Genomic DNA, 351,418 nt, shown 5'->3' on the forward strand with positions numbered 1-351,418 from the left:
CCTGAAACAGATGTTCCTGGACCTGAAAGAGCTGGGATATGAGGGGTCGTATGACCGCGTAGCTGCCTTCGGAAGGCAGTGGAAAGTGGGTCAGATGGCGAGGGTCAATTCTGCGAGCAAATCAACACGAATATAGACAGATTTCAACATATGGACGCCTGAGGCCCGGGAAGCAAAAGATTGACGGGAATAGTATCAACCGCTCCGTTAATACGCCAGAAGCAACAGCGCGGCAGGTTTCATAATGGCAACATTATGACAAGATTGACTCTGAAACCTGCCTTGGAACGCTTTTGTGAGGATATTCAATTCCCCCTCCTCGCACCAGAATCACGCAGCGCCACCATCGGCCCGACAAGACAGGATAACCATCCCGTCAGGCAGGCCGATCGTGTCCCCAACACCCCCGCAAGCAGATAGCGCAGCCCCGCTGCCGCATCACTTCACCGCACTGTTTCCCCCATCCGCAAATAGCGCCGCGCCCGTCACGAAACTGGACATCGGACTGACCAGAAACAGTGCCGCTGCAGCGATCTCTTCCGGTTGCGCGATCCGCTTCATCGCATGCAGGCCGGCAGCCCACTGCTTCTGCTCCGGGCTGCCGCCCATGTCGGTATCGACGCCACCAGGCAGCAAGGCATTGGCCCGTATCCCCTGCACCGCATAGTCCGCCGCAATGCCCTTGACCAGCCCCATCAGCCCGGCCTTTGCCGAGCCATAGGCCGCCATGCCGGCAATGCCTGCGCTGGTCCCCACAAAGCTTGAGGTGAACACGATGGCGCCACCACCACGCGCCAGCATGGCCGGGATCTGGCTGCGCGCGCCGAGATAGGCAGCGGTGAGATTGGCATGCAGGGTATGTTGCCACTCATCCGGGGTGATCTCCGCAAGCGGCTTGAGCGCTCCCAGTGCCCCGGCATTGTTGACGGCGATGTCCAGCCCGCCGAACTCCTTCATGGCAAGCTCCACGCACTGCTGGTGGGTCGTGGGCTGCCCGACGTCTCCTGCCAGCACGCCTGCCTTGCCGCCACTACTGCTGATGGTGGCCGCAAGCTGCTCCAGGCTTTCCCGGTTCCTCGCATTCAGGATCACCGACGCGCCCTGCGCGGCCAATAGCAAGGCAGTCGCCCTGCCGATCCCGGCTGACGCTCCAGTGACGAGCGCGACCTTTCCTGCCAGTAGAGCCATGGTGTTTCTCCTTCTGTTGTCATCGGAGACCGCACTCTATGGGGCTTGCCGCTCGGCGCCACTCGATTTCTTGCTATCGAAATCGACCGCCCGACCGGCCGCCCGGCAACGCCACATCACCCCCATAGCTGCTACAATCCGCGCCTTTGCGGGGCACACGTCCGTTTGAGACCGCCCACCGTCCAGCCCCAACCTCCGAGAACCTCCCATGCCCACCCAGGAAGAATTCGACGCCCTCAAGCAAAGCCACAATGCGCTGCTGAACAAGTTCATCGAAAACAACACCGCCGACCAGATCCTGTTCTCCACCCTCTTCACGGCCGCGGCCGTGTTGTCCAAGGATGGCAAGCAGTTCACCGAAGGCGCCATGGGCATCGCCCGCTCGCTTGCCGCGCAACTCAATGCCGGCGGCACCATGCCCAAGGCCCTGCTGGAGACCGTGGAAACCCGCATCGCCACCATTGAGGCGCTGCTCAAGGACAAGTTCGACTGAGTCCGCCACTCTGAGCGCCCCCCATGGCCGTCGACCATTACGAGAACTTCCCCGTGGCCTCGCTGCTGCTGCCGGCGCGCCTGCGCCCGGCGGTGGGCGCGATCTATGCCTTCGCCCGCAGCGCCGACGATATCGCCGATGAAGGCGACGCCGAACCGGCGCAGCGGCTGGCGGCCCTGCAGGCCTACGAAGCACAACTGGACCTGATCGCCGCCGGCACCCCCTGCACCACGCCGATCTTCCAGCGCCTGCAGCAGACCATCGCCGACCATGCGCTGCCGCTGCAGCCGTTCCGCGATCTGCTCTCGGCCTTCCGCCAGGATGTAGTGACCACCCGCTATGCCCGCTACGAGGACTTGCTGGATTACTGCCGCCGCTCTGCCAATCCGGTCGGCACGCTGATGCTTCACCTCTACGGCGCAGCAACTGACGAGAACCTGCGCGATTCGGATGCCATCTGCAGTGCCCTGCAATTGATCAATTTCTGGCAAGACGTGGCCATCGACTGGGAAAAGGAACGCATCTACCTCCCCCTGGAAGACCTGGCGCGCTTCGGCGTGAGTCCGCAAGACATCGCCGAAGCCTCTGACGCAGCGCGTTGGCAACAGCTCATGCATTTCGAGCTCAAGCGTGCGCGCGAACTGATGCTCTCCGGTGCACCACTGGCGCGCCGACTGCCGGGGCGCATCGGACTAGAGCTGCGTATGGTGGTGCAAGGCGGCCTGCGCATCCTCGAGCGCATCGAACGCGTGCAGGGGGATGTCTTCAGGCAGCGTCCCAAGCTGGGCAAGCGCGACTGGCTGATCGTCGGCTGGCGCGGGCTGATCAGGTAGCTGCGGCCGGACATGAAAAAGTCCCACAGGGCGGGACTTGTGGGGCTCGGCATCCACACCCGCAAAGGGTGTGCAACAACGACAATCGATTCAGACCAGCAGCGCCGCCGTCAAGGTACGGATCTGCTCTTCCGAATCGTCCAGCATCTCACGCAGCGATTGATCACCGATGTAGTCATCCACCAGGTTCTCGCCGCCGATGCCGGCTTCGGCCACAGCCGCGCGCTGCAGGGGTGATGGCACCGGCGAGAGCTCCTTGGCCAGCAACAGCACGTCGCCGATGGTCTGCGGCGGCAGTACCCGTACGCCGTGCCACAGCGATTCGATGGCATCCACCACCGGCTGCGGCACGCCCAGCTTCTTGAGCACGGCGCGGCCGATCATCTTTTCGCCGTATTCCATCCAGTCCTCGGTACCGCCGTCGAGCAGGCCCGGGTAATCATCGGTACGCGACAACAGGTAGAAGCCCCCCACCTCGTGCACGATGCCGGCAAACATCGCCGTCTCCGGGTCAGCCTTGGTCAGCTTGGAGGTCAGCACATAGGCCGTGGCCGCCACATGGGCGCAGTGCTCCCACAGCTGCGCGGACTTGATGCGCATGCCCGGGTTATTGATGGTGCGGCCCAGCTGGCGCACGATCACCGAGGTGGTGATGGTATTGAGGGTACGGAACCCCAGGCGCATCACCGCGGCCCGCACATTGTTGATTTCCCCGCCGGAACGGTTGTAGGCCGCCGAATTGGCGATGGCGACCGTCCGCGCCGACACCAGCGGCTCGGCCATCACCAGCTTGGCCGCCAGCTCCAGGTGGCAATCGGGGTCGGCCAGGGCCTTCTGCAGCTTGATCGACGCGCTGACGTTGGCCGGGAACACCAGCTCCCCACGTCCGGCCTGCGAGGCGATATTACGAAAGATTTCCAGTCTGTCCATGATGTCTCCAGCCTCCTGTACGTCGTCCAGTCCCGCTCGGGGTGACTTTTTGCTGCGCCGCAGCTTTAATGCCGTTGCGGTGGGCGGTGCGTCCTCTCCATTATCGGCAAAATTCATCCGGATTTGATGTTATGTGAATTTATTTTCCGGATGACATCAGCTTGAGCTTAAAGGACAACGTCAGGCGCCGCAATACATGCCCAATGCGGAAAGCCCGATTTGCCCTGCCGGGCGCACTCGGCTAGCATAGCGCCTTTGCCGCAACAGGCCTCAATGGCGCGTTTGCGGCCCGCATCAACCGCAGCCACGCATCCATGTCTCCAGACGAATACTGCCAGCAGAAGGCCGCCGCCAGCGGTTCCAGTTTCTATTACAGCTTCCTGTTCCTGCCACCGCAACGCCGGCTGGCGATCACGGCGCTGTATGCCTTTTGCCGCGAAGTCGACGATACCGTCGATGAAATCGAAGATCCCATGGTGGCGCGCACCAAGCTGATGTGGTGGCGCAAGGAAATCGCCGCCATGCTGGAAGGCCAGCCCACCCACCCGGTGACCAAGGCCCTGCATCCCCATGTGGCCACCTACCAGCTCAAGGGCGAGCACCTGCAGGCCATCATCGATGGCATGGAAATGGACCTCGACCAGAGCCGCTACCTCGATTATCCCGGTCTGCAGCGCTATTGCTGGCACGTGGCCGGCGTGGTCGGTGTGCTCTCGGCCAGCATCTTCGGCCACACCCAGCCCGGCACCCTGCTCTTCGCCGAAAAACTGGGACTGGCCTTCCAGCTCACCAATATCATCCGCGACGTCGGCGAGGATGGTCGCAAGGGCCGCATCTACCTGCCGGTCAACGAACTGCAGCAATTCAACGTCACCGCCGCCGACATCCTCAATGCCCGCCACAGCGAGCGTTTCGAGGCGCTCATGAAATTCCAGGTGGAACGCGCCCAGACGGTCTACGACGAAGCCTTCGCCCTGCTGCCCAAAGAAGACCGGCGCGCCCAACGCCCCGGCCTGATGATGGCCGCCATCTACCGCACCCTGCTCGACGAGATCACCCGCGATGGCTATCACGTGCTCAACCAGCGCATCTCGCTCACGCCCATCCGCAAGCTGTGGCTGGCCTGGAAGACCTATGTCTTCGGCTGATCCGCGATCGACACCGGCATGAGCGACGCCCCGCGTCACTACGCCGTGATCGGTGCCGGCTGGGCCGGCTGCGCCGCTGCCGTGGCGCTGGCCGCCGGCGGACATCGGGTCAGCCTGTTTGAAGCCGCCCGCACCCTGGGCGGCCGGGCGCGCCGCCTCGAACTCGATGGCCGCACGCTGGACAATGGCCAGCACATCCTGCTGGGCGCCTACCGCGCCACCCTGGCCCTCATGAAACAGGTCGGCGTCGATCCCGCCGCAGCCCTGCTGCGACTCCCCCTGCAGATGCGCTACCCGCTGGCCAACCAGGCCGACGGCATGGACTTCGTTGCGCCACGCCTGCCCGCGCCCTGGCATGTGGCCGTGGCCCTGCTGCGCGCCAAGGGACTGGCGCGCGAGGACAAGATGGCCTTGGCCCGCTTTTCCACCACGGCTCGCTGGATGGGCTGGCAATTGCACGAGGATTGCAGCGTGGCCGACCTGCTCCAGCGCTTCGACCAGACTGACCGCGTCACCCGCCTGATGTGGCGCCCGCTGTGCATCGCCGCCCTGAACACGCCACCCGAACGGGCTTCGGCGCGAGTATTCCTGAACGTGCTGCGCGACAGTCTGGGCGCACGCCGGGCCGCTTCCGACATGCTGATCCCGCGCCTGGACCTGGGCGCCCTGCTGCCCGATGCCACCGAAGCCTACCTGGCCCGCCATGGCGGGCTGGTCCGACCGGGCGTGGCGGTCATGCGCCTGCTGACAGGCAGCGAGCCGAGTACCTGGCGCCTGGAAGACCGCCAGGGCGAAAGCCTGGGCGAATTCTCCGGCGTGGTACTGGCCACCGGCCCCGAGGCTGCCGCGCAACTGCTGGACGGCCTGCACGACACCCACCTGCTGCAAGCCCTGGAACATGAGCCCATCACCACCTGCTATCTGCAGTATGGCCAGCAGATGCGCCTGCCGGCCCCCTTCCTGGCCTTGCTGGACGCACCGGAACGCCAGGCCTGGGGCCAGTTCGTCTTCGACCGCGGGCAACTGGGCGGCGAGCAGGGCCTGCTGGCGGTGGTGGTCAGCGCCGCCGGGCAGGCCATCGCCGACGGTCATGCCACCCTGACGGCGGGCATCACCCGCCAGCTCGCACAAGACTTCGGCCAGCCGGCCCTGGCCACACCCCACTGGAGCAAGGTCATCACCGAAAAGCGCGCCACCTTCGCCTGCACACCCGGCCTGCAGCGACCCGATAACACGGCCATGCCAGACGGACTGGCGCTGGCCGGCGACTACGTGGCCGGCGACTATCCCGCCACGCTGGAAGGCGCGGTGCGCAGCGGCACTGCAGCGGCCAGGCTGCTGGCGGGCTAGACCTCCCGCACCGGCTGGCCTGCCCTAAAATTTTCATGGATGGTGGCAAAGGGATTCACCCCATCCATGCCGGCGATGCACTACGATAGCGGTCCATCAGCATTACGCATCAGCAGTCCCGATTCCGGTTCGTGTCTGCACCACCATCGCCCGGCGGCGCCAAGCCGCGTTGAATAATTACGGAGAAAACAATATGCCGGTCATGACCTGTATCGAAGACTTTCGCCTGCTGGCCAAGAAACGTGTCCCCAAGGCCTTCTACGACTACGCCGACAGCGGCTCCTACACCGAGAGCACCTATCGCGCCAACACCAAGGACCTGGCCTCGCTCAAGCTGCGCCAGCGCGTGGCCATCAATGTCGACGAACGCAGCACCCGCACCACCATGATCGGCCACGATGTCAGCATGCCAGTGGCCATCGCCCCCACCGGCCTGACCGGCATGCAGTGGGCCAACGGCGAGATGCTGGGCGCGATCGCGGCCGAGAAGTTCGGCATCCCCTTCACCCTGTCCACCATGAGCATCTGCTCCATCGAGGACGTCGCCAGCGTGACCACCAAGCCGTTCTGGTTCCAGCTCTATGTGATGCGTGACCGTGGCTTCGTGAAGTCGCTGATCGACCGCGCCAAGGCCGCCAAGTGTTCGGCACTGGTGCTCACACTGGACCTGCAGATCCTCGGCCAGCGCCACAAGGACCTCAAGAACGGCATGTCGGTCCCGCCCAAGCTGACCCTGGACACCCTGCTCGACCTGGCCAGCAAGCCCGGCTGGGCGCTGCGTGCCCTGGGCGGCCGCAAGACCTTCGGCAACCTGGCCGGCCACATCAAGGGCGGTGAAGGCGCCGGCGGCGTGCAGACACTGTCGAAGTGGACTGCCAGCCAGTTCGACCCCACCCTGAACTGGGACGACGTGGCCTGGATCAAGCAGCAATGGGGTGGCAAACTGATCCTCAAGGGCATTCTCGACGTGGAAGATGCCAAGCTGGCCGTGCAGACCGGCGCTGACGCCATCGTCGTCTCCAACCACGGCGGCCGCCAGCTGGATGGCGCAATGTCCTCCATCGAAGCCCTGCCGGCCATTGCCGAAGCCGTGGGTGACCAGATCGAAGTCTGGTTCGACGGCGGCATCCGTTCCGGCCAGGACGTGCTCAAGGCGGTGGCCCTGGGCGCGCGCGGCACCATGATCGGCCGTGCCTTCCTCTACAGCCTGGGCGCCATGGGCGGCGACGGCGTCTCGCAGATGCTGGAAATCATGCGCAAGGAGCTCGATGTCAGCATGGCCCTCACCGGCACCAAGGACATCAAGGATGTCGGCCCGCAGATCCTGATCCGCTAAGCCACCCATCCCATAAGGAAAACGTCCCGGTCCACCGCAAGGTGGCCGGGACGTTTTTTTGACTCTGCGGGATCAGCCTACTGCTACTGGCGCGGCTTTTCGTTCAGGGCATCGATCACGCCCTCCTGGCCGTAACGGCGGGCCAGGTCCATGGCGGTGAGACCGTCCTTGTTCTTCAGCGTCAGGTCAGCGCCATTGTCACGCAGCACCTCGACCGCCGCCACCCGCCCGCGCATGGCGGCGAGCATCACCGGCGTCATCTTGTCGTCGGGCGATTCGGCATCCACGTAGGCCGAGGCATCCAGCAAGAGCTTGACGATCTCCGAGCTGCCATTGATGGCCGCATAGTGCAGTGCGGTCCAGCCCGGGCGATTGACTTCTACCTCGCGCGCGAGCAACAGCTTGACCACCGGTATGTTGCCGTAGAAGGAGGCCAGCATCAGCGGCGTGTCGCCATTGGTGGCCTGGGCCTCCAGGTTGACGTCCGGCGCATTGACCAGCACTTCGAAGGCCTTCATCGAGTCTTCGCGGATGGACAGCATCAGGCCGGTGTAGCCGCGCTTGGGCTCGATCAGGTTGGGCCCCATGCCCCGCTGCATCAATTGCTTGAGGAAGTACACGTTATCCATGCGGATGGCCTGGAAATACTCTTCATAGGCGCCAGCGCGGGCGGCACCTGGCAACAGCAGCGAGGTGTAGAGCACGATGCGGCCGATACGGCCCATACCACCGATAGCGCCCAGCCCGCGCCAGCGGGAACGCAGCTTTTCCAGCAGGGTCATGGTGTGATTCCGAACAGCTTGAAGAAATTGTCAGAGGTCTGGCGTGCCACCTCGGCCACCGGGATGCCGCGCAGGTCGGCGATGAATTCACCCACATGGCGTACATAGCCCGGCTCGTTGGTCTTGCCGCGAAATGGCACCGGTGCCAGGTAGGGCGAATCGGTCTCGATGAGCATGCGCTCCAGCGGGATGGTGCGCGCCACCTGCTGCAGGTCCTTGGCAGACTTGAAGGTGACGATGCCCGAAAACGAGATGTAGAAACCCAGTTCGATGGCCGCATCGGCCACTTCCTGCGATTCCGTGAAGCAATGCATGACCCCCGCCGCGCCACCGGCCGCCGGACTGGCCCCCTCTTCGCGCAGGATGCGGATGGTGTCCTCGGAGGCCGAGCGGGTATGGATGATCAGCGGCTTGCCGGTGGCCCGCGACGCGCGGATATGGGTGCGGAAGCGCTCGCGCTGCCATTCCAGGTCACCCTGCAGGCGGTAGTAATCCAGCCCGGTCTCGCCGATGGCGACGATGCGCGGATGGTCGGCCAGCGCCACCAGCTGCTCCACCGAGGGCTCAGGCGTATCTTCGTAGTCAGGATGCACGCCCACCGAGGCATAGACGTTGGGATACTGCTCGGCCAGGGCCAATACCTGCGGAAAATCGGGCAGGTCGACCGACACGCACAGGGCGTGGCTGACCTGGTTTTCGGCCATCTTGCCGAAGATCTCCGGCAAACGCGCCGCCAGGTCGGGAAAATTGATGTGGCAATGGGAATCGATATACATGGCCGCTATTGTAAAGCGATGCCGACAGCCTGTCGCCCCTGAGCGCGGCCCGCTTACCTTTGGTTACAGCCGCGCCGGCATGCCCGGCGCCCGCCCTCAGCGCGCCACCGGCCGCTTGGCCAGCTTGCGCTGCAGGGTGCGGCGATGCATGTTCAGCGCCCGCGCCGTGGAAGAGACATTGCCCTCATGCTCAGCCAGCACGCGCTGGATGTGTTCCCACTCCAGTCTTTCCAGCGACAGCGGCGACGCATCTTCCATCGCCGACACTGGCTCGGCAGTACTCTCGCCGCCACTGGCATGGTTCAGGGCCGAGAGGATGGAATCGACATTGGCCGGCTTGGCCAGGTAGTTGTCGGCCCCCGACTTGATCGCCTGCACCGTGGTGGCAATGCTGGCGTAGCCGGTCAGCACCAGCAGGCGGGCCTCAGGCAAGGCCTGGCGCAGGGGCGACACCCACTGCAGGCCGGAATCCTTTTCCAGCTGCAGGTCGATGGTGGCGTAGTCGAAGCGTTCACGACGCGCCGCCTCCAGCGCTTCCTCGCCACTGTGCGCCACGGTCGGGCGGAAACCCCGGCGCGCCAGCGACCTGGCCAGGGTACTGGCAAAGACATCGTTATCGTCGAGGATCAGGAAAGCTGCACTCATCAAAAAGCCTGCAATAAAAGAAACATCACATCAGTCGATCAAAACAGGAAACAAAAACATTCAGCGCAAGGGGAAGCGCAACTGTGCCACGGTGCCCTCACCCGGCACGGAACGCAAGCGTAGCTTGCCACCCAGATGCCTGGCACTGGCAAACGCCAGCATCAGACCAATCCCCGAACCGCCGGAACTGCTGACGACCGGCCCATGACCCAGGCGCTGGAGCAGCTCCGGCGCGATACCACTGCCATTGTCGGAGACCTCGATGATAGCCGTCTTCTTGCCCGACCTGGATGACGCCCCGCCAAGCGGCGATGGCGCTTCGGTAAGCTTGGTGGCATCGGCCGCATCAGCGGAGAGCAGCCGCAGCCGGATCTCCCCCTGATGACCCCGCCCGCGCACCGCATGGGCGGCATTGTCCAGCAGGGTCAAGAGGATCTGCGACAGGTCCTGCAACTGGCTGGCGACCCACCCCGGCTGATGTACCTCGGCCACTAGCAGCACGGCGGGGTGACGCAGGCGCCAGCCCTCCAGCAGGCTGGTCAGCCAGGGCGTGATGGCCGCGCTGTCCTCGTTGCGCAACTGGGCATCGGCGTCCAGGCGCATGCTGTCCAGCGCTGCCTTGCAGACCGCGATCTGTTCCTCGACGATGCGCAGGTCTTCGTCATAGACACTCAGCGCAGGGTTGTCGGCCATCTCGCGTCGCAACTCCCCGGCGATCACCGCCACCGTTGACAATGGCGTATTGAGTGCGTGGGCGGCACCTGCAGCCTGGGTACCCAGCGCCAGGATGCGATGGCTCTGCAGCTGGCGTTCGCGGGCCTGGCCAAGTTGCCGGTCACGCGAGCGCACCGCAGCGGCGATACGACTGACGAACCAGGTGATCAACAGCGCCGAGATCGTGAAATTGATCCACATCCCCGCCAGGTGATAGGCCATTGCCTGGCCATGGTCGTGGATATGCAGGGGCTGGTAGAAATACACCAGCCCGGAATAGCCACCCAGCGCGCACAGCGCCAGCAGCAAGGCATAGGGCCAGTTGAGGGTGGCCGCGCCGGCCGCCAGCGCCGGCAGGTAGAAGGACACGAAGGGATTGGTCGAGCCGCCCGAGAAATACAGCAAGGCCGTCAATACCGCCACGTCCAGCCACAACTGCATGAACAGTTCGCCCTGCTCCGCCGGCCGCGCCCAGCGCATGCGCAGCCAGGTTCCCGCATTGATGAGCAGCTGCAGCAGGATCAACCCCAGCAAGGGCGACATCGGCAAGGCGATATGCAGCCAGGCGTGGGCACCGGCCAGCACCAGCAGTTCGCCGGCCACCATCGCCCAGCGCAGCCAGAACAGGCGCGACAGCAGCAGATGCTGCGGCGGTTCGACTGGTAGCGACGCCGCCGCCAGGAAGGAGCTCGGGGAATTCATGGCCGGAATTATACGGGCTTGAGTACGGGCTTGAGACGGGCCGGACGCGAATACCTGGCCTCCCGCCTCGGTTCAGCACGTCCCGTCCACCACCCAGCCACCTCCCCGTCTCTCTCATTGAGCCAGCGGTGACCACCGTTTCATCGCACTTTCCCAACACGTCACATCCATTCATTAAAAAATGAATGCAAATGATAACGATTTTTAATTATACTTTGCGCCGTTTTGCTCTACTTCTTCATTCCCACAGGAAATTCTAGAAAGAATCTTCATGTCCATGCCCTTCACTGCGCGTCTTAATCCGCTGGCCGCCGCCCTCGCGCTGGCTTTCCTGGCTCCCCTGCCGGCGCTGGCCCAGACCACCGCCACCACTGCCACCACTGACTCCAAGGACCAGGCTGCCCTGCCCACGGTCACCGTCAATGCCTCCGCCGACGCCTCGGCCGAGGGCTTGCCGGCCGAATTCGCCGGCGGCCAGGTGGCGCGCGGCAGCCGCCTGGGCGTGCTGGGCAATGTCGACAACCTGGACAGCCCGGTGCGTTCGGTGGCCTACACCCGCCAGTTGATCGCCGACCAGCAGGCCCACGGCGTGGGCGACGTGCTCAAGAACGATCCGGTGGTGCGCACCACCCGCGGCTTCGGCAACTTCCAGGAGTCGTACATGATCCGCGGCTTCATCGCCAACTCGGACGACCTGATGTACAACGGCCTGTTCGGCATCCTGCCGCGCCAGTACGTCGCCTCGGAAATGATCGAGCGCGTCGAGGTGCTGTACGGCGCCAGCGCCTTCCTCAATGGCGCCACTCCCGGCGATGCGGGCCTGGGCGGCACCATCAACATCCTGCCCAAGCGCGCCTCCAGCGAAGCCCTGACCGAAGTGACCCTGGGCTACGAGTCGGGCAACAGCAAGTCCGCCGCCATCGACGTCTCGCGCCGCCTGGGCGCCGATGAACGCCTGGGCGTGCGCGTCAATGCCGCCCGTCATGCAGGTGGCACGGGCGTGTCCAACGAAAAGCGCGAGACCAATGTCTTCTCCCTGGGCGTAGACTATCGCGGCAATGACTTCCGTCTCTCGGCCGACCTCGGCGTGCAGGAAAACAACCTCAGCAACATGCGTCCCAGCGTCACCATCGGCAGCGGCGTGACGGCAGTACCGACCGCTCCCAGCGGCTCGTCCAACTACGCGCAGCCCTGGTCGTATTCCAATGCCCGCGACATCTTCGGCACCGTACGCGGCGAGTGGGACCTGTCGGCCAGCACCACTGCCTGGGCCGCCTTCGGCGCACGCCAGGGCACCGAGAACAACTCGCTGTCGGGCGTACGCGTGAACAACGCCAGCACCGGCGCCGCCGCCACCTATCGCTTCGACAATGCCCGCCAGGATGACGTCGCCACCGGCGAAATCGGCGTGCGCACCCAGTTCCACACCGGCACCGTCTCGCACAAGCTGGTGGCCGCCGCCTCGGCGTATTCGCTGGATTCGCGCAATGCCTACGGCACGTCCACCTCCTACGCCCTGGCCACCAACCTGTACAACCCGAGCACCTACGCACGCCCGGCCCTGGTCTCGCTGGGCAACGATCTGTCCGATCCGCAGACCACCATCAAGACCCAGCTGATGAGCGCCGTGGTCTCCGACACCCTGGGCTTCTACGACAACCGCCTGCTGGTGACGCTGGGCGTACGCCAGCAGCAGTTGAAGTCGGATGGCTACGCCTACAACACCCACGTCAACAACAGCCACTATGACCAGAGCGCCACCTCGCCCATGGCTGGCGTGGTGTTCAAGGTGCTCAAGAACCTGTCCCTGTACGGCAACTACATCGAAGGTCTGCAGCAGGGCAAGCAGATCACCGATACCACCGCCGCCAACTACGGCCAGATCCTGGCGCCCTACAAGTCCAAGCAGAAGGAAGTCGGCGTGAAGTACGAACTGGGCGGACTGGGCCTGGGCGCAGCCTTCTTCACCACCGATCGTCCGCTGTCGTACAAGGACGTGTCCACCGGCATCGAATCCACCAACGGCAAGCAACGCAACCGTGGCGTCGAACTGACCGCCTACGGCGAAGTGACCAGGGGCGTGCGCCTGCTGTCGGGCATTACCTTCCTCGATGCCAAGCAGCTGCAGACCAATGGCGGCACCAACAATGGCAAGTACGCCATCGGTGTGCCCAAGATGCAGGCCAATGCCGGCGTCGAATATGACATCCCCGGCGTACGCGGCCTGACCGTCAATGGCCGCGCCACCTACACCGCGACCCAGTACGTGGATGCCGCCAACAAGCTGGAAGTACCGTCCTGGGTGCGCTACGACCTGGGTGCGCGCTACCTGACCGACATCGGCGGTCGCGCCGTCACCTTCCGCGCCGCCATCGAGAACCTGGCCAACCGCAATTACTGGCAGTCGGCGGGTGGTGCCTCCAACTCGGGCTACCTGGTACTGGGCAATCCGCGTACCTTCAGCACCTCGGTATCGGTGGCCTTCTGATCTGAACGCAAGCGTTTGCCGCAATGAGAATCGCCCGGCCCCACAGCGTGGGGACCGGGCGATTTTTCATGCGCCTGGGCGCAAGCGGAGCGCGTCGCAGCAGCTCTGTCTCAGTCGAACAACCGCGCGTAATCGATCAGCATTTCCTCGATGAACAGCTTGGCCGACAAGGGATGATCGGCGATGGCGCGACGGTCACCCATGCCACGCAGCGCCTTGGACAGGGCCAGCGCATCGACCCGTTCGGCCAGCCGCCCCAGTTCCTTGCCGTAGCGCGGGTAATAGCGCACCACCCCGGCCGATTTCAGCGACAGCAGATCATAGAGCCAGCGCTGCACCCAGCCCACCAGCTCGGCGGCGGGCGTCTTCTGCAACTTGTCGGCGGCACGCAGGGCGCCATCCACGCCAGGCTGGGCCAGTTGCCGCAGCAGCTCGTCGAGCGCCTCGCGCCCTTCGCCCTGTGCCGCCTCCAGCGCCGCCAGCGGCGCACCACCCTGCTCGGCCAGCCAGGCATCGGCATCCTTGACGCCCTGCTGTTTGAGCCAGGCCAGCGCCTCGTCGTGGCCCGGCGCGGTCAGGGCAAACTTGCGGCAACGCGAGAGAATGGTCGGCAGCAACCGGTCCAGACGATTGGACAGCAGCAGGAACATGGTCCCCGGCGGCGGCTCTTCCAGCGTCTTGAGCAAGGCATTGGCTGCGGCCGTATTGAGCGCCTCGGCCGGATACAGCATCACCACCCGCAGGCCGGAACGGTGGGTGGAAACGTTCATGAAATCGGCCAGCGCACGGATCTGGTCGATCTTGATGTCCTTGGAGGGCGCCTTGCTGGCCTTGGCGGTCTTCTTTTCCTCGCCACTTTCGTCCTCGCCGGGCTCATCCTCCAACATCTCGGGACGCACCCGGCGATAGTCCGGATGATTGGATTGCGAAAACCAGTTGCAGGACGGGCAGACGCCGCAGGCATGCGCCTCGGGCGTAGGCGACTCGCACAGCAGCGACTTGGCGAAGGCCTCCACGAAGCGGGTCTTGCCGGTGCCGGCCGCGCCATAGAACAGCAGCGCATGCGGCAGGCGCTCGCGCAACTGCTGCAGCTGACGCCAGCTCTCGCCCTGCCAGGGCAGCAAGGGATCGGTCGAAGTCACGGACATGCGGCGCCCCTCACAGTGCGGCCACGATGGCGCGCAATTCGTCCTGGATCACCGGGATCGGACGGGTGGAATCGACAATGCGGAAACGCTGCGGGAATTGCGCGGCGCGGCGCAGGTATTCGGCGCGGGTGTTGGCGAAGAAGTCCGCCTTTTCCTGCTCGAACTTGTCCAGCGTACGTTCCGCATCCAGGCGCGCGCGTGCCACTTCCAGCGGCACGTCGAAGAGCAGCGTCAGGTCCGGTTGCAGATGCGGATGCACCCACTGCTCCAGGCGCTCCAGCTTGTCCAGCGCCAGCTTGCGGCCACCGCCCTGATAGGCGAAGGTGGCATCGGTGAAGCGGTCGGAAATCACCCACTCGCCGCGTTCCAGCGCCGGGGCAATCACCTGCGCCAGGTGTTCGCGCCGCGAGGCAAACATCAGCAGGGCCTCGGTTTCCAGGTGCATGGGATGATGCAGGACCAGTTCGCGCAGGCGCTCACCCAGTTCGGTGCCACCCGGCTCGCGGGTGGCCACCACCGTCAGGCCGCGCGCGCGCAGCAGCTCGGTGACGAAGGGAATATGGGTCGACTTGCCGGCGCCGTCGATGCCTTCGAAGGTAATGAATTTGCCTGATGCCATGAAGGTATCGCTACAGAATGAATCGGTGAAAAGAAAGGCGCATCAACGCTGGTAGCGGTTGACGGCCTGGTTGTGCTCGTTCAGGTTGCTGGAGAAATGGCTGGTGCCATCCCCCCGCGCCACGAAGTATAAGGCCTCGGTCTTGTCCGGGTTCAGCGCGGCCGCCAGCGAGGCTGCGCCCGGCAAGGCAATGGGCGTGGGCGGCAGGCCGGCACGGGTATAGGTGTTATAGGGCGTATCGGTCAGCAGGTCGACCTTGCGGATCTTGCCCTGGTAACGTTCGCCCATGCCATAGATCACGGTCGGATCGGTCTGCAGCAGCATGCCGGTACGCAAGCGGTTGACGAACACCCCGGCCACCATGCCGCGCTCGGATTTCTGCCCGGTCTCCTTTTCCACGATGGACGCCATCACCAGCGCCTCATAGGGCGTGCGATACGGCAGCGACAGATCGCGCCGCGCCCAGGCTTCGTTGAGCTTCTTGCTCATCAGCGCGAAGGCCTGCTTGTAGACCTGCATATCGCTGGCGCCCTTGGCGAAGAGATAGGTATCAGGGAAGAACAGGCCTTCCGGATAGGTGTATTCGTTGGTCAGCTTGGCCAGGATCTGCTGGTCGGTCCAGCCGGCGGTATCGTGCTTCAGCGCGGGCTGGTCGGCGATGGCACGGCGCATCTGCTTGAAAGTCCAGCCCTCGATGACGGTCAGCGCCTCCTGCGCGAACTCGCCGCGCACCAGTTGCAGCAGCAGCCGCTGCGGGGTGTAACCGGGCTTGATCTCGTAGCTGCCGGCCTTGATGCGGCCGCCCTCGCCGGACAGGCGCGCATAGAGCGTGAACAGGTCAGGATTGAGCGGCACCCCGGCCGCCGCAATCTGCTGGGCAGCCCCCGATACGCCCGCCCCCGGCGTGATGGTGAAGGCGATCAACTGACCATTGGCCGCCACGATGGGCTGCTTGGTCCAGTAGAGGCCGGCACCGGCCACCAGCGCGGCCAGCACGAACAATGTTGCCAATAACTTCTTCATACCTGATGCGAAATCCCTGTAGTTCCGACGCGATTTTTCGGAGATCACTATAATCGAGGCATCAATGATAATCGCTGGCACGACAGTTGCCTAATTTGCCGGGGACTTCACCCCGGCAAGACGTAATCCGACGTAATCCGTAAAAGATTTCCTATGACAGACATCACCGCATCGCCTACCGCCTGGCGCGACTTCCTCGCGCAGCAAGGCGCCCAGTTTGACGATCAGGGCCAGGACGTCCTCGGCTTCGGCCCTGCTGCCGCCGCGCCGCAGAGCCTGGAAAGTTTCGTGGCCCCTCTGACCGACCTGGGCCTGATCGCGGCCACCGGCGAAGAAGCCGCCGCCTTCCTGCACGGCCAGCTCACCAATGATGTGCAGCACCTCACCGCCGATGCCGCCCGCCTGGCCGGCTATTGCTCGCCCAAGGGCCGACTGCTGGCCACCCTGCTGATGTGGCGCGATGAAGCCGGCATCTTCCTGCAGCTGCCGCGCACGCTGCAGCCGGCCATCCAGAAGCGCCTGCAGATGTTCATCCTGCGCGCCAAGGCCAAGCTGGCCGACGTCAGCGCCGAGCGCGCCGTGCTGGGCCTGGTCGGACCGGCCAGCGCCAACGCCCTGGCCGAGTGGTTCCCGGTCTTGCCGGCCGCCCCCTATGACAAGCTCGACAACAGCCATGGCACCCTGATCCGCATGGCCGATGCCGGCGGCAGCCCGCGCTATCAATGGATTGCCGCCGTTGACACCCTGAGCACCGCCTGGCCGAAGCTGGTGCAGCACCTTAAGCCCACCGCCACCCTGGCCTGGCGCCTGTCCGACATCCGCGCCGGTGTACCCGGCATCCTCGCCGCCACGCAGGAGCAGTTCGTACCGCAGATGATCAATTTCGAACTGATCGGCGGCGTCAATTTCAAGAAAGGCTGCTACCCCGGTCAGGAAATCGTGGCCCGCAGCCAGTACCTGGGCAAGCTCAAGCGCCGCACCATGCTGGCCACCATCGCCAGCGCCAGCGCCCGAGCCGGCGACGAGGTCTTTGCCGCCGCCGATCCTGGCCAGCCCTGCGGCATGGTGGTCAATGCCGAACCGCTGGACCAGGATCACGCGCTGGCCCTGGTGGAAATGAAACTGACCGCCGCCGCGGATGCCGTCCATCTGGGCGCAGCCGAAGGCCCGGCCCTGCATTTCCACGACCTGCCCTATGTGCTGGCCGATCCGCAATAAGCGGCGCCAAGCGTTCAAGCCATAGGGACTCACCATGGACCTCTACATCTACTACCGGGTCGCCAGCGCCCATGCGCCCGCGCTGCTGGGCAAGATCCAGAGCGTGCAGACCACCCTGCAGACACGCCAGCAAGTGGCCGGCGCACTCAAGCGCCGCCCTGGCGAACAAGACGGCCTGCAGACCTGGATGGAAATCTACCCGGGCATCGCCGACACCGATGCCGAGGGATTCACCCACGCCCTGGAGCAGGCCCTGACCGAGGCTGGTGCGCTGCCCCTCATCAGCGGTGCGCGTCACGTAGAACAGTTCGAGGATATCGCCCCATGTGCCTGATCATCTTCGCCTGGAAAGTCATCCCCGGCATGCCGCTGATCCTGGCCGCCAATCGCGACGAATTCTACGCCCGTCCGGCGGCCGACGCCGCCTGGTGGAACGATCATCCCCAGGTCTATGCCGGCCGTGACCTGCAAGGCGGCGGCACCTGGCTGGGCGTGACCCGCGATGGCCGTTTTGCCGCCCTGACCAACGTGCGCGCCCCCTCCGAGCGACGAACGGATGCCCCCACCCGGGGCCAACTGGTGGCCGACTACCTGGCCGGCGACATGACGCCGCAGGACTACCTGCGCCAGATCGAGCCCCGCGCCCAGCAATACAACGGCTTCAACCTCCTCTTGGGCAACCCCGAGACCATGCTGTGGTATTCCAATCGCGGCAGCGAAGATCCCCGCAATGGCCAGCCGCTGGAATACGGCGTCTATGGTGTCTCCAATGCCCTGCTCGACACCCCCTGGCCCAAGCTCACCCGCGCCAAGGCGCAATTCGCCAGCCTGCTGTGCCAGGGCGCGCCGGAAGAGACCTTCTTCGAGATGCTCACCGACGGCACCCGCGCCAACGACTGCCGCCTGCCCGACACCGGCATCGGCCTGGAAAAGGAGCGCATGCTCTCGCCCATCTTCATCCGTTCGCCCGACTATGGCACCCGCTGCTCCACGGTCCTGCGCGTACCCATCGTCGGCGAACCGGTCCTGACCGAACACGTGGTCGATCCTATGGCGATGCAATATAGCGGCGAGGCCGCTACCGACAAGGCCTGCCGTATCCCCTGCAAGCCCAAGGTGCAAGATGCTTCACCCGGCGGCGACCAGCCTGGCGCAAAGCCGCACAGCGCCTGACCCAGGGCCCTCATTCCTTGCCCACGTGAAATAACCAAAGTGTATATCTGATATTTGGAAGATAAATTGGCCTGATTTGATGCGGAGCAGTAAAGTTACACCTGTCTCCTCCAATTTCCTCCTAAAGAATTGGATTCAAGCCCACACCGCAAGGTCGTGGGCTTTTTTTTCGCCTGTACCCGGCCTGCCCGTAGCAAGAGGTACAAACCTCCCCAAGACGGTGGACTGCATCCACTGTTCCCGCCGATCCCGGACCTAACCCGATTCCGCCATTTCCGCCACCCAAAAACACATCGGCCCCACCACCACGCCAGGCAAGGCGCGGGGATGGGGCCGATCAGGCCAGCCTGGCGGGAGCGACTCCCGCTGTGGTGACTTAGTGATGCATCTTGGCTTCGTTGCGGTCCAGCACCGCTTCCGGTGCCTGCGCCTCTTCCACGGTCTCGTTGTTCAAGACCTTGGTCAGGCGCTCGCTATCGAGCTCGCCACTCCACTTGGCCACCACCAGGGTCGCCACGCCGTTGCCGATGGTGTTGGTCAGGGCACGCGCTTCGGACATGAAGCGGTCGATACCCAGGATCAGCGCCAGGCCGGCCACCGGCACGTGGCCCACCGCCGACAGCGTCGCCGCCAGCACGATGAAGCCGGAACCGGTGATACCCGCCGCGCCCTTGGAGGTCAGCAGCAGCACGCCCAGCAGCGTCAGTTCCTGCACGAAGGTCATGGGCGTGTTGGTGGCCTGGGCGATGAACACGGCCGCCATGGTCAGGTAGATCGCGGTGCCGTCCAGGTTGAAGGAGTAACCGGTCGGGATCACCAGACCCACCACGGTCTTCTTGGCGCCGGCATTTTCCATCTTGGCCAGCATGCGCGGCAGCACCGATTCCGAGGAAGAGGTGCCCAGCACGATCAGCAGTTCTTCCTTGATGTACTTGACGAACTTCCAGATCGAGAAGCCGTGCAGGCGGGTAATGATCCCCAGCACCACGAAGATGAACAGCAGGCAGGTCAGGTAGAAGGTACCCATCAGCTTGGCCAGCGAGAACAGCGAACCCACGCCGTACTTGCCGATGGTGAAGGACATCGCACCGAAGGCACCGATCGGGGCTACCTTCATGATCGCGCCCACCACCGAGAACAGCACGTGCGAGATCTTCTCGATGAAGTCGAACACCAGCGTGCCGCGGCCGCCGAACTTGTGCAGGGCGAAGCCGAACAGCACCGCCACCAGCAACACCTGCAGCACGTCACCCTTGGCAAAGGCATCCACCATGCTGGTGGGGATGATGCCCAGGACGAACTCGGTCACCGAACCCATCTTGCCCGGCGCGGTATAGGCCGCAATGCTCTTGGTATCAAGCGCCGCCGGATCGACGTTCATGCCCACGCCAGGCTGCAGGAAGTTCACCAGCAGCAGGCCGATGATCAGCGCCACCGTGCTGACGACTTCGAAATACAGCAGTGCCAGGCCGCCGGTCTTGCCGACCTTCTTCATGTCTTCCATGCCGGCAATGCCGATGACGACGGTACAGAAGATCACCGGTGCGATGATCATCTTGATCAGTTTGACGAAGCCGTCGCCGAGCGGCTTCATGGCTTCACCCGTGGATGGGTAGAAATGGCCCAGCAGGACGCCAATCACAATGGCGACCAGAACCTGGAAATAAAGCGACTTGTAAAGGGGCGGTTTTTGCGCCGTCATTATGATTTCTCCAAGAAACATCGAATATCAGCCGGTCCATAGGGACCCGCCGCCTGCCGTTGCCGGATCGTCGTCCGTTCGGGCTTTTGCTTGTTTTATCTATCCGGGAGAACTCCCCCTCCCCGGTTCGGCCGCAAGTATCTCGCAGTCGCTCCGGGGCTGGTATTGTGGGAAACCACATAACTTCAGTAAACAGCTGTTCAAACTGCTCTTTTCTTCATTCTGTATTGCAACAGTATTCGCTATAGTCTGCCCTGAACTGAAAGAAAGCTCACGGGCACTCACAAGGAAAATATCGTGCGACGAAAATTGACGGTCACCGCCCGCCTCGGGATTCTGGTAGCGGTACTGTGCGGAAGCGTGGTCCTCCTGGCCTGGCGCGACATGCTGGGGATGGCCTCCAGCAACGACAAGCTGCGTTATGTCTATGAAGACCGGACCATGGCGCTGATCCACATCGCCCGGGTGCGCGATGCCTTGTACATGAATCGCGACGTCATGGGACGCGCCCTGATGATGGCCAACGTGCCGACCGAACCGGGGCCCGACGGCGTCAGCGGCAACGAACAGATCAAGCAGTGGCTGGGCCGCCTGGCCGGCCTGGACGCCAGTTTCGACCAGGGCTGGCAGGCCTACCGCGCCACCCGCCTGACCCCTGAGGAAATCACCGAGGCCGCCCGCTTCGAGCAAAGCTGGAAAATCTATCTGCAGGAACGCAACCAGGTCATCGAACTGATCGCCAGCACCCAGGTATTGCAGGCCAACCGCAGCTGGACCCAGCTCACACCGCGCCTGGCGGCCCTGGCCACGCAACTGGCCACCCTCGGTCGCCTGCAGGAAACCATGACCCGCGGCGCCTATGACAATGCCCTGCGGGAATACAGCGAACTGCGCCGCCACAACCTGGAAATCGCCTGCATGGCCCTGATCGTGGGCATTGCCCTGGCGCTGTGGATCATCATCAGCCTGCGCCGCCAGCTCGGGGGCGAACCGGATTACGCCGCCGACATCGTGCGCCAGATCGCCGACGGCAACCTCGGCGTGGCGGTGCGCCTGCGCCGCAACGACCGTGGCAGCCTGCTCTACGCCATGCACACCATGCGCGAACGGCTCACCGAGATCATGCGCAGCGTCACCCTATCGACCCAGTCGCTGGGCGACTCGTCACGCCAGCTCAACGCCACCGCGCACGCCCTGGCGGGCGCCTCCAGCGAACAGGCGGCAGCGGTGGAAGAAGTCCACAGTGCCATCGCCAGCATGAGCCTGGCCATCCAGCAGACCGGCGAACACGCCCGCCGCACCGACCAGATCGCGCTGGCCGCCGCGGCCGACGCCGACAAGAGCGGCGCAGCGGTACAGACCACGGTGGCTGCCATGCGCGGCATCGCGCGCCAGGTCGGGGTGATCGACGACATCGCCTACCAGACCAACCTGCTGGCCCTGAATGCGGCCATCGAAGCCGCCCGTGCCGGCGAGCACGGGCGCGGCTTCTCGGTGGTGGCCGCAGAAATCCGCAAGCTGGCCGAGCGCAGCCAGGGCAGCGCCCACGAAATCAGCGTGATTGCACAGGAAAGCGTGGACATGGCCGAGGAAACCAGCCAGCGCCTGGCCCAAGGCACCCTGCAGGGAATCCGCGAAGCCTCGCAGCAGATCAACCAGATCACGCTGTCCTCGCGCATGCAGGAAGAAGGGGTACAGGAAATCGGCGCCGCCGTCGCGCAGCTCAACGACACCACGCAGCGCAATGCGGCCGCCTCGGAAGAACTGGCCTCCACCGCCGAAGTGGTGGCCGAACGGGCGCGCGAACTGGGCGCCCAGCTGTGTTATTTCAGACTGGAAGACGGCAAGCCGCCGGCCCGCGTGCGGCCGGCCTGAAACGTCGGCCCTGACGGCTAGGCCTGCTGGCGCAGGCTGGCCCGCATGGTGATGTGGGGGATGCCGGCTTCCATGAACGCATCACCCTCACGGGCAAAGCCGTGGGCATTGTAGAAGCCCTCGGCATGGATCTGCGCATTGAGGATCACCTCGCCGTCACCGCGCTCGCGCGCTGCCTGGATCAACGCCTGCAACACCGCTCCGCCCACGCCCTGGCCGCGCCCGCCCTTGCGCACCGCCATGCGGCCGATGTGGCCGTCCGGCAGCAGGCGACCGGTGGCCAGCGGCTGGCCGGCCTCGTCATAGGCCACCGCATGCACGCACAGCGGGTCCATCTCGTCCAGCTCGATCTCGGCTGGCACCTTCTGTTCATCGACAAAGACTTCGAAGCGGATAGGCTGGGCGTGTGCGCGCAGCGCTTCCCAACTGCCTACGGTGATTTTCATGCGGGAATTCCTGCTGAGGGTTGAAACGGAAACGCCATGAGGCCCTACGGGTGAATGACGGCTCACTCGTGATCCAGCTTCCTGGAAATATCCAGGCGGCGGATCAGCTTGAAGGTGCCCATGGCCTTGGCCACCAGGCGCTCGCCATTCCACAGTTCGGCCTGGCAGAAGCACATGGTGGTGGAGCGATGGTAGGTATGGCCGCGCGCCACGATGGTCTCGCCGGCATGACCGGCCGGCTGCAGGAAGCTGGTGCTCATCTCGACGGTCGCCGAGGACTTGGCGTCCGGTACGCCGGCTCTCGCCGACAGGCCCATGGCCACGTCCAGCAGGGTCATCGAGATGCCGCCCTGCGCCACCTGCCAGCTGTTCATGAATTCCGGCTTGAGAAGCAGCGACATCACGGCGCGGTCGTCGCCATATTCCAGCACCTCCACGCCCAGTGCATGCAGGTAGGGATTACCTTGCGGGAAGACCTCGGTCAACGGCAGACTCATTGCAGCGGCCTCAGATCTCGTAATCCATGCACTGGCGCGCCTCGCGCACGGCACCGATGAAGGGCTTGATGGCGATATGGTCGGGATGGTCCTGGTAGGCATCCAGCGCCGCCTTGGATTCGAACTCCGAATACAGCACCACGTCATAGCTGGCTTCCAGACCCGGTTGCGCCAATACCGCTTCGAACTTCAGGATACCCGGTACGACGTCGGCACAGCTGTCCAGCAATTGCTTCATCTTCAGCAGGTTGGTGGCTTTGTCAGCGCCTTCTGCGTGGTCCTTCAGTTTCCACATCACGATATGCTTGATCACGGTCGGTCTTCCTTGGTCGAAAATGGGATAAATCGCAATGATAAGCGAAAGCGCCGACCACGACCGGCACCCCGTCAGCCACGCGCGGCGATCTTCATGAAGGACCCGACCAGCCGCCCTTCCCGGCGCTCGGCCAGGCAATAGACATAGGTGTGGGTGCTCACCGGGTCGCCCGCGATGCGCACCATGCGGAAACGCTCGTCGGGAATGAACTCCGCCTCCGACACCGCCGCCAACCCCAGGCCGCGTGCCACCGCCTCGCGCAGGGCCTCGCGGCTGCCGATCTCCATCACCACGCGGGGCTTCACGCCGGCCTGCTGCAACACCTTTTCCAGCGCCAGCCGGGTGGTCGAGCCCCGTTCGCGCATGAGCATCGGCTGCTGCTCCAGCTCGGCCAGCGCGACCGTCTCGCGCTGGTAGAAGGGATGATTCTGATGGGCAAACAGCACTACAGCGTGATCGGCATAGGGCAGAGCATGGAATCGCGCATCGTCGGTCACGCTGGCCAGCACCGCGACATCGGTCACGTAGTTCTCCAGATCGGCCAGTGACTGTGCCGAGTTGCCCAGCTTGATCGACAGTTCGACCTGCGGATAACGGGCGCGGTAGGCGTCCACCATCTCGATCACGTGGAACGGCCCGACCGCGCCAATGCGCAGATGCCCCACATGCAGCGCCCCGGAATTGACCAGCAGGTTCAGCGCGTCCAGCTCCAGCTCGGCAATGTTCTGCGCGATCGGCAACAGGCGCTGCGCCGTTTCCGACAGGTCGACCCGCCGGCCTCGCCGGAAGAACAGTTCCACATTGTGTTCGCGCTCCAGCGATTGCACCTGGGTGGTCAGGGTCGGCTGGCTCACGCCCAAGGCCCGGGCCGCCGCCGAAAAACCGCGATGGCGGGCCACGGCGAGGAAGGCGCGCAGTTGTGAAGGAGTCATCTATAGCCTCAATCAATAGCTTCGTCGAATTTTAACGATTATATCGATAATAGGGCCGTCATAAAGCCCCCGTAAGCTCCCTTCCTGTCAGTACCGGCCCGACCAACTCGCCCGACACTGCGCCGCCGATCACCCACTGCGTCCACCGTCGGACGCCCACGACAAGGATCCACCATGCAACGACGTTCCCTGCTCGCCCTGTGCCTGGGCGCCCTGACCTCCCTCCTGCTGAGCCAGCCGGTGCGCGCCGCCCAGCCCCTGACCGTGGGCCTGATCCCGGCCGAAGACGCGCAGGCCATGCTGGAAAACAGCAAGACCGTCATCGACAGCCTGCAGCAGCAGCTGGGCATGCCGGTCAAGCCCTTCATCGCCACCGACTACAACGGCATCATCGAGGCGCTGCGCTCGCGCAAGCTGGACGTGGCCTACCTCGGACCCTTCTCCTACGTGCTGGCCAGCTCGGTGGCCAATGTCGAAGCCTTCGCCGTGGCCGAGACCAAGAAGAGCGGCCGCAGCTTCTACAAGAGCCTGATCATCACCCGCAAGGACAGCGGCCTGCAGAGCGTGGAACAGCTGAAGGGCCGCACCATGGCCTTCGTTGACCCGTCCTCGGCCTCCGGCCACCTGTTTCCCAGCGCCGGCCTGCAAAAACTCAATATCGATCCCAACAAGTATTTTTCCCGGGTGATCTTCTCCGGCTCGCATGACGCCAGCATCCTGGCCGTGGCCAACAAGAAGGTCGATGCCGCCGCCGTGGCCGACCGCATCCTGGCGGCCGCCGTGGCCAAGGGCGTGGTCCAGCAATCGGACCTGAATGTGGTCTGGACCTCGCCCGACATCCCCGAGTCGCCCATGGTCTGGCGCCGCGACCTGGACCCGGCCCTGAAACAGAAGATCGCCGCCGCCTTCGCCAACATCAAGGACGTGAAATGGGGTGACCAGGGCGTCCTGAACGGCTTCGTCCCCACCACCGACGGCGCCTACGACGTGGTGCGCGAGACCGCCAAGATCCTCAACCTGGACCTGAAGGCCATGAAATGATCCAGCTCCGCGCCCTCGCCAAGCACTACGGCAGCCATGCCGTGCTGCGCGGGATCGACCTGGACGTGCCGGCCGGCCAGTTCCTGGTGGTGCTGGGCCCGTCCGGGGCCGGCAAGTCCACCCTGCTGCGCTGCATGAACGGTCTGGTCCAGCCCAGTTCGGGTGAACTCCGGATCGCCGGCTTCGACGCCACCGATCCGCGCGCCCGCCAGGTCCGCCAGTTGCGCCGCCAGGTGGCGATGATCTTCCAGCATCACAATGTGGTGCCGCGCCTGTCGGTACTGAAGAACACCCTGACCGGCCGCCTCGGCCAGGTCCCGAGCTGGTCTTCGATCCTGCAACTGTTCAGCCGCCAGGACGTGGCCCTGGCCATGGACTGCCTGCGCCGCGTGGAACTGGAACACAAGGCCCACCAGCGTACCGATGCCCTCTCCGGCGGCCAGCGCCAGCGGGTCGGCATCGCTCGTGCCCTGGCCCAGCAGCCGCAGGTGATCCTGGCCGATGAACCGGTGGCCAGCCTGGACCCAAAAACCTCGCGCCTGGTGCTGCACTATCTGCGTGCCGCCTCGCGCGAGCTGGGTATCACCGTGGTCTGCAACCTGCACCAGGTGGACTACGCCCGCGAATTCGGCGACCGCATCATCGGCCTGTCCGGTGGCGAGCTGGTCTTCGACGGCCCCGGCACGGCGCTGGACCAGCATCACCTGGACCGCATCTATGCCAGCCCCGGTCACGTGCCGCACCCGGCTTCCCACGCCACCGCCACCGCTGCCACCAGCCTTGCACCGGCGATCCAAGGAACCTGACATGAACAGTCCCTCCTCCTCTCCCTCCGCCTCCCCTTCTTCGGCCGCCCCCGGCTATCTCTGGACCGGCCCCCGTCCGCAGACGCTGCGCGCCTGGCTGGGCTACGCCGCCCTGGTGGCGCTGATCGCCTGGCTGCTCGGCTGGAGCGCCCAGGGCACGCAACTGTCGTGGAGCGAACTGGCCAATGGCCTGCCGCAGATCGGCGACTTCCTGGCCCGCTCCTTCCCGCCCAACTGGTCCTTGCTGCCGGCGCTGCTGGCTCCGGCCATCGAGACCCTGCAGATCGCGCTGTGGGGAACCTTGCTGGGCGTGCTCGGCGCCGTGCCGGTGGCCCTGCTGGCAGCGCGCAACCTCAATCCGAACCGTACCCTGCATGCCCTGGTGCGCCAGGGCCTCAACGTCACCCGCAGCATCAATGAACTGATCCTGGCGCTGGTGTTCGTCTCGGCGGTGGGGCTGGGCCCCTTCCCGGGCGTGCTGGCACTGGCCGTACACGGCGTGGGCATGGTCGGCAAATTCTTCGCCGAAAGCATCGAGGAAATCGACCAGGGTCCGCTGGAAGCACTGCGCGCCACCGGGGCCAGGCCGCTGCAGGTGATCATCTTCGGCGTACTGCCGCAGGTCGCCACGGCCTGGATCGCCACCGTGCTCTACCGCTTCGAGGTCAACCTGCGCCAGGCCACCGTGCTGGGCATGGTCGGAGCCGGCGGCCTCGGCTTCGAACTGGTCAACAGCCTCAAGCTGTTCAAGTACCAGGACACCGCCACCTGCATCGTCGTGGTGACCCTGATGGTGGTGGCCGCCGATGCGCTCTCCAGCCACCTGCGGCGCCTGATCCAGGATGGCAGCACGCATTAAGCCCTGAGCCCTGAGCTCCCCATCGAACACCGAGAACCCCGAGAACAGACTCATGTGGAATTTCCATAACCCGGTCGCCATCCATGCCGGCGCCGGCAGCCTCGCCACCCTGCCGCAATTGCTGGCTGGCCGGCGCGCCGTCCTGATCACCTTCCCCGAAGCCGCCGCGCTGGGACTGGAGCAGGCCATCGCCGGGCTGCTCGGCCCGCAACTGGTGGCCATCGAAAACAACGTCCAACCCAATCCCGACGTCGCCTGGCTGGGCGCCATGCACGAGCGCCTGTGGCAACAGCACCCTGACGTCCCCTGCCTGATCGCGCTGGGCGGTGGCAGCGTCATCGACTGCGCCAAGGCCATGCTGGCGCCCACGCCCTCGGGCCGCTTCGCGGAACTGCTCACCCATCTGCGCCAGGACAGCGCCTTCCGGCCCGACCCCGCCCGCATCAAGACGCTCATCGCCATTCCCACCACCGCCGGTACCGGCAGCGAAGTCACGCCCTGGGCCACCCTCTGGGATGCCGCCGGCGGCCACAAGTATTCGCTGCATCGTCCCTGGACTTGGCCCGAGGCCGCCCTCATCGATGCCGAACTGATGCGCAGCCTGCCCCCGGCCGCCACGCTGGCCAGCGCCCTGGACGCGCTGTCGCACGCCCTGGAGGCGATCTGGAACCGGCACCGCAATCCGGTCTCCTCGACCCTGGCGGCCAGTGCCGCGCGCAGCATCCTCGCCACATTGCCGGCCCTCATGCGCCAGCCCGACGCACTGGCCCTGCGCGAGCAGATGGCGCTGGCGGCGCTGCAGGCCGGCCTGGCCTTTTCCAATACCCGCACCGCCCTGGCGCACTCGCTGTCCTATGACATCACGCTGCGGCAAGGGGTGGTCCACGGCATCGCCTGCTCGTTCTCGCTGCCGCACATCCTGCGCCTGGCGCTGGGCCGCGATCCGGCCGTGGATGCGCTGCTGCTGGAGATCTTCGACGCCGGCGACGCCCACCAGGCCGTGGCCCGGCTCACCGCCTTCCTGGAAGCGCTGGGCGTGTCCACCGACCCGGCCCGCTATGGCCTGGGTGAAGGCGAGCGCTGGGACGCCGCCCTGCAGCAGGCCCTGCAAGGTCCACGCGGGCGCAACTTCATCGCGGCCGCGCCCTGATCAGCACGATAGCCCACCCAACACTGCACACCGCCATCCGACAAGGAGAATATTCATGCACACCACCCCACAGCCCGGCCGCAACCTGCAAGCCGTCATCTTCGACTGGGCCGGCACGCTGGTCGACTTCGGCTCCCTGGCGCCGACCCAGATCTTCGTGGACGCCTTCAAGAGCTTCGACATCGACATCACCCTGCAACAGGCACGCGGCCCGATGGGCTTGTCCAAGTGGCAGCACATCCGGGTGCTGCTGGACGACGCCGACATCGCCGCCCAATGGCAGCGCCACGCCGGCCGGCCCGCCAGCGATGCCGATGTCGACGCCATCTATGCCCATTTCATGCCCATGCAGATCGCCAAGGTCGGCCAGTATTCGCAGCCCATCGAGGGCGCGGCGCAGGTGCTGGCCTGGTTGCGTGGTCAGGGACTCAAGATCGGCTCCTGTTCCGGCTATCCACGTCAGGTGCTGGACGTGCTGCTGCCGCTGGCAGCCGAACAGGGTATCCGCCCGAACCACGTGGTGGCCGGCGACGAACTGCAGGCCGGTGGCCGCCCCGGCCCTTACATGGCGCTGGCCAACATGCTGGCGCTGAAGATCGATGACGTCGCCGGCTGCATCAAGGTAGACGACACCGTACCCGGTATCGAGGAAGGTCTGCGCGCCGGCATGTGGAGCGTGGGAGTCTCGCTGTCAGGCAATGAAGTGGGACTCACCCAGGCAGAACTGCTCGCCCGGCCGGCGGAGGAAGTGACGCGTTTGAAGCAACAGGCCGAAGCGCGCCTGCGCGCAGCCGGCGCCCACTATGTGATCGATTCGGTGGCGACGCTGCCGGAGGTGGTGGCCCACATCCGCGCCCGCCTGGCCAGCGGCGAGCGCCCCTGAAGCCCGCGAAGCCCCTGGTTCAGCTGCGCGGCTTGCGCGACCGGGGGCTGGCGGCGGCAGCCTTCTTCGGCGCTGCGCTGCGCTTGGGAGCAGTGGTCTTGGCCGCTGGCTTGGCGGCCTGGGCAGCGGTCGCCGTCTTGGCCGTCTTTGCCGTCCTGGCTGCCGTAGTCGGCGTGGTTGCCTGAACAGTACGGTTGCTCTTGCGCGGCGCCCTGGCGGCCTTGCGTGGCGGCGCAATGGCCCCGGCATCCGCATCGGCATCCACCGTGATCTCATCACCGGTCTCGCCGAGGGCCGTTGTCAGCTTGCGCGCCAGCGCGATCACCTTGCCGGGATCGACATCAAGGGTGCCGATCAGCAGCTCGATGATTTCCGAACGCGGGTTGGCCAGCGTCGGCTCGATCATCATCACCGCCGCCGACAAGGCCAACGCCCGTTCGCGGCTGGCGCGGTCGGGCAGCATCTGCTGCAGGGCATTCAGGGCTTCCACCGGCGCCACGGCGGTCACGCGTGCCTGCTCCTTCAGCAGCTGCACCCAGTTGGTCTGCGGCGACACGCTGGCATGCATGCCCGGCAATTGTGCCAGCAGGCGCGCCAGGCGCAGACTGCGCCGCTCGAACACGCCCACCGAGATCATTCCCGAGATGACGATGCGGCACACCGCCTCGGCAAAGCCACCGTTGGCGATGTCCTCGATGACGGCAGTACGGTAGCGTCCCAGTTCTTCCTGCGCCCAGCGCTGCGCCACCTCGGCATCGGCCTCGCGTGGCGGCAATACGGCGCCCAGTCCATTGGGACCGAACACCTGGCGCGTCATGCGTACCGTGCGGGCGTCCCGCTGGTCGCGCCAGGCATTGAGTTCATCGGTGATCTTCTGCGCCATGCGCTGCTCGTAGCGCTTCAGCGGATGCTGGGCATCCAGCTGCACCCGCCGGGCCCGCGCCTGCGCCGCCTGCTGGCGGATGAACGACGCCGCCGGATGCGCATCCGAAAACAGTTGGCGCTGCATGCGCAACGGGTTCAGGCGCATCAACGTATTGGCGCTTTCGCGGGTGGCCGTCATGCGCACCCAGGGGCGTACCCAGGTCTTGTAGAACTGCGCATTGATCTGAGACCACTGGCTCACCGTCGAGAAGACGGATTCCTCCTCGCGCCCCTCGGGATTGAGCCGGCGCAGATCGTCCATGGTGCGGTGCTGGTATTGCACGGTATAGTCGCCCGGCTCCAGCGCGTCCCAGCGCTGGGCCTGCTGGCCGTCCTTGCGCTCCAGCTTCATCTCGTAGAGGCCCGGCGGCAGGCTTTCGATCACGTCCAGTGAGCTCACCAGCTGGTCGTGTTCCTTGAGCGCCACCGATCCGCCCACGAAGATGCCCAGGTGCCCCACGCTCTCGTGCAGCACGTAGATGATGGTGCGCCCGGCGGCGGCGATGGCGCGCTCGTCGCCCCAGGTATCGATGATCCAGTTCAGGGCCTGCGGCGGCGGCGTGATGTTGTCGCCCCAGGAGGCGAAGACCACGATGGGCGCCACGATATCGCGCAGGCTGACCGCCTTGCCGCGCACCTCCAGCTCACCCCGCGCCAGCTTGTTGCCGACGAACAGGTTTTCGGTGATGGCCTCGATCTCGGCCCCGGTCATGCGGAAGAAGCCGCCCCACCAGCGTTCGAACTCCAGGAAGCGCGGCGCCTCCTGATCGACCCCGGCCCACAGGTTGTAATACTTGTTCCAGAAGGTATTGGCCGGGTTGAGCTTCTCAAAATTCTCCACCAGGCTGGCGCCATCGAAGCGGTCCGCCCCGAGATCGGCCGCCAGCGAGGCCAGCCAGGTACCGCCCAGCGTGGCGCCGCTGTAGCGCATGGGATTCAAGGTGGAACTGCCGGCCCAGTAGGAAGCGGGCGCGCCCACCATCATCAGCGGGCCGAACAGTTCCGGCCGTACCGCGTCCAGCGTCATCATGGCCCAACCGGCCTGGCAATTGCCGATCACCACCGGCTTGGCGGCACATTGCGGATGACGGCGGATCACCTCCTCCAGGAAGCGCGCCTCGGCCTCCATCACAGTGACCAGGGTCTGGCCATCCTCCGGCTCCGGCCGGAAGGTCACGAAATAGACCGGATGCCCGGCCTTCATCGCCATGCCCACCTCGGAATCGAACTTGAAGCCGCCAATCCCAGGGCCATGCCCGGCCCGGGGATCGACCACCACCACCGGTCGCGCCGCAGGATCGACCGGCAGCTCCGGCGGCGGTTGCAGCAATAGCAAGGCGTAGTTGCAGGGTGCCGGCAGGTCCTTTCCGTCCAGCACCAGGGTATGGTCGAACTTCAGCAGCGGCGGCGTGCCCTGCTCCAGGTGTTCCAGGTAATCGTTGCCCCGGTCCAGCAGGGTATCGAGGAAGAGGAAACTGCGCTGCACGCAATCCTCCACATACGCCTGCACATCGCCCCAGGCCAGGGCTGGCGCGGCGGCAGGGCCGGCTGCAGCACCGGTGGCGGCATCAGGGTGGAGGGATTCAGCGTTCTTGCGACTTGCCATGGACTCGCTCCCAGCGGGGGTCAGGGGAATGAAACGGAGCTAACCAGTCCATGATACGGAGAAAGGTGAAAGCAAATCGTCCGATCTCTGAGACAATAAAACCGCTTTTCCCTGCTTTGGCCCAGCCGGCACAACAAAATCATTGCGTGGAGGAATTCTCATGGAGCTCAAGAGCCTGGTGGACCAGCCCGGCAAGTTGCCGACCATTCCCAAGGTGGTGCAGCAACTGATGGCCAGTTTCAATGCCGAGGATGTCTCGGCTCAGGACATCGCCCAGCAGATCGCCGCCGATCCGGCGCTCACCGCCAAGGTGCTGCGGCTGGCCAATTCGGCCTTCTTCCACGCCTCGCGCACCATCGGCACGGTCGACGACGCGCTGCGTATGCTGGGTTTCATCATGGTGCGCAATCTGGTGCTGGGCAACGGCATGGTGGCCGCCTTCAAGAACACGCGCGGCATGGACCTGCACCAGTTCTGGCTGCATACCCTCTATACCGCCGTCGCCTCCCGCTGGCTGGCCATGCACGCCGGCCATGCCGGTGAAGACAATGGCGACGCCGTCTTCACGGTCGCCATGATGCATGGCATCGGCCAGTTGCAACTGCATGCCGTGGCCGCAGCAGCGGTAGCGCCCCTGGACAAGCAATGCAATGTGCTCGACGACGACCGCGCCGAGCGTGAGAAAGCCGCCTGGGGCTTCCACTACGCCGATGTCTCGGCCGAACTGGCCACCCTCTGGCACTTCCCCGACGCCATGACCAATGCCCTGCGCAGCACTCCCGATCCCCTGGCTGCCGGCCGCCTGGAGCGCGCCGCCGCCTGGGTCCACCTGGGTGCCTGGGCGGCCCGCGTCGAGGTACTTGCGCTGGAGGATGCGGCGGCCCTGGCCAGCTATCCCGCTGCGCTGGCCAAAAAACTGGGCGTGGACGCGGCGTGGCGCCCGGTGCTGGTGAAACATGCTCCCGATCAGGCCGAGCGCGCCATGCCCTCCTTCAGCGAGCTGTCGGCCGGGCTGGATGCCATGCTGGAATAAGGCCGTCACCATGGAGACCTTCATCGGCCTGGTGCTGGGCCTGCTACGCCATCTGGCCTTCAATGCCGTCTTCTACGCCATCGGCTGCGGCCTGCTCAAGCTGGTCACGCTGGGCCGCTACCCGCGCCTGATGCCGCTGCGCGGCGAACACTGGCGCCACCAGGTGCAGGACGTCGACCTGGTCACCCTGCTGGGCTTGCTGGCCACGGTAGCGCTGCTGATCCTGATGGCGCATTGGCTCGGCTGACCCGCTTCGGGCGGCAGCCTGCAGCGACATCAGGTCGCACAGATGCTGCAGCTATGTCCCTTGCAGTTGTGCAGCACGCTGCTGCGCCCCGCCCCGGCATGGGTACCGGGGCCGGTGGCCCCCTGACCGGCCAGTTGTTCGGCCCCGTTGCGCGGTTGCCAGCGCTGTTTGACCTGCAAGCCCACATGGCCGCCGGTGAGCATGGGTGCCGCCGCCGTCGCTTGCTTGCAATAGGGACAGCTGGTGTCGCCATGCAAGGCCTGCAGGGGAATCAGTCGTTCGAAGATGCCGTCGCAATGGCTGCAACGAATGTCGTACAAGGGCATGTCCCCTCCTGAAGAATCCCGACCCGAAAAGACCCGACCGGAAAGACAACCGGCCGGGAACACACTACACACCACGCACAACAAACAAGCTCAGCCTTCAGCCCTTGCGCCCCCAATAGGACTTGTCGTTCAACATGCCCTTGGGCGTGATGTCCTGATCGAAGATCGAGGTCGGCAAGGCCACCGTGCAGGCGCAGTTGGGAATATCGACGATACCGCCGATGCGCCCTTCCACCGGTGCGGCCGTGAGCAGCATGTAGGCCTGGCTGCCGGTGTAGCCGAAGTGGGTCAGGTAGTCGATGGCCTTGAGGCAGGCCTGGCGATAGGCCACGGTGGCGTCGAGGTAGTAGTTCACGCCGTTTTCCACGCTGATGCCCTCGAAGGTCAGCCACTGCTCGTAATGCGGCTTGACGATGCTGGGCATGAAGATGGGCGACGTGATGTTGTACTTCGCCATGCCGCCCTTGATGAGGTCGAAGCCGACGTGGCTCACGCCATCCATCTCGATGGCGCCGCAGAAGCCGATCTCGCCATCGCCCTGCGAGAAGTGCAGGTCACCCATCGAGAAGCCCGCACCCTTCACATACACAGGGAAGAAGATGCGCGTACCGGCCGACAGGTCCTTGATATCGGTATTGCCGCCATGCTCGCGCGGCGGCACGGTGCGCGCGGCGACCTTGGCCATCTCGTCGAACTTGGCGCCGGTCAGGCCGCGCAGCACGGCGGTGCTCGGATCGGGCGGCTTGGCCAGGCCCTTGGCGGCCAGCGGCGCTTCGCGGCGGTTCCATTCGGCCAGCAACTCATGCGACGGCAGGCAACCCATCAGGCCCGGGTGGGTCAGGCCGGCGATGCGCACGCCCGGGATATGGCGCGAGGTGGCATACAGCCCCTTCAGGTCCCAGATGGCCTTGTCGGCCTCGGGGAAGTAATCGGCCAGGAAGCCGCCGCCATTTTCCTTGGAGAACACGCCCGAAAAACCGACCGGGGTCACCGGCTTGATGTCCAGCAGGTCGATCACCAGCAGGTCGCCCGGTTCGGCGCCTTCGACGTGGAAGGGACCGGTCAGCGGGTGGGCGCGGGTCAGGTCGACATTCTTGACGTCGGAGACGTCATCGGTGTCCTTGATCTGGGCATCCAGGAAGTCCAGTGATTCGATCAGGATGGATTCACCGGGCTTGACCGAGGCCAGGAAAGGCAGGTCCGGGTGCCAGCGGTTGTGGCCCAGTTCAGGCTGCTCTGCCAGCGGGACGCCGGGCTTGATCTTGAAGTGTTGCATGCGATCTCCTTGGTGGTAGGTGCGTGATGAGCGTGAAGCATTGGCCAGCGAGGCAGTGCTCAGGGCGCCGGCTCGGTGGGAATCCCCGGCATCGGACATTCAGGCGTGCCGGCGCTGTTGCGGGTGAGCGCCTCGACCTGGGCGCGGGCGGCCTGCGGGTCATTGACCCAGGTGCGATAGAAATCGAAGGGACACTCGGCCACACCGGCCGGAGATTCGCCCGAATTGATCTTGCCGGTATAGCCCCGGTGCAGCAGCTTGTAGAGATGGTTCTGGGATTGCCAGTTGCGCCGTGCATCGCGGATGGCGCCGATGGACAGCTCGGCATACTGGATGCCCATTTCCTCGGTGCCGCATTCGCCCAGCGTGCGGCCGTCGAAACCGACGATGGCCGAGTGGCCGAAGTAGGAATACACGCCGTCGAAGCCGGCCGCATTGGCCACCGCCACATAGAGGTTGTTCATCCAGGCCATGGCCTTGGAGACCATGATCTGCTGTTCCTTGGCCGGGTACATGTAACCCTGGCAACGCACCACCAGTTCCGCGCCCTTCATGGCGCAGTCACGCCAGATTTCGGGATAGTTGCCGTCGTCGCAGATGATCAGGCTCACCTTCAGGCCCTTGGGACCATCGCAGACATAGGTGGTGTCCCCCGGATACCAGCCCTCGATGGGCGTCCAGGGCATGATCTTGCGGTACTTCTGCACGATCTCGCCCTGGTCGTTGATGAGGATCAGGGTGTTGTAGGGGACCTTGCGCGGATGCTCTTCATGGCGTTCGCCGGTCAGCGAAAACACGCCCCACACACCGGCGATGCGGCAGGCCTCCGCGAAGATGGCGGTCTCCTCGCCGGGGATGGTGGCGGCGGTCTCGAACATCTCCTCACGGTCGTACATGATGCCGTGGGTGGAATACTCCGGGAACACCACCAGGTCCAGCCCCGGCAGGCCCTGCTTCATGCCCACCAGCATGGCGGCGATCTTCCTGGCGTTCTCCAGCACCTCGGCCCGCGTATGCAGGCGCGGCATCTTGTAGTTGACTACCGCTACGCCGACGGCGTCCTTGCTGCTTGAAATGTCTCCGTGTCTCATGGACTGGCTCCTTCTGCAAAACGGGTTAATTCAGATTGACGATCAGACCGACAGGTACTTGCTGATGGTGGGTGCATCGACATTGGCCCGCGTGTCTTCGTAGACGAAGCGCCCCTTGTCGATCACCAGGAAACGGTCAGCAATCTCCAGCGTGAAGCTCAACACCTGCTCCGAGACCACGATGGTGAGGGCGCGGATCTTGCGGATTTCCTTCAGGCTCCGGGCGATGTCCTTGATGATGGAAGGCTGGATGCCCTCGGTCGGCTCATCCAGCAACAGCACCCGGGGATTGGTGGCCAGCGCCCGCGCAATGGCCAGTTGCTGCTGCTGGCCGCCGGAGAGGTTGCCGCCCTTGCGGGTGCGCATGTCGTAGAGCACGGGGAAGAGCGAATACAGCTCGTCCGGCACCTTGCCCCGGGCCGAAGCCGGCAAGCCGGTCTGGATGTTTTCCAGCACCGTCATGTGCGAAAAGATCATCCGCCCCTGCGGCACGTAGGCCACGCCGCGCTCCACGCGCTGGTGGCTTTCCAGGGCGCCCAATTCGACGCCATCGATGCTGATGCTGCCGCCGCGCAGCGGCAGGATGCCCATCAGGGTCTTGAACAGCGTGGTCTTGCCCATGCCGTTGCGGCCCATGACGGCGACGATTTCTTCCTTGGCCACCGACAGGTTGACGTCGTGGATGACCTTGCTCTGGCCGTAGCCGGAGGCGAGTTGCGAGACTTTGAACATGGCAGGCTCCGGGTTGGGTAGGCGTTCAGTGGCCGAGATAGACATCGATCACCTTGGGATCGGATTGCACCTTCTCCATGCTGCCCTCGGCCAGGATCTTGCCCTGGTGCAGCACGGTCACCTTGTGGGCGATGCTCTTGACGAAATCCATGTCGTGCTCGATCACCACCACCGAGCGACCCTGGCTGATGCGGCCCAGCAGTTCGGCGGTCTTTTCGCGCTCGGACACGCTCATGCCGGCCACCGGCTCGTCCAGCATCAGCAGTTCGGGCTCCTGCATCAGCAGCATGCCGATCTCCAGCCACTGCTTCTGCCCGTGCGAGAGCAGGTCGGCCTGGGTGTGCAACTGCTGGTCGAGGAAGATATCGGCGGCCACCGCCTCCACCCGTGCCACCACGTCCGGCGAGCGCTGGAAGGTCAGCGCACCGAACACCTTGCGGCCACGCGGGAAGGACATTTCCAGGTTCTCGAAGACGGAAAGGTTTTCGTAGATGGACGGCGTCTGGAACTTGCGCCCCACCCCTGCCCGCACGATGGCGTGCTCGCTCATCCTGGTCAGCTCATGGCTGTTGAACTTGATGCTGCCGGAGGTGGCGCGGGTCTTGCCGCAGATCAGGTCCAGTACGGTGGTCTTGCCGGCACCGTTGGGGCCGATCACCACGCGCACCTCGTTGCGCTGCACGTAGAGATTGAGGCCGTCCACCGCCTTGAAACCGTCGAAGGACACGGTCAGCTCTTCGATGGCCAGGACCGGATGGGCATCCGATTCGAAACCGATGGGGTTCTCGCTCATTTGCTGGCCTCCAGGGTAGCGCCGGGCTCGATGCCGTCGCGCTTGGGTTCAGGGGTGGATGGACGGGCCGCTGCGGCAGCAGCTGGTACAACAGTTGGCGCAACCACGACCGCCGCCGGCTTGACCTCACCACGCAGCCGCGCCATCAGCCGCTTGCCCTGGGTCTGCCAGAGACCGGCCAAGCCATTGGGGAAGTACATCACCACCGCGATGAAGAGGCCGCCCATCAGGAACAGCCACAGCTCGGGGAAGGTCTCGGAAAAATAGGTCTTGCCGAAGTTCACCAGCAACGTGCCGTACACCGCGCCCAGCAGCGACATGCGACCACCGACGGCGGCATAGATCACCATCTCGATGGACGGCACGATGCCCACGAAGGAGGGCGACATGAAGCCCACCTGCAGCGTGAACATGGCCCCGCCGATGGCCGAGAACATGGCCGCCGCGCAGAACACGAAGACCTTGAAGCTGGCCACGTCATAGCCCGAGAAGCGCACGCGCTCCTCCTTGTCGCGCATGGCCACCAGCAGGCGCCCCAGCTTGGAGCCGAGCACATAGCGGCCGAACAGGATGCAAGCGAACAGCAGGCCCGCATTGACGAAGTACAGCACCAGCTTGGCATGGTCGGTGCGGATGTCCCAACCCATCAGGGTCTTCAGGTCGGTGATGCCGTTGACGCCGCCGGTCAGGCCCTGCTGGCCGATGATCAGGATGGACAGGATGGCGGCGATGGCCTGCGTGACGATGGAGAAATACACATCCCCCACCCGGCGCTTGAACATGGCCAGCCCGATCAGCATGGCCAGCAGGGTGGGCACCACCAGCACTGCCAGCACCGTGAAGCCGAAGCTATGGAAGGGCTCCCACATGGCCGGCAAGGCGGTGATCTGGTTCCAGTCCATGAAGTCGGGAATCCCCGGCGTGGACTGGATCTTGGTGCTGATGGGGTCGGAGGCTTCGAGCTTGAGGAACATGGCCATGCAATATCCGCCCAGGCCGAAGAACACCCCCTGTCCCAGGCTGAGGATGCCGCCATAGCCCCAGCACAGCACCAGGCCCACCGCCACGAAGGCGTAGGACAGGTACTTGCCCACCAGGTTGAGACGGAACATGTCCAGCGTCAGCGGAAACACCAGCAGCAACAGCACCGCCATCACCAGCAGGCCCACCGCCCCGGAGCGCCCGCCCAACAGTTTTTCATAGGCTGCATGCATCATCGGACCTCGCACGGGTTGTTGGAGAAAGAGAAGCCGGCCATCACTTGCGCACCTTGGCCGAGAACAGGCCCTGCGGACGCAGCATCAGGATCAGGATCACTGCCGACAGCGTGAGCACCTTGGCCATGGAACCGGTCAGGAAGAACTCCGCCGTGGACTGCGTCTGCGCAATCGAGAAGGCCGAGGCGATGGTGCCGATCAGGCTTTGCGCGCCGCCGAAGACCACCACCAGGAAGGTATCGACGATGTAGAGCGAACCGCTGGTGGGACCGGTGGAACCGATGGTGGTGAAGGCCGCCCCGGCCACCCCGGCCACGCCGCAACCGAGCGCGAAGGTGGTGCGATCGACCTTGCGGGTATTGATGCCCACCGCCCCGCTCATGACCCGGTTCTGCATCGTGGCGCGCACCTGCAGGCCCCAGCGCGAGCGGAACAGCAGCACGAAGATGGAGCCCGTCAGCAGCGCCGTGATGCCCATCATGAACAGGCCATTGATGGGAATGTCGATGGCATCGGTCGGCTTGAAGGACCCCATCAACCAGTCCGGCAAGGTGGCGCTGACTTCCTTGGCACCGAAGATGGAACGGAAGGTCTGCTGCATCGCCAGCGACAGGCCCCAGGTGGCCAGGAGCGTATCGAGCGGGCGCTTGTAGAGGCGGCTGATCAGCAGCAGCTCGGTCAGGTAGCCCACGCCATAGGCCACCGCGAAGGACAGCACGATGGCCACGAAGAAATAGAACGGCTGAAAGGCCGGCGCATAGGTGGTGGTCAGGTGCGAGAGCAGATAGGTGATGTAGGCGCCGATGGTGAGGAATTCACCGTGGGCCATGTTGATCACGCCCATCTGCCCGAAGATGATGGCCAGGCCCAGCGCCATGAGCAGCAGGACGCAGAACACCGAGAGGCCATTGAAGCCCTGCATGGCGAAGATGGCGCCGAATTCGGATAGAGAAACCATGTTGACTCCCGATGGGCAAGGATGAATTGACCGATGAGGGGCGGCAGCGCCCGCATGTCACTACAGACGCCGCCGCTTTGCTACGCAGTGAACAGACGCTTACTGCTTACTGGTAACCCTTGGGGAAGGGATTCGGTTCGATCAGATCGGACTCGTAGACCACCTTGAACTGGCCATCCTTCTGGGCTTCGCCGATGCGGGTCTTGCTCCACAGGTGATGGTTCTCGTGGACCTTGACGTAGCCTTCCGGGGCGGTCTTGAGTTCGATGCCGGGGGAGGCCGCCACCACCTTGTCGACGTCGAAGCTGCCGGCCTTTTCCACCGCCGCCTTCCACAACCAGGGACCGAGATAGGCGGCCTGGGTGACGTCGCCGATGACCGAATTGGCACCGAACTTGGCCTTGAACTCGGCCACGAATTTCTTGTTGTTGGCGTTGTCCAGGCTCTGGAAATACTTCATGGAAGCAAAGAAGCCCTCCACGTTCTCGCCGCCGATGCCCAGCATTTCATCTTCGGTGACCGAGATGGTCAGCAGGTTCTGGGTCTTGGCGGTGACGCCGGCCGCCTTCAGCTGCTTGTAGAAGGCGACGTTGGAGCCGCCCACCACGTCGGCGAAGATGACGTCCGGTTTCTTGAGCTTGATCTTGTTGATCAGCGAGCCGAACTGGGTATTGCCCAGCGGATAGTATTCCTCGCCCACCACCGAGCCCTTGAGCACGTTCTCGATGTGCTTGCGGGCGATCTTGTTGGAAGTGCGCGGCCAGATGTAGTCCGAGCCGACCAGGAAGAAGGTCTTGGCCTTCTTTTCCTTGGCCACCCAGTTCAGGCCTGCCAGCACCTGTTGCGTCGCCTCCTGCCCGGTATAGAAGACGTTCTTGGACTGCTCCAGGCCTTCGTAGAAGGTCGGGTAGTAGAGCAGGCCGTTATCCTTCTCGAACACCGGCAGCACCGCCTTGCGCGAGGCCGAGGTCCAGCAGCCGAAGACGGCCGCCACGCGGTCGTTCTCCAGCAGCTTCTTGGCCTTTTCGGCGAAGGTCGGCCAGTCGCTGGCGCCGTCTTCCTGGATGATCTTGATCTTGCGACCGAGGATGCCGCCCATGGCATTGATCTGGTCGATGGCCAGGCGCTCGGCCTGGATCGACCCGGTCTCGCTGATGGCCATGGTGCCGGTGGCCGAGTGCAGCTGGCCCACGGTGACTTCGGTATCGGTGATGGCCAGCTTGGTGGTATTGACCTTGGCGGTCGGATACTGCTGGGCCGAGGCCATGCCCGGCAGGGCAGCAGCGGCGGCACCAGCGGCCAGGCCCATGAGGACCTTGCGGCGCGGCAGCGAGGGCGGGTTGGAAGACGAGGAATGCGACATGCGGTACTCCTTTCGGTCGTTGTTGTTGGATGCCGGCCGGACAAACGTGGCGTCGTGCAGAAAAAAAGCCGGTCAAAAAACGGAAAAGTGAACAAACGAGGGAAAGGCCCGCCACTGGCATGGCGTTCAGGAAAACCGCTCCTGCCACATATGAATATTCCTTCAAGCCCGCCTCTAGCTGTGCTGGCCCTGCCCTTCGTTCTGGGAGGCAGAATAGGATCGGCGGTGCGGCGCAACAATACGTTGTTTGACGTAAGCCCCCGACCGCTGCAGCCCGGCCGCCTGCACAGCTTTTGCCCGCCCGCCGCCTGCTGTTGGTGCAGGCCCATGACGGGGTGCGCGGCGATGCTCTTGCCGGGCCGGCAAGTCCTGCTGCGTTTTGGTGAATTCCCGTGGGATGCGGCAACGCCTATACGTCATTTGACGTATGCCCGTGCTGCGCGAATGGTTTGAAAATTGCTTGCACATGAACGCGAGCGGTCCTGCCAGCCGGCGTGCTGACAAGGACCTGACGAGATGCCCCGACCTTACCCAGAGCCAACGTGACCCATCCCGCCACACAACGCATCGTCAAGGTCCGCCGCGACTACAACACCTGGGTCGCCAACGAGACCCTGGAAGATTACGCGCTGCGCTACACGCCGCTGTCGTTTCGCCGCTGGTCCGAATTCCGGCTGGCCAACACGGCCCTGGGCGCGACCTCCTTCCTGGCCCTGGAAGCCATCAGCGGCGCCATCACCCTGAGCTACGGCTTTACCAATGCCTTCTGGGCCATCGTCTGCGTGGTGGTGCTGTTCTTCCTGACCGGCCTGCCGATCAGCTACTACGCTGCCCGCTACGGGGTGGACATGGACCTGCTCACGCGCGGCGCCGGCTTCGGCTACATCGGCTCGACCATCACCTCGCTGATCTATGCCAGCTTCACCTTCATCTTCTTCGCGCTGGAAGCGGCCATCATGGCCCAGGCCATCGAGATCTACTTCGGCCTGCCACTGGTGTATGGCTACGTGCTCTGTTCGCTGATCATCATCCCCATGGTGGCCTACGGCATCACCCTCATCAACCGCCTGCAGATGTGGACCCAGCCGCTGTGGCTGGTGCTGCTGGTACTGCCCTACCTGTGCGTGCTGTACAAGGAGCCCGACGCCCTGCGCAACCTGATGAGCTTTGCCGGCCGTGCCGAGGAAGGCAGCTCCTTCAACCTGCTGCTGTTCGGCGCGGCCGCGACGGTGGCCTTTTCGCTGATCGCCCAGATCGGCGAGCAGGTCGACTTCCTGCGCTTCCTGCCGGAGAAGACCGCCGCCAATCGCGGCCGCTGGTGGAGCGCCCTGCTGCTGGCCGGCCCCGGCTGGATTCTGCTGGGCGGCGCCAAGATGCTGGGCGGCGCGCTGCTGGCCTTCCTGGCCATCCAGCACGAGGTGCCGATGGCGCGCGCCGTGGAACCGACCCAGATGTACCTGATCGGTTACCAGTACGTGTTCGGCAATCCGGCCCTGGCGCTGGGGGCGGTGGTGCTGTTCGTGGTGGTGTCGCAGATCAAGATCAATGTCACCAATGCCTATGCCGGTTCGCTGGCCTGGTCCAATTTCTTTGCGCGCCTGACCCACAGTCACCCCGGCCGCGTGGTGTGGCTGGTGTTCAATGTCCTGATCGCAGTGCTGCTGATGGAGCTGGGCGTCTTCAATGCCCTGGAACACGTGCTGGCGCTCTACAGCCTGGTGGCGATCTCCTGGATCGGCGCGGTGGTGGCCGATCTGGTGATCAACAAGCCGCTGCGCCTGAGCCCGGCGCATATCGAGTTCAAGCGCGCCCATCTGTATGACGTCAACCCGGTCGGCGTGGGCTCGATGGTGATCGCCACCCTGCTCTCCACGCTGGCCATGTCCGGCGTGCTGGGCAAGACGGTGGCAGCACTCTCCCCCTTCATCGCCCTGGGGACAGCCCTGGTGAGCGCGCCGTTGATCGCGGTGGCCACCGGCAGCCGCTACTACATCGCCCGCCGCGATACGCTGTCCGAACAGAGCTACCGCCCCTATACGCCCGGCCACAGCCCCTCGGTGCTGGACTGCGTCATCTGCGGCAATGCCTTCGAAACCCCGGACATGGCGCACTGCCCGGCCTACCAGGGCGCCATCTGCTCGCTGTGCTGTTCGCTCGATGCACGTTGCAAGGACCGCTGCAAGACCCCGCGCGCGCGGCTGCCCAACCAGATCCTGCACACCCTGCGCCAGTTGATCCCGGCGCGCTTCGCGCTCAAGCTCAATACCCGTATCGGTCATTACCTGAGCGTCTTCGGTCTCTTGGCCGGTGGCCTGGCCATCGTGCTGTGGATGCTGTACTTCCAGCAGATGGCCGACCTCTCCGGCCTCACCCTGGCCGCGCCCGACTCGCTGCGGGGCGTCTTCATCAAGCTGTTCTGTCTGTTGCTGGTGGTGGTCGGCGTGGGCGCATGGTGGCTGGTGCTGACCAATGAAAGCCGCGCCGTCGCGCAGGAAGAATCGGAACGCCAGACCAACCTGCTGCTGCAGGAAATCGAGGCCCACAAGCAGACCGACGCCGAACTGCAGCGCGCCAAGGAGGCCGCCGAATCGGCCAACCTGGCCAAGAGCCGCTTCGTGGCCGGCATGAGCCATGAACTGCGCACACCCTTGAACAGCATCCTCGGCTATGCGCAGATCCTGCACGTGGACGCCACCATTCCGCCGGCCCGCAAGGAAGCCATCGCCATCATCCGCCGCAGCGGCGAACACCTGCTGAGCCTGATCGACGGCCTGCTCGACATCGCCAAGATCGAAGCCGGCAAGATGCGCCTGGCCTCCGACGAACTGGCGCTGGAAGCCTTCCTGGAACAGATCGTGGGCATGTTCGCGCCGCAGGCAGAACAGAAGGGCCTGCAGTTCCGCTTCGAAAAAACCGGCCGCCTGCCGCACATCGTGCATGCCGACCAGAAGCGGCTGCGGCAGATCCTCATCAACCTGCTGGGCAATGCCGTCAAGTTCACCGACCGTGGCGGGGTCACCCTGAAGGTGCGCTACGCGCGCGAGATTGCCTGGTTCGACGTGGTCGACACCGGCATCGGCATCGCCGACGACGACCTGGAACGCATCTTCCTGCCCTTCGAACGCAGCAACGCGGCCAGCCTGCGCGAGGACATCGGCACCGGGCTGGGGCTGGCCATCAGCCGCATGCTGGTCCACATCATGGGCGGTGAGCTGAGCGTGCAGAGCACGGTCGGCGCCGGCAGCAGCTTCCACCTCAAGCTCTACCTGCCGGAGGTGCATGTGCCGCGCCCCAGACTACAACTGGAAGACCAGATGTCCGGCTACGCCGGCCCCTCGCGCCACATCCTGGTGGTGGACGACCAGGCCTCGCAGCGCCGCCTCCTGAAGGACATGCTGGCCCCGCTGGGCTTTGCGGTCAGCGAGGCCGACAGCGGCCTGGCCTGCATGGAAAGACTGGCGCACGAGGTGCCGGACCTGATCCTGCTCGACATCGCCATGCCGCAGATGGACGGCTGGAGCGTGGCCCGCGCCATCCGCGCGCGGGGTCTGACGCAGTTGCCCATCCTGCTGGTCTCGGCCAATGCCTTCGAGAACCTGCACGAGCGCAACGGCGCGCCGCTGGTCAACGATTTCCTGGTCAAGCCGGTGTCGTACAACGAGCTGCTGGGCAAGATCAGGCAGCACCTGCAACTGGACTGGGTGGCGCCGGGCACAAGCGCCTCGGCGCCCGCTGCCACACCGCCCACCGCCACCACCATCACGGCCAAGCCGCTGATGCTGGTGCCGGGCCAGGACAGGCTGGCCGCCCTGCTGCAACTGGGCAGCATCGGCTATGCCAAGGAAATTCTGCGCCAGCTGGACGCCATGGACCGCCAGAACCCGGCCTACCTGCCCTTCACCACGGAGCTGCGGCAACTGGTCAGGCAATTCCGACTCAATGAATATGTCACCCGCATCAAGGAGCTGATCCGCCATGATCTCAACGACGTTCGATAGGCAAGTCGTGCTGATCGTCGATGACATGCCCGACAACCTGGCCATGTTGTCCGACGCCCTCGACGAGAGCGGCCACATCGTGCTGGTCGCCACAGACGGTCTCTCGGCGCTGCAGCGGCTGGACCACATCACGCCCGACCTGATCCTGCTGGACGCCATGATGCCCGGCATCGATGGCTTCGAGACCTGCCGCCGCATCAAGCAGTTGCGGCAGGTGAGTCACGTGCCGGTAGTCTTCATGACCGGCCTGTCGGAGACCGAGCACGTGGTGCGCGGCTTCGAGGTCGGCGGCATCGACTACGTCACCAAGCCGATCCGTCCGCAGGAAGTGGTGGCCCGCATCGGCGCCCACATCCGCACCGGGCGCATGATGTCGCAGGCACGTGGGGTCCTGGAACAGGCCGCGCACGCGGTGATCGTCCTGGGCGGTAATGGCTTGCCGACCTGGCAGACCAGCAAGGCCTCGCAATGGCTGGAGAAGTATTTCGGCGCCCCCGCACCGGGCAGCCAGCGGCTGCCGGCGGCACTGCAGGTGTGGCTGAACGAACAACTGGTGCGCCAGCGCCAGGGCGAGAACCTGGACCAGTTGCCCCCGCTGGTGGTACGCCTGGACCAGGGCGAACTGCACATCACCCTGTGCGGCCCCGGCCAGGGGCATGGTGCCAGCCTGCTGCTGGAAGAAAAGACCGGCGCCGCCGCGCTGGCACGGCCGGAGGACGGCCCGGCGCTACCGGCCTCGCTGGAAGCCTGCCGGCTCACCCCGCGCGAGAGCGACGTCCTGCTGTGGCTGGGCAAGGGCAAGACCAACCGCGACATTGCCGACATCCTCGGCATGAGCCCGCGCACGGTGAACAAGCATCTGGAACATATCTTCGTGAAACTGGGCGTGGAAACGCGCTCGGCGGCGGCGGTGCTGGCCAGTAGCGTGGCGGCGGGAAGTGGGGGGCAGTTGCTGCAATGACCCCGTCAGCATAAACCCGGGCAGACCGGGCCGCTTTGCCCTATCCTTGCACAGGGCACTTACGCCCATCATCACCGAAGCAAGGAGTCATCATGCCCAAGAAAGAGAAACTGGACCCGGAAACCGAAGCCCTGATCCAATGGTGTACCGAAGTCGAGCAATTCCTGGTCAAGGGCGGCGCCACGCTGGACCAGGCGCAGGAGCACATCGAAGAACAGGTGGAATGGTTCACCGACCTGTACTACGACGGCCTGACCCCGGAAGAAGCCGCCAAGGAAGCCCTGGCCTGAAGCAGGTTCCGCCAACCTCCCCCTACCACCAGCATCCCGGCCCGCAAGGCCGGGATTTTCTTTTCATGGTTCAGTCGCGGCCAAAGCGCGTGGAGAGTCCGCGCAAGGCGTCGTAGAGAGGCCGGGTGGCCTCGGCCAAGCGCTCAAGGCTGGCTTCGCGCAGGGCGTCCAGGTCCAGCGCGGCGGCGTCCTTGAGCCCGGCCCAGGCCAGCAAGGCGGCCAGCGCCTCGGGGGTATCGAACATGCCGTGCAGGTAACTGCCCAGCAGTTGGCCATCGGCCGATTGCGCGCCTTCGTCCCGCCCTTCGATGACGAAGGCCGGGCGTTCCAGCGCGGCGCCGTGCGAGACGCCCATGTGGATCTCGTAGCCACGCACGCTGGCATTGCCCTGACCAAGATTGCCGAAATTACCGAAGTTACCGAAGTTACAGTGGCCGCTGACCTGCAGCAGGCGCTTTTCCTGCGTCAGTTCGGTCTGCATGGCGAGCAGGCCGAGGCCGGTGCTGCTGCCGGGTGCTCCTTCCACGCCGTGGGGGTCGTCGATGCGCTCACCCATCATCTGGAAACCGCCGCAGATGCCGATGAGCTTGCCGCCATAGCGCAGGTGGCGGGTGATGGCTTCCGTCCAGCCATGCTGACGCAACCATTGCAGGTCGCCCCGGGTGTTCTTGCTGCCCGGCAGGATGATGAGGTCGGCCGGGGGAATCGGCTGGCCCGGGCCGACGAAGCGCAGGTCGAGATCGGGATGGGCGCGCAGCGCGTCGAAGTCGGTGTGGTTGCTGATGCGCGGGAAGACCGGGACCACCACGCGGAAATCCCCCTTGTGCTCCTGCGTGGCGGCGACCGCATCTTCGGCATCCAGTTGCAGGCCATGCAGGTAGGGCAGCACCGCCAGGACCGGCTTGCCGGTGCGTTGTTCCAGCCAGTCCAGCCCGCCTTGCAGGAGGCTGATGTCGCCCCGGAAACGGTTGATGACGAAGCCGACCACGCGCTCGCGCTCGCTCTCGGAGAGGCAATCGAGGGTGCCGGTCAGGTGTGCGAAGACGCCGCCACGGTCGATGTCGGCCACGATGATGACCGGGCAATCGACCGCTTCGGCAAAGCCCATGTTGGCGATGTCGCGGGCGCGCAGGTTGATCTCGGCCGGGCTGCCGGCGCCTTCGACGATGACGCAGGCATATTGCGCGTGCAGACGGGCATAGGATTGCAGCACGGCCTGCATGGCCTCGGTCTTGTAGCGGTGGTAGTCGCGGGCGTTCATGTCGGCGCGCACCTTGCCATGCACGATGACCTGCGCGCCGGTATCGCTGGAGGGCTTGAGCAGGACCGGGTTCATGTCGGTATGCGGGGCGATGCCGGCGGCCTGGGCCTGCAGGGCCTGGGCGCGGCCGATCTCGCCGCCGTCGGCGGTGACGGCACTGTTCAGGGCCATGTTCTGCGGCTTGAACGGGGCCACGGCGATGCCATCCTTCTTCAGCAGCCGGCACAGTGCGGCGGCCAGGGTGCTCTTGCCGGCGTCCGAGGTGGTGCCCTGGATCATCAGGGTATGGAAGGGGAAATCAGCCACGTCGGCTCCATGTATCCAGGGCTTGTTGCAGGCGCTCCCAGCCGGCTTCGTCAGGCGGCAGGCCAAGGCGGATGCCACCGGCGCCACGGGTGAAGAGGCGTATCCAGATGCCCTCTTGCGCCATGGCCTGGTGAAACGCCACGGCCTGCGGTTCGGGCCACCACTGGAACAGCGCCGTGCCATGGGCGGCGATGCCGTGGGTGGCCAGCAGGGCCTGCAGGCGTTCGCCCGCGGCCAGCAGTTGCTGCAGAGTGACCTGCTGCCACTTCCGGTCGCCGAGGGCCGCGCAGCCGATCTGCTGGGCCGGGCCGCTGATGGCCCAGGGTCCCAGCCAGTCGGCCAGCGCATCCAATAACGGCGGCGCGGCGGCGACGAAGCCCAGCCGCAGGCCGGCCAGGCCGAAGAACTTGCCCACTGAGCGCAATACGATCAGGCCGGCATCGGCCGTGTGGGCGGCCACGCTCTGCCCGGATAACGTATCGCCGAAGGCTTCGTCCACCACCAGCCAGCCACCGCGTGCGGCCAGTTGCGCGGCCCATTGCATGAGCTGGCCCGGGGCCACCCGCGCACCGGTGGGATTGTTGGGATTGCAGAGCACCAGCACGTCGCAGGCGCCACCTTGCACTGCTTCCTCCAGCGCGGTGTAAGGGACTTCGCGTACCGCATGGCCGGCACGCTGCCAGCAGTGCGCATGTTCGGCGTAGATGGGCGCGGCCACCACCACCTGGGCCGGACGTCCATCCTGCCGCAGGCGCAGTTGCGGCAGGGCCTGGATGGCGGCCTGGGTGCCGGCCACGGCCAGCATGCGGGGCGCACCGTAGTAGGTGCAGGCGGCCTGCTCCAGCGCCGGCGAGGCTTCGGGCAGGCGATGCCAGGCGTCGGCGGCGATGGCGGGCGCCGGATAGGGCCGCGGATTGATGCCGGTGGACAGGTCCAGCCATTGGCTGCGGGGGCGGCCGTAGTGGCGCGCCGCGTCGTTGAGGTTGCCGCCGTGTTCAAGCATGCAGGCCTCCCAGGCAGAGCAGCGCCACGGCGCTGATGACGGCCAGCCACAGGGCGGTGCTCATGGCCACCAGTCGCCAGGCGCGCACGATGTCCGGTCCTTGCGGCAAGGGGCCGCGCCCCAGTGGCGGGCGCTGTTCCAGTTCGCCGTCATAGATCGCTGGTCCGCCCAGGGCCAGGCCCAGGGCGCCGGCACCGGAGGCCATCACCGGCCCGGCATTGGGGCTGCTCCAGGTCGGGGCCTGTTCCTTCCAGCAGGCCATGGCCTGGCGCCGCTGGCCCAGCCAGGCGTAGGACAAGGCGGTCAGGCGCGCCGGCAGCCAGTTCAGCGCATCGTCGATGCGCGCCGCGGCCCAGCCGAAGTGCAGGAAGCGCGCCGTGCGGTAGCCCCACATCGCATCCAGGGTATTGGCCAGACGGAACAGCAAGGCCCCGGGGCCGCCGGCCACCAGGAACCAGAACAGCGTGCCGAAGACGGCGTCGTTGCCATTCTCCAGCAGCGATTCGACGCCGGCCTTGGCCAGGTCCTGCTCGCTGGATTGACGCGTGTCGCGACTGACGATGTAGGAGGTCAGGCGGCGCGCCAGCGGCAGGTCGCCACTCGCCAGTGCCTGGGCGATGGGCAGGGTATGTTCGCGCAGGCTGCGCAGGCCGATGCAGAAGTACAGCAGCGCCGCATGCAGCAAGGCGGCCAGCCACCAGGGCGCGGCCGCCAGCAGACACGCGGCCACCAACACCGGCGGCAGCACCGCCAGGCTCCAGGCCAGCACGCCGCGCAGGCGCAATGCCGGTCGCTGGTTGAGCACGCGCTCGATGGTCTTGGCCAGGTTGCCGAAACCGACCAGCGGATGCCAGCGGCGCGCCTCGCCCAGAGCCAGGTCCAGCGCCACGCCGAGCGCCATCAACACGGCCAGCCAGGGCCAGGACAGGCCGCTCAGCATGCGCTGTCCTTCAGGTTCAGGGGCAGCCCGGCGGCGACCCATTGCACCCGTTCGCAGAGGGCGGCCACGGCCTGGTTCAGACGGCCGGCCTCGTCCACGAACCAGCGCGAGATGGCGCCCTGCGGGATGATGCCCATGCCCACTTCATTGGAGACGATGATCACCGGCCCGGCGGCCTCCTGCAAGGCGCGCAGGAAATCCACCCGCTGCAGCGTGAATGCCGCTGGCGGGTCGATCGGCCCCAGTTCAGGAAATGCGATGCCGTCGGCAAACAGCAGGTTGGCCAGCCACACGGTCAGGCAATCGACCAGCACCACGCGATCGGGGCGGCTGTGATCGCGCAGGGCCTGGCCCAGGGCCAGCGGTTCTTCCACCGTGCGCCATGGGCCACCCAGGGCCAGGCGGCGTTGCTGGTGGTGGTCGATGCGGGCCCGCATCTCGGCATCGTCACTGCTGGCGCGACGGCTGGCGGTGGCGAGATAGACGATCTCGCTGGCGCCGGCCTGCCAGGCGGCCAGTGCCAGTTTCTCGGCATGCGCGCTCTTGCCGGAGCGGGCGCCACCGAATACCAGGGTGCGCTGCGGTGGGCGGGAAGCGGGCTTCATGCTTGCGGTTCTCCCTGGGCGGGCCAACGGTCCTGATAGACCAGATCGGCCAGTGACTGGCGTGTGGCCCAGTGCTCCTGTTCCAGCATGGGCCGTTCGTAGAAGGCGGGGACGTGGCCCAGGCACAGCACCGCCACCGGCTCGGCACCGGCGGGCATCTGCAGCAGCCGGGCCAGGGCCAGCGGATCGAACAACGACACCCAGCCCATGCCCAGGCCTTCGGCACGGGCGGCCAGCCACATGTTCTGCAGCGCGCAGGAAAGCGAGGCCAGGTCCATCTGCGGCAGCGTGCGGCGGCCGAAGACGTGGGCGTCGCGGCGGTCCATCAGGGCGGCGACCAGCACTTCGCCGCAGTCCAGGATGCCTTCCACCTTCAGGCGCATGAACTCGTCCTCGCGCTGGCCCAGCGCCTGCGCGGTGGCCACGCGTTCCTGCTCGACCAGTGCGTGGATGGCCTGGCGCACGCCGCGATCAGCGATGCGGATGAAGCGCCAGGGCTGCATGAAACCCACGCTGGGCGCATGGTGCGCAGCCTGTAGCAGACGTTCCAGCAGAGTTGGCTCGACCGGGTCGGGCAGGAAGTGGCGCATGTCACGCCGCTCGCGGATGACGCGATAGAGGGCGTCGATCTGCTCCTGCGGATAGCGATGGGCCGGCTGGGGCGAGGCCGGCTGAGGCGAGGCCGTCGGGTTCATGCGACCGCGCCTCCCAGCAGGGCCGCCACGGTGCGTGGAGCGGAACGGAAATAGGCGTGCAGGTAGCTGGCGGTGACCTGCTGCTGGCGATAGACCACCTCGCCCTCGGAAGAATCGAACAGGCGCTCGCCCCGTGCCATGAATTGCGCGCCCACCACCGCCCGCGAATAGTGGAAGGTGTGGCAGCGCAGATGCTCGCCCACGGCGCCCGGCAGGTTCAATTTCAGGGTCTGGTAACCCAGTCCCTGCAGGCGTGGCTGTACCGTGGCCTGGCCGGGCAGCACGCCGCACATCTGCCCGCTGCTGCCATCCTGGCCGACGATGCCCTCCAGCAGGAACAGCATGCCGCCGCACTCGGCATAGAGCGGCTTGCCGGCGGCCGCATGCGCGCGCAGGCTGGACTGGGTGACTTGCGCGGCCTGCAGCGTGGCGAGGTAGAGCTCGGGATAGCCACCCGGCAGCCACACCGCATCGCAGGGCGGCAGGGCTTCGTCGGCCAGCGGCGAAAAGAAGGCCAGGCTGGCGCCCATCTGTTGCAGCAATTCCAGGTTGGCGGTGTAGATGAAGGAAAACGCCAGGTCGCGCGCCACGGCGATGGTCTTGCCTGCCAGCAGGCGCGGGAAGTCCCGTTCCGGCGGTGGTGTGCCGAAGTCCACCGGGTCCGGCGGCGTGGCCAGGGAGGTGCTGGACATGCGCTCAGCCACCGCGTCCAGTCGCGCATCGAGGTCGGCGATCTCGGGTGCGGCCACCAGGCCGAGGTGGCGCTCCGGCAGGGCGAACTGCATGTCGCGCTGCAAGCCGGTCAGCAGCGGCACCGATGGCCGGGCGTTGCGCAGGCCCTGGCGCAGCATCTGCGCATGGCGCGGACTGGCCACGCCATTGGCCAGCACGCCGGCAAACTTCAGTTCGGGACGGTAGGCCAGCAGCCCCTGCGCCAGCGCGCCGATGGTCTGGCCCATGCCACGCGCATTGATCACCGCCACCACCGGGATGCCCAGCAACTGGGCCAGGTCGGCACTGCTGGGCTCGCCATCGTAGAGGCCCATGACGCCCTCCACCAGTAGCACGTCAGCCTCGGCCGCAGCCAGCGCCACCTGGCGCCGGCAGTGGTCTTCGCCGCCCAGCCACAGGTCGAGATTGACCACCGGCTGGCCGCTGGCCTGCTCCAGCACCATGGGATCGAGGAAATCGGGGCCGGTCTTGAACACCCGCACGCGCTTGCCCTGGTTGCGATAGAGACGCGCCAGCGCGGCCGTGATGGTGGTCTTGCCGTGGCCGGAGGCCGGGGCCGAGATGAACAGGGCCGGACAGCTGTGATGAAGTTCGGACATCAGAATTCCACGCCTTTCTGCGCCTTCACGCCCTGCTCCTTGTAGGGGTGCTTCACGGGGCGCATCTCGCTGACCAGGTCGGCCTGCTCGATCAGCGCCTCGGGCGCGTGACGGCCGGTGACGACGATGTGCAGCATCTCGCGACGGGTGGCGAAGACGCGCAGCACGTCCTCCAGATCGAGGTATTGGTATTTCAGGACGATGTTGAGTTCGTCCAGGATCACCATGTCGTAGGACGGGTCGTTGATCATGCGCACCGCCTCGGTCCAGCCGCGTGCAGCCGTGCGCATGTCGGCCTCGCGGTCCTGGGTATCCCAGGTATAGCCCGCGCCGACGACGTGGAAGTCGCAATTCGCATGGCTGCCCAGGAAGTCGCGTTCGGCGCTGTAGAGCGCGCCCTTGATGAACTGCACCACGCCCAGTTTCATGCCATGGCCGAGGATGCGCATGCCCATGCCGAAGGCGGCGCTGGACTTGCCCTTGCCAGTGCCGGTGTTGACGATCAGCAGACCCTTTTCCAGTTGGGCGGCGGCCTTCTTCTTTTCAAAGCCTTCCTTGTGGCGCTGGGTCATGCGCTTGTGGGAGTCGGGATCGGTTTTCACGGTCGGGTTCTTTCCAAAGTGTCGTTCAGGTCCAGTCCGCACCGGTGCGCTCGGCAAGAATGCGGGCGACCTTGCTGCGACTGGGATGGTAGCCGATGAAGACCAGTTCGCTGTGATTGCCGCGACCGACGGCACTGCCCTGCCCGCTTGCGGCCGCCACCACGCGGGCACGCACGGCCTGCAGCAGCAGCGGTCCGTCGGCACCGTGCACGAAGCCCTTGGTGCGCAGGATGGGCTCGGCCAGGGCCGCGGCGGCCACGGCCTGGCGCAGACGCTCCGGGTCTTGCGGCACCGTGCTGCGCAGCGTGAAGGATTGCCAGCCGGGGTCTTGCTCGTGGAAATGCTTGTGGGTGGACAGCCCGTGGCTGTGCACGCCCAGGCCGGAGTGGGCATGGCCATTGAAGCGGCGCTGGTTGGCGGCCACCGTGGCGCGCTCGCCCGGCATGCCCACCGGGGTGTAGTGGTGATGCACCGTCGCGCCCGCCTGGTGCAGGCGCAGGCCCAGTGCCAGGCGGATATCCAGCCGGGCGCCATAGGCCAGTTCCAGGAAGCGCACATTGGGCGCCAGTGCGCGCACGACCGCTTCGGCCTGCAGCAGCGGGGCTTCGTCCATGCCGTCGATCTTGTTGAGCACCACCACGTCGGCGCATTCGAGTTGCTGGCGGAACAGGCTGGCGGTGGCATCGCGTACCACGTTGCCACTGGCGAAGGCCTCTTCCAGCAGCAACGGGGTATCGACCACGGCCAGGGTGGCATCCAGCACGAAGTGCGGCGCCAGCTCGGGCGACTGCAGCACCTCCATCACGGCGCTGGGCAGGGCCAGACCGGAGGTTTCGATCAGCACATGGTCGATCTGCGCACGGCGGGCGGCCAGCGCCAGCATGGCCGGCACGAACTGCTCGTCGTCACCATAGGCGATCAGGCCATGGGCAAAGTCCTGGATCTGCACCTGGCCCTGGCCATCGCCCTCGGCGCGCAGCAGGTCGCCATCGATGGCGACCTCACCGAATTCATTGATCAGCAGCGCCAGCCGGCGCGACTGGCGGCGCTGCACCAGGGCACGCAGCAGCGTGGTCTTGCCGGCCCCGAGGAAGCCGGTGACCACGGTCACCGGGATGGGCGGCGTGGCGTTGGCCAGTGCCGGAGCCGATGCGGCGCTCATCGTCAGGCTCCCGCCAGTGCCGCCAATGCCGCCAGGCGGGCATGGACTTCAGCGAAATCATGGGCCACCTGGGGGTAGTCCAGGCGTGGACGGCGCACCGTCAGCAGGGGGATGCCCAGGGCGCGCGCCGCCTCGACCTTGGCCCGATAGCCGCCGGCCTCGCCGGAGTCCTTGGTGACCACGCAGTCGATACCCCAGTCGCGCCACAGCGCTTCGTTGAAGGTTTGCGAGAACGGCCCCTGCATGGCGCACAGCTGCGCGCGCGGCAGGCCCAGTTCCAGGGCGCGACGCAGGAAGTCGGGATCGGCCGTGACACGGGCGAACCATTGGCGCTCCTGCGCGCCGGGCGCCTGCAGGAAAGTCGCCAGGTCCTTGGAGCCGGTGGCCAGGAAGATGCGGCGCCCCATGGCGACCGCCCGGGCGGCGGCCTCCTGCATGTCGGCGCAGGCGTGGGGATCATCGGCGGCGATCTCGCTGGGGCGCTCATAGCGCAGATAGGGAATGCCCAGCTCCTGCGCCAGCGTCATCAGTTGCTGCGACATCTGTACGGCAAAGGGATGGGTGGCATCCACCAGCACCCGGGCCTGGCTATCGCGCAGGGCCTGGCGGCGCGCCTCCACGCCCTGGCGGCCGGACCAGACGAACGCGCCCGGGCAATCGCCGCGCGCCAGCTGGCCGCCATAGTCGGTGGCGGTGGAGACCACGACGCTGCGGCCCTGGCCGGCCAGCTCGCCGGCCAGCGCATTGCCGTCGCTGGTGCCGGCGAACACCCATACCGCCTGCGGCGGCAATTGCGCGGCCGCCTGGGCCTGGGATTCTTCGCTCCAGTCGTTGTAGCCACGCGGGGTGAAAATCCAGTCGCGCTTGCGCTGGGTGAAGCGGTTGCCGATGACGATCGAGGTCAGCATGTCGAACTGCAGGCCCGGCAATTCATCCAGGCGATGGATGGAGACCTGCTGGCCCGGGCGGTAGGCATTGCGCACCACGCCGCACAGGGTATGCGGCGCCTTGTGCTGCAGCATCAGTTGCAGGATGCGATAGACGCCCTCCTGCCGGCCGGCGCTCTGCACGTTGTAGAGCACGCAGGCCAGGTCGGCCTGGGCGATGTGGCTGGCGCGCTGTTCGATCCACGACCACGGGCATAGCAGATTGGACAGCGACAGCGTGGCGAAGTCGTGCGATAGCGGCGAGCCCAGGAGCGATGCACAGGCATTGGCCGAGGTCACGCCGGGGATGACATTGACCTCGTAGGTGTCGTCCTCGCGCATGTCGTCGAAGGCCAGCGCCGCCATGGCGTAGATGCCGATGTCACCGCTGGAGATGAGCGCCACCCGGCGCCCGGCGCGGGCCTGTTCGATGGCCAGCAGGGCGCGCTCGCGCTCTTGCGTCAGCGGCGGGGTATGGATTTCCTTGCCCTCGATGTGCGCGGCGATCCAGCGCAGGTACAACTCGTAGGCGACGATGACCTCGCTCTCGCGCAAGGCCTCGATGGCGCGCGGGATGATCATCTCTTCGAAACCGGGACCGACCGAGACCAGGTTCAATACGCCTTTTTTCTTGACTGCTTCCATCCTGTATTCCTGCAAAAAATTGAGCGACGACTACCAAAACTTCTCATGCCCGTTATTTCTCATGCCCGTTCGGACTGAGTAGCGGCGAAGCCGCGTATCGAAGACGCGCCTTCGATACGGCCCTGCAGGGCCTACTCAGTCCGAACGGTATTGAATTCATCCCTAAGCTGGGTCATGCAAATTTTCAATGAAACTGCGCCAGCCCTCGCCATCATCCACGATGGCCACCGTCACCCCATCCAGCGCCGTCTTGCCCAGCAGCAGGCGGCCACGCGGGCTGGCAATGAGCGCCGCCGGTTCGCACACGCCGTCCACGCCGATGTTCTGCCGCACCCACTCCGAGGGCTGGCCGACCCAGGCGCGCTGGGCGATCTGCTCGCGGGCGATCACCCGCAGCGGCAAGCCATGGGTGGCGCAGAAGGCCAGCAGGCCGGGCTCCTCGGCCTTGAGGTCGATGGTGGCGACTTCGCGCACCTGGGCCAGTGTGGCGCCGGGGCATTGCTGCAGCGCCTGCGCGACGGCCGCACCGATCTGTTCGACCGAGGCCAGCTTGCGGCAGCCTATTCCCAGCACCAGCGGCTTGAGGGCTTCGGTGGCGGTGGTCACGACCGGCTGCGCGCCCGTCAACTGCGCCACCCGATAGGCCAGGCTGTTGGCCCCGCCCTCATGGCCAGCCAGCAGGGAGATGGCGAAACGGGCCGCTTCATCCACCACCACCACGGCCGGGTCGCTGTGCTTGTCCTGCGGCAGGCCGTCGAGGAAACGCACGGCGATGCCGGTGGCGCCGATCATGATCCACTGGCGATGGCGGCGATAGGCCAGCGCGAACTGCTGGCGCTGCGACTGCGATGTGCCTGCCTCGCTGTTGAGCCAGGGCTGGTACAACTGGCAGGACTGGGCCAACTGGCCGCCCAGCCTGTCCTGCAGGTACATGGCCAGCGGCGCGGCTTCGGCGCGCACCGGCCACAGGCCGAGTTCAGGCAGGGCGACCGGCGGGTTCATGCGGCGTCCTTGTTCTTCTTCACCACGCGGAACAGATGCGTGAAGTCCTTGGAATAGAGGCTGGACTCGGCCACCTGTGCCTTGTCCAGCGCCGCACCGACCAACATCATGGTGGTCAGGTTCCATTCGCCGCGCTTGTTCTCTTCCAATACCTTGTCCAGCTGTCCCTGGTAGACGCGCTGCTCGGGCCAGGTGGCGCGATAGACCAGGGTCACCGGGGTCTCGGGCGGATAGTGCAGCAGCAGGTCGGTGACGATCTTCTTCAGGTGCGGGCCGGAGAGGAAGATGCACATCGTGGCGCGGTGTGCTGCCAGGGAGGCGATGGATTCCGATTCCGGCACGGCCGAGGCACGGCCGGAGACGCGGGTCAGGATCACGCTCTGCGACACTTCCGGCTTGGTCAGCTCGGCCGAGACCGCAGCGGCAGCGGCCGTGAAGGAGGATACGCCCGGCACCACCTCATAGGCGATGCCCAGCGTGTCGAGGCGGCGCATCTGTTCGGCGGTGGCGCCATAGATGGCGGGGTCGCCGGAGTGCAGGCGCACGACGTCGATGCCCTGCTCCCGGGCGCGCTCATAGCAGGCCTGTTGCTGCTCCAGATCCAGCGCGGCGGTATCGATGATCTCGGCATCGGCGCGGCAATGTTCCAGCAAGGCGGTGGGTACCAGCGAACCGGCATACAGCACCATCTGCACCTGGCCCAGCAAGCGCGCACCGCGCAGGGTGATGAGGTCGGCCGCACCGGGGCCGGCACCGACGAAATAGACTTTCATGCACTTCCTTTCAATGATGCTGGCGGGCGATGGCGCTGCACCTGCGCGGTCTTGCGGATCAGCAGCACGGCCAGATAGCCGCTGGCCTCGGCGGCATCGAGCGAACTCAGGTCGCTCGCCAGTACCTCGCCTTCCAGGCCGATGCGGCGGGCAAAGCAGCAGTGTCGGGCGATGTCCATCTCGCGCAGCAGATCCAGTACCCAGGGCAGGCGCGCCCCAACCTTCATCAGCACGACGATGTCATGGCTCTCGATCTCGGTGCGCAGGGTGGCGGCGTCTTCCGGGCAGGGCAGGATCAGGGTGCGTTCCTTGCCCACGCCCAGCGGCCATTCCAGCGCCGCGGCAGCGGCCGCGTAGCTGGTGATGCCGGGCAAGGTGACGCAATCGCATTGCGGATAGAGGTCGCGCACGGCCGCCAACACGTAGCCATAGGTCGAGTAGGTCAGCGCGTCGCCGATGGTGAGGTACACCAGTTGCTGGCCGGCGCGCAGTTGCGCCGCCAGCTGCTGGCCCAGTTGGGCGTAGTGCTCCTGCAGGACCTGGCGGTCGGGGTCCATGTTGAACTCGATCTCGCGCAGGCGGCTGCGGTCGAACTCCACGCCTTCCAGGCATTGCAGGGCGACCGACAGGTCGGCGCCACGCGCCCGGGGAATGTAGATCAGGTCGGCGCTGCGCAATGCGGCCAGCGCCGCCAGCGGCAGGTAGCCCGCCGGGCCGGGGCCGACGCCGATGCCGGTGAGGCGGCCGCTGATGGGGTCGGTCATGCCAGTGCTCCCAGGTGACGGCCGTCGAGGTCGAACAGGCGCACTTCGATGCGCGAGACTGCCGGTACGCGGACCTGCGCCAGCGCGGCGATGCGGGTTTCGATCCCGCTCCAGAGGCGACGCGAGAGCGCGGCATCCTGCTGGCGGACCAGGTCTATGATTGCTTCCACCGTATTGGCTTCCTTCATCTGCTGCAACAGCGCGGGAGTGAACAGCTCGCCCTCGCCTGTCGCGTTCATGTCTTGCGCCACGCGGGCCACACCCTGCATGGCCATGTTGCTCTTGCTGGAGTGGGTGTCCCACACGCCATCCAGTACCTTGGCCAGCTTGCCCGGATGGCCGGCCAGCCACAGCAGCGGCAGCCTGCGGCCTTCTTCGCTCAGGGCCTGCTGCGTGAAGTCCAGCGCATCGCCGAGGAAATTGGCGATCTGCACGCTGCGCTTGTCCGGCAGGCCCAGGGTCTGCGCCACGAACACGCGACCGATCTTGCCCGGCAGGTAGGCCACGGCATCAGCCTCATCGTCACCTGGCGTGCAGGCCGCCAGCGCCACGCGGATATAGACCTCGATGGAGGCGATCCAGGAGGCCATCGACATCGGCTCGACGATGCCCGAAGTCCCCAGGATCGAGATACCGCCCACGATGCCCAGCTTGGGGTTGAAGGTCTTGGGCGCGATGGCCCTGCCCTCGCGGCAGCCGATGTGCAGGTCGAAGCCGGGTACGTCAGCCTGACCGGGCTGCAGTTCCTCCCATATCTCCGCGACGGCAGCGCGCATCATGGCACGCGGCACCGGGTTGATGGCAGGCTCGCCGACGGCCACGCGCAGGCCGGGCATGGTGGCCGTCCCTACGCCTTCACCGGCGAAGAAGCGGACTTCGCCGAGCGCATTGCGCCGCACCCGGGCGACGATGGTGGCGCCATGGGTGTTGTCGGGATCGTCGCCGCCGTCCTTCAGGACTTCGGCCTCGGCCATGCCCTCTTCCACCATGCGCACCGCCTTGATCGGCACGCACAGGTAATGCCGGCCGTCAGGCAGGCTGACGTCGGTCTGTTGCAGCGTCACGCCGCCCAGCAGGCGATAGAGCGCGGCGCGTGCCGCCGCCGTGGCGCAACTGCCGGTGCTGCGACCACGCCGCAGACCATTGGGCGCGAGCACGGCCAGGTCATATTCGGCGCGTTGCAGTTCGCCCGGGTGCTCCATCACTGCACGCCTTCGGCTTGTGCTTCCTGCTGCACCAGCCAGGCGATGGCGTCGATCATCAGGGCATTGACCACGCTGGCGGCCCAGGGCGAGCCGCCCCGGGTGCCGCTGTTGGTGATGCGCGGCACCTGCAGGCAGCGGCGCAGTTCGTCCTTGCTCTCGCGGGTGCCGACAAAGCCGACCGGCAGGCCGATCACCAGTTGCGGCCGCCAGCCGTGTTCGCGGATCAGGCGCACGGCTTCGGTGATGGCGGTGGGCGCGTCGCCGATGGCCAGCACGATGTCGTTGCCGAACTTCTGCCAGGCGCGCCGGATGCCGGCGGCCGAGCGGGTCATGCCCAGGTTCTGGGCCATCAGGTGCGACTCGGGATCATGCACGCCGCACCAGGTCTCCACGCCCAGCTGTTCCAGCACGGCGCGCTTGAGGCCGGTCTGCACCATGGTCACATCGGTGACCACGCGCTTGCAGCGCAGCAGGGCCTTCATGCCGGCCTGGGCGGCACCGGCGGAGAAATAGATTTCATCGGCCACGGCGAAGTCACCGCTGGTATGCACCAGGCGCTGCAGCACGGTCAGGTGGTCCGGCGGGAAACTGCTCCACTCGCGCCCGGCCTGGATGATCTCCATGCTCTCGGCCTCGATGGGATGCGGTACATAGGGCGCGGTGCGCGCCGGCAAGGCCGCCGACTGGGCACGGGCAGTCAGATCACGCACCTGCAGATGATGGGCGCGCTGCGGCTCGCCGACCTGCTGCTCGAAGCCGACGATCTGCACGCGGTACTTGCACAGAGTGCAGTTCATCGCGGCGCGGCCTTCGACGGCCTCGCGGGCGCGCTCCAGCATGACATCGGCGACATGGGCATGCACGCCCAGGTAGGCGGCCTTGAGCACTTCCACGCCGGGCTCGCGCGCGGCCTGTTCGTCGGCGACGGCATAGATGCGCTTGACCAGCACGCCATCGAAGAGGAAGAACGGCAGCACCACCAGGCGCTGCCAGCCCTGGCCGGCGGCCAGCGACAGGCCTTCGCGCACCAGCGGCGTGGCCGTGCCCGAGAAGCAGACCTTGACGCCGCCGAAGCCCATGCCTTCCTGCACCATGCGGGCCAGCTTGGCGATCTCGCCATTGGCGTCGGGGTCCGTGGTGCCACGGCCGACCAGCACCAGGCAACTGTCGTTGCGGTGGATGATTTCCTCCGAGCTGGCCTCGGCCTCGACCACACGCTGCTGCACCAGTTGCAGCAGCAGCGGATGCAGGTCCATCGGCGCGCCGAAGTGGAAATCCACCTGCGGGTAATCCTGCGCCAGGGCCAGCAGTTCGGCCGGCATGTCGTTCTTGGCATGGCGCGCGCCCAGCAGCACGCCGGGCACCACGGCCACCTCGGTGGCGCCTTCGGCCACGCAGGCGGCGGCGGCCTCGGCAATGGTGGGAGCGGCGAACTCCAGGTAGCCATGACGCACGATGCGCCCCTGGGCGCGCTGGCGCACCAGCTCCACCAGCGCCTCGAACTCGCGCAGGGAATCGGGATCACGGCTGCCATGGCCGGCGATGACGACCGCCGACATGGCCCGCTGCGGGGTGAGCTCCCTCATGCCGCTGCTCCTGTCGCTGCTACTGCCGCCACTCCCGCTACTGCGGCCGCGGCTGCAGGCGGCGGTTCGATCTGGCTGGCCATGGGGGTCAGGGTGCGGATGAGCATGATGCTCATGTCGCTGAATTCGACATCGACGCAATCGGCCAGCTTGCCGTGCCATTCGGCGTCGCCCCGGGTCAGGTTTTCCCAGACCTCGGTGGGGTGATCGGGACTGACGCCCTGCTGCAGCAGATAGCCGGCGATGTGGCGCGGCATGAAGGAGCGCGCCGCATCCCAGGGGCAAGGGATGACGATGGCATTGCGACCGTCATTGAGGACATGCACCAGATGGCGCTTGAAGGGCTCCAGGTCGCCACGGCGGTGGAAGGTGATGAAGGTGGTCTCGTCGAAGCAGACGCGGGCGCGGGAGGCCAGGATCTGGGCCGAGGAAATGCCGGGCAGGGTTTCCACCCGGTGGCTGCAGGCGCGTTCCACGCGTTCCAGGTACTGGAAGCCGCTGAAGTGGATGTCCCCCATGAAGACCACCACGCAGCGCTTGCCGGCGTGATGCAGGGCCGCCACTTCGTCGAGCTTGGCGACCTGGTCGCGGTAGCCCATCAGCACCACCTGGGCGCTGGCGGGGATCAGTTCCTTGACTACGTCCACCACGGCGTTGAAGCCGGCCACCACGTCGGCGTTGCGGATCAGTTCGGCGCCGCGCAGGGTGAGATAGGAGTGGTCGCCGGGGCCGGCACCGATACAGATGATCATGGTCTTTCCTTTCAGCGCTTGCCCAGTTGGGCGCGCACGGTCAACGCCAGGGCGTCGCCGGTCAATTGTTCCAGGGTCAGGCAGGGCGCACCCAGCGCCTCGGCCAGTTGGGCCGCACGGCCCAGGCGCAGGTAGCCCGATTCGGTATCGAGCACCAGCGCTGGTATGGCTTGCGCGGCCAGGTTGGCGGCCGCTTCCAGGGTCTGCGTCCAGGCGTCGCCCTGGCTGCCGGGCAGGCTGACGTTGGCCTTGCCATCGGACAGGATCACCAGCAGCGGCGGCAGCTCATCGCTGGCCTGGCTGGTCTGCTGCAGCAGTTGCGCCGCCAGTTGCAGCGCGTGCGGCAGTGGCGTGCGTCCACCGGTGGGCAGTTCGCGCAGGCCCTGTTCGGCCAGGTCGGCACTGCGGGTCGGCGCCAGCAGCAGTTGCGCCTGTTCGCCACGAAAGCCGATCACGGCCAGCTGGTCGCGACGCTGGTAGGCGTCGGTCAGCAGCGCCAGCACGGCGCCCTTGACCGCTTCCATACGGCGCTGCGCGGCCATGGAGCCGGAGGCATCGACCACGAAGATGATCAGGTTGGCGCCCCGGCCGCTACGCACCTGGCGATGCAGGTCTTCGCGGGTGACCTGCAGGCGCTCGCCGGCCTCGCCTGCGAGGGCGCCCCGCACGGCGGCGCTGCGCAGTGTAGCACCGACGGCCAGGCGGTCCGGATTGGCGTCCGGCACGGCGCGCAGGGCGCTGCCCCGGCTGGCGTCGGCCACCGCGCTGCGGCGACCGCTGGCCGAGGAGGTCGAAAAGCTCGTGGTGGGCGTGACCACGCTGATCTTGCGGGCCGGACCGGCGGTGCCGATGGCGAAGGTCTGCTGGGCGCCCTCGCCTTCGTTGTTCTGTTGCTCTTGCTGGTCTTGCTGCTCCTTCTGCTCCTGCTGATCCTGCGGTTCTAGCCCTTCCTGTTCATCCGGGGAGGCATCGGGTGGTGCGCCTTCGCTGCCCTGTCCGCCCTGCCCCTGGCTTTCTCCCTGCGCTTGCCGCGCCTGATCGACCAGCTCATCGAGCTTGTCCTGATCCATGCCGCTCTGTTCGAAAGGCTTGCGGCGACGGCGATGCGGCAGCACCAGGAGCGCGGCGGCGCGCACATCGTCGGGCGTGACGCGCGCGCGGGCCTGCAAGGCGGCAATGGCGCGGGCGGTCTTGTGCATGACGATGTCGGCGCGCAGGCTGGCCACCTCGAACTCGCAGCAGAGATGGCTGATCAGCTCCAGCATGGTGTCGTCCAGCGCCACGCCGGGCAGCAGGCGCTGGGCCTGGGCCACCTGGGCGCGCAGGGCATCCTGCTGGGCCTGCCACTGGATGGTGAAGGCCTGCGGGTCGGCTTCGTAGGCGATGCGTCGGCGCACCACCTCGGCCCGTACCGATTTGTCGGTGGGTGCGGTCACCTCCACCATCAGGCCGAAGCGGTCCAGCAGTTGCGGGCGCAGGTCGCCCTCTTCCAGGTTCATGGTGCCGATCAGGGTGAAACGGGCCGGATGGCTGACCGAGAGTCCTTCTCTCTGCACCGCATTGACGCCCATGGCAGCCACGTCCAGCAGCACATCGACGAGGTGATCGGCCAGCAGGTTGACTTCATCGATGTAGAGGATGCCGCGATGGGCCGCCGCCAGCAGCCCCGGCTGGAAGGCGCGCTGGCCGCCCTGCAGGGCTAGCTGCAGGTCCAGCGAGCCCAGCACGCGGTCTTCGGTGGCGCCCAGGGGCAAGGTGATGAAGGGAACCTCGGCCAGCGTGGCGGTGGGTGGCTCCTGCGCGCTGCAGACCGCACAGGCCGCAGTGGGCTGGTCGGGCGCGCAGTTGAAGGCGCAACCAGGCTTGCGCAGGATGGCCGGCAGCACCTGGGTCAGGCCGCGTGCGGCGGTGCTCTTGGCGCTGCCCTTGTCGCCGCGCACCAGCACGCCGCCGAGGCCGGGATCCACCGCGCACAGCAGCAGCGCCTCTTTCAGCAGGGGCTGGCCGACGATGGCTGAAAAGGGATAACCGGGGTGGGCGTAAGTCGGGGCCGCGCTCATTGCAGGTCCTTGGTGTGTTCACTGCCGCGCACGGTTTCGCCACGGGCTTCGAGCAGGGTTTCGCTGTGCAGGTAGAGGGCCCGCAATTGTTCCAGCGTCTGCGCGTCGGGCTCATGCCACATGCCGCGGCTGGCCGCTTCCAGCAGGCGCTCGGCGATGGCGTTCTGGGCCCAGGGGTTGGCCTGTTCCAGGAATTCACGCATGGTCGGGTCGAAGCCATAGGTCTCGGCCAGTTGCTGGTACATCCAGTCGTCCAGCACCTGGGCGGTGGCGTCGTAGCCGAACAGGTAATCGACGGTGGCCGTCAGTTCCAGGCCACCCTTGTAGCCATGGCGACGGATGCTGGCCAGCCACTTGGGATTGACCACCCGGGCGCGGAAGACGCGCAGGGTTTCTTCCTTCAGGTCGCGCACGGCGGCGCGTTGCGGGTCGTGGCTGTCGCCGAAGTAATGGCGTGGCTGCTGGCCCGACAGGGCGCGGATGGTGGCGATCATGCCACCGTGGTATTGCAGGTAGTCGTCGCTGTCGAAGATGTCGTGCTCGTGGTTATCCTGGTTGTGCAGGGCCACCTGCACCCCGGCCAGGCGCTGGCGGAAGGCCTCGCGCTGGTCGGCGCCCTGCACCTTGCGGCCATAGGCGAAGCCGCCCCAGTTGATGTAGGCCTCGGCGAAGTCGGCCTGGTCCTGCCAGTTCTTTTCCTGGATCAGGGGCAGGATGCCGGCGCCATAGCTGCCGGGCTTGGCGCCGAAGATGCGATAGGCCGCCTGGGTGGCGGCCTCGGCCTGGCCCAGCCCGGCTTGCAGGCCCTGCTGCAGGTCGCGCAGGTAGTGCTTGCGCACGAAGTTCATGTGCTCCGGTTCGTCGGCGGCGATGGCCAGTTGCACGGCATCGTCGATGAGTTCGATCAACTGCGGGAAGGCGTCGCGGAAGAAGCCGCTGATACGGGTGGTGACGTCGATGCGCGGGCGCTGCAACTGCTCCAGCGGGACCAGCTCGACGCCTGCGACCTGGCGATTGCCGGCGCGCCAGAGGGGGCGCGCACCCATCAGGGAAAGAATCTGGGCGACGTCGTCGCCGTGGGTGCGCATGGCGCTGGTGCCCCAGATGCTGATGGCTACGCTCTCGGGGTAGTCGCCGCTTTCGCGGTGGTGACGCGCCAGCACTTCACGCGCCAGTTGCTGGCCCACGCGCCAGGCCGATTGCGAAGGCAGACTGCGCGGATCGACCGAATAGAAATTACGCCCGGTAGGCAGGATGTGCGCCATGCCCCGCGTGGGCGAACCGCTGGGGCCGGCCGGGATGTAACCGCCGCGCAGGCCGCTGAGCAGGTTGCCGATCTCTTCGCTGGTCCGGTGCAGGCGCGGCACCAGTTGCTCGCAGGCGAAGGCCAGCACGCGGCGCAGCCCGCTGGCCTGGTCGAGCGTGGTGTGCGAGACCGGGGCCGTGGTCCGCTTCGCCGGCGCGGCCGACGGACGGGCCAGGGCACGCATGCCGCCCAGCACGCTACCGGCGCTCTTGCCCATGGCGGGTTGCAGGCGCGGTCGCTGCTCGGGACTGGCCTGCTCCAGCGCCGCGAAGACGGTCTTGAGCGCGCCGTCGATGGACGCGACGGCGAAGTTCTGCTCCTGCAGGGCCTGCATCAGCGCCAGGCACAGGGCGTCGATGGCTTCCAGCGCATCGGCGCGGGTAACGATGGCGCGACCGGCGCAACGGGCCAGGGCATCGTCGATGTTGAGGCGGCGCCCCTTGTGTTCCAGCAGCAGGTCCAGCGACAGGCCGAACAGCCGCGCCACCTCTTCCTGCAGGCCGGGCAGGTCCTGGTTGGGCAGGCGGACCAGGGCCACCAGCATGTCGGGCATCTGCGCCTGATCGGGCATACGGCCGAGGATGTGCAGGCCGTCGCGGATCTGCGCCGCCCCCAGTTCGCACAGGTAGCCGTCCAGGTCCTCGATCAGGTGGGCCACGCCGGCGCCGTCCAGTTCGGTCAGGGCGTGCGGGAGTTCGCCGTCTTCGTGCGGGTGGTCGTGATGATCATGATCGTGGTGGTCGTGATCATGATCGCCATGGGCATGATGGTGATGATGGTGGTGAGCATGTCCATGGCCGTGGTCATGGCCGTGGTCATGGTCATGATCATGGTCGTGATGCAGCAGCTTGTACTGCAGGTCGGTATCCAGGTTGGTCTGTCGCACCAGCTCCCAGATCTGCTGTTGCAGCAGCGGCAGCTTGGCCGGGTCCAGCACCTCCACCTGGTAATACTCGTCCACCAGTTGCGTCAGCTGGGCCAGCGCGCCATAGCTGTCGGCGGTGGTCATCGGCGGCGTCAGGTGGTCTACCACCACGGCGTGGGCGCGGCGCTTGGCCTGCGAACCCTCGCCCGGATCGTTGATGATGAAGGGATAGAACAGCGGCAGGTCGCCCAGCAGCGCATCGGGGAAGCACTCTTCGGACAGGCCCACGCCCTTGCCGGGCAGCCATTCCAGCGTGCCGTGCTTGCCGACGTGGACGATGGCGTCGGCGCCCCACTCTTCGTCCAGCCAGCGGTACAGCGCGTAGTAGTGATGGGTGGGCGGCAGGTCCGGTTGATGGTAGATGGCGTCCGGGTCCATACCGTAGCCACGGGGAGGTTGCAGGGCGACGAAGGCATTGCCCAGATCGAGGCCGGCGATGGCCAAGTGCTGCTCATGCACATAGGCCTGGCCGGGCGCGGCGCCCCACTGGCGCTCCATCCTGGCCTGCAGGGCCGGGGGCAAGGCGGCGAACCACTGCGCGTAACGGGCGGCGGGAATGCGGGCGGCGGCACGGCGCAACTGGTCTTCGGTGAGCAGGATGTCGTCGTAGGAACAGCGGTCCACCAGTTCATGGATCAGGGCGGTGCCGGTGGCTGGCAGGTCGGCGATGGCGTAGCCGTCGGCACCCAATGCGCGCAGCACGGCCATCAACGACTCCGGGGCATCCAGACCGACGGCGTTGCCGATCTGCGCGGCCTTGCTGCTGGAATTGGTGAAGATGAAGGCGATGCGCTTGTGCGCATTGGGCGTGGTGCGCAGGCGCACCAGCCGCTGCGCCAGGCCGGCGATGCGATGCACGCGGTCCGGCAGCGCCCGGTACTGCACGGCGCCGTTGTCGTTGACTTCCTTGAAGGACAGCGGCACGCCGATGATGCGGCCGTCGAACTCCGGCAGCACCACGTTCATGGCGGCATCCAGCGGGTTCATGCCGCGCGTGGAATGCAGCCACTGGTCGTGCGTCATGCCGCTGGTGATGGCTTGCAGCACCGGCAGGTCCAGTTGTTCCAGCACCGAGACCGACCAGCCGGCCGGGGTCACGCCACCGGCGGTGATCTCGCCCATGGCGAAGGAGGTGGTGTTGATGATCAGGTCCACCTGGCCGGCGCCGAAGTATTGCAGCGCGGGCGGCAAGGCGGCGCCGCTGGCAGCCGACACCCGCAGCGAAGAGGTGAATACCGGCAGCACGTCCAGGCCTCGTGCTTCCAGCGCAGCGACCAGCGCGTCGATGAAACCGGTATTGCCCGAGAGCCAGTGCGCCCGGTAGAAGATGATGCCCACCGCCGACTTGCCAGCGGGTGCGCGGGCGCGCAGGGCCAGCCAGTCGGCGATGCCGGCGTCCTGCTCCAGGTCGGGATGATAGAGGCCGTGTTCGGGCAGCGCCTGCGCCGGTGCATAGCCGTAGCCGCTCAGCAGCAGGCGGTCGGACAGGCAGCGCAACATCTGCGCCAGGTTGACGCTGCCGCCGCCGTTGAAATAGGCCAGCGCCTGCTGCTGCGCATCGACCGGCGCGGTGGAGGCGGCAGCCAGTTCGGCATCGGGCTCGCCGGTGCCGGACAGCAGGATCAGTTGCCGCCCTTCGGCACGCGCCACCCGTAGCAGCTCGGGCAAGCCGGCCACCGCGCCCAGGCGGCCCAGTACGCGCAGCACGATCACCTGTGCCGCCGCCAGCTCGGCGCGCAGCATGGTGGCCAGGGTGCGGCGGGGCTGCCCATGTTCATCGGTATCGGCGTGCAAGCCTTGCAGGTCGTAGCCCGCTACCGGGGGAAAGTCCTCCGGCAGCTGGCTGCGGGCGGCCGCCAGCATGGCCAGGTCGGTCGGGGCGTGGGTGAGCAGGACGATCTGCGCAAGCGCCTGTGACTCAGACATCGCTGCGCTCCGGTTCGGGATGGACGTCACCGCTGCCCAGGCGGTGGAAGACCAGGTCGCTGACCTCGCGCCCGCCTTCGAGGTGTTCGACCACCACGCGTTCGATGGCGCTGGCGTCTTCGCAGCGGTACCAGACGCCTTCGGGATAGACCACCACCACCGGCGCCTGGGCCTTGCAGGCCACCATGCAATGGGTGCGGGTGCGCTTGACGCGCAAGTCGGGACGGGCGTCGATCTGCTCGCCCAGGACGCCGAACATGGCTTCGGCCAGGGCACCGTTCTCGGTACAGCGCGGGCCGACGCACATGAGCACGTGGCGGTGATGAGTTCTCATTGCTTCACTTTCAGAGGCGCCGCGACGCGGGGCGTCGACCCGCAGGGCTGACGCCAGGCGGTTCAGCCGAACCGGCGGTAGAAAAATCCGGTCAGGCCGCCCAGGGCCAGCCAGAACACGGCATTGGCCATGGCGGTGGCGCGGATGAAGGCCTGGGCCAGCTCTTCCGGGGCGGCGCTGCCATGCAGCTCGGGTTGTGGCGCGCCGACCAGGTGCGGCAGCACCAGCAGCAGCACGGCGAGAAGCTTCCACCACCAGCCGCGGCCGAAGACGAACAACCCCAGGCTGGCAGCCGTCATGACCGCCGTCATCACCCACCACAACTGGCGTGCATGCAAGGGGGCAGCCAGAGTGCCCGGCACTTCCGGCGGCAGGCCCAGCGAGGGCGCGACGAAGAACACGCCATAGCCGGCCAGGCCCCACAGCAGGCCACTGCGCCAGCTGACGCGGCGACCGCTGATGGCAAAAGCGGCCACCAGCATCAGCGCGAAGCCGACCGCCATGCTGACATTGGCCAGCACGGTGTAGCCGGTGCGCTCGGCGCCGTCGGCCGGTTCCCAGGCGTTGGGGTCGTGTTCATGTTCATCGCCATGACTGTGGGCCGGGGTGCCGGCCGCGTGCTCATGCGCCGGAGTGGCGTCATGGTCATGGGTGGCGGAGGCGGAGGCGGAGGCGGAGGCGGAGGCAGAGGCGGAGGCGGAGGAAGCAGTCTCTTCGGCCGCTTTTTCATACTGCTCGGCCTGGAGGATGATCTTTTCGACCTGGAATTGCTGCACGCCCGACAGCAGTATGCCCGACAAGGCGCCTGCCACTACCACGGCCGACGCCATGCGCCGGAAAACGGTCCAGTTCATTGCAGGCTCCTCAATGGCAGGGGAAGCCGGCCGAATGGCGGCCGTCGTGGGCGGCATTGTGCAACTCGACCTTGGAGGCGAAACCGGCGCCGTAGATCAGTGCCACGCCCAGCACGAGGGCCAGCAACGACGGGGCGATGCGGTCGCGCCAGGCATGGCTGCCGGTATGGGTGGAGTCGACGGTACTGCTGGCATTGAGACCGGAGGTGGAGGACATGCGCTTTCCTTGGTTGGATGGATCAAACGGGGAAAGCGACACGTCGAGCGCCCATGCACGATCCGGTCGCCCATGGACGACGATGGCCAGAGCCTGATCGGAAAATGATGGAAGCTGTCCGCATGATCGCCCTCCGCGATGCATTCAAGAATTTGCCACTGGCCGGTCTCCGGGCTGGCGGGATGAAGTCTCAAGATCTGAGGCTTCGCGGACAGGCGCCTTCCCATGCTCAGGCACAGTGGCGTAGTGCGTGTCCTTCCTCGCTTACCGTTGCGGGGGCAGCGCCGGCATGGGCCGCACGTGGTCGCGTGGGCCGCACCGGCTTCCCGTTTGAATCCCTGGCGCGGCTGCGCGCGGGATACCAGAAGCAATGCTAAGGGGCGAAGTATAAAGGCGGGGGCCCGGTTGGGCAACACGGCGCTCAACGGACCGGTTCGGCCGCCGGGTCCGGCAAGGCGGCCAGTTTGTAGTAGAGATGGAGGTCGCCTCCCATTCCGGAAGGAATGCGCGCCACGTAGACCGACCTGAGCTGCTTGCCGCCTCGTTCGCCGTGCACTTCCATCAGGCAGAGGTAGCGCTGACTGAGATAGGTCAACAGGGCGAAGAAAGCTTCATGCGGCCGTTGCAGGGTGGTCGGGACCTCTGCACCCAGGGCAATGGCGCGGCCGATGTAGCCGCGATGAGAATTGACAAACAGATAATCACCGGCGCCCGGGTTGCCGCTGGCATAGCCGATGCGCCAGCGCTGATTGTCGCCATCGGGAAGATACAGCCGATAGGGCGACAGCGGGCCTTGCTCCAGCACCTGTACCCGCCCGGCCACCGGCTCGATACCGACCTGGCTGTGGCCAACGCGGTCGGCAAGCAGGCAGGCGTCCAGCACCACGGCGGGCAAGGGTTGGGCCGCCGGACAAGCCGCCAGACAGATCAGCAGCAAGGCCAGTGGCACGGAACGCCGCAGCGGTACGCACCAGTAACAGACAGTGGTAAGGCAGCGGGTCAAGAACTGGCTCCAAGATCGTACAACAGGACGGCACTGGCACAACCAGCCCCGGACTCGCCTCCATCGTTGCAGAAGTGAATTTTCTTTCATATCAGAAAATTCTGAATGAACATGAAGAAAGCTTGGCGGCGCCAGAAAAACCGCACCTAACGCCCCGGCCCCGATTCCTGGACGATGGTCTCAAATAGCTTGAGGGCCACGAAATGCCATTGCGCCGACTCGACGTCATAGAGCGCGACCTGATTGACAGGCAGCCCTGGCCGGGCCGTGCCGGGGATGCGCTGGATGGCCTGCAGCGCCTGCCGATGGCGCTCGGCATCACTGGCGGCCAGCATGCGTGCATGAGATTCGGCATGGGCGTACAGCCCGGCCTGCTCCCACAGTCGCTCATGGCTTTCCAGAACCGGGAGCTCGATGCGCAGATGGATGGCGTCGATCAGCCGCGAGATCGGGGCGCTATGGGCCGACGACAGGCGCAGCAGGCCGCCGTCGCGGCGCACCACCAACTGACCGTCGTGGGCGCCCCAGGCAACGTGCAGACAGTAGGGCAAGCGCTCGGGCTGGTAGATGAGAAGCTCGTCAGGCGTGAAGGCAGAGGCCGCCAGGACATCGTAGCGCTCGGGGGCCAGCGCGTGCCAGGCGGCGTCAAGGCAGGCCTCGAAGGGGGAAAGGTAGACCACCATGGCGTTGGTGCCGGGGCCACTTTCACTGTCGCGGGTTCGTTCACACATCACCTGGCACAGGCCGTCGGCACTGACGAGGCCGGTTGCGCGCACCAGCACGTAAAGCGGCGTGAGCGTCTGCAGCATGTGCCGACGCGCAATGCGGCGACGGCCGGGGTGGCCCGGATAACCGGGGGCGGTGGGAATCTGGTAGTCATCGGACACTGGCGTGCACTCCTCTGTGGAAACGCGGGAATGGTCAGCCTGAAACTCCTGATGGAGACAGGTGGCAGGTGCCACCCCGGGACCCTGACCCGCTCTGCCCCATCCGTCCGAACCTGCTGCCAAAACGGCATGTTTTCACAGTTGTAAAGCGCTTGACATGGGAATTGTCTGAATGAAGCAAGGTTTCGATGCAAGTCGGCCGAGCCGGCTGATTCAAAAATGACCATCGCAAACTGCATGAGCATGCAAGTCGTGATATTTCGTTTCAGTTTGAAATGAACATAACTGCACTTCCATGCTGCTTCGGACGAAAAAAAAGCAGGCGCCACCCATCGGTGGCACCTGCATTGCATTGCGGTCAGTGTTGCCGGTCCCGGCTTTACATCCGTATCGGCTGATCGGACGGGCGCGGGTTCAGCGGGGGATCTTCCACCGGAACCGGATCGTCATCCGGCAGCTCCGGCGGCGGCAGGTGCGGGTCATGCGCGGGCGGGGTTTCCTGGGGCGTGTGCAGGGCTATAGTCAAACGGGCCTCCTGGTCGATGTCGATTCCTCGCGGCTCAGGGCTGCGAAGAGGTAGTGGGATTCTGGTGGGGAATCGGGTCTTGCGGCGGGGTCGGGTCCAGTGGCGGTACTTCCACGGGTGGGGTGTCCTGGGGCTTGTGCATGTGACTCTCCTTGGGAAAAGCGGGGGACGGTGCAGCGGTGGGCGCGGGATGTTCCGGCACGACGCCATCATCGGCATTGGCCCACGGATCCTCGGTACCGTCGGGTTCGACCTCCCCCGACCTATCGGGGACAGGCTGCACCTTCGTGGTTTCAGGATCGGCGCTGACCACGCTGCCGGGCTGCCGGCGATAAGACTGTTCCATGTGATCCTCCTTGCCAGGCTGGACTGGAATGCTTCATCTTACGAAGCCCACGACCCGCCCTCAACCAGACATCGGCCGATTTGACTGTAGGAAGGAAGGAAAGCCCCCCGACAAAAAGAAAGGCCACCGCCTCCGGAGAGGACGGTGGCCCTGGCTTGTCGCCACAGCGCTGTCGCTACGCAGCCCGCTCAAGCTCCCTTGAGCGCTCGGCTGACGATTTCCTGGGCTTCGGCAAAGATCTTGTCCAGGTGAGCCTGGTCGCGGAAGCTTTCGCCGTAGATCTTGTAGATGTTCTCGGTGCCGGATGGACGGGCGGCAAACCAGCCATTGTCGGTGACGATCTTCAAGCCACCGAAGGCCTTGCCGTTGGCCGGGGCGGTCGTCATCACTTCTCTGATCGGTTCGCCAGCCAGCTCGGTGGAGCTGACATCGGCGGGCGACAGGCGTGACAGGCGCGCCTTTTGCTCGGGCGTGGCGGCGGCCTCCTTGCGACCGTTCAGTGGCGCGCCCAACCGACGGGTCAGGTCAGCGTAGATCTGGCCCGGATCGTTGCCGGTGCGGGCCGTCATCTCGGCGGCCAGCAAGGCGGCGGTCATGCCGTCCTTGTCGGTGCTCCAGGGCTGGCCGTCGAAGCGCACGAAGGAGGCACCGGCGCTTTCCTCGCAGCCGAAGGCCAGGCTGCCGTCATACAGCCCGTCCACGAACCACTTGAAGCCCACCGGCATTTCCAGCAGCTTGCGTCCCAGGTGAGCGGCCACGCGGTTGATCATCTGGCTGGACACCAGGGTCTTGCCGACGGCAGCATCGGCGCGCCATGCCGGGCGGTGGCGGAACAGGTAGTACACCGCCACCGAGAGGTAGTCGTTGGCCGGTAGCAGGCCCGTACTTTTGGCGACGATGCCATGACGGTCATGGTCGGTATCGCAGGCCATGGCGACGTCGAAGCGATCCTTCAAGGCAATCAGTTCGCTCATGGCGTAGGGCGAGGACGGATCCATGCGGATTTGCGCATCCCAGTCCAGCGGCACGAAGCGGAAACTGGCATCGACATCGGTGTTGACCACTTCCAGGTTGAGCTTGTAGCGGTCGGCGATGGCCGACCAGTAATGCAGGCCGGCGCCGCCCAGCGGATCGACGCCGATCTTGACGTTGGCGCCGGCAATGGCGGCCAGGTCGATGATGTTGGGCAAGTCGCTGACGTAGTGGTCGAGGTAGTCGTAGCGGCGCGTGGTGTCGGCCTTCAGGGCCTTTTCGAAGCTGACGCGCTGCACGCCCTTGAGCTGCTGTTCCAGATAGGCATTGGCACGCTTTTCAATCCAGCCGGTGACATCGGAGTCGGACGGGCCACCGTTGGGCATGTTGTACTTGAAGCCGCCATTGTCGGGTGGATTGTGGGACGGCGTGACCACGATGCCGTCGGCCAGCTTGTCGCGATGCACGCGGTTGTGCGTGAGGATGGCATGCGAGACCGCCGGGGTGGGCGCGTAGGGGCTGCCTTCGGCCAGCATGGTCACCACCTCATTGGCGGCCAGCACCTCCAGGGCGCTGTGCCAGGCCGGTTCGGACAGGGCATGGGTATCGATGCCGAGGAACAGCGGCCCCTTGAAGCCCTGCTCCTTGCGGTAGTCGCAGATGGCCTGGGTGATGGCCAGCACGTGCCACTCGTTGAAGCTGTGGGCATTGGCGTTGCCACGGTGGCCGGAAGTGCCGAAGGCAACCCGGTGGGTCGGCACGGACACGTCCGGGCGCAGGCTGTAATAGTTCGACAGCAGCACCGGCAGGTTGACCAGGGTAGAAGGAGCGGCACGTTTGCCGGCGAGGGGATTGACGCTACTCATGGTGTCTTTTATGGATGGATAGCAGTAGAAACAGGGGAACGCGGGAGGAACGCAAGACCGCAGTGCCAGTCCGCGAAACTTATTCTTTTTTCAACATCACGAGCATTGTAACGCTTCGCTGCCGCATTGCAGCATTTCCGCGCACGTCGCTGCGACGATTTGATCAATGCACCGACTGATACAGGATCATTCCAGAATGATGCCCGGAAACAACGCAAAATGCGCCCGGGCGGAGCCACGGACGCATTCGCTGACGGCGTAAGGCCGGCGAGCTGAAGGCAGACATCACATCCGCCCTGCCCGCCCACCCCGTCAGGCTCGCCGGAAGGCGCGTACGATCACCAGCAATACGATCGCACCCAGGGTCGCGGTGATGATCGAAGCCAGGATGCCACCGCCCACGGCGATGCCCAGCAGACCGGCCAACCAGCCACCGATGACGGCGCCGACGATGCCGATCAGGATGTCAGCCAGCAGACCGAAGCCACCTCCCTTGACCAGCACACCGGCCAGCCAGCCAGCCACAGCACCAATGATCAGCCATGCGATGAGTCCGTGTTCCATGATGTTCCCTTTCCTAGCGTTCTGTCTTTCTTGGGTTGGTTGCGGAGTGCGCCGGCCCGCAGGCCCTTGGCAACGCTCCCTCCTCTTCTCTGCAGGCGCTCGGCGCAACAGATGAGGTCATCTTAGGAACATCGATTGCCGCCAGGTATCGGACAGCGGCCCATTTCCTTGTAGGACAAGTCCGGCCAGGGCAGGCTGTCCGCAGTCCTGCCGACGGATCCTCGGCGTGGCTCCTCCTGTTTTCCTACATGGCAAAAGGCGGCACTCCTATAGAGAGGAAGCGCGAGTTTTTTTAAGCTTGCCTCGCAAGGGAGCAGTGCAACATGCGACCCGCTGCCAGCCCCCGACCTTTTACGTTGAACAACGATGACAAGAGCCGCCATCATGCCGACCCAAGAGCCCAGCGCACCCCAGCCCACCGCCTTCGCCAACCCGTACGCCCTCAGTGCTTTTGGCGCAGCGCCGCGGCGCGATGCCGATTTCGCTGACCACTATGCCAGCTACGCCCGCGAATCGGCCCAGCTGATGCAGCAGATCTCGCTGAAGGCGCCGCAACTGGCGGCCGTGCTGGAGCAACTCAACGAGGGCAGCGTGCAGCGTCGCATCGAACTCGACTCGGCATCGGCATCGACAGCGGAACCGGCGCTGCCATCGCAGGTTCGCTCGCGCCGCCCGCATGGCAGTCTGCTCGATACCACCGCAAGTCTGCTCAGTCATGCCTTTCCCGGCGTGGCGCCGCTGTTTCACGGCTGCCGCGCCTTCCTGCAAATGAAGATGATCAAGAACAATCGACAGGCTTAACGCGTATCCGCGCCAATTGGCCTGCAGCGTGTCGTTGAGGGTGCCACGCCCTCCCACTCAATCAACCTGGACCTATCATGAAAAAAGTCACAAAAGCCGTCTTTCCCGTCGCCGGTCTGGGTAGCCGTTTCCTGCCTGCCACCAAGGCGCAGCCCAAGGAAATGCTGCCCATCGTCGATAAGCCCCTGATCCAGTACGCCGTCGAGGAAGCGGTCGAAGCCGGCATCACCGAGATGATCTTCATCACCGGCCGCAACAAGCGCGCCATCGAAGATCACTTCGACAAGGCCTATGAACTGGAGAGCGAGCTGGAAGCGGCCGGCAAGGTCAAGCTGCTGGAAACCATCCGCAACGTCATTCCCAAGCACATCAACTGCGTCTATGTGCGCCAGGCCGAGCCGCTGGGCTTGGGCCATGCCGTGCTGCTGGCCAAGCCGCTGGTGGGCGACGAGCCCTTCGCGGTGTTGCTGGCCGACGACTTCATGGACGCCGCGCCCGGTCAGAAGAACGTGATGGCACAGATGACCGCCCTCTACGAACGCGAAGGCAAGAGCCTGCTGGCCGTGCAGGACGTGCCGCGCCCGGAAACCCGCCAGTACGGCATCGTCAGCGGCACGACCCATGGCGAACGCACCGAACTGCTGACCGGCATCGTGGAAAAGCCGGCGCCGGAAGAGGCGCCCTCCACGCTGGCCGTGGTCGGCCGCTATGTGCTGACCCCCGCCATCTTCGAACGCCTGGAAAACATCGGCACCGGTGCCGGTGGCGAAATCCAGCTGACCGATGCCATCTCGGCCCTGCTGCAAGAGGAACAGATCCTGGCCTATCGCTACGAGGGCCAGCGCTTCGACTGCGGCTCCAAGCTGGGCTACCTGAAGGCCGCCGTGGCCATGGGCTTCAAGCACAAGGAAGTGGGCAGCGGCTTTGCCCAGTACCTGCAGGAGTTTGCCGCCCAGCACGATCTGGCGCAGGCGGCCCAGCCCAAGGGACCAGCCACCGTCACCCCATTGAAGCCGGCCGCGGGCAGTGCGTCAGCCCTTGCCTCGGCCAGTACCGAAAAGCAGCCAGCCGTAGCCCGTAGTGTCATGTAAGTCCCCGGTAGAGACCGTTGTTGATTGCAGTCCAGCCTCTGGCCGGACTGCTTTTTTTTCGTCCCTACGCTTCCCCTACGCTTCGTATAAATTGTTTTGACCTTTGTCACAGAGTTTTAACCTGGACTTGTTAGCATCGCCGCCATGCATCTGCACAGTCATCTCGCCAGGGGCGACATGAAATGCCGCATCCGGGTCCAGGCAGCGTATGCTGTGGCCTCCGCACACCACTTGTAAACGTTTGCAGACTGATAATGCAGCATGAAATCGTTGCCAGGAGCCTGGAGCGATTGCGGCAAAGGCGCAAAAAATATATATTGTTTATATCAATTTATCACAGGAGCGTTCATGGCCACCCGAGTTCAAGCCGCAGCAGCATCGACCGAAAAGAAGAAACCTGTCGCCAAGGCGGCAGCCCCCAAGCCCCCAGTCAGGAAGCCTGCAGTGCGCCCGGCTGCGCGTCCCGCGCCCAAGGCAGCCGCGGTCGCCAAGCCGGCCCCGGAAGCCGTGAAGACTGAAAAGAAGGCAGAGAAGGTCGTCAAGCCGGTGAAGGTGGAGAAGGTCGCCAAGCCCAAGAAGGTCAAGCAGGTGCGTGACAGCTTCACCATGCCCGAGAACGAATACGCGGTCCTGGCCCAGGTCAAGAAGTCCTGCCTGAAGGCGGGCGTCGAGATCAAGAAGAGCGACCTGCTGCGCATCGGTGTGTCCCTGATCAAGAACCTCAAGATCGCCGAACTGAAGGACATCCTCAGCAGCCTGACCCCGTTGAAGGTTGGCCGCCCCAAGAAGTAAATTCTCCCGGGCAAGCCTGCCCTGCCGGCTTGCCCAGCGGTTCGCGCAAAAATGATGCCGCCCGGTTCCGATCGGGCGGCATTGTTTTTTGCGCCAGGCTGCCGGACTAAGGCCTGTCGCCCATGCTGCGGATCACCCGCCAGCGGCCCTGATGGACCTGATACAGCGTAAATACCGGGTCCCGCAGATTGCCCTCTGCATCGAAGGCGATCTGACCGGTGATGCCCCGGTAGCGAATGCGGTGCAGTTCCGCCGTGACCTTGGCCGGCGCGACCGAATCGGCCTCGCGCATGGCGGCGGCGATCACCCGCACGGCGTCATAGGCAAAGGGCGCGTAAAGGTAGATGTCATCCTTGTAGCGGGCTTTCCACGCGTTGTCGAAATGGCTCCATTGCGGCCCTTTGTAGGAGGGTAGACCGGGCTCCACCACGCTGACCTCCTCCCCCGCCGCCCCGGCCAGACGCAGGAAGGTCGGTCCCACCAGGCCGCCGATGCCCACCAGGCGCGCGCGTATCTGCAGCCGGCGCAGGTCCTGCGCCAGTTGCGCGGCCTGCGCATCCAGGCCGGCGAAGAAGACCACGTCGGGATCGCTGGCGCGGATGCTGCGCAGGATGCTGTTGAAGTCCGAGGTCTTGCTGCTGACCTGATAGCGGCCCGTCACCCGCCCCTGCTGGGCGCTCACGGCGTTGACGAATTCCTGGGCATAGGTCGCACCGAAGAGCGTGCTGTCATCGATGACGGCGATGCTGCGCGCCTTCAGGTCGTGCATGACGTACTGGGCCGTGTGGCGCGCGCCGTCGCCATCATGCGGCACGATGCGAAAGGCCGTGACGTAACCCTGCCGGGTGTAGTCCGGTGCCGTCACGGCGGGCGCTACGTGGGGAATACCGGCGGCGGCATAGATGCGCGAGGCCGGAATGCCCACGCCGCTGTTCCAGTGCCCCACCACCGCCGCCACGCCGGTCTTGACGAAATACTGGGCCACCAGCTCGCCAGTGCGCGGATCGGCGCGGTCGTCCTGCGGCAGCAACTTGAACAGCACCGGCTCGCCGCCGATGACGGGCTTGCCGTTGTTGATGTCTTCCACCGCCAGCTGCGCGGCCCGCTCCAGACTCATCCCGGTACTGCCGGAGGGGCCGGACATGGGCGCCGCCAGGCCGATCAGTACGGTGCGCGGGGTGGCTGCTGCCGCGCCGGATTGCATCGCCCAACCGGCGCCCAGAAGGACGGCGGCGAGCAGAATTGTTCTACGCATTACCTTGTTCATCCCTGTTGCTTGCTTTTGTTCTGCTTGTGACTTGCCTGTGTCTTCCCTGTCTCTTGCCTATATCTTGCCTGCTACCCTGGCTAGCAGGTTTCGCGCCACCTCAGAAATTGAACTCCCAGTGGCAGACCTGCCCGACTTCAATGCGGCCGCCGATCCCGCCGATGACGATGGCGTTCTGGCCGAAGGTGAGGCCGCCATCCACGCGGGGATTGGCGCGGTAGCCGGCCAGGGTGTCCAGCGGCTCATCGGGCCATTGCGCGTCGCGCAGGCCGGTGTGCTGGTCGATACCGGGGATCGGACAACGGGCGCAGGGCTTGACCAGCTTCAGTTGCACCGCCTGCTCGCCCTCGCCAAAGCGCAGCGTATCGATGAAATCTTCCTCGTAAGGCTCCAACCCGCTGATCACCAGGTTCGGCCGGAAGCGGTCCATCGGCAGGCTCGGCGCGCCCTTGGCAGCCAGCCTGGCATTGAGGTCGTCCAGCGAGGCCTGGCCGATCACCAGCAGCGGATAGCCGTCCGAGAACTGCGTCGTGGCCTGGTACGCGCCAGTCCAGCGCTGGCTGCAGGCGCGCGTGACGGCCGGGTCGAAACGCACCAGGCGCACCTCATCCCCGAGATAATGGGAGCACCAGGCGCGGGCCTGCTCGCCCTGATCCAGGGCATCCAGATGGCTGTTCCAGACCTGTACCGCCACGGTGGCCCCGTCCTCGCCGGCAGCGGCCAGCCGCAAGGGCGGCATGCCGGGGGCGCGCAGCACCAGCGCATCGCCCTCGAAGGCCGGCATGATGCAGGCCATGCGCGGATGGCTGCGCTGGCTCAGGAAGCGGCCCTCACGGTCCACCAGCATCCAGTGGCGATCCAGGGCCAGGCCCAGGGCGCCGATATCGGCACACGTGACCGACAGGCCACCGCAGGATTTGACGGGATAGAAGCTGATGGCGCTGAGGGTGCTGATGGCGCTGGATGTCGACATGGTGATACTGGCCCCGGGTGTGGCGTCTTGCAGGCGCCGACAAAGAATGCAGATGAAGTTTCGGCAAGACATTACCACAAGCTCGGCATTGGCTTGTGACGCGGGCAACACTTCACCCCTGCTCATGCGACAATGCACGGATGTTCATGAAGGTTTTCCTGACGGGAGTGCCATGCTGGTTGCCAAATTCTTCCATCTGCTGGGACTGACCATCTGGGTCGGCGGCATGTTCTTCGCCCACATGGCGCTGCGCCCCGCGCTGCCGGTGCTGCACGCGGAGCAGCGCCTGACGCTGATGTCGGCGGTGCTGGGCAGTTTCTTCATCTGGGTATGGGTGGCCATCGCGCTGGTGCTGGGCAGCGGCCTGCACATGATGGCGGTGATGGGTGGCGCTCACTTGCCGCCGTATGTCCATGCCATGAGCGGCATCGGCGTGGTGATGATGCTGATCTTCGGCCATATCTTCTTCGCGCCCTTCCGGCGCCTGAAACTGTCCGCCGCGCAGCAGGACTGGGACCGCGCCTCGCGCGCACTGCGCCAGATACGCATGCTGGTAGGCATCAACCTGTGCCTGGGCCTGCTGACCATCGCCATCGGTTCACTGGGGCCGCTGGCTGCCTGACGCGGCAGGACCATTGCCACCCGAATTCGAGCAAGTTCGGGCAAGATCACAATCCGAGAGGGGGAGACACCCGTGCTGAACGAATCGCAACGCCAGCAAGCCGCCGACCTGCTGTGGGACTGCTGGGCGCACAACCGCCGCATCCCGCACCTGCCGCCCGAGCTGCAACCGGTTGATCGGCAGGAAGCCTACGATATCCAGCGCCGCCTGGAAGCCCGCAGCTTCGCGCCCCTGGCCGGCTGGAAGATCGCCGCCACCGGCCCGGGCGGCCAGCAACTGCTCCAGGTCGACGCACCGCTGGCGGGCCGTCTGCTGGCAGAGCGCCTGCATCGCAGCGGCGCGCGCATCACCCTGGGCGACAACCTGATGAGCGTGCTGGAAGTGGAAGTGGCCTTCCGCATGCGCGCAAGCCTGCCGCCGCGCCCCACGCCCTATACGCAGGACGAAGTGCTGGATGCGGTGGGCTCGATCCACCCCGCCATCGAAATCCCCGATACCCGCTATGAACACTTCCGCCAGGTCGGCGCGGCGCAACTGATCGCTGACAACAGTTGCGGCGATCATTTCGTGCTGGGCGCACCGGCCGATGTGGACTGGCGCACCCTGGACCTGGCCGCCCTGGCCACCGCGGCCACCGTCGAAGGTGGCGGGCAGCAGAGCAGCGGCAGCGGTGCCCAGGTGCTGGGCGATCCACGCATCGCACTCACCTGGCTGGCCAATGAACTGCGCGAGCATGGCCTGACGCTGGGCGCCGGTCACGTGGTGGCCAGCGGCTCCACCATCGTCCCCATGGCGGTGCGGGCCGGGCAGACGGTACGCGCCGAGCTGGGCGTACTGGGCTCGGTAGTGGTGCATCTGGGCTGAATCCGCTGCGTGCCAATGCAAAAGGGATGAGCCCGGGCTCATCCCTTTTTTCATTCCTGCACGGCATCAAGCTGGCTTAGTTGGCTTAGTTGGCCTTCTCGACGCCCGGCTTGACTTCCTCGTAGCGGCGCGCCAGCTCCTGGCGCAGCGACTTGCGGATCACGGCGGCGTCGAAACGACGCTTTTCTTCCTGCGAGAACGGGCGCAGCGGTGGCACCGGGATCGGCTTGCGCTGGTCGTCCACTGCCACCATGGTGAAGAAGCAGCTGTTGACGTGACGCGTTTCCTGGGTGCGAATGTTCTCGGCCACCACCTTGACGCCGATTTCCATGGAGGACTTGCCGGTGTGGTTGACGCTGGCCAGGAAGGTCACCAGTTCGCCCACGTGGATGGGCTGGCGGAACATCACCTGATCCACCGACAGGGTCACCACGTACTGCGCGGCGTAGCGGCTGCCGCAGGCATAGGCGACCTGGTCGAGCAGCTTGAGGATGGTTCCCCCGTGCACGTTGCCGGCGAAATTGGCCATGTCCGGGGTCATCAGGACCGTCATGGTGAGTTGGTGAGATGGCAGATCCATGGTGCGAGGCTCTCTCTGTAGTGGTGGCGATGGGTTGATCATGGGATGGCGCGGCGTCCCGCCACGGGCACTCCCCCGAGTGCACAGGCGACCGGCGCAGTCGGCTTTCGTGGAGGAAAGCCGACTGCGGCCGACATTATCGGCCAGCCAGCCCTGCCATGGCAAAAAAACTCGCGTCCACGGTCAGGGCCGGGCCCGTTCAGGCCCGCACCACCGGCTCGGCCGCGGCGAAATGCTCCTCGCAATTGCGCAGGAACTGGCGGACCGAGGCACTGATGGCCTCCGGCGACCAGCCGGCCACGTGCGGCGTCAACACCACATTGGACAGGCCGATCAGGGCTGCCGGCAGCTTCGGTTCACCTTCGTAGACATCCAACCCGGCACCGGCCACGCGGCCGGCGGCCAGCGCTGCGGCCAGGGCTTCGGTATCGACCACGCTGCCGCGACCGATATTGACCAGGTAACCGTGGGGGCCGAGTTCTTCCAGCACCCTCGCATTGATCAGGTGCCGGGTCTGGGCGCCGCCGGGGGCAGCCACGATCAGGCAGTCGGCCCAGCCTGCCAGTTGGGCGACATCGGGGAAGTAGTGGTAGTCGACATCATCGCGCTTCTTGCGGTTGCAATAGGCGATGTCGGCGTCGAAGGCGGCGGCGCGGCGGGCGATCTTCTTGCCGATATGGCCCATGCCGACGATGCCCACGCGCTTGCCGGCCAGTTGCGGCTGCAGCGGAATGGTTTCGCGCCAGCCGCCGTCGCGGGTGTAGCGATCCAGCACCGGGATGTTGCGCACGATGGCCAGCAGCAGTCCCATGGCGTGATCGGCCACGCAATCCTCGTTGGTACCGGCACCGGAAGCAATCTCGATGCCATGGGCCTGGGCGTGCGTGGCGTCGATGTTCTCCACCCCGGCGCCCAATGCGCAGACCAGTTGCAGATGCGGCAAGGCGCGCATTTCATCGGCGGTCAGGCCGGTGGAGCCATTGGTGAGCACCACGGCGACCTTGCGGGCCGGGCCTGCAATCATCTCGTCACGGCGCTGGCGGTCCGGCGCGTAGAGGATGTCGTAGTGGGCTGCGATGGTGGCGGTGCTTTCTTCGGAAAGATGGATCAGGACGAGTAAGGGCGGTTTCATGAGGGGCCTGGCGATGCGGATGAAGGAAAATGCAGTGCCCGCCATTCTATTGCGAATTGCGCAATCAGTCCGGCAGAGCTCAAACCGCCTTCATGCGAATTCCATGCCACCGGCGCAAACAGGCCCGGCGCGCCATACGGCGCCCGGGCCTGTCGGGGATGCGGCGGCGCAGGGCCGGCGCGTGGTCTTGCTCAGTGCGACGTACTCAATGCCGGGCCTGTTCTTTTTCCAGCATCTCGTGCGCCACCTGGCGCGCACCCTGCTCGGCCGCCTTCTCGTCGGCGAACGTCTGGTCAGGCAGCACGCGCTGGACCGGAAACACCGGATTGCGGTGCATGGGGTTGATGGAATGGCCGAAGATGGCGACCTGCGCCACCCATTCGTCGCCGCCGATCACGCGTACACCTGCGTACTCGACTTCGTAGTCGCCCACTTGTTCGGTTGGCATGATGTGTCTCCTCTTGTCCGCTTGCGTCAGATTGTGTCCGCTTGTGTCCGCTTGTGTCCGGTCCTCAGGCCGCACCGTCGCCGGCACGCTGGTCCAGATGGGTGATGGCATAGCCCTTTTCGCCGATCTGCATGAAAGCGTCTTCCGCCTCCAGGGTGAAATGCCGCTTGCCGTCGCGTTCAAAGTCCACGTTCTGCTCGTGGATCTGCCAATCGGTATTGGTGACTTCTTCCGGTAGGGCTTTTTCGTGCGGCAGGACGAGGTAGGAAAACAGACCTTCGCCGTCCGGGCGCTTGTAGACATCGACTTTCATCGGGGGGCCTCCTGGTCGGGTTGAACAAGGGCGCTGCACGGTGGGTACCGGGTGCGCCTGCTGGGTGCGACTGGACGGCAGCACATTGGTTCGATGGATCGGCCATGCGATGACCACAAAGCGTGTTGCGCTGTCAGCCTGATCCCACAGGCCGGACCGCCCTGCGCAGAGGTGCTGCATCGTGATTCATTCAAGATAGCACCGCCCCTGTGACGATGCCAGGAAGAAATCGCGCCCCTGCCCGCTCAGTCGAGCTGGCGCCGCAACCACGCCAGCGCACCCGCAAGGCTGCGGAAATCGGCCAGGGAGCGACACTGCAGTTGCGGATGACGCTCGCGCAGCATGCGCGACAGCGCTGCGCCCGGCCCCAGTTCCAGGGCTACGGTGACGCCACGTTCGACGCAGGCGTCCATGCAGGCCGCCCACTGGATGGGCTCGGTCAGCTGACGCAGCAGCAGCTCCCGTGCCTGTCGGGCATCGGCGACAGCCTGCCCGGTGACGCCGGCCAGCAAGGTGAATTCAGGGTCGTGCCTGACCATGGAGGCCAGGCTTGCTGCCAGGGGCGCCACCGCTGCCTGCATCAACGGCGTATGCGAGGCCAGCCCGACCGGCAGGGCCGAGCTGCGTGCCCCCATTGCGGCAAGCTCGACAGCCGCTGCCTGCAGCGCCGTGTCGCTCCCCCCGGCAATGAGCGTGTCGTCACCGGTAATGATGGCCACGTGCGCGCCATGCCGTTCCAGCGTGCTCTGCGCCGAGGCCAGCGCGATACCGCCCACCGCCATCAGACCCTGCGCCGGTTGTGCGCTGGCAGCCTGCGTCATGCACGCGGCCCGCTGTGCCGCCAGCGCGACCGTGGCCGAGGCCGGGATCACGCCGGCAATCGCCTGGGCCGATAGCTCGCCCACGCTGTAGCCGGCCACCACCGCCGGAGTCCCGGCCAATGCCGCCAGCGGTTCGCGCAAGGCTTGCCAGGCCGCCAGCTGGGCGGCGACGATCAGGGGCTGGGCATTACGGTTGGCGTAGAGCTGGGCCGGGTCCGCCAGCACCTGTTGCAGCGGCGCCTGCAACAGGCCGGCGAGATCGCATTGGGCCAGGAATTGCGCGGCCTGCGCATCCTCATTCAGCAGATCGAACATGGCGGCATGCTGCGCGCCCTGCCCCGGACAGAGAATCGCCAGCCGCATGCTCATCCGCGCTCGCTGTCCAGCAGACCGACCTGATGCAGCAGACAGGCCGCCGCCAGCAGATCGGCGGCACCGCCCGGTGACAGACGCTGCGCCACGAAGGCGCGGTGGCAATCCAGCGCTTCCTGCTGCCATCCATCACGGGCAGATCCACCGGCGGCCAGGAAAGCGGCGCTGCGCGCACGCACCAGTGCCGCGCCGGCCGCGCCGCCACGGTGATAGACGTTGGTATCGCTGAGCTGGGCCATCAGGGCGAACAGGGCATCGATGCTGGCGCAGGTCCAGTCGCGCCCCTGCGCCAGGGTGGCCTGCAACTGCGGCAGGGCCACTTCGAAGACCGACGGAAAGCCCAGCGCCCCCTCTTCCCGCGCCCCGCCCACCGCATGCTGTGCGGCGACCCGCTGACCATGGCTGGGCGACCGGGTAGGCAGCACGCCCGCACCGGGGACGCTATGGCGCGCCAGCGCATCGCCCCACTGGATCAGCAGGGTGGCACGGATGACTTGCGGCTGCAGCGGCATCCTGCGTGCCCGACAGCAGGCGGTGGCTGCGCACAGCATGCCCAGCGCAAAGATCGCGCCGCGATGGGTATTGATGCCGCCCGTGGCGTGCAGCATGCGTTGCTCGGCGCTGATGGCCAGCGTCTGCAGGCGGTGGAAAGGTGCGGCCTCCAGGCCGGCGACCGCGATCTGGTAGAAGTAATGACGCAGCGAAAACAGGCTGCGCAGGAAGGTCAGCGCACTCATGTCGGTGTGGCTGCCATTGTCCACCCGCGAGACCAGGCCGGGCTTGGGATAGAGCACCAGTTCGTGGTGCAGGCTGCGCACCGCCAGCCGCGCCAGCACGCGGCAGAAGACCAGGTTGTCGCGCTCGGTGCGGCGCTTCTGCAGATGATGGACGGCCACATCCAGGGTGGCCGGATGCTCCATCAGGCGGCGCATGGCTGCTCCTCCAGCGGCAGGCTGGTCGTCAAGGTCCCTACCCGCTCCAGCGCCACGCCGGCAGCGCGCTTGACCAGGACTTGTCCGATTTCTCCGGCGCCCAATACGGCAACCTGGCGCCACTCCTTCCACGACACCGCCGCGCCATCGGGGAAGACGATCTCACCATCCAGCGGCAGGAACATCGCCTGCCAGGCCAGCAGGCGCACACCGCCCTCCAGCTGGCTGCGGCTGCGCGGGCAGAACAGCAGGTCGATATCGGAACTGGCGCGCAGGTAGGGCTCGGCCGTCACCGCCTGCCAGGCCAGCGAACCGAACACGGAAAGGGCGATGCCGGCGCGCTCCATGTGTTGCTGCAATTCGGCCAGCCCCGCCGGCCAGGACGACGGCAGGCCGACCAGGCGTGCGGCCACGATATCGCGCAACAGGAACGGGGCGCGACTGGCCGCCACTTCCTGCGGCACTACGCGCAGCGCGATGCGGGGCTTGTTGCCCTGCGCATCCGGCGGCAGCGCGATGCCGACGCAGAGCTCATCGGCGCGCGCATCGACATCGGTGCGGCGCACCACCAGCGGCCAGCGCATGCGCTGCCAGTGCGCCAGGCTGGCGCGCTGGCGTTCGTCCACGCTGTCTTGCTGCAGGCGCTGCCAGGCGGCGTCGTGCAGCCAGAGCAGATGGTGCCGCCCGGGATGTTGCAGCGGTCTCATCCGTTCAGCGGCACATCGTTGGCCACGGCCTGGATGACGCGCTGCGCCCACTTGCGTCCGCCGCGCTCCAACCCCACGGCGGCACGGTTGTCGGCGCTGTCATCGGTTGCCAGCGCGGTGCTCAGAGCCTGGGCCAGGTCGTCGTGCCAGATCTCGGCCACGCCACCCATGCGCAGGTAGTTTTCCGGTCCCGGGGCAAACACCGGGTTGCTCCTGGCCAGTTCGGTCAGGCGCTCCTCCGGGACCTTGGTGATGCGCGCCATGGCCGGCAAGCCCATGACGCGGATGGTGGCATCCGGCAGGGCATAGCAGGCGTCGGCAATCAGGCCGCTGGTGATGAAGCCGCCCGACAGCGCCTGGTCATAGACCAGGCCGATCACGCGATGGCCCTGGCGGCGCGCCAGTTCCACGCACTTGCCCAGGTGCGCCATGTAGCTGTTGATGCCCAGCATTTCGTCGCGGTGACGCAGGCGCTGGCCCTGGGTATCGACCAGGATCACGATGGGCCGACCGGGATGCTCGCGCACCGTCTGCAGGATGACGCTGGCCTGGGCCAGCGCGATCTCGATGCCGATGGGCGTGTGAGCGGTGGTGCCGACCACGGTGACGGTGCGACCCTCGACCTGGGCGGTGCCGGAGAGGAAGTGGTCCTTCTCGCTGATCTGCTGGCCCTGCGGGAACAGGGTCTGCGCCAGCGCGCGCCAGTCGACCTGGCTCGGAGTGGATGTTTGACTCATGGCTCTCTCTCAGGCTTTGAAGGGAATGCGCAGGCCCTGGGCCATGGCGGTGAAGGCAGCCGCTTCCAGCATCGGCACCGTCTCAGGGCGCTCCACGCCCAGCTCGGCCCAGATATCCATCGGGTCCTCGGCATGGCCGAAGGTAGCGATGCGACGACGCAGCATTTCCTGCTCGGCTTCCAGCGCGGCCAATGTCAGTTCGGGCGCGCCGGACTGGGCCAGCGCAGTCAGGGCATCCATGGCCGCCTGGCGGAAGGCCTCGGTATCGTCACCCACCAGTTGCTGGCAATCGCCGATCAGGTAGCGATGCTTGCCGCCAGTGGTGCGCCAGACCAGGGCGCGATCGCGCGAATCGAATTCCTCCACGCCATTGGCGGTCTCGATCACTTCCGGCCCGGACATGGCCAGCCTTCCCTCTTCGGACATGATGACCGTGTTGGCGCAGCGGGCGACGATGCCCATGCCACCGAAGCAGCCATTGGCGCCGCCCACCAGCACGATCACGGGGACGCCGGCAGCGCGGGCCTCCAGCACGGCGCGCATGACCTCGGAGACGGCGATCAGGCCGGCATTGGCTTCGTGCAGGCGCACACCGCCGGTCTCCAGCAACAGGATCACGCCAGTTGCCTGCTTGCGGATGGCGCGCTTGAGCAGGCCGACCAGCTTGGCACCGTGCACCTCGCCCACCGCCCCGCCCATGAAGCCGCCTTCCTGCGCGGCGGCCATCACCGGGCGACCGCCCAGCAGACCTTCACCGATGATGACGCCGTCATCGAAGGATACCGGTGCGTCCAGTTGCCCCAGATGCGGGCTCACCACGCGCTGCGCGGGCGGCAAGAGTTCATTGAAACTGCCGGCATCGAGCAGCGCCAGGATACGTTCCCGGGCCGTGGCCTCCAGATAGCTCGCGCTCATGCGCCCTCCTCGACCATGGCTTCCACCGCCTGATCCAGGCGCAGGCTGACCACGGCAGGCGTGGCGCCCATGTCGTTGATGGAGATGCGGGCATCGGCCAGTTGCCAGCGCTGCTGGAAGTCGCCCACCACCGCCTCCCAGATGGCGCCGAAACCACGGGCGGCGGTCTTGATCTCGATGGCGCAGGCGCCCTTGAGATCGACATTCTCGATCAGCACTTCCAGGTTGCCGGAGCTGACCACGCCGACCAGTTCGGGCGCGGCCTTCAGGCGGCGGCGCCCTTCTTCAAAGCGAAAATTCAGAGTTTCCATCGTCTTGTTCCGATTGCTTGCCAGTGACTTGTCTTTGCTTACCAGTTCCGGAAGCGCTTGGGCGGGTTGTACAGCCCGCCGGATGCGCGCACCAGGTCTTTCATGTTCTTGGCCGCCAGCAGGTCACGCGTGGCCAGGCGCTTGTCCACGCCCAGGTCTTCGGCGCGCCGGATGATGCCACGGTCGCGCAGGTTTTCCACCATCCGCTTGTCGCGTCCCATGCCCACCGCGGTATAGCCGGCCACGCCACGGATGGCCTGTTCGCGCTCTTCGTCGGTGCGGCATAGCAGCAGGTTGGCGATGCCCTCTTCGGTGAGGATGTGGGTGACGTCATCGCCGTAGATCATCACCGGCGGGATGGGCATCCTGGCCTGTTCACCCAGCTGCCAGGCGTCGAGTTTTTCGACGAAGGCAGGCTGCATGTGTTCGCGGAAGGTTTCCACCGTCTGCACCACCAGCTTCTGGCCACGGGGGATGGTATTGCGCCCGGCGCGGGCCTGCTGGCCGGCCTTGAGCCAGGCCTCGCTGGCGTGGCGACGGCCACGCGCATCGGCCCCCATGTTGGGCGCGCCGCCGAAGCCGGCAATGCGCCCCAGGGTGGCCGTGGAGGAATTGCCCTGCAAGTCGATCTGCAGAGTGGAGCCGATGAACATGTCGCAGCCGTAATGCCCGGCCGTCTGCGAAAAGGCGCGGTTGCTGCGCATGGAGCCATCGGGGCCGACGAAGAACACATCGGGCCGGGCGCGGATGTAGTCTTCCATCCCCAGTTCGGAACCGAAGGAATGGATCGATTCCACAAACCCGGCTTCGATGGCGGGGATCAGCGCCGGGTGTGGGTTCAGCGCCCAGTGCTTGCAGATCTTGCCGCGCAGGCCCAGCGATTCGGCATAGGTCGGCAGGATCAGTTCGATGGCGGCGGTATCGAAGCCGATGCCGTGGTTCAGGCGCTGCACGCCGTATTCGGCATAGATGCCCTTGATGGCCATCATCGCCATCAGGACCTGGATCTCGGAAATCTGCGCCGGATCACGGGTGAACAGTGGTTCGATGTAATGCGGCGTGGGCGCCTGGATGGCGAAACCGACCCAGTCGGCGGGGATGTCCACGCGCGGCAGCACATCGACGATCTCGTTGACCTGGGCGATGACGATGCCGCTGGAAAACGCCGTGGCCTCGGCAATGGCCGGCGTGTCCTCGGTATTGGGGCCGGTATAGAGATTGCCGTGGCGGTCGGCCGCCTGCGCGGCCACCAGCGCCACGCGCGGCGTCAGGTCGGTGAAATAGCGGCCAAACAGTTCCAGGTAGGTATGGATGGCGCCGATGTTGAGCTTGCCGGCCGAGGCCAGCTTGGCCAGGCGGCCGGCCTGCGGGCCGGAGAAGGAAAAGTCCAGGCGGTCGGCGATGCCCCGTTCGAACACGTCCAGATGTTCCGGCAAGGCCAGCACCGAGAACAGCATGTGCAAGCCGTTCACCCGTGCCGGGTCGAGTGCGGCCAGACCCTTGGCGAGGAAGTCCGCCTGCTTCTGGTTGTTGCCCTCGACACAGACACGGTCACCGTTTTCCAGCACCGCATACAGCAGGTCGGCCAGTTTTGCGGCAGGCGCGATCTTGCCCTGCAACTGGCTTCCCAATGCGGCGGTGGCGCGTGCCAGCCGCTGTTCACGGTTCTTCTGGCGCGCATTCCACACGCGTTCGCTACTACTCATTTACTTGGCTCCCATCAACAGATCAGGCAATAAGGTCGCGATGCCCGGGAACATGCACAAGAGCAGGACCGCAAGGAACATCAGCGCCAGGAAAGGAATCGTACCCTTGATCACATCACCCAGCGGGATGTCGGGTGCGATGTTCTTGATCACGAACAGGTTCAGGCCCACCGGCGGGTGGATCAAGCCCATCTCCATGACCACCGTCATGACGATGCCGAACCAGATCAGGTCGAAGCCGGCGGCCTTCAGCGGCGGCAGGATGATGGGGGCGGTCATCAGGATGATCGACACCGGCGGCAGGAAGAAGCCCAGCACGATCACCATCCCCAGGATCACCGCCAGCAGCAGCCACTTGGACAGATGCAGATCGACCACCCACTGCGCCGCCGACTGGCTGATGTGCAGGTAGCTCATCACGTAGGAATACAGCAGCGACATGCCGATGATCAACAACAGCATGCCCGATTCCTTGATGGTGGAACTGAGGAAGGGCGCAATGTCGCGCGGCTTGTAGATGCGATAGACGATGGCGATCAGCACCAGCGCCAGCAGCGCGCCCAGGCCGGCGGTTTCGGAGGGCGTAGCCAGGCCGCCATAGAGCGCCACCATCACACCGATCAGCAGGACCAGGAAGGGCAGCACGCGCGGCAGCATCTCCACCTTCTGTGCCAGCGTGAAATGCTCGTCATCCAGGTAGGCCGACTTGGCCCCGCCGGCCGTGTAGACCGCGTGGGCCAGCTTGTACTCCTTGCGCGCCCGATAGACGGCGTAACCGGCAAACAGGATCACCAGCAGTACGCCCGGGCCGATGCCGGCCAGGAACAGCCGGCCCAGCGACTGCTCGGCCGCCACCGCATACAGGATCATGGTGATCGAGGGCGGCAGCAGGATGCCCAGCGTACCGCCGGCGGCAATGATGCCGGCTGCAAACCCGGGCGAATAACCACGGCGACGCATCTCCGGGATACCGGCCGAACCGATGGCCGAGCAGGTCGCCGGCGAGGAACCGGCCATGGCCGCAAACAGCGCGCAGGCAAAGACGTTGGCGATGCCCAGGCCGCCCGGCACCTTGTTCAACCACGCATGGATGGCCGAATACAGGTCCTTGCCCGCCGGGGATTTGCCGATGGCCGCCCCCTTCAGGATGAACAGCGGAATGGACAGCAACGTGATGGAAGCGATTTCCTCGTAGACGTTCTGCGTGATGGTATCGAGCGAGGATGCCGGCATGAAGAAATACATGAAACCGGTCGCCACCACGCCCAGCGCAAAGGCGATCGGCATGCCCGAGCACATCACCAGAATGGTGACCACGCCATAGAGCACACCCAGGGTCAGCGGACTCATTGCGCACCTCCGGCCTGCGGGGCGGGAACGGTACCGGTAATGCGCACCAGCACCTGCACCAGCAGTTGCAGGGTCAGCATGCTCATGCCCAGTGCCATGAGCGAATACGGAATCCAAAGCGGCGGAGCAAAGGTGGACGAGGTGGTCTGCCCCTCCACCCAGGCTTCATGGAACAGCGCCCACGACTTCCAGGTGAAGAAGGCACAGAAGGCCAGCGACACCACATCCACGATGAACATGCGCACCTTGTTGGCCAAGGGCGAGAGCATGCCGGCCAGCGCCTCGATACCGATATGCCCGCGCAGCGACTGCACATAGGCCGAGCACAGGAAGATCACCCCCACCAGCATGAACACCGATGCCTCGTCCTGCCAGTCGGTGGGCTGGTGGAAGAAATAGCGCACCACCACCGAATAGGTGAGGATGCAGGACGTCACCAGCAGCGCAATCATGCCCAGGAACACGGCCACCCGGTGGTAGCCCCGCAGGAAGGCCGCCAGCCAGGCCACCGGGGCGCTGGCAGGGACGACCGGGCGCGCCGCGGCGGCGCCGGGCATCTCGAAACCATGGCTCATACTGTTTTCTCCGCCAGGGCCAGCAGCTTGGCGCAGCTGGCATTGCGGCCGGCGAAGTCCTTCCAGGCGGTATTGCGGGCGATGTCCTGCCACTTCTTGACCACCTCGGCGTTCAGGTCCACCACCTTGGCGCCGGCCTTCTGGTAGACCTGGGCCACGGCGATATCGTCGGCCTGGGCGGCCTTGGTGGCGAACTGTTCCATCTCGGCGCCCACCGCCATGATGACCGCCTGCTGATCCTTGGGCAGCTTTTCAAAGACGGCCTTGGACATCATCAGCGGTTCGAACATGTACCAATAGGCTTTGTCACGGCCGGTAGTGAGGGCCTTGGCGACCTCTTCCAGACGGAACGACATGAAGGACGTCGACGAGGTCATCGCCGCATCCATGGCCCCGGTCTGCATGGCGGCATAGATTTCGTTGGAGGGCAGCGTGACCACGGCCGCGCCAGCTTCCTTCAGGATCAGGTCCATCTCGCGGGAGCCGCCGCGCACCTTCATGCCCTTGGCATCGGCCGGATCGACGATGGGCTTGCCGCGGGAGGCCACGCCCCCGGCCTGCCAGATCCAGCTGACGATGACCACGCCCTTCTCACCCAGCACCCGGGCCAGCTCCTTGCCGACTTCGGCATTCTTCCAGGAGGCCCCCTGCTGGTAGGAAGTCACCAGGCCGGGCATGAGACCGATATTGGTTTCTGGCACTTCGCCCCCGGCGTAGTTCAGCGGCACCAGCGACATGTCCAGTGCGCCCTTGCGCATGGCCGAGAACTGCGCGTTGGTCTTCATCAGCGACGAACCGGGATAGATCTCGAACTTCAACGCACCCTTGGTGCGCTCGCTGACCTGCTGGGCAAACATACGCACCAGGCGATCGCGGAAATCGCCCTCGGTGAGGGTGCCACCGGGAAACTGGTGTGAAATCTTCAGGCTGGCCGATTGTGCCCAGGCGGACGGGATGGTGCTGGCAAGCGGTGCGGCGGCGAGTGCGCCAAGGAATTGGCGGCGGGTGAATGCGCTCATGCGGGTGTCTCCTCCAGGATTGATGGAACTACGTGTGTTTTTATGCTCTCATCGTGTATACAATTTCGTTTCAAACGCATACATTGTCAAGCATTAATCCTGTGGATCGCATTCCCTTTACAATGCTTGCTTTAAAGGCAACTTGATCATGGACACCCCCAAGACCCGCTCCGAAACCCTGCGCGAATCGATAGAAGAGATGATTGCCGTAGGCAAGCTGGCGCCCGGCCAGCATCTCGATGAAACCTCGCTGGCCGAGGAATTCGGGGTCTCGCGCACGCCCATCCGCGAGGCGCTGATCCAGCTGGCCTCGATGGGCATCGTCGAGATGCGTCCGCGCCGGGGCGCTATCGTCGCCGAGATCGGCCCGCAGCAATTGATCGAGATGTTCGAGGTGATGGCCGAATTCGAGGCCATGTGCGGCCGCCTGGCGGCGCGCCGGATGACGCCGACCGAGCACGTCGAACTGCTGGCGGCACATCAGGCCTGCCAGGCCGCCCGCGACGCCAGCGATCCGGACGCCTACTTCTACCTCAACGAGGCCTTCCACGACCACATCTACGCCGGCAGCCACAACGGCTTCCTGGCCGACCAGGCGCGCGCCCTGCACCGCCGCCTGCGGCCCTATCGGCGCCTGCAGCTGCGGGTGCGGGACCGTTTGAAGATGTCCTTCGACGAACACCAGGCCGCGGTCGATGCCATCATCGCCGGCGATGCCGAGAAGACGGTGGAAGTCCTGCGCCACCACATCATGATCCAGGGCCAGCGCTTTGCCGATCTGGTGGCGTCGCTGCACCAGTTGAAGTCGGCGGCCTGACAGCTTTCCAGCGTTCCTGAGATGACAAAACGGCGCCCGTGGGCGCCGTTTTTGCTGATGTTGCCGCCAGCCTGGCAGGTGCTTTACTTCACTTCTTCACCTTGTCCTGTGCAATATCCATGATGAGTCGGGACGACAGGTACAGGCGCGGCACGATGGTATCGAGCAGCACGTATTCGGCATCATTGGAGTGGGCGCCAAAGCCGCTCAGCCCCATGCCCTCGATCACCGCGCCCTTGGTCTTCAAAGCGGCAAAGGCGGCGTCGGTGCCGCCACCGGTGGCCACCTCCGCCACCTTCAACGGCATGTCGATTTCCTGGTAGATGGTGCGGGCGTAGTGGGCCAACTGACGCGACACCGGCGTGGCTTCCAGCGGCGGACGACGCAGTTCGAACTTCACGCTCACCTTGGCCTCCGGAATCAACTGCTTTTTCACCCCTTCGGCCAGGGCCTGCTGCAACTGCTCGAAGTCGCTCACCTTCAGCGCCCGCGCATCGGCCTGGGCGCTGGCCTGGGCCGGGATCACGTTGCGGTTGCTACCGGCCTGGGCGACGGTCCAGTTCAGTTTCAGGCCACGCTCAGGCTGGGAAAGCTGGTTCAACTGCAGCAACTGGTGCGAAAGTTCATATAAGGCGTTGACACCCTTCTCAGGTGCTGCACCGGCATGCGAGGACTTGCCCTTCACCTCCAGGTAGGCCGCGCCGATACCGCTGGTGGCCAGGCGCAACTGGCCGTCGGCACCGCCGCCCTCGTACGACAACACCACATCCTGCTCCGCGCCCAGCCGGGTATGCAGGGAGCGTCCGCCGGGCGAACTGATTTCCTCGTCACCGTTGATCAGCACGGTCAGGGTATCGTAGTCCTTGAAACCCGCCTTCTGCAGGATGGCCACCGTATGCAGGATGGTGGCGATGCCCTGCTTGTCGTCGGCAATGCCCAGCCCGTAGGCCTTGTTGCCATCGACGCGGAAGGGCTGGTCCTTGAGCATGCCGCGCAGGTAGACCGTATCCATGTGGGCGATCAGCATGATCTTGCGCTTGCCGTTGCCCTTGAATTCGGCATGGACGATCTGGCCCAGCTTCTCGGGCGTATCGTCCATGCGATAGACCTCGGGCGCGTCCAGCAACTGCACCTTGCCGCCCAGCGCCTCCAGCTTCTGCTTGATCAGGCCGGCCAGCTGCGCCAGGCCTTCCAGGTCCTTGCTGCCGGATTCGATGCTCACCAGTTCGCGCAGGGTGTCCAGCAGGCCGGCCTGTTCCTGGCGGGCCATGCCATAGACCGGCTCCACGGGAGCGGCCTGGGCCAGCACGGGCAGGCACAGGGCGGCGACGAGGGCCGTGCAACGCAGTTGGGTGAAAGGTTTCATGCAGGGATTCTCCTTGGGTGGATGGGCGGGATTGTGATCATCCCTGTTGGTGAGCTTGGTTATTGGTAAGGCTGGTTGTGGGTGAGGCTGATTCACAGAGCGCGTTCGCTGGTGAAGTGGCGTTCACTGCCATCGAGCGGATCGATGAAGAAAAGGGAACGGGCCAGCAGCTTCAGGGGACGATCCAGATCATCGGCCACGCCCACCGGCACCGCGTCCGGGTAGAACAGGTCATTGACGATGGGGATGCCCAGCGAGGCCATGTGTACCCGCAACTGATGGCGCCGGCCGGTGACCGGTTCCAGCCGGTACAGGCCCAGATCGCCACGCTGTTCGATCAGGGACATATGGGTTTCCGAATTGGGTGGCCCCTCGGCTTCATGCATCTTGAAGAACTGCTCCGGGATTTCCTCCACCCGGCTGCGATGCACGCGCGGCAGCTCCAGGTCGGGCCGCAAGGGGGCAAGGGCTTCATAGACCTTGAACATGGCGCGTTGCTGGAACATCGACTGGTACTTGCCCCGGCTGGCCGGCTGGTGCGAAAAGACGATCACGCCTGCGGTCTCGCGGTCCAGCCGGTGGATGGGGACCAGGTCCTGCAGACCGGTGGCTTGCTTGAGCCGGACCAGCAGCGTCTCCTGCACGAAGCGCCCGGTCGGGATCACCGGCAGGAAATGCGGCTTGTCGGCCACCAGCAGGTGCTCGTCCAGGTGCAGGATCTTTTCCTCGACCGCGATGCGTGGCTCGCCCTGCGGCAGTTCGCGGTAATAGAAAATGCAGTCGCCGCTACGATAAGCTGAATCAGGACGCAGGTCTTCGCCGTGCTGGTTGCGCACCTCGCCGCGCAACAGGCGCTCGCGCCAAATAGTGGCCGGCACGGCCGGAAAGCGTTCCGCCAGGAAGGACAGCATGTCGCGCCACGGCCCCGGCTGCAGCCACAGGTAGCTGGGCGAGAGGCCGTCGCGCATGGGCAGGGTCGGCGTCGGCCTCATGCGCCCTCCCCGCTGGGCGCGGCCTTCTTGCGGGCGGCGCGACGGCGCCAGGCGACGACGCTGGCATTGGCCTCCAGATGGGCCAGCAACCTGGCACGCTGGGCCTCGGTCAAGGGCAGGCTGGCGATCAGGGCTGGCCAGTGCGTCATGGCGCGGTCCACCGTCTCCACCAGCACCGCCTGCAACCTGGCTTCCGGCAGGCGCCACAGGTTGGCCAGCTGGCGCAGGATGGCGGGGGTGAGCAACTGCTTGCCCGTCTGCCCTGGCAGGAAGGCCAGTGCATGCCCATCGCCGCCGACATAGGCGGCATAGGCCACGATGTCATAGGCCGGCGACAGGGAGGCTGCCTGGGGCGTGTGGTACAGCAGGCTGAAGTTCTTCAGGTGGGCGTCGAAATTGCCCAGCAGTTCGTTGACCTTGATCCGCCGCAGCAATTCGTAGACATCCTCCACCCCGCGCGTGCTGCGCTCGGCCAGCACCACGCCGAGGGCGGCATAGGTCCCGACGTACTTGGCGCCCGGCGCGGTGCCGGTGATCTGGGCGAAATCCTCCATGTGCAGACGCCCGGTGGGAGTGGGCGCATCGCGGTCGAAGCGCTGTACCAGCAGGAAGCGGCTGGCATCGTTGCGCAGCCCGAACGGCAGATGATCGGCGATGGCCGACAAGGGCTCCAGGCTGAAGCTGCACGTATTCACGCCCGCGGCGGCGGCCAGCGTCAGGGACGAGAACTCCACCTGCGGCATGTTGGGATAGTCGGTGGCCGGCAGCTTGGCGATGAAATGGCTGCCGTGGCTGTCGCGCGAACGCATCACGTAGCGCCCGCCCGCCTCCTTCACCAGGGCCAGCTTGGGTTGCACGCCGGAGAGCGATTCCCCGCCCGGCACCGGCAACTGGCCCGAACTCATTTCGTAGCTGTCATGCCCCTGCCCCAGCAGCCGGCCCATTCCCCGCTCGTCCAGTTCTTCGGCCAGGGCCGAGACGTCGCCGGGCAAGTCCCGACCGCAATAGGCCAGCAGGCCGAATTCGTCGTCCGGCGCCAGGCCGGCGCGCTGGATCAGGTGCTTGCGCAACTGGCCTTCGGGCAAGAGGTTCTGAAAGAACGGCGGCAATCCGCCGCGTCCGTCCCCCCGATTCACGGCCAGGGTGGGGTCGAGCAACTGTGCCAGGGTACGTTCCTCGGTGGAGGCCAGGTAGAGCTGGGAGAGCACCGGCCGCTGCGGCCCTTGCAGGGCGTAGGCATCGTCGAAGCGGAAATAGCAGCGACCGTCATCCAGCGCGAACAGCGAGCCCACTTCGGTCTGGCCCAGGCGGATGCGCAGGGAGCGCAACATGCTCATGCCTCGCCTCCCCTGCCCATCAGTGCCTGCAGGCGCTGGCCCAGTTCGGTCTGGCTACCCGCCCCCTGGCTCTCGGCGGCCCGCTGGCTGGCCGCCTGCCGGGGCAAGAGCAACAGGTCCAGGTCCAGTTCGTCGCACAGGGCCAGCAACTTGACCAGCTCGATGTTGCCGCGCCCGGTTTCCAGCGCCAGCAAGGTGTTGCGATGCATGCCGGTGCGCGCCGCCAGTTCGATGGCCGTCAGCCCCTGCTCCTTGCGGGCGGTGCGGATGCGCTGGCCGATGTCTTGCAGGTTGGTCATCGTCTGATCCAATGAAATGGGCTTTTTTCCTGAAGTCCATTATATTGGTCATACCGCGATTTACAAGACCATTTAATTGGACTTTTTATTATTTGCCCAATTTATTATTATTTTTTGATGATATGAAGTTGCCTTCAGGGCTGACCACTCCAAACGGGCTCGGAGCGTGGAAGGCTTTGCGCCGCACATAGGTCAAGTGAAGCGTCGGGCGAGGAGGCCAAAAAAAAATCGCAGTCCGGAGACTGCGATTTTAAAAGTCTGTGCAAGCACTCAGGCGGTCGTGTTGACGTTGCGGCCAATATTGGGATTGGCCGGCAACTGCGGCAATGCCTGAAGCATACCGACAGCCGCAGCGGCCTGGCTATCCAGCGCCTTCTTCAGGACCAGCATGTTGACTGAGTCCGAAGTCTGCGCCGAGGCCAGGCTGGTGGCGACCGATGCGATTTGGTTGATATCCATGGATCTCTCCTTTTGGGGGAAACCGAACCAGAAGATGCCCAGCCCGGTGCTTCAATTACGGCATTGAATCGCGTTTCTTTACGTCAATCAAGAAATTTTTCCCGGTATTGTCCTCTCTGCCACGCAAAAAAATCGCACCCCGAGGGGTGCGATCAAGTGATGCCATTCACTGAGCGCCATCCTGCGCGCCCTGTCTGCCTAGACGATGGTGTTGATGATGCGGCCAATATTGATATTGGCCGGCAGGCGCGCCACGGTCGTGGCCGCGCCGATCACATCATCCACCGCCGTCTTGGCGACCTTGCCCAGATCAATGCCGACGGACTTCGCCGCCTTGTCGGCCAGCCAGGCCGTTGCCGCGCCGCTGGCGAGCGTTGCTAGCTCCATATGAAACTCCTTGTGTGAACTGCAACGGGGCCATGACGCTGCCTGCCCGTCCGTGTTTCCGGATTCCCCCCTACACGGTGGTACTGGCTTTACGTCATGGTTGAATGTGTTAGCGGCAGCCAAGTGGCGCGCCTTGACGGTGATTACCTCTTCCTTACCCGCTTTTGCACTTGTAAACCCTGCCGGGCTCAGTTGGCCGGGGTCACTGCCGGAGGTGGCGTGAGCCCCACAGGGGCCAGTTGTTCGTAGACCGAACTGGCGATGCGCGAGAGTTCCGGGCGGGCAAGGCTGCCGGAGAGGGCGTAACCGAACTGGCCGTCGATCCAGTAGAAGACGTTGACGCGGCCTTCCTGGGCGAAACGAAAGCCGGTTTCGCGGTTCTGCACCTGATCATGCGAGACATACAGGGTGAGCCGCTGGCCGGCTGCATCCTGGTACATGAATTGCGCCACCGGCCCACTCTGGCCGGGTAGCAGGCGACCGCCGATCAGGTCATAACCCAGCGGAGCCAGCTTGGGGGCACGTACATTGGCGCCCAGCCGACGCGACAGCCAGGTCACCAGGGCCTGCTCCTGGTCAGCGCCGACTTCCACCGGGCGCCGCAGGTCGGCGCTGAAGACGGTGTGGGCCACCGCCGCCTGGCGTGCCAGCATCACCGGGGCCGAGGCCACCTGGGTGCGCAGGTTGCTGCCGGCGGCGAAGTCTCGCAGGTACCAGCCACCCAGACCACCTGCCAGGGTCAACAGGAGCATGGCGGCGTAGCGCCACCAGAGCGGGCTATCGGCAGCACTGGCGACGGCACCCTCATCGCGGCGGCGATATTCCTCGCCGCCCCCTGCCAGCACCGCAGCAGCCAGGCGGGGAGGCAGCGCTTCTTCCAGCACCGGATCGTAATGCGCGTGCAATGCGCGATTCTGGGCGCGCCAGGCGCGCACCTGCTGCAACTCTGCAGCGTGCGCCGGGTCCTGCTCCAGCCAGGCGGCGATTTCGCCGGCACGCGATGCCGGCAACTGGCCGTCGGCATAGGCATGCAGCTCTTCTTCGGAAATTGCCGGGGTCTTCATTTCACCACCTTCAAGGTCGAACCGGCGCTACCCAGGCCTCCCGGCCCGTCCATCGCGTTGCGCAGGCGCTCACGGGCGCGTGACAGGCGCGACATGACAGTACCGGTCGGTATGCCCAGGGTCACCGCGACATCCTCGTAACGCATTTCTTCCAGCACCACCAGCAACAGGACTTCACGCTGTTCGGCCGGCAGCGCCTGCAGGGCCACTTCCAGGTCCAGCGCCAGCCCCTGGTCGGTGGCCGGTGCGGGGGGCGCGATGGTCTCCGCTTGCTCCAATTCCAGTTCCACCGTATTGAGCACCGGCTTGCGGCGCTGATCGGCATGCAGGTTGTGCATGATGGCGAACAGCCAGGGGCGCATGTCGGTGCCGCGCTTCCAGCTATCGCGCTTTTGCCAGGCGCGTTCCAGCGTGTCCTGCACCAGATCGTCGGCGCCCTCGCGTTCGCCGGTCAAGGCACGGGCGTAACGACGCAGGCGCGGCAGGCAGGCGAGCATGGCTTGCTCGTCGGCCTGTCGTTCCCGCTGTTGCCGTTCCAGCCTGGCCTTGCGTCCGAACATGGAGGCGCTCCCGATGCCTGATGCCTCAGATCAGGGCTTGACCACGTGCCAGATGTCCTTGAAGTTGTCACCGCTGCGCTCGCCAGGCTTCTTGTCGGCTTCGTACAGGTACAGCGGCTTGCCCTGATAGGCCAGCTGGGCACTGCCATCATCGCGGGTCACGGTGGAATACGGGGCGGCGGGCATGCCCATGGGTGCCACCGGCGGCCACAGCTTGGCGCAAGGGCCATTGCAGACGCTCTTGCCGCTGTTGGCGGTGTCCTTGTCGAAGGTATAGACGGTCATGCCGTGGGCATCGACCAGGATGCCGTCCATGGTCTTGACGCCGGCGCTCTGGGCCGAGGCGGTCAGGGATGCCGAGGCGCAGGCCAGGGCCAGCAGGGAAGTTGCGAGCAGTCTCATGTCATTTCCTTTTCGTGGTCGGGTTGCGCGTTGTGCCATACCCATGCCGACGTATACGAGGCCGGCCCCTGCATTATTCCCGTCCCTGCAAAAATATTTTTACCTGAGCCGTGCCGCGCCGCACCATCAGCGGCTGACGGTCTCGCGTTGCATCGGTGCCAGCAGGGCCAGCAGCCGGTTCTGGGTGTGCGAGGGGATGCCGTTGGCGTCCATGGCCAGTTGCAGGTCCTCCACCAGGGCATTGAAGTCGGCATTGCTGAGCTTGAGGCCCTGGTGCACTTCCCGCATGGGGTCTCCAGTGTAGACGCAAGCACCGCCGCTCAACTGGCAGAACTGTTCCACCAGCTTCTGCTTGACGCGCTCAATATTGGACTCGGCAAACGTATGCTTGATGCGTCGATCGGCCAGCATGTTGGCCATGAAGTCATCCACCACCTTCTGCAGCACCGGCAAGCCACCCAGGGCACGGTAGAGGCTGTCGTCCGGCGGCGTCTGCGCCTGGGCCGCGCCCAGTGTGCCGGCCAGGGCCAGGGCGGCGGCGGCGCGCGCTATCTGCTGTCTCATCATGGCTGCTCCTCGCGCTCAGAATCCGGCCTGCAGCGACAGATAGACGCCGCGCTGCCGCTTGGGGTTGTAGACGGTGATGTCGCCCAGCGCCACGTAGGCCAAGGTCATCGACAGGTTCTTGCTGGGGAACCAGGCCAGGAAGGCGTCGTAGTAATCCTTCTCGTGGTCGGCCGCGAGGTTGCGCGGCTTCATGCGGTACTCCACGCCCAGCGCCAGCTTGCGGTTGATCAGGTAGGCCGCCGAGAACTCGCCCATGGGCTGGTAGCGATCGCGCTGGTCGCCGCCAAACCCAAGCAGGCCCATCTGGTTGGCCTTGGTCAGGCGCAGCGTACCGTTGAGCAGGAGACTCTGTTCCAGCAGGATCTTGGTGGCCGACAAGTAATAGTCGATGCCGGCATCGCTGGCCGCGCCGAGTTGCTTGACGCTGGTGACCGCCCCCAGGCCGCCGATGCCATTGTTATGCTTGAACATGACCCCGGCTGCGATCTGTGGCAGCCAGCGGTCCTGGTCGTAGACGGCGTCGCCTGCCAGCTTGATCTTGATGCCGACGATGTCCTGGCTGATCTTGAGGTCGGCCAGCGGCACCAGGCTGCCATAGAGCTCCTGCTTGTTCAGCGAGAGTTCGACACGGTCCAGGATGCCCACGGCCACGCCGTAGGACTTCAAGGTGTAATCCTGGGTCGACAGGTAGGTATAGTGGGCATTGGCACCATAGCTGTCGCGGGTGCCGTAACCGGTGATCAGGGCCCAGGGCGTCAAGCCACCGCCACCGGCGCCTTCCACCTGAATCACGCCGCCGGTGGCGGTGAGCTTGCCCAGGTCGGGCATCCAGCGGCGATCGTCGGACGCTGTGGGCGCAGTGGCCTCGCTGGTCGCCGCGGGCGTCGCTGCTGCGGCTGCGCTCGCGGCGCGCATGGCACGGGCCGCCTTCTGCTGCTGGGCCAGCGCCCAGGCGTCGCGTTCGGCATCGCTCATCTGCGCCAGCACAGGCGCCGAGAGCGTTGCCAGCAGCGCCAGAGCGCCGCCCTTGATGGTGTTCTTCATCCCACTCCCCCTGCCCCACTTATCTGGTCCGTCATTGATGCGGTCGGCCCCTGGCCGACGCTCATACCGCCATGTTCTCGGACTGGTCCAGTACCTCCGGCGCACGCCAATGCTGCCGCCATTCCAGGAAACGCTCGACCGGCATGGGCTTGCCCATGAAATAGCCTTGTCCCTGATCGCAGCCCATCTGCCGCAGCAGGAACCAGACCTCTTCGCTCTCCACGCCTTCGGCCACCACCCGCAGGCCCAGGTTATGGCCCAGGTCGATGGTGGAACGCACGATCTTGGCGTCGTCCTGATCCTGTGCCATCTTCATGACGAAGGACTTGTCGATCTTCAGCTCCCGCACCGGCAGCCGCTTCAGGTAGGCCAGCGAGGAATAACCAGTACCGAAGTCGTCGATGCTCAAGGCGAACCCCATGGCGGCCAGCCGGTCCAGCGTGTTCTGGGCGCGCGCCGGGTCGTCCATGATGGAACTCTCGGTGATCTCCAGGCAGAGCGCGGCGGGTGTCAGTCCGTGGCGCTGGACGATGGCGGCGAAGGCAGCCGGCAACTCCTGGTCCAGCAGGTCGCGGGTAGACAGGTTGACCGAGAATTTCAGGGCGATGCCATTGCGACGCAGTTCGGCCGACAGACCGGCGACCTTTTCCATCATCCAGATGGTCAGCATACGAATGAAACCGGTGGTCTCCGCGAAGGGGATGAAATTGTCCGGGCCGATGAAACCCTTGTCCGGATGCAGCCAGCGCACCAGCGCCTCGGCCCCGAACACTTCGCCGGAGGCCAGGTCCAGCTTGGGCTGTAGATAGAGCATGAATTCGTCGCGCTCCAGTGCGCGGCGCAGCTCGGAAAGGAGCGACAGGCTTTCCTGGCTGCTGCGGTCGATGGCGGGGTCGTAGACCACCACCCCGCTGCCCTTGCGCTTGGCGGTGTACATCGCCACCTCGACCCGGCTGAGCAGGACATCACTGCTGCGCCCATGGGCCGGATAGCCGGCGATGCCGATGCCGGCGCCCAGATCCACCGTCTGTTCCTGCAGCGACAAGGGTTGCTCCAGCGCCCGCAGGATATGGGACGCCTGCGCCAGCGCGCCTTCCAGGTTCACGCCGGGCAGCAGGATGGCAAATTCGTCGCCGCCCAGTCGCGCCACCTTGGCCCCCGGATACAACAACTGAGCCGTCAAGCGCGACGCCACCTGGCGCAGCAGGTCGTCGCCGAAGCGGTGACCCAGCACATCGTTGACCTGCTGGAAGCGGTCCAGATCCATCATCAGAATGTGGCAGGTACCGCCCACCGAGTCCCCGCTGTCGATGATGGCGTCCCGTAGCAGATCGGCGAACTGCACCCGGTTGGGCAGGCCGGTCAAGTGGTCCTGATAGGCCAGCCGGCTGATCTTCAGTTCACGTTTGGCGATCTCGCCACGCATGGTTTCGAAGGCTGCGCCCAGGCGGCCGATCTCGTCCTGGCGCCGGATGTACAGGCCCTCGCTGTAGTCGCCCGCCCCCAGGCGCTTGGCCACGCTGGCCAGCTCACGCAGAGGGCTGGTGATACGCCGCGCCATCACGGCGCTGGCCACTGCCGCACCCAGCACGCCCAATACCGTAATGCTCAGCAGGATCAGCTGCAACCGCTGATAGGGTGCCACCGCTTCGCTGACCGAACGCTGCAAGACCGCCACCGCCTGCTGGCCGTTGCTGGCCTGCGCCAGCGGCAGGATGCGGGCGCGATACTGGTTACCGTCGATCTGCAGGTCGGCCGGGCCGGCAGCGCGCACGTCGCCGACTTCGCGCAGCAGCATCTGCGCCTCGGGTTTGGCCAGGGTCGATACATCCGACACCCAGTCGGGGCGCCCGCGCTGGCGAACCAGGATGGACACCTGCAGCTGCGACAGGGCGCGCATGTCATTGACCAGATCGCGATCCACCGGGAAACCCATGACCACCCAGGCGATGGTCACCGGCGCCTTGATCGGTACGGCCACGATCTGGAACAGGTTCTCCCCCACCACCACACTCTCGGCGGCACCGTTGGCATTGTCCTTGTCGGCCTTGCGCACCAGTTCCAGGCTGCTGCGCTGGAGGTCGGTGTCGGGGTACTCCAAGGTCGAGGCGCGAATCGTGCCGTCGGTGGCGATCAGCATGCCCATGGAAGCGCCGATGCGCGCCCCATGGTTGGCCAGCACCGAGCCGATGGTGTCACGGTCGTCGGTGCCAATGGCCTGGCGGAAGCCGAAGTCGGACGCCAGCAGCCTTGCGCCCTGGGTCAGTTTCTGGGCGTTCTGGTCCAGCAGGCGCGTGAAGACGCGCTCACCGATCACCAGCTCGTCACTGATGGCGCTGCGCGCGTTGCGGTCGATGGCGGTACGGATCGCCACGAAGCCGGCCAGTTGCACCACCACGATGAGGATGATGAACAGCGCAACGATCTTGCTTTCCAGACGGTAGAGACGCACCCTTGCCCCGTTTCCCTTGCTTGCCCTGGACGGTGCCGCCCTACAGCGGTACTGCCTTGACGTTGAGTTTGATGGCGGCCTTGCCGTCGCCCTGGACCTCCAGGGCCTGCTGCACTGCGGCCTGGTTCGGGCCCATGGTGAAATACCAGGCCTTGAGCGTGTAGCGGCCATTGCCCAGGCCATCCAGCCGGACCGTGCCGCTGCGATCGGTCACGCCGAAATAGGGCGTATTGACCACCTGCACATAGGCCACCATCTCGTCATGGATATTGCAGCCCAGGACCACGGTTCCGGCCTTGTCGAAGACCACCGGGCTGCCGGGTACGCCGGAATAAAGCTTCAGTTCGAAGGTCTTGGCCGGGGAGAACGAATAGACGTGGTGCCGGATATTGTCGTGGTTTGGGAACAGGATGGGCGTGCCGGTCTGTACCACCGTCACCAGCGGGATGAAGGTCTTGTTCTTCTGCTCGATCTCGACCTGTCGCGGCGGCTTGGCGGGTGCGGCGGCACCGCCCGCCGGTTCGGCGTAGACCACGGCATTGGGAACCACCTGACCGGCGCTATCGAGGACCTGCACCGAGACCGCGGCCTGCGCCGCGCAGGCGCCAGCAGCGGCCCAGATACATGCCATGACCTTGACGAGCAGCCCTGCCCTGCGGCGCATGTTCTTGTTGTGCATATCGCTTGATGGAAAATGGGTAACGGCGGGAAGCACCCGGCGCACCACCTCCATGGCGCATCCGGCAAGCTTTTCCCTTCACCCTGCACTATACGGAAGCCCTTCGCGCTGCATATAGGGGAGTTTCTGAATTACCCCGGAGCAACCCCACCCTCCTTTACGGCAGCCCTGCCGGTGAACAGTCCCCTCATGGACCTTCACCAAACTTCTCGATTATGCCTGCGAATCTTCTCTTGGAGCAGTCAGATAGCCGATCACTGCCGGCAGAATTTCCGGACGCACGCTCCCTGCGGAGAGTCCACCCGGCCCCGTCAGGACCACGGCATTGATCAGCGCCTTCAACATGCGCTGCAGGACGAAGGTGGCCACATCCAGGTCGGGTGTGGTGATGCTGCTGCGGTGCTTTTCCAGCACGCGGCGGATGGCCTCGAAGAAGCGCTGGCGGATCTCGCTGGACACCGGCAGGTTGTAGGCCGGGAATTCCTCTTCCAGGATGCGGTTCAGTTCCGGTTCCAGCAGATGGGCCGCCACCAGGGCGCCGATCAGCTTGTCGAAGTCTTCGCGCAAGGAACCGGCGGCATCGATATGGGCCACCACATCCTCGAACAGCCCCAGCATGCGCGAGACGTGGCGCTCACGCAGGGCAAAGATCAGGGCGTCCTTGTTGGGAAAATACTGGTACAGCGAGCCCACGCTGATACCGGCCGATTCGGCCACGAGATTGGTGTTGGTCTTGGCATAGCCGCGCTCGACGAGCACGCGTGACATGGCATCAAGGATGGTATCGACCATCGCCCGCGAACGCGCCTGGCGTGGTTCTTTTCTGGGTTGCAGTTTCATTGGCAGCTTTGGTAAGGAATTCGCCCGCCCCCGACGCGAATTCACAACATGAGTGATTGTTCGTATATCCAAGTATAATACGGAAAATGAGTTTTTACTCGCCCCGCCCCCGGATGGTACTCGTAAATCCAGGTGAGCGCTTGGCGTCGGGTCGAACCGGCGCCGCCAGCTTCCCATGCGTGTGGCCTGCTGCGCAGGCGTCAGCGGGTCGCAAAACTCACAAAAGAACTCGTATCGCCAAATACCTCTTCGTGGAGAATTCTATGAAACGCATCACGTCGCCCGGCCTCCGGCCACGGGCGATCGCCACCCATGTCGTGGCGACCGCCCTGCTCGGCGCACTTGGTTTGTCAGGTTGTGCCAGCTTCGAGGGCATCGGCAGTGACAAGCAGCTCGCCCAGGCCCGCGATTTCGCGACCCAGCGCAGTCTCTCGGACCCCAATCCCGGCGCGGCCGACGGCCAGTGGCCGGGCACTGATTGGGTAAGCCAGTTCGGCGACGCCCAGTTGACCGCCCTGATCGAGGAAGCCCTGGCCGCCAGCCCCAGCCTGCAGCAGGCGCGTGCCCGCATCGGTGCTGCCACCGCCCTGGCCGAATCGCGCGGTGCGCCGCTGCTGCCCAACGTGGATGCGCAGGCATCGTTCACGCGCAACCAGTTCTCCAGCACCTCGATCTACCCGGCGCCGTATGGCGGCAACTGGTACAACGAAAAGAAGGCCGGCCTCAACGTCGGCTATGAGCTCGACCTGTGGAACAAGAACCAGGCCGCCCTGGAACAGGCCATCTCCAGCGAGAAAGCTGCCCAGGCCAGTGAGCAGGAAGCACGCCTGGCCCTGACCGCCTCCATCGTCTCGGTCTACAGCCAGCTGGCGGCGCAGTATGCGCTGCACGATATCCTGCAGCGCACGGTCGATCAGCGTACCTCCCTGGAAAAGATCACCGCCGAGCGCGTGCGCACCGGCCTGGATAGCCAGATCGAGCGCAACCAGTCGCGCAGCAGCAGCGCCGAGGCACGTGCCCAGCTGGAGCAGAGCGAAGGCCAGATCATCCTGCTGCGCCAGCAACTGGGCGCCTTGAGCGGCAAGGGGCCGGATCGCGGCCTGCAACTGGCACCGCCCTCCCTGCAGCACCTGGCCACGCCCGGCCTGCCGGCGGACCTGCCGCTGAACCTCATGGGTCGCCGTCCCGACATCGTGGCCGCACGCTGGCAGGTGGAAGCCGCCAGCCAGGGCATCACCGTGGCCAAGGCGCGCTTCTACCCGGACATCAACCTCTCGGCCATGATCGGCTTTGACAGCCTGATCGACAGCAATCCCTTCACCGCTGCCAGCAAGAGCATCGCCTTCGGACCGGCGATCACCCTGCCGATCTTCGAGGGCGGCGCGCTACGGGCCGGACTCAAGGGCGAGTACGCCAACTACGAGCTGGCCGTGGCGACCTACAACAAGGCGCTCAACGATGCCTATGCCGACGTGGCACGCCAGATCGCGGCGATCCACTCGACCGAGCGCCAGCTACCGATTCGCGACGAAGCCTTGCAAGCGGCCGAACGCGCCTACCAGCTGGCACGCGAGCGTTATCGCCTGGGCCTGGTGTCGCAACTGACGCTGCTGTCGGCCGAGACCGCCGTACTGAGTCAACGCCAGTCCATGGTGGCGCTGCAGGCGCAGCGCCGCGAACAGCAGGTGGCGCTGTACAAGGCGCTGGGTGGCGGTTTCGAGGCCCAGCAAGCCGGGCTGGCCTATGGTCAGCCGCTGCCGCAGCAACAACAGCGGCAACAGCGCTGAAGCTGGCCCGACACAGGTCTGCATGACATCCCGACATTGAATCCAGCCTGGTGGCCGGTCTCTCCACTGATCCGCCGACCACCAGGACGGCGCGCCGTAACAGCGACGCGCCGATTGACCGCCTACAAAAAGATAGAACGGAGTCCTCCATGAGTGACAGCACCACCCCAAACAATGCGCCAGCCAACGGCAATGCAAATGGAAACGGCAATGGCAATGGCAAGCGCAAACGCCAGTTGATCCTGCTGACCCTGCTGCTGCTGGTGATCGCCGCAGCCTGCTTCCTGTACTGGTTCCTGCACGCACGCTTCTTCGAAGAAACCGACGACGCCTATGTTGGCGGCAATGTGGTACAGATTTCCGCCCAGGTGGGCGGCACCGTAGTGGCCGTCAAGGCTGACGATACCCAGATCGTCAAGGCCGGCCAGCCGCTGGTGGCGCTGGACGCCGCCGACACCAGGCTGGCCCTGGACCAGGCGCAGGCCGCACTGGCCCAGGCAGTGCGCCAGACGCGCCAGCTGTTCCTGAACAACGACACCCTGGCCGCCAACGTCGCCGCCGCCGACGCCAACCTGGCCCGGGCACGCGAAGACCTGCAACGCCGCCAGGCCGGCCTGTCCTCGGGCGCGGTCTCGCAGGAAGACGTCTCGCACGCCCGCGATGCGCTCAAGAGTGCCAGTGCCGCCCTGGACCAGGCACGTGCCGCCGCCGCCGCCAACCGCGCCCTGACCGATCACACCAGCGTCACCGAGCACCCCAATGTGCTGCAGGCCGCCACTGCCGTGCGCAATGCCTATCTGAACTACGCCCGCGTCAATATCGTGGCGCCGGTCTCGGGCTTCGTCTCCAAGCGGTCGGTGCAGGTCGGCCAGCGCATCGCCGCCGGCAATCCGCTGATGGCCATCGTGCCGCTGGAGCAGATCTGGATCGATGCCAACTTCAAGGAAGGCCAGCTGCAACACATCCGCATCGGCCAGCCGGTGGAAGTGATTGCCGACGTCTATGGCTCCAGCGTCAAGTACAAGGGCACCGTGATCGGCTTCTCGGCCGGCACCGGCGGCGCCTTCTCGCTGCTGCCGGCGCAGAATGCCACCGGCAACTGGATCAAGGTGGTGCAGCGCGTGCCGGTGCGCATCGCGCTGGACCCGGAACAGGTGCGCGCCCACCCGCTGCGCATCGGCCTGTCCACCACGGCCACCGTCGACATCCACGGCGACGGTCGGGCATTGGAAGCGGTGCCGACCAATTACCAGACCAACGTCTATGACGACCTGGGCAAGCAGGCCGACGCCATCGTCGAACGCATCATCAGCGACAACGCCAGCGGCCTGCCGCAAGCCCGCAAGAGCAAGGCTGCGGCCACGCCGGCTGCCGTCCCGCATACCTGAGACCATGCCGCTGCAATCACTGGACAATGACGGAGCCCCATGGCCAACAGCCCTACTCCCCCCAAGCCTTATACGCCACCGCCGCCGCTGACCGGCGCCAACCTGGTACTGGGCACCCTGTCGGTGTCGCTGGCGGTGTTCATGAACGTGCTGGACTCGTCCATCGCCAACGTCGCCATCCCCACCATCTCGGGCAACCTGGGGGTGTCGATCGATGAAGGTACCTGGGTCATCACCTCGTTCGCGGCCGCCAACGCCATCTCGATCCCCTTGACCGGCTGGCTCACCCAGCGCCTGGGTGCGGTGCGCCTGTTCGTCACCTCGGTGCTGCTGTTCGTCATGGCCTCGTGGCTGTGCGGGCTGGCGCCGACGCTACCCATCCTGCTGGCCGCACGCGTGCTGCAGGGCCTGGTCGCCGGCCCCATGGTGCCGCTGTCGCAATCGCTGCTGCTGGGGGCCTACCCCAAATCGAAATCCTCATTCGCCCTGGCGCTATGGGGCATGACCGCCGTGGTGGCGCCGGTGGCAGGCCCGGCGCTGGGCGGCTGGATCACCGACAGCTACACCTGGCCGTGGATTTTCTACATCAACATCCCGGTGGGCCTGATCGCCGCCGGCATCACGCTGGCCATCTACCGCTCGCGCGAAACGCCCATCCACAGGCTGCCCATCGACAAGATCGGGCTGGCATTGCTGGTGACCTGGGTGGCGGCCTTCCAGATCATGCTCGACAAGGGCAAGGACCTGGACTGGTTCGCCTCGCCCACCATCATCACGCTGGGCATCATCGCGCTGGTGGCCTTTGCCTACTTCGTGGTGTGGGAACTCAACAATGACCACCCGGTGGTGGACCTGCGCCTGTTCGGCCGGCGCAATTTCGCCGGCGGCACCATCGCCATTTCCATCGGCTATGGCGTGTTCTTCGGCAACCTGGTGATCCTGCCGCAGTGGCTGCAGCAATACCTCGGTTACCGCTCCATCGACTCGGGCCTGTCGACTGCGCCGATCGGGATTTTCGCGGTGATCCTGATGCCGCTGATCGGACGCTTCCTGCCGCTGGTGGATGCGCGCAAGGTGGCGACGGTGTCCTTCATCGGCTTTGCCATCGTGTTCTGGCTGCGCTCGCGCTACAACCTGCAGGTGGACCAGATGACGGTGATCCTGCCCACGCTGCTGCAGGGCATCCCGACGGCCATGTTCTTCGTGCCGCTGACGGTGTTGCTGCTGTCGGGCCTGCCGCCCGAACGCATTCCGGCGGCGGCTGGGCTGTCGTCCTTCGTACGGGTGTTCTGTGGCGCGGTCGGCACCTCGATCTCCACCACCGCCTGGAACAACCGCACCATCATGCACCACGCGCAGCTGACCGAGCATGCCACGCCCTATAGTCCCTGGCTGCAGGAAACGCTCAACAACATCAGCAGCACCCTGGGCCTGAATGCCGAGCAGAGCGCCGCCATGCTGGAGCGGACCATCACCTTCCAGGCCGCCATGCTGGGCATCAACGACATCTTCTTTGTGTCGGCAGTGATTTTCCTGGTGATCATCCCGCTGATCTGGATCATCAAGCCCTCCAAGGGCGGTGCCGGCGCGGCCGAAGCCTCGGCGGCGCACTAGGGCCTAGGGCCTGTTCACACTCAATCTGCGAGATTGAGTGTGAACAGGCCCTAATCTGGCCCGGCTAACGCAGCCGGGCCAGCCCATGCTGCAGGCGGATGATGTCGATCAGCTTGCGCAAGGCCGGATGGGCGTGGCGCCGGCTGCTGTAGTACATGTGAAACGGCTCGCTGGGTGCCGCCCATTCGGGCAGTAGCACCTCCAGCGCGCCCTCTTCGATTTCCCTCCTGATCCTGGCCTCCAGCAGGTAGGCAATACCGACACCGGCCCGGGCGGCGGCGATGGTGGCCGCCGTGTTGTTGATCGTCACCAGACCCGGCACGCGGATGCGCTGCTGGTGCTTGCCACGGCCGAACTCCCACTTGTAGCTGGAATTGTCGCCCAGCAGCAGTTGCAGGCAATTATGCTGCGCCAGGTCCTCCAGCGTCAGCGGACGACCGCAGCGCTGCAGATAGTCGGGCGAGGCGGCCGCCACCCAGCGCTGGGCGCGCGTCAGAGGCGCTGTCACCATGCCTTCCGGCACGTAGTGTCCATAGCGGATGCCGGCGTCATAGCCTTCGCTGACGATGTCGATGGGCCGATCATCGACCACCACGGTCAGCTTGACCTGGGGACACTGCCGGACAAACTCGGGAATGGCCGGCTCGATCAGCAGATGCGCGGCATCGGCAAAGACATTGATGCGCAACTCTCCCAGGCTGCCCGCCGCCGCGCTTTCCAGCACCCCCAGCGCGGCACCGATCTTCTCGAAACCCTCCTCCAGGCGCAGCGCCAGTTCGCTGCCGGCCGCCGTCGGCGAGACCGCCCGGCTGGAGCGGTACAGCAGGCGGGTGGACAGCCGCTCCTCCAGCCGCTTCATGGCATGGCTGGTGGCCGAGGGGGTCAGGCCCAGCTGGATGGCAGCCGCCTTGAAGCTACCGGTACGCAATATCGTGACAAACACCCGCAAATCCGAAAAATCCACATGATCCAGCAAGGACATGAATGAACTCCATTCACTTCATGAATTAATGAAGTGCATGTTAAACCATCTGCCCGCTGCCATGACGCAGGGTATAAATACGGTTTGACCGCCCGCAGGCGCCCCCACGGGCCAGCCCGGGCCAGACAGCACCCATGCAAAGGATGAGCAACATGAAATCAAGAACGTTTGGCCGCACCGGCGCGGAAGTATCGGAGATCGGATTCGGCGCCTGGGCCATCGGCGGCTCCTGGGGCGACGTCTCCAGCCAGGACGCCAAGGCGGCCCTGCATGCGGCGCTGGACGGCGGCGTCACGTTCATCGATACCGCCGACGTCTATGGCGATGGCCGCTCCGAGCAACTGATCGCCCAGGTCCTCAAGGAGCGCGGTGGCCAGCGCCCCTTCGTCGCCACCAAGGCCGGCCGCCGGCTGTCGCCGCATGTCGCCAGCGGCTACACGCGCGAGAACCTGACCGCCTTCGTCGAGCGTTCGCTCACCAATCTGGAAGTGGATTGCCTGGACCTGGTGCAACTGCACTGCCCGCCGCCGGAAGTCTATTACCAGCAGGAAGTCTTCGGCTATCTGGATGACCTGGTCAGTGCCGGCAAGATCGCCCACTATGGCGTTTCGGTAGAGAAGGTGGAAGAAGGCCTGAAGGCCATCGAATACCCGAACGTGAAATCGATCCAGATCATCTTCAACATCTTCCGCCAGCGTCCGCTGTCGCTGTTCCTGGATGAGGCGCAACGTCGCGACATCGCCGTCATCGCCCGGGTACCGCTGGCCTCAGGCCTGCTGACCGGCAAGATGTCGGCGCAGACCCGCTTTGCCGCCGATGACCATCGCCACTTCAATCGCCACGGCGAAGCCTTCGATGTCGGCGAGACCTTCTCCGGCGTGCCGTACGAGGTTGCACTGGCGGCCGTCGAGAAGATTCGCGCGCTGGTGCCGGAGGGGGTATCGATGGCGCAGTTTGCGCTGCGCTGGATTCTCATGGAAAGCGGTATCAGCACCGTCATCCCTGGCGCACGCAATGTGCAACAGGCGCAGTCCAACAGCGCCGCCAGCGGACTGCCGCCGATCCCGGCCGACCTGATGCAGGCGCTGTGGCAGCTTTATCTGGATGACATCGCGCCCTACGTGCATCAACGCTGGTAAGCTTTGGCCCCTGCCCGCCCCCCCTACAAGAACATAAGGACAACATGACACCCATCAAACTCGCCATCGCCGGCGTCGGCAAGATCGTCTATGACCAGCACGCCCCGGCCATCGCCGGTAATCCGGATTTCCAGCTGGTGGCCACGGCCAGCCGCAACCACAGCATCGATGGCGTGACCGCCTTCAAGACCATGGCCGAGATGCTGGACTCCGGCACGCAGATCGATGCCATCTCGCTGTGCATGCCACCGCAGTATCGCTATGAAGCGGCACGCCAGGCACTACTCGCCGGCAAGCACGTGTTCCTGGAAAAGCCGCCCGGCGCCACGCTGTCGGAAGTCGAATCGCTCAAGGCGCTGGCGGCCGAACAGGGCGTGACGCTGTTCGCCAGTTGGCACTCGCGCCATGCGCCGGCGGTGCAGGTGGTCAAGCGCCATCTTCAGCAGCACGCGCCGCGCCGGGTCGAAGTGATCTGGCGCGAAGACGTCCGTCACTGGCACCCCGACCAGGAATGGATCTGGCAACCGGGCGGCCTGGGCGTGTTCGATCCGGGCATCAATGCCTTGTCGATCGTCACCGAGATCCTGCCGCAGGCCATGTTCCTCAAGCAGGCCACGCTGGAAGTGCCGTCCAACCGCCAGACCCCGATCGCCGCACGACTGGCCTTCACCGATGCCCTGGGTACCGATGTGCAAGCCGACTTCGACTGGCGCCAGACCGGCGAGCAGACCTGGGATATCGTCATCGACACCGCGAGCACGCATCTGCATCTCAAGAAGGGTGGGCATGAATTGTGGATCGACCAGGCGCCGTGCGAGCTGCAGGTGGAAGGAGAATATCCTTCGCTGTACGCCCACTTCTGCCAACTGATCCGGAGCAAGGCCTCCGATGTGGATGTGGCGCCACTGCGCCATGTGGCGGATGCCTTCATGCTGGGGGAGCATGTGGTGACGGATGCCTTTGTCTAGGGCCTGTTCACCGGACAAGCAGCTTGGCCGGTGAACAGGGCAGACCGACGGCCTAGGCCGTCAGGATGCGATGATGGAAGCGCAGATGATCTTCCACAAAACTCTGGATGAAGTAATACCCATGGTCGTAGCCCTCATGCCGGCGCAGTGTCAGCGGCTGTGAGGCGTCCCGGCAGGCGGCCTCGAAGCGTTCCGGCAGCAGTTGCTCCAGCAGGAATTTGTCGGCCAGGCCCTGGTCGATCAGGATGCCCTGCGGGAAGGGGGCGTGCAACTTGCGCATCAGTTCACTGGCGTCATGCTGCTGCCAGCGCTCCTGATCCGGGCCGAGGTAGTTGCCGAAAGCATTCTGGCCCCATGGGCAGTGCAGCGGCGCCGCAATTGGCGCAAAGGCCGAGACCGAGCGGTACAGCGCGCGGTGACGCAGGGCGAGCGTGAGCGCACCGTGCCCGCCCATGGAATGGCCGAAGATGCCCATGCGCTGCGGGTCGGCCGGGAAATTCCCCAGCACGGTCTGGCGCAGGTCATCCACCACATAGCTCTCCATGCGGTAATGGCGGTCCCACGGCGCCTGGGTGGCGTCGAGGTAGAAACCCGCCCCTACGCCGAAATCCCAGCTATCGCTCTCACCGGCAACGCCTGCTCCACGCGGGCTGGTGTCCGAGGTCACCAGGATCATGCCCAGCTCGGCCGCCACGCGCTGCGCGCCGGCCTTGATCATGAAGGTTTCTTCGGTACAGGTCAGTCCGGCCAGGTAGAACAGCACCGGCAGCTTGCCGCCGGCGCTGGCCTGTGGTGGCACGAAGACCGAGAAGCGCATGTCCAGGCCGATGGCCGGCGAGGCGTGGCGGTAGTAGCCCTGCACGCCGCCGACACAGCCGTGCTCGGAGAGTTTCTCCAGCATCGCGCGCTCCTCAGAACTCGACCACGGAACGGATCGATTCACCGCTCTTCATCAGGTCGAAGCCTTCGTTGATGCGTTCCAGCGGCAGCTTGTGGGTGATCAGGTCGTCGATGTTGAGCTTGCCTTCCATGTACCAGTCCACGATCTTGGGCACGTCGGTACGGCCACGGGCGCCGCCAAAGGCCGAGCCCTTCCAGACACGACCGGTCACCAGCTGGAACGGACGGGTGGAGATTTCCTGGCCGGCGGCTGCCACGCCGATGATGATGGACTGGCCCCAGCCCTTGTGGCAGCACTCCAGCGACTGGCGCATGGTGGTGGTGTTGCCGATGCACTCGAAGCTATAGTCGGCGCCGCCATCGGTCAGGCCAATGATGGCATCGACCACGTTGGGGACGTCCTTGGGATTGATGAAGTCGGTCATGCCGAACTTGCGGGCCATGGCTTCACGCGCCGGGTTGAGGTCGACGCCGATGATCTTGTTGGCACCGACCATCTTGGCCGCCTGGATCACGTTCAAGCCAATGCCGCCCAGGCCGAAGACGACCACGTTGGCACCCGCTTCCACCTTGGCAGTGAACAGTACGGCGCCCACGCCGGTGGTGACGCCGCAGCCGATGTAGCAGACCTTGTCGAAGGGGGCGTCGGAACGGATCTTGGCCAGGGCGATTTCCGGGACGACGATGTAGTTGGAGAAGGTCGAGGTGCCCATGTAGTGGAACAGGGGCTTGCCGTCCAGCGAGAAACGGCTGGTGGCGTCGGGCATCAGGCCGCGACCCTGGGTGGCGCGGATGGCCTGGCACAGGTTGGTCTTCTGCGAGAGGCAGAACTTGCACTCGCGGCATTCCGGGGTGTACAGGGGGATGACGTGATCATCTTTCTTGAGCGACTTCACGCCCGGGCCGACGTCGACCACCACGCCGGCGCCTTCATGGCCGAGGATGGCGGGGAAGATGCCCTCGGGGTCGGCACCCGAGAGTGTGTAGTAGTCGGTATGGCAGATGCCGGTGGCCTTGATCTCGACCAGGACTTCGCCAGCCTTGGGGCCGCCAAGTTCGACTTCCTCGATGGTCAAGGGCTTGCCTGCCTGCCATGCTACCGCTGCTCTTGTCTTCATTGGAATGGTCCTTTACGTGGTAATGGGGAATGTGTGGAAGTAACCTGGGAATCGTGCATCCAGCTCAGCCCCAAACGGGTCGGCGATCACGGATGCACTCAGGTACTGAGGTACTGGAATACTGAGATACTGTCGTCCTGGGCGCCGTATTATCGCATTGCAAACGAAAATGCAGTTGTCGCATTGCGGAAGTGACTTCTTGCGGATCATATTGATGTCAGAACAAGTGAAAATTTCCGTCTGACATGAAAAAGCGGCCGTCACGTTGCCGCACCGCCGCCACGATAATGACAAAGCCTTTGGCTTGGGGTAAGGTTGCTACAAAACAAACGACAGATGTGCACGGCCAACGCGCCGCTGCGCCACAAGCAAGGCCGGGGACAAAGCAAGGGACAAGGCGGGGCAAGGCAGGAACAACAACGACTCCAGGATAGCGAGCGCAGCGCGCCCTGTTCCAACAACGAGCAACTGCCGGCAACGATCTGGTTGCATGCAATACGACAAGGCAAGACAAGATACGACAAGGCGCATTGAGCGCAGCAGTAGACGGGATGGCATACTGTCATCTTTCGTATCAGTAACTGGGGGCATCCACGTAATTCTGGCGTAAGCAACAGTCACTATGGTGACCGCCTGCGACGATGTGTTGTGCCAGCGGCTTGGCGCAAGACCGGCAAGAGCAGGAAGCGCGCGCATTGCGTGAGAGAGCTGTCGAACGGTCGTCCGGCAGACGTCGGACGAATGGATGAGCAGCGCTAAGCTGCCTAACGACAGGTGATGTGATAGTTGGTCACATGGGAAAACAGAACAAATCACCGGGACGCACGGGTTATACCCTGAAGACCTTGCTGCTGTTCGTCGGCTTCGTCGGGTCGTTCATCGTGGTACAGACATGGTGGGAAATCCGCCAGGACCGGCAGTTGACCATCGATTCCGAACGCGCCAGTTCGATGGCCGCCGTGCGCAGCGTGCAGGAACATGCCGAGCGCGTCTTCGGCGACCTGGACCAGATGCTGTGGAGCACCGCCGAGCACATCCACGGCGCCGGCCCCGATCTGCTGGACGACGACCAGGCCCTGTACCACCTGCTCTCGGAGATGCAGCAGCGCCTGCCCACGGTGATGGTGCTGCGTTATGTGGATCGCAACGGCAATACCCGCGCCAGTTCGCTGCGCGCCTTCGATACCACCAGCATTCCCGACGACCGCAAGCTGACCTACGTGGATGGCAATCCGGCACGCCCTACCCTGTTCGTCGGCCAGCTCATGCGCAGCCGCTACAACCGCGAACTGGTGGTGCCGGTGGCCATGAACCTCTTCGATGGCAGCGCGCGACCGATCGGCTTGCTGGTGGCCGAACTGCGGGCCGCCACCTTCTTCGATTTCTACAAACGCATCACCAACTTCGAGGCCATCGTCTCGCTGCGCTCGGAGAGCGGCTCGATGATGCTGCGCTCACCCTATGAGGAACGCTGGCTGAACGTGAGCCTGGCCGACGCCAAGAGCATGGGGCGCATCCGGGCCGGCGCCGAGGAAGGCGCCTTCGAGGAAATCTCCCACCTGACCGGTGAATCGCTGCTGTTCTCCTACAAGCGGCTGGAAAAGTGGTCGCTGGTGGCGGTCTATGCGCGCCGCATGGAAGACGTGCTGGCGCCCTGGCGCAGCCGTACCGAGAACCGCATCCTGCTGACCACCGGCATTCTCGGCTTCATCCTGATCGCGCTGATCTCCTTCCTGGTCTATTACCGCTATCAGCGACGCCTGGACCACGCACTGTCGGCCAGTGAATACCGCTATCGCAAGCTCTACGAGGAAGGCAGCGATCCCATCGTGCTGATTTCGTCGGAGCTGCGCTACCTGGATTGCAATGCGGCGGCGCTGCGCTTTTTCGGCGTGCCGGACAAGGAGCGCATCATCGGCCGCAAGGTCGGCCTGTTCTCGCGCCAGAAGACCAGAACGGCAGATCAGCCGGACATCGATGAACTGGTCGGCCGCGTACTCTCGGGCCAGCCACAGCAGTTCGAGTGGGTGACGGTACGCCGCAACAAGATCATCCACACCGATGTCACGCTGAACCGGGCCGAGTTCGAGCGCGGTTATGCGATCTTTGCCATCCTGCGCGACATCAGTGCCCGCAAGCGCGCCGAACTGCTGCAAAGCGAGCAGAACCGGGTGTTGCACATGGTCATGGCCGATGAAGACCTGGACGGCATCCTCAACGAGATCGTCGGTTTTGCCGATGCCCAGATTCCCTATGGCGCCAGCTGCGTGATGCTGGTCAACGAGCAGGCCTCGCACTTCACCACGGTATTGAGCAGGCGCTATCCGCCACGCCTGCTGCGGGCACTGCAGGGCATGCCGATCCGGCACGGCTGCGGCGTGGGCGCAGAAGCAGCCCTGCGACGCGGCCCCTGCATCGTCACCGATATCGCGCGCGATCCGGTGAGCGAACACCTGCGGGTGCTGATCGACGTGGAAGTCTATCCCTCCTGCGGGGCCTGGCCCATCATCGGCAAGGAAGGGCAATTGCTGGGGGTGTTCGCCGCCTTGCTCAAGGAGAACCAGGCCCCCAGCAATGAATACCTGCAACTGGCCAATATCGCGGCCGACCTGGCCAGCGTGGCCATCGAGAGCCGGCGCGCCGATGAGCGCATACGCCACCTGGCGCACTACGACGAACTGACCGGCCTGCCCAACCGCTTCCTGTGCACCCAGCACGTGTCCAACGCCATCACCCACGCCGAACACCGCAACGGCATGGTGGCGGTGCTGCTGATGGACCTGGACCGCTTCAAGAACATCAACGATACCTTCGGCCACGAGGCCGGCGAAGCGGTGCTGCAGGAAATCGCCCAGCGCTTCCGCAACAGCCTGCGCGAACTGGACATCCTGGCCCGCGTGGGCGGGGACGAGTTCATCGTGCTGGTGGACGACTTCGACGATCCGCTGCAACTGGGAGAGATCGCACAGAAGTTGCTCTCCGAGGCGCGCAAACCCTTCATCATCGATGGTCAGGAAGCGATGCTTTCTGCCAGTATCGGTATCGCCACCTATCCCGGCGATGGCGACAATGCGCAGACCCTGATCAAGAACGCGGATATCGCCATGTACCGCGCCAAGCACCACGGCAAGGATGACTATCGCTTCTTCTCCGACGAGGTCAACACCAACACGGTGGAGCGCATCGCCCTGGAAACCGAGCTGCGCCGCGCCATCGAGCGCGCCGAATTCGTGGTGCACTACCAGCCCAAGATCAACCTGGCCAGCGGCAGCATCGTCGGCGCCGAAGCGCTGGTGCGCTGGCAACATCCGGTACGGGGCCTGCTGCCGCCGTTGGAATTCATTCCGCTGGCCGAAGAAACGCGCCTGATCGACCAGATCGGGCTGGTGGTGCTGGATGTGGCATGCCGCGATATCGGGCTGATGCTGGAGCGTGGTCTGGAATGCGGGCGCATCTCCATCAACCTCACCGGCAGCCAGTTCGGCGACGAACACCTGCTCGACGACATCAAGTCGGTGGTGGCGCGCCATGGCACGCCGCCGGCCTGCCTGGAATTCGAGATCACCGAAAGCATGGTGATGCACAACCGCGACCAGGCCATTGCCATCATGGATGGCATCCGCGCCGAGGGCTTTACCATCTCCATCGACGACTTCGGCACCGGCTACTCGTCACTGGCCTATCTGAAGCGCTTCCCGGTCAATACCCTGAAGATCGACAAGTCCTTCATCAACGACATCCCCGACGACGCCAACAGCAGCGCCATCGTGCAGGCCATCATCGCCATGAGCCATGCCCTGAACCTGAAGGTGGTGACCGAAGGGGTGGAAACCGAAAAACAGTTGCAGGCACTGCGCGAGTTCGGTTCGGATGAATATCAGGGCTATTACTTCAGCAAGCCGGTTCCCTATGTGCAGTTCCTGCAGATGCTGCTGATGCAGCATCAAGCGCTGCGGCAGGCGGCGCAAGCCCTGGTCGCCGAGGGCAGTCCGCCCTGAACGACGCAGGCGCACCCTGCCCTACCCTCAGCGCGATGGGCGCGAACTGAGCCGGTCGACCTGGTACAGCGAGGGGAACAGGCGAATCCACAGCAGCACGATCACCACCGTGCCGATACCGCCGATCAGCACCGCTGGCACTGCGCCAAACCAGGCGGCGGTGAGCCCCGACTCGAACTCGCCCAACTGGTTGGAGGTGCCGATGAAGACCGAGTTGACCGCCGACACCCGGCCGCGCATGGCATCCGGCGTCTCCAGCTGGACGAAGGACGAGCGCACCACCACGCTGATCATGTCAGCCGCGCCCAGCACCGCCAGCGCGGCCAGCGACAGCGGGAACCAGCGGGACAGGCCAAAGACGATGGTCGCCAGACCAAATACCGCAACGGCAATGAACATGGTGCGGCCCACGCGGCCACCCAGGGGCCGCCGCGCCAGCCACAGGGCCACCACCAGCGCACCGGCCGCAGGCGCCGAGCGCAACAGGCCCAGGCCGACCGCACCGGTATGCAGGATGTCATTGGCATAGACCGGCAGCAAGGCAGTGGCGCCGCCCAGCAGCACGGCGAACATGTCCAGCGAAATGGCACCGAAGATGGCCGGCTTGCTGCGGATGAAGGCGAGCCCGGCGAATACCGACGACAGGCTGGCACCGGTCGGCTTGGCGGTGGCTGCCGCAGAAGCGCTCGCCGATGCGGGTCGCCGGATCAGCGACAACAGCAGGCTGCACAGCGCGAACAAGGCGCAACTGCTGGCATACACCACCGCCGGTCCGGCCACGTAGAGCAGACCACCGAGTGCCGGACCGATGATGATGGCGAACTGGGTAGCCGACGCTGAGCCGGCCACCGCCCCCGGCAAGGCCCTGGGCGACATCAGGCTGGGCAGCAGGGCCGACATGGTCGGCTTGGAGAATGCGCGGCCGGCACCGATGACGGCGACGATGGCAAAGATCATCTCGCGATTGAGCCAGCCACCGATGCTGCCCAATGCCAGCGTGGCCGCGGCCAAGGCCTCCACCAGCGCACTGATGCGGGCCACGTTGCGGCGGTCATGACGATCGGCCACATGGCCGACCACGAACACCAGGAACAGCGAGGGAATGAACTGCACCAGCCCGACGATGCCCAGGTCGAAGGCACTGTGCGTGAGTTGATACACCTGCCAGCCCACTGCCACGATCTGCATCTGCATCTGCAGCGCGATGGTGGAGGCCACGCTGGCGCACCAGAACAATTTGAAGGGAGTGTGGTGGCGCAGGGGACGCTGGTCGTCGTCGGCCTGGTCGGACTGCTCGGTGGTACTGGTGGATGACATGTCTGGATGTGGAGATTGGGCGATGTGGAACCGGTGCAGCAAGCTGCGGCCGGCATAACGCATGCGGTCTTGGCGCCGCTGCGGCCCTGCCCTGCAAGGCAGGTCGGGCGCAGATATACTACCCGATCCCGCGCCCGCCGGCTGGAGCAGGCCCCGACCTGCGATCGACGCTGCAGTCGGCGCCGCAGTCGGCCAATTACAAGGAGAACCAATATGCAGTATCGCCAACTCGGCCGCACCGACATCAAGGTCAGCCAGATCACCCTGGGGACCATGACCTGGGGTGAACAGAACTCCGAAGCCGAGGCCCACTCGCAACTCGATCTGGCCGTCGAACGCGGCATCAACCTGATCGATGCAGCCGAGATGTATCCGGTACCGCCCAAGCCGGAAACGCAAGGCCTGACCGAGCGCTATCTCGGTACCTGGCTCAAGAAGTCCGGCCAGCGCGACCGTCTGCTCATCGCCACCAAATGCACCGGCCCGGCACGCAAGCCGCATAACCCGCGCCATGTCCGCGGCGGCATCAACAACCTCGACCGCAAGGGCTTGACCGAGGCCTTGCATGGCAGCCTGGAGCGCCTGCAACTGGACCACGTCGACCTGTACCAGTTGCACTGGCCGGACCGCAGCGTGAACAGCTTCGGCCAGCTCGGCTACCAGCACGTGGACGATGAGAGCACAGTGCCCGTCGAGGAAACGCTCAAGGTCCTGAGCGAATTCGTCAAGGCTGGCAAGATCCGCACCATCGGCCTGTCCAACGAAACCGCCTGGGGCGTGGCGCAATTCCTGCGCGCGGCCGAACAGCATGGACTGGAGCGCATCGTCACGATCCAGAATCCGTATAACCTGCTCAACCGCAGCTTCGAGATCAACCTGGCCGAGTTCGCCCATCGCGAGCAGGTCGGCCTGCTGGCCTATTCACCGCTGGCCTTCGGTATGTTGAGCGGCAAGTATCTTGACGGCGCGCGCCCGGCCGGGGGCCGCTTGACGCTGTTCGAACGCTTTGTGCGCTATACCAATCCGCAAGCCGAACACGCCACGGCAGAGTATGTCACCCTGGCCCGCAAGCACGGGCTGAACCCGGCGCAGATGGCCCTGGCCTACGTCAACAGCCGCTCCTTCCTGACCTCCAACATCATTGGCGCCACCACGCTGGAACAGCTGCGCAGCAATATCGATAGCGCTCAGGTGCAGTTGAGTGATGAGGTGCTGGCGGGGATCGAGGCAATCCATCGCGCGCAGCCGAATCCGGCACCCTGACGCGTGCCTGGCGCGAGCAACAAAAAACCGGCTTCGCGCCGGTTTTTTGTTGCCATCATCGGGTTCAAATGAGACAGGTCACTTTCAGTCGCCACTGCTTTCGGTAGCCACTGCCGCCTGGACCTGCTCCTCGCGGGCACCGTAGCGTGCCGCCATCACCGCACACACCATCAGCTGGATCTGGTGGAACAGCATCACCGGCAGCAGCACCATGCCGATGGCGCCGCTGGAGAACAGCACCTTGGCCATCGGCACGCCCGAGGCCAGGCTTTTCTTGGAACCGCAGAAGACGATGGTGATCTCGTCTTCCTTGTTGAAGCCAAGGCGGCGGCTGCCGAAGGTGGTGATACCCATGATGATGGCCAGCAAGACGGCATTGATCACCAGCAGCGCCACCAGCATGGAGACCGGCACCTGATGCCACAGCCCCTGCACCACCGCCTCGCTGAAGGCCACGTAGACCACCAGCAGGATCGAGCTCTGGTCAACGAACTTGAGCCAGGACTTGTTGCGCTCGATCCAGCGTCCGATCCAGGGACGGGCGATCTGGCCGGCCACGAAAGGCAGCAATAATTGATAAACGATTTTCAGGATCGAATCGAGCGAGGAATGTCCGCCGCCGTCATGCGCCACCACCAGCACGCCCACCAATAGCGGGGTCAGGAAAATGCCCAGCAGGTTGGAGGCCGAAGCGGCGCAGATGGCGGCTGGCACATTGCCGCGTGCCACCGAGGTGAAAGCGATCGAAGACTGCACGGTGGAAGGCAGCACGCACAGGAACAGCAGGCCCAGGTACAGCTCGGGCGTGATGAACTGCAGCAGCACGGGTTTCAACAACAGGCCGATCAGCGGAAACAGTGCGAAGGTGCAGAGCAATACCGTCACATGCAGCTTCCAGTGGGTGAAGCCGGCTACCACCGCCTCACGCGAGAGCTTGGCGCCATGCATGAAGAACAGCAGGCCGATCATGAAGGTGGTCAGGCCATCGAAGGCCTCGGCCACCTGGCCGGTACAGGGGAGGAAGGATGCTGTGAGCACGACGGCCAGCAGCATCAGGGTCATGTTGTCGGGCAGGAAGCGGGGACGGGCCATGGCGATATCGATTCTGTTGTAATGGTATGGCCCGCGCCGGGGCGCGGGCAAACCGCCATTTTACGTGAGAGGCGCCGTCCCTTGCAGGCCCGCGACCGGCCGGCGCGAGGCAAAGGGAGATGCGACTCAGACCTTGCGCACGAATTCGGTCTTCAGACCCATGGAGCCGAAGCCGTCGATCTTGCAGTCGATATCGTGGTCACCCTCGACCAGGCGGATGTTCTTGACCTTGGTACCCATCTTGACCACGCCACCGCCGCCCTTCAGTTTCAGGTCCTTGATGACGGTGACGGTATCGCCATCCTGTAGCACGTTGCCGGACGCATCGCGCCAGACGCGGGCCTGTTCAGCGGCGGGCGCGGCCTGGGCGCTCCATTCATGGCCGCACTCCGGACAGACCAGCTGGTTGCCGTCCTCGTAGGTGAATTCGGACTGGCATTGGGGACAGGCGGGCAAGGTACTCATGGAAAACTCCGGCAATTAGCGTGAAAAGGCAGCGATTGTACTGCTTCCACCGCGAACTGCGCCATGATCCTGCTCATCTTTCGCCATCGATACGGCAAAAAAACGGCAGGTCCGCGTGAGCAGACCTGCCGTTTTGAATATTCACGCTGTTGCGTCGTTCCGGCTTACCAGCCCCAGAACATCAGCCACCAGGCGGTATTGACCAGCGCCAGGCCACCTATCAAGGGCAGCATCGCCAGCCATTGCCGACCCCAGCCACCGGCGTGGCGCGCGACCACCTTCCAGCACAGCCACAGGCTCCACAGCGTCATGGCAGCCAGCAAGGCAGCCCGCACGTCGTTGGCCCAGTACACCGGCCAGTGCTCGGCCCGCAGCAGGCTGATGGTGGTGGCCGACAGGCCGACGAAGACGCCACAACCGGCCAGCGGGATCAGGGCCTGTACCAGATGATTGAAACGACTCCACTCCCACTTGCCCAGCAGGCGGGTAGCCAGGGCGAACATGAGCGCCACTCCGCTGCCCAGTACCAGCCCGGTGGCGAGGATGTAGCCCACCACCATGGCGCCGTCCAGCCAGGTGAAGACATCGCTTTGCTGCGGATAGTTGGTCAGCAGCCACCACGGCGCCTGGGTACCGAAGGGCCACATGATGTCGCGGTCGATCAGCCAGGTGGCGATGTCCTGCTTGATGGCGATGAACCAGGGGCTGACGGTCCAGTGGAAGGCACCGATGGCAATGCCCAGCAGGCCGTAGAGCACCAGCGCGCTTTCCCACAGATTGTTGTGGGTCTTGCCGAACTGCACCACTTCCACGGCCGGCGGACGGAAGGTCAGCGCAATGGCGTCGCGGTGACCGCTGCAGCGACCGCACATGTGGCAGTCGGAAGCACCCTTCATGTTGCGCAAGGGGACCAGCGGCGCGCAGTTGATGGGGATGATCTTGTGTTCGGGATGGTAGGAGGCGCGCCAGGCCGCTTCATCGACCTTGTAATGCAGCGGCGCCAGCTTGGCCAGCAGGCCGAAGACGCCGTTGACCGGGCACAGGTACTTGCACCAGACGCGCTTGTCGCGGCCGTAGAGGTAGCCGACGATCATGGCCCCCACGGTAGAGCCACCCAGCACCAGCAATACCGCCTTGGGATACTGGTAGACGCTGACCATCTGGCCATAGACCGTGGTCAGGGCGAACGCCACGAAGGGCCAGCCACCCCAGCGTATCCATTTGGGAATGGCCTTGCCGCGTCCATGCTTGCTGGCGAATTCGGTCAGCGCCCCTTCAGGACAGAGCACGCCGCACCACACCCGACCCATCAGCACCATGCTTACCAGCACAAAGGGCCACCAGATGCCCCAGAAAGCGAACTGGGCGATCAGGGTCAGGTTGGACCACAGGTGGGCGGTTTCGTCAGGCAGAGGGAGGAACACCGGGACCAGGATCAGCAGCGCATACACGGCCACCACGATCCATTGCAGGCCTCGGATGAATGCGCCGTTGCGGCGCATCCATTCTCCGGTACGCGTGAGCAGAGTCGGCGATTGCGTACAGGTCGTCATCAGGCTTCAGACTGCTTCTTGCCTCTTGCTCTTGGGCTGAGGCTGGGGTTTTCGATAGAGGGCCGAGCATACCACAGCCCAGTAAACCACATAGACGATCACCGACAGCAGCGCCGGACGGGCGCGGTAGCCGGTCAGGGTGGACACCAGGCTGCCCAGGGTGGTCGAATCGTCCAGCAGCATGGAGGTGTCCCACACCGGCGCGGTCAGGGTCATGGTCCAGTTGGCCGAGGCCAGCATGTCCGAGCTTTCCAGGATCACGTCGAAGAGTTTTTCCACGCCGGTGACCAGCAGCCCGGCTGCCAGCAGCAGCAGGATGACTTCGGTAACCTGGAAGAAACGGCGCCAGGAAAAGATCTTGCCACCCAGTTGCAGCAGATAGAAGGTCAGGAAGGCCAGGCCGAAACCGATCACGCCGGCCAGCACCAGCGAGGCCGTGCTGGCGTCCTGCTGGCCGAGGCCGATGCCGTACAGGAACACCGCGGTCTCGCTACCTTCGCGGGCAATGGCCAGCATCACCAGCACGAACACGCCCCACCAGTTGCCGCTCTGGTAGCTCGATTGCATGGAGTTTTCCATGTCCTTCTTGAGCGTACGGCCGTGCTTGCGCATCCAGAACACCATCTGCACGATCAACACCGCCGCGATGAGCACGATGGCGATCTGGAACCAGGTCTGGGCGTCGCCCGAGAGCAGTTCCGAGAACCCCAGCAGCGCCGCGCCCAGACCGGCGGCCAGCAGCACGCCGGCGGCCACGCCCCCCCACAGATAGGGGATGCCGCGGCGTGCGCCAACGTCACCGTTCTTCAGCCAGGCATACAGAATACCGACCACCAGAAGCGCCTCGACGCTCTCGCGCCAGACGATGAACATGACCTGTCCCATGAACTACCCTTCCCTAAAACCTGGACTTCCCTGCCACACAAATCACTGCTTACTTGGCGACGATCACGCCTTGCGGCATGTTGAGGTGGAAGTCATCAAAAAACTTGTATTCGCCCGGACGCAAGGGCGCGATCACCACGAAGGACTGCGCGCCCGGTGCCAGCACCTTTTCCTTGCGCAGTTCCACGCTCTCGAACTCGGCGGCGGACTTGCCGATGTTGTGCACCTCGATCTTGATGCGCTGGCCGGCCGGCACTTCGATGCGCGGCGGGATCAGCTTGCCGTCCTGCATCTCCAGCTTGAAGGTCAGCAGATCCGATGCGTGAGCCTGCACGGCTGCGCCCAGCAGGGCAAGTGCCATCAGGGATGAACGGACTATTCTTGCAATCATCGAGACTCCGGAAATCCTGAAAACGATAAAACCGGCGCGCCGCCATGGCAGCAGGCCGGAGTCGAATCACGGGAGCCGGGCCAGCGGCCCGCGCTCCACGAGGGCTTAGTAGCCGCCCTTCTTGCCGATGCCGGCGAAGGTGAAGTCATAGGTCAGTTCGAAGGTCTTGAACCACGGGCCGACGCCGGTTTCCTTGTCGACGTGGCGACCAAAGTGCGCATGTTCGTTGGCCTGCGGGGAGGAAATGGTCAGCTTGAGCTTGTACTTGCCCGGACCTTCCAGCTTGACGTTGTCGCCGTAGTGCGGACCGTCGTTGGCGACCATGGGCATCATGTCGCCCTTGATCGATTTGGTGGAACCGGCCTTGGTCAGTTCGTACTTGATGACCATGTAGGGCATCCAGTCACCTTCGGCAAAACCGTTCGGGTTCTTGGCCACGGCGCGGATGTCGGCTTCCAGGTGGATATCGGATTCCTCGGCCTTGCGCATCATGCCGTCCGGTTCCATCTTCACGGGCTGCAGGTAGACCGCGTTGACTTCAAAGCCGTTCTGGATCTGCGGCTTGCCGATGGGGTATTCGGCTGCCGAGGCTGCTCCGGCGAAGGACATGCTCAGCACAGCGGCGACGGCAAGTTTCTTGAAACCGATCATTGCGTATTCTCCTGGTGGTCAAATGATAATGATTAGCATTAAGTATATCATTATTTGAGCCACTCTTGCTTGCCCACCTCTGCAATCTTGTAATGCCATGCTGACCAGGGCCGATGGAAAGACAAATAAAAACGCCGTCCGGGATGAACCGGACGGCGTCTGGCGCAGGCAAGCGGCCCGTTGCTCAGGGCCGGCAGGCTGGATCGGGGCTCAGAATTCTTCCAGCTCCGGTTCCATCTTCCGGCCTGCGACAGGGGATGGCGCCACTGGCAGGCGTGCCGCCTTGGGCGTCACATCCATGGAACGCGTTGGCGCACTCGCCCCCTGGCCGGCGGAAACCCGTTGTTCCAGCTTGAACACCGCCACCACGCTCTCCAGCTTCTCGGCCTGCCCCTGCAGAGCCTGAGCGGCCGCGGCAGCTTCTTCCACCAGGGCGGCATTCTGCTGGGTGCCCTGGTCCATCTGCGAGATGGCCTGGTTGACCTGGGAGATGCCGGTGCTCTGCTCCTCGCTGGCATCGGCAATATTGCCCACGATCTGGGTGACGCGCTGCACGCTGTCGACGATCTCGCTCATGGTCGTGCCGGCCTGTTCGACCAGCTTGCTGCCGCTGCCGACCTTGTCCACGGAGTCATCGATCAGTTCCTTGATCTCCTTGGCGGCGGCGGCCGAGCGCTGGGCCAGCGAGCGCACTTCCGATGCCACCACGGCAAAGCCGCGCCCCTGCTCGCCGGCGCGGGCGGCTTCCACCGCCGCGTTGAGCGCCAGGATGTTGGTCTGGAAGGCAATGCCATCGATGACGGCAATGATGTCCACGATCTTGCGCGAGGAGTCATTGATGGAATTCATCGTGTCGACCACCTGGCGCACGACATTGCCGCCCTGGGAAGCGATGTGCGACGCCGATTGCGCCAGCTCATTGGCCTGGCGCGCGTTCTGGGTGTTCTGCAACACCACCGAAGTCAATTGTTCCAGGCTGGAAGCGCTTTCTTCCAGTGCTGCGGCCTGCTGTTCGGTGCGCGCCGACAGGTCGGCATTGCCGGCGGCGATCTGGCGTGCCGCCACCGTGACCGAGTCGGTCGAGCTACGGGTGGTCGCCACCACGTCGACGATGCGCGCCAGCAGCTTGTTGAAGGCCGCGGCGGTACGGCCGATCTCATCCATGCGTTCCACCGGCACCGGACGCGACAGATCCAGGGTCTGGCTGACATGCTCGAAAGTCTGCTGGATCTTGCCCAGGCTGCGGATCACGCTGCGCAGCATCTGGATGCCCAGCAAGCCCGTGAGCAGTACCGCCACCACGATCACCGCGATCATGCTGCGCAGCGCGAAGGCATAGGCCTCGTCGCTCTCCTGCTTGACGGCATCGATCATCTTGCGACCGATCAGGATGTGATCGTCGAAGCCCTTCTTGGCGGCCGCTGCCGAGATCGCCAGCGGGGTACCAGCCTGCAGGGTGGCGCGTACGCCGTCCATGTCATTGGCATAGGCGGCGGCGAAGAACGGCACCAGCGCCTTGCGATAGGCCTCGATATTGGCCTTGTCGGCCTGGATCAGGGCGCGGTCCTTGTCATCGAAGATGAGGTCGCGCTCGTAGTGGGCGAACTCTTCATCCAGCGCCTTGTTGGAGGCATCCACCGCTTTTTGCAAGGCGCTCTTGTCGGGCAGGTTGGCAAACACCGACAGCCGATAGCCGGCCAGGCGCGAATCGGCCAGGTAGCCCTTGAGCAGGTTCAGGCTGTCCATGCCCGGGATGATGTGGTTCTGGATCAGCTCCAGCCGCTGCTGGGCGCGCTGCAATTGCCACAGGCCGCCGGCACCGACGAACAGCAGCGCCAGCAGGGCCGTCGAGAGAGTGATGATGAGGCGCTTGGTAATGGTCATGATTGAAAATCCATCGATGGAAATGAAAGGTGCGGACGCACGGTGGTACGTCAACTACGGAAGCGGAAGCCGATGATGCCGGGCGGATCAGGCCGCCAGCGATGCTTCCGCTGCATCGAGCAGGTCGTGGTGCTCTTGGCAGAAATCCAGGCCGGCGCGATAGCCGACATCGAACAGCAACTGCATGTTGGAACTGGACCAGTCCAGCACCTGCGGCCAGTGCTGTTGCGGCACGCCGCCCATCAGGTCGACCTTGAGCACCTGACGACGCTGGGCGCCGGTCTGCGGATCACGGTTGTGCTCCAGTTCGAACAGGCGCTGCTCGGCCTTGGAAATCTTGACCAGCGGCGTGATGATGGAGCGCACCCAGGCATCGTAGAGATTGCGCGGCTTGCGGATGAGGCGGTCTTCGCCCAGGATGTCCAGCACCACCAGGGTATCGACCTCGCCAGCCGGCGCCACGCCGGTCTCCGGGTCGGTGATGAAGGGGGTGAAATTGAGCGTATCCAGTGCCGCGCCCTCGATGTAGTTCTCACCATCGATTTCGGTGGGCGCATAGAGGAAGGGGAAGGACAACGAGGCCCGCACGTGCGCCGGCGTGATCTGGTCCTTGTTCCAGATCTGCATATGGTGGCGATCGATGTTGTAGGCGTTGATGAAGAATTCCGGGCGCATGCCCGGCACAGCGCCGAAATCGATGGACTGTTCCAGGAAGGGCAGATGGGCGCACAGGCCCAGGCTGCCCGAATGCAGGTCGGAGGGGGACATGGCCGACATCAGCAGATGCATCCAGTCATTCCATTTGGCCGACGCATCAGCGAAGTGACGGGTCAGGAGCTCCGCAAACGGACTGCCGGCCAGCCCCGGTATCTGCGGCAACTGGCCCAGCATCGATTCACGATAGGTTTCGGCTTGCACACCCGGCTTCTTGAATACCTTGTAGTTGACCGGGAACAGCTTGTAGATGCTGTCGGCCACCCCGACCTCGGCCCACTGCAGCAGCGCTTCGCGCGGCGGGGCATCCCGTGGCGCCGTCGCCAGCAGACCCATCAGTACCCCCGCGCCCGAGGCGGAGATCACGTCGAATTCCACTCCCTGGTCGAGAAACGCCGCCAGCGCGCCGGCAATCAATGTCGAATTGGGCGCCCCGCCCCCGATGACCAGCGCTTTCCTGCTTCGTCCTGGCGAAACTTTCATCGCACCCCCTGTTGGATTGGCGTCTTGACGCTTTTTTGTGCGATGCACCGGAGGCATCGCAATGCCACATTCCCTTACCGTGGCAACGTAACTTTTACGCACGGTGGAAATATAGCCCAGGAGCAACGTCAAAATGCTGCAGTGCGAGATTTTATTACTGCATATCTGGCATTCAGAAATTTAATGAGCCAGACCTGCGCTGGGGAGGCGGGACACGGCACGATCGACGGCGGCAAAAAAACCTGATCTGTCATCCTGGCGTAAGCAAACTAGGCTAATCAGAGAGGAGCTTGCGCCGGACCGCGTCGATGCCGCTCCCGCGCACACGCCTACCCACGGCCCTGGCCGGCCGACCGTGAGCAAACAGCAATGGATTTATGTAACTCCCTATGTCAAACTTGGCAGGCAAAAAAGTGCCATATCTAAAAAAACAGGTCCAGCTCCTTTCATACGCATGTCCCGCCCCAGCATATTGATGGTCGATCCCAGTCCGGAGTCGGTGGAACTGGCACGTTTCAGCCTCTGGCGCAGCAAGCTCGATTGCGCCTTCGGCTGGTTCGAGGATGCCGAGCACACCCTGGAGTCACTGCTGAGCCCGCAGGCGCAAAGCCAGCCGGAAACCCTTCCCGTCATGATCCTGATCGAACCGCGCCTGCCGCGCATGGAAGGACTGGAACTGCTGCACCTGCTGCGTTCCCACCCGCATACACAGGCGCTGCCAGTGATCATGTTCGCCACGTCCTACGATGAAACCGACGCGACCCGCGCGCACGCGGCAGGCGTAAGCGATTACATCGTCAAACCGGTGGACGCCCGTGAATTCATGCAGGTGGTCAGTGAGACCGTCGCGCGCTGGCTACCGGCCGGCAGCCAGAAAACGGAATAGGGGAAAAGAAAGACAGCAGGGACGGCCGGAAGAAAGCCGTGAGGAAGCGCAAGGGCGGGAGCAGAAAGACAAAAGGGCCCATCTTGCGATGGACCCTTCATATCTGGTGCGGCTGGCAGGAATCGAACCCACGACCCCTTGGTTCGTAGCCAAGTACTCTATCCAGCTGAGCTACAGCCGCGAAAAACAAAATTATAGCAGCAAGTTTTTGCGTTTGGGAAGCCCTCATGGCGAAATTTCCTGTATTTACGGAAAATGCTCAGGAATTTGTCCGGCTCTGGCCCAACCCGGCTGCACCGATCCGCCCACGATCACCATGCCGGAGATGACCCCGCCCCGGCCGACGGATATGATGACGACTCAACCCACCCCGCCCTGCCTCATGCCCGACCCAGCCATCTCAGACCTGACACAAGAGCAACGCATTCGCGAGGAAGAACGCGCCCGCATTGCCCGCGACCTGCACGACGAACTGGGGGCCCAACTGGTCGGCATCGGCATGGCGCTGGGACAGTTGCAAGAGCAACTGAAAGCCGAGGGCAATACCGGCCCCGCGCTGGGCCAAGCCAACTATGCGGGACAATTGCTAAAGCAGGCGCACCAGAGCATGGACCAGATCATCGATGACCTGCGCCCGCCCATTGTCGAGTTCGGGCTGGTCGATGCCCTCGCCTGGCAGTGTCGGCAGGTGACCCGGCAGAGCGGACTGCGCTGCACGCTGGAGAGTCCGTCCGCGCTACCCTTGCAGGACGAGTTCGTGGTCGTGAGCCTGCTGCGCATTGCGCGTGAGGCGCTCAACAACGCCGTGCGCCATGCCCAGGCCGGCCAGATCGTGGTGAAGATCGAACTGGCCGATAGCCGGCTGACGATGACGATCGCTGACGATGGAACCGGCTTCGACCCGCAGGCCGCACCCGCGGGTCGCCACGGCCTGCTCAACATGCGCCAGCGCGCGCGGGCACTGGGGGCCACCCTGACTCTGGAGCGCCCGGCCGAGGGCGGCAGCACGATCGCCCTCAGGATGCCTGTCGCTCCCTGAGCGAACGCTATAGAATACGGCCTCGCACAGCCACAGCCGACCGGGCTGGCGTTGCCAGCAGCAAGTCCAGAGAGAATCAAGCGTCCCGCCCATGAGCAAGAAAGTCACCGCCGCCATCAAGGTCCTGATCGCCGACGACCACGCCATCGTGCGTGAGGGTCTGCGCCAGATCTGCGCCGGCACCAAGGATATCCTCGTGACCGGGCATGCCGCCAACGGACTGGAAGCCATCAAGCTGGCCCGTGAAGGAAATGGCGACGTCATGCTGCTGGACATCGTGCTGCCAGACCGCAATGGCATCGACATCCTCAAGCAGATCCGCAAGGAGCAGCCTGAACTGCCGGTGCTGATCCTGTCCGTACACCGCGAGGACCAGTACGCCATCCGCGCCCTCAAGGCCGGTGCGGCGGGCTTTCTCAACAAGCAGGCGGCGCCCGCCGAGCTGCTGGCGGCCATCCGCCAGGCCGCCTCCGGCCGCAAGTACGTCAGCCCCTCCCTGGCCCAGGAACTGGCCACCCAGATCGGCTTCGATCATGACACCCCACTGCACGAGACCCTGTCCGACCGCGAATACCAGACCATGGTCATGATCGCCTCCGGCAAGACTGTCAGCGATATCGCCGTCGAGCTCCTGCTCTCGGTCAAGACCATCAGCATGTACCGCTCACGGGTGCTGGCGAAGATGAAGATGCGTCACAACGCCGAACTGACCCACTACGCGCTCAAGAACAATCTGGTGGAATAAAAGAGACAGCCGCAGCTGCTTTGGCTGATGCGGCCCTTTTCTCCCCCTATTAAATGCATGCAGTGAAAAAACGCTGACGTACAATTAGTTGTCATTTTGTACCTCCGAGTCAGGAGGCTGACAACGGGCTGTCGACAACCGGGGGAGCTGTCGACGTCTGCCAGGTAGTGGTCGGCCGCAGTGCTCAAGCAATGCACGCGTGCGCCGATACCGTAAGGAACTCCCTGTCGCAAACCGACATACACACCAACAATATAGTCAGCCGGCATGACCAAGAAACCGACCACGCTCACGCCTGTCGAGATCGCCCGAGAAGCTTTCCAGAGGCTCGGATCCAGGCGCATCGCGCCCACTCCCGACGCATACCGCGTCGCCTATGAGGAAATCCAGGGGGACGCCCCGGGCCTCACGCCAGAGGCCGTGCTGGGCGCCTTCGCCACCAAACTGTCGCGCCAGCCGGGCGAGAATGGCCTGCTCGGCACCCGCCTGGTACGCGCCCGCGACAGCGGCGAGTGGGCCGAATTCGAACGCCAATTGAACGAATTTGCCGATTCCAACTGGCAGAGCCGCCCCATCGTCCTGGCCACTCCGATGGTGCAGCATGGCGAACTGGTACCGATCGACCTGGAACGGGAGTTCATCCGCGACAGCAAGAAGGAGAAGATGCTGCGCGAAATGCTGGCACGGGTGCTGGTGTTCAACCTGCCCTCGCTGCTGTCGACCGCACCGGAGCTGGCCAATGAAGCACGTGACAGCGGCCAGAATCTGAAGACCGCGTTCTCCGAACAGGCGATGAATGACATCATCGGCCGCGTCAAGCAACTGAGTTTCCAGATCGAACTCAAGACCGACGACATGGCGCAACAGCAGGACCTGTTGATGCGCCTGTTCCAGTTGCTGCTGGAAAACATCAACGGCCTGCTGGAACAGGGCTCCTGGCTGTCCAGCCAGATCGAGACCGTACAAAGCCTGATCGCCGGTCCGCTGAGCAGCACCTCCCTGGCCGACGCCACCAAGAACCTCAAGGAAGTGATCTACAAGCAGGGTCTGCTGAAGAACACCCTGTCCGAGGAAAAGGTGGTGGTCAAGAACATGATGCTGACCTTCGTCGACCGGCTCTCGGCCATGGTCTCCACGACCGACAACTACCAGCGCACCATTCGTGGCTTCTCGCAGCAGATCAGCCAGTCGGGCAACATCGCCGACCTCAACAGCGTGCTCAGCGAGATCATGAGCGAGACCCAGAAGGCGCAGGAAGAAGCGACCCGTTCGCGCGACGCCATGGAAGATGCGCGCCAGGAAGTGGAAAAAGCCGAAGAGCGCATCACCACCCTGGAACAGCAGCTGCAACAGATGGGAGAACTGGTCCGCGAGGACCAGTTGACCGGCAGCCTGAACCGGCGCGGCATGGATGAATCGCTGGACCGCGAGATCGCCAACGCACTGCGGCGCGAGACGCCGCTCTGCGTGGCCCTGCTCGACCTGGACGATTTCAAGCGCATCAACGATACCCACGGCCATGCCACCGGTGACGAGGTATTGGTACATATGGTGCAGGTGATCCGCGAAACGCTGCGCAAGCTGGACGTGATCGCCCGCTTCGGCGGTGAGGAGTTCCTGGTGCTGATGCCCGAGACCAGCCCCCAGGACGCGGTACAGATCATCACGCGGGTGCAGAGGGAACTGACCAAACGTATCTTCATGCATGAGAGCCAGCGTCTGCTGATTACCTTCAGCGCTGGTGTGGCCGTCTATCAGCCGGAAGAAAGCCAGGCCGAGCTGCTCAAGCGCGCCGACGTCGCCCTGTACAAGGCCAAGAACGCAGGCAAGAACCGCATCGTCTTTGCCGACCCGCCTTCGGGTGCCGCTCCGTCGGCCTGAGCGGACTGCAGCCGGCCGCATGGCGCCGTACGGGGCGCAAGCTCAATGCCGAAGGCCGGCCCCAGCGTGCTTCCAGCGGCGCCAGCCGGCGGCGGCCATCACCACGAACAGCGCGTAGAGCATGGCCGTCAAGCTCAGGTGCTTGTACAGGTACAGGCCGACATAGAGCAGGTCCACCGCGATCCACACCAGCCAGTTCTCCAGCTTCTTGCGCGACAGCAGGAATTGGCCGACCAGGCTGCCCGCCGTCAGGAAGCCATCCATATGCGGCACGTCGGTGTCGGTATAGCGCTGCAGGAACCAGGACAGCAGCCACCAGCCGGCCAGCCAGACAGCGGCCATCATGACCCAGCCCGACGGCGCCAGCCTGGACACCTGCAACGGCCGGTGCTGGTCACCGCCACGCAGCCATTGATACCAGCCCCACACCGACACGGCCACGAACACGAACTGCAGGCCGGCATCGCCATACAGGCGGGCGTCCGCGAACACGGCGGCGTACAGCAGCGACGAAAGAATGGAAAACAGCCAGGCCCAGTGGTTCTGGCCGATGTTGAGCCAGACCGTCAGCACGGCCAGGGCGAAGGACACCAGCTCCAGCGGCGTGGTGGTGAGGCCGAACCAGGTCAGCGGCGTATCAGGACTCATGCGGCAGGAAGCGGGCTCAGGGCCGTGTCACGCCATCAGCGCGTGACGACGCGACCGCTGGACGCTGGTGCAGTCACGGGGACGGAAACGCTGTTGGGTTGCCCGGAACCAGGCATGTAGGGATTCGGATTGACGGCGTTGGCAGGCTTGCCGGAACTGCCATCAAGCAGCTGGACGAAGATTTCGTTCTGCTTGATCATGCCCAGCTCGAAACGTGCACGCTCTTCGACGGCGCCCTTGGATTGCTTCAGGTCATCCACTTCGGAGGCAAGTTTGGCGTTGCGCTCCTTGAGTTCATCGTTTTTCTTGTGCGCCAGCTGGACCTGACGATCGAGCTCCCAGACCTTGAACCAGCCACCCTTGCCCAGCCAGAGCGGGTACTGGATCAACACCAGCAGGAAGGACAGGCAGAGGATGATCAGGCGCATAGCCGGGAGCTCTCTTTGCGGCGCCTGCCTTCAGGGTGGGCGCCGCAAATGTGTTACTTCAGGTTGTAGAACGCAGCGCGGCCCGGGTAGCTGGCGATATCGCCCAGGTCTTCCTCGATACGCAGCAGCTGGTTGTACTTGGCCATGCGATCCGAACGCGACATGGAGCCGGTCTTGATCTGCAGTGCATTCATGCCCACGGCGATATCGGCAATGGTCGAGTCTTCGGTTTCGCCCGAACGGTGCGAGATCACGGCGGTGTAGCCGGCGCGCTTGGCCATTTCGATGGCGGCGAAGGTCTCGGTCAGGGTGCCGATCTGGTTGATCTTGATCAGGATCGAGTTGGCGATGTCCTTGTCGATGCCTTCCTTCAGGATCTTGGTGTTGGTGACGAACAGGTCGTCGCCCACCAGTTGCACCTTCTTGCCCAGGGTTTCGGTCAGCAGCTTCCAGCCAGCCCAGTCGTTCTCGGCCATGCCGTCTTCGATGCTGATGATGGGGTACTTGTCGCACCAGGAGGCCAGCAGACCGGTCTTCTGGGCCGGGGTCAGCACCATGTTTTCACCGGCCAGGTGGTAGTTGCCGTCCTTGTAGTACTCGGAAGCGGCGCAGTCCAGGCCCAGGGCGATCTGGGTACCCGGCTCGTAGCCAGCCTTCTCGATGGCTTCGATGATCAGCTTGATGGCTTCTTCGTGGCTGGAGACGTTGGGTGCGAAGCCGCCTTCGTCGCCCACCGAGGTGGCCAGGCCGCGGTCGTGCAGGATCTTCTTCAGGGTGTGGAACACCTCGGCGCCGTAGCGCAGGGCTTCACGGAAGCTCGGTGCGCCCACCGGGATGATCATGAATTCCTGGATGTCCAGGTTGTTGTCGGCATGTGCACCGCCGTTGATGACGTTCATCATCGGCACCGGCATCTGCATGGAACCGCTGCCACCGAAGTAGCGATACAGCGGCAGGCCCGACTCTTCGGCAGCGGCCTTGGCCACGGCCATGGACACGGCCAGCATGGCGTTGGCGCCCAGGCGGCTCTTGTTCTCGGTACCGTCCAGGTCGATCAGGGTGCGATCCAGGAAGGCCTGCTCATTGGCGTCCAGGCCCATGATGGCTTCCGAGATTTCGGTGTTGATGTTTTCGCAGGCTTGCAGCACGCCCTTGCCGAAGTAGCGGCTCTTGTCGCCATCGCGCAGTTCGATCGCTTCGCGCGAACCGGTGGATGCGCCCGAGGGCACGGCAGCGCGGCCCAGTACGCCGGACTCCAGCAGCACATCGCATTCCACGGTGGGATTGCCACGGGAGTCGATCACTTCGCGGCCGATAATATCAACGATTGCACTCATTCAGATCTCCATCAAGGTTTTAAAAATTGTTGGCGGGTGCAGGCCCGGTGGCCGGGGCGCCCATGTTGAAACGGCCGCCCGACGGCAGCCGTTTCACGCACACGATCAGGTCATTACACCTGGCCTTTGATAGCCGCGTGATGCGCCAGCGCCGCACGGATGTACGAGATGAACAGCGGATGCCCGTCACGCGGAGTGGACTTGAACTCCGGGTGGTACTGCACGCCGATATAGAACGGGTGGGCGTTCTCGCCGGTGCGCGGCAATTCCATGATCTCGCACAGATCCTCGGACGGGGTACGGGCCGAGACGACCATGCCAGCCTCTTCCACGCGACCGAGATAGAAGTTGTTGGCTTCATAGCGATGGCGGTGACGCTCGGTCACGCTGTCGCCGTAGATCTCCGCGGCCAGCGTGCCCGGCTTGACCGCGCAGGTCTGCGCGCCCAGGCGCATGGTACCGCCCAGGTCGGAGTTGGCATCGCGGCGCTCGACCTTGCCGTCATGGTTCTGCCATTCGTCGATCAGGGCCACGACCGGCTGCTCGGTGTCCGGATCGAACTCGGTCGAATTGGCCTTGGCCAGGCCGGCCTTGTTGCGGGCGTATTCCAGCAGCGCCACCTGCATGCCCAGGCAGATGCCCAGATAAGGCACCTTGTGTTCGCGGGCATAGCGGGCCGCGGCAATCTTGCCTTCCACGCCGCGCTTGCCGAAGCCACCTGGCACCAGGATGGCATCGTACTTGCCCAGGGTGTCGGTGCCGTTGGCTTCGATCTCTTCCGAATCCAGGTACTCGATGTTGACGCGGCTGCCGGTATGGATACCGGCGTGGCGCAGCGCTTCGGTCAGCGACTTGTAGGACTCGGTCAGGTCGACATACTTGCCGACCATGCCGATGGTGACTTCGTGCGAAGGATTGTTCTGCGCATCGATCAGCTTGTCCCACATCGACAGGTCGGCCGCCTTGGGCGACAGGCCCAGCTTTTCGCAGATGATGGTATCCAGACCCTGGTCGTGCAGCATCTGCGGAATCTTATAGATGGTATCGGCATCCCAGACCGAAATGACGGCATCGGCCGGGACGTTGGAGAACAGCGAGATCTTGTCGCGTTCGTCATCCGGGATGCGGCGGTCGGCCCGGCACAGCAGCGCATCGGGCAGGATACCGATCTCGCGCAGCTTCTGCACGCTGTGCTGGGTGGGCTTGGTCTTGAGTTCGCCGGCCGAGGCCAGGAAGGGTACCAGGGTCAGGTGCACGAAGGCGGTGGCGTTGCGGCCCGAGCGCAGGCTCAGCTGGCGCGCAGCTTCCAGGAAGGGCAGCGACTCGATGTCGCCGACGGTGCCGCCGATTTCCACCAGCGCCACATCAAAGCCTTCGGCGCCACGGTGGATGAATTCCTGGATCTCGTTGGTGATGTGCGGAATCACCTGGACGGTCTTGCCCAGGTACTCGCCACGGCGCTCCTTGCGGATCACCGACTCATACACCTGGCCAGTCGTGAAGTTGTTCACCTTCTTCATCTTCGCCGAGATGAAGCGCTCGTAGTGACCCAGGTCGAGGTCGGTCTCGGCGCCGTCGTCGGTGACGAACACTTCACCGTGCTGCAACGGACTCATGGTGCCGGGGTCGACGTTGATGTAGGGATCGAGCTTGAGGAGGGTGACTTTGAGGCCACGCGATTCGAGGATCGCAGCCAGGGACGCGGCGGCAATCCCTTTACCCAGGGAAGACACGACGCCGCCAGTGACAAATACAAACTTGGTCATTACAGATGAGTGCCGAACGGCACATGCGGGAAATTCAAATTATACCCCAAAATGCGCTCGTTTTTTAAGACAGGCTGCGATAAGTATCGCCGATGTCGCGCCTTCGCCAAACTTGCAGCAGGAAAACATGCTTCCCGGAGCAGGCCGCTTATCGGCTTCAGCAAGGGTGCAGCTTCTTGACTCTAGATGTGCAGTTTGGTTCAGCCCGGCCCGCCCTGCAACAGCTCGCCTATCATCGCGTGCGTCGCCTGGGCCGCCGGTACGGGCGACTCCATCGGAAACAGGTGGCCGCCAGGAATCTGGCGGAAATGCGGCCCCACCAGACGGCGCGTGGCGTCCAGCCCGGCCAGCCGGCATTCCACCGAATCAACGCCGCCGACGAAACCGATCGGCACCGGATAAGGCTGGCGCAGCAACCGACCCAGGTGATGCGGGATGGTGCGGTAGACCGCCGTCTCGGTCTCGCGCGAGAAACGCAGGCGCACTCCCCCGCCGGCCTGTGGCTCCAGGCCATGTTCCACATAGTCGCGCAGCACCTGCTGCGGCCAGGCGGCGAACAGCGACTTGGCGGCATAGTGCTGGTAGGCGGCCTCGATATCCGGCCAGTGCTCGCGTCGCCGCGCCGACGCCACCGAAGGCGAATGGCGGCTCTCATACTTGAACAGCTTGGACAGCCGCAGCACCTGCGCCCGCCAGCCCGCCACGACGGGCGAATCCAGCAGCACCACGCAACGCACCAGTTGCGGGCGCTTGCGTGCCGCCATCAGCGACAAAATGCCACCCATGGAATGACCGACCAGGATCACCGGCTCACGGTAGCTGCGCTCCAGCTCCTCGCGCAACTCTCGCGCCAGCGTGCGCCAGCCGTCATCGACCGGAAAGCGCGGATCATGGGCGTGGATAGCCAGGGCGCGCACATCGTAATGGGCGCGCAACTGGTCGAAGAACATGCCGTAGGTACCCGCCGGGTAGCTGTTGGCATGGGCGAAATGCAGGATGGGAAGACGCATGGAGACCGGGATGCAAGGCAATGGCGGCAGCATAGCAAAACGGCCAGGGCCGCGAGCGTGCTATTTTCCCGCATCGCGAAATGCGCACCCGGGCCCGGCCTAGCGGCCGTACCAGTAGCGCGCGTGCTGCTTGCGATATTGCTCCACTTGCAACTGGTCGCCCAGGGTCATGGTCAACGCGCCGGATTCGTCGGTCCGCAGGCGGCGTATGCCCAGTCGGCCGTAACGTTCGTAGACATCCGCCCTGGGATGGTTGAAGCGGTTGCGATACCCGACCTGGAACACTGCCAGCTCCGGCCGTACGGCCCGCAGGAAGGGCTCGGTGGACGAGGTCCCGCTGCCATGATGCGGCGCCAGCAGCACCGTCGACGGCAGGCGCTCGGCCATGCGACCGTTGAGCAGTTCGTCTTCCTGCGCCGCCTCGATATCCCCTGCCAGCAATACCGACTGCCGGCCGATCTGCACCTTCAGCACGCAACTGCGGGCGTTCGGACGCCATTTGTCGCTCTCATAGCTGGCCGGCGTCGGATGCAGCATGGTGAAGCCGATGCCGTCCCAGTTCCAGGACTGACCGGCCTCGCAACGCGTGGCCAGCGGCGCTACGCGCAGGATGGGGCTGTCCACGGCCAGCGACGAATAGACACTGTCCACGGCCATGTTCTTGAACAGCGAGACGGCACCGCCCGAGTGATCATTGTCGTTATGCGAGATCACCACCCGGTCCAGGTGATCGATGCCACGCGCACGCAGATACGGCAGGATCACCCGGGTGGCACCGTCCGATTCGGCGGTGTAATACGGACCGGTGTCATACAGCAGGCGATGGCCCGGGGTTTCCACCAGCACCGCCATGCCCTGCCCGATATCGAAGGCGGTCACCCGCATGGTGCCTTCGGCCGGTGCCACGGGGGCATTGAGCAGCAGCGGCAGCCAGCCGAACAGACCCAGCCAGCGCACCGGCCAGCCACGCGGCGCCAGCACCAGCAAGGTACCGCCCAGGGCCAGGGCGAACATCCAGCCATTGGGCAAGGGCGTCTGCCAGACCGCCCAGGGCATGGCACTGAGCGCCTGCAGGACATCGGCCAGCCAGGCCAGCAACAGGTGCGGCACCTGCAGTACGAATTGCGCCAGCACGGTCGGCAGCACACTGCCGATCAGCGCCAGCGGCGTGATCACCAGCGACACCAGCGGAATGGCGATGGCATTGGCAATGGGGCTGACCAGCGAATACTGCCCGAACAGCAGCATCGTCAGCGGCACCAGGCCCAGCGTCACCACGTATTGCGCATGGCTGGCTTCCTTGATCCGCTGCAGCAGTGCCGCACCCCAGTGCTTGTTGGCCGCTGCGGCAGCCATGGCCTGCGGCGGCTGCATGCGCCCCACCGTGCCATACAGCAGCAGGGCCACCGCCCCGAACGACAACCAGAACCCCGGCCACATCAGCGACCACGGGTCCAGCAGCACTACCAGCGCCAGCGCCAGGCACAGCACAACCGAGACCCGCACGATGCGCCCGCGCCAGAAGGCGATGCCGACCACCACCAGCATGTAGAGCGTACGCTGGGCCGGCACGCCGAAACCGGCCAGCAGCACATACAGCAAGGCCACCAGCATGCCCACGATCACCGCCGCCTTCTGGGCCGGCAGGCGCAGCGGCAACTGCGCGCCGGTAAAGAAGGAGCGCCGCCACAGCCAGCTCGCCAGCCCGCCGCACAAGGCTGCCAGCATGGTGATGTGCAATCCGGAGATCGCCATCAGGTGGCCGATGCCGGTGCGGTTGAAGACATTCCAGTCAGACTGGCTGATGCCGCGCTGGTCGCCCATGACCAGCGCCGCGATCACGCCCGCATAGGGCGCATCCGGCAAGGCCTGGTAGACGCGGTCGCGCAGCCAGCCGCGTGCCGTATCGATCACATGCGAGGGCGTCCATACGAAGGTATCGAGACGGCGATTCGGCGCCGACGCCGGTGCCGAAGCGGCTGCCGGCCGTCCAACCACATAGCCGGCCGCCCGCACGTCATCCTGCAGCAGCCACAATTCATAGTCGAAGCCATCCGGGTTGGCGTTGCCATGCGGACGCTTGAGGCGCACCTGCAGGCGCCAGCGCTCGCCCGGCTGCAGGTCGGGCAACGCCAGGCGCGCCGGCGCCGCCTGCTCGCCATCCTCGGTGGGCGCCAGGTAGCGCTGGTTGCCGTACCAGCTCAAGGCCAACCGTGGCGGCACGGGTGGCTTGACCCCGCCCTGCAGCACCACCTGCTCGACATCGAAACGGAAGCGCAGGCCCTGCCCGGTCGGCGAAGGCAGATCGGCCACGGTGCCGATGACGGTGATGTCATGCCCTTCCCAGGCCGCCGGCAGCTCCTGGTCCAGGTAATAGAACGCGAACGAAGCCGCCCACAGGAAACCCAGCCAGGCCCCACAGGTCAGCAGCAAAGGCACGCGCAGGAAGGGTTGCCAGAACCGCCGGGCGGTAAAGGCCAGCAAGGCCGCCAGCACCAGCCCGATCGCATACCACTCGATACCGGGCAACTGCGACTGCAATTGCAGCAAACCCGCGCCCAGGGCGAAGCCGATGATCAGTGCGCGCATCAGAGATCCAGCCCTGCGTGCGCCAGCCGTGGCAGTGCGGCCTGGGCATTGGCGGTGGTGGCGGCGGCGATCTCGTGCAGCGGCATCTGCCGCAGCTCGGCCAGGACCTCGCCGATACGCGGTATCTGGTCGGGGGTGTTGATGTCGGGATGGCGCCAGGCCGGCGAGATATCGGGTGCGTCGGTCTCCAGCACGATGGACGACAGCGGCAGTTCGGCCGCCAGCCGGCGGATCTGCAGCGAACGCGGGAAGGTCATGGCGCCGCCAAAGCCCAGGTGCAGCCCCAGTTCGACAAAGGTACGCGCCTGCTGGTCGCTGCCGTTGAAGGCGTGGGCGATACCGCCGGGAACGCGGATGCGGCGCAGATGCTTGAGGATGATGTCCTGCGAGCGGCGCACATGCAGCAGCACCGGCAACGCGAACTCACGCGCCAGCTTCAGCTGTTCGGCGAAGAAGAACTCTTGCTTCTCCCGCAGCGGCGCTTCCTTCAGGACCGGCACGAAGAAATCCAGGCCGATCTCGCCGATGCCCACGAACAGCGGGTCCTCCAGCGCCCCGACAATGGCTGCGCGCAGCACCTGCAGGTCTGATTCCTGGGCCGTGGGCACATACAGCGGATGGATGCCCAGCGCATAGACGGCATTGCCGACTTCCCGCGCCAGACGCCCGACTTCGTCGAAATTGACGCGCGCGATGGCGGGGATGACGATGGCCCGTACCCCCGCCTGCGCGGCCTCGGCGGCCACGGCTGGGGAACGGGCGCCGAATTCTCCGGCGTCGAGATGACAGTGCGTATCAACCCACATGTGCTGGCTGGCCTGGCGAAAAATCGGAAACGACACCCATTGGACATCACTTCCGGATGACGACACACGCCACGGGGATCGCACCCTTGCCTGTCCGGCTTGCTTCCCCCGAAGCGCATTATTATTTTTACGGCAACTCCGGGAAGCCCGGAGCCAGAGACGGCAGTTTACCGTCTAAGCCGCCCTTGCAGACATTAACAATCGTAAAGAATGACCGGCTATTCTCTGGATGCAGGGCGAAAAAAAAGACATAAAAAAGGACGCGACCACGCGCGTCCCCTTGCACCTCGATGGCCTGAGATGCTGGATCAGGGCCGATCAGGCCGGCTGCAGCGACTTGCCCAGCTTGCGCAGGAACTGCTCGCAGCGTTCCATCTGCGCCAGCGTCACAAACTCGTTGGGCTTGTGGGCATTGCCGATGTCGCCAGGACCGCAGACGATGGTGGGGATGCCGATCTGCTGGAACAGCCCGGCTTCGGTGCCATAGGCCACCTTGCGGGTCTCGCGATCCCCTGTGAGGGCGCGCACCAGCTCGGTGATGGCCGCCTGCTCCACCGCTTCCAGCGCCGGGCTGCCGGCGAAATTGTCGATCTCGATGCGGGCCTCCGGGAATTCGCTGCGCATCTTCGGCAGCAGCACCTCGGCGACATACTTGTCGATCTGGGCCTGGATGTCGGCCACGCTCATGCCCGGCAGGTTGCGGAATTCATAGGTGAACTCGCATAGCTCGGGGATGGTGTTGACCGCAATGCCGCCACGGATCTGGTTGGTGGTCATGGTGCTGAAAGGCACGTCGAAAAACTGGTCGTAGGGACCATTGGCCTTGTAGCCATCGGCGAAGTCGCGGATGGCGCAGATCAGGCGCGCTGCGTGCTCGATGGCATTGCAGCCCTGCGGCGTGAGCGAAGAGTGGGCCGACTTGCCGTGCACCTTGCAGGCGAACACGTTGATGCCCTTGTGCGCCACCACCACGTTCATGCTGGTGGGTTCACCCACCACGCAGCCGTCCACCTTGATACCGCGCTTGACGATCTCTTCCAGCATCACCGGCGCGCCGATGCAGCCGATTTCCTCGTCATAGGAAAAGGCCAGGTGGATCGGCTTGGTACGCGGCATGGTCAGGAATTCCGGCACCAGCGCCAGCGAGGTGGCGATGAAACCCTTCATGTCGCAGGTGCCGCGACCGAACAGGCTGCCATCCTTCTCGGTGATCTTGAAGGGGTCGGTATCCCATTTCTGGCCGTCCACCGGCACCACGTCGGTGTGACCGGAGAGCACGATACCGCCTTCGGTGCTGCCGGCATTGGGACCGGCCGTGGCCGGCAGGGTCGCGAACAGGTTGGCCTTGGTCTGCTCCTTGTTGTGGGCCAGCCAGGAGGAAATGCCCTGCTTTTCCAGGCTGTCACGCACGGTCGTGATCAGCTCCAGGTTGGAATTGCGGCTGGTGGTATCGAAGGCGACCAGGGTCTCTAGCCATTGGCGGGTGTTCATGTTCACTGACTCCATGTTCCATCTGTTCAAAAGCACACCGCCGTCTTTCATGGAGACGGCGGCGTAAAACTGCAAGCTTACCCGGATTGCGTCAGGCCTGCTGCGTCGCCGCACGCAGGCCCAGCTCCGACAGGCGCAGTACGCGCCCGCAACGACCGGCCAGTTCTCCATCGTGGGTGACGATGACGAAGGCCGTGCCCAGCGTACGCGAAAGCTCGATCATCAGCTCGAAGGTGCGATCCGCCGTGGCCCGGTCCAGGTTGCCGGTCGGCTCATCGGCCAGCACGCAGGCCGGTCGCGTCACCAGCGCACGCGCCAGCGCCACCCGCTGGCGCTCGCCACCGGAGAGCTCGCCCGGCACGTGGGTCACGCGCTGCGCCAGGCCGACCTTGTCCAGCATCTCGCGCGCCTGCTCCTGCGCCTGGGCGCGCTTGACCCGGCGGATCATCAGCGGCATGGCCACGTTGTCCAGCGCCGAGAATTCCGGCAAGAGGTGGTGGAACTGGTAGACAAAGCCCAGCGACTGGTTGCGCAGCGCGCCGCGCTCGCGCTCGCCCAGGCTGGCAAAGTCCTTGCCCTGCAAGCTCACGGTACCGGCGCTGGGGGTATCCAGCCCGCCCAGCAGGTGCAGCAGGGTCGACTTGCCGGAGCCGGAAGCGCCGACGATGGCGACCTGCTCGCCGTGGTAGACATCGATATCCACATTGCCCAGCACCTTCACCGAATATTTTCCCTGGGTGAAGGTCTTGCCCAGGCCGCGTGCGCTCAGCACGGCCTGGCGGTTCAGGATGGAATCATTCATAGCGCAGCGCCTCCGCCGGTTTGACGCGGGCTGCCGACCAGCTCGGGTACAGCGTGGCCAGGAAAGCCAGTACCACGGCCACGCCGCCGATGATATAGACGTCCGACCAGATGAGGTCGGAGGGCAATTCGGAAATCACATAAATACTCTTGGGCAGGAACTGCACATGGAAGGCGTGCTCGATGGCCGGCACCAGCACATCGATGTTCAGTGCCACCGCCACGCCCAGGGCGATACCGGCGGCAGTACCGATCAGGCCCACCAGCGCCCCCTGGATCACGAAGATCTTCATGATGGAACCGGGCGACGCCCCCAGCGTGCGCAGGATGGCGATGTCGGCCTGCTTGTCGGTGACCGTCATCACCAGCGTGGAGACCAGGTTGAAGGCCGCCACCGCGATGATCAGGGTGAGGATGATGAACATCATGCGTTTCTCGGTCTTGACAGCGGCGAACCAGTTGCTGTTCTGCTGCGACCAGTCGCGCAGGTAGAGGTCGCCGCTGAGGGTGCGCGCCAGCTCCTGGGTCACCTCCGGCGCCTGCAACATGTCGCGGATGCGCAGGCGCACCCCGGTGGGCGCATCCATGCGGAACAGGGTCTCGGCGTCCTGCAGGTGGATGAAGGCCAGCGAGGAATCGAACTCGTAATGCCCGGCCTCGAAGATGCCGGTCACGGTGAACTGCTTCAGGCGTGGCAGCACCCCGGCCGGGGTCACCTGGCCTTGCGGCACGATCACGGTGATCTTGTCACCCAGGCCGACGCGCATGCCACGCGCCAGCTCGCTACCGAGGACGATGTCGAATGCGCCGGGCTTCAGGGAATCGAAACTGCCCTGCTTGATCTGGCGTGCCACATCCGAGACCTTGGGCTCCTCTTCCGGCAGCACGCCGCGCACCAGCACCCCGCGCAGATTGTCGTCGCGGGTCATCATGGCCTGGCCGGAGACATAGGGCGCCGCGCCCAGCACTTCCTTGTTCTGGAAGGTCTGCTTGGCCACGCTCTGCCAGTCCTTCATGGAACCGGAGGCGTCAAACACCTCGATATGCGCCAGCACCGAGAGCATGCGGTCACGGACTTCCTTCTGGAAACCGTTCATCACCGACAGCACCACGATCAGCGCGGCCACGCCCAGGCCGATGCCGGCCATGGAAATGAGGGAAATAAAGGAAATGAAACTGTTGCGACCGCTGCGCTTGCCGGCCCGCGTGTAGCGGATACCGACCAGCCATTCGAACGGCAGGTTTTTAATCAGACTCAAAATTGCTCCGGGAGAGGGCCTGCAAAATGTGCCGGCGAAATCCCGTCGAAACCGGACCCGCCGCACGCCAACACGGGCGAAGACAAAGCGCGAAGTTTGCCACAGAATGGACAGCCGGCCCATCCCTGGCCCCTGCCCTTCACTTGCGCACGTTCCCGCGTGCAGCCTATAGATTCACTTCCATGGCAGAGGTTCGCGGCTTGCTGCGCAAACTGTTTCATCTCCGCCGCACGCCAGCTGTTGCATCATGAACTGGTTATATATACAGTACCCACCTGTGCCCGCCCCTCAAAGGCCGCCCTGCACGGTCTCCACCTGAACTGCCCCTCACCCATGCTGCCAGACCTCACCCGGGAAGCGCCGGCGTCCTCGCCTACCCGCTCCCAGACCGCCCACCCGAGCGCCGCTGCCGACGACGCTGCGCGGGAGCGCGATCCCTTCGCCCGCCTCAATGCCGAACAGCGCGCCGCCGTCGAGCACGGCAGCGGCCTGCCGCCGGCGCAGCAGACGCCGCTGTTGATCGTGGCCGGCGCCGGTTCGGGCAAGACCAATACCCTGGCGCACCGGGTGGCGCGGCTGGTGCTGGAGGGCGCCGAACCGCAACGCATCCTGCTGCTGACCTTTTCGCGCCGCGCCGCCGGCGACATGGGCCGCCGCGTGGGCCAGGTGATCCGCCAGGTACTGGGCCTGGCCGCTGGCGATGCCCCGCCGCAACTGCCCTGGTCCGGCACCTTCCACGCCATCGGCGCGCGCCTGCTGCGCGACTACGCCAGCGTGATCGGGCTGGAAGACGACTTCACCATCCAGGATCGCGGTGATTCGGAAGACCTGATGGGCCTGCTGCGCCACGAGATGGGTCTGTCCTCTACCGACAAGCGCTTTCCGCTCAAGGCCACCTGCCTGGCGATCTATTCGCGGGCCGTCAATACCCGCCAGGACCTGGCGCAGGTGCTGCAGGTCCATTTCCCCTGGTGCCGTGAGTGGGAGCGGCCACTGGGCGAACTCTTCGCCCGCTATGTGGACGCCAAGGAAGCCCAGCACGTACTGGATTACGACGATCTGCTGCTGTTCTGGGCCGATATGCTGTCCGATCCGGAGATCGCGCAGTCCGTCAGCGCCCGCTTCGACCACGTGCTGGTCGATGAGTACCAGGACACCAACCGCCTGCAGGCCGAGATCCTGCAGCGCATGAAGCCCGATGGCGCGGGTGTGACCGCCGTCGGCGACGACGCCCAATCGATCTATTCCTTCCGCGGCGCCACGGTGCGCAACATCCTCGACCTGCCCGCGCTGTTCACCCAGCCGGCGCGGCTGCTGACGCTGGAACAGAACTACCGCTCCACGCAGCCTATCCTGCAGGCGTCCAATGCGGTCATCGCCGATGCCCCGGAACGTCACTTCAAGAACCTGTGGAGTGACAAACCCTCCTCGCAGAAACCGCAGCTGGTGGTCATCCCCGACGAAGCCGAACAGGCGCGCTGGGTCGCCAACCGCATCCTGGCGCATCGCGAAGAAGGGCTGACGCTCAAGTCCCAGGCCGTGCTGTTCCGCACTGCCACCCACAGCGCCGCGCTGGAGCTGGAACTGGTCCGCCGCAACATCCCCTTCGTGAAGTTCGGCGGGCTCAAGTTCCTGGAGAGCACCCACATCAAGGACCTGCTGTCCCTGCTGCGACTGGCCCACAACCCCAGCGGCCGCATGGCCGGCCTGCGTGCCCTGCAACTGATTCCCGGGGTCGGCCCGGCCACCGCCCGCAAGGTGCTGGACCTGATGGCCGGCGCCGCCGACCCGGCCGATGTCCTGCTCCACTTCGGCGCCCCGGCCAACATCGCCCTGCAGTGGCAGGCCTTTGCCGATACCTATGCCCTGATGCGGCGCGCCAGCGCGGCCTGGCCGACCGACATCAACGCCGCCCGCGACTGGTATCTGCCGCAGCTGGAGCAGCGTTACGAGGACGCCGACGCCCGCGCCGCCGACATCGAGCAACTGGCTGCCCTGGCCCGGGGCTATGCCTCGCGCGAGAAATTCCTCACCGAGCTGACGCTGGACCCGCCCGAATCCAGCAGCGACTTTTCGGCCCCGCCCTATCGGGATGAGGATTACCTGACACTCTCCACCATCCACTCCGCCAAGGGCCAGGAATGGCGCTCGGTGCATGTCCTGAACGTGGTGGACGGCTGCATCCCCTCCGACCTGGCCACCGGCAGCGAGGCCGAGATCGCCGAAGAGCGTCGGCTGCTGTATGTGGCCATGACGCGGGCCAAGGAATATCTGCACCTGATCGTGCCGCAGCGCTTCTACATCACCCAGCAGACGGCCCAGGGCGACCGCCATGTGAACGCCATCCGCAGCCGCTTCATCACCCCGCGCATGCTGCCCCATTTCGAGGACAGCCTGTGGCTGTCGGCCGAGACCAACGGCGCCCGCACACCCATGCCCGAGAGCGTGCGCATGCTGGTGCGCCAGCGCGCCAAACAGGCCTGGAACAAGTCTTGAGCGGTTTTTTAAAGGCCTTAAGTCACATAAGTGAAGCTTTGTGCAGGGGGCGCCCAGGCCAAGCGGCCCGCCAGCCGCTAAAATAGCGCCCCATGAATCATCTCGACATCCTCGTTCCCTTCGCCCTGCCCCCGGCCGAGCTGGCGCGCGACCTGCTGCGCCAGAGCAAGGCACCCTCCCTGGCCATGCTGCTGGGTCGTGGCAAGGCGGCACCACTGCAGTCACACGATCCGTTTTCGCGCGCCCTGCCGCATGAACACTGGCTGGCCCGCCGCTTCGGCCTGCCGCCTGCTCCGCAGGATTCCAGTCCCTCAGCCGCCGCCGCGCTGATGCAAGGCCTGGGCCTCGCACCCGCCGCCGGTCACTGGTTCGTGCTGCACCCGGCACATATCCACGTGGCCCGCGACCACCTGGTGCTGACCGATATCGGCCAGTTGCAGCTGGAAGAGGAAGAATCGCAGCGCCTGTTCGCCGCCGCCCTGCCGCTGTTTACCGAGATCGGCCACGAGCTGGTGTATGGCGACGCCCGCACCTGGTTCATCCGCGCCGACGCCTGGGCCGGCCTGCGCACCTCCACGCCGAGCGCCGCCAGCGGCCGCAATGTCGACATCTGGATGCCGGAAGGCCCGGGCGAGCTGGCCTGGCGCAAGCTGCAGAACGAGGTGCAGATGCAGTGGTTTGCCGAAGCGCTCAACGAACAGCGCGAAATGCGGGGCCAGAAGGCGGTCAATTCGATCTGGATCTGGGGCGGGGCCGATGCCGGTGCCGCCGTGAAGGACAACTATGTTGCCCGCTTTGGCCTGCGCGGCTGGATGCGCGCCTTCGGCGCTGGCCAGCAGGGGGACCAGGCTGCTGCCAATGCGAACCAGGTGAACGAAGTCGTGCGCGGTGACGGACATCGCCTGCTGGTACTGGATGCACTGGCCGAGGCCGCGCTGGCCGAGGAATGGGGCCTGTGGCTGCAGCACCTGGAACACCTGGACCGTGAGTGGCTGGCGCCATTGCTGGTCTCGCTGCAGGCCGATACGCTGGCGTCGCTGAATCTGATCCTGACCGGTTCCGACCGCCTGGTCGAAGTCGCCGTTACCCGTGGTGCCTTGCGCCGCTTCTGGCGCAAGCCCTCGCTGGCGCTGCTGGCGGAGCGTTCGGTATGATCCGCGTCGCCACCCGCCCCTATCATCCCGGCCAGGCCGACCAATTGATCGCCGAAGGCGTCCACCCGGTACTGGCACGGGTGTACGCGGCGCGCGGCCTGTCCACCGCGCGCGAGCTGGCCAGCGAGCTCAATGCCCTGTACGCACCCGCCGGCCTGTTGCACATCGACGCTGCCGCCAGCTACCTGGCCGACGCCATTGCCGCCGGCAAGAAGCTGGTCATCGTGGCCGACTATGACTGCGACGGCGCCACCGCCTGCGCAGTCGGCCTGCGCGGGCTGCGCCTGCTGGGCGCGCAGGTCGACTACATCGTACCCAACCGCTTCGAATACGGTTACGGGCTCACCCCCGAGATCGTCGAACTGACGGTGCGCGAAAAGAATCCCGACATCATCGTCACTGTCGACAACGGCATCGCCAGCATTGACGGCGTGGCCGAAGCCAAGCGACGCGGCATCGACGTGGTCGTCACCGATCACCACCTGCCCGGCGATGCCCTGCCGGACGCCCGGGTGATCGTCAATCCGAACCAGCCGCAATGCGGCTTCCCCAGCAAGAACCTGGCTGGCGTGGGCGTGATGTTCTACGTGCTGCTGGCGCTGCGCGCCGAGATGCGCAAGCGTGGGCTCTTCGATGCCCAGACCCAGCCGCGCCTGGACTCCCTGCTGGACCTGGTGGCGCTGGGCACCGTGGCTGACGTGGTCAAGCTGGACGCCAACAACCGCATCCTGGTGGCGCAGGGCTTGAAGCGCATGCGCAGCGGCAAGATGCATCCGGGCATCGCCGCCCTGTTCCGCGCCGCCGGGCGCGAAGCCCGCCGCGCCACGCCCTTCGACCTGGGCTTTGCCGTGGGGCCGCGCCTGAATGCCGCCGGCCGCCTGGCCGACATGGCGCTGGGCATCGAATGCCTGACCACCGACGACGAAGGCCGGGCCTGGGCGATTGCCCAGCAACTGGATGCCATCAACCGCGAGCGGCGCGACATCGAGGCCGGCATGCAGGACACCGCCCTCTTGCTGCTGGACGACTTCAACCCGGCCGACCGCCGCACCATCGCCGTCTTCGATGCGTCCTGGCACCAGGGCGTGATCGGCATCGTGGCCTCGCGCCTGAAGGACAAGTTCTATCGCCCCACCATCACCTTCGCGCCGGGCGACGAAGGTTTCATCAAGGGCTCGGGCCGTTCGATTGCAGGCTTCCACCTGCGCGACGCGCTGGACCTGGTGTCCAAGCACGCCCCTTCGGTGATGACCAAGTTCGGCGGCCACGCCATGGCGGCCGGTCTGACCCTCCATGCGGAGGCCTTCGATGCCTTCGCCGAGGCCTTCGAGGCCGTGGGCCGCGACTGGCTCACGCAGAACCAGCTGGAGCGCGTCATCGAGACCGATGGCGTGCTGGAGGAGGCCTACTATTCGGTGGAATTCATCGGCCTGATGGACCAGCAGGTCTGGGGCCAGGGCTTTGCGCCGCCGGTCTTCTGCGATCACTTCCGGGTGCTCAGCCAGCGCATCCTCAAGGACAAGCATCTCAAGCTGCAACTGGAGAAAAACGGTCGCAAGTACGACGCCATCTGGTTCGGCCATACCGAGGCCCTGCCCGACCACGCCCGGGTGGCGTTCCGCCTGGATGCCAACGAGTACAACGGCAAGACCACCGTGCAACTGATGGTGGAACACGCCGAGCCGGCCTGAGCAACCGGCTGCAACGCCTGCAAAGCCTTGCCAGACAAGGATTGCGACAGGGAAACAGCGCAAAAAAATCCGACATGCAGGCGTTGCAGTGGCACAATGTTGGCTTGGAGCGACTTTCTGTCTGATTTTTCGATCTGATGTTGCGATCTCACGTATCAGCCGGATGAACAGAAGGCGTGGGCAGAAGAGCGCTTCAAAAATAACAACAAGAGCATCCCCGATGAAAATCAAGCGCATCCACTGCAGCCTGGTGACCCGTCTCACCCTGTTCGGCATCATGCTGATCGCGGTGAGCGCAGTCTTGCGCTACCACATCCTGATCGACTTCCTCGAAAAAGAGCAGGCCCAGGTTGCCGCCGATCAGCAGAGCACCATCGCCAGTTACCTGGCGCAGGACATCGGCTACCGGGTGCAGGAGCGTACCAGCTACCTCGAACGCCTGGCCAGCCACCTGCCACCTGCCCTGCTCCAGGACCACGCCTCACTGCGGGCATGGCTGCAGGAGCACCAGCAACTGCAACCGCTGTTCGCGCAGGGACTGTTCGTCGCCGACGGCAATGGCATGATCGTGGTCGATTACCCGACGCTGAATGGCCGTCGTGCACTTTCCCTGACCCGCTACGCCGATTACGAGCGCGTGCTGCAAGGCGCCACCGTACTGTGCCCGCCACTGAGCAGCCCGGCCAGCGGCAAGCCCATCATGGCCATGCTCACGCCGCTGCGCGACGCCAGTGGACGCATCGTGGCGATCCTGGGCGGCAGCAGCGAACTCAATGCCCCAGGCTTCCTGGATCATCTGCAACAGGCGCGGCTGGGGCCAACCGGCAGCTTCCTGCTGGTGTCGCCACAGCAGAAGATGATCATCGCCTCCAGCGACGAAGCCCTGATGTTCACCCAGCTCCCGCCTGCGGGCCGGGATGTGCTGATGGACCAGGCACTGGCGGGTTACCGGGGCAATGGCGTCGGTATCGCCGCCAATGGCGTCAACGAAATCAAGGCCTTTGCCTCGGTACCCGGCACCCCCTGGCTGGTGGCGGTCACCATGCCGCTGGCGGCGGCCCTGCCGACCGTACAGCGTACCCGCGCCCTGATCGCCCGCGGCGGCGTGATCCAGGGCTTCATGGTGGTGCTGCTGCTGGTACTGGCCTATCTGTGGTTCTTCCGACCACTGCGGCGGGCCGCCGCGCTGGCTGACCGCATGACACGCGGGGAACTGCCAATGGCGCCCTTGCCGGTGGAGCGGCGCGACGAAGTAGGCCATCTGACCATGGCCTTCAATGGCCTGCTGACGCGACTCAAGCTGCACCAGGCCGAATTGCAGCATCAAGCCCACCACGATGTGCTCACCGGCCTGCCCAACCGCATGATGCTGGCCGAGCGCATGGAGGCCGCGCTCACCCATGCCTGCCGCGAGCGCAGCGGCGTGGCCCTGCTGTTCCTGGATCTGGATGGCTTCAAACCGATCAACGATACCCTGGGCCACAAGGCCGGCGACCTGGTGCTGCAGGAAGTCACCCGGCGCCTGCGCCAGGTGGCGCGGCATGGCGACACGCTGGCGCGGGTGGGCGGCGATGAATTCGTGCTGCTGGTGACCGACCTGGGGCAGCCGTATGAACATGGCGCCCAGGTGCTGGCCGAGAAATGCATCAAGGCCGTCTCCGAACCGCTACACCTGGCGCAGGGGGAGTATCAGCTGGGTGTCTCGGTGGGGATTGCCGTCTGCGACGGCAGTTGCGATGCCGACAGTCTGTTGCAGGCCGCCGACAAGGCCATGTACGCCGCCAAGGGCAGTGGCCGCGGCTGTTATGTGATCGCACCGGCGCGCGCGGCCGGCGCGGGGGCGGACATTACCGCACCGGAAGGAACTGCAGGAACGACCCGCCCAGCAGGTTCTGCACATAGCTGATGCCGGCCCGGCGGTAGCGCTCGGTACTGAATTCGGCCATCAGGTCCAGGCGCCCGACGATCTTGCCGAACTCGCGCTCGAAACTGAGGTTGCGCACGTCGCCGCCGATTTCGTCCGAGAGCAGCAGCGGCGCACCGGCGGCATTGCGTCGGCTGGCCAGCACCCAGGCGGCGATTTCGACGTTGCGGGCGGCGTTGTAGAGATGCTGGGCGTCCAGCCCGTCGACCAGGAAGAACTCGATCTTGTTGCCGTGGGCGACGATGATCATGTCGGCAGTGGCATCGATGAAGGCTGCTACCCTATCCCCCTTGAAATCCGGCGACAAGGCCAGCGTCATGGCCGCGATGTCGCGCTTGCCCTGCAGTTCCGGCCAGGGCTGGCGCTGTTCGATGGCGTCGCGCACCTTCTTTTCGGCCTCTTCCCGGGTGGTCGCGGTCTTCTTCCATTCGGCCGGATTGCGCCGATACAGCTTGGACATCAGCAGATAAAGACTCTCCAGATTGGCGCGCATGGCCAGGGTCGCCACGCGATTGCTGTCGGACTGACCCATTTCACGCGAACTGGCATCGGCGCCCCTGACCTGGCCGTGCGGCGCGGGGGAACTGGCGCAGGCCGCCAGCAAGGCGACCCACGGTAGCAGGAGAGGAAGCAGCTTTCTGGTTGTCATCGGCGGGCGGGACGAAACGAGCTGATAGGACTGATCCTAGCAGAATGCGTTCCGTACCGGCCCGCCGCGAGGCCGAGGGCAAGCGCCGACGCCGGCTCAGGCCTTGGTCGAGAGCGGCACGCCGGTCAGATAACCGACCGTGGCGCCGAAGCGATCCTTGTAGTTGGCCCGTACCAGCGGATCGAGCTTGTCCTTGACCTTGTCGTGCAAGCCCTTCTCCCAGTCACCGGCGTGCTGGAAGTTGCTCATGACGTAGGTCCAGCCGTGGATTTCATCGACTGCATGCAGACCGGTCGATTCGGCACCGGCCGGGCAGGACAGCACGCGGGTGAGCGCCTTGGTATCGACGTTGTAGGCCCACAGGAAGTTGTTGACGTGCATGCCGCTGTCTTCGCCGATGAAGAGCGTGCGCAGCTTTTCGGAGAACTTGATGTTGTCCGGATTGGCGATGTGTTCCTGGTCGGCCAGGTTGCCCAGGGCATCCGGGGTCTTCAGGTCCACGCCCACCAGTGCGGCCGGCGGGGCCATGTCGATGGCCACCCATTCGCTGTCGATGACATTGCCGCCGGCATCGCGCTGGCCGCCGCGCAGGTTCAGCGCATACACGGCACCGGCCTTGGGGCCTTCGACCTTGATGTGGCCGGAGCCGTTGAGCATCGAGGTCTGGATATACGACATGGCCGAATAGGCGATCTTGTCGCGGGCGTTGACGGTGGTGCCTTCCATCTTGGTGAAGCCCAGGCTGCCACCAGCCAGGGCGGCGTAGCGGTGGGTTTCCAGGAAGGCGGCGGCCTTCTGCATGCCCGGCTTGACGCGCACCCAGTTGAACTTGCCGTTGAAGGGAATCCTGGAGAAGGAACCGTCGGCCGGGTCGGTGGTGCGGATATCCATGATGTCGGAGGCCTTGTAGCGCTCGGCCATGGCCTTGACTTCGGCACTGGTGGCGCTGCCCAGGCGCACCCAGGACAGCTTGCCGGCGCCCGGGCCGACGCCCGAGACCTGCTCCCAGCGGGCCACATAGAGCGTGCCGGAGGACAGGTCGGCAGGGCGATCGGCGACGAACATGAACAGGCCGCCATTGGTGGCGTCGTCGCCCATCAGGACGGTGCGCTGGTCCGGCATGACCTGCACCAGTTCGTGCGAAATACGGCCCAGGCAGTAATGCTTCTTGATGGAGCCGGTGCCGTCCGGATTGACCGTCACTTCCGGCAGATGGCCGTAGTGGTAGGGGTTGGCGCGGTTTTCGTCGCCGTACAGGTTCTTGCTGAAGGCCTTGAACTGCGGGTTGGCGGCGATGGCCGAGGCGTCCGGTTCATATTCTTCCGAGGACAGGTGCGTATTCCAGGGCGACAGGCTGGCCCCGCAGGTGATCCACAGGCCGTTGACCTGGGAGGTATCGACGTTGTGGTATTGCACCAGCGACAGCTTGCCCGAGGACGGGTCCTGGTCCAGGGTGAGCACGGCGATCGGGGAAGGCAACTGGCCGTACATGGCGGCCTGCTTCTGGTCGCGGGTGGTGTATTCGAATTGCACCACGGCAAACACCGCATTGCCCTTCACGCCGGGGACCTTGGCGCCCTGCACGGTCAACAGCGACGAGCCGTCCGGGCAGTCCGAGAAGAACTGGCGCTCACGGCCCGCCACCGAGCGGTCGACGATGGGCTGGTTGTTGATGTCCAGGTAGCCGCCGGCCAGGATGCTGCCACCACGGCCGTCCGGCACCATGTCGCCGGTCATGAAGAAGGGCTGGTAGGCCAGCTTGTAGCTTTGCTTGCTGCCGTCGGCGAAGCTCACTTCCAGGGCCGAACCGACGGTGGTGGAGGCCATTGCGGCCGGATTGTCCAGGGTCGGGGCCGGCATGCCGGTGAAGCGCGCCGAGGCGAAGGGCTTGCCGGCACCGGGCGTGGCGCAAGCGGCCAGCAGCGCACTGGCGGACAGGCCACCGGCCAGCGGCAGCAACGGCGCGGCGGTAAATGCCTTGAGCAGGCTGCGGCGGCCGGCTTGCGGCTGGTCGGCGGCTTGGATGCCGGGTTGGATGGCGGTGGGGGCAGGCTGTCTCATCTTGGGTTTCTCCGTATTAAGCGACACATGGTCGGCACTCAGCAGGCGGCGGCCGGTGAGGCCGTCAGGCGTTTGTCAGTCAAACAAGCGCGCCGATGGTAGCGAGCAAAGATGACAGGCCCGTGACGGGGATGAAACTCCCCTGCTCCTCTTGTATAATGTGCGGTTTGATCGCAAAAGAAACCATCATGGAAGCAGAACGCCTCAATTCCCTCCAATCCTTGCTCGACGATCTGGCCACCCGCGCCATCGAGCTACGGAGGTATCTTTGACTTCGATGTGAAGTCGGAGAAACTCGAGCAAGTCAACGCCGAACTGGAAGACCCCAACGTCTGGAACGACCAGAAGCGGGCCCAGGACCTCGGCAAGGAAAAGAAATCGCTGGAAGCGATCGTCCACACCCTCATCAAGATCGACAGTGAACTCACCGATGCCCGCGACCTCTTCGAGATGGCACGCGAGGAAAAGGACGAGGACACCATCGTCGCCATCGAGGCCGATACCGAGAACCTGAAGAAGCTGGTGGAAGAGATGGAATTCCGCCGCATGTTCAGCGGCCCCATGGACGCCAACAACTGCTTCATCGACATCCAGGCCGGCGCCGGTGGTACCGAAGCCCAGGACTGGGCTTCCATGCTGCTGCGCCAGTATCTGCGCTATTGCGAGCGCAAGGGCTTCAAGGCCGAGATCATGGAACAGTCCGACGGTGAAGTGGCCGGCATCAAGACCGCCACCATCAAGGTCGAGGGCGACTACGCCTATGGCTTCCTGCGCACCGAGACCGGCGTGCACCGCCTGGTGCGCAAGTCGCCGTTCGACTCCTCCAATGGCCGCCACACCTCGTTCTCCAGCCTGTTCGTCTACCCCGAGGTGGATGAATCCTTCGAGATCGAGATCAACCCGGCCGACGTGCGCGTGGATACCTACCGCGCCTCCGGTGCCGGTGGCCAGCACATCAACAAGACCGACTCCGCCGTGCGCCTGACGCACGGTCCCTCGGGCATCGTCGTGCAATGCCAGAACGACCGCAGCCAGCACCGCAACCGGGCCGAAGCCTGGGACATGCTGCGCGCCAAGCTGTTCGAACTGGAACTGCGCAAGCGCATGAGCGAGCAACAGAAGCTGGAAGACTCCAAGACCGACGTCGGCTGGGGCCACCAGATCCGCTCCTACGTGCTGGACCAGTCCCGCATCAAGGACCTGCGCACCAACTTCGAAACCGGCAACACCAAGGCCGTGCTTGATGGCGACATCGACGACTTCATCGCAGCCTCGCTGAAACAGGGCGTCTGATCCACACCGGCCGCGCAGCCCTTGCGCGGCCGGCCGCTGACTGAGCTACCGTTCAAACCTCAAGAATTCCAACCATGACCACGCAAAACACCCCCGCCGCCCAGCCGGCAGCCGACGAGAACAGCATCATCGCCGAGCGCCGCGCCAAGCTGGCCGCCATCCGCGAACAGGGTATCGCCTTCCCCAACGATTTCCGTCCGGCCAACAATGCCGCGGACCTGCACGCGCAATACGACGACTTCGAGAACGAAGCGCTGGAAGCCGAACCGGTGACCGTCACCGTGGCCGGCCGCATGATGTTGAAGCGGGTCATGGGCAAGGCGGCCTTCGCCACCCTGCAGGACGCCTCTGGCGTGCGCGCCGATGGCCGCATCCAGCTCTACGTGACCCGTGACGTCACCGGCGAAGACGCCATGGCCGCCTTCAAGCATTACGACCTGGGCGACATCCTGGGCGCCGAAGGTACCCTCTTCAAGACCAAGACCGGTGAGCTGTCGGTGAAGGTCACCAAGCTCAAGCTGATCACCAAGTCGCTGCGCCCGCTGCCCGACAAGTTCCACGGCCTGGCCGACCAGGAAATGAAGTACCGCCAGCGCTACGTCGACCTGATCATGAGCGAGGAAACCCGCCGCACCTTCAAGGCCCGTACCGCCGCGATGTCGTCGATCCGCCGCTTCATGGAAACCAACGGTTTCATGGAAGTGGAAACCCCGATGCTGCACCCCATCCCGGGCGGCGCCGCGGCCAAGCCCTTCATCACCCACCACAATGCGCTGGACATGCAGATGTTCATGCGTATCGCCCCTGAGCTGTACCTGAAGCGCCTGGTGGTGGGTGGATTCGAGCGCGTCTTCGAGGTCAACCGCAACTTCCGCAATGAAGGCGTCTCGCCGCGTCACAACCCTGAGTTCACGATGATGGAGTTCTACGCCGCCTACGTGGATTACCAGTGGCTGATGGGCTTCACCGAACAGGTGATCCGCCAGGCCGCCATCGATGCCCACGGCACCGCCGTGCTGACCTACCAGGGCCGCGAGCTGGACCTGTCCAAGCCCTTCGACCGCCTGACCATCACCGGCGCCATCCTCAAGTACGCGCCCAACTACACCGCCGAGCAACTGGCCGACATCGACTTCCTGCGCACCGAACTGAAGAAGTTCGGCGTCAAGGCCGATCAGGCCCCGCTGGCCGCCGCCGGCATCGGCGCGCTGCAACTGGCGCTGTTCGAGGAAACCGCCGAGTCGCAGCTGTGGAACCCGACCTACATCATCGACTACCCGGTCGAAGTCTCGCCGCTGGCGCGCGCCTCCGACACGGTGCCGGGCATCACCGAGCGCTTCGAACTGTTCATCACCGGCCGTGAAATCGCGAACGGTTTTTCCGAGTTGAACGACGCCGAAGACCAGGCCGCCCGCTTCCAGGCCCAGGTGGCCGCCAAGGATGCCGGCGACGAGGAAGCCATGTACTACGACGCCGACTACATCCGCGCCCTGGAATACGGCATGCCCCCGGCCGGCGGCTGCGGCATCGGCATCGACCGCCTGATGATGCTCATCACCGATTCGCCCAACATCCGTGACGTGATCCTGTTCCCGCACCTGCGCCGCGAAGACTGATGGCAGGGAGTTGACTGCCAGGCGTTGAAACCCCAGGGGGACGGCAGCATTGCCGTCCCCCTTTCATTTGCCGCACCATTTTCCGCCTCCCGCGCCCTCTCCTCTGCACTGGGGCCCGCACGGCGGGATAGCTGTTGTCATCCCGCAAACCCGTCCCCCGCGCTGCCCTTGCCTCATTACAAGTTTTTACAACTGACACAGAATCGGGATTTTTTTTGGCCGATGACCACTCCATAATCCAGTCATCCAATCTTCAACAACAAGAGAACAACTAGAGAGGTCATCATGGAAACCAACACTACACAAAACCTGAACCCGAGCAACAACGCCGTCGCCAAGACATCTTCTGGTCGCCTGCATCCCCTGATGGCCGGTGCCGCCGTCGCCGTGATCCTGGTCAGCCTGATTGGCGTGGCCGCCATGACCGGCCTGTTGCCCACGTCCAAGAGCGAGAATTCTCCGCAGCAACTGGCAGCGCTGGATCAGAATGCACAAGCGCCGGGCACGCCGGCCAATGCCGTGGCAGCCCAGCAGCAGGCCCAGCGCTCGCCGTCCTACCAGCCGCAGCAATCGGCCTATCCGGCCCAGGCTGCCGCGCCGGCGGTACAACGCGCTGCGGCCGTCTGCAATAGCTGCGGTGAAGTGGTCAGCGTACGCGCCGTACGCCACGCTGCCCCCACCAGCGGTGTGGGCATTGCCGGTGGCGCCGTGGTCGGTGGCCTGCTGGGTAACCAGATCGGCGGCGGCACTGGCCGCACCCTGGCCACCATCGCCGGCGCAGTCGGCGGCGGCTATGCCGGCAACGAAGTCGAAAAGAACGTGCGCGCCACCACCAGCTATGTGGTTGATGTACGCATGGAAAACGGCAAGACCCGCAGCTTCTCGCAGAGTAATGAGAACTGGCGCGTCGGCGACCAGGTGCGCGTGGTCAACGGCCATCTGGAAGGCCGTGGCTGATCCCCTCCACAGGTCCTAGTCCCTCCTGATCACCCTTCGCATCCCGGTGCGAAGGGTTTTTTGCCGTTTGAATCAAACGATACCTTGGTAAATTTGTCTATTATTGTTGTCTAGTGGAAAATAATACTGAACCAAAAGCCAAGTGTTGTGCACCAACTGCAGTGCAGTGACGTTATCGTGTCATGATTCGGTCATATTCCTGCCGGTTGGCAAGACCTGCCTCCCCTCAGCCGGCACCATGGGAATGTTATCGATAAACGCTGGAAACATTTTCCTCTGGCAGTTAGACTTCCGCAAAAAGTCACCGCCAGGACAGCAGCGGAATTAGTAGCCGGGAAACAGAACGCGATCAAGCGTCTGCCCGCTTACTCGTATTGAACGGGGGGCGAACGATTCGCCAAAACGCGCTAATGGCGCGAATGCGTTTGAAGATTTATGGACTCACAGTCATCCACCGACAGCAGCACGCAGGTCGCCGAGGCCCGCAATGACGACCGCCATGGCGGTCCCCACAAGGATCATGCGGTCATCCTGCTGCACGGCCTGTGCGGCTCACAGCTCGAAATGGGCTCGATCCCCAAGCAGCTCAAGAAGGCCGGCTGCACCGTCATTGCTCTGAATATCGACAACTACTCCGCCGCCCTGACCAATCCACGCGTCTCACCCGATTGGGAATCCTGGTGTGCGGTGGTCGAAAGCCGCGTAGCAAGGCTCAAGGAAGAATTCAGGACCGTTTCCCTGTGTGGCCTTTCCATGGGCGCCACCCTGGCCCTGGCGGTGGCCGCCCGCAGCAAGGACCTGCTATCGGTGGTGCTGCTCTCGCCGGTGTTGCAATACGATGGCTGGTCGGTGCCGTGGTACTGGAAGATGTTGACCGTGGTCTATGACATGGGCATCCGCAACTGGTCCTACAAGGAAAGCGAGCCCTACGGCATCAAGAACTACGAGATGCGCCGTCGCGTCGCCGCCGCCCTGGAAAAGGATGGCGTGGCCGCCGTCGGCGCCGCTTCCCTCCCGGCCCGCCACCTGCGCGCCGCGCTGCGCATGATCGCCTTCGTCCGCAAATCGCTGCCCCTGGTGCGCACCGATACCCTGATCATCCACTCCATCGACGACGAAACCGCCTCCCCGCGCAATGCCGAGGTGATCCTCCAGCACATCAATGCCGAGGTGCGCAAGGTGATCTGGCTGGGTGACTGCTACCACATCATCACGGTGGACAACGAACGCGAGATCGTCACCAACGAGACCGTGATGTTCATCAAGCGCAGCATCGAGATCCACGGCAATGAACTGAGCCGCAAGTACCTGGGCCATTCCTCCCCCCTCAAGGATCGCCGTCACTAGGCTGATGCGGCAATACAACGAAGCCGGGCCTTCGCCCCCACAAAAAAATGTGGCCCGGTCAGCCTTTTGAAAGACTTGATTCTTAACATGAGCACATTGCGCGACCGCGTAATGTGAACGAAGATGAATACGACGCGTCACCCTGCCAAAGCCCTCATGAGCCTGATCAAATTGAAGAACGCCAAGAGCTGGCGTCCGCAAGGCTTCCGCCCGCTCTATGTCAGCGCCTTCGGATTCGTTGCCGCCTTCGGCTTGCGCTACGCATTGGCGCCCTTCGTGGACGAGGCCCTGTCGATGGTGTTCTTCGCCGTCAACTGCATCATCATGAGTTACCTGTTCGGCTGCGTGTATTCGCTGGGCCTGCTGGCCATCAGCATCCCCACGGCCATGTTCTTCTTCCGCAAGCCCTTCTATACGATGGACGGACTCAACGACAAGGACGTCTTCATGATCCTGGTCTACACCATCATCGTGATCACCGCCTCGGTGATCATCGAATGGCTGCAGCGCGAACGTTATGCGGCCGTCCTGCAACAGCGCGTCTCGGAAACCCGCTACCGCCTGCTCATCGAGTCCGACCAGGCCCGCCGCGCCGAGTACGGCCGCCAGTTCGAGGGCAGCGCCGGCGACCAGGCCTGAACGCCGCGGCGCAAAACGCCTCCGGACACGGACTGCCCTCGTGTCGCCACAATAGCGCCAGGCAGCCTCGCCATCAGAACGCCATCAGGAAGCCCCTGATATCCTCCCCCGCCGGCCTCTCCTAAGATGCTCACATCACAGCAAGGAGGCCGCCATGTCCCTGACCCATCACCTGCCCCGCATCCTCGTCATCGATGACGACCTCGATGCCATCGAAATGGCCCGCTTTGCGCTCTGGCGCAACCAGCTGCCCTGCCAGTTCGAATGGTTCGATGATGCCGAACTGGCCAATGCCTCCCTGCTCACGCAAGCCCTGTGCCGCGCCAGGGACCTGCCCACGCTGATCCTGCTGGACCCGCGCAGCTTCCCCGGCACCGAAGGCTACGAGCTGCTGCGCACCCTGTGCGTGTACCAGACGCTGGCGCATATCCCCTTGGTCTTGTTTACCGCCGCACCCTTGTCCTGCGATTTTGCCCGTGAACTGGACAGCCGCATCTACTACGCCGCCAAGCCGCAGCGCGCCACCGACTACATGGACCTGGTCACCCAGTGTGTGCAGCAACGCCTGCACCAGCCAGAACCGTTGTGATTGCGCTAGGCCTTGCCGACGCGGCGCAACACCTGTGCCAGGCGCCGGATCAGGGGTGAGAACTGCTCCGAAGACGTATTGCCATAGCCGATCACCAGTCCATTGCTGACGGCCTGGCGCGGCTGCGCTGAAAACGATGAGAGCGCCCCGACATTCATCCCCGCCGCCCGTGCCGCCGCACTGACGGCCGTATCCTGCCAATCCAGCGGCAGCCGTACCGTCAGATGCAGACCGCTATCACCTCCCCATACCTCATACGCCGGCAGATATAGCTGCAAGGCCTCGCGCAGTGCTTGCTGGCGCTCACGATAGAGACGCCGCATGCGCCCCAGATGGCGGGCGAACTGACCACCGGCCATGAATTCGGCCAGCGCCAGCTGCTCCAGCCTATGCCCGCCGCGCAACAGCTCCGCCAGTGCCGGCCAGGCACCCGCTCCCGCCGACTCCGGCAACACCAGGAAACCGATGCGCAAGCCCGGGAACAGGGTCTTGCTGAACGTGCCCACATACAACACCGGGGCGTCCGGCACCAGCCCTTGCATGGCGGGCACCGGGTGGCCGCGATGCCGGAATTCGCTGTCGTAGTCGTCCTCGATGATCCAGCCACCGCACTCGCGCGCCCGGGCGATCAGTTCCAGCCGGCGTGGCAAGGACAGCACCGCACCGGTGGGATACTGGTGCGACGGCGTCACATGCACCAGTCGCGGCGGACTGCGCCAAGCCCGTTCGGGAATGAGGATGCCCTCGGCATCGACCGGCATGGCCCGGATTTTCAGGTCACCCGCATGGAAAGCAGCGCGCACTCCGCCATAACCCGGGTCTTCCAGCCAGGCCCGCTCGCCCGGATTGGCAAACAGGCGTACGCACAAGGACAAAGCCCCCTGCGCACCCTCGGTCAACACCACCTGGGTCGCCTCGCAACGCACGCCCCGCGCCACCCGCAGGTATTGCGCAATGGCCTCACGCAAGGCCGGCTCGCCCAGCGGATCGCCATAGGCCAGCGCCATCGGTCCGGCCCGCTTCAAGGCGCGCTCCTGGGCGCGCAGCCAGGCATTGAGCGGAAAACGGTTCAGCGCCGGCATGCCCGGCGTGAGCGGCAACGCCCTGTCCCCGGCATCGCGGGTGGGTGTCATGGTCGTCACGCGGCGCGACTGGCGCCCACTGTCCTGGCGCGACGGCTGCACGGCGCGGACCGCCGACCCCGCCAGCGCGGCCACTCGGGTACCCTGGCGATCGGCCCGGGCGTAGCCTTCGGCCACCAGTTGTTCGTATACCGCCAGCACGGTATTGCGCGCCACCTGCAGGTCCGCGCACAGGCTGCGCGTGGCAGGCAGACGACTGCCCGGTGGCAGTTGCCCATCCAGGATGGCGCGCTTGAAGCGGGCCAGCAACTGCTGCTGGCGTGAACCGGCAGCAGCATCGGGCACCAGAGGTGAGGCGAGCAGGGAAACAGGTGTCATACTCATGTTGCGTGGCTCCATCAAAAGTGCCTCTGTTGGCACTGATGATGATGCCACGAAAGCGCTATTGTCCAGACTTCCCTCCCTCACTGGACAGCCACCGTGAACCACGCAAGCAGCCCCCGCCGCAACGAATACCAGCAAGACATCGGCCCCGCCCTGCCCGACTGGCAGCCGCGCCCGCGCCCTTCGATCCAGACCCTGCAGGGCCGCTACTGTCGCCTGGAGCGCATCGAACCCGCCCGCCACGCAGCCCAACTGTATGCCGCCTTCGCCGAGGCCGCCGACGGCCGCGACTGGACCTACATGATGAGCGGCCCCTTCCCGGATGAGGCCAGCTACCTGTGCCAGGCCGAACTGATGCAGGCCAGCCAGGACCCGCTGCATTACGTCGTAATCGACCAGGCCAGCGGAATGGCCCTGGGCAGCATGGCACTCATGCGCATCGAACCGGCGCACGGCGTGATCGAGGTCGGTCACATCGCGTTTTCGCCCCGCCTCAAGCGCAGCCGCGTGGCCAGCGAGGCGCACTACCTGCTGATGCGCCATGTCTTCCAGGACCTCGGTTATCGCCGCTACGAATGGAAGTGCGACAGTCTCAATGGTCCTTCGCGCCAGGCGGCGCAACGGCTGGGCTTTTGCTTCGAGGGCATCTTTCGGCAAGCGGTGGTCTATCGCGGCCGCAGTCGCGATACGGCCTGGTTTTCCATCATCGATGACCAATGGCCGGCACTACGCCAGGGCTTCGAACGCTGGCTGCACGCCGACAATTTCGATGCCGCGGGTCGGCAACGACAGCCATTGTCGGCACTGACAGGGCCGACACTACCCTCAGGGGGCTGACGCCAGCCCTCAAGCGCGCGAACTGAGCTGCTTGAGCTCCCACAGTGCCTCCAGCACATGGCGCGTAGCCGGTTCCGGCTGGCCGGCGCGATGGGCGATGCCCAACGGCCGCCATAGCGCCGGGCGCAGCGGTCGCATCACGATGCGCGGGTCCGGTGGCACGGCGCGTCCCTGGGCACCAGCCTCGTGCGGCAGCAGGGTGGCCCCGTAACCGGCCGCCACCAGACTCTTGATGGCGTCGTTGAAATTGAGCTCGATGCGCGGCAGCGGATGCTCCCCACCGCTGGCGAACCACTCTGTGGTCAGGCGCGAGAGCCGCGTCTCGGGCGCATTCAGGATCAGCGGCTGCGCCGCCAGCCAGGCCGGCGTTACCACCCGCGGCGCCTGCCACGCCGCTGGCAGGAAGGCCATCACCGGGTCGCGCCGCCAGGGCCTGACCGTCAGGCCGCCCACCGGAGCCTGCGGCAAGGCCACCAGGCCGATGTCCAGCGTCCCTTCCACCAGTTGCGCCAGCGTCTCCTGCGAGGTCAGGATGCGCACCTGCACATCGATGCCCGGATGCTGCTGGCCCAGACGTTCCAGCACCTGCGGCAGCAGATAGGCGATGGCACCGGTGGAAGCACCCAGGCGCACCCGTCCGGCCAGGCCCTGCACCTGCCGCTGCACTTCTTCCAGCGCCTGCTCGGCGCCCGCCAGCAACTGCCGCGCCCGCGCCACCAGCGTGGCGCCGATGCCCGATGGCCGCACCTGGCTGCGCTGGCGCAACAAAAGGGGGGCGCCGATGCGTGCCTCCAGTTCGCTGATGTGCAGGCTCACCGTGGGCGGCGCCAGGTTCAGGTGACGCGCGGCGGCGGCGAAGGAACCGAGGTCGGCGATGGCGACCAGGGTACGCAGGCGGTCCAGACTGAGTTCACGCATGGGAAGGCTCCGGCATCAACAATGGCATTGATATTTTTACGTTCAGGAAATCTGAACGATCTCTTTGTAATATTCAACTTTTCCAATTATACGATTTGCCGCACCATGCAAGGCATCGGCATTCCCGCGCCATGCCAGGGCCAAGGCCAGAGCCTTCCGCTTCCACCCCGGCGCGTCCACCGCTTGCAGCTGACTGGAGTACACCGTGAGCAATCTCCCCCTGATCTTCATCGATGGCGACCAAGGCACCACCGGTCTCCTGATCCATGAGCGCCTGCGCGGCCGCGACGACCTGCGCATCCTGACCCTGCCGGCGGCCGAGCGCAAGGATGCGCGGCGGCGCGCCGAGGCCATCAACAGTGCCGACATCGCCCTGCTGTGCCTGCCCGACGCCGCCGCCCGCGAAGCGGTGGCACTGATCGAGAATCCCCGGGTACGCGTCATCGATGCCAGCTCGGCCCATCGCACCAGCCCAGGCTGGGTCTATGGCTTCCCCGAGATGGCACCGGAACAGCCGCAGGCGATCGCCAGCGCCAGCCGCGTCAGCAACCCCGGCTGCTACCCGACTGGCGCCATCGCGCTGCTGCGACCGCTGGTGCAAGCCGGACTGGTGCCGGCCGACTACCCGCTGAGCATCCACGCCGTCTCCGGCTACTCGGGTGGCGGTCGTCCGCAGGTAGAGCAATACGAAGGCCCGGAGGCCGCCAGCGCCGCGCCCTTCGTGCTGTACGGCCTGGGCCTGCAGCACAAGCATCCGCCGGAAATGCAGCTGCATGCCGGATTGACGCAACGGCCGATCTTCGTGCCGGCCTACGGCGCCTTCCGCCAGGGCATCGTCCTGTCCATCGCACTGCAGACACGCCTGCTGCCGGCTGGCGCCAGCCTGGAGTCGCTGCGTGCCGCACTGCAGAGCCACTACGCCGGTGCGCGTCACGTCAAGGTACTGGACGCCGAACAGAGTGCCGCCACGGCCCAGCTTGATCCGACCCGCCACAACGGCAGCAATGACATGACGCTGGGTGTCTTCGGCAACCCGTCCGAAGGCCACATCCTGCTGTGCGCGGTCTTCGACAATCTGGGCAAGGGCGCATCGGGTGCTGCAGTACAGAACCTGGACCTGCTACTGGCAGCCAGCTGACTCGCGTATTGATGCAGCGTGCAGATCGACTGACAAGCCATAAGGCGGGGCGCGATTCCCTACGAGCGCCCCGCCCTTGCCGCATCACTCGTAAAACGGTTTAAAGGCCTGATCTGCTGCAAGGCAGGATTGGTCAGGCTGTGGCATCATTCGTGACTTGATTCGCCACCACAGACTGTAGGCGTCGGCTCTCCTCCAGAAGAACGGCCGCCGTCCCGCTCCCAAGCAAGATGTCCACCACCCTAGGCGCAATAGCCTGCAAGTATCTCGACGCCACCATCAAGCTGACCCCGGTATTACGTACTGACGGCAAGTGGACGGCGTTCGTCCATATCGACTTCCCGGATCGCACGACCCACGAATTCGGCGACTTCCAGCCAGGCAATTCCAAGATGGAAGCCCTGCAGAATGCCGTCACGGCGGCCGAGAGCTACGTCGTCACCCGCAAGAAGAAATAGGACGGCCGCTCCCATGCAAAACGGCCTGCATCGCTGCAGGCCGTGGCGGCATACCCTGACTGCGTCGAATCAGTTCATCTTGACGCCGGCAGCTTCGCTTTCCTTGTAGATCGCATCGATCAGGTCCTGCCCTACCCGCGCGGCCATGGTCTTGTGCACCGGCAGCAGTGCGCGGCGCCACTCGGCCTTCTCCTGCTCGGAAAGGGTGTAAACCTTGGTCTTGCCGCTGGCCCTGATGGCGGCCAGGGCATCGTCATTTTCCTTCTGGGCGATGGTATTGGCGTAGACCGTGGCTTCCTTCATGGCCCCTTCGAGCTGGCTGCGCACATCGACCGGCAGCGCCTCCCAGAACTTCTTGTTGACGATGACCGCATAACCGATATACCCGTGATCGGACACGGTCAGGTTGGACTGCACCTCATGCATCTTCTGGGTATAGACATTGGAGGGCGTGTTCTCGCTACCATCCACCACCCCGGTCTGCATGGCCTGGTACACCTCGGAAAACGCCAGCACCTGCGGATTGGCCTTCAATGCCCGGAACTGCTCGTCCAACACCTTGGACGACTGGATGCGCATCTTCAGCGCCCGGAAGTCCGCCACCTTGTGCAGCGGCCGGTTGGCCGTCATCACCTTCATGCCGTTATCCCAGTAGGCCAGGCCCTTGATGCCCTTGCCTTCCAGCTTCTGGAACAGACCCTGCCCGATCGGCCCCTCGGTCACGCGCTTCAACACTTCCTTGTTGGGAAAGATATAGGGCAGGTCGAAGACCTCGAACTCCTTGGCCCCCAGCGGCCCGAACTTGGCCAGGGAAGGCGCCAGCATCTGCACCGAGCCCAGTTGCAAGGCTTCCAGTTCTTCTTTGTCCTTGTAGAGCGTACTGTTGGGATAGACCTCGACCTTCACGCGCCCATGGGTCGCTTTCTCGGCCAGTTCCTTGAAGCGTTCCGCACCCTTGCCCTTGGGCGTGTCATTGGCCACCACGTGGCTGAACTTGATGACGATGGGCTGTTGCGCCAGTGCTGCCGTGGTCGACAAAGTCAGCGTGGCGAAGGCGCAGGCGGTCAGTGCCGCCCGCATTGTGATGATGGTCATGCGTGTCTCCTCCGGGTGAAGCCGGGGGCCGATGACCTCGGCCCCCGGCGTTAAAAGACGATCAGGTCGCGCAGCCCCTCCCCGCTATGCAGGCGGTCGAAGCCGCGGTTGATGTCGGCCAGCGCCAGGCGCTCGCCCATGAGCTTGTCCACCGGCAGGCGGCCGGCCTGGTACAGGCCGATGTAGCGCGGGATATCGCGCACCGGCACGCAGGAGCCGATATAGCTGCCCTTGACGGTGCGTTCCTCGGCCACCAGGCTGACCTGCTGCAGCGCCCAGTTCTGGTTCGGCGCCGGCAGCCCGGCGGTGACCGTCATGCCGCCACGGCGGGTCATGCGGTAGGCCGCTTCCATGGCCTGCACCGAGCCGGCCATTTCGAAGGCGTAGTCGACGCCTCCCTTGGTGAGTTCCTTGACCTTTGCCACGGCATCCGGATCACGGGCATTCACGGTGGCCGTCGCGCCCAGCGCACGCGCTACTTCCAGCTTGCTGTCGTGCAGGTCCACCGCGATCACTTCGCGCGCGCCGGAGGCCAGCGCCCCCAGCATCGCGCACAGGCCCACGCCGCCCAGGCCCAGCACCGCCGCCGTGGTACCGGCCTTGACCTCGGCGGTATTGACGGCCGCGCCCACGCCGGTCAGCACTGCGCAGCCGAACAGGGCCGCCTGTACCGGATCGATATCGGCCTCGATCTTCACGCAGGAGCGGCGCGAGACCACCGCATGATCGGCAAAGGCCGACACGCCCATGTGGTGGTGGACGTGCTGGGCGCGGTCATGCAGGCGGCGCTGGCCCGACAGCAGCTCACCCAGGGTATTGGTGGCCGCGCCCGGCTCGCACAGCGCCGGCCGCCCTTCCATGCAGGGCAGGCAGTGGCCGCAACTGGGCACGAAGACCAGCACCACCAGATCGCCGGCACGCAGATCGGTCACGCCACTGCCGACCTCCACCACTTCGGCCGAGGCCTCGTGGCCCAGTGCCATGGGCACCGGACGCGGACGCACACCGGTGATCACCGACAGGTCCGAATGGCACAGGCCAGCGGCCTTCATCTTCACCAGCACCTCGCCGGGGCCGGGCGGATCAAGATCGAGTTCCTCGATCTTCAGTGGCTGGCTCATGGCAAACGGATGCGCATCGGTCATCTCGCGCAGGACGGCGGCCTGGATTTTCATGTGTCGGTCTCCCTCGTGGTTGGCAAAACACCTAGATTACACGACCACCGTCGACCGGGACTTCCATCCCGGTCAGGAAATGCGATGCGTCAGTCGCCAGGAACACCGCCACATTGGCCACATCGGTGGCCTCGCACATACGCCCCAGCGGAATGGTGGCGATGAAACGCGCACGGTTCTCGGGAGTGTCGGGTACGCCCATGAATTGCTCCAGCAAGCCGGTAGCACCCATGACCGGGCAGATCGCGTTGACGCGAATGCGATCCGGCGCCAGCTCCACCGCCATCGACTTGGAGAGCATGTTGACCGCACCCTTGGAGCTGTTGTACCAGGTCAGCCCCGGACGCGGACGGATGCCCGCCACCGAGCCGACATTGAGGATCACGCCGCCACGCCCCGGTTCGGCCTGGTTGCGCTCGCGCAGCAGCGGCACCACGGCATGAGTCATGTGGAAGATGGATTTGACGTTGATCGCGAAGACCCGGTCGAAGGTCTTCTCATCCACCTGCAACATGGGCTGGTTGCGGTGAGTGGCACCGGCATTGTTGACCACGATGTCGGGAACGCCGAAAGCCTCGACGCACTGGCGCACGGCGGCCTGCACGGCCTCGGCACTGGTGACATCGCAGACCGCCGCGGCAGCCTTGGGACCGAGTTCACGCGCCAGCGCCTGCGCGCCTTCGCCGTTGATGTCGGCGATCAGGACACTGGCGCCTTCGCGCACATAGGCACGGGCGATTTCCGCGCCGAACCCTCCGGCCGCGCCGGTGACGATGGCGACCTTGCCTGCAAGTTGCGACATGACTGCTCCTTAAAAGTAACGGGGTAACTAGCGGTAATTATTGGTAATGGTGGACGATGGTCTTGGTGGTGCTCATCTCTTCCAGCGCCAGCAAGCCCTTCTCGCGGCCGTGGCCGCTCTTCTTGACGCCGCCGAAGGGCAGCTCCACCCCGCCCCCGGCACCATAGCAATTGATGAAGACCTGCCCCGACAGCACGCGCCGCGCCAGCCGCGCCTGGCGACCGCCGTTCTCGGTCCAGATGCCGGCGGCCAGGCCATACTCGGTGGCGTTGGCCAGGGCGATGGCATCTTCCTCATCCTTGAAGGACATGGCAGAGAGCACCGGTCCGAACACCTCGCGGCAAGCCAGCTTGTGATCGCGTGGCACCTGCCCGAACAGGGTCGGCCTCACGAAGTAACCTTCTCCCGGCACCCCGCTACCCAGCTTGCCCTGCGCCAGCACCGGCACCCCTGACGCCACGGCCTCGTCGATGAAGGCCTGCACCCGCTCGCGCTGCTTGCGGTTGACGATGGGGCCGCAATCCAGGTCCATCTCGGGCGTCCCCACCTGCACCTGCTGGAAGTGCTCGGCCACGCGCGCCATGAAGCGCTCGTAGATGCCTTCCTGCACCAGCAGGCGGCTGCCGGCCGAGCAGGTCTGGCCGGCATTCTGGGTGATGGCCTTGACGATGATGGGCACGGCCCTGTCCACGTCCACATCGTCGAACACGATCTGCGGCGACTTCCCCCCCAGCTCCAGCACGCAGGGGATATGGTTGCGGGCGGTCGCCTCCTGCACCATCACGCCGACCTCGGGCGAGCCGGTGAAGGTGGCGAAGTCGATGCCCGGATGCGCGGTCAGCGCCGCCCCCGCTTCATGGCCATAGCCGGTGACGATATTGAGTGCGCCCGCCGGGAAGCCCGCCTCCAGCGCCAGTTCGCCCAGCTTGATGCCGGACAGGCAGGCATCTTCCGAGGGCTTGAGTACGGTGGCATTGCCCATGGCCAGCGCCGGCGCCAGCGAACGGCCGAACATCTGGGCCGGGTAGTTCCAGGGGATGATGTGGGCCGTCACCCCGTGCGGCACACGCACCAGGCTCACGTTGTAGCCCTCCAGGTAGGGAATGGTCTGGCCATGGATCTTGTCGGCCGCGCTGCCATAGAACTCGAAGTAGCGCGCCACCACCTTGACGTCGTTGCGCGCCACCGTGATGGGCTTGCCGGTATCGCGTGCTTCCAGTTGCGCGATCTCCTCGGCATTGGCCAGGATCAGCTCACCCAGGCACATGAGCAGGCGGCCGCGCTCGGTGGCGGTCAGCCGGCCCCAGTCGCCGGACAGTGCGCGCCGCGCAGCGGCCACGGCCAGGTCGATATCGGCCTGGCCGCCGCGCGAGATCTGCGTGAATACCTCGGCATGGCTGGGATCGATGACATCGATCGCCTGCCCGTCCTGGGCCGCCTGCCAGCGGCCATCGATCAACAGGGTCTTGGGAGAATGCATGGTGTCTTCCTTTGAAGGGTCCGGTCTGGGGAGAAATGAATGCGTCAATGCGTGGCGGCGTGTTCGCCAGTGGCGGTGAGTTCGCCACGTTCCAGCGTCAGGGTGTCGTCCGGCAGGTCGCGCAGGAGGCTGCGATTGGATTCGGTCACCACCACGCAGACCTCGCTGTCGATCTCGCGCAGGCGGCGCAGCGATTCGCCATACTGCGTGGCCAGTACCGGCGCCAGTCCCTGAAAGGGTTCATCGAGCAGCACCAGCCGGGTGCCTGCCATCAGGGCCCGGCCCAGCGCGGCGATCTTGCCCTGCCCGCCCGAGAGCGCCGCGCCCGAGCGCGGCAACATCTCCTTCAACTGCGGTACGACTTCCACCGCCTTCTGCAGGCGGCGGTCGATCTCGCTGCGCGGCAGGCCCAGCACGTCGCAGGGCAGGCGCAGGTTTTCCTCCACCGTGAAGGTCGGGAACATGACCCGGTCCTCCGGTGCATAGCCGATGCCCAGCGCGGCGCGGCCGTGGGCCGGCAGCGTGCCCAGGTCGCGGCCATCGAAGCTGATGCTGCCCTCCTGCAACGGCAGCAGGCCCATGACGGCGCGCAGCAGCGTGGTCTTGCCGGCACCATTGCGGCCTACCACCGCCAGCAGGGCGCCGGCCGGGAATTCGGTCTCGATGTGACGCAGTACCGTGATGCCGGCGATGCGCGCACTGATGCGATTGATCTTCAGCATCTCATTCCCCTATCACGTTGCGGCGGATGTCCGGATTACCCAGCACCTCCTGCGGCTTGCCGTCGGCCGCGATGCGCCCGGAGATCCAGGCCGCCACGCGGGTGGCGTAGCGGGTCACGATATCGACGTCGTGCTCCACGAAGATGGAGGTGATCTTTTGCTCGTCGAGCACACGCATGATGATGGCCATGAGGCCATGCTTCTCTTCGGTGGAGACGCCGCTGGTGGGCTCATCCATGATCAGCAGCTTGGGCTGCAGCACCAGGGCCATGGCGATGTCGAGCAACTTGCGCTGGCCTTCGGGCAGCAGCGAGCAAGGGTCGTCGGCGCGCTGGCGCAGGCCGACCAGTTCCAGGATGCGGTCGATCTCGCTCTCCGGCAGTACCCGCGCCAGCGGCGTCCACAGACGCAGCACGCCGTTGCGCCCAGCGGCGGCCAGGCGGATGCAGTCTCGCACCGAATGCTCCAGGAACAGCTGCGGCAACTGGAACGAACGCCCGATGCCGCGCTGGACGATGGCGCGCGGCGTCATACGGGTGATGTCACCGCCATCGAAATGCACGCTGCCGCCGGTGGGCCGGATGAAACCGGTGCAGATATTGATGAAGGTGGTCTTGCCGGCACCGTTCTGGCCAATCACGGCCAGGCGCTCACCGGCCTGTAATTCGAAGTCGATGCTATCGGCTACCACCACCCCGCCGAAAGCCAGTTGCAGGCCCCGGGTCTGTAACAATGCACTCATGAACGCAACTCCTTGACGACGGCGCTGGCCTGCTCGCCCTTGTCCGCATGCTGACGACGCGGGCGGGCCTTGGGAAACAGCAGGCCAGACAAGCCGCTGGGAATGAAGAACACCAGCCCGATCAGCACGAAGCCCAAGACCATCTGCCAGGCGCCGGTAAAGAGCGCGGCCGAGTAGAGCTTGACGAACTCGAACACCACCGCCCCCAGGAAGGCGCCGACCGGATGGCCCACGCCGCCCAGGATGGCAATGAAGACGATCTCGCCCGAACGCACCCAGTAGCCCATCTCGGGCGTGACCAGGCCCTGCATCAGCGCGAACATGGCACCGGACAGACCGCACAGCGCGGCCGAGAACACGTAGCCGATCCACAGTGCGTGGTTGGACGAGAGCCCGATGTATTCCAGGCGCGTCTCGTTGGTCTTCACTGCCGCCAGCGCCTGGCCGGCGATGGAGCGCTGGTAGCGCTGCACCAGCGCCGCCACCAGGACCGACAACAGCACCGCCACCACCAGCAGCGCGGTCTCGAAACCGTCGCGGTCGAGCTGCATGCCGAAGAAGGTCGAGCGCGCCAGGCGGATGCCGTCGGTGCCGCCGGTCCAGCTATAGAACTTGCCGAGGATGGAGAACAACACCATCGACAGCGCCAGGTTGAGCATGCCGAAGAAGATGGCCCGGTAGCGCACCACGAACAGGCCGATCACCATGCCCATGAGCGCGCCGCACAGCGCCCCCGCCAGCAGCAGCACGGCACTGTCCAGCTGCGGCACGGCGCGCGCCAGGAAGGCCGCCACATAACCGGCGGCACAGGAAAACATCGCATGACCGAACGACAACTGGCCGGCGCGGATCAGGATCGAGACCCCCAGGGCCGCCACGCCGAAGCTGGCGGCGATCACCACCGGCGTCTTCAGCCAGGGGAAGGCCAGCGGGGCCAGCAGTGCCAGCAAGGCCAGCACCAGGCCGGCAAGATTGGCTCGCGTCATCACACCCTCCTCGCTTGTGCCACGGAAAACAGTCCCTGCGGACGCAACAGCAGCACCAGCACCATGATCAGGTAGGGCACCAGCACCTCCAGCTCGGGTTGCAGGTAGATCGCGAAGGAGCGCGCCAGGCCGATCAGCAGCGCCGTCACCAGCGTGCCCTCGATCTGGCCCAGCCCGGCAGTGGCCACCACGGCAAAGGACAGCACGATCATCTCGGCGCCGATGCCTGGCACCAGCGAAGTCGTGGGCGAGGCCAGCGCACCGCCCAGCGCGCCCAGCATGGAACCGGCCACGAAGGTCAGCAGGCAGATGCGCTTGGCGTCGATCCCCATGGCGGTCGCCACTTCGCGGTGGTGCGCCACCGCCACGATCTGGCGACCGGTACGACTGGACCTGAGGAACCAGCGCAGTCCCACGAACACCACCAGCGCCACGCCCGGCAAGACCATCAACTGGTAGCGGGTATAGGTGATGCCCAGTATCTCGGCCACGCCCAGGTAGTTGACGATGTCCGAGACGAAATACGGCTGGGCGCCCCAGATCATGCGCTGCAGGTCCTCGAAGATCATGAAGGCGGCAAAGGTCACCAGCAATTGCAGGATCTGCTCCTTGTCGTAGAGCCGGCGCAGCAGCAGCACTTCCATCACGCTGCCCAGCAGTGCGCCGATGACCAGCGCCGCCAGCACCAGCCACAGGAAGGACCAGGCCGGCGAGAGCCCGCGCGAGACCGCCCACAGCCCCAGCGTGGCGGCGAAATAGCCGCCGAAGGCATACAGGCTGCCATGCGCCATGTTGAGGATGCGCATGACGCCGAACACCAGCGTCATGCCCAGCGCCACCAGGAACAGCAGCGCCGCATAGGAGATGCCGTCGAGCACCGCCAGCAGGAATAATTCCTGATTCATGATCTTCTTTCCCGAAACGTTGGCGTGCTTACTTCAGCGCGGGATAAGTCTTGATGCGTGCATCCTTGAGGATCTCGGGCTTGATCGTCTTCACCCAGTCCACCGACTTCTGGCCCATCGGGGCGATCGCCATCTCGGCCGGGTAGATCTCGATCTTGTCCAGGATCGGGAAGGGATAAGCCGCTACCTTCCTGGTGGTCCCCAGCAACTGGTCTTCCAGGCCCTGGCCATCGTCGCGGATGGTGACCTGGTCGGTCAGGCCGCGGAACTTCAGGCCATGCATGGCCTCGGCCAGTTGCTCGGTGCTCGGCCACTGGCCTTTGTTGGCCTTGATGGCCTTGTCATAGCCGGCGACCAGTCCATCCAGAGCCTGGATCATGTGGTACACCGAATAGATCGGATAGGCGCCGGTCTTGGCCTTGAACTTCTCGACAAAGCCCTTGAGCTTGGGATCGTCCTTCAACTCCGGATGCAGGAAGTAATGGTCGCCACGCGCGCCGATGATCACGCCATCGGGCAAGGTCGTCCCCAGTCGCTCCAGCGAGCTTTCCGCCAGCGGCAGGATGAACTGGGAATTCTTGATCAGACCGCGCTGGGCCGACTGGCGCACGAAGGTGTCGAGGTCGCCGCCCCAGGAGGTGGACAGGATCACGTCCGGCCGCAAGGCCTGCAGACGGCTGATCTCGGTCGAGAAATCGGAAGCGCCGAACTTGGGGAAGAGCTCCGCCACCACCTTGACGTCGGGTTTCAGCACCTTCAAGGTCTGGGAGAACAGTTCCCAGGAGTCACGTCCCCAGGCATAGTCCTGGTTCACCACGGCGATGGTCTTGAAGTTGGGTTTCTGGCGCAGCAGGTAGAGCACGCTGGCCACCATTTCGGTGGTGGCATTGGCCTGGGTACGCACCACGTACTTGTAGCGGCGCTCCTCCAGCACCTTCTCGGTACCGCAATCCCAGAGGATGTTGAGCACCTTCAGGTCTTCGGCCACCGGCGCCAGCGTGTTGCAGCTACCGCTGGAGATCGAGCCCAGCATCACGCGCACGTTCTGCTCCTGCACCACGCGGCGATACTCGGAGAGCAGCTTGTCACCGCCCACCCCCTCATCGATGAAGGTCGGCACTACCTTCACGCCATTGATGCCGCCTTTGGCATTGAGGTCGTCGAGATACAGCTCGGCCGCCTGCTTGGCCGGCACGCCGAATACCGAGGCCGGGCCGGAGATGAAGGTGGTGATGCCGATCTTCAGTTCGGCCGGTTTCGACTGAGCCTGTACTGCCCCCGCCAATGCCAGCGCGGACACTGCTGCCAGCATGGTGCTGATGATTTTCTTCTTGAACATATCTCCTCCTGTTGATGGGACCTCGGCGCCATGGCCTGTCCATGGCGGTCTCTACGATGCGATCTTCTTGTGTGCTCTTGTGTGCTCTTGTTTGCTCTTGCCAGCTAACGCGTGCGCCGCTTCAATCCACCAGCCTGCCGGCCTGGTGCAGGAACTTCTCCGCCTGCAAAATCACCGGCTTGTCGATCATCTTGCCCTTGAGCGAAATGGCACCGCCGTCGCTGTGGCGGACCGCTTCCATGACTTCCTCGGCCCAGGCCAGCTCGGCCTCGCTGGGCATGAATCCCTGCCTGACCGTGGCCACCTGCCGCGGGTGAATGCACAGCTTGGCGCCGAAGCCCAGGCGCCGCGCCCGCTGCACCATGCGCGCCAGGAAGGTATCGTCATCGAAGGCGGTGGTCACGCCATCGATGGGCGGCGCGATCCCACCCAGGCGCGAGGCCAGCACCATCTCCACGCGGAAATGCGCCAGCTCTTCCTCTTCCGGGCCGCATTGCATGCCCAGATCCACCTGCGCATCGATGGAGCCAAAGGCCAGTCGCTGTACCCCTGGCACGGCAGCAATGGCGCGCATGGCGGCCAGCCCGGCAGCACTCTCGATCAGGGCGATCAGGCCACGTCCCGTGCCCAGGCCACGCGCAATGACCGACAGAGCCTTGGGTTCCTCGGCCTTGGGCAACACGATGCCGGCCAGCGGTAGCGTGGAGAAGGTACTCAGGTCCTCGGCATGCCAGACCGTATCGGCGGCGTTGACGCGCACCCACAGGCTCGGCTGCGGCCCGCTCTCACGCAGCCAGCGCGCCAGGGTGGCGCGTGCCTCTTCCTTCTGCGGCAGGGCCACCGCGTCTTCCAGATCGACGATGACCGCATCGGCGCCACTGGCCAGGGCCTTGGCATAGCGATCGGGCCGGTTGGCCGGCACGAACAGGTAGCTGCTGGCCGTGACGATCTGCGGGGCCATCACACGGCCCCCCGTTCGCGCAGCGCGGCGATGCGGCTGGCGTCATAGCCGAGGTGCGCAAGGATGGCATCGGTATGCTGACCCAACGCCGGAATAGCCTCCATGCGATAGTCGTAGCTGTCGTTGACACCTGGCGGCAGCAGCGCGGGCAGCGGCCCCGCGGGCGAGCCGATCTCGGCCCAGCGCGCCCGCGCCGCCAGTTGCGGGTGCTCCCACAGGTCTTGCATGGTATTGACGCGCGAATTGGCGATCTGGGCCTGGTCCAGCCGCGCCACGACCTGCTCGGCCGTCATGTCGGCAAACATCGCCAGGATCAGGCGGCGCAGGGCATCGCGATTTTCGTGACGGCGCGAATTGTTGGAGAAGCGCTCGTCACCGGCCAGCGCCGCATCCTGCAGCACCACCTCGCAAAACACCTTCCACTCGCGCTCGTTCTGCAGGCCCAGCATGACGGTCTTGTCATCGCCCGTGGTAAAGGGGCCATAGGGATAGATGGTGGCGTGCTCGGCGCCCGATCGCACCGGTGCCGACGCCCCCTGGTAGGCGTAGTACAGCGGGAAGCTCATCCACTCGGTCAAGGCCTCCAGCATGGACAGGTCGATGTGGCTGCCACGGCCGTCTCGGCCACGCTTGATCAGGGCCGCCAGGATATTGGAATAGGCATACATGCCGGCGGCGATATCGGCAATCGAGCAACCGGCCTTGACCACCTCCTCGCGCGTACCGGTCACCGCGAGAAACCCGGCCTCGCTCTGGATCAGCAGGTCATAGGCCTTCTTGTCGCGATAGGGCCCATCTTCGCCATAGCCGGAGATGTCGCAGACGATCAGGCGCGGATGCTTCTGCTGCAGCGCCGCCGCCGACAGGCCCAAGCCGGCAGCCGCGCCCGGCGCCAGGTTCTGCACCAGGACGTCGGCCTCCTGCAGCAGCTGGTCGATGATGCGCTTGCCCTCCTCGTCCTTGAGGTTCAGGGTCAGGCTTTCCTTGGAACGGTTGGTCCAGACGAAGTGCGAGGACAGGCCGCTGACGCGGGTGTCGTAGCCGCGTGCGAAGTCACCCACGCCTGGACGTTCGATCTTGATGACACGCGCACCCAGGTCGGCCAGTTGGCGCGTGCAGAACGGCGCGGCAATGGCGTGTTCCAGGCTGATGACGGTGATGCCCTCCAGCGGGCGATTGGCTTGCGACATGGTCAATCCTCGTGACGGTCAGTGCAGTCGATGGGCAATGTGGTCGATAACTCAGAACAGCTGGTCCAGCGTCCGCTGTTCATGCAGATGCCAGGCGCGGGCGATGATGCGGCTCACCTCCTCGTCGCTGGCCGCGCCGGAGAAGGCGATCAGCTTGGCCGCCTTGTGTTCCAGTTCGGGCCGCGACAGGGTGTTGTCGGGGTCGCCCTTGGGGACGTCCACGGCGGCCGAGAAGTGCCGGCCATCGGTGGTCTCGACTTCCACCCGCCCCAGCCAGCGTGCCGGATAGGCGCCATCGACCTCGTCATCGAGGCTCATGCGCACCTTCTGGCGGAACTGCGCCACGCGCGGGTCCTGCAGGGCCTGCTGTTCGAATTCGCCCAGCCCGGCCTGCTGGTGGACGGCGATCAGGCCCAGCACGGTGCCCATGGAAAACTTGGCCTGGTGCACCGTCTGCGGATCGACCACCGGCCCCAGCACATCGATGGCGCCCTGATGCACGCGGGTATTGACGGCGGCAATCTGGTCGTGGCGCAGGCCTTCGCGCTGCATCAGCAACTGCAGGGCATCAGCGGCCGGATGCGTATGCCGGCAAGAGGCGTGGAACTTGAAGGAGGTCTCGGCGGTGGCCCAGCGCGTACCCAGGCCATCGGTCAGCCGGCTGACATCAGCGTCGGACGACATGCCGGCGGCCATGCCCTGCGCGCCCTCCAGGATGCGTTGCGCGCCGGTGAAACCATCGCGCGTCAGGTAGGCGGCCAGCAAGCCATCGGCGGCGGCCTTGCCGGTGTGCAGCTGCTTGGAATCGGCGGCGTCGCGCAGGAACTCCCACAAACCCGCCGCCTGCGTACCCGCCGTCCCCAGCGCATGCAGGAACAGCGATACATCGAAGCCCATCAGCTTGCCCACCGCCACGGCCGCGGCCAGCGTACCGACCGTACCGGTGGTGTGGAAGACACGGTAGTGCGAGCGCCCCATGAATTCGCCGATGCGGATGCCCGCCTCGTAACCGGCGACGGCCGCCACCAGCAGGTCCGCGCCTGACTTGCCCAGGTCCTGGGCCGCCGCCAGCGCCGCCGGGAAGACCACCGCCGCCGGATGGAACACCGAACCGTTATGGACGTCGTCCTGCTCCACCAGGTGTGAAGAGGCGCCATTGACCAGCGCCGCAAAGTAAGGCGAGGTACCGCGCCGGCTGGTGAGGATGGTGGCGGGTCCCTGCTGCGGCCCCATGGTGGCGGCATAGCGTTCGATGATCCCGATCTGGCGCGCGCCCTTGCCGGCCAGCGCCGAGGCAAACCAGTCCAGGAACAGGTCTTCGGTACGGGCGATCACCGCCGGCGGGATGTCCTGGTAGCGCAGGCCCGCCAGGAAGGCGGCCAGGGTGCGCGAAGGATGGTCGGCCGCGTTGACGTTTTCTGCACCACCGGATGAGGTTTTGCTGGCTGCCTGCATGATGGACCTCAGAAGGAACGTGGCAGGCCGAGGATGTGCTCGGCCACGTAGGAGAAGATCAGGTTGGTCGAGATCGGCGCCACCTGGTACAGGCGCGTCTCGCGGAACTTGCGCTCGACGTCGTATTCGCAGGCGAAGCCAAAGCCGCCGTGGGTCTGCAGGCAGACATTGGCCGCCTCCCACGAGGCCTTGGCCGCCAGGTACTTGGCCATGTTGGCCTGGGCACCGCAGGCCTGGCGCGCATCGAACAGCTCACAGGCCTTGTAGCGCATCAGGTTGGCGGCCTCGATCTCGATGTAGGCGTCGGCAATGGGGAACTGCACGCCCTGGTTCTTGCCGATCGGACGGTCGAACACCACGCGCTCATTGGCGTATTGCGTGGCCTTGTCGATGAACCAGTAGCCGTCGCCGATGCATTCTGCCGCGATCAGGGTGCGCTCGGCATTGAGGCCGTCGAGGATGTACTTGAAGCCCATCCCTTCCTCGCCGATCAGGTTCTCGGCCGGGATGTCCAGGTTGTCGAAGAAGAGCTCATTGGTCTCGTGGTTGACCATATTGAGGATGGGCCGTACTTCCATGCCATGGCCGATGGCCTCCTTGAGATCGACGATGAAGATGGACATGCCCTCGGACTTCTTCTTCACCTGGTCCAGCGGCGTGGTACGCGCCAGCAGGATCATCAGGTCCGAATGCTGGATGCGCGAGATCCACACCTTCTGCCCGTTGACCACGTAGCGGTCGCCCTTCTTCACCGCCACCGTCTTGATGCGCGTGGTATCGGTGCCGGTGGTGGGCTCGGTCACGCCCATGGACTGCAGGCGCAATTCGCCGGTGGCGATCCTGGGCAGGTAGAGCTGCTTCTGCGCCTCGGAGCCATGCCGCAAGAGCGTGCCCATGTTGTACATCTGCCCGTGGCAGGCGCCAGAATTACCGCCGGTGCGGTTGATCTCTTCCATGATGACCGAGGCTTCGGTCAGGCCAAGGCCGGAACCGCCATACTCCTGCGGGATCAGCGCGGCCATCCAGCCGGCGCGGGTCAGGGCATCGACAAACTGCTCGGGATAGCCGCGGGCCTCATCGACCTTGCGCCAGTATTCCGGCGGGAAGGTATTGCACAGATCGCGCACGGCATCGCGCAGATCGCCATAAGCGTCATTGGGCGCCTGATAGGACATGGATGGGTCTCCGAAAAAAGTATCTGTCGTCAGGCCAGGATGGCCTCGGCCTGCATGGCCAGTTCACCGCGTTCGTTCTGCGCCCAGAGTTCGGCGCTGCGACCATCGGCGGCCAGCCTGCCGCAGAGCGTGAAGGGCTCAATATCGAACAGGCTGCCGACGGCACGGAAATTGAATTCGCGCAGCACCGCCTGCGGCATCTCGCGTGCAAGCAGGTCGGCCAGCAGCGTGGCGATCAACGGCCCGTGCACGATCAGGCCTGGATAGCCCTCCACACCGGTGACGTAACTGCGGTCGTAGTGGATGCGATGACCGTTGAAGGTCAGCGCCGAATAGCGGAACAGCAGTACCGGATCGGGCAGCACCCGGCGACGCCATTGCGCCCCCTCCGGCGCGCTCTTGGGTACCACGGCCACCGCGCCCGGCTGGGGCAGGTCACGATAGACGATGTCGTGTTCCTCGCTCAGGCAGAGCTGGCCTTCATGGCTGATCTCGTGGCGCACGGTCACGAAGGCCAGCGCGCCGGTGCGCCCCTGCTTGACGTCGATGCTGGCAATGCGCGAGCGCTTCTGCGCTGTCGCGCCGATGGGCAGCGGTGCGACAAACTGCAAGCGCCCGCCGGCCCACATGCGGCGCGGCAAAGGCACCGGCGGCAGGAAGCCACCGCGCTGCGGATGACCATCGGCACCCACTTCGGACTGACGGCAGATGCTCCAGAAATAGATCCAGTGCCATAGCGGCGGCAAGGCATCGCCGGTACGCGGCTGGCGCGGACCATCAAGGGTCGCCGCCAGGGCCGCTGCACTCACCGGATTGATGAGGTCGTGATGGGTTTCGGTCTTGTCCAGCCACTGCCGTAACAGGGTGAGGTCGAGATCAGGGTGGGCCATGTCTCCTCGCTTGTTCTTTGTTTATTGGCCGCAAGTCTGTCGTGCCAGGAAGACAAGAACAATCTCTCATTTTGGAAGGGGGGCTTTCGCAAAACTGAAGTCAGCTTGCGCGCTGGCATGAGACCGGACATGTGGCGGCGCAGCACGCAAAGCCCTCCAGCGTCACAGAAAATCGGCGTAACATGAAGGCCGCTCACGCTCCCACGCGCACATGCAGACAAGGCCGCCGGACATTACGCCGCAGCATGCGCCCTCCCCTCAACGACCGCCGGAATCCGCCATGCTCTTCGATCTGACCGACCTGCGCCTGTTCATCCTCATCGCCGAACTCAATAGCTTGACGCGCAGCGCCGAGCGCATGAACCTCTCGCTGGCCGCCACCAGCAACCGCATCAAGGAACTGGAGGCGCGCTTTGGCACCCGGCTGCTGTATCGCGAGAGCAAGGGCGTGCAACTCACGCCCGCAGGGCATACGCTGCTGCATCATGCGCAACTGTTCATGCAGCAGGTTGAGCACCTCAAGAGCGACATGCAGCAGTACAACAACGGCATCAAGGGTTACATCCGCATCTTCGCCAACACCACCGCCGTGACCGAGTTCATGCCGGAGATCCTGGGCAAGTTCCTGGCCATCCATCCGCAGGTCAACGTAGCGCTGGAAGAACGGCTGAACCACGACATCCTGCGTGGCATCCAGGAAGGCACGGCCGACATCGGCATCGTCGCCGGTCCCGTGCAGGGCGAGGGATTGCAGATACTCAATTTCTCCACCGACCGCCTGGTCCTGGCCACCGCGCTGGAACACCCGCTGGCCGGCGCCGGTAGCATTCCCTTCATCGACACGCTGGAGTACGAACACATCGGTCTGCACGAAGGCAGCACCCTGCACCACTTCCTCAACAAGATCGTCTCCGAACATGGCCAGCGATTGAAGCTGCGCATCCAGGTACGCAGCTTCGAAGCCATGTGCCGCATGATAGAAACCAATGTCGGCATCGGCATCGTCCCGCGCTCGGCGGCACAACGGCATCAGCAGACCATGCAATTGGCGGTGGTGGAATTGAGCGACCCGTGGAGCGTGCGCGAGCGCAGCATGGTGTTCCAGAACATCGACACGCTCTCACCGCATGCGCGCAATCTGGTCGACTTCATCCGCGAGCAGATGAGCCAGGGCGTGGACGACGACAAGGTCGCCCTCCTGAATACCGAAAAGACCGAAAGTACCGAAAAAAAATCCGCCGCGCGCCAGAAGAAGACAGCCTGACAGCAAGCCCGCAGACGCCGCCGCCCGACCCGATCAGCCGGCGATCATCATCCACAATGACAGCAGCAGCAAGGCGCCGCAGAACAGGATGCGCAGGCGCCGCTCCGGCAGATGGTGCGCCAGCGCCACGCCCCAGGAAATACTGAGCACACCGCCCAGCGCCATGGGGATGCCCACCGTCCAGTCCACATGACCGGCATGCGCATAGGTCCACAGCGCCACCAGGGTCCCTGGCGTGACCATGGCCAGCCCCAGCCCCTGCGCGGCAGTCTGGGTGGCCCCGAAGAAGGCCGTCAGCAGCGGCACCGCCACGATTGCCCCACCCACGCTGAAGAAGCCTGCCGACGCCCCCGCCGACAACCCCACCAGCGGAATATAGCGACGCCCCAGCCGCAGCGAAGTCTGCATCTCGCGCTTGCCGCGCAACAACGTCCACAGGTAATACAGCGCCAGCAGCCCCATAAAAAGCGCAAAGCAGAAATGCAGCTTGCGCGCATCCATCACCGTGGCCAGCCGTGCCGAGAAATACGTCGCCACCACCGCCGGCCCGCACATCATCGCCGCCGCACTCCACTCGATCCGGTTGCGCTGCTTGTAGCGCCAGAAGGCGATGACCACATTGGGCACGATCATCACCAACGCCGTCCCCTGCGCCAGCTGCTGGTCCATCCCGTACAGATAACCCAGCACCGGAATGGCGATGAGCCCGCCACCGATCCCGAACAGACCGCCCATGGCACCCAGCACACCGCCGAGCAGAAAGTTGACTACGCACGAGAAAAACAAGGAAGCCGTCATCGGTGTAAAGTGATGCCTCTGCCGCCGGGCTGCAATCAGTAGCGAAAGCAGCGGCAGCATCGAAAGATAAAAAAGGAGACTGACATGAGCGGCGTCATCGTGTTTGCGCTGGAGATGGGCGTAGTCGCCATCATTGCGCTGGCCATCTACATGGTGATGAAGAAATAGCGCCGCTGATCAGGTCCGACAGTGTAGCGCAGCCCACCCCTGCTGTCCCGGCGGGCCTGCGCCCTACCATGCCAACCCCTCAGCAAAGGAAGAAACGATGGATTTGAAACTCAAGGGTAAGACCGCGCTGGTATGCGCATCCAGCAAAGGCCTGGGCCGCGCCTGCGCGCTGTCGCTGGCGCGTGAAGGCGTACACGTGACCATGCTGGCACGTGGAAGCGAAGCGCTGGAAGCCGCCGCCGCCGAGATCCGTGCCGAAGTCGCCGCCACCGGCGCCACCATCACCACCGTGGCCTGCGACATCACCACCCCCGAAGGCCGCGCCCTGGCCCTGGCCGCCTGCCCGGCACCGGACATCCTGGTCACCAACGCCGGCGGCCCCAAGCCCGGCGACTTCCGCGACTGGACCCGGGACGACTGGATCGCCGCCGTGGACGCCAACATGCTCACCCCCATCGAGCTCATCAAGGCTACTGTCGACGGCATGATCGCCCGCCGCTTCGGCCGCATCGTCAACATCACCTCCAGCGCAGTACGCGCACCGATCGACATCCTGGGCCTCTCCAACGGCGCCCGCTCCGGCCTGACCGGCTTTGTCGCCGGCCTGTCCCGCAAGACCGTGGCCCACAACGTCACGATCAACAACCTCCTGCCCGGCCCCTTCGAAACCGACCGGCTGCGCTCCACCGCCACCGGCGCCGCACAAGAGAGCGGCCGCACCGTGGACGAAGTCCTGGCCGAACGCCGCAAGCTCAACCCGTCGGGGCGCTTTGGTGACCCCGCCGAGTTCGGCGACGCCTGCGCCTACCTCTGCAGCGCACAGGCCGGCTTTATCACCGGCCAGAACCTGTTGATGGATGGCGGGGCTTATCCCGGAACGTTCTGATTGAGCTTGCGGCTGCCTGTGGGCTGGCGGGCTGGTAGCCGCAACAGCGCATGATGAGCGCGGCACCTGCTTGCATCGCGGAAAGAGATGGATGCAAAGAAATTGATGTGATGTATAATGCGGCCCTCGTGCGACAGGCAACGCCCTGTCGCATCGCAAGGAGGTTTGGGTGAGTGGTTTAAACCAGCAGTCTTGAAAACTGCCGACGGGGTGACCCGTCCGTGAGTTCGAATCTCACAGCCTCCGCCAGAACATCATATAGAACGGGCCTTTGCGGCCCGTTTCTTTTTCTACGTCCAAAATTTACCCGCAAATTGTTTTGAGTTTAATTTACTCAAAATGACAACAATTCTTTTAGAATTGGTCACGTATCCGACATGTTAAGTCGACAAACGCAAAAATAAAAACGGGGGAAAAATGGTCGTTACGCTGAAACAATTAGCGGTTGCTTACCGTAAAGCAAAGGTAGATCTTTATTACTCATCACATGCTTCGATAGAAGCAATAGCTGCCTACGAGGATGACCTTTCACGCAATTTGAACGCTCTATTAAAAAAAATTAATAGTGGCGATGATGCATGGATAAAAAAAGAGAGCTTCCTAGGCGACTGGACACTCGCAACTAAGGCAATCTCTTGGCCCGAACGAAAAAAAGTCCGCGACGATTTTGGAACCGGGCTGATATTTTCAGATCCTCGAGAGGAGTGGGAATATTCAAAATCATTGCTTGAAAAAAAAGCAAATTCCCCTACCAACCCAAAAGCAGAGTTTCGAGTGATGGCCCAATGCAGCCTTGACTTCCATGTCTTATCTGCTCTGTGGATTATAAAAGTTGGTCAATTTCTCGACGCCAAGTTGACTAAATGTGCCTATGGAAATCGGCTTCGAAGAACTCGCGATAACAAAAAATTAAACACGCGTGCGATGGGGTCGTTTACGCCTTATTTGAAGCCGTTTCGGGACTGGCGAGATAACGGCATCGGTACTATGCATAGAGCGTTAGAGGACAATAAAAAAATTGTGGCCCTTACAGCCGATGTCAGTTCTTTCTATCACGAACTAAACCCTGGGTTTCTTTTAAAAAAATCTTTTCTAAAGGGAGTACTAGGGATTGAACTTTCCCCTGACCAGGAAAAACTGCATGGCCTGTTTATTGGCGCCCTAGAGACTTGGGCAAAAAGAACGCCTCTAAAAAAGGGGCTACCCGTCGGATTACCTGCGTCGGCCGTCGTCGCAAACGTGGCCTTGATTGAGCTAGATCGCCTGATGGAACAGCAAATCGCCCCTCTATATTACGGACGCTATGTTGATGACATTCTATTGGTTATGGAGAACGGCGCATCTTTTCAATCAACAGGAGATGTTTGGGAGTGGATATTTGCCAGATCGAATGGAAACCTCTCGTGGTTTGGCAAAAAAGATGACCGGAAAATCAAGTTTTCCCCCAAATACCTGCTCGGAAGTGGCACGAGAAAATCTAGCAATATTCATTTTTCTAATTCCAAAAACAAGGTATTTATTCTGTCAGGAGAATCTGGAAAAGACTTAATCAATGCAATCGCATGCCAAATCCAGGAAAGAGCCAGCGAATGGCGCGCCATGCCCCGCCTTCCACAGTCGGCGCAACAAGTTGGCACCGATCTGTTGGCAGCTACTCAGAGTAATGGGGAGGCTGCAGATAACTTGCGAAAAACGGACGTATTGACGATGCGTCGAGCGGGATTCGCAATAAAATTACGAGACTTTGAAGCGTACGAGCGAGATCTTGTTCCAAGTGCCTGGCGAGACCACCGCCGTGCATTTTTCCGTGCTTTTACACAGCATGTATTGGTACTGCCCCACTTTTTTGATCTGGCGATTTACTTGCCACGAGTCATTCGTCTCGCAACTGCATGCGAAGATTTCAAAGAGCTTAGGACAATTATTAATTCTGTACAAAAAATCACAAAAGAAGTTGCAGACAATTGTTCTATTGAGATTAAGGCAGCAACTCCGCCTTATAAAATCCAACGAGAAGAACTAATTACGCGTTGGAAGAAACAACTTTTTTCGTCGGTATGCGAAAGTGTCGCCGCGGCGTTCCCACCCATGTTGACACGCGCGGGAGCATCTCGCTGGAAAAAGTATATGTCGGAATACACGCCTGAGTTCGATCTTGACCTGCTTCCGGCTTGGCCTGCTTCTAAGAAGGAATTTCAAACGCGACAAGCTCGCCTCTTCTCCTTCGACTTAGCCCATATGCCGTTCCGATTTATGGGCCTACCAGCGGAGATGGTGTCTCAGCGAGGAGTTCCAAAAAGGGGAACGATAAAGAACTTCACCAACGCATCAAAACTGCTTCCGCCTGATATCTATCGTGGGAACTCAGCGATTGCGCGGACGCTTGGATTCAGCCACTTGCCGCACGGTTTAGCGTTTACTACACGGCCATTCAGCTTAGCGGAGCTGTTCATCTTGGACATTGACGTGTTTAACAGAGATGTTCAGTCTGAACTAGCAGATATCGTGAGAGCTCAAAGAGGGTTCGATCTAAATGAAAAAATGCCGGTTATGAGTAGAAATAAAATTCTTGAGATTCCCGATGGGAAATCTGAAGATAAGTACCGTGTAGCAGTTTCAAGTTGGAAGACCAGAATAGACAGCTGGGTCGCAGCCGTAAGAAAAGTAGAGGATCCAGATATTGAGAGATATGGCCGTTTAAATCATCTTCTCGATCATGTTATATCCAAGCCCCTCGGCTGCCGCTATCTGATACTCCCTGAGTTAGCACTTCCCTCCAGCTGGTTTTTCCGCATCGCCCGAAAACTCCATGGACGCGGTATTTCTCTGATCGCCGGAGTTGAGTATCTGCACGCAGGAAAACATAAAGTTCGCAATCAAGTTTGGGCAGCGCTATCGCATGACGGCCTTGGCTTTCCCTCTACGTTAATTTATAGGCAAGATAAACAACGTCCCGCTTTGCACGAGGAACTAGAACTCCAGAGACTTGCGGGAGTTAAGATGAAACCAGATAAAAAATGGGATAACCCGCCAATAATTCAGCATGGCGACTTCCGTTTTTCTCTTTTGATCTGCAGTGAACTCACAAATATCAGTTATCGGGCGGCGCTTCGAGGAAACGTCGATGCAATATTCGTTCCCGAATGGAATCAGGATACTGAAAGTTTTAATGCGTTAGTTGAATCGGCCGCGCTTGATGTCCACGCTTATGTAATTCAATGCAATGATCGTCAATATGGAGATAGTCGCATTCGTGCGCCCTACAAAAATAGTTGGGAACGGGACATCCTACGGGTGAAAGGTGGGATTGCTGATTATTGTGTAATGGGAGAAATCGACATAAAAACACTTAGGGAATTTCAAAGCGGATATCGGTCTCCACCAACTCCTTTTAAACCTGTTCCCGACGGCTTTAGGATAGCAGATGAGCGAAAAATACTTCCCACCTGAGCTTTCGCGCGCACACTTCGTCACCCTTCTTTTATGCCTCACGGGTGTACGTCGGAGTTAGCCTCTCGCAACCTGCACCAAGGTTGCCGCTCACTCTTCATCGCTACGCCCTAGCGAGCACAGTAACGAAAAGCCACTCGTCGAACATTATGGCGGGTGGCTGAATGCCAGGAGGAATGCAGGCGAGAATCAGCAACAACAACAACAACAACAACAACAACAACAACAACAACAACAACAACAATAACAATAACAACAATCGCTACGGAGCCTTCAGTTAGCAACTGCCTGAAATACGGGAAAGCGCCGGCGGCTAAAGCCATCTCGTCCGATCACCCATGCAACCCCCGCTGATAAGCCGCCAACACCGCCTCATGCATCACCTCCGACTGCGTCGGATGAGGAAACACGGTCCCCATCAGTTCAGCCTCGCTGCTCTCCAGCTCACGCGCAATGGCATAGCCCTGGATCATCTCGGTAACTTCCTCGCCCACCATGTGAGCGCCCAGCAGTTCGCCGCTACCTTCATCAAAAATCACCTTCACAAAACCGCCGGTAGCGCCCAGCGCAATGGCCTTGCCATTGACCGCAAACGGAAACTGTCCCACCCGGATACGGCGTCCAGCCTGGCGCGCAGCGGCTTCCGTCAGACCGACGCTGGCGACCTGCGGGTGGCTGTACGTGCAAGCCGGGATCTTTGACGGGTCCAACGCATGCGGATCGAGGCCGGCGATCTTCTCGACGCAGGCCACGCCTTCGTGACTTGCCTTGTGGGCCAGCCACGGCGGGCCGGCAACATCACCGATGGCGTACACGCCCGGTTCGCCGGTGCAACCAAACGCATCGGTCACGATGTGGCTGCGCTCTACCTTCACCGCCGTGCTCTCGAGGCCCAGGTCCTCGACGTTTCCGACGATGCCGGCTGCTACCAGCACCACGTCGGCCACCAGTGTGTCGGCATGCCGGCCTTCGAGCGTCACCTGCCACTCGACACCGGTGCCGGCAGCGCCATCACGCTTGACCGTCGAGGCGATGCGCGCGCCGGTGTAGAGGCGCATGCCGTCCCTGCGCAGCGCATCGGCGACGTGGGCGCTGATGTCTTCGTCCTCCACTGGCAGGATGCGCTCGGCCATCTCCACCACGCTGACCTCGGCGCCCAGTGCGCGATAGAAACTGGCGAACTCGATGCCGATCGCGCCAGCGCCGATCACCAGCAGGCGGCGTGGAGTCTGGCGCGGCATCAACGCTTCACGATAGGACCAGACGCTCTCGCCATCGGGCTGCAGCCCCGGCAGCACCCTTGCACGCGCCCCCGTGGCCAGGATGATGTAGCTTGCCGTGATGACGGACTTCCCCTGCGTGCCGTCCTTGCCCTCGACCTCCAGGCGTCCGCGCCCGGCCAGGCGGGCCCTGCCCTCGACGACGGTGATCTTGTTCTTCTTCATCAGGTAGGCAACGCCCTTGTTCAGATGCGCGGCCACCGAGCGCGAACGCGCCACCATGGTCTGCAGGTCGGTCTCGGGCTCGCCGACCTGTACGCCGAACCGGGCGGCGTCGCGCACCAGTCGCAAGACATCAGCCGAGCGCAGCAGCGCCTTGGTGGGGATACATCCCCAGTTCAGGCAGACACCCCCCAGCTGGGCCTTCTCCACCAGGACTGTCTTCATGCCCAGCTGGGCGGCGCGGATCGCCGCCACATAACCGCCCGGGCCACCACCAACGATGGCCAGGTCGAAATCAGTTTGCGCTGCCTTCATCACGTATCACCTCAAATCAATGCACTCAGGGGGTTCTCGATGCAGCGCTGGAAGGCCGCCAGCCATTGGGCGGCCAGTGCACCATCCACGGCGCGGTGATCCACCGACAGCGTGACCTTCATGACCTGCGCCACGGCGAGCTGCCCGTCGACCACGACCGGCTGCGACAGCGTGGCACCCACGGCCAGGATCGCCGCCTGTGGGGGGTTGATGATGGCCGAGAATTCGCGCACACCGAACATGCCCAGATTGCTGACCGTAAAGCTGCCGCCCTGGTACTCGTTGGGCACCAGCGCACCGGATCGCGCCCGCGCCGCAAGGTCCACGATCTCGCGGCTGATGGCCGACAGGGTCTTGTTGCCCGCATTGCGTACCACCGGTGTGATCAGGCCGCCCTCGGTGGACACGGCCACCGAGATATCGGCCTGCTGGTATTTGCGCAGTGCGGCCTCGGTCCAGCTGACGTTCATGTCGGGCACGCTCTGCAGCGCAGCTGCCACTGCCTTGACAATGAAATCGTTGACCGAAATCTTGCGTATGCCGGCGGCGTTGATTTCCGCGCGCAGGGCCAGCAGCTTGTCCATGCGGCAATCGGCACTGAGGTAGAAATGGGGAATGCTGGCCTTGCTCTCGCTGAGACGACGCGCGATGGTGCGTCGCATGCCACTGTGGGGGATGTCGGTGAAGGCAGCACTGCCCTCCGGAGTATTGGGGATGGCGATGGGCGGCAGCGGCGCATCGCGACCGGCAGCGGCCGTAGCATTAGCAGCCGTCGCAGGGGCAGCTTGCGCAGCCGCTTCCACGTCGCGCCGGACGATACGACCATGCGGCCCGCTGCCCGTCATTCCTGCCAGTGCAAGCCCACGCTCCTGCGCCAGGCGACGTGCCAGCGGGCTGGCAAAGATGCGACCGGAGGCCGCTGCACCGGGTTCGGGTTCAGGTGCGGATGCGGCCACGGTCGTCGCTGAAGTTGTTGCTGCAGTGGCGGTGACCGACACAGTCGCGCCAGCGCCCGGTGGCGGCTCCACGGCAACGCCGGCCGCCGCCAGCAGGGCGGCGATATCGACCTGGGTTTCGCCCTCTTCGAACAACACGGCGATCGGTGCGCCGACGTCCACCTCCTGGCCCGCCGCCGCCAGGATCTTGCCCAGCACGCCATTGCTGTCGGCGTCGTATTCGATGACGGCCTTGTCGGTTTCGATCTCTGCCAGGCACTCACCGGCCTTGATGGCTTCGCCTTCTTTCCGGGACCACTGGACGATCACCGCCGAGGTCGCATTTGCGGCGATTTCCGGCATCTTGATCAGCTTTGCCATGTCATTGCCCTTCTTTCTTGAGGTCGGGTCGATAGGCAGCGATGTCGCTGTACTGGACCAGTTCCAGCACATTGCCTTCCGGGTCGCGGCAGAACGCCAGATACACCCCGGGACGCGCCTCCACCCGCCGCGCGCCGGTCATGAACTCGATACCGGCGGCGCGCAGGGTGGCGATGGCGGCATCGATGTCGGCCACGATGAAGGTGAGATAGGCGGCGTTGGGCCGGTCCAGGATGTAGGCGGGAGGTGTCTCGGCCCGGGGTGGCGTGCGAGGTGCCAGCAGCTTGATCCGTTCGCCATAGGGGGTCTGCAGACGGACCACGGTATAGCCGTCGGCAGACAGGCCGGAGGCTGCCGATTTGTCGGCAGGGACGGTGATTTCACTCACAAAGCTGAAACCCATGGTGGTTTCATAGAAGCGCCGCAGCGCCGGCAGGTCACGACAGGCGATGCCCACTTCCAGGGGGACGATCATCTCGATGCTCATGGCAAATCCTTTCGGTAATCAGGCGGTATTCAGCGAACGTCGAGGCGGGCGCCCTTGTCGCGCATCACCTGCTGCAGACCGGTGACGGTCTCTTCGGTACGGGCGGCGGCGGCACGTTCCAACACCTTGGAGATGCTGGGCGAAGCTTCGCCACCCACCACCCGCTGCACCGGCTGGTCCAGCCAGTCAAAGAAGCGGCGCTGGATCTCGTCGGCCAGCCAGCCGCCGTAGGAAGTGCCCTGCGCGCCCTGCTCCACGATCAGTACATTGTTGGTCTTGCGGATGCTCTGGCCGATGGTGTCCCAGTCGAGGCTGGCGCGGTCCAGCCAGCGCAGGTCGATCACTTCGGCGTCGATGCCGGTCTGCTGTACGGCTTCCAGGGCATGCGCCACCATGGAAAGATAGGTCAGCACCGTCATCTCCTTGCCGGCCCGTCGCACAGCGGCGCGCCCGAAGGGCGTCTGGTAGTCGAAGTCATCCACGGGCGCAGGACCGCTGCTGTTGTAGAGATCCACGTGTTCGATCACCAGTACCGGGTCCTTCAGCGCCAGCGCCGCGTTCATCAGGCCGACATAGTCGAACGGCGTGGACGGCGCCACGATGCGCCATCCCGGGCTGGTGGCGAAGATGCCAGCCGGGTCCATCGAGTGCTGCGAACCATAGCCGGTCCCCATGGCCACCTTGGTACGCAGGACGAAGGGCACCTCGATATCGCCGCCGAACATGTGGCGTGCCTTGCCGATCTGGTTGAACACCTGATCGGCCGCCACCCACATGAAGTCCGGGTACATGAACTCGACCACAGGGCGGAAGCGGCCATCCATGGCGATGCCGCCGCCCAGTCCGCAGAAGGCGTTTTCGCTGATGGGTGTGCCCAGCGTGCGCTCGGGATATTTGTCTTTCAGGCCACGGGTCGCGCCATTGGTGCCGCCCTTGAGGCGATGCACATCCTCGCCCATGACCACCACCCGCTCGTCCACGGCCATGCGACGGTCCATCACATCGGCCACCACGTCGATGAACTTGCGCTGCGCCAGCTTGCCGCCGAACCCGGCTTCTTCCTCGGTGCGCGCTCCCTCCAGTTCCGACAGATCGCCACGGATACCGACATCACGAAAATCCGGGCTCGGCCACAGTTCCGGGCGGATGCGCTTCTTGCCGGCCCGGGCCGGGTCATCTTCCGTCAGCGCCTGTACCGCCCGCGCCATGGCGGCCTTGATGCGATTGCGCAGTGCCAGGATGCCGGCCTCGTCGATCAGACCGCGTTCGCGCATGCGCTGGCCGACCAGGTCCAGCGGGTCCCGCTGACGCCAGCTCTGTTCTTCTTCCTTGCTGCGATAGCCGAAAGCACTACCGGGGAAGCCGCCGTTCTGGTGGAAGAAACGATAGACATCGGCCTCGATGATGGTCGGCCCCTTGCCGGCCCGCATGTGCTGCAAGGCCTCGTTCATGGCCAGGTGCACCGCCAGCGGGTCCATGCCGTTGACCTTCCAGCTGGGAATGTTGAAGGCAGCGCCGCGTGCCGACAGACGCGGTTCGGCCGTGGCCTCGTCCACCGTGGTGGAGACGGCGTAGCCATTGTTCTCGATGAAGAAGCACAGCGGCAGCTTCCAGGCGGCGGCAATATTCATGGTCTCCAGCACCGAGCCGATGTTGACTGCGCCATCGCCGAAATAGGTCACGGCGACATGCTCGGTACCGGCATGCTTGTGCGCCCAGGCTGCACCCGCTGCCAGCGGCACCCCGCCGCCGACGATGGCGTTGGTCCCCAGTACACCCGCTTCTGCCCAGCGCAGGTGCATGGAGCCGCCGCGTCCCTGGCAGAAGCCTTGCGCCAGGCCGAGGATTTCTGCCAGCGTACGCTGAAGCAGCTGCTCGACCGCCGGGGTCAGTTCGGCCGTTGGCGCGATGCCCTCCGGCATGAGATAGGCCAATGCCTTGGCCAGGAAATGATGGTGCCCCCGGTGCGAGCCATTGACCTGGTCTGCCGCCAGCAGGGGCAGGATGGAACCGGCCGCCCCGCCCTCCTGGCCGACGCTGGAGTGGGCCGGGCCATGGACCAGGCCATCCATGGCCAGTTCCAGCACGGATTCTTCGAAGGCGCGGATGATGTGCATGTGCGCCAGCAGGGAGCCCAGCAAGCCGGGATCGGCGGCATTCCAGTCGGCGTCGGTGGTGCGCAGTTCGACCCAGGGCGCGGCCGGGGCGAGTGCAATATGGTCAGACATGGGCTTACTCTCCAGAGAAGAAACTGATTCGGTGATACCGGCCGCGCCATCGGGGCGGCCGGAGAAAAGATCAGATATAGCTATAGGCCGACCAGCCGCCATCGGCGACGATGGCCTGGCCGTTGATGAAGGCGGCGTGTTCGGAGGCCAGGAACAGGGCCAGGGTGGCGATCTCATGCGGCTCGCCCAGGCGGCCGGCGGGCGTGCGCTTCTTCAAGGCCCCCAGGTCCATGCGGCCGGTACTGACCAGTTCCTGCACCAGGGCCGTGTTGACATAGCCCGGCGCAAGCGCATTCACGCGCAGCCCCTTGGGCGCCCACTCCACCGCCAACACCTTGGTCAGCATCACCACCGCCGCCTTGCTGGCGCAATAGGCCGCCCGCTCGGGCGCGGCCACCGTGCCATACATCGACGCGGTGTTGAGGATCACCCCGCGCCCCTGGGCCACCATGTGCCGGGCCACTGCCTGGGCGCAAAAGAAGACCCCGTTCAGATTGACGTCGATGGCATGGCGCCACTGCTGTGCAGGCAGTTCCAGGGTCGGCCGGTTGGCCGAGATGCCGGCATTGTTGAGCAGGATGTCGATGCGGCCGAAACGCGCATGGACGGCCGCCGTTGCCGCCTCCACCGCCGTTTCGTCGACGATGGAAGCGACCAGGCATTCGACTTCGATCTGCGGGAAGGTCCGGTGCAGTTCCGCCCGGGCGCGCTCCAGCGATTCGATGTTGACATCCAGCAGGGCCAGGTGGGTGCCATTGGCCGCGAAGGCATCGGCCATGGCACGGCCGATGCCGCTGCCGGCCCCGGTGATGAAGGCGACCTGGTTGGCCAGATCGGGAAACTGCTTGTATTTGGCGGTGGCATGCAGTGCATGCGCATCGATGGTGTGGTCGCTCATGGTGTCTCTTGAAGTGAAATCGGTTGCCGGCTCATACCGCCAGCCAATCCTTGAGCAACTGGGGATTCTCCCCAAGCTCGTCGGGCGTGCCGCTGAAGACGATCTGGCCATGACCGAGCAGGCAGACGCCGGTGGAAATCTTCATGGCGATGGTCAGCTTCTGCTCGATCAGGATCACGGATACGCCGCGCCGGTGGATTTCCTGGATGGCCTCGCCCACCACGGTCACGATCTTGGGGGCCAGGCCCTCGGTGGGCTCATCGATCAGGATCAGGCGTGGATTGCCCAGCAGCGAGCGGCAGATGGTCAGCATCTGTTGCTCGCCCCCGGAAAGATTGCCGGCCCGGGTGTTGCGCCGCTCCTTCAGGCGCGGGAAGAAATCGAACATCTGCTCCACCGTCCATTGGGGCGCATCGTTGCGGGCGCGTTGCATGCCCATCTGCAGGTTCTCGTCGACGCTGAGGTTGGCGAAGACTTCGCGCTCCTCCGGGACGAAGGCGATGCCTGCCCGCGATACCGCGAAGGGGCGTTGCCCGGCCAGATCGCGACCGTCCAGCAAAACCTGGCCGCCGGTAGGGGGTACCAGGCCCATGATGGCGCGGGCCGTGGTGGAGCGCCCCGAACCGTTGCGCCCCAACAGACTGATCACGGCGTTGTGACCGACCTCGAAATTGACACCCTGCAGGATATGGCTCTTGCCGTAGTGCGCGTGCAGGTCGCGCACCTGCAACAGCGGCGCCTGTGCCGGTGTGGCTGCTGTGCTCATGCTGCGACCTCCTTGCCCAGATAGGCTTCCTGTACTTGCGCATTGTTGCGGATTTCCTCGGGGGTGCCGGTTGCGACCACCTGGCCATAGACCAGGACACTGATGCGGTCGCACAGCGAAAACACCACATCCATGTCGTGCTCCACGATCATCAGGCTGCGGCCCACCGAAAGCTCGCGCAGGAGTTCGGCGGTGTAGTCGGTTTCTTCCCGCGACATGCCGGCCATGGGTTCATCCAGCAGCAAGACCTTGGGGTCGGAGGCCAGGGTCATGCCGATCTCCAGCGAACGTTGTTCCGAATAGGAGAGCTCCCCGCCCAGCGTGTCACGATGGCGGACCAGGCGGACCTGCTCCAGCAACTGCTCCGCCAGCGCTGTGACCTTGCGATACTGCGAGATCGGGCGCCATAAGGTGTACTGCATGCCGAAGCGCTGCATCACGCCCAGACGCAGGTTCTCGAAGACCGACAGGCGCGGGAAGATATTGGTGATCTGGAAGGAACGCGCCAGTCCCATGCGATTGATGCGTTCCGGACCGAGCCCGCCGATGGGTACCTCTCCCAGCAGGATCTCCCCTGCACTGGGCTTGAAACTCCCTGAGATGAGATGGAACAGCGTCGACTTCCCCGCCCCATTGGGACCAATGAAGGCATGACGCTCGCCGCGCCGCAGTTCCAGATCGACACCCCGGATGATGTGCGCTTCGCCGAAGGACTTGCTGACGTTACGCAGGGTCAGCGCCGCCGGGCTGGGGCTGATGGGGTGGACGGTGTTGCTGGGATTGCTGGAGTTGACGGCGCTCATGCGGCCTCCTCTTCATTGAGTGCGTCCCAGGCACGCGTGACCCGGTTCAAGATCAGGCCACCGGCCACCAGCAGCAGCAGGGGCAGCAGCCACGTACTCACCGCGCCGGGCAACCAGTCACGGCCAAACAGGGTGATCGCCGGCCATGGCTGGGCATCCACCAGTTGCGACTGGTAATCCGAGCCCAGGGCGCGCTGCAACAGCTCCACCGAAAACACCACCGCCGCCGCACACGCCAGGGCGCCCAGCGACCAGCCCGCCGCATAGCGCGCCAGCACCGCGCTGCCACGCTGACTGCGCTGCCACCACAGCACCACGCCCGACAGGCCGTTAGGCATGAACATCATCACCACCACGAAAATGAGACCCTGGTACAGCAGCCAGGAGCGCGTCAGGTCCGAGACCGCATACCCGAAGAAGGTCATCACCGCCGCGCCCAGGGCCGGACCGAAGAACACCCCGGTGCCGCCGATATAGGCATTGAGCACCACCTCGGAAGAGAGACGCACATCGAAGAGCACGTAGTTGCCGGCTTCATTGTTCATCGCCAGCAGACCACCGGCCACGCCCGCAAAGCTGGCAGAGATCATGAACACCATCACCCGGGCGGCATGCACGTCATAGCCCAGGAACTTCAAGCGCATGGCGTTTTCGCGCAGACCCAGCGTGAGCCGCCCCAGGGGCGTACGGGTGAAGAAGAACAAGGCGCCCAGCGAAGCCAGCACCCAGGCCAGGGTCAGGTAATAGACATGCATCGGCTCGCCGAAAGACAAGCCCCAGGCCGGCATGCGCATCGAGGACACCCCCGCCTCGCCACCGAAGACGCTGGTCAGGTGGGGTGCCAGCGCATGCAACAGCTCGGCCAGGGCCAGGGTGATCATCGAGAAATAGACACCACTGCGCTGCGTCGAAAACCAGCCTGCCACCAGGCCCAGCAGGCAGCCGCCCAGCGCACCGAATATCGGCAGCAGCGGCGTGGGCAGGAGCCCCGCGCCGCCCAGCGCATTCATCGCATGCAGGGTGGCAAATGCACCGATACCGAAATAGGCCGCGTGGCCGAAGGAGAGCATGCCGCCCTGCCCCGCCAGCACATTGAAGGCCGTTGCAAACAGCGCCGCGATGAGCATCTGGATGGCCGCATTCACCAGCGCCTGGGGCAATACGAGCGGGGCGATGAGCAGCAACAGCAGCACCGTCACCATCAGCAGACGCGAGGCCAGCGATCCCGCAGCAGGCACCCGCAGTGACGTGGCTGGGGCCGCGGCTGGTGACACGCCTGGTGACATCTTCGCAGCCGATCCGGGCAGGCTTGGCAAGACCTTGTTAGTGGATTCGTTCATGTGACTCATTCCTTCTCACCCATCAGCCCGGAGGGGCGAACCAGCAATACCAGCAACATCAGCGCAAACGGGATGGTGGCGGCCAGCGACGAGACCTTCAGCGTCATCAAGCCCCCCAGGTCACGCGCCCATTGTCCTGCCCCCACATAGTCCAGCGCATCGGCCAGGCTGACATCCACGCCGACGGCAAAGGACGAGATCAGGCCGATCAGGATCGATGACAGCATCGCGCCCTCCAGCGAACCCAGGCCACCGATGACCACCACCACGAAGACCAGCACACCCAGCTCCAGGGCCATGTTCGGATTGGTGGTATAGAACGCGCCGGCGATGGCGCCGGCCAGGCCGGCCAGCGCGGCCCCCACCCCGAAGACCCCCATGAAGACCAGTGGCACGTTGTGGCCCAGGGTCTCCGCCATCGCAGGCCGATAGATCGCCGAGCGCACGACGATGCCGATGCGGGTGCGTGAAAGCAGCAGGTAGATCAGGCCGAACATGAGCAGCGAGACCAGGCCCATCATCAGACGATAGAAGGGATAGTCCGTGCCGAACAGGCGAAACGCGGCAAACGAGAGCGAGGCCGGCACCTGATAATTGACGGGGTAATTGCCGAAGAAGAGCTTGATGATCTCGGCAATGATGAAGGACAGGCCAAAGGTCAGCAGCAGTTCATGCGCATGACCGTAGCGATGCACGCGCCGCAGGAACCAACGTTCCACGACCACGCCCAACAGGCCCACGATCAGGGGGGCAATGATGACGGCAGGCCAGAAGCCGATGAACTTCTGCAAGGTATAGGCCAGGTAGGCACCGACCATGTAGAAGGAGGTATGCGCGAAGTTGAGCACCCCCATCATGCCGAAGATGAGCGTCAACCCGGCCGAGACCATGAACAGCAACAGGCCGTAGATGGTGCCGTTGATCAGCGATACGGTAAAGAATTCCATAGCGTCTTCCAATAAAACGGGACGACCGTCCCCGCACGGGACGGCGGAACCGTCCGTGTCGAATCGGCGCCGTGCACAGCCACGGCGCCCGCTCAGCGAGTCAGATCAGGAGGGACGCTGCATCTTGCAGCTGCTCTGGACCGGGTTCACGGCGTCTTCGCCGCTGAACTTCTTGATGACCTTGAAGCCCATGTCGGTATCGTCGACCTTGTACTTGACGTTTTTTTCCACGCGGGAGACGACGATGGGCAGCACCACCTGGTGGTCGGCGGCGCGAATCGAGGTCTCGCCCATCGGCGTCTCGATCCTGACCTTTTCCAGTGCCTTGGCCAGCTCGGTGACATTGAGCTTGTCGCCGCTGGGCTTGACCTGCTTGAGGGCCTCGCCCAGCATCTGCATGCCGAACACGGTCTGCGGCTCGATGAAGGTCGGGAAGTGACCGGTCTTGGCCTTGTAGTCGGTGGCGAATTCTTCGGTGGCCTTGTTGGTCTCGATATTGAAGGCGTGCGAGATGAAGTGTCCCAGGGCGGTGTCGCCGGCATTGCCGATGTTGCCCGGCTGGTCCAGGAAGACGGTGCCGAAGCGTACCTTCAGGCCGGCAGCGCGCGTGGCCTTCATCAGCAACAGCAGATCGTTGGACCAGTTGCCGGTGAGGACCGTGTCAGCCCCGCTGGCCTTGATCTTAGCGACATAGGGAGAGAAATCCTGGATCTTGTTGACATCGTGGAGGGTGCTCTCGACCACGGTATAGCCACCGGCGGCGGCATCGTCCTTGATGGCCTTGTCCATGTCGATGCCCCAGGAATAGTTCTGGTTCATTGCATAGACCTTGTTCCCCAGTTCCTTGGCTTCCTTCATGGCCGGCACCAACGTCTTGACGCGGATCACGGCGTTGGTGGTGAAGCGGAAATGATAGAAGTGGCACTTGTCGCCGGTCAGTTCCAGTGCCTCGCCGCCCATGTTCATGAACAGGACTTCCTTGCCGGCATTGCGCAGGTTGTGCTTGCGCACGTCTTCGGTGATCTGGCCGGAGACGGCCGAAGAAGAACCCTGGATGATGATCTGCGCACCGGCGGCAATGGCAGCCTTGACCTTGTCGGAAGCGCCGGCAGGTCCGCCCTGGTTGTCGTACTCGGCCAGCTGCACGGCTTGCCCGTTCCATCCACCGGCGGCGTTGATGCGATCCATCTCGTACTTCACTGCAGCGCGATAGAGCAGCCCGGTCGAGGCTTGCGGGCCGGACAGGGTTTCCACCAGCGCGATCTTCAGGGGCGCGGCGGCCTGGGCGGGACATGCGATGGCGGCCAGGACCAGGGCCGACAATGATGTCAGCGAGGACAGTGACGACAGGGACACTCCGATGTATTTCTTGCTCATACCTCATCTCCGTTATATTTGTAGGATTCCAGGTCTTGCACTGCCGGCGCCCGGGCTTCCGTGCGAGAGCCGCGCCGGTGCGGCTCCCTTCTCAAGGGGTGGCGCGCCTCTCAGCGCAACCCAAGGAACTGTTTCATGCTTTCAAGCTGGGCCTGCATCATGTGGCGGCCGAAATGCAGCGCCAAGCCGCGTCTCTGGGCGGCCGCCAGTAGCGGGGTCAACTCCACCTTCATGACCGCCTCCGCCACCAGTGCATCGGTGGGCAGGCCCTCCACGGCGAATGGCAAGGCATCGTCCGGGTTCAGCCCCAGCGAGGTGGAATTGATGGCCAGGGTGTAATGGGCAGGATGCGCCGTCGCCACATGGGCATCCAGTTGCGGGTAGTAGCGACGCAGTTCCGCGACCAGATACGGGGCACGTTCCGGACTGCGGTTGTACACGCCGATGGCACCCGCGCCCTGCCCGGCCAGGGCATGTGCAATCGCCTTTCCGGCACCGCCGGCACCGGCCAGATAGATCCGCCGCCCCACAAGCGGATGCCCCTGGGCCAGCAAGCCACCGACGAATCCCTCGCCATCCAGATTGCTACCGATCAGGCGCCTGCCTGTTTCACCAGAGGCTCCGGCTTGCCCCGCCTCCGCCGCATCAAACCGCACGATGTTGACCGCACCGACCTGGCGCGCTGCATCGGTAAGTTCATGACAAAGGGAAAGGATGCTTTCCTTGTGGGGAATGGTGATGATCAGGCCAGCCATGCTCCTGACCCTGGCCAGCGCCGCCACGACCGATGCGAGATCGGCTGGCGCCACCTGCAGCGGCACCAGCACGGCATTGATCGCATTGCTTGCCATCAGGGCGTTGAAAGCCTGCGGGGTCCGCACATGGCCGATCGGATCGGCCAGGATACCGATGACCCGGGTATGTCCATTGATGATGGGGGACGCCATCTCCTGCGCACTGCGCTCCCCGGCTCCTGCCAGACTCACGGTATCTCCTTCGCAAGTGGCGCCTTGCAGCGCTCTTCTTTTCCGCCATCCCGCATTTTTTGCGGTGACATGATAGGTTTTTATGCACTTGTCTGATAAACTTTTAATCCTGTCTGACAAGTTGTGCAGCGATTCTACAGAGCGGATTTTGTGATGTCAACAACCCCTGCCTCTGCATCGCAGACAGGTGAGCGAATTTTCATTACGCCTGAAAATCCGCTCCCAGCAAGGCTTACAGGAAGAAGCGCCGACACAGAAAAACAGGAGACCCCATGATTGCATTCACCGACAAGACCTTTTTCATTACCGGTGCCGGCGGTGGCATCGCCCGCGCGACCGCCTTGCTGACCGCCCGGCATGGTGCCAACCTGGCCCTGGCCGACATCGACCTCCAGGCCCTGACTTCGCTCAAGGAAGAGATCCTTGGCATCGCCCCGACTGCCCAGATCAGCCTGCACCAGCTGGATGTGGCCGACGCCCAGGCATGCCGACAGGCGGCCGAAGCCTGCGCGCGTACCCATGGCGGAATTGACCACCTGGTCCACTCGGCCGGCATCTATCCCGAAAAGCGCGTGACGGAAATGACAGAAGAAGAATGGCGACGCCTCATGGCGATCAACCTGGACGGCACTTTCCATATCTGCCAGGCCGTCATTGCCTATCTGCGCGAGGACAGCTCGATCGTCAACCTCGCTTCGCTGGCCGCGCAGCGCGGCAGCTACGCGCATGCACACTACGCAGCGGCCAAGGGTGCGGTGATCAGCTTCTCACGCAGCCTGGCGCTCGAGCTGGCCCCAAAAACGCGGGTCAACGCGGTATCTCCGGGTATCATTGCCACTCCGATGACCCGCGAACTGCTGGCCAGCAAGGGGCCGATGCTGCTGCAAAACACCCCCCTCGGCCGCCTGGGTACTGCGGAAGAAGTGGCCGGCTCGATTGCCTTCCTGTGCTCTCCCCTGGCCTCATTCATCACCGGAGAGACACTGCAGGTCAACGGCGGTCTGTACATCAATTAATCCAGCTGCAATCCACCCATGAAAACCGCGACACAGCGCTTGCCCACGCAATCCCTCACCGAAGAGATTGTTGAATGGATTAATGAAGAAATCCGCGAGCAGCGGCTCAAACCGGGCGACAAGCTGCCCAGCGAAAAACAGCTGGGCGAGCAATTCTCGGTGAGCCGCTCGGTCGTGCGCGAAGCCCTGTCCCAGCTCAAATCCGAAGGCATCGTCAATGCCCAGCAGGGACGCGGCGCCTTCGTCAACGAGCGCGGCTCACGCCAGGCCTTCCGCTTCGAGGCGGCGGCCCTCAATGATGCCGAGGGACTGGAACACGTCATCGAACTGCTGGTGACGCTGGAAACCGCAGCTGCCCGCTATGCGGCCATCCGCCGCACACCGGAAGACCTCAAGAAGATCAAGAAGGCCCTGGTCGGCATGGAGTACGCCATCATCAATGACAAGCTGGGGGACGAGGAGGATTTTGCCTTCCATCAGGCCATCGTCGACTCGACCAAGAATCCGCACTTCTGCATGCTCAACGAGTATCTGGAACAGCACGTCAGGAGACTGATCCGCCAGGCCCGCAGCAACACCGCGACGAACTACAACAATCTGATCCAGGCCGTGCAGGACGAGCACAAGGCCATCCTCCAGGCCATCGAAGACAAGGATCCGGTGGCCGCGGCGATCGCTGCCGAAACGCACCTGCGCAATGCGGCAAAGCGGCTGAACAAGTACCTGAGCTGAACCCGGTGGAGAGTCAGTGGTATTGCCGGCGCGCTTCACCGCCGGCATTGCGTCATCGCACCTGATGCGTACGCGGTGCGTGGTCCGTTGCAATACGTTGTTTCGCGGCAGCATCGAACCCGGCACTATTGCGGAAGATATTGGGTTTCCGATAGATCGCCAGAATAGTGCAGCCTTCCGCGCTATGCGTTTCATGCAAGGAACCAGGCTTGCGCCAGACGAATTCGCCTGCGCGGCAAATGCCATCATGGTCCGAGAATGAGCCTTCGATGACGTAACTTTGCTCAATCTCGGGATGCTTGTGAAACGGCAAGGTGGTACCCGGCTGCCATCGCAGCAGGCAAGTCATCTCGCCAATTTCCTTGTTCTCGTAGAGCACTTTGATCTCGATGCCCTCAAATTGCGAGGGCTTCCAGTCCATTTCCTCGGGTTTCATATATACCGAACCACCGGGAGTCGGTTGCAGCTCACCACTCAGGCGATCTTCAAAGCTCTTGTCCATTGCACCCATTTTTTCATCTCCTCTCGACGACATTAAGCAGCTTGATCCAGAACCGAGGTCACCAGGTTCTGGGGCACTTCCAGTTCAAACCCCGGCTCGGCCACGTGGACGCGAATGTGCGGGAAGCGACTTCTTACCGCGTCAGCGAATTCACTCCAGGGCCGGGAGCTCACCTCCATCATTTCGTGGAACTTCTCATGAGGTGGATACAAGACCACCACCTGCGGCTTGAGCGCAGCCACACCGCGGACCACATCCTGAATGAAATCAAGCTGCATGCCGGCCAGCAGGATGTCGGTCTTGAAGCGACGGCCCAGTGCTTCAATTTCAGCATCCGTCATCTTGCTGTTGAAGCCTTCGTTGTAATTCAGGATCGTGGTGCCGTCTGGCAGCTCGACATGAAATCCGGTGTAGGGAGAATAGAACGGGGCATTCGTGGCACTACTCCATGCCCAGGCCAGTTGCGTGGTGTTTCCCTTGAAGACCGCCTTGGTCAGCGCCTTGTACAAATTGATGTCGCGATGTTGCCAAGGCAGCGCCGTAATCTTGAATCCCGGCACGGAGACGCTATCGAAGGAAGCCGGCTCGATGGCACGCAGCTGCGCGGGCGTAAATTTGTGACGCCGCTGCATGAAGCGGGTAAGCGACGGCGCGCCGATCACGCAGGCGCCCGTTGCCTTTGCCACTTCCGGCACGTCCAGAAAATGCTCTTCGTGGCCATGCGTCACGCAGATGTACTTGGCATGCATGAAATCGTCGAGATGGAACCACTCGGCGCCGCAATAGGGACGATAGAAAGGATCAAAGAACAGCGCTCCGTGCGACGTCTCCAGGGCAATACTGGACCAACCGTAATACTTCAGCTTGGCTGCTGCATTCATAATTTTCCTCTTTGATTCAAGCAATAATTTCAATAACCGCTTCGATCTCTACCGCGACATTCATAGGCAGCGAACTGACGCCGACCGCAGCTCTGGCATGGGCGCCAGTGGCGCCGAACAAGCGTACGAACAGGTCAGATGCGCCGTTGACGACCTTGGGTGCATCAGCGAAGTCGGGAGTACAACGCACGAAGCCACCAAGGCGGACCACCTGTGCAACGCGGTCCCAGCGGCCATCGAGCGCGGCCTTGATCTGCGCCAGCACATTGAGTGCGCATTGTTGTGCGGCCTCGTAACCCTGTTCCACGCTCACGTCCTCACCCAGCCGGCCGACCAACGTGGGGCGCCCATCCTTCAGTGGCAGTTGACCAGAGACGAAGAGTAGATTCCCGCTCTTCTTGTAGCCGACAAAGCTTCCTGCCGCCGCACCCAATTCCGGTAGTACCAAATCCATCTCCGCGAGCCTGTTCTCCAACATGTCTGTCCTTTCCTTATTTAAGAAGTACTTCGTTCTTGGTCTCACGCGCAAATATCGCCGCGACCAAGGTAATCAGCGCCAGCACCATGAGCATCACCGACACGCCGGCCGTTCCGCCCATATAGCCGGCCAATGCCGTTGCCAGCACCGGTGCAAAGCCACCACCCAGGGCTGCCGCCACCTGGAATCCAAACGATGCGCCGCTGTAGCGCACATTGGCCCCGAACAGCTCCGGGAAATAGGTCGATTCGGGGGCAAACATCAGGCCATGCCCCAGACTCATCGCAACAACAATGGTGAGCATGACAATCTCGGGCGTCCTCATTTCCAATAGCCAGAACAGAGGAAATGCGAAGGCCAGGGTAAAGATCGCGCCAATGAAATACAGCGGACGGCGGCCAATTCGATCTGACAGAAATCCAAACAGAGGAATGGTGACGAGCTCGACCGCCGCCGCCACGAGGATGGCATCCAGGATCATCGACTTGGGTAGCTTCAGCGTTCCTGTCGCGTAGACCACCACAAAGACCGTCAACATGTAGACCCAGGAGACTTCCGATATCTTCAAGCCGACAGCGACCAGAAAGCTCCTGGGATGCTTGAAGATGGCCTCCTTCACGGGATTGCTCACAATCTCCCGACGCGCTTTCATCTCCTCAAACACAGGCGACTCGCTTACGTTACTGCGGATGAACATGCCCAACAGGATCAACACCGCGCTGATCAGGAAGGGAACCCGCCACCCCCAGGCCAGGATGTCGGCCTCCGGCATTTTGGCGATTGCGCCGAACACCAGTGTTGCCACGACCAGACCGATAGGGAAGCCGACTTGCACCAGGCTGCCATAAAGCCCTCGATGCTCTTTTGGCGCGTGCTCCAACACCATGACCGAGGCGCCTCCCCACTCCCCTCCCAGGCCAATGCCTTGAATGAAGCGCAAAGAAATCAGCAATATGGGCGCCCAAATGCCAATCTGGGCGTAGGTCGGCAACACACCGATCAGAAAGGTGCCCAATCCCATCATGACCAGCGTCAGCATCAGGATGGATTTTCGTCCCAGGCGATCGCCGAAATATCCAAAGATCGCGCCACCTAATGGCCTGGCCAAAAATCCGACTGCATAACTTCCTAATGCAGCCAGGGTCCCCAGCAAAGGATCGATGCTTGGGAAAAACAGTTTGTTGAACACGAGTGCGGCGGCCATACCGTAAATAAGAAAGTCATACCACTCGATGATGGTGCCGATGGTGCTGGCGAAAACCACGGAACGCAGGCTGCGCTGACTGCCTACGTTGTTCGCACGGGCGTGCAGGTCGTAACTGGTTGTCATGCTGATGTCCTTTCGAAAACGATGTTCGTTGAACTTCCGGGAAACCGCCGCCCATCCAAAATGGTCACAACAGGAAACTTGCCTCACCATTTTGGAACGTCCCGCACAAGCATGAAACTCAATAAATCCTCAATATCATGCATAAATATGCGATTCAGGCCGACTAAAGTCAAGCTCTGCATATTTCATGCCATGAAACATTTAATGCAAAAGTTTCATATAATTACCACGTACCGCATCCATCACGAGGAGGAAGTCATGAAATTTGGCGTGTTTATTTATGAAGGAGTCGAGCCAATCGACCTGGCCACCATCGGCGTACTGTCGATGGCGCGTCGCATCGCACCTGAGATCAGCTTCTGGACCGTAGCGGCAACGGCCGGGCCGGTTCGGCTTTCCAATGGATTGACGGTGATCGCCGACTACGGATTTGATGACTTGCCTTCCATCAACATTCTTGTCGTGACGGGCGGCCCTGGATGGGAGAAATGCTGCGCAGACCAGGCTACGCTGACGTTCTTGCGCAAGATGGCCGGACGCGCCACGGTGGCATCCGTTTGCACCGGCGCCATGATCCTGGCCGCTGCCGGCTTGCTGGAAGGTCAGGTCGCAACAACGAAGGTCGAGGTCGCAACCGGTGAACAGGTCCCATTGGAGATCATGAGATCGCAGTATCCCGGGATTGACGTCAAGGCAGCCTTGCTAACGGATAATGGCAGTATCATTACGGGCGGCGGAGTATCACGATGCATCGACGCCACCCTCTACTTGCTGGAAAAATACTTGGGAAGTGACGTAGCGGACCAGACCGCCCGCATCATGGAGTACACCCATGCGCGTGCGGCCAATTTGGCTGCGGCCCCCGTTATCAACAATGCGGCAAATGAATAGCGAAGAATATCCAGTCAAAGAAGAAAGCCCCACGGCCATCGAGCTGCAGCTCGGCAAGCGCATTTCAAAACTGCGCGCGGCCAGGGGGTTCACACAGGATCAGTTGGCAGCGGCCACCGGCTTCACAAAGGGATATCTCTCCAAAATAGAGAACTCCAAGGTCATCCCTCCCATTGGTACGCTGATCAAAATTGCCCAGGTCCTGGAGACGGACGTGGCTGATCTGTTGGAACCAGAAGAGGTTGACGATCAAAGCGACGCACTTTGCGTGGTCCGCTCCTGGCAGCGGGAGTCCGTCATCAAAGGTGGCAGCTCATTTGGCTACGATTACACCGCCCTGGCCCACAAGCGACACCACAAGCAGATGGAACCCTTCATCATGGTGTTTCCATCCAAGGTGGACCGCGATATCCGCTTTGAACACGAAGGTGAAGAATTCATGTTCATTCTGGAAGGAGAAGTCGAATTCGAAGCCACCATCGATAGCCGCAATAAAACCTGGCTCCTCTCCCCTGGCGACAGCATCTACTTCGATTCACGCATTCCTCACCGTGGGCGCAGCCTGAACGGCGAGGCACGTGCACTGGTCGTCATCTATCGCTCACAAAGCAAGATCATCCCGTAGAACAAAAAAATCGCTCCTGCGAAGAGGAGCGATTGTTGGTTGACTCGAAGATCTGCCTCCCTCCATTTGACCCACCTTCCATTGCCTGCTGAAGGCGGTGACCGTACTCCGAATTGAATCCGCCATCGTTACGGAGCTTTCGTTTGAAAGCGACCCTTCGCATGGGAGGCCATGCCGCCGTAGGGCCGTAGGGCCGTAGGGCCGCATGGCAGCTTCGCATCCGCTTATGCAGACAGCTTTTGCATTTCCACGATGAGGTCGGCTTTGCCTTCGAAGCCGATACCAGGCAGGTCTGGCATGGTGATGTAGCCGTTGTCGACCTTCACGCCATCAGGGAAACCACCATATGGCTGGAACAGGTCCGGGTACGACTCGTTACCGCCCAGGCCCAGGCCGGCTGCGATGTTCAGAGACATCTGATGGCCACCGTGCGGAATGCAGCGCTTTGCCGACCAACCGTGTTCCTTGAGCATGTTCAGCGTGCGCAGGTACTCGACCAGGCCGTAGCTCAGCGCACAGTCGAATTGCAGATAGTCGCGGTCCGGACGCATGCCGCCGTAGCGAATGAGGTTGCGCGCATCCTGCATCGAGAACAGGTCTTCGCCCGTCGCCATCGGGTTCTTGTAGTAGTTGCGCAGGGTGGCTTGCAGCTCGAAGTCCAGCGGATCACCCGGTTCTTCGTACCAGAACAGGTCGTACTGGGACAGCGCCTTGGCATACTGCACGGCGGTATCCAGGTCGAAACGGCCGTTGGCATCGACCGCCAGCTTCTGACCATCTTGCAGAACGCTCAGGATGGAGTCGATACGACGCAGGTCTTCATCCAGCGAAGCACCGCCGATCTTCTTCTTGACCACGGTGTAGCCACGGTCGATGTAGCTGCGCATCTCATCCTTGAGCTTGTCGTGGTTCTGATTCGGGTAGTAGTAACCGCCGGCGGCGTAGACGAAGATTTTACGGTCCGGCTTGCCATCACCGTAGCGGTCAGCCAGCAGCTGGAACAGCGGCTTGCCTTCGATTTTTGCGACGGCGTCCCACACGGCCATATCGATGGTGCCGATGGCGACCGAACGCTCGCCGTGACCGCCGGGCTTTTCGTTGGTGAACATGGTCGCCCAGATCTTGTGCGGGTCCAGGTTGTCACCCTTGTCGTTGACCAGCGAGGCTGGGTCCGCTTCCATGATGCGGGGGATGAAACGTTCGCGCATCAGCTTGCCTTGGCCATAGCGGCCGTTGGAGTTGAAGCCGTAGCCGATGACCGGCTTGCCGTCACGGATGACGTCAGTGATGACAGCCACCAGGCTCAAGGTCATCTTGCTGAAGTCAATGTAGGCGTTGCGAATAGGGGAACTGATAGGTTTGGTTACTTCACGGATTTCGACGATTTTCATTGGGCTCTCCTCAACATCGCCCGAATTGGCGACATGGTCTTTTCTTGGGAGCCCCTAGATTATTGCCAGATTGCTGACCTATACTTCACCATAAATGAGTTGATTATTAACTTACGGTGAAAAACGACTTCTCATCAGATTTGCAGTTCATTGTCCTTGTGGCGCGCCATGGAAGCCTTTCCGCGGCGGCCAGGGCGCTCGACATCACGCCCCCGGCGGCCACCAAGCGCCTGACGGTCATCGAAGAGCGCCTTGGAGTCCGGCTACTGAACAGAACCACACGCAGCGCCAGCCTGACCCAGGAGGGCGAGACCTATCTGGCGCACGCAACGCGGATTCTGGACCAGTTGCACGAGATGAAGGAAGCGGTCACCCGTAGCAGTAGCGAATTGCGAGGCCAGCTGGTCATCAACGCGACCCTGGGATTTGGACGGACCACTATCGCGCCGTTGGCCTCCGAATTCGCGCAGCGACATCCTCACGTAGAAGTCGACGTCGAGCTGACTGACCGGCCTGTCGACCTGATTGAAGGCCGAATCGATATGGCGATCCGGTTTGGGGAATTGCCGGACAAGCGCCTGAATGCCCGTCGACTGATGAGTAATCGCCGCTTTCTATGCGCCTCCCCACTCTACCTGGAACGTCATGGTGAACCCAGGACACTCGCGGACCTGGTGCACCACCGATGCATCATCCACAAGCAAAATGACGATGCGTACGGCATCTGGCGGTTCATGCACGACCAGCACAATGAAGTCATGAAGGTGAAAGGTGCCATGGCAAGCAATGACGGCGATATCGTCCTCGGATGGGCTCTAGATGGCCATGGCATCCTCATTCGCTCGGAATGGGACCTTGCCAAGTACCTTGAGAGCGGCCGTCTTCAGGTCGTACTGCCCGAATTCAATCCACCCTCGGCCGACCTCTACGTCTACTATTTGAATAAGAAAAATCAGAGTGCACGTGCGAGAGCATTCATTGACTTTTTGGCAGATAAATTCAAGAAGCGCAAAGCATCGAATCTACCCATATCGGCGGTCTGAGACTGGACATTCCGACCGGCCTGGCCAAGCTGCCTCAAGGAACGCTGGCTGCCGCAGTTCGACAAGGATGGCATGAACGTGCGCAAGATCGTGCTGATCATGTAAAAGCAGACTTGTCCCATGCACATCGCTCGCCTGGCCCCCGTTGAGGCAAGCGAAGCAGGACGGCCTTGACACCTCTGACAGCGATCGCCTGCCGTCCTCCGGCGCAGCCTGCACCCTCAGACCCTCACACCATCACACCCCCTCACTCCCGCGCAAGCCGCTTCTGCCGGCCCCGCCCCACGGTCAGCAGGGCCTGCAAGGCCGGCCAGGGATGATTGCCGGGATACAGACAGCAGGTAGACACCCGACCATCCGCGGTCTCGATGCCGATATACAGCCGTTGACCTTCGCGCAGGTCGGCGCTGCGGTTGAACAATCCCTCGTCGGAAAAGAACAGGATGTGCGAGCAACGCGGCTCGATCACGATGCCGCCGGCGCGACCATCGAAACAGGTGACTTCCTTGACCTCCTGCTGGTGCAGCAATCCCTCGACCACATAGATACGCCAGCCGATGACCGACAGCGGGCGCCGCGTCAGGTTGTGCAGGAAGATCTTGTTCCCCAGGCAGGAGCCGGATGACCGACCGAGCCTGGCAGCGATGCGCCGACGCACGCGCCAGAGGCCGGCCAGCTTGATCATGACCATGATGATGGAAATCGCTGCCACCCATGCTGCTGTGGTATGGAGGTCCATATTGCTCCGTTCGGAAGATGCATGTTGTTCTTCTGTTTCACGCCATGCTCCTCGCGCTGATCTGCAGGATGGCATCGCCGTGAACGCCCCGTCCTCCCCTTTACCCGAAGTTCAGGTTCTGGTCTGATCCGGCTCCATTTCGGAACGCCGAATTGCCGCTGCACATTATGGCGTCCCGTCCTGCGGCGCGATGTAGCACCATGGTATGGGAAACCCCTCCTGGCCCGTCCCTGCGGTCAATGTGCATGCGTGCAAGACAGCGCTGGCGGCCACGGCGTCTTAACACCTTCGTATGATTAACGCCGCCCGGCGCTCTCCGGGATCGGTGCGATTTTTGCTGATCTTGGTGCGGCAGGTCTCGCAAAGCGATACCACGCCTGCCGGCTTTTTTTGATTGCGGAACCGGCAATGGAAAATCGGCGATGCGGGTGCAGGCCATCGGGCAACTGATATTCAGGCCCGCACCTCGCGCCGCATCGATTGCGGCGGCACGCCATAGCCGCGCATGAAGACCTCGCGCATATGGCGACGGTCGCGGAAACCCGTTTCACGGGCGATCACTTCCAGCGGGTGACGGCTCTGCTCGATCATCAGGCGCGCCGCTTCCAGCCGCAGGCCTTCGACCGCCTTGGACGGCGACAACCCGGTCTCGGCGGTGAAGACGCGGCTGAACTGGCGCGGACTGAGATTGGCCTCCTCGGCCAGCTCTTCCACCGTGAGCGGTCGCATCAGGTTCTTGCGGGCGTAGTTGAGCGCATTCTGGATGCGGTCGGTCTTGGGGGCCAGGGCAAGCATTTCCGAGTGCTGGGTCTGGCCGCCGCTGCGATGCTGATGCATCACCAGGTTGTGCGCCACACCGCGTGCCACCTCCTCGCCCAGGTCCTTGCCCACCATGGCCAAGGCCATGTCCAGTCCGGCGGTCATCCCGGCCGAGGTCCAGATGGGGCCGTCGACGATATAGATGCGGTCATCCTCGACCTGGATGTCCGGGAAACGCGCCTGCATGTCGCGCGCGTAGAACCAGTGTGTGGTGGCACGCCGACTGGCCAGCAGGCCCGATTCGGCCAGCACGAAACCGCCCGTGCAGATGGCCGCGATACGTCGGGCGCGCTGGCCGGTGGTCTGCAGGAAACTGCGCTCCTCCTGGCTGGAGGGCGATTCCAGGGGATTGCCCACGCCGCAGACCATCCAGCTGTCGATATGATCGGCCTGCGCCGCCGGGACCGTGTCGATGGCCATGCCCAGCGAGGAGCGCACACCGCCACCGGCCACGGAGAAATTGCGCAACACATAGAAGTCCTCGCCGGCCACCTTGTTGGCGTATTCGAAGACGGACTGCGTGGCCAGTCCCATGATCTGGAAGCCGTCGGTAAGCAAGTAACCGATGTGATGCATGCTGAACCCTTCCCGTTACCATGATGTGCAAGCCAGCACCATAGCCGGCCGCCTCTGTTCGCGCAAGCGCTCAGGCCGGGAGCGGCATGGCCTCCGGCAAAGGAGACGGATGTGGATCGGCTTCGGGCTGCAGCTGCGGCGCGCCGGCCAGCAGCATGCGCAGGCCAGCCAGTTCCGGCGGGCAGGCAGCGTCCTCCAGTTCGCCATTGACCATCTCGCGCATGAGCTGGCGCAGGACCTTGCCCGAGCGCGTGCGCGGCAAGCTCTCCACCAGCACGATGCGACGCGGCCGCGCCCAGGCACCGATGGCCGATACCACGGCTTCACCCAGCCGGTGTTCCAGCAGGCTGGGCAGGTATTGGATACCGGCGCGCGGCACCACCACCGCCATCGGCACCTGCCCGCGTAGGCGATGCGGCATGCCGATCACGGCCACCTCGGCCACGGCATCGTCGGCCAGCAGGACTTCCTCCACCTCGCGCGTGCCCAGGCGTTTGCCGGCCACGTTGATGACGTCATCGGCCCGGCCCAGTACGCGCAGATGACCATCCGGCCCGGCCACCGCCACGTCGAAGGTGGCATAGCGCCACTGGCCCTGCTCGCGCCGCCAATAGGTGCTCAGGAATTGTTCATCACGCTGCCACAGCGTAGTCAGGCAACCGGGCGGCAAGACGCCGCTGGCCACCAGCAGCCCCTTGTCACCGGGGGCGCAGGGCTGGCCGCCCTGCCCCTCCAGCACGGCCAGGCGGTAGCCAGCCGCCGGCAGTCCCGGCGAACCCCGCTGCCGTCTTAACGGGGTGCGGCCGTCGAGGTCGGTCAGCGGCAGGCCGATCATGGGCGAGCCGGTCTCCGTCTGCCAGTAGTGATCGATGACGGGCTTGCCCAGCGCCTCTTCCAGCCAGTCGGCCGTCGGTTCGTCCAGCGGTTCGCCGGCCAGGAACAGGCAGCGCAAGGACGACAGGTCGGCGCTGCGAAAGGCGCGGCGTCCACCCCGCTTGAGCAGCCGCATCGCCGTCGCCGAGGACAGCATCAGATCCACGCCATGCCGCTCCACCAGCCGCCACCAGGCGCTGGCATCGGGCCGCAACGGCGAGCCTTCGTAGAGCACGCTGCGCATGCCCAGCAGCAAGGGGCCATACAGCCCATAGCTATGACCGACCACCCATCCCAGGTCGGAGGTGGTGAACAGGGTCTGCCCGGGCTGCGCCTGGAACAACAGGTCCATCGAGGTCGCCAGCGCCACCGCGTGGCCACCGGTATCGCGCTGCACGCCCTTGGGCTGGCCCGTGGTGCCGGAGGTGTAGAGCAGATAGCTGGGTTCGTTCGATTCCAGCCAGACACAGGGCACTTCGGCCTGCAGATGGCGCTCGCGCAGCACCGCGTAGTCATGGTCGCGCCCGATCACCCGCGTCCAGGGCAGTACACCGCGATCCACCACCAGCACCGGGCAGGCATGACCGGCGATCTCCAGGGCCTGATCGACCCAGGCCTTGTAGCCCACCGCCACGCCATTCTGGAAACCGGCATCGGCGCACACCACCAGTGCCGGCCGCGCATCGACGATGCGGCTCGCCAGACTGGCCGGGGCGAAGCTGCCGAACACTACCGCGTGCACCGCACCGATCCGGGCGCAGGCCAGCATGGCGATGGCGGCCTCGGCCACCATGGGCAGATACACCAGCACCCGGTCGCCGCGCCGCACCCCGCGTTCCAGCAGGATGGCGGCCATCGCATTGACCTCGCGATGCAACTGCCGATAGCTCAATACCCGCTCGTGGCCGCCGTCCTGTTGCGCCTTCGGCTCGCCCTGCATCTCGTTTGAAATGCAGATCAGGGCCGCCTGCTCTGCCCGCGCTTCCAGATGGCGGTCCACGGCGTTATGGCAGAGATTGGTCAGCCCGCCGACGAACCAGCGTGCAAACGGCGCCCGGCTGTCATCGAGAACCTGATCGAAATCGCGCTGCCAGCTGATGCGGCCGGCCTGCTCGCGCCAGAAACCCTCGGGGTCCTGCTGCGAGCGTTGCATCAGGCGGCCATAGGCGGAACTGGCGGCGTCCACGGGCGAAAGTACGGCTTGCTGCGGCATGGGAAACTCCCTCGGGCTCAGGCGGCCTGTGACAGCGCCGATGGTGTCGATTCAGTGGACGACGTCGCCCCGGCACGCAAGGCGCTGATGTGGTCGAACAGGTAGCGCGCATCGCGGTCGATGCCCGAGAAGCGACCTGATCCCCAGGTGTATTGCCACGGCAGGCCGAGGAAGTACAGACCGGGGGCGGCCGTCACGCCACGCTCGTGACCGGGATAGCCACGGCCGTCGAAGATGGGTTCGTTGATCCAGCTGAAATCGGTACGGAAGCCGATGCACCAGACCACCGCCGAAATGCCCGAGGCGCGCAGGTCCAGCGCCCGCGCCGTATCCGAAGGCGGCTGCCAGACCGGCACATAGCGGGCTTCGGTGGGAGCCTCGATGCCGTTGGCGTCGATGAAGCGGTCGATGCTGTCCTTGATGCTTTCGGAGACGGCATCGGCCTCGTCCAGATACCCCTTCACGCCGCCGCCGAAGTGCGCCACCTCGCCCTCCAGGCTCTCGAACTTGCCATAGAGCTGCATGCCTTCCAGGGCGAACTTGCGTAGGTCGATATCGCGCCCGCCATCGCGGCCGGTGACGTAATGGTTGGTTTTTTCGCGTACGCCCGTGCCCAGCGGATGCTTGTCCACCGGCAGGTCGTAATACTTCATCTTGTCCAGCCACTCGACCACATCCTTGCCCCGGTAGGTACGCGCCACGCGGGGCGCGTCACCCACGCCCAGGTGCACGCGACGGCCGGCCAGGTGCAGGTCTTCGGCGATCTGGCAACCGGACTGGCCGGTGCCCACCACCAACACCTCGCCCTCCGGCAGCGATTGCGGATTGAGATACTGGCTGGAGTGGATCTGCACGATATCGGCCGGCAGGCGCTCGGCCGCACGCGGCACCACCGGGATGTGATAGCCGCCCACTGCCACCACCACCTGGTCGGCCGAATAGGCGCCATCGCTGGCGGTGATGCGCCACAGTCCGTCCTCGCGCCACAGTTTGTTCACGCTCACGCCCTCACGCACCGGCGGCTGGAAGCTGGCGACGAAGCCATCCAGGTACTCGACAATCTCATCCTTCTTCATGAAGCCGAAGGGGTCCTTGCCGCGATACGGGTAGCCCGGCAGGTTGCATTGCCAGTTGGGCGTGACCAGGCAGAAGGTATCCCAGCGCTCGTTGCGCCAGGCATGGCCGACCTGGTGCTTTTCCAGGACCAGATGATCGACCCCGGCTTGCTTGAGGTACCAACTGATGGACAGCCCGGCCTGGCCGCCGCCGATGATGATGACACTGTGATGGCGCACTGCGCCTTGGCTTGCAATGGACATGATGTTCCTCGTGGGATGTTGTCGGGTTGGATGAGCAGATCAGGGCAGGAAGGCTTCGACCACCACCTCGGCGTCGGCCTGGCCCTCGAAACGGGCGGCGGTCTCCTCGATGCGGCGCAGCTGGTCCATGGCCGATGAGCAGGCGAAGCCGTATTTCTCGCGCACCCGCTCGCTGCCGATGTTGAGCGCGGTGGCACTTCGTTCGACGAAATCGGCCAGCCGATAATGGCTACCGGCTTGCAGGTGTTCCTTGACCACCAGCGAGGGCGAATAGCAGTCGCTGACGGTGTCGTCCGGCCAGCGGACGCGAAAGTGCATTTCAGGCATGGTGTTCCTCTTGGGGTGTTGCAGATGGGGCGCGCTGGCCCAGGTAATCGTGGTAAAGCTCAACATGGCGCCGCGCCGAGCGCGACCAGGAAAATCGCGCGCAGATCGCCTGGCCGGCCGCCACCATGGAGGCGCGGCCGGCCGGATCAAGCGCATGCGCAATGCCGGCGGCAATCGAGGCCGGGTCATGGGGATCGACCCAGGCGCAGCAACCGCCGTCCAGATATTCGGTAAAGGGGGCGATGCGCGAGACCACTGCCGGCACGCCGCTGGCCATGGCCTCCAGCACCACCAGGCCGAAGCCTTCCTTGAGCGAGGGAAACACCAGCGCATCGGCACAGCGAAACAGGGCCGGCATGTCGGCGTCCGGCACCTGGCCGAGTATGCGCAGCGCGCCCGGCGGCAGATCGGCAGCCTGTAGTTCATCCTGGAAACTGCGCTGGTAGTCGGCGTGGTCCAGCACGCTGGCGCCACCGGCAATCACCAGTTGCGCCTGCGGATAGACGCGCCGCAACCGCAGGAAGGCGCGCAGGATGCCCAAGGTGTTCTTGCGTGGCTCCACCCCGCCCACCGCCAGGAGCACCGGTGCGCCATCCAGTCCCAGTTCCTGGCGCAGCAGTTGGTCGCGCTGGACTGCCTGCGCGGCAAGTGTGGCGGTGTAGCGCTGCAGATCGACGCCGTTGGAGACCAGTTCGGCCCGCACCCCATGCTCGCGGGCCAGGATGTCCTGCCAGGTGCGGCTCACGCACAGCAACCGGTCAGCGGCGCGATAGCCGCGCTCCTGCCAGGCGTGCAGCCGCAGGTCGTCGAACTGGTCCAGGTGATGCACGGTGCGCACAAAGCCCGGGATCACGCCACGGGCAACCAGCGTGGCCAGGGCGTTGGCGCTGATCGAATCCTGGGCGTGGTAGAGATCGAAGCGGTCCATGCCGGGCTGTTCAAAGCAACGCAGATAGTCGTCGATGCGCTGGCGCACCATGTCCACCACGTCGGCGCAGTGCACCGTCCCCGGCACGGGATGAAAACCACAGGCAGCTTCGCGGAACAGACCGCGTCCACGGGCATCGGGTGCAAACAGCGTGGTCTCCTGCCCCAGGGCCTGCAGGCTCTCGGCCAGTTGCAGGGCATGCACCACGCCCCCCCGGGGATTGACCGAGTGGGTCAGCATGGCGATCCGCAGGGGCCGCATCAGGGCCGAGACTGGTCGCGTCATCACACACCACCCTGCCCGGCACGCACCGGGCCGCAGCCGATCAGGGCTTCTTCGGCCAGGTCCCAGAAGGTCTCGGTCTGGCCCTGCATGGACAGGCGCAGTGTGCGGCTGTCATCGATGCGGCCGATGGACGCGGCCGCCAGGCCTCGGGCGGCGAAGCGGCCCAGCACCTGTTCCAGGTCCGGCGCCGACACGCTGAGCAAAAATCCATAACTGGGAAAAGCCGTCAGCCAGCGCTGGAAATCCACACCCGGTGGGCAGGGAATGGCCTCCAGGTCGATCAGCGCGCCCTTGCCGGAGCACTCCAGCAGCATCAGCGCGGTACCGATCACGCCGGCCATGCTGATGTCCTTGGCGGCACTGGCCAGTCCGTCCTCGGCAATGGCCGGCAGCAATTCCAGATCGGCGCGCAGCCGTTCGGCGGGCGCGCCGGAGCTGGCGTTCCAGTAGGCATACGGCTCCTGGAAGCGGCCGCGCAGATCGATCACGGCCACCAGATGATCACCGCTGCGGGCGTCGAAGCTGGTCAGCAGGCGCCGGGCGCGACCGATGATGGACACCGACAACTGCTCGCGGTCGTTGCGGCGGTTGCTATGCCCACCCACCAGCGGCACGCCATACACGCGCGCGCCCTCGGCCAGCCCTTCCAGCACCGGCCGCGCGGCATCGCCGTCGCGGCTCCACAGGGCATCGACCACCGCCACCGGGCGCCCGCCCATGGCATAGATGTCGCTGACGTTGACCATCACGCCGCAATAGCCGGCAAACCACGGTTGCTGTTCGACGAATTCGTTGATGAAACCTTCGATGGCAAACAGCAGGTAGCCATCGCCATCAGGAATGGCGGCACAGTCGTCGCCCACCGCCAGGGTATGGCCCTGATGCCGCACCGCTGGCGCCGGGTCCAGCACCTGGACCACTGCATCGATATCGCGCTTGTGTGCGATACCACGGGCCGCGCGCAAGGTCGTCACGATCTGCGCCAGCGTGGGCGCGCTGTCTCGCGCATTCATGCTGCGCGCTCCTCGCGCTGGCCGGTCAGGAAGCCCTGCTCGCCATCGCTGATGGGCGGATAGAAGGCCAGGTCGGCCTGCATCTGGTGATGCGGCAGGCCGTGTACCTCGATCTCGGCCAGGGTCTGCCAGTGCAGGCGTCGGAACAACGGCGCGTTCTGGCTCTGCACCTGGGCCAGGAAGGTATGGCAGCCATGGGCATGGGCGGTGCAGACGGCCAGCCGGATCAGGCCGCTGCCGACCGAGCCGATGCGCCGCGCATGCTGCGCCACCGCCAGGCGCGAGCCGTGCCACACGCCGGGTGCGGATTCATGGATGCGCACGGTACCGACCACGCTGCGGCTGCCATCGGGCGCCTCCATCACGGCCACGATGGGCATGGCGATGGCGTCGATGGCGTCGGTATCGTCGTCCTGGAACACGCCCTGCTCGGCGCAGAACACTTCGCGTCGCAACTGGCGCGCCTGCTCGCGCTCCCACTTGTCCAGCGCCAGCTTGATGCGCACTACCGGGGCCGACGGCGCCGGCGCAGTGACGGGGGCAAGCGCTTTCTCGACCACATCGCTCATGATCACTTCCTTTCGAACGAAGACAGGGAGGAGCAGGCGCCGCACTTGCCGCAGCCGGCCTTGGCGTCACCGGAGCGCATGCCGGCCGCTTCCAGCATGCCGGCCAGCGGGCTCAACAGGCGCCGCATGGCAGCGGCGTCGGGCGAGGGATGGTCTTCCAGTGGGGTGCCGGAGATCGGCACGAAGGGCACCACGAAGGGATAGACACCCAGCGCGATCAGGCGCTCGCTCATGCCGAGGATGGCCTCGTCGCTGTCGCCCAGCCCGGCCAGGATGTAGGTGCTGACCTGGCCGCGACCGAAGACTTCGACCGCAGCCGCGAACGCGTCCATGTAGCGCTCCACCGGCACGCTGGCCTTGCCCGGCATGATGCGCTTGCGTACCTCGGGGGTGACCGCTTCCAGGTGCATGCCCAGGGTATCGATGCCGGCGTCGTGCATGCGGCGGAACCAGGCATCGTCGTCGGGCGGCTCGCACTGCCCCTGGATCGGCAGGTTCACCGCCGACTTCACGCCGAAGGCGCTCTCGCACAGGATCTGCGCGCCACGGTCGGTGGCGTTGGGCGTGCCGGTGGTCATCACCATGTGCTTGACGCCATCCAGCAGCACCGCGGCCCGCGCCACCTCGCCCAGTTGCTCGGGGGTCTTGCGCAGGATGGTGCGGCCGGCCGCCAGCGACTGGCCGATGGCGCAGAACTGGCAGGATTTGCGCCGGCTTTCATAGCGGATGCAGCTCTGCAGGATGGTGGTGGCCAGCACGTCGGCGCCGTGCAGCGTGGCGATCTTGCCGTAGGGGATGCCATCGAAGGTCTGCATCTTGTAGAAGCGCGGCTGGCGTGGGAAGGACACCACCCCCACCTCGACGCCATCGCGCAGGATGCGCGAGGCGCCATCCGCGCCCGGTTGCGTGGCCACATAGGGCGACGACCAGGAACCGGCCGTATGCACCGGGATCATCACGGTATGGCCGTCGACCGTCACCGCCTTGTGGTCCGACGGCCCTGCCCCGCCGCGCCGGCTTTGCGCGCCGGCAGTGGGATCGTCAAGACGCAGCCCTAAGGATTGCAGCTCCGAGATCAGCTCCATGGGCGCCTTGCGGCTCGAACGCTGGGGATGCAACTGGATGACGGCTGTCTGCATGATGGGGCCTCGCGGAAGATGGGATGACAGGAGAAGACTGTTCCGCCGGGAACAGGGAAGACATGGGGGAAGTACGGCGATCGTCGATCACCAGGTGCAGCAGTTCCGGGCGCGCATAGTGACCCACCGAATCCATCATGCGCTTGCGCTTGGTGACCAGTTCCATGTCGAGGTCGGCCACCAGGATGCCTTCGCCGCTGCGCAGGGGCTCGGCCAGCAGCTTGCCCTCCGGCGAGACGATGGCGGTACAGCAGCCGCCGCGCAGCGCCTTCTGCGCCTTGGGATCGGGTTCGATGGCGGCGATCTGTTCATCGGTCAGCCAGCCGGTGGCATTGATGACGAAGCAGCCCGCTTCCAGGGCGTGATGGCGGATGGTGACCTCCATCTGGTCGGCAAAGATCTGGCCGACCATGGAGCCGGGGAATTGCGCGCAGTGGATTTCCTCGTGCTGCGCCATCAGGCTGTAGCGTGCCAGCGGGTTGTAGTGTTCCCAGCAGGCCAGCGCACCCAGGCGCCCGACGGCGGTGGGCACGACCTTCAGGCCGCTGGCGTCGCCCTGGCCCCAGATCATGCGCTCGTGGTAGGTCGGCGTGATCTTGCGGCGCTTCAACACCAGCTCGCCATCGGCATCGAACACCAGTTGCGTGTTGTAGAGCGTGCCGTGGTCGCGTTCATTGACACCCAGCACGACCACCGTGCCATGCTGGCGTGCCGCAGCCGACACGGCCTGGGTGACCGGACCCGGCACCTCGACGGCGCGCTCGTAGAGCAGCAGGTGCTCGGGCCCGGACGCAAAGGGCGGCCGCACGAACGAAAAGTACGGATAGTAGGGAACGAAGGTTTCCGGAAACACCACCAGCTGCGCGCCTTGCGCAGCGGCGTCGGCGATGGCCTGGCAGACCTTGGCCACGGTGCCGTCGGCACTATCGAGGTCGGGCGCGATCTGCACCGCCGCCGCCCGTACCGTTCTCTTGTTGATGCTCATGGGCCGCCCTTCCGCTTACAGGGTCCAGGTGTCGAGGATGAAGGCGTTGTCGCGACGATGCAGCAACACCAGGTCCAGCACATCCAGCGGGTTGATCGGACGGATGCCCGGGATCAGCGAGGGTTCGCCGTGACCGTACAGGGCCTGCAGGGCGAAGCGGCAGGCATAGACCTTGCCGCCCTCTTCCATGAACTTGACGATCTGCTTGTTGAAGTTCTGGTGGCCGGGGAAGGCTTCATCGCCCAGGGTGGGGAAGCCACGCTGCACGCCCAGCGTCACGCCCGGACCGTACAGCAGGATGGAGGTTTCGAAACCCTTGCGCTTCAGACGCGTGGCCTGCAACAGGTTGACGAAACCGATCGAGCCTTCGAAGGCCACGGTATGGAAGGTCACCAGCGCTTTTTCACCCGGCTGGGCTTTGACGTCTTCGAATACCTTCTCTTCATAATCCACCAGGAAATCGCCGGGGGCGTGGGCTGCTTTGGTGACTGCGGGCATGGTGAGACTCCTCTTGATTGCTGTGGGTGGTCACTTGTGGAAGTGGTCCGGCGACGTTGCCGCGACGCTGGCATTGAATGCATCACGCGTGCCAACAATGCCCCGTCAATGCGGCAATTGACTGCATGAAAATCCCGTCAATCGCTGCCCGGCGATCCCGCTTCCAGCACGCTCGCGGCTTCCGGGGGAGACCTTCGCCGCAGGCTTTTCAGCACCCGCGCAGCAATCCATTCAATCGCTCCATACAATCGCGCAAACCCGCATGCACCCTGGAGTAGCAGCATGTTTAACCTTGGTGCAGGCACGCCGTCTTCGATGACACAAGGCGGTGCAGCGAGAGCCGCCTGGGCGCTGCATTGGATGGAATGCAAATTGCATTCAATGACGCCTGCCGATGCAGTCAATATTGAATCCGGGCAAGCTCAAGAAAGATCGGGAAGGATCGGGAGCGCCCAGGAACGCCGACCAAGGAATCGTCATGCCGAAGAACAGCACCATGTGGGTCCCCAAACTGAAAAAGGGCAGCGGCCCGCTCTACCTGGCCATCGCCAATGCCATTGCCGAGGATGTCGCCACCGGTCACCTGCAGGCCGAGCAGCGCCTGCCGCCGCAGCGCAAGCTGGCCGAAGCGCTGGACCTGGACTTCACCACGGTGGCCCGGGCGTATACAGAAGCACACCGGCGCGGGCTGGTCGATTCGGTGGTGGGACGCGGCACCTTCGTCTGTGGCAAGCGGCGCCCGCGCATCCCCCGCGTGACCGAGGGACGGCCCAACGTGGACATGTCCATGAACATGCCGCCCGAGCCGGAGTCGCCGGAACTGGTGGAACTGATGCAGGCGGGATGGAGCAAGGTCAACGGCAGGCTGCGCGACCTGATGCGCTACCAGGACTTCGGCGGTTCGCCCGAAGACCGCGAGGCCGGCGCCCTGTGGCTACGCCGGCGCGGGCTGGTGGTGGAACCGGAACGGGTGCTGGTCACCCCCGGCGCGCAATGCGCGCTGCTGGCGATCCTGACCATGCTGGTCGGGCCCGGTGGCGTGCTGTGCTGTGAAGACGTGACCTACCCCGGGCTACGTGCCCTGGCCGGGCAACTGGGCATCAAGCTGGTGGGCTTGCCGATGGACAACGAAGGCATCGACGCCGTGGCCTTTGCCGGCGCCTGCGCGCAATATGCGCCCAAGGCCCTGTACTGCAACCCGACGCTGTTGAACCCCACCACCTGCACCACCTCGCTGTCACGGCGCCAGGCGCTGGTGGACATCGCCCGTCACTACGAGGTCGCCATCATCGAGGACGACGCCTATGGCTTCCTGCCACGCTCCACCCCGCCGGCCATTGCCAGCCTGGGCAGCGAGCTGACCTTCTACGTCACCGGCCTGGCCAAGAGCGTGGGCGCCGGCCTGCGCATCGCCTACATGGTGGCGCCGGACACCCACTCGGCGGCGCGCCTGACAGCCTCGCTACGGGCCACCACGGTGATGGCCTCGCCCATCACCTCGACCCTGGCCACGCACTGGATACGCGATGGCGTGGCCGACCTGGCGCTGGCCAACATCCGCAAGGAATCCATGGCCCGCCAGAAGATCGCCGCCCGCATCCTGCCCCCGCACAGCTATGCCTCCGAAGCCGAGGCCTTCCATCTCTGGATCAAGCTGCGCGGCGGATGGCAGGCCGCCAGCTTCGCCGCCCAGATGCGCTCCTCCGGCATCGGCGTGGTGGCCAGCGACGCCTTTGCCGTAGGGGCCGCGCCGGAACAGGCAGTACGGGTCTGCATCGGCGGCGTAGCCAACCGCCACGACATCCAGCATGCGCTGGAGGTCATCCGCGATGCGCTCAATGAAGCGCCGCTGGCGCGGCCGGCGGTGGTGTAGTGTCGGCGGCAACCGCCTCGGCGGCGGCGCCAGCGACGTCCACCCATTGCGCCAGGAACACGCTCAGCTTGGCCTCGATATCACTATCGATGGTCTGCAGGCGCAGCAGATCGATCCCACTCTTGCGCAGGATGCTGTTCTTGAGCGCATCGCGTTCTCCTTGTTGCTGTCCCTGATGCAAGCCACCATCCACTTCGATCACCCCCAGCGGCTGCTTGCCCACCTTGAAATAGATCACGAAGTCGCAACTGGCCTGTTGCGCCATGAATTCAAGCTCGCGGGGTGTCATGGCGGGATTGCGGGCGGACGCCAGCTGGTGCAGGCGGACCTGGCAATGGAAGCGCAAGCCGGCAAAGCGCGTGCTTGCCAGCCGTTCTCGCAACAGCTGCGCCACGATCTGCTCCGACCGGAAGTGCGAATCGCTGCTGCGCAGGCTGGCGGCCAGCCTGGCGAGTGAGCGATCGTATTCCTGGTACAGCAGGTCGAAGGCCGACACCACCGGCGCGCGTCGCACTTGCGCCTGGTCTGCGTAGTATTCGATATAGCGGATCAGTGCGGCCACCGGCCCATTGCGCTGGGCGAAGACCTCATCGCCGGTCACCAGGGTGAATCTCCGCTTGGCCCGCGATACGGCGACATTGACCATCTGTGCCGCGTCGACGAAGCCGGACATCGACTGGCTGCTGCGTTTCTTGTCCAGCACGGTCGAGAAGACCATTTCCTCGCATTCCCGGCCCTGGAATTTGTGCACGGTATCGCTGACGAAATCCGGCGGCAGTTGCGCGCCGGCCAGCTTCACCTGGGCCCTGAAGGGCGCGAGGAAGCCGCGTCCCTGGGCATCCACTCCGCTGCGCTCACCGGCCTCATCCAGCACTGCCAGCAGGGATTCGATTTCCCTCAGATTGGTCGTGGTGCGCGTGTGATTACCCTTGGCCGTGACGATCAGGTGCAGGGGCTCGCTGCCATCGTCAGGCGTCATCGGGATCAGGGCATTGTCATAGAACTGCTGGTTGCAGAACTGGATGATGCGCGGATGGCAGCGGTAATGCTCCTTGAGCAGGGTCCGCGGCAGCGCATCGCCAAACACCGCCATCACCGAATCGAGCAGGCTCAGCCGCTCGCAGTCATAGGCCGGCGATGGCGCCGGCTTGCCCAGTACCACCGGAATATGCGGCAACTGCCGACGGTCCCCGACGACGATCAGGTTGCGTGCGCAGCCCAGGCCCAGGATGCCAGGCAGGATGTCCTGCTGGGACGCCTCGTCGATGATGACGTAGTCCAGCATGGCACCCTCGGCCAGCGAATTGATGATGGAATGGGTACTGCTGGCAATGATCGGATAGCGTGCCAGAAAATCGCCGAAGTCTGCCTGATAGGTATCGATCCCGAAGGCTTGCGAATCGGGGGCGCTGCTATGCAGATGTTGCTTGAGGCAGAGCATGGAATCCCGGCGCACCCGCTCCAGCGAGGCATCGAAGTTTCCCTCTTTCAGGGTCGCCATGCAGGTCGCCAGCTCGCTCTCCTTCTCTTGTAGCTGGCGCTGGTAGAAGTGGGCCTGCAGGGCATGGAAGCTGCGTGCGCGCTGGGCGCCGGCAGCGAAGGGAGCGACGCGGACGATGCCGAAGCGCAACAGCAGGCTGAACCGTTCGCGCAGTCCGATCGACCTCTGCCCCAGATGCGACAGGTAGGCCATGAGATCGGCCGCGCTGGCGGGCGTCAATCGGTAACGTTCCAGTGCCGGCCCCGCTGGCACGCCGTTTTCATCATGCCACTGCTGCAGATAGCGCTGCTCGACCTGCAACTCCTGGATCTCGGCCTTGAGCTGGGCTGCGCGGTTGTGGGCGTGCAGGTACTGCTTGAGGCGAATGACGGCGGCGTCGATTTCTTCCAGCGCGGGTGCGGGCAATGGGGGTTCCGACGGCACCGCAGGCGGGGATTCAAAGAATGCGGTGCGCTTTTCCTTGCTGCCGAGTTTGGCCACCAGATAATCCAGACTGGATTGTTGCAGCTTCTCGACCACGTTATCCACGGCCGAATTGTTGTTGGAAAGGATGGCGACCGTTTCGCCACGCAACAGGATGTTGGCAACGATATTGAGGATGGTCTGGGTCTTGCCGGTACCGGGAGGACCTTCGATCACGCTGACCTGCGAACGGAAGGCCTGCTCCACCGCCTCGATCTGGCTGGCATTGACGCCGAAGGGGAAGATCAATGGTCGGGAGAGTTCACGGCTGCGGTTCGCGCCACTGCAATAGGCCTGCAGGGCGCTGTCCGGATGGGCTGGCAGCTTGTTGAGCTGGCGCAGTACGTTATCGGCAATGCGGTCCTGATCCGGCGAGGCCTCGCCGCCCTGCTCGCCCCGGGCCTGCGCAACGGCCAGGAAATAACGGAAGACCGGTGTCTGCTTGAGGTTGGTCTCGGCCACCACGATGACATCATCCAGACGGTGGAGATAGCGCTTGCGGTTACCGGCATAGCTGACGATCACATACTTGTTTCCATAGATCGTGGCTTGCTCCAACCGCTTGGCCGCCCGCCCCCTGTCCTTGTTAAGCCAGGCGCTACCCAGTTCCCGGGTGGGTGAGATGCGGCATTCGGCCAGCGGCAGACTGAAGGATTTGGTGCTGTGGAAGTAGCAGGTCAGGAACCAGGCCTGATGCTTGTCGCTCCAGTAAATCTTCCAGTCATGGATTTGTGCAGTCCGGTCTTCGCCCCGAAGATGGATGGTTACCGCTGACATCGCCGCCCCCTGCGCTTGCCCGCTGCCACCAACGCCATCGGAGGACAATGTCGGGCAGCAGGTCATTGATATGTTTGCCTTGCGGCAAATTAGAGGCGTTATCATGCCACCAGCGTGCCGGCTTGTCAGCCAGGCCTGCGGCTGCAGGATGATCGGCGCTAAGCCCAAGGAGGCGCCGCTGCCGTCACCGCTGGTGTTGCAGCGGGCGGCAGAGGGCTGAAGCGCCCATTCATGAGGACCGCAATCGCCAGCAGCAGGCCTTCGTCAAAGTGAGACGAACGTTTATTAACTTGTTATGCACCCAACCGTATAGGGTTCCACGATGTCACAGGCTCCCGTCGCACTTATCACAGGCTCAACTTCTGGCATCGGTGTGGCAATTGCCCGCCGGCTCGCAAGCGAAGGCTATTCAATCGTATTGCACTCGCGCAATTCGGTAGAGGCCGGGCAACGACTGGCGCTCGAACTCGGATCGGCCATCTATGTGCAAGCTGATCTGGCTAATGATGACGACAGAGTGCGACTGATCCGCGAAGCGATAGCATCTTGGGGGCGGCTGGATGTCCTGGTTAATAACGCAGGAATCAGCCGTGTTATTTCGCACCAGGATTTGGCTGCCGCAACGCCAGATGTGTGGCATGAGCTCTATGAAGTGAACGTGGTTGCTCCTTTTCGTTTGATCGCTGAGGCTGAATCGGCCTTGCGTGATTCGAAACGCTTCGGTCGACCCGGCTGCATAGTCAACATCAGCTCCCATGCTGGCGTCCGCCCGAAGGGCGCATCGATTCCATATTCAGCGACCAAGGCGGCCTTGAATCATATGACCCGGCTACTCGCTGTTTCACTTGCGCCTGACATCCGAGTAAATGCTGTCGCCCCGGGATTGGTCGATACACCACTGACCGCAGACTGGACCCAGGCGCAGCAAATCTGGAAGGAGCGCTCGCCGATGCGCCGATCTGCCAGTCCGGCGGACATCGCCCAAGCCGTTGCGATGTTGGTCGCATCGGACTATCTCACTGGTGAAATCCTGCTATCGGATGGCGGATTGAATCTTACCTAGTGTGCTCATCAAGAGTGGTCTGCGGCGTCAAGTTCAGTTGACAGTCCGCTTATTCAACGATAGCAATCGGCCAGGCTCAGATTTCTGATCCTGCGCATGCGCTCTGCAAAAAACAACCGTCACATGCCAGGTGGAAGAGCGTGCAGCGCTCAGCACGGTAGCTCAAACACGTAACACGATCTTGCTTCGCAAATAGGAGACCTTGCTAAACGACTTGGCCTGGTATATGGTTGTGATACGCAACCATATGCAGAATCTCAAAGGAACGTATCAATGGTTGCCGCTTTGACCAGAGCCATTTCTGGCCATTCAACTCTGAGGGTCGGTGCCGTGAGGCCGGTGGTGGCGGGCCAGAAACCTGAAGGGATGGGAACGTCTAACCGAGATAAGTCATGGGCACAGATAATCGGTTTTCTCGCATCGGGTTCGTAGGGGCTGGCAAAGTCGCCCAGACGCTCGCGGAAGCATTTTCACGGGCCGGACATTCTGTTGTGGTGGTTTGCAGCAGAAGCGATATCAATCTCGCCCAATTTCACGCACGCTGCCCAGATGCCAGAATAGTGAGCTCGCCTCAGGAAGTGGCAGATCAAGCATCCCTCGTCTTTCTGACCGTACCCGACGATGTGATCGGCAAAGTCTGTGAAGCGGCATCGTGGACGCCTGGAACGGCCGTAGTCCATTGCTCGGGCGCCACCGAAGTTGCGGCGCTGTCATCTGCAAAAGAACTGGGCGCTTTCATTGGTGGATTTCATCCTCTGCAAATGTTTGCAGATCCAGATGTAGCCCTTTCAGGCCTCCCAGGTTGCACTGTCGGAATTGAAGCGGAAGAAGCCTTGCTGGAAAAATTGGAAGCATTGGCACGGAGCATCGGATGTGTACCGATGGCTCTGCCGGCTGGTATCCGCCCGCTTTATCATGCATCAGCCTATTACGTGGGTCCCTTCTTGATTGCACTGTTGAAAGAGGGTGCGAAGTTGTGGGCGCACTTTGGTGCGTCGGAGCGTCAAGCCATGGATGCACTGATGCCGCTGCTCCGGGGCAGCGTCGCAGCCGTGCAGCACGCTGGACTCGCACAGGGCATGGGAGGTTGCGTCGCGCGGGGCGATATAGGAACGATCCGCAAGCATGTGGCCTCACTGGACGAAACGGACCCAAGCGCTGCTGGCTTGTATCGAGAGCTTGCTTTGCGCAACATTCCACTAGCGCTGGAACGCGGCACAATAGACGCATTACGGGGACAGCAAATCGAGGAGCTTCTCAAACGAGCAAACCGCTGCTAGAACGTCGTGAATTATTGGGAATGTCCGACTCAGGCCGGAAACAGCCATGTCTGATTTGACCTTCGTTTTCCGGTCTCCCTCGACCAGCAGCGTTCTCGCGCAAGCAAGGCTACCGTTGGCAGAGATCCCTCGGCCAAGCGACCATACGATCATCGACTGGCTGTTGATGACCCATTTGAAAACGCGCCCGCCGAGATAGGGTGATGAGTCGCCATACCAGGCATCAGTGTGAAAGAATCTTGGAAAGAAACTGTCTGCTACGCACTGAATGACCGTTGTCGCCACCAAAGAAATCATCCTTGCTGCGGTCTTCGACGATGCTTCCCTGGTCCATGAAGATCACACGATGCGCCACCTTGCGGGCAAATCCCATTTCATGGGTAACGCAGACCATGGTCATGCCTTCCTGCGCGAGCTCCACCATGACATCCAGGACCTCGTTGACCATTTCGGGATCGAGTGCCGAGGTGGGTTCGTCGAACAGCATGCAAATCGGATCCATCGCCAGTGCGCGCGCGATCGCAACGCGCTGCTGCTGCCCTCCGGACAACTGACCCGGGTATTTCCCCGCATGTGCTTTCAGGCCAACGCGCTCGAGATATCTCATGGCATGCTGATGGGCCTCGTCCTTCTTTCGGCGCAGTACCTTCACCTGCGCCAAGGTCAGGTTATCGGTGATCGTCAGATGGGGAAACAACTCGAAATGCTGAAACACCATGCCTACCCGCGAGCGTAATGCGGGCAGATTCGTGCTGCGGTCGTTGACCTTGATGCCGTCGACCGTAATGCGGCCTTCCTGAATCGGTTCCAGCGCATTGATGGTCTTGATCAGTGTCGACTTGCCAGAACCCGAAGGTCCGCAGACCACCACCACTTCTCCTTTGGCAATCGTGGCGTTGCAGCCGGAGAGCACCTTGAAGTCACCGTAGTACTTCGATACATCTTGCAGCGTGATCATGTTGCGACTTTCTTCCTGTAACGCTTGACCATCAAGGACATGGAAAAGCAGATGATGAAATACACCGCACCTGCGACAAACAGCATTTCGATGATGCGGCCATTGCGCTCGCCGATGCTGTAGGCGCGTCCGAAGAAATCGGCCAGCGCACTCACATACACCAGTGACGTATCCTGGAACAGGACGATACCTTGCGTCAGCAGAAGTGGCACCATGTTGCGGAAGGCCTGGGGCAGGATCACCATGCCCATGGCCTGCGGATAGGTCAGGCCCAGGGCATAGGCGGCCGCCATCTGTCCCCGCGACACGCTATTGATGCCGGCCCGGATGATCTCGGCGTAATACGCCGCTTCGAACAGCGCAAACGCCACCAGGGCCGAGGTCATGCGCAGATCGTTGGCCGGCGACAGACCGAACAGCTTCTGCAGCAACTGCGGCACGATCAGGAAGAACCACAACAACACCATCACCAGCGGGATGGAGCGGAACAGATTCACGTAGCCGGCGGCGAACCATTGCAAGGGACCATGCCTGGACAGCCGCATCATCGCCAGCAGCGTCCCCCAGACCATGCCGAACACAATGGCGACCAGAGTGATCTTGAGCGAGACCAGCATACCATCGCCGAGCACCTTGAGTGCCGCCGGTGTCACCGCGCTGAAATCGAATTCGTATGCCATGCCTGTCTCCTCTACTTTCCGGCCATGCCGGGCAAGCTGGTCTTGCGTTCCAGTATCCGCATCAGCGACATGACAGCAATATTGATCAGCATATAGGCCAGCGTGACCGCGATGAATGCCTCATAAGGCTGGGCGGTGTAGTCCACCAGTTGACGCCCTTGCGCGGCAAGTTCCAGCAGGCCGATGGTGGACGCCACGGCAGAATTCTTGAAGATGTTGAGGAATTCGGACGTCAGCGGTGGCAGCACAATGCGCATGGCCATCGGCAACAGCACGAAACGGTAGGTTTGCCCCAGTGTCAGGCCGAGCGCCAGACCCGCGCCTTTCTGGCCGCGCGGCAAGGATTCGATGCCCGAGCGCACCTGTTCGCAGACACGGGCCGCCGTGAACATGCCCAGGCACAGCATCGCCATCAAGAACTGTTGCGTCATCGGCGGCAGCGCTTTGACTGCATCGCCCCAGGGCAGCAGTTCCGGCATGGCGAAATACCAGATGAAGATCTGCACCAGCAACGGCACATTGCGAAACAGCTCCACATAGCAGGCGGCAAAACCGGATAAGGCACGGTTGGGCAGTGTGCGCAGGATGCCGAGGAAGGTGCCCAGGGCCAGCGCCAAACCCCAGGCAGACAGGCCAAGCGCGATCGTGACCCCGAGGCCCGAAAGAAGCCAGTCCAGATAGGTCTGCCCGGCGCTGGGCGCCTGAAGGAATACTGACCATTGCCATTGATATGCCATCGTTACTTCCTTTTCCAGTGCTCAGGACGCCGCTTCGGCGAAGGGCAAGTCTGCCTCGCCCTGCCCTTCGGCACGCATGCCGAACGTGTTCAAGGTCATCGCCACCAGGGCGTAGTAGCCCAGCAATCCCGCCAGATTGACCACCACCGGCAAGCCGAACATCGCAACGGCGGTTGCATAGGTCGGCTCGGAAACACGCTTGTCGCGGTATAGCTCATTGGCGAAGGACCAGATTGCCCGTTCATCGTCCTGGCGGAAATCCGGCGTCGCACCCTCACGAATCTGTTCTGCAATCTCCGGTGCAAGACCGGCTTCCAGGGCGATTGGCAGGTGGATGTGCCATTCCGCCTGCGATCGCCATGCGGCTGCCGTCACCAGAATGGCCAGTTCCGACAATCGCAGCGGCAGGCCCGTCTGGTAGCGACAGAACGCGCCAAGCCGCTGTGCCAGTTCGCCCAGTGCAGGACTATGGATCCAGGCCACAAAAGGACCGTTGAGGTTCTTGCGCGGTCCGGCAAGAATGGCCTCGAGCATGGCGGTCTGCTCCGGCGTCATCTGTTCATGGGCGATGGGTGGCAGGCGGCTGGGCATGGTCATACGGTTCTCCTGAAGCATGGATGTAGCAACTGCCTGCCTCAATCCATCGGCTTGTCGCTGGGCGTCGCGTACAACTTCGTGACGGTGTCCGACATCGGGAAGTTAAAGCTCACGTTCTTTGGTGGAATCGGGAAGGTGAACCACTTGGCGTACATCTTCTTGATCTCGCCGCTCTTCATCAGGCCGGACAAGGTGTCGTCCACCAGCTGCTTGAATTGCGGATCATCACGGCGAACCATGAAGGCATACGGTTCCGCACCGAAGGGATTGCCGGTCAACACCCAGTCATTGGGCCTTTGCGCAGTGGTACGGGCGCCGGCCAGCAGTACGTCGTCCATCACATAGGCGGCCACGCGCCCCGACTGCAGGATCAGGAAGGCCTCGCCGTAGTCCTTGGCGCTCTGGATCTGCATGCCCATCTTGCGGTGCTCATTGAGGTTGCGCAACAGTTGCTCGGATGTGGTCCCGGCATTGGTCACCACCGCCTTGCCGGCCAGGTCGGGAAAGTCCTTGATGCCGCTGTCGCGCTTGGTCAGGATGCGGCTGCTCGCCACGAAGAAGTTGGTCGCGAAAGAAACCTGTTGCCAGCGGTTCTTCAGATTGCTGGTCACGCCGCATTCGAGATCGATGGTGCCGTTCTGCAGCAGGGGCGTACGATTCTGCGACGTTACCGGCACCATGCGCACATCCAGCTTGGTCGCGCCGATCCTGGCCTTGACCGCATCGATGACCTTGTTGCACAGGTCTTGCGAATAGCCAATCACCTGCTGATTTTCGTCGTAATAGGAAAACGGAATGGAGCTGGTGCGATGGCCGATGGCGATCAGGTTGGCATCCTTGATCTTTTGCAGGGTGGGACCCAATACGGAATCTGCCGCACAGGCTTGCTGCGGCAGTACAACCAACAACATGGACAGCATTGCGGCCGGTGCGGCCAGACTGACTAGGTGTTTCATCGTTACCCCTCCTCGTGGAAAATGTGGATCTGAGCGGACTCAGGCGAGCGACGCAGCGACCGACTCGGAGAGCCGTTGCACGATCTCGCTGATATCGTTTGGCGTCGCAATGAACGGTGGTGCCAGCAGGATGTGGTCGCCGTTGCGGCCATCGATGGTGCCGCCCATCGGGTACACCAGCAGACCGCGCTTCATGGCTTCGGCCTTGACGCGGGCGTGGGTGCGCAAGCTCGGGTCCAGCGGCAGCTTGTTGCGGCGATCGGCCACCAGCTCCACGCCAACGAACAGACCACGGCCACGGACATCGCCCACATGCGGCTGGTCGTCAAACACCTGACGCAATTCGCTACGCAACTGCTCTCCGCGCTGGCGGACGTTTTCCAGCAGGCGCTCTTCCTGAATCGTTTTCTGTACAGCCAGGGCCCCGGCGCATGCCGTTGCATGACCGATGTAGGTATGGCCGTGCTGGAAGAATCCGGAACCGCGCAACACGGCATCGTAGATGCGATCGCTGCAGATCATGGCGCCAATCGGCTGGTAGCCGGCACCCAGGCCTTTGGCAATCACGACGATATCCGGTTCGACACCATCCTCTTCGCAAGCGAAGAGATAGCCGGTGCGCCCCATGCCGGACATGACTTCATCCAGAATCAGCAACACGCCATATCGGTCGCAGACTTCACGCATCTTGCGGAAGTAGTCGCCCACCGGCGGCACCGCACCAGCCGTTGCGCCGACCACCGTTTCGGCCACGAACGCGATCACCTGGTCGGGGCCGAGCGAGAGAATCTTCTGTTCCAGCTCATCGGCCAGGCGTTGCACATACTGCGCATCGCTTTCGCCGTCGGCACGGTCGCGATAGGCGTAGCACGGGGAAATGTGATGTGCATCGATCAGCAAGGGCATGAACATGTCGCGACGCCATGCGTTACCACCGATGGCCAGCGCACCCAGCGTGTTGCCGTGATAGCTCTGCCGGCGCGCGATGATATGCCGGCGTTGGGGCTGCCCGATTTCGACGTAGTACTGGCGCGCCAGCTTCAACGCAGCCTCGACCGCTTCAGACCCGCCCGACACAAAATAGACATGGTTGAGGGAGCCGGGCGCAGCATCGGCCAGCATCGCCGCCAATTCTTCTGCCGGCGCCGTCGTGAAGAATGAGGTGTGCGCATATGCCAATTCAGCCACCTGTCTGCGAATGGCCTCGATCACGCGGGGGTGACCGTGTCCAAGACAGGACACCGCAGCACCACCGGAAGCATCGAGATAGCGCTTGCCATCCTGGTCGATCAGCGCCATCCCTTCGCCGGCAACGGCCACGGGAAGTTTGCTACGGGGATTGCGATGGAAAACATGGGTCATGGTGACAGTCCTTTTATCCTCTTCATGCGCAACAACATTTGGTGACAGGAAAACCAGAAATTCAACATTCGTTGCGCAAACGATCTGAGGCGCAATATAAATGAACAAAAATAGTTATGCAACATATGTTGCACAACTATTTTTATTTGATTATTTTGGTGCGCGCGCAGCATGCTGTTGGTGCGTGAAATCGGCGCGAAGCACACCAATGGCGCACTTGCAGCGATACCGCCGCGCAACATGGTGTCAAAAGCAAGAAGGGGAAATGCAGAGGTGCAGGCGCACGAAGCGCCTGACAAGAAGAGGAAAGAGGTTTAACGGGCTATGTAGGCGCCGGTACTGTGCAAGTCGCTTTCGGCCAGTTCCAGCCGGGTGACGGCGTGCTCATCGTCAATCGAAATCACCAGCTCTATCAGGCTTTCCGCAATGGCCGTAGCAGCAGCCATGGAGGGGAAGAAGGAGGGGCTTTCGTGAGAAAACAAGATGCAATGGTCGGCTTTGAGCGCGATCGGTGCGACCGCGCTGTCAGTCAATGCGATGAGCTTGGCGCCGGCCTGTTTGGCGGCTTCCGCCACGCGCACCGCCTCGGTCGAGTACGGTGCGAAACTGACGACTATTACCGCATCGTGTGCCGCGATGGCGCGCAATTCCAGCTCGATCGAGCCTTCGCTGCCCCGCACCAGCGATACCGACGTCCGGAACAGGCGATACAGGTAATGCAACAGGAAGGAAATGGAAAACGCGGCGCGAAAGCCGGCGATGTGGACGTGATGTGCTTTCAACAGTGCCCGTGCGGCGCCCAGCATGCGGTCGGCGCTCTTGGGCTCCGAGGCATCGAGGTTGGCACGCTGCGCGGTAAACAGTTCTGCCACCAGCTTGTCGCTGTTGCTGCGACGGACTATGTTCTTGGCCTTGAACGCATAGGCCTTGGGTTCACCGGCCAGCCGCTCGACAAACAGCGCACGCAACTCCGCCCAGCCGGCAAAACCCAGATGCTGCGCGAGGCGCACAAACGTGGACGGTTGCACCTGGGCCTTGTGCGACAGGGCACGCATGGTCGAGACCGCCACTTCGCCGGGATTGTCCAGCAGGAAGGCAGCGCCGGCTTGAAATTGCGGCCGCAAATCGTTGAAACGTTCCCGGATCAAGGCTTCCAGTTCACTGAAACTGCGGGGAGGATGTGCGACTTGGCTCATGGATGTGCGTTGGTACATTTGAATCCGGTCGATGGTAGCAAAGATCGCGTGTCCCCGTGCAACATCTGTTGCATCAACACGGGTTCGGACTGTATTGCAGATGGCACCAGGGCGGTCGGCCAGCAGGCGTGACGTGGTCTGCTGCTTTCGCAGCCAACTGCGCGTGGTGGCGGAAGGATGGGACCGCCAGAATGCCGCTGAACCAGCAGACAAGTAAGTGCACGCAGGAAACGGAAGCTTGCCCTGTGAGGCGATGATCGTAATATGCTGGTGATATCCGCCGACGGCTGCGCAGGTCTGCTTTGGATCATTCCCAAGGATGTCTGGCGAGAGCGCACTCCAGATCGTGGCGAAACACTTCGACGCCATCCATCGAGCGGATCCCCTTTAACCTATCCATCACCCTGAAAATGTCTCGACATCGCTTCGAAGAATTGATTTCCCGTCTGAACCTTCAACCGCATCCGGAGGGAGGTTTCTATCGGGAGACCCATCGCAGCCAGGAGCGCGTGGAGCGCTCGGCGGGCGGTTCGCCGCGCTCGGCGGCGACCGCAATCTATTACCTTCTCGGTGGCAAGGATAGATCGACGTGGCACCGGATTGATTCGGAAGAGATGTGGCACTTCTATGAAGGTGATCCTCTGCACGTCCATGTCCTGCAGCCGCAAGGGGCGCTTCAGACTTTCCGGCTGGGCAATCCGCTGGAGCATGACGGTGCCGATTTCCAGGCGTTGGTCCCGGCAGGCGCCTGGTTTGCGGCGGAGTGTACGGTTCAAGACGGTCACAGTCTGGTGGGCTGCACGGTGGCACCAGGCTTCGAATTTGATGCGTTTGAAATCGCCCAGGCAGAGTTGCTGCTGGAAGATTGGCCGCTGCACCAGGAACTGATCAAACGTCTAGCACGGAGGTGACGGTCGCTTTGCAATGCGATTGGAATCTTCTTTCCACGATGCGCATATTGACTATGGGGTCTCTCGGCCGCGATCGGTGGAAATGGACATTCTTGCGAGCAAATCTAGCCCTTCCGGCCAGGCACCTAGCTTGCTTTCCGCATTGAGGTGCCCCTTCGCTCCAACCTCGACGAATTCGCTGCCCCAGGCATTGGCGCATTCTCGGCCGTGGTCCACGCTGCCGTAGGGATCGTCCGTGCTACAGACGACGACCGTCGGAAACATTAATGGCACCAGAGGTATAGGCGCGAATCCATGCGCAGCGCCACGCGGAAATGAACGTGCCGCTGGATCGGGAACTGCGACCAGCAAGGCGCCACCAATCTTCTTTTCCGAATGTGCAGCCCAATGTGCCACCGCTAGGCATCCAAGGCTATGTGCTACCAGCAGGGTGTTTGCAGGAGCATTGACAAGTTGTCGCTCCAGGGCAGATACCCAGTCGTCGCGTTCTACTTTGTCCCAATTCTCGACGATGAGGCGCCGCCAATTCGGATACGAAGACTGCCATAGGCTCTGCCAGTGAGAAGGGCCAGAGTTGCCGATGCCGGGAACCACAAGGACGGAATGATGCATTTGTGAAATCTCCATTGATGAAACAGTGCTCATTGTATTGAGACCGGAACTAGGGCAACATCGGCACTCGAATGAATTGACGGCACTGAACCGATGAATTGACGGAAGATGATGGTCTCGACAAATGAAATTAAAGCGGAGGCATTAGACCGCCTGGACTGGCGCATCTTGGAGGCCCTTCAACACAATGCGCGCATGAGCAATACAGAGCTGGGAAAGCAGATTGGTCTATCTCAACCAGCCATCACTGCCCGCATCAGGAAATTGGAAGACCGAGGTGTAATTGAAGGCTACACGGCAAGAATAAATCCCGGCTTGGTGGGCCACAATATCTCCGCAATGGTACGGATCCGTACCACCCACGCGGAAATCAAACGCTGCTTGTTCGCCTTCGAGGCGATGCCAGAGATTATTGAAGCACACCGCATAACTGGGGAAGATTGCTTCATTGTGCGTGTCGTCGTTGAAGAGATGGCGCAGCTGGAAGCTGCTATCGATGCGCTGGCGCGGTTTGGGCCAGTTACCACTTCAGTAATTCTGGCAAGTTACCCGTCGAAAGCCATCGTTCCAAGGGCTTGAATCACCGTTACGATTAAGGTCTGTGGTGACTATGTTCCTGTTCACCAGTAGATCGTCGCCCATGCTCTCGAGATATCTAATCCTTGGATAGAAGCTGTTTTCCACCAAAGCCAGTCGTTCCACGTCGGAGAAAAAATGCTTGAGTTACGCCCCAGCTGTGAATGCTGCGATAAGGGCCTGCCTCCAGAATCAACTGAGGCAAGGATTTATTCCTTCGAGTGCAGCTTCTGTGCCAAATGCGCGCCGGACACACTGAAAAGCAAATGCCCTAATTGTGGCAGGGAACTCGTCGCACGCCCTCGAAGACCCTTGGAAAAGCTCGCGAACAGTCCTGCAACGCCCCAAAGAGTATTCAAACAAAGCGGTTGCAAACCGGCAGCTTAGAGGTATGCGTCAGGCTGCTGTCGGAAGGTTTTGGACGGTCGTGACCGTTCTTGACTTTTCAGCGCGGCACTCTGCTCTGCTGAGCCCAACGGCCGAATTCGGCCAAGAGCGGGCAGAGCGAATCGTCTTCACTACTAACGCCGAGAGCAACTGACGCCAGCTATCGGCCAGAAGCGGACCTGATCAATAGGCCATTCTCCAGGCCCAGATAAGCGCAAGCTAATGCGTTAGCCCCCTGCCCCGACGTTCAAGATTTCATGATTTTCTAACCCCCACAATCCGGCGCGAGCTCGAAAACCTACGACCGGATCAGTGCCAGCTGCCGGTCGAAATCGGCGGGATCGAAATAATCGCGCCATACGGTGATCTCGCCGCTCTCGATGGTCAGAGTCCCCATTACGGGCAGGCTGATGATTCCGCCATTCACATGCCTGAACACATCCACGCGTTCGTTCAGGACGACGTTGCCCTGGGCTGCGATGTGTGTGACCTTCCAGTCCAGCACAAACTCTGTTCCGATTCCAAACTGGCGATGAAACTTGCCGGTTTCTGCCCGTCCGATAATGTCCGGGAATGGCACGTTGTCGTAAAGCACATCGGCAGCCAACATAGCGAGTGCTGCATCGATGCGGTTGTGATTCCAGTGATCAAAGAAGGTTTGGGCGATTTCGATCGGGGTGGCGGCTTGGGATAAAGACATGATTTTTCCTTTCGGTCTAGCTGGAGTCGGGTTGATCTTCCGGTTCCTGCGGGGCGAGCCCGGGATTCTCTGCTTAGTAATCGATATAGCCTTCAGCACCTTGCGTGAACCAGGTCTCACGCACATCCTCTTTCAAGGGCAACCCGTGGGCGACACGGTGCGGGAGATCAGCGTTGGCGATATAGAGGCGACCGAAGCTGACAGCGTCGCCCGCTCCGTTGTCAAGATCAGCCTGTGCCCGGGCGATATCGAAATCCGAGTTGAGAATGACGGGGCCGTTGAAGTGCGGCCGCAATTGCGGTGCCAGAGGCTGCATGTAGCCCACCCCGAAGGAGCCGTGAATAGGAGGCTCGCGCAGTTCCACATGGCCGACGCCCGCTGACGACAGCATTTCCAGTGTCCCCGCAAAGAGTGTCAGCGGATCGCTATCGCGGATGCCCTGGGTTTCACCATTGGGAGAGAGGCGCACACCAATACGATCTGCCCCGATCGCATCGGAAATACTGATGACAATCTCACGCAGCAAGCGCATGCGGTTCCTGATCGAGCCACCGTAGGCATCGTCACGATGATTGTCGCTGTCGCGCAGGAACTGGTCGATCAGATACCCATTTGAGGCATGGATCTGAATGCCGTCGAAACCAGCCTCCATGGCGTTTCGCGCTGCCCGTACATGTTCGTTGACCACATCCTGGATCTCATCGCTGCGCAGTGCGCGTGCCTGTACTTGGGGTTGGGCACCCGCGTAAGTGTAGGCGTGACCCGGTGCGATTGTCGCTGAGGCCGATATCGGAGTCTGGCCACCCATCAGCGGATGTACGACCCGTCCCATATGCCAGAGCTGCGCGATGATGCGCCCTCCTGCCGCGTGCACCGCGTCCGTCACCAGGCGCCAGCCGGCGATCTGCTGCTGGTTCCAGATGCCAGTGGCAAACGGCCAACCCAAGCCGGTCTGAGAGACTCCGATGGCTTCGCTGATGATCAACCCGGCAGAGGCGCGCTGCGCGTAATACGTTGCCATCATTGGCGTCGGCAAATGCTCGCGGGTGCCGCGCGCGCGCGTCATCGGCGCCATCAGCATGCGGTTGGGGGCGGCGATGGCACCGAGTTGGATTGGGTCGAAGAGCGAGTTCATGAGATCACCTGTCTGTTTTCTGTCGTGTATCGGCGGGCTGGATTTACACCAGGCGCTGGCCGCCATCGATGTGCAAGGTTTCGCCATTCATGAAGTCGTTCTGGATAAGGAACATGACGGCTGCGGCGGCCTGTTGCATCGAGACGATTTTGTTGAGCGGCAACTTGGCGCTCAGATCCGCGACATAACCATCGCGCGCACTGCCCAGGGTGCGACCCAGCAGCGGGGTGTCGGTGGTGCCAGGTGACAGGGTATTGAAGCGACGCGGTGCCAATTCCAGTGCCAGACCGCGCGCGAGTGCCTCCATGGCGGCCGACGCGGCGGCCAGCACGGCGGTGCCCCAGGCATTGGGGCGGTCAGCCAGCACACCTGAGATGAAGGTGATCGATGCATGGTCATCGAGTTGCCGATGGAGCGTGCGAATCACGTCAATGGCAGCCCAGATCCGTTCATCGAATGCGCGGCGCAGGTACCCGATATCGGCTTCCAGAATCTTGCCTGCGACGAAGGAGCCCGCCATCAGTACCAGATGATCAACGTGGCCGATGTCCTTGAGCGCGGTTTCCACGGCAGCACGCTGTGTGATGTCTGCCGCGCGCCATGCCAGGCCGTGCTCGCTGGCGATGCGCTCGGAGCGCTCAGGGTCCGAGCCGACGACGACGACATTGGCACCAGCGTTCTTGGCCTGGAGCGCTGTGGCCAGACCGATTCCGGATGTGCCGCCGAAAATCAGGACGGTCTTGCCTGAGAAAGATTTGTCGGCGAGAAACATGGCTGCGTTGCTGACGGTATTCATGGAGTGCTCCTGAGAAGTAGATGGGTTCACGCAAGTGCGTAATCGCATTCTAGGGGGCTACAACCTGTTCCATAAGAGAGTCAATTGGAATAATATAAGTGCCATCATGGAACAAATAAGCCTGGACCGTCTAACCGGTTTAATCGCTTTCGCAAGAGCGGCCACATTGGGAAGCTATTCCGCAGCAGCGCGCGAAATGGGTATCTCGCCGTCGGCAGTCAGCAAAAGCATCGCTCGCCTGGAGCAACAACTGGGCATCCCACTGTTCATCCGAACTACACGCTCATTAAGGCTGACGCACGAGGGCGAGGCACTCTATGCGAGAGCGCTTCGCCTGCTGCACGAGGCCGAAGAAATCCAGCAGGCGGCCATCTCGACGCGCAGCGGGCCGTCCGGGATCGTGCGGGTCGCGGCGCCATATCCGATCGGCGTTCATTTGCTGGGACCTGCACTGGTGCGTTTGCGCGAGCGCTATCCGCGACTGGTGGTCGACCTACGTATCCGGGATCAGATGGCCGACATGATTTCGGAGGGTATCGATGTCGCGATCCGAGTGGGTGACATTCCCGATTCCCGCCTGATTTCAAGACTTCTGGCGCCGCACAGGATCTGCGCCTTCGCTGCACCGGCCTATCTGGCCAGGCGCGGCACCCCCACGCGGCCTGAAGAGCTGGTGCAGCATGAATGCGTGAACTTCCGTTTCCAAAGCAGCGGTCAGGCGCTGCGATGGCCTTTCGCGGTGAGTGGCAAAATCGTGGAAATTGCACCGGAAGCCGGGATCGTGGCTGACGTCAGCGATGTGGTGGCGTCTATCGTCATTGCGGGTGGCGGCATCGCTATCATGCCGACCTATCTGGCAGCCACGCACGTGCGGCGTGGCGAGCTGGTACCTCTGTTGACAGCGTTTGCCGTCACGCGCTCCAACATCACCGCGCTATGGCCAGAGAGCCGGCGCACCAGTCCCAATGTGAAGGCTTTCCTGGGATTGCTGGACGAGGTCTTTGTCTCGCCGCCACAATGGGATATCTTGATCGGTGGACACCCACAACCTGACCGCAGCCAGTAGATCAATGCGGTGCGATTCTGTAAGCGTCGCCAGATGACCAAGCATTGGTGCCAACAAGTCCGCTAACGGCCAGCAACGGTCTTCAATGGGCAAAAGCTTCGCTGCGGTTAAAACTTGAGTGCGTATCACCCGCTTGGCAATCAGACAGGTGACTGGAGTGCTCGACGTGGCATCACTAGAAATCACCTGGCGCGGGCACCTGCGTGACCCGATATCGCCAAGGGAGATCGCCAGCCGGCTTGGCTTCTGCAAGAACACCGTTAGCCGCCAACTACGCTGTGAACTGTAGAACCAGCCTATCGTTTACCTTGCTCCCTCGATCCCGTTTTCTACAACGCCCCGTGGTCATAAAACCGGATCGCATTACGACCGGCCGCCTTGGCCTGGTACATGGCAGCATCAGCCCATTTGAAAATATCTTCCGGTGTGGCCAAGGTCCCCAAGTAGAGCACCACGCCGATGCTGGCAGAGCACCGATGCTTCACCGTCTCAGGTTCCTGGGTGGCGTGCTCCACGCTAAGCACATAGGGAGCTGACAGGCTGGCGCCAATTTTTTCGGCAACCGTACTTGCCTGCGCAGTCGCTTTTGCCAGGTTCGCATCAAGGTCGCTTAGTAACACCACAAACTCATCACCGCCAAAGCGACCTACCGTGTCGGCTTCGCGGACGATACCCCTCAGGCGAAGTGCGGCTTCGATCAACAACAAATCACCCACCAAATGGCCGTGCACATCATTTAGCGGCTTGAAATTATCCAGATCGAGCACCAGCAGGGCGTAGTGGCAATTGTTGCGCTGGCTGGCCGCGATGGATTGATTCAGGCGATCGCTCAGCAGGCGGCGGTTTGGCAGGTGAGTCAGCGGGTCATAAAACGCCAGTTGACGCACCTGCTCTTCGAGTTGCCTACGTTCGGTGGTTTCGCGGGTGATACCGTGGTAACCAATGATGGTACCGTCGGCGTCGCGCACAGGTCTGGAATGCAGCTCGCCCCATAGCAGTCGCCCGTCCTTGCAGCGATGCTGTACCTCGAAGGCGAGGGATTCATCCTCCTTGCCCTCCTGCTCAGCCTGTCGGCGTTTGTTGAGCATCTGCTGAATGATCGCCATACCTTCATCGGTCAACATTTCAAACACGTGTCGACCCAATACCTCGCTGGCGTGGTATCCCCGAATGCGTTCGTCAACCGGGCTGATATAGGTAACGTGCAAATTGCTATCGGCTTTCCAGACGACATCGGCGATGTCTTCGGTCAACAGTTTGAAATGCTCTTCCAGCTCACTTAATTTTTCGGCAACCTGATTGCGCTCAACTGAAAGGCTTTCGAGTTGCGCAAGCAGCGCCTGCAATTGCACATTCGACTGATGGTGGTCGGTTTCACGTCGTTTTTCGTCCGAAATATCGCGAAACGTGCCTGCCAGGCCGAACAAACCCGGTGCCAGCTCGACCTGGTCGCCGCGAAACGCAAGGGAAATGGGCCTGCCCTCTCCGGCGAACACCTCAAGTTCTAGCTGCAAAGCCAAATGATTGGCCATGGCGTGATCGAAAGCTGCATGGAGACGTTCAAGACCGCCATTTGCGAAGGCCTGCATGGACGGGGCCGGAGCATTGCCAGGACTCCCGGTAATACTGGCTAGCAGCCCCTGCGAAGCCTCGGGCAGAAAGAGCGATTTCTTAGCCGGATCGTATTCCCAGTAACCGATACAGCCGATTCGCTGAACAATATCCAGTCGCTTGCCTTCCAGGGTTGCGGAGAAGTTATTCGATTTCACGTGTCTACCTCAGGTCGTTTTTTTTCATACAAGCACTCTTTCTCCGGAGTGTTGATTTGATATCGTTTCGCGGCAATCAGACATACTATTGCCAAAACCAGTGCGACGATCAGGTCCCATCGAACGATAAAACAGGCAGCAGCTGTAGCCTCCTTCTCCACGTCGATAGGTGCGTGATTTCCTTGTAGAGCATGTCGAGTGGGAGATGGTTTTTTTAGTTTTTCGTCTAGACGAACGATTCTACTGAAATCCTTTTATCGACTCCAGCGGCTCGTCGAGATTCGTTGTGCCACCATTATCGGCCGCCATCGACCAGAAGCAAATCCATTCTCAACTACCGAGCATTTTTTAACCGGAGATCCCGTGGAAAAGGAAGAACCGATGAGCAACCCGGATACCACCACCGCCGCCATGCAATACATCATGACGATGCTGCTTCAACGATTGGACGCGACCGGCGCCGTCAAGCTTGACGAGATGATCGCAGGAGTACAGAGCGATCTTCAGGCGTGCATCGATCCGACTCCCGCCGTGCAGGAGACCTTCAAGGAAACACTGACCATCCTTCGGTTTGCCAGGAACTGTGGTACCGGCCAGTGAAATGCCAACCTGGGCATTGTCGATCCAGCAGGAACAGGAAGTTTTCGATCAGGCGAAGACCGCCCGATGGGTATCGAGAAGGCCTCAGACCTGGCGCAATCTCAAGGGCGGATGAGCGCGTCTCGGGCTGCGGCTATTCGGGTCGTTCCAAAGCTGACATTTTTGTCATTCAAATGTCATGCGAATGACTCCTTTGCGTGACTAGCATGGATGTTTTTCCAACCCACTCAACTGGTCAGGATCACATGAGCACATCCCTTCGCACCCTCGTCCATGGCATCGCAGTGTCTGCCATCTTCGCCACCTCCGCCTCCTATGCACAAGCGCCCGCACCTGCGGCCATGGCAGGCATCCGCGGCGCCATCGTTTCCGTTGCCGCCGACAAGCTGGTCGTCAAGAGCAACCGCGGCGGCGAGCAGACCATCGGCCTCGATAAGGACACCCGCGTAGCCGCCATCTCGCTGGCCAACATCAACGACATCAAGCCCGGCAGCTACATCGGCGCGGCCGGCATCCCGCAGCCGGACGGCTCGCAGAAGGCGCTGGAAGTGCACGTCTTCCCGCCGGCCATGGCCGGCACCGGCGACGGCCACCGTCCGTTCGACCTGGCGCCCAACAGCACCATGACCAACGGCACCGTGGGCGACGTGGTGGCCAGCAACGGCCGTACGCTGACCTTGAAATACAAGGACGGCGAGAAGAAGATCGTGGTGCCGGACGACGTGCCCATCGTCAACATCGAAGCCGGTGAACGCTCCATGCTGGTGGCCGGTGCCAAGGTGGTGGTGCGCGCCCGCAAGAACCCTGACGGCAGCCTGACCGCCGCTTCGGTCAGCGTCGGCCGCAACGGCATCACGCCGCCGATGTAAGAGGCGCGCAATGTCCGGCAGGCTTGCTCTTCATCCGACGGCGGTGCGCATCGCCCACTGGCTCAACGCCTTCGCCATCGGCTGCATGCTGACCAGCGGCTGGGGCATCTACAACGCTTCGCCGATCTTCGGCTTCCGGTTTCCGGCCTGGATGACCCTGGGTGGATGGCTGGGCGGTTCGATCGCCTGGCATTTCGCCGCGATGTGGCTGCTGGTGGTCAATGGCCTGTTCTATCTGGGCTATGGTGCGGCCAGCGGTCATTTCCGCCGGCGCCTGCTGCCGCTGCGCGCACGCGACGTGGTGGCCGATGCCACCAGCGCCTTGCGTTTTCGCCTGCCGCATCATCCGGGCGCCTATAACGCTGTACAGAAATTGCTGTACTGGGGAGTCATCCTGTTGGGCGTCGTCGTGGTCTTGTCGGGACTCGCCATCTGGAAGCCGGTGCAGCTGGAACCGCTGTGCAATTTCTTCGGCGGCTTCGACTTCGCGCGCAAGGTCCACTTCATCGCGATGGCGGGTATCGCCGCGTTCGTGGTCGTGCATCTGGCCTTGGTCGCCATCGTACCCAAGACCCTGCTGCCCATGCTGGTCGGGCGCGGGCATACGGAAGGAAACGTGCAATGAGCCGGCCGGACGAAAAACCTTCACGCCCACCCGAGAAGATCCGACTGGCCGACCACCGCACGTCGCTGGTCAAGGTGGAACGTCGTCTGTTACTGCGCTCGGCGCTGTCGCTGGGCGCACTGTCGATGCTGGCCGGTTGCGACCTGCAGGACAACAACAGCGTCGACAAGGCGCTGTGGGCCATGTCGCGCTGGAACGACCGGGTCCAGGCGCTGCTGTTCCGCGGCGACAAGCTGGCGCCGACCTATGCGGCGAACCAGATCACCAACCCCTTCCCTTTCAACGCCTTCTACGACCAGGCCAGCGCGCCCGACATCGATCCCGCCGACTGGCGCCTGGAAGTAAGCGGCATGGTCAGCGACAAACGGCCATGGACGCTGGAGCGCCTGCGCGCCTTGCCGCAAGCCGCGCAGATCACGCGCCATATCTGCATCGAAGGCTGGAGCGCCATCGGCCAGTGGTCGGGCGTGCCACTCAAGCTTTTCTTGCAGGCCATCGGCGCCGACCTGTCGGCCAGATACGTGGGCTTCAAGTGCGCCGACCGTTACTACACCAGCCTTGACATGCCCACCGCCCTGCATCCCCAGACCATCCTCGCGCTGGACTTCGGCAAGGAGCCGCTGCCGACCGAATTCGGCTTCCCGCTCAAGGTGCGGGTGCCGACCAAGCTCGGTTTCAAGAACCCCAAGCACGTCGCCGCGATCTTCGTGACCAACCAGAATCCTGGCGGCTATTGGGAAGACCAGGGCTACAACTGGTTCAGTGGAATCTGATCCTGACCCAAGATACCTGGCATGGCTTTCCAGACCCGCCTGGATGGCGGCTGGCCTCAAGAGCTTTAGGTCCAACTGGCGCATCGTGGTCTGAATGGGGTCACTTCTCTGGTTTTCCTGCTCTGTGGAAGATGCCGTAAATTTAACAGGCTCGGATCGGTGATGAGTTGCAGCAGTCATTGAAGCTGGCAGGTTCAGGGCGGCGCGTGAGCTGCACTTGCCGCCCTGTCCATGCTCTTCTTGTTGACCGGGGTTGGCTCAAGGCCGGGCGTCGGCTGCGACTACGCTGCGCGACATCCGTCCCGCATTGGCCAGCAGGCGCAGGCGCGCCGAGCGCCAGTCCGAGAGCGTGCGGATGCGTTCCTGGCTGGCGTCCGATAGCGCGGCCTGGGCGTTGAGCATTTCCACGATGTCGGCAATACCGCTGTCGTATTTGCGGCTGATCGCGTCCACCGAGGATTGCGCGGCCTCCAGCAGTCGACGCGAGGAGGCCAGGTTGCGCAGGGCCGCGCTGGCTTCGACATAGGCACTGGCAATATCACCCTGCACCTGGGCCTGGACATCGCGCAACTCGGCTTGCCTGAGCTCGACCTGGCCTTGCGCGCCCCTGACCTTGTAGGTGCGCGAGAAGCCGTCGAAGAGCGGGATGTTGACGCTTACGCCCACCGTGGTATCGCGCTCGCCACGGGCGCCGGGGGACTGGTTGGGGCGTCCGTTGATGTATTGCCCGGCGCTCAGATCCACGGTCGGTAAGCCCTCGGCACGGGTGGCCTGGACTTTTTCCCGGGAGACGTCGAGCTGGGCCTGCGCAGCGAGGATGGCCGGATGCTGCTGGCGCGCGGTCTGCAGCCATTCCCGCAGGTCCTGCCCTAGCGCTGCCGGCTCGTCATCGTTGAACGGTGCCAGCGTCAGACCTTGCGCATCGTCGCCACTGACCGGCGTGCCCATGGCCAGATTCAGGGCCACCAGCGCCTTCTGGTACTGGCCGCTGGCACGGGCGCTCTCCAGCTCGGCCTTGGCCACAAACGTGCGGGCCTGCAGGGTCTCGGGGCGCGAGCCGACGCCGCGCTGTTCACGCTTGACGGCCGTGGCCAGGACCAGGCGCGCCAGTGTTTCGCTCTGGGCACGGGCCTGCTCGCTGGCCTTGCCGCTCTGGGCCTCGAAGTAAAGGCTGATGACGTTGGCCATGGCCTTCTGCAGGGTGGCGTCATGGCTGGCGGCGGCGGCTTCCAGCATGGCATCGGCGGCGCGCTGGTTGGCCGCGCGCGTACCCGAGTCCAGCAGGCGCCAGGTCAGCACCGCATAGTAGTTGCGGGTGGCACGCATGCCCTCGCCCGCCGCCGGGCTGGTCCAGCTCTGGCTCTGGCCGGCGCCGGCATTGATGCTGGGCAGGTAGGCCGCCCGCGCCTCGCCCACCTGGGCGGCCTGGATCTTGATGCCAGCCCACGCCGCCTGGACCTGGGGATGCTGGCACAGAGCCAGATCGATGGCATCGGCCAGCGACAGCGGCTCACGCATCAGGATCGGGTCGGCGCTGCAGATCAGGCGCTCCTGGTCCCCCGGCAAGGGCTTGCCATGCTCCAGCACCGGCGGTTGCGCCAGCAGCGGGTCGACCAGTGGCGTGGCCAGCTCGTCCAGCACGGCCGCATGGGTACTGGGTGGCAGCATGCTGCCGGCAATGGCCAGGCTGAAGAGGACGGCGGTGAGTTCCTTGAGCAGCTTCAGGTGCCGCTCTGGTGCCATGGGCTTGGGGCGCTTCATCGGTTTCGACTGTTTCATTTGTTTCATTTGCTTGATTTTCTTCATTCGGCTCATTTGCTTAGTTCGCTTAGTTCGCGCCGTTCAGTGATCTGATACGGCTGTGGTACAGGGTCCCCGCACGGGCGGGCCGACGCCATCAACGCTCAACGTTCATGCAAGGCCTCCTTCTGATGGCGCAGCAGCGGCGAGAGCAGGTATTCGATGACACGTCGGCTGCCGGTCCTGATTTCCACGTTACTGGCCAGGCCCGGCGAGAGCGCCGTGCGCTGGCCGTCGATGACGATGCTCTTGTCTTCCAGCACGATGCGCACCGAATAGACCAGACCCCGCTTCTCGTCCTGGATGGCATCGCGCGAGACATGCCGGACCTTGGCGCGCAGGGTGCCGTACTTGGTGTAGTCGTAGGCGTCCAGCTTGACTTCGGCATCCTGGCCGACCTGGACGAAGCCGACATCCTTGTTCTCCAGGAAGGCTTCGATCTCCAACTCCTTGTCTTCCGGCACGATCTGCATGAGCGGCTGCGCGGCCGGCACCACGCCGCCTACGGTATGGACGGTCAGTTGCTGCACCGTCCCGGTCACCGGCGCGGTGAGCCTGAGCAGGCGGCTGTGTTCTTCGGCACGACGCTGGTCCTGCTGCGCGGCTTCGATGATCTTCTCGGCGTCGACGCGACTGTCGTGGGCTTCCTTCTGGGTCTGCGCGATCAGCGCGGCACGCTGGTTGCGGGCGTCAGACAGTTGGCCCTGCAGATCAATGCGGGCCTGCTCCCGTTCCAGCCAGGCATGCTGGGAGACGGTGCGGTCGGCCATCAGCGCCTGGTAGTCGCGGGCGCGCTGGGTTGCCAGGCGCAGGGCCGAGCCATAGCGCCAGACCTCGTCGTCCAGGCGCGCCAGGCGGGCACGCACCTCCTGGTACTGCCCCATCATCTGGCTGCGTACCGAGGCCCACTGCGCCGGCGACACGCCCTCCACCTTGGCCAGCTCGGGCGGATGCTGGTTCTGCACGGCCTCCATCAGGGCGGCCGCGCGCGCCGCCTGCAGCCGCGCCTGCGCCACCGCATCGGCGGCCTTGTCGCGTTCGGCATCGCTGTTGCTGGAGTCCAGTGCGATCAAGAGATCACCCGCCTCCACGCGCTGCCCCTCGGTGACGAACAGACCCTTGACGCTGGCCAGATCGACCGAGGCGACGGTCTTCACGCGAGCGGTCGGAATGAGCTTGCCGTTGGCGCTGACGATGATGTCGATCTGGCCCACCACCGACCACACCACAGTGAAGACCACGATGCCCACGATCAGACGCGCACTCCAGATCAGGCTGCGTGAGCCGGGGGATTCCTGCAGGGCCAGTGCGGCGGGCAGGAATTCGGCCTCCTGCCGGTTGTAGAAATCGGTGGGCAGCGTATGCCGGGCTGTCCAGTGGTGTCGAAACGCCCGTGCATAACGGCCACCCAGATCGCCCCAGGCTTGACGACGATGACGCATCTTCATGCTGCGCCCTTCTCGACCACGGTCACGTCCTGGACCGGCATCGCCGCCTGGCGGCTCTGCAGTCCGTGGAGATGGGCGTAGATGCCATCGGGCCGCGCCAGCAGTTCGGCATGCGGGCCGCTTTCGGCAATGCGTCCCTGCTCCATCACGACGATGCGGTCGGCGTCGCGCACCGCCGAGAGCCGGTGCGCAATGATCAGCACGGTGCGGCCGGCGCAGATCTGGCGCATGTTGTCCTGGATGATCTTTTCGGACTCATAGTCCAGCGCGCTGGTGGCCTCGTCGAAGATGAGGATGCCGGGGTTGGTGATCAGGGCGCGGGCAATCGCGATGCGCTGCCGCTGACCACCAGACAGTCCACTACCCTGCTCGCCGACCACGGTGTCGTAGCCTTCGGGGAGTTCGCAGATGAAGTCATGGGCACCGGCCAGGCGGGCGGCAGCGATGATGTCCTCGATCGGGAGTGCCGGATCGGCCAGGGCGATGTTGTCGCGGATGGAGCGGGAGAACAGCGTGCTCTCCTGCAGTACCACGCCGATCTGTCGGCGCAGCGAGGCGGTATCGATGACGGCGATGTCCTGGCCGTCCACGCTGATGCGACCGCTGTCGCAGAGGTAGAGCCGCTGTACCAGCCGCGCCAGCGTGCTCTTGCCGGAGCCGGAACGGCCGACCACGCCGATGACTTCGCCCGGCGCGATCTCCAGCGACACCGAGTGGATCACCGGCGGGCTTTCCGGGCGATAACGGAAGGACACCTGGTCGAAGCTGATGGCCCCGCTCACCTGCGGCAGCCGGGTGCGATTGCCGCCGACCTCGGCGCGGGCGTCCAGCACATCGGCCAGCCGGCTCATGGAGATGCCGACCTGCTGGAAATCGTTCCACAGCTGCGCCATGCGCAGGATCGGCGAGGCCACCTGCCCGGCCAGCATGTTGAAGGCCACCAGCTCGCCCACGGTCAACTCGTTCTTGACCACCAGCAACGCCCCCAGCCACATGATGCCCACGGTCACCAGCTTGCTCACCAGGGTGACGCCACCGCTGGCCAGCAGGCCGATATTGGTGCTGCCCAGGCTGGCGGCGACATAGGCGGCCAGTTGCTTGTCCCAGCGCTGCTGCCAGCGCGGTTCCACTGCCATCGACTTGACGGTGTCCATGCCGGTCAGGGTCTCCACCAGGAAGGACTGGTTCTCGGCGTTCTTGTTGAACTTGTCGTTCAGACGCGCCCGCAGCATGGGCGTGAAGACCAGCGACAACGCCAGATACAGCGGGATCGAGGCCAGCACGATCAGGCTCAGGGTCACGCTGTACCACAGCATCACGCCCAGGAAGATGAAGGAAAACACGATATCCAGCACCAGCGTCATGGCATTGCTGGTGAGGAAGGAGCGGATGTTCTCCAACTCGCGGATGCGCGCAATCGAATCGCCGGCGCGGCGCGCCTGGAAGTAGCCGATAGGCAGGCTCAGCAGATGGGCGAACAGGCGCGAACCCAGTTCGACATCGATCTTGCTGCTGGTATGGGCGAACACGGCAGTGCGGATGCCGGTCAGCGCGGCCTCGAACAGGGTCGCGGCCAGCAGCGCCACGGCAATCACGTTGAGCGTCATCATGGCGTGATTGACCAGTACCTTGTCCATCACCACCTGGAAGAACAAGGGCGTCACCAGGCCGAGAATCTGCAGCACCAACGAGATCACCAGCACCTCGACCAGCACCTTGCGATACTTGATCACGGCCGGGATGAACCACGAGAAATCGAAACGTGCCGATTCGCCCGCATAGCTGGCCTTGCTGGTCACCAGAATCACCCGACTTGACCACATCGATTCGAAATCGCGTCGCGCCATCACCTGTGGCGACTGCCCGGGCCGCTGGATGAGGATGCGCAGGCTGCCCCAGTCCCTGGCCTGCCCCTGCTCCAGTTTGGCGACAATGAAATATCGGCCCTGGCGGTCGATGCCGATGGCCGGCAAGGGCGTGCGTTCCAGCCGCTTGCGCTCCTGGGTGATGCAGCGCGCACTCATGCCCAGGGCGCGCGCACCCAGCAAAAGCTTGTCCAGGGTGAAGGGCTCGCGCCCGAACTGGTGCTGCAACTGCGCCGGATCGGTGGCGATGCCGTGCAGGCGCGCCATCATCATCAGGCACTGCAAACCACTGTCGTTGCCTGCCTGACCGGGATCCTTGTCGGACTGATTCATAAATTTCCGGGTTCTTGAATAAATACTTCGCGTGGATTGCCATCGCAATCGGCACGCACTGCCCCGCCCTGCCTGCGCGCAGGAGACGCAGGAGGTCACCGCCGGGCCATCAGGCCCGGCGTCGGGTACTGCTATTGCCGCTGGATCAGACTCAGTGGGTGACGGTCATCAGCACCTTGTCCTGGCTGGACTGCCCGTTGGCCCAGGAGGTCTGGGTAGCGGCGGGCGGTGCGAAGCTGGCCATGGCCTGCACCAGCTTGTCGACATCGCTGTCGTAGAGGGTATTGCCGTCGGCGGTCTTGATGCGCTCGATGCGGTTGTCGGTACCGCTGGTGCCGCCCACGTACCAATCCTTCACCGTCACGCGGTCACTGCTGCCCATGACATCGATGCGCAGGTCGTTGCCGGCCTTGCTGAACCAGAGGTTGTTCTGGTTGATGTCGGTCAGTTTCAGCATGTCCACATTGCCGCTTGTCTTGTCGCTGTCGACGATGATGTCGCGGCCATCGCCCCGGCTGAACACATAGGTGTCGTTGCCGGCTTCGCCGATGAGGGTGTCGTTGCCCTTGCCACCCTTGATGAGATTGTCGCCACGATTGCCGGTGAGGATGTTGTCCAGCTCGTTGCCGATGGCCTCCATGTCCTGGTCGCGCAACTTGATCGGATCAAGGATGTAGATCATGCTGCGGCCGACCACATCGGCGGCATTGCGCAACTCCGCCAGCGTGAGATAGCGACAGCCATCGGTGGACTGCCCACGTCCCGAATCGGCAATGTAGAAGCCGGCCACCTCGCCGGTGCTGGCGTCGCAGGCCACACCGGTGACGGTCACCTTGTGATTGATTTGCCCCCCCTCGATGTACTCCGGTACGCCCCACAGCTTGCCGGCATTGACCGAGAGCATCACGCCGCGCCCATCCTTGACCAACTCGGCCATGCGCTGGATGTCGAAGCCGTTGCGATTCTCCGCGCGCAGACCGAAGCTCTGGAGCATGGCCACCTGGGAGGTCTGGTTGCTGGAGCCGCGCGTGCCTTCGTCCGGGGAAGAGGTGTTGCACCAGCCGTTGGCGATGGCCTTCCTCACCACGTCGCCTTCGGTCACCGATTGATCGGCCATGATGCAGACGTTGGCCACGCTGGTCTCGCTGCAGGTACCCTTGTAACCCGGCACCTCATCGCCCTGGGAATAATCCAGCAGGTAGAAGCGGGGCGAGCCATAGGTCAGCATCTGCGTGCCATTGATGGTTTCGCGTTCCGGCTTGCTGGCATCCATGAGGGTCAGGTTTTCCAGGTTCGCACCCAGGGTGTAGCTGATGCGGGAAACCACGGTGTCGATACCTTCGCCGGCATTTTCGATGATCTTGTCGGCGACGTTGTCGACCATGTAGGTGTCGTTGCCGCGACCGCCGATCATCGTATCCACGCCCTTGCCGCCATCCAGCACGTTGTCGCCACTGTTGCCGGTCAGCAGGTTGTCGCGGGCATTGCCGATGGCATCGAAATTGCCGCCTTCGGTCAGGCGCAGATCTTCCACCTCGGCCATGATCTTGTAGGTGCAGGAGGCAATGACAGTGTCGTGGCCTTCGTTGGCGTTCTCGACGACGCGGTCATTGACGTTGTCGACGACGTAGATGTCGTCGCCCTTGCCGCCTAGCATGAGGTCTTCTCCGGTACCGCCATCGAGCAGGTCATTGCCCACCCCGCCGTAGAGACTGTCCTTGCCGGCACCCCCATAGAGCAGATCGTCGCCGCCGACGTCATTGTTCGGCGAGCCATAGGCCAGCCTGGAGTCGCCATAGAGTTCGTCGTCGCCATCGCCGCCCATGAGCAGGTCGTTCCCCTCTTCGCCGAAGAGTATGTCGTTGCCCTCGCCACCATACAGCTTGTCGTTGCCGCTTCCACCGCGCATGCGGTCATCGCCCGTGCCGCCCCACATCTGGTCGTTGCCGAAGCCGCCGTTCATGGTGTCGTTGCCGGCGCCGCCATCCATCACGTCGTCGTCAGTCTGCCCCGGCAACAGCGTCTGCTGCACGTTGCCGAAAAGCTGGTAGCCATACATGAGGTCATCGCCATCGCCCCCCGAAAGGATGTCGTTGCCCAGGCCACCGGACAGAGTGTCCTTGCCGGCCCCACCCACCAGCAGGTCATTGCCGCTGTCGCCGTCGAGGCGGTCATCGCCGTCTTCTCCGTAGAGTTTGTCGTCGCCTTCCCGCCCGAGCAGGGTGTCGTTGCCGGTACCGCCCCACATGGTGTCGTCGCTGGCGCCGCCGATGATGACATCGTCGCCACCACCACCGGCAAAACGGGTGAAGCGGGGCCGGCTGCGACGAATGCCCTCATCCAGCCCGGAGCCCCAGTCGTCGAGGTGGTCATTGCCGTCGGTGCCGATGAGCAGGCCCGGCTCACTGGCCTTGGTCTTGAGGTCGCCAGGTTTGAAGGCGACGGTGCGACCGGAGTCCAGCTTCAAGGCGTTATCGTTGTCACGCAGGCTGCGGAAGTTGCTCTCGGGGACCTCCGGCAGCTTCGGTGCGGCAGCCACCGACGTAGCCGGCAGCGCAATGGCCGCGCCCAGCGCCACGGCCGGGGTCTGCACCGCGCCCGCTCCGCCTGACTTGACCGCTTTGTGGTCGGCTTCCACCAAGGCGGGCTTGGTCGCGACTACAGTCGGCGTCACAGTCGATGTCACCGCAGGTTTCACCACCGGCGACACCATTGGCGACTCCGGCGGCTTGACCAAGGGCGCAATCACCGGCGCAACCACGGGGGACGCCACCGGTTTGAGCGTCGGTTCAGGCGCTGGCTTGGCTAGCGGCACCAGCTTGGGTGCGGACGATGGGACAAGGCTGGACACCGGGACCGGCACGCAATCGGAAAACTCGATGATGACGCCAGGAGGAAAAGCCTGCGACAGCGGCACCACCTCCTTGGTGATGATCCATGGCTTGGTCGCGCCCTGCTTGGGCGTGGGAACGACACTCTGGACCGCTGGACAGACGCTCGCCGGCATCAACGGACATGGGCTGGCATTCATGGGCGCAGAGGCCTGCGCCGGCTTCGGCAGGGGCAGGTTCACCGGCGTGGGCAGCGGCGCACGAGCGATCACCGACATCGGTGCGCCCCCGGCCAGGGGCGGGGTGGCAGCTGGCTTGGCGCCGGCAGGTCGGACAACCACGATGGGCGAGTTCCGCAGGGGGCCCGGCGTCCAAGCCACCGGCAGGGAATCGGCCAGCGCCGTGCTGGTCACGCCCAGGCGAATGGTGCCGCTGCTCCACGCGGACGGACGGGCGGGCGCGGCACCGGCTGCCGCGAACGCATGCTGCGGCTCGGCCAGCGCAAATTCGCTGGCCGCCCGCGCCGACGGTTCACGCCTGCCTGCGGGAAGCTGGCGGCTGGCCACCCGCGGTCTGCTGTCGCTGCCGGCTGAACGTTGCCCGGCAAAGGCGCTGGTCGGCAGGATGCCGTCCAGCGCCGCACCGCCCGTGCCGTGGAAGGTCGATGTGCTGGTCACGGGCCCGATGGCGCTCTTGCGACTGCGGGCAGACGATGGTGGCGTGGCAGATGCCAACGTACTCTTCCGATTGCTTGTGATGGTGATAGACATAATGTTTTCCCTGAGCTGTGTGACATGGAGGAGATGACACGGACGAGCTTTTCTCGCGGCCCTGGCGCGGGGGACCCACATGATCCGCAAAGACGACGGGACGAGGTGGAAGCTCGTCCGTTTGTCTTGGTTTTTCATGCGTTGATCGTGCAGATCTGTTCATGGCCTGCTCGTATCGATCAAGCTCATTCCGAGTTTTCCAGTTTCAAAATTCTTCCTGTTTTGTCCCGCGCCCATTCAATCGAAGCTTGCTAACGGCGACAATCGCACCATGGTGATGCTTGTTCATTTACGAGAATTTGTTTATGAAGGGCTTATCGGTGCATAAATGAAGAATCCTTCATGCAAGGAAAACACGACCCTTAAAACCACTGGAATGCGGCGGGACAGACTTATTTTTGAAATCTCTTCAGCTGAATGTTTGTGCAATTCCCGGATGAGAAAAAAACTTCATGTCATCGGCAAATTAAAAGACGTTTCCTGCATGTCTGGGGCGATGGGCAGGATGCAGTTCTCGGCACTGCGGACGTTATCGATGACGGGGCGGCGAGGCAAGAAAGGAGGTGCGGCGCGCAATGAGGAGGGGCAGGCAATCGCGCGAAGAATGCTGCTGGCGCAATGGCAAAACAGCCCCTGGATGGCAGGAGCTGTCTTGGGGGAGACGGTCAGGCGGGCGGGAGGAATGCCGCCGATGTCAGAACTTGTGCCGCAGTCCCACGCGGATCACGTTCTGGCTGCTGTCATCGGACGGGGCCGAGGAGTAGGCAGCGCTGATCACACCGGGGTTGATCACGTCGCTGGCCGACTGGCGGCTGGCCATTGCATAGACATCGGTACGCGTGGAGAGGAAGTAATCCACGCCCAGGTTGAGCTGGGTGGTGCGCCCACGGGTGGCACCCGCGCCGGCGCGTGCCAGGTCGGCGCGGTCATGGATGACGCTGGCCAGCAGGTGCAGCTTGGCGTTCAACGCATAGTTCACACCGACGTCGAACACATTGGCCCGCGTGGCGCTGGTGATGGCAACCAGCCCGGTGCTGCCCAGGGCCTGCTGGGTCGGGCGGCGCACCTGCGACCAGGCCGCGAACAGTTTGGCCGGTCCGGCCTGGACACTGGCGCCCAGCGTAAAGGTCTTGAGCTCGGTATCGCCGGCGCTGGCCGGCACGGCGTCGGCCGCCAGGCGGCTCTGGTAATAGGCGGCACCGATGCCGGCATTGCCGTTGCGGTAGTTGGCGCCAACCCCGAAGGCCTGCCCGGCCGTGGTCTTGCCGGCGACTTCGCCAACGCCATAGAAGAGGCTGCCGCTGAAGCCACCGGACTCGGCACTGTCGAAGCGCACTGAATTGTTGGTACGGGCGCCGGTCAGGCGATCCAGGCTATTGAAATGGCCGGCCCGCACGCCGCCACCGCCAAAGATCTGGAAGGAGCTGTATTGCTGGCCGATCTCTTCCAGGTAGTCGGTCTGGCGGCCCACGGTCAGGCTGCCGTAGCGACCGGCGAGGCCGACCACCGACTTGCGGTCGAACAGGCTGCCGGGCGTGGCCATGGCGCCGTCGTCGGCGCTGAAGCCGGTCTCCAGCTGGAAGATGGCCGACAGGCCGCCGCCCAGGTCTTCCTTGCCGCGAAAGCCGATGCGCGAGGCCATGGCGTCGCCTGAGTCGAGGCTGACCCGGCTGCTGTTGTTGGGGCCGACCTTGCTGGCATAGACCATGCTCATGTCGATGACACCGTAGACGGTGACGGTGGGGGTTTCGGCGTGGGCCGCCAGGCTGGTCTGGACCAGGGTGCAGGCGGTGACAGTGAAGGTGAAGGTGCGGAGGCGTTTTTTCATGAGGAGAAGGCGGCACGGGCCGCATGGTGCAGAAAACGTCAACGTGGCCGTGACGCCTTCCGTGGGTGGACAGGCGCGCATTGCATCGCCCTGGCAGGAAGAGCGCATGGTAGAAGCGCCACCGGCACGCGACAATTACCTCTTGGGATAGTCCTGCCGAAAGCGACGGATCAGGCCGTCGGCGTGCTGGCGCAAAGCCCCGGGTGCATGCAATACTTGGCAATCTGTCGTGTTCGATCTGTCACGCGCGCGATAAATGTAGGTAAACTGCCGCATCCCCCTGCGTCCAACCATCCAGCTGTCTAACCATCCACCAGCGCGCGCGCCCCTTGAATACCGCTGATACCGCTGATACCGCTGCCACCTTCCGCCTGGAACCGACCAGCCCGCCCGTGCTGCATGTAGCGGGCGACTGGACGTTGCGTAACTATCCCGCGCTGTCGCGCCGGATCGCACAGGAACGGTCGGCCATGGGGGACGATCTGGTGCTGACGTTTTCGGCACTGACCGCCTTCGATACCGTGGGCGCCAAGATGCTGGTGGATCTGCTGGGCGTGCCCGCGGCACTGCGCCAGACCGGGGAAGACAGCGACCTGGCGCCGGCCTGGCGTGGCCTGCTGGCCGCCGTGGCCGACGCCAAGGCAATCGCCATTCCCAAACCGGCGCCGCCGCCCCAGGCCTGGATCACCGATGTGCTGGAGCGTGCCGGCATCGCCACGCTCAGCCTGCGTGCCTGCGCGCGCGGCCTGCTGGGCTTTGCCGGTTTATCCCTGCAGACGCTGGTGGCGTCCTTCTGGCGTCCCTCGCGCTGGCGCTTCACCGCCGTGGTGGCGCAGGTCGAACAGACCGGGCTGGATGCGGTGCCCATCGTTTCGCTGCTGACCTTCATGGTGGGCGCGGTGGTGGCCTTCCTGGGCGCCACGGTGCTGGCTGATTTCGGCGCCAGCATCTATACCGTGGATCTGGTGGCGTTTTCCTTCCTGCGCGAATTTGCGGTGCTGTTGACGGCCATCCTGATGGCCGGGCGCACCGCCAGCTCCTTTACCGCGCAGATCGGTTCCATGAAGGCCAACGAGGAAATCGACGCCATCCGCGCCCTCGGGATGGACCCGGTCAACCTGCTGGTCCTGCCGCGCATCATCGCGCTGCTGGTGTCCATGCCCATCCTGACCTTCATCGCCATGATGTCGGGCCTCCTGGGCGGCGCCATGGTGTGCGCCCTGTCGCTGGACATCAGCCCCACCATGTTCCTGTCCTTGCTGCAGCAGGACGTGGGCATCCGCCATTTCGTGCTGGGCATGGTCAAGGCGCCGCTGTTTGCCTTCGTCATCGCCATCATCGGCTGCAATGAAGGCTTCAAGGTCAGCGGCAGTGCGCAGTCGGTGGGGCAGCACACCACCTCCAGCGTGGTGCAGTCGATCTTCGTGGTGATCCTGCTGGATGCGCTGGCGGCCCTGTTCTTCATGGAGATGGGATGGTGAACGCACCCCACGACCCCGCTCACACCGGCACGGAAAACATCATCGACGTGCGCGGCCTGCGCAACCAGTTCGGTACCCAGGTGGTGCACGAGCAGCTGGACCTGCAGGTGCGGCGCGGCGAAATCCTCGGCGTGGTGGGCGGCTCGGGCACCGGCAAGTCGGTGCTCCTGCGCAGCATCGTCGGCCTGCAACGTCCGGCCGCCGGGCAGGTGAAGGTGTTCGGACAGGACCTGTCGGCGCTCTCCACCCAGGCGCGCTCGCGCTACGAGCGCCGCTTTGGCGTGCTGTTCCAGCAGGGTGCGCTGTTCTCCTCGCTGACGGTGCTGGAAAACATCGCCCTGCCCCTGACCGAATACGGTGGCCTCGATGCCGACCAGGCGCGGGGCGTCTCGGCCATGAAGCTGGCCCTGGCCGGCCTGCCCATTGCCGCCGGCGACAAGTTCCCGGCCGAGCTCTCGGGCGGCATGATCAAGCGCGCCGCGCTGGCGCGGGCCCTGGCGCTGGACCCGGACATCCTGTTCCTGGACGAACCCACCGCCGGCCTGGACCCGATCAGCGCCGCCGCCTTCGACCGCCTGATCCTGACCCTGCGCGACGCCCTCGGGCTGACCGTATTCCTGGTCACCCACGATCTCGACACCCTCTATGCCATCTGCGACCGCGTGGCCGTGCTGTCGGCGCGACGGGTCCTGGTGGCCGACCGCATCGAAGCGGTGGCAGCCTTCGACGATCCGTGGATACGGCAATATTTCCAGGGCCCGCGTGGACGGGCCGCCAGTGTGGCTGCGCTGCGATCGGCCGCCACCGCAACCCAGCAAGGACATCCCTGATGGAAACCCGCGCACATCACGTCCTCATCGGACTCTTCACCATCCTGGTCGCGCTGGCGGCGCTGCTGTTCTGCCTGTGGCTGACCAAGGTCGGCCAGGACCGCGACGTGGATTACTACACGGTGATCTTCAACGAAGCCGTCAGCGGTCTGTCCCGGGGCAGCCCGGTGCAGTACAGCGGCATCAAGGTGGGCGATGTGGTCGGCCTGAGCCTGGACCCGGCCGATCCGCGCAAGGTGCGCGCGCGCATCCGCGTGACCGGCAAGGCACCGATCAAGGAAGACACCGGTGCCAAGCTGGCCCTGGCCGGCATCACCGGTACCGCCCTGATCCAGCTGACCAACGGCTCGCCGCAAAGCCCGCGCCTGGAGTCCAAGGATGGCAACGATCCGGTCATCATCGCCTCCCCTTCGCCGCTGACCTCGCTGCTGTCCAATGGCGAAGACCTGCTCTCCAACGTCAATGAAGTACTGATCAATGCCAAGCAGTTCCTGGCCCCGGAAAACGCGCAGCGCCTGAACCAGACCCTGGCCCACCTGGAACAGCTGACCGGCAGCCTGGCCGCGCAGCGCGGCAATGTCGGCCAGGCCATGCAGGACCTGGCCGAGGCGGCGCGCCAGGCCAATATCGCCATGCAGTCGGCCAACCAGTTGCTGTCCACCCGGGGCAACGACGCCATGGGCAACCTGCAGAAGGCCATGAGTTCGCTGGCCGCCAGCAGCCAGCAGATCGAAACCCTGATCCAGCAGAACCAGGCGGCGCTCAACAACGGCGCCCAGGGCGTGGCCGAGATCGGCCCGGCCATCACCGAACTGCGCGGCACACTGGCCTCGGTCCGGGCCATCAGCCGCAAGCTGGAAAACAATCCCGGCGCCTACCTGCTGGGCCAAGACAATCTCCAGGAATTCCAACCATGAAGACCCTGCTCCTGCGCACCGCCCTCGTGGCCGGCAGCCTGGCATTGACGGCCTGCTCCATCCTGCCCAAGGCCGACCCGCTGGCGGTGTACCGCCTGCCGGCCCCGACCGTGGCTACGCCTGCCAGCACAGGCAACAGCGCCAGCCCCTACCGGGCGCTGCGCATCGTCACGCCCAGCGCCAATCGCAGCGTCGACAGCGAACGCATCCTGGTGCTGCCCGAGGGCGACATGATCAAGTCCTATGCCGGCGTACGCTGGAGCGATCCGGCCCCGCAATTGCTGCGTGACCGCCTGCTGGAGGCCTTCCAGGCCGATGGCCGCTTCCCGCGATTGTCCGGCGACAATGCCAATATCGCGGCCGAGGTCGAGCTCAATGGCGTGCTGGGCGCCTTCCAGACCGAATATCGCAACGGTGTACCGCAGGTGGTGATCGTCTATGACGCCCGCCTGGTCGATACCACCACCCGCCAGCAACTGGCGGCGCGCCGCTTTGCCGTGGTGCAGCCGGTGGCCGGCAGCAAGGTGCCGGAAGTGGTCACCGCCTTCGGCGCAGCCAGCGAGCGGCTGGCGGCCGAGGTGGTGGGCTGGGCGGCTGGGGTGCGCTAACGCGCCAGCGCCAGGTGCCGAGCATGGTTGGGGCCATGCTGGCCATTATCCAAACGTAGCATGGTCATGCCTGCGCGCCTGTGGCACGCTGGGCGCTATTTTTCTTGCAGATCGGAGACAGCTTGGACAAGTTGCAAGCCATGGAAACCTTCGTCGCCGTGGTCGAGAGCGGCAGCTTCGTCAGCGCGGTGGATGTCACCGGCCTTTCCAAGCCGGCCGTCTCGCGCCAGGTCTCGGAGCTGGAGCAGTTCCTGGGCATCCGCCTGCTCCACCGCACCACGCGGCGGCTGTCGCTGACCGATGAAGGGCGCGTCTATTTCGCCCGCTGCAAGGAATTGCTGGAATCGATCCAGGACGTGGAAAGCGAGGTCGGCCTCAATTCCGACCAGGCCTGCGGCCGCCTGCGCATCGGCGCGCCCCAGGATTTCGGGGTGGAGCAGCTGGCGCCGCTATGGGGCCGATTCGCCGAAGACAATCCGCTGATCACGCTCAACATCACCCTCTCGGACCGCACCATCGACCTGATCGAAGAAGGGTTCGACATGGTCATCCGCATCAGCACCCTGGGCGACAGCCGTATGGTGGCGCGGCCACTGGCGCCGGTGCGCATGATTGCCTGCGCCTCGCCGGAATTCCTGCGCCGCCACGGCAGGCCGGAGACCCCGGCCGAGCTGCGCGAATACCCCTTCATTTCCTACAGCTACCGCGCCAACGGCGACGAATGGAGCTTCAGGCATGTGCATGGCGACACCTGCCATGTGCGCGTGCGCTCGACCGTCTACGTCAACAATGGCGTAACCTGCCGCGAGATGGCCATCGCCGGCCAGGGCATCGCAATCCAGCCGGACTTCATCGTCAATGCCGCCATCGCCTCGGGGCAACTGGTGGAACTGTTCGAAGGCTGGAGCACCGGCGAGCAACTGGTGGTGCATACGCTCTACCCGACCCGCACCCACCTGCCACCCAAGGTCCAGCGCATGCGCGACTTTCTGGTGGAACAGTTCAAGGTACCGCCCTGGTGTCCCAAGCCGGCCACCTGAATCGCTGAAGCCACGGCCTCAGGCGCCGATCCAGCGCAGGAACACCGGCATCGCCAGCGGCACCACGATCGCCGTGAAGACCCCATTGAGCCCCATGCCCAGGCCGGCGAACGCGCCCATCTCGGCGCTTACCTGCAGCGCCCGCGCCGTGCCGATGCCGTGCGAGGCCACGCCCAGCGCAAAGCCGCGTACCGGATGGCTGTCGATGCGCAGGAAGTTCAGCACGTAGCGCGCCAGCACCGCCCCCAGGATGCCGGTGCAGATCACCAGCACGGCGGTCAGCGAAGGCAGGCCGCCGAAGCGTTCCGAAATCGCCATGGCTATCGGCGTGGTAGCCGACTTGGGCGCCAGCGACGCCATGATCTGCGGCGAAGCGCCCATGGCATAGGCAATGCCCACCGCCGACACCACCGCCGTGATCGACCCCGCCGCCAGGCCCAGCAGCAGCGGCACGGCAGCATGACGCAGCTTGCTCCATTGCTTGTAGAGCGGCATAGCCAGCGCCACCGTGGCCGGGCCGAGCATGAAGTGCACGAACTGCGCGCCTTCGAAGTAGGTCTTGTAGGGGGTGCCGGTCACGGTCAGGATGCTCACCACGATGGCAATGGCGATCAGCACCGGATTGGCCAGCGGGTTGAAACCGAGCCGGCGATACACCCACAGCGCCACCAGATAGGCCACCAGCGTGGTGGTCAGCCCCAGCAGCGGCGAGGCGGCGAGATAGACCCAGATGTCGGTCAGACGTGCCAGGCCGTGCATCAGTGCGACTCCTGGCCGGCGTCGGGCGTTGTCGGTTGATCTGACGAGTCAGGCGGACCGGACTTGCCAAGCCAGTTCATGGCCGCCTGCGTCACCAGCGCACCCACGGCGATGGCCAGTACCGTGCTGGCCACCAGCGCCACCACGATGGCCGGCAGGTCGGCCTTGAGCTGGCCGGCGGCGGCGATCACGCCCACCCCGGCCGGGACGAACAGCAATGACAGGTGCTGCAGGATGCCCCAGGAAGTGGGCTCCATCAGCTCAGCCAGGCGCGGTGATGACAGGAAGGCCAGCAGCAACAGCAGCATGCCGATCACCGGGCCGGGGATAGGCAGGCCAAGCAGCTGGGCGACGCCTTCTCCCAGGCACTGGAAGACGAGGAGGAGTGCGAGCGAAGTCAGGTTCATGGCGGGCTCTTTGGCAGGGACGTGGCCTGCGCGATCAGGAAAGGACGACATCAGGGGCAAGCCGTGATTGTGCCATCAGGCGGGCCATTTGATGCAAGCCCGTCTGCTGTACCTGCTGCCTGCTCATCCCGCCAGCGCCACCAGCCCCGCACAGAACAGCAGCGCCGACACGATGCGCTGGAACCATGACGGTGACAGCAGGCCATAGAGCCGTTCCCCCACCAGCACACCGGCCGCGAAGGCCGGCACCAGCCAGGCCGTCAGCGCCAGTTGCGGCAGACCCACCTGTCCGTCCCAGGCCAGGATCATGGCCGCGCCGAAGAACAGCACCATGAAGTAGGCCAGCAGGTTGGCGCGCAGGAGTGCGGCCTGCTCATGTGCCTGCTCATGTGCCTGCCCGTGATCGGCCGCTTGCGGTATCGCTCCTGCCTCAGCGCGCCGGATGCCATTGAAGTAGTACACCGCCGCCACCCCGCCGATCCCGCACAGCGCCGTCATCAGTCCCGATACCGCGCCGGCCGCCAGCGTCGGCGTGGCGCCGCCCCCATGGCGCCAGCGCCAGCCCAGCACGTGCAAGGCGGTCACCGCCAGCACGCACAGGCCGATGAGGCGATGCATGTCGGGCAGGCTGCCGCTGGCGATCAGGCGCACCCCCGCCGCAGTGCAGGCCAGTGCGATGGCCGCCAGTGGCAACACGGTAGGCCAGTGGGCCTGACGGACCCAGCCGCGCCAGCCCTGCAGCGACGCCGCGCAGTTGACCAGCACGATCAGGGCCGCCGCCTCTGAGGACGGCAGCGCCAGGCCGAACAGCGGCGCCATGACCAGCGCCCCGCCAAAGCCGGTCACGCCCTTGGTGAGACCGGCCAGCAGGCTGACCGCCATGAGGCCGGCGACCAGCGACAGGGAGGCGCTCATGCGGCCACCTCGGGATGGCACACGCGGCAAGAAGAAGGGATAAGTCGGGACATGGCGCAATCATTGCATCGGCACCGGCTGGACCATAAGACCAGCGAGACCTTTCCATGGAGCCAGCCACGACAGCACCGCAGGTGGGCAAGGCGCACAAAAATGGCGCGAAAGCGGTGCCGCTTTCTGCCCGCCGCACCACGCCCAAGCCGCGCAGCCTGCGGTGGCGCGGTTGTGCGCCGGGTCGTCACTGCCACAACGCACCCGGACCAGGCATGGTTGCGCTGGTCCAATCGAAAGCCTGCTGTGGCTCCATCGGCTGGCGCACTTTCTGCGTCACAGTAGGCGTGTTGCCAACACCGAAACGGGCAACCGCGTGCCAGCCACGGGCCGCGTTCCTTGCTCACATCGCCACATCACGATAACGAGGGGTTCTCCATGAAAGCATTCGCACTGCGTCCTACCCTGACCGGCCTGCTGGCCGGCGTCTGCCTGCTCTCCGCCGTCAGCGTCAGTTCCCTGGCCCTGGCCGCCGACAAGGAAGTCACCATCGCCTACCAGGACATGATGGTCCCCTGGCGCTACGCCCAGCAGCTCGACGAAGCCGCCAAGGAGACCGGCTACAAGGTCAACTACCGCAAGTTCGGCGGTGGCGGCGACGTCATCCGCGCCATGGCCTCGGGCAACGTGCAGATCGGTGAAGCCGGTTCCAGCCCGGTGGCGGCCGGCCTGTCGCAGGGCCTGCCGATCCAGCTGTTCTGGATCCTGGACAACATCAACGACGCCGAGGCCATGGTGGCCCGCAACGGAGCCGGCATCAGCTCGGTGGCACAGCTCAAGGGCAAGCGCCTGGGCGTGCCCTTCGTCTCCACCAGCCACTTCCATGCGCTCATGGCGATCAAGCAGGCCGGCCTGTCGGCGGCCGACGTGAAGGTGCTCAACATGCGTCCGCCCGAGATCGCAGCGGCCTGGGAGCGCGGCGACATCGATGCTGCCTTCGTCTGGAACCCGGTGCTGGCCAAGATCAGCGCCAGTGGCACGGTGGTGACCAGCTCCGGCAAGATCGCCGCCCAGACCGGCATCGCCACCTTCGACGGCTTCGTGGTCAACCGCGACTGGGCCAAGGAGCATGAGAAGTTCATGATCAGCTTCACCCGCATGCTGGCCAAGTACGACGCCATGTATCGCGCCAACCCGGGTCAATGGACCGGCGACACCGCGCAGGGCAAGGCGGTGGCAGCCATCTCCGGTGGCGAGCCGGGCGAGGTGGCGGCAGCACTGAAGCTCTACCAGTTCCCGACGCCGGCCGAACAGGCTTCCACCAAGTGGCTCTCGGGCGGCAAGGATGCCGGTGCCGTCAAGTCGCTGCAGGCCACGGCCGAGTTCCTGAAGGAACAGAAGACCCTGCAGGCCATCCTGCCGGATTACTCGGTGGGCGTGACCGACCAGTACGTCAAGGCCATCGCGGCCGGCAAGTAAGGTCGTCGTCCCTTCCCTTTTTCACCCATTCATCCTTGGAGCGCGAGCATGCTTGAAATCGACCAGGTCTCGATCGAATACCCGGCCCGCAAGGGGCCGCCCAGCCTGGCGCTGGACCAGGTCTCGCTGTCCATCCCGGCTGGCGAGTTCGTGGTGGCGCTGGGGGCCTCCGGCTGCGGCAAGACCACCCTGCTCAATACCATTGCCGGCTTCATCCCGCCCACGCGGGGCGAAATCCGGCTGGCCGGCGAGGCGGTGGACGGTCCCGGTTCGGATCGCGGCGTGGTGTTCCAGAAGCATGCGCTGATGCCCTGGATGAATGTGGTGGAAAACGTCGAATTCGGCCTCAAGCTGCGCAAGATGCCGTTGCACGAGCGGCGCCGCATCGCCCTCGAATGTCTCAACAAGGTGGGCCTGCTGTCCTCGGCCCACAAGCAGGTCTATGAACTGTCGGGCGGCATGCAGCAGCGCGTGGGGGTGGCGCGCGCCATCGCCTCCTCGCCCTCGGTGATGTTGCTGGACGAACCGCTGGGCGCGCTCGACGCCTTCACCCGCGAAGCCATCCAGGAACTGCTGCTGGACCTCTGGAACGAATCCCAGGGGGTGTTCTTCTTCATCACCCACGATGTGGAGGAAGCCCTGTTCCTGGCCACCCGCCTGATCGTGATGGCGCCCAGCCCGGGCCGCGTGGTGCATGACCTGAGCATGCCCTTCGCCCGCCGCTACCTGGCCACCCGCGATGCCCGCGGCACCAAGGCCGATCCTGAATTCATCGCCGCCCGCGAACGCGTGCTGGCGCTGGTCCACCAAACCTCGTCGACCGGGATGCACTGATGAACAGCACCACCGCCACCGCCGTCACCAAGCCGGCGCAGGAGACCACCATGCCCCCCTCTACCCGCCCTGCGGCCACCGCATCCGCCCAGGCCACTGCCCCGCGCCGTCGCCGGCGCCCGCGCAACTATGGCGCCCCGGGCCAGGGCAGCACCTGGCTGATCAGCACCCTCACCCTGGTGGCCTTGCTGCTGCTATGGTGGATCGCCACCGGCCTGCACTGGATCAAGCCGCTGTTCCTGCCCACCCCGCAGGCCACCCTGGATGCGCTGATGGGCGCCCTGCACGGCCAGACCCAGGGCGACACGCCGCTGGCGCAACACGTGCTCATCAGCCTGAGCCGGGTGATGGCAGCCTTCCTGCTGGCAGTGGTCACGGCCGTGCCGGTGGGCCTGGCCATGGGCACCTCGCGCCTGGTACGCGGCATCGCCGACCCGATCATCGAGTTCTATCGGCCGCTGCCGCCGCTGGCCTACCTGCCGCTGATCGTGATCTGGCTGGGTATCGATGAAAGCGCCAAGGTCACGCTGATCTACCTGGCCTGCTTCGCCCCGCTGGCGATGGCTTCCAAGGCCGGCGTGCGCTCGGTGGCGATCGAACAGATCAATGCGGCGCGCTCGCTGGGTGCGAGCAACTGGCAGGTGATCCGCATGGTGGTGTTTCCGGCGGCACTGCCGGAAATCCTGACCGGCATGCGCATCGCCGTGGGCTTCGGCTGGACCACCCTGGTGGCGGCCGAGATGGTGGCGGCCACCGCCGGCATCGGGCAGATGGTGCTCAATGCCTCCAACTTCCTGCGTACCGACATCGTGATCATGGGCATCATCGTCATCGGCGTGCTGGCCTACCTGATCGACCTGCTCATGCGCAAGATGGAAGAAAAGCTGATTCCGTGGAAGGGCAAGATGTGAAACCCGCACAGCCGGCTGCTGGCACGCTTCCTGCGACAACGCAGGCTTTGGGACAGCGGAGCAAAGGCGTGCGTGACCACCAGGCCCATCAGGTGATGTGGCGACAGATCTTTCCTGAGCCGGAGCGCCAGGGCAGTACCCTGCAGAGCCAGTTGCGGGTGTGCTTCGTCGATGCCGTGCTGGACGGGCGACTGGCGCCCGGCATGCGCCTGCCCTCCAGCCGCGAACTGGCCGACATGCTGGCCATTTCACGCAATACCGTGGTGCTGGTCTATGAAAAGCTGGCCGAGGACGGTTACCTGGAAAACCGTCCGCGCAACGGCTACTACGTCAGCGAGCGCTACCTGCATCACCACCGGCCGGTGCAGACCGCGCCCGACCATCCCCGCCGTGACGCACCGCAGGGGGTGGACTGGCAGGCGCGCATGCAGGCTGAGCCTGCCGGCATCAAATGGCTGGACAAGCCGGAAGACTGGCAGCGCCATCGCTATCCCTTCCTGTATGGCCAGTTCGATCCCAGCCTGTTCCCCATCGCCGACTGGCGTGAGTGCAGCCGCCAGGCGCTGGACGTGAGCTCGATCCGGGGCTGGGCGCCGGATGCCATCGACCACGACAATGCCTCCCTGGTGGACCAGTTGATCAAGCGCGTGCTGCCCCGGCGCGGCATCGCGGCGCGCCGGGACGAGGTACTGCTGACAGTGGGGGCGCAACAGGCCCTGTACCTGGTGAGCGAACTGCTGACGCCGCCCGGCTCCACCGTGGCGGTGGAAGACCCGGGCTACATGGATGCCCGCAACATCTTCCTGCGCCGGGGTGCGCAACTGGTGGGGCTGGAGGTGGACCGCGATGGCGTGCTGCCCGATCCGGCGGTGCTGGCCCGGGCCAGCATGCTGTATTGCACACCCAGCCACCAGTGCCCGACCGGTATCACGCTCTCCACCGAGCGGCGGCTGGCCTTGCTGGAATGGGCGCGCACCCATGATGGTGTGATCATCGAAGACGACTACGACGCCGAGATGCAATACGTCGGCAAGCCCTCCCCGGCCCTGAAGGCCATCGACCACGAGCGCCGGGTGATCTACATCGGCAGCCTGTCCAAGACGCTCTCGCCGGGCCTGCGCATCGGCTACATCGTGGCACCGGCGGAGGTGGTGGTGCGGCTGCGCGCCTTGCGACGGCTGATGATCCGCCACCCGGCCACCAACAACCAGCTGGCGGCGGCGCTGTTCATCTCGCACGGCCATTACGACCGCTTCCTGCATCTGATGCGCGATGAACTGGCGCGGCGGGCGGGCCTACTCATCGACGCCGTACGCACGCATCTGCCGATGATGGATTTCACGCCACCGGATGGCGGCTCTGCCTTGTGGGGTCGCTTTGCGCCGGAGATCGATACCCGGCTGCTGCGGCAGGCGGCCTTCGAGCAAGGCATCCTGGTGGAATCGGGCGAGGCCTTCTGGCTGGCCGAGCCGGGCATGGTCAATGGACTGCGGCTGGGGTTTTCATCGATCCAGGCCGAACGCATCGCACCCGGGATTGCGGCGCTGGCGGCCCTGGTGCCGCACTGCCGCCTGCGCTGAGGGACGCTCTCCAGCAGCGTCTTGCAGCCGTGCAGGGCGCCACGCGCCCGGCCCTGCCTTTACCTCTCCCCCGGCCTGTGCCTACAGGATTTCGTCACGCAACCAGTACCAGCGATAGAGCATGCTCTGCCCCAGCCGGCGGAAGGGCGCGGCCCACTCGCCCTGGCGCGGGAAGGGCAAGGCGCTGTCGTAGATGGGCAGGTCGATTTCCGGCCCACGCAGGCCGGCCACGCGTTCGGCCATGCGGCGCCCGGCATGGGCCGAGAAGGACACGCCGTTGCCGCCATAGCCCAGGGCGTAGTAGATGCTCTGCGCCGGATCGGGCTGCACCACGCGCGGCATCATGTCGTGGCTGACGTCGACCCAGCCCCACCAGGAGTGATCGATCTGGATCCCCTTGAGGGCGGGAAACTTGCGGGCCAGCCCGTCGACCAGCAGGCGGTAATGGCTCTCCTGATGCGCAGCGGCCCCACTGATGGCGCTGCGGCTGCCGATCTGCACCCGACGGTCCGGCAGCAGGCGGTAGTAGAAGCGCAACGTACGGGTATCGGTGATGGCCTGATGGGTCAGGAAATTGGTGGCCTGCAGCTCCGCATCGGTGAGCGGGCGCGTGACGATGGAATTGGACAGCACCGGGAACACGCGATTCTTCAGCAGCGGCGTCAGGCCCTGCAAGCCATAGGCGCCGGTGGCCACCGCCACCGCGCGCGCTCGCACCACCCCACCGGGGGTGCGCAGGTGATGGACCCCGTTGCGCGTTTCCCACCCCGTCACCGGGCTGGAGGGATGCACCCGGGCGCCCAGTGCGCGGGCCATCTTCATGTAGCCGAAGGCCAGCTTCAGCGGATGCACGCAGATGCCCACCGGCTCATGCATGGCACCGGCCGCCTCCTGGTCGCCGCACCACTCGCGCCGCACTTCGTCACCAGTCAGGATGCGGGTGTCGTAGCCGAAACGGCTGCGCATGACCTCGGCTTCGTTGCGCAGGAAGTCCATCTTCTTGGGCCGATGGGCGGTGTAGAGATGGCCGCCAGGCTGGGGATCGCAATCGATTTCCTCGGTGAGCTGGCGGAAGGTCTCGAAGCCGTTGCGGATTTCCTCGTCCAGCTTCAGCGCGGTCGGCAAACCCCAGCGGGCGATCCATTGCGAGCGGTACAGGCGACCGCTGGCGTTCTGCCCCTGTCCGCCATTGCGGCTGGTGCAACCCCACGCGACCTGGTTGGCTTCCAGCACGGTGGCGCGGATGCCATGCTCGCGTGCCAGGAACAAGGCCGTGGCCAGGCCGGTGAAGCCGGAGCCGATGATGACCACGTCGGCATCGGTGTCGCCCGTGATGGGGCCATCGTCCGGCGGTGGCTCACCGGCGCTGGCGACCCAGTAGGTCGGCGCGTACTGCATGTTGTGGCCGGGCGAGCGCGAGACCAGCGGATCGAAGGCGGGATCGTAGGGCGTGGCGGGGGCGCGGGGATCGGAAGCGGCAGCGCCGACTTCGGCGCGGGACAGGCTGTTCATGGCAGTGGCCTTGGTAGCGGTGGACGGGCGGCGCAGAGTGGGTGGCAGAACGGATGGAAAATCAGGCCGGCCTGACCGTGCGGTTCTTGCGGAAGACGTTCTTCTGCAGGATCTTGCCGTCGCGGAAGATGAACAGATCGACACCGTCGGCCTCGATGGGCGAGCCATCGGCGGCGGTGCCGGTGAAGGTCCATTCGGAGACGCCGCGCTCACCGGACACCCAATGGCGACCATTGCGCCACTGCGCATCGGGCACGGCGATCCAGGCCGAAGCAAAGGCCTTGGCAACCGCCTCATGGCCGGCATGGCGGGTGCCGTGGGCATCGTGCCCGGCGGCAGTGAGGAATTCACAGTCGGGATGCATGTAGCTCATGAGGGCAGCGATGTCGTGGCGGTTCCAGGCATCGGAGAAGGCCTGCAGGGTTTCCACCGTCACGGCCGGTGCGGTGCTGAGCGAATGGGATGGCGAGGACATGCGAACTCCATGGGATACCTGATACAGGCGAATACGGCACAGCCTACTGGAGCCTGGCCTGAGGGCCATAGAGCCAGCGGAGGCTTTTGATCAGGCCAGGCCGGCCGGCGATGGAGCCAGCCGATCCGCTGTGGGCAGGATGACGCCTTCTGCACCGTGCCTGACGTTTTCTGCACCATGGGCGGCAGGCGTGGACTCTACGATGAGCGCTCTTCAACCCCTGTGGAGCATACGCATGACCCATTCCAAACACCTGGCCGCCACCCTGGCCACCAGCGCTGCCCTGACGCTTTCCGCACTGTCGGCCCAGGCCGCCGATTTCACCGTGACCAGCAAGGACATCCAGGAAGGCCAGACCCTGAGCAACGCCCAGGTCTTCCAGGGCTTCGGCTGCAGCGGCCTGAACCGGTCGCCGCAATTGTCCTGGTCGGGCGCGCCGGCCGGCACCAAGAGCTTTGCCGTCACCGTCTATGATCCCGATGCACCGACGGGCAGTGGTTGGTGGCACTGGATGGTATTCAACATCCCCGCCTCGGTGACCAGCCTGCCGGGCGGGATCACGGCCGAGGGCAAGGGCTTGCCGGCAGGTGCCATCCAGGGCCGCACCGACTACGGCAGCAGCAGCTTCGGTGGCGCCTGCCCGCCGGAAGGCGACAAGCCGCACCGTTACCAATTCGTGGTCTGGGCCTTGAAAACCGACAAGTTGCCGCTGGATGCACAAGCCAGCGGTGCTATGCTCGGCTTCATGCTCAATGCCTCGGTGCTCGGCCAGGCCCGACTGACCGCCCACTACGGACGCTGACTCCGACGCTGATTTCAACCCCCATCCCCGCATGCAAAACGATCTCGCCATCCTGCCCTTCGCGCATGGCCCCGCGCCGACCCTGACCCGCATCCGCGCCCGCCAGGAGCAGAAGCTGCGCCAGGTCTTCATCGGACTGGCCAGCATCTGCCACGTGCGGCAGGGGCGCAAGCGGGTGCAATGGGGCAGCCGCCATCTGCAATGCGGTCAGGATGTATTGCTGCTGATCGCCCCCGGCACGCAGATGAATGTCGCCAACCTGCCCCGGGGTGGCGAATACGCGGCCGACATGGTCTCGCTGCCGTCCTCGCTGCTGGAGCGCTTCCGCCTGCACTATCCGGGCCAGGGCGCAAGGGGCTTACGAAGCAGTGAAGCGGCGGCGCTGGTCAGCGTGCAGCAGGACGCCGACATCCTGCGTGCCTGGCGCTATCTGCTTGACTGCATCCGCGATGACGCAGCGGCCGACCTGCAGTGCCAGGCCGCCGAAGGCCTGTTGCTGGCGCTCAGTCTGCGTGGGACGATGGGTGGTCTGTTGCGCGAACGGGGCGACGCGATCAGCCAGCGCATCGAACAGCATCTGCTGATGCTGGCCCCGGAGCAGCGCAGCCTGGAACAGGTGGCCGAGGCCTTCCACTGCAGCGTGTCGACCCTGCGGCGCCGCCTGGCACGCGAGCAGACCGGTTTTCGCGAACTGCTGGACAAGGTGCAGCTGGGCCAGGCGCTGGAACAACTGCAGGCCTCGTCCTTGCCGATTGCCGATATCGCCGCCTCCTGCGGCTACGATTCGGCCTCGCGTTTTGCGATCCGCTTTCGCCAGCATTACGGGCTGAGCCCCAGTGAATTGCGGCAGACCCTGCCGTGACGGTGAGCTGGCGCCACCCAGCTCAACAACATGCACCGTCATCCCGGTACGAAAGCACCGACAAGCGGTTGAAGTGACGTCCGACTGTGGGAAACGGGAGCGAAGCCTAGTATGGCTTCAACGGCTCGCGACAGCGGGACGCCCCCAAAACTCAAGGAGATACGCATGTCATCCAAACCGACTCTGAAATTCCTCGGCACCGCCCTGATCGTTGCCGCCTTCAGCACTGGCGCCATGGCGCAGACTTCGGGCGGCGCTGCCGGCTCCGGTTCGGCCGGCTCCGGCGCCACCGGTGCGCAGACCACCCCGGGTAGCGGCAACAGCGGCGCCTCCGATGCGGGCAGTTCCTCCAGCAAGAGCAAGACCATGCGCAACCACAACAAGTCCGACAAGAGCAGCACCAAGTCCCGTTCGGGTAACAACCCGAATGCCACCGAGATGAAGGATGGTCCCATGGGCACCTCCCCCGGCGGTAATGGCGGCACGGGCGGCGGTTCCGGTGCGGGTGGTGCCGGCGGCTCGGGTGCGGGCGCTGGCGGCTCCGGTTCCTGATCTGTCGCGACAGTCTTTCCTGACATGACCCGACCTGCCAGGTCGCTCAGCGGGATTTGACTAGTTTGCACGTTTGAGCGCGGCATGGCGTAGCCTCCGTTCCTTCCCGCCATGCCTGATTTGCCCCGTCGATCCTGACGGGGCTTTTTTATGCACGTTCGTCCGGCTCTGAGTGCAGGAACCAGCAAGGTGCAAGGGTACAATGGCGGGCTGTAACCACCCGTATTGCAACCTTCTCCCCCCGCCCCAACCGCGCCCATGACTGACCACTACGAAGTCTTCTACCGTCTCTGCTTTGCCATGCTGATCGGCTGCATCATCGGCATCGACCGCAACCTGCGTGGCAAGCCCACCGGCATGAAGACGCTGGGTCTGGTGGCCCTGGGCTCGGCGCTGGTGACGATGGCGGCGATGGATTTCTCCTTCAGTGCCGACGACCATTATCGTGACGCCGTCAGCCGCGCCATCCAGGGCGTGATCACCGGTATCGGCTTCCTTGGGGCCGGCGTCATCATCCATGAGCAACGCAGCGAGAAAGTCCGGGGCCTGACCACGGCGGCCTCGATCTGGGTGACGGCCGCAGTGGGCATCGTCTGCGGCGGTGGCTGGTGGCGCGTGGCCCTGATGGCGACGGCCCTGATCCTGTTGCTGTTCGTGGTGGGCCGGCCGCTGGAGCAGTTCCTGCACCGCCAGTGGCTGCGCAAGAGCGACGATGAACGGGCCGACATCGCCGCCCGCGAAGAAGACTGAACACCGCCGACGATGAAGACCCTGCTGCTCTATCTCTGCACCGCCGTGGCGGAAATCGTCGGCTGCTACCTGCCCTATCTGTGGCTCAAGCAGGACCGCTCGGCCTGGCTGCTGTTGCCAGCCGCGCTGAGCCTGGCCCTGTTCGCCTGGCTGCTGACCCTGCATGACGCCGCCTCCGGGCGGGTCTATGCGGCCTATGGCGGGGTCTACATTGCCGTAGCCGTGGTCTGGCTGTGGGCGGTGGACGGCATCCGGCCCTCGGCCTGGGATTGCGCGGGCGTGGCCGTGGCACTGGCCGGCATGGGCATCATCGCCTTCCAGCCGCGCTGAACACCGGCCATGGCCGGGCGGCAACATGCCGGCACACCGGATGTGACGCCCTGCACCCTCACGATGCACTGCACCACGAACGCGCAGCTTGCACTGCAATACATCACGCAATGATATATATCGGGGCCAGCCGTCAGCTCTGCAGTGGCGCCCTGCTCTTCCTCTTCCCGCCGCAAACCCGCATCGCACGGGCGCCCCGCCCGATTCCCACGGTCTGGCACGACCTTTGCTCATAAGAGCCCAGGATCAAGGACGATCCCCCAATTCGATGCCGATCTAACGATGGATCTGCAAGACACACGGACAATGGCGTCCGCTAGAACCGAGCCCACAGCTTGGTTCCAGCGGGCGCCTTTTTGTTTTTACAGGACCCGAGATGAGCAAATCCAATCGTATCGAGCTGTTTTCCCTGCGCACGCCGCAGATGCGCGCCTTCCACCTGACCTGGATGGCGTTCTTCGTCTGCTTCTTCGCCTGGTTCGCCTGCGCGCCGCTGATGCCGGTGATCAAGGGTGAATTCCATCTCACGCCCGGCCAGATCGCCAACATCAATATCGCCGCCGTGGCCGTGACCATCCTGGTGCGCCTGGTCATCGGCCCCATGTGCGACCGCTTCGGCCCGCGCAAGACCTATACCGGCCTGCTGCTGGCCGGCGCCGTGCCGGTCATCGGCGTGGCCTTTGCACAGAGCTACGAGAGCTTCCTGTTCTTCCGCCTGCTGATCGGTGCGGTCGGTGCCAGCTTCGTGATCACCCAGTACCACACCTCGGTGATGTTCGCCCCCAATGTGGTCGGTACCGCCAACGCGGCCACGGCTGGTTGGGGCAATGCCGGCGGTGGCGTAGCACAAGGCCTCATGCCGCTGCTGATGGCGGCCGTGCTGATGCTGGGCGTTTCGCAAGCCTGGGGCTGGCGCGTGGCGCTGCTGGTGCCGGGCGTGCTGATGCTGATCATGGCGGCGCTCTACTGGCGCTTTACGCAAGACTGCCCGGAAGGCAACTATGACGACCTGCGCGCAGCCGGCGTGACCATCGAAAGCGGCAAGCGCGGCGGTTGGGCCAGCTTCCGCGCTGCCGCCGCCAACTACCGCGTGTGGATGCTCTTCATCACCTACGGCGCCTGCTTCGGCGTGGAAATCTTCATCCACAACATCGCTGCCATCTATTACGTGGAGCACTTCCAGCTGTCGCTGGAATCGGCCGGCATCGCCGCCGCCAGCTTTGGCCTGCTGGCGCTGTTCGCCCGCGCCCTGGGTGGTTTCATCTCGGACAAGGTAGCCCTCGCGGGCGGCCTGAACCGCCGCGCCACTCTGCTGTTCGTGATGATGCTGGGCGAAGGCCTGGGCCTGCTGTGGTTCGCCCACGCCGGCAGCGTCGCAGCGGCCATCTTCGCCATGCTGTGCTTCGGCCTGTTCACCCACATGGCCTGCGGCGCCACCTATGCGCTGGTGCCCTTCATCGACCGCAAGGCCCTGGGCGGGGTGGCCGGCATCATCGGCGCCGGCGGCAACGTGGGCGCGGTGCTGGCGGGCTTCCTGATGAAGGGCCTGGGCAATACCCAGCAGACCCTGTCGGCGCTGGGCGTGCTGGTGACCGTGTCGGCACTGTGCGCCGTGGCCATCCGTTTCACTGCCTCGGACAAGAACGGCGAAGCCGTCCTGGCCGACAGCAAAGTTGCAGCCTGAGGAGATAAGCCATGAAGATCATCGTCATCGGCCACGGCATGGTCGGCCACAAGTTCCTGGAAAGCCTGGCCGAGAGCGGCGCCGGCGAACTGCAGGTCACCATCCTGTGTGAAGAACCGCGCCCGGCCTACGACCGCGTGCACCTCTCCGAATTTTTCGCCGGCAAGAGCGCCGACGACCTGTCGCTGGTGGCGCCGGGCTTCTTCGATGCTGGCCGCAGCGCGGTGCAGTTCGACCTCAAGCTCAACGCCAAGGCACAGCAGATCGACCTGGAGCGCAAGCAGGTGCTGGTCAATGTAGCCGGCGTGGAAGAAATGCTGGCCTATGACAAGCTGGTGCTGGCCACCGGCTCCTATCCCTTCGTGCCGACGGTGGCCGGCAACCAGCGCAAGGACTGCTTCGTCTATCGCACCATCGAAGACCTGGAAGCCATGCTGGAATGCGGCAGCCGCTCCACCTCCGGGGTGGTCATCGGCGGCGGCCTGCTGGGCCTGGAATGCGCCAAGGCCCTGCGCGACCTCAAGCTGGAAACCCACGTGGTCGAATTCGCCCCGCGCCTGATGGCGGTGCAGGTGGACGAAAGCGGCGGCCGCGTGCTGCGCCAGAAGATCGAGGAACTGGGCGTGACCGCCCATACGCAAAAGAACACGGTCGAAATCGTCGATGGCAAGCAGCACACCCATCGCATGAACTTCGAAGATGGCTCGCACCTGGAAACCGACATGATCGTCTTCTCCGCCGGCATCCGCCCGCGTGACGAACTGGCGCGCCAGGCCGGACTGAAGGTGGGCGACCGGGGCGGCATCGTCATCGACAACTGCTGCCTGACCTCCGACCCGGCGGTCTACGCCATCGGCGAATGCGCGCTGTGGAACGGCAAGATCTTCGGCCTGGTCGCGCCGGGCTACGACATGGCCCGCACCGCCGCCAAGCACCTGCTGTCACACCGCGACGACGCCATCGACGTGCCGCAATTCAACGGCGCCGACATGAGCACCAAGCTCAAGCTGATGGGCGTGGACGTGGCCAGCATCGGCGACGCCCATGGCAAGGAAGCCGGCAGCCGCTCCTACCAGTTCACCGACGAACGCCGCCAGATCTACAAGAAGATCGTGGTCTCCGAATCCGGCAAGCACCTGCTGGGTGCGGTGATGGTGGGCGATGCCGCCGAATACGGCACGCTGTTGCAGATGATGCTGAACAAGATCGAACTGCCGGAGGCGCCGGAATTCCTGATCCTGCCGCAGTCCGACGGCAAGGCCAAGCCCGGCCTGGGCGTGGATGCGCTGCCGGAGTCGGCGCAGATCTGCTCCTGCAACAATGTCTCCAAGGGCCAGCTGTGCGCTGCTGTCGCTTCTGGCGTGACCAATATCGGTGATCTGAAGGCTTGCACCAAGGCAGGCACGGCCTGCGGCGGTTGCGTGCCATTGGTGACCCAGGTCATGAAGGCGGAAATGAAGAAACAGGGGATGGCGGTCAATAACCACGTCTGCGAGCACTTCCCCTATTCGCGCCAGGAAATCCACCATCTGGTGCGCGTGGGCCAGATCAGGAGCTTCGACGAACTGCTGGCCAAGCACGGTCGCGGCCTCGGTTGCGACGTCTGCAAGCCCATGGTGGCCAATGTGCTGGCCTCGCTGTGGAACGACTTCGTGCTCAAGAAGGAGCATGCCAGCCTGCAGGATTCCAACGACTACTTCCTGGGCAACATCCAGAAGGATGGCACCTACTCGGTGGTGCCGCGCATGGCCGGTGGCGAAGTCACCCCCGACGGCCTGATCGCGGTCGGCCAGATCGCCAAGAAATACGGCCTCTACACCAAGATCACCGGCGGCCAGCGGGTGGACCTGTTCGGCGCCCGCGTGGACCAGTTGCCCGATATCTGGGAAGAACTGATCGCCGCCGGCTTCGAGACCGGCCATGCCTACGGCAAGTCGCTGCGCACCGTCAAATCCTGCGTGGGCTCGACCTGGTGCCGCTATGGCGTGGGCGACAGCGTGGGCTTCGCGGTGCGCCTGGAAAACCGCTACAAGGGCCTGCGTTCGCCGCACAAGATCAAGTTCGGCGTCTCCGGCTGCACCCGTGAATGTGCCGAGGCGCAGGGCAAGGACGTGGGCATCATCGCCACCGACAAGGGCTGGAACCTCTACGTCTGCGGCAACGGCGGCATGAAGCCGCGCCATGCCGAACTGATCGCCTCCGATCTCGACGAAGCCACCCTGACCCGCTATGTGGACCGCTTCCTCATGTTCTACGTGCGCACCGCCGACCGCCTGCAACGCACCAGCACCTGGCGCGAGAACCTCGAAGGCGGCCTGGACTACCTCAAGAGCGTGGTCCTTGATGACAAGCTGGGCATCGCCGCCGAACTGGAAAGCGAGATGCAGCACGTGGTCGACACCTACGAATGCGAATGGAAGAAGGCCGTCACCGATCCGGAAACCCGCAAGCGCTTCCGCCACTTCGTCAACAGCAAGGCCGCCGATGGCAACATCCGCTTCGTCGAGGAACGCGGCCAGATCCGCCCGGCGACCGTAGCGGAAAAGAAGTTGTTCGACATCCCCGTCGTCGTCGAAACGGTCTGAACCAAGGAGCCAAGCATGCACAGCGACCAGCAAATCCAGCACTGGACCCCGATCTGCGACCTGGGCGAGATCGTCCCCAATACCGGCGTGGCTGCCCTGATCGGCGGCCAGCAGGTGGCGATCTTCCACGTCATCGACCATAGCGCGGGCCAGGCGCAGGCACGCGTCTTCGCCATCGGCAACTACGACCCCAACGCCGACGCCGCCGTGCTCTCGCGCGGCCTGGTGGGCAACCTGGGCGAACGTATCGTGGTGGCCTCGCCGATCTACAAGCATCACTTCGACCTGACCACCGGCGAATGCCTGGAAGAACCCGCCCACTCGGTACCCGCCTGGCCGGCGCGCATCGAGCAGGGCAAGGTCTGGATCGGGGCCTGAGATGGAGACCGGGGCCGACAAGCGTGCCGCCAAACCATCGCTGGTAGTCATCGGCAATGGCATGGCCGGCATGCGCACCGTGGAAGAACTGCTCAAGCTGGCGCCGGACCTGTACGACATCACCGTCTTCGGCGCCGAGCCGCACGGCAACTACAACCGCATCATGCTCTCGCCGGTCCTGGCCGGGGACAAGAGCATCGATGACATCATGCTCAACCCCCGCGCCTGGTACGACGACAACGGCATCACCCTGCACGCGGGCGACCCGGTGATCCACATCGACCGCCGCCAACGTACCGTGCATGCACGCTCCGGCCTGGCAGTGAAATACGACCGCCTGCTGCTGGCCACCGGCTCCACGCCCTTCATCATCCCGGTGCCGGGCCATCAATTGCCGGGCGTGATCGCCTTTCGCGACATCCAGGACGTCGACACCATGCTGGAAGCGGCCCGCACCCACCGGCATGCGGTGGTCATCGGCGGTGGCCTGCTGGGGCTGGAAGCGGCCAATGGCCTGATGCGCCAGGGCATGGAGGTGACCGTGGTCCACGTCACCGACGCCCTGATGAACCAGCAACTGGACAAGCCCGCTGCCGCCCTGCTCAAGAAGGCGCTGGAAGACCGTGGCCTGCGCTTCCTGCTCAATGCCCATACCGAGGAAATCGTCGGCCCGGACCGCGTGACCGCCCTGCGCTTCAAGGATGGCAGCAGCATCCCGGCCGACCTGGTAGTGATGACCGCCGGCGTGCGCCCCAATATCGCCCTGGCCAAGGCCGCCGGCCTGCACTGCGAACGCGCCATCATCGTCGACGATACCCTGCAGACCTACGACCCGCGCGTCTATGCCGTGGGCGAATGCGTGCAGCACCGCAAGGCCACCTTCGGCCTGGTGGCGCCGATCTGGGACCAGGCCCGCGTCTGCGGTGCGCACCTGGCCGGCGCCGGCCATCGTCGCTACGTGCAGCAGGCCACCGCCACCAAGCTCAAGGTGACCGGGGTGGACCTGTATTCGGCCGGTGACTTCATCGGCGGCGAGGATACCGAAGACCTGGTGGTACGCGACCCGCGTCGCGGCATCTACAAGCGGCTGGTGCTGCGCGGTACGCGCCTGGTGGGCGCGGTGCTGTATGGCGACGTCAAGGACGGGCCGTGGTATTTCGACCTGATCCAGAGTGGCCGCGACATCAGCGCCTTCCGCCGCGAACTGCCCTTCGGCCAGGCCATGTGCCAGCAAGCCGCCTAGCTCCAAAGGAAACTTCATGAATCTCTCCCAGACCCCGCTCGCCCTGGCCGTGACGACAACCCGCACCACCTGCCCCTATTGCGGCGTGGGCTGCGGCGTGACGGCATCGCTGAAAGAGGACGGCAGCCTGGGCATCAAGGGCGACGAGCAGCACCCCGCCAACCTCGGCCGCCTGTGCGTGAAGGGCTCGGCCCTGGGCGAGACCGTCGATCTCGATGGCCGCCTGCTGCACCCGCAGCGCCGCAACGCCCAGGGCGAACTGGAGCAGGTGTCCTGGGACGATGCCCTGGACGAAGTCGCCGGCAAGTTCGCCGCCATCATCGCCGAACACGGGCCGGATGCGGTAGCCCTGTATGTCTCCGGGCAGTTGCTGACCGAGGACTACTACATCGCCAACAAGCTCATGAAGGGCTATATCGGCAGCGCCAACATCGACACCAATTCGCGTCTGTGCATGTCCTCGGCCGTGGCCGGCCACAAGCGCGCCTTCGGCGAAGATCTGGTGCCGATCTGCTACGAAGACCTGGAACTGGCCGACCTGGTGGTGCTGGTGGGATCGAACGCTGCCTGGTGCCACCCCATCCTGTTCCAGCGCATCGCCCGCCTGAAGGAAACCCGCCCCGCGATGCGCCTGATCGTCATCGACCCGCGCCGCACCGCCACCTGCGAACTGGCTGACCTGCACCTGCCGATCAAGGCCGGCACCGATGTCTGGCTGTTCAACGGCCTGATGAGTTACCTGGCCCATCGCGGCCTGCGCAACAACACCTTCATCGGCGCCCATACCAACGGCTTCGACGATGCCCTGGCGGTGGCCGACGCCGACTGCGCCGATCCCGCCACCGTCGCACGCATCTGCAAGGTGGACCTGCAGGACCTGCTGGCCTTCTACCAGGCCTTTGCCGACACCGACAAGGTCGTCACCGGTTTCTCGATGGGCGTGAACCAGTCGTCCGCCGGTACCGACAAGGTCAACAGCATCATCAACTGCCACCTCGCCACCGGCCGCATCGGCAAGCCCGGCATGGGACCGTTTTCCATCACCGGCCAGCCCAACGCCATGGGCGGACGCGAAGTCGGCGGCCTGGCCAACATGCTGGCGGCCCACATGGACCTGGAGCAGCCGCTGCACCGCGAGATCGTGCAAGACTTCTGGCAATCCCCGCGCATCGCCGACCAACCCGGTCTGAAGGCGGTGGACATGTTCCGCGCCATCGAGGACGGCCGCATCAAGGCGGTGTGGATCATGGCCACCAACCCCATGGTGAGCCTGCCCGACGCCGACCTGGTGCAACGCGCCCTGCAGAAATGCGAACTGGTGGTGGCCTCGGACGTGGTCACCCAGACCGACACCAATGCCTTCGCCCACCTGCTGCTGCCGGCCCTGGCCTGGGGCGAGAAGGATGGCACGGTCACCAATTCCGAACGCCGCATCTCGCGCCAGCGCGCCTTCCTGAGCGCCCCCGGCGAAGCGCGCGGCGACTGGCACACCCTGTGCGAGGTGGCGCAGCGCATGGGCTTCGAGGGTTTCGACTTCGACGGCCCGCATGCCATCTTCGACGAACACGCCCGCCTGTCGGCCTATCGCAATGGCGAGGCCGACGTTGAGACTGAACCGGGCAAAGTGCGCCGCGTCTTCAACCTGGCCGGCCTGACCGGCCTGGAGCGCAGCGGCTACGACACCCTGGCACCGATCCAGTGGCCGGTGCAGCGCCTGTCCGATGGCAGCGTGGCCGGCACGGCGCGGGTGCTGCAGGACTACCGATTCAGTACCGCCGACGGCCGTGCGCGTTTTGTGCCGACCGCGCCGCGCAGCCCGCTGCATGCCGCCTGCGAAGACTACCCGCTGATCCTCAACACCGGCCGCGTGCGCGACCACTGGCACACCATGACGCGCACCGGCAAATCGGCCACCCTGGGCAGCCACATCGCCGAATCCTTCATCGACATCCATCCCCAGGACGCCCTGCTCTACGGCCTGCGCGAAGGCGGTCTGGCGCGCATCAGCAGCCGCTGGGGCGCCATGGTGGCGCGGGTGCAGCACGGCGGCGGCATCCCGCGTGGCGCGGTCTTCGTGCCCATCCACTGGAACAGCCAGTCGGCCTCGGACGCCCGCGTGGGCGCGGTGGTCAACCCGGTGGTCGACCCGGTCTCGGGCGAGCCCGAGTTCAAGCACACGCCGGTGGCCATCGAAGAATTCCGCGTCGGCTGGCACGGCTTCATCCTCACCCGCCATACGCTGGCACTGGACGACATCACCCACTGGACCCGCGTGCAGGGCCGCGACTTCCTGCGCTATGAGCTGGCCGGCCGCAACCAGATCAACGACCACACCGCCTGGGCGCGCAGCCTGCTGGGCGTGCGCGACGACGACGCCGACTGGCTGGAATATGAAGACCTGAGTGACGGCAGCTATCGTGCCGTGCATGTGGTGGATGACCGCATCGACATGTGCCTGTTCATGTCCGCCCGCCCCGACCTGCCCTCGCGCTCCTGGCTGGCCGGCCTGTTCGCCAAGGACAAGCTGGAAGAAGCTGACCGCGTCGGCCTGCTGGTGGGCCAGCCCATCGAAAAAGGCGCCGACACCGGCCCCACCGTCTGCTCCTGCTTTGGCGTGGGCCGCAACACCATCTGCGACGCCATCAAGAAGCAGGGCCTGGAAGAGGTCAGCCAGGTCACGGCCTGCCTGAAGGCCGGCGGCAACTGCGGCTCCTGCGTGCCAGAGATCAAGAAACTACTGGTGGAAATCAAGCTGCAGAAAGTGGCCGAAGCCCGGGAGGGAGCGGCGGTTTCCTGATTGTTTTTAAGCTTGCTTGCAATCGTTGTTGACCGTTCGCGAAAGATGCTGCTATTATCTCGCTTCTCGGAGTGTAGCGCAGCCCGGTAGCGCACCTGGTTTGGGACCAGGGGGTCCAAGGTTCGAATCCTTGTACTCCGACCACACTTGAAAAACGGGCTGTTTTTACAGCCCGTTTTCCTTTTCTGGCTCGCTGGTGGAATTGCGGTGACGCACTGATGCAGTAGCGCCCGCCCTTCCCGCCGGCCACGCCGAACTGCCCTTAGCTCAACTGGATAGAGCAATGGCCTTCTAAGCCATAGGTCGGGGGTTCGAGTCCCTCAGGGCAGGCCATATCTTTGGCACATTTCCATTGCACATCAAGCACTTAGTGATTCGTCAGGCGAGATACATTCGCCACGATGACGCCTCCGTATTACACATCTGCCACAGCAAAACTGCACAACCAGGAACCGCCCCTCCTCCGGGACACTGGTGCTGAGGCACGTGCATGGGCGGCCACGGCAAAAAAAAGACGACCCGCAGGTCGTCGTTTTCTCGTGGCATTTGCTGCCGGTGCCGCCGGACTATACGGGGCCGTGCCGTCGATCAGGAATCAGTTGCTCAATGCCCACTTGCCTGCATCGTTCTTGCAATAGCGCAATTTCAGTGGCTCGGTCCCGCGCTTGCTGCTGACCACCAGGTCCACCTTGGCGCAGGGCTTGGTGCCTTGCTCGAAGGTCGGCGTGATCTTGGCCGTGGTGGAGGGCTTTGGGCCATCGGTCCACTGCGAGGTCTTGCCGCTCACGCCTGCATCCAGCGACGTCGTGATGGCGGCATAGAGGGAGTTGATCTGTTCCTTCTGCAGATCGGCCACGGCGGTATTGGCGAAGAAGTCCAGGTTCGCCTGCGCGTGCGCCTGATGGCTCAGGGCGGCGCAGATCAGCCCAGCTTGGGCGACCAGCTTCAGGAAGCGGAAGCGGGAGTGAGTAGGCTTGTTCATGGCTTGCTCGTTTCTCGAAATCGGGAGGTGAATGGCGCCGTCCGCCATCAGGGGATGGGGAGCGACGTTCCAGACCGTGTTTATACCAGATGTCATGGCGCCTCCAAACTGGCGCTTGCAAGGTAAAGCTCCCGCTTTTCCCGCTTTGTGCTGTGCCCCGGCTCGTCATAATGCGCCAGACTGGGCATGCGTCGTACGCGTCTCAGACCTGCCGCACAGCGCCGGCACAAATGATTGCAGCGATGCATTTCCAATACAAATACAAGGGGTAGCGATGAAGTCATGCCTGATGCGTACCAGCATGGTGCTGGGAATACTGAGCGCCGTGTTGTCCATCCTGCCTGCGCCGGCGGGGGCACAGAGCCCTGCCACAACGGCCGTACAGGCGGTGGCGTCCGGCGTGCGTGTCCAACTGATTGGCCGCTGGGATGTCGACAAGCTCAATACCATTCTGCAAAAGGACACGCCGGCCTTCTCCGGCGTTCCCGTCACCTACTCGCCCGCGCGCAACGCCGTGCTGCTGTATCGGGTGATCTATCCCTCAGTGATCCCGGAGCGCGGCAACCAGCCCATCCTGGCTTCCGGCCTGCTGGCCCTGCCTGATACCCCGGCCAAGTCCTACCCGCTGGTCTCCTACCAGCATGGCACGGTGTATGGGCGCCAGCAGGTGCCGTCCTTCCCCGAGCAATCGCCTGAAACGCAATTGATGATTGCCCAGTTTGCCGGCCAGGGCTATGCACTCATCGGCGCGGATTATTTCGGCATGGGTATTTCCGGCGAGCCGGAGGGCTACATGGTCAAGGGCAGCCATCAGCAAGCCACCTATGACATGCTGCTGGCCGCGCGCAGCGTGCTGGCCAGCATGGGCGTGCGCGAGGACAAGCTGTTTCTTTCAGGCTGGTCCCAGGGCGGTTTCGTGACCATGGCCTTCCTGGAAAAGCTGGAAGCGGCCGGCATCAAGGTCGATGCAGCCACCACCGCCAGTGCACCGCTGGATGTCTTCGCGCTGCTCGAAGGTTTTCTCACCTATCCCCGTCCCAATGATGCGGACTGGCTCAACAGCATCGTGATCCTGTCGGCCTTCGCCTTCGAAAACTATTACGGCGTACCTGGTCTGGCACGCTCGGTGCTCAACGACGCCTCCTACGAGGTCGCACAGAAAGCCTACAATCGCCAGCCCTTCAACGTGGCCGACATCCCCACCGACCTGCACAAGCTGATGCGGCCGGAATATTTCGATCCGCAATACTTCGCCCGATCCGCCTATGGTCGCCTGATCGCGACCACCCAGGCCTATCGCTGGGTGATCCGCTCCGATGTGCGCAATTACTATGGCGAATCGGATGAAGCCATCACCCCCGGCGTGGGCCGCATGGCGATGGCGTATGCACAGGCCATGGGTGCCGGCAATCCGCATGTGCAGGCAGTGTCCACCGGACCGACCACGCATCGCGGGACCTTTGCCACGGCCGTGCCCTCCTGGAAACGCTGGTTCGATGACAAGGTGGCGGGCAAGTAAGGAGTCGGCCTGGCGGCGCATGCCGGGCCACTCAACGACTGACTTTTGCTGATGCAATTGGGGCAGCCGTGTTGTTCGGCGCCATCGTTGATCCTCGTTGGTTCTGGATCTGCCATGGTGAGGGCGATACGGCGAGCCGGGACGCAGCGCCCCCGTCAGCTAAAGACTACGGCTCCGGCAAGGCATTCAGTCCGGCGACAGCAATGCGCCGTACCCATCAGCGAGTGACCGTCGCATCAGACGGTATCGGTCAACGATGCTTCCCATCAGGGAAACGTCAACTCCAACCCAAACATTTTCGCGACGTCATACGTCACTACCCCCAACCCCACCAGCAGCACCAAAAAGATCGCAATCACCGTCACCGCTCCCCGCAGTACGACGCGCATCTCCTTGCCTTTTTCCTTTTCTTTCTTCCCTTGGTCGTAGTGCCATTTGATGGCGTAGAACATGCCCGTGCAAAGCACGACGAGCTTGAAGACGACGAAGACGATAGGGACCCAATCCATGATGCGTGTTTTCCAGTTGCGGGCAGTGACGAAAAAAGCCGATAGCGCTGCAGTTGCCTGAGCGCTATCGGATACCACCACAGTCAAAACCCTTGTTGATGGGGCGCCCTCCACTGCGGCGCCAGCCTTGAATCCGAAGTCGGGCCTGTTCCCACTCAATCTGCGAGATGCGCAGATTGAGTGGGAACAGGCCCCAGCACAGGTGTGTCACTGTCCCGGTAACACTTGTTTTTAGCCATTCTAACCAGCTAGCGTCCATACATCCAGAAGACAAGATCCATACAAGATCGTGATCCAGCCCCGATGCCCGGATTCAGCGCCCTTCCCCCTGCCCTGTGCAGGCCAGCCAGCAGGATAGCAAAGTGACCGACAGCGTGTCTGCCTGCATGCCGCCATGCAGACAGGACGGCCGCACCCATTCCCGCCATTTGTCGTTAGGAAAATAAAAGGAAATAGTCCTGATCCCCGCCCCTCGCTAGACTCCCGCAGAGGCAGGCCGGCTGCTCCCTCACCCAGGGCTGCCCGCTCAATCCTGCGGCACCCAGGTGTGGGTTCCCGGCAGGTCGGACTGGAACTGCTCCAGCACCCTGATCTCGACCGGCTTGGGGGTATTGTCGCCCTGCCCCTGGATCTTCACGATGTCCTGCGGACAGGCTGAAAAAGCGACGAAGCAATCCATCTCCGCGCGCAGGGTGATGAAGTCGCCCGGCTTGGTCACCGTGGGCAGGGTCTTGAGGGTGATGCCGTCGGGCTGGACGCGGATGTTCATGAAGATGTTGAACGAGGCCAGGTTGGGCCGTGGCGGGGTCACGCCCAGTTCGAACATGCCCTCGAACATGTTGTCGCAGCAATTGCGGTGGTAGTGCTGCACGCCCAGCAATTCGTAGCGGCGGCGGTCGCAGGCGGCCATGAAGGTGTCATGCACGCCCGGCGTGGCATCCTCCACCACGGTGAGGATGGGGTGGCGCTGGTTGGTCACGAAGCTGTCGCCGAGCACCGGGTTGAGCCGCTGGTTCCAGACGCGGGTGGTCTCCATGCACATGTATTCGGCCAGGTCGTAGGCATTCCATGCCCAGCAGTCGACCACCTGGGTGCCGTGCGTGTTGATGACGCGCACGGCCTGCCCGGCCTGCAGTCGCACGGCCTTGCCGTGGCCGGCGGGAACGGTAATGGAAGCGGGAGAAGTCATGATGTCGGGGTTCCTGGGTTGAAGCGTTGAAGAAACTGGCGCAGCCGCGCCGAAGACGGTTGATCGATCACCTGCGCAGGCGGCCCCATCTCGACGATCCTGCCGCCGTCCATGAAGACCACCACGTCGGCCACGTCGCGCGCAAAGGCCACCTCGTGCGTGACCACGATCATGGTGGTCTGGGCGGCCGCCAGGGCGCGCATCACGGCCAGCACCTCGCCGACCAGCTCGGGGTCGAGGGCCGAGGTGGGTTCGTCGAAAAGAATCACCTCCGGCGCCATCGCCAGCATGCGGGCGATGCCTACCCGTTGCTGTTGCCCGCCCGACAGCGCGGCCGGCATCGCTGTGTGCTTGCCGGCCAGGCCGACCTTGCGCAGTGCTTCGGCGGCGATGTCGCTGGCCTTCAGGCGCGGAATGCCCTTGACCGAGATCAGGCCTTCCATGACGTTGTCGATCACGCTCATGTGTGGCCACAGGTTGAAGCTCTGGAACACCATGCCGATGCGGCTGCGCTGGGCACGGATCTCGCGCGCGGGACGGGGCTGCAGTCGCTGGTGCGGCCCTTCCCGCATGCCCACGCGCTCATCGCCGATCCAGACCTCGCCGGCGTCGGGCGGCGCCAGCCAGTTCAGGCAGCGCAGCAGGGTCGACTTCCCCGATCCGGAGGGACCGAGGATGCAGACCACCTTGCCGCGCTCGATATCGAGGCTGACGCCGTCGAGGATGCGTTGCGGGCCGAAGGACTTGACGATGTTGCGAACGCGCAGGGCGATCGCGCCACCGGAGGGGGAATTCGGTTCGGTCGGGTTCATGGCGTGCGAGCGGATGAGGAGGATGAAATGCCATGGGACTGGACGCCATGGGCGATGGCAATGCGCTGCTCCCAGCGTCGCGTCAGCGCATGCAGCAAGCCGGTGGCGGCCCAGTACACCAGGGCCACCATGCAATAGACTTCCAGCGGCGCATAGGTCTCGGCTACCACGCTCTTGGCGGCGAACATGAATTCATGCACCGAGATCACCGACAGCAATGCGGAATCCTTGAACAGGCCGATACCCAGACCGGTCAGGGTCGGCAGCAGCAGGGGCAAGGCCTGGGGCGCCACGATCCGGCGTGCGATGGCCAGCGGCGGCATGCCGATGGCGACCGCCGCTTCCACCGTGCCCCGGGGCAGGCCGTCGATGGCGGCCTGGATCACCTGGGCGATGTAGGGCGCGTAATAGATGGCCAGCGTCAACACCCCCACCAGCGGCGCCGGCAGCAGCAGGCCGAAGTCGGGCAGTACGTAGAAGCTCACATAGAGCAGCACCAGCAAGGGCAAGGCCAGGGTGACGGCGATATAGGCATCGATGAGCACGGCCAGCGGCCGCGGTCCCATGCGTCGCAACACCACCAGCACGATGCCCAGCAGGCAGGCCAGCACGGCACTGCTTGCGCACAGCCAGAAGGTGTCCACCAGACCGCCCAGCAGGGCCGGGACGTGCGGGCGCAGGATACCGGGATCGAAGGCCATGTCAGCTTCTCCCCGGAGTGGCAGGGCTGGTCAGTCGGGTCTGCCCGGACCGCGGCACCCGGCTCAGGTGCTTGCCCAGTGCCAGGACCGGCAGCACGACGGCGAGATAGCCGATGCTCACGATCAGCATGATCTGGGACGAGGTATAGGTGCGGGCAATCACCATCTGCCCGGCGTAGGTCAGCTCGGTCACGGCCACCACCGAGGCCAGCGGCGTGGTCTTGAGCAGGATCGTGAATTCATTGACCAGCGCCGGGATGCTGGCCTTGAGCACCTGCGGCATCACGATGCGCGTGGCGATGCGCCAGGGCGCCATGCCCAGCGCAGTGGCGGCCTCGATCTGGCCGCGAGCGACGACGCGCAGGTTGCCGCGCAGGATTTCAGCGGTGTAGGCGCCGCTGTTGAGGCCCAGCGTCAACGCCGCCGCCAGCAGCGGATGACCGCCCAGCCCGATCAGTGGCAGCGAGAAGAACACCAGGAACAACTGCACCAGCGCGGGCGTGCCGCGCATGAAACTGATGTAGAGCCGCACCAGCCAGCGCAGCGGAGCCAGCGGCGCCAGTTGCAGGGCCAGCGCCAGGTGACCCCAGGCCAGACTGCCGATGGCACCCAGCACGGTGAGTGAGACCGTCATCATCCAGCCGTCGAGCAGCGCGGGAAAACTCTGGATCACCTGGGGACTAAACCACATGCGCGCGCTCCGTTGCCTACAGGGCGTTCAGTTCTTCGGCGGTGGCCACTTCCAGCGCCCCCGGTCGGTCGTTGCCGGGCACGCCGGTACAACAGGCCGAGACCACGAAGACCATGTCGGCCACCACCCGGCAGGCGATGAAGTCGCCGGCCCGGGTGCGACTGGGCAAGGGAATGATACGGCCCTGCTGGTCCAGATCGACATGCATGAAGAGATTGATCGGGTCGGGCAGGCGCGGCGGCGTCAGGCCCTGCTCCTGGATGACGGCCGAGACCGACTCCACGCAGCCGGTCTGGCCGGCATAGCCGTTGGCGGCCAGCCAGGCGGTGGTGGAAGCCGGCATGAGCAGGTCGTGCGTGCCGACGCTGTCCTTGCCCAGCACCATCAGCGCGCGACGTCGGTTGCTGACGATGCGCATGCCCGCCTGCAGGACATAGGAATTGCTGAAGACGCGGGTATGGTGCACCGACATGAAGATGTCAGGCTGGGCGCGATCGAAGGCGAACAGCATGGCGGTGGCGCCGTCCTCGCACGCTTCGATGCGCAGGATCTGGCCGGCCTTGACGTCGATGGCGCGGCTTTCGCCGGCCGGCACCACCAGGCGCGCGGGTGGCAGAGGCTGGCGGGGCGGGGTTTCTTTGAGCAGCAGCATGATGGTCAGTCGGTGGACGCCGCGGCACGGCGGTGCGGATCGGCGTCATGGATGGAAATGCCAATATCGGTGACCCGCAGGCCGTTGCCGGGAATGATGTCCTGCGGGCAGGACGAGACGGCGCAGAGCAGGTCTTCCAGCACCTCGAAGGTGATGTGATCCCCCGGCTTGCTGGTCGGGTCGGTGACCTGCATGCGGCGGTCCGGGGTGACCGGGCCGTTCTGGAAGAGATTGAAGGGCTCCGGCACGTCGAACTTGGACAGGCCGTGCAGCGCCAGGCCTTCGTGCATGTTGTCCAGGCAATTGCGGTGACCGATCACGTTGAAGTCGACCGTGAAACGGGTATCGTCGCAGGCCGGAACATTGGCATCATGCACGCCGACGGTGTCGGCCACCACGCGCAGCAGCGGCCGGTCCAGCGAGGAGTACAGATGGTCGCCGACGTCGAAGAAGATCGACTGCAGCCTGCGGCGGGTATGCGTGGGCGAGAGTTTCTCGCTCTTGTCACCGGCGACGACGGCCACGAAATCGGCCGCCTGCTGACCCTCGACATCGGTGATGGTGAGGAACTGGCCGGCCTTGACTTCAAAGGTCCGGCCATGACCGGCGGGGACGGTCAGGGAGTGGGTGTGGTTACACATGCTGGCAGGTCGTATTGGGCGCTTATTTGGCGGGAATGAAATCGGCATCGGGCGTGGCGAAGGTGACGCCCAGGTATTGCTGCTGCAGGCGGGCCAGTTCGCCACTTTTCTTCATGGCCAGGATCTGGTCGCTGACGGCCTTGTTCAGGCGCGTATCTTCCGGACGGGTGGCCAGGGCGATCCACTGCGAGGGGCCCAGTTCGCCGGTGATCTTCATCTTGCCGGGGTGCTGCTTGATGACGTCGGCCAGCACGGTCAGGTCATCGAAGACGAAGTCGGCGCGGCGGGTCATGAGGGCGGCCACGGTCTGGTCAACGCTATCGACGCTGAGCAGGGTGATCGGCGCCAGCCCCTTGGCCTTGAGCGTGTTGTTGAACTGCTTGAGGATGCCCTCGGGCGCGCTGCCGGTCTTGACCGCCCCGGTCAGGCCGGCCAGCGATTCCGGCGTGGGCTTGGCGGGAATCTTGGTGAAGTCATCGCGCACCAGGGGGCCGTTGACGGTCTTGCCGGTCGGCACCACGTAGGCGATGCGCTTGGCGCGTTCGGCCGTCACGTTCAATGCCGAGCCTTCCATGTCGAAGGAACCTGACAACAGGCCGGGAATGATGCCGCTGAAGGCCATGCGCTGGTATTCGATCTTCACGCCCAGGCTCCTGGCCACCGCCGCCAGCACGGCCGGGTGGTAGCCCACGATGGCGTTGGAGGCATCGGTGTATTCATAGGGCGCGAAGGTCGGATCGATGGCAACGATCATCTTGCCACGGCTCTTGATGTCGTCCAGCGTGTCGGCATGGGCGGCGACGCTGCAGAACAGCAGTGCGGAAAGCAGATAGCGGGACAGACGTGGTGCGGACATGAGCGGCTCCTGGAGGTTGAGGGACGATGGGATCGCACAGGCGATCCGGGCAAGCACGATCATGCAATGCATGTTTCATGCCAATCAATCTTGAAACTCTAGTTTCCTACGGGGAATGCCATGAAACACCAGATTCAACCAGGAAAAATCTGAAATATCTGTTTCACGACTGCACCGGGGACGTACAATGCCTCTCGTTCCATGGCAGCACCGGTCCGCACAGGACAGGTGCGCCGCACCGCACTGGAATGATTCTTGCACCAACCCGCACCATCCCAGACCAGGCCGTCCAGACAACCATGGCAAGCATTCCCAGCAAGAAAAACAAGGCCTCGGCCTCCATCGAAAGCCGCATCGCGGCGCTGTACGAACAGCTTTCCGGAATCGACCAGCGGCTGGCCGATATCATCCTCAGCGCACCGGGTCAGCTGGCCATGCAGACGGCCACCGAGTTGGCCGAAAGCGCGCAGGTGTCCAAGGCCACCGCCACCCGCTTTTTCCAGAAACTTGGCTATGCGTCCTACGACGATGCCCGGGAAGACGCGCGCGCGGCATTGATGGGAGGGTCGCCCCTGTATCTGCAGAAGCGCGGAGAGAAGGAAGCCCGAAGCGGGCTCGGCGCCACCATCGAGGCGCACCTGAACCATGAAGTCGCCAACCTGGCCAATACCTACCGCTCGCTGGACCCGCAGGTCCTGACCGATGCGGTCAATGGCATTGCCAATGCGCAGCGCGTGGCGATCATCGGTTATCGCCATAGCCATACGATCGCGCAGATGATCCGGCGCGAACTGATCCAGGTGCGCAGCAATGTGCTGGTGCTGCCGGCACCAGGGGATACGCTGGCCGAGTACCTGGGCGACCTGGGCGAGCGCGACATGGCCATTGTGATCGGTCTGCGCCGCCGGGTGCCGGCGATCTCACTGGCGATGGACGCCCTGGCCGAGGCCGGCGTGAAGACCCTGTACGTGTCCGATGTGATTGCCGGCAAGCCGGCCCGGCGTGCCGACTGGGTGATCCGCTGCCATACCGATGGCATGATGCTGTTCGACAGCGTGGTGGCCGTCTCCGCGATGATCAACCTGATCTGTTCGCTGACGGCCGAACGGCTGCGCGAACGCGGCAATGGCCACCTGCAGCGGGTGGAGGTGCTGCACCAGAAGTTGAAGGAACTGGAATGACGCGACCGGCCTGAGCGGCCGTCCGCCATCCACCCTGCCCCTCCCCCGCCTTCCGTCCTGGCGTCAGGGATGCAGCGACAGTCCCTTGGTGGCCTTGTCCACCGCCTTCTTGCCACCGCGCAGGGCCAATCCCACCAGATTCATGGATGCCGGGTCTTCTGCCAGAAAGACCTCGCGATTGGCGTCGTCATGGCCGGTGGAGAACATCGCCTGCACATAGGGGGCGACGATCAGCTCACGCTCCAGGCCGATGCGATGGGCTGCCTGCAGCCCCTGCAGGTCGGCCTCGAAGATCAGGATGGGTTGGCCGCACAGAGCGGTGTAGTGCTTCCCGGCGGCATCGACATAGGGCGTGCCCAGAGCTTGCGGCGCGGCGGCGACGATGCCGGTGGCCAGGAATGCGGTGACGTTCAGGCGTTGCCACACGGGCAGGTCATTGCGCACCAGGATGGCGATTTTGGTATCGAACATGCGGTCTTCCCGATCAGAATTCAGAGCATTCCATCTTAGGAAGCCGCCACGTTTCACTCTAGAACGTTTGTGCATACGCGCCGGTAAGCGGCCGGGGTGATGCGATAGGCGCGCCGGAACCAGCGGCCCAGGTGGCTCTGGTCGGCAAAGCCGGCATCGGCCGCGACCTGGGCCGGGTCATGGCCGGCCGCCAGGAGGCTGCGCGCCTGGCGCAGGCGCAATTGCACCAGATACGCATGCGGGGTGCGACCGAAGGCCTGGCTGAACTGGCGGCTCAGGCGGAACCGGTCCATCCCTGAACAGGCGACCAGATCATCCAGGCCCAGATCGTCGGCGAAACGCGCATGCATCAGATCGCGCACCCGTTGCAGCGCCGGGGAAGGCGGCTCGCTCCTGCGGGCCACGCTGTCATCAAACTGGCCGGAGAGCAAGACCAGCATGCGGTCCAGCGCCAGGTCGCGGGCCAGTTTGCCCTCGCGCTGGTGCAAGGCCAGGAAGGCCCGGTGGATGGCCCCGGCAAGCTGGGCGTCGTCGTGCAGGGTCTGGCGGAAGGCGGCGAAGCGGGTCATCGCGGGCAGGCGCAGGTGGTCGGTCATCCTGTCCAGCCAGCGCGTGGGCAGGTAGAGCATGGCGTAGGTAAAGCCGCTTTCATGGGGCGCGTGACCGTCGTGCAGGGCACCGGGTTCGATCAGGATGGACTTGCCGGGGGTGCTGACGTGCAGGGCCGTGCCACAGCGAAAGCGCTGCACGCCCTGCAGGGTCACGCCGACCAGCATCTCGTCATGGTCGTGCGGATCGTAGGCATGGCCGGAGAAATGGGCGCCGATGCTCTCGATGCCGCTGTCCTCGTCGCGCTGCAGCCTGATCCATTCCTGGGCGGGGGTGGGAGAAAGAATGTCCATGACGGGATTCTAGCCGGAGGCGACATTCCGGTGGTCCTCCCCACAGCCCTCTGGCATATTTCCTGCTAGACGGGAAATGTTGCAAGCACGCAGCACGACCGCATCCAGCAGTCGCTGCGCCGCAACAAATCAATTACCATGCGCCCTTGCGGCGACGGTCGACGACAGAAGACAGAAGACAGTCGCAATGCAATGGTGGTGCCAGCTTACCCGCTGGCCTGTCCATTGCCGTAACGCGTTCGTTATCCACGATTGATGATTGGTATTGCCATGACGACTTCTACTGCCGGCTCTTCGTCTGCCTCCCCTGCCCCCGTGGCACCCGCTTCTTCCTCGTCTTCCTCGTCCCTGCCCCGCCCGCGCGAGCGCGCTGCAGGACTTCCCCAGGTGCGCCATAACTGGATCGACAACCTGCAGGGCCAACTGTTCGGGGTGGTGATGATCGCCTTCGGCATGTCCATGCTGCACAGTCTCGGGCTCATCATCGGCCAGGTGGCCGGTGTGGCCTTCCTGGTCAGCTATGCCACCGGGGTCAGCTTCGGTACGGCCTTTGCGCTGATCAACCTGCCCTTCTACCTGCTGGCGGCCCTGCGCATGGGTGCGGCCTTCACCTGGCGCACGCTGGCGGCGGTGACCGCCGTGTCGGTGCTGACCAATATCGCCGGCAACTACATCAGCTACAGCCACCTCGATCCGCTGGTGGGTGCGGTGCTGGCGGGCCTGTGCGTGGGCATCGGGCTGATCGGCCTGTTCCGCCACCAGGCCAGCTGCGGCGGCATGAGCATCCTGGCCAGCTACCTGCAGGAGCGCACCGGTTTCAAGGCCGGCTGGCTACTGATGGGCTTCGACCTGGTGCTGTTCGCCACGGCGGCCTGCTTCATGCCGGCCGACCGCGTGCTCTATTCCCTGGTGGGAGCCATCGTCATGAACCTGTTCGTGGCCTGGAACCACCGTTACGAGTGGTATATCGCCCGCTGAACCGTAGCCTGCAGGATCAATGCGAGGACACGAACTGCGCATCCGCAAAGCCGGGCGGCAGGGCAAAGCTCTCGCGCAGGCGCCGGCATTCGGCCAGCGGGGTGGCGCCAAAGAGGCGCTTGAACTCGCGGCTGAACTGGCTGGTGCTGACATAACCCACCGCGTGGGCGGCCGCCTCGGCCGTCATCTCTTCACGCACCATCAGCAGACGCGCCTGATGCAGGCGGATCGACTTCAGGTACTGCATCGGCGAGGCCTGGGTGATTTCCTTGAAATGCACGTAGAAACTGGGCGCGCTCATGCCGGCCTCGGCCGCCAGCTGCATCACGCCCAGGTCCTGCGCATAGTCGGTGTGGATGCGCCGCAGCACCCGTCCGATCTTGCCGAAATGGCCGCGCATGGCCAGGGCGTTGCGTAGCGCCTCGCCCTGGGCGCCGGTGAGCACCCGATAGTAGATTTCGCGCAGTAGCGCGGTACCGAGGATGGCGGCCTCCTGCGGTTGCGCCATCGCTTCCAGAAAACGCAGCAGGCTGCCCTGCAAGGCTTGCTCCATGGGCGAGGACATCATGCTGCGCGCCGCCTGCACGGCGGGTGCGCCCTGGCGGTCGATCTGCAGCGCCAGCTCGGCGGCCAGCGTGAAGTCCAGGTGCAGGTACAGGGCCAGCAAGGGCCGTCGCGGCGTGGCATCGGTCTCCATGGTGAAGGGCACCGGCACCGAGACGGCCAGGTAGTGCTGCTCGTCGTAGAGATACAGCTCCCCGCCGAAATAACCGCGCTTGCGCCCCTGGCAGACGATCACGATGCCCGGGTCGTAGAGCACCGGCGTGCGCGCCAGCGGGCCATCGGCGCGCAGCACGCGCACGCTCTCCATGGGCGTGAGGTGATAGCCCTCGGTGGGTGCCATGTCCTGCAGCAGCTGGATGATGCGCTGCTGTACAGGGGCTTGCAGGGTGGGCTTGGCTGTACGCACGGCAGTCTCGTGTTTCATAGTTTCAGGCAAGAAAAACAGGTAATTACGGCTTAATGATTCGGTGATGCCTGACTATTATGCACTCCCCTACTTCACCTGGAGAAGCATGATGTCCTTGCAGAAAACCTTGCTCATCACCGGCATCAGCAGCGGCTTCGGCCGGGCGCTGGCCATTGCCGCCCTGGATGCCGGCCACTGCGTGGTCGGTACCGCACGCCACGCACAGGCGGTGGCCGACTTCGAGGCCCTGGCGCCGGGCCGCGCCTGGTGCCACGTACTGGACGTCACTGATACCGACGCCATCGCGCCCATGGTCAGCGCGGCCGAAGCGCAGAGCGGCGGCATCGACGTGCTGGTCAACAATGCCGGCTATGGGCACGAAGGCGTGATGGAAGAATCGCCGCTGGCGGATATGCGCCGCCAGTTCGAGGTCAATGTCTTCGGCGCAGTGGCGATGATGAAGGCGGTGCTGCCCTTCATGCGCGCGCGCCGCCGCGGCCACCTGATCAACATCACCTCCATGGGCGGGCATATCACCATGCCGGGGATCAGCTACTACTGCGGCAGCAAGTTCGCGCTGGAGGGTATCTCGGCCTCTCTAGGCCAGGAGCTAAAGGCGCTGGGCATCGCCGTCACGGCAGTGGCGCCGGGCTCGTTCCGCACCGATTGGGCGGGTCGGTCGATGGCGCGCTCGCCGCGCACCATCAGCGACTATGATGCCCTCTTCGATCCGGTGCGCAAGGCCCGCGAAGACAAGCACGGCAAGCAATTGGGGGACCCGGCGAAGGCAGCGCAGGCGATGCTGGCCCTGATCGCCATGCCGCAGCCACCGGCCCATCTGCTGCTGGGCAGCGATGCGCTGCAACTGGTGCGCGCCGGCCTGGCCGCACTGGAACAGGAAATCCTGGCCCATGAAGCGCTGAGCCGTTCCACCGATGGTTGAGCCGCCACCGTGCGGCAACTAGAGGGCCCGTGCTCATCGCCGCCGGGAGATCGCATGAGGGCAGTATCGACAACGCAGGGCCGGGCAGCGTCGGGCCACGACGTCCCGGACATGCCGCGGGTGTTCAGGTAGGCAGGCTATCCTTTACAATCGCGGCATCGCCGGTCATTGCACGAATATTGCATGTCCTTGCGGCTGTCCGCTCCCTCCTTTCCTGCGCCCATGAGCAACGTCCTCAACTACCTGATCACTGCCCGCCGCTGCGAAGTGGAAGAACTGCAACGCCTCGCCCGCACCTGCCAGCTGGTGCTGACGGTGGGCAAACTGATCCACTGCCTGCAGCAGGAACGCGGCATTTCCAATATCTACCTGGGCTCGCGCGGTGAGCGTGATGCCCTGGTGTGGCGCGAGCGCGTGGCCGCCAGCGAGGCGGCGCAACAGGAGTTTGCCTCCTGGCTGGAGGCCACCGAACATGACAACGCGCTTTCCAACGGCGCCCGCCTCTATACCCGCATCGCCTTCGCCTTGCACGCCCTGGACGGCCTGCCGCGCCTGCGCGCCGACGTGGCGGCCCTGGCCTGTTCACCGGCAGCGAGCTACGAGCGCTTCAAGACGCTGGTGGGGGCGCTGCTGGCGCTGGTGTTCGAAGCCGCCGACGTCGCCGTGGATCCGCAGATCTCGCGCCTGCTGGTGGCGCTGTTCAACCTGATGCAAGGCAAGGAATTCGCCGGCCGCGAGCGCGCCGGAGGCGCCGCGGCCTTTGCCATGGGCAAGATCACGCGCGAACAGGAACAAAGCATCGAATACCAGATCGAGATGCAGGAGCAGGCGCTGCGCCGTTTCGAGTCCTTCGCCGAGGGTTTCCGCAACGAGTGGACGGCGATGCAGGCCACGCTGCCGCTGGCCGAGCTGGAGCGACTGCGCCGCAAGCTGCTGACCTCGCACGAGCGGCCGCTGGATTCCGATATGGCCGATGCATGGTACCAGTGCTGCTCCACCCGCATCGATGGCCTGCATCAGGTCGAGATTCACCTGGCGCAATACGTGCAGGCGCAATGCCGCGCCAAGATCATCGAACTGCAGAAGGAGCTGGACGATCAGGGCCAGTGGTTCAGCCAGGAAGAGGCGCTCGATCCGCTGGCCCCCCTGGCGACCTTCTCCTCCAGCCTGGATGGCGGGCACCTGAGCGGCGGCCCCATGGATGCCGGGGTCGGGCCGCACCTGACACAATCCATCGTCGATCTGCTGCGGGCGCAGTCCGAACGGCTGCAGAACCTGACCCAGGAGCTGGCTACCGTGCGCGAGAGCCTGGAAGAGCGCAAGCTCATCGAGCGCGCCAAGGGCGTGCTGATGATGAAGCAGGGGCTCAATGAAGAAAACGCCTATCGCCTCCTGCGCAAGCATGCGATGAACCAGAACCGGCGCATCGCCGAAGTGGCCCAGGCCATCCTGTCGCTGACGGAAATCCTGCCGGACGCCTGAGCCCGACGCCGGTCAGAGCGTCAGCAAGCGGCCGCCTGTGCGGTCTCTTCCATGACCAGTACACACTGCCCGGCGCGCACCGGGCTGCCGGGCTGCACGCGCACCTCGGCGACGATGCCGCCAGCGGGCGCGGCAATACTGATTTCCATCTTCATCGATTCGAGGATCATCAACAGTTCACCCTGCTCCACCCGCTGCCCCGGACTGACCTTGACCTGCCACAGGTTGCCGGCAATCGGCGCATCCACCGCCAGTTGTCCGGGCTGCAGGGGCTGTCCCTGGTCAGTACTCGCAGCAGCGTCCTCGATGGCGAAGTCGGCCTGGCCACTGGCGATCCAGCGCTCACGCTCGGCGTCGAAGGCGGCCTGCTGGTGTCGACGGAAGGCCGCGATGCCCTCGGCCTCCTGCTCCAGGAAGTCCGCATAGTCGGCCAGGTTCAGGCTGGTCTCCTCGATCTGCAGATCGAAGCGGCCCAGCGGGAAGTCACGGCGTATCGTCTGCAACTCCTGGGCTGTCACCGGATAGAAGCGGATCTGATCGAAGAAGCGCAGCAGCCAGGGCTTGCCACGGAAGGCGGCGACCTCGCGGTAACGATTCCACATCTGCAGGGTGCGACCGACGAACTGATAGCCACCCGGCCCTTCCATCCCGTAGATGCATAGATAGGCGCCGCCGATGCCGACCGAGTTCTCTGCGGTCCAGGTGCGGGCGGGGTTGTATTTGGTGGTGACCAAGCGATGGCGCGGGTCCAGCGGCGTGGCCACCGGCGCGCCGAGGTAGACATCGCCCAGGCCCATGACCAGGTAGCTGGCGTCGAAGACGGTTTCGCGCACCGCCCCGATGTCCTTGAGGTCATTGATGCGACGGATGAATTCCAGGTTGCTGGGACACCACGGCGCATCCTTGCGCACGGTGGTCATGTATTTCTCGATGGCCAACTGGCAGGCCGGATCGTCCCACGACAAGGGCAGATGCACGATACGCGACGGGACTGCCAGGTTTTGGCGGACGCAGACGGCATCCCATAATCCTGCGATGGTATCGAGCAAGCGCTGCAGCGGCAGCGCTTCGGGCTGGTAGTGCAGCTGCAGGGAACGGATGCCGGGGGTGAGGTCGATCACGCCGGGCAGCGCCTGCTCCTCCAGGGCCGCGATGAGCGCATGGACGCGGAAGCGCAGCACCAGGTCCAGCTGCGGGCTGCCGACCTCCAACAGCAGATTGGTGTCACCCGACAGCCGTGCCACCAGACGCCGGTCATCGCGCCCAAGGTCGAGCACGATGGGGGACGACAACGCAGCCGGTGCCCAGTCAATGGCCGTCGGTGCCAGGCTGTCGACGGCCTGCTGACCGGCCAATGCGATACGACGCGCGGTGCTCACCTCCACCGGGACGAAGCGTAACCTGTCGCCGGCCTTGAGCTGGCCGAGTTGCCACAGGTCGGCCTCGATCACGGTGACCGGGCAAACGAAACCGCCCAGGCTGGGCCCGTCCGGACCAAGGATGACCGGCATGTCGCCGGTGAAATCCACCGCGCCCACGGCATAGGGATTGTCGTGGATGTTGGAAGGATGCAGCCCGGCCTCGCCGCCGCTGTCACGAACCCATTCCGGCGTTGGGCCGATCAGGCGCACGCCGGTGCGGCTGGAATTGAAATGCACTTCCCACTCGGTGGCAAAGAAGGTATCGATGTAGGCTGGCGTGAAATATTCCGGAGCGCCATGGGGACCATAGATCACCCGCAGATGACGTACCTCAGCGAGCGCCGGATACAAGCCCTGCGGGAGTACCTGCCCGGCCTCCGAATCCGTGCATGGCGCCAGGTGCAGGATGTCGCCCGTGGCCAGCGCCCGTCCGCCGTGGCCGCCGAACTGACCCAGCGTGAAGGTACTGCGGCTACCCAGGTAGGCCGGCAGCTGCACCCCGCCCCGCACGGCCAGATAGCTGCGTGCACCGGTACCGCTGATGACTCCCAGCTTGAGCGTGCTGCCGGCGGCGATGGACAGGGTCGTGTCCATCGCCTGCGCCACGCCGTCGATCTGCAGCGCAATACGGGCGCCGGTCACGGCGATCACGGCGGCGGTATTGAAGCGCAGTGTGGGCCCGCTCATCGTCATCTCCAGCGCCGCCGCATCGGAGGCGTTACCCAGCAGGCGATTGGCCAGCCGCAATGCGCGATCATCCATCGGTCCCGAGGGCGGCACGCCGACGGCCCAGTAGCCGATGCGCCCGGGATAGTCCTGTACCGTGGTCTGGGTTCCAGGTGCCAGCACTTCCACCGTGTCGGCCCGATAGACCAGCTGCTCCAGGCAGCGTGTCCACGGCTGGCCGCTGGCGAAGGGGACGTCGGCCAGGATCTGGCGCAGATAATGCTGGTTGGTCTGCACCCCGTAGAGCCCGGTCTGTCCCAGCGCCGCATCCAGGGCTAGGCGCGCGGCATCGCGCGTGGGTTGCCAGCTGATCAGCTTGGCGATCATGGGATCGAAATAAGGCGCGATTTCGCAGCCGGCCTCGACCCAGGTATCGATGCGCAGGGCGCGGCCGTCGGTGGGCGGGAACGCCACTGCCGTCAGCAGGCCCGGGCAAGGCTGGAACTGGCGGCCCGGATCTTCCGCATACAGGCGGGCCTGGATGGCATGACCGCTGGGCTGCAGGGTGGCGGCCAGTTGCGTCAGGGGCGGCAGGTCGCCGGCGGCCAGCTCGATCATCCAGCGCACCAGATCCACGCCCCATACCTGTTCGGTGACGCCATGCTCGACCTGCAGTCGGGTGTTCACTTCGAGGAAGTAGAACTGGCCGGCCTGGCTGTCGTAGACGAATTCCACGGTCCCGGCACTGCGATAGGACACCGCCCGCGCCAGCTTGATGGCGGCCGCGCACAGCGCTTCGGCCATGCCCTGCGGCAGGTTGGGGGCGGGTGTTTCTTCCAGCACCTTCTGGTTGCGTCGTTGCACGGAACAGTCGCGCACCCCCAGGGCGATCACCTCGCCACGACCGTCGCCGAAGACCTGCACTTCCAGATGGCGGGCACGTTCGATGTATTTCTCGATGAAGACGCCAGCGTCGCTGAAATTGTTCTGTCCGAGACGGCGCACCGACTCAAAAGCGTCGCCCAGTTCATCATCGCTGCGGCAGACGCGCATGCCGATGCCCCCACCCCCTGCAGTGCTCTTGAGCATGACCGGATAACCCACGCGGGCGGCCGCCTGGAGGGCGGTGTCCAGATTGTCCAGCAGGTCCGTGCCTTCCAGCATCGGTAGGCCCTGCTCGCGCGCCAGCGCACGGGCGGTGTGTTTCAGGCCGAAGATGCGCAGCTGTTGCGGGGTGGGACCGACGAAGGCAATCCCGGCGGCTTCGCAGGCTTCGGCAAAGGCGGCATTCTCGGACAGGAAGCCATAGCCGGGATGGATGGCCTGGGCACCGCTGTCGCGGGCGGCGGCCAGGATCTTGTCGACAGCCAGATAGGTCTGCGCTGCCGCGCCTTCGCCCAGGGAAATGGCGTGGTCGGCCTGCAATACGTGCAGGCTGCCGATATCGGATTCCGAATAGACGCACACTCCGGTGACGTCAAGCGCGCGCAAGGTACGCAGGATGCGGCAGGCAATGGCGCCGCGATTGGCGATGAGCAGATGATCGAACATTCAGGTGGCCTTGAAATCCGGGTCGTCCCGTGAATCGAAAAACCGGCTCGCGGTCGTCCGCGAGGGGTGCAGGTCGGCCTGCAAAGGACGTGGCGCGAGGATCAGTCCCAGACCAGCACTTCGGCTGCGGTCGGATTCCAGCCATTGCAGGGATTGTTCAACTGCGGGCAGTTGGAAATGAGCACGATCAGGTCTTGCGCGGCCAGCAGTTCCACGTACTTGCCGGGGGCCGAGATGCCGTCCTCGAAGGTCAGCCCACCCTCGGGGGTGACGGGGACGTTCATGAAGAAATTGATGTTGGCGCCAATGTCGCGCTTGTTCAATCGGCCATCATGCAGACAGGCGCACAGGAAGTTATCGCGGCAGCTGTGCATATAGCGCTTTTCCAGTGCATAGCGCACGGTATTGCTCTCCTGGGCACAGGCGCCCCCGAGGGTGTCGTGACAGCCACAGGTATCGGCCACGATGGTGGCCAGCGGACGCCCCAGATTGGAATACAGCACGCTGCCGGCCCCCAGATAGGCACGCTGCTGGCGGCGCAGGGTACGCTGCGGATCGTAGCGTTCGCGTGGATTGGCGGCGCTGTAGAACAAGGTGTCGATGGCCTGGTTGCCTTCCAGGTCGAGCAGGCGCAGGGTCTGGCCGGCCCTGAGGTTGAACAGGTAGGGTTCGCCGGCCGGGATCACGTGGCGGAACACCGCTTGCTCGGGCGCGAGCTGGCTTTCGATGATGTGCATGGAATCCTCCAGGTCTTAGAGATAGAAGCGTTCGGTATTGTGGAAGGCGCGCTCGTTCTCCGGACGAGAGCGGCGGCAGCCGCTGGTGCCGTCGTCGCCCTGCGCCTGCGTCCATTGCAGTTGCACCGGACGCGGTGCGTAGCGGGGATCGGGGTCCATCGGATGTTGCAGGGCGGTCAGGATGATCAGGGTGTCCATCGGCGCGGCCAGTTCGATGGCGTCGCCGGCCCGGGAGTTGCCCGGCACGAAGGCCAGGCCGCCTTCGGCATCCACGCTCACGCGCGAAAACAGGTTCACCACCATCAGCAGGTCTTGCAGGTCGAGGTTCCATTTCCCCATTTCGACCAGCAGGTTATCGACGCCATTGCGATAAAAGCCGTTGCGCAATTCCTGATAACGGCCCTGACCATATTTCTCGCGCACTTCCTCGGCATTGAGTACACCGCCGAAACTGTCATGCCAGCCGCAGGTGTCCTCGGTGATAGCGGCCAGCACGCGGCCCATGTCGGAATACAGGCAGTGGCCGGCACGCAGCCGCGCGGTATGCTGGCCTTTCAGGGTATCGGGCAGGTTCAGACGCTCGCTGGGCTGGTGGGCGTTGAGCATCATCATGCTGACGTTGGCCCCGCCTTCGATGTCGGTGATGCGCAGCGACTGGCCGCGCTTGAGGATGAAGGAAGTATGGCCTCCCCCCGGTAGCCGTTCTTCGTAGAGACTGGCCTGGATGGCCAAGGGATTCGTGCTCATGTCAGATTTCCTTTGCAGAGAGAAGACCGGTCAGCTTGCCGGCCTGTTCACGGGCTCGCGCCTCGTTGAGGGCGATGTCATAGGTGATGTGGGCGCCATAGGCTTGCGGGTATTGCGGGTCAACGCGTACCTTGTCGAATACCAGCAGGCGGGTACCCAGGCTGAACCCTTCGGAAAGGTCATGCGTGACCATGAAGACGGTCAGGCCGCTGTCGCGCCATAGATCGAGCAACAGCGTATGCATTTCCTTGCGGATGCCGGGATCGAGCGCGCCGAAGGGTTCGTCCAGCAATAGCACGCGTGGGCGCGCAATGAGGGCCTGCGCGATGGCCAGACGCTGCTGCATGCCGCCCGAGAGACTGGCGGGATACAACTGCAGTGCATGGCCCAGCCCAACCCGGTGCAGCAGCTGCGCTGCGGCGTCACGCGCCCGGCGCCTGGATCCGCCAAACAGGCGGCCGAACAGCGGTGCGCGGGGCAACTCCAGGCCGATGACCACGTTGTCCAGCACGCTGAGGTGCGGAAACACCGAATAGCGCTGGAACACCACGCCGCGCGTGGCATCGGGTTCGGCCGGGAAGGGCTGGCCCTGCAACAGCAACTGCCCCTTGCTGGGCCGCTCCTGACCCAGCAGCAGGCGCAGGAAGGTGGACTTGCCGCAACCGGAGGCCCCCACCAGGGTACAGAACTGGCCCTCCTCCACCCGCAGATTCAGCCGTTCCAGCACCACGTTGGCGCCATATTGTTGCCAGACGTTGCGAATCTCGATATAGCTCATGCGCGACCTCCTTCGGCCCAGGGGAAGAAGCGGCGGTGCACCGCGCGCAGCAGCCAGTCCATCAACCAGGCCAGCAAGGTGATCCAGACCACATAGGGCAGGATGATGTCCATGGCGAGATAGCGACGCACCAGGAAGATCCGGTAACCCAGACCGGCGGTGGCGGAGATCGCTTCAGCCGAGATCAGGAACAGCCAGGCCGACCCCAGCGACAGCCGCAGCGACACCAGCAGGCGCGCCAGCATCTGCGGCAGTGCCACGCGCAGCACCAGGGTCCAGCTATTGGCGCCCAGCGTCTGGGCCTTGATCAGCAATTCGGGTGGAATGGCGCGCCCGGTGTGCTCCAGGTCCCGTGCCAGCAAGGGCGTGACACCGATCACGATGAGCATGACCTTGGACAATTCATCCAGCCCCAGCACGATGAACAGGATCGGCAGGATGGCCAGGGGCGGCACCATCGAGATCACCGTCAACAGCGGTGACAGGCCGGCCCGCAAGACCGGGAAAACACCGTTGGCGATACCCATCACCAACCCGATCAGCGCAGCGATGCCCAGACCGATGAAGACCCGCTGCAGGCTGGCCAGGGTGTCGACCCAGAACAGGTAGTCACCGGTGCGCGGATCTTCCATGAAAGCCATATGCCGGATGGCGTCGACCATCTGCGCGGCACTGGGCAAGAGCTTGTCGCTGGGATTGTCGGCCAGGCGCGCGGCCGAGCCGAAGGCGTACAGCAGCACCAGGATGAGCAAGGGCAGCAGTGTGAGCAGCCACTGCCCGGCGCGGCCGGGCTGACGGTTCAGGAAACGCATGGCGCGCCTCCCTGAGGCAGAAAGGAATGCAGCGAAGACGCTGAATGGTGAGGCCTGGGGACGCGAACAGCGATCACGGGAAACTCCGGTCGGGGTTGAACAAAAGCAGGAGCAGCGCGGCACCTGAGGTGCAACTCTCTCCCGGGCTTTTGTCCCGCCGTGTAACCTCGACCGAGGTCGCCGGCTCTCGGACCAGTCATCTGCCTGCGGCAGACCGGAACCCTAGCCAGCTATTTGAACTTCCTGGTGCAGCCGCTCAACGTTGCGAGATCAGATTACAGATCCTGGATCATCGATGCGCTGCCCTGCGTTGCAGGGATTTCAGCAAATTCCATACCATCACCTCCTGCGCATGGCGTTCTGGCGGGGCTGCCACAGCAGCCTGACACCCAGCAGCAGGGCCTCGATCAACAGCAGCGAAGTATGCATGCGGCCACACAGCCGGGATGCCTCCAGGGCGTCGGCAGAAAAGGCGAAGGAAGTAATGGATGGTGCGGATGGTGCGGAGGGTGCGGTTCTGGACATGGTGTTCTCCTGCGAGCATGGCCTGGCCGTCCAGGATGGTTGTCGAAGCCCGTGGCCTAACATCGCCTTGCCGTGCTCCAACCCAAGTCGTCTTGGCTCGCCCTATGCGAGAACGACAATCTTGTATGCAAGTTCCAGGCCACCCGGCGCCGGGAATCGTATGCGCCGCAAACCCGCGCCACAGCCGGAGGCAAGCCAGAACGGCCAGCGTCTCGCCCAGGGCAGGTACAAGCGTGGTGCAAGGCGGCACCGATTTGGCGCGTGCGCGAAGCGCCATCCCGGCCCATGCCGGAGGCGTGCATCTGGATTTTTTGCACGCGCTATTAATAGCGAAAAAGTGCAGCAATGGTAGTGCCGATGATTGGCACGAACCTTGCTGAAAAGCGAGCGGGAGCCGGCGAGTCCGGTCTTGAGTAGGCACAATTTGCAATGGACAGCTAGGGTTCCGGTTCGCACTGGCGAATGTCTGGTCCGAGAGCAGTCGACCTCGCAAGGGGTTACACGGCGGGAGAAAAGCCCGGGAGATGACGCGTTCGCAGGACCGCGCCGCTCCCGGGCTTTTTTTCCAATAAACCCTTCGAGGACCCTACGCCGTGTACAACATCTCCCGACTCCTTGGTGGCGCCGCCATCGCCCTGGCCGCCTTCGCAGGCGCGCTCTCGCCGGCCCACGCCGCCCCCCGCACCGACTTCAAGGTCTGTACCTCCATCTACGCCGGCTGGATGCCGTGGGGCGAGGCGCAGGCCCAGGGCATCCTGGCCAAGTGGGGCAAGAAATACGGCATCAACATCAGCGCCGTGCAATTGAACGACTACGTCGAATCGATCAACCAGTACACCGCGGGCAAGTTCGACGGCTGCACCATGACCAACATGGACGCGCTGACCATTCCCGCCGCCGGCGGCGTGGACAGCACCGCATTGATCGTGGGCGACTATTCCAACGGCAACGATGGCATCGTGCTCAAGGGGAAGAACAGGAAGCTGGCCGACATCAAGGGCCAGTCGGTGCAGCTGGTGGAGTTCTCGGTATCGCACTATCTGCTGGCACGGGCGCTGGAAAGCGCCGGTCTGCGCGAGCGTGATGTCAAGGTGGTCAACACCAGCGACGCCGACATCAGCGCCGCCTTCGCGACCCCGGCGGTGACCAGCACGGTGACCTGGAACCCCATGCTCTCGGCCATCGCTGCCTCGCCCGAGGTATCCCTGGTCTACACGTCCAAGCAGTTGCCCGGCGAGATCATGGACCTGATGGTGGTCAACACCAAGACCCTGCAGGACAACCCGGCCTTCGGCAAGGCCTTGACCGGTGCCTGGTACGAGATGATGGCCATCATGACCGCCAAGGATGAGCGCGCCACCCGCGCACTGGGCGCCATGGGCAAGGCTTCCGGCACTGACCTGGCAGGCTTCCAGGCACAGTTGGCCGCCACCGCCATGTTCTACCAACCCAAGGCCGCACTGGAGTTCGCCACCAAGAAGGAACTGCCGACCATCATGGGCCGCATCGCCAAGTTCAGCTTCGACCACGGCATCCTCGGGCCCAACGTCAAGAGCGCCGACGGCATCGGCATCGCCTTCGACGGCAACGTCGTGATCGGCGACAAGAAGAACGTCAAGCTGCGCTTCGACCCGACCTACATGAAGATGGCGGCGGACGGAAAACTGTAGTTCCTGACTGCAGTTTTTCGCGCGCGCCAGCACCACCCTCACCTGCAATCCCCTCTGCGCGGGGCCGGCAACGGCCCCGTCGGACCCTGCTCGTGCTTTGCGTTCAGTACTTTCACTGCTTTCACATTTGCCCTGCCCACACCAACGGAGAGAACCTTGACTAACTACATCCCTTCCCTGTCGCGCCTGTCCTGCCTTGGCGCCAGTGTCGCTACGGTCGCTACGGTCGCTGCCCTGCTGACCGCCCCCCCTGTCCTGGCGGAGGATGCGCCCGCCGCCAATCCCGCCACCCCTGCTGGTCCCTGGACCATCACCAAGCACATCGACCTGGCCTCGCGCTATGTACTGCGCGGTGTCACCACCACCTATGGCAATGGCCAGCCGCTGGGCAATGCAGGTGCCGACGCCCCTGAGTCAGACCAGGCGGCGCTGCAATGGGGCATCGATTTCGTCCACACCAGTGGCTGGAGCTTCGGTTACTGGGCCTCCACCATCAACTATTCGTACAAGCAGCTGGGCAATTCCTACAGCGACCGCAGCATCACCGCGTTCCAGAAACCGCGCTCGGTAGAAAACGACTTCTACTTCGCCTATGCCGGCAACATCATGGGTGATCTCGGCTACATCCTGGGCATGACCGGCTACTACTATGCCAACGGGACGCACGCCAATGCCCTGGAAACCAAGGCGGGCCTGACCTGGGGCGCGCTCTCCTTCAATGCGCAGACCCTGCTCAACGACGTGGTCTGGGGCAACAAGGGCGACACCTACTGGACCCTGGTCTACACCAAGCCGCTACCGTATGACATCACGTTCACCGGCACTCTGGGCGCCTACACCTACAAGCGCGAGGGCAAGTACCTGGGGACCCGTGACACCGCCACCGGCACCGCCTGCGCCGCGGGCGAAGCCTTCGTCGTCAACGGCTGCTTCGCCGGCAACGGCCCCAGCAGCGGCGGCCTGCGCCACCTGACCCTGGGATTGTCGGCACCGTTCCCGGATTCGTCGCTGAGCTGGTCGCTGCAGGCCATCCTGGGAGGCTATAACCGCTTCGACGTCAAGCAGGGCAACCAACTGGTGGGCATGCTGAGCTGGGGCTTCTGATACCAACACGTCCTGGTAGGCGCAAGCCACCGGGACGTCACCACACGCTGTAGGAAGCGTCAGACTTTTCCGACATCAAAAGCGCAGACTCACTGATCCCCATCCTGCGCGCAAGCGCGCATCATGGCTCAGCCGTATGCACGGCGACTGGCCGTCTGTCAGCTCGTCTGTCAGCTCGTCTGTCAGCCCGTATGCCTGTGTCGCCTGTGTTGATACGGCCCCGATTTCCCACACGGAAACGCGCCATGAAAAAAATAAGCATCTCCGCCAATCGCCGCCACTTCCTGCGCGGCGCCTTGACTGCCGCGCCGGCTGCCGCGCTGGCGCTGACCACCGGCAGCCTCACCGTCGCTGCCCAGGGCCAGTCGGCCCAGTCCGGCGACAACACACCCTACAAACCCAGCTTCTTCAATCAGGATGAATTCGCCCTGCTCAGTGCCCTGGCCGAGGTGCTCATCCCGGCCGATGAAAACGGCCCGGGTGCGCTGGAGGCGGGCGTGCCCGAATTCATCGACGCCCAGATGAACACGCCCTACGGCCAGGGACAGCTGTGGTACATGCAAGGGCCGTTCACGCCGGATGCACCGGCCGAGTTCGGTTACCAGCTGCCCTATCCGCCGCGTGAGCTGTACAAGAAGGGCCTGGCCGAGTTCGACGCCGCCATCAAGCAGCAATACGGCCAGGGCTATGTCGGGCTGAGCCAGCAGCAACGTGAAAAGATGATGGGCGAGTTCGAGAAGGGCAATGTGAATATGGCCAGCATTCCCCCTGCGGCCTTGTTCAACCAGTTGCTGCAGAACGTGCACGAAGGCTATTTCTGCGACCCCGTCGATGGCGGCAACAAGGGCATGGCCGCATGGAAGATGATCGGCTTTCCCGGTGCCCGCGCCGACTACTACGACTGGGTGGACCAGTACGGCCGCATCTATCCGCTGCCGCCGGTCTCGCGCGGCTGACGCCGCCTCCTCCCCTCAGCCCCTTCTGCCCCAACCTCCCTGGAAGCACAAGCACATGGCCAACAAGAACATGAAAGCAGTCGACGTCGTCATCGTCGGCTTCGGCTGGACCGGTGCCATCATGGCCAAGGAAATGACCGAGGCCGGCCAGAGCGTGGTGGCGCTGGAACGCGGTGTCTATCGCGATACCTATCCCGATGGCGCCTATCCCAAGACCATCAATGAGCTGGACTACCAGCAGCGCTTCAAGCTGTTCCAGAACCTCAACAAATCCTCCTTCACCTTCCGCCGCAAGACGGCCGACAGCGCCATCCCCTATCGCCAGATCGCCATGTTCAAGCCGGGCGAAGGTGTGGGCGGTGCTGGGCTGCACTGGTCGGGCTGCCACTGGCGCATCCTGCCGGAAGAACTGCGCATGCGCAGCCATTACGAAGAGCGCTACGGCAAGAACTTCATTCCCAAGGACATGAACCTGCAGGACTGGGGCGTGAGCTACGAAGAACTGGAACCGTATTTCGACTTCGCCGAAAAAATGATGGGGACGTCCGGCAGCGCGTATCGGGTCAAGGGCCGGGTGGTGGACAACAACGGCAACCCCTTCGAGGCCGATCGTTCGGATGCCTTCCCGCTACCGGCCCAGAAGGAGCAATACCAGGCGGCCCTGTTTCGCAAGGCGGCGCAGCAGGCGGGTTTCCATCCCTTCACCCTGCCCTCGGCCAATGCCTCGGCGCCCTATGTGAACCAATATGGCTGCCAGATGGGGCCTTGCACCTTCTGCGGCTATTGCTCGGGCTATGCCTGCTACAACTATTCCAAGGCTTCGCCCAACGTCAACATCATGCCGGCGCTGCGTCAGAGCAAGCTGTTCGAACTGCGCAGCCAGTGCAATGTGCTGCGCATCGAACTCGACAGCACCCGCAAGAAGGCCACCGGCGTGACCTACATCGATATCAACGGCGACACCGTGTTCCAGCCCGCCAATATCGTCATTGCCAGTACCTTTGCCTACAACAATGCGCGACTGTTCCTGCTCTCGGGCATCGGCAAGCCGTATGACCCGGTTTCCAATACCGGCGTGGTGGGCCGCAATATCGCCTTCCAGATGATGTCCACCATCAATGCCTTCTTCGCGCCGGGCAAGAACATCAATGGCTTCATCGGGGCCGGTGGCAATGGCGTGGCGGTGGATGACTTCAACGGCGACCACATGGACCACGGCCCGCTGGGATTCGTGGGCGGTTCGCCGATCTGGAGCAATCCGGCCGGAGCCAAGCCGATCTCGGGGATTGCCGTGCCGCCCGGCACGCCCAAGTGGGGCCACGCCTGGAAGCAGGCGGTCAAGGACAGCTATCTGAACACCATGTCCTTCGACGTGCATGGCGCCAACATGGTGTATCGGGACGTCTATGTCGATCTCGATCCGAACTACAAGGACGCCTTTGGCCAGCCGCTGCTGCGCTTTACCTTCGACTGGAAGGACAACGACATCCGCATGAGCCGCTACGTCACTGATCAGGCGGTCAAGATCGCGCATGAGCTGAAGGCGCGCGAGATCAAGGTCACGGTCAAGGATTTCGGCGCGGCACCAGACCTGCGCAGCTACCAGACCACCCACTGGGCCGGTGGCGTGGCCATGGGCAATGACCCGTCCACCAGCGTGGTGAACCGCTACCTGCAGAGCTGGGACGTGCACAACGTGTTTGCGGTCGGCTCGGGCGTGTTCGCCCAGGGCATCGGCTACAACCCGACCGGGGCAGCGGTGGCATTGACCTACTGGTCGGCCCGCGCCATCCGCGAGCAATACCTCAAGGACCCGCGTCCGCTGGTCAGCGCGTGAGCACGGGAGCGACGATGAAACGACTGATCCTGACCTCCTCCCTGGCGCTGGGCGCGGCCATGCTGGCTGCCGCAGCCGCTTACAACCTGGCGTATGCCGATGATTCGCTGACCGTCCCGGCACCGCCCCAGCCGCCGATGGGCGGGCGGCTGTTGAATCGCGAGACGGCACCCTTGCAAGCTTTCACGGTACCGCCGGCCGATGCCGCGCTGTCGCAACGCATCGCCCGCCAGGGCAGCCCCAGTGCCGACGACCAGTTGCTGCTGCGGGGGGCCTACCTGGCACGGGCCGGCGATTGCGTGGCCTGCCATACCAGCAAGGGCGGCGCGCCCTTTGCAGGCGGGCTGGCGCTGGCCTCGCCGCTGGGCGCGATCTATTCGACCAATATCACGCCGGACAAGGAACACGGTATCGGTGACTGGAGCTACGAGGACTTTGCGCGTCTCATGCGCACCGGCGTCACCCGGGCCGGCTATACGGTCTATCCGGCCATGCCCTACCCTTCCTATTCGCGGCTGAGCGAGGAGGACATGCAGGCGCTCTATGCCTATTTCACCAAGGCGGTTACGCCCTCTGCCCAGGCCAATCGCGCCAACGACATCCCGTGGCCGCTGTCGATGCGCTGGCCGCTGGCGATCTGGCGCAAGCTGTTCGCGCCGACGCCCGCTCCTTATGTGGCTCCCCCTGCAGCAACGGCCGGCAGCGACCAGGAACTGGCGCGGGGCGCCTATCTGGTGGAGGGACTGGGACATTGCGGCAGCTGCCATACGCCGCGCTCGACTACGCTGCAGGAGAAATCGCTGCGCGACGATAGCAGTCGCCTGTACCTCTCCGGCGGCCAGGTGGTGGATGGCTGGAACGTGCCGTCGCTGCGCAACGAACACGGTGGCGGCATCGCCGGCTGGAGCCAGGCCGATCTGGTGGAATTCCTGCGCACCGGACGCAACCAGTTCACGGCCTCCTTCGGCGCCATGAATGATGTGGTCGAGCATTCCATGCAATACCTGACCGAGGCCGATCTCAATGCCATCTCGCGCTACCTGTTGCGTCTGTCGCCGCGCAACGATGCGGCCCCCTATCGCTATGACGAAGTGAGCGCCACGGCCGCCTACGAGGGCCGCCCGCAGACGCCGGGGGCGGCGCTCTACCTGGATCGCTGCGCGGCCTGCCACCGCAGCAACGGCACCGGCTATGGCAAGGCCTTCCCGGCGCTGGCCGGTAATCCGGTGCTGCAGACGCAGGACGCCGGTTCGGCCATCCGCATCATCCTGCAGGGCGGTCGCCAGCCGGCCACCGATTCGGTCAAGGGTGGACTGGTGATGGCGCCGTATGCGCAATTGCTCAACGACCAGCAAGTGGCGGAGGTGACCTCGTATATCCAGACCGCCTGGGGTAATCGTGGGGCGACGGTGTCGGCGGCCGATGTGGCAAAGATCAGGAAGACGGCGAAGCCGGTGGAAGAACGCGCACCGTGAAGCCAGGAGAAAATGGCCTGGCACTGCTCCGTCCGAGGCCTTCATCACAACAGCTGCGGATACGGACATTCCTGCCGTGATCAAGAGCGCGATCTCTCCCGTGTGATCTTTCCAGCATGGCGCCGGAATGCAATACGCAAGCGGAACGATCCTGTATCCAGGACCGTTCCGCAAGCGTCGACAACCTGGATCAGGCCGCCATGCTGGCGTTGTCGATCACGAAGCGGTACTTGATGTCACCCTTGAGCATGCGTTCATAGGCGGTGTTGATTTCCCCGGCGCGGATGAGCTCGATGTCGGCGACGATGCCGTGCTCGGCGCAGAAGTCCAGCATTTCCTGGGTCTCAGGGATGCCGCCGATGAGCGAGCCGGCCAACGAGCGACGCTTCATGATGAGGTTGAAGACATTGGGTGAGGGATGCGGCGTGGCTGGCGCACCCACCAGGGTCATGGTGCCTTCGCGCTTCAAGAGACCAAGGAAGGCGTCCAGGTCATGGGGGGCGGCCACGGTATTGAGAATGAAGTCGAAGCTCTGGGCATGCGCCGCCATCTCGTCGGCATTGCGTGAGACCACGACTTCATCCGCACCCAGTGCCTTGGCATCGGCGCGCTTGGACTCGGAGGTGGTGAAGGCCACCACGTGCGCCCCCATGGCGTGGGCAATCTTGATACCCATGTGGCCGAGGCCGCCGATACCGACCACGCCGACCTTCTTGCCGGGGCCTGCGCCCCAGTGGCGCAGCGGCGAATAGGTGGTGATGCCGGCACACAGCAAGGGGGCCACGGCAGCCAGGTCGGCTTCCGGATGGCGGATACTCAGCACATAGCGCTCATGCACCACGATCTCCTGCGAATAGCCGCCCATGGTCCAGCCGGGAGCGTCCTCGGTCTTGCCGTTGTAGGTGCCGACCATGTTGTCGCAATAGTTTTCCAGGCCTTCATCGCAATCGGGGCAGGTCTGGCAGCTGTCGACGATACAGCCCACGCCGACCAGATCACCGACCTTGAACTTGCTGACGTGATCGCCCACCGCGGCGACACGACCGACGATCTCATGACCGGGGACGCAGGGGTATTGGGTGCCGGCCCATTCGGAACGGACCTGATGCAGGTCGGAGTGGCAGATGCCGCAGTAGGCGATGTCGATCTGCACATCATGCGCGCCGGTGGCACGTCGGGTGATCTGCAGGTGCTCCAGTGGCTTGTCGGCTGCGTGGGCGCCGTAGGCATGTACTTGCATGGGAATCTCCTTGGTTGGGACTGGGATTGAAACGCGCGTAAGGACGGTCGTGAAAACGGCCGCGCAGACAGGCAGAGAGCCTGTCCGGGAACAGGGCATTGTGACGTGGCGGGAGGAGTGAAGACAGACCTATTCCGCTACGATTATTGCCTGAAATTCCACCGGTCCGCATGAAGCCGGATGACTGCATGCATGGCAAACGGGCAAACGGGGCCTGACAGCGAGCAGCGACTTTCCGGAGGGCAAGCAAGCAGGCCGGCCGATTCTGCCTCATCATGTGGGCCGGGATTCGCTGGTCCGGGGCTTGCTTGGTCTATTGGCCAACGCAATTAGTTCCGGCCACGATGCCGTGGCAGACTTGGTCCATCACCGTATTTCGAACGCATCATGAACGACACCACTGATCTGAAGGTATTGCGCGCCCTGCATGAGTGGCGCCAGGCCGGCCGCAGCGCACTGCTGGCCACTGTTGTCTCCACCTGGGGCTCGTCGCCTCGCCCGGTGGGCTCCCAACTGGCGATCCGTGACGATGGCCGGCTGATCGGTTCGGTGTCGGGGGGCTGTATCGAGGATGACCTGCTGTTCCAATACATCAAGAACGCCCCCACTGCCTGGGGCCGCCCCGAGGCGCCGCAGCTGGTGCGCTATGGCATCGACGCCGACGAGGCACATCGCTTCGGTCTGCCCTGCGGCGGCACGCTGGAGCTGCTGCTGGAGTTCGATCCGCCGGCCGCGCCCTTGCAGGAACTGGTACTGGCGCTGGAAAGCGGGCAACTGGTCTGCCGCAGCGTCGACTGCCTTACCGGACAGAGCCGCATGGAAATCAGCCAGGCGCCGGCCGATCTGATCTTCGACGGCCAGACCCTGCGCCATACCATGGGGCCGGATTATCGGATGCTGCTGATCGGCGCCGGCATGCTGGCCGAATACCTGGCGACGATGGCGCTCTTCAATGACTTTGCGGTCACCCTGTGCGATCCGCGTTCGGAATACCTGGGCGGCTGGGCGGTGCCGGGGGTGCGCATCGTCACCGACATGCCCGACGACGCCGTGCAGGCCTTCCGCCCCGATCAGCGCAGCTGCGTGATCGCCCTGACGCACGATCCCAAGCTGGACGACCTGGCGCTGATGGAAGCGGTTGCCAGTCCAGCCTTCTACGTGGGCGCCATCGGCTCACGCCGTAACAGCGCCGCCCGCAAGGACCGCATGATGACCCACTTCGGCCAGACCGAAGAAAGCCTGGCGCGCCTGCGTGGCCCTATCGGTCTTTATATCGGCAGCAAGACACCTTCCGAGATCGCGGTCAGCGTCATGGCCGAAGTGCTGGCCGTCAAGAATGGCGTGGCCGTGCCTGCGGCCATGTCGGTAGCGGCCATGAAGCAGGCACGCGTGACGGCTGAATCGTCGCCCTCCCCGACCTGAAAAAAAACCGCCGCCCTGTGCAGGCGGCGGTTCCGGTACGACTTCCTCGCAAAGAGCCTCAGCGCATCTGCAGGACGATGGGATTGCTGCTGGCCGGATTGGTCCGTTCGCGCAGTTTGCTGACATCGTCCACCTTGACGGCACCACCATGGTTTCCCCAGGACGTACGGATGAAACTGAGTACGTCGGCAATTTCGGCGTCCGATAACTGGCTGCGGAACGGTGGCATGCGGTAGGCATCGGGCACGCCGTCGGCGACTACCCGGGCCGAACCGTTCAATGTGACGTTGATGGCCGAGGCGTCTTCCTTGGCCAGCGACGACACGGCACCGGCCAGCGGCGGAATCCAGGGAGCCCTGCCGCGTCCATCCACCGCGTGACAGGCTGCGCATTTGGCCATGAAGGTGCGCGCCCCGCTCCCCTCCAGCCGTTGCGGTGCCAGGGCGGCGGTGGTACTGGCGTCGTACTTCCAGGGGGTGCCATCGCGGCCGGGGTCGCCCGGCAAGGATTTCAGGTAATGCGCGACGGCCTTCAGATCGTCATCACTCATGAACTGGGTGGAGTTGTTGAAGGCGTCGGCCATGGAGCCGAAGACCACGGCGTGCTGGTTGCGGCCGGTCTTGAGGAATTGCACCACTTCCTCTTCGCTCCAGCGGCCGATGCCGATATTGACGTCACCGCGCAGGCTGGGCGCATACCAGCCATCAAGGAGCGCGCCGGAGAGATAGAGCGGCTGGCCATCATCCAGTCCCTTTTCGTTCATGGCGACGCCGCGCGGGGTGTGGCAACTGCCACAGTGGCCGGCGCCCTGGACGATGTAGGCCCCCCGGTTCCAGAGGGCATCCTTGCCTGGCTGCGGCTGATACGGTTGCGGGCGAGTGAAGGCCAGGTTCCAGAACGCCAGTGGCCAGCGCATGTCCAGCGGCCAGGGGATATCGCTCTCGCGATTGGCCTGCACCACCGGTTTGACGCCATGCATGAACCAGGCATAGAGCGCGCTGACATCTTCATCGGCCATCTTGGCGTAGGAAGGATAGGGCATGGCCGGATAGAGCCGGTGGCCATCGCGGGCCACGCCGTGTCGCAGGGCGCGGTCGAATTCGGCCAGGCTGTATTCGCCAATGCCGCTGGTGCGGTCAGGCGTGATGTTGGTGGCGTAGATGGCACCCAGCGGGGTGGCCATTTCCAGGCCACCGGCGAAGGGCTTGCTGTTGGGCGTGCTGTGGCAAGCCACGCAGTCGGCCAGGCGCGCCACGTATTCGCCGCGCTGGAGCAGTTCGGTCGAAGGCGCGGGCGGTGGCGCAGCGCCATCGAAGGGCGAGGCGGACGTGCGCAGGGCGACCCAGGCGGCGCCGACGATGAGCGCGACGAGGATCAGCAGGAAAACGCGCAGCTTCCCGGTTCTTGGAGTGGTCATGGATGCGTCAGTCCGCCGTCAGGCCTTGAAGGTGTAGTGGGACAGCGGCATGCTGCGGATGCGCTGACCGGTCAGATGCGCTACCGCATTGGCCACCGCGGGCGGCACGGCCGGCAGCGGCGGCTCACCGATACCACCCATCTTGGCGCCACTCTCGATGACCTTCACATGCACGCGGGCCATGCGTTGGGGCGGCAGGATGGGATAAAGGTCGTAGTTGCGCGCCACCCTTGCCCCTTCCTTGTAGACCACTTCTTCCAGCAAGACCTGCGACAGGCCCAGCGAAACGGCGCTGTTGACCTGGGCTTCGACGATGGCCGGGTTGACGATGCGACCGGGGTCGATGGCTTCCCAGATGTCGTGCACGCGGACCTGGCCGTTTTCGATGGAAACCTCGGCAATGGCGGCAGTCTCGGTGCCGAAGGCCTTGGCCATGGCCACGCCGCGGGCGCGACGGCTGCCGTCGGGCGCGGTGAAGGGGCCGCGCTTCCAGCCGCCCGAGAGATCGACCGCTGCGCGCAAGAGCGCGGTCAGGCGCTCGTTGCCCAGCAACAGGCGCAGGCGCATTTCATAGGGGTCCTGGCCGCCCTTGTCGGCGAGCTCGTCGAGGAAGGCTTCATAGAAGAAGTCGTTCATCGAATTGCCCACCGAGCGCCAGTAACCCAGTACCGGCGGGTTTTTCACGAAACGCTGACCGATACGCTTGTGGGCGAACTGGTAGGACTTGCCGGCCAGGCCTTCGAGGGCGGTCGGGTCGATCTTGTTGCGCTTGTTGGCAATCGATTCGGTGGGGCCTTCGGTAGCACTGATGGCTTCGATGGCGATGGGGAAGCCTTTTTCATCCAGGCCGGCGCGGAACTGCACGACCGCCATGGGCCGCATGGTGTCGCGGGCGAACTCTTCCTCGCGGCTCCAGATCACCTTGACCGGACGACCCACGGCCTTGGCCAGCTGGATCGCCTGCGGGAATACCATGGCGCTCTCGTAGAGGAAATGGCGGCCGAAGAAGCCACCCAGCAGCGGCGAGTGGATCTGGATCTTCTCCGGTGGCAAGCCGGTCTGCTTGGCGATGGCACCCTGGAACATCTCGGGCGCCTGGTTGGGAATCCACATTTCCAGCGTGCCATCGGGATTGAAACGGGCGGTGGCCGAAGGCGGCTCCAGTTGCGCGTGATTCAGGTACTGGCTGCGGTAGCTGGCCTGCACCACGGTCTTGGCACCGGCGATGGCCTTGTTCACGTCGCCTTCGTTCTCGGCCTCATCCACGGCAGCGGTGGAGCTGGCCAGTTGCGCGGCAAACTGTTCGGTGGAAAAGTCCGCCGGCACATAGCGGCGGTCCGGTGCCGGGCCGGGGTCACTCCAGTCCACCTGCAGGGCTTCGACGGCGCGCTTGGCATTCCACCAGCGCTCGGCTACCACGGCCACCGCACCGGGTAGGCGGTGCACTGAATGCACGCCATTCATCTTGCGCACCTCGGCCTCGTTGCGGATGCCACCCACTTCCAGGCCCAGGCGCGGCGCATGTTGTACGGCGGCCTGGAGCATGTTCTCCACCTGGGTATCGATGCCATAGAGGGCGCGACCGGTGGACTTGTCCAGCACGTCCAGGCGCGCCAGAGGCTTGCCGATCCAGCGGAACTGGCTGTCCTGCTTGAGCTTGATGGTGTCCAGCGGCGGATTGGGCAGGTCCAGCGCCTTGGGAGCAAGTTCGCCATAGCTCAGCGAACGGCCGCTGGCGGCATGCACCACGCGGCCGGGTTCGGTGGACAGGCTCTCCAGCGGCACCTTCCATTGCGTGGCGGCCGCCTGCATCAGCAAATGGCGCGCCAGCGCGCCCACGCGACGCATGGTCGGATAGCTGGTGCGCACCGACATGCTGCCGCCGGTGATGCGAATACCGATGTCCATGACCTTGTACTGGTCGTTGGCGGGGGCGTTATGTACGACGAAACCGGCTGGATCGGCGTCGAGCTCCTCGCCCACGATCTGGGCCATGGCGGTGAAGATGCCCTGCCCGCCTTCGACGAAGGGACTTTGCAGATGGATGCTGTTGTCCGGGCGGATCTCAAGGAAGGCCGGCACCCGCGTGCCGGCGGCGGCAGGTGCCGCACTGCCCTGGGCACGGGCGTTGCCGGCCGGTAGCGCAAAGCCCAGTACCAGAGAGCCGGCAGCGGTGCCGGCGGAGGTCAGGAGAAAGTGGCGGCGCGAGACATTGACCGGCTCGCCATCGGCTGGCAGGTCCTGGGCGGGAAGATCGTGCGAGGGGTTCATGCCTGCTCCTTTCCTGCCTTGGCTTTCTGGGTGCGGCTCCACTGGATGGCGGCCACGGCACCGATACCCGCTACGGCAGCGGCGGCGACGGTGGTCTGGTTGACCCCGGCCGGGCCGCTGGGGGCTGCCGGCAGGGTCGATGCCGCTGCCGCAGGAGCGCCCTTGTTGCCGGAGAGGTCGTGCATGGCGGCCTTGATGGCGTTGTAGGTGCCGCAGCGGCACAGGTTGACCATGGCGGCGGCGATCTGCTCGTCGCTGGGCTGGGCGACCTGCTTCAACAGCGCGGTTGCGGCCATCACCTGGCCGGACTGGCAGTAACCGCATTGCGGAACCTGGTGCTTGACCCAGGCGTCGACCACCTGCTTGCCTACCGGATCGGCGCTTACCGCCTCGATGGTGCTGACCTTGCGGCCGGCCATGGCACCCACCGGCATGACGCAGGAGCGCAGCACCTCGCCATCGACCATGACCGAGCAGGCCCCGCACTGGGCCAGGCCGCAGCCGTATTTGGTACCGGTCATGCCCAGTTCGTCGCGGATCACCCAGAGCAGGGGTGTATCGGCGTCGGAAGTGATCTGGTAAGTCTTGTCGTTTATCTGGAGTTCCATGGTTCCTGCCATCGGGGTTGAGAACGCAAACCAGGGCGGGACGCGGCCCTGGGGGAGCAAACGGACGCAGCAAGGCGAGCCCGTGCATGAGCATTAGCTCCCGCACGATGACGCATCACGCGGGAGGCGATTAGCTGACTTGGGCTTAATGGGGATATTAGACGAACTAAGGAATTCCGTCGCAGAGCGGACGGATATGTGGTGCCGGTGGCGGTGGTGGCGGCAGTGGCAGGCCCCGTTGAACGAGGGGATTGCCAGCAGGTGGCTAGACGTCCTGCGGCAACTTGCGGGGCCGGCCGCCCTTCTTGCCGTTTTCACGCACGGCCAGGACCTTGGCCGCGCTGCTGCGGCTGCCGTTGCGCGTTGCGACCACCGTCGACGCCAGTTTCATCAAGGCCGGGCTGGCGGCCACCAGGCCGGCGATGGAGACATGCAGGTCGCGCTCTTCCAGGCACAAGGCACTGCCGGCGTATCCCAGTTCGATGCGCCCCAGTTCGCTGGCGCTGAGTTCGGCCAGCTCGGGGTAGTTGTCGATGGGCAGCAGGACGGCGGTCTTGTCGGCAAAACCGATGGCGATGGCTGCGAAGGCGGGAAGATAATCCACCTCCGTAGCCTGCAGGGCGGCGCCAGCGCGTTTGCTGCCTCGGGCCAGGGCCTGTGCGAGCAGATCTTCGGTGACGGGTGGATTGTCGCGTTTCTTCGCTTTGATGATGGTCATCACTGTATCTCCAGGGGACTGGCTTGCCCCGCGAGTTGAATCAAGGTGCTGTCACGTTCAGGTGCGTAACGCGCCCACAGAATATCGACTGCATGCCGTCGGAAAACGCTGGGACTGACGACTTCTTCCCGGCGCGGGTCCCATTGCTGGTGATCGAGGCAGACCGAACCCCGGCTCTGCCACCATCGCTGACGGGCTCGCCGCAGATGGTCCGGCTGTTCGATCACCTGCCTCAACTCCTCCAGCAGCGCGATGCCGGGGGCAGACCACATGGGCCTCACATCCCACAAGGCCACGCCGTGATGCCAGAAACTGAACTGGTAACGCGCGTCCCAACGCTCGTTACCTACATGGACATGCGGCGGGCAGTGCTCGTCACGGGTGAAGACGGAAACGACCAGACCCTTGTAGCTGCAGATTTTCATAAACCTAACAGTTAGGTTATAGGATTGAAAGCCCCGACGCAAGCTTTGGACACAAACAGGTTCACCCAGATGAGTTACCTGAAGCACCAAAACAACACATGGATGCGTACGGGGAGCGGACGCGATGCCGCTTTCAGCGGCACCGGGAGCGGAGGAGGCTAAAGAGAGAGGAAGGACAAGTCAGCAGTAACGCGGATGTAGGACTGCTTTATTCAAAAATTTCAATCTTTCAGTCGCGCACGCCCAGGCGATATACCGTGGTCTGCCGATAGACCTGCCCCGGTCGCAGGATCACCGCTTCACTCAAGGGCGTGTTGACCTGGTCCGGGTAGGACTGCGCTTCCAGGCAGAAGCCGTCGTGGATGGCATATGGCTGCTCGCCCCGGCCCTGCACGCCGGAGAGGAAATTGCCGCTGTAGAACTGCAGGCCGATCTCGGTGGTGGCGACACGCAATTCGCGTCCCGAACCCGGTTCGTAGACGGTGGCGACCTCGCGCAGTGTCTGCGCCACGCGGCTCTCGCCGGGCACCGGTTCATGCTCGCTGCGCAGGCAATAACAATGATCGAAGCCGCCGGCCAGTTTCAGCTGCGGATCGGGCCAGTCCAGACGCGGACCGATCGGCGCCGGCTGGCGGAAGTCGAAGGCGCTGCCGGCGACCTCGGCGCGTGCTTCCGGGATCAGGCTGGCATCGACCTGCAGGTAGGCGTCGGCATCGATGGCGATGATGTGGTCGCGGATATCGCTGGCACCGCCATTGAGATTGAAGTAGGCGTGCGAGGTCAGGTTGATGGGCGTGGCGGCATTGCTGGTGGCGGTGTAGTCGATGCGCAACTGACCATCGTCATCCAGCCGATACAACACCGACGCCATCATCGTGCCGGGAAAACCCGCTTGTCCGTCTGGCGACACCAGCATCAGGCGCAGGCCTTCGGGGTCCGGCTGAACCTGCCAGCGCTGGGCATGAAAACCGTCGCGGCCACCATGCAGATGGTTCTCCCCTTCGTTGCAATCGACCTGTCGCGCCACCCCATCCAGAGTGAAACGGCCACCGGCGATGCGATTGCCCCAGCGACCAACAATGGCGCCGAAATAGGCCGGGTTGTGCTGGTATTGCTCCACCCGGTCGAAGCCCAGCAGGATGTCGGCTTCGCGGCCATAGCGGTCGGGGGCCCACCAGTTGACCATGGTGGCACCGAGGTCGCTGATGGTCACGCGCATGCCGGTGTGGTTGCGCAGGGTGTAGAGCTGGATGCCGTCGGCGGCGGTGGTGTGGGAAAGGGTGAAATGGGTCATTTTATGGAGGTGAGGAGGGTGTTCCCTGCGGTTTTCTTTTTCTGCCGTGGCGCAGGAGCAGCGGAATGCTCCAGCCCGGCGACGAATTGTTCCTGGTATTCCTTGGGCGTGCAGCCCAGTTCGCGCTTGAAGACGGCGTGCATGTATTGCACGGTGGTGAAGCCGCAGCTCACGGCGATCTCGGCGGCATGGCTGCCGGCCTGCTCCAGCATGCGCTTGGCGGCTTCCAGCTTGAAACGCAGGATTTCATCATGGACGCTGCGCCCCAGTTCGCGCCGGAAATACCATTCCAGCGAGGACCGTGAGATGCCCACGTAATCGGCCACCTGATCGGTCTTGATGCCCTGGCAGGCGTATTGCCGGATGAAGTGCAGCGCCTGCATCACATGCGGGTGATTGCGTACCTCGTGGCGACTGGAGGCCAGGACATTGATGCCCACCGGCGGCACCATGATGCGGGTGTCCGGGAAGCGCGCCCCATGCAGCATCTGGTGCAGCAGGTGAGCGGCGGTGCGGCCCATTTCCACGCTGCCCTGGATCACCGAACTGAGCGGGATGCGCGTCAGCACGCGGGCCAGGGGATCGTTGTCGATGCCGATCAGCGCCACCTGTTCGGGCACGGCGATACCGGCAAACAGGCAGGCCTGCAGCAGCTGGCGCGCGCGGGCATCGGTGACGGCGATGATGCCCACCGGCTTGGGCAGGCTGCGCACCCAGGCGATCTGCTGTTCCACGGCCGTATCCCAGGACTGCGCGCTGGTGCCCACGCCCCGGTAGATATGGCCTTCGATGCCATCGGCGGCAGTCAGGCTGGTGAAGATGCGCTCTCGCTCCTGGGCCCATCGGTTGCAGTCGGACTCGGGCAGGCTGAACAGGGCGAAATGCTGCAGGCCGGCCTCGATCAGGTGGTCGTAGGCCAGCTTGACCATCTTGACGTTGTCGGTCGCCACATAGGGGCGGTTGGCCGGATATTGGGAGGGATCGGCATAGGAACCGCCGATGGCTACCACCGGCAATTGCACCCCTTCCAGCGCGGCCGTGGTGACCGGGTCGTCAAAGTCGGCAATGATGCCGTGCCCGGCCCAGCGCTCTATGCCTTGCGGGCGACAGCGGAAGTCCTCTTCCAGGTAGAGGTCCCAGGAAGCGCGGGTACTGCTGATGTATTCGCCGATGCCGGAAATGATTTCCCGGTCGAATATCTTGTTGCCATTGAAGAGCAACGCAATCCTGTGCACCGTGGGTACTTTTGCCACGCTGTGTCTCCTTGGGGTGGCGTCGCTGGGCGCGCCATTTTTGTCTGGATGGGCTCTGGTGTCGAATTGTAGCGAGCCGTGGTCGAAATGATCGATATGTGCTCCTGCAACAAAAAGAATCACTAAGCCGTTTGGTCAATTTCGTAATTGTAGAGGGGATTGGCCCGGGGCTAGTATCCCCCTCGCACCATCATGCGGCGCATTCGTCCCCTGCCCTACCCGGCCCCATGCGGCTTTGGAAGCTTTTGCACCAGATCAGGCCTCCACATCCACCGGACAGCGCCGCTTCAAAAATCATAATCAAATTTAATTCAAATCGGAGACTGGACTATGAAGGCAATGCTGAAGAAGACCGTATTGGCGCTGATGACCGTGACCACCCTGTCCATGGTGGCCGGTAGCGCCATGGCCGATGCCAAGAACCCCAAGATCGGCTTTTCCATCGACGACCTGCGCGTGGAGCGCTGGGCACGTGACCGCGATTTCTTCACTGCCGCTGCCGAGAAGCTGGGTGCCAAGGTGTTCGTGCAATCGGCCGATGCCAGCGAACAGCGCCAGATTTCCCAGATCGAGAACCTGATCTCGCGTGGCGTGGACGTGATCGTGATCGTGCCCTTCAATGCCACCGTGCTGACCAACACCATCAAGGAAGCCAAGAAGGCCGGCATCAAGGTGCTGTCCTATGACCGCCTGATCCTCAACGCCGACGTGGATGCCTACATCTCCTTCGACAACGAGAAGGTCGGTGAAATGCAGGCCGAGGGCATCCTGAAGGTCAAGAACAAGGGCAACTTCTTCCTGCTGGGCGGCTCGCCCACCGACAACAACGCCAAGATGTTCCGCGAAGGTCAGATGAAGGCCCTGAAGCCCTACATCGACAAGGGCGACATCAAGATCGTCGGCCAGCAATGGGTCAAGGAATGGAACCCGACCGAAGCCCTCTCCATCGTCGAGAATGCGCTGACCGCCAACAACAACAAGATCGACGCCATCGTCGCTTCCAATGACGGTACCGCCGGTGGTGCGATCCAGGCTCTGGCCGCGCAGAAGCTGGCGGGCAAGGTGCCGGTCTCGGGCCAGGATGCCGACCTGGCCGCCGTCAAGCGTGTCGTGGCCGGTACCCAGACCATGACCGTCTACAAGCCTCTGAAGCAGATCGCCACCGAGGCCGCCAACCTGTCCGTGCAACTGGCGCGCAACGAAAAGCCGACCTACAACGCCCAGTATGACAACGGCTTCAAGAAGGTCGACAGCCTGCTGTTGAAGCCCATCCTGCTGACCAAGGAGAACGTCAAGGTGCTGGTCGACGACGGCTTCTACACCCAGGCCCAGATCGACGGCCGTTGATTCCTGCATGAGGCGTAATGCATGAGGCATGCCGGCTGCCCTCGCGGTAGCCGGCAACGCCGTCCATGTCGACCAGACAGTCGGCCGGCATGGATTCCAGAGGCTTCTTGGAAAGAACAGGCATGTCCGAGTATCTGTTAGAAATGAAAGGCATCGTCAAGAGCTTTGGCGGTGTGCGCGCGCTCGACGGCATCGACATCAAGATCCGTACCGGTGAGTGCGTGGGCCTGTGCGGCGAGAACGGCGCAGGCAAGTCGACGCTGATGAAGATTCTCTCCGGCGTCTACCCCCACGGCACCTGGGACGGCGAAATCCTGTGGGACGGCAAGCCGCTGCAGGCGCACTCAGTGCGCGATACGGAAGCGGCCGGCATCGTCATCATCCACCAGGAACTGATGCTGGTGCCGGAACTGTCGGTGGCCGAGAATATCTTCATGGGCCACGAGATCACCCTGCCTGGTGGTCGCATGAACTACCCCGCCATGTACCGCCGCGCTGAAGAGCTCATGCGCGAGCTGAACATGCCCGACATCAATGTGGCCCTGCCGGTCTCGCAATACGGCGGCGGCCACCAGCAGCTGGTGGAGATCGCAAAGGCACTCAACAAGGATGCGCGGCTGCTGATCCTGGACGAACCCTCGTCCTCGCTGACCGCCTCCGAGATCGCGGTGCTGCTCAAGATCATCAAGGACCTGAAGGCGCGTGGCGTGGCCTGCGTCTACATCTCGCACAAGCTGGACGAGGTGGCCGAGATCTGTGACACCATCTCGGTGATCCGCGATGGCAAACACATCGCCACCACGCCCATGCAGGAAATGGACGTGGACAAGATCATCACCCAGATGGTCGGTCGTGAAATCACGGCCATGTATCCCGAACGCAATCACGCCATCGGCGAAGTGGTGCTGGAGGCGCGCCACATCACCTGCTACGACATCGACAATCCGCGCCGCAAGCGCGTGGATGACGTGTCGTTCTCGGTGCGCCGCGGGGAAATCCTGGGCATCGCCGGTCTGGTGGGCGCCGGCCGCACCGAACTGGTGTCGGCCATCTTCGGCGCCTATCGCGGCCGTCACGAAGGCCAGGTACTGCTGGAAGGCAAGCTGGCCGATACCGGTTCGCCGCTCAAGTCGATCCGGCGCGGCCTGTGCATGGTGCCGGAAGACCGCAAGCACCACGGCATCGTGCCCGACCTCGATGTCGGCCAGAACATCACCCTGACGGTGCTCAAGCGCTTCTCGCGTGGCAGCCGCATCGATGGCAGCGCCGAACTGAAGACCATCCAGGACGAGATCAGCCGCATGCGGGTCAAGACGGCCACGCCCTTCCTGCCCATTACCAGCCTCTCGGGCGGTAATCAGCAGAAGGCGGTGCTTTCCAAGATGCTGCTGGCCCAGCCCAAGGTATTGATCCTGGACGAGCCAACCCGCGGCGTGGATGTGGGCGCCAAGGCCGAGATCTACCGCCTCATTTCGGAACTGGCCAAGCTGGGCCTGGCCATCATCATGGTGTCGTCCGAACTGGCGGAGGTGCTGGGCGTGTCGGACCGCGTACTGGTGATCGGCGAAGGCCGCCTGCGCGGCGACTTCGTCAACGACAAGCTGAGCCAGGAAACCGTGCTGGCCGCGGCGATCAACCAACCCGTACCGCAGGCGCCCACGCGCGCTGCGGCGGCAGGATAAAAATCACAAGGTGAATCCGGTATGACTTCAAGCAATCTGGCCAACATGGCCGACCTCAAGCAGGTATTCCGCCGCTACAAGATCATTGCGCTGCTGATCGCCATCGCCATCATCTGGGGCTTCTTCAGCTTCATGACCGAGGGTGGCTTCCTGACGCCGCGCAACCTGTCCAACCTGCTGCGCCAGATGTCGGTGACCGGCATCCTTGCCTGCGGCATGGTGCTGGTGATCATCGCCGGCGAGATCGACCTCTCGGTGGGTTCGCTGCTGGGCCTGCTGGGCGGCATCGCCGCGCTGCTGGACGTGAGCCACCACCTGCCGCTGGCACTGAACCTGGTGCTGGCACTGGGCTTCGGCCTGGCGCTGGGGCTGCTGAACGGCTACCTGACGGCCTACCTGGGCATCCCCTCCTTCATCGTCGGCCTGGGCGGCATGCTGGCCTTCCGCGGCATCCTGCTGGGCATCACCGGTGGCCTGACCATCGCCCCGGTCTCGGACAACATGGTCTACCTCGGCCAGGGTTACCTGCCACCACAAATGGGCGTGGCGCTGGGCGTGGCGCTGTTCGTGCTGGCGCTGGCGCTGACCTGGATGAGCCGGCTCAACCGCAGCCGCCATGGCCTGCCGCTGGCGGCACTGTGGCGTGATGGCCTGAAGGTGGTGGTCATCGGCGCGGTGCTGCTGGCCTTCGTGCGCACGCTCAACAGCTATGACGGCATCCCGGTGCCGGTGCTGCTGTTGCTGGCGCTGCTGGGCCTGTTCAGCTATGTGAGCACGCAGACCGTGTTCGGCCGCCGCATCTATTCGGTGGGCAGCAACATGGAAGCCACCCGTCTGTCGGGCGTAAACGTGCAGGCCGTCAAGCTGTGGGTGTTCGGCATCATGGGTGTGATGTGCGCGCTGGCCGGTCTGGTCAACACCGCCCGCCTGGCTGCCGGTTCGCCCTCGGCCGGCAACATGGGCGAGCTGGACGCCATCGCCGCCTGCTTCATCGGCGGCACCTCCATGCGCGGGGGCTCCGGCACCATCTATGGCGCCCTGATCGGCGCACTGGTGATGGCCAGCCTGGACAACGGCATGTCCATGCTGGACGTGGGCACCTACTGGCAGATGATCGTCAAGGGCAGCATCCTGGTGCTGGCCGTGTGGGTGGATGTGAGCACCCGTTCGGGCCGCTGAGCCGCACGTCGACAGATCATCGGACACATCATTCAATTCGTTTCCGGGCCGCTCTGGCGGCCCACCTTACCTCGCAGGAGTTACCCAGCATGACCGCAGCTACCGCCCCTATTTTCGAACACGCGCTCTACCGCAGCCTCGCCGGCAAGCGGGTCGTCATCACCGGCGGCGGCAGCGGCATCGGCGCAGCGCTGGTGGAAGCCTTCGCCGCGCAGGGCGCCCAGGTGTACTTCCTGGACATCGCTGCCGAATCTTCCGAGGCGCTGGTGGCCTCCTTGAAGGATGCAGCGGTGCCGCCGCGCTTCTTCCGCTGCAACCTGATGGACCTGGATGCCCTGCGCGCCACCTTCGCCGAGGTCATCGCCGCCGCCGGCACCATCGACATCCTCATCAACAACGCCGCCAACGACGATCGCCACAAGACCGCCGACGTCACCCCGGCCTACTGGGACGAGCGCATCGCCGTCAACCTGCGCCACCAGTTCTTCTGTGCCCAGGCCGTGTTGCCGGGCATGCGGGCGCAGCAATCGGGCGTGATCCTCAATTTCGGCTCCATTTCCTGGCATCTGGGCCTGCCCGACCTGACCCTCTACATGACCGCCAAGGCCGGTATCGAGGGCATGACGCACGGCATGGCGCGTGATTTCGGGCGTGACGGCGTGCGGGTCAACGCCATCATCCCGGGTGCCATCCGCACCCCGCGCCAGACGCTGTTGTGGCACACCCCCGAAGAAGAGGCGAAAATCCTGGCTGCGCAATGCCTGCCCACCCGCGTCGATCCGCATGATGTCGCTGCACTGGCGCTGTTCCTGTCCTCGGACAGCGCAGCCAAGTGCACCGGTCGCGAATACTACGTCGATGCGGGCTGGCTGGGCGCGTAACCTACCCAATCGCCCGCGGGCCAAGAGGAATCCATGAACAAGCCATCTGCCACACCCCGTCGCTTCCGCTCCCAGGACTGGTTCGACAATCCCGATCACATCGACATGACCGCGCTCTACCTGGAGCGCTTCATGAACTACGGCATCACCGCCGAGGAACTGCGCTCGGGCCGTCCCATCATCGGCATCGCCCAGAGCGGCAGCGACATCAGTCCCTGCAACCGCATCCACCTGGAACTGGCCAAGCGGGTGCGCGATGGCATTCGCGATGCCGGCGGCATTCCCATGGAGTTTCCGCTGCACCCCATCTTCGAGAACTGCCGCCGCCCCACCGCTGCCATCGACCGCAACCTGGCCTATCTGGGCCTGGTCGAAATCCTGCACGGCTACCCCATCGATGCCGTGGTACTGACCACCGGCTGCGACAAGACCACACCTTCGCAGATCATGGCCGCCGCCACGGTGGACATCCCGGCCATCGTGCTGTCTGGCGGACCGATGCTGGATGGCTGGCTGGATGGTGAACTGGTGGGCTCGGGCTCGGCCATCTGGAAGGGTCGCAAACAGCTCTCGGCCGGCACCATCGACAACGAGAAATTCCTGGAGATCGCTGCCGCTTCGGCGCCCTCCTCCGGCCACTGCAACACCATGGGCACGGCCTCCACCATGAACGCCATGGCCGAGGCGCTGGGCATGTCGCTGACCGGCTGCTCGGCGATTCCCGCGCCCTATCGCGAACGTGGCCAGATGGCCTATGAGACCGGGCGCCGCATCGTCGGCATGGCCTACGAAGACCTGCGCCCCTCCGCCATCCTGACCCGCGACGCCTTCCTCGACGCCATCGTCGTCAATGCCGCCATCGGCGGCTCCACCAATGCCCAGCCGCACATCATGGCCATGGCGCGCCATGCCGGCGTGGATCTGAAGTCGGAAGACTGGATGAAGTTCGGCTATGACGTACCGCTGCTGCTGAACATGCAGCCGGCCGGCAAGTACCTGGGCGAGCGCTTCCATCGTGCCGGCGGCGTGCCGGCCATCATGTGGGAGCTGCAGCAGGCCGGCAAGCTGCGTGCCGAGCGCATCACCGCCACCGGCAAGAGCATGGCCGAGAACCTGCAGGGCCGTCAGTCAAACGACCGCGAAGTGATCTACCCCTTCGGCGCGCCGCTGCGTGAACGGGCCGGCTTCCTGGTCTTGAAGGGCAACCTGTTCGACTTCGCCATCATGAAGACCAGTGTTATCTCGGAGACCTTCCGCCAGCGCTACCTCAGCACGCCCGGCCAGGAAAACATCTTCGAATGCCGCGCCGTGGTCTTCGATGGTTCAGACGACTACCACGCCCGCATCAACGACCCGGCGCTCAACATCGACGACAACACCCTGCTGGCCATCCGTGGCGCCGGCCCGGTGGGCTGGCCAGGTTCGGCCGAGGTGGTCAACATGCAACCGCCCGATGCACTGATCAAGCGCGGGGTCTCTACCCTGCCGACCCTGGGTGATGGCCGCCAGTCGGGCACCTCCGACAGCCCCTCCATCCTCAATGCCTCGCCCGAGAGCGCGGTGGGCGGCGGCCTGGCCTGGCTGCGCGACGGTGACCGCGTGCGCATCGACCTCAACACCGGGGAGTGCAATATGCTCATCAGCGAGGAAGAACTGGCCCGCCGCAAGAGCGAGGGTATTCCGCCGGTGCCACCCAGCCAGACACCGTGGCAGGAAATCTACCGCAACACGGTGGGGCAGCTGGAAACCGGTGCCTGCATGGAACTGGCCTTGAAGTACCAGGGTGTGGCGCAGACCCTGCCCCGACACAACCATTGACATGCTGACCCTGCATCGTGAACTGCGCATGCCACCGGCCCCGGTGAAAAAACTCAGGGGGCCGTTGCGCATCGACGCGCACCAGCATTTCTGGCGCTACCGCTGCGAGGATTATCCGTGGATCGGTACCGGCATGGACCTGTTGGCGCAAGACCGCCTGCCCTATCAGTTCCAGCCCCTGCTGGATGCGCAGGGCTTGCATGCGTCGATCACGGTGCAGGCACGTCCCGGCCACGACGAGACGGCTTTCCTGCTGGAGATGGCGCGCCGCGACCAGCGCATCGCCGGCATCATCGGCTGGGAGGATATCGGCTCGCCCTTGCTGGCCGAGCGCATGGAACATTGGGGCCGCAGCAAGATGCTGGGGCTGCGCCATCCGATGCAGGAAGACGACGACGCCGAGCTGCTGCTGGCGCTGCCGCAATTCAACCAGGGGGTGCGCTGGCTGCAGGAACGCGACTATGTGCTGGACCTGCTGGCCCACGAACGCCACCTGCCGCAGCTGCGCCAGTTGTGCGCCCACCATGACCAGCACTGGATCGTGCTGAACCATCTCGGCAAGCCGGCCCTCAAGGAATTCCGCAAGGGCCGCGCCGCCTTCGAACGCTGGCGCCAGGAACTGCGCGAGCTGACCGCCATGCCGCATGTGGCCTGCAAGATTTCCGGCCTGCTGACCGAGGCCGACTGGCTGCGCGGCCTGTGCACGCGCGACTTCGAACATATCGTGCAATGTCTGGACACCGCACTGGACCTGTTCGGTCCGCAGCGGCTGATGTTCGGTTCCGACTGGCCGGTGTGCCTGCTCGCCGCTTCCTACGCGCGCGTGGTGGCCATGGTGCGCGAATGGGCCGGCAAGCGCCTCTCGCCCAGTGACCAGGATGCCCTTTGGGGCGAATCTTCGGCAAAAATTTATGGACTGATGTCATAAGTTTTTCCCCGGATTCCTTTTTGTTGCCAACCATCAAGCCTGGTGCGATATTGCGCCAAAGGGGGTTATCCCCGATGACGGCAAACAATCCGGGATACGGGGAGACGAACATCAAACGCCTCAAACGCAACATGACACTGACCATCAGTTCGCTCGCGCTGATGTCTGCTGTCATCACCAGCGTCGTGCTCTATCAGAGCTATGTGCAGATCGAACGCACGTCGATCTCGCATGCCCTCAACGTGGCGCGCATTGCCCAGCGCTCGATTTCACGCAACATGGAATTGCTGTCGCTGACACTGGACAGCATGGCCTGGCGTTATCGCCACACCCGGCAGGATGAGATGCCCGAGCAGCAACGACTGGACTTTCTGCTGGGCGAGAAGGCGGAAGCCACCTACATGACCGCCATGGGCATTGTCGACAGCGAGGGCGAATTGCTGGCCGGCTCATCCAGCCTGGCCGAGATCATGCCCGGCAACTACCTGCAACGCGATTTCTTCGCTACGCATCGCGACGGTGCCACGCCGGGGCTCTATGTCTCGCGACCACTGAGCATCCGCCTGGAGAAGAGGATGCAGGTGATCGTGCTCTCCAAGCGCTTGCTACGTGCCGATGGAGGATTCGACGGCATCGCCTTCATGGTGCTGTACCTGGATTACTTCCGGCATCTGTTCGAAAGCCTGTCGCTGGAGAAGAAGGCCGTCATGTCGCTCTATGCCATGGATGGCGTGGCCTACATGCGTGTGCCTTACGATGAGGCCTTTATCGGCTCGCGCCTGAACAACACGCCCAATTTCACACGTATCCTGGCCCTGCCCCCCTCAGCGCCGGACAGCGCGCAGGGCAGCTATTTCGCCCGATCCCGGCAAGACGACATCAAGCGCCTCTATGCCTACGTGCGCATTCCCGATACGCCATGGCTGGTGTTCGTCGGCCATACCCATGCCGAACTGTTCCACGAATGGGACCGCATGCTCTACGCGGCGCTTTTCCTCGCGGCCGCTTTCAGCACCGCCTGCCTCTATCTGGTCAGCCGGCTACGCGAGGAATTCTTCCGTCGCAGCACACTGGAACAGCAACTGGAAGAGCAGGCCCGCACCGACAAGCTGACCGGCCTGCTGAATCGCCGCGCACTGGACGAGGGCCTGCAGGAAGCCTGGCACAAGAGCCAGCGCAATGCGTCGGCACGTTTTGCGATCCTGTTCGCCGATGTCGATTTCTTCAAGCTGTACAACGATACCTATGGCCACAAGGCCGGTGACTATGCGCTGGTGGCGCTGGCGCGCTGCATCAGCGGCGCGGTGGCACGGCAGTGTGACAAGGCCGGCCGCTTTGGTGGGGAGGAATTCGTGATCCTGCTCGACGAAACCGATGCCGCCGGTGCCCTGCATGTGGCCGGCAACATCATGTCGGCGCTACAGGCGATGAAGATTCCGCACGAGCGTAGCCCCTTCGGCAGGCTCTCGGTGAGCATCGGTGCCGTTTGCCTGGACCACCAGGTCCATCACAGCATCGAAGAAATGGTCAAGGCGGCTGACGATGCGCTCTACCAGGCCAAGCGCATGGGCCGCAACCAGGTCCAGCTGGCCCTGCCTGCATCGTCCCCCGTGGGGAGCGCGACGCCCCTCAGTTCAGCGAACAGTTGAGCCACTTGGCGATGCGCACGCCATCCAGGCGGGAACCATCGGCGCTGCCGCTGCCCAGCATGGTGACGATCACCGGGCGGCGGTCATGCACCAGCAGACGCAACACCATGTTGTGACCGGATTCGTTGATGAAGCCGGTCTTCTGCACCGTGGCATTGACCTGGCCATAGCGGATCAGGCGATTGGAATTGATGTACTGCAGCTGGCCACGTCCGATATTGATGATCTTCTGCTTGTCCAGCGAATCGTTGCGGATCAGTTGGTAGCGATTGGCGGCCTTGACCAGCTCGGCCAGCTCGCGCGGGGTGGAGATATTGTCCGGCGACAGCCCGGTGGCGTTCTCGAAGCGCGTTTGCTTCATGCCCAACTCCTGGGCACGCGCATTCATGGCCGCGATGAAGCTGGGACGACCTCCCGGATAATCGCGACTCATGGCCGCAGCGGCGCGGTTCTCCGAGGACATCAGCGCGATGTGCAGCATGTCCGCGCGCGACAGGCTGGCGCCGACGTTCAGGCGTGAGTGGGTGAACTTGAGCGTATCCAGGTCGTCCTCGGTGACCTCCAGGCGGTTGGCCATGGGGAGCGGCTTCTGGTCCAGCCAGACGATGGCCGTCATCAGCTTGGTCACCGACGCGATCGGCGCTACCGTGTCGGCATTGCGTTCATAGAGAGGCGTATTGGTCTGCTCGTCGAGCACGTAGACACCGCGTGAAAAGAGGTGCTGCTGCGAGGCGGCGGTAAAACCGCAACGGGGCAGCAGTTCGGGCTTGGTATTGACCGGTGGGGTCGTCGCTGCGGCGGTAGTGGTCGCGACGGCGGCCGCGGTGGCCGCAGTGGCCGCAGCGCCGGCAGCCGTCACCCGCCCGCGGCGCCGCGACCGCGTTGCCGCCCGCGCGGTCGCCGGCGCAGCCTTCTTGCGCACCAGCCGCTTGCGGCCCTTGGCGCCACTGGCGGCCGGACGATGCTTGCCGGCGCTGGAACCGGCAGCCTGGGCCTCGCTCACCTTGCCCGAGATGACCGTCATCATCAGCAGCAGGACGCTGCACATCAACAGCCTGGCGAGCACGCCGGCGCGGCGCAGGATCAGTGGGAACAAGGGAAAAGCATCGTCGGAACGGGGCTGCTGCGTGCAAAACATCGTCGAAAACCTCAGTCGGAGCGTTCATACAAGACCGGCCATGATACGGAAACTTGGCCGATGATGCAGCAACGTTCATCTTTGTATCGACAAAGTGAAGCTTAGGAATATGTTCTAGTGACAAGAAGACAAGTCGCCGCATTGCCGCAAATTTGCTTCCCTGCCTGCAACCGGGCGGCGCATAATCTGTCCATTCCAGGCCGGACCCAGGCATTGCCACGCTCCGGTCGATTCCGTCAGCCTGATTCATCGAACTTTCATGTCCAATCTCATCGTACACGGTGGCCGCCCGCTACGCGGCGACATCATTCCCTCCGCCAACAAGAATGCCGTTCTCCCCATCCTCTGCGCCACCCTGCTGACTGACCAGCCACTGCGGCTGATCGGCATTCCCGAGATCACCGACGTCAAGAAGATCCTGGAGATCTTCCGCGTGCTCGGCAGCGAAGTGTCGGTGGACTATGCCAGCGGCATCCTGGAACTGCATCACCGCGACACCTGCTTCGACCCCAGGATCCATCATCTGCCGGAGGAGATGCGCTCTTCCATCATGCTGGTGCCGCCCCTGCTGGCGCGCTTCGGCGTGGCGCGACTGGAAAACGACGTCAAGGGCTGCACCCTGGGCGTGCGGGAAATCGACCCCCACGTCGAGGTGTTCCAGCGCTTCGGTGCCACCGTGGAGAGCAGCCCTGATTCGCTCATCATCCGTACCGGCGGACGCATGCAGGCCAACCATCACTGGCTGGATTACGCCTCGGTGACCACCACGGAGAACTTCGTGCTGTGCGCGGCCTCGGCCGGCGGCGAGTCGGTACTGACCAATGCAGCCTCCGAGCCGCACGTGCAGGAATTCTGCCGGTTCATGGCGATGATGGGCGTACAGATCGATGGTATCGGCACCTCCCGCGTCACGGTGCGCGGCGGCGAGAAACTGGGGGGCGGTGAATTCCGCTTCGATGAGGATTTCCACGAGATCGCCACCTTCCTGGCCATGGGCGCCATCACCGGTGGTCAGGTCCGGGTGCGCAACAGCGCGCCGGAGCAGTTCCCGCTGATCGATCGCACCTTCGCCAAGTTCGGCGTGGAAGTGGTGCATGAAAACGGCTGGTCGCATACCCGCCAGAACGGCCCACTGAAAGTCGTCAAGCCTTTCACCAGCAACATCCTCACCAAGGTGGAGGCCGCGCCCTGGCCCTACCTGCCGGTGGACCTGCTGCCGATCTTCATCGCGCTGGGGGTCAAGGCCGATGGCAATACCATGTTCTGGAACAAGATCTATGACGGCGCCATGGGCTGGAGCAGCGAACTGTCCAAGTTCGGCGCCCACGTCTTCCTGGGCGACCCGCATCGGCTGATCACCTTCGGCGGCCTGCCGCTGTCCCCGGCCTCGGTGGAAAGCCCCTACATCATCCGCGTGGCCATTGCCTTGTTCATGGTGGCCGCCAGCATCGAAGGGCGTTCGGAAATCCGCAATGCCTTGCCGATCAAGCGCGCCCACCCCAAGTTCGTGGAAAACCTGCGCTCGCTGGGCGCGGTGGTGGATTGGGTCGAGGAAGACTGAAGCCGCAATGGCGTGCCCGGTGAATGCGGCGTCATTGGCATCAATGACGAAGGCCCTAGCACGCCAGGCTCATGGGTTATCAGCTGTCGATAAATGCCCCCCGAATGGGCAGCAATAAAGATTAAACAATATAAATAATATATACTTTTAACGAGCAAACACCGCTCAGCAGATCCGCGCAATCTCATCCATGCATTCCAGACTGAGCATTGCGTACCATGTCCTCAGTACCCTCAGAAGGAGAATCCATGCTTCCCGCAACGGACGTCATCCTCCGCCTGGCCGCAGCCGCCGTTCTCGGCAGCCTGATCGGCATCGAACGCGAACGCCTTTCCTGGGCAGCCGGCCTGCGTACCCACATGCTGGTCTGTGTCGGCTCTTCGCTCATCATGCTGGTGTCGGCCTATGGTTTTTCCGGGATCCTGCAGTCCGACAAGGTAGTCCTTGATCCCTCGCGCATGGCGGCGCAGGTGGTATCGGGCATCGGCTTCCTGGGTGCCGGGTCGATCCTGCTGCGCGGGGAAATCATCCGTGGCCTGACCACCGCCGCCAGCCTCTGGACGGTGGCCGCCATCGGCCTGGCCGTCGGTGGCGGGATGTATGTCGCAGCAGTGGCCGGGACCTCCATCGTGCTGCTGATCCTGGCCGGGATGAAACCCCTGGAGCGGCGCTATTTCGCCGACAAGCACAAGCGCGGCATTACCTTCCTGGTCCAGGCCGATACTTTCAATATCGGCCATCTGCACCAACTGATGGGAGCATCAGCTGCGCGGGTGAGCAAGTTCGTGGTCAGACGCGAAGCCGACGGCGGCGTTTTCGACGAAGTGTCCATCGTGCTCTCGCACACTTCGGAGAAGGAATTCCATCGCATCGTGCAAGGCTTTCTCAAGCTCGACGGCATCAAGTCCTTCGATTACACGGACCTCTGAAGCGAAGTCCTGGAAAGTCCCCCTTCCAATGAAGGAGCAAGGGCAGCCATATGGCCGCCCTTGCTGTCTCTACTGCGCCCTCAGAACAACAGGATCAGCAGCAGGATGATGGGGATGGGGATACCCAGTAGCCAGAGCAGAATTGCGCCCATGTCAGTCTCCTCTCAAGATTGGGGTTCAGGTCGATATCGTCAGGTTTCAGTGCAGTTCGGGTTCGCCCAGGCGGCCGTCGCGACGGACCACCGCCTCAGCGTAGAGCTCGTTGCGGTCGCGCAGGCGGCCACCATAGGTCGCCAGCAGGCTGGCCACGAAAGCACCGCACAGCAGGGCCAGGAACATCCACATCGAGGCGTAGGCAGCGGCCTTGCGGGCCGCATCGGCGGCTTCCTTGGCCTTGGTGCCGGCGTCAGCGATTGCGCCCTGGTAGGCCGCGAAGGTATCGGTGACACGCTTTTCACCATCGGCCTGGGATACGCCGGTATGGCGCGCCACCAGTTGGCCCAGGTAACGGCGGTCGTTATCGGCCAGCTTGCCACTCGCCAGCGAATAGCCGAACACACGCACCACTTCCATGCGCTGGGTCTGCGTCAGATCGCGACCATCAGCGGCCGTAGGAGCAGCCAGAGGCGCCACCGGCGCAGCAACGGCACCGTCGGTTGCGGCCGGCACTGCGGGCTGGTTGGCAGACGATGCAGCACCTGCATTACCTGCATTAGCGGCGTTACCACTACGGAACATCGAATCGATGAAGTAACCGGAGAAGCGATCGGCCATATCGCCAGCGCCGCCCGCCGGACGCGCGCCGTCCTGGCCCACTGCCATGGTGGCCGCTGCTGCACCGGTACCGAGCACACCGCCGGCAGCACCCAGTGTCTTGGCGCCACCGGAGATGACGCTGCCCACGGCCGAGCCCAGCAGCGCAGCTGTCGCCAGTGAAGCCACGGCCCAGGCCAGCAGCCCGTGAGCGGTATCGCGGAAATAGACTTCACGGGTATGCAGCCCGGCCCATTTCACACGCAGGCGCCCGGCCAGGAAACCGCCGATGGCCGATGCCGCGATCTGGGTGAACAGCAGCCAGCCGGCCGTGGAATAGCCGATGGTCTTGGCCGACAGGCCCTCGCCGGACCAGGGTGACACCGAGGAAAAGCCCAGGCCGAAGCCCAGCATTACCAGGATGAACGACAGCGCGGCCGCCGCAAAGGCGCCCGCCAGGATGGCGCCCCACGAGACGCCTGAGCCGTTGTTGTTGACGGCCTCGACGCTGGCCGCAGGAAGGGAGTGGATGGTTGAGGTGGTCATGAGTCTCCTCGCGTTTCTTGATGGATTGATCCCTGCGGGAACGCAGGGCCGGGGGCATTGCCACGGAGAGACTGTAGGGCTGCGCTAGCGCAGGCGCCATCGGCGGAGTTCGGCAGCTATCGTAGGAGAGTTGGAAAAACGCATGCAGGCATGCGCGAAGGGTGATGACAGCATCTGCAGCGCATTGCCTGCCACTCTTGGGTAGAATGGCCGCCTCCCTCCTGTAGAGACCATCATGGCCATCACCACTTTCCTGTTCGATCTCGACGGCACGCTCATGGACAGCGACGCCCTGCATCACGCCGCGTTCAACACCATCCTGGCGCGCTGGGACCGGCATATCGATGTCGATTACTACAAGACCCACATCATGGGCGCCTCCAACGCCATGATCTTCGACCACCTGTTCCCCGGCATGCCGGCCGAGCAATACATCCCGCTGGCCGAAGAAAAGGAAAGCCTGTTCCGCTCGCAGCTGGACCAGCACGTCGCGCCGACCGCGGGCATCGAGCGTCTGCTGGAGCACATCGCCCGTATCGGCGGCCGTAGCGCAGTGGTCACCAATGCCCCCCGTGCCAATGCCGAAGTGATGTTGAAGGCCACCGGTCTGGCCGGGCGCTTCGATGCACTGGTCATCGGCGACGAACTGGAACGCGCCAAACCCGATCCCCTGCCCTACCTGACCGGGCTGCAGTTACTCGGTGGCACGGCAAGCCAGGCGGTCGCTTTCGAGGATTCCAGCTCGGGGGTAAAGGCGGCCAGCAGCGCCGGCATCTGGACCTTCGGCATGCTCGGCGGTCTGGACGAGAGCCGGCTGCGCGCGGCCGGGGCCCATGCGGTGATCCGTGACTTCAACGGCGCCAACCTGTGGGACAAGATCGCGCCACAGCCTTGAACCCGGTATCGCCCTATCCGAAGGGATAATGTCGGCCTGTGCGGCGGGGTGCTAAGGTGCGCGGGATCATCCCTAGCCCCCTGCCCCCGTGAACAAATCCCGGCTTGAAGCCTTCAGCGATGGCGTCTTCGCCATCGTCCTCACCATCATGGTCCTGGAACTGCATGCGCCCGCTTCAGCCGAGCCGAGCGCCTTGCTGGCACTGGCACCGGCACTGCTGAGCTACGCGCTCAGCTTTTTGTACGTCGGCATCTACTGGACCAACCACCACCACCTGTTCCAGCTCGCCGATCGCGTCAATCTGCGCGTACTCTGGGCCAACCTGCATCTGCTGTTCTGGCTCTCGCTGCTGCCCTTCGCCACTGCCTGGATCGCCGGCCATCACCGCGACATGGCGCCGGTGGCAGCCTATGGGCTGATCCTGCTGATGTGCTCGATTTCCTTCCTGGTGCTCAAGCTCACCCTGCGCACCTCCGAGCGCGATCATCCGCAAGCCGCACGCATCCTCGGGCAGGGCCGCAAGAACAATACCTCCATCCTGCTCTACGCCCTGGCGATCCTGCTATCGCAGTGGGCGCCACTGATGGCCTCAACGATCTACGCGGTACTGGCCATCGTCTGGCTGCTGCCCACGCGGGTCGCCGCGCCTGCCACCCGAGGCTGAAACCAGCCCGGGCGGGCAAGAACCCGCTCAGTTGGCAGGCTGCTGGGTGAACTCCCAGCCGATCAGCGCCACCAGGATCAGCACCGGCACGATCAGGCCGGCAAAGCCGATGGCATGATAGGCAAACGCCGCGGCAATCGCGCCCGCGCCGAAGGACAGCACCGGCCAGACGAACTTGATGCAGCGCTCGGTAGTGCCGGCGTCGGAGGCGCCGCGCAACATGTCCACCATGTCGATCACGACCTGGGTGACGTTGCCGGTCATCAGGGAGGTCGGCGCCAGGTGCGCCAGCAACAGTCGGCTGATGGCGCTATGCACGCCCATCGAGGCCGTACCCAGCAGGCCCGATGCCATCACCCAGCCTGCCGTGGGCGATTGCACGGGCGCGGCGGCCATGCCACACACCATGAACCCGATCAGCAGCACCAGCTGCAGTACCAGCGACCAGCCCAGTGCGCGGCCGTTGCGGCGCTGGATGGCGGCGATCAGCAGGCGTCCTGCCGCCACCCCGATGATGAAGGCCGGGAAAGCCAGGAACTTCAGCAGGATGGACATCTGCGAGGTGTCCGCCAGGGCCGAACCGATCAGGATGAAGTTGCCCGTGACGTGGGCCGTGAAGAGGCCGAACAAGGCGATGAAGCCCAGGGTGTCGACATAGGCGGCGAGAAAGGCCAGTCCGGAGGACTGCAGGCGGTTACGTTGTGCGGCATTCATGGAGCGTCTCGCTGAGGGTCGGGAAAGTGTTGAAGAGGCTACACACCATAGCATCGCCCGCCGCCGGCGCCCATTATCTCTGGGGATAGCAAAGGCCCCCGAAAGCCTTGCAAAAAAAGATCACATCCATCGGCAAAAAAATGTACCAAAGGCATTTTTTACAAAAAACAGCACATTTGTACAATCCAAATCCGGCCCGAATGCAGATGATAGGCATGACTGCACAGCATGGCCGGCGACGCATCTGATCGCCTATCGATTCGCCCTGCCTGTCGCACGGATTTTCGCAACCAGGCAAGATGGACAGAACCATGGAAAGTACCGTATTTGTCGTCGACGACGACGAGATGGTCAGAACTGCGCTACTACGACTGCTGGCCTCGGCCAGTATCAATGCCCGCGGCTTCGCCTCGGCCGAAGCGTTCCTGCAGGAAACCCTTCCCCGCACCCTCTGCTGCCTGCTGTTGGACATGAAGATGCCGGGCTCCGACGGCTTCGAGGTGATGCGCCGGCTGGAACAACGCGGCGACGCCATTCCCATCATCTTCATTTCCGGCTACGGCACCATCCCCACCACGGTGCTGGCGATGAAGGCCGGCGCCCATGAGTTCCTGACCAAGCCGATCGAGGATGAACGGCTGCTCAGCGCAGTCGAGGACGCGCTGGCCATCGCCGGTCGGCAGCTGCACACGCGCACCGAAAACGCCGCCAGCACCTCGCGCCTGGAAACCCTGACCCCGCGTGAACGCGAGGTACTGGAACTGGCCATCGGCGGCCTGCTCAACAAGCAGATCGCCACCGAACTGGGCATCAGCGAAATCACCGTCAAGGTCCATAAGCGGCGCGTGATGGACAAGATGCAGACCAAGACCCTGGCCGACCTGGTGCGCACTGCCGAACGGCTACACATCCATTCGGCGCGGCATCGCTGACGCGGGCCGGCCGAGCGGACGCGGCGGCTCTCCTCCCGGGCGCTGCATCCTAACGCTGCATGCGCACCCAGGCTGCCGGCGCCATCCCCTTGAGTTGCTTGAATACCCGGCTGAAATGGCTCTGGTCGAAGAACCCGCATTCGAGGGCGATGGCGGTCATGCCACGGTCACTCTCACGCAGCAGACGGCAGGCCAGCGTCACACGCTGGCGCTGCAGCCAGGCGTGCGGCGGCATGCCGAAGCTGTGCTTGAAGGCGCGCGCGAAATGGGCGCGCGACACGCCGCAGTGGGCGGCAATCTCGGCCAGAGTCAGACGCTGGGCCAGATGCGCCAGCATGTATTCACGGGCGCGCACCTGTTGCCAGCCCGCCAGCCGCCCGCTGGTACGCGTCACGGGCTGGCCGCCGTAGCGCTGCGACAGATGGGTGTGCAGGGCCAGCGTGACGGTATCGATGAAGACCGTGTCGCTGTCATTGGCGGCCCCGCCCAGCGCCGGCAGCATGGCGTGAATCAGATGCCAGACCACGGGATCACGGATGGCTTGCACCTGATCCAGACCGCTGATACGACGCCCACCCTCCTCGCTCAATTGCTCGATGGTCGTGCGCGGCAGGTGCAGCCGCACATTGTCATAGTCCGACAGGTGCTGACAGCGCCACTGCTCGCGCAGGTCGGTGATGGCAATATCGCCGCGATGATGGGTGCCGCTATGCACCAGTTGCTGGCCACGCCAAAGCTTGTGATGCGGGAAGTCCCGCAACTGCACGATGACAGAGAAAGCCTCGTCACTGGGAATATCGATGACCGGAGGCGGCGGCGCCGGAGACAACCCGGACGGTTCCTGCACCGCACGCACCAGCGCGATATCGTCCCGTATCCGGAGGTGTTTCATGAAGCGGGACGGGGATGCTTGCATCGTGAAAATCAGCTTGGGGAATAAAAAAGGAGAAGCGGGAAACCCGGACTGGCACCCGATCTTAACAAAAATCCAAAAACAAGAATGGGCAGGCCCCGTCGGTCCTGCCCATTTCCACATCGGCCCGGCTCGCTTCAGACCGAGGTGCGGCCCGATTCGAACAGGAACCAGGCGCGCTGCTCGGCCTCGTCGATCCAGTTCTCCAGCAGGCTGGCACTGGCCACGTCGCCATGCTCATCGCACAGTTCGTGGGTCGCCATCATGAAGCCGACCAGGCGCAGGTTGTCCTCGCGCAGTTCGGCCAGCATGTCGGACGGGGTGACGAAGTCGGCATCATTGTCGGCCAGCCGCTGCAGCTTGCCGATATGCCCGGTCGAACGCAAGGTGGTGCCGCCGATCTTGCGCACCCGCTCGGCCACCGCATCGGTGATGGCGATGATCTGCTGGGACTGGTCGTCCAGCAACAGGTGGTAGTCGCGGAAGTGCGGCCCGGACATGTGCCAGTGGAAATTCTTCGTCTTCAGGTACAAGGCGAAGATATCGGCCAGCAGCATGGTCAATGCGCCGCCGATTTCCTGGCTGGCCTGCCCGGAGAGCAGGCCAGGCGTGGCCAGCGGCGCCAGGCGGCGCTTTTCCAGTTGCTGGCGTTGGGTAGCATCGAGACTCATGATGCTTACGCCTTCAGGAAGGCCAGCAGGTCTTCGTTGATCTGGTCCTTGTGGGTAGCGCACAGGGCGTGCGGGGCGCCACTGTAGACCTTCAGCTGCGCGCCCGGCACCATTTCGGCCACCAGCTTGCCGGTGGTGGCGAAGGGCACGACCTGATCGTCGTCACCGTGGATCACCAGGGTGGGGAAGTTGAACTTCTTGATGTCTTCACGGAAGTCGGTGCCGGAGAAGGCGGTCACGCAATCCAGCGTTCCCTTGAGCGAGGCCAGCATGGCGATGTTGAAGGTCTGCCCCAGCACCCCGGGGCTGACGGCGTCACCCTTGCCGGGACGATTGGTACCGAAGAAGACAGACGCGAAATCGCTGATGAATTGTGCACGGTCCTTCAGCAGACCGGCCTGGATGCCGGCGAACACCTCAGCCGGCACGCCCTGGGGGAAGTCGGGTGCCTGACCAAAGATCGGGGTCACCGCGCCCAGCAGCGCTGCCTTGGCCACGCGCTTGCTGCCGTGGCGACCGACATAGCGGGCAACATCACCGCCGCCCATGGAGAAGCCCACCAGGGTGGCGCCTTGCAGGTCCAGCTTGTCCATCAGCTCGGCCAGGTCGTCGGCAAAGGTGTCGTAGTTGTAACCGTTCCAGGGCTGGCTGGAACGACCGAAGCCACGGCGATCATAGGCGATCACGCGGAAACCGCGCTCGGCCAGGAAATTCATCTGGTATTCCCACATGTCGGCGTCCAGCGGCCAGCCATGGCCGAAGACGACCGGTTGGCCACTGCCCCAGTCCTTGTAATAGATTTCGGTGCCGTCGCGGGTGGTGATGGTGCTCATGGATGTACTCCTTGGTGAAGTGTTGGGTCGAAAAAAACGCTGGGGGTGCGACGGCAAGGCATATGCCGCCGCTGACTGTCCGGCTGTTGTTGAACCAGCTTCTTGTCGTCCGTACGATGAAAAACTGTTGCCTATGACTGTGCGCTACCGCGCCCCAGGCGCCACTGGCCCGGGCCGCACAGCGCGATGGAGGTGAAGATCACCAGCAGCAACCAGCCGAACTGACCCTCGGCAATGCTCCAGCCGGGATGCACCGCCAGCATCGCCACCAGCAGCACGCCGATGATGGGCAGGCAGGCCAGGCGGGTGAAGAGGCCCAGCGCGATCAGGATGGGGCAAAGCGCCTCGGCAAAGATGGCCGCCCATAGCGAGACGGTCGGCCCCATGCCGAAGGGGTCTTCGATCACGGTCAGTTCATGGGCGTAATGCAACAGCTTGGGCAGGCCATGTACGTAGAACAACATGAAGCTGCCCGCCAGGCGCAGGAACAGCAGCCCCAGGTCCAGGGGTGGGACCGGCAGACCCTGCCGGCGGGGGAGTTGGCGCGCCTGCATGATCAGAACGCGAAGCAGCTGCAACCCAACGCGCCCCAGAAGCCGGCGAAGTTGGAGACCGGGACGCTGGACTTGCGCGCCACATCGTGGGAGTGACCATGCACGCCGCAGGAACCGACGCAGGCGTGCGGCAGGGTCGCCTTCTTCTGGCGGGCAGCATCGTTCTTTGCCACGGCACGATAGTGTCCCGGCACCTTGGCCACCGGCGACCATTCGGGCAGCACGGGGATCTCGCCCGGCCCATGCGAGGAAAACGCACCGGTCCCATAGACCACCTTGCCATCGACCACGGTCATCACCGATTCGATGCTCTTGATGTCATCTTCATGAACGCTGAAGAAGTCGGCCGACAGCACCGCCAGGTCGGCCAGTTGACCGGCCTGGATGCGGCCCTTCTTGGCCTGTTCGCTGGAGAACCAGGCACTGCCTGCGGTCCACAGTTCCAGTGCGGTCTCGCGTGGCAGGCGGCCGGCGGCCCCATACAGCTTGGCACCACCGACCGTGCGGCCGGACACCAGCCAGTACAGCGCAGTCCACGGGTTGTAGCTGGCCACGCGGGTGGCATCGGTACCGGCGCCGACCGGCACGCCCATTTCCAGCATCTTGGCGATCGGCGGGGTGTGCTCGGCCGCCTCCACGCCGTAGCGGTCGATGAAGTATTCGCCCTGGAAGGCCATGCGGTGCTGGATGGCAATGCCACCGCCCAGCGCCTTGACGCGCTCGATGTTGCGCTCGGTAATGGTCTCGGCGTGGTCGAACATCCAGTGCAGGCCATCGAAGGGAATGTCGCGGTTGACCTTCTCGAACACGTCCAGCATGCGCGAAATCGACTCGTCATAGGTGGCGTGCAGGCGGAACGGCCAGCGGTTGGACACCAGGTGGCGCACCACCCGTTCCAGTTCTTCTTCCATGCCATCGGCCAGGTCGGGACGCGGCTCCAGGAAGTCCTCGAAGTCGGCGGCCGAGAACACCAGCATTTCACCGGCGCCGTTATGGCGCAGGAAATCATCGCCATCGCCCGGCTTGACCATGCCGGTCCATTTCTGGAAGTCGCTCAGCTCGGCCCCCTTGCTCTGGGTAAAGAGGTTGTAGGCGATGCGGATGGTCAACTGTCCATCGGCGGCCAGCTTGTTGATGATCTGGTAATCATCGGGGTAGTTCTGGAAGCCGCCGCCAGCGTCGATGGCGCTGGTCACGCCCAGACGGTTCAGTTCGCGCATGAACTGGCGGGTGGAATTGACCTGGTATTCCTGCGGCAGGGTCGGTCCCTTGGCCAGGGTGGCGTACAGGATCATGGCATTGGGACGGGCGATGAGCATGCCGGTCGGATTGCCCGAGGCATCGCGCACGATCTCGCCCCCCGGCGGGTTGGGGGTGTCCTTGGTATAGCCGACCGCCTGCAGCGCAGCGCGGTTGAGCAGGGCGCGGTCATACAGGTGCAGCACGAAGACCGGGGTATCGGGTGCAGCGGCATTCAGTTCTTCCAGCGTGGGCATGCGCTTCTCGGCGAACTGGAATTCAGTCCAGCCGCCGACCACACGCACCCATTGCGGGTGCGGGGTGCGGGCCGCCTGGTCCTTGAGCATGCGCAGGGCATCGGCCAGCGAGGGCACGCCTTCCCAGCGCAGTTCCAGGTTGTAGTTCAGGCCACCGCGGATCAGGTGCAGGTGGGAGTCGTTCAGGCCGGGGATAACGGTGCGACCGCCCAGGTCGATCACCTTGGTCTGGGCCTGCTTCAGACGCATGACGTCGGCGGCGCTGCCGACGTCGAGGAATTTGCCGCCACCGATGGCAACGGCCTCGGCAATGGGGTTCTGCTTGTCAACGGTGTGGATCTTGCCGTTCAGCAGGATCAGATCGGGGGTAACGCTGGTTGCGGTCGTCATGGAGGCTCCGGACATAGACAGGGACGATGGAGAATGAGGGTGGCGGATCGCACATGTCGATGCCGGCGCGGAGGTCATCAAAAATTCACGTGCCAGTCATCCCATGTGCTTTTATTGGTGTTGGCAGTGTGCAAAAACGCCGTGCCAGCGTCTAGCTATACGAACAGATAATGGCAGTGCCCTGCCCTCTTGCCTATGATCGCCTCCGGCAGCATCACTCCCGTCTGCCTGGGTGGCCCTCGCCGCATCTCCCCGCCCTGGGGCCGCCCCACTCCTCCATACACTACCCACCTACGGAACCATCATGACCACCAACTCCAAACTTGAAGTGCTGACCCCGCAGAACTGCCAGCTCATCATCATCGACCACCAGCCGCAAATGGCTTTCGGCGTGCAATCGATCGACCGCCAGGTCCTCAAGAACAATGTCGTCGCCCTGGCCAAGTCGGCCAAGGTGTTCAACATCCCCACCATCTTCACCACCGTGGAAACCCAGGGCTTCTCCGGCTACACCTATCCGGAACTGCTGTCGGTGTTCCCGGAGCACGACGTCCTGGAACGCACCTCCATGAACTCCTGGGATGACCAGAAGGTGCGCGACGCCCTCAAGGCCAACGGCAAGAAGAAGGTGGTCGTGGCCGGTCTGTGGACCGAGGTCTGCAACAACAGCTTCGCCCTGTGCGCCATGGCCGAAGGCGACTATGAAATCTACATGGTGGCCGATGCCTCCGGCGGCACCTCCAAGGAAGCCCACGACTACGCCATGCAGCGCATGATCCAGGCCGGCGTGATCCCGGTCACCTGGCAGCAGGTGATGCTGGAATGGCAGCGTGACTGGGCCCGCAAGGAAAGCTACAACGCCGTCATGGACATCGTGCGCGAGCACTCCGGTGCCTACGGCATGGGCGTGGACTACGCCTACACCATGGTGCACAAGGCCGAACAGCGTCCGCACGGCAACCAGAAGACCCTGGCACCGGTTCCCGCCAAGTAATACCGTCTACCCTCGCCGTCTGTGTTCTGGCCCCTCCACGGGCGGGAACATAGGAGGCGTTGCGACATCTTCACGAGGAGCCGGGCCATGTCCGCTTATCTGATTTCACTGGGCGCCGGCATGCTGATCGGCGTCTTCTATGCCTTGTTCAAGGTGCGTTCACCGGCGCCGCCGGGCATCGCCCTGATCGGCCTGCTCGGCATGGTGCTGGGCGAACGTCTGATCACTGGGGTCGGCCACCTGTTTGGCGGCTGATCCGGGAGTCCCCATGAAACCCTATCTGATTTCCCTGTTGATGGGCATCCTGGCTGGCCTGATCTATGCCGCCCTACGGGTGCAGTCACCTGCCCCGCCCATCATCGCCCTGCTGGGCCTGCTGGGTATGTTGATCGGCGAGCAACTGGTGCCGATCGTACGCCGCAAGCTGGCCGGTGAACCGCTGACGGCATCGTGGTTCCACCGTGAGTGCATTCCCAAGATCACGGGTACCCCGCCGCCAGAGCAGAAATGAACGCGACCCCGCCGGCCCATGGGCCGGCAGGGCAGCAAGGCGTTACCGGTTTGAATTTTTACCTTTAGCTGGCCGCAGAGCCAACGCCCGCAAGGGCGGATCACACACCGCCGCATCACCTGCCACGCTGCTTCTGCAGCACTTTCTTCCAGCGCGCCGCCGGCCTGGCCGCGCGCAGCTGCGCCGGCCCGCGCCAACGGCCGGCGCGGGCAACTCCGGCGCCGCGATGATTTCCGCGCGGCGACCGACCATGGCTGAAGACGATGAGCGAAGGGGAGAACACGTCGCCGTCACCGCACCGCCCGGTAGCAGTGATTGATGACGACGTAGGGGTACGCGCTGCCTTGTGCAACCTGCTGGATTCGGCCGGGCACCGCAGCTGTAGCTTCGATGCTGCCGAGGATTTCCTGGACAGCACCTGCCTGGCCCAGGCGTGCTGCGCCATTGTCGACCTCGGGTTGAAACGGATGAGCGGCTTCGAACTGGCCGAGCAGTTGGCCAGCCTGCGGCCAGACCTGCCGGTGCTGTTCATCTCGGCCCAGGTCAGCCCACCGCACCGCATGCGCGCCACTTCACTGGGTATCCCGCTGCTGGCCAAGCCAGTCGACGCCGATACGTTGCTGGTACTGCTGAGCGCCACCCTGCTCTATGGCCGCCGCTGACGGGCTGGCGAACGCCGCGAGCGAGCTGATGCCCCGCGTCACGCTTGGACGCAAGACGACGCAAGACGACGCGATACGGCACAATACGGCACTTCCCCGTCTTGACCATCTTGTCCATTCTCCAGGAGCACACATGCCGTCCGCCCCATCGTCTGCCGAGGACAACGATGCCCTGCTGCAGGCCCTGCGCAACCTCAGCGCAATAGTCGACCCGGATCGGCTCAAGGCCGCGATCACCCACACACTCTGCCTGCTGGCCGGCGCCCGGCGCTGCCTGCTGGTGCGCCAGCAGGGCGGAGTGCCGGTGATCGAAGCCGAGACCCGCCGGGCGGACGACCCCGGCGAAGACGCCCTGCGCGACCGCGTCGCCACGGCCGTGGAACTGGCCGGTGCTGCGCTGTCGCTCTCCTTGCTGCATCAGGGCGTGCAACAGGGTTGGCTGTATCTCTACTACGAGACGACACCGGCGCAACATCAGGCCCACCTCGCCGGCCAGCTCGCCGCCCACGCGGCAGTGGCGCTGGCCAATGCCAACGCGCACGCGCAGCTGCTGCAGGAAAACGAGCAACTGCTTTGCATCGAACAGGAACTGCGTACCAGCCGCGAGCTGCTCAAGCAGGGCGAGCGCTTCAACCATACCGGCAGCATGCGCTACCTGGTGCGGGAAGACCTGATGTTCTGCTCCGACGAACTGTGCCGCATCTACGGCCTGGAACCGGGCCGCAACTGCATCACCTATGACGAGTTTGCCGCCATCATGCATCCCGATGATCGGCAGGAAGTGATCGATACCGTCAATGCCGCCGTCGCCATGGGCGGCACCATCCGCGTGGAGCACCGCATCTGCCGCCAGGACACCGGCGAGGTGCGCTACCTGTCGGGCATCGGCAAACCGGTGTGGCTGGAAGGAACCTTCATCGAATATGTGGGGACTGCCACCGACATCACCGTGCGACGCCAGGCCGAATATGCGATCCGCGCCGCCCAGATCGACATGGAGCGGGTCTCCCGCGCCAATACCGTCGGCCAGCTGACGGCCTCCATCGCCCACGAAATCAACCAGCCGCTGATGTCCATCGTCTCCAATGCCGGCGCCAGCCTGCGCTGGCTGAACCGGGCCGCGCCCGAGCTGGAGCACGCCCGCGCCGGGCTGCGCGACATCATTTCCGAGGGGCAGCGCGCGGCCGGCATCATCAGCGGCCTGCGGGACCTGACGCGCAATGCCGAGCCGTCCTTCACACGGGTCAACTTGCCTGCGCTGATCCGGCATATCCTGATGATTTCGCGCAGTGAATTGGAGCGGCGCGAGGTATCGCTGAGCCTGGCGCTCAATCCGGCGGACGTCTACGTGCTGGGCGACCAGGTGCAACTGCAACAGGTCTTGCTGAACCTGGTGGTCAATGCCCTCGATGCCATGGACGCGTTGCCCGAGAAGATGCCGAAGAAGGTACGCACCCTGAGCATCAGCGCCAGTTGCTGCGACGAGCAGCGAGTCGAGGTCAGGGTGCAGGATAGCGGTGAGGGGATCGCGCCCGAGGCGATGTCGCGCATCTTCGATGCCTTCTACACCACCAAGGAAAACGGCATGGGCATGGGCCTGGCGATCTGCCGCTCCATCATCGAGAGCCATCGGGGACGCCTGCGCGTGGCCGCAGCCCCCTCCGGCGGCAGCATCTTCAGCTTCGACCTGCCGCGCGTGCCTTGAGGGCCTGCGCCCCCTGCTCAGCGCTGGCTACGCCGCCAGGCGCCGGGGGTGGTGCCGGCCACCTGCGCGAACACGCGGCTGAAATGACTCTGGTCATAGAATTCGCAGGCCACCGCAATCTCGGCCAGGGAGAGCGGGGTGTGACGCAGGTAGTGGCGCGCCGTCTCGACGCGCTGGACCATCAGCCACTGGTGCGGCGTATGCCCGGTGCTGGCCTTGAAGGCCCGCAGGAAATAGCTGGCTGACATATTGCACTCGCGCGCAATGTCCGGAATGGAAATCTTGTCCTTGCTCTTCTGCAACAGCATCTGCTTGGCCCGCTCTTCATGCAGGCGCGACAGGCGCGCGGTGCGCGAGGCCGGCGTGGAGGCGCCGCCATAACGCTGCAGCAGATGGGTGCCGATGGCCACGCCAAGCTGGTCGGCGAACAGCAGGCTGTCGGATCCTGGCAGGGCCAGGGCCGGGGCCAGCGCACATGCCAGGTGGGCCAGCACGGCGTCGGACTGGCCGGTCACGGTGGCCAGTCCATTGACCCGCCGGCCGCGCAACTCCTCGCTGGCCGCATGGAACCAGGCCAGCGGCAATTCCACCAACAGGAAATCGAAGGGTCCCAGCAGGTCGGCACGATAGTCTTCGGAAAAATCCCGGGTATAGACTGCGCCGGTCTCGAACGCGAACTGGGCTGCCTGGCGCCCCCGAAAAATGCTGCGACGGTGCTGCGGTGTCATCGAGATGCCCACCAGGAAGCCGCGATCCGAGGCCGGTGTGTACACCTGGGACAACTCCCGGCCCGCGACCCGCTTGCGATAGAAACTGAAGTCGCTGCCCTGCAGTTCCTGGCTCTGCCGCAGGCTACTTTCGGAACAGCCGAGCGAGTCACTACGGGCGGCGGCGGGGGTGGCGGGGACCAAAG

The 351,418-nt window shown here is 64.2% G+C and carries 322 protein-coding genes, 4 tRNA genes and 3 riboswitches; of the genes, 119 read left to right on the forward strand and 207 right to left on the reverse strand.

Translation table 11 applies throughout. The annotated features are described in order from the left end of the window. Positions 1-438: 438 nt before the first annotated feature. Complete coding sequence (locus tag I5R65_RS10230; RefSeq protein ID WP_180669380.1) at positions 439-1,188, reverse strand: SDR family oxidoreductase; 750 nt, start codon at positions 1,186-1,188, stop codon at positions 439-441. Between the two features lie 208 nt (positions 1,189-1,396). On the opposite strand from I5R65_RS10230, the gene I5R65_RS10235 reads away from it, so the two are divergent. Continuing rightward, on the forward strand, positions 1,397-1,681 hold the full coding sequence (locus tag I5R65_RS10235; protein ID WP_006463927.1) for a hypothetical protein: 285 nt from the start codon (positions 1,397-1,399) through the stop codon (positions 1,679-1,681). 23 nt (positions 1,682-1,704) lie between these two features. Further along, positions 1,705-2,514 carry a squalene synthase HpnC gene (hpnC, locus tag I5R65_RS10240; protein WP_180669378.1) on the forward strand — a complete coding sequence of 270 codons (810 nt, stop codon included), beginning with the start codon at positions 1,705-1,707 and terminating at the stop codon, positions 2,512-2,514. Between the two features lie 90 nt (positions 2,515-2,604). Here hpnC and I5R65_RS10245 read toward each other — a convergent pair whose 3' ends face one another. Beyond that, entirely contained in the window at positions 2,605-3,444 is an 840-nt protein-coding gene (locus I5R65_RS10245; RefSeq protein ID WP_077236870.1) for an HDOD domain-containing protein, read from the reverse strand. A 314-nt stretch (positions 3,445-3,758) separates the two neighbouring features. Between I5R65_RS10245 and hpnD the strand changes: the two genes are divergently transcribed. From hpnD to I5R65_RS10260, 3 genes are all read left to right on the forward strand, one after another. Continuing rightward, a complete protein-coding gene (gene hpnD, locus I5R65_RS10250; protein WP_180669376.1) occupies positions 3,759-4,592 on the forward strand; it encodes a presqualene diphosphate synthase HpnD in 834 nt (277 codons plus the stop codon). A gap of 18 nt (positions 4,593-4,610) precedes the next feature. After that, the gene (gene hpnE, locus I5R65_RS10255; protein WP_180669374.1) at positions 4,611-5,942 is read left to right on the forward strand and encodes a hydroxysqualene dehydroxylase HpnE; all 1,332 of its coding nucleotides are present in this window, start codon (positions 4,611-4,613) and stop codon (positions 5,940-5,942) included. Positions 5,943-6,135: 193 nt separating this feature from the next. After that, the gene (locus tag I5R65_RS10260; protein ID WP_180669373.1) at positions 6,136-7,278 is read left to right on the forward strand and encodes an alpha-hydroxy acid oxidase; all 1,143 of its coding nucleotides are present in this window, start codon (positions 6,136-6,138) and stop codon (positions 7,276-7,278) included. Between the two features lie 83 nt (positions 7,279-7,361). Here the strand turns inward: I5R65_RS10260 and I5R65_RS10265 are convergent, their stop codons facing one another. The 4 genes from I5R65_RS10265 to I5R65_RS10280 form a co-directional block, all read right to left on the reverse strand. Then, positions 7,362-8,060: an ankyrin repeat domain-containing protein gene (locus tag I5R65_RS10265; RefSeq protein ID WP_180669371.1), complete on the reverse strand. Its 699-nt coding sequence runs from the start codon at positions 8,058-8,060 to the stop codon at positions 7,362-7,364. After that, positions 8,057-8,836 carry a TatD family hydrolase gene (locus tag I5R65_RS10270; protein ID WP_077236866.1) on the reverse strand — a complete coding sequence of 260 codons (780 nt, stop codon included), beginning with the start codon at positions 8,834-8,836 and terminating at the stop codon, positions 8,057-8,059. The genes I5R65_RS10265 and I5R65_RS10270 overlap by 4 nt, the downstream gene beginning before the upstream one ends. A 96-nt stretch (positions 8,837-8,932) precedes the next feature. Continuing rightward, complete coding sequence (locus tag I5R65_RS10275) at positions 8,933-9,481, reverse strand: response regulator transcription factor (RefSeq protein WP_180669369.1); 549 nt, start codon at positions 9,479-9,481, stop codon at positions 8,933-8,935. Positions 9,482-9,541: 60 nt separating this feature from the next. Continuing rightward, positions 9,542-10,897, reverse strand: coding sequence for a HAMP domain-containing histidine kinase (locus I5R65_RS10280; RefSeq protein ID WP_180669367.1), 1,356 nt, complete (start codon positions 10,895-10,897; stop codon positions 9,542-9,544). 271 nt (positions 10,898-11,168) lie between these two features. Here I5R65_RS10280 and I5R65_RS10285 point away from each other — a divergent pair, with 271 nt between their 5' ends. Next, the gene (locus I5R65_RS10285) at positions 11,169-13,385 is read left to right on the forward strand and encodes a TonB-dependent siderophore receptor (protein ID WP_180669365.1); all 2,217 of its coding nucleotides are present in this window, start codon (positions 11,169-11,171) and stop codon (positions 13,383-13,385) included. A 110-nt stretch (positions 13,386-13,495) separates the two neighbouring features. Here I5R65_RS10285 and I5R65_RS10290 read toward each other — a convergent pair whose 3' ends face one another. From I5R65_RS10290 to mltG, 3 genes are read right to left on the reverse strand one after another with little or no spacing between them, the layout of a single operon-like run. Next, a complete protein-coding gene (locus tag I5R65_RS10290) occupies positions 13,496-14,533 on the reverse strand; it encodes a DNA polymerase III subunit delta' (protein ID WP_180669363.1) in 1,038 nt (345 codons plus the stop codon). Between the two features lie 10 nt (positions 14,534-14,543). Next, positions 14,544-15,152, reverse strand: coding sequence for a dTMP kinase (tmk, locus tag I5R65_RS10295; RefSeq protein WP_180669361.1), 609 nt, complete (start codon positions 15,150-15,152; stop codon positions 14,544-14,546). A gap of 42 nt (positions 15,153-15,194) precedes the next feature. Then, positions 15,195-16,175, reverse strand: coding sequence for an endolytic transglycosylase MltG (gene mltG, locus I5R65_RS10300; protein ID WP_180669359.1), 981 nt, complete (start codon positions 16,173-16,175; stop codon positions 15,195-15,197). Between the two features lie 153 nt (positions 16,176-16,328). On the opposite strand from mltG, the gene I5R65_RS10305 reads away from it, so the two are divergent. Genes I5R65_RS10305 through I5R65_RS10315 form a run of 3 tightly spaced genes read left to right on the forward strand, consistent with a single transcriptional unit; the run spans position 16,329 to position 18,566 of the window. Continuing rightward, the gene (locus I5R65_RS10305) at positions 16,329-17,393 is read left to right on the forward strand and encodes a folate-binding protein YgfZ (protein WP_180669357.1); all 1,065 of its coding nucleotides are present in this window, start codon (positions 16,329-16,331) and stop codon (positions 17,391-17,393) included. A gap of 34 nt (positions 17,394-17,427) precedes the next feature. Beyond that, entirely contained in the window at positions 17,428-17,727 is a 300-nt protein-coding gene (locus tag I5R65_RS10310; protein ID WP_180669355.1) for a DUF4936 family protein, read from the forward strand. Continuing rightward, on the forward strand, positions 17,718-18,566 hold the full coding sequence (locus I5R65_RS10315) for an NRDE family protein (protein ID WP_180669353.1): 849 nt from the start codon (positions 17,718-17,720) through the stop codon (positions 18,564-18,566). The genes I5R65_RS10310 and I5R65_RS10315 overlap by 10 nt, the downstream gene beginning before the upstream one ends. 376 nt (positions 18,567-18,942) lie before the next feature. Here the strand turns inward: I5R65_RS10315 and I5R65_RS10320 are convergent, their stop codons facing one another. Then, complete coding sequence (locus I5R65_RS10320) at positions 18,943-20,268, reverse strand: dicarboxylate/amino acid:cation symporter (RefSeq protein ID WP_180669351.1); 1,326 nt, start codon at positions 20,266-20,268, stop codon at positions 18,943-18,945. 297 nt (positions 20,269-20,565) lie between these two features. Here I5R65_RS10320 and I5R65_RS10325 point away from each other — a divergent pair, with 297 nt between their 5' ends. Continuing rightward, on the forward strand, positions 20,566-22,143 hold the full coding sequence (locus I5R65_RS10325; protein WP_180669349.1) for a methyl-accepting chemotaxis protein: 1,578 nt from the start codon (positions 20,566-20,568) through the stop codon (positions 22,141-22,143). Between the two features lie 17 nt (positions 22,144-22,160). On the opposite strand, the gene I5R65_RS10330 is transcribed toward I5R65_RS10325, so the two are convergent. The 4 genes from I5R65_RS10330 to I5R65_RS10345 all read right to left on the reverse strand — a co-directional run bounded on the left by I5R65_RS10330 (position 22,161) and on the right by I5R65_RS10345 (position 24,334). After that, entirely contained in the window at positions 22,161-22,589 is a 429-nt protein-coding gene (locus I5R65_RS10330) for a GNAT family N-acetyltransferase (protein WP_180669347.1), read from the reverse strand. 62 nt (positions 22,590-22,651) lie between these two features. Continuing rightward, positions 22,652-23,086: a PaaI family thioesterase gene (locus I5R65_RS10335; protein WP_180669345.1), complete on the reverse strand. Its 435-nt coding sequence runs from the start codon at positions 23,084-23,086 to the stop codon at positions 22,652-22,654. A gap of 10 nt (positions 23,087-23,096) precedes the next feature. Beyond that, entirely contained in the window at positions 23,097-23,399 is a 303-nt protein-coding gene (locus I5R65_RS10340) for a Dabb family protein (protein WP_180669343.1), read from the reverse strand. 74 nt (positions 23,400-23,473) lie between these two features. Beyond that, positions 23,474-24,334, reverse strand: coding sequence for a LysR substrate-binding domain-containing protein (locus tag I5R65_RS10345; protein ID WP_180669341.1), 861 nt, complete (start codon positions 24,332-24,334; stop codon positions 23,474-23,476). A gap of 174 nt (positions 24,335-24,508) precedes the next feature. Between I5R65_RS10345 and phnD the strand changes: the two genes are divergently transcribed. From phnD to phnX, 5 genes are read left to right on the forward strand one after another with little or no spacing between them, the layout of a single operon-like run. Then, positions 24,509-25,375 carry a phosphonate ABC transporter substrate-binding protein gene (gene phnD, locus I5R65_RS10350; RefSeq protein ID WP_180669339.1) on the forward strand — a complete coding sequence of 289 codons (867 nt, stop codon included), beginning with the start codon at positions 24,509-24,511 and terminating at the stop codon, positions 25,373-25,375. Beyond that, the gene (phnC, locus tag I5R65_RS10355; RefSeq protein WP_180669338.1) at positions 25,372-26,181 is read left to right on the forward strand and encodes a phosphonate ABC transporter ATP-binding protein; all 810 of its coding nucleotides are present in this window, start codon (positions 25,372-25,374) and stop codon (positions 26,179-26,181) included. Before phnD ends, phnC begins: the two co-directional genes overlap by 4 nt. A gap of 1 nt (position 26,182) precedes the next feature. Then, a complete protein-coding gene (gene phnE, locus I5R65_RS10360; RefSeq protein ID WP_180669336.1) occupies positions 26,183-27,040 on the forward strand; it encodes a phosphonate ABC transporter, permease protein PhnE in 858 nt (285 codons plus the stop codon). A 52-nt stretch (positions 27,041-27,092) separates the two neighbouring features. Continuing rightward, positions 27,093-28,190, forward strand: coding sequence for an iron-containing alcohol dehydrogenase PsrA (gene psrA / locus I5R65_RS10365; RefSeq protein WP_180669334.1), 1,098 nt, complete (start codon positions 27,093-27,095; stop codon positions 28,188-28,190). Between the two features lie 55 nt (positions 28,191-28,245). Further along, entirely contained in the window at positions 28,246-29,073 is an 828-nt protein-coding gene (phnX, locus tag I5R65_RS10370) for a phosphonoacetaldehyde hydrolase (RefSeq protein ID WP_180669332.1), read from the forward strand. Between the two features lie 19 nt (positions 29,074-29,092). On the opposite strand, the gene I5R65_RS10375 is transcribed toward phnX, so the two are convergent. Continuing rightward, positions 29,093-31,603 (reverse strand): DUF3141 domain-containing protein, encoded by a 2,511-nt coding sequence (locus I5R65_RS10375; protein WP_180669330.1) that lies wholly within the window; start codon positions 31,601-31,603, stop codon positions 29,093-29,095. A 160-nt stretch (positions 31,604-31,763) separates the two neighbouring features. On the opposite strand from I5R65_RS10375, the gene I5R65_RS10380 reads away from it, so the two are divergent. Next, positions 31,764-32,636, forward strand: coding sequence for an HDOD domain-containing protein (locus I5R65_RS10380; protein ID WP_180669329.1), 873 nt, complete (start codon positions 31,764-31,766; stop codon positions 32,634-32,636). A gap of 10 nt (positions 32,637-32,646) precedes the next feature. Then, complete coding sequence (locus I5R65_RS10385; protein ID WP_180669327.1) at positions 32,647-32,883, forward strand: hypothetical protein; 237 nt, start codon at positions 32,647-32,649, stop codon at positions 32,881-32,883. A gap of 29 nt (positions 32,884-32,912) precedes the next feature. Here the strand turns inward: I5R65_RS10385 and I5R65_RS10390 are convergent, their stop codons facing one another. The 8 genes from I5R65_RS10390 to urtA form a co-directional block, all read right to left on the reverse strand. Then, positions 32,913-33,209, reverse strand: coding sequence for an FmdB family zinc ribbon protein (locus tag I5R65_RS10390; protein ID WP_180669325.1), 297 nt, complete (start codon positions 33,207-33,209; stop codon positions 32,913-32,915). A 97-nt stretch (positions 33,210-33,306) separates the two neighbouring features. Further along, positions 33,307-34,485: a formamidase gene (fmdA, locus tag I5R65_RS10395; protein ID WP_006713014.1), complete on the reverse strand. Its 1,179-nt coding sequence runs from the start codon at positions 34,483-34,485 to the stop codon at positions 33,307-33,309. Positions 34,486-34,544: 59 nt separating this feature from the next. Beyond that, the gene (locus I5R65_RS10400) at positions 34,545-35,576 is read right to left on the reverse strand and encodes an aliphatic amidase (RefSeq protein WP_180669323.1); all 1,032 of its coding nucleotides are present in this window, start codon (positions 35,574-35,576) and stop codon (positions 34,545-34,547) included. A 42-nt stretch (positions 35,577-35,618) separates the two neighbouring features. Next, positions 35,619-36,308, reverse strand: a complete 690-nt coding sequence (gene urtE, locus I5R65_RS10405; protein ID WP_077236844.1) for an urea ABC transporter ATP-binding subunit UrtE — start codon at positions 36,306-36,308, stop codon at positions 35,619-35,621. Positions 36,309-36,333: 25 nt separating this feature from the next. Next, positions 36,334-37,101 (reverse strand): urea ABC transporter ATP-binding protein UrtD, encoded by a 768-nt coding sequence (urtD, locus tag I5R65_RS10410; protein WP_180669321.1) that lies wholly within the window; start codon positions 37,099-37,101, stop codon positions 36,334-36,336. Then, positions 37,098-38,315: an urea ABC transporter permease subunit UrtC gene (gene urtC, locus I5R65_RS10415; RefSeq protein ID WP_180669610.1), complete on the reverse strand. Its 1,218-nt coding sequence runs from the start codon at positions 38,313-38,315 to the stop codon at positions 37,098-37,100. The genes urtD and urtC overlap by 4 nt, the downstream gene beginning before the upstream one ends. A 43-nt stretch (positions 38,316-38,358) precedes the next feature. Continuing rightward, on the reverse strand, positions 38,359-39,276 hold the full coding sequence (urtB, locus tag I5R65_RS10420) for an urea ABC transporter permease subunit UrtB (protein WP_180669319.1): 918 nt from the start codon (positions 39,274-39,276) through the stop codon (positions 38,359-38,361). Between the two features lie 106 nt (positions 39,277-39,382). Beyond that, the gene (gene urtA, locus I5R65_RS10425; RefSeq protein ID WP_077236840.1) at positions 39,383-40,639 is read right to left on the reverse strand and encodes an urea ABC transporter substrate-binding protein; all 1,257 of its coding nucleotides are present in this window, start codon (positions 40,637-40,639) and stop codon (positions 39,383-39,385) included. A 542-nt stretch (positions 40,640-41,181) separates the two neighbouring features. Between urtA and I5R65_RS10430 the strand changes: the two genes are divergently transcribed. The 3 genes from I5R65_RS10430 (at position 41,182) to I5R65_RS10440 (ending at position 45,888) form a co-directional block, all read left to right on the forward strand. Further along, positions 41,182-44,637: an ATP-binding protein gene (locus tag I5R65_RS10430; protein ID WP_180669317.1), complete on the forward strand. Its 3,456-nt coding sequence runs from the start codon at positions 41,182-41,184 to the stop codon at positions 44,635-44,637. Beyond that, positions 44,615-45,598 carry a response regulator transcription factor gene (locus I5R65_RS10435; protein ID WP_180669315.1) on the forward strand — a complete coding sequence of 328 codons (984 nt, stop codon included), beginning with the start codon at positions 44,615-44,617 and terminating at the stop codon, positions 45,596-45,598. The genes I5R65_RS10430 and I5R65_RS10435 overlap by 23 nt, the downstream gene beginning before the upstream one ends. Positions 45,599-45,690: 92 nt before the next feature. After that, positions 45,691-45,888, forward strand: coding sequence for a hypothetical protein (locus tag I5R65_RS10440; RefSeq protein WP_008329502.1), 198 nt, complete (start codon positions 45,691-45,693; stop codon positions 45,886-45,888). A 70-nt stretch (positions 45,889-45,958) separates the two neighbouring features. On the opposite strand, the gene I5R65_RS10445 is transcribed toward I5R65_RS10440, so the two are convergent. The 26 genes from I5R65_RS10445 to I5R65_RS10570 all read right to left on the reverse strand — a co-directional run bounded on the left by I5R65_RS10445 (position 45,959) and on the right by I5R65_RS10570 (position 74,232). After that, positions 45,959-47,455 carry a cobyric acid synthase gene (locus tag I5R65_RS10445; protein WP_180669313.1) on the reverse strand — a complete coding sequence of 499 codons (1,497 nt, stop codon included), beginning with the start codon at positions 47,453-47,455 and terminating at the stop codon, positions 45,959-45,961. After that, complete coding sequence (gene cobD / locus I5R65_RS10450; protein WP_180669311.1) at positions 47,448-48,458, reverse strand: threonine-phosphate decarboxylase CobD; 1,011 nt, start codon at positions 48,456-48,458, stop codon at positions 47,448-47,450. The genes I5R65_RS10445 and cobD overlap by 8 nt, the downstream gene beginning before the upstream one ends. After that, positions 48,451-49,398, reverse strand: coding sequence for an adenosylcobinamide-phosphate synthase CbiB (gene cbiB / locus I5R65_RS10455; protein WP_180669309.1), 948 nt, complete (start codon positions 49,396-49,398; stop codon positions 48,451-48,453). Before cbiB ends, cobD begins: the two co-directional genes overlap by 8 nt. Continuing rightward, entirely contained in the window at positions 49,392-50,003 is a 612-nt protein-coding gene (cobU, locus tag I5R65_RS10460) for a bifunctional adenosylcobinamide kinase/adenosylcobinamide-phosphate guanylyltransferase (protein ID WP_180669307.1), read from the reverse strand. Before cobU ends, cbiB begins: the two co-directional genes overlap by 7 nt. After that, positions 50,000-50,698: a 5,6-dimethylbenzimidazole synthase gene (gene bluB / locus I5R65_RS10465; protein ID WP_180669305.1), complete on the reverse strand. Its 699-nt coding sequence runs from the start codon at positions 50,696-50,698 to the stop codon at positions 50,000-50,002. The genes cobU and bluB overlap by 4 nt, the downstream gene beginning before the upstream one ends. Beyond that, positions 50,695-52,029 carry a cobyrinate a,c-diamide synthase gene (locus tag I5R65_RS10470; protein WP_180669303.1) on the reverse strand — a complete coding sequence of 445 codons (1,335 nt, stop codon included), beginning with the start codon at positions 52,027-52,029 and terminating at the stop codon, positions 50,695-50,697. The genes bluB and I5R65_RS10470 overlap by 4 nt, the downstream gene beginning before the upstream one ends. Beyond that, positions 52,029-52,631, reverse strand: coding sequence for a cob(I)yrinic acid a,c-diamide adenosyltransferase (gene cobO, locus I5R65_RS10475; RefSeq protein WP_180669302.1), 603 nt, complete (start codon positions 52,629-52,631; stop codon positions 52,029-52,031). Before cobO ends, I5R65_RS10470 begins: the two co-directional genes overlap by 1 nt. Before the next feature lie 25 nt (positions 52,632-52,656). After that, complete coding sequence (locus I5R65_RS10480; protein ID WP_180669300.1) at positions 52,657-53,793, reverse strand: GTP-binding protein; 1,137 nt, start codon at positions 53,791-53,793, stop codon at positions 52,657-52,659. 2 nt (positions 53,794-53,795) lie between these two features. Next, the gene (gene cobJ / locus I5R65_RS10485) at positions 53,796-55,364 is read right to left on the reverse strand and encodes a precorrin-3B C(17)-methyltransferase (protein WP_180669298.1); all 1,569 of its coding nucleotides are present in this window, start codon (positions 55,362-55,364) and stop codon (positions 53,796-53,798) included. Positions 55,365-55,526: 162 nt separating this feature from the next. Beyond that, entirely contained in the window at positions 55,527-56,366 is an 840-nt protein-coding gene (locus I5R65_RS10490; protein WP_180669296.1) for a cobalamin biosynthesis protein, read from the reverse strand. Next, positions 56,363-57,139, reverse strand: a complete 777-nt coding sequence (gene cobM, locus I5R65_RS10495; protein ID WP_180669294.1) for a precorrin-4 C(11)-methyltransferase — start codon at positions 57,137-57,139, stop codon at positions 56,363-56,365. Before cobM ends, I5R65_RS10490 begins: the two co-directional genes overlap by 4 nt. Then, entirely contained in the window at positions 57,136-57,903 is a 768-nt protein-coding gene (cobI, locus tag I5R65_RS10500) for a precorrin-2 C(20)-methyltransferase (RefSeq protein ID WP_180669292.1), read from the reverse strand. Before cobI ends, cobM begins: the two co-directional genes overlap by 4 nt. Continuing rightward, positions 57,900-59,105 carry a cobalt-precorrin-5B (C(1))-methyltransferase CbiD gene (gene cbiD, locus I5R65_RS10505; RefSeq protein WP_180669290.1) on the reverse strand — a complete coding sequence of 402 codons (1,206 nt, stop codon included), beginning with the start codon at positions 59,103-59,105 and terminating at the stop codon, positions 57,900-57,902. The genes cobI and cbiD overlap by 4 nt, the downstream gene beginning before the upstream one ends. Beyond that, positions 59,105-60,694: a precorrin-8X methylmutase gene (locus I5R65_RS10510; protein ID WP_180669288.1), complete on the reverse strand. Its 1,590-nt coding sequence runs from the start codon at positions 60,692-60,694 to the stop codon at positions 59,105-59,107. Before I5R65_RS10510 ends, cbiD begins: the two co-directional genes overlap by 1 nt. Next, a complete protein-coding gene (locus I5R65_RS10515; protein WP_231395157.1) occupies positions 60,691-61,530 on the reverse strand; it encodes a cobalt-precorrin-7 (C(5))-methyltransferase in 840 nt (279 codons plus the stop codon). The genes I5R65_RS10510 and I5R65_RS10515 overlap by 4 nt, the downstream gene beginning before the upstream one ends. After that, a complete protein-coding gene (locus I5R65_RS10520; protein ID WP_180669284.1) occupies positions 61,458-63,506 on the reverse strand; it encodes a putative cobaltochelatase in 2,049 nt (682 codons plus the stop codon). Before I5R65_RS10520 ends, I5R65_RS10515 begins: the two co-directional genes overlap by 73 nt. Continuing rightward, on the reverse strand, positions 63,503-67,663 hold the full coding sequence (locus I5R65_RS10525) for a cobaltochelatase subunit CobN (protein ID WP_180669282.1): 4,161 nt from the start codon (positions 67,661-67,663) through the stop codon (positions 63,503-63,505). The genes I5R65_RS10520 and I5R65_RS10525 overlap by 4 nt, the downstream gene beginning before the upstream one ends. Further along, complete coding sequence (locus I5R65_RS10530; RefSeq protein WP_180669280.1) at positions 67,656-67,997, reverse strand: ferredoxin; 342 nt, start codon at positions 67,995-67,997, stop codon at positions 67,656-67,658. Before I5R65_RS10530 ends, I5R65_RS10525 begins: the two co-directional genes overlap by 8 nt. A gap of 62 nt (positions 67,998-68,059) precedes the next feature. Further along, entirely contained in the window at positions 68,060-68,851 is a 792-nt protein-coding gene (locus I5R65_RS10535; RefSeq protein WP_180669278.1) for a CbtA family protein, read from the reverse strand. A 10-nt stretch (positions 68,852-68,861) separates the two neighbouring features. Next, the gene (locus I5R65_RS10540; protein ID WP_180669276.1) at positions 68,862-69,068 is read right to left on the reverse strand and encodes a CbtB domain-containing protein; all 207 of its coding nucleotides are present in this window, start codon (positions 69,066-69,068) and stop codon (positions 68,862-68,864) included. 142 nt (positions 69,069-69,210) lie between these two features. Then, positions 69,211-69,449, reverse strand: a riboswitch (cobalamin riboswitch). Positions 69,450-69,489: 40 nt separating this feature from the next. After that, on the reverse strand, positions 69,490-70,071 hold the full coding sequence (locus I5R65_RS10545) for a hypothetical protein (RefSeq protein ID WP_231395144.1): 582 nt from the start codon (positions 70,069-70,071) through the stop codon (positions 69,490-69,492). Positions 70,072-70,217: 146 nt separating this feature from the next. Then, entirely contained in the window at positions 70,218-70,958 is a 741-nt protein-coding gene (locus I5R65_RS10550) for a hypothetical protein (RefSeq protein WP_370460967.1), read from the reverse strand. A gap of 379 nt (positions 70,959-71,337) precedes the next feature. Beyond that, positions 71,338-71,484: a hypothetical protein gene (locus I5R65_RS10555; protein WP_180669275.1), complete on the reverse strand. Its 147-nt coding sequence runs from the start codon at positions 71,482-71,484 to the stop codon at positions 71,338-71,340. 34 nt (positions 71,485-71,518) lie between these two features. Beyond that, positions 71,519-71,830: a hypothetical protein gene (locus I5R65_RS10560; RefSeq protein WP_231395145.1), complete on the reverse strand. Its 312-nt coding sequence runs from the start codon at positions 71,828-71,830 to the stop codon at positions 71,519-71,521. 188 nt (positions 71,831-72,018) lie between these two features. After that, positions 72,019-73,668, reverse strand: a complete 1,650-nt coding sequence (gene pgm / locus I5R65_RS10565; RefSeq protein ID WP_180669273.1) for a phosphoglucomutase (alpha-D-glucose-1,6-bisphosphate-dependent) — start codon at positions 73,666-73,668, stop codon at positions 72,019-72,021. Positions 73,669-73,980: 312 nt separating this feature from the next. Then, positions 73,981-74,232: a GlsB/YeaQ/YmgE family stress response membrane protein gene (locus I5R65_RS10570; protein ID WP_006463945.1), complete on the reverse strand. Its 252-nt coding sequence runs from the start codon at positions 74,230-74,232 to the stop codon at positions 73,981-73,983. Between the two features lie 384 nt (positions 74,233-74,616). On the opposite strand from I5R65_RS10570, the gene I5R65_RS10575 reads away from it, so the two are divergent. The 3 genes from I5R65_RS10575 to I5R65_RS10585 all read left to right on the forward strand — a co-directional run bounded on the left by I5R65_RS10575 (position 74,617) and on the right by I5R65_RS10585 (position 76,916). Then, positions 74,617-75,033: a hypothetical protein gene (locus I5R65_RS10575; protein ID WP_180669271.1), complete on the forward strand. Its 417-nt coding sequence runs from the start codon at positions 74,617-74,619 to the stop codon at positions 75,031-75,033. Positions 75,034-75,110: 77 nt separating this feature from the next. Next, positions 75,111-76,124 (forward strand): UTP--glucose-1-phosphate uridylyltransferase GalU, encoded by a 1,014-nt coding sequence (gene galU, locus I5R65_RS10580; RefSeq protein ID WP_180669269.1) that lies wholly within the window; start codon positions 75,111-75,113, stop codon positions 76,122-76,124. A gap of 348 nt (positions 76,125-76,472) precedes the next feature. Then, positions 76,473-76,916, forward strand: coding sequence for a hypothetical protein (locus tag I5R65_RS10585; RefSeq protein ID WP_180669267.1), 444 nt, complete (start codon positions 76,473-76,475; stop codon positions 76,914-76,916). 106 nt (positions 76,917-77,022) lie between these two features. Here the strand turns inward: I5R65_RS10585 and I5R65_RS10590 are convergent, their stop codons facing one another. Further along, entirely contained in the window at positions 77,023-78,171 is a 1,149-nt protein-coding gene (locus I5R65_RS10590; RefSeq protein WP_231395146.1) for a branched-chain amino acid ABC transporter substrate-binding protein, read from the reverse strand. A 112-nt stretch (positions 78,172-78,283) separates the two neighbouring features. Further along, positions 78,284-79,156 (reverse strand): MOSC domain-containing protein, encoded by an 873-nt coding sequence (locus I5R65_RS10595; RefSeq protein ID WP_180669265.1) that lies wholly within the window; start codon positions 79,154-79,156, stop codon positions 78,284-78,286. A gap of 172 nt (positions 79,157-79,328) precedes the next feature. Here I5R65_RS10595 and I5R65_RS10600 point away from each other — a divergent pair, with 172 nt between their 5' ends. Both I5R65_RS10600 and I5R65_RS10605 read left to right on the forward strand, forming a co-directional pair. Next, complete coding sequence (locus I5R65_RS10600) at positions 79,329-79,778, forward strand: CopD family protein (RefSeq protein WP_180669263.1); 450 nt, start codon at positions 79,329-79,331, stop codon at positions 79,776-79,778. A gap of 72 nt (positions 79,779-79,850) precedes the next feature. Continuing rightward, complete coding sequence (locus I5R65_RS10605; RefSeq protein WP_180669261.1) at positions 79,851-80,642, forward strand: hydratase; 792 nt, start codon at positions 79,851-79,853, stop codon at positions 80,640-80,642. An 85-nt stretch (positions 80,643-80,727) separates the two neighbouring features. On the opposite strand, the gene I5R65_RS10610 is transcribed toward I5R65_RS10605, so the two are convergent. From I5R65_RS10610 to dctP, 14 genes are all read right to left on the reverse strand, one after another. After that, positions 80,728-81,222, reverse strand: coding sequence for an acyl-CoA thioesterase (locus tag I5R65_RS10610; RefSeq protein WP_180669259.1), 495 nt, complete (start codon positions 81,220-81,222; stop codon positions 80,728-80,730). Positions 81,223-81,421: 199 nt separating this feature from the next. Beyond that, entirely contained in the window at positions 81,422-82,354 is a 933-nt protein-coding gene (locus tag I5R65_RS10615) for a 2-hydroxyacid dehydrogenase (protein ID WP_180669258.1), read from the reverse strand. A gap of 205 nt (positions 82,355-82,559) precedes the next feature. After that, a complete protein-coding gene (locus I5R65_RS10620; RefSeq protein ID WP_006463955.1) occupies positions 82,560-82,802 on the reverse strand; it encodes a hypothetical protein in 243 nt (80 codons plus the stop codon). 64 nt (positions 82,803-82,866) lie between these two features. Next, positions 82,867-83,115, reverse strand: a complete 249-nt coding sequence (locus tag I5R65_RS10625) for a DUF6139 family protein (RefSeq protein ID WP_006463956.1) — start codon at positions 83,113-83,115, stop codon at positions 82,867-82,869. A gap of 245 nt (positions 83,116-83,360) precedes the next feature. After that, complete coding sequence (locus I5R65_RS10630; protein ID WP_180669256.1) at positions 83,361-84,305, reverse strand: ACP S-malonyltransferase; 945 nt, start codon at positions 84,303-84,305, stop codon at positions 83,361-83,363. Beyond that, a complete protein-coding gene (gene mdcB, locus I5R65_RS10635; RefSeq protein ID WP_180669254.1) occupies positions 84,302-85,240 on the reverse strand; it encodes a triphosphoribosyl-dephospho-CoA synthase MdcB in 939 nt (312 codons plus the stop codon). The genes I5R65_RS10630 and mdcB overlap by 4 nt, the downstream gene beginning before the upstream one ends. Further along, complete coding sequence (mdcG, locus tag I5R65_RS10640) at positions 85,228-85,947, reverse strand: malonate decarboxylase holo-[acyl-carrier-protein] synthase (RefSeq protein WP_180669252.1); 720 nt, start codon at positions 85,945-85,947, stop codon at positions 85,228-85,230. The genes mdcB and mdcG overlap by 13 nt, the downstream gene beginning before the upstream one ends. After that, entirely contained in the window at positions 85,944-86,684 is a 741-nt protein-coding gene (gene mdcE / locus I5R65_RS10645; protein ID WP_180669250.1) for a biotin-independent malonate decarboxylase subunit gamma, read from the reverse strand. Before mdcE ends, mdcG begins: the two co-directional genes overlap by 4 nt. Positions 86,685-86,693: 9 nt before the next feature. Beyond that, positions 86,694-87,599: a biotin-independent malonate decarboxylase subunit beta gene (locus I5R65_RS10650; protein WP_180669248.1), complete on the reverse strand. Its 906-nt coding sequence runs from the start codon at positions 87,597-87,599 to the stop codon at positions 86,694-86,696. Beyond that, positions 87,596-87,910 carry a malonate decarboxylase acyl carrier protein gene (mdcC, locus tag I5R65_RS10655; protein ID WP_180669246.1) on the reverse strand — a complete coding sequence of 105 codons (315 nt, stop codon included), beginning with the start codon at positions 87,908-87,910 and terminating at the stop codon, positions 87,596-87,598. The genes I5R65_RS10650 and mdcC overlap by 4 nt, the downstream gene beginning before the upstream one ends. A 38-nt stretch (positions 87,911-87,948) precedes the next feature. After that, positions 87,949-89,616, reverse strand: coding sequence for a malonate decarboxylase subunit alpha (mdcA, locus tag I5R65_RS10660; protein WP_180669244.1), 1,668 nt, complete (start codon positions 89,614-89,616; stop codon positions 87,949-87,951). Further along, positions 89,617-90,966 carry a TRAP transporter large permease gene (locus tag I5R65_RS10665; RefSeq protein WP_180669242.1) on the reverse strand — a complete coding sequence of 450 codons (1,350 nt, stop codon included), beginning with the start codon at positions 90,964-90,966 and terminating at the stop codon, positions 89,617-89,619. Beyond that, a complete protein-coding gene (locus tag I5R65_RS10670; protein ID WP_180669240.1) occupies positions 90,963-91,541 on the reverse strand; it encodes a TRAP transporter small permease in 579 nt (192 codons plus the stop codon). Before I5R65_RS10670 ends, I5R65_RS10665 begins: the two co-directional genes overlap by 4 nt. Beyond that, the gene (gene dctP / locus I5R65_RS10675; protein ID WP_180669238.1) at positions 91,538-92,560 is read right to left on the reverse strand and encodes a TRAP transporter substrate-binding protein DctP; all 1,023 of its coding nucleotides are present in this window, start codon (positions 92,558-92,560) and stop codon (positions 91,538-91,540) included. Before dctP ends, I5R65_RS10670 begins: the two co-directional genes overlap by 4 nt. A gap of 148 nt (positions 92,561-92,708) precedes the next feature. Here dctP and I5R65_RS10680 point away from each other — a divergent pair, with 148 nt between their 5' ends. Further along, positions 92,709-93,377 carry a GntR family transcriptional regulator gene (locus tag I5R65_RS10680; protein ID WP_180669236.1) on the forward strand — a complete coding sequence of 223 codons (669 nt, stop codon included), beginning with the start codon at positions 92,709-92,711 and terminating at the stop codon, positions 93,375-93,377. 88 nt (positions 93,378-93,465) lie between these two features. Here the strand turns inward: I5R65_RS10680 and I5R65_RS10685 are convergent, their stop codons facing one another. The 14 genes from I5R65_RS10685 to I5R65_RS10750 form a co-directional block, all read right to left on the reverse strand. Beyond that, positions 93,466-94,743 (reverse strand): M20/M25/M40 family metallo-hydrolase, encoded by a 1,278-nt coding sequence (locus tag I5R65_RS10685; protein WP_180669234.1) that lies wholly within the window; start codon positions 94,741-94,743, stop codon positions 93,466-93,468. A 92-nt stretch (positions 94,744-94,835) separates the two neighbouring features. Next, complete coding sequence (locus I5R65_RS10690) at positions 94,836-95,735, reverse strand: pseudouridine synthase (protein WP_180669232.1); 900 nt, start codon at positions 95,733-95,735, stop codon at positions 94,836-94,838. Next, on the reverse strand, positions 95,732-97,072 hold the full coding sequence (locus I5R65_RS10695; RefSeq protein WP_180669230.1) for a type II toxin-antitoxin system HipA family toxin: 1,341 nt from the start codon (positions 97,070-97,072) through the stop codon (positions 95,732-95,734). Before I5R65_RS10695 ends, I5R65_RS10690 begins: the two co-directional genes overlap by 4 nt. Continuing rightward, entirely contained in the window at positions 97,069-97,371 is a 303-nt protein-coding gene (locus I5R65_RS10700) for a helix-turn-helix domain-containing protein (protein ID WP_077236793.1), read from the reverse strand. The genes I5R65_RS10695 and I5R65_RS10700 overlap by 4 nt, the downstream gene beginning before the upstream one ends. Positions 97,372-97,641: 270 nt before the next feature. Continuing rightward, positions 97,642-97,830 (reverse strand): YjfB family protein, encoded by a 189-nt coding sequence (locus tag I5R65_RS10705; RefSeq protein WP_006463972.1) that lies wholly within the window; start codon positions 97,828-97,830, stop codon positions 97,642-97,644. A 198-nt stretch (positions 97,831-98,028) separates the two neighbouring features. Further along, on the reverse strand, positions 98,029-98,217 hold the full coding sequence (locus tag I5R65_RS10710; protein WP_180669172.1) for a hypothetical protein: 189 nt from the start codon (positions 98,215-98,217) through the stop codon (positions 98,029-98,031). Between the two features lie 188 nt (positions 98,218-98,405). Further along, the gene (locus I5R65_RS10715; protein ID WP_180669168.1) at positions 98,406-99,281 is read right to left on the reverse strand and encodes an anti-sigma factor; all 876 of its coding nucleotides are present in this window, start codon (positions 99,279-99,281) and stop codon (positions 98,406-98,408) included. Beyond that, positions 99,278-99,841: an RNA polymerase sigma factor gene (locus I5R65_RS10720; protein WP_180669147.1), complete on the reverse strand. Its 564-nt coding sequence runs from the start codon at positions 99,839-99,841 to the stop codon at positions 99,278-99,280. Before I5R65_RS10720 ends, I5R65_RS10715 begins: the two co-directional genes overlap by 4 nt. Before the next feature lie 30 nt (positions 99,842-99,871). Then, positions 99,872-100,243 carry a hypothetical protein gene (locus I5R65_RS10725; RefSeq protein ID WP_180669146.1) on the reverse strand — a complete coding sequence of 124 codons (372 nt, stop codon included), beginning with the start codon at positions 100,241-100,243 and terminating at the stop codon, positions 99,872-99,874. Positions 100,244-100,369: 126 nt separating this feature from the next. Beyond that, positions 100,370-100,807: a group 1 truncated hemoglobin gene (locus I5R65_RS10730; RefSeq protein WP_370460966.1), complete on the reverse strand. Its 438-nt coding sequence runs from the start codon at positions 100,805-100,807 to the stop codon at positions 100,370-100,372. A gap of 18 nt (positions 100,808-100,825) precedes the next feature. Beyond that, positions 100,826-101,854 carry a DUF3034 family protein gene (locus tag I5R65_RS10735; protein WP_180669134.1) on the reverse strand — a complete coding sequence of 343 codons (1,029 nt, stop codon included), beginning with the start codon at positions 101,852-101,854 and terminating at the stop codon, positions 100,826-100,828. 61 nt (positions 101,855-101,915) lie between these two features. Further along, positions 101,916-104,306, reverse strand: coding sequence for an EAL domain-containing protein (locus I5R65_RS10740; RefSeq protein ID WP_180669133.1), 2,391 nt, complete (start codon positions 104,304-104,306; stop codon positions 101,916-101,918). A gap of 40 nt (positions 104,307-104,346) precedes the next feature. Next, the gene (locus I5R65_RS10745) at positions 104,347-104,985 is read right to left on the reverse strand and encodes a methylamine utilization protein (RefSeq protein WP_231395147.1); all 639 of its coding nucleotides are present in this window, start codon (positions 104,983-104,985) and stop codon (positions 104,347-104,349) included. 213 nt (positions 104,986-105,198) lie between these two features. Then, the gene (locus I5R65_RS10750) at positions 105,199-105,825 is read right to left on the reverse strand and encodes a TetR/AcrR family transcriptional regulator (RefSeq protein WP_039875728.1); all 627 of its coding nucleotides are present in this window, start codon (positions 105,823-105,825) and stop codon (positions 105,199-105,201) included. 263 nt (positions 105,826-106,088) lie between these two features. Here I5R65_RS10750 and I5R65_RS10755 point away from each other — a divergent pair, with 263 nt between their 5' ends. From I5R65_RS10755 to I5R65_RS10765, 3 genes are all read left to right on the forward strand, one after another. Further along, the gene (locus I5R65_RS10755) at positions 106,089-107,612 is read left to right on the forward strand and encodes an efflux transporter outer membrane subunit (protein ID WP_180669132.1); all 1,524 of its coding nucleotides are present in this window, start codon (positions 106,089-106,091) and stop codon (positions 107,610-107,612) included. 149 nt (positions 107,613-107,761) lie between these two features. Next, the gene (locus I5R65_RS10760; protein ID WP_180669131.1) at positions 107,762-109,000 is read left to right on the forward strand and encodes an HlyD family efflux transporter periplasmic adaptor subunit; all 1,239 of its coding nucleotides are present in this window, start codon (positions 107,762-107,764) and stop codon (positions 108,998-109,000) included. Between the two features lie 39 nt (positions 109,001-109,039). Then, a complete protein-coding gene (locus I5R65_RS10765; RefSeq protein ID WP_180669130.1) occupies positions 109,040-110,614 on the forward strand; it encodes a DHA2 family efflux MFS transporter permease subunit in 1,575 nt (524 codons plus the stop codon). Between the two features lie 64 nt (positions 110,615-110,678). On the opposite strand, the gene I5R65_RS10770 is transcribed toward I5R65_RS10765, so the two are convergent. Beyond that, positions 110,679-111,596: a LysR family transcriptional regulator gene (locus tag I5R65_RS10770; protein ID WP_180669121.1), complete on the reverse strand. Its 918-nt coding sequence runs from the start codon at positions 111,594-111,596 to the stop codon at positions 110,679-110,681. 152 nt (positions 111,597-111,748) lie between these two features. Here I5R65_RS10770 and I5R65_RS10775 point away from each other — a divergent pair, with 152 nt between their 5' ends. After that, a complete protein-coding gene (locus I5R65_RS10775) occupies positions 111,749-112,735 on the forward strand; it encodes an aldo/keto reductase (RefSeq protein WP_180669119.1) in 987 nt (328 codons plus the stop codon). Positions 112,736-112,779: 44 nt separating this feature from the next. Next, complete coding sequence (locus I5R65_RS10780; RefSeq protein ID WP_180669116.1) at positions 112,780-113,703, forward strand: Gfo/Idh/MocA family protein; 924 nt, start codon at positions 112,780-112,782, stop codon at positions 113,701-113,703. Positions 113,704-113,755: 52 nt separating this feature from the next. Here I5R65_RS10780 and fghA read toward each other — a convergent pair whose 3' ends face one another. Continuing rightward, entirely contained in the window at positions 113,756-114,604 is an 849-nt protein-coding gene (fghA, locus tag I5R65_RS10785) for an S-formylglutathione hydrolase (RefSeq protein ID WP_180669115.1), read from the reverse strand. A 10-nt stretch (positions 114,605-114,614) separates the two neighbouring features. Next, on the reverse strand, positions 114,615-115,721 hold the full coding sequence (locus I5R65_RS10790) for an S-(hydroxymethyl)glutathione dehydrogenase/class III alcohol dehydrogenase (RefSeq protein WP_006463992.1): 1,107 nt from the start codon (positions 115,719-115,721) through the stop codon (positions 114,615-114,617). Positions 115,722-116,515: 794 nt separating this feature from the next. Between I5R65_RS10790 and I5R65_RS10795 the strand changes: the two genes are divergently transcribed. Further along, entirely contained in the window at positions 116,516-119,719 is a 3,204-nt protein-coding gene (locus I5R65_RS10795; protein WP_180669114.1) for an EAL domain-containing protein, read from the forward strand. Between the two features lie 27 nt (positions 119,720-119,746). Here I5R65_RS10795 and I5R65_RS10800 read toward each other — a convergent pair whose 3' ends face one another. Next, positions 119,747-121,036, reverse strand: a complete 1,290-nt coding sequence (locus I5R65_RS10800) for an MFS transporter (protein WP_180669113.1) — start codon at positions 121,034-121,036, stop codon at positions 119,747-119,749. A 213-nt stretch (positions 121,037-121,249) separates the two neighbouring features. Between I5R65_RS10800 and I5R65_RS10805 the strand changes: the two genes are divergently transcribed. Next, positions 121,250-122,299 carry an NADP(H)-dependent aldo-keto reductase gene (locus I5R65_RS10805; protein ID WP_180669112.1) on the forward strand — a complete coding sequence of 350 codons (1,050 nt, stop codon included), beginning with the start codon at positions 121,250-121,252 and terminating at the stop codon, positions 122,297-122,299. 84 nt (positions 122,300-122,383) lie between these two features. On the opposite strand, the gene I5R65_RS10810 is transcribed toward I5R65_RS10805, so the two are convergent. From I5R65_RS10810 to I5R65_RS10845, 8 genes are all read right to left on the reverse strand, one after another. Beyond that, a complete protein-coding gene (locus tag I5R65_RS10810) occupies positions 122,384-123,391 on the reverse strand; it encodes a bile acid:sodium symporter family protein (RefSeq protein ID WP_006463996.1) in 1,008 nt (335 codons plus the stop codon). A gap of 126 nt (positions 123,392-123,517) precedes the next feature. Beyond that, positions 123,518-123,856, reverse strand: a complete 339-nt coding sequence (locus I5R65_RS10815) for a zinc ribbon domain-containing protein YjdM (RefSeq protein ID WP_180669111.1) — start codon at positions 123,854-123,856, stop codon at positions 123,518-123,520. A gap of 164 nt (positions 123,857-124,020) precedes the next feature. After that, positions 124,021-125,358, reverse strand: coding sequence for a 4Fe-4S binding protein (locus tag I5R65_RS10820; protein WP_180669600.1), 1,338 nt, complete (start codon positions 125,356-125,358; stop codon positions 124,021-124,023). Between the two features lie 57 nt (positions 125,359-125,415). Continuing rightward, positions 125,416-126,294: an FTR1 family protein gene (locus I5R65_RS10825; protein ID WP_180669110.1), complete on the reverse strand. Its 879-nt coding sequence runs from the start codon at positions 126,292-126,294 to the stop codon at positions 125,416-125,418. A gap of 49 nt (positions 126,295-126,343) precedes the next feature. Beyond that, positions 126,344-126,685 carry a cupredoxin domain-containing protein gene (locus tag I5R65_RS10830; protein WP_370460965.1) on the reverse strand — a complete coding sequence of 114 codons (342 nt, stop codon included), beginning with the start codon at positions 126,683-126,685 and terminating at the stop codon, positions 126,344-126,346. A gap of 105 nt (positions 126,686-126,790) precedes the next feature. After that, the gene (locus tag I5R65_RS10835) at positions 126,791-127,336 is read right to left on the reverse strand and encodes an iron transporter (RefSeq protein WP_102662085.1); all 546 of its coding nucleotides are present in this window, start codon (positions 127,334-127,336) and stop codon (positions 126,791-126,793) included. A 210-nt stretch (positions 127,337-127,546) separates the two neighbouring features. Further along, positions 127,547-129,220, reverse strand: a complete 1,674-nt coding sequence (locus tag I5R65_RS10840) for a methyl-accepting chemotaxis protein (protein WP_180669109.1) — start codon at positions 129,218-129,220, stop codon at positions 127,547-127,549. Between the two features lie 87 nt (positions 129,221-129,307). Next, on the reverse strand, positions 129,308-130,417 hold the full coding sequence (locus I5R65_RS10845) for a patatin-like phospholipase family protein (RefSeq protein WP_180669108.1): 1,110 nt from the start codon (positions 130,415-130,417) through the stop codon (positions 129,308-129,310). 454 nt (positions 130,418-130,871) lie between these two features. Here I5R65_RS10845 and I5R65_RS10850 point away from each other — a divergent pair, with 454 nt between their 5' ends. Then, positions 130,872-131,303, forward strand: coding sequence for a response regulator (locus I5R65_RS10850; RefSeq protein WP_180669107.1), 432 nt, complete (start codon positions 130,872-130,874; stop codon positions 131,301-131,303). A gap of 104 nt (positions 131,304-131,407) precedes the next feature. On the opposite strand, the gene I5R65_RS10855 is transcribed toward I5R65_RS10850, so the two are convergent. Next, a tRNA-Arg gene (locus tag I5R65_RS10855) sits at positions 131,408-131,484 on the reverse strand. A 171-nt stretch (positions 131,485-131,655) separates the two neighbouring features. On the opposite strand from I5R65_RS10855, the gene I5R65_RS10860 reads away from it, so the two are divergent. The 3 genes from I5R65_RS10860 to I5R65_RS10870 all read left to right on the forward strand — a co-directional run bounded on the left by I5R65_RS10860 (position 131,656) and on the right by I5R65_RS10870 (position 134,968). After that, on the forward strand, positions 131,656-132,342 hold the full coding sequence (locus I5R65_RS10860) for a sensor histidine kinase (protein WP_196872177.1): 687 nt from the start codon (positions 131,656-131,658) through the stop codon (positions 132,340-132,342). A gap of 91 nt (positions 132,343-132,433) precedes the next feature. Then, positions 132,434-133,087 (forward strand): response regulator transcription factor, encoded by a 654-nt coding sequence (locus I5R65_RS10865; protein ID WP_180669620.1) that lies wholly within the window; start codon positions 132,434-132,436, stop codon positions 133,085-133,087. A gap of 267 nt (positions 133,088-133,354) precedes the next feature. Further along, the gene (locus I5R65_RS10870) at positions 133,355-134,968 is read left to right on the forward strand and encodes a GGDEF domain-containing protein (protein WP_180669622.1); all 1,614 of its coding nucleotides are present in this window, start codon (positions 133,355-133,357) and stop codon (positions 134,966-134,968) included. Positions 134,969-135,010: 42 nt separating this feature from the next. Here I5R65_RS10870 and pnuC read toward each other — a convergent pair whose 3' ends face one another. The 10 genes from pnuC to I5R65_RS10920 form a co-directional block, all read right to left on the reverse strand. Further along, entirely contained in the window at positions 135,011-135,616 is a 606-nt protein-coding gene (gene pnuC, locus I5R65_RS10875) for a nicotinamide riboside transporter PnuC (protein ID WP_180669624.1), read from the reverse strand. 35 nt (positions 135,617-135,651) lie between these two features. Then, positions 135,652-136,044, reverse strand: a complete 393-nt coding sequence (ftsB, locus tag I5R65_RS10880; RefSeq protein ID WP_180669625.1) for a cell division protein FtsB — start codon at positions 136,042-136,044, stop codon at positions 135,652-135,654. A 53-nt stretch (positions 136,045-136,097) separates the two neighbouring features. Then, on the reverse strand, positions 136,098-137,381 hold the full coding sequence (gene eno / locus I5R65_RS10885; protein WP_180669627.1) for a phosphopyruvate hydratase: 1,284 nt from the start codon (positions 137,379-137,381) through the stop codon (positions 136,098-136,100). A 113-nt stretch (positions 137,382-137,494) separates the two neighbouring features. Then, positions 137,495-139,147, reverse strand: coding sequence for a CTP synthase (locus I5R65_RS10890; protein ID WP_180669629.1), 1,653 nt, complete (start codon positions 139,145-139,147; stop codon positions 137,495-137,497). Positions 139,148-139,347: 200 nt separating this feature from the next. Beyond that, complete coding sequence (locus I5R65_RS10895; protein ID WP_180669631.1) at positions 139,348-140,157, reverse strand: alpha/beta fold hydrolase; 810 nt, start codon at positions 140,155-140,157, stop codon at positions 139,348-139,350. Positions 140,158-140,256: 99 nt separating this feature from the next. Continuing rightward, positions 140,257-142,746 carry a DNA internalization-related competence protein ComEC/Rec2 gene (locus I5R65_RS10900; protein ID WP_180669633.1) on the reverse strand — a complete coding sequence of 830 codons (2,490 nt, stop codon included), beginning with the start codon at positions 142,744-142,746 and terminating at the stop codon, positions 140,257-140,259. After that, positions 142,746-143,552 (reverse strand): TatD family hydrolase, encoded by an 807-nt coding sequence (locus tag I5R65_RS10905; RefSeq protein WP_180669635.1) that lies wholly within the window; start codon positions 143,550-143,552, stop codon positions 142,746-142,748. Before I5R65_RS10905 ends, I5R65_RS10900 begins: the two co-directional genes overlap by 1 nt. Before the next feature lie 318 nt (positions 143,553-143,870). Continuing rightward, positions 143,871-145,043 (reverse strand): acetylornithine deacetylase, encoded by a 1,173-nt coding sequence (gene argE, locus I5R65_RS10910; RefSeq protein ID WP_180669638.1) that lies wholly within the window; start codon positions 145,041-145,043, stop codon positions 143,871-143,873. Between the two features lie 91 nt (positions 145,044-145,134). Next, entirely contained in the window at positions 145,135-145,845 is a 711-nt protein-coding gene (gene lolD, locus I5R65_RS10915; protein WP_180669640.1) for a lipoprotein-releasing ABC transporter ATP-binding protein LolD, read from the reverse strand. Further along, positions 145,838-147,103 carry a lipoprotein-releasing ABC transporter permease subunit gene (locus I5R65_RS10920; protein ID WP_006464017.1) on the reverse strand — a complete coding sequence of 422 codons (1,266 nt, stop codon included), beginning with the start codon at positions 147,101-147,103 and terminating at the stop codon, positions 145,838-145,840. The genes lolD and I5R65_RS10920 overlap by 8 nt, the downstream gene beginning before the upstream one ends. Positions 147,104-147,436: 333 nt before the next feature. Between I5R65_RS10920 and I5R65_RS10925 the strand changes: the two genes are divergently transcribed. The 4 genes from I5R65_RS10925 to I5R65_RS10940 all read left to right on the forward strand — a co-directional run bounded on the left by I5R65_RS10925 (position 147,437) and on the right by I5R65_RS10940 (position 154,350). Then, positions 147,437-149,599, forward strand: a complete 2,163-nt coding sequence (locus tag I5R65_RS10925) for an ATP-dependent helicase (RefSeq protein WP_180669643.1) — start codon at positions 147,437-147,439, stop codon at positions 149,597-149,599. 92 nt (positions 149,600-149,691) lie between these two features. Continuing rightward, a complete protein-coding gene (locus tag I5R65_RS10930) occupies positions 149,692-150,753 on the forward strand; it encodes a hypothetical protein (RefSeq protein ID WP_180669645.1) in 1,062 nt (353 codons plus the stop codon). Continuing rightward, a complete protein-coding gene (gene recJ / locus I5R65_RS10935; protein WP_180669647.1) occupies positions 150,750-152,444 on the forward strand; it encodes a single-stranded-DNA-specific exonuclease RecJ in 1,695 nt (564 codons plus the stop codon). Before I5R65_RS10930 ends, recJ begins: the two co-directional genes overlap by 4 nt. A 220-nt stretch (positions 152,445-152,664) precedes the next feature. Then, entirely contained in the window at positions 152,665-154,350 is a 1,686-nt protein-coding gene (locus tag I5R65_RS10940; RefSeq protein WP_180669649.1) for a diguanylate cyclase domain-containing protein, read from the forward strand. Here I5R65_RS10940 and I5R65_RS10945 read toward each other — a convergent pair. Both I5R65_RS10945 and I5R65_RS10950 read right to left on the reverse strand, forming a co-directional pair. After that, the gene (locus tag I5R65_RS10945; RefSeq protein ID WP_180669651.1) at positions 154,292-155,017 is read right to left on the reverse strand and encodes a hypothetical protein; all 726 of its coding nucleotides are present in this window, start codon (positions 155,015-155,017) and stop codon (positions 154,292-154,294) included. The genes I5R65_RS10940 and I5R65_RS10945 overlap by 59 nt on opposite strands. Positions 155,018-155,113: 96 nt before the next feature. Beyond that, complete coding sequence (locus I5R65_RS10950) at positions 155,114-157,078, reverse strand: PhoX family phosphatase (RefSeq protein WP_180669653.1); 1,965 nt, start codon at positions 157,076-157,078, stop codon at positions 155,114-155,116. A gap of 188 nt (positions 157,079-157,266) precedes the next feature. On the opposite strand from I5R65_RS10950, the gene prfB reads away from it, so the two are divergent. From prfB to I5R65_RS10980, 6 genes are all read left to right on the forward strand, one after another. Next, a protein-coding gene (gene prfB / locus I5R65_RS10955; RefSeq protein WP_180669655.1) for a peptide chain release factor 2 occupies positions 157,267-158,371 on the forward strand; the annotation gives its coding sequence in 2 pieces (ribosomal slippage) (positions 157,267-157,347 and positions 157,349-158,371; 1,104 coding nt in all). Between the two features lie 74 nt (positions 158,372-158,445). After that, positions 158,446-159,987 (forward strand): lysine--tRNA ligase, encoded by a 1,542-nt coding sequence (lysS, locus tag I5R65_RS10960; RefSeq protein WP_180669657.1) that lies wholly within the window; start codon positions 158,446-158,448, stop codon positions 159,985-159,987. Positions 159,988-160,272: 285 nt separating this feature from the next. Continuing rightward, on the forward strand, positions 160,273-160,944 hold the full coding sequence (locus tag I5R65_RS10965; protein WP_180669659.1) for a glycine zipper 2TM domain-containing protein: 672 nt from the start codon (positions 160,273-160,275) through the stop codon (positions 160,942-160,944). 435 nt (positions 160,945-161,379) lie between these two features. After that, positions 161,380-162,291 (forward strand): carboxylesterase, encoded by a 912-nt coding sequence (locus tag I5R65_RS10970; protein WP_180669661.1) that lies wholly within the window; start codon positions 161,380-161,382, stop codon positions 162,289-162,291. A 156-nt stretch (positions 162,292-162,447) separates the two neighbouring features. Then, a complete protein-coding gene (locus I5R65_RS10975) occupies positions 162,448-162,930 on the forward strand; it encodes a DUF4118 domain-containing protein (protein ID WP_231395148.1) in 483 nt (160 codons plus the stop codon). 154 nt (positions 162,931-163,084) lie between these two features. Next, a complete protein-coding gene (locus I5R65_RS10980) occupies positions 163,085-163,519 on the forward strand; it encodes a histidine kinase (RefSeq protein ID WP_180669665.1) in 435 nt (144 codons plus the stop codon). 5 nt (positions 163,520-163,524) lie between these two features. On the opposite strand, the gene I5R65_RS10985 is transcribed toward I5R65_RS10980, so the two are convergent. Next, positions 163,525-164,985, reverse strand: a complete 1,461-nt coding sequence (locus tag I5R65_RS10985; RefSeq protein ID WP_370460977.1) for a PLP-dependent aminotransferase family protein — start codon at positions 164,983-164,985, stop codon at positions 163,525-163,527. A gap of 96 nt (positions 164,986-165,081) precedes the next feature. Here I5R65_RS10985 and I5R65_RS10990 point away from each other — a divergent pair, with 96 nt between their 5' ends. Next, entirely contained in the window at positions 165,082-165,822 is a 741-nt protein-coding gene (locus I5R65_RS10990; protein WP_180669667.1) for a GNAT family N-acetyltransferase, read from the forward strand. 9 nt (positions 165,823-165,831) lie between these two features. On the opposite strand, the gene I5R65_RS10995 is transcribed toward I5R65_RS10990, so the two are convergent. Continuing rightward, the gene (locus I5R65_RS10995; protein ID WP_180669669.1) at positions 165,832-166,740 is read right to left on the reverse strand and encodes a LysR family transcriptional regulator; all 909 of its coding nucleotides are present in this window, start codon (positions 166,738-166,740) and stop codon (positions 165,832-165,834) included. 205 nt (positions 166,741-166,945) lie between these two features. Between I5R65_RS10995 and argC the strand changes: the two genes are divergently transcribed. Continuing rightward, positions 166,946-167,878, forward strand: coding sequence for an N-acetyl-gamma-glutamyl-phosphate reductase (gene argC, locus I5R65_RS11000; protein WP_180669670.1), 933 nt, complete (start codon positions 166,946-166,948; stop codon positions 167,876-167,878). Positions 167,879-168,108: 230 nt separating this feature from the next. Further along, positions 168,109-168,336 carry a hypothetical protein gene (locus I5R65_RS11005; RefSeq protein ID WP_180669672.1) on the forward strand — a complete coding sequence of 76 codons (228 nt, stop codon included), beginning with the start codon at positions 168,109-168,111 and terminating at the stop codon, positions 168,334-168,336. A 69-nt stretch (positions 168,337-168,405) separates the two neighbouring features. Here I5R65_RS11005 and I5R65_RS11010 read toward each other — a convergent pair whose 3' ends face one another. From I5R65_RS11010 to I5R65_RS11075, 14 genes are all read right to left on the reverse strand, one after another. Further along, on the reverse strand, positions 168,406-169,416 hold the full coding sequence (locus I5R65_RS11010) for a TRAP transporter substrate-binding protein (RefSeq protein ID WP_370460985.1): 1,011 nt from the start codon (positions 169,414-169,416) through the stop codon (positions 168,406-168,408). A 65-nt stretch (positions 169,417-169,481) separates the two neighbouring features. Further along, positions 169,482-170,606 (reverse strand): zinc-dependent alcohol dehydrogenase family protein, encoded by a 1,125-nt coding sequence (locus I5R65_RS11015; RefSeq protein ID WP_180669676.1) that lies wholly within the window; start codon positions 170,604-170,606, stop codon positions 169,482-169,484. 31 nt (positions 170,607-170,637) lie between these two features. Further along, entirely contained in the window at positions 170,638-171,408 is a 771-nt protein-coding gene (locus I5R65_RS11020; protein WP_180669677.1) for an SDR family oxidoreductase, read from the reverse strand. A 37-nt stretch (positions 171,409-171,445) separates the two neighbouring features. After that, positions 171,446-172,888 carry an aldehyde dehydrogenase family protein gene (locus I5R65_RS11025; protein WP_180669679.1) on the reverse strand — a complete coding sequence of 481 codons (1,443 nt, stop codon included), beginning with the start codon at positions 172,886-172,888 and terminating at the stop codon, positions 171,446-171,448. A 44-nt stretch (positions 172,889-172,932) separates the two neighbouring features. Further along, on the reverse strand, positions 172,933-173,610 hold the full coding sequence (locus I5R65_RS11030; RefSeq protein WP_180669681.1) for an ABC transporter ATP-binding protein: 678 nt from the start codon (positions 173,608-173,610) through the stop codon (positions 172,933-172,935). A 1-nt stretch (position 173,611) separates the two neighbouring features. Continuing rightward, positions 173,612-174,352, reverse strand: coding sequence for an ABC transporter ATP-binding protein (locus tag I5R65_RS11035; RefSeq protein WP_180669683.1), 741 nt, complete (start codon positions 174,350-174,352; stop codon positions 173,612-173,614). After that, a complete protein-coding gene (locus I5R65_RS11040) occupies positions 174,349-175,338 on the reverse strand; it encodes a branched-chain amino acid ABC transporter permease (protein ID WP_180669685.1) in 990 nt (329 codons plus the stop codon). Before I5R65_RS11040 ends, I5R65_RS11035 begins: the two co-directional genes overlap by 4 nt. Next, the gene (locus I5R65_RS11045) at positions 175,338-176,243 is read right to left on the reverse strand and encodes a branched-chain amino acid ABC transporter permease (protein ID WP_180669687.1); all 906 of its coding nucleotides are present in this window, start codon (positions 176,241-176,243) and stop codon (positions 175,338-175,340) included. The genes I5R65_RS11040 and I5R65_RS11045 overlap by 1 nt, the downstream gene beginning before the upstream one ends. A gap of 28 nt (positions 176,244-176,271) precedes the next feature. Then, entirely contained in the window at positions 176,272-177,582 is a 1,311-nt protein-coding gene (locus I5R65_RS11050) for an ABC transporter substrate-binding protein (RefSeq protein ID WP_180669689.1), read from the reverse strand. A gap of 121 nt (positions 177,583-177,703) precedes the next feature. Continuing rightward, a complete protein-coding gene (locus tag I5R65_RS11055) occupies positions 177,704-178,543 on the reverse strand; it encodes a CoA ester lyase (protein ID WP_180669691.1) in 840 nt (279 codons plus the stop codon). Further along, positions 178,543-179,733 (reverse strand): CaiB/BaiF CoA-transferase family protein, encoded by a 1,191-nt coding sequence (locus I5R65_RS11060; protein WP_180669693.1) that lies wholly within the window; start codon positions 179,731-179,733, stop codon positions 178,543-178,545. Before I5R65_RS11060 ends, I5R65_RS11055 begins: the two co-directional genes overlap by 1 nt. Positions 179,734-179,784: 51 nt before the next feature. Further along, a complete protein-coding gene (locus tag I5R65_RS11065; protein WP_180669695.1) occupies positions 179,785-181,188 on the reverse strand; it encodes an MmgE/PrpD family protein in 1,404 nt (467 codons plus the stop codon). Positions 181,189-181,196: 8 nt separating this feature from the next. Beyond that, a complete protein-coding gene (locus tag I5R65_RS11070) occupies positions 181,197-182,363 on the reverse strand; it encodes an acyl-CoA dehydrogenase family protein (protein ID WP_102662053.1) in 1,167 nt (388 codons plus the stop codon). Positions 182,364-182,392: 29 nt separating this feature from the next. Next, positions 182,393-183,253, reverse strand: a complete 861-nt coding sequence (locus tag I5R65_RS11075; RefSeq protein ID WP_180669696.1) for a MaoC family dehydratase N-terminal domain-containing protein — start codon at positions 183,251-183,253, stop codon at positions 182,393-182,395. Between the two features lie 280 nt (positions 183,254-183,533). Between I5R65_RS11075 and I5R65_RS11080 the strand changes: the two genes are divergently transcribed. Beyond that, the gene (locus I5R65_RS11080; RefSeq protein WP_180669698.1) at positions 183,534-184,517 is read left to right on the forward strand and encodes a LysR family transcriptional regulator; all 984 of its coding nucleotides are present in this window, start codon (positions 183,534-183,536) and stop codon (positions 184,515-184,517) included. Positions 184,518-184,550: 33 nt separating this feature from the next. Here I5R65_RS11080 and I5R65_RS11085 read toward each other — a convergent pair whose 3' ends face one another. Continuing rightward, the gene (locus I5R65_RS11085) at positions 184,551-185,315 is read right to left on the reverse strand and encodes a sulfite exporter TauE/SafE family protein (RefSeq protein WP_006464046.1); all 765 of its coding nucleotides are present in this window, start codon (positions 185,313-185,315) and stop codon (positions 184,551-184,553) included. Positions 185,316-185,580: 265 nt separating this feature from the next. Between I5R65_RS11085 and I5R65_RS11090 the strand changes: the two genes are divergently transcribed. From I5R65_RS11090 to I5R65_RS11100, 3 genes are all read left to right on the forward strand, one after another. After that, complete coding sequence (locus tag I5R65_RS11090) at positions 185,581-186,369, forward strand: SDR family oxidoreductase (RefSeq protein WP_006464048.1); 789 nt, start codon at positions 185,581-185,583, stop codon at positions 186,367-186,369. 159 nt (positions 186,370-186,528) lie between these two features. Beyond that, a tRNA-Ser gene (locus tag I5R65_RS11095) sits at positions 186,529-186,618 on the forward strand. A 168-nt stretch (positions 186,619-186,786) separates the two neighbouring features. Then, entirely contained in the window at positions 186,787-189,819 is a 3,033-nt protein-coding gene (locus I5R65_RS11100) for a reverse transcriptase domain-containing protein (protein WP_180669700.1), read from the forward strand. A 110-nt stretch (positions 189,820-189,929) separates the two neighbouring features. On the opposite strand, the gene I5R65_RS11105 is transcribed toward I5R65_RS11100, so the two are convergent. From I5R65_RS11105 to I5R65_RS11160, 12 genes are all read right to left on the reverse strand, one after another. After that, a complete protein-coding gene (locus I5R65_RS11105) occupies positions 189,930-190,142 on the reverse strand; it encodes a hypothetical protein (RefSeq protein WP_180669702.1) in 213 nt (70 codons plus the stop codon). Positions 190,143-190,151: 9 nt separating this feature from the next. Continuing rightward, positions 190,152-191,576: a dihydrolipoyl dehydrogenase gene (gene lpdA, locus I5R65_RS11110; RefSeq protein WP_180669704.1), complete on the reverse strand. Its 1,425-nt coding sequence runs from the start codon at positions 191,574-191,576 to the stop codon at positions 190,152-190,154. 11 nt (positions 191,577-191,587) lie between these two features. Beyond that, the gene (locus I5R65_RS11115) at positions 191,588-192,892 is read right to left on the reverse strand and encodes a pyruvate dehydrogenase complex dihydrolipoamide acetyltransferase (RefSeq protein ID WP_180669706.1); all 1,305 of its coding nucleotides are present in this window, start codon (positions 192,890-192,892) and stop codon (positions 191,588-191,590) included. A gap of 1 nt (position 192,893) precedes the next feature. After that, a complete protein-coding gene (locus tag I5R65_RS11120; protein ID WP_180669708.1) occupies positions 192,894-193,379 on the reverse strand; it encodes a VOC family protein in 486 nt (161 codons plus the stop codon). Between the two features lie 29 nt (positions 193,380-193,408). Continuing rightward, complete coding sequence (locus tag I5R65_RS11125; protein ID WP_180669710.1) at positions 193,409-195,607, reverse strand: thiamine pyrophosphate-dependent enzyme; 2,199 nt, start codon at positions 195,605-195,607, stop codon at positions 193,409-193,411. A 70-nt stretch (positions 195,608-195,677) separates the two neighbouring features. Further along, positions 195,678-196,505, reverse strand: coding sequence for an SDR family NAD(P)-dependent oxidoreductase (locus I5R65_RS11130; protein ID WP_180669712.1), 828 nt, complete (start codon positions 196,503-196,505; stop codon positions 195,678-195,680). Between the two features lie 31 nt (positions 196,506-196,536). Further along, positions 196,537-197,271: an ABC transporter ATP-binding protein gene (locus I5R65_RS11135; RefSeq protein WP_006463056.1), complete on the reverse strand. Its 735-nt coding sequence runs from the start codon at positions 197,269-197,271 to the stop codon at positions 196,537-196,539. Next, entirely contained in the window at positions 197,268-198,074 is an 807-nt protein-coding gene (locus I5R65_RS11140; protein WP_231395149.1) for an ABC transporter ATP-binding protein, read from the reverse strand. Before I5R65_RS11140 ends, I5R65_RS11135 begins: the two co-directional genes overlap by 4 nt. Further along, positions 198,071-199,276, reverse strand: a complete 1,206-nt coding sequence (locus tag I5R65_RS11145) for a branched-chain amino acid ABC transporter permease (protein ID WP_180669947.1) — start codon at positions 199,274-199,276, stop codon at positions 198,071-198,073. Before I5R65_RS11145 ends, I5R65_RS11140 begins: the two co-directional genes overlap by 4 nt. Positions 199,277-199,419: 143 nt before the next feature. Then, positions 199,420-200,361 carry a branched-chain amino acid ABC transporter permease gene (locus I5R65_RS11150; protein WP_039875110.1) on the reverse strand — a complete coding sequence of 314 codons (942 nt, stop codon included), beginning with the start codon at positions 200,359-200,361 and terminating at the stop codon, positions 199,420-199,422. A gap of 105 nt (positions 200,362-200,466) precedes the next feature. Then, entirely contained in the window at positions 200,467-201,738 is a 1,272-nt protein-coding gene (locus tag I5R65_RS11155; protein ID WP_180669714.1) for a branched-chain amino acid ABC transporter substrate-binding protein, read from the reverse strand. A 110-nt stretch (positions 201,739-201,848) separates the two neighbouring features. Beyond that, a complete protein-coding gene (locus tag I5R65_RS11160) occupies positions 201,849-202,724 on the reverse strand; it encodes a shikimate dehydrogenase (protein WP_180669716.1) in 876 nt (291 codons plus the stop codon). Between the two features lie 272 nt (positions 202,725-202,996). Between I5R65_RS11160 and I5R65_RS11165 the strand changes: the two genes are divergently transcribed. Beyond that, complete coding sequence (locus tag I5R65_RS11165; RefSeq protein WP_180669718.1) at positions 202,997-203,740, forward strand: SDR family NAD(P)-dependent oxidoreductase; 744 nt, start codon at positions 202,997-202,999, stop codon at positions 203,738-203,740. A gap of 18 nt (positions 203,741-203,758) precedes the next feature. After that, positions 203,759-204,472 (forward strand): FadR/GntR family transcriptional regulator, encoded by a 714-nt coding sequence (locus I5R65_RS11170; RefSeq protein WP_006463049.1) that lies wholly within the window; start codon positions 203,759-203,761, stop codon positions 204,470-204,472. Between the two features lie 52 nt (positions 204,473-204,524). On the opposite strand, the gene I5R65_RS11175 is transcribed toward I5R65_RS11170, so the two are convergent. Genes I5R65_RS11175 through I5R65_RS11190 form a run of 4 tightly spaced genes read right to left on the reverse strand, consistent with a single transcriptional unit; the run spans position 204,525 to position 207,663 of the window. Beyond that, entirely contained in the window at positions 204,525-204,983 is a 459-nt protein-coding gene (locus I5R65_RS11175; RefSeq protein ID WP_180669720.1) for a cupin domain-containing protein, read from the reverse strand. Between the two features lie 23 nt (positions 204,984-205,006). Then, a complete protein-coding gene (locus I5R65_RS11180) occupies positions 205,007-205,855 on the reverse strand; it encodes an MBL fold metallo-hydrolase (protein WP_180669722.1) in 849 nt (282 codons plus the stop codon). A gap of 16 nt (positions 205,856-205,871) precedes the next feature. Further along, on the reverse strand, positions 205,872-206,333 hold the full coding sequence (locus tag I5R65_RS11185) for a RidA family protein (RefSeq protein WP_180669724.1): 462 nt from the start codon (positions 206,331-206,333) through the stop codon (positions 205,872-205,874). Positions 206,334-206,346: 13 nt separating this feature from the next. Further along, a complete protein-coding gene (locus tag I5R65_RS11190; RefSeq protein WP_180669726.1) occupies positions 206,347-207,663 on the reverse strand; it encodes an MFS transporter in 1,317 nt (438 codons plus the stop codon). Between the two features lie 258 nt (positions 207,664-207,921). On the opposite strand from I5R65_RS11190, the gene I5R65_RS11195 reads away from it, so the two are divergent. Continuing rightward, positions 207,922-208,554 carry a DJ-1/PfpI family protein gene (locus I5R65_RS11195; protein ID WP_180669949.1) on the forward strand — a complete coding sequence of 211 codons (633 nt, stop codon included), beginning with the start codon at positions 207,922-207,924 and terminating at the stop codon, positions 208,552-208,554. Beyond that, positions 208,547-209,179, forward strand: a complete 633-nt coding sequence (locus I5R65_RS11200) for a helix-turn-helix domain-containing protein (RefSeq protein WP_006463062.1) — start codon at positions 208,547-208,549, stop codon at positions 209,177-209,179. The genes I5R65_RS11195 and I5R65_RS11200 overlap by 8 nt, the downstream gene beginning before the upstream one ends. Before the next feature lie 224 nt (positions 209,180-209,403). Here I5R65_RS11200 and I5R65_RS11205 read toward each other — a convergent pair whose 3' ends face one another. Further along, positions 209,404-210,570: a mandelate racemase/muconate lactonizing enzyme family protein gene (locus I5R65_RS11205; RefSeq protein ID WP_180669728.1), complete on the reverse strand. Its 1,167-nt coding sequence runs from the start codon at positions 210,568-210,570 to the stop codon at positions 209,404-209,406. A 116-nt stretch (positions 210,571-210,686) separates the two neighbouring features. Between I5R65_RS11205 and I5R65_RS11210 the strand changes: the two genes are divergently transcribed. After that, positions 210,687-211,613 carry a LysR family transcriptional regulator gene (locus tag I5R65_RS11210; RefSeq protein WP_180669730.1) on the forward strand — a complete coding sequence of 309 codons (927 nt, stop codon included), beginning with the start codon at positions 210,687-210,689 and terminating at the stop codon, positions 211,611-211,613. Between the two features lie 247 nt (positions 211,614-211,860). Here the strand turns inward: I5R65_RS11210 and I5R65_RS11215 are convergent, their stop codons facing one another. The 11 genes from I5R65_RS11215 to I5R65_RS11265 all read right to left on the reverse strand — a co-directional run bounded on the left by I5R65_RS11215 (position 211,861) and on the right by I5R65_RS11265 (position 222,896). After that, positions 211,861-212,352 (reverse strand): hypothetical protein, encoded by a 492-nt coding sequence (locus tag I5R65_RS11215; RefSeq protein WP_180669732.1) that lies wholly within the window; start codon positions 212,350-212,352, stop codon positions 211,861-211,863. Between the two features lie 453 nt (positions 212,353-212,805). Continuing rightward, entirely contained in the window at positions 212,806-213,747 is a 942-nt protein-coding gene (locus I5R65_RS11220) for a GlxA family transcriptional regulator (RefSeq protein WP_180669733.1), read from the reverse strand. Positions 213,748-213,817: 70 nt separating this feature from the next. Continuing rightward, positions 213,818-215,833, reverse strand: a complete 2,016-nt coding sequence (locus I5R65_RS11225) for an AMP-binding protein (protein ID WP_180669735.1) — start codon at positions 215,831-215,833, stop codon at positions 213,818-213,820. Between the two features lie 17 nt (positions 215,834-215,850). Further along, positions 215,851-217,152 (reverse strand): MSMEG_0569 family flavin-dependent oxidoreductase, encoded by a 1,302-nt coding sequence (locus I5R65_RS11230; RefSeq protein ID WP_180669737.1) that lies wholly within the window; start codon positions 217,150-217,152, stop codon positions 215,851-215,853. A gap of 39 nt (positions 217,153-217,191) precedes the next feature. Beyond that, positions 217,192-217,479 (reverse strand): MSMEG_0570 family nitrogen starvation response protein, encoded by a 288-nt coding sequence (locus I5R65_RS11235; protein ID WP_180669739.1) that lies wholly within the window; start codon positions 217,477-217,479, stop codon positions 217,192-217,194. After that, positions 217,472-218,692, reverse strand: coding sequence for an MSMEG_0565 family glycosyltransferase (locus tag I5R65_RS11240; RefSeq protein ID WP_180669741.1), 1,221 nt, complete (start codon positions 218,690-218,692; stop codon positions 217,472-217,474). Before I5R65_RS11240 ends, I5R65_RS11235 begins: the two co-directional genes overlap by 8 nt. After that, entirely contained in the window at positions 218,692-219,705 is a 1,014-nt protein-coding gene (locus I5R65_RS11245; protein WP_180669743.1) for a sll0787 family AIR synthase-like protein, read from the reverse strand. Before I5R65_RS11245 ends, I5R65_RS11240 begins: the two co-directional genes overlap by 1 nt. Then, positions 219,702-220,274, reverse strand: a complete 573-nt coding sequence (locus tag I5R65_RS11250) for an MSMEG_0567/Sll0786 family nitrogen starvation N-acetyltransferase (protein WP_180669744.1) — start codon at positions 220,272-220,274, stop codon at positions 219,702-219,704. Before I5R65_RS11250 ends, I5R65_RS11245 begins: the two co-directional genes overlap by 4 nt. A gap of 2 nt (positions 220,275-220,276) precedes the next feature. Next, a complete protein-coding gene (locus I5R65_RS11255; protein ID WP_006463018.1) occupies positions 220,277-221,359 on the reverse strand; it encodes an MSMEG_0568 family radical SAM protein in 1,083 nt (360 codons plus the stop codon). Then, entirely contained in the window at positions 221,316-222,398 is a 1,083-nt protein-coding gene (locus I5R65_RS11260; protein ID WP_006463017.1) for a Nit6803 family nitrilase, read from the reverse strand. Before I5R65_RS11260 ends, I5R65_RS11255 begins: the two co-directional genes overlap by 44 nt. 15 nt (positions 222,399-222,413) lie before the next feature. Further along, positions 222,414-222,896, reverse strand: a complete 483-nt coding sequence (locus I5R65_RS11265; RefSeq protein WP_006463016.1) for an MSMEG_0572/Sll0783 family nitrogen starvation response protein — start codon at positions 222,894-222,896, stop codon at positions 222,414-222,416. Positions 222,897-223,374: 478 nt separating this feature from the next. Here I5R65_RS11265 and I5R65_RS11270 point away from each other — a divergent pair, with 478 nt between their 5' ends. Beyond that, positions 223,375-224,769 (forward strand): PLP-dependent aminotransferase family protein, encoded by a 1,395-nt coding sequence (locus I5R65_RS11270; RefSeq protein ID WP_180669746.1) that lies wholly within the window; start codon positions 223,375-223,377, stop codon positions 224,767-224,769. Here I5R65_RS11270 and I5R65_RS11275 read toward each other — a convergent pair. After that, positions 224,732-227,509 (reverse strand): AAA domain-containing protein, encoded by a 2,778-nt coding sequence (locus I5R65_RS11275; RefSeq protein WP_180669748.1) that lies wholly within the window; start codon positions 227,507-227,509, stop codon positions 224,732-224,734. The genes I5R65_RS11270 and I5R65_RS11275 overlap by 38 nt on opposite strands. Positions 227,510-227,831: 322 nt before the next feature. Here I5R65_RS11275 and I5R65_RS11280 point away from each other — a divergent pair, with 322 nt between their 5' ends. Next, positions 227,832-228,572 carry an SDR family NAD(P)-dependent oxidoreductase gene (locus I5R65_RS11280; protein ID WP_180669750.1) on the forward strand — a complete coding sequence of 247 codons (741 nt, stop codon included), beginning with the start codon at positions 227,832-227,834 and terminating at the stop codon, positions 228,570-228,572. A gap of 392 nt (positions 228,573-228,964) precedes the next feature. Next, complete coding sequence (locus I5R65_RS11285) at positions 228,965-229,852, forward strand: Rossmann-like and DUF2520 domain-containing protein (RefSeq protein ID WP_180669752.1); 888 nt, start codon at positions 228,965-228,967, stop codon at positions 229,850-229,852. A 223-nt stretch (positions 229,853-230,075) separates the two neighbouring features. On the opposite strand, the gene I5R65_RS11290 is transcribed toward I5R65_RS11285, so the two are convergent. The 7 genes from I5R65_RS11290 to I5R65_RS11320 all read right to left on the reverse strand — a co-directional run bounded on the left by I5R65_RS11290 (position 230,076) and on the right by I5R65_RS11320 (position 236,707). Next, positions 230,076-230,810, reverse strand: a complete 735-nt coding sequence (locus tag I5R65_RS11290; RefSeq protein WP_180669754.1) for an amino acid ABC transporter ATP-binding protein — start codon at positions 230,808-230,810, stop codon at positions 230,076-230,078. Further along, entirely contained in the window at positions 230,807-231,490 is a 684-nt protein-coding gene (gene gltK / locus I5R65_RS11295; protein WP_180669756.1) for a glutamate/aspartate ABC transporter permease GltK, read from the reverse strand. Before gltK ends, I5R65_RS11290 begins: the two co-directional genes overlap by 4 nt. A gap of 11 nt (positions 231,491-231,501) precedes the next feature. Next, on the reverse strand, positions 231,502-232,227 hold the full coding sequence (locus tag I5R65_RS11300) for an amino acid ABC transporter permease (RefSeq protein WP_180669758.1): 726 nt from the start codon (positions 232,225-232,227) through the stop codon (positions 231,502-231,504). Positions 232,228-232,248: 21 nt separating this feature from the next. After that, positions 232,249-232,818, reverse strand: coding sequence for a carboxymuconolactone decarboxylase family protein (locus I5R65_RS11305; RefSeq protein ID WP_370460988.1), 570 nt, complete (start codon positions 232,816-232,818; stop codon positions 232,249-232,251). Positions 232,819-232,862: 44 nt separating this feature from the next. Continuing rightward, entirely contained in the window at positions 232,863-233,780 is a 918-nt protein-coding gene (locus tag I5R65_RS11310) for a transporter substrate-binding domain-containing protein (protein ID WP_180669762.1), read from the reverse strand. A 39-nt stretch (positions 233,781-233,819) separates the two neighbouring features. Beyond that, complete coding sequence (locus tag I5R65_RS11315) at positions 233,820-235,142, reverse strand: aspartate aminotransferase family protein (RefSeq protein WP_180669951.1); 1,323 nt, start codon at positions 235,140-235,142, stop codon at positions 233,820-233,822. 314 nt (positions 235,143-235,456) lie between these two features. Beyond that, positions 235,457-236,707 (reverse strand): MurR/RpiR family transcriptional regulator, encoded by a 1,251-nt coding sequence (locus tag I5R65_RS11320; protein WP_370460979.1) that lies wholly within the window; start codon positions 236,705-236,707, stop codon positions 235,457-235,459. Positions 236,708-236,748: 41 nt separating this feature from the next. Between I5R65_RS11320 and I5R65_RS11325 the strand changes: the two genes are divergently transcribed. After that, on the forward strand, positions 236,749-237,249 hold the full coding sequence (locus tag I5R65_RS11325; RefSeq protein ID WP_180669764.1) for a cupin domain-containing protein: 501 nt from the start codon (positions 236,749-236,751) through the stop codon (positions 237,247-237,249). Between the two features lie 51 nt (positions 237,250-237,300). Here I5R65_RS11325 and I5R65_RS11330 read toward each other — a convergent pair whose 3' ends face one another. Then, complete coding sequence (locus I5R65_RS11330) at positions 237,301-237,861, reverse strand: alpha/beta hydrolase (RefSeq protein ID WP_180669766.1); 561 nt, start codon at positions 237,859-237,861, stop codon at positions 237,301-237,303. A gap of 108 nt (positions 237,862-237,969) precedes the next feature. Between I5R65_RS11330 and I5R65_RS11335 the strand changes: the two genes are divergently transcribed. Both I5R65_RS11335 and I5R65_RS11340 read left to right on the forward strand, forming a co-directional pair. Beyond that, on the forward strand, positions 237,970-238,440 hold the full coding sequence (locus I5R65_RS11335; RefSeq protein ID WP_180669768.1) for an Lrp/AsnC family transcriptional regulator: 471 nt from the start codon (positions 237,970-237,972) through the stop codon (positions 238,438-238,440). A gap of 135 nt (positions 238,441-238,575) precedes the next feature. Further along, the gene (locus I5R65_RS11340) at positions 238,576-238,824 is read left to right on the forward strand and encodes a DUF1272 domain-containing protein (protein WP_180669770.1); all 249 of its coding nucleotides are present in this window, start codon (positions 238,576-238,578) and stop codon (positions 238,822-238,824) included. Positions 238,825-239,122: 298 nt separating this feature from the next. Here I5R65_RS11340 and I5R65_RS11345 read toward each other — a convergent pair whose 3' ends face one another. The 3 genes from I5R65_RS11345 to I5R65_RS11355 all read right to left on the reverse strand — a co-directional run bounded on the left by I5R65_RS11345 (position 239,123) and on the right by I5R65_RS11355 (position 241,455). Then, positions 239,123-239,524: a limonene-1,2-epoxide hydrolase family protein gene (locus tag I5R65_RS11345; protein ID WP_180669772.1), complete on the reverse strand. Its 402-nt coding sequence runs from the start codon at positions 239,522-239,524 to the stop codon at positions 239,123-239,125. Between the two features lie 73 nt (positions 239,525-239,597). After that, the gene (locus tag I5R65_RS11350) at positions 239,598-240,659 is read right to left on the reverse strand and encodes an alkene reductase (protein ID WP_180669774.1); all 1,062 of its coding nucleotides are present in this window, start codon (positions 240,657-240,659) and stop codon (positions 239,598-239,600) included. Between the two features lie 43 nt (positions 240,660-240,702). Then, positions 240,703-241,455 (reverse strand): SDR family oxidoreductase, encoded by a 753-nt coding sequence (locus I5R65_RS11355; RefSeq protein WP_231395150.1) that lies wholly within the window; start codon positions 241,453-241,455, stop codon positions 240,703-240,705. A 106-nt stretch (positions 241,456-241,561) separates the two neighbouring features. On the opposite strand from I5R65_RS11355, the gene I5R65_RS11360 reads away from it, so the two are divergent. Further along, on the forward strand, positions 241,562-242,521 hold the full coding sequence (locus I5R65_RS11360; RefSeq protein ID WP_180669776.1) for a LysR family transcriptional regulator: 960 nt from the start codon (positions 241,562-241,564) through the stop codon (positions 242,519-242,521). A gap of 329 nt (positions 242,522-242,850) precedes the next feature. On the opposite strand, the gene I5R65_RS11365 is transcribed toward I5R65_RS11360, so the two are convergent. Continuing rightward, positions 242,851-244,290: a sensor domain-containing diguanylate cyclase gene (locus tag I5R65_RS11365; protein WP_180669778.1), complete on the reverse strand. Its 1,440-nt coding sequence runs from the start codon at positions 244,288-244,290 to the stop codon at positions 242,851-242,853. 381 nt (positions 244,291-244,671) lie between these two features. Between I5R65_RS11365 and I5R65_RS11370 the strand changes: the two genes are divergently transcribed. The 4 genes from I5R65_RS11370 (at position 244,672) to I5R65_RS11385 (ending at position 247,157) form a co-directional block, all read left to right on the forward strand. Further along, positions 244,672-244,890, forward strand: coding sequence for a hypothetical protein (locus tag I5R65_RS11370; RefSeq protein ID WP_196872178.1), 219 nt, complete (start codon positions 244,672-244,674; stop codon positions 244,888-244,890). A 245-nt stretch (positions 244,891-245,135) separates the two neighbouring features. After that, positions 245,136-245,759: a DUF5666 domain-containing protein gene (locus tag I5R65_RS11375; protein WP_180669782.1), complete on the forward strand. Its 624-nt coding sequence runs from the start codon at positions 245,136-245,138 to the stop codon at positions 245,757-245,759. Positions 245,760-245,769: 10 nt separating this feature from the next. Beyond that, positions 245,770-246,384: a cytochrome b/b6 domain-containing protein gene (locus I5R65_RS11380; RefSeq protein WP_180669784.1), complete on the forward strand. Its 615-nt coding sequence runs from the start codon at positions 245,770-245,772 to the stop codon at positions 246,382-246,384. After that, a complete protein-coding gene (locus I5R65_RS11385) occupies positions 246,381-247,157 on the forward strand; it encodes a molybdopterin-dependent oxidoreductase (RefSeq protein ID WP_180669786.1) in 777 nt (258 codons plus the stop codon). The genes I5R65_RS11380 and I5R65_RS11385 overlap by 4 nt, the downstream gene beginning before the upstream one ends. Positions 247,158-247,415: 258 nt before the next feature. Here I5R65_RS11385 and I5R65_RS11390 read toward each other — a convergent pair whose 3' ends face one another. From I5R65_RS11390 to I5R65_RS11410, 5 genes are all read right to left on the reverse strand, one after another. Beyond that, positions 247,416-248,936, reverse strand: coding sequence for a TolC family protein (locus I5R65_RS11390; protein WP_231395151.1), 1,521 nt, complete (start codon positions 248,934-248,936; stop codon positions 247,416-247,418). Positions 248,937-249,061: 125 nt separating this feature from the next. Further along, positions 249,062-250,405 carry an HlyD family type I secretion periplasmic adaptor subunit gene (locus tag I5R65_RS11395; protein ID WP_180669788.1) on the reverse strand — a complete coding sequence of 448 codons (1,344 nt, stop codon included), beginning with the start codon at positions 250,403-250,405 and terminating at the stop codon, positions 249,062-249,064. Further along, a complete protein-coding gene (locus I5R65_RS11400; protein ID WP_180669790.1) occupies positions 250,402-252,603 on the reverse strand; it encodes a type I secretion system permease/ATPase in 2,202 nt (733 codons plus the stop codon). The genes I5R65_RS11395 and I5R65_RS11400 overlap by 4 nt, the downstream gene beginning before the upstream one ends. Positions 252,604-252,754: 151 nt before the next feature. After that, the gene (locus tag I5R65_RS11405) at positions 252,755-256,111 is read right to left on the reverse strand and encodes a calcium-binding protein (RefSeq protein WP_370460980.1); all 3,357 of its coding nucleotides are present in this window, start codon (positions 256,109-256,111) and stop codon (positions 252,755-252,757) included. Between the two features lie 787 nt (positions 256,112-256,898). After that, complete coding sequence (locus tag I5R65_RS11410) at positions 256,899-258,032, reverse strand: porin (protein ID WP_180669792.1); 1,134 nt, start codon at positions 258,030-258,032, stop codon at positions 256,899-256,901. 329 nt (positions 258,033-258,361) lie between these two features. Here I5R65_RS11410 and I5R65_RS11415 point away from each other — a divergent pair, with 329 nt between their 5' ends. The 5 genes from I5R65_RS11415 (at position 258,362) to I5R65_RS11435 (ending at position 262,908) form a co-directional block, all read left to right on the forward strand. Further along, positions 258,362-259,513: an ABC transporter permease gene (locus tag I5R65_RS11415; protein ID WP_180669794.1), complete on the forward strand. Its 1,152-nt coding sequence runs from the start codon at positions 258,362-258,364 to the stop codon at positions 259,511-259,513. Beyond that, the gene (locus I5R65_RS11420; RefSeq protein ID WP_006462994.1) at positions 259,507-260,343 is read left to right on the forward strand and encodes an ABC transporter ATP-binding protein; all 837 of its coding nucleotides are present in this window, start codon (positions 259,507-259,509) and stop codon (positions 260,341-260,343) included. The genes I5R65_RS11415 and I5R65_RS11420 overlap by 7 nt, the downstream gene beginning before the upstream one ends. Next, positions 260,343-261,260, forward strand: coding sequence for an MlaD family protein (locus I5R65_RS11425; protein ID WP_180669796.1), 918 nt, complete (start codon positions 260,343-260,345; stop codon positions 261,258-261,260). The genes I5R65_RS11420 and I5R65_RS11425 overlap by 1 nt, the downstream gene beginning before the upstream one ends. Then, positions 261,257-261,868, forward strand: a complete 612-nt coding sequence (locus I5R65_RS11430) for an ABC-type transport auxiliary lipoprotein family protein (protein WP_180669798.1) — start codon at positions 261,257-261,259, stop codon at positions 261,866-261,868. Before I5R65_RS11425 ends, I5R65_RS11430 begins: the two co-directional genes overlap by 4 nt. 122 nt (positions 261,869-261,990) lie before the next feature. Then, positions 261,991-262,908 (forward strand): LysR family transcriptional regulator, encoded by a 918-nt coding sequence (locus I5R65_RS11435; protein WP_180669799.1) that lies wholly within the window; start codon positions 261,991-261,993, stop codon positions 262,906-262,908. An 18-nt stretch (positions 262,909-262,926) separates the two neighbouring features. Here I5R65_RS11435 and I5R65_RS11440 read toward each other — a convergent pair whose 3' ends face one another. From I5R65_RS11440 to I5R65_RS11450, 3 genes are all read right to left on the reverse strand, one after another. Then, positions 262,927-263,667 (reverse strand): LrgB family protein, encoded by a 741-nt coding sequence (locus I5R65_RS11440; protein WP_102661981.1) that lies wholly within the window; start codon positions 263,665-263,667, stop codon positions 262,927-262,929. Beyond that, a complete protein-coding gene (locus I5R65_RS11445; RefSeq protein ID WP_180669801.1) occupies positions 263,667-264,074 on the reverse strand; it encodes a CidA/LrgA family protein in 408 nt (135 codons plus the stop codon). Before I5R65_RS11445 ends, I5R65_RS11440 begins: the two co-directional genes overlap by 1 nt. Positions 264,075-264,197: 123 nt before the next feature. After that, positions 264,198-264,989 (reverse strand): sulfite exporter TauE/SafE family protein, encoded by a 792-nt coding sequence (locus I5R65_RS11450; protein WP_180669803.1) that lies wholly within the window; start codon positions 264,987-264,989, stop codon positions 264,198-264,200. Positions 264,990-265,418: 429 nt separating this feature from the next. Here I5R65_RS11450 and tauA point away from each other — a divergent pair, with 429 nt between their 5' ends. From tauA to I5R65_RS11470, 4 genes are all read left to right on the forward strand, one after another. After that, entirely contained in the window at positions 265,419-266,459 is a 1,041-nt protein-coding gene (gene tauA, locus I5R65_RS11455) for a taurine ABC transporter substrate-binding protein (protein ID WP_102661978.1), read from the forward strand. A gap of 48 nt (positions 266,460-266,507) precedes the next feature. After that, positions 266,508-267,293, forward strand: coding sequence for a taurine ABC transporter ATP-binding protein (locus I5R65_RS11460; RefSeq protein ID WP_006462986.1), 786 nt, complete (start codon positions 266,508-266,510; stop codon positions 267,291-267,293). After that, positions 267,293-268,204: an ABC transporter permease subunit gene (locus I5R65_RS11465; protein ID WP_180669804.1), complete on the forward strand. Its 912-nt coding sequence runs from the start codon at positions 267,293-267,295 to the stop codon at positions 268,202-268,204. Before I5R65_RS11460 ends, I5R65_RS11465 begins: the two co-directional genes overlap by 1 nt. A 68-nt stretch (positions 268,205-268,272) precedes the next feature. Then, positions 268,273-269,784 carry a PLP-dependent aminotransferase family protein gene (locus I5R65_RS11470; protein WP_180669806.1) on the forward strand — a complete coding sequence of 504 codons (1,512 nt, stop codon included), beginning with the start codon at positions 268,273-268,275 and terminating at the stop codon, positions 269,782-269,784. 81 nt (positions 269,785-269,865) lie between these two features. On the opposite strand, the gene I5R65_RS11475 is transcribed toward I5R65_RS11470, so the two are convergent. After that, positions 269,866-271,296, reverse strand: a complete 1,431-nt coding sequence (locus I5R65_RS11475; RefSeq protein ID WP_180669808.1) for an FAD-binding oxidoreductase — start codon at positions 271,294-271,296, stop codon at positions 269,866-269,868. Positions 271,297-271,357: 61 nt separating this feature from the next. Next, positions 271,358-271,771, reverse strand: a complete 414-nt coding sequence (locus I5R65_RS11480; protein ID WP_180669810.1) for a nuclear transport factor 2 family protein — start codon at positions 271,769-271,771, stop codon at positions 271,358-271,360. A 235-nt stretch (positions 271,772-272,006) separates the two neighbouring features. Here I5R65_RS11480 and I5R65_RS11485 point away from each other — a divergent pair, with 235 nt between their 5' ends. The 12 genes from I5R65_RS11485 to I5R65_RS11540 all read left to right on the forward strand — a co-directional run bounded on the left by I5R65_RS11485 (position 272,007) and on the right by I5R65_RS11540 (position 284,087). Continuing rightward, entirely contained in the window at positions 272,007-272,573 is a 567-nt protein-coding gene (locus I5R65_RS11485) for a kinase inhibitor (RefSeq protein ID WP_231395152.1), read from the forward strand. A 31-nt stretch (positions 272,574-272,604) separates the two neighbouring features. Then, entirely contained in the window at positions 272,605-273,435 is an 831-nt protein-coding gene (locus tag I5R65_RS11490; RefSeq protein WP_180669812.1) for a helix-turn-helix transcriptional regulator, read from the forward strand. A 165-nt stretch (positions 273,436-273,600) separates the two neighbouring features. Then, on the forward strand, positions 273,601-273,987 hold the full coding sequence (locus I5R65_RS11495; protein WP_180669814.1) for a hypothetical protein: 387 nt from the start codon (positions 273,601-273,603) through the stop codon (positions 273,985-273,987). Positions 273,988-274,245: 258 nt separating this feature from the next. Beyond that, entirely contained in the window at positions 274,246-274,737 is a 492-nt protein-coding gene (locus tag I5R65_RS11500) for an MgtC/SapB family protein (protein WP_180669816.1), read from the forward strand. A gap of 12 nt (positions 274,738-274,749) precedes the next feature. Beyond that, positions 274,750-275,067 carry a YnfA family protein gene (locus tag I5R65_RS11505; protein WP_180669818.1) on the forward strand — a complete coding sequence of 106 codons (318 nt, stop codon included), beginning with the start codon at positions 274,750-274,752 and terminating at the stop codon, positions 275,065-275,067. Positions 275,068-275,443: 376 nt separating this feature from the next. Continuing rightward, complete coding sequence (locus tag I5R65_RS11510; protein ID WP_180669820.1) at positions 275,444-276,751, forward strand: MFS transporter; 1,308 nt, start codon at positions 275,444-275,446, stop codon at positions 276,749-276,751. Positions 276,752-276,762: 11 nt separating this feature from the next. Beyond that, the gene (gene nirB, locus I5R65_RS11515) at positions 276,763-279,336 is read left to right on the forward strand and encodes a nitrite reductase large subunit NirB (RefSeq protein ID WP_180669822.1); all 2,574 of its coding nucleotides are present in this window, start codon (positions 276,763-276,765) and stop codon (positions 279,334-279,336) included. Between the two features lie 15 nt (positions 279,337-279,351). After that, complete coding sequence (nirD, locus tag I5R65_RS11520) at positions 279,352-279,714, forward strand: nitrite reductase small subunit NirD (protein ID WP_180669824.1); 363 nt, start codon at positions 279,352-279,354, stop codon at positions 279,712-279,714. Position 279,715: 1 nt separating this feature from the next. Then, the gene (locus I5R65_RS11525) at positions 279,716-280,957 is read left to right on the forward strand and encodes an NAD(P)/FAD-dependent oxidoreductase (RefSeq protein WP_180669826.1); all 1,242 of its coding nucleotides are present in this window, start codon (positions 279,716-279,718) and stop codon (positions 280,955-280,957) included. Between the two features lie 16 nt (positions 280,958-280,973). Beyond that, a complete protein-coding gene (locus I5R65_RS11530) occupies positions 280,974-283,754 on the forward strand; it encodes a nitrate reductase (RefSeq protein ID WP_180669828.1) in 2,781 nt (926 codons plus the stop codon). 67 nt (positions 283,755-283,821) lie between these two features. Beyond that, a tRNA-Pro gene (locus I5R65_RS11535) sits at positions 283,822-283,898 on the forward strand. 112 nt (positions 283,899-284,010) lie between these two features. Beyond that, positions 284,011-284,087, forward strand: a tRNA-Arg gene (locus tag I5R65_RS11540). Positions 284,088-284,349: 262 nt separating this feature from the next. Here I5R65_RS11540 and I5R65_RS11545 read toward each other — a convergent pair. Then, the gene (locus I5R65_RS11545; RefSeq protein ID WP_180669830.1) at positions 284,350-284,736 is read right to left on the reverse strand and encodes a hypothetical protein; all 387 of its coding nucleotides are present in this window, start codon (positions 284,734-284,736) and stop codon (positions 284,350-284,352) included. Positions 284,737-285,010: 274 nt separating this feature from the next. Here I5R65_RS11545 and I5R65_RS11550 point away from each other — a divergent pair, with 274 nt between their 5' ends. Continuing rightward, a complete protein-coding gene (locus I5R65_RS11550; RefSeq protein WP_231395153.1) occupies positions 285,011-286,255 on the forward strand; it encodes a S9 family peptidase in 1,245 nt (414 codons plus the stop codon). A gap of 266 nt (positions 286,256-286,521) precedes the next feature. Here the strand turns inward: I5R65_RS11550 and I5R65_RS11555 are convergent, their stop codons facing one another. The 8 genes from I5R65_RS11555 to I5R65_RS11590 form a co-directional block, all read right to left on the reverse strand. Beyond that, the gene (locus I5R65_RS11555; protein ID WP_180669832.1) at positions 286,522-286,764 is read right to left on the reverse strand and encodes a hypothetical protein; all 243 of its coding nucleotides are present in this window, start codon (positions 286,762-286,764) and stop codon (positions 286,522-286,524) included. A gap of 526 nt (positions 286,765-287,290) precedes the next feature. After that, positions 287,291-287,953, reverse strand: coding sequence for a DUF1989 domain-containing protein (locus I5R65_RS11560; RefSeq protein ID WP_180669834.1), 663 nt, complete (start codon positions 287,951-287,953; stop codon positions 287,291-287,293). Further along, positions 287,950-288,765 (reverse strand): amino acid ABC transporter ATP-binding protein, encoded by an 816-nt coding sequence (locus tag I5R65_RS11565; protein WP_180669836.1) that lies wholly within the window; start codon positions 288,763-288,765, stop codon positions 287,950-287,952. Before I5R65_RS11565 ends, I5R65_RS11560 begins: the two co-directional genes overlap by 4 nt. Then, positions 288,762-289,466: an amino acid ABC transporter permease gene (locus tag I5R65_RS11570; protein ID WP_180669838.1), complete on the reverse strand. Its 705-nt coding sequence runs from the start codon at positions 289,464-289,466 to the stop codon at positions 288,762-288,764. Before I5R65_RS11570 ends, I5R65_RS11565 begins: the two co-directional genes overlap by 4 nt. Position 289,467: 1 nt before the next feature. Continuing rightward, positions 289,468-290,157, reverse strand: a complete 690-nt coding sequence (locus I5R65_RS11575; protein WP_180669840.1) for an amino acid ABC transporter permease — start codon at positions 290,155-290,157, stop codon at positions 289,468-289,470. Between the two features lie 16 nt (positions 290,158-290,173). Continuing rightward, complete coding sequence (locus I5R65_RS11580; RefSeq protein WP_180669842.1) at positions 290,174-290,809, reverse strand: urea carboxylase-associated family protein; 636 nt, start codon at positions 290,807-290,809, stop codon at positions 290,174-290,176. 5 nt (positions 290,810-290,814) lie between these two features. Then, positions 290,815-291,450, reverse strand: coding sequence for a DUF1989 domain-containing protein (locus tag I5R65_RS11585; protein ID WP_180669844.1), 636 nt, complete (start codon positions 291,448-291,450; stop codon positions 290,815-290,817). 22 nt (positions 291,451-291,472) lie between these two features. Next, entirely contained in the window at positions 291,473-292,306 is an 834-nt protein-coding gene (locus I5R65_RS11590; protein ID WP_180669846.1) for a transporter substrate-binding domain-containing protein, read from the reverse strand. A 299-nt stretch (positions 292,307-292,605) separates the two neighbouring features. Between I5R65_RS11590 and I5R65_RS11595 the strand changes: the two genes are divergently transcribed. Next, positions 292,606-293,487, forward strand: coding sequence for a MurR/RpiR family transcriptional regulator (locus I5R65_RS11595; RefSeq protein WP_180669848.1), 882 nt, complete (start codon positions 292,606-292,608; stop codon positions 293,485-293,487). 63 nt (positions 293,488-293,550) lie between these two features. Here the strand turns inward: I5R65_RS11595 and I5R65_RS11600 are convergent, their stop codons facing one another. Both I5R65_RS11600 and I5R65_RS11605 read right to left on the reverse strand, forming a co-directional pair. Next, positions 293,551-293,958 (reverse strand): DUF2000 family protein, encoded by a 408-nt coding sequence (locus I5R65_RS11600; RefSeq protein WP_180669850.1) that lies wholly within the window; start codon positions 293,956-293,958, stop codon positions 293,551-293,553. Between the two features lie 53 nt (positions 293,959-294,011). Continuing rightward, the gene (locus I5R65_RS11605; RefSeq protein WP_180669852.1) at positions 294,012-294,860 is read right to left on the reverse strand and encodes an AraC family transcriptional regulator; all 849 of its coding nucleotides are present in this window, start codon (positions 294,858-294,860) and stop codon (positions 294,012-294,014) included. 270 nt (positions 294,861-295,130) lie between these two features. Between I5R65_RS11605 and I5R65_RS11610 the strand changes: the two genes are divergently transcribed. After that, positions 295,131-295,838 (forward strand): YitT family protein, encoded by a 708-nt coding sequence (locus I5R65_RS11610; protein ID WP_231395154.1) that lies wholly within the window; start codon positions 295,131-295,133, stop codon positions 295,836-295,838. Between the two features lie 16 nt (positions 295,839-295,854). Here I5R65_RS11610 and I5R65_RS11615 read toward each other — a convergent pair whose 3' ends face one another. After that, a complete protein-coding gene (locus I5R65_RS11615) occupies positions 295,855-296,742 on the reverse strand; it encodes an AraC family transcriptional regulator N-terminal domain-containing protein (RefSeq protein WP_370460989.1) in 888 nt (295 codons plus the stop codon). A gap of 175 nt (positions 296,743-296,917) precedes the next feature. Between I5R65_RS11615 and I5R65_RS11620 the strand changes: the two genes are divergently transcribed. Both I5R65_RS11620 and I5R65_RS11625 read left to right on the forward strand, forming a co-directional pair. Continuing rightward, positions 296,918-297,751 (forward strand): oxidoreductase, encoded by an 834-nt coding sequence (locus I5R65_RS11620; RefSeq protein ID WP_180669858.1) that lies wholly within the window; start codon positions 296,918-296,920, stop codon positions 297,749-297,751. A gap of 222 nt (positions 297,752-297,973) precedes the next feature. Next, the gene (locus I5R65_RS11625; RefSeq protein ID WP_180669860.1) at positions 297,974-299,233 is read left to right on the forward strand and encodes a nitrate regulatory protein; all 1,260 of its coding nucleotides are present in this window, start codon (positions 297,974-297,976) and stop codon (positions 299,231-299,233) included. A gap of 20 nt (positions 299,234-299,253) precedes the next feature. Here the strand turns inward: I5R65_RS11625 and uca are convergent, their stop codons facing one another. The 6 genes from uca to I5R65_RS11655 form a co-directional block, all read right to left on the reverse strand. After that, positions 299,254-302,871, reverse strand: a complete 3,618-nt coding sequence (gene uca, locus I5R65_RS11630; protein WP_180669862.1) for an urea carboxylase — start codon at positions 302,869-302,871, stop codon at positions 299,254-299,256. Between the two features lie 101 nt (positions 302,872-302,972). Then, a complete protein-coding gene (locus I5R65_RS11635; protein WP_180669864.1) occupies positions 302,973-303,608 on the reverse strand; it encodes an urea amidolyase associated protein UAAP2 in 636 nt (211 codons plus the stop codon). A 15-nt stretch (positions 303,609-303,623) separates the two neighbouring features. Beyond that, positions 303,624-304,355 (reverse strand): urea amidolyase associated protein UAAP1, encoded by a 732-nt coding sequence (locus tag I5R65_RS11640; RefSeq protein ID WP_180669866.1) that lies wholly within the window; start codon positions 304,353-304,355, stop codon positions 303,624-303,626. A 1-nt stretch (position 304,356) separates the two neighbouring features. Continuing rightward, a complete protein-coding gene (locus I5R65_RS11645; protein ID WP_180669868.1) occupies positions 304,357-305,133 on the reverse strand; it encodes an ATP-binding cassette domain-containing protein in 777 nt (258 codons plus the stop codon). Then, entirely contained in the window at positions 305,130-305,945 is an 816-nt protein-coding gene (locus I5R65_RS11650) for an ABC transporter permease (RefSeq protein WP_180669870.1), read from the reverse strand. Before I5R65_RS11650 ends, I5R65_RS11645 begins: the two co-directional genes overlap by 4 nt. A gap of 136 nt (positions 305,946-306,081) precedes the next feature. Further along, a riboswitch (guanidine-I (ykkC/yxkD leader) is annotated at positions 306,082-306,182 on the reverse strand. A gap of 102 nt (positions 306,183-306,284) precedes the next feature. Continuing rightward, the gene (locus I5R65_RS11655) at positions 306,285-306,470 is read right to left on the reverse strand and encodes a hypothetical protein (RefSeq protein WP_180669871.1); all 186 of its coding nucleotides are present in this window, start codon (positions 306,468-306,470) and stop codon (positions 306,285-306,287) included. 426 nt (positions 306,471-306,896) lie between these two features. After that, a riboswitch (guanidine-I (ykkC/yxkD leader) is annotated at positions 306,897-306,996 on the forward strand. 67 nt (positions 306,997-307,063) lie between these two features. On the opposite strand from I5R65_RS11655, the gene I5R65_RS11660 reads away from it, so the two are divergent. From I5R65_RS11660 to I5R65_RS11680, 5 genes are all read left to right on the forward strand, one after another. Beyond that, complete coding sequence (locus I5R65_RS11660; RefSeq protein ID WP_180669873.1) at positions 307,064-308,140, forward strand: putative urea ABC transporter substrate-binding protein; 1,077 nt, start codon at positions 307,064-307,066, stop codon at positions 308,138-308,140. A 156-nt stretch (positions 308,141-308,296) separates the two neighbouring features. Further along, entirely contained in the window at positions 308,297-309,244 is a 948-nt protein-coding gene (locus I5R65_RS11665) for a TorF family putative porin (protein ID WP_231395155.1), read from the forward strand. Between the two features lie 245 nt (positions 309,245-309,489). Beyond that, entirely contained in the window at positions 309,490-310,200 is a 711-nt protein-coding gene (locus I5R65_RS11670; protein ID WP_180669875.1) for a gluconate 2-dehydrogenase subunit 3 family protein, read from the forward strand. A 55-nt stretch (positions 310,201-310,255) separates the two neighbouring features. Next, positions 310,256-312,037, forward strand: coding sequence for a GMC family oxidoreductase (locus I5R65_RS11675; protein WP_180669877.1), 1,782 nt, complete (start codon positions 310,256-310,258; stop codon positions 312,035-312,037). 14 nt (positions 312,038-312,051) lie between these two features. Beyond that, entirely contained in the window at positions 312,052-313,512 is a 1,461-nt protein-coding gene (locus I5R65_RS11680; RefSeq protein WP_180669878.1) for a cytochrome c, read from the forward strand. A 190-nt stretch (positions 313,513-313,702) separates the two neighbouring features. Here I5R65_RS11680 and I5R65_RS11685 read toward each other — a convergent pair whose 3' ends face one another. Beyond that, positions 313,703-314,752, reverse strand: a complete 1,050-nt coding sequence (locus tag I5R65_RS11685) for an NAD(P)-dependent alcohol dehydrogenase (protein ID WP_180669880.1) — start codon at positions 314,750-314,752, stop codon at positions 313,703-313,705. 387 nt (positions 314,753-315,139) lie between these two features. Between I5R65_RS11685 and I5R65_RS11690 the strand changes: the two genes are divergently transcribed. Next, positions 315,140-316,174, forward strand: coding sequence for an XdhC family protein (locus I5R65_RS11690; RefSeq protein ID WP_180669882.1), 1,035 nt, complete (start codon positions 315,140-315,142; stop codon positions 316,172-316,174). A gap of 58 nt (positions 316,175-316,232) precedes the next feature. Here the strand turns inward: I5R65_RS11690 and I5R65_RS11695 are convergent, their stop codons facing one another. From I5R65_RS11695 to I5R65_RS11725, 7 genes are all read right to left on the reverse strand, one after another. Beyond that, entirely contained in the window at positions 316,233-317,591 is a 1,359-nt protein-coding gene (locus I5R65_RS11695; protein WP_180669884.1) for a cytochrome c, read from the reverse strand. 18 nt (positions 317,592-317,609) lie between these two features. Then, positions 317,610-319,862: a xanthine dehydrogenase family protein molybdopterin-binding subunit gene (locus I5R65_RS11700; protein WP_180669886.1), complete on the reverse strand. Its 2,253-nt coding sequence runs from the start codon at positions 319,860-319,862 to the stop codon at positions 317,610-317,612. Further along, positions 319,859-320,470, reverse strand: coding sequence for a (2Fe-2S)-binding protein (locus I5R65_RS11705; RefSeq protein ID WP_180669888.1), 612 nt, complete (start codon positions 320,468-320,470; stop codon positions 319,859-319,861). Before I5R65_RS11705 ends, I5R65_RS11700 begins: the two co-directional genes overlap by 4 nt. A gap of 265 nt (positions 320,471-320,735) precedes the next feature. Beyond that, entirely contained in the window at positions 320,736-321,188 is a 453-nt protein-coding gene (locus I5R65_RS11710; RefSeq protein ID WP_180669891.1) for a DUF2442 domain-containing protein, read from the reverse strand. Further along, the gene (locus I5R65_RS11715) at positions 321,188-321,613 is read right to left on the reverse strand and encodes a DUF4160 domain-containing protein (RefSeq protein ID WP_180669893.1); all 426 of its coding nucleotides are present in this window, start codon (positions 321,611-321,613) and stop codon (positions 321,188-321,190) included. The genes I5R65_RS11710 and I5R65_RS11715 overlap by 1 nt, the downstream gene beginning before the upstream one ends. Positions 321,614-321,842: 229 nt before the next feature. Then, positions 321,843-322,907, reverse strand: coding sequence for an aldose epimerase family protein (locus I5R65_RS11720; protein WP_180669895.1), 1,065 nt, complete (start codon positions 322,905-322,907; stop codon positions 321,843-321,845). Further along, a complete protein-coding gene (locus I5R65_RS11725) occupies positions 322,904-324,160 on the reverse strand; it encodes a DNA-binding transcriptional regulator (protein WP_180669896.1) in 1,257 nt (418 codons plus the stop codon). Before I5R65_RS11725 ends, I5R65_RS11720 begins: the two co-directional genes overlap by 4 nt. A 330-nt stretch (positions 324,161-324,490) precedes the next feature. Here I5R65_RS11725 and xylF point away from each other — a divergent pair, with 330 nt between their 5' ends. The 7 genes from xylF (at position 324,491) to I5R65_RS11760 (ending at position 333,644) form a co-directional block, all read left to right on the forward strand. Continuing rightward, positions 324,491-325,507 (forward strand): D-xylose ABC transporter substrate-binding protein, encoded by a 1,017-nt coding sequence (gene xylF, locus I5R65_RS11730; protein ID WP_006464779.1) that lies wholly within the window; start codon positions 324,491-324,493, stop codon positions 325,505-325,507. A 122-nt stretch (positions 325,508-325,629) separates the two neighbouring features. Next, positions 325,630-327,189 carry a D-xylose ABC transporter ATP-binding protein gene (xylG, locus tag I5R65_RS11735; protein WP_180669898.1) on the forward strand — a complete coding sequence of 520 codons (1,560 nt, stop codon included), beginning with the start codon at positions 325,630-325,632 and terminating at the stop codon, positions 327,187-327,189. Between the two features lie 21 nt (positions 327,190-327,210). After that, entirely contained in the window at positions 327,211-328,368 is a 1,158-nt protein-coding gene (locus tag I5R65_RS11740; protein WP_196872179.1) for a sugar ABC transporter permease, read from the forward strand. A gap of 89 nt (positions 328,369-328,457) precedes the next feature. Beyond that, entirely contained in the window at positions 328,458-329,249 is a 792-nt protein-coding gene (locus I5R65_RS11745) for an SDR family NAD(P)-dependent oxidoreductase (RefSeq protein ID WP_180669900.1), read from the forward strand. Positions 329,250-329,282: 33 nt separating this feature from the next. Further along, positions 329,283-331,067 carry an IlvD/Edd family dehydratase gene (locus tag I5R65_RS11750; RefSeq protein ID WP_180669902.1) on the forward strand — a complete coding sequence of 595 codons (1,785 nt, stop codon included), beginning with the start codon at positions 329,283-329,285 and terminating at the stop codon, positions 331,065-331,067. A 1-nt stretch (position 331,068) separates the two neighbouring features. Next, on the forward strand, positions 331,069-331,995 hold the full coding sequence (locus tag I5R65_RS11755) for an amidohydrolase (RefSeq protein WP_180669904.1): 927 nt from the start codon (positions 331,069-331,071) through the stop codon (positions 331,993-331,995). A gap of 131 nt (positions 331,996-332,126) precedes the next feature. Further along, entirely contained in the window at positions 332,127-333,644 is a 1,518-nt protein-coding gene (locus tag I5R65_RS11760; RefSeq protein WP_180669906.1) for a GGDEF domain-containing protein, read from the forward strand. Here the strand turns inward: I5R65_RS11760 and I5R65_RS11765 are convergent. Further along, positions 333,625-334,740 carry a serine hydrolase gene (locus tag I5R65_RS11765; protein ID WP_231395156.1) on the reverse strand — a complete coding sequence of 372 codons (1,116 nt, stop codon included), beginning with the start codon at positions 334,738-334,740 and terminating at the stop codon, positions 333,625-333,627. The two genes, I5R65_RS11760 and I5R65_RS11765, sit on opposite strands and share 20 nt — an antisense overlap. A gap of 301 nt (positions 334,741-335,041) precedes the next feature. On the opposite strand from I5R65_RS11765, the gene I5R65_RS11770 reads away from it, so the two are divergent. Then, a complete protein-coding gene (locus tag I5R65_RS11770; RefSeq protein WP_180669910.1) occupies positions 335,042-336,343 on the forward strand; it encodes a UDP-N-acetylglucosamine 1-carboxyvinyltransferase in 1,302 nt (433 codons plus the stop codon). Between the two features lie 248 nt (positions 336,344-336,591). Next, the gene (locus tag I5R65_RS11775; protein ID WP_180669913.1) at positions 336,592-337,272 is read left to right on the forward strand and encodes an MgtC/SapB family protein; all 681 of its coding nucleotides are present in this window, start codon (positions 336,592-336,594) and stop codon (positions 337,270-337,272) included. A gap of 198 nt (positions 337,273-337,470) precedes the next feature. On the opposite strand, the gene I5R65_RS11780 is transcribed toward I5R65_RS11775, so the two are convergent. Continuing rightward, on the reverse strand, positions 337,471-338,571 hold the full coding sequence (locus I5R65_RS11780) for a hypothetical protein (RefSeq protein ID WP_180669915.1): 1,101 nt from the start codon (positions 338,569-338,571) through the stop codon (positions 337,471-337,473). A 235-nt stretch (positions 338,572-338,806) separates the two neighbouring features. Between I5R65_RS11780 and I5R65_RS11785 the strand changes: the two genes are divergently transcribed. Together I5R65_RS11785 and I5R65_RS11790 are read left to right on the forward strand one after the other, a co-directional pair. Continuing rightward, complete coding sequence (locus I5R65_RS11785; RefSeq protein ID WP_180669917.1) at positions 338,807-339,466, forward strand: HAD family phosphatase; 660 nt, start codon at positions 338,807-338,809, stop codon at positions 339,464-339,466. Between the two features lie 88 nt (positions 339,467-339,554). After that, positions 339,555-340,130, forward strand: coding sequence for a TMEM175 family protein (locus I5R65_RS11790; RefSeq protein ID WP_180669919.1), 576 nt, complete (start codon positions 339,555-339,557; stop codon positions 340,128-340,130). Positions 340,131-340,157: 27 nt separating this feature from the next. Here I5R65_RS11790 and I5R65_RS11795 read toward each other — a convergent pair whose 3' ends face one another. Further along, positions 340,158-340,844 (reverse strand): YoaK family protein, encoded by a 687-nt coding sequence (locus I5R65_RS11795; protein WP_180669921.1) that lies wholly within the window; start codon positions 340,842-340,844, stop codon positions 340,158-340,160. Between the two features lie 311 nt (positions 340,845-341,155). Here I5R65_RS11795 and I5R65_RS11800 point away from each other — a divergent pair, with 311 nt between their 5' ends. Further along, on the forward strand, positions 341,156-341,776 hold the full coding sequence (locus I5R65_RS11800; RefSeq protein WP_180669923.1) for a response regulator transcription factor: 621 nt from the start codon (positions 341,156-341,158) through the stop codon (positions 341,774-341,776). A gap of 49 nt (positions 341,777-341,825) precedes the next feature. Here I5R65_RS11800 and I5R65_RS11805 read toward each other — a convergent pair whose 3' ends face one another. From I5R65_RS11805 to I5R65_RS11825, 5 genes are all read right to left on the reverse strand, one after another. After that, positions 341,826-342,668, reverse strand: a complete 843-nt coding sequence (locus I5R65_RS11805; protein ID WP_180669924.1) for an AraC family transcriptional regulator — start codon at positions 342,666-342,668, stop codon at positions 341,826-341,828. A 158-nt stretch (positions 342,669-342,826) separates the two neighbouring features. Beyond that, the gene (locus I5R65_RS11810; protein WP_180669926.1) at positions 342,827-343,360 is read right to left on the reverse strand and encodes a Dps family protein; all 534 of its coding nucleotides are present in this window, start codon (positions 343,358-343,360) and stop codon (positions 342,827-342,829) included. Between the two features lie 5 nt (positions 343,361-343,365). Then, a complete protein-coding gene (locus I5R65_RS11815; RefSeq protein ID WP_180669927.1) occupies positions 343,366-344,193 on the reverse strand; it encodes an alpha/beta fold hydrolase in 828 nt (275 codons plus the stop codon). A gap of 131 nt (positions 344,194-344,324) precedes the next feature. Next, positions 344,325-344,747, reverse strand: a complete 423-nt coding sequence (locus I5R65_RS11820) for a DoxX family protein (protein WP_180669929.1) — start codon at positions 344,745-344,747, stop codon at positions 344,325-344,327. Positions 344,748-344,749: 2 nt separating this feature from the next. Beyond that, a complete protein-coding gene (locus I5R65_RS11825; RefSeq protein WP_180669931.1) occupies positions 344,750-346,633 on the reverse strand; it encodes an amidohydrolase in 1,884 nt (627 codons plus the stop codon). Positions 346,634-346,937: 304 nt separating this feature from the next. Between I5R65_RS11825 and I5R65_RS11830 the strand changes: the two genes are divergently transcribed. From I5R65_RS11830 to I5R65_RS11850, 5 genes are all read left to right on the forward strand, one after another. Further along, positions 346,938-347,627: a hydrolase gene (locus I5R65_RS11830; protein WP_180669933.1), complete on the forward strand. Its 690-nt coding sequence runs from the start codon at positions 346,938-346,940 to the stop codon at positions 347,625-347,627. Between the two features lie 87 nt (positions 347,628-347,714). Next, entirely contained in the window at positions 347,715-347,882 is a 168-nt protein-coding gene (locus tag I5R65_RS11835; protein WP_180669935.1) for a DUF1427 family protein, read from the forward strand. Between the two features lie 13 nt (positions 347,883-347,895). Next, positions 347,896-348,138 (forward strand): DUF1427 family protein, encoded by a 243-nt coding sequence (locus tag I5R65_RS11840; RefSeq protein WP_180669937.1) that lies wholly within the window; start codon positions 347,896-347,898, stop codon positions 348,136-348,138. A gap of 263 nt (positions 348,139-348,401) precedes the next feature. Continuing rightward, positions 348,402-348,800, forward strand: coding sequence for a response regulator transcription factor (locus tag I5R65_RS11845; RefSeq protein WP_180669939.1), 399 nt, complete (start codon positions 348,402-348,404; stop codon positions 348,798-348,800). A 133-nt stretch (positions 348,801-348,933) separates the two neighbouring features. Then, a complete protein-coding gene (locus I5R65_RS11850) occupies positions 348,934-350,505 on the forward strand; it encodes a sensor histidine kinase (protein ID WP_180669941.1) in 1,572 nt (523 codons plus the stop codon). 17 nt (positions 350,506-350,522) lie between these two features. On the opposite strand, the gene I5R65_RS11855 is transcribed toward I5R65_RS11850, so the two are convergent. Beyond that, complete coding sequence (locus I5R65_RS11855; protein WP_196872180.1) at positions 350,523-351,416, reverse strand: helix-turn-helix domain-containing protein; 894 nt, start codon at positions 351,414-351,416, stop codon at positions 350,523-350,525. Between the last annotated feature and the right edge of the window lie 2 nt (positions 351,417-351,418).

Source organism: Herbaspirillum sp. AP02 (assembly GCF_015767275.1).
Lineage (GTDB): Bacteria > Pseudomonadota > Gammaproteobacteria > Burkholderiales > Burkholderiaceae_D > Herbaspirillum.

Bases quoted from the DNA above. Each gene is read 5' to 3' on its own strand.
- cbiB (WP_180669309.1), bottom strand. From the start codon at position 49,398: ATGCTGAGCGGCCTGTCCTGGCCCTGGCTGGCCGTGTTGATGGCGCTC.
- urtC (WP_180669610.1), bottom strand. From the start codon at position 38,315: ATGCATGCAGCCTATGAAAAACTGTTGGGCGGGCGCTCCGGGGCGGTG.
- I5R65_RS10820 (WP_180669600.1), bottom strand. From the start codon at position 125,358: ATGCGCCGCAACGGCGCATTCATCCGAGGCCTGCAATGGATCGTGGTG.
- I5R65_RS10540 (WP_180669276.1), bottom strand. From the start codon at position 69,068: ATGTCCTCCACCTCCGGTCTCAATGCCAGCAGTACCGTCGACTCCACC.
- I5R65_RS10710 (WP_180669172.1), bottom strand. From the start codon at position 98,217: ATGGAGCTAGCAACGCTCGCCAGCGGCGCGGCAACGGCCTGGCTGGCC.
- I5R65_RS11045 (WP_180669687.1), bottom strand. From the start codon at position 176,243: ATGAATCAGGAATTATTCCTGCTGGCGGTGCTCGACGGCATCTCCTAT.
- I5R65_RS11475 (WP_180669808.1), bottom strand. From the start codon at position 271,296: ATGAACAGCCTGTCCCGCGCCGAAGTCGGCGCTGCCGCTTCCGATCCC.
- I5R65_RS11125 (WP_180669710.1), bottom strand. From the start codon at position 195,607: ATGTCTGACCATATTGCACTCGCCCCGGCCGCGCCCTGGGTCGAACTG.
- I5R65_RS11350 (WP_180669774.1), bottom strand. From the start codon at position 240,659: ATGAACTCGCTCTTCGACCCAATCCAACTCGGTGCCATCGCCGCCCCC.
- nirB (WP_180669822.1), top strand. From the start codon at position 276,763: ATGAAGATCATCGTCATCGGCCACGGCATGGTCGGCCACAAGTTCCTG.
- I5R65_RS11585 (WP_180669844.1), bottom strand. From the start codon at position 291,450: ATGTGTAACCACACCCACTCCCTGACCGTCCCCGCCGGTCATGGCCGG.
- I5R65_RS11005 (WP_180669672.1), top strand. From the start codon at position 168,109: ATGTCCACCACCCTAGGCGCAATAGCCTGCAAGTATCTCGACGCCACC.
- I5R65_RS11670 (WP_180669875.1), top strand. From the start codon at position 309,490: ATGAAAAAAATAAGCATCTCCGCCAATCGCCGCCACTTCCTGCGCGGC.
- I5R65_RS11715 (WP_180669893.1), bottom strand. From the start codon at position 321,613: ATGAAAATCTGCAGCTACAAGGGTCTGGTCGTTTCCGTCTTCACCCGT.
- I5R65_RS11595 (WP_180669848.1), top strand. From the start codon at position 292,606: ATGGCAAGCATTCCCAGCAAGAAAAACAAGGCCTCGGCCTCCATCGAA.
- galU (WP_180669269.1), top strand. From the start codon at position 75,111: ATGAAAAAAGTCACAAAAGCCGTCTTTCCCGTCGCCGGTCTGGGTAGC.
- I5R65_RS11755 (WP_180669904.1), top strand. From the start codon at position 331,069: ATGCTGACCCTGCATCGTGAACTGCGCATGCCACCGGCCCCGGTGAAA.
- I5R65_RS10570 (WP_006463945.1), bottom strand. From the start codon at position 74,232: ATGGAACACGGACTCATCGCATGGCTGATCATTGGTGCTGTGGCTGGC.
- I5R65_RS11640 (WP_180669866.1), bottom strand. From the start codon at position 304,355: ATGAGCACGAATCCCTTGGCCATCCAGGCCAGTCTCTACGAAGAACGG.
- I5R65_RS11150 (WP_039875110.1), bottom strand. From the start codon at position 200,361: ATGGAATTCTTTACCGTATCGCTGATCAACGGCACCATCTACGGCCTG.
- I5R65_RS11820 (WP_180669929.1), bottom strand. From the start codon at position 344,747: ATGCAGGCGCGCCAACTCCCCCGCCGGCAGGGTCTGCCGGTCCCACCC.
- mltG (WP_180669359.1), bottom strand. From the start codon at position 16,175: ATGAAGAAGTTATTGGCAACATTGTTCGTGCTGGCCGCGCTGGTGGCC.
- I5R65_RS10375 (WP_180669330.1), bottom strand. From the start codon at position 31,603: ATGGCAAGTCGCAAGAACGCTGAATCCCTCCACCCTGATGCCGCCACC.
- I5R65_RS11760 (WP_180669906.1), top strand. From the start codon at position 332,127: ATGACACTGACCATCAGTTCGCTCGCGCTGATGTCTGCTGTCATCACC.
- I5R65_RS11795 (WP_180669921.1), bottom strand. From the start codon at position 340,844: ATGAATGCCGCACAACGTAACCGCCTGCAGTCCTCCGGACTGGCCTTT.
- argE (WP_180669638.1), bottom strand. From the start codon at position 145,043: ATGAACACCCGCCAATGGCTAGAGACCCTGGTCGCCTTCGATACCACC.
- I5R65_RS10480 (WP_180669300.1), bottom strand. From the start codon at position 53,793: ATGAGCGCCGCATCGGCTCCGGCACTGGCCAACGCCACGCCGCCCATC.
- I5R65_RS10305 (WP_180669357.1), top strand. From the start codon at position 16,329: ATGACAGACATCACCGCATCGCCTACCGCCTGGCGCGACTTCCTCGCG.
- ftsB (WP_180669625.1), bottom strand. From the start codon at position 136,044: ATGCGCCTGATCATCCTCTGCCTGTCCTTCCTGCTGGTGTTGATCCAG.
- I5R65_RS10815 (WP_180669111.1), bottom strand. From the start codon at position 123,856: ATGAGTACCTTGCCCGCCTGTCCCCAATGCCAGTCCGAATTCACCTAC.
- I5R65_RS10610 (WP_180669259.1), bottom strand. From the start codon at position 81,222: ATGGATCTGCCATCTCACCAACTCACCATGACGGTCCTGATGACCCCG.
- I5R65_RS10930 (WP_180669645.1), top strand. From the start codon at position 149,692: ATGAATCATCTCGACATCCTCGTTCCCTTCGCCCTGCCCCCGGCCGAG.
- I5R65_RS10940 (WP_180669649.1), top strand. From the start codon at position 152,665: ATGAAAATCAAGCGCATCCACTGCAGCCTGGTGACCCGTCTCACCCTG.
- I5R65_RS11605 (WP_180669852.1), bottom strand. From the start codon at position 294,860: ATGGACATTCTTTCTCCCACCCCCGCCCAGGAATGGATCAGGCTGCAG.
- I5R65_RS11245 (WP_180669743.1), bottom strand. From the start codon at position 219,705: ATGAATGCGCGAGACAGCGCGCCCACGCTGGCGCAGATCGTGACGACC.
- I5R65_RS11555 (WP_180669832.1), bottom strand. From the start codon at position 286,764: ATGGATTGGGTCCCTATCGTCTTCGTCGTCTTCAAGCTCGTCGTGCTT.
- I5R65_RS10715 (WP_180669168.1), bottom strand. From the start codon at position 99,281: ATGAAGACCCCGGCAATTTCCGAAGAAGAGCTGCATGCCTATGCCGAC.
- I5R65_RS10700 (WP_077236793.1), bottom strand. From the start codon at position 97,371: ATGACCAACCTGCAAGACATCGGCCAGCGCATCCGCACCGCCCGCAAG.
- I5R65_RS10260 (WP_180669373.1), top strand. From the start codon at position 6,136: ATGCCGGTCATGACCTGTATCGAAGACTTTCGCCTGCTGGCCAAGAAA.
- I5R65_RS11345 (WP_180669772.1), bottom strand. From the start codon at position 239,524: ATGTCTTTATCCCAAGCCGCCACCCCGATCGAAATCGCCCAAACCTTC.
- I5R65_RS10695 (WP_180669230.1), bottom strand. From the start codon at position 97,072: ATGAGCATGTTGCGCTCCCTGCGCATCCGCCTGGGCCAGACCGAAGTG.
- I5R65_RS10650 (WP_180669248.1), bottom strand. From the start codon at position 87,599: ATGAGCGCGAGCTATCTGGAGGCCACGGCCCGGGAACGTATCCTGGCG.
- I5R65_RS11060 (WP_180669693.1), bottom strand. From the start codon at position 179,733: ATGTCGCAAGCCAATCGCCCGCTGGAGGGCATCACCGTCATCAGCCTG.
- I5R65_RS11590 (WP_180669846.1), bottom strand. From the start codon at position 292,306: ATGTCCGCACCACGTCTGTCCCGCTATCTGCTTTCCGCACTGCTGTTC.
- I5R65_RS11085 (WP_006464046.1), bottom strand. From the start codon at position 185,315: ATGACGGCTTCCTTGTTTTTCTCGTGCGTAGTCAACTTTCTGCTCGGC.
- I5R65_RS10625 (WP_006463956.1), bottom strand. From the start codon at position 83,115: ATGAAAGTCGATGTCTACAAGCGCCCGGACGGCGAAGGTCTGTTTTCC.
- I5R65_RS11420 (WP_006462994.1), top strand. From the start codon at position 259,507: ATGGTGAACGCACCCCACGACCCCGCTCACACCGGCACGGAAAACATC.
- I5R65_RS11635 (WP_180669864.1), bottom strand. From the start codon at position 303,608: ATGCACATCATCGAAAGCCAGCTCGCGCCCGAGCAAGCGGTGTTCCGC.
- I5R65_RS11485 (WP_231395152.1), top strand. From the start codon at position 272,007: ATGACCCATTCCAAACACCTGGCCGCCACCCTGGCCACCAGCGCTGCC.
- I5R65_RS11015 (WP_180669676.1), bottom strand. From the start codon at position 170,606: ATGAAAATCCAGGCCGCCGTCCTGCGCGAGATGACCGATGCGCATCCG.
- I5R65_RS10775 (WP_180669119.1), top strand. From the start codon at position 111,749: ATGAAATCAAGAACGTTTGGCCGCACCGGCGCGGAAGTATCGGAGATC.
- I5R65_RS10685 (WP_180669234.1), bottom strand. From the start codon at position 94,743: ATGAAACCTTTCACCCAACTGCGTTGCACGGCCCTCGTCGCCGCCCTG.
- I5R65_RS11780 (WP_180669915.1), bottom strand. From the start codon at position 338,571: ATGACCACCTCAACCATCCACTCCCTTCCTGCGGCCAGCGTCGAGGCC.
- I5R65_RS11575 (WP_180669840.1), bottom strand. From the start codon at position 290,157: ATGTGGTTTAGTCCCCAGGTGATCCAGAGTTTTCCCGCGCTGCTCGAC.
- I5R65_RS11285 (WP_180669752.1), top strand. From the start codon at position 228,965: ATGGGCACAGATAATCGGTTTTCTCGCATCGGGTTCGTAGGGGCTGGC.
- I5R65_RS11385 (WP_180669786.1), top strand. From the start codon at position 246,381: ATGAGCCGGCCGGACGAAAAACCTTCACGCCCACCCGAGAAGATCCGA.
- I5R65_RS10845 (WP_180669108.1), bottom strand. From the start codon at position 130,417: ATGAAAGTTTCGCCAGGACGAAGCAGGAAAGCGCTGGTCATCGGGGGC.
- fmdA (WP_006713014.1), bottom strand. From the start codon at position 34,485: ATGCAACACTTCAAGATCAAGCCCGGCGTCCCGCTGGCAGAGCAGCCT.
- I5R65_RS10600 (WP_180669263.1), top strand. From the start codon at position 79,329: ATGCTGGTTGCCAAATTCTTCCATCTGCTGGGACTGACCATCTGGGTC.
- hpnD (WP_180669376.1), top strand. From the start codon at position 3,759: ATGTCTCCAGACGAATACTGCCAGCAGAAGGCCGCCGCCAGCGGTTCC.
- I5R65_RS11180 (WP_180669722.1), bottom strand. From the start codon at position 205,855: ATGAATGCAGCAGCCAAGCTGAAGTATTACGGTTGGTCCAGTATTGCC.
- I5R65_RS11070 (WP_102662053.1), bottom strand. From the start codon at position 182,363: ATGTCCTATCAGGCGCCCAATGACGCTTATGGCGATCTGCGCGATGCC.
- recJ (WP_180669647.1), top strand. From the start codon at position 150,750: ATGATCCGCGTCGCCACCCGCCCCTATCATCCCGGCCAGGCCGACCAA.
- I5R65_RS11220 (WP_180669733.1), bottom strand. From the start codon at position 213,747: ATGCATCACATCGGTTACTTGCTTACCGACGGCTTCCAGATCATGGGA.
- I5R65_RS11380 (WP_180669784.1), top strand. From the start codon at position 245,770: ATGTCCGGCAGGCTTGCTCTTCATCCGACGGCGGTGCGCATCGCCCAC.
- I5R65_RS11695 (WP_180669884.1), bottom strand. From the start codon at position 317,591: ATGACCACTCCAAGAACCGGGAAGCTGCGCGTTTTCCTGCTGATCCTC.
- I5R65_RS10535 (WP_180669278.1), bottom strand. From the start codon at position 68,851: ATGAACTGGACCGTTTTCCGGCGCATGGCGTCGGCCGTGGTAGTGGCA.
- I5R65_RS11550 (WP_231395153.1), top strand. From the start codon at position 285,011: ATGAAGTCATGCCTGATGCGTACCAGCATGGTGCTGGGAATACTGAGC.
- I5R65_RS10390 (WP_180669325.1), bottom strand. From the start codon at position 33,209: ATGCCCTTGTACGACATTCGTTGCAGCCATTGCGACGGCATCTTCGAA.
- I5R65_RS11495 (WP_180669814.1), top strand. From the start codon at position 273,601: ATGTCATCCAAACCGACTCTGAAATTCCTCGGCACCGCCCTGATCGTT.
- I5R65_RS11810 (WP_180669926.1), bottom strand. From the start codon at position 343,360: ATGAGTCTCGATGCTACCCAACGCCAGCAACTGGAAAAGCGCCGCCTG.
- I5R65_RS11265 (WP_006463016.1), bottom strand. From the start codon at position 222,896: ATGCCCGCAGTCACCAAAGCAGCCCACGCCCCCGGCGATTTCCTGGTG.
- I5R65_RS11710 (WP_180669891.1), bottom strand. From the start codon at position 321,188: ATGACCATCATCAAAGCGAAGAAACGCGACAATCCACCCGTCACCGAA.
- I5R65_RS10630 (WP_180669256.1), bottom strand. From the start codon at position 84,305: ATGAGCATGCGGCTGGCGATTCTCTGTCCGGGGCAGGGCGCGCAGCAT.
- I5R65_RS11115 (WP_180669706.1), bottom strand. From the start codon at position 192,892: ATGGCAAAGCTGATCAAGATGCCGGAAATCGCCGCAAATGCGACCTCG.
- I5R65_RS10735 (WP_180669134.1), bottom strand. From the start codon at position 101,854: ATGAAGAACACCATCAAGGGCGGCGCTCTGGCGCTGCTGGCAACGCTC.
- I5R65_RS10825 (WP_180669110.1), bottom strand. From the start codon at position 126,294: ATGGGACAGGTCATGTTCATCGTCTGGCGCGAGAGCGTCGAGGCGCTT.
- I5R65_RS11230 (WP_180669737.1), bottom strand. From the start codon at position 217,152: ATGTCCATTGCAAGCCAAGGCGCAGTGCGCCATCACAGTGTCATCATC.
- I5R65_RS11205 (WP_180669728.1), bottom strand. From the start codon at position 210,570: ATGAAAATCGTCGAAATCCGTGAAGTAACCAAACCTATCAGTTCCCCT.
- I5R65_RS11650 (WP_180669870.1), bottom strand. From the start codon at position 305,945: ATGCGTTTCCTGAACCGTCAGCCCGGCCGCGCCGGGCAGTGGCTGCTC.
- I5R65_RS11510 (WP_180669820.1), top strand. From the start codon at position 275,444: ATGAGCAAATCCAATCGTATCGAGCTGTTTTCCCTGCGCACGCCGCAG.
- urtD (WP_180669321.1), bottom strand. From the start codon at position 37,101: ATGAGCGAGAACCCCATCGGTTTCGAATCGGATGCCCATCCGGTCCTG.
- I5R65_RS10810 (WP_006463996.1), bottom strand. From the start codon at position 123,391: ATGGCCCGTCCCCGCTTCCTGCCCGACAACATGACCCTGATGCTGCTG.
- I5R65_RS10725 (WP_180669146.1), bottom strand. From the start codon at position 100,243: ATGAGACTGCTCGCAACTTCCCTGCTGGCCCTGGCCTGCGCCTCGGCA.
- I5R65_RS10865 (WP_180669620.1), top strand. From the start codon at position 132,434: ATGAGCAAGAAAGTCACCGCCGCCATCAAGGTCCTGATCGCCGACGAC.
- cobI (WP_180669292.1), bottom strand. From the start codon at position 57,903: ATGACCGACCCCATCAGCGGCCGCCTCACCGGCATCGGCGTCGGCCCC.
- I5R65_RS11685 (WP_180669880.1), bottom strand. From the start codon at position 314,752: ATGCAAGTACATGCCTACGGCGCCCACGCAGCCGACAAGCCACTGGAG.
- I5R65_RS10985 (WP_370460977.1), bottom strand. From the start codon at position 164,985: ATGAGTATGACACCTGTTTCCCTGCTCGCCTCACCTCTGGTGCCCGAT.
- urtE (WP_077236844.1), bottom strand. From the start codon at position 36,308: ATGTTCAAAGTCTCGCAACTCGCCTCCGGCTACGGCCAGAGCAAGGTC.
- I5R65_RS10585 (WP_180669267.1), top strand. From the start codon at position 76,473: ATGGCCACCCGAGTTCAAGCCGCAGCAGCATCGACCGAAAAGAAGAAA.
- mdcA (WP_180669244.1), bottom strand. From the start codon at position 89,616: ATGAGTAGTAGCGAACGCGTGTGGAATGCGCGCCAGAAGAACCGTGAA.
- I5R65_RS11610 (WP_231395154.1), top strand. From the start codon at position 295,131: ATGACGACTTCTACTGCCGGCTCTTCGTCTGCCTCCCCTGCCCCCGTG.
- I5R65_RS11080 (WP_180669698.1), top strand. From the start codon at position 183,534: ATGCTCTTCGATCTGACCGACCTGCGCCTGTTCATCCTCATCGCCGAA.
- I5R65_RS11065 (WP_180669695.1), bottom strand. From the start codon at position 181,188: ATGCAGGCAGCCAGCAAAACCTCATCCGGTGGTGCAGAAAACGTCAAC.
- I5R65_RS11215 (WP_180669732.1), bottom strand. From the start codon at position 212,352: ATGGACCTCCATACCACAGCAGCATGGGTGGCAGCGATTTCCATCATC.
- I5R65_RS11720 (WP_180669895.1), bottom strand. From the start codon at position 322,907: ATGACCCATTTCACCCTTTCCCACACCACCGCCGCCGACGGCATCCAG.
- cobD (WP_180669311.1), bottom strand. From the start codon at position 48,458: ATGCTTGAACACGGCGGCAACCTCAACGACGCGGCGCGCCACTACGGC.
- I5R65_RS11390 (WP_231395151.1), bottom strand. From the start codon at position 248,936: ATGAAACAGTCGAAACCGATGAAGCGCCCCAAGCCCATGGCACCAGAG.
- I5R65_RS10780 (WP_180669116.1), top strand. From the start codon at position 112,780: ATGACACCCATCAAACTCGCCATCGCCGGCGTCGGCAAGATCGTCTAT.
- hpnC (WP_180669378.1), top strand. From the start codon at position 1,705: ATGGCCGTCGACCATTACGAGAACTTCCCCGTGGCCTCGCTGCTGCTG.
- I5R65_RS10270 (WP_077236866.1), bottom strand. From the start codon at position 8,836: ATGTATATCGATTCCCATTGCCACATCAATTTTCCCGACCTGGCGGCG.
- I5R65_RS10520 (WP_180669284.1), bottom strand. From the start codon at position 63,506: ATGAGCGCGGCCCCGACTTACGCCCACCCCGGTTATCCCTTTTCAGCC.
- I5R65_RS11145 (WP_180669947.1), bottom strand. From the start codon at position 199,276: ATGGTGACGGTGCTGCTGTTGCTGCTCATCGCCCCGCTCGTATTGCCC.
- I5R65_RS10665 (WP_180669242.1), bottom strand. From the start codon at position 90,966: ATGAGTCCGCTGACCCTGGGTGTGCTCTATGGCGTGGTCACCATTCTG.
- I5R65_RS11620 (WP_180669858.1), top strand. From the start codon at position 296,918: ATGTCCTTGCAGAAAACCTTGCTCATCACCGGCATCAGCAGCGGCTTC.
- I5R65_RS11740 (WP_196872179.1), top strand. From the start codon at position 327,211: ATGACTTCAAGCAATCTGGCCAACATGGCCGACCTCAAGCAGGTATTC.
- I5R65_RS11130 (WP_180669712.1), bottom strand. From the start codon at position 196,505: ATGAGCGACCACACCATCGATGCGCATGCACTGCATGCCACCGCCAAA.
- cobJ (WP_180669298.1), bottom strand. From the start codon at position 55,364: ATGGAAGCAGTCAAGAAAAAAGGCGTATTGAACCTGGTCTCGGTCGGT.
- I5R65_RS10755 (WP_180669132.1), top strand. From the start codon at position 106,089: ATGAAACGCATCACGTCGCCCGGCCTCCGGCCACGGGCGATCGCCACC.
- I5R65_RS10245 (WP_077236870.1), bottom strand. From the start codon at position 3,444: ATGGACAGACTGGAAATCTTTCGTAATATCGCCTCGCAGGCCGGACGT.
- I5R65_RS11845 (WP_180669939.1), top strand. From the start codon at position 348,402: ATGAGCGAAGGGGAGAACACGTCGCCGTCACCGCACCGCCCGGTAGCA.
- I5R65_RS10950 (WP_180669653.1), bottom strand. From the start codon at position 157,078: ATGAGACAGCCTGCCCCCACCGCCATCCAACCCGGCATCCAAGCCGCC.
- xylF (WP_006464779.1), top strand. From the start codon at position 324,491: ATGAAGGCAATGCTGAAGAAGACCGTATTGGCGCTGATGACCGTGACC.
- tauA (WP_102661978.1), top strand. From the start codon at position 265,419: ATGAAAGCATTCGCACTGCGTCCTACCCTGACCGGCCTGCTGGCCGGC.
- I5R65_RS11200 (WP_006463062.1), top strand. From the start codon at position 208,547: ATGAATAGCGAAGAATATCCAGTCAAAGAAGAAAGCCCCACGGCCATC.
- I5R65_RS11315 (WP_180669951.1), bottom strand. From the start codon at position 235,142: ATGACCCATGTTTTCCATCGCAATCCCCGTAGCAAACTTCCCGTGGCC.
- I5R65_RS10835 (WP_102662085.1), bottom strand. From the start codon at position 127,336: ATGATCGGTTTCAAGAAACTTGCCGTCGCCGCTGTGCTGAGCATGTCC.
- nirD (WP_180669824.1), top strand. From the start codon at position 279,352: ATGCACAGCGACCAGCAAATCCAGCACTGGACCCCGATCTGCGACCTG.
- I5R65_RS11580 (WP_180669842.1), bottom strand. From the start codon at position 290,809: ATGCTGCTGCTCAAAGAAACCCCGCCCCGCCAGCCTCTGCCACCCGCG.
- I5R65_RS11805 (WP_180669924.1), bottom strand. From the start codon at position 342,668: ATGAAACACCTCCGGATACGGGACGATATCGCGCTGGTGCGTGCGGTG.
- urtA (WP_077236840.1), bottom strand. From the start codon at position 40,639: ATGTCGCATTCCTCGTCTTCCAACCCGCCCTCGCTGCCGCGCCGCAAG.
- I5R65_RS10275 (WP_180669369.1), bottom strand. From the start codon at position 9,481: ATGAGTGCAGCTTTCCTGATCCTCGACGATAACGATGTCTTTGCCAGT.
- I5R65_RS11440 (WP_102661981.1), bottom strand. From the start codon at position 263,667: ATGCACGGCCTGGCACGTCTGACCGACATCTGGGTCTATCTCGCCGCC.
- I5R65_RS11675 (WP_180669877.1), top strand. From the start codon at position 310,256: ATGGCCAACAAGAACATGAAAGCAGTCGACGTCGTCATCGTCGGCTTC.
- I5R65_RS11600 (WP_180669850.1), bottom strand. From the start codon at position 293,958: ATGTTCGATACCAAAATCGCCATCCTGGTGCGCAATGACCTGCCCGTG.
- I5R65_RS11450 (WP_180669803.1), bottom strand. From the start codon at position 264,989: ATGAGCGCCTCCCTGTCGCTGGTCGCCGGCCTCATGGCGGTCAGCCTG.
- I5R65_RS11355 (WP_231395150.1), bottom strand. From the start codon at position 241,455: ATGAATACCGTCAGCAACGCAGCCATGTTTCTCGCCGACAAATCTTTC.
- I5R65_RS11250 (WP_180669744.1), bottom strand. From the start codon at position 220,274: ATGAGCGATGTGGTCGAGAAAGCGCTTGCCCCCGTCACTGCGCCGGCG.
- I5R65_RS11530 (WP_180669828.1), top strand. From the start codon at position 280,974: ATGAATCTCTCCCAGACCCCGCTCGCCCTGGCCGTGACGACAACCCGC.
- I5R65_RS11075 (WP_180669696.1), bottom strand. From the start codon at position 183,253: ATGGCCCACCCTGATCTCGACCTCACCCTGTTACGGCAGTGGCTGGAC.
- I5R65_RS10490 (WP_180669296.1), bottom strand. From the start codon at position 56,366: ATGAACCCGCCGGTCGCCCTGCCTGAACTCGGCCTGTGGCCGGTGCGC.
- I5R65_RS10560 (WP_231395145.1), bottom strand. From the start codon at position 71,830: ATGGAACAGTCTTATCGCCGGCAGCCCGGCAGCGTGGTCAGCGCCGAT.
- I5R65_RS10345 (WP_180669341.1), bottom strand. From the start codon at position 24,334: ATGACTCCTTCACAACTGCGCGCCTTCCTCGCCGTGGCCCGCCATCGC.
- I5R65_RS10680 (WP_180669236.1), top strand. From the start codon at position 92,709: ATGGACACCCCCAAGACCCGCTCCGAAACCCTGCGCGAATCGATAGAA.
- I5R65_RS10335 (WP_180669345.1), bottom strand. From the start codon at position 23,086: ATGAGTCTGCCGTTGACCGAGGTCTTCCCGCAAGGTAATCCCTACCTG.
- I5R65_RS11490 (WP_180669812.1), top strand. From the start codon at position 272,605: ATGCAAAACGATCTCGCCATCCTGCCCTTCGCGCATGGCCCCGCGCCG.
- I5R65_RS10870 (WP_180669622.1), top strand. From the start codon at position 133,355: ATGACCAAGAAACCGACCACGCTCACGCCTGTCGAGATCGCCCGAGAA.
- I5R65_RS10765 (WP_180669130.1), top strand. From the start codon at position 109,040: ATGGCCAACAGCCCTACTCCCCCCAAGCCTTATACGCCACCGCCGCCG.
- I5R65_RS11195 (WP_180669949.1), top strand. From the start codon at position 207,922: ATGAAATTTGGCGTGTTTATTTATGAAGGAGTCGAGCCAATCGACCTG.
- I5R65_RS10435 (WP_180669315.1), top strand. From the start codon at position 44,615: ATGATCTCAACGACGTTCGATAGGCAAGTCGTGCTGATCGTCGATGAC.
- cobU (WP_180669307.1), bottom strand. From the start codon at position 50,003: ATGAAGCCCGCTTCCCGCCCACCGCAGCGCACCCTGGTATTCGGTGGC.
- I5R65_RS11025 (WP_180669679.1), bottom strand. From the start codon at position 172,888: ATGCATTCTCCCAAGACCCTGTTGATCGATGGCCGCTGGCAGGCGGCC.
- I5R65_RS11680 (WP_180669878.1), top strand. From the start codon at position 312,052: ATGAAACGACTGATCCTGACCTCCTCCCTGGCGCTGGGCGCGGCCATG.
- I5R65_RS10730 (WP_370460966.1), bottom strand. From the start codon at position 100,807: ATGAGACAGCAGATAGCGCGCGCCGCCGCCGCCCTGGCCCTGGCCGGC.
- I5R65_RS11850 (WP_180669941.1), top strand. From the start codon at position 348,934: ATGCCGTCCGCCCCATCGTCTGCCGAGGACAACGATGCCCTGCTGCAG.
- I5R65_RS10770 (WP_180669121.1), bottom strand. From the start codon at position 111,596: ATGTCCTTGCTGGATCATGTGGATTTTTCGGATTTGCGGGTGTTTGTC.
- I5R65_RS11465 (WP_180669804.1), top strand. From the start codon at position 267,293: ATGAACAGCACCACCGCCACCGCCGTCACCAAGCCGGCGCAGGAGACC.
- I5R65_RS11500 (WP_180669816.1), top strand. From the start codon at position 274,246: ATGACTGACCACTACGAAGTCTTCTACCGTCTCTGCTTTGCCATGCTG.
- I5R65_RS11330 (WP_180669766.1), bottom strand. From the start codon at position 237,861: ATGCATCATTCCGTCCTTGTGGTTCCCGGCATCGGCAACTCTGGCCCT.
- I5R65_RS11430 (WP_180669798.1), top strand. From the start codon at position 261,257: ATGAAGACCCTGCTCCTGCGCACCGCCCTCGTGGCCGGCAGCCTGGCA.
- I5R65_RS10230 (WP_180669380.1), bottom strand. From the start codon at position 1,188: ATGGCTCTACTGGCAGGAAAGGTCGCGCTCGTCACTGGAGCGTCAGCC.
- I5R65_RS10995 (WP_180669669.1), bottom strand. From the start codon at position 166,740: ATGCGTGAACTCAGTCTGGACCGCCTGCGTACCCTGGTCGCCATCGCC.
- I5R65_RS11020 (WP_180669677.1), bottom strand. From the start codon at position 171,408: ATGTCGCAACTTGCAGGCAAGGTCGCCATCGTCACCGGCGCGGCCGGA.
- I5R65_RS10440 (WP_008329502.1), top strand. From the start codon at position 45,691: ATGCCCAAGAAAGAGAAACTGGACCCGGAAACCGAAGCCCTGATCCAA.
- psrA (WP_180669334.1), top strand. From the start codon at position 27,093: ATGTGGAATTTCCATAACCCGGTCGCCATCCATGCCGGCGCCGGCAGC.
- pgm (WP_180669273.1), bottom strand. From the start codon at position 73,668: ATGAGTAGCGTCAATCCCCTCGCCGGCAAACGTGCCGCTCCTTCTACC.
- I5R65_RS10595 (WP_180669265.1), bottom strand. From the start codon at position 79,156: ATGTCGACATCCAGCGCCATCAGCACCCTCAGCGCCATCAGCTTCTAT.
- I5R65_RS11300 (WP_180669758.1), bottom strand. From the start codon at position 232,227: ATGGCATATCAATGGCAATGGTCAGTATTCCTTCAGGCGCCCAGCGCC.
- I5R65_RS11305 (WP_370460988.1), bottom strand. From the start codon at position 232,818: ATGCCCAGCCGCCTGCCACCCATCGCCCATGAACAGATGACGCCGGAG.
- I5R65_RS10805 (WP_180669112.1), top strand. From the start codon at position 121,250: ATGCAGTATCGCCAACTCGGCCGCACCGACATCAAGGTCAGCCAGATC.
- I5R65_RS11615 (WP_370460989.1), bottom strand. From the start codon at position 296,742: ATGGCACCCACCGAGGGCTATCACCTCACGCCCATGGAGAGCGTGCGC.
- mdcB (WP_180669254.1), bottom strand. From the start codon at position 85,240: ATGCGCCGCCTGATGGAGCATCCGGCCACCCTGGATGTGGCCGTCCAT.
- I5R65_RS11750 (WP_180669902.1), top strand. From the start codon at position 329,283: ATGAACAAGCCATCTGCCACACCCCGTCGCTTCCGCTCCCAGGACTGG.
- I5R65_RS11280 (WP_180669750.1), top strand. From the start codon at position 227,832: ATGTCACAGGCTCCCGTCGCACTTATCACAGGCTCAACTTCTGGCATC.
- I5R65_RS10525 (WP_180669282.1), bottom strand. From the start codon at position 67,663: ATGTCTGAGTCACAGGCGCTTGCGCAGATCGTCCTGCTCACCCACGCC.
- I5R65_RS10795 (WP_180669114.1), top strand. From the start codon at position 116,516: ATGGGAAAACAGAACAAATCACCGGGACGCACGGGTTATACCCTGAAG.
- I5R65_RS10905 (WP_180669635.1), bottom strand. From the start codon at position 143,552: ATGTGGGTTGATACGCACTGTCATCTCGACGCCGGAGAATTCGGCGCC.
- I5R65_RS10750 (WP_039875728.1), bottom strand. From the start codon at position 105,825: ATGAAACTGCAACCCAGAAAAGAACCACGCCAGGCGCGTTCGCGGGCG.
- uca (WP_180669862.1), bottom strand. From the start codon at position 302,871: ATGTTCGATCATCTGCTCATCGCCAATCGCGGCGCCATTGCCTGCCGC.
- I5R65_RS10690 (WP_180669232.1), bottom strand. From the start codon at position 95,735: ATGAGGCCGACGCCGACCCTGCCCATGCGCGACGGCCTCTCGCCCAGC.
- I5R65_RS11745 (WP_180669900.1), top strand. From the start codon at position 328,458: ATGACCGCAGCTACCGCCCCTATTTTCGAACACGCGCTCTACCGCAGC.
- I5R65_RS11835 (WP_180669935.1), top strand. From the start codon at position 347,715: ATGTCCGCTTATCTGATTTCACTGGGCGCCGGCATGCTGATCGGCGTC.
- I5R65_RS11190 (WP_180669726.1), bottom strand. From the start codon at position 207,663: ATGACAACCAGTTACGACCTGCACGCCCGTGCGAACAACGTAGGCAGT.
- I5R65_RS10705 (WP_006463972.1), bottom strand. From the start codon at position 97,830: ATGGATATCAACCAAATCGCATCGGTCGCCACCAGCCTGGCCTCGGCG.
- urtB (WP_180669319.1), bottom strand. From the start codon at position 39,276: ATGGTTTCTCTATCCGAATTCGGCGCCATCTTCGCCATGCAGGGCTTC.
- I5R65_RS10895 (WP_180669631.1), bottom strand. From the start codon at position 140,157: ATGCGTCTTCCCATCCTGCATTTCGCCCATGCCAACAGCTACCCGGCG.
- gltK (WP_180669756.1), bottom strand. From the start codon at position 231,490: ATGGCATACGAATTCGATTTCAGCGCGGTGACACCGGCGGCACTCAAG.
- I5R65_RS10235 (WP_006463927.1), top strand. From the start codon at position 1,397: ATGCCCACCCAGGAAGAATTCGACGCCCTCAAGCAAAGCCACAATGCG.
- I5R65_RS11135 (WP_006463056.1), bottom strand. From the start codon at position 197,271: ATGAGCACAGCAGCCACACCGGCACAGGCGCCGCTGTTGCAGGTGCGC.
- I5R65_RS11645 (WP_180669868.1), bottom strand. From the start codon at position 305,133: ATGAGCTATATCGAGATTCGCAACGTCTGGCAACAATATGGCGCCAAC.
- fghA (WP_180669115.1), bottom strand. From the start codon at position 114,604: ATGCTGGAGAAACTCTCCGAGCACGGCTGTGTCGGCGGCGTGCAGGGC.
- I5R65_RS10265 (WP_180669371.1), bottom strand. From the start codon at position 8,060: ATGACCCTGCTGGAAAAGCTGCGTTCCCGCTGGCGCGGGCTGGGCGCT.
- I5R65_RS11525 (WP_180669826.1), top strand. From the start codon at position 279,716: ATGGAGACCGGGGCCGACAAGCGTGCCGCCAAACCATCGCTGGTAGTC.
- I5R65_RS11240 (WP_180669741.1), bottom strand. From the start codon at position 218,692: ATGACGCGACCAGTCTCGGCCCTGATGCGGCCCCTGCGGATCGCCATG.
- I5R65_RS10330 (WP_180669347.1), bottom strand. From the start codon at position 22,589: ATGAAAATCACCGTAGGCAGTTGGGAAGCGCTGCGCGCACACGCCCAG.
- I5R65_RS11425 (WP_180669796.1), top strand. From the start codon at position 260,343: ATGGAAACCCGCGCACATCACGTCCTCATCGGACTCTTCACCATCCTG.
- I5R65_RS10385 (WP_180669327.1), top strand. From the start codon at position 32,647: ATGGAGACCTTCATCGGCCTGGTGCTGGGCCTGCTACGCCATCTGGCC.
- I5R65_RS10900 (WP_180669633.1), bottom strand. From the start codon at position 142,746: ATGCGCGCACTGATCATCGGCTTCGCCCTGGGCGCGGGTTTGCTGCAA.
- I5R65_RS11165 (WP_180669718.1), top strand. From the start codon at position 202,997: ATGATTGCATTCACCGACAAGACCTTTTTCATTACCGGTGCCGGCGGT.
- I5R65_RS10590 (WP_231395146.1), bottom strand. From the start codon at position 78,171: ATGCGTAGAACAATTCTGCTCGCCGCCGTCCTTCTGGGCGCCGGTTGG.
- I5R65_RS11320 (WP_370460979.1), bottom strand. From the start codon at position 236,707: ATGGCGTCGAAGTGTTTCGCCACGATCTGGAGTGCGCTCTCGCCAGAC.
- I5R65_RS10790 (WP_006463992.1), bottom strand. From the start codon at position 115,721: ATGAAGACAAGAGCAGCGGTAGCATGGCAGGCAGGCAAGCCCTTGACC.
- I5R65_RS10620 (WP_006463955.1), bottom strand. From the start codon at position 82,802: ATGCCAACCGAACAAGTGGGCGACTACGAAGTCGAGTACGCAGGTGTA.
- xylG (WP_180669898.1), top strand. From the start codon at position 325,630: ATGTCCGAGTATCTGTTAGAAATGAAAGGCATCGTCAAGAGCTTTGGC.
- I5R65_RS11260 (WP_006463017.1), bottom strand. From the start codon at position 222,398: ATGAGCATCAACAAGAGAACGGTACGGGCGGCGGCGGTGCAGATCGCG.
- I5R65_RS11840 (WP_180669937.1), top strand. From the start codon at position 347,896: ATGAAACCCTATCTGATTTCCCTGTTGATGGGCATCCTGGCTGGCCTG.
- mdcC (WP_180669246.1), bottom strand. From the start codon at position 87,910: ATGGAAACTCTGAATTTTCGCTTTGAAGAAGGGCGCCGCCGCCTGAAG.
- I5R65_RS11360 (WP_180669776.1), top strand. From the start codon at position 241,562: ATGGAACAAATAAGCCTGGACCGTCTAACCGGTTTAATCGCTTTCGCA.
- I5R65_RS11625 (WP_180669860.1), top strand. From the start codon at position 297,974: ATGAGCAACGTCCTCAACTACCTGATCACTGCCCGCCGCTGCGAAGTG.
- I5R65_RS10745 (WP_231395147.1), bottom strand. From the start codon at position 104,985: ATGCACAACAAGAACATGCGCCGCAGGGCAGGGCTGCTCGTCAAGGTC.
- lolD (WP_180669640.1), bottom strand. From the start codon at position 145,845: ATGAATGATTCCATCCTGAACCGCCAGGCCGTGCTGAGCGCACGCGGC.
- I5R65_RS10380 (WP_180669329.1), top strand. From the start codon at position 31,764: ATGGAGCTCAAGAGCCTGGTGGACCAGCCCGGCAAGTTGCCGACCATT.
- I5R65_RS11090 (WP_006464048.1), top strand. From the start codon at position 185,581: ATGGATTTGAAACTCAAGGGTAAGACCGCGCTGGTATGCGCATCCAGC.
- phnX (WP_180669332.1), top strand. From the start codon at position 28,246: ATGCACACCACCCCACAGCCCGGCCGCAACCTGCAAGCCGTCATCTTC.
- I5R65_RS10860 (WP_196872177.1), top strand. From the start codon at position 131,656: ATGACGACTCAACCCACCCCGCCCTGCCTCATGCCCGACCCAGCCATC.
- hpnE (WP_180669374.1), top strand. From the start codon at position 4,611: ATGAGCGACGCCCCGCGTCACTACGCCGTGATCGGTGCCGGCTGGGCC.
- I5R65_RS11375 (WP_180669782.1), top strand. From the start codon at position 245,136: ATGAGCACATCCCTTCGCACCCTCGTCCATGGCATCGCAGTGTCTGCC.
- I5R65_RS10850 (WP_180669107.1), top strand. From the start codon at position 130,872: ATGTCCCGCCCCAGCATATTGATGGTCGATCCCAGTCCGGAGTCGGTG.
- I5R65_RS11370 (WP_196872178.1), top strand. From the start codon at position 244,672: ATGAGCAACCCGGATACCACCACCGCCGCCATGCAATACATCATGACG.
- eno (WP_180669627.1), bottom strand. From the start codon at position 137,381: ATGAGTGCAATCGTTGATATTATCGGCCGCGAAGTGATCGACTCCCGT.
- I5R65_RS11545 (WP_180669830.1), bottom strand. From the start codon at position 284,736: ATGAACAAGCCTACTCACTCCCGCTTCCGCTTCCTGAAGCTGGTCGCC.
- lysS (WP_180669657.1), top strand. From the start codon at position 158,446: ATGACCACGCAAAACACCCCCGCCGCCCAGCCGGCAGCCGACGAGAAC.
- I5R65_RS11705 (WP_180669888.1), bottom strand. From the start codon at position 320,470: ATGGAACTCCAGATAAACGACAAGACTTACCAGATCACTTCCGACGCC.
- I5R65_RS10400 (WP_180669323.1), bottom strand. From the start codon at position 35,576: ATGAGACACGGAGACATTTCAAGCAGCAAGGACGCCGTCGGCGTAGCG.
- I5R65_RS10310 (WP_180669355.1), top strand. From the start codon at position 17,428: ATGGACCTCTACATCTACTACCGGGTCGCCAGCGCCCATGCGCCCGCG.
- I5R65_RS11570 (WP_180669838.1), bottom strand. From the start codon at position 289,466: ATGGCCTTCGATCCCGGTATCCTGCGCCCGCACGTCCCGGCCCTGCTG.
- I5R65_RS10975 (WP_231395148.1), top strand. From the start codon at position 162,448: ATGAGCCTGATCAAATTGAAGAACGCCAAGAGCTGGCGTCCGCAAGGC.
- I5R65_RS11785 (WP_180669917.1), top strand. From the start codon at position 338,807: ATGGCCATCACCACTTTCCTGTTCGATCTCGACGGCACGCTCATGGAC.
- I5R65_RS11010 (WP_370460985.1), bottom strand. From the start codon at position 169,416: ATGCGGGCGGCACTGACCGCCTGCGCCTTCGCCACGCTGACTTTGTCG.
- I5R65_RS11290 (WP_180669754.1), bottom strand. From the start codon at position 230,810: ATGATCACGCTGCAAGATGTATCGAAGTACTACGGTGACTTCAAGGTG.
- cobM (WP_180669294.1), bottom strand. From the start codon at position 57,139: ATGAAAGTCTATTTCGTCGGTGCCGGCCCCGGTGCGGCCGACCTCATC.
- I5R65_RS10925 (WP_180669643.1), top strand. From the start codon at position 147,437: ATGCTGCCAGACCTCACCCGGGAAGCGCCGGCGTCCTCGCCTACCCGC.
- mdcE (WP_180669250.1), bottom strand. From the start codon at position 86,684: ATGAGTCAAACATCCACTCCGAGCCAGGTCGACTGGCGCGCGCTGGCG.
- I5R65_RS10285 (WP_180669365.1), top strand. From the start codon at position 11,169: ATGTCCATGCCCTTCACTGCGCGTCTTAATCCGCTGGCCGCCGCCCTC.
- I5R65_RS11105 (WP_180669702.1), bottom strand. From the start codon at position 190,142: ATGGCTTTAGCCGCCGGCGCTTTCCCGTATTTCAGGCAGTTGCTAACT.
- I5R65_RS10890 (WP_180669629.1), bottom strand. From the start codon at position 139,147: ATGACCAAGTTTGTATTTGTCACTGGCGGCGTCGTGTCTTCCCTGGGT.
- I5R65_RS11410 (WP_180669792.1), bottom strand. From the start codon at position 258,032: ATGAAAAAACGCCTCCGCACCTTCACCTTCACTGTCACCGCCTGCACC.
- I5R65_RS11460 (WP_006462986.1), top strand. From the start codon at position 266,508: ATGCTTGAAATCGACCAGGTCTCGATCGAATACCCGGCCCGCAAGGGG.
- I5R65_RS11340 (WP_180669770.1), top strand. From the start codon at position 238,576: ATGCTTGAGTTACGCCCCAGCTGTGAATGCTGCGATAAGGGCCTGCCT.
- I5R65_RS11055 (WP_180669691.1), bottom strand. From the start codon at position 178,543: ATGGCCCCGCAGATCGTCACGGCCAGCAGCTACCTGTTCGTGCCGGCC.
- mdcG (WP_180669252.1), bottom strand. From the start codon at position 85,947: ATGAGACCGCTGCAACATCCCGGGCGGCACCATCTGCTCTGGCTGCAC.
- I5R65_RS10470 (WP_180669303.1), bottom strand. From the start codon at position 52,029: ATGTCCGAACTTCATCACAGCTGTCCGGCCCTGTTCATCTCGGCCCCG.
- I5R65_RS11040 (WP_180669685.1), bottom strand. From the start codon at position 175,338: ATGACGCGAGCCAATCTTGCCGGCCTGGTGCTGGCCTTGCTGGCACTG.
- I5R65_RS11505 (WP_180669818.1), top strand. From the start codon at position 274,750: ATGAAGACCCTGCTGCTCTATCTCTGCACCGCCGTGGCGGAAATCGTC.
- I5R65_RS11170 (WP_006463049.1), top strand. From the start codon at position 203,759: ATGAAAACCGCGACACAGCGCTTGCCCACGCAATCCCTCACCGAAGAG.
- I5R65_RS10980 (WP_180669665.1), top strand. From the start codon at position 163,085: ATGTCCCTGACCCATCACCTGCCCCGCATCCTCGTCATCGATGACGAC.
- pnuC (WP_180669624.1), bottom strand. From the start codon at position 135,616: ATGAGTCCTGATACGCCGCTGACCTGGTTCGGCCTCACCACCACGCCG.
- I5R65_RS11175 (WP_180669720.1), bottom strand. From the start codon at position 204,983: ATGGGTGCAATGGACAAGAGCTTTGAAGATCGCCTGAGTGGTGAGCTG.
- dctP (WP_180669238.1), bottom strand. From the start codon at position 92,560: ATGAGCGCATTCACCCGCCGCCAATTCCTTGGCGCACTCGCCGCCGCA.
- I5R65_RS11030 (WP_180669681.1), bottom strand. From the start codon at position 173,610: ATGCTGAAGATCAATCGCATCAGTGCGCGCATCGCCGGCATCACGGTA.
- I5R65_RS11255 (WP_006463018.1), bottom strand. From the start codon at position 221,359: ATGGAGCTGATCTCGGAGCTGCAATCCTTAGGGCTGCGTCTTGACGAT.
- phnE (WP_180669336.1), top strand. From the start codon at position 26,183: ATGAACAGTCCCTCCTCCTCTCCCTCCGCCTCCCCTTCTTCGGCCGCC.
- I5R65_RS11120 (WP_180669708.1), bottom strand. From the start codon at position 193,379: ATGAGCATCGAGATGATCGTCCCCCTGGAAGTGGGCATCGCCTGTCGT.
- I5R65_RS11050 (WP_180669689.1), bottom strand. From the start codon at position 177,582: ATGTTCAAGAAGAAAATCATCAGCACCATGCTGGCAGCAGTGTCCGCG.
- I5R65_RS11140 (WP_231395149.1), bottom strand. From the start codon at position 198,074: ATGAGCGCCGTCAACTCCAGCAATCCCAGCAACACCGTCCACCCCATC.
- I5R65_RS11700 (WP_180669886.1), bottom strand. From the start codon at position 319,862: ATGAACCCCTCGCACGATCTTCCCGCCCAGGACCTGCCAGCCGATGGC.
- phnD (WP_180669339.1), top strand. From the start codon at position 24,509: ATGCAACGACGTTCCCTGCTCGCCCTGTGCCTGGGCGCCCTGACCTCC.
- I5R65_RS10720 (WP_180669147.1), bottom strand. From the start codon at position 99,841: ATGTTCGGACGCAAGGCCAGGCTGGAACGGCAACAGCGGGAACGACAG.
- I5R65_RS10575 (WP_180669271.1), top strand. From the start codon at position 74,617: ATGCCGACCCAAGAGCCCAGCGCACCCCAGCCCACCGCCTTCGCCAAC.
- I5R65_RS10280 (WP_180669367.1), bottom strand. From the start codon at position 10,897: ATGAATTCCCCGAGCTCCTTCCTGGCGGCGGCGTCGCTACCAGTCGAA.
- I5R65_RS10315 (WP_180669353.1), top strand. From the start codon at position 17,718: ATGTGCCTGATCATCTTCGCCTGGAAAGTCATCCCCGGCATGCCGCTG.
- I5R65_RS11325 (WP_180669764.1), top strand. From the start codon at position 236,749: ATGTCTCGACATCGCTTCGAAGAATTGATTTCCCGTCTGAACCTTCAA.
- bluB (WP_180669305.1), bottom strand. From the start codon at position 50,698: ATGAACCCGACGGCCTCGCCTCAGCCGGCCTCGCCCCAGCCGGCCCAT.
- cbiD (WP_180669290.1), bottom strand. From the start codon at position 59,105: ATGGAGCACCCGGGCGAACTGCAACGCGCCGAATATGACCTGGCCGTG.
- I5R65_RS11445 (WP_180669801.1), bottom strand. From the start codon at position 264,074: ATGAACCTGACTTCGCTCGCACTCCTCCTCGTCTTCCAGTGCCTGGGA.
- I5R65_RS10760 (WP_180669131.1), top strand. From the start codon at position 107,762: ATGAGTGACAGCACCACCCCAAACAATGCGCCAGCCAACGGCAATGCA.
- I5R65_RS10800 (WP_180669113.1), bottom strand. From the start codon at position 121,036: ATGTCATCCACCAGTACCACCGAGCAGTCCGACCAGGCCGACGACGAC.
- tmk (WP_180669361.1), bottom strand. From the start codon at position 15,152: ATGGCATCAGGCAAATTCATTACCTTCGAAGGCATCGACGGCGCCGGC.
- I5R65_RS10830 (WP_370460965.1), bottom strand. From the start codon at position 126,685: ATGATTGCAAGAATAGTCCGTTCATCCCTGATGGCACTTGCCCTGCTG.
- I5R65_RS11270 (WP_180669746.1), top strand. From the start codon at position 223,375: ATGCCGAAGAACAGCACCATGTGGGTCCCCAAACTGAAAAAGGGCAGC.
- I5R65_RS11815 (WP_180669927.1), bottom strand. From the start codon at position 344,193: ATGAGCACCATCACCACCCGCGACGGCACCGAAATCTATTACAAGGAC.
- I5R65_RS11100 (WP_180669700.1), top strand. From the start codon at position 186,787: ATGGTCGTTACGCTGAAACAATTAGCGGTTGCTTACCGTAAAGCAAAG.
- I5R65_RS10945 (WP_180669651.1), bottom strand. From the start codon at position 155,017: ATGACAACCAGAAAGCTGCTTCCTCTCCTGCTACCGTGGGTCGCCTTG.
- I5R65_RS10840 (WP_180669109.1), bottom strand. From the start codon at position 129,220: ATGACCATTACCAAGCGCCTCATCATCACTCTCTCGACGGCCCTGCTG.
- I5R65_RS11225 (WP_180669735.1), bottom strand. From the start codon at position 215,833: ATGCCGCAGCAAGCCGTACTTTCGCCCGTGGACGCCGCCAGTTCCGCC.
- I5R65_RS11035 (WP_180669683.1), bottom strand. From the start codon at position 174,352: ATGAGTGCATTGTTACAGACCCGGGGCCTGCAACTGGCTTTCGGCGGG.
- I5R65_RS11560 (WP_180669834.1), bottom strand. From the start codon at position 287,953: ATGACTTCTCCCGCTTCCATTACCGTTCCCGCCGGCCACGGCAAGGCC.
- I5R65_RS11565 (WP_180669836.1), bottom strand. From the start codon at position 288,765: ATGAACCCGACCGAACCGAATTCCCCCTCCGGTGGCGCGATCGCCCTG.
- I5R65_RS10320 (WP_180669351.1), bottom strand. From the start codon at position 20,268: ATGACGGCGCAAAAACCGCCCCTTTACAAGTCGCTTTATTTCCAGGTT.
- I5R65_RS11185 (WP_180669724.1), bottom strand. From the start codon at position 206,333: ATGTTGGAGAACAGGCTCGCGGAGATGGATTTGGTACTACCGGAATTG.
- I5R65_RS10670 (WP_180669240.1), bottom strand. From the start codon at position 91,541: ATGAGCCATGGTTTCGAGATGCCCGGCGCCGCCGCGGCGCGCCCGGTC.
- I5R65_RS11770 (WP_180669910.1), top strand. From the start codon at position 335,042: ATGTCCAATCTCATCGTACACGGTGGCCGCCCGCTACGCGGCGACATC.
- I5R65_RS11275 (WP_180669748.1), bottom strand. From the start codon at position 227,509: ATGTCAGCGGTAACCATCCATCTTCGGGGCGAAGACCGGACTGCACAA.
- I5R65_RS11830 (WP_180669933.1), top strand. From the start codon at position 346,938: ATGACCACCAACTCCAAACTTGAAGTGCTGACCCCGCAGAACTGCCAG.
- I5R65_RS11800 (WP_180669923.1), top strand. From the start codon at position 341,156: ATGGAAAGTACCGTATTTGTCGTCGACGACGACGAGATGGTCAGAACT.
- I5R65_RS11655 (WP_180669871.1), bottom strand. From the start codon at position 306,470: ATGTCCAGAACCGCACCCTCCGCACCATCCGCACCATCCATTACTTCC.
- I5R65_RS11480 (WP_180669810.1), bottom strand. From the start codon at position 271,771: ATGTCCTCGCCATCCCATTCGCTCAGCACCGCACCGGCCGTGACGGTG.
- I5R65_RS10510 (WP_180669288.1), bottom strand. From the start codon at position 60,694: ATGAGGGAGCTCACCCCGCAGCGGGCCATGTCGGCGGTCGTCATCGCC.
- I5R65_RS11235 (WP_180669739.1), bottom strand. From the start codon at position 217,479: ATGCCTGAAATGCACTTTCGCGTCCGCTGGCCGGACGACACCGTCAGC.
- I5R65_RS10970 (WP_180669661.1), top strand. From the start codon at position 161,380: ATGGACTCACAGTCATCCACCGACAGCAGCACGCAGGTCGCCGAGGCC.
- I5R65_RS11395 (WP_180669788.1), bottom strand. From the start codon at position 250,405: ATGAAGATGCGTCATCGTCGTCAAGCCTGGGGCGATCTGGGTGGCCGT.
- I5R65_RS11775 (WP_180669913.1), top strand. From the start codon at position 336,592: ATGCTTCCCGCAACGGACGTCATCCTCCGCCTGGCCGCAGCCGCCGTT.
- I5R65_RS10290 (WP_180669363.1), bottom strand. From the start codon at position 14,533: ATGTCCGTGACTTCGACCGATCCCTTGCTGCCCTGGCAGGGCGAGAGC.
- I5R65_RS10530 (WP_180669280.1), bottom strand. From the start codon at position 67,997: ATGAGAACTCATCACCGCCACGTGCTCATGTGCGTCGGCCCGCGCTGT.
- phnC (WP_180669338.1), top strand. From the start codon at position 25,372: ATGATCCAGCTCCGCGCCCTCGCCAAGCACTACGGCAGCCATGCCGTG.
- I5R65_RS11690 (WP_180669882.1), top strand. From the start codon at position 315,140: ATGAACGACACCACTGATCTGAAGGTATTGCGCGCCCTGCATGAGTGG.
- I5R65_RS11155 (WP_180669714.1), bottom strand. From the start codon at position 201,738: ATGAGCAAGAAATACATCGGAGTGTCCCTGTCGTCACTGTCCTCGCTG.
- I5R65_RS10965 (WP_180669659.1), top strand. From the start codon at position 160,273: ATGGAAACCAACACTACACAAAACCTGAACCCGAGCAACAACGCCGTC.
- I5R65_RS10615 (WP_180669258.1), bottom strand. From the start codon at position 82,354: ATGAAACCGCCCTTACTCGTCCTGATCCATCTTTCCGAAGAAAGCACC.
- I5R65_RS11335 (WP_180669768.1), top strand. From the start codon at position 237,970: ATGATGGTCTCGACAAATGAAATTAAAGCGGAGGCATTAGACCGCCTG.
- I5R65_RS11400 (WP_180669790.1), bottom strand. From the start codon at position 252,603: ATGAATCAGTCCGACAAGGATCCCGGTCAGGCAGGCAACGACAGTGGT.
- I5R65_RS11825 (WP_180669931.1), bottom strand. From the start codon at position 346,633: ATGACGACCGCAACCAGCGTTACCCCCGATCTGATCCTGCTGAACGGC.
- I5R65_RS11310 (WP_180669762.1), bottom strand. From the start codon at position 233,780: ATGAAACACCTAGTCAGTCTGGCCGCACCGGCCGCAATGCTGTCCATG.
- lpdA (WP_180669704.1), bottom strand. From the start codon at position 191,576: ATGAAGGCAGCGCAAACTGATTTCGACCTGGCCATCGTTGGTGGTGGC.